Origin of the sequence: Bacterioplanoides pacificum (genome assembly GCF_042648445.1) — a bacterium.
Classification (GTDB): Bacteria; Pseudomonadota; Gammaproteobacteria; order Pseudomonadales; family Oceanobacteraceae; genus Bacterioplanoides; species Bacterioplanoides pacificum.
Genome location: NZ_JBHRYB010000005.1, coordinates 286,307 through 747,679, shown reverse-complemented (window position 1 = coordinate 747,679; position 461,373 = coordinate 286,307). Strand labels below are relative to the sequence as shown.

General features: G+C 52.9%; 403 protein-coding genes, 10 tRNA genes, 1 other RNA gene, 4 pseudogenes, 1 CRISPR repeat array and 1 riboswitch (2 of these 420 only partly in view). Of the genes and pseudogenes, 175 read left to right on the top strand and 243 right to left on the bottom strand.

Annotated features, from left to right (window positions below; all coding sequences use genetic code 11):
- On the top strand, nucleotides 1–43 hold the final stretch of the coding sequence (locus ACFOMG_RS08035) for a PilZ domain-containing protein (RefSeq protein ID WP_376865897.1). The gene continues 305 nt to the left of window position 1, outside the view; 43 of the gene's 348 nt are visible here — the last part of the coding sequence; the start codon falls outside the window, past its left edge; the stop codon is at nucleotides 41–43.
- Nucleotides 44–101: 58 nt separating this feature from the next.
- Here ACFOMG_RS08035 and ACFOMG_RS08030 read toward each other — a convergent pair whose 3' ends face one another.
- Entirely contained in the window at nucleotides 102–1,250 is a 1,149-nt protein-coding gene (locus ACFOMG_RS08030; RefSeq protein ID WP_376865896.1) for an aminotransferase class V-fold PLP-dependent enzyme, read from the bottom strand.
- A gap of 75 nt (nucleotides 1,251–1,325) precedes the next feature.
- Here ACFOMG_RS08030 and ACFOMG_RS08025 point away from each other — a divergent pair, with 75 nt between their 5' ends.
- The 7 genes from ACFOMG_RS08025 to ACFOMG_RS07995 all read left to right on the top strand — a co-directional run bounded on the left by ACFOMG_RS08025 (nucleotide 1,326) and on the right by ACFOMG_RS07995 (nucleotide 9,356).
- Nucleotides 1,326–4,232 carry an insulinase family protein gene (locus ACFOMG_RS08025; RefSeq protein ID WP_376865894.1) on the top strand — a complete coding sequence of 969 codons (2,907 nt, stop codon included), beginning with the start codon at nucleotides 1,326–1,328 and terminating at the stop codon, nucleotides 4,230–4,232.
- A gap of 200 nt (nucleotides 4,233–4,432) precedes the next feature.
- Nucleotides 4,433–5,167 carry a DUF3450 domain-containing protein gene (locus tag ACFOMG_RS08020; protein WP_376865892.1) on the top strand — a complete coding sequence of 245 codons (735 nt, stop codon included), beginning with the start codon at nucleotides 4,433–4,435 and terminating at the stop codon, nucleotides 5,165–5,167.
- A gap of 10 nt (nucleotides 5,168–5,177) precedes the next feature.
- Nucleotides 5,178–6,548, top strand: a complete 1,371-nt coding sequence (locus ACFOMG_RS08015) for a MotA/TolQ/ExbB proton channel family protein (protein WP_376865891.1) — start codon at nucleotides 5,178–5,180, stop codon at nucleotides 6,546–6,548.
- Complete coding sequence (locus ACFOMG_RS08010; protein WP_376865890.1) at nucleotides 6,549–7,067, top strand: MotA/TolQ/ExbB proton channel family protein; 519 nt, start codon at nucleotides 6,549–6,551, stop codon at nucleotides 7,065–7,067.
- A 17-nt stretch (nucleotides 7,068–7,084) separates the two neighbouring features.
- Entirely contained in the window at nucleotides 7,085–7,492 is a 408-nt protein-coding gene (locus ACFOMG_RS08005) for an ExbD/TolR family protein (protein ID WP_376865888.1), read from the top strand.
- Entirely contained in the window at nucleotides 7,492–8,121 is a 630-nt protein-coding gene (locus ACFOMG_RS08000) for an energy transducer TonB (RefSeq protein ID WP_376865887.1), read from the top strand. The genes ACFOMG_RS08005 and ACFOMG_RS08000 overlap by 1 nt, the downstream gene beginning before the upstream one ends.
- Nucleotides 8,121–9,356: a tetratricopeptide repeat protein gene (locus ACFOMG_RS07995; protein ID WP_376865885.1), complete on the top strand. Its 1,236-nt coding sequence runs from the start codon at nucleotides 8,121–8,123 to the stop codon at nucleotides 9,354–9,356. The genes ACFOMG_RS08000 and ACFOMG_RS07995 overlap by 1 nt, the downstream gene beginning before the upstream one ends.
- Nucleotides 9,357–9,408: 52 nt before the next feature.
- Here ACFOMG_RS07995 and xthA read toward each other — a convergent pair whose 3' ends face one another.
- On the bottom strand, nucleotides 9,409–10,221 hold the full coding sequence (gene xthA, locus ACFOMG_RS07990) for an exodeoxyribonuclease III (RefSeq protein ID WP_376865884.1): 813 nt from the start codon (nucleotides 10,219–10,221) through the stop codon (nucleotides 9,409–9,411).
- Between the two features lie 135 nt (nucleotides 10,222–10,356).
- Between xthA and ACFOMG_RS07985 the strand changes: the two genes are divergently transcribed.
- Nucleotides 10,357–12,213: a TonB-dependent receptor plug domain-containing protein gene (locus ACFOMG_RS07985; protein ID WP_376865883.1), complete on the top strand. Its 1,857-nt coding sequence runs from the start codon at nucleotides 10,357–10,359 to the stop codon at nucleotides 12,211–12,213.
- Nucleotides 12,214–12,215: 2 nt separating this feature from the next.
- Here ACFOMG_RS07985 and ACFOMG_RS07980 read toward each other — a convergent pair whose 3' ends face one another.
- Together ACFOMG_RS07980 and ACFOMG_RS07975 are read right to left on the bottom strand one after the other, a co-directional pair.
- Nucleotides 12,216–13,667, bottom strand: a complete 1,452-nt coding sequence (locus ACFOMG_RS07980; protein WP_376865882.1) for an ABC transporter substrate-binding protein — start codon at nucleotides 13,665–13,667, stop codon at nucleotides 12,216–12,218.
- Nucleotides 13,668–13,679: 12 nt separating this feature from the next.
- Entirely contained in the window at nucleotides 13,680–15,230 is a 1,551-nt protein-coding gene (locus ACFOMG_RS07975; RefSeq protein WP_376865881.1) for a lytic transglycosylase, read from the bottom strand.
- A gap of 79 nt (nucleotides 15,231–15,309) precedes the next feature.
- Here ACFOMG_RS07975 and ACFOMG_RS07970 point away from each other — a divergent pair, with 79 nt between their 5' ends.
- From ACFOMG_RS07970 to ACFOMG_RS07955, 4 genes are all read left to right on the top strand, one after another.
- Nucleotides 15,310–16,074, top strand: coding sequence for a class I SAM-dependent methyltransferase (locus tag ACFOMG_RS07970; protein ID WP_376865880.1), 765 nt, complete (start codon nucleotides 15,310–15,312; stop codon nucleotides 16,072–16,074).
- A 25-nt stretch (nucleotides 16,075–16,099) separates the two neighbouring features.
- Nucleotides 16,100–16,801: a DNA polymerase III subunit epsilon gene (gene dnaQ / locus ACFOMG_RS07965; RefSeq protein ID WP_376865879.1), complete on the top strand. Its 702-nt coding sequence runs from the start codon at nucleotides 16,100–16,102 to the stop codon at nucleotides 16,799–16,801.
- Nucleotides 16,802–17,141: 340 nt separating this feature from the next.
- On the top strand, nucleotides 17,142–18,758 hold the full coding sequence (locus ACFOMG_RS07960; RefSeq protein WP_376865878.1) for a hypothetical protein: 1,617 nt from the start codon (nucleotides 17,142–17,144) through the stop codon (nucleotides 18,756–18,758).
- Nucleotide 18,759: 1 nt separating this feature from the next.
- A complete protein-coding gene (locus ACFOMG_RS07955; RefSeq protein ID WP_376865877.1) occupies nucleotides 18,760–19,401 on the top strand; it encodes a hypothetical protein in 642 nt (213 codons plus the stop codon).
- 56 nt (nucleotides 19,402–19,457) lie between these two features.
- On the opposite strand, the gene thiI is transcribed toward ACFOMG_RS07955, so the two are convergent.
- The 5 genes from thiI to modA all read right to left on the bottom strand — a co-directional run bounded on the left by thiI (nucleotide 19,458) and on the right by modA (nucleotide 24,867).
- On the bottom strand, nucleotides 19,458–20,915 hold the full coding sequence (gene thiI, locus ACFOMG_RS07950) for a tRNA uracil 4-sulfurtransferase ThiI (protein ID WP_376865876.1): 1,458 nt from the start codon (nucleotides 20,913–20,915) through the stop codon (nucleotides 19,458–19,460).
- A 98-nt stretch (nucleotides 20,916–21,013) separates the two neighbouring features.
- Entirely contained in the window at nucleotides 21,014–22,240 is a 1,227-nt protein-coding gene (locus tag ACFOMG_RS07945; RefSeq protein WP_376865875.1) for a tyrosine-type recombinase/integrase, read from the bottom strand.
- 66 nt (nucleotides 22,241–22,306) lie between these two features.
- On the bottom strand, nucleotides 22,307–23,398 hold the full coding sequence (gene modC, locus ACFOMG_RS07940) for a molybdenum ABC transporter ATP-binding protein (RefSeq protein WP_376865874.1): 1,092 nt from the start codon (nucleotides 23,396–23,398) through the stop codon (nucleotides 22,307–22,309).
- Nucleotides 23,399–23,407: 9 nt separating this feature from the next.
- Nucleotides 23,408–24,097, bottom strand: a complete 690-nt coding sequence (gene modB, locus ACFOMG_RS07935) for a molybdate ABC transporter permease subunit (RefSeq protein ID WP_376865873.1) — start codon at nucleotides 24,095–24,097, stop codon at nucleotides 23,408–23,410.
- Entirely contained in the window at nucleotides 24,094–24,867 is a 774-nt protein-coding gene (gene modA / locus ACFOMG_RS07930) for a molybdate ABC transporter substrate-binding protein (protein ID WP_376865872.1), read from the bottom strand. The genes modB and modA overlap by 4 nt, the downstream gene beginning before the upstream one ends.
- Before the next feature lie 274 nt (nucleotides 24,868–25,141).
- Here modA and rapA point away from each other — a divergent pair, with 274 nt between their 5' ends.
- Nucleotides 25,142–27,919: an RNA polymerase-associated protein RapA gene (gene rapA, locus ACFOMG_RS07925; RefSeq protein ID WP_376865870.1), complete on the top strand. Its 2,778-nt coding sequence runs from the start codon at nucleotides 25,142–25,144 to the stop codon at nucleotides 27,917–27,919.
- 84 nt (nucleotides 27,920–28,003) lie between these two features.
- On the opposite strand, the gene ACFOMG_RS07920 is transcribed toward rapA, so the two are convergent.
- The gene (locus tag ACFOMG_RS07920) at nucleotides 28,004–29,032 is read right to left on the bottom strand and encodes a site-specific integrase (protein WP_376865869.1); all 1,029 of its coding nucleotides are present in this window, start codon (nucleotides 29,030–29,032) and stop codon (nucleotides 28,004–28,006) included.
- Nucleotides 29,033–29,176: 144 nt separating this feature from the next.
- Between ACFOMG_RS07920 and ACFOMG_RS07915 the strand changes: the two genes are divergently transcribed.
- Entirely contained in the window at nucleotides 29,177–30,205 is a 1,029-nt protein-coding gene (locus ACFOMG_RS07915) for a DNA-binding protein (RefSeq protein ID WP_376865868.1), read from the top strand.
- Here the strand turns inward: ACFOMG_RS07915 and gorA are convergent.
- The 13 genes from gorA to ACFOMG_RS07850 all read right to left on the bottom strand — a co-directional run bounded on the left by gorA (nucleotide 30,202) and on the right by ACFOMG_RS07850 (nucleotide 42,492).
- Complete coding sequence (gorA, locus tag ACFOMG_RS07910) at nucleotides 30,202–31,557, bottom strand: glutathione-disulfide reductase (protein WP_376865867.1); 1,356 nt, start codon at nucleotides 31,555–31,557, stop codon at nucleotides 30,202–30,204. The genes ACFOMG_RS07915 and gorA overlap by 4 nt on opposite strands.
- A 48-nt stretch (nucleotides 31,558–31,605) precedes the next feature.
- Entirely contained in the window at nucleotides 31,606–32,109 is a 504-nt protein-coding gene (gene gspM / locus ACFOMG_RS07905) for a type II secretion system protein GspM (RefSeq protein WP_376865866.1), read from the bottom strand.
- Complete coding sequence (gspL, locus tag ACFOMG_RS07900) at nucleotides 32,106–33,311, bottom strand: type II secretion system protein GspL (RefSeq protein ID WP_376865865.1); 1,206 nt, start codon at nucleotides 33,309–33,311, stop codon at nucleotides 32,106–32,108. Before gspL ends, gspM begins: the two co-directional genes overlap by 4 nt.
- A 30-nt stretch (nucleotides 33,312–33,341) precedes the next feature.
- Nucleotides 33,342–34,403, bottom strand: a complete 1,062-nt coding sequence (gene gspK / locus ACFOMG_RS07895) for a type II secretion system minor pseudopilin GspK (protein WP_376865863.1) — start codon at nucleotides 34,401–34,403, stop codon at nucleotides 33,342–33,344.
- Entirely contained in the window at nucleotides 34,400–35,128 is a 729-nt protein-coding gene (gspJ, locus tag ACFOMG_RS07890) for a type II secretion system minor pseudopilin GspJ (protein ID WP_376865861.1), read from the bottom strand. The genes gspK and gspJ overlap by 4 nt, the downstream gene beginning before the upstream one ends.
- On the bottom strand, nucleotides 35,128–35,502 hold the full coding sequence (gene gspI / locus ACFOMG_RS07885; RefSeq protein WP_376865860.1) for a type II secretion system minor pseudopilin GspI: 375 nt from the start codon (nucleotides 35,500–35,502) through the stop codon (nucleotides 35,128–35,130). Before gspI ends, gspJ begins: the two co-directional genes overlap by 1 nt.
- Nucleotides 35,492–36,094 (bottom strand): type II secretion system minor pseudopilin GspH, encoded by a 603-nt coding sequence (gene gspH, locus ACFOMG_RS07880; protein WP_376865859.1) that lies wholly within the window; start codon nucleotides 36,092–36,094, stop codon nucleotides 35,492–35,494. Before gspH ends, gspI begins: the two co-directional genes overlap by 11 nt.
- 14 nt (nucleotides 36,095–36,108) lie before the next feature.
- Nucleotides 36,109–36,543 (bottom strand): type II secretion system major pseudopilin GspG, encoded by a 435-nt coding sequence (gene gspG, locus ACFOMG_RS07875; RefSeq protein ID WP_376865858.1) that lies wholly within the window; start codon nucleotides 36,541–36,543, stop codon nucleotides 36,109–36,111.
- 12 nt (nucleotides 36,544–36,555) lie between these two features.
- The gene (gene gspF, locus ACFOMG_RS07870) at nucleotides 36,556–37,773 is read right to left on the bottom strand and encodes a type II secretion system inner membrane protein GspF (protein ID WP_376865857.1); all 1,218 of its coding nucleotides are present in this window, start codon (nucleotides 37,771–37,773) and stop codon (nucleotides 36,556–36,558) included.
- Nucleotides 37,774–37,775: 2 nt separating this feature from the next.
- On the bottom strand, nucleotides 37,776–39,335 hold the full coding sequence (gene gspE / locus ACFOMG_RS07865; RefSeq protein ID WP_376865856.1) for a type II secretion system ATPase GspE: 1,560 nt from the start codon (nucleotides 39,333–39,335) through the stop codon (nucleotides 37,776–37,778).
- A gap of 2 nt (nucleotides 39,336–39,337) precedes the next feature.
- Complete coding sequence (locus ACFOMG_RS07860; protein WP_376865855.1) at nucleotides 39,338–40,681, bottom strand: UDP-glucose dehydrogenase family protein; 1,344 nt, start codon at nucleotides 40,679–40,681, stop codon at nucleotides 39,338–39,340.
- Nucleotides 40,682–40,800: 119 nt separating this feature from the next.
- The gene (locus tag ACFOMG_RS07855) at nucleotides 40,801–41,730 is read right to left on the bottom strand and encodes an electron transfer flavoprotein subunit alpha/FixB family protein (RefSeq protein ID WP_376865854.1); all 930 of its coding nucleotides are present in this window, start codon (nucleotides 41,728–41,730) and stop codon (nucleotides 40,801–40,803) included.
- Nucleotides 41,731–41,742: 12 nt separating this feature from the next.
- The gene (locus tag ACFOMG_RS07850) at nucleotides 41,743–42,492 is read right to left on the bottom strand and encodes an electron transfer flavoprotein subunit beta/FixA family protein (protein ID WP_376865853.1); all 750 of its coding nucleotides are present in this window, start codon (nucleotides 42,490–42,492) and stop codon (nucleotides 41,743–41,745) included.
- Nucleotides 42,493–42,845: 353 nt separating this feature from the next.
- Here ACFOMG_RS07850 and ACFOMG_RS07845 point away from each other — a divergent pair, with 353 nt between their 5' ends.
- The 4 genes from ACFOMG_RS07845 (at nucleotide 42,846) to ACFOMG_RS07830 (ending at nucleotide 48,615) form a co-directional block, all read left to right on the top strand.
- Nucleotides 42,846–44,486: an electron transfer flavoprotein-ubiquinone oxidoreductase gene (locus ACFOMG_RS07845; protein WP_376865852.1), complete on the top strand. Its 1,641-nt coding sequence runs from the start codon at nucleotides 42,846–42,848 to the stop codon at nucleotides 44,484–44,486.
- Between the two features lie 54 nt (nucleotides 44,487–44,540).
- Nucleotides 44,541–46,001 (top strand): helix-turn-helix transcriptional regulator, encoded by a 1,461-nt coding sequence (locus ACFOMG_RS07840; protein WP_376865850.1) that lies wholly within the window; start codon nucleotides 44,541–44,543, stop codon nucleotides 45,999–46,001.
- Between the two features lie 101 nt (nucleotides 46,002–46,102).
- Complete coding sequence (locus ACFOMG_RS07835; RefSeq protein ID WP_376865848.1) at nucleotides 46,103–47,743, top strand: electron transfer flavoprotein-ubiquinone oxidoreductase; 1,641 nt, start codon at nucleotides 46,103–46,105, stop codon at nucleotides 47,741–47,743.
- A 161-nt stretch (nucleotides 47,744–47,904) separates the two neighbouring features.
- Nucleotides 47,905–48,615 carry a glutathione S-transferase family protein gene (locus ACFOMG_RS07830; protein WP_376865847.1) on the top strand — a complete coding sequence of 237 codons (711 nt, stop codon included), beginning with the start codon at nucleotides 47,905–47,907 and terminating at the stop codon, nucleotides 48,613–48,615.
- Between the two features lie 133 nt (nucleotides 48,616–48,748).
- Here ACFOMG_RS07830 and ACFOMG_RS07825 read toward each other — a convergent pair whose 3' ends face one another.
- The 10 genes from ACFOMG_RS07825 to ACFOMG_RS07780 all read right to left on the bottom strand — a co-directional run bounded on the left by ACFOMG_RS07825 (nucleotide 48,749) and on the right by ACFOMG_RS07780 (nucleotide 57,827).
- Nucleotides 48,749–49,279: a DUF1285 domain-containing protein gene (locus ACFOMG_RS07825; protein WP_376865846.1), complete on the bottom strand. Its 531-nt coding sequence runs from the start codon at nucleotides 49,277–49,279 to the stop codon at nucleotides 48,749–48,751.
- A 120-nt stretch (nucleotides 49,280–49,399) separates the two neighbouring features.
- On the bottom strand, nucleotides 49,400–50,287 hold the full coding sequence (locus ACFOMG_RS07820) for a radical SAM protein (RefSeq protein WP_376865845.1): 888 nt from the start codon (nucleotides 50,285–50,287) through the stop codon (nucleotides 49,400–49,402).
- Nucleotides 50,288–50,343: 56 nt separating this feature from the next.
- A complete protein-coding gene (locus ACFOMG_RS07815) occupies nucleotides 50,344–51,321 on the bottom strand; it encodes a putative sulfate exporter family transporter (protein WP_376865844.1) in 978 nt (325 codons plus the stop codon).
- A 167-nt stretch (nucleotides 51,322–51,488) separates the two neighbouring features.
- Nucleotides 51,489–51,575: transfer RNA gene (locus ACFOMG_RS07810), tRNA-Leu, on the bottom strand.
- 78 nt (nucleotides 51,576–51,653) lie between these two features.
- Nucleotides 51,654–51,727: transfer RNA gene (locus ACFOMG_RS07805), tRNA-Cys, on the bottom strand.
- 40 nt (nucleotides 51,728–51,767) lie between these two features.
- Nucleotides 51,768–51,843: transfer RNA gene (locus tag ACFOMG_RS07800), tRNA-Gly, on the bottom strand.
- Between the two features lie 89 nt (nucleotides 51,844–51,932).
- Nucleotides 51,933–52,490: a CDP-diacylglycerol--glycerol-3-phosphate 3-phosphatidyltransferase gene (gene pgsA / locus ACFOMG_RS07795; protein ID WP_376865842.1), complete on the bottom strand. Its 558-nt coding sequence runs from the start codon at nucleotides 52,488–52,490 to the stop codon at nucleotides 51,933–51,935.
- Nucleotides 52,491–52,524: 34 nt separating this feature from the next.
- Nucleotides 52,525–54,351: an excinuclease ABC subunit UvrC gene (uvrC, locus tag ACFOMG_RS07790; RefSeq protein WP_376865841.1), complete on the bottom strand. Its 1,827-nt coding sequence runs from the start codon at nucleotides 54,349–54,351 to the stop codon at nucleotides 52,525–52,527.
- Nucleotides 54,351–55,013 carry a UvrY/SirA/GacA family response regulator transcription factor gene (gene uvrY / locus ACFOMG_RS07785; RefSeq protein WP_376865840.1) on the bottom strand — a complete coding sequence of 221 codons (663 nt, stop codon included), beginning with the start codon at nucleotides 55,011–55,013 and terminating at the stop codon, nucleotides 54,351–54,353. Before uvrY ends, uvrC begins: the two co-directional genes overlap by 1 nt.
- 99 nt (nucleotides 55,014–55,112) lie before the next feature.
- The gene (locus ACFOMG_RS07780) at nucleotides 55,113–57,827 is read right to left on the bottom strand and encodes a bifunctional acetate--CoA ligase family protein/GNAT family N-acetyltransferase (protein ID WP_376865838.1); all 2,715 of its coding nucleotides are present in this window, start codon (nucleotides 57,825–57,827) and stop codon (nucleotides 55,113–55,115) included.
- A 76-nt stretch (nucleotides 57,828–57,903) separates the two neighbouring features.
- Between ACFOMG_RS07780 and ACFOMG_RS07775 the strand changes: the two genes are divergently transcribed.
- The gene (locus ACFOMG_RS07775; RefSeq protein ID WP_376865837.1) at nucleotides 57,904–58,827 is read left to right on the top strand and encodes a histone deacetylase family protein; all 924 of its coding nucleotides are present in this window, start codon (nucleotides 57,904–57,906) and stop codon (nucleotides 58,825–58,827) included.
- Nucleotides 58,828–58,931: 104 nt separating this feature from the next.
- The gene (locus ACFOMG_RS07770; RefSeq protein ID WP_376865836.1) at nucleotides 58,932–59,162 is read left to right on the top strand and encodes a hypothetical protein; all 231 of its coding nucleotides are present in this window, start codon (nucleotides 58,932–58,934) and stop codon (nucleotides 59,160–59,162) included.
- An 87-nt stretch (nucleotides 59,163–59,249) separates the two neighbouring features.
- Here ACFOMG_RS07770 and ACFOMG_RS07765 read toward each other — a convergent pair.
- Nucleotides 59,250–59,340: transfer RNA gene (locus ACFOMG_RS07765), tRNA-Ser, on the bottom strand.
- Nucleotides 59,341–59,483: 143 nt separating this feature from the next.
- Here ACFOMG_RS07765 and tusD point away from each other — a divergent pair.
- Genes tusD through ACFOMG_RS07745 form a run of 4 tightly spaced genes read left to right on the top strand, consistent with a single transcriptional unit; the run spans nucleotide 59,484 to nucleotide 61,512 of the window.
- Nucleotides 59,484–59,867, top strand: a complete 384-nt coding sequence (gene tusD, locus ACFOMG_RS07760) for a sulfurtransferase complex subunit TusD (protein ID WP_376865834.1) — start codon at nucleotides 59,484–59,486, stop codon at nucleotides 59,865–59,867.
- A gap of 9 nt (nucleotides 59,868–59,876) precedes the next feature.
- Entirely contained in the window at nucleotides 59,877–60,224 is a 348-nt protein-coding gene (locus ACFOMG_RS07755; RefSeq protein ID WP_376865833.1) for a DsrE family protein, read from the top strand.
- A 1-nt stretch (nucleotide 60,225) separates the two neighbouring features.
- Nucleotides 60,226–60,537 carry a TusE/DsrC/DsvC family sulfur relay protein gene (locus tag ACFOMG_RS07750; protein ID WP_376865831.1) on the top strand — a complete coding sequence of 104 codons (312 nt, stop codon included), beginning with the start codon at nucleotides 60,226–60,228 and terminating at the stop codon, nucleotides 60,535–60,537.
- 15 nt (nucleotides 60,538–60,552) lie between these two features.
- A complete protein-coding gene (locus tag ACFOMG_RS07745) occupies nucleotides 60,553–61,512 on the top strand; it encodes a glycosyl transferase family protein (RefSeq protein ID WP_376865830.1) in 960 nt (319 codons plus the stop codon).
- A gap of 18 nt (nucleotides 61,513–61,530) precedes the next feature.
- Here the strand turns inward: ACFOMG_RS07745 and ACFOMG_RS07740 are convergent, their stop codons facing one another.
- The 7 genes from ACFOMG_RS07740 to ACFOMG_RS07710 form a co-directional block, all read right to left on the bottom strand.
- A complete protein-coding gene (locus tag ACFOMG_RS07740; protein ID WP_376865828.1) occupies nucleotides 61,531–63,150 on the bottom strand; it encodes a methyl-accepting chemotaxis protein in 1,620 nt (539 codons plus the stop codon).
- Nucleotides 63,151–63,227: 77 nt separating this feature from the next.
- A complete protein-coding gene (cysG, locus tag ACFOMG_RS07735; protein ID WP_376865827.1) occupies nucleotides 63,228–64,607 on the bottom strand; it encodes a siroheme synthase CysG in 1,380 nt (459 codons plus the stop codon).
- Nucleotides 64,604–65,893: a serine--tRNA ligase gene (gene serS / locus ACFOMG_RS07730; protein WP_376865826.1), complete on the bottom strand. Its 1,290-nt coding sequence runs from the start codon at nucleotides 65,891–65,893 to the stop codon at nucleotides 64,604–64,606. The genes cysG and serS overlap by 4 nt, the downstream gene beginning before the upstream one ends.
- Before the next feature lie 24 nt (nucleotides 65,894–65,917).
- A complete protein-coding gene (gene crcB / locus ACFOMG_RS07725) occupies nucleotides 65,918–66,304 on the bottom strand; it encodes a fluoride efflux transporter CrcB (protein ID WP_376865824.1) in 387 nt (128 codons plus the stop codon).
- A complete protein-coding gene (locus tag ACFOMG_RS07720; protein ID WP_376865823.1) occupies nucleotides 66,304–67,644 on the bottom strand; it encodes a replication-associated recombination protein A in 1,341 nt (446 codons plus the stop codon). Before ACFOMG_RS07720 ends, crcB begins: the two co-directional genes overlap by 1 nt.
- A gap of 9 nt (nucleotides 67,645–67,653) precedes the next feature.
- Nucleotides 67,654–68,283: an outer membrane lipoprotein chaperone LolA gene (gene lolA, locus ACFOMG_RS07715; RefSeq protein ID WP_376865822.1), complete on the bottom strand. Its 630-nt coding sequence runs from the start codon at nucleotides 68,281–68,283 to the stop codon at nucleotides 67,654–67,656.
- 31 nt (nucleotides 68,284–68,314) lie between these two features.
- Complete coding sequence (locus ACFOMG_RS07710; protein WP_376865821.1) at nucleotides 68,315–70,936, bottom strand: DNA translocase FtsK; 2,622 nt, start codon at nucleotides 70,934–70,936, stop codon at nucleotides 68,315–68,317.
- A gap of 54 nt (nucleotides 70,937–70,990) precedes the next feature.
- Here ACFOMG_RS07710 and aat point away from each other — a divergent pair, with 54 nt between their 5' ends.
- The 3 genes from aat (at nucleotide 70,991) to infA (ending at nucleotide 72,699) form a co-directional block, all read left to right on the top strand.
- Nucleotides 70,991–71,713 carry a leucyl/phenylalanyl-tRNA--protein transferase gene (aat, locus tag ACFOMG_RS07705; protein WP_376865819.1) on the top strand — a complete coding sequence of 241 codons (723 nt, stop codon included), beginning with the start codon at nucleotides 70,991–70,993 and terminating at the stop codon, nucleotides 71,711–71,713.
- Nucleotides 71,710–72,408: an arginyltransferase gene (locus ACFOMG_RS07700; protein ID WP_376865818.1), complete on the top strand. Its 699-nt coding sequence runs from the start codon at nucleotides 71,710–71,712 to the stop codon at nucleotides 72,406–72,408. The genes aat and ACFOMG_RS07700 overlap by 4 nt, the downstream gene beginning before the upstream one ends.
- Before the next feature lie 72 nt (nucleotides 72,409–72,480).
- Nucleotides 72,481–72,699 (top strand): translation initiation factor IF-1, encoded by a 219-nt coding sequence (gene infA / locus ACFOMG_RS07695; RefSeq protein WP_028292799.1) that lies wholly within the window; start codon nucleotides 72,481–72,483, stop codon nucleotides 72,697–72,699.
- Nucleotides 72,700–72,760: 61 nt separating this feature from the next.
- On the opposite strand, the gene clpA is transcribed toward infA, so the two are convergent.
- Together clpA and clpS are read right to left on the bottom strand one after the other, a co-directional pair.
- A complete protein-coding gene (clpA, locus tag ACFOMG_RS07690; RefSeq protein WP_376865817.1) occupies nucleotides 72,761–75,022 on the bottom strand; it encodes an ATP-dependent Clp protease ATP-binding subunit ClpA in 2,262 nt (753 codons plus the stop codon).
- Between the two features lie 15 nt (nucleotides 75,023–75,037).
- Complete coding sequence (gene clpS / locus ACFOMG_RS07685) at nucleotides 75,038–75,397, bottom strand: ATP-dependent Clp protease adapter ClpS (RefSeq protein ID WP_376865816.1); 360 nt, start codon at nucleotides 75,395–75,397, stop codon at nucleotides 75,038–75,040.
- A gap of 207 nt (nucleotides 75,398–75,604) precedes the next feature.
- Here clpS and cspD point away from each other — a divergent pair, with 207 nt between their 5' ends.
- On the top strand, nucleotides 75,605–75,856 hold the full coding sequence (gene cspD / locus ACFOMG_RS07680) for a cold shock domain-containing protein CspD (RefSeq protein WP_376865815.1): 252 nt from the start codon (nucleotides 75,605–75,607) through the stop codon (nucleotides 75,854–75,856).
- A 77-nt stretch (nucleotides 75,857–75,933) separates the two neighbouring features.
- Here the strand turns inward: cspD and ACFOMG_RS07675 are convergent, their stop codons facing one another.
- On the bottom strand, nucleotides 75,934–78,168 hold the full coding sequence (locus ACFOMG_RS07675; RefSeq protein ID WP_376865814.1) for an NADP-dependent isocitrate dehydrogenase: 2,235 nt from the start codon (nucleotides 78,166–78,168) through the stop codon (nucleotides 75,934–75,936).
- Between the two features lie 236 nt (nucleotides 78,169–78,404).
- Here ACFOMG_RS07675 and ACFOMG_RS07670 point away from each other — a divergent pair, with 236 nt between their 5' ends.
- The 5 genes from ACFOMG_RS07670 (at nucleotide 78,405) to dusA (ending at nucleotide 82,442) form a co-directional block, all read left to right on the top strand.
- On the top strand, nucleotides 78,405–79,055 hold the full coding sequence (locus tag ACFOMG_RS07670) for a pseudouridine synthase (RefSeq protein ID WP_376865813.1): 651 nt from the start codon (nucleotides 78,405–78,407) through the stop codon (nucleotides 79,053–79,055).
- A 67-nt stretch (nucleotides 79,056–79,122) separates the two neighbouring features.
- Nucleotides 79,123–79,572, top strand: coding sequence for an NUDIX hydrolase (locus tag ACFOMG_RS07665; RefSeq protein ID WP_376865812.1), 450 nt, complete (start codon nucleotides 79,123–79,125; stop codon nucleotides 79,570–79,572).
- Between the two features lie 58 nt (nucleotides 79,573–79,630).
- Nucleotides 79,631–80,752, top strand: coding sequence for a tRNA 2-thiouridine(34) synthase MnmA (gene mnmA, locus ACFOMG_RS07660; protein ID WP_376865811.1), 1,122 nt, complete (start codon nucleotides 79,631–79,633; stop codon nucleotides 80,750–80,752).
- Complete coding sequence (gene hflD, locus ACFOMG_RS07655; protein ID WP_376865810.1) at nucleotides 80,749–81,405, top strand: high frequency lysogenization protein HflD; 657 nt, start codon at nucleotides 80,749–80,751, stop codon at nucleotides 81,403–81,405. The genes mnmA and hflD overlap by 4 nt, the downstream gene beginning before the upstream one ends.
- Nucleotides 81,402–82,442 carry a tRNA dihydrouridine(20/20a) synthase DusA gene (dusA, locus tag ACFOMG_RS07650; RefSeq protein ID WP_376865809.1) on the top strand — a complete coding sequence of 347 codons (1,041 nt, stop codon included), beginning with the start codon at nucleotides 81,402–81,404 and terminating at the stop codon, nucleotides 82,440–82,442. Before hflD ends, dusA begins: the two co-directional genes overlap by 4 nt.
- A gap of 11 nt (nucleotides 82,443–82,453) precedes the next feature.
- On the opposite strand, the gene ACFOMG_RS07645 is transcribed toward dusA, so the two are convergent.
- Complete coding sequence (locus tag ACFOMG_RS07645) at nucleotides 82,454–82,774, bottom strand: rhodanese-like domain-containing protein (protein WP_376865808.1); 321 nt, start codon at nucleotides 82,772–82,774, stop codon at nucleotides 82,454–82,456.
- 125 nt (nucleotides 82,775–82,899) lie between these two features.
- Between ACFOMG_RS07645 and tal the strand changes: the two genes are divergently transcribed.
- Genes tal through ACFOMG_RS07630 form a run of 3 tightly spaced genes read left to right on the top strand, consistent with a single transcriptional unit; the run spans nucleotide 82,900 to nucleotide 85,181 of the window.
- A complete protein-coding gene (tal, locus tag ACFOMG_RS07640; protein ID WP_376865807.1) occupies nucleotides 82,900–83,859 on the top strand; it encodes a transaldolase in 960 nt (319 codons plus the stop codon).
- On the top strand, nucleotides 83,849–84,286 hold the full coding sequence (locus ACFOMG_RS07635; RefSeq protein ID WP_376865805.1) for a tellurite resistance TerB family protein: 438 nt from the start codon (nucleotides 83,849–83,851) through the stop codon (nucleotides 84,284–84,286). The genes tal and ACFOMG_RS07635 overlap by 11 nt, the downstream gene beginning before the upstream one ends.
- Nucleotides 84,287–84,296: 10 nt before the next feature.
- Nucleotides 84,297–85,181, top strand: coding sequence for a DNA replication terminus site-binding protein (locus ACFOMG_RS07630; protein ID WP_376865803.1), 885 nt, complete (start codon nucleotides 84,297–84,299; stop codon nucleotides 85,179–85,181).
- On the opposite strand, the gene ACFOMG_RS07625 is transcribed toward ACFOMG_RS07630, so the two are convergent.
- Complete coding sequence (locus ACFOMG_RS07625) at nucleotides 85,182–85,478, bottom strand: hypothetical protein (RefSeq protein WP_376865802.1); 297 nt, start codon at nucleotides 85,476–85,478, stop codon at nucleotides 85,182–85,184.
- 272 nt (nucleotides 85,479–85,750) lie between these two features.
- Between ACFOMG_RS07625 and ACFOMG_RS07620 the strand changes: the two genes are divergently transcribed.
- The 5 genes from ACFOMG_RS07620 to ACFOMG_RS07600 all read left to right on the top strand — a co-directional run bounded on the left by ACFOMG_RS07620 (nucleotide 85,751) and on the right by ACFOMG_RS07600 (nucleotide 90,837).
- On the top strand, nucleotides 85,751–86,788 hold the full coding sequence (locus ACFOMG_RS07620; RefSeq protein WP_376865800.1) for an MBL fold metallo-hydrolase: 1,038 nt from the start codon (nucleotides 85,751–85,753) through the stop codon (nucleotides 86,786–86,788).
- Between the two features lie 5 nt (nucleotides 86,789–86,793).
- A complete protein-coding gene (locus tag ACFOMG_RS07615; RefSeq protein WP_376865799.1) occupies nucleotides 86,794–87,315 on the top strand; it encodes a hypothetical protein in 522 nt (173 codons plus the stop codon).
- Nucleotides 87,316–87,432: 117 nt separating this feature from the next.
- A complete protein-coding gene (trhP, locus tag ACFOMG_RS07610; protein ID WP_376865798.1) occupies nucleotides 87,433–88,851 on the top strand; it encodes a prephenate-dependent tRNA uridine(34) hydroxylase TrhP in 1,419 nt (472 codons plus the stop codon).
- Nucleotides 88,852–88,921: 70 nt separating this feature from the next.
- Nucleotides 88,922–90,223: an ABC transporter substrate-binding protein gene (locus tag ACFOMG_RS07605; RefSeq protein WP_376865796.1), complete on the top strand. Its 1,302-nt coding sequence runs from the start codon at nucleotides 88,922–88,924 to the stop codon at nucleotides 90,221–90,223.
- Nucleotides 90,220–90,837 (top strand): RluA family pseudouridine synthase, encoded by a 618-nt coding sequence (locus ACFOMG_RS07600; protein WP_376865795.1) that lies wholly within the window; start codon nucleotides 90,220–90,222, stop codon nucleotides 90,835–90,837. Before ACFOMG_RS07605 ends, ACFOMG_RS07600 begins: the two co-directional genes overlap by 4 nt.
- A 26-nt stretch (nucleotides 90,838–90,863) precedes the next feature.
- Here the strand turns inward: ACFOMG_RS07600 and ACFOMG_RS07595 are convergent, their stop codons facing one another.
- The 8 genes from ACFOMG_RS07595 to ACFOMG_RS07560 form a co-directional block, all read right to left on the bottom strand.
- Nucleotides 90,864–91,586: a lipoprotein intramolecular transacylase Lit gene (locus tag ACFOMG_RS07595; RefSeq protein ID WP_376865794.1), complete on the bottom strand. Its 723-nt coding sequence runs from the start codon at nucleotides 91,584–91,586 to the stop codon at nucleotides 90,864–90,866.
- A gap of 4 nt (nucleotides 91,587–91,590) precedes the next feature.
- Nucleotides 91,591–92,475 (bottom strand): alpha/beta hydrolase, encoded by an 885-nt coding sequence (locus tag ACFOMG_RS07590; protein WP_376865793.1) that lies wholly within the window; start codon nucleotides 92,473–92,475, stop codon nucleotides 91,591–91,593.
- Nucleotides 92,451–93,278 carry an alpha/beta fold hydrolase gene (locus ACFOMG_RS07585; protein ID WP_376865792.1) on the bottom strand — a complete coding sequence of 276 codons (828 nt, stop codon included), beginning with the start codon at nucleotides 93,276–93,278 and terminating at the stop codon, nucleotides 92,451–92,453. Before ACFOMG_RS07585 ends, ACFOMG_RS07590 begins: the two co-directional genes overlap by 25 nt.
- Nucleotides 93,279–93,372: 94 nt before the next feature.
- Nucleotides 93,373–93,852 (bottom strand): phosphohistidine phosphatase SixA, encoded by a 480-nt coding sequence (gene sixA / locus ACFOMG_RS07580; RefSeq protein WP_376865791.1) that lies wholly within the window; start codon nucleotides 93,850–93,852, stop codon nucleotides 93,373–93,375.
- Nucleotides 93,853–94,137, bottom strand: a complete 285-nt coding sequence (locus ACFOMG_RS07575) for a DUF4389 domain-containing protein (RefSeq protein WP_376865790.1) — start codon at nucleotides 94,135–94,137, stop codon at nucleotides 93,853–93,855.
- 56 nt (nucleotides 94,138–94,193) lie between these two features.
- Nucleotides 94,194–95,219, bottom strand: coding sequence for an NAD(P)H-dependent glycerol-3-phosphate dehydrogenase (locus ACFOMG_RS07570; RefSeq protein WP_376865789.1), 1,026 nt, complete (start codon nucleotides 95,217–95,219; stop codon nucleotides 94,194–94,196).
- A 21-nt stretch (nucleotides 95,220–95,240) separates the two neighbouring features.
- Nucleotides 95,241–95,735, bottom strand: a complete 495-nt coding sequence (locus tag ACFOMG_RS07565; protein WP_376865788.1) for an STAS domain-containing protein — start codon at nucleotides 95,733–95,735, stop codon at nucleotides 95,241–95,243.
- Nucleotides 95,732–96,904, bottom strand: coding sequence for a SpoIIE family protein phosphatase (locus ACFOMG_RS07560; protein ID WP_376865786.1), 1,173 nt, complete (start codon nucleotides 96,902–96,904; stop codon nucleotides 95,732–95,734). Before ACFOMG_RS07560 ends, ACFOMG_RS07565 begins: the two co-directional genes overlap by 4 nt.
- A 246-nt stretch (nucleotides 96,905–97,150) precedes the next feature.
- On the opposite strand from ACFOMG_RS07560, the gene ACFOMG_RS07555 reads away from it, so the two are divergent.
- Nucleotides 97,151–97,453, top strand: a complete 303-nt coding sequence (locus tag ACFOMG_RS07555; RefSeq protein WP_376865785.1) for a PilZ domain-containing protein — start codon at nucleotides 97,151–97,153, stop codon at nucleotides 97,451–97,453.
- Between the two features lie 58 nt (nucleotides 97,454–97,511).
- Here the strand turns inward: ACFOMG_RS07555 and nfuA are convergent, their stop codons facing one another.
- Nucleotides 97,512–98,102: a Fe-S biogenesis protein NfuA gene (gene nfuA / locus ACFOMG_RS07550; RefSeq protein ID WP_376865783.1), complete on the bottom strand. Its 591-nt coding sequence runs from the start codon at nucleotides 98,100–98,102 to the stop codon at nucleotides 97,512–97,514.
- A gap of 243 nt (nucleotides 98,103–98,345) precedes the next feature.
- Here nfuA and metH point away from each other — a divergent pair, with 243 nt between their 5' ends.
- The 6 genes from metH (at nucleotide 98,346) to ACFOMG_RS07520 (ending at nucleotide 107,931) form a co-directional block, all read left to right on the top strand.
- Nucleotides 98,346–102,089 carry a methionine synthase gene (metH, locus tag ACFOMG_RS07545; protein WP_376865782.1) on the top strand — a complete coding sequence of 1,248 codons (3,744 nt, stop codon included), beginning with the start codon at nucleotides 98,346–98,348 and terminating at the stop codon, nucleotides 102,087–102,089.
- Nucleotides 102,090–102,131: 42 nt separating this feature from the next.
- Nucleotides 102,132–103,493 (top strand): MATE family efflux transporter, encoded by a 1,362-nt coding sequence (locus ACFOMG_RS07540; protein WP_376865781.1) that lies wholly within the window; start codon nucleotides 102,132–102,134, stop codon nucleotides 103,491–103,493.
- A 38-nt stretch (nucleotides 103,494–103,531) separates the two neighbouring features.
- Nucleotides 103,532–104,320, top strand: a complete 789-nt coding sequence (locus tag ACFOMG_RS07535) for a glycerophosphodiester phosphodiesterase family protein (RefSeq protein ID WP_376865779.1) — start codon at nucleotides 103,532–103,534, stop codon at nucleotides 104,318–104,320.
- A gap of 153 nt (nucleotides 104,321–104,473) precedes the next feature.
- On the top strand, nucleotides 104,474–106,147 hold the full coding sequence (locus ACFOMG_RS07530; protein WP_376865778.1) for a nitrite/sulfite reductase: 1,674 nt from the start codon (nucleotides 104,474–104,476) through the stop codon (nucleotides 106,145–106,147).
- Complete coding sequence (locus tag ACFOMG_RS07525; protein ID WP_376865777.1) at nucleotides 106,131–106,634, top strand: DUF934 domain-containing protein; 504 nt, start codon at nucleotides 106,131–106,133, stop codon at nucleotides 106,632–106,634. The genes ACFOMG_RS07530 and ACFOMG_RS07525 overlap by 17 nt, the downstream gene beginning before the upstream one ends.
- A gap of 136 nt (nucleotides 106,635–106,770) precedes the next feature.
- Nucleotides 106,771–107,931, top strand: a complete 1,161-nt coding sequence (locus tag ACFOMG_RS07520; protein ID WP_376865776.1) for a cation:proton antiporter — start codon at nucleotides 106,771–106,773, stop codon at nucleotides 107,929–107,931.
- Between the two features lie 18 nt (nucleotides 107,932–107,949).
- Here the strand turns inward: ACFOMG_RS07520 and ACFOMG_RS07515 are convergent, their stop codons facing one another.
- The 10 genes from ACFOMG_RS07515 to ppsA all read right to left on the bottom strand — a co-directional run bounded on the left by ACFOMG_RS07515 (nucleotide 107,950) and on the right by ppsA (nucleotide 122,085).
- Nucleotides 107,950–108,414, bottom strand: coding sequence for a thioesterase domain-containing protein (locus ACFOMG_RS07515; protein WP_376865775.1), 465 nt, complete (start codon nucleotides 108,412–108,414; stop codon nucleotides 107,950–107,952).
- Nucleotides 108,415–108,556: 142 nt separating this feature from the next.
- Complete coding sequence (gene meaB, locus ACFOMG_RS07510) at nucleotides 108,557–109,525, bottom strand: methylmalonyl Co-A mutase-associated GTPase MeaB (RefSeq protein ID WP_376865774.1); 969 nt, start codon at nucleotides 109,523–109,525, stop codon at nucleotides 108,557–108,559.
- Between the two features lie 293 nt (nucleotides 109,526–109,818).
- Complete coding sequence (gene scpA, locus ACFOMG_RS07505; protein ID WP_376865773.1) at nucleotides 109,819–111,963, bottom strand: methylmalonyl-CoA mutase; 2,145 nt, start codon at nucleotides 111,961–111,963, stop codon at nucleotides 109,819–109,821.
- A gap of 157 nt (nucleotides 111,964–112,120) precedes the next feature.
- The gene (gene mce / locus ACFOMG_RS07500) at nucleotides 112,121–112,525 is read right to left on the bottom strand and encodes a methylmalonyl-CoA epimerase (RefSeq protein ID WP_376865772.1); all 405 of its coding nucleotides are present in this window, start codon (nucleotides 112,523–112,525) and stop codon (nucleotides 112,121–112,123) included.
- 14 nt (nucleotides 112,526–112,539) lie between these two features.
- Nucleotides 112,540–115,401 carry a biotin/lipoyl-containing protein gene (locus ACFOMG_RS07495; RefSeq protein ID WP_376865771.1) on the bottom strand — a complete coding sequence of 954 codons (2,862 nt, stop codon included), beginning with the start codon at nucleotides 115,399–115,401 and terminating at the stop codon, nucleotides 112,540–112,542.
- A 64-nt stretch (nucleotides 115,402–115,465) separates the two neighbouring features.
- On the bottom strand, nucleotides 115,466–117,124 hold the full coding sequence (locus tag ACFOMG_RS07490) for an acyl-CoA carboxylase subunit beta (protein WP_376865770.1): 1,659 nt from the start codon (nucleotides 117,122–117,124) through the stop codon (nucleotides 115,466–115,468).
- Nucleotides 117,125–117,550: 426 nt separating this feature from the next.
- A complete protein-coding gene (rraA, locus tag ACFOMG_RS07485; RefSeq protein ID WP_376865769.1) occupies nucleotides 117,551–118,042 on the bottom strand; it encodes a ribonuclease E activity regulator RraA in 492 nt (163 codons plus the stop codon).
- A gap of 20 nt (nucleotides 118,043–118,062) precedes the next feature.
- Nucleotides 118,063–118,701, bottom strand: a complete 639-nt coding sequence (locus ACFOMG_RS07480; protein ID WP_376865768.1) for an NAD-dependent epimerase/dehydratase family protein — start codon at nucleotides 118,699–118,701, stop codon at nucleotides 118,063–118,065.
- Nucleotides 118,691–119,662, bottom strand: coding sequence for an alpha/beta fold hydrolase (locus ACFOMG_RS07475; RefSeq protein WP_376865766.1), 972 nt, complete (start codon nucleotides 119,660–119,662; stop codon nucleotides 118,691–118,693). The genes ACFOMG_RS07480 and ACFOMG_RS07475 overlap by 11 nt, the downstream gene beginning before the upstream one ends.
- Nucleotides 119,663–119,712: 50 nt before the next feature.
- A complete protein-coding gene (gene ppsA / locus ACFOMG_RS07470; protein WP_376865765.1) occupies nucleotides 119,713–122,085 on the bottom strand; it encodes a phosphoenolpyruvate synthase in 2,373 nt (790 codons plus the stop codon).
- Nucleotides 122,086–122,283: 198 nt separating this feature from the next.
- On the opposite strand from ppsA, the gene ppsR reads away from it, so the two are divergent.
- On the top strand, nucleotides 122,284–123,105 hold the full coding sequence (gene ppsR, locus ACFOMG_RS07465) for a posphoenolpyruvate synthetase regulatory kinase/phosphorylase PpsR (protein WP_376865764.1): 822 nt from the start codon (nucleotides 122,284–122,286) through the stop codon (nucleotides 123,103–123,105).
- 17 nt (nucleotides 123,106–123,122) lie between these two features.
- Here ppsR and ACFOMG_RS07460 read toward each other — a convergent pair whose 3' ends face one another.
- The 6 genes from ACFOMG_RS07460 to ACFOMG_RS07435 all read right to left on the bottom strand — a co-directional run bounded on the left by ACFOMG_RS07460 (nucleotide 123,123) and on the right by ACFOMG_RS07435 (nucleotide 129,693).
- The gene (locus tag ACFOMG_RS07460) at nucleotides 123,123–123,989 is read right to left on the bottom strand and encodes an alpha/beta fold hydrolase (protein ID WP_376865763.1); all 867 of its coding nucleotides are present in this window, start codon (nucleotides 123,987–123,989) and stop codon (nucleotides 123,123–123,125) included.
- The gene (locus ACFOMG_RS07455) at nucleotides 123,970–124,797 is read right to left on the bottom strand and encodes a DUF4124 domain-containing protein (RefSeq protein ID WP_376865762.1); all 828 of its coding nucleotides are present in this window, start codon (nucleotides 124,795–124,797) and stop codon (nucleotides 123,970–123,972) included. The genes ACFOMG_RS07460 and ACFOMG_RS07455 overlap by 20 nt, the downstream gene beginning before the upstream one ends.
- Nucleotides 124,797–126,470: an OmpP1/FadL family transporter gene (locus ACFOMG_RS07450; RefSeq protein WP_376865761.1), complete on the bottom strand. Its 1,674-nt coding sequence runs from the start codon at nucleotides 126,468–126,470 to the stop codon at nucleotides 124,797–124,799. The genes ACFOMG_RS07455 and ACFOMG_RS07450 overlap by 1 nt, the downstream gene beginning before the upstream one ends.
- A 23-nt stretch (nucleotides 126,471–126,493) precedes the next feature.
- Entirely contained in the window at nucleotides 126,494–127,549 is a 1,056-nt protein-coding gene (locus ACFOMG_RS07445; RefSeq protein ID WP_376865760.1) for a transporter, read from the bottom strand.
- A 23-nt stretch (nucleotides 127,550–127,572) separates the two neighbouring features.
- Nucleotides 127,573–128,559, bottom strand: a complete 987-nt coding sequence (locus ACFOMG_RS07440) for a C39 family peptidase (RefSeq protein ID WP_376865759.1) — start codon at nucleotides 128,557–128,559, stop codon at nucleotides 127,573–127,575.
- A gap of 174 nt (nucleotides 128,560–128,733) precedes the next feature.
- Nucleotides 128,734–129,693 carry a DUF6160 family protein gene (locus ACFOMG_RS07435; RefSeq protein ID WP_376865757.1) on the bottom strand — a complete coding sequence of 320 codons (960 nt, stop codon included), beginning with the start codon at nucleotides 129,691–129,693 and terminating at the stop codon, nucleotides 128,734–128,736.
- Nucleotides 129,694–130,313: 620 nt separating this feature from the next.
- On the opposite strand from ACFOMG_RS07435, the gene ACFOMG_RS07430 reads away from it, so the two are divergent.
- Entirely contained in the window at nucleotides 130,314–131,291 is a 978-nt protein-coding gene (locus tag ACFOMG_RS07430; protein ID WP_376865756.1) for an anthranilate synthase component I family protein, read from the top strand.
- A gap of 76 nt (nucleotides 131,292–131,367) precedes the next feature.
- Here ACFOMG_RS07430 and thrH read toward each other — a convergent pair whose 3' ends face one another.
- Nucleotides 131,368–131,985, bottom strand: a complete 618-nt coding sequence (thrH, locus tag ACFOMG_RS07425) for a bifunctional phosphoserine phosphatase/homoserine phosphotransferase ThrH (protein ID WP_376865754.1) — start codon at nucleotides 131,983–131,985, stop codon at nucleotides 131,368–131,370.
- Nucleotides 131,986–132,243: 258 nt separating this feature from the next.
- On the opposite strand from thrH, the gene ACFOMG_RS07420 reads away from it, so the two are divergent.
- The gene (locus ACFOMG_RS07420; RefSeq protein WP_376865753.1) at nucleotides 132,244–132,981 is read left to right on the top strand and encodes a phosphoadenylyl-sulfate reductase; all 738 of its coding nucleotides are present in this window, start codon (nucleotides 132,244–132,246) and stop codon (nucleotides 132,979–132,981) included.
- Nucleotides 132,982–133,044: 63 nt separating this feature from the next.
- On the opposite strand, the gene cysB is transcribed toward ACFOMG_RS07420, so the two are convergent.
- Nucleotides 133,045–134,019 (bottom strand): HTH-type transcriptional regulator CysB, encoded by a 975-nt coding sequence (gene cysB / locus ACFOMG_RS07415; RefSeq protein WP_376865752.1) that lies wholly within the window; start codon nucleotides 134,017–134,019, stop codon nucleotides 133,045–133,047.
- A 134-nt stretch (nucleotides 134,020–134,153) separates the two neighbouring features.
- Here cysB and ACFOMG_RS07410 point away from each other — a divergent pair, with 134 nt between their 5' ends.
- The gene (locus ACFOMG_RS07410) at nucleotides 134,154–134,927 is read left to right on the top strand and encodes a sulfite exporter TauE/SafE family protein (protein ID WP_376865751.1); all 774 of its coding nucleotides are present in this window, start codon (nucleotides 134,154–134,156) and stop codon (nucleotides 134,925–134,927) included.
- Between the two features lie 15 nt (nucleotides 134,928–134,942).
- Here the strand turns inward: ACFOMG_RS07410 and ACFOMG_RS07405 are convergent, their stop codons facing one another.
- A complete protein-coding gene (locus tag ACFOMG_RS07405; RefSeq protein ID WP_376865750.1) occupies nucleotides 134,943–135,836 on the bottom strand; it encodes a DUF72 domain-containing protein in 894 nt (297 codons plus the stop codon).
- A gap of 100 nt (nucleotides 135,837–135,936) precedes the next feature.
- On the opposite strand from ACFOMG_RS07405, the gene ACFOMG_RS07400 reads away from it, so the two are divergent.
- The gene (locus ACFOMG_RS07400) at nucleotides 135,937–137,010 is read left to right on the top strand and encodes a 3-deoxy-7-phosphoheptulonate synthase (protein WP_376865749.1); all 1,074 of its coding nucleotides are present in this window, start codon (nucleotides 135,937–135,939) and stop codon (nucleotides 137,008–137,010) included.
- A 57-nt stretch (nucleotides 137,011–137,067) separates the two neighbouring features.
- On the opposite strand, the gene ACFOMG_RS07395 is transcribed toward ACFOMG_RS07400, so the two are convergent.
- From ACFOMG_RS07395 to ACFOMG_RS07370, 6 genes are all read right to left on the bottom strand, one after another.
- Nucleotides 137,068–137,805, bottom strand: a complete 738-nt coding sequence (locus ACFOMG_RS07395) for an MlaA family lipoprotein (protein ID WP_376865747.1) — start codon at nucleotides 137,803–137,805, stop codon at nucleotides 137,068–137,070.
- 255 nt (nucleotides 137,806–138,060) lie between these two features.
- A complete protein-coding gene (locus ACFOMG_RS07390) occupies nucleotides 138,061–138,801 on the bottom strand; it encodes an HvfC family RiPP maturation protein (RefSeq protein WP_376865746.1) in 741 nt (246 codons plus the stop codon).
- A 1-nt stretch (nucleotide 138,802) separates the two neighbouring features.
- On the bottom strand, nucleotides 138,803–139,642 hold the full coding sequence (locus ACFOMG_RS07385) for an HvfB family MNIO-type RiPP peptide maturase (RefSeq protein WP_376865745.1): 840 nt from the start codon (nucleotides 139,640–139,642) through the stop codon (nucleotides 138,803–138,805).
- Between the two features lie 6 nt (nucleotides 139,643–139,648).
- Nucleotides 139,649–140,029: an HvfA family oxazolone/thioamide-modified RiPP metallophore gene (locus ACFOMG_RS07380; RefSeq protein WP_376865744.1), complete on the bottom strand. Its 381-nt coding sequence runs from the start codon at nucleotides 140,027–140,029 to the stop codon at nucleotides 139,649–139,651.
- A 158-nt stretch (nucleotides 140,030–140,187) separates the two neighbouring features.
- On the bottom strand, nucleotides 140,188–144,153 hold the full coding sequence (hrpA, locus tag ACFOMG_RS07375) for an ATP-dependent RNA helicase HrpA (RefSeq protein ID WP_376865742.1): 3,966 nt from the start codon (nucleotides 144,151–144,153) through the stop codon (nucleotides 140,188–140,190).
- Nucleotides 144,154–144,328: 175 nt separating this feature from the next.
- A complete protein-coding gene (locus ACFOMG_RS07370) occupies nucleotides 144,329–146,008 on the bottom strand; it encodes an AMP-binding protein (protein ID WP_376865741.1) in 1,680 nt (559 codons plus the stop codon).
- 205 nt (nucleotides 146,009–146,213) lie between these two features.
- Between ACFOMG_RS07370 and ACFOMG_RS07365 the strand changes: the two genes are divergently transcribed.
- Both ACFOMG_RS07365 and ACFOMG_RS07360 read left to right on the top strand, forming a co-directional pair.
- Nucleotides 146,214–147,179: an alpha/beta fold hydrolase gene (locus tag ACFOMG_RS07365; RefSeq protein WP_376865740.1), complete on the top strand. Its 966-nt coding sequence runs from the start codon at nucleotides 146,214–146,216 to the stop codon at nucleotides 147,177–147,179.
- An 18-nt stretch (nucleotides 147,180–147,197) separates the two neighbouring features.
- Nucleotides 147,198–147,671, top strand: a complete 474-nt coding sequence (locus ACFOMG_RS07360; protein ID WP_376865739.1) for a MaoC/PaaZ C-terminal domain-containing protein — start codon at nucleotides 147,198–147,200, stop codon at nucleotides 147,669–147,671.
- Nucleotides 147,672–147,699: 28 nt separating this feature from the next.
- Here ACFOMG_RS07360 and ACFOMG_RS07355 read toward each other — a convergent pair whose 3' ends face one another.
- The 3 genes from ACFOMG_RS07355 to ACFOMG_RS07345 form a co-directional block, all read right to left on the bottom strand.
- Nucleotides 147,700–148,533: a M90 family metallopeptidase gene (locus tag ACFOMG_RS07355; protein WP_376865737.1), complete on the bottom strand. Its 834-nt coding sequence runs from the start codon at nucleotides 148,531–148,533 to the stop codon at nucleotides 147,700–147,702.
- 79 nt (nucleotides 148,534–148,612) lie between these two features.
- Nucleotides 148,613–149,971: a TrpB-like pyridoxal phosphate-dependent enzyme gene (locus ACFOMG_RS07350; protein ID WP_376865736.1), complete on the bottom strand. Its 1,359-nt coding sequence runs from the start codon at nucleotides 149,969–149,971 to the stop codon at nucleotides 148,613–148,615.
- Between the two features lie 102 nt (nucleotides 149,972–150,073).
- Nucleotides 150,074–151,075, bottom strand: coding sequence for a GlxA family transcriptional regulator (locus ACFOMG_RS07345; protein WP_376865734.1), 1,002 nt, complete (start codon nucleotides 151,073–151,075; stop codon nucleotides 150,074–150,076).
- 130 nt (nucleotides 151,076–151,205) lie between these two features.
- Between ACFOMG_RS07345 and ACFOMG_RS07340 the strand changes: the two genes are divergently transcribed.
- Nucleotides 151,206–152,924 (top strand): beta-ketoacyl synthase, encoded by a 1,719-nt coding sequence (locus ACFOMG_RS07340; RefSeq protein WP_376865733.1) that lies wholly within the window; start codon nucleotides 151,206–151,208, stop codon nucleotides 152,922–152,924.
- A gap of 160 nt (nucleotides 152,925–153,084) precedes the next feature.
- Here the strand turns inward: ACFOMG_RS07340 and ACFOMG_RS07335 are convergent, their stop codons facing one another.
- A complete protein-coding gene (locus tag ACFOMG_RS07335) occupies nucleotides 153,085–154,131 on the bottom strand; it encodes a tRNA-queuosine alpha-mannosyltransferase domain-containing protein (RefSeq protein ID WP_376865732.1) in 1,047 nt (348 codons plus the stop codon).
- Nucleotides 154,132–154,221: 90 nt separating this feature from the next.
- Between ACFOMG_RS07335 and ACFOMG_RS07330 the strand changes: the two genes are divergently transcribed.
- Complete coding sequence (locus tag ACFOMG_RS07330) at nucleotides 154,222–154,959, top strand: hypothetical protein (protein WP_376865731.1); 738 nt, start codon at nucleotides 154,222–154,224, stop codon at nucleotides 154,957–154,959.
- 26 nt (nucleotides 154,960–154,985) lie between these two features.
- Here ACFOMG_RS07330 and ACFOMG_RS07325 read toward each other — a convergent pair whose 3' ends face one another.
- Nucleotides 154,986–155,330: a hypothetical protein gene (locus tag ACFOMG_RS07325; protein WP_376865730.1), complete on the bottom strand. Its 345-nt coding sequence runs from the start codon at nucleotides 155,328–155,330 to the stop codon at nucleotides 154,986–154,988.
- 141 nt (nucleotides 155,331–155,471) lie between these two features.
- Between ACFOMG_RS07325 and rimO the strand changes: the two genes are divergently transcribed.
- A complete protein-coding gene (gene rimO / locus ACFOMG_RS07320) occupies nucleotides 155,472–156,854 on the top strand; it encodes a 30S ribosomal protein S12 methylthiotransferase RimO (RefSeq protein ID WP_376865729.1) in 1,383 nt (460 codons plus the stop codon).
- A gap of 127 nt (nucleotides 156,855–156,981) precedes the next feature.
- Here rimO and ACFOMG_RS07315 read toward each other — a convergent pair whose 3' ends face one another.
- From ACFOMG_RS07315 to ACFOMG_RS07305, 3 genes are all read right to left on the bottom strand, one after another.
- Complete coding sequence (locus ACFOMG_RS07315; RefSeq protein ID WP_376865728.1) at nucleotides 156,982–157,557, bottom strand: DUF3833 family protein; 576 nt, start codon at nucleotides 157,555–157,557, stop codon at nucleotides 156,982–156,984.
- 63 nt (nucleotides 157,558–157,620) lie between these two features.
- Nucleotides 157,621–158,769 carry a permease gene (locus ACFOMG_RS07310; RefSeq protein WP_376865727.1) on the bottom strand — a complete coding sequence of 383 codons (1,149 nt, stop codon included), beginning with the start codon at nucleotides 158,767–158,769 and terminating at the stop codon, nucleotides 157,621–157,623.
- Nucleotides 158,770–158,778: 9 nt separating this feature from the next.
- A complete protein-coding gene (locus ACFOMG_RS07305; RefSeq protein ID WP_376865726.1) occupies nucleotides 158,779–159,183 on the bottom strand; it encodes a MerR family transcriptional regulator in 405 nt (134 codons plus the stop codon).
- A 135-nt stretch (nucleotides 159,184–159,318) separates the two neighbouring features.
- On the opposite strand from ACFOMG_RS07305, the gene ACFOMG_RS07300 reads away from it, so the two are divergent.
- Nucleotides 159,319–160,908, top strand: a complete 1,590-nt coding sequence (locus ACFOMG_RS07300) for a diguanylate cyclase domain-containing protein (RefSeq protein ID WP_376865725.1) — start codon at nucleotides 159,319–159,321, stop codon at nucleotides 160,906–160,908.
- On the opposite strand, the gene purT is transcribed toward ACFOMG_RS07300, so the two are convergent.
- The 4 genes from purT to ACFOMG_RS07280 are packed head-to-tail and all read right to left on the bottom strand — an operon-like array spanning nucleotide 160,865 to nucleotide 163,438.
- Entirely contained in the window at nucleotides 160,865–162,061 is a 1,197-nt protein-coding gene (gene purT, locus ACFOMG_RS07295; protein WP_376865723.1) for a formate-dependent phosphoribosylglycinamide formyltransferase, read from the bottom strand. The two genes, ACFOMG_RS07300 and purT, sit on opposite strands and share 44 nt — an antisense overlap.
- Before the next feature lie 50 nt (nucleotides 162,062–162,111).
- Nucleotides 162,112–162,330 (bottom strand): DUF1289 domain-containing protein, encoded by a 219-nt coding sequence (locus tag ACFOMG_RS07290; protein ID WP_376865722.1) that lies wholly within the window; start codon nucleotides 162,328–162,330, stop codon nucleotides 162,112–162,114.
- Nucleotides 162,331–162,332: 2 nt separating this feature from the next.
- Nucleotides 162,333–162,857 carry a gamma carbonic anhydrase family protein gene (locus ACFOMG_RS07285; protein ID WP_376865721.1) on the bottom strand — a complete coding sequence of 175 codons (525 nt, stop codon included), beginning with the start codon at nucleotides 162,855–162,857 and terminating at the stop codon, nucleotides 162,333–162,335.
- Between the two features lie 8 nt (nucleotides 162,858–162,865).
- Entirely contained in the window at nucleotides 162,866–163,438 is a 573-nt protein-coding gene (locus ACFOMG_RS07280) for a CoA pyrophosphatase (RefSeq protein WP_376865720.1), read from the bottom strand.
- Between the two features lie 123 nt (nucleotides 163,439–163,561).
- Between ACFOMG_RS07280 and ACFOMG_RS07275 the strand changes: the two genes are divergently transcribed.
- Nucleotides 163,562–164,170: an NUDIX hydrolase gene (locus tag ACFOMG_RS07275; protein ID WP_376865718.1), complete on the top strand. Its 609-nt coding sequence runs from the start codon at nucleotides 163,562–163,564 to the stop codon at nucleotides 164,168–164,170.
- Here ACFOMG_RS07275 and ACFOMG_RS07270 read toward each other — a convergent pair.
- Nucleotides 164,140–164,451 (bottom strand): NGG1p interacting factor NIF3, encoded by a 312-nt coding sequence (locus tag ACFOMG_RS07270; RefSeq protein ID WP_376865716.1) that lies wholly within the window; start codon nucleotides 164,449–164,451, stop codon nucleotides 164,140–164,142. The two genes, ACFOMG_RS07275 and ACFOMG_RS07270, sit on opposite strands and share 31 nt — an antisense overlap.
- 123 nt (nucleotides 164,452–164,574) lie before the next feature.
- Between ACFOMG_RS07270 and ACFOMG_RS07265 the strand changes: the two genes are divergently transcribed.
- Nucleotides 164,575–166,185: a methyl-accepting chemotaxis protein gene (locus ACFOMG_RS07265; protein WP_376865715.1), complete on the top strand. Its 1,611-nt coding sequence runs from the start codon at nucleotides 164,575–164,577 to the stop codon at nucleotides 166,183–166,185.
- Between the two features lie 3 nt (nucleotides 166,186–166,188).
- Here ACFOMG_RS07265 and ACFOMG_RS07260 read toward each other — a convergent pair whose 3' ends face one another.
- Together ACFOMG_RS07260 and ACFOMG_RS07255 are read right to left on the bottom strand one after the other, a co-directional pair.
- Nucleotides 166,189–166,440 carry a YkgJ family cysteine cluster protein gene (locus ACFOMG_RS07260; protein ID WP_376865714.1) on the bottom strand — a complete coding sequence of 84 codons (252 nt, stop codon included), beginning with the start codon at nucleotides 166,438–166,440 and terminating at the stop codon, nucleotides 166,189–166,191.
- A gap of 14 nt (nucleotides 166,441–166,454) precedes the next feature.
- Nucleotides 166,455–166,823 (bottom strand): hypothetical protein, encoded by a 369-nt coding sequence (locus ACFOMG_RS07255; RefSeq protein ID WP_376865713.1) that lies wholly within the window; start codon nucleotides 166,821–166,823, stop codon nucleotides 166,455–166,457.
- A 170-nt stretch (nucleotides 166,824–166,993) separates the two neighbouring features.
- On the opposite strand from ACFOMG_RS07255, the gene ACFOMG_RS07250 reads away from it, so the two are divergent.
- The 6 genes from ACFOMG_RS07250 to ACFOMG_RS07225 all read left to right on the top strand — a co-directional run bounded on the left by ACFOMG_RS07250 (nucleotide 166,994) and on the right by ACFOMG_RS07225 (nucleotide 174,529).
- Nucleotides 166,994–167,533: a hypothetical protein gene (locus ACFOMG_RS07250; RefSeq protein ID WP_376865712.1), complete on the top strand. Its 540-nt coding sequence runs from the start codon at nucleotides 166,994–166,996 to the stop codon at nucleotides 167,531–167,533.
- Between the two features lie 17 nt (nucleotides 167,534–167,550).
- The gene (locus ACFOMG_RS07245) at nucleotides 167,551–167,700 is read left to right on the top strand and encodes a cell developmental protein SirA (protein WP_376865711.1); all 150 of its coding nucleotides are present in this window, start codon (nucleotides 167,551–167,553) and stop codon (nucleotides 167,698–167,700) included.
- A gap of 2 nt (nucleotides 167,701–167,702) precedes the next feature.
- Complete coding sequence (locus ACFOMG_RS07240; protein ID WP_376865710.1) at nucleotides 167,703–168,383, top strand: TIGR01621 family pseudouridine synthase; 681 nt, start codon at nucleotides 167,703–167,705, stop codon at nucleotides 168,381–168,383.
- Nucleotides 168,384–168,544: 161 nt separating this feature from the next.
- Nucleotides 168,545–169,570, top strand: coding sequence for an efflux RND transporter periplasmic adaptor subunit (locus ACFOMG_RS07235; RefSeq protein ID WP_376865709.1), 1,026 nt, complete (start codon nucleotides 168,545–168,547; stop codon nucleotides 169,568–169,570).
- Nucleotides 169,571–169,581: 11 nt separating this feature from the next.
- Nucleotides 169,582–172,791 (top strand): efflux RND transporter permease subunit, encoded by a 3,210-nt coding sequence (locus ACFOMG_RS07230; RefSeq protein ID WP_376865708.1) that lies wholly within the window; start codon nucleotides 169,582–169,584, stop codon nucleotides 172,789–172,791.
- Between the two features lie 145 nt (nucleotides 172,792–172,936).
- A complete protein-coding gene (locus tag ACFOMG_RS07225; RefSeq protein WP_376865706.1) occupies nucleotides 172,937–174,529 on the top strand; it encodes a sensor histidine kinase in 1,593 nt (530 codons plus the stop codon).
- Nucleotides 174,530–174,631: 102 nt separating this feature from the next.
- On the opposite strand, the gene ACFOMG_RS07220 is transcribed toward ACFOMG_RS07225, so the two are convergent.
- On the bottom strand, nucleotides 174,632–176,692 hold the full coding sequence (locus tag ACFOMG_RS07220; RefSeq protein ID WP_376865704.1) for an FAD-dependent oxidoreductase: 2,061 nt from the start codon (nucleotides 176,690–176,692) through the stop codon (nucleotides 174,632–174,634).
- Between the two features lie 156 nt (nucleotides 176,693–176,848).
- Nucleotides 176,849–177,943 (bottom strand): iron-sulfur cluster carrier protein ApbC, encoded by a 1,095-nt coding sequence (gene apbC, locus ACFOMG_RS07215; protein ID WP_376865703.1) that lies wholly within the window; start codon nucleotides 177,941–177,943, stop codon nucleotides 176,849–176,851.
- Nucleotides 177,944–178,318: 375 nt separating this feature from the next.
- Here apbC and rsxA point away from each other — a divergent pair, with 375 nt between their 5' ends.
- Genes rsxA through ACFOMG_RS07185 form a run of 6 tightly spaced genes read left to right on the top strand, consistent with a single transcriptional unit; the run spans nucleotide 178,319 to nucleotide 184,417 of the window.
- Nucleotides 178,319–178,900, top strand: a complete 582-nt coding sequence (gene rsxA / locus ACFOMG_RS07210; RefSeq protein WP_376865702.1) for an electron transport complex subunit RsxA — start codon at nucleotides 178,319–178,321, stop codon at nucleotides 178,898–178,900.
- Between the two features lie 16 nt (nucleotides 178,901–178,916).
- Nucleotides 178,917–179,555: an electron transport complex subunit RsxB gene (rsxB, locus tag ACFOMG_RS07205; RefSeq protein ID WP_376865701.1), complete on the top strand. Its 639-nt coding sequence runs from the start codon at nucleotides 178,917–178,919 to the stop codon at nucleotides 179,553–179,555.
- Nucleotides 179,552–181,981, top strand: a complete 2,430-nt coding sequence (gene rsxC, locus ACFOMG_RS07200; protein WP_376865700.1) for an electron transport complex subunit RsxC — start codon at nucleotides 179,552–179,554, stop codon at nucleotides 181,979–181,981. Before rsxB ends, rsxC begins: the two co-directional genes overlap by 4 nt.
- Entirely contained in the window at nucleotides 181,981–183,027 is a 1,047-nt protein-coding gene (gene rsxD, locus ACFOMG_RS07195; protein WP_376865699.1) for an electron transport complex subunit RsxD, read from the top strand. Before rsxC ends, rsxD begins: the two co-directional genes overlap by 1 nt.
- Before the next feature lie 11 nt (nucleotides 183,028–183,038).
- Entirely contained in the window at nucleotides 183,039–183,704 is a 666-nt protein-coding gene (gene rsxG, locus ACFOMG_RS07190; protein WP_376865698.1) for an electron transport complex subunit RsxG, read from the top strand.
- On the top strand, nucleotides 183,704–184,417 hold the full coding sequence (locus ACFOMG_RS07185; RefSeq protein WP_376865697.1) for an electron transport complex subunit E: 714 nt from the start codon (nucleotides 183,704–183,706) through the stop codon (nucleotides 184,415–184,417). Before rsxG ends, ACFOMG_RS07185 begins: the two co-directional genes overlap by 1 nt.
- 265 nt (nucleotides 184,418–184,682) lie before the next feature.
- On the opposite strand, the gene ACFOMG_RS07180 is transcribed toward ACFOMG_RS07185, so the two are convergent.
- Entirely contained in the window at nucleotides 184,683–186,851 is a 2,169-nt protein-coding gene (locus tag ACFOMG_RS07180) for a molybdopterin oxidoreductase family protein (RefSeq protein ID WP_376865695.1), read from the bottom strand.
- A gap of 338 nt (nucleotides 186,852–187,189) precedes the next feature.
- Here ACFOMG_RS07180 and ACFOMG_RS07175 point away from each other — a divergent pair, with 338 nt between their 5' ends.
- Nucleotides 187,190–189,982 (top strand): bifunctional aconitate hydratase 2/2-methylisocitrate dehydratase, encoded by a 2,793-nt coding sequence (locus ACFOMG_RS07175; protein WP_376865694.1) that lies wholly within the window; start codon nucleotides 187,190–187,192, stop codon nucleotides 189,980–189,982.
- 570 nt (nucleotides 189,983–190,552) lie between these two features.
- On the opposite strand, the gene ACFOMG_RS07170 is transcribed toward ACFOMG_RS07175, so the two are convergent.
- Nucleotides 190,553–191,452 carry an IS3 family transposase gene (locus tag ACFOMG_RS07170; RefSeq protein ID WP_376865693.1) on the bottom strand — a complete coding sequence of 300 codons (900 nt, stop codon included), beginning with the start codon at nucleotides 191,450–191,452 and terminating at the stop codon, nucleotides 190,553–190,555.
- Between the two features lie 261 nt (nucleotides 191,453–191,713).
- Here ACFOMG_RS07170 and ACFOMG_RS07165 point away from each other — a divergent pair, with 261 nt between their 5' ends.
- On the top strand, nucleotides 191,714–192,391 hold the full coding sequence (locus tag ACFOMG_RS07165) for a hypothetical protein (protein WP_376865692.1): 678 nt from the start codon (nucleotides 191,714–191,716) through the stop codon (nucleotides 192,389–192,391).
- Between the two features lie 147 nt (nucleotides 192,392–192,538).
- On the opposite strand, the pseudogene ACFOMG_RS07160 reads toward ACFOMG_RS07165, so the two are convergent.
- Nucleotides 192,539–192,826: pseudogene (locus tag ACFOMG_RS07160) on the bottom strand (transposase); the annotation flags it as partial.
- A gap of 232 nt (nucleotides 192,827–193,058) precedes the next feature.
- Here ACFOMG_RS07160 and ACFOMG_RS07155 point away from each other — a divergent pair.
- Complete coding sequence (locus tag ACFOMG_RS07155; protein ID WP_376865691.1) at nucleotides 193,059–194,231, top strand: Fic family protein; 1,173 nt, start codon at nucleotides 193,059–193,061, stop codon at nucleotides 194,229–194,231.
- Here ACFOMG_RS07155 and ACFOMG_RS07150 read toward each other — a convergent pair.
- Entirely contained in the window at nucleotides 194,224–194,808 is a 585-nt protein-coding gene (locus ACFOMG_RS07150) for a LysE family translocator (RefSeq protein WP_376865690.1), read from the bottom strand. The genes ACFOMG_RS07155 and ACFOMG_RS07150 overlap by 8 nt on opposite strands.
- Nucleotides 194,809–194,968: 160 nt before the next feature.
- Nucleotides 194,969–196,711 (bottom strand): protein adenylyltransferase SelO, encoded by a 1,743-nt coding sequence (locus tag ACFOMG_RS07145; RefSeq protein ID WP_376865688.1) that lies wholly within the window; start codon nucleotides 196,709–196,711, stop codon nucleotides 194,969–194,971.
- 156 nt (nucleotides 196,712–196,867) lie between these two features.
- On the opposite strand from ACFOMG_RS07145, the gene ACFOMG_RS07140 reads away from it, so the two are divergent.
- Nucleotides 196,868–197,383, top strand: coding sequence for a hypothetical protein (locus tag ACFOMG_RS07140; RefSeq protein ID WP_376865687.1), 516 nt, complete (start codon nucleotides 196,868–196,870; stop codon nucleotides 197,381–197,383).
- Nucleotides 197,384–197,420: 37 nt separating this feature from the next.
- On the opposite strand, the gene ACFOMG_RS07135 is transcribed toward ACFOMG_RS07140, so the two are convergent.
- Entirely contained in the window at nucleotides 197,421–197,846 is a 426-nt protein-coding gene (locus ACFOMG_RS07135) for a hypothetical protein (protein WP_376865685.1), read from the bottom strand.
- 379 nt (nucleotides 197,847–198,225) lie between these two features.
- Between ACFOMG_RS07135 and ACFOMG_RS07130 the strand changes: the two genes are divergently transcribed.
- Nucleotides 198,226–198,378 carry a hypothetical protein gene (locus ACFOMG_RS07130; RefSeq protein WP_376865683.1) on the top strand — a complete coding sequence of 51 codons (153 nt, stop codon included), beginning with the start codon at nucleotides 198,226–198,228 and terminating at the stop codon, nucleotides 198,376–198,378.
- Nucleotides 198,379–198,432: 54 nt separating this feature from the next.
- Here ACFOMG_RS07130 and ACFOMG_RS07125 read toward each other — a convergent pair whose 3' ends face one another.
- A complete protein-coding gene (locus tag ACFOMG_RS07125; RefSeq protein WP_376865681.1) occupies nucleotides 198,433–200,046 on the bottom strand; it encodes a methyl-accepting chemotaxis protein in 1,614 nt (537 codons plus the stop codon).
- 439 nt (nucleotides 200,047–200,485) lie between these two features.
- A complete protein-coding gene (locus tag ACFOMG_RS07120) occupies nucleotides 200,486–200,779 on the bottom strand; it encodes a hypothetical protein (protein WP_376865680.1) in 294 nt (97 codons plus the stop codon).
- A gap of 376 nt (nucleotides 200,780–201,155) precedes the next feature.
- Here ACFOMG_RS07120 and ACFOMG_RS07115 point away from each other — a divergent pair, with 376 nt between their 5' ends.
- On the top strand, nucleotides 201,156–202,067 hold the full coding sequence (locus ACFOMG_RS07115) for an acyltransferase (protein ID WP_376865678.1): 912 nt from the start codon (nucleotides 201,156–201,158) through the stop codon (nucleotides 202,065–202,067).
- A gap of 7 nt (nucleotides 202,068–202,074) precedes the next feature.
- Here the strand turns inward: ACFOMG_RS07115 and fghA are convergent, their stop codons facing one another.
- Both fghA and ACFOMG_RS07105 read right to left on the bottom strand, forming a co-directional pair.
- Nucleotides 202,075–202,941, bottom strand: a complete 867-nt coding sequence (gene fghA / locus ACFOMG_RS07110; RefSeq protein WP_376865677.1) for an S-formylglutathione hydrolase — start codon at nucleotides 202,939–202,941, stop codon at nucleotides 202,075–202,077.
- Between the two features lie 72 nt (nucleotides 202,942–203,013).
- Entirely contained in the window at nucleotides 203,014–204,138 is a 1,125-nt protein-coding gene (locus ACFOMG_RS07105) for an S-(hydroxymethyl)glutathione dehydrogenase/class III alcohol dehydrogenase (protein ID WP_376866207.1), read from the bottom strand.
- 104 nt (nucleotides 204,139–204,242) lie between these two features.
- On the opposite strand from ACFOMG_RS07105, the gene ACFOMG_RS07100 reads away from it, so the two are divergent.
- A complete protein-coding gene (locus tag ACFOMG_RS07100; RefSeq protein WP_376865676.1) occupies nucleotides 204,243–205,136 on the top strand; it encodes a LysR family transcriptional regulator in 894 nt (297 codons plus the stop codon).
- A gap of 6 nt (nucleotides 205,137–205,142) precedes the next feature.
- On the opposite strand, the gene cyoE is transcribed toward ACFOMG_RS07100, so the two are convergent.
- From cyoE to ACFOMG_RS07080, 4 genes are read right to left on the bottom strand one after another with little or no spacing between them, the layout of a single operon-like run.
- Nucleotides 205,143–206,042 carry a heme o synthase gene (cyoE, locus tag ACFOMG_RS07095; protein WP_376865674.1) on the bottom strand — a complete coding sequence of 300 codons (900 nt, stop codon included), beginning with the start codon at nucleotides 206,040–206,042 and terminating at the stop codon, nucleotides 205,143–205,145.
- Nucleotides 206,032–207,096, bottom strand: a complete 1,065-nt coding sequence (locus ACFOMG_RS07090) for a COX15/CtaA family protein (protein ID WP_376865673.1) — start codon at nucleotides 207,094–207,096, stop codon at nucleotides 206,032–206,034. The genes cyoE and ACFOMG_RS07090 overlap by 11 nt, the downstream gene beginning before the upstream one ends.
- Nucleotides 207,089–207,673 (bottom strand): hypothetical protein, encoded by a 585-nt coding sequence (locus ACFOMG_RS07085; protein ID WP_376865672.1) that lies wholly within the window; start codon nucleotides 207,671–207,673, stop codon nucleotides 207,089–207,091. Before ACFOMG_RS07085 ends, ACFOMG_RS07090 begins: the two co-directional genes overlap by 8 nt.
- Before the next feature lie 17 nt (nucleotides 207,674–207,690).
- Nucleotides 207,691–208,443, bottom strand: a complete 753-nt coding sequence (locus tag ACFOMG_RS07080; protein WP_376865671.1) for an SURF1 family protein — start codon at nucleotides 208,441–208,443, stop codon at nucleotides 207,691–207,693.
- Nucleotides 208,444–208,457: 14 nt separating this feature from the next.
- Here ACFOMG_RS07080 and ACFOMG_RS07075 point away from each other — a divergent pair, with 14 nt between their 5' ends.
- Nucleotides 208,458–208,643 carry a DUF2909 family protein gene (locus tag ACFOMG_RS07075; protein ID WP_376865670.1) on the top strand — a complete coding sequence of 62 codons (186 nt, stop codon included), beginning with the start codon at nucleotides 208,458–208,460 and terminating at the stop codon, nucleotides 208,641–208,643.
- Here the strand turns inward: ACFOMG_RS07075 and ACFOMG_RS07070 are convergent.
- The 5 genes from ACFOMG_RS07070 to ACFOMG_RS07050 form a co-directional block, all read right to left on the bottom strand.
- The gene (locus ACFOMG_RS07070; protein WP_376865669.1) at nucleotides 208,631–209,488 is read right to left on the bottom strand and encodes a cytochrome c oxidase subunit 3; all 858 of its coding nucleotides are present in this window, start codon (nucleotides 209,486–209,488) and stop codon (nucleotides 208,631–208,633) included. The genes ACFOMG_RS07075 and ACFOMG_RS07070 overlap by 13 nt on opposite strands.
- A gap of 1 nt (nucleotide 209,489) precedes the next feature.
- Nucleotides 209,490–210,053, bottom strand: a complete 564-nt coding sequence (locus ACFOMG_RS07065; protein ID WP_376865668.1) for a cytochrome c oxidase assembly protein — start codon at nucleotides 210,051–210,053, stop codon at nucleotides 209,490–209,492.
- Between the two features lie 4 nt (nucleotides 210,054–210,057).
- A complete protein-coding gene (gene ctaD / locus ACFOMG_RS07060; RefSeq protein ID WP_376865667.1) occupies nucleotides 210,058–211,656 on the bottom strand; it encodes a cytochrome c oxidase subunit I in 1,599 nt (532 codons plus the stop codon).
- On the bottom strand, nucleotides 211,646–212,770 hold the full coding sequence (coxB, locus tag ACFOMG_RS07055; RefSeq protein WP_376865666.1) for a cytochrome c oxidase subunit II: 1,125 nt from the start codon (nucleotides 212,768–212,770) through the stop codon (nucleotides 211,646–211,648). The genes ctaD and coxB overlap by 11 nt, the downstream gene beginning before the upstream one ends.
- 332 nt (nucleotides 212,771–213,102) lie before the next feature.
- Entirely contained in the window at nucleotides 213,103–213,363 is a 261-nt protein-coding gene (locus tag ACFOMG_RS07050; RefSeq protein WP_376865664.1) for a hypothetical protein, read from the bottom strand.
- A 366-nt stretch (nucleotides 213,364–213,729) separates the two neighbouring features.
- Here ACFOMG_RS07050 and ACFOMG_RS07045 point away from each other — a divergent pair, with 366 nt between their 5' ends.
- Nucleotides 213,730–213,921: a hypothetical protein gene (locus ACFOMG_RS07045; RefSeq protein ID WP_376865662.1), complete on the top strand. Its 192-nt coding sequence runs from the start codon at nucleotides 213,730–213,732 to the stop codon at nucleotides 213,919–213,921.
- 17 nt (nucleotides 213,922–213,938) lie between these two features.
- Here the strand turns inward: ACFOMG_RS07045 and ACFOMG_RS07040 are convergent, their stop codons facing one another.
- The 3 genes from ACFOMG_RS07040 to ACFOMG_RS07030 form a co-directional block, all read right to left on the bottom strand.
- The gene (locus tag ACFOMG_RS07040) at nucleotides 213,939–214,181 is read right to left on the bottom strand and encodes a hypothetical protein (RefSeq protein ID WP_376865661.1); all 243 of its coding nucleotides are present in this window, start codon (nucleotides 214,179–214,181) and stop codon (nucleotides 213,939–213,941) included.
- Between the two features lie 138 nt (nucleotides 214,182–214,319).
- Nucleotides 214,320–215,042, bottom strand: a complete 723-nt coding sequence (locus ACFOMG_RS07035) for a Bax inhibitor-1/YccA family protein (protein ID WP_376865660.1) — start codon at nucleotides 215,040–215,042, stop codon at nucleotides 214,320–214,322.
- 102 nt (nucleotides 215,043–215,144) lie between these two features.
- Complete coding sequence (locus ACFOMG_RS07030; RefSeq protein ID WP_376865659.1) at nucleotides 215,145–216,260, bottom strand: putative solute-binding protein; 1,116 nt, start codon at nucleotides 216,258–216,260, stop codon at nucleotides 215,145–215,147.
- Between the two features lie 195 nt (nucleotides 216,261–216,455).
- Here ACFOMG_RS07030 and ACFOMG_RS07025 point away from each other — a divergent pair, with 195 nt between their 5' ends.
- A complete protein-coding gene (locus tag ACFOMG_RS07025; RefSeq protein WP_376865657.1) occupies nucleotides 216,456–218,117 on the top strand; it encodes an AMP-binding protein in 1,662 nt (553 codons plus the stop codon).
- A gap of 53 nt (nucleotides 218,118–218,170) precedes the next feature.
- On the opposite strand, the gene ACFOMG_RS07020 is transcribed toward ACFOMG_RS07025, so the two are convergent.
- The 27 genes from ACFOMG_RS07020 to ybfE all read right to left on the bottom strand — a co-directional run bounded on the left by ACFOMG_RS07020 (nucleotide 218,171) and on the right by ybfE (nucleotide 241,734).
- A complete protein-coding gene (locus ACFOMG_RS07020; protein ID WP_376865656.1) occupies nucleotides 218,171–218,755 on the bottom strand; it encodes a transglutaminase-like domain-containing protein in 585 nt (194 codons plus the stop codon).
- Nucleotides 218,756–218,839: 84 nt separating this feature from the next.
- On the bottom strand, nucleotides 218,840–219,802 hold the full coding sequence (locus ACFOMG_RS07015) for an AgmX/PglI C-terminal domain-containing protein (RefSeq protein ID WP_376865655.1): 963 nt from the start codon (nucleotides 219,800–219,802) through the stop codon (nucleotides 218,840–218,842).
- A 1-nt stretch (nucleotide 219,803) separates the two neighbouring features.
- Complete coding sequence (locus ACFOMG_RS07010; RefSeq protein WP_376865654.1) at nucleotides 219,804–220,325, bottom strand: ExbD/TolR family protein; 522 nt, start codon at nucleotides 220,323–220,325, stop codon at nucleotides 219,804–219,806.
- A complete protein-coding gene (locus ACFOMG_RS07005) occupies nucleotides 220,322–220,849 on the bottom strand; it encodes an ExbD/TolR family protein (RefSeq protein WP_376865653.1) in 528 nt (175 codons plus the stop codon). The genes ACFOMG_RS07010 and ACFOMG_RS07005 overlap by 4 nt, the downstream gene beginning before the upstream one ends.
- A gap of 15 nt (nucleotides 220,850–220,864) precedes the next feature.
- Nucleotides 220,865–221,518, bottom strand: coding sequence for a MotA/TolQ/ExbB proton channel family protein (locus ACFOMG_RS07000; RefSeq protein WP_376865651.1), 654 nt, complete (start codon nucleotides 221,516–221,518; stop codon nucleotides 220,865–220,867).
- A 169-nt stretch (nucleotides 221,519–221,687) separates the two neighbouring features.
- Nucleotides 221,688–221,999: a hypothetical protein gene (locus tag ACFOMG_RS06995; protein WP_376865650.1), complete on the bottom strand. Its 312-nt coding sequence runs from the start codon at nucleotides 221,997–221,999 to the stop codon at nucleotides 221,688–221,690.
- Nucleotide 222,000: 1 nt separating this feature from the next.
- Nucleotides 222,001–222,693 (bottom strand): hypothetical protein, encoded by a 693-nt coding sequence (locus ACFOMG_RS06990; RefSeq protein ID WP_376865648.1) that lies wholly within the window; start codon nucleotides 222,691–222,693, stop codon nucleotides 222,001–222,003.
- Nucleotides 222,674–225,577, bottom strand: a complete 2,904-nt coding sequence (locus ACFOMG_RS06985) for a tol-pal system YbgF family protein (RefSeq protein ID WP_376865647.1) — start codon at nucleotides 225,575–225,577, stop codon at nucleotides 222,674–222,676. Before ACFOMG_RS06985 ends, ACFOMG_RS06990 begins: the two co-directional genes overlap by 20 nt.
- Nucleotides 225,570–227,564: a tetratricopeptide repeat protein gene (locus ACFOMG_RS06980; RefSeq protein ID WP_376865646.1), complete on the bottom strand. Its 1,995-nt coding sequence runs from the start codon at nucleotides 227,562–227,564 to the stop codon at nucleotides 225,570–225,572. The genes ACFOMG_RS06985 and ACFOMG_RS06980 overlap by 8 nt, the downstream gene beginning before the upstream one ends.
- A gap of 18 nt (nucleotides 227,565–227,582) precedes the next feature.
- Nucleotides 227,583–228,092, bottom strand: a complete 510-nt coding sequence (locus ACFOMG_RS06975; RefSeq protein WP_376865644.1) for a hypothetical protein — start codon at nucleotides 228,090–228,092, stop codon at nucleotides 227,583–227,585.
- Nucleotides 228,093–228,165: 73 nt separating this feature from the next.
- Nucleotides 228,166–228,645, bottom strand: a complete 480-nt coding sequence (locus tag ACFOMG_RS06970) for a peroxiredoxin family protein (RefSeq protein ID WP_376865643.1) — start codon at nucleotides 228,643–228,645, stop codon at nucleotides 228,166–228,168.
- Nucleotides 228,615–229,223 carry a hypothetical protein gene (locus ACFOMG_RS06965; RefSeq protein WP_376865642.1) on the bottom strand — a complete coding sequence of 203 codons (609 nt, stop codon included), beginning with the start codon at nucleotides 229,221–229,223 and terminating at the stop codon, nucleotides 228,615–228,617. Before ACFOMG_RS06965 ends, ACFOMG_RS06970 begins: the two co-directional genes overlap by 31 nt.
- Complete coding sequence (locus ACFOMG_RS06960; protein ID WP_376865640.1) at nucleotides 229,220–229,909, bottom strand: hypothetical protein; 690 nt, start codon at nucleotides 229,907–229,909, stop codon at nucleotides 229,220–229,222. Before ACFOMG_RS06960 ends, ACFOMG_RS06965 begins: the two co-directional genes overlap by 4 nt.
- Before the next feature lie 137 nt (nucleotides 229,910–230,046).
- Nucleotides 230,047–231,228, bottom strand: coding sequence for a vWA domain-containing protein (locus tag ACFOMG_RS06955; RefSeq protein ID WP_376865638.1), 1,182 nt, complete (start codon nucleotides 231,226–231,228; stop codon nucleotides 230,047–230,049).
- A gap of 13 nt (nucleotides 231,229–231,241) precedes the next feature.
- The gene (locus ACFOMG_RS06950; RefSeq protein ID WP_376865637.1) at nucleotides 231,242–232,084 is read right to left on the bottom strand and encodes an AAA family ATPase; all 843 of its coding nucleotides are present in this window, start codon (nucleotides 232,082–232,084) and stop codon (nucleotides 231,242–231,244) included.
- A 118-nt stretch (nucleotides 232,085–232,202) separates the two neighbouring features.
- Nucleotides 232,203–234,455 carry a VWA domain-containing protein gene (locus ACFOMG_RS06945; RefSeq protein ID WP_376865636.1) on the bottom strand — a complete coding sequence of 751 codons (2,253 nt, stop codon included), beginning with the start codon at nucleotides 234,453–234,455 and terminating at the stop codon, nucleotides 232,203–232,205.
- A gap of 22 nt (nucleotides 234,456–234,477) precedes the next feature.
- A complete protein-coding gene (locus ACFOMG_RS06940) occupies nucleotides 234,478–235,146 on the bottom strand; it encodes a YEATS-associated helix-containing protein (RefSeq protein ID WP_376865635.1) in 669 nt (222 codons plus the stop codon).
- Between the two features lie 284 nt (nucleotides 235,147–235,430).
- Nucleotides 235,431–235,790 carry a hypothetical protein gene (locus ACFOMG_RS06935; RefSeq protein ID WP_376865634.1) on the bottom strand — a complete coding sequence of 120 codons (360 nt, stop codon included), beginning with the start codon at nucleotides 235,788–235,790 and terminating at the stop codon, nucleotides 235,431–235,433.
- 12 nt (nucleotides 235,791–235,802) lie between these two features.
- Nucleotides 235,803–236,243 carry a YcgN family cysteine cluster protein gene (locus ACFOMG_RS06930; RefSeq protein WP_376865633.1) on the bottom strand — a complete coding sequence of 147 codons (441 nt, stop codon included), beginning with the start codon at nucleotides 236,241–236,243 and terminating at the stop codon, nucleotides 235,803–235,805.
- Complete coding sequence (locus ACFOMG_RS06925; protein WP_376865632.1) at nucleotides 236,233–236,529, bottom strand: YcgL domain-containing protein; 297 nt, start codon at nucleotides 236,527–236,529, stop codon at nucleotides 236,233–236,235. Before ACFOMG_RS06925 ends, ACFOMG_RS06930 begins: the two co-directional genes overlap by 11 nt.
- Nucleotides 236,530–236,551: 22 nt before the next feature.
- Complete coding sequence (rnd, locus tag ACFOMG_RS06920) at nucleotides 236,552–237,694, bottom strand: ribonuclease D (RefSeq protein WP_376865631.1); 1,143 nt, start codon at nucleotides 237,692–237,694, stop codon at nucleotides 236,552–236,554.
- Nucleotides 237,694–238,248, bottom strand: coding sequence for a toprim domain-containing protein (locus ACFOMG_RS06915; protein ID WP_376865630.1), 555 nt, complete (start codon nucleotides 238,246–238,248; stop codon nucleotides 237,694–237,696). Before ACFOMG_RS06915 ends, rnd begins: the two co-directional genes overlap by 1 nt.
- 12 nt (nucleotides 238,249–238,260) lie before the next feature.
- Nucleotides 238,261–238,587, bottom strand: coding sequence for a YbaB/EbfC family nucleoid-associated protein (locus tag ACFOMG_RS06910; protein ID WP_376865629.1), 327 nt, complete (start codon nucleotides 238,585–238,587; stop codon nucleotides 238,261–238,263).
- Between the two features lie 19 nt (nucleotides 238,588–238,606).
- Nucleotides 238,607–240,499, bottom strand: a complete 1,893-nt coding sequence (dnaX, locus tag ACFOMG_RS06905) for a DNA polymerase III subunit gamma/tau (RefSeq protein WP_376865628.1) — start codon at nucleotides 240,497–240,499, stop codon at nucleotides 238,607–238,609.
- A 121-nt stretch (nucleotides 240,500–240,620) separates the two neighbouring features.
- Nucleotides 240,621–240,717, bottom strand: an RNA gene (gene ffs, locus ACFOMG_RS06900) — signal recognition particle sRNA small type.
- Nucleotides 240,718–240,789: 72 nt separating this feature from the next.
- Nucleotides 240,790–241,359 (bottom strand): hypothetical protein, encoded by a 570-nt coding sequence (locus ACFOMG_RS06895; RefSeq protein ID WP_376865627.1) that lies wholly within the window; start codon nucleotides 241,357–241,359, stop codon nucleotides 240,790–240,792.
- Nucleotides 241,360–241,464: 105 nt separating this feature from the next.
- Nucleotides 241,465–241,734: a LexA regulated protein gene (gene ybfE, locus ACFOMG_RS06890; protein WP_376865626.1), complete on the bottom strand. Its 270-nt coding sequence runs from the start codon at nucleotides 241,732–241,734 to the stop codon at nucleotides 241,465–241,467.
- 139 nt (nucleotides 241,735–241,873) lie between these two features.
- Here ybfE and ACFOMG_RS06885 point away from each other — a divergent pair, with 139 nt between their 5' ends.
- The gene (locus ACFOMG_RS06885) at nucleotides 241,874–244,258 is read left to right on the top strand and encodes a Lon protease family protein (protein WP_376865625.1); all 2,385 of its coding nucleotides are present in this window, start codon (nucleotides 241,874–241,876) and stop codon (nucleotides 244,256–244,258) included.
- A 49-nt stretch (nucleotides 244,259–244,307) separates the two neighbouring features.
- Here ACFOMG_RS06885 and ACFOMG_RS06880 read toward each other — a convergent pair whose 3' ends face one another.
- Nucleotides 244,308–246,560 (bottom strand): YgiQ family radical SAM protein, encoded by a 2,253-nt coding sequence (locus ACFOMG_RS06880; protein WP_376865624.1) that lies wholly within the window; start codon nucleotides 246,558–246,560, stop codon nucleotides 244,308–244,310.
- A gap of 294 nt (nucleotides 246,561–246,854) precedes the next feature.
- On the opposite strand from ACFOMG_RS06880, the gene ACFOMG_RS06875 reads away from it, so the two are divergent.
- From ACFOMG_RS06875 to ACFOMG_RS06825, 11 genes are all read left to right on the top strand, one after another.
- Nucleotides 246,855–247,919 (top strand): helix-turn-helix domain-containing protein, encoded by a 1,065-nt coding sequence (locus tag ACFOMG_RS06875; protein ID WP_376865623.1) that lies wholly within the window; start codon nucleotides 246,855–246,857, stop codon nucleotides 247,917–247,919.
- 248 nt (nucleotides 247,920–248,167) lie between these two features.
- Nucleotides 248,168–249,955 carry a parallel beta-helix domain-containing protein gene (locus ACFOMG_RS06870; protein ID WP_376865622.1) on the top strand — a complete coding sequence of 596 codons (1,788 nt, stop codon included), beginning with the start codon at nucleotides 248,168–248,170 and terminating at the stop codon, nucleotides 249,953–249,955.
- Between the two features lie 102 nt (nucleotides 249,956–250,057).
- A complete protein-coding gene (locus tag ACFOMG_RS06865) occupies nucleotides 250,058–251,251 on the top strand; it encodes an SO2930 family diheme c-type cytochrome (RefSeq protein WP_376865621.1) in 1,194 nt (397 codons plus the stop codon).
- Nucleotides 251,242–252,381 (top strand): hypothetical protein, encoded by a 1,140-nt coding sequence (locus ACFOMG_RS06860; protein WP_376865620.1) that lies wholly within the window; start codon nucleotides 251,242–251,244, stop codon nucleotides 252,379–252,381. Before ACFOMG_RS06865 ends, ACFOMG_RS06860 begins: the two co-directional genes overlap by 10 nt.
- Nucleotides 252,382–252,509: 128 nt before the next feature.
- The gene (locus ACFOMG_RS06855; RefSeq protein ID WP_376865619.1) at nucleotides 252,510–253,139 is read left to right on the top strand and encodes an ANTAR domain-containing response regulator; all 630 of its coding nucleotides are present in this window, start codon (nucleotides 252,510–252,512) and stop codon (nucleotides 253,137–253,139) included.
- 9 nt (nucleotides 253,140–253,148) lie between these two features.
- Nucleotides 253,149–254,234: a CmpA/NrtA family ABC transporter substrate-binding protein gene (locus tag ACFOMG_RS06850; protein WP_376865618.1), complete on the top strand. Its 1,086-nt coding sequence runs from the start codon at nucleotides 253,149–253,151 to the stop codon at nucleotides 254,232–254,234.
- A 260-nt stretch (nucleotides 254,235–254,494) separates the two neighbouring features.
- Entirely contained in the window at nucleotides 254,495–255,880 is a 1,386-nt protein-coding gene (locus ACFOMG_RS06845; RefSeq protein WP_376865617.1) for a CmpA/NrtA family ABC transporter substrate-binding protein, read from the top strand.
- Nucleotides 255,881–255,953: 73 nt separating this feature from the next.
- Nucleotides 255,954–256,976 (top strand): ABC transporter permease, encoded by a 1,023-nt coding sequence (locus tag ACFOMG_RS06840; protein WP_376865616.1) that lies wholly within the window; start codon nucleotides 255,954–255,956, stop codon nucleotides 256,974–256,976.
- Nucleotides 256,977–256,998: 22 nt separating this feature from the next.
- Nucleotides 256,999–257,841: an ABC transporter ATP-binding protein gene (locus ACFOMG_RS06835; protein WP_376865614.1), complete on the top strand. Its 843-nt coding sequence runs from the start codon at nucleotides 256,999–257,001 to the stop codon at nucleotides 257,839–257,841.
- 57 nt (nucleotides 257,842–257,898) lie between these two features.
- Nucleotides 257,899–259,095 (top strand): alginate export family protein, encoded by a 1,197-nt coding sequence (locus tag ACFOMG_RS06830; RefSeq protein WP_376865612.1) that lies wholly within the window; start codon nucleotides 257,899–257,901, stop codon nucleotides 259,093–259,095.
- A 103-nt stretch (nucleotides 259,096–259,198) separates the two neighbouring features.
- Entirely contained in the window at nucleotides 259,199–260,449 is a 1,251-nt protein-coding gene (locus ACFOMG_RS06825) for an NAD(P)/FAD-dependent oxidoreductase (protein WP_376865611.1), read from the top strand.
- Between the two features lie 39 nt (nucleotides 260,450–260,488).
- On the opposite strand, the gene ACFOMG_RS06820 is transcribed toward ACFOMG_RS06825, so the two are convergent.
- The 4 genes from ACFOMG_RS06820 to ACFOMG_RS06805 form a co-directional block, all read right to left on the bottom strand.
- The gene (locus tag ACFOMG_RS06820; protein ID WP_376865610.1) at nucleotides 260,489–260,728 is read right to left on the bottom strand and encodes a helix-hairpin-helix domain-containing protein; all 240 of its coding nucleotides are present in this window, start codon (nucleotides 260,726–260,728) and stop codon (nucleotides 260,489–260,491) included.
- 147 nt (nucleotides 260,729–260,875) lie between these two features.
- Nucleotides 260,876–261,208: a nitrite reductase small subunit NirD gene (nirD, locus tag ACFOMG_RS06815; RefSeq protein WP_376865609.1), complete on the bottom strand. Its 333-nt coding sequence runs from the start codon at nucleotides 261,206–261,208 to the stop codon at nucleotides 260,876–260,878.
- 59 nt (nucleotides 261,209–261,267) lie between these two features.
- Entirely contained in the window at nucleotides 261,268–263,856 is a 2,589-nt protein-coding gene (gene nirB / locus ACFOMG_RS06810) for a nitrite reductase large subunit NirB (RefSeq protein WP_376865608.1), read from the bottom strand.
- Nucleotides 263,857–264,116: 260 nt separating this feature from the next.
- Complete coding sequence (locus tag ACFOMG_RS06805; protein ID WP_376865606.1) at nucleotides 264,117–265,454, bottom strand: GGDEF domain-containing response regulator; 1,338 nt, start codon at nucleotides 265,452–265,454, stop codon at nucleotides 264,117–264,119.
- Nucleotides 265,455–265,871: 417 nt separating this feature from the next.
- On the opposite strand from ACFOMG_RS06805, the gene ACFOMG_RS06800 reads away from it, so the two are divergent.
- Both ACFOMG_RS06800 and cobA read left to right on the top strand, forming a co-directional pair.
- On the top strand, nucleotides 265,872–268,568 hold the full coding sequence (locus ACFOMG_RS06800) for a nitrate reductase (RefSeq protein ID WP_376865604.1): 2,697 nt from the start codon (nucleotides 265,872–265,874) through the stop codon (nucleotides 268,566–268,568).
- Nucleotides 268,568–269,329 (top strand): uroporphyrinogen-III C-methyltransferase, encoded by a 762-nt coding sequence (cobA, locus tag ACFOMG_RS06795; protein ID WP_376865602.1) that lies wholly within the window; start codon nucleotides 268,568–268,570, stop codon nucleotides 269,327–269,329. Before ACFOMG_RS06800 ends, cobA begins: the two co-directional genes overlap by 1 nt.
- Nucleotides 269,330–269,336: 7 nt before the next feature.
- Here cobA and ACFOMG_RS06790 read toward each other — a convergent pair whose 3' ends face one another.
- Nucleotides 269,337–269,987 carry a DUF938 domain-containing protein gene (locus tag ACFOMG_RS06790; protein WP_376865601.1) on the bottom strand — a complete coding sequence of 217 codons (651 nt, stop codon included), beginning with the start codon at nucleotides 269,985–269,987 and terminating at the stop codon, nucleotides 269,337–269,339.
- A gap of 174 nt (nucleotides 269,988–270,161) precedes the next feature.
- Here ACFOMG_RS06790 and ACFOMG_RS06785 point away from each other — a divergent pair, with 174 nt between their 5' ends.
- The 3 genes from ACFOMG_RS06785 (at nucleotide 270,162) to ACFOMG_RS06775 (ending at nucleotide 273,875) form a co-directional block, all read left to right on the top strand.
- Nucleotides 270,162–271,892 carry a proline--tRNA ligase gene (locus ACFOMG_RS06785; RefSeq protein WP_376865600.1) on the top strand — a complete coding sequence of 577 codons (1,731 nt, stop codon included), beginning with the start codon at nucleotides 270,162–270,164 and terminating at the stop codon, nucleotides 271,890–271,892.
- A gap of 113 nt (nucleotides 271,893–272,005) precedes the next feature.
- Nucleotides 272,006–272,599, top strand: a complete 594-nt coding sequence (locus ACFOMG_RS06780; RefSeq protein WP_376865599.1) for a lytic transglycosylase domain-containing protein — start codon at nucleotides 272,006–272,008, stop codon at nucleotides 272,597–272,599.
- A 19-nt stretch (nucleotides 272,600–272,618) separates the two neighbouring features.
- A complete protein-coding gene (locus ACFOMG_RS06775) occupies nucleotides 272,619–273,875 on the top strand; it encodes a sensor domain-containing diguanylate cyclase (RefSeq protein ID WP_376865598.1) in 1,257 nt (418 codons plus the stop codon).
- Between the two features lie 105 nt (nucleotides 273,876–273,980).
- Here the strand turns inward: ACFOMG_RS06775 and cysN are convergent, their stop codons facing one another.
- Together cysN and cysD are read right to left on the bottom strand one after the other, a co-directional pair.
- Nucleotides 273,981–275,591: a sulfate adenylyltransferase subunit CysN gene (gene cysN, locus ACFOMG_RS06770; RefSeq protein WP_376865597.1), complete on the bottom strand. Its 1,611-nt coding sequence runs from the start codon at nucleotides 275,589–275,591 to the stop codon at nucleotides 273,981–273,983.
- Nucleotides 275,591–276,499, bottom strand: a complete 909-nt coding sequence (gene cysD, locus ACFOMG_RS06765) for a sulfate adenylyltransferase subunit CysD (protein WP_376865596.1) — start codon at nucleotides 276,497–276,499, stop codon at nucleotides 275,591–275,593. Before cysD ends, cysN begins: the two co-directional genes overlap by 1 nt.
- A 261-nt stretch (nucleotides 276,500–276,760) precedes the next feature.
- Between cysD and ACFOMG_RS06760 the strand changes: the two genes are divergently transcribed.
- From ACFOMG_RS06760 to ACFOMG_RS06750, 3 genes are all read left to right on the top strand, one after another.
- Nucleotides 276,761–277,399, top strand: a complete 639-nt coding sequence (locus ACFOMG_RS06760) for an alpha/beta hydrolase (RefSeq protein WP_376865594.1) — start codon at nucleotides 276,761–276,763, stop codon at nucleotides 277,397–277,399.
- 108 nt (nucleotides 277,400–277,507) lie between these two features.
- On the top strand, nucleotides 277,508–278,629 hold the full coding sequence (gene zapE / locus ACFOMG_RS06755; protein WP_376865592.1) for a cell division protein ZapE: 1,122 nt from the start codon (nucleotides 277,508–277,510) through the stop codon (nucleotides 278,627–278,629).
- Nucleotides 278,629–279,228 (top strand): rhomboid family intramembrane serine protease, encoded by a 600-nt coding sequence (locus ACFOMG_RS06750; protein WP_376865591.1) that lies wholly within the window; start codon nucleotides 278,629–278,631, stop codon nucleotides 279,226–279,228. Before zapE ends, ACFOMG_RS06750 begins: the two co-directional genes overlap by 1 nt.
- 23 nt (nucleotides 279,229–279,251) lie before the next feature.
- On the opposite strand, the gene ACFOMG_RS06745 is transcribed toward ACFOMG_RS06750, so the two are convergent.
- Nucleotides 279,252–281,192 carry a TonB-dependent receptor plug domain-containing protein gene (locus ACFOMG_RS06745; RefSeq protein WP_376865590.1) on the bottom strand — a complete coding sequence of 647 codons (1,941 nt, stop codon included), beginning with the start codon at nucleotides 281,190–281,192 and terminating at the stop codon, nucleotides 279,252–279,254.
- A gap of 129 nt (nucleotides 281,193–281,321) precedes the next feature.
- Nucleotides 281,322–281,536, bottom strand: a riboswitch (cobalamin riboswitch).
- A gap of 133 nt (nucleotides 281,537–281,669) precedes the next feature.
- On the opposite strand from ACFOMG_RS06745, the gene ACFOMG_RS06740 reads away from it, so the two are divergent.
- The 3 genes from ACFOMG_RS06740 to ACFOMG_RS06730 all read left to right on the top strand — a co-directional run bounded on the left by ACFOMG_RS06740 (nucleotide 281,670) and on the right by ACFOMG_RS06730 (nucleotide 284,804).
- Nucleotides 281,670–283,067, top strand: coding sequence for a PepSY domain-containing protein (locus ACFOMG_RS06740; protein ID WP_376865589.1), 1,398 nt, complete (start codon nucleotides 281,670–281,672; stop codon nucleotides 283,065–283,067).
- A 156-nt stretch (nucleotides 283,068–283,223) separates the two neighbouring features.
- Nucleotides 283,224–284,294, top strand: coding sequence for a hypothetical protein (locus ACFOMG_RS06735; RefSeq protein WP_376865588.1), 1,071 nt, complete (start codon nucleotides 283,224–283,226; stop codon nucleotides 284,292–284,294).
- Between the two features lie 102 nt (nucleotides 284,295–284,396).
- Nucleotides 284,397–284,804, top strand: coding sequence for a hypothetical protein (locus ACFOMG_RS06730; protein ID WP_376865586.1), 408 nt, complete (start codon nucleotides 284,397–284,399; stop codon nucleotides 284,802–284,804).
- Nucleotides 284,805–284,814: 10 nt separating this feature from the next.
- On the opposite strand, the gene ACFOMG_RS06725 is transcribed toward ACFOMG_RS06730, so the two are convergent.
- The gene (locus ACFOMG_RS06725) at nucleotides 284,815–286,194 is read right to left on the bottom strand and encodes an L-serine ammonia-lyase (RefSeq protein WP_376865584.1); all 1,380 of its coding nucleotides are present in this window, start codon (nucleotides 286,192–286,194) and stop codon (nucleotides 284,815–284,817) included.
- A 177-nt stretch (nucleotides 286,195–286,371) separates the two neighbouring features.
- Between ACFOMG_RS06725 and ACFOMG_RS06720 the strand changes: the two genes are divergently transcribed.
- Nucleotides 286,372–287,310 (top strand): hypothetical protein, encoded by a 939-nt coding sequence (locus ACFOMG_RS06720; protein ID WP_376865583.1) that lies wholly within the window; start codon nucleotides 286,372–286,374, stop codon nucleotides 287,308–287,310.
- A 74-nt stretch (nucleotides 287,311–287,384) separates the two neighbouring features.
- Here the strand turns inward: ACFOMG_RS06720 and ACFOMG_RS06715 are convergent, their stop codons facing one another.
- The 6 genes from ACFOMG_RS06715 to ACFOMG_RS06690 form a co-directional block, all read right to left on the bottom strand.
- Nucleotides 287,385–288,440, bottom strand: a complete 1,056-nt coding sequence (locus ACFOMG_RS06715) for a DUF262 domain-containing protein (protein ID WP_376865582.1) — start codon at nucleotides 288,438–288,440, stop codon at nucleotides 287,385–287,387.
- Nucleotides 288,437–289,447, bottom strand: a complete 1,011-nt coding sequence (locus ACFOMG_RS06710) for a hypothetical protein (RefSeq protein ID WP_376865581.1) — start codon at nucleotides 289,445–289,447, stop codon at nucleotides 288,437–288,439. Before ACFOMG_RS06710 ends, ACFOMG_RS06715 begins: the two co-directional genes overlap by 4 nt.
- A 167-nt stretch (nucleotides 289,448–289,614) precedes the next feature.
- Nucleotides 289,615–289,899, bottom strand: coding sequence for a hypothetical protein (locus ACFOMG_RS06705; protein WP_376865580.1), 285 nt, complete (start codon nucleotides 289,897–289,899; stop codon nucleotides 289,615–289,617).
- 393 nt (nucleotides 289,900–290,292) lie between these two features.
- Complete coding sequence (gene groL, locus ACFOMG_RS06700) at nucleotides 290,293–291,936, bottom strand: chaperonin GroEL (RefSeq protein WP_376865579.1); 1,644 nt, start codon at nucleotides 291,934–291,936, stop codon at nucleotides 290,293–290,295.
- A 72-nt stretch (nucleotides 291,937–292,008) separates the two neighbouring features.
- A complete protein-coding gene (locus ACFOMG_RS06695) occupies nucleotides 292,009–292,302 on the bottom strand; it encodes a co-chaperone GroES (RefSeq protein ID WP_376865578.1) in 294 nt (97 codons plus the stop codon).
- A 156-nt stretch (nucleotides 292,303–292,458) separates the two neighbouring features.
- Nucleotides 292,459–292,947 carry an FxsA family protein gene (locus ACFOMG_RS06690; RefSeq protein WP_376865576.1) on the bottom strand — a complete coding sequence of 163 codons (489 nt, stop codon included), beginning with the start codon at nucleotides 292,945–292,947 and terminating at the stop codon, nucleotides 292,459–292,461.
- Nucleotides 292,948–293,143: 196 nt separating this feature from the next.
- On the opposite strand from ACFOMG_RS06690, the gene ACFOMG_RS06685 reads away from it, so the two are divergent.
- Genes ACFOMG_RS06685 through ACFOMG_RS06670 form a run of 4 tightly spaced genes read left to right on the top strand, consistent with a single transcriptional unit; the run spans nucleotide 293,144 to nucleotide 295,547 of the window.
- A complete protein-coding gene (locus ACFOMG_RS06685) occupies nucleotides 293,144–293,575 on the top strand; it encodes a DUF6508 domain-containing protein (RefSeq protein WP_376865574.1) in 432 nt (143 codons plus the stop codon).
- Between the two features lie 2 nt (nucleotides 293,576–293,577).
- Nucleotides 293,578–294,702: a saccharopine dehydrogenase NADP-binding domain-containing protein gene (locus ACFOMG_RS06680; RefSeq protein ID WP_376865573.1), complete on the top strand. Its 1,125-nt coding sequence runs from the start codon at nucleotides 293,578–293,580 to the stop codon at nucleotides 294,700–294,702.
- Between the two features lie 11 nt (nucleotides 294,703–294,713).
- Nucleotides 294,714–295,178 (top strand): DUF2269 family protein, encoded by a 465-nt coding sequence (locus tag ACFOMG_RS06675; protein ID WP_376865572.1) that lies wholly within the window; start codon nucleotides 294,714–294,716, stop codon nucleotides 295,176–295,178.
- A 6-nt stretch (nucleotides 295,179–295,184) separates the two neighbouring features.
- Entirely contained in the window at nucleotides 295,185–295,547 is a 363-nt protein-coding gene (locus ACFOMG_RS06670) for a DoxX-like family protein (RefSeq protein ID WP_376865571.1), read from the top strand.
- Here ACFOMG_RS06670 and ACFOMG_RS06665 read toward each other — a convergent pair.
- The 6 genes from ACFOMG_RS06665 to ACFOMG_RS06640 form a co-directional block, all read right to left on the bottom strand.
- The gene (locus ACFOMG_RS06665) at nucleotides 295,544–295,807 is read right to left on the bottom strand and encodes a hypothetical protein (protein ID WP_376865570.1); all 264 of its coding nucleotides are present in this window, start codon (nucleotides 295,805–295,807) and stop codon (nucleotides 295,544–295,546) included. The genes ACFOMG_RS06670 and ACFOMG_RS06665 overlap by 4 nt on opposite strands.
- A 117-nt stretch (nucleotides 295,808–295,924) precedes the next feature.
- On the bottom strand, nucleotides 295,925–298,096 hold the full coding sequence (locus ACFOMG_RS06660; RefSeq protein ID WP_376865569.1) for a 3-hydroxyacyl-CoA dehydrogenase NAD-binding domain-containing protein: 2,172 nt from the start codon (nucleotides 298,094–298,096) through the stop codon (nucleotides 295,925–295,927).
- A 163-nt stretch (nucleotides 298,097–298,259) separates the two neighbouring features.
- Nucleotides 298,260–299,465: an acetyl-CoA C-acetyltransferase gene (locus ACFOMG_RS06655; protein ID WP_376865568.1), complete on the bottom strand. Its 1,206-nt coding sequence runs from the start codon at nucleotides 299,463–299,465 to the stop codon at nucleotides 298,260–298,262.
- Between the two features lie 185 nt (nucleotides 299,466–299,650).
- The gene (locus tag ACFOMG_RS06650; RefSeq protein WP_376865566.1) at nucleotides 299,651–300,787 is read right to left on the bottom strand and encodes an acyl-CoA dehydrogenase family protein; all 1,137 of its coding nucleotides are present in this window, start codon (nucleotides 300,785–300,787) and stop codon (nucleotides 299,651–299,653) included.
- Between the two features lie 50 nt (nucleotides 300,788–300,837).
- Complete coding sequence (locus tag ACFOMG_RS06645) at nucleotides 300,838–302,049, bottom strand: CaiB/BaiF CoA transferase family protein (RefSeq protein WP_376865565.1); 1,212 nt, start codon at nucleotides 302,047–302,049, stop codon at nucleotides 300,838–300,840.
- 586 nt (nucleotides 302,050–302,635) lie between these two features.
- Nucleotides 302,636–304,123: a hypothetical protein gene (locus ACFOMG_RS06640; protein WP_376865563.1), complete on the bottom strand. Its 1,488-nt coding sequence runs from the start codon at nucleotides 304,121–304,123 to the stop codon at nucleotides 302,636–302,638.
- A gap of 640 nt (nucleotides 304,124–304,763) precedes the next feature.
- On the opposite strand from ACFOMG_RS06640, the gene ACFOMG_RS06635 reads away from it, so the two are divergent.
- Both ACFOMG_RS06635 and ACFOMG_RS06630 read left to right on the top strand, forming a co-directional pair.
- Entirely contained in the window at nucleotides 304,764–305,522 is a 759-nt protein-coding gene (locus ACFOMG_RS06635; protein ID WP_376865562.1) for an SDR family oxidoreductase, read from the top strand.
- Nucleotides 305,523–305,686: 164 nt separating this feature from the next.
- On the top strand, nucleotides 305,687–306,067 hold the full coding sequence (locus ACFOMG_RS06630) for an MGMT family protein (RefSeq protein WP_376865561.1): 381 nt from the start codon (nucleotides 305,687–305,689) through the stop codon (nucleotides 306,065–306,067).
- On the opposite strand, the gene ACFOMG_RS06625 is transcribed toward ACFOMG_RS06630, so the two are convergent.
- Nucleotides 306,022–306,981 carry an oxygenase MpaB family protein gene (locus ACFOMG_RS06625; protein WP_376865560.1) on the bottom strand — a complete coding sequence of 320 codons (960 nt, stop codon included), beginning with the start codon at nucleotides 306,979–306,981 and terminating at the stop codon, nucleotides 306,022–306,024. The genes ACFOMG_RS06630 and ACFOMG_RS06625 overlap by 46 nt on opposite strands.
- Before the next feature lie 106 nt (nucleotides 306,982–307,087).
- Here ACFOMG_RS06625 and ACFOMG_RS06620 point away from each other — a divergent pair, with 106 nt between their 5' ends.
- Nucleotides 307,088–307,675, top strand: a complete 588-nt coding sequence (locus ACFOMG_RS06620) for a TetR/AcrR family transcriptional regulator (protein ID WP_376865559.1) — start codon at nucleotides 307,088–307,090, stop codon at nucleotides 307,673–307,675.
- A gap of 9 nt (nucleotides 307,676–307,684) precedes the next feature.
- Here ACFOMG_RS06620 and ACFOMG_RS06615 read toward each other — a convergent pair whose 3' ends face one another.
- Nucleotides 307,685–308,689: an AraC family transcriptional regulator gene (locus ACFOMG_RS06615; protein ID WP_376865558.1), complete on the bottom strand. Its 1,005-nt coding sequence runs from the start codon at nucleotides 308,687–308,689 to the stop codon at nucleotides 307,685–307,687.
- A gap of 135 nt (nucleotides 308,690–308,824) precedes the next feature.
- Between ACFOMG_RS06615 and ACFOMG_RS06610 the strand changes: the two genes are divergently transcribed.
- The 3 genes from ACFOMG_RS06610 (at nucleotide 308,825) to ACFOMG_RS06600 (ending at nucleotide 312,104) form a co-directional block, all read left to right on the top strand.
- Nucleotides 308,825–309,895 (top strand): 2Fe-2S iron-sulfur cluster-binding protein, encoded by a 1,071-nt coding sequence (locus tag ACFOMG_RS06610; protein WP_376865557.1) that lies wholly within the window; start codon nucleotides 308,825–308,827, stop codon nucleotides 309,893–309,895.
- A gap of 53 nt (nucleotides 309,896–309,948) precedes the next feature.
- Nucleotides 309,949–311,145 carry an alkane 1-monooxygenase gene (locus ACFOMG_RS06605; protein ID WP_376865556.1) on the top strand — a complete coding sequence of 399 codons (1,197 nt, stop codon included), beginning with the start codon at nucleotides 309,949–309,951 and terminating at the stop codon, nucleotides 311,143–311,145.
- 566 nt (nucleotides 311,146–311,711) lie between these two features.
- Complete coding sequence (locus tag ACFOMG_RS06600) at nucleotides 311,712–312,104, top strand: type II toxin-antitoxin system death-on-curing family toxin (RefSeq protein ID WP_376865555.1); 393 nt, start codon at nucleotides 311,712–311,714, stop codon at nucleotides 312,102–312,104.
- Nucleotides 312,105–312,160: 56 nt separating this feature from the next.
- Here the strand turns inward: ACFOMG_RS06600 and ACFOMG_RS06595 are convergent, their stop codons facing one another.
- Together ACFOMG_RS06595 and ACFOMG_RS06590 are read right to left on the bottom strand one after the other, a co-directional pair.
- The gene (locus ACFOMG_RS06595) at nucleotides 312,161–312,478 is read right to left on the bottom strand and encodes a CcdB family protein (RefSeq protein WP_376865554.1); all 318 of its coding nucleotides are present in this window, start codon (nucleotides 312,476–312,478) and stop codon (nucleotides 312,161–312,163) included.
- Nucleotides 312,478–312,723, bottom strand: a complete 246-nt coding sequence (locus ACFOMG_RS06590) for a type II toxin-antitoxin system CcdA family antitoxin (RefSeq protein ID WP_376865553.1) — start codon at nucleotides 312,721–312,723, stop codon at nucleotides 312,478–312,480. Before ACFOMG_RS06590 ends, ACFOMG_RS06595 begins: the two co-directional genes overlap by 1 nt.
- 286 nt (nucleotides 312,724–313,009) lie before the next feature.
- On the opposite strand from ACFOMG_RS06590, the gene ACFOMG_RS06585 reads away from it, so the two are divergent.
- Nucleotides 313,010–314,353 carry an LPP20 family lipoprotein gene (locus ACFOMG_RS06585; protein WP_376865551.1) on the top strand — a complete coding sequence of 448 codons (1,344 nt, stop codon included), beginning with the start codon at nucleotides 313,010–313,012 and terminating at the stop codon, nucleotides 314,351–314,353.
- A 4-nt stretch (nucleotides 314,354–314,357) separates the two neighbouring features.
- Here the strand turns inward: ACFOMG_RS06585 and ACFOMG_RS06580 are convergent, their stop codons facing one another.
- A complete protein-coding gene (locus ACFOMG_RS06580) occupies nucleotides 314,358–315,338 on the bottom strand; it encodes a magnesium transporter CorA family protein (protein WP_376865550.1) in 981 nt (326 codons plus the stop codon).
- 113 nt (nucleotides 315,339–315,451) lie between these two features.
- Here ACFOMG_RS06580 and ACFOMG_RS06575 point away from each other — a divergent pair, with 113 nt between their 5' ends.
- On the top strand, nucleotides 315,452–317,353 hold the full coding sequence (locus tag ACFOMG_RS06575) for a DUF294 nucleotidyltransferase-like domain-containing protein (RefSeq protein ID WP_376865549.1): 1,902 nt from the start codon (nucleotides 315,452–315,454) through the stop codon (nucleotides 317,351–317,353).
- Nucleotides 317,354–318,055, top strand: coding sequence for a 3'-5' exonuclease (locus tag ACFOMG_RS06570; protein WP_376865548.1), 702 nt, complete (start codon nucleotides 317,354–317,356; stop codon nucleotides 318,053–318,055). It begins immediately after the preceding gene.
- Between the two features lie 91 nt (nucleotides 318,056–318,146).
- On the opposite strand, the gene ACFOMG_RS06565 is transcribed toward ACFOMG_RS06570, so the two are convergent.
- Nucleotides 318,147–319,718, bottom strand: coding sequence for a BCCT family transporter (locus ACFOMG_RS06565; protein WP_376865546.1), 1,572 nt, complete (start codon nucleotides 319,716–319,718; stop codon nucleotides 318,147–318,149).
- Nucleotides 319,719–320,163: 445 nt separating this feature from the next.
- Here ACFOMG_RS06565 and ACFOMG_RS06560 point away from each other — a divergent pair, with 445 nt between their 5' ends.
- Nucleotides 320,164–321,651 (top strand): flavin-containing monooxygenase, encoded by a 1,488-nt coding sequence (locus ACFOMG_RS06560; protein WP_376865544.1) that lies wholly within the window; start codon nucleotides 320,164–320,166, stop codon nucleotides 321,649–321,651.
- A gap of 46 nt (nucleotides 321,652–321,697) precedes the next feature.
- Here the strand turns inward: ACFOMG_RS06560 and ACFOMG_RS06555 are convergent.
- Nucleotides 321,698–321,871 (bottom strand): annotated as a pseudogene (locus ACFOMG_RS06555) (diguanylate cyclase domain-containing protein); the annotation flags it as partial.
- Nucleotides 321,872–322,509: 638 nt separating this feature from the next.
- Between ACFOMG_RS06555 and ACFOMG_RS06550 the strand changes: the two are divergent.
- From ACFOMG_RS06550 to ACFOMG_RS06530, 5 genes are all read left to right on the top strand, one after another.
- On the top strand, nucleotides 322,510–323,586 hold the full coding sequence (locus ACFOMG_RS06550) for a TRAP transporter substrate-binding protein (protein ID WP_376865543.1): 1,077 nt from the start codon (nucleotides 322,510–322,512) through the stop codon (nucleotides 323,584–323,586).
- Between the two features lie 71 nt (nucleotides 323,587–323,657).
- Complete coding sequence (locus tag ACFOMG_RS06545) at nucleotides 323,658–324,197, top strand: TRAP transporter small permease subunit (RefSeq protein ID WP_376865542.1); 540 nt, start codon at nucleotides 323,658–323,660, stop codon at nucleotides 324,195–324,197.
- Nucleotides 324,194–325,489 (top strand): TRAP transporter large permease, encoded by a 1,296-nt coding sequence (locus ACFOMG_RS06540; RefSeq protein WP_376865541.1) that lies wholly within the window; start codon nucleotides 324,194–324,196, stop codon nucleotides 325,487–325,489. Before ACFOMG_RS06545 ends, ACFOMG_RS06540 begins: the two co-directional genes overlap by 4 nt.
- 73 nt (nucleotides 325,490–325,562) lie before the next feature.
- Complete coding sequence (locus tag ACFOMG_RS06535) at nucleotides 325,563–327,011, top strand: cache domain-containing protein (RefSeq protein ID WP_376865539.1); 1,449 nt, start codon at nucleotides 325,563–325,565, stop codon at nucleotides 327,009–327,011.
- The gene (locus ACFOMG_RS06530) at nucleotides 327,011–327,655 is read left to right on the top strand and encodes a response regulator transcription factor (RefSeq protein ID WP_376865538.1); all 645 of its coding nucleotides are present in this window, start codon (nucleotides 327,011–327,013) and stop codon (nucleotides 327,653–327,655) included. Before ACFOMG_RS06535 ends, ACFOMG_RS06530 begins: the two co-directional genes overlap by 1 nt.
- An 82-nt stretch (nucleotides 327,656–327,737) precedes the next feature.
- Here ACFOMG_RS06530 and ACFOMG_RS06525 read toward each other — a convergent pair whose 3' ends face one another.
- The 5 genes from ACFOMG_RS06525 to ACFOMG_RS06505 all read right to left on the bottom strand — a co-directional run bounded on the left by ACFOMG_RS06525 (nucleotide 327,738) and on the right by ACFOMG_RS06505 (nucleotide 335,380).
- On the bottom strand, nucleotides 327,738–328,658 hold the full coding sequence (locus tag ACFOMG_RS06525; protein ID WP_376865537.1) for a DUF4124 domain-containing protein: 921 nt from the start codon (nucleotides 328,656–328,658) through the stop codon (nucleotides 327,738–327,740).
- Between the two features lie 62 nt (nucleotides 328,659–328,720).
- Nucleotides 328,721–329,140 (bottom strand): group II truncated hemoglobin, encoded by a 420-nt coding sequence (locus ACFOMG_RS06520; RefSeq protein WP_376865536.1) that lies wholly within the window; start codon nucleotides 329,138–329,140, stop codon nucleotides 328,721–328,723.
- A 144-nt stretch (nucleotides 329,141–329,284) separates the two neighbouring features.
- Nucleotides 329,285–332,941 (bottom strand): ATP-binding protein, encoded by a 3,657-nt coding sequence (locus ACFOMG_RS06515; RefSeq protein WP_376865535.1) that lies wholly within the window; start codon nucleotides 332,939–332,941, stop codon nucleotides 329,285–329,287.
- Nucleotides 332,942–332,949: 8 nt separating this feature from the next.
- Nucleotides 332,950–333,840: a DUF4194 domain-containing protein gene (locus ACFOMG_RS06510; RefSeq protein ID WP_376865534.1), complete on the bottom strand. Its 891-nt coding sequence runs from the start codon at nucleotides 333,838–333,840 to the stop codon at nucleotides 332,950–332,952.
- A 16-nt stretch (nucleotides 333,841–333,856) separates the two neighbouring features.
- A complete protein-coding gene (locus ACFOMG_RS06505; protein WP_376865533.1) occupies nucleotides 333,857–335,380 on the bottom strand; it encodes a Wadjet anti-phage system protein JetA family protein in 1,524 nt (507 codons plus the stop codon).
- A 170-nt stretch (nucleotides 335,381–335,550) separates the two neighbouring features.
- Here ACFOMG_RS06505 and ACFOMG_RS06500 point away from each other — a divergent pair, with 170 nt between their 5' ends.
- Together ACFOMG_RS06500 and ACFOMG_RS06495 are read left to right on the top strand one after the other, a co-directional pair.
- The gene (locus ACFOMG_RS06500; RefSeq protein WP_376865531.1) at nucleotides 335,551–336,063 is read left to right on the top strand and encodes a hypothetical protein; all 513 of its coding nucleotides are present in this window, start codon (nucleotides 335,551–335,553) and stop codon (nucleotides 336,061–336,063) included.
- 75 nt (nucleotides 336,064–336,138) lie between these two features.
- A complete protein-coding gene (locus tag ACFOMG_RS06495) occupies nucleotides 336,139–338,643 on the top strand; it encodes a 7TM diverse intracellular signaling domain-containing protein (RefSeq protein WP_376865529.1) in 2,505 nt (834 codons plus the stop codon).
- A gap of 152 nt (nucleotides 338,644–338,795) precedes the next feature.
- Here the strand turns inward: ACFOMG_RS06495 and ACFOMG_RS06490 are convergent, their stop codons facing one another.
- The 13 genes from ACFOMG_RS06490 to ACFOMG_RS06430 form a co-directional block, all read right to left on the bottom strand.
- Nucleotides 338,796–339,110, bottom strand: coding sequence for a hypothetical protein (locus ACFOMG_RS06490; RefSeq protein WP_376865528.1), 315 nt, complete (start codon nucleotides 339,108–339,110; stop codon nucleotides 338,796–338,798).
- A gap of 285 nt (nucleotides 339,111–339,395) precedes the next feature.
- Nucleotides 339,396–341,584: direct repeats of the CRISPR family, unit length 28 nt; unit sequence TTTCTAAGCCGCGTGTGCGGCGGCTAAC.
- 138 nt (nucleotides 341,585–341,722) lie between these two features.
- Nucleotides 341,723–342,301, bottom strand: coding sequence for a type I-F CRISPR-associated endoribonuclease Cas6/Csy4 (cas6f, locus tag ACFOMG_RS06485; protein ID WP_376865527.1), 579 nt, complete (start codon nucleotides 342,299–342,301; stop codon nucleotides 341,723–341,725).
- A gap of 8 nt (nucleotides 342,302–342,309) precedes the next feature.
- Entirely contained in the window at nucleotides 342,310–343,338 is a 1,029-nt protein-coding gene (gene csy3 / locus ACFOMG_RS06480; RefSeq protein WP_376865526.1) for a type I-F CRISPR-associated protein Csy3, read from the bottom strand.
- Nucleotides 343,339–343,353: 15 nt separating this feature from the next.
- A complete protein-coding gene (csy2, locus tag ACFOMG_RS06475) occupies nucleotides 343,354–344,226 on the bottom strand; it encodes a type I-F CRISPR-associated protein Csy2 (protein ID WP_376865525.1) in 873 nt (290 codons plus the stop codon).
- Nucleotides 344,223–345,578 carry a type I-F CRISPR-associated protein Csy1 gene (locus ACFOMG_RS06470; protein WP_376865524.1) on the bottom strand — a complete coding sequence of 452 codons (1,356 nt, stop codon included), beginning with the start codon at nucleotides 345,576–345,578 and terminating at the stop codon, nucleotides 344,223–344,225. The genes csy2 and ACFOMG_RS06470 overlap by 4 nt, the downstream gene beginning before the upstream one ends.
- A gap of 20 nt (nucleotides 345,579–345,598) precedes the next feature.
- Nucleotides 345,599–348,985, bottom strand: a complete 3,387-nt coding sequence (cas3f, locus tag ACFOMG_RS06465) for a type I-F CRISPR-associated helicase Cas3f (RefSeq protein ID WP_376865523.1) — start codon at nucleotides 348,983–348,985, stop codon at nucleotides 345,599–345,601.
- Nucleotides 348,982–349,932 carry a type I-F CRISPR-associated endonuclease Cas1f gene (gene cas1f / locus ACFOMG_RS06460; protein WP_376865521.1) on the bottom strand — a complete coding sequence of 317 codons (951 nt, stop codon included), beginning with the start codon at nucleotides 349,930–349,932 and terminating at the stop codon, nucleotides 348,982–348,984. Before cas1f ends, cas3f begins: the two co-directional genes overlap by 4 nt.
- Before the next feature lie 299 nt (nucleotides 349,933–350,231).
- On the bottom strand, nucleotides 350,232–351,140 hold the full coding sequence (locus ACFOMG_RS06455; RefSeq protein WP_376865520.1) for a helix-turn-helix transcriptional regulator: 909 nt from the start codon (nucleotides 351,138–351,140) through the stop codon (nucleotides 350,232–350,234).
- Nucleotides 351,141–351,471: 331 nt separating this feature from the next.
- Nucleotides 351,472–352,893, bottom strand: coding sequence for an NADPH cytochrome P450 oxidoreductase family protein (locus tag ACFOMG_RS06450; RefSeq protein ID WP_376865519.1), 1,422 nt, complete (start codon nucleotides 352,891–352,893; stop codon nucleotides 351,472–351,474).
- A complete protein-coding gene (locus ACFOMG_RS06445; RefSeq protein ID WP_376865518.1) occupies nucleotides 352,893–353,714 on the bottom strand; it encodes a DUF4198 domain-containing protein in 822 nt (273 codons plus the stop codon). Before ACFOMG_RS06445 ends, ACFOMG_RS06450 begins: the two co-directional genes overlap by 1 nt.
- Nucleotides 353,715–353,776: 62 nt before the next feature.
- Entirely contained in the window at nucleotides 353,777–354,301 is a 525-nt protein-coding gene (locus ACFOMG_RS06440; protein ID WP_376865517.1) for a DUF2271 domain-containing protein, read from the bottom strand.
- Between the two features lie 9 nt (nucleotides 354,302–354,310).
- Complete coding sequence (locus tag ACFOMG_RS06435) at nucleotides 354,311–354,910, bottom strand: PepSY-associated TM helix domain-containing protein (protein ID WP_376865516.1); 600 nt, start codon at nucleotides 354,908–354,910, stop codon at nucleotides 354,311–354,313.
- A 124-nt stretch (nucleotides 354,911–355,034) separates the two neighbouring features.
- Nucleotides 355,035–357,383, bottom strand: a complete 2,349-nt coding sequence (locus ACFOMG_RS06430; RefSeq protein WP_376865514.1) for a TonB-dependent receptor domain-containing protein — start codon at nucleotides 357,381–357,383, stop codon at nucleotides 355,035–355,037.
- A 288-nt stretch (nucleotides 357,384–357,671) separates the two neighbouring features.
- On the opposite strand from ACFOMG_RS06430, the gene ACFOMG_RS06425 reads away from it, so the two are divergent.
- The gene (locus ACFOMG_RS06425) at nucleotides 357,672–357,953 is read left to right on the top strand and encodes an antibiotic biosynthesis monooxygenase family protein (RefSeq protein WP_376865513.1); all 282 of its coding nucleotides are present in this window, start codon (nucleotides 357,672–357,674) and stop codon (nucleotides 357,951–357,953) included.
- Between the two features lie 69 nt (nucleotides 357,954–358,022).
- Here ACFOMG_RS06425 and ACFOMG_RS06420 read toward each other — a convergent pair whose 3' ends face one another.
- On the bottom strand, nucleotides 358,023–358,658 hold the full coding sequence (locus ACFOMG_RS06420) for an alpha/beta fold hydrolase (RefSeq protein ID WP_376865511.1): 636 nt from the start codon (nucleotides 358,656–358,658) through the stop codon (nucleotides 358,023–358,025).
- A 353-nt stretch (nucleotides 358,659–359,011) separates the two neighbouring features.
- Between ACFOMG_RS06420 and ccoN the strand changes: the two genes are divergently transcribed.
- The 12 genes from ccoN to ttcA all read left to right on the top strand — a co-directional run bounded on the left by ccoN (nucleotide 359,012) and on the right by ttcA (nucleotide 370,032).
- Nucleotides 359,012–360,445 carry a cytochrome-c oxidase, cbb3-type subunit I gene (gene ccoN / locus ACFOMG_RS06415; protein ID WP_376865510.1) on the top strand — a complete coding sequence of 478 codons (1,434 nt, stop codon included), beginning with the start codon at nucleotides 359,012–359,014 and terminating at the stop codon, nucleotides 360,443–360,445.
- Nucleotides 360,446–360,459: 14 nt separating this feature from the next.
- A complete protein-coding gene (gene ccoO / locus ACFOMG_RS06410; protein ID WP_376865508.1) occupies nucleotides 360,460–361,068 on the top strand; it encodes a cytochrome-c oxidase, cbb3-type subunit II in 609 nt (202 codons plus the stop codon).
- A 4-nt stretch (nucleotides 361,069–361,072) separates the two neighbouring features.
- On the top strand, nucleotides 361,073–361,252 hold the full coding sequence (locus ACFOMG_RS06405; protein WP_376865506.1) for a cbb3-type cytochrome oxidase subunit 3: 180 nt from the start codon (nucleotides 361,073–361,075) through the stop codon (nucleotides 361,250–361,252).
- A gap of 2 nt (nucleotides 361,253–361,254) precedes the next feature.
- Nucleotides 361,255–362,175, top strand: a complete 921-nt coding sequence (ccoP, locus tag ACFOMG_RS06400; RefSeq protein WP_376865505.1) for a cytochrome-c oxidase, cbb3-type subunit III — start codon at nucleotides 361,255–361,257, stop codon at nucleotides 362,173–362,175.
- A 273-nt stretch (nucleotides 362,176–362,448) separates the two neighbouring features.
- The gene (ccoG, locus tag ACFOMG_RS06395) at nucleotides 362,449–363,867 is read left to right on the top strand and encodes a cytochrome c oxidase accessory protein CcoG (RefSeq protein ID WP_376865503.1); all 1,419 of its coding nucleotides are present in this window, start codon (nucleotides 362,449–362,451) and stop codon (nucleotides 363,865–363,867) included.
- Nucleotides 363,868–363,976: 109 nt separating this feature from the next.
- A complete protein-coding gene (locus ACFOMG_RS06390; protein ID WP_376865502.1) occupies nucleotides 363,977–364,480 on the top strand; it encodes a FixH family protein in 504 nt (167 codons plus the stop codon).
- Nucleotides 364,477–366,891, top strand: a complete 2,415-nt coding sequence (locus ACFOMG_RS06385) for a heavy metal translocating P-type ATPase (RefSeq protein WP_376865501.1) — start codon at nucleotides 364,477–364,479, stop codon at nucleotides 366,889–366,891. Before ACFOMG_RS06390 ends, ACFOMG_RS06385 begins: the two co-directional genes overlap by 4 nt.
- A gap of 3 nt (nucleotides 366,892–366,894) precedes the next feature.
- A complete protein-coding gene (ccoS, locus tag ACFOMG_RS06380) occupies nucleotides 366,895–367,092 on the top strand; it encodes a cbb3-type cytochrome oxidase assembly protein CcoS (RefSeq protein ID WP_376865500.1) in 198 nt (65 codons plus the stop codon).
- 14 nt (nucleotides 367,093–367,106) lie between these two features.
- Nucleotides 367,107–367,793 carry a sulfite exporter TauE/SafE family protein gene (locus ACFOMG_RS06375; RefSeq protein ID WP_376865499.1) on the top strand — a complete coding sequence of 229 codons (687 nt, stop codon included), beginning with the start codon at nucleotides 367,107–367,109 and terminating at the stop codon, nucleotides 367,791–367,793.
- A gap of 65 nt (nucleotides 367,794–367,858) precedes the next feature.
- The gene (gene fnr / locus ACFOMG_RS06370; RefSeq protein WP_376865498.1) at nucleotides 367,859–368,623 is read left to right on the top strand and encodes a fumarate/nitrate reduction transcriptional regulator Fnr; all 765 of its coding nucleotides are present in this window, start codon (nucleotides 367,859–367,861) and stop codon (nucleotides 368,621–368,623) included.
- A 243-nt stretch (nucleotides 368,624–368,866) separates the two neighbouring features.
- Nucleotides 368,867–368,998, top strand: coding sequence for a hypothetical protein (locus ACFOMG_RS06365; protein WP_376865496.1), 132 nt, complete (start codon nucleotides 368,867–368,869; stop codon nucleotides 368,996–368,998).
- A 122-nt stretch (nucleotides 368,999–369,120) separates the two neighbouring features.
- Nucleotides 369,121–370,032 (top strand): tRNA 2-thiocytidine(32) synthetase TtcA, encoded by a 912-nt coding sequence (gene ttcA / locus ACFOMG_RS06360; protein WP_376865495.1) that lies wholly within the window; start codon nucleotides 369,121–369,123, stop codon nucleotides 370,030–370,032.
- Between the two features lie 7 nt (nucleotides 370,033–370,039).
- Here the strand turns inward: ttcA and ACFOMG_RS06355 are convergent, their stop codons facing one another.
- Both ACFOMG_RS06355 and greB read right to left on the bottom strand, forming a co-directional pair.
- A complete protein-coding gene (locus ACFOMG_RS06355; protein ID WP_376865494.1) occupies nucleotides 370,040–370,543 on the bottom strand; it encodes a hypothetical protein in 504 nt (167 codons plus the stop codon).
- Between the two features lie 68 nt (nucleotides 370,544–370,611).
- Entirely contained in the window at nucleotides 370,612–371,166 is a 555-nt protein-coding gene (greB, locus tag ACFOMG_RS06350) for a transcription elongation factor GreB (RefSeq protein ID WP_376865493.1), read from the bottom strand.
- Between the two features lie 92 nt (nucleotides 371,167–371,258).
- On the opposite strand from greB, the gene ACFOMG_RS06345 reads away from it, so the two are divergent.
- Nucleotides 371,259–371,531 carry a PGPGW domain-containing protein gene (locus tag ACFOMG_RS06345; RefSeq protein ID WP_376865491.1) on the top strand — a complete coding sequence of 91 codons (273 nt, stop codon included), beginning with the start codon at nucleotides 371,259–371,261 and terminating at the stop codon, nucleotides 371,529–371,531.
- A gap of 184 nt (nucleotides 371,532–371,715) precedes the next feature.
- Here ACFOMG_RS06345 and ACFOMG_RS06340 read toward each other — a convergent pair whose 3' ends face one another.
- The 3 genes from ACFOMG_RS06340 to fadB form a co-directional block, all read right to left on the bottom strand.
- The gene (locus tag ACFOMG_RS06340) at nucleotides 371,716–372,555 is read right to left on the bottom strand and encodes an SMR family transporter (protein WP_376865489.1); all 840 of its coding nucleotides are present in this window, start codon (nucleotides 372,553–372,555) and stop codon (nucleotides 371,716–371,718) included.
- Between the two features lie 286 nt (nucleotides 372,556–372,841).
- Nucleotides 372,842–374,014 (bottom strand): acetyl-CoA C-acyltransferase FadA, encoded by a 1,173-nt coding sequence (gene fadA / locus ACFOMG_RS06335; protein WP_376865488.1) that lies wholly within the window; start codon nucleotides 374,012–374,014, stop codon nucleotides 372,842–372,844.
- Between the two features lie 24 nt (nucleotides 374,015–374,038).
- Nucleotides 374,039–376,186 carry a fatty acid oxidation complex subunit alpha FadB gene (fadB, locus tag ACFOMG_RS06330; protein WP_376865487.1) on the bottom strand — a complete coding sequence of 716 codons (2,148 nt, stop codon included), beginning with the start codon at nucleotides 376,184–376,186 and terminating at the stop codon, nucleotides 374,039–374,041.
- Nucleotides 376,187–376,541: 355 nt separating this feature from the next.
- Here fadB and ACFOMG_RS06325 point away from each other — a divergent pair, with 355 nt between their 5' ends.
- A complete protein-coding gene (locus ACFOMG_RS06325; protein WP_376865485.1) occupies nucleotides 376,542–377,321 on the top strand; it encodes a hypothetical protein in 780 nt (259 codons plus the stop codon).
- 64 nt (nucleotides 377,322–377,385) lie between these two features.
- On the opposite strand, the gene ACFOMG_RS06320 is transcribed toward ACFOMG_RS06325, so the two are convergent.
- Nucleotides 377,386–382,239 (bottom strand): NAD-glutamate dehydrogenase, encoded by a 4,854-nt coding sequence (locus ACFOMG_RS06320; RefSeq protein WP_376865484.1) that lies wholly within the window; start codon nucleotides 382,237–382,239, stop codon nucleotides 377,386–377,388.
- A 218-nt stretch (nucleotides 382,240–382,457) separates the two neighbouring features.
- Here ACFOMG_RS06320 and ACFOMG_RS06315 point away from each other — a divergent pair, with 218 nt between their 5' ends.
- The 6 genes from ACFOMG_RS06315 to ACFOMG_RS06290 are packed head-to-tail and all read left to right on the top strand — an operon-like array spanning nucleotide 382,458 to nucleotide 389,436.
- Nucleotides 382,458–383,417 (top strand): AAA family ATPase, encoded by a 960-nt coding sequence (locus tag ACFOMG_RS06315; protein WP_376865483.1) that lies wholly within the window; start codon nucleotides 382,458–382,460, stop codon nucleotides 383,415–383,417.
- On the top strand, nucleotides 383,417–384,349 hold the full coding sequence (locus ACFOMG_RS06310; RefSeq protein ID WP_376865482.1) for a DUF58 domain-containing protein: 933 nt from the start codon (nucleotides 383,417–383,419) through the stop codon (nucleotides 384,347–384,349). The genes ACFOMG_RS06315 and ACFOMG_RS06310 overlap by 1 nt, the downstream gene beginning before the upstream one ends.
- Complete coding sequence (locus tag ACFOMG_RS06305) at nucleotides 384,349–384,879, top strand: DUF4381 domain-containing protein (RefSeq protein WP_376865481.1); 531 nt, start codon at nucleotides 384,349–384,351, stop codon at nucleotides 384,877–384,879. The genes ACFOMG_RS06310 and ACFOMG_RS06305 overlap by 1 nt, the downstream gene beginning before the upstream one ends.
- A complete protein-coding gene (locus ACFOMG_RS06300; RefSeq protein WP_376865479.1) occupies nucleotides 384,879–385,889 on the top strand; it encodes a vWA domain-containing protein in 1,011 nt (336 codons plus the stop codon). The genes ACFOMG_RS06305 and ACFOMG_RS06300 overlap by 1 nt, the downstream gene beginning before the upstream one ends.
- 2 nt (nucleotides 385,890–385,891) lie before the next feature.
- On the top strand, nucleotides 385,892–387,814 hold the full coding sequence (locus ACFOMG_RS06295) for a vWA domain-containing protein (protein ID WP_376865477.1): 1,923 nt from the start codon (nucleotides 385,892–385,894) through the stop codon (nucleotides 387,812–387,814).
- Nucleotides 387,808–389,436: a BatD family protein gene (locus ACFOMG_RS06290; protein WP_376865476.1), complete on the top strand. Its 1,629-nt coding sequence runs from the start codon at nucleotides 387,808–387,810 to the stop codon at nucleotides 389,434–389,436. Before ACFOMG_RS06295 ends, ACFOMG_RS06290 begins: the two co-directional genes overlap by 7 nt.
- A 2-nt stretch (nucleotides 389,437–389,438) precedes the next feature.
- On the opposite strand, the gene ACFOMG_RS06285 is transcribed toward ACFOMG_RS06290, so the two are convergent.
- From ACFOMG_RS06285 to ACFOMG_RS06260, 6 genes are all read right to left on the bottom strand, one after another.
- Entirely contained in the window at nucleotides 389,439–390,083 is a 645-nt protein-coding gene (locus tag ACFOMG_RS06285) for a transglycosylase SLT domain-containing protein (RefSeq protein ID WP_376865475.1), read from the bottom strand.
- Between the two features lie 13 nt (nucleotides 390,084–390,096).
- A complete protein-coding gene (gene ligA, locus ACFOMG_RS06280) occupies nucleotides 390,097–392,169 on the bottom strand; it encodes an NAD-dependent DNA ligase LigA (RefSeq protein WP_376865473.1) in 2,073 nt (690 codons plus the stop codon).
- 47 nt (nucleotides 392,170–392,216) lie between these two features.
- Entirely contained in the window at nucleotides 392,217–393,677 is a 1,461-nt protein-coding gene (locus ACFOMG_RS06275) for a cell division protein ZipA (RefSeq protein ID WP_376865472.1), read from the bottom strand.
- A 187-nt stretch (nucleotides 393,678–393,864) separates the two neighbouring features.
- Nucleotides 393,865–397,377 carry a chromosome segregation protein SMC gene (gene smc / locus ACFOMG_RS06270; RefSeq protein ID WP_376865470.1) on the bottom strand — a complete coding sequence of 1,171 codons (3,513 nt, stop codon included), beginning with the start codon at nucleotides 397,375–397,377 and terminating at the stop codon, nucleotides 393,865–393,867.
- A gap of 160 nt (nucleotides 397,378–397,537) precedes the next feature.
- On the bottom strand, nucleotides 397,538–398,368 hold the full coding sequence (gene ppk2, locus ACFOMG_RS06265; RefSeq protein ID WP_376865469.1) for a polyphosphate kinase 2: 831 nt from the start codon (nucleotides 398,366–398,368) through the stop codon (nucleotides 397,538–397,540).
- An 84-nt stretch (nucleotides 398,369–398,452) separates the two neighbouring features.
- Nucleotides 398,453–399,448, bottom strand: a complete 996-nt coding sequence (locus ACFOMG_RS06260; RefSeq protein ID WP_376865468.1) for a diguanylate cyclase — start codon at nucleotides 399,446–399,448, stop codon at nucleotides 398,453–398,455.
- A 133-nt stretch (nucleotides 399,449–399,581) separates the two neighbouring features.
- Here ACFOMG_RS06260 and murI point away from each other — a divergent pair, with 133 nt between their 5' ends.
- From murI to ACFOMG_RS06240, 4 genes are all read left to right on the top strand, one after another.
- On the top strand, nucleotides 399,582–400,406 hold the full coding sequence (gene murI, locus ACFOMG_RS06255) for a glutamate racemase (RefSeq protein ID WP_376865467.1): 825 nt from the start codon (nucleotides 399,582–399,584) through the stop codon (nucleotides 400,404–400,406).
- An 81-nt stretch (nucleotides 400,407–400,487) separates the two neighbouring features.
- On the top strand, nucleotides 400,488–401,039 hold the full coding sequence (gene folE / locus ACFOMG_RS06250) for a GTP cyclohydrolase I FolE (RefSeq protein ID WP_376865465.1): 552 nt from the start codon (nucleotides 400,488–400,490) through the stop codon (nucleotides 401,037–401,039).
- 43 nt (nucleotides 401,040–401,082) lie between these two features.
- Nucleotides 401,083–402,483 (top strand): cardiolipin synthase, encoded by a 1,401-nt coding sequence (gene cls / locus ACFOMG_RS06245; protein WP_376865464.1) that lies wholly within the window; start codon nucleotides 401,083–401,085, stop codon nucleotides 402,481–402,483.
- Nucleotides 402,484–402,583: 100 nt separating this feature from the next.
- Nucleotides 402,584–403,186, top strand: coding sequence for a chalcone isomerase family protein (locus tag ACFOMG_RS06240; protein WP_376865463.1), 603 nt, complete (start codon nucleotides 402,584–402,586; stop codon nucleotides 403,184–403,186).
- Between the two features lie 55 nt (nucleotides 403,187–403,241).
- Here ACFOMG_RS06240 and ACFOMG_RS06235 read toward each other — a convergent pair whose 3' ends face one another.
- The gene (locus ACFOMG_RS06235) at nucleotides 403,242–403,832 is read right to left on the bottom strand and encodes an OmpW/AlkL family protein (protein ID WP_376865462.1); all 591 of its coding nucleotides are present in this window, start codon (nucleotides 403,830–403,832) and stop codon (nucleotides 403,242–403,244) included.
- 289 nt (nucleotides 403,833–404,121) lie between these two features.
- Between ACFOMG_RS06235 and ACFOMG_RS06230 the strand changes: the two genes are divergently transcribed.
- Entirely contained in the window at nucleotides 404,122–405,885 is a 1,764-nt protein-coding gene (locus tag ACFOMG_RS06230; RefSeq protein ID WP_376865461.1) for a hypothetical protein, read from the top strand.
- Nucleotides 405,886–405,895: 10 nt separating this feature from the next.
- On the opposite strand, the gene pdxH is transcribed toward ACFOMG_RS06230, so the two are convergent.
- Both pdxH and menA read right to left on the bottom strand, forming a co-directional pair.
- Nucleotides 405,896–406,537 carry a pyridoxamine 5'-phosphate oxidase gene (pdxH, locus tag ACFOMG_RS06225; RefSeq protein ID WP_376865460.1) on the bottom strand — a complete coding sequence of 214 codons (642 nt, stop codon included), beginning with the start codon at nucleotides 406,535–406,537 and terminating at the stop codon, nucleotides 405,896–405,898.
- A 41-nt stretch (nucleotides 406,538–406,578) separates the two neighbouring features.
- A complete protein-coding gene (gene menA / locus ACFOMG_RS06220; protein WP_376865459.1) occupies nucleotides 406,579–407,442 on the bottom strand; it encodes a 1,4-dihydroxy-2-naphthoate octaprenyltransferase in 864 nt (287 codons plus the stop codon).
- A gap of 74 nt (nucleotides 407,443–407,516) precedes the next feature.
- On the opposite strand from menA, the gene ACFOMG_RS06215 reads away from it, so the two are divergent.
- Nucleotides 407,517–407,975: an RDD family protein gene (locus tag ACFOMG_RS06215; protein WP_376865458.1), complete on the top strand. Its 459-nt coding sequence runs from the start codon at nucleotides 407,517–407,519 to the stop codon at nucleotides 407,973–407,975.
- Nucleotides 407,976–408,006: 31 nt separating this feature from the next.
- Here ACFOMG_RS06215 and lptG read toward each other — a convergent pair whose 3' ends face one another.
- Both lptG and lptF read right to left on the bottom strand, forming a co-directional pair.
- Nucleotides 408,007–409,071, bottom strand: a complete 1,065-nt coding sequence (gene lptG / locus ACFOMG_RS06210; RefSeq protein WP_376865457.1) for an LPS export ABC transporter permease LptG — start codon at nucleotides 409,069–409,071, stop codon at nucleotides 408,007–408,009.
- Complete coding sequence (gene lptF / locus ACFOMG_RS06205) at nucleotides 409,068–410,138, bottom strand: LPS export ABC transporter permease LptF (RefSeq protein ID WP_376865456.1); 1,071 nt, start codon at nucleotides 410,136–410,138, stop codon at nucleotides 409,068–409,070. The genes lptG and lptF overlap by 4 nt, the downstream gene beginning before the upstream one ends.
- Nucleotides 410,139–410,314: 176 nt before the next feature.
- Between lptF and ACFOMG_RS06200 the strand changes: the two genes are divergently transcribed.
- Nucleotides 410,315–411,778, top strand: coding sequence for a leucyl aminopeptidase (locus ACFOMG_RS06200; RefSeq protein ID WP_376865455.1), 1,464 nt, complete (start codon nucleotides 410,315–410,317; stop codon nucleotides 411,776–411,778).
- 143 nt (nucleotides 411,779–411,921) lie between these two features.
- Nucleotides 411,922–412,581, top strand: a complete 660-nt coding sequence (locus ACFOMG_RS06195; RefSeq protein ID WP_376865454.1) for a nitroreductase — start codon at nucleotides 411,922–411,924, stop codon at nucleotides 412,579–412,581.
- A gap of 4 nt (nucleotides 412,582–412,585) precedes the next feature.
- On the opposite strand, the gene ACFOMG_RS06190 is transcribed toward ACFOMG_RS06195, so the two are convergent.
- Together ACFOMG_RS06190 and ACFOMG_RS06185 are read right to left on the bottom strand one after the other, a co-directional pair.
- The gene (locus ACFOMG_RS06190) at nucleotides 412,586–413,641 is read right to left on the bottom strand and encodes an AraC family transcriptional regulator (RefSeq protein WP_376865453.1); all 1,056 of its coding nucleotides are present in this window, start codon (nucleotides 413,639–413,641) and stop codon (nucleotides 412,586–412,588) included.
- On the bottom strand, nucleotides 413,641–414,555 hold the full coding sequence (locus tag ACFOMG_RS06185; protein WP_376865452.1) for a GGDEF domain-containing protein: 915 nt from the start codon (nucleotides 414,553–414,555) through the stop codon (nucleotides 413,641–413,643). Before ACFOMG_RS06185 ends, ACFOMG_RS06190 begins: the two co-directional genes overlap by 1 nt.
- 370 nt (nucleotides 414,556–414,925) lie before the next feature.
- On the opposite strand from ACFOMG_RS06185, the gene ACFOMG_RS06180 reads away from it, so the two are divergent.
- Both ACFOMG_RS06180 and ACFOMG_RS06175 read left to right on the top strand, forming a co-directional pair.
- Complete coding sequence (locus ACFOMG_RS06180) at nucleotides 414,926–417,685, top strand: TonB-dependent receptor (protein WP_376865450.1); 2,760 nt, start codon at nucleotides 414,926–414,928, stop codon at nucleotides 417,683–417,685.
- A gap of 155 nt (nucleotides 417,686–417,840) precedes the next feature.
- Nucleotides 417,841–419,769 carry a phytase gene (locus ACFOMG_RS06175; RefSeq protein ID WP_376865448.1) on the top strand — a complete coding sequence of 643 codons (1,929 nt, stop codon included), beginning with the start codon at nucleotides 417,841–417,843 and terminating at the stop codon, nucleotides 419,767–419,769.
- A gap of 74 nt (nucleotides 419,770–419,843) precedes the next feature.
- Here the strand turns inward: ACFOMG_RS06175 and ACFOMG_RS06170 are convergent, their stop codons facing one another.
- From ACFOMG_RS06170 to ACFOMG_RS06160, 3 genes are all read right to left on the bottom strand, one after another.
- Entirely contained in the window at nucleotides 419,844–420,335 is a 492-nt protein-coding gene (locus ACFOMG_RS06170) for a M48 metallopeptidase family protein (RefSeq protein ID WP_376865447.1), read from the bottom strand.
- A gap of 11 nt (nucleotides 420,336–420,346) precedes the next feature.
- On the bottom strand, nucleotides 420,347–421,000 hold the full coding sequence (locus ACFOMG_RS06165) for a S24 family peptidase (protein ID WP_376865445.1): 654 nt from the start codon (nucleotides 420,998–421,000) through the stop codon (nucleotides 420,347–420,349).
- A gap of 68 nt (nucleotides 421,001–421,068) precedes the next feature.
- On the bottom strand, nucleotides 421,069–422,310 hold the full coding sequence (locus ACFOMG_RS06160) for a DEAD/DEAH box helicase (RefSeq protein WP_376865444.1): 1,242 nt from the start codon (nucleotides 422,308–422,310) through the stop codon (nucleotides 421,069–421,071).
- A gap of 175 nt (nucleotides 422,311–422,485) precedes the next feature.
- On the opposite strand from ACFOMG_RS06160, the gene ACFOMG_RS06155 reads away from it, so the two are divergent.
- A complete protein-coding gene (locus ACFOMG_RS06155; RefSeq protein ID WP_376865443.1) occupies nucleotides 422,486–422,935 on the top strand; it encodes an acyl-CoA thioesterase in 450 nt (149 codons plus the stop codon).
- Between the two features lie 35 nt (nucleotides 422,936–422,970).
- On the opposite strand, the gene ACFOMG_RS06150 is transcribed toward ACFOMG_RS06155, so the two are convergent.
- Nucleotides 422,971–423,528: a glutathione peroxidase gene (locus ACFOMG_RS06150; protein WP_376865442.1), complete on the bottom strand. Its 558-nt coding sequence runs from the start codon at nucleotides 423,526–423,528 to the stop codon at nucleotides 422,971–422,973.
- Nucleotides 423,529–423,672: 144 nt separating this feature from the next.
- Between ACFOMG_RS06150 and ACFOMG_RS06145 the strand changes: the two genes are divergently transcribed.
- Nucleotides 423,673–425,547: a methyl-accepting chemotaxis protein gene (locus tag ACFOMG_RS06145; protein ID WP_376865440.1), complete on the top strand. Its 1,875-nt coding sequence runs from the start codon at nucleotides 423,673–423,675 to the stop codon at nucleotides 425,545–425,547.
- A 222-nt stretch (nucleotides 425,548–425,769) separates the two neighbouring features.
- Here the strand turns inward: ACFOMG_RS06145 and ACFOMG_RS06140 are convergent, their stop codons facing one another.
- The 3 genes from ACFOMG_RS06140 to ACFOMG_RS06130 all read right to left on the bottom strand — a co-directional run bounded on the left by ACFOMG_RS06140 (nucleotide 425,770) and on the right by ACFOMG_RS06130 (nucleotide 427,937).
- Nucleotides 425,770–425,955 (bottom strand): hypothetical protein, encoded by a 186-nt coding sequence (locus tag ACFOMG_RS06140; protein WP_376865438.1) that lies wholly within the window; start codon nucleotides 425,953–425,955, stop codon nucleotides 425,770–425,772.
- 111 nt (nucleotides 425,956–426,066) lie between these two features.
- Nucleotides 426,067–426,426 carry a hypothetical protein gene (locus ACFOMG_RS06135; protein ID WP_376865437.1) on the bottom strand — a complete coding sequence of 120 codons (360 nt, stop codon included), beginning with the start codon at nucleotides 426,424–426,426 and terminating at the stop codon, nucleotides 426,067–426,069.
- A 218-nt stretch (nucleotides 426,427–426,644) separates the two neighbouring features.
- Nucleotides 426,645–427,937 (bottom strand): NCS2 family permease, encoded by a 1,293-nt coding sequence (locus ACFOMG_RS06130; RefSeq protein WP_376865436.1) that lies wholly within the window; start codon nucleotides 427,935–427,937, stop codon nucleotides 426,645–426,647.
- Nucleotides 427,938–428,123: 186 nt separating this feature from the next.
- Between ACFOMG_RS06130 and ACFOMG_RS06125 the strand changes: the two genes are divergently transcribed.
- Together ACFOMG_RS06125 and ACFOMG_RS06120 are read left to right on the top strand one after the other, a co-directional pair.
- Nucleotides 428,124–428,666 carry an adenine phosphoribosyltransferase gene (locus ACFOMG_RS06125; RefSeq protein WP_376865435.1) on the top strand — a complete coding sequence of 181 codons (543 nt, stop codon included), beginning with the start codon at nucleotides 428,124–428,126 and terminating at the stop codon, nucleotides 428,664–428,666.
- A 42-nt stretch (nucleotides 428,667–428,708) separates the two neighbouring features.
- The gene (locus tag ACFOMG_RS06120; protein WP_376865434.1) at nucleotides 428,709–429,827 is read left to right on the top strand and encodes a nucleoid-associated protein; all 1,119 of its coding nucleotides are present in this window, start codon (nucleotides 428,709–428,711) and stop codon (nucleotides 429,825–429,827) included.
- 27 nt (nucleotides 429,828–429,854) lie between these two features.
- On the opposite strand, the gene tcdA is transcribed toward ACFOMG_RS06120, so the two are convergent.
- The 4 genes from tcdA to ACFOMG_RS06100 form a co-directional block, all read right to left on the bottom strand.
- Nucleotides 429,855–430,670: a tRNA cyclic N6-threonylcarbamoyladenosine(37) synthase TcdA gene (gene tcdA, locus ACFOMG_RS06115; RefSeq protein ID WP_376865432.1), complete on the bottom strand. Its 816-nt coding sequence runs from the start codon at nucleotides 430,668–430,670 to the stop codon at nucleotides 429,855–429,857.
- Nucleotides 430,671–430,768: 98 nt separating this feature from the next.
- A complete protein-coding gene (locus tag ACFOMG_RS06110; protein ID WP_376865431.1) occupies nucleotides 430,769–431,437 on the bottom strand; it encodes a hypothetical protein in 669 nt (222 codons plus the stop codon).
- 178 nt (nucleotides 431,438–431,615) lie between these two features.
- Nucleotides 431,616–432,773, bottom strand: a complete 1,158-nt coding sequence (locus ACFOMG_RS06105) for a TonB family protein (protein WP_376865430.1) — start codon at nucleotides 432,771–432,773, stop codon at nucleotides 431,616–431,618.
- Nucleotides 432,774–432,895: 122 nt separating this feature from the next.
- The gene (locus ACFOMG_RS06100) at nucleotides 432,896–433,396 is read right to left on the bottom strand and encodes an SUF system Fe-S cluster assembly regulator (protein ID WP_376865429.1); all 501 of its coding nucleotides are present in this window, start codon (nucleotides 433,394–433,396) and stop codon (nucleotides 432,896–432,898) included.
- A gap of 113 nt (nucleotides 433,397–433,509) precedes the next feature.
- Between ACFOMG_RS06100 and ACFOMG_RS06095 the strand changes: the two genes are divergently transcribed.
- A complete protein-coding gene (locus ACFOMG_RS06095) occupies nucleotides 433,510–434,133 on the top strand; it encodes a peptidylprolyl isomerase (protein WP_449237025.1) in 624 nt (207 codons plus the stop codon).
- Nucleotides 434,134–434,307: 174 nt separating this feature from the next.
- Here the strand turns inward: ACFOMG_RS06095 and ACFOMG_RS06090 are convergent, their stop codons facing one another.
- From ACFOMG_RS06090 to rlmKL, 5 genes are all read right to left on the bottom strand, one after another.
- The gene (locus tag ACFOMG_RS06090) at nucleotides 434,308–434,991 is read right to left on the bottom strand and encodes an SPFH domain-containing protein (RefSeq protein WP_376865428.1); all 684 of its coding nucleotides are present in this window, start codon (nucleotides 434,989–434,991) and stop codon (nucleotides 434,308–434,310) included.
- Nucleotides 434,992–435,453: 462 nt separating this feature from the next.
- A complete protein-coding gene (locus ACFOMG_RS06085) occupies nucleotides 435,454–435,852 on the bottom strand; it encodes a DUF5071 domain-containing protein (protein ID WP_376865427.1) in 399 nt (132 codons plus the stop codon).
- A 16-nt stretch (nucleotides 435,853–435,868) separates the two neighbouring features.
- Nucleotides 435,869–436,390, bottom strand: a complete 522-nt coding sequence (locus ACFOMG_RS06080) for an NlpC/P60 family protein (RefSeq protein WP_376865426.1) — start codon at nucleotides 436,388–436,390, stop codon at nucleotides 435,869–435,871.
- A 3-nt stretch (nucleotides 436,391–436,393) separates the two neighbouring features.
- Complete coding sequence (locus ACFOMG_RS06075) at nucleotides 436,394–436,753, bottom strand: hypothetical protein (protein ID WP_376865425.1); 360 nt, start codon at nucleotides 436,751–436,753, stop codon at nucleotides 436,394–436,396.
- Nucleotides 436,754–436,889: 136 nt separating this feature from the next.
- Entirely contained in the window at nucleotides 436,890–439,052 is a 2,163-nt protein-coding gene (gene rlmKL, locus ACFOMG_RS06070; RefSeq protein ID WP_376865424.1) for a bifunctional 23S rRNA (guanine(2069)-N(7))-methyltransferase RlmK/23S rRNA (guanine(2445)-N(2))-methyltransferase RlmL, read from the bottom strand.
- 183 nt (nucleotides 439,053–439,235) lie between these two features.
- Between rlmKL and rmf the strand changes: the two genes are divergently transcribed.
- Nucleotides 439,236–439,430, top strand: coding sequence for a ribosome modulation factor (gene rmf, locus ACFOMG_RS06065; protein WP_376865422.1), 195 nt, complete (start codon nucleotides 439,236–439,238; stop codon nucleotides 439,428–439,430).
- A 76-nt stretch (nucleotides 439,431–439,506) separates the two neighbouring features.
- Here the strand turns inward: rmf and ACFOMG_RS06060 are convergent, their stop codons facing one another.
- Nucleotides 439,507–440,532 (bottom strand): quinone-dependent dihydroorotate dehydrogenase, encoded by a 1,026-nt coding sequence (locus ACFOMG_RS06060; protein ID WP_376865421.1) that lies wholly within the window; start codon nucleotides 440,530–440,532, stop codon nucleotides 439,507–439,509.
- A 179-nt stretch (nucleotides 440,533–440,711) separates the two neighbouring features.
- Between ACFOMG_RS06060 and ACFOMG_RS06055 the strand changes: the two genes are divergently transcribed.
- A complete protein-coding gene (locus ACFOMG_RS06055) occupies nucleotides 440,712–442,067 on the top strand; it encodes a hypothetical protein (protein ID WP_376865420.1) in 1,356 nt (451 codons plus the stop codon).
- On the opposite strand, the gene ACFOMG_RS06050 is transcribed toward ACFOMG_RS06055, so the two are convergent.
- The 5 genes and pseudogenes from ACFOMG_RS06050 to ACFOMG_RS17755 all read right to left on the bottom strand — a co-directional run.
- Nucleotides 442,051–442,278, bottom strand: a complete 228-nt coding sequence (locus tag ACFOMG_RS06050; RefSeq protein ID WP_376865418.1) for a DUF2835 domain-containing protein — start codon at nucleotides 442,276–442,278, stop codon at nucleotides 442,051–442,053. The genes ACFOMG_RS06055 and ACFOMG_RS06050 overlap by 17 nt on opposite strands.
- A gap of 7 nt (nucleotides 442,279–442,285) precedes the next feature.
- On the bottom strand, nucleotides 442,286–442,777 hold the full coding sequence (locus ACFOMG_RS06045; protein WP_376865417.1) for a hypothetical protein: 492 nt from the start codon (nucleotides 442,775–442,777) through the stop codon (nucleotides 442,286–442,288).
- Nucleotides 442,774–443,325, bottom strand: a complete 552-nt coding sequence (locus ACFOMG_RS17765; RefSeq protein ID WP_449237028.1) for a hypothetical protein — start codon at nucleotides 443,323–443,325, stop codon at nucleotides 442,774–442,776. The genes ACFOMG_RS06045 and ACFOMG_RS17765 overlap by 4 nt, the downstream gene beginning before the upstream one ends.
- Nucleotides 443,320–443,859: pseudogene (locus ACFOMG_RS17760) on the bottom strand (ATP-binding cassette domain-containing protein); the annotation flags it as partial. The pseudogene ACFOMG_RS17760 and the gene ACFOMG_RS17765, both read right to left, overlap by 6 nt.
- A pseudogene (locus ACFOMG_RS17755) lies at nucleotides 443,851–444,714 on the bottom strand (ATP-binding cassette domain-containing protein); the annotation flags it as partial. The pseudogenes ACFOMG_RS17760 and ACFOMG_RS17755, both read right to left, overlap by 9 nt.
- 266 nt (nucleotides 444,715–444,980) lie before the next feature.
- Between ACFOMG_RS17755 and ACFOMG_RS06035 the strand changes: the two are divergent.
- From ACFOMG_RS06035 to ACFOMG_RS06000, 8 genes are all read left to right on the top strand, one after another.
- Complete coding sequence (locus ACFOMG_RS06035; RefSeq protein WP_376865415.1) at nucleotides 444,981–446,120, top strand: efflux RND transporter periplasmic adaptor subunit; 1,140 nt, start codon at nucleotides 444,981–444,983, stop codon at nucleotides 446,118–446,120.
- 4 nt (nucleotides 446,121–446,124) lie between these two features.
- Nucleotides 446,125–449,262: an efflux RND transporter permease subunit gene (locus ACFOMG_RS06030; protein WP_376865413.1), complete on the top strand. Its 3,138-nt coding sequence runs from the start codon at nucleotides 446,125–446,127 to the stop codon at nucleotides 449,260–449,262.
- A 227-nt stretch (nucleotides 449,263–449,489) separates the two neighbouring features.
- Nucleotides 449,490–449,565: transfer RNA gene (locus ACFOMG_RS06025), tRNA-Val, on the top strand.
- Nucleotides 449,566–449,593: 28 nt separating this feature from the next.
- A tRNA-Asp gene (locus ACFOMG_RS06020) sits at nucleotides 449,594–449,670 on the top strand.
- A gap of 63 nt (nucleotides 449,671–449,733) precedes the next feature.
- Nucleotides 449,734–449,809: transfer RNA gene (locus ACFOMG_RS06015), tRNA-Val, on the top strand.
- Nucleotides 449,810–449,860: 51 nt separating this feature from the next.
- Nucleotides 449,861–449,937, top strand: a tRNA-Asp gene (locus ACFOMG_RS06010).
- A gap of 179 nt (nucleotides 449,938–450,116) precedes the next feature.
- A tRNA-Val gene (locus ACFOMG_RS06005) sits at nucleotides 450,117–450,192 on the top strand.
- 49 nt (nucleotides 450,193–450,241) lie between these two features.
- A tRNA-Asp gene (locus ACFOMG_RS06000) sits at nucleotides 450,242–450,318 on the top strand.
- Nucleotides 450,319–450,859: 541 nt separating this feature from the next.
- On the opposite strand, the gene ACFOMG_RS05995 is transcribed toward ACFOMG_RS06000, so the two are convergent.
- The 8 genes from ACFOMG_RS05995 to ACFOMG_RS05960 form a co-directional block, all read right to left on the bottom strand.
- On the bottom strand, nucleotides 450,860–451,882 hold the full coding sequence (locus tag ACFOMG_RS05995) for an AraC family transcriptional regulator (protein ID WP_376865412.1): 1,023 nt from the start codon (nucleotides 451,880–451,882) through the stop codon (nucleotides 450,860–450,862).
- A 108-nt stretch (nucleotides 451,883–451,990) separates the two neighbouring features.
- Entirely contained in the window at nucleotides 451,991–454,474 is a 2,484-nt protein-coding gene (locus tag ACFOMG_RS05990) for an efflux RND transporter permease subunit (RefSeq protein WP_376865411.1), read from the bottom strand.
- 2 nt (nucleotides 454,475–454,476) lie between these two features.
- The gene (locus ACFOMG_RS05985) at nucleotides 454,477–455,688 is read right to left on the bottom strand and encodes a WD40/YVTN/BNR-like repeat-containing protein (protein ID WP_376865410.1); all 1,212 of its coding nucleotides are present in this window, start codon (nucleotides 455,686–455,688) and stop codon (nucleotides 454,477–454,479) included.
- Between the two features lie 180 nt (nucleotides 455,689–455,868).
- Nucleotides 455,869–457,239: a DUF1329 domain-containing protein gene (locus ACFOMG_RS05980; RefSeq protein ID WP_376865409.1), complete on the bottom strand. Its 1,371-nt coding sequence runs from the start codon at nucleotides 457,237–457,239 to the stop codon at nucleotides 455,869–455,871.
- Between the two features lie 69 nt (nucleotides 457,240–457,308).
- On the bottom strand, nucleotides 457,309–459,936 hold the full coding sequence (gene pepN / locus ACFOMG_RS05975; RefSeq protein ID WP_376865408.1) for an aminopeptidase N: 2,628 nt from the start codon (nucleotides 459,934–459,936) through the stop codon (nucleotides 457,309–457,311).
- A 76-nt stretch (nucleotides 459,937–460,012) separates the two neighbouring features.
- Entirely contained in the window at nucleotides 460,013–460,861 is an 849-nt protein-coding gene (locus tag ACFOMG_RS05970) for a DUF2797 domain-containing protein (protein WP_376865406.1), read from the bottom strand.
- 9 nt (nucleotides 460,862–460,870) lie between these two features.
- Nucleotides 460,871–461,116 carry a YeaC family protein gene (locus ACFOMG_RS05965; RefSeq protein WP_376865405.1) on the bottom strand — a complete coding sequence of 82 codons (246 nt, stop codon included), beginning with the start codon at nucleotides 461,114–461,116 and terminating at the stop codon, nucleotides 460,871–460,873.
- 39 nt (nucleotides 461,117–461,155) lie between these two features.
- Nucleotides 461,156–461,373, bottom strand: the 3' end of a protein-coding gene (locus tag ACFOMG_RS05960) for a rhomboid family intramembrane serine protease (protein ID WP_376865404.1). 673 nt of this gene lie beyond the right edge of the window; only the last 218 of its 891 coding nucleotides appear in the window; the start codon falls outside the window, past its right edge — the gene reads right to left on this strand; its stop codon occupies nucleotides 461,156–461,158.

Genomic DNA, 461,373 nt, shown 5'->3' with positions numbered 1-461,373 from the left:
CGCCGGCGCATTAAAATCCGATCGCGTTACCCACACTATGTAACACGCAGCATGTAATACAACCCGGGCAGAGTGGGTTGTATTACAAAAAAGGATTGAAATTAGCGTTGCAGTATATCGACGATTCCGGCGACCGCCTCCAGAGCATCGTCCAGTACTTCCTGCGGTGTGTGAAAGTGTGGCGAAAAGCGAATGCCACCGCCACGGTTAGCGCAAATCACCCCGCTTTGCATCAGCATTCTGTGCAGCGCCTGGCTGTCACAACCCATAAAGTGAAACGTCAGGATGCCGCTGCGACGTTCGCTCAGACGAGGATTAAGCAGCGTGGCATTGAGTTGCTCCAGCCCCTGTTGTAAATAATCAATGCGTTCGGCGATGGCGGCTTCCACCCGCGCCATACCAACGTTTAATAACAAATCGCAACTGGCGCTCAGTGCATGAGCCGCCAGCATATTCGGACTGCCACATTCGAATCGCCGCGCACCGGCAGCGGGTTGCCAGTCGTGATTGTCGTAGTTACCGGCATCTTCCACCATATGCCAGCCATATTCCTGAATCTGCAATTGTTCCATAACTTCCGGGCGGACATAAAAAAATCCCAGCCCTTCCGGCCCTAATAACCACTTGTGGCCATCGGCCATCGCGAAATCGCACTGGCTGTCGCGCACTGAAAACGGTTGCGCGCCGACTGCCTGGATGGCGTCCACACAAAACAGACAGCCGTGCTGGCGGCAGGCTGCGCCGATGCGGTTAATGTCGAGTCGCAGGCCGCTGGCATACTGTACTGCGCTGACCGAGACCAGACGCGGCTTTTCTGCGATGGCCTGTAATAACAGCGATTCCGGATCCTGCCAGGGTAAGGCGACTTCGATGACACGGACGCCCCGTGCTTTTAATGCCTCCCAGACGATGCGGTTGCTGGGAAATTCCTGATCGGAGATAACCACCACATCACCGGCTTGCCAGTCGAGTCCCATGGCGACAAACGACAGCGCCTCCGAAGTGTTTTTAACCAGTGCGACCGAGTCGTTCGGGGCATCGATCAGCTGCTGTAATTGTTGCTTTAAACGAGTCTCTGTTTTTAGCCATTCGGGGTAATGGCTGGCGCCCAGGGCGACGTTTTCACTGGCAAATTGCATCACCGCCTTGCGCGCTGACTCCGGCCAGGGAGCCACGGCGGCGTGATTCAGGTACATACATTCGTCATTCACCGGGAACTCGGCGCGCCAGTCATAATTTGCCTGGGTCATAGTAGGGTCCTTTATGGTTAAGCTTTGCCTTCTGCTAAGATAGCGGAAATTTTGTCGTAAACAGATAGAGGAATTATGTCTGAACACAATCTGGCCCACGCGGCTTTCCGCCACTGCGGATCCACAGAGGTGGAGTCACTGAACCTGACGGTGCATCATTTTGAACACATTAAAACCGGAGCAGTGCATTACCACCTGGCCAGTGATCACGACGAAAAAGCCTTTCTGGTTGCATTACGCACCATGCCACAAGACTCCACCGGTGTTGCGCATATTCTTGAACATACCGCGTTATGCGGCAGTGACAAGTACCCGGTGCGAGACCCGTTTTTTATGATGACGCGGCGTTCGCTGAATACTTTTATGAATGCCATGACCAGTTCTGACTGGACGGCTTACCCGTTTGCTTCCCAGAACGACAAGGACTTTAACAATCTGCTCGATGTGTATCTGGATGCGGTGTTTTTTTCCCGCCTTGATCCACTCGACTTCGCCCAGGAGGGGCATCGGGTCGAATTTTCCGACGCCGCGAACGCCGACTCAGAACTGGAATTTAAAGGCGTTGTATTCAACGAAATGAAAGGCGCCATGTCGTCACCGGTCAGCCAGCTGTGGCAGGGGATCTCCGGTTATCTGTTTCCAACCACCACGTACCACTACAACAGCGGCGGCGAGCCGGCAGCCATTACCGATCTGAGTTATGAGCAATTGCTGGCGTTTTACAAAAGTCATTATCATCCCTCGAACGCCATCTTTATGACATTTGGCAATCTGGATGTGGCTGAATTGCAGCACAAGCTGGATGATCAGGCGCTGGCGCGCTTTGAACGGCAGGATAAACAATGGCGGGTGCAGCCGGAAAAACGTTACCCGGCGCCGCTTGCGGTCGAGCAGGCGTATGGTGTTGATGGTGATGACCTGAGTGCCAAAACCCACCATGTGCTGGGCTGGTTACTGGGCGATTCCACCGATCTTGATGCCCAGCTTGAAGCCAACCTGGTCAGTCAGGTCCTGCTCGACAACAGTGCTTCACCGTTACGCCGGGCGCTGGAGCAGAGTGATCTGGGAGGATCGCCATCACCGCTGTGCGGCCTGGAAGACTCGAACCGTGAAATGAGCTTTATGTGTGGTCTGGAAGGCAGTGAACCGCACCAGGCCGAAGCGTTCGAAACTCTGGTGCTGGACACCTTGCAGCAAGTTGCGGAGCAGGGTGTTGAGCAGGATATTATCGATGCGGCATTGCACCAGCTGGAGCTGCATCAGCGGGAAATCGGAGGTGACCATTACCCCTATGGGCTGCAGCTGATTTTTAATGCCATTCCGGCCGCCACACATTATGGCGATCCGGTCAGTTTGCTGAATCTGGAGCCGGCACTGGCAAGGCTGAAACAAAAAGCGCAACAACCGGACTTTATTCAGCATGCCGTGCGCCAGTTGTTGCTGGAAAATCGTCATCGGGTGCGTTTCACCCTGAAGCCGGACAATCAGCTGAATGATGAAGTGCTGCGGCTGGAGCGCCAGCAGCTGGATGCTTTGCTACAGGCGATGAGTGATGATGATAAACAGGCCGTAATTGATCAGGCTGAGGCACTCAGGCAGCGTCAGGCACAAAATGACGACCCCGGTATATTGCCGCAGGTGACACTGCAGGATGTGCGCCCGGAGATTCAGCAGCCACAAGCGACCGCCAATCACACCGCAGCGCTGCCCGTGTGTGAATATCAGGCCGGCACCAATGGCATTTTATATCAGCAGTTGCTACTGGATCTGCCCGCGCTGAATGCCGAGCAGCTGACCTGGCTGCCGTTCTTTTCCCACGCCTGGACGGAAGTGGGTGTCACCGGTTCCGACTACCTGACACAACAGCAGCGCCAGACCTCTCTGGTTGGCAGTCTCAGTGCGTACGCCACCATTAAAGGAGCGGTGGACGACTGTAACGCGTTGCAGGGATATTTGGTGATGAGCGGCAAGGCGCTGGCCGATAATGCCACCGACTTCAGTCGCCTGAATCAGCAAACCTGGGAAGCGGCCCGTTTTGATGAAGATCAGCGCCTGCTTGATTTATTAACCCACGCCAAAGCGCGTAAGGAGCAGGGGATCACCGGTGCCGGACACTCACTGGCGATGTCGCTGGCGGCAGCACCGCTGAACCTGACGGCCAATATCGGTAACGAGCTGGGCGGTCTGCCACAGGCGCGTCGTCTGAAGCAACGTCTTGAAGCGGCTCGTGCGAACCCGGCACTGATCGGAGAAGCGTTGCAGGATGTGTATCAGCAGCTGGCAGCACCTCAGCAGGCGTTATTGATTCATGATGAGCAGCACGCCCGCGTTCACCTGGATAGTGTTGAGCAAATCTGGTCTGGCGCCTCCTCGGGTAACAGCGGAGTGCTGGACTGGAGCGCTACTCAAAGCAGCCGTTACTGGATGGTGGATTCTCAGGTTAATTTCTGCGCGCTGGCGATTCCAACCGTCACGCTGGATCACCCGGATGCGGCCGCGCTGGCCGTGGCCGGTGGTATTCTGCGTAATGGGTATCTGCACACCGCGATCCGCGAGCAGGGCGGAGCATATGGTGCCGGCGCCACTCAGGATTCGGCGTTAGGCTGTTTTAAGTTCTTTTCATACCGGGATCCGCGGGCGGAAGGCACCTTTGATGATTTCCGTCAGTCGCTGAACTGGCTACAGCAGCAATCTGCCAGCGAAGATCTGGTGGAGCAGGCAATACTAGGCATTATCGGCAGTATGGATCGCCCGGGCTCCCCCGCCGGCGAAGCCAAACAGGCGTTCCATTTGCAGAAAACCGGCCGTAGTGCGGTGCTACGCCAGGCATTCCGTCAGCAACTGCTGGCCGTGCGCTGGCACGACGTAATGCGGGTCTGCGACACCTATTTGCAGGGCCAGAGCGGCTCGATGGCGGTTGTTGCACCGCGCGGCAGTGAACAGGTGGCAAAAAACCTGGGACTGGACTGCGAAGAATATTAAAAAACGGTGTTTTCTCTCAATTGAGAATGTATATCAATTGAGTTTCTTAGTCTGAGGCGGCATAATGCCGCCTCAGTTTTTTCAGCAGCGGTTAATTTAACTGTGGCAGATTGCTGTTCCGCAATTTGCGTTATCTGCACTATATCAATATGGATTTACCCGATATGCACAGCTCCGGATTGAACTTCGCCCGATGCCGGATGGCATCCCTGCTTGTTATCGCTTTGTGCCAGCCTCTGGCCGTGTCAGCAGACTCTCTGTCGGATGGCCAGGCGGCCATATCACAGGCGGATCGGTCTGGTCAGCGCAGTCAGAAAAACATTGAGAAGCTGGATGATCGCAGTCAGCAGTTACTGAACGAATATCGTCAGCTTAAGGCCGAGTCAGATCAGCTGGCGCTGTACAACGAACAAATGACCCGCATCGTCAGCGATCAGGAAGCGGAACTCACATCGCTGGAGCGCCAGATCAGTGAAATTGAGCGTACCGAACGTGGTGTATTACCGCTGATGTCCCGTATGTTGGATAACCTGGAACAGTTCACCGCACTGGATACGCCGTTTTTGCCAAAGGAACGGGCGGCGCGAATCGCTTTGTTACGCGACATGATGACCCGCGCGGATGTCACGATTTCGGAAAAATTCCGCCGGGTGCTGGAGGCTTATCAGGTTGAGGTGGATTACGGCCGCAACATCGAAGCATACCGCGGCGAGCAACAGGGGGTTTCATACGACTTCCTGCGGGTTGGCCGGGTGGCATTGTATCGGCTGAGTAATGACGGCCACCAGGCCTGGCTGTGGAGTCGTGAACAACAGAACTGGCTGCCACTGGAGGAGGGTTATCTGCGTGATTTGCGTAAAGCCTTCAAAGTGGCACGTCAGACGGCTGCGCCGGAACTGCTGAAATTACCACTGCCTGCTGTTAACGCATCCTGAGGACGGATTGATGAACCTGATGAAAACCACTCTGATTTCCGCATTGCTGAGCCTGTCCACAATGACTCAGGCTGCTCCGGCGGCAACCGGCAATAACGATGCGCTGCAGCAGTTGCTGGAAAAAGCCAGCGCCTACCAGGCTGAAGAAGCGGCACTGGATAAAGCCCGCCAGGCGGCTTTCCGTAGCGATGTCAAAGCACAGCAGCAACTGCTGCAACAGGCGAAAGCGGAACTGGCGCGGCAGCAACAGCGCGCGGATTCGTTAAAACAGCGGTTCGATAATAACGAGCTGGCATTAACCGACAAAGAAGAAGAATTACGCCTGCGGGTCGGTAACCTGGGGGAAATGTTTGGTGTGGTGCGCCAGGTGGCAACGGATTTGTCGACCGTGTTGTCCGACAGCCTGACCATGGTGGAAGTGCCGCAGCGTCAGGCCGATCTGGATAAGTTATCCCAGGCCAAAGAGCTGCCTAATATCGCAGAACTGGAAGCGCTGTGGCACACCTTACAGCAGGAAATGACTCTTAATGGTCAAATCAGCCAGTTCCGGGCTGATGTGACCGACGCCAGCGGCAAACCGGTGAGCCGGGAAGTTACCCGTATCGGGGTGTTTAATGCGGTCACCGCAGACGGTTACCTGAGCTACGACCCGCAGCTGAAAACCCTGGGGGAACTGGGCCGTCAGCCGCAGGCAGCACAGCTGATTGCGGATTTTCTGCAAAGCCCGCAGGACGTGTCGCTGTTTGCTCTGGACCCCAGTCGCGGTGCACTGATTAATCTGACGCTGGAAAACCCGGAGTTACTGGAGCGGGTGCAGCAGGGTGGCACCGTGGGTTACATCATCATCGCTTTAGGTGTGCTTGGTTTGTTACTGGCGGGCTGGCGTCTGGTTGCACTGGGCAGTATTTCGGCTCGGGTAAAACGTCAGCAGCAGACTCTCAGTCAGCCGTCCGACGACAACCCACTGGGCCGGGTATTGGCCAGTTATGCTGAACTGCCTGAACATATCGAAGCCGAAGTGCTGGAAGCGAAAATGGACGAAGTCGTGTTGCGCGAATTACCGGCACTGGAGCGTGGTCAATCGATTATTAAATTGTTTGCCGGTATTGCGCCTTTGCTTGGGCTGCTGGGTACCGTCACCGGTATGATCGCTACCTTCCAGGCCATTACCAATTTTGGCACCGGCGACCCGAAACTGATGGCTGCGGGTATTTCTCAGGCACTGATTACTACTGTGCTGGGCCTGGTGGCGGCTATTCCGTTGTTGCTGGCCCATAACTGGGTGGCCTCACAAAGCAAACGCCTGGTACAGCTGCTGGATGAACAATCCGCCGGGCTGATGGCGCAACATCTGGAAAAAGACAACCGCCAGGTAAGCTAAATGATGCATTCACCTTTGCAATGGCTGTTTGATTTTATGGCGCAGGGTGGTCCTGTGCTGTATGGCATTCTGCTGGTTTGTATCTTGTTATGGTCGCTGATTCTGGAGCGTTTGTGGTTCTTTTATATTGAGTTGCCACGCGCTAATCAACGGCTGGCCAGTCAGTGGCAGCAACGCGATGAGCACGGCAGCTGGACAGCGCGGAAAATCCGCATTGCCATGCTGAGCCAGCAACGCCAGGCCGCCGATACCTTTTTATCGACCGTGGGTATCCTGATTGCCATCTGCCCGTTATTGGGGCTGCTGGGCACGGTCACCGGTATGGTCAGTGTGTTTGATGTACTGGCAATTACCGGTACCGGCAACGCCCGGGCGATGGCCAACGGTATCTCTCAGGCAACGATTCCAACCATGGCCGGTCTGGTGGTGTCACTCACCGGATTGTATTTCCGTACCCGTTTTAAACGCTTAAGTGAGCGTGGTATTCACCAGCTCGCCGAATTATTAGCAACGGATTAATTTTAGGGATTTATATTATGGCCCGACGTCATACCGACAACGACGCCGATGGTAACGATATCGATATCACACCGATGCTGGATATCGTGTTTATCATGCTGATCTTTTTTATCGTCACCACCTCGTTTGTAAAAGAAAGTGGCGTAACGGTGAACCGCCCCAGTGCCCAGACTGCTGAAGAGAAAAAAGGCAGTAATATTCTGGTCGCCATTCGTGCCAATGGCGAAATCTGGATTGATCGCCGCGCAATTGATGTGCGTGCGGTACGTCCGAACATAGAGCGCATGAAAGCGGAAAATCCGGAAGGTGCGGTGATTATCCAGGCGGATGAATTTTCACCCACGGGTTTGCTGGTTAAGGTGATGGATCAGATCCGCCTGGCTGGTATTCAGGATATTTCCATTTCGGCAGAGGCGGCCAACTGATGCCGGCGCCACTTCGACTACTGACGGCGCTGGTGCTGGCCGGGGGAGTCAGTCTGGCATTATTTTTTGCCATGCATTCGATGGTTTCCGGACCGGCCAATATGCAGAAGGAACGCAGTGAATCCACCTTTCTGGATTTTGTGCGGATAAAACAGGACAGCCAGTTGCAAACCAAAGAACGGCGAAAAAAAGAACCTCCCAAGCCGAAAAAACCCAATCTGCCGGATACCTCGGTGTCACAGCAGAATACCCCGATGCAGAAAATGCCGATCTCCATGCCGGATGTGCAAACGGATCTGGCGTTATCGCAGCAGTCGTTTCTGGGCGATGCGGTGGTTGGTATGGGCTTTGGTGACAGCGATGTGATTCCGCTGGTGCGCCAGAATCCTGTTTATCCGGAAAAAGCCAAACGGCGTAAAATTGAAGGGTTTGTGACCGCGCGACTGCAGATTAATCCGGAAGGTACGGTTGATGATGTGGAAATTATCGAAGCGGAACCACGTGGTGTATTTGAGCGCGAAGCGCGGCGGGCATTATTCCGTTATAAATTCAAACCCAAAATGCAGGATGGTAAACCGGTTGCTCAGGTGGCTACTCAAACCATTGAATTTAACCTGGGGGAGCGCTGATGTTGAATAAATGGTTTGCTCTGATGTTATTGCTGTCCAGCTTGTCGGCTGCAGCGGCTAATCAATCCATTTCGCCGTCCACCTACGAAGCACTGAATGATATTCAGACTTTATTGCAGGAAGAGAAGTTTGCGGAGGCGCGGGAATCGCTGCAGGAACTGGAAGGTGACCTTAAACCTGGCCTGGGGCTGGCGCTGGTGCACCAGTTGTATGGCCAGTTTTATTTAATGCAGGAGAATAATCCGGCAGCGCTGCAGCAGTTTATTAAAGCCCTGAATCTGGAAGCGTTTGCCCCGGCCCAGCAGGCGACACTGGCAACCAATGTGGCGCAATTGTATCTGGCTCAGGAACAGGCGGATAAAGCCGTCGAGGTATTGCAGCCGCGTCTTGAAGCGCTGTTGCAAACTGAGCAACAGCAAAACGACGAAGAGAAAAAAACACTCATTCAACCTATGGCATTTGCCACACTGGCGATGGCGCATCACATAAATAAACACTATACCGCCGTCATTCAGTGGATGCCGTTGGCGTTAGAGCGGGCCGAAAAACCGAGAGAGAATTGGTTGCAGGTGCTGGCGGTCGCACATTATGAGCGAAAGCAATATCAGCCGGCGGCGCAGGCCTTACAGCAACTGATCGCTCTGAAGCCGGAGAATGAAGATTATTGGGTGCAGCAGGCGTCTATGTATCAGTTGCTGGACAAACCGGCACTGAGTCTTCGGGCATTGGAAACTGGCTATGCCGGCGGTTATATCAGCAAAGGAAATAATATTCTGCTGGTCGTGCAACTGTTAATTAATCAGGGCATTCCGGAACGGGCTGCCCGTATTCTCCAGCGTCACTTAAACGACGGCACACTGGAGCTCAGTGATAATAACTGGAAATTATTGGCAGCGGCCTGGCAGCAGGGACGCGAGCGTCAGGATGCGGTACAGGCATTACGTAAGGCGTCAGAGTCTCTGGCTGACGGTGGGTTATTGTTGCGTGCCGCGCGTTTATCGCTGCAGGATAATCAGCACCAGCAGGCACTGCGTGATATCAAAGCGGCATTAAAAAAAGGCCTGCCGGATAAACAAAAAGGTGATGCTTATATGCTGGCGGGTTCCAGTGCGTATGAATTAAAAGATTATCCGACCGCCAAACGCTATTTTCAGCGGGCGCTGCAGGAGGCGAAAGTAGCCGGTTCAGCAAAAACCTGGCTGAATTACATCGAAAGCGTTGAGGAATATCTGTAATCAATCATCAGGCCTCCGGGCCTGATGAAATGACAGCGGTCAACAATAATAATTACCCAAAACGCGACCAGATCGGTGCGTGATCGGATGGCTTTTCCATGCCGCGGATATCATAACTGACACCAGCCGCTTCACAGCAATCATAAAGGCCCTGTGTGGTGAGGATATGGTCGATACGCAAGCCGCGTTTTGGATCATCGGCAAAGCCCTTTGAGCGGTAATCAAACCAGCTGAAGGTATCGTTGTTATCGGGATAATGTTTGCGATAAGTATCCTGCAGTCCCCATTGTAATAACGTCTGGTACCACTCACGCTCTTCCGGCAGGAAGCTGCACTTACCGGTTTTCAGCCAGCGCTTGCGGTTTGGTTCACCAATGCCAATGTCGTGGTCCTCGGGTGAAATATTCAGATCACCCATCACAATCAGGTTGTCTGCCGGGGTGAAATTTTCCTGCAGATAGCGCATTAAATCGGCATAGAACTGTTGTTTTGCCGGAAACTTAATTTCATGATCGCGGCTTTCTCCCTGAGGGAAATAACCATTTAATACGTCATAAATTTTGCCATCGATGTTATAACGGGCGTGAATAAAACGCTTTTGTGCGTCGTCATCATCCCAGGGCCAGCCCTTTTGCACCATCAATGGTTTTGTTTTGCTCAGCAGCGCCACACCGTAATGACTTTTCTGGCCAAAATATTCAACGTGATACGCCAGCGACTCGACGTCAGCCAGTGGAAACTGTTCATCGTGAACTTTGGTTTCCTGCAGTCCAAGCACATCCGGGTCCAGCTGTTCGCGAATGGCCTCCAGCTGATGCTGACGGGCCCGAATACCGTTGATGTTAAAACTGATGATGGTTGCCATTAAATATCCTGTTGCAGTCCGGTGTGTTTATTTGTTGAGCAGTTGTCAGCTGAGGTGTTAACGGATTTGTCATGAATCTCAGACAGCTGAGCGCAACGGGTTAGAATAATAACAAGTTTTGATCAGGATGCGTTTATGAAACCCCGTCATTTATTATTCGCTTGTGTAATGGCACCGGTTGTTGCTGCACAGGCCGATGATCAGCCAGCGCTGACACTGGATAATCAGGTTGTTGAAGGGCAGTTGTATAACAACCCGATTGCTGCCGACGCTTATGCGGTGGAAGTTCTGACCCGTGCTGAATTGCAGCGTATGCCGGTAGCGACCATTGCTGATGCACTGGAGTGGGTCGCAGGCCTTGATCTGCGCCAGCGCGGTAGTGGCGGTACTCAGGTGGACCTGGGCATTCGCGGCGCCAGCTATGAACAGACCCTGGTACTGATCGACGGCGTACGGATGAATGATCCGCAAACCGGGCATCACAATTTTGATCTGCCACTGGTGCTGGAAGATATTGAACGTATTGAAGTGGTGCGTGGCCCGGGTGCCGGACAATACGGGCCGAACGGCAACGGCGGGGTGATTAACCTGGTGACCCGCAAACAGGTGAATACCGAATCCGGCCGTGAAGCGTTATTACAACTGGAAGCCGGCAGTAAGGATTATGACCGTGCTGTCATTGCGCTGGGCAAAACCGATGGTCGCTGGAGTACCTTTGCCTCGGCGGCACAACAAACATCAGACAGTTATATCCGCCAGGCGGACCTCGGCTATACCCTGCAACAGGGCAATGCCCGGTTGGTGTATCAGGGGGAACGCAGCAACACCGTGATTGGCGCCGGATACCTAGATAAAGGTTTTGGTGCCGATGGTTTTTATGGGCCGATGCATCACCACCAGCGGGAAGACACTATTCAGCGACATCTTTATCTGAATCAGGGCTTTAAGTTTGGAGGCGATGCCCTTGACCTCAGCGCCAACTGGCGCCGTCATGATGATGAATTTCTGTACGTCTGGAATACGACACCACTGTTTTCTGAACACCAGAGTGAAGCGCTGCAAACCCGGTTGCGTTATCACTTCAGTGATGTGGCAACCATTGGTCTGGAGAATAACAAGGAGCGCATCGACAGCACTTCTCTGTTGACGGATGTCGACCCTGAACAGCAGCGCAGTTATCAGAGCGCGTTTATGTCGGGGCAATGGCCTGCGGGTTCACTGACCCTCAGTGGCAGCCTGTCGTACATCGATTATACCGATGATCAGAGCTACACCCTGCCGGTGATTGGCCTGAGTTATCGGCATGGTGTGGCCGAATTTTATGCCAACTCCGGAAAAAGTGCCCGGGTGCCAACGGTATTTGATCTGTACCTGAAGCAGGGCAGCAACCGCGGTAACCCCGACCTGAAAGCTGAACAGACCCGCAGTTCAGAAGTTGGGGTGCGACTGAACTGGTCGGGGGTACAAACCCAGCTGGCGGTGTTTCAGCGGCGCTCGGATAATGTGATTGATTTTACGGTGACGCAGCAGGAACTGGACGATGCACAGGCCAATAACAGCAGTCTGATTTACACCGCCCGTAATATCTCTGAGGTCAGTACCCGGGGGATTGATGTGATGATTGATGCCTCAGATGTTTTGTCCGGGTACGGTCTGAGCCAGGCGTCGTTCAGTTACGCCAATCTGGAGCAGGACTTTAAAAACCAATACGCCCGCGGCAAATACGCCATTACTCAGTTTGATCACCAGGCGATACTCAAGCTGGCTTATGAATGGCGCAATGGCCTGGCTGTTACCTCGATGTACAAATACGAAGACCGCATCAGTGCAAAAAGTTATCAGTTGTGGGACCTCGGATTGCGTCAGCAACTGGCCGGCTGGCACTGGTCACTGGCTGCCACTAATGTGCTGAATGAGCGCTATTACGACAGCAGTGAATATCTGCGGGCGCCGGGCAATGGTTATCGGCTGAGTGTCGGGCTGCGGCTGTAAGGTTACGGTCGATTGCTGAGCGTGCTGGCCCGGGGTTGGCGACGCGCCGGAGAAGCCAGCGTATCGATGCGGATTTCAGGGTTGATCCAGAAGGCACCGCCGTATTCCGCATCGCTGGCGACCATTAAATCATCGCTCGCCGGCGAAGCGATTTGTGCCGGAAACTGCAACCAGCGCCAGGCGATATAACGAGACCGGGCGCGGTCACTGCCGGCGGCAAAGAAGTGCTGTCCGCGGCGCTCGATATCGGCCAGCATACTGCGCTGGGTGGATAGCCAGATTGCAGTAAATGGCTGCTGTTGCAGCAAGGTATCCGGCGCTACGTTTATGACGGGCTGCCAGCGGACCTGCACGCCGTCACTTTCCAGCTGCACCGCCATACGTTCCAGTTCGGCTGGTCGTAACCGGCCTTGGTAGGCGATGTTCAGCGATTTATTGCGCAATTGCTGCGACCAGGGTTGATCGGGGTTAGTCACAACGGGCTGCAATAATGCCTGGTCCGACAGTAATAATCCGGTCAGTCGCTCGGTCTGCTGGCTGTAATGCTCAACCAGATTGATCTTATAGTGCTGACTGAGAATCAGCATATCCTGCTGGCTGATGCGGTCCGGCTGATTCAGTGGCAGGGCATCAATTTCGCCGGCCCGGAATTTCTCCAGCAGCCGCCTGGGGTCAGCGATATAGCGGTATTCAATTTTATTTACGTTAAAACGGCGACTGAAAAAAGCCTGCTCAGCCAACCACCAGTTATTGCTTTTACGCAGGCTGAAGCGATCGGCCCGGGTGAGTGATTCGAGATAGTAGGGGCCGGTACTGGGCTCTGCCAGCTCGTTAAAGGCATCCGGCCAGCCTTGGCGTGACTGATAAAAATGTCGCGCCGCCGGGCGCAGCTGTCGTATGGCATCCATCACGCCGGGCGTTGGCTGCGGATGTAATTGCAGCGCAAAGGTCTGATCATCAAATATTTCCAGCTGTTTGATATAGCTGAGCAGTCGCTGGCGGACCGCCGGACTCTGGCTGGCCGGGCTGCTGAGGAAGTCCAGTGTGAACGCGATGTCGCTGCTGCTGACCTGAACACCGTCTGACCAGCGGGCCTGAGCATTCAGGCGGCAATAAAAACGTTTGTCGGCCTGGTTGATATGCCAGTGGCTGCATAACGCCGATACCAGTTTGTTGCTACCGGGTTGGCGCGCCAGCAACGGAAGTTGCAGGCGGTTGATAAAATGGGCAGCAGCGGTGGCGCTATCCGGGCCAAAGCGGCGAAGGTGTTGTGGTGCTGTGCTGGCGGCCAGGCGCAAAACTCCGCCGGCTACCGGTTCGCTGTCAAACAAGGCGGTGCCGGGGTTGTGTTGCCAGCTTAACGACGGCACTCCGTTGTAACGATAAACCACGTCGATGCCCGCCAGGGCGGGCAGTGGCAGCAACAGCGCCAGTGTTGTTATCCATCTCAACAAAGCGCGGGTCACCTAGCGGGTCACGTCCACATACAGGGTCAGTCGTTGCCCTGGCTGCAGATACTTTGAGCGGGTTTGTTTGCTGTTCCAGCGGCGAATGTCGGATACCCGGACACTGAATTTCTGTGCAATCCGGGCTAATGAATCACCACTGCGTACCCGGTAGCGGACTTTGCGGATCACTTCCCGTTTGTTGGGCTGGCTTTTTTTACTCCAGATCACCAGCGTCTGGCCGGCTTTGAGCGGATCTCCCGGTGCCATGCCATTCCAGCGTGCCAGCTGAGATACTTTTACATCGTGATTGCGGGCGATTTGCCAGAAGCTGTCGCCACTTTGCACGCTGTATTCCAGCTTTTGGGTATTTGATGGCTGGCGTGCCTGCTTTAACCGCGCTAACCGTTGGCCAACGCTGTGAGAGTAGGCCTTCTGGCCTTTAAATGCGGCTGGAATCAGCAGCTGCTGGCCGGCCCGGATCACACTGCCACGCAGTCCGTTGGCCTGTTTTAACGCGTCCGGAGTGGTGTGGAAGCGGCGCGAGATAGTCAGCAGGCTGTCACCGGAACGCACCTGATAGCGTTGCCATTTGACCCGGGCGTTTTTCGGCAATAAGGCGATTTGTTGTTCGAATACGTCGCGTTTTTCCACCGGGATCAATAATTCATGTGGTCCCTGAGGGTGGGTTGCCCAGCGGTTGTATTCCGGGTTCAGTTTGTAGATTTCTTCCAGACTGGTCTCGGCCAGTTCAGCGGCCTGGGACAGATCAATCTGACCGCCGGTGTTGACCACAGCAAAGTACGGTTCGTTAGCCAGCGGCTTTAAACTCACGCCATAATATTCCGGGTCTTTGACCAGTTTTGCCAGAGCAATCAGTTTGGGTACATAGGCCCGGGTTTCGCGCGGCAGGCTGAGCGACCAGAAGTCGGTTGGTTTGCCGGCCCGGCGGTTTTTACGGATGGCTTTGCGGACGGTACCGGCACCGGAATTATAAGCGGCCAGTGCCAGCAGCCAATCCCCTTTGAATTCACGCTGTAACGCACTGAGATAACGCAGAGCCGCTTCGGTTGCGGCGCGAATGTCACGCCGGCCATCGTGCCACCAGTCCTGTTGCAGGCCAAAATCACGGCCGGTTGCCGGAATAAACTGCCATACACCGGAGGCCCGGCCATGAGAATAGGCAAAAGGATCAAACGCGCTTTCGACGATGGGCAATAATGCCAGCTCGCCGGGAACCTCACGTGCTTCAATCTGCTCGGCAATAAAATGCAGATAACGCACCCCGCGGCTGGCTACCCGGTCGAGGTAGCGCGGATGAGATTTATACCAGTTCAGCTGTGACTGAATGCGGGGGTTTTCAACCTGCAGGTTCAGACTGTAGGCGTCGATGATACGTTCCCAGATATCATCATGGCTCTGATTCAGTTCGGTAGTTTGAGGGGCGTCGTAAATAACAACGCTGGCATCGGCTTTGCGCACCGGAGTATCTTGTTGCGCAGTTTGCTGATGGGCGCAGCCGGATGCCAATGATAAAGCGGCGGCGATTAAAAATGGTTTCAGGTACATCATCTGTTTACAATAGCAAAAATGAAAGGCCGCCAAGTCTAATTACCGCAAGCCGGGCTAGCAAGGAATTCGGACGGACGTAATGAACAGAATGGCAAACCGCATCAAAGTTGATGCTTATCGGCGCTGGCTGCAAAAAAACAGCGCCACTCGTCTGCTGGCCCTGGAGGCTGGCTGGCTCAGTGATATTGTGGCTGACTTCCGGGGGCTGCAGCTGGCGTATGCCGGGGTCGATCAGGAGCCGCAGTTTCTCAAATACAGCCGTTGCCAGCATAATTTCCGTATGGCTTTTCCGTGGCAGAACGGCGAAGTTGAGGCGCAATTGCGAAGCAAGGATGACGCCTGGCCATTGCCGGACGAATCGCTGGATGTGGTTGTTCTGCAACACACTCTGGATCTCAGTCGCCGGCCACATCAGCTGATCCGCGAAGCGGCCCGGTCGCTGGTGCCGAACGGTTATCTGGTGGTGGTGGGGTTTAATCCGGTGGGATGGTGGGGTGTGGCCCGCTGGCTGCAGATGCTGTCAACTGAACTGCCCTGGATTGCCAACCCGGTAACCTGTCCGCGGCTGCAGGACTGGCTGACATTGTTGGATTTCCGCACCGAAAGTGTTGAACATATTGCCCATGTATGGCCGTTGACGCTGCTGTCGGAGCGGCTGAGTCGTCGTGCCGACCGGCTGCTGGTGAATAAACGCTGGTTGCCGGGCAATGGTTATATTCTGGTGGCGCGCAAGACGATTGCCGGCACCACCCATATTCGCGAAAAACGCTGGCTGTCACAGCCCGGCGGTTTTGTTATGCCGGCGCCGGCTGTGCGTCAGGCTAATCGTATTCAGGGGCGCTGAGCGCTCCGGACAACAGAGTAACACTATGAGACAAGTCGTACTGGACACCGAGACCACAGGTATTGGTGAAGGTCACCGTATTATTGAGATTGGTTGTGTTGAAGTCATTGAGCGGAAACTGACCGGGCGACATTACCATCGCTATGTACACCCACAACGTGCCATCGATGCCGAAGCCCAGGAAGTGCATGGTATTTCCATTGAGTGGCTGGAAGAAAGCGGCGCGCCGGTGTTTGCACAGGTGGCGGATGAATTCCGTGAATTCATCGCCGGCGCCGAGCTGGTGATCCACAATGCAGCGTTTGACGTCGGTATGATGGATGCGGAATTCGACCGGCTGAATTTGTCCCGCACCCGGGAATTCTGTGGCGTACTGGATACCTTAACGCTGGCGCGGGAGATGTTTCCCGGCTCCCGGGTCAGTCTGGATGCGTTATGTAAACGTTATGATATCGATAACAGCCATCGTGAACTCCACGGCGCATTGCTTGACTCCGAAATTCTGGCGGATGTGTACCTGGCGATGACAGGTGGGCAGACGGATCTGGCGCTGGCGGTGGAAGATAACAACGATAATGGTGTGGCTGATATCAGTCTCGACGAGTCATTGCTCAACAACGCTGAGCTTAAAGTTGTTATGGCGACGGCAGCCGAAGTTCAGGCGCATCAGCAGTTTCTGGATCTGGTCGATAAAAAAAGTGAGGGTGCAATCTGGCGGCGTGAGTGATAATGCTGCCACGCCGGTCATCACCCGGGTGTAGGGCAGTGCCAGGTCAGCAGGAAAGCGGTGGCCAGACCCTGATCCCAAAGCTGAGCGACCATTTTGGGGCATGTTCTGACCTTGCTGGCGATCGTAGTCACCCAGAATGTTACCCACATCCGATTGCACCGATTAGACATAAGCAGACGCCTCTGGTCTAACTCTGTGATTTTGTTGGCAAACCGGAGTATATTCAGGTGAAGGTTTGACGTAAAAATTTCGCGCTTTCCACAGTTAGTGGGTAGAATGACAGCAAATACAACTAAAGAACGATCCAAGCATGGCGGATATTACAACAGGAAGTGAGGTGTCACACTTCGCAGCATCACTCAATCTGGTTAAGTCAGAGCTGGCTAATGCTCTTGATCAGGCGGCTGTGCAACTGGATGCCTATTCGGAAAACGGAAGCAGCGACAGTCTGACGTTATTTCTGGAAGAGATTCAGCAGGTGCGCGGCACGTTCAAAATGCTGGACTTTCGAGCCGGTGAGCGCATTTGTGAAGAGCTCGCTGAAACCGGCCGTACTGTTCGTGCCCAGGCCGTCAGCGAATCGGTGTTATCCACCTTTACCCAGGCGATCGTTTTTCTCAAGCGGTATGTTGATGCGGTTGCTGGCGGTGATCTGGTTGCGCCCAGTCTGCTGATCCCGACAATTAACGATATCCGTAAGCAACGCCATGAAAAACCACTTCCTGAAGCCTATTTCTTTTTAGTGAATCTGCGCCCGCAGCTTAAAGCCCCGGCGGCTGACGCAAGCGCGGGCAGTTTTCCGTACCGTCGTGCCCGTCAGTTGTATCAGTTAGGTCTGATTGGCCTGATTCGTAACGAAGGCCGCCGCGGTCCGGTGCAGGTGATGCAGCGGGCGATTAAACGATTTGAAAAAGCCAGTCGTGGCGGAGCATCATGGCCATTCTGGTACGTTACGATGGCGGCGCTGGATGCGTTATCTCAGGATGAATATGAAATTACCCCGCAGCGCCTGAGTTTGCTGGGGGCGCTGGATCGCCAGGTGCGCAAAGTACAGGAGAGTGAAGGCAAAGCGTTTGGCGAAAAAATGCCAGACTGGCTGTTAAAAGAGTTGTTGTATCTGGTTGCCCTGGCAAAAGATGAAACGCCGGCCATCCAACAGGTTCAGCAACAGTTCCACGTTGGTGATGGCGTCAAAGAATCCCATTTAGCCGCCGCCCGCCAGCAGTTGGCCGGGCCGGATCAGTCTGCGTTTGACTCCTTATCTGAAGCCTTACAGGAAGAGTTGCAGTCGGTAAAAGACCTGATTGACCTGCTGGAACGCACCGACACCAGTGAAGCCAACTTTAATGAGTTAATCGATAGTCTGAGCCGCATTTCCGATACCCTGCAAATTGCTAACCTCAACGAGGCCGCTGAACTAACCAAACGTTTATGTGTGGCGTTAAAAGCCAACGGAGTTGATGGTATTCAGGCGCATATGTCGGCGCTGGCTGATGGTATTATTCGTATCGAGCAGGAAATGCGTGGCATGACCCAGTCTGGTCTGGATCATTCCTCGCTGGTTGATCCTGTCAGTCTGGCGGAGGCGCGGATTGCGGTGTTATCCGAATCTATGACAGCGATGACACTGATTAAACGGGCTATCGGCTCATACGTCGATTCCAGTGGTGACCCGCTGCATGTGAAGAATATTGGTAAAAGCCTGCATGATGTTGCCGGCTCGCTGATTTTCCTGGAGCGCTCCGAGGTTGCTGAGTTGCTGCATGAGCTGGAAATATTTGTCGCGCGCAAAATGCTGGAAGCAGACAGCAAACCCGGCGAGCAACAACTGGAAGCTTTCGCCGATGCGATTACCGCGATTGAATATTTCCTCGATTCTATGATTGGCCAGTCAACCGGCTCAGATGATGCCCTCAAACTGGCTAAAGAAAGCCTGATTATTTTAAGGGATTAATATGTTGCAGCCCGGATTAACAGCATTCACGGTTATTTTTATCCTGATTGCTGTCGTTCTGATTGCAATCGCCTGGCGTGGCCGGGAATGGTTTACATATTGGCTGAAGGGCAGTGCGGGATTTATTTTACTGGCTGCCTGTATTTTTGGCTTATTTACTCTGGTCGATGTCTGGAGCTATCGACAACTGCAGCATGAAGAGCCGGTTGCCACATTAAGCATTTATCAGCTGGGTGACCAGAGTTATGACGTCACCCTGGCGGAGTCCGGCGGTGAAGAGCGGCGTTTTAAAGTAGCCGGTGATCAGTGGCAGTTAGATGTCCGCCTGCTGACCTGGATCGGCCCACTGGCAGCGGCTGGCGCCAAACCCCTGTATCGGCTTGATCGTTTATCTGGGCGCTATTTATCCCTTGAGCAAGAGCGGACTGCACCAAGAACGGTGTATTCACTGTCCGAATCCCGCTGGTTTGATTTATGGCAATCAATGCACAATGCCGGGCTCTGGCTCGATGCGCAATACGGCAGTGCGGTTTATATGCCACTGGAAAATGGCGCCGTATTTGCGGTACATCTGACCCCCAAAGGCCTGATTGCCCGCCCCTTTAACGATGTTGCCGAGCAGGCGCTGCAGGGCGATTGGTAATACACCCGCTCGGCATCAGATAAAAAAATCCCCGGCTGAGCCGGGGATTTTTGCGTTCAGTGGTCAATAAATACCGCAAACTGGCCGCGTTTTTGTTCGTTCAGGTGGTGCGCATGAATACGGCTCATGGTGCCTTTCTGGCAATACAGCAAATAACGCCGATCATCGGCTAAATCAGCAACACGGTTGTCCAGCTCATAAAAAGGAATGGTCAACACTTCATTGTTGGTTAGTTGCAGTGGCGCGTCAGCGGCTTCCCCGGGGTGGCGGATATCAATGATTACATCATCAATCGACGGTGTGGCGATCAGTTCAACATCCTCCAGACCACTGCCGGCGGCGGATAATACGTCGTCGATACGTTCATACCTGGCATTCGCCAGTGCTTGCTCCAGCACCTCAAAATTAAAGTCGGCTTCTGTCGCTTCGACTTTTTTCAGATCACCCACCGTGGTTGGTCTCACAGAAATAACACCGCAATATTCCGGCATGGTAGCCGCAAAGGCCTCAGTACCGATGCGGCGTGAGATATCAATGATTTCCGGCTTGTCCATCGCGGCCAGCGGGCGCAATACCATGTGGTCACAAACCCGGTCGATGACCGCCAGATTGGTAATGGTCTGGCTGGCCACCTGAGCAACCGATTCACCGGTAACAATCGCCGGTAACTGAAGGCGGTCTGCTACCTGCGAGGCCGCACGCAACATCATACGCTTCAACACCACGCCCATCTGGCCAACGTCGATGTTTTTCAGGATCTCTTCTACTACGCCTTCAAACGGTACGGTGACAAACTTTACCCGGTGGCTTTCGCTGTAGTTCGACCATAAATAATGCGAAACCTGCTTAACCCCGATTTCGTGGGCGCTGCCACCCAGATTAAAGAAACAAAAGTGAGTTTTAATGCCGCGCCGAGTCATCAGGTAGCTGGCGACGGTGGAGTCGAAGCCGCCGGAGATCAGCGATAATGCCTCGCCCTGAGAGCCCAGAGGATAGCCACCGATGCCGGTCAGTTGTTGGCGGACAACCTGCACTTTGTCGTTACGGATTTCGGCTTTAACCACGATGTCCGGGTTTTTCAGCGACACGCCAGTCGCTTGCGTTTCTTTTAACAAGCCGCCGCCCATATAAATTTCGGCCTGATGGGAGGTGAAATCGTGTTCACCAGCCCGCTTGATACGCACGCAGAACGTTTTACCGGCCAGCTCGGCGGCGTAGGCATCGCGCACATGGCCATAAGCTTCGTCCAACGTGGTGAATTCGTGTTCAACAATTTCCAGTGCTGCACCGATACCCGGCGTATGAGTCAGAATCTGAATCGCCTGGCGACGAGAGCTGTCATCCTCATGGTTCAGTACCACCACCAGGCTATCCCAGCGATTCTGCACGTCGGCTGACAATTCATGTTTGCGAAACAGGGTTTGCAGGTTCTGGCGCAGGATCTTAGTGATCTGCTTGCGCACCGGACGGGATTTGATGGTGATCTCAGGGAAGAGCTTGATAACAAACTTCATGAACAGCCGCACTCAGGGGGTTGGGTAAAAGGCGCGGATTATAGCGGATGTGGTGATTGCTGTGCAGCTTTTGCATTTTTCGGGGTTTACTGAGCCTGCTAGTACTCCGGCTTCAGTTTTTTGTGCCGGGCGCTGGCATGGCGCTCGCGCATTTCAGTATCGATATAGCGGTCGGTGGTGGCCATACTCGCGTGGCCCGCATCTTCTTTGACGTGTTCTTTCGGCCGGAATTTTACATCTTCTGAAATTCCGGTGTGGCGCAACCAGTGCACGGTGGCCACTTTCAGCTCCTGAGCTTCCTCTTCCATACCCTCGTCATACATTCGCTGATAAGCGGCGTCGAAGCAGGACTGCACCAGATAGCGGATCTGACGGGTACTGGTGACCGGGCCACGGCCCTTAATGCGCGCAATTAGCGGTGTTTGTTCACCCACGGTTGGCAGTGGTGTCAGCCCCAGGTGGGTGCGGTAACGTTTTAACGCCTGCAGCATATCATCCGAAACGGTCACCATTCTTACTTTATTCCCTTTACCGATCACCCTCAGCCACCAGTGCTGGTCGCGATCCTGCTGAAAGTCGCCCATCACCGGAGTGCCGCGTTCGTCAGCGACCAGTTCCGAGATCCGCAGGTACATGGCAAATAAACAGCGCATGATAAACAATGACCGCTCATGTTCAGCGGGTTTCTGCTGCGCCAGTTGTTCCACGGTTTCCATCACATAATCCCATTGCAGGTTGGAAATCCGGCGAATGGGTTCCTGATAAGCGTGTTTTTGCAGGTAACGACTGCGCTGGCGAATCAGCTTGACCGGATTCAGCTCCAGGTAATCTTCCTGCTGCAGGTAATTAAAGAAGGTCGACAGAATGGAAAAAATTGCCTGCAGGCTTTTTTGTGACAGGGCAAACTCGGCTTCTGGCTGGCGTTTTGACGTTTGCGCCACAAACGGCCGCCAGTCGGGATTAACCCGACGTTCCCCCTGGCGCAGGCGGAAGCGGGCCACTTGTTTGGTACCAATCCAGCTGGCCGGTGGTTGCTGGCAAAAGGCGAGGTAATCTTCCATATCCTGGCGCCGCAGTTCCGTCAGGTTGGCCTCACGTACCAGCCAGCACCATTGCAGCAGCCGTTCAGCTTCGCGGCGATAACTGTTAAAAGTGGCGGCAGAGCCACCATAGCTGGATAAAAAATGCAGCGTATTAACCAGATCATCGTAACTGCCGGGCACCTGACGCAGTTGTGGTAAGCGCTGCATCAGCGCCCGGGCATACATCAGCGGATTGCCCAGATGGTCTGCCTGATCGATCAGGGGAGAGGGTGAGGTGCTCATTATTTCGCCGGAATAAAAAAATTATCGGAAATAAATACTGCAAATTGCGTTTCAGTGCAATCCGGATCAGGGCAATATCGACGTTGCTTTAATTTGTGCCCAGACCAACATGCCAGGTTGCAATGCCAGCTCATGACACGCTTTACGGGTAACCCGGGCCCAAAGACGTTGCCCGGACAGGCGCAGGGCGATATCGGCGTAGGGAGCATCCGGGCTCTGGTTCAGTTTTTCAATCCGGCCAGCCAGGCGGTTCTGGATGCTGCTGTTGGCATCTTCTGTTAACGACAGGCTGACGTCCCGGGCTTCAATCGCCAGCCGTAACGAATCACCAGGCTGCAGTTGATGCGCTTGCGGCAGGTGCAATCGTATCTCGCCAAAGCGTGCCTGGCTGAGCTGCCACATTTCGTCATGCGCTTCGATGTGCCCCAGCCAGATACTGGTTAACGGGCCATCAATGCCGAGCTGTTGTGGTCGTGATAATTCCGCCAGCACACGGTTTGCCGGGCCCTGGTGGATCACGCTGCCATGCTCCAGTACCAATAAATGGTCAGCCAGACGGCTGACTTCGGCCATTGAGTGAGTCACGTACAACACCGGAATGTCGAGCCAGCGGAATAACGACTCCAGATAAGACAATAATTCCTGCTTGCGGGCCTGATCAATGGCGGATAACGGCTCGTCCATTAACAGAATCTGCGGGTTACCTGCCAGTGCCCGGGCAATCGCAACCCGTTGCTGTTCACCACCCGATAGCTGCTGAATCGGACGCTGCAATAAATGCTCGATACCCAGTACCTGATACAGTTGCTTCAGCGTGTGTGCTGCCAGTGGTTGTTGGCTGCGGCGCCGGCCATAGCTGATATTGCCTTCGACCGACAAATGATCAAACAGGCTGGCTTCCTGAAAAACGTAACCCAGTTTGCGCCGGTGAGGCGCCAGGGTCTTACCGGCGGATTGCCACGACTGATCGCCAATGCTCAGTTGATTGTGTCCGGCGTCTGCGGCTTCCAGTCCGGCGATGTACCGTAACAGAGTGGTTTTGCCAGAGCCGGAGTGGCCACTGATGGCGCTAACACCCCGCCCGGGAAGCACGCAGTTAACGTCTAGGGTAAAGTCATCGGAGCGGGGCAGCTGGCAGCAAATGTGGATGTCAGACATGGCGGTGGTTTATTTCCAGGACATAAGGCGCGGATTGCGGCGCAGGCCGTACAGCAATAACAAAATCAACAATGAGAACCCGACCAGCAGTGCCGATAAATAATGCGCGCGGCCATATTGCAGCGTTTCTACCTGTTCATAGATCTGCACCGATAACACCTGGGTCTCACCCGGGATATTGCCGCCAATCATTAACACCACGCCAAATTCCCCCAGCGTGTGAGCAAAGCCAAGAATGGCGGCGGTAATAAAACCGGCACGGGCCTGGGGAATCAGGATGCTGAAAAACCGGTCAACCGGGCCGGCCCCCAGGGTTTTGGCGACCTCAAAAGGGCGTGGCCCCATGGCTTCTATGGCATTCTGAATCGGTTGCACTACAAATGGCAGCGAATAAAACACCGACGCCACCACCAGACCAGCAAAGCTGAACGGTAATAAGCCGATTCCGAGCCATTGAGTCAGTGCACCTATCGGGCCTTGCGGACCCAGTGCCAGTAATAAATAAAACCCTAATACCGTGGGCGGCAGTACCAGCGGCAGGGCGACGATAGCACCGATCAGTCCACGCATCCGGCTGCGGGTATTGGCCAGCCACCAGGCCAGTGGCGTAGCCAGCAACAATAACAGTGCGGTTGTCAGACCGGCCAATTTGCAGGTTAGCCAAAGCGCCTGCCAGTCTGCACTCGTCAGTACATTCACGGTAGCAGGTACCCCAGTTGTGTAATCACAGTGCGGGCTTCAGGCGTATTAAGAAACGTAATAAAAGCGGTTGTCGCCGGGTTATCTGCCCCACGATTAAGTACCACCAGTTGTTGCCTGATGGCCGGGTGTTGGTCTGCGGCAAGCAGCAGGTAACGGCCGGTGAAATCGGAGCTTTTTACCTGCGACAGGGCGATCAGCCCAAGATCGGCATTGCCGCTGCGAACAAACTGGTAGGTCTGAGCAATATTTTCACCACGCACCAATTTGCCCGGCTGTGGCTGGTAATTCAGGGATGCCAGCCACTGCGCGGCGGCTGCGCCATAGGGTGCCAGCTTTGGATTGGCAATGGCTAGCCTCTGATAATTATCGGAAATAAGTGTCTCAACAGAGACAGCTTGCTGCGGCTGATTGGTCGCCAGCACCAGGCGGCCTAATGCGTAGGTCTGGCGTGAACCGGCGATGGCTTGTTGCTGTTGCACCAGGCGTTCTGGTTTATCACTGTCGGCCGACATAAATATATCGTACGGTGCGCCATGCAGAATCTGGGCATACAGCTTGCCAGATGAGCCGCTGGCAATGCGGATCGTATGGGGACTCTGCTGCTCGAACAGCTGGCTTAAGCGTTGCAGTGGCTGAATAAAATTTGAGGCGACGGCAATGGTCAGCTCATCGCTGGTTGCCGGGTTGCTGATACTCAACAGCGCAACCGCACTGAGGGCTGCGATCCGGCGGCATAATCGGCTGTGATAACGGGCGAAAGACTTCATGCGGCACAGTCTGCGACAAGACACACAACAAGACAAGAAAAGGCAGTCGCCGGCATCAGGAATGTCAATCTCCAAATATTCCGATAATATTAATTATCGGAAATATAGGTGATATGCAGAGAGCAATCATTCTTCATGGCCCGGGCATTCAATTCGCGCCTGTGGTATTCCGGGCATCCTCCGCCAAAGGTCCTGAAGCGGTAGGTTTTTTATCCCGGATCAGTTAAACTCCGCGCCCTTTTTTAAACCCAGTCAACGCAGGTATCAGAACGGCATGTATTCAGTAGGTCAACGTTGGATTAGTGAGGCTGAAACGGATTTAGGCTTAGGGTTAATTCAGGACGTTGATTTCAGGATGGTGACCGTCTATTTCCCGGTCATTGATGATATCCGCACCTATTCCAAAGAAAACGCCCCATTAACCCGGGTTGAATTTAAGGTTGGCGATGTTGTGCCGTTGCAGGATGGCAGCAGCCTGACCATCACTGAGGTGCAGGAACAAAACGACATCCTGTTTTATGGTGATGATGAGCGCTTTATTCCGGAAACCCACCTGAGTGGCCAGATCCAGCTGAATCAGCCAGCCGACCGGCTGTTCTCCGGCCAGATTGACAACAACAATCTGTATGAGCTGCGCCAGATTGCCCTGCAACAACTGAGCAAGCTACGTAAGCGCCCTTTTTATGGCCTGTTGGGTGGCCGCACCAGTTTATTACCTCACCAGTTGTATATTGCGGAACAAGTCACGCAGGATTCCATCCCCCGGGTATTGCTGGCGGATGAAGTGGGCCTGGGTAAAACCATTGAAGCGGGCCTGATTCTGCATCGCCTGTTGCTGCAGCAACGTATTGCGCGGGCCATTATTCTGGTGCCCGACCACCTGTTGCACCAGTGGCTGGTTGAGATGATCCGGCGTTTTAATCTGCGTTTCACCATCGTCGATAAAGCCATGGTGGCCGAAAACCGCCTGGCGGCAATGGAAGGTGAAGCCACCAATATGTTTGCAGAGAACCAGTTATTCCTGTGCCCTCTTTCGATTGCGACGCAGGAAGTGGTTGCTGCACAAATGGCAGACAGCGACTGGGACATGCTGGTTGTTGACGAAGCGCACCACCTGGAATGGGATGTGGATGGTCATGATCAGGCGTATGGTCTGGTTGATCAGATCGCCGCGACCACCCCGGGGTTGTTACTGCTGACGGCAACACCGGAACAACTGGGGATTAATGGCCATTATGCCCGCTTGCGCCTGCTTGATCCGGAACGTTACCCAAGCCTGGAGCAATTCCTGGCGGAGCAGGAACAATATCAGCCGATTGCCGGGTTAGCGTCTGCGCTGGCCGGTGATGATGAGCTGAGTGCTGTTCAGCAGCAATTGCTGGCGGATTTATTGCCCGACAGTGTCGCCAGTGATGACCGCAATAAACAATTAGAGAACCTGATTGACCGCTGTGGCCCGGGGCGTGCGCTGTATCGCAACACCCGTCATGGCGTAACCGGCTTCCCTAAACGACTGGCTACCCTGCATGCCCTGCCGGCACCGGCCTTTGCTCAGCAGCCAGCTAGCGAACTGGATCAGCAGCTGTTCCCGGAACTGGGTATCAGTGGCTGGGAAAGCAGTGATCCGCGCTGCCAGTGGCTGGTAGAGCTGCTGCAGCAACAGAAAAAAGACAAAATCGTACTGATCTGTCATTCCGCTCAGACCGTATTGGATCTGGAGAAATACCTGTGGGAAAGTCATGCCACTCCGGCAGCGGTATTCCACGAGCAGATGGATCTGGTCGAGCGTGACCGTGCAGCGGCCTACTTTGCCGATCATGAGCAAGGTGCGCGAATCCTGCTGTGCTCCGAAATTGGCAGTGAAGGCCGTAACTTCCAGTTCGCCCATCATCTGGTGCTGTTTGATCTGCCGTTTAACTGTGACCTGCTTGAGCAGCGCATCGGCCGTCTGGACCGTATTGGCCAGAAGCACGACATTCAGATTCACATCCCGGTATTTGCCGACCACGCCAGTGGCCGCTGGGCTGAATTGCTGAATGACGGCATGGACGTATTCAGCCGCCCGAATCCGGCCGCTCAGCCGTTGCTGGAAAAACACAAAGCCAATATTCTGGCCGCACTGGCGGGTGAGCAGGATATCGCAGCATTAACCCAACAGCTGGCCGATGAGCGTGATGCCTTGCTGCAGGCGCTTGAACAGGGCCGTGACCGGTTGCTGGAATTACATTCCTGTCACCCACACAAGGCCCGTGAGCTGGCTCAGGAAATGACCATCACTCACATTGAAGACGAAGCCGACCTGAACGACTTTATCGAACTGTTTGTTGATGCGTTTGGTCTAGAGTTGGCCGACCTGGGAGGCGACTGTATCACCATCGCACCGGGCGACCATATGCTGGTTCCGGATATGCCACACCTGCCGGAAGACGGCTTTATGGCAACAACCAACCGTGATGTGGCGTTATCGCGCGACGATGTCCAGTTCCTCAGCTGGGAACACCCTTTTATTGATCAGGCGCTGGAGCTGATTGTCAGCAGCCCGGCGGGCAACTCGTCTGTTGGTTACATCGAAGATCATGGTCACCGCACCGGTGATTGTTTTATTCAATTACAATTTGTCGCCATTTGTTCAGCCCCGAAAGCATTGCAGGTTGAGCGTTATCTGCCGCCGGATGCGATGCATCTGATGATGACGCCCAAAGGTGACTTAAAGGTTAATGAGCCTGAGTCGCTGCCAGGGTTTGCGCTGCCACTGAAGAAAGGTACCGCTCGCGGCCTGGCTGAGCAAAAAGAAGACGAGGTAAAACCTCTGATTCACAAGCTGGAGAAGCTGGGTGCCGGTCAGCTGAGTAAAATGGTTGAGCGCGCCCACGATAAGGCAGAACAGGCTTTCTCTGATCGGCTTGAACGGCTGACCGCCCTGTCGCGCGCAAATCCAAACATCTCCCAGCAACTGGTCGACAATGTGAAGCGCGAGCGGGATGCGGTGCTGGCCGCCATCCGTGATGCACAACTGGTGCTCGACAGTGTCCGCCTGGTGTTCTGCGGCTAAAGTTCCAACACCACTCAATAGCATGCGACCCTGATGCCACCACCCTTCCGGTGGGGGTATCGGCAGAATCTGAATAGCCGGGTTTTAACTCTCGTGTTTACCCGGCGCATCGGCCAGCCACTGTGCGGCAAAGGGCGTCGGGTTATCGATATAACGCAACGCCGATTGCACGTCACGCCAGCCAACGTACTCCATCAACCTGCGGGTATCCCAGCCCTGGCCATTTGCCCAACTGGCGAATCCGCGTCGTAAGGAGTGGCTGCTAAAGCCCTTGCTATTCATTAACCCGACCTGACTTAAGCGCTGGCGCAGAATGTTGGTAATGCTCACCGGGTGCATACCTGATGAGCTGATATTGCCCCAGCGATCAATGGCTCGAAATACGTTACCCTCCCCGAGCCCGGCAGCATCAATCCAGTCGATATAGGCCTCGACCGGACATAGCTGTCTGAGTGCCGGAACCTGATAATCACGTCCCTGCAGGCTGCGATCCCCTTTGCTGCGCGCCAGCCATAACGACATCCCCGCCCCGCTTTTTGCCTGGATATGCTGAACCTCCAGTCGCACCAGCTCATCACTGCGAAACGCCCGCCAGAAGCCCAGCAACAGAATGACGCGGTCGCGCAGCGCCGTTAATGCCTGAGGTGGATCATCGTGCTCGATTGATTGCTGCAGATAAGCGGCTAATTGTTGCAATTGCTCCAGCTGTATCGGCTGCGCCTGCTTACTCTTGGCCGGATGCAGTTCGGCAATGCCTTTGATCACCTTTCTGACGTGAGGCGCCTTGGTCGGATCGGCAAATCCCTGCTGCTGATGCCAGACAGACAAGCCTGCCAGGCGCTGCTTCAGGGTCGCCAGAGACAACTGACCGCCATAATGAGCCAGATAACGGGCGACGCTGTCGGCCGTCGCTGGCAGCAGCCCTCCCCAGTGACCTTCAAAGTGTTCTACAGCAGCGCGATAGCTTCGGCGGGTGTTATCACGCGTGGCGGCGCGTAAATACTCCTCGACACCGGGGGCGAGCCGGTTTTCCTGCGTCTGACGTTCCTGCGGCAGGGCTTCTGCCGGGTGTACTGAAGCGTGTTTCTGGCGCGCCATAAGCCGTTTTTTCACTCTGACATTAAATAATCCTGAATTATCTGATGTTATAAATTGACTTTCAAATTTATAAATAACATTTAAAATAGTATGTATATACATAGTATGTAATACAGTACGAAACTGACATCTGAACACTTTTAAAATTAGGGTAAGAACATGGCCAGAGGCGGGATTAATAAAGTTCGGGTGGCAAAAGCACGGCAAAGCCTGATCAGCCAGGGTAAAAACCCTTCTATTGATGCGGTGCGGGTAGCACTGGGTAATACCGGTTCCAAATCGACCATCCACCGTTATCTGAAAGAGATTGAGGAGCAGGAAGCCACTCAGCTTGATGACGAAGCCTTACTGAGTCAGCCGATTCGTGAGTTAATCTGCCGCCTGGCAAGCACCCTGAAACAGGAAGCTCAGCAACTTGTTGAGGAACAGCAACACCAGGCTGATCAGCAGCAACGCAAGATGCAACAGCAGCACCACGAGCTGGAGCAACAAGTGACACAACTGCGCGATACACTGCAGCAAAGTGAACAGCGGCTGGCCGATACCGAACAACAACTGCTCAGCGTCATCAGCGCCCGCGATCACTGGCAGACCGAAGCCAGGCAAAATCATCAGCAGGCAGAAGCCCTTCAGAGCCTGATCGAAGAAAAGCAGAACCAGATTGACTCACTGGAAGAAAAACATCGCCATAACCGCGATGCTCTGCAGCATTACCGCCAGTCCGTTCAGACTCAGCGCGATCAGGATCTGCGTCAGCATGAACAGCAGATACAGCAACTACAGGCGGAAATCCGCACCCTGAATCAGACGATTAACCTTAAGCAGAGTGACATCACAGAATTAACCAAAGACAACGGCCGGTTGCTGGCTGATAGCGGCAATCTGCAACGGCAGCTGGATGACGCACGGACACAACATTCGACCTGCCAGCAACAGCTAGCCCGGCAGGATCATGAGTTTCAGCAGCAGCTTCAGCAACTGACACAGCTACAGCTGCTGAACCAACAACAACAGCAACAACTGGCGTTGCAGCAACAGCGGGAAGACGAGTCAAAAGAAAGCCAGCAGCAGTTGCGACTGACTATTGCGGCTCTTGAAGCGCAACTGTCAGCCAAAGACCAGCTGCTTGAACGCTTATTGCAGGGGAAAACGGAGCCGGCAGACGCCGACCCCGGAAGCGGAAATTAACCGCGTGGCGTGCGCATGGTGACGAACTCTTCCGCCGCCGTTGGGTGAATGCCGATGGTACTGTCAAACACCGCCTTGGTGGCGCCTGCCTTGATGGCCACCGCCAGCCCCTGGATGATTTCACCGGCATCCGGGCCTACCATATGAGCACCAACCACCACGTCACTGCTGGTCTGAACAATCAGCTTCATTAAGGTGCGCTCCGGCAATCCACTCAAGGTGTGTTTCATCGGTTTGAAGTTGGATTCAAACACAGTGACGTCGTCCTGATAGCGCTCAAGCGCCTGCTCCTCGGTCAGACCTACCGTGGCGATATTAGGCTGACAAAACACCGCCGTCGGAATGTTGTCGTAATCCATTGATGAACGATCATCTGAATACAGCTGCGCCACCAGTTTCATCGCCTGCGCCAGCGCCACCGGGGTTAAGGCCGGCGTACCAATAACATCACCCAACGCATAAACGGAAGGTGTTGATGTCTGAAAAAAGTCATCGGCGATCACAGTGCCGTTTTCGCGGGTTTTAACGCCGGCAGCTTCCAGCTTCAGGCCATCGGTCATGGGGCGGCGGCCGGTGGCATACATAATGGCATCCGCAGCCAGAGTGTCGCCGGATTTCAGCGTGGCAATCAGACTGCCATCAGGCTGCTTTTCAATGCGTTCGATATCACTATGGGTCAGGATATTCACACCTTTGGCGGCAATTTGTTGCGCCGCAAACTGGCGAATACCTTCGTCAAAGCCACGCAGAATTTGCTCGCCGCGATACATCAGCGTGGTTTCAGCGCCCAGGCCGTTAAATATGCCGGCAAACTCGACAGCGATATAACCACCGCCAACAACAATGACACGCCGGGGGAACTGCTCCAGGAAAAAGGCTTCGTTTGAGGTAATAGCATGCTCCGCTCCGGGCACGTCCGGCTTAAACGGCCAGCCACCGGTAGCGATCAGAATACGTTCTGCGCGGTACTCGCGGCCATCAACCAGCACGGTATGTGCATCCTTAAAGCTGGCACTGCCATGCAGAATGGTAACCCCGGAGTTCTCCAGTAAGTTATTATAAATGCCATTTAAGCGACTGATTTCAGTGCTTTTGTTATCCCGCAGAGTCGACCAGTCAAAGCCCTGCAGCTGCCCTTGCACACCAAAACCACGCGCCTCTTCAAACTTTTCGGCGTATTCAGAGGCGTAGACAAACAACTTTTTCGGGACACAGCCGACGTTGACGCAGGTACCGCCCAGATAACGGTTTTCAACAACAGCCACCCGAACGCCTTTGGCTGCTGCCATACGGGAGGCACGCACACCACCGGAGCCGGCACCTATGACCAGCAAATCGAAATCATAACTCACGTGTTATTGCTCCAGCCCGGCAAGCACCGGGCATCAGAATAAGGAAATTTATGGGGTCAGTGTGGCACGCACGTCCACCCAGCCCGGATTGTCTTTACGTTCGATGTTGATCTGACTCACCCGGATGCCCTGGCCTGCCTGCAGATTCTCCAGCCAGCTAATGGCGTCATCGAAGGCAACTTTATCCACCCAAACGCGCAATCCTTTGCCATCCTGCTCATAACGACTGAGAGTGATGCCACTTTTACGCGCCTGCTGAGTAACCACAGACAAGACCGGGCCGGAAGAAGTTCCCGCACTACCAAATTTATGGGCATTGTCAGCGATGCGATTGTAGCTGGCGACCGCACGATCAAGTTTGCTGCTGAGGCTGCGCTGCTGCTTAATCAGTGGCGCGTAGATCAGCAAAAACACCAGCGCCGCCACGACCAGCGCAGCAACCGCCCTGACGATCAGCTGATCGCGGCCAGGCAGTGTGTGATACCAGTTTTTGGCTGCCTGAACCTGAGGATGATTGCTGAACTGTTGTTTCAGTTGCTCCATGCGATTCATGCTGCACCTCCCACTTTCAGGCGCCCTTTGACGCCGTTTTTATCGTTCGTCGCCGAGGCTACTTCGGCACTAAGGCCTTCTTGCTCCAGCGCCTGCTTCAGTTGCTGCAGCTCAGCCAGGCTACTGGCCCGCACCTCAATCAGGAGTTCATTCAGACGTTCACTGAAACGCATCGATTGCAACTGCACTTTCTGCTGCAAACCTTTGGCGGCATACACTTTCGAGGTGGTGTTAACCAGCTGAATAAAGCCGGCATCGCCGGAGGAGCCTCCGCCGGCCAGTTTTTCGCGGAACTGACGATCCAGAGAGCGAATGCGCTCGCCCGGGAAAAGTTGTTTATACAGAGCATTGGCAGCCTGGCGCACTTCTTTTTCCTGAGCCTGCAACGCGCTGTTATCAATAAACAGATACCCGGCCAGCAGAACCAGCCAAACTGCCGCCAGAGCAGCCAGCGAACTCCACCAGGCAGCCGGTTTGTCCTGCCGGGTTTCACGCACCTGGTAGCGGCCAACCAGCAGACTGCAGGTTTTGTTTTCCAGGTTGCTTTCTATTTGTTCATCACAGGTACTGGCGAGCAAATCGATTTCACCAAAAACATCGGCAAAACCGGTCTCCAGACTGCTTTTGATCATCTTGGCCTGATCCAGCCCATCCGACCACACCGCCAGCGTATCAGCGCGATAATCATCCAGCAGGCTTTCCAGTACCGGGGTTAATGCGCTTGCCGGAATCCAGCCTTCAAAGTGCCCGGGCAATAACAGCTGCCAGCCGTCACCCTGATGACGCAGCAGGTGCGTTTGTGGCAACAGACTGGTTTCGGGAATTAACTCACGCACCTGAACATGATGCAGCTCACACTCCTGCAGCAGCCGCTCAATCAGATCGGCCGCTACGGCATAGGCGCGCACTTTTTTATCGGCTTTACCGGCAGGCACCACCAGGTACTGATCAACGTCTTCAATCAGGAACTCTTCCAGCGCAAACGGCAGCGCTTTGGCCAGATTGCGCTGATTGACGCCGGGCATCGCCACCCAGTGCGTGGAATAGTTACTGGCGGCCAGCACCAGGGTAACGGACACCAGGTCCGGCTGTCCCTCAGCCCATTGCTCCAGAGGAACACCCTGCTGGAGTAAATCATCGTGCAGGCCTCCGACTAACCAGCAGCCTTGTGCGCTTTGCCACTGAACCTTTTTTGTTTCCATGTTATCTGCTTACTCTGCTTGACCCGGCCCTTAAGGCTGACCAGCGGCCGGGGGAATTGATGCTGAATTCTGTCCGCTGTCGCCGGCTTGCGGCGCCACGGGTTTCTCTTCGCGGCGTGAATAGTCACGATACAACACCGTCATACGGGCATCGTTTTTGTCGCGCCGGATTAATGCTTCGCTGGTGGCATAGCGATCGTTAAGATCGACCCGGGCAAACATCTCAAAATATTCACTGTTGATACTGAACGCGCCTTTGTCCCATTTTTCCGTTGCCGGCGGCTGTTTGTCGCCAGCAGGCTGCGGTTGAGTATAACGTTCGAGAATACTCTGATTCCAGAATTCATCGACACTGCTGTAGCCTTTATCCGTGCGGGCGCTCACCAGGCTGGCACCATCCTGCAACGTCAGCCCGGAAGCCAGCGATGCCAGCACGGCAGCACTGGCAGTATTAACATTCAGTTGCACGTCAAATGGCAGGCAGGACACATACGGCAACAACGCCTGATAGGTTTGCTGATCTAACTCCTCGATCAGCAGTAGTTCCGATACGTGTTTACAGCCCTGATAGGCGGCGCGGTACGGTGGCTCCTGCGCCTGATACACGTCGTCGGCCTGGCTGTTTTTATCCATCCAGCGACTGACACGGGAGGCCAGCTGCACATCCAGCCCGAGAATATTTAACAAGTTGGCAAAACGTTTGGTTTGCAGGGTTTTATTTGCCGCTTCGGCCGCCATGCTGTTGAGATTAAACCGCCCCTGAGCATCGCGGATAGAAACGTAAATTTTCCCGGGCTCGAGAGGAAAGCTTCTTGGTTTTGCCCATTCTTCGTTGCCATGATCTTTTTCTTTATCGGCTTTCCAGTCGAGATACAAACCGGTGCGCACCGCCTGCTCGGCGCCATAAGTGAACGCCCGGGTTTGTTGCAACGTAAACATATTACCGCTGCGCTGAATATCGGTGGCCTGACGGTCGATAATAGCCGTTGCCAACACCGACACCACGGCGAATACCAGCAGCACCATAATCAGTGCTAACCCCTGCTGACGCTGCAGCGAAACCGGGCGCGGACGGCGCATCAACAGTGTCATTGCAATTCCCCGTCGTGGGCCAGCAACCAGGTGCGTTCCAGCTCTCCGATACGCGGCAGTTCAAACCGCCAGCGGATCGCAACCGGCACATCATTTTCACCATTGCCGCCCTGCAGTGCCGGCCATGAACTGAACCAGTCTCGCTCCGGTGGAGTTGAGCCAGAAGCCTGAGGCGTGGCGCTTTGTTTTTCTGCCAGCACTTCCATTTCCAGCAGAGTAATCTGTTCCAGTACCACCTGAGCCGCGGGCTCAGAGTCACTGGTGCGGTCGAGCACGCGCCAGAAATAACGTACCAGGCAATCGCCCTCCGGCTCCGCCATTCCCCAGCGCAATAAACGTTCGCGCGCTGGTTTGCAGGCGTCGCTGTCGAGCGCCTCCAGGCGATAAGCTACCCGTTGCAGGGTACTGCGTGGATTACTGGCTACCGGAGAGTTACGCCAGCCGGCACGGGTGAATTCAATCGGGTATTCACCATTGTCGAGAATCAGTGATGCCTGAGAATCACCGTACTGATCCCGTACCGAGCGGTTAATAAACTGTTCCATATCGCGGCTGACCACCTGATTAAAGCGCTGCAGACTGATCAGTTGCTCGGAGGTGATATCCGTGGCTTCTTTGGTGTCGATCACACTGCGCAGCAGCTGGCTGGCACCCACACCCAGCATGGCGGTAATGGCCACCGCAACCAGTACTTCGAGTAAGGTAAATCCACCCGGTCGCTGCATCAGTATTTCCCTACAATCGTGGCGATACTGGCCAGATTGGCTTCTTTGTTTTCCAGCGCAGCAACCGATACCGTTACCCGCCGGGTATCCGGTAGCTGGGTGTTTTCAACTTTGGTGTTAACCCGCCACTCACGGCCCGCCATATCCACCACGTCATTGCGGTCACCAATAGCGGGAAAGCCATTCAGGCGGATATCGGTCAGCTGGTTCTCCGCCACAAAGGACGCAAGGGTTTTATCCTGCAGGTACAACAAGTTGCCGACACTCTGACTGGTGGTCTGACTGATGGTGGTGGCAATAACCGCAAACACGGTAACCGCGATCATCACTTCCAGTAAGGTAAAACCCTGCTGCTGACGGCGTTTAATCTTCATAACGCTCCACTTCGGTATAAAGCGGGCTAAAACCATCACCGCGCAGACGCACAATAAAACTGTTGTCCTGGCGGTGACTCAGCTCGAGCACAAACGGTGTGTATTCATCGGAGGATAAAAACAATAAGGCCGGCTTCGGGCCGCTGTCCTCTTCCAGCAACTCATCAAAATCGATTTCCTGCTCTTCAATTAACAATCGGAACTCGATTGTTTCCGGCGCCTGCAGTTCTTTTTTCAGCGGCCCGGAGTTATGGGGCTGCCAGGGGTTTTTAGCCACTTTCGCCTGCTCTTTGCCATCCATTGCCCGTACCTGCTGACTGTTGACATCCAGATAGGACAGCAACATCAGCTCCTGCAGGTCCATTGCCACGCCAAAATCAACATTCTGAAACACGGCATCTTCACGATACGCTTCGAGCAGTACCGTGAGCTGGCGGGCAAACTGCTCCGTCTCCTCCTGAGCCGGATTACTGCTGGAGGTAAAGGTTGCAATCGACATCAGACCACCGATGATGGCCAGTACAACCAGAACCTCCAGCAAGGTAAAGCCGGCAGAACGCCGGCTTAAAATGGATGGTTTTGACGGGTGCACAATAACCGCCGCAATCAATCGTTGCTGCTGATGTCAGCGCCGTCTTCTTCGCCGCCTTCTACACCATCGGCGCCCAGTGAGACAATTTCGTACTTATTGGCTTTTTCACGGAAATACAGGAACTCATTACCCCAGGCATCGGTTGGCACTTTGCTGCCTTTCATATAACCACCCGATTTATAATTTTTCGGTTCCGGAGAGCTGCTGGGTTTGCTGATCAGCGCTTCCAGGCCCTGCTCTGTGGTTGGGTATTGATAATTATCCAGCTTGTACAGATCCAGCGCCCCCTCGATCAGTTTCATCTGGCTTTTGGTGGTTTTGATATTGGCTTCTGAGGCGGAACCAAGAATATTAGCTCCCACTAATGCCATGATACCGCCGATAATAGCCAGTACCACCATCACTTCTAACAGAGTAAAGCCGCGAGTTTTTTTTGCACTTACTTGCATTGTTGTTTGCTCCTAACGAACCATTTGTTGCAATTCAAGAATGGGTAACATAATCGCCGCCACAATTAATGCGACGATGGCGCCCATGGTCAATAACATCATGGGCTCAAAAATTTTCACCAGCGCCGAGACAGTATTCTCCAGCGTGGTTTCCTGTTGTTGTGCCGTCCGGGCCAGCATGGCGTCCAGTTCACCGCTGTTTTCACCACTGGCAATCATATGCAGCATGATGGGCGAAAAGTGGCCAGTCTCCGCTAGTGCCTGATGCAGGCTGCCGCCTTCGCTGACCGCCACCGTCGCACCACTGAGCGACGTCTGAATCGGAATATTGCTGACCACCTGACTGGCAATGCGCATCGCTTCGACCAGGGGCACACCACTGGATGTCAGAATGGCCAGAGTACTGCCAAAGCGGGCGGTATTGGCGCTGCGCACGAAACCACCGAGGCCCGGCAGGCGCAATAAAAACTGATGGTAACGACGACGGAAACCTTCCTTTTTCAGCGCCCGGTTAAACAGCACCAGAGCAATGACTAGCAGCCCCAGCAGGTATAAGCCGTAATTACTGATCAGGTGGCTGAGACTGAGCATAAACTGGGTTAAACCCGGTAATTCCTGACCGTTTTTAACAAACACCTCAACGATGTCCGGCACCACATAGGTCAGCAGCCCCACAACAATACCAATTGCCACGATTGACAGAATCATGGGATACATGGCGGCTAATTTGATCTTCTGGTCCGACTGTTGACGCGCTTCGGTGTAATCGGCCAGGCGATTCAGCACACCATCCAGATGCCCGGCGTGTTCGCCAGCGGCGACCGTCGAGCGGTACAGATGGGGAAAAGCACGCGGATATTCTTCCAGTGCCTTGGCCAGGGTATAACCTTCAAGAACCTTGGAACGAATCGCCAGAATCATGGCTTTGATTTTTTGTTTGCCGGTCTGTTCAGACAGCGCCCGTAACGATTCATCAATCGGTAAACCTGCCTGAATCAGCGTCGCCAGCTGGCGTGTTATCAGCGCCAGATCCGGCACCGATAATGACGGCCCACGATGAAACAAACCACTGCTCTGGGATTTGTTTTTGCTGGCGGTAATTTCCACCGACAATGGCATCCAGCCTTTTTCGCGCAATTGCTGGCGAATCTGGCGGGCGCTGTCCGCTTCCATTACCCCTTTTTGCTGTTTGCCTCTGGCATCCAGCGCCTGATATTCAAAAGCCGCCATAGTTAACCCTTGGCTACCCGTAACAGCTCTTCAATGGTGGTGCTGCCGGCCAGAACTTTACGAATACCATCCTGACGGATGCTGGGGCCCAGTTTGCGGGCATACTGCTCAAGTTCCTGCTCACCGGCTTTATCGTGGATCTGGGTTTTCAGCTGTTCATCAATTTCAATGATTTCATAAATCCCCTGACGTCCGCGATAACCCAGCTGATTGCATTTTTCGCAGCCTTTGGCGTGATAGATAACCGGCGGTTGTGCCGGGTCAGCTCCCAGCAACTCACATTCTGTGGCATCGGCCTCACCGGGCACTTTACAGTCTTCGCACAATACCCGGACCAGGCGCTGGGCAATAACGCCAATCAGAGAGGAGGACAACAGGAAAGGTTCAACCCCCATGTCCTGCAACCGGGTAATCGCACCCACAGCGGTGTTGGTGTGTAATGTCGACAATACCAGGTGACCGGTCAGTGATGCCTGAATGGCAATTTCCACGGTCTCCAGGTCACGGATCTCACCAATCATGACCACGTCCGGGTCCTGACGTAAAATGGCACGCAGACCTTTGGCAAAGGTCATATCCACTTTAGTGTTGACCTGGGTCTGGCCAATCCCCGGCAGGCTGTATTCCACCGGATCTTCAACCGTCAGAATATTACGGCTGGTTTCATTTAAATCGCTTAATGCGCCATACAAGGTGGTGGTTTTACCGGAACCAGTAGGACCGGTAACCAGAATAATGCCGTGGGGCTTGGAAATGATGTTACGCAACGTTGATAAATCGCGTGTTGACATCCCCAGCTGGCCCAGGCCCAGACGCCCGGCCTGTTTGTCGAGTAACCGCATTACAATGCGCTCGCCGTGCTGAGAAGGCATCGTCGATACCCGCACGTCGACTTCCCGGCCACCGATGCGTAAGGCAATACGGCCATCCTGCGGCACCCGCTTTTCAGCGATATCGAGTTTCGCCATCACCTTGATCCGGGAGATCAATAAAGCGGCCAGCGCCCGCTTGGGCTGTACCACTTCACGTAAGACACCATCGACCCGGAAGCGCACAATTAAGCGCTTCTCATAGGTTTCAACGTGAATATCCGAGGCATTTTCCTTGACCGCCTCCGTCAGCAAAGCGTTAATCAGGCGAATGATCGGCGCATCGCCCTCCTGCTCCAGCAAGTCTTCCGTTTCCGGGACGGAATCGGCCAGGCTGGCCAGGTCCATTTCATCGCCCAGACCTTCCACCATTTCCATGGCTTCTGAGCTGTCACTCTGGTAAGCGAGTCCCAGGCGGCGATCAAATTCGTCGTCGTTCACCACTTCGAGGCGAAACGGCGCTGATAAAAAGCGCTGCGCTTCCATAATCACATCGCCACGCACCCCTTCTTTGTGAATCAGGGTCAGCTGTTCGGCGGTGCCTTCCACCAACACGCCAAAGCGTTTGGCAAAGCCAAATGGCAGGCGATTGCTGATGTGTGTGCTTTGTGGGGCTCCTTGTTCGGCCACGGCAGGCTGAACATCAGGCAGTTCCGAGTCCTGTTGTGGCTCGTTTGTCGTGGTGCCTGTCATAATTATCCTAAACGGTCACGGCCAATGCCGGTGTAATCGAAACCCTGTGCTTTCAGGCTGTACGGATCGTATTGATTGCGGCCATCAATGATCACAGGTTGCTTCAGTAATTTTTTAATCGCATTAAAATCGGGCTGACGAAACGGTTTCCATTCAGTCACCAATACCATGGCATCCGCATCCGCCAGCGCATCGTACTGATGCTCGCATAAAACCAGTTTTCCGGCCGCGAAAACTGTGTCAGGAAATTGCAGCCGGGCTTCATCCATGGCCACCGGATCGTAAGCCCGCACAGTTGCGCCGGCGTCGATCAGGCGGTTGATCAGTGTAACAGAACTGGCCTCGCGCATGTCATCGGTACCGGGCTTAAATGCCAGCCCCCAGACGCCAATGGTACGACCGGATAAGCCATCGGCAAAACGTTCGCTGAGTTTTTCATACAGCCGGTGTTTCTGCGCCTGATTACGCTCTTCAACGCTGCACAGGATATCCGTCTGGTAGCCGAACTCATCCCCCATATGCATCAATGCCTTGACGTCTTTCGGGAAACAGGAGCCGCCATAGCCACAGCCCGGGTAAATAAAGGAATAACCAATACGGCTGTCGGAGCCAATGCCTTTACGCACCTGTTCAATATCGACGCCCATACGCTCTGCCAGATTGGCAACTTCATTCATAAACGAAATTTTGGTCGCCAGCATGGCGTTGGCAGCGTATTTGGTCAGCTCGGCATCGCGCACACCCATAAACATCAGCTTGTCGTGGTTACGGGAAAATCCCTGATACAGTTCCGCCATAACTTCCCGGGCGCGTGGGCTTTCAACACCTACAACAATGCGGTCGGGGCGCATAAAATCATCGATGGCCGCGCCTTCTTTGAGGAATTCCGGGTTGGACACAACATCAAATGCGATATCCAGATTACGCTCATCCAATTGCTGCGCAACGACCTCACGAACTTTGTCTGCCGTACCGACAGGTACCGTGGATTTATTGACGATAACGCCATAATTATCGAGATGCTGACCAATCTGGCGCGCCACATCCAGCACGTATTGCAGATCAGCGGAGCCATCTTCTCCCGGCGGTGTGCCGACAGCAATAAAATACACCGAAGAATCAGCCATGGCCTCAGACAGGGAGCTGGTAAAGCTCAGACGGCCGGCTTTGTGGTTATTCTGAACAATGGCATCAAGACCAGGCTCATAAATTGGGACTTCGCCCTGATTCAGCCGCGCTACCTTTGCCTGATCCGTGTCGACGCAGGTTACGGTATTTCCCATTTCCGCAAAGCATGCACCGGTAACCAGACCGACGTAGCCGGTTCCCACGACTGTGATATTCAAGGTACTTCCCTTATAACTGCTTTTTAAACCGTTGAGTACGTTACCTTATTACCAAAAAATGACAACTCGATGACATAAAAAAACCCGGCTATTGCCGGGTTTTTTCTAAGTCGCTGATATTAAAGCGCATTTTCCAGTTCTGGAACGGCTTCAAACAGGTCAGCAACCAGGCCGTAATCGGCAACCTGGAAGATAGGTGCTTCTTCGTCTTTGTTGATAGCAACAATGACTTTAGAGTCCTTCATACCTGCCAGATGCTGAATGGCACCAGAGATACCAACGGCAACATACAGATTTGGCGCAACGATTTTACCGGTCTGACCAACCTGCATATCGTTAGGAACAAAGCCTGCGTCAACTGCGGCACGAGATGCACCAACTGCTGCACCCAGCTTGTCGGCCACTTTGTACAGCATTTCGAAGTTGTCACCATTCTGCATACCACGACCACCAGAGATCACGATATCTGCAGCAGTCAGGTCCGGACGATCCGACTTAGCCAGTTCTTCAGAAGCAAAAGCGGAGATGCCAGCATCTTTTACTGCGTCAACTGCTTCAACCGCCGCTGAACCACCTTCAGCAGCCGCTGCATCAAATGCAGTACCACGAACGGTCAGTACTTTGATGGCATCTGAGCTTTTAACGGTCGCAATAGCGTTACCGGCGTAGATTGGGCGAGAGAAGGTATCTTCTGCGTCAACACCAACCACTTCAGACAGCATGTTAACGTCCAGCAGCGCTGCGGCGCGAGGCAGGAAGTCTTTACCGGTTGTGGTCGCGGCTGCCAGGATGTGGCTGTAGCCTTTACCCAGTTCAGCAACCAGTTCGCCCATGTTTTCAGCCAGCTGGTATTCATACGCTGCGTTGTCAGCAACCAGTACTTTGCCTACGCCATCAACTTTGGCAGCAGCTTCTGCAACAGCGCCACAGCCGGAACCGGCAACCAGTACTTCAACATCGCCACCGATCGCTTTGGCAGCGGTAATGGTGTTCAGAGTAGCGGCACCCAGGGCTGCGTTGTTGTGCTCTGCGATTACTAAAATAGCCATTACATAATCTCCTTACAGCACTTTCGCGTCGTTTTTCAGTTTGTCTACCAGCTCACTTACGTCGGCAACTTTGATGCCAGCGCTGCGCTCGGCCGGTGGAGCAACTTTAACCAGAGACAGAGTGGAAGCCACTTCCACGCCCAGGTCTGCAGGTGTTGTAACATCCAGAGGCTTACGCTTAGCTTTCATGATGTTAGGCAGAGAAGCGTAACGAGGCTCGTTCAGACGCAGGTCGGTGGTCACGATCGCAGGCAGATTCAGAGTAACTGTACGCAGACCGCCATCGATTTCGCGGGTTACGTTTACTTTGTCGCCGTCAACCGCTACTTCAGAGGCAAATGTACCTTGCGGCATGCCAGTCAGGGCGCCCAGCATCTGGCCAGTCTGGTTGTTATCGCTGTCGATGGTTTGTTTACCCATCAGTACGATTTGAGGCTGCTCTTTTTCAACAACACCCTTCAACAGTTTTGCAACAGTCAGAGACTCCAGTTTTTCTTCAGTCTCGATCAGAATGCCGCGATCTGCGCCCAGTGCCAGAGCAGTACGGATTTGCTCCTGAGCCACTTTAGGACCGATAGAAACCACAACCACTTCATCAGCAACGCCTTTTTCTTTCAGACGCACTGCTTCTTCAACAGCGATTTCACAGAACGGGTTCATAGCCATCTTGACGTTAGTCAGATCAACATCAGAGTTGTCAGGCTTTACGCGTACTTTTACGTTGTAATCGATTACGCGTTTAACAGCGACAAGAACCTTCATAGATTCCTCGTAATTATCTTGGTGGATGAATAAAGAGGCCGTGCCACACCATAGGATGAAACCGGAAGAGCCTCTTTCCAGCGCGCCACATTATTGGGATGTTTAACGTAAGCGTCAATAGCAGGTCCAATATCCGCCCCTCTTTCCTGCTTCTCACACAACTTTTGCACGGAATTCCCGCTAAATCAGTTGCTTGGTAGAAACACCAACGTATAATGCCGCAATTCAAACGCCCGTTTGATGTTTGTTTTCAACATGGTTTACAGCGGGCAAATATAAAAGTGCTGGCCTAATAACCTTGTGTTAAGCACCGTGAGCCGACCGTGGCTTACTATGAGTTTGAGGAGAACACCATGCAACGTGAAGTTATGGAGTACGATGTTGTCATCGTCGGCGGCGGCCCTGCCGGTCTGTCAACCGCTATCCGTATTAAGCAACTGGCCGAAGAAGCCGGCGACGAACTCGCCGTCTGCCTGGTCGAAAAAGGCTCTGAAGTTGGTGCCCATATCCTGTCCGGCGCCGTGATCGAAGATCGCGCACTGGCCGAACTATTCCCGAACTGGAAAGAGCTGGGCGCTCCTCTGAACACTCCGGTTAAAGGCGATGAAGTTTATTTCCTGACCAGTGAAGAAAAGGCGGTTAAAACCCCACACTGGGCGATTCCAAAGCCAATGCACAACGATGGCAATTACATCGTTTCTCTGGGCAATGTCAGCCGCTGGTTAGGCGAGCAGGCGGAAAACCTGGGCGTTGAAATTTACCCGGGCTTCCCGGCTGCTGAATACATCGTTGAAGACGGTGCAGTTAAAGGCATCATCACCGGCGATATGGGCATCAGCGAAGAAGGTGAACAAAAAGACACCTACATGCCAGGCATGGAACTGCGTGCCAAATACACCATTTTTGCCGAAGGTTGCCGCGGCCACCTGGGCAAGCAGCTGATCTCCGAGTTCAAACTGGACGAAGGTAAAGATCCTCAGCATTACGGTATCGGTATCAAAGAGCTGTGGGACATCAACCCTGAACTGCACGAAGAAGGTCTGGTACTGCACGGTGCCGGCTGGCCTCTGAGCGAATCCGGCTCTTCCGGTGGTTTCTTCCTGTACCACGCAGAAAACAACCAGGTTGTGGTTGGTCTGATTACTGACCTGTCATACAGCAACCCACACGTCAGCCCGTTCGACGAATTCCAGCGTATGAAGCATCACCCTGTGATCAAAAAATACCTGGAAGGCGGCAAACGTGTTTCTTACGGCGCGCGTGCTATCACCAAAGGTGGCCTGAACTGCCTGCCTAAGATGACCTTCCCGGGTGGCCTGGTGGTTGGTTGCGATGCCGGCACCCTGAACTTCTCCAAGATTAAGGGCACCCATACCGCCATGAAGAGCGGTATTGTTGCAGCAGAACAAGTGGTTGCCGCCATCAAGGCTGACCGCGCCAATGACGAAATCGTTGAGTTCACCAAAGCCTTCGAAGACAGCTGGGCCTGGAAAGAACTGCATCGCTCACGCAACTTCGGTCCGGCAATGCATAAGTTCGGTACCTTCCTGGGCGGCGCCTTCAACTTTGTTGATCAGAACATCTTCCCACTGCCGGTGACGTTGCATGACACCACGCCGGATCACGCAACGCTGAAGCCTGCGTCCGAGTGCAAGAAGATTGACTATCCGAAACCGGACGGCGTAATCAGCTTTGCCAAACTGGACTCTGTGTTTATCGGCAACGTCAACCATGCTGAAGACCAGCTGTGTCACCTGCGCTTAAAAGACAACAGCATTCCTCTGGGCGTCAACCTGGAAAAATGGGATGAGCCGGCGCAGCGCTACTGCCCTGCTGGCGTGTACGAGATTGTTGAAGATGAAAACGGTCAGCGTTTCCAGATCAACTCTCAAAACTGTGTTCACTGTAAAACCTGTGATATTAAAGACCCATCACAGAACATCACCTGGGTTACTCCAGAAGGTGGCGGTGGCCCGAACTACCCGAACATGTAAATGGTTCAGAAAAGCGGGCACTGCCCGCTTTTTTTATAACAACCGATACTCACCATGCTGCTGAAAACCCGCTTTTATATTCCGCCGTTGCGTCGTAACGCGGTACAGCGCCCGGAGCTGCTACAACCCTTAAATGCCAGTGAGGGTGGCCAGCTGATTGTGGTTTCAGCGCCAGCCGGTTACGGCAAAACCACGCTGATCAGCCAGTGGCTGCACCACTCACCCCACACCTTTTCCTGGCTATCTCTCGACCATCATCAGCAAACCCCGCGGATATTCTGGCGCTACGTCATCAGTGCCATTCATCAGGTTCAGCCTGACTGCGGCGAACGGTCACTGCAGCTGATACAAAACAACGATGATCAACACTCCCTGGAAAATGCTCTGATTGCGTTACTGAATGAGCTGGATGCGATCCCACTACCCTCACCACGGAATGCCACAACACTGGTGCTGGATGATTATCACCGCGTCGCTACCCCGGAGCTGAATCAACAGCTGAGCAGCTTCCTCGATCATCTGCCACCGGCATTGAGACTGGTCATCACCAGTCGCTCCACACCCGAACTCGGGCTGGCCCGGCGCCGGGCCAGTAATCAGCTGATCGAAATAGACCGCCAGCAACTGAACTTTTCAGCCGCTGACAGCAAACGATTTCTGCAACAAACCATGGCGCTCAATCTCAGCGATGAGCAAAGCCGCGATTACAGCAACAGCGCTGAGGGCTGGATTGCCGGGCTGCAGTTAATTGGCCTTTCGCTGCAGCACAATCGTCAACAACCACCAGGCCCGACACTGCAGCGCAATATCGGTGACTACCTGTTTGAAGAAGTATTCGCCCTGCAGGATGAAGCCACACGCCGGTTTTTATTACGCAGCGCAGCGGTCCCCCGCTTTACTGCCGGCCTGTGCAATCAGTTGACCAACAGCCAGCAGGGACAACACATACTGCAGCAACTGGATCGTCACAATTTATTTTTATTACCACTGGACAATCATGGTCTGTGGTTTCGTTACCATGATTTATTCCGCCGCTTCCTGCGCCAGCACTTTCAGCAATTGAGCCGTGATGTTCGCCGCGACTGCCATCACAGCGCGGCGCAGTGGTTTGAAAACAATGGGCACCTGACGGAAGCACTCGATCAATGGCTGCTGGCCGGTGAATGGCAAACAGCCAGCACTCTGCTGCAACAATTGATGACCAGTGCGGACGATATCGATGCCCGCCTGCCCCGCTGGCTGGAGCAATTCCCGCCGGATCACCCCATCCGCCAGCAAGCCAGCCCCGCCACTCCGCGCCAGGAACTGCCGTTCGGAGCTTTGCTGACTCAACGCGAACAACAGGTATTAACGCTGGTGGCTGCCGGCCATAACAACAAGGAGATTGCCCGCCAGCTGCATATATCCCTGAACACCCTGAAAGTCCATATCCGCAATCTGTACGGCAAAATCGGTGTCGAAAGCCGTACGGAAATATTACATAAGCTGATCGATGAACAACGACCATCACCATAATTTCACCCCCGCCTCACCAGCTTAATCACCCCCAGGGGTGATAACGCCACTGTATTTACTGCTTATGCTGAAGCCTCACTAAACAGCCTGAGGGATACAGAATGGACAGAGAAATCATGCATTATGACGTTGTGATTGTTGGCGGCGGGCCAGCCGGATTAAGCGCGGCCTGCCGGATTAAGCAGCTGGAGGAAAAAAATGGCGAGTCACTCTCGGTCTGCCTGCTGGAGAAAGGTTCCGAAATCGGCGCTCATATTTTATCCGGAGCTGTGATTGAGGATCGCGCCCTGAGCGAATTATTCCCCGACTGGCAAAGCCGCGGTGCACCACTCAACACCCCGGTCAGCAAGGATGAAATCCACTTCCTGCTGAACCACAAGCACAGCGTTCGTGCACCCGGCTGGGCCGTTCCGAAACCGATGCACAATCATGGCAATTACATCATCTCGCTGGCGGATTTATGCCGCTGGCTGGCCGATCAGGCAGAGCAGCTTGGAGTCGAAATTTATCCCGGCTTTAGCGCCGCGGAATACATTCTCGAGGACGGGGCAATCAAAGGTGTGATCACCGGTGATATGGGGGTCGACAAGGCCGGCGGCGCCAAAGACAGCTATATGCCAGGCATGGAACTGCGCGCCAAATACACCATTTTCGCCGAGGGCTGTCGCGGCCATCTGGGTAAACAATTGATCTCGGAATTCAATCTGGATAAAGGTAAAGACCCGCAACATTATGCACTGGGCATGAAGGAGCTGTGGCAGATACCCACGCAGCAACACCAGCCCGGCCTGGTGATTCATGGTACCGGCTGGCCGTTAAGCGAGTCGTCCAGTGCCGGGGGATTTTTTCTTTACCATGCCGACAACAACCAGCTGGTGGTTGGGCTGTTTTGTGATTTGTCCTATCACAACCCCCATGTCAGCCCATTTGATGAGTTCCAGCGACTGAAACACCACCCACTGCTGAAACAATATTTACAGGGAGGGCAACGGCTGAGTTACGGCGCCCGGGCGGCCAGTAAAGGTGGCATCAACTGCTTACCCAAGATGACTTTTCCGGGAGGCCTGATCGTCGGCTGTGATGCCGGAACCCTGAACTTAGCGAAAATAAAAGGGATCCACGGCGCCATGAAAAGTGGCCTGCTGGCAGCAGAAACCTTGGTCACAGCCATACAACAAGGACATACCCACGACGAACGGGACGAATTTACCGAGGCCTTTAACGCCAGCTGGTTGCATCAGGAATTACAACGCAGTCGTAACTTTGGTGCCGCACTGCATAAATTTGGCACACTGGGCGGCGCCGCCTTTAATTTCATCGATCAGAACCTGATGCCGCTCCCGCTGACACTGCACGACCGGAAGCCGGATCATGCCACCTTGAAAGCCGCCCACCAGTGCCGTCCAATCCGCTACCCTAAACCGGACGGCAAGATCAGCTTCAGTAAACTCGACTCGGTTTACATCGCCAACGTTAACCATGCAGAAGATCAGCCCTGCCACCTGCGCTTAAAAGACAACAGCATTCCACTGGGCATTAACCTGGAAAAATGGCACGAACCTGCTCAGCGTTATTGTCCGGCTGGCGTATACGAAATCATTAATGACGAAAACGGACAGCAGTTTCAGATCAATAGCCAGAACTGCGTTCATTGTAAGACCTGCGATATTAAAGACCCGTCACAAAATATAATCTGGACCACCCCGGAAGGCGGTGGCGGCCCCAATTACCCGAACATGTAGCTCTTCCGGGAGCAGCAGCGGCACTCGCGGGTGCCGCTTCTCCATTTATGACAAAGTTCCGCCCCTCCGTCACAACGAATTGTTTCACCGGCGGTGCTTGCAAACCCTCTGGGCACATCGCAGCATAGCGACTCGTTTTTGATTTTAATGATGATTTCGCCATGCAACGTGATTACCCCACTGTAGAAGATTACCCAATCAGCCAGCGCTGGCCAGCCAGCAAGCCGGATATCATTCAGCTATATTCCTACGCCACACCGAACGGCGTGAAAGTGTCAATTGCGCTGGAAGAAATGGGATTGCAGTACGAGCCTCATCTGGTAACACTGGCCGCCGAGGACGTTAAAAGTCCGGAATTTTTATCTCTCAACCCAAACAACAAAATTCCCGCCATTATTGATCCCGACGGCCCGGACGGAAAGCCGATCGGACTGTTTGAATCGGGCGCCATCCTGCTCTATCTGGCAGAGAAAACCGGCTTGTTAATTGGCGATAACCGTGCAGAAAAAGCCAAAATCACCCAATGGCTGATGTTTCAGATGGGTGGCCTGGGTCCAATGACGGGCCAGGTTGGATTCTTTCATGCTTATGGCGGCAAGGACATTGAAGATCCACGCCCACGTGAACGCTATTACAACGAAGTTAAGCGCTTATTAAATGTAATCGATCAGCAGGTTGCGGATCAGGACTGGATTGCTGGCGAGTTTTCCATCGCCGATATCGCCATTGTGCCCTGGCTGCAGACCATTTCGAAGTTTTATAAAGCGGAGAAAGAAGTTGAACTGGCAAGCTTTAACAATGTTTTAGCTTACATTGAGCGTTTTGCGGCTCGACCTGCGGTTATCAAGGGTTGGAATATCCCCGCGGTTTAAAAAGAACTGAAGGGTAGATTGTTTTGGGTGCTGCAACATGAGCACTCGATACCTCCATGTATCTCGCCCTAAAGGCAGCTTCGCTGTTTAGTGGAGCTGCTTTCGAAAAACACCCAGACAACCCACACGATAATCAGCCTATTTTAAATTCAGCCCCTGCTGACTGAATTACAAAATCAGATTCACCGCCTCCCTTCAGCTTTTCCGAAGCCAGCTCAGCAAGGTCATAAAACGCATTGCGAGAGAAGCGCGCTTTTAATCCGTTACGCACCTCTATCTCGGGAATTTTTTCGCCATCCAGCTCAGACAGTTCTAATGGATGTTCATGGTTAATGATCAACAAATCGCCGGTATTGGTAATAACTTCAATATGATCATTTTTTTGTTCAATCATAGTAACCACAAAAGGTTGGTCCTCGACCTGAATACGCCATTTTTCCACCGGCGTCAGGATAAAATATTCCTCACCTTCTTTACGCAGAATACTGGCAAACAGACGTGTCAGCTTGTCGCGCTGAATTTTAACGCCTTCGTGCCACCAGGAGCCGTCTTTGTGGATCACCATATCCATATCGCCGCTCAACTCCGGCTGCCATTTTTCCACCGGCGGTAGCTTATTGCTGCCTGTAAGGCCAATTTGTTGTTCGAGGTTGGATAAGTTCATTTTATTTCTTCCAATCAATGCTGGTGTATTTTTACCGCCTGCCGAAACAATATCCGCACATCTGACACAAACACCTGCAGCAGCATAAAAACATACCCGCTTTAGCCGGCTAGTGGCTGATTAAAGTCCGCGTTGCCATTCCTGGCGCAACGCTATCCGCCCGTCCATTGCGTCATCCAGCTGAGCCAGCATAGCAGCTTTATCCGCCCCAAGATTGCCTTTCAGTGGCAGATAATTAGATGCATGATCGCTGCGAAATACGGTGCCTTTCAGCTCCAGTGTGTTAATCAGCAGGCGCAACTCGCTAAATAGCTGCATCTGGTCCGGCAGTTGATATTCACCATTAAAACCCTGCTTCACCCGCTCATCACCCAATGGGTAGCTCACCACCAGAGTCGACAGATAATCTGGCTGCGCTTCGTTCATCAGCAAAGCGGAATTGCGCGCATGTTGTTCGCTGTATTTAACGCCGCCCATGCCATTTAAAATCATCACCGACGATTTAATGCCGGCCTGTTTAATTTTTAATAATGCATCCAGAGTAGACTGATAGGTTTCACCTTTATTAATAAACCCAAGCACTTCGTCGTCGCCACTTTCTGCGCCCACGTACAAAATACCCAGGCCAAGCTCGCGCATTTGCTGCAATTCTTCGACGGATTTTTTGCGGATATTACGCGGCAGGCAATAGGCGCCGACCCGCTTTACCCAGGGCAGATATTGCTGAACAGCTTCCAGAATAGTGATCAGCTTGCGTGACGACAGCACCATGGCATCACCATCAGCCAGGAACACTTTTTCAAACCGGGGGCCGAGTTGCGCTGCTTCTTTAATTTCTTCAAGAATTTCTTCTTCTTTTTTGGCGCGGAACTTTTTCTGCGGCTGGGTGTACATATCGCAGAAGGTACAATTATTCCAGGAGCAGCCATTGGTTACCTGAAGAATCAGAGAGCGCCCTTCAGACGGTGGACGAAAAACCGGTTCAATATAGTCAAATACACTCATCATCAAGATCACACTGATTTTTGCCGGATTTTAACAGAAACCGCACTGCTCAGCCCGCTCTACAGACTCAGCGGCAGACTGAAAATAAGCGCCGCCACCAGATTAACCAGCCATAACAGAGTGGCCAGCAACACAACCGCAGGTCTCAGGCGCATCACGTCGGCCAAACGAATGTGCAACCCGAGTAACGTGACCGCCAGCAACATCAGGATATGACCGGCACCAGCCAGTAATTCGGCCTGATTGTCGCTGAGCCAGTGCTGCACGTGTGCAACGGCCAATAAGGCAAAACCCCAGAGAAAACTGTAACGCCGCAGCGTCAGGGCTAATGAATTTCCCCCATTGGCGGCGGCAGTATGGCCACCGTACAAATGCCGACCAATAACGGCCAGTGCCAATCCCAATAAAAATACCCGCCCCAGTTTACTGATCAGTACCAGCTGACCAGCCTCTGCCGTCAGGCCGGTACTGGCAATCATTGCCTGAGCCAGCTCGGGCGTTGACAGTCCGGCAACCACAGCGGTGCGGTCTGATCCGAGGTAATCGACCAATAGCGGGTATAACATCAGATTGGCCAGGCCAAACAGGGCAATCAGAGAAATGGCCTGCGGTGCAAAAGCAGCACGGAAATGTGGATGATGATGGGCAACCGGCGTGGCTGCGGCAATCGCACTGCCACCACACACCGCAAAACCAATGCTTAATAACGCCGTTTGTGGTCGATTAATGCCCAGCAGCCGACCAATCACCAGGCCAGCCAGCAAGGTGACCATCAGCACCAGTAAACCGGCCAGCAGTAATTCCAGCAATACGCTCCAGGAATGCGGATTCACCCAACGCACCCCAAACAGCATGATCCCGCCTTTAAGCAGCCAGGGTTGCCAGCGACGTAAACGATGCGAAGCAAAACGCTCTGGCGTCATCATTGCGAGCAACAAGGCCAGTGGCAGACTACTGAGGCCGTAAACCTGAAGATTGAGCGTGTTAGCCAGCCATTCCGACAACGCAGCGATCATTAATAGGGTTGCAACCGTCATGGCGACACCTCACATTCAATTTGAATATAAGGTTATTCTTTTTATCTATATATGGAATCGCTTAATTTAAGGTAGTTAATTCGGTTTTACCGAATAAGAAATGCACTGAGATGACGCACAAAGATTAAAAGTGGCTGTGCTAATTATTTGATATATAAGATATAAAATGGTGCCCGGGGCCGGACTTGAACCGGCACGTCCGTTAGGACGGGAGATTTTAAGTCTCCTGTGTCTACCAATTCCACCACCCGGGCATCGGGGCGACCTTGAGGTCGATGCAGTGCGTACTGCCGGGAATTTACGTTCTTTCGATTACTCAGGCGAGTATTAAGTGGAGGCGCGAGCCGGATTCGAACCGGCGTCAGCGGATTTGCAATCCGCGGCATGGCCTCTTTGCTATCGCGCCACTATCGATCAATTTTCTGGTGATCACACCGGAGAAAATTTGGAGCGGGAAACGAGATTCGAACTCGCGACCCCAACCTTGGCAAGGTTGTGCTCTACCAACTGAGCTATTCCCGCTGAACGTGCTGCGCATTTTAAAGAGCGCAGCCAGAGAGTCAAGTGTTTTTTCTTACTTTTTAAGCACTTAGGGCAAAAACCTGAAATATTTATGCCGCACCCTGCTTGCCACGTAATGCTGGCCAGGCGGCACGCAGATACACAAACATCGACCAGATCGTCAGAATGGCGGCGGCAAACAGAGAAATCCAACCGATGACTTCTACGGCTTTATGCAGCCCTCCCGCCATCAGGAAAAAAATGGCCGACATCTGCAGAAAGGTTTTGACCTTACCAACATAGCTAACCGCCACACTGGCGCGTTTTCCCAGTTCTGCCATCCACTCGCGTAACGCTGAAATCACAATCTCGCGGCCAATAATAATTGTCGCCGGAATGGTCAGCCAGACGCTGTGGTATTGCTCCACCAATAACACCAATGCCACCGACACAATCAGCTTGTCAGCCACCGGGTCAAGAAAAGCCCCCAGCGGCGTACTCTGATTCAGCTTGCGCGCCAGGTAACCATCAAACCAGTCGGTCACGCCGGCCAGCCAGAATAAAAAGGCGGCCCATAATTTGCCATCTTCTCCCAGCCAATAAAAACAGATCACCATCAGCGGGATCATAATAATACGACCGAGGGTTAAAATATTCGGCAAATTCATCTAGTGCTTACTCCTGAGGCTCGCCATGTAACAATCATTCACCGTGCAGCTGGGCAAAAATCTGAGCGGCAAGCTTTTTACTGATTCCGGGTACTTTCTCCAGCTCTTCACGTCTGGCACTGCGCATATTTTTCAGGCTGCCAAAATACAGCAGCAACTCACGACGGCGCTTGGGTCCGACCCCCTGAAGCTTTTCCAGGCCAGACTCACCACGACTGCGGGCCCGCTCTTTACGGTGTCCGGTAATGGCAAAGCGGTGAGCTTCATCGCGCACCATCTGCAACAAACGAAACCCCTCATCGTGAGCGTCCGGCATTATAGGCCTTGTGGCATCGGCTTCCCACAGGAATTCCCAGCCAGACTTCCGTGTTTCACCCTTGGAAATGCCAAGAGCCGCCACTTCATCCTGCAGCTGCAGCGAATTTAACACGTCAGCAATACGGTTGATCTGTCCTTTGCCGCCATCAATCAGCAATAAATCCGGCAGATCCTGTTGTTCTTTCAGGCGGGTAAAATGGCGCGTGACCGCTTGTTCCAGCGCCGCATAATCGTCGCCGGCCGCCACCCCTTTGATGGCAAACCGACGGTAACGCGATTTGGTTAACCCTTCTTCTTCGCCGTACACCACACACGAGGCATACGTCGCCTCACCTTTGGAATGGCTGATATCAAAACACTCTATCCGTTTAGGCACGGCTGGCAGAGTTAATAAATCGGCCACTTTCTCCAGTTTATTCAGCGCTGCCTGGCGGCCGGATATTTTGGTCTGGGCCCCGGTCCGGGCATTTTCTGCCGCCATATGTAACCATTGCCGGGCAGAACCTCGAGTGCCCCGGGAGTGATTGAGCTTTTTTTGTGCCTGCAGCTGGATTGCCTGTAATAACGGCTCCATTTGTTCAGCGGCGGCGTCAACAATCAAATCGCGCGGCAGACCGTCCACGGCGTGATCCGCCAGGTAAAACTGGCTGACAAATTCAACCAGCAGTTCATCCAGCTGCTCCCCCGCTTTGTTATCCGGGTAGAAGTTCTGGCTTGAGGTCAGCCGCCCCTGGCGGAAAGTCAGACGATGAATACAAATAATCGCCTGCCACTCGACAATACCCCAGGCATCGGCATCCCCCTGAGCCGCATCAACAAATTGTTTTTCCTGAACACGACGCAACATTTCTACCTGGTCACGCAATTCAGCGGCACGTTCAAACGCCAGCTGAGCCGCTGCCTGCTCCATCTCCTGCTGCAGTAATTCGATCAGCTCCCGGCTTTTGCCCTGTAAAAACAGCCGTGCATGTTGAATGTCGCGCTGGTAATCTGCCGCTGAAATTTTTCCCACGCACGGTGCAGAACAACGTTTTATTTCGTACTGCAGGCACGGTCGGCTGCGATGGCGAAAATAGGAATCTTCGCAGGAGCGTAATAAAAACAAGCGCTGCAGGTAATTCAGCGCTTCACGCACCGCACCGCTGTTGGGATAGGGCCCAAAATACTGACCATCTTTTTTACGCTTACCGCGTCGGTATGCCAACAGTGGGAATTCATGATCAGACAGATGCAGAAAGGGGTATGACTTACCGTCTTTTAACAGGATGTTATAAGGCGGTTTATGTTGTTTGATCAGAGTTTGCTCAAGCAACAGGGCCTCGGCCTCGTTAGCGGTGACCGTCACGTCAATATGGTGAATACGACTGACCAGAGCAACGGTTTTGCTGTTCAGCCCGCGGGCACGAAAATAACTGGAAACCCGGTTGCGCAGATTTTTGGCTTTACCAACATACAGCAACTCATCGTCAGCGGCGTACATACGATACACCCCGGCACGCTGGCTGAGGGTCTGCAGAAACGCCGCAATATCAAACTCCGCCATCAGGCGGAGGCGCCCGGATCCGCTACCCCCGGGTCAACCAGGCCATGGCGCATTGCCATCAGAGTGAGTTGTACATCGCTTTCGATATCAAGCTTATCAAAAATGCGGTAACGATAACTGTTAACGGTTTTCGGACTAAGGAACAGCTTTTCGCTGATTTCCTGCACCTTCTGACAACCCACAATCATCAGTGCAATCTGCATCTCGCGCTCAGACAACTCATCAAACGGTGATGCCTGGTCCTGCTGAAAAGGTTTCAGCGCCATCCGCTGAGCGATTTCCGGACTGATGTATTTTTGCCCGGTTTTCACCCGCACAATGGCGGTATACATCTCCTCGGCATCGGCGCCTTTGGTGATGTAACCACTGGCGCCGGCCTGCAGTAATCTCGAAGCAAACGGATTGTCATCACAGGCAGTGACGGCAATCACGTGAACATCCGGATTGTGACGCAGAATCTTACGCGTGGCTTCCAGCCCGCCGATACCGGGCATACGAATATCCATTAACACTATGTCTGGCGGGGTTTCCTTGGTGAACTGAACCGCTTCTTCTCCACTGGAAGCTTCGCCTATCACCTCAATGCCATTCTGATCAGCAAGAATTCGCGATATTCCGGAGCGAACCAGCTCGTGATCATCAACGACCAAAACCTTAATCAAAAAAGGATACCTCACTAAAACTGCGGCCCGTTCTGCTGTATCGACGAGCTTCTCATTGTCCGCCCGTGGCAGAATACACACGGAACATTCAGTTATTTGCTATAAACGCAGCATCTTTTTACGCTGCCATCCATGACGTAACGGGTTGAGGTTTTTCACCACATCAACCACCCCTTCTTCCATGTTGGTGTGCAACCTGAAACCCAGATGTTCACACAGGCCCAGCATACCAGAGTTATGCGGCAACACAGTACCAAAAATCTGCAATACCCCTCGATTGGTCAGGTAATTGATGATTTCACTCATCAACCGGTGACCCAGGCCTTCACCACGACAGGCATCATCAATGATTACCGCATATTCCGCGGTCACATCATCCGGATCAATCCAGACCCGCACCACCCCGTACAACACGCCGTCACGAATAGCGACAAATGCCATTTCACGGTCATAGTCGATCTGGGTAAAGCGTGCCAGCTCTTTATGATCAAACTGACGCCGGGCGGTAAAAAAGCGCAGCCGCAATGATTCCGGACTGAGTCGTTTGTAAAAGTTCCGCAACAAGGGCTCGTCTTCACCGCGAATCGGTCGAATGCGGTAACCGTGACCTTTTTTACTTTCGTATTGCGCTTCCAGCTCCACCGGATAAGGCTGGATCGCCGGCCGGGCATCATGACCCACCTCTCCCGCCACACCGATAACCCGGTAACGCCCAACCTGCTGACGAATGGCATTGGCCTCAAAGCCGGCAATCCAGGGGTGGTTCAACGCCATGTGCGACATAGCAACCAGCCAGCGCTCCAGGGTTACCAGCTCTCGCTCAAGGTTATCGGAGCGCTCACTCAACACCTTATAAAAATGCGTACGTTTGATCAGCTGCTCCGCCAGATTGGCGTTCAGTGGCGGCAACGCCACTTCGCGGTCTTCCAGAATATCGGCGGTGGAGCCACCACCACCAAAGAAAATATAAGGACCCAGTTCACTATCACGACCAATACCGAAAGAAAACTGCAGATTGTCCAGCGCGCGGTATTGCTTCTGCACGGTATAACCCAGCACCGGGCTGTGCGGAAAAGCGTCACCAATTGCCGTTTCCAGCCGCTCTGCCGCCGGTGCCAGCTCTTCTGCGCCATACAGTTCGCGAACCACCGCCCGTAACCGCTCGCGCGGATTGTTACCATAAGCAAACGGGTACAGGTAGTCGCGGTGATGGACGCGCAATACCCAGGGCTTATCCAGCGTTTCGCAATGCTCGAGCATTTCTGAGATGCTGCTGCTGTAGTGATTTTCGCAGATCGCAAAGCCATACGCCTCGAGCAGGTCCCAGGCATGATTTGGCAGCAGGTAATCACCGGCGCGATGGGTTTCACGAATGCGCTGATCCACCTCGGTGTGCGCCTGAGATATCGGAATTTCAAGACTTTCCGGCGTTTCCCGCAACAAGTCCTGAGTGCGCTGGTGCTGCACCATATACATATACGACTTAATGGCATTGTCCGGCGTATCGAACGTTGGCATACCATGCTTATCGAAATATTCGCGCGCCGCCTCTGCGGTGTATTCCCCCAGCCAGCTGGTGAGAATGGTTTTCGGAGTTTTCTTCGCCAGCTCAACCAAGGCCGCCGCGTTTTCCAGTGAGTCAGACCCCAGACTGGGGATATGTATCACCAGCACAGCATCCACACCACGGTCACGCAATAAGGTATTGGCTACCGCTGATAACTGCTGTGACTTCAGCTCAGGGTTCAGCAAGACCGGGTTGTCGGTTTTTACGTATTCCGGCAATAACCCGCGCAGATGGGTGCGGGTTTCTTCCGACAACTGCGCCAGCTGACCGTTATCATGAATCAGACGATCCATGGCAAGAATGGCCGGGCCCCGGCCATTGGCAATAATCGCCAGGCGTGGCCCAAACGACTCCCGGCGCGGACTGAGCGCATCAACACAGTCAAACAATTCATCGGTGGCCGAGACCCGCAACACCCCGGCACGGGCCAGGGTTTCGTCAATCAGGGTGTCGCGGGTTCGCAGCCCGCGTGGTGTTTCAATGCGATTGAGCGGGCTCTGCTGAAAGCGATTACTTTTTACCGCTAATACCAGCTTATGGCGCGATGCAGCACGCAGCGAACGCACCAGCGCCTTACCTGAACCAATTTCATCCAGCTGAATCAGGATGGTGCGGACATGGGGCTCCTGAACGATGTAATCAATCATATCGGGCAGGCTGACATCCATGCTTTTGCCCAGCGTCAGCACATGGGAAAAACCAATATTGCGGCTATAGGCCCAGTCCATGACCCCCGATGCCAGAGTGCCCGACTGGCCAACATAAGCGATAACCCCTTTGCGCACCGGTACATGCAAAAAACTGGCATTCAGGTTGCGCCAGGGCACCACCATTCCGAGGCAATCCGGCCCGAGGATACGCATATTGGTTTGTTCAATAACCTGATCCAGCCGATCACTGGCCGGGCGGAATTGCCAGGAGCGGGCCCGGGCAATACCACCGGTCAATAACATGGCTGCCCCCACCCCTTTTTTATGCAGCTGTTTGATAATTTTCGGCACGGTTTCTGCCGGGGTGCAGATAATCGCCAGATCCGGGGCCTGCTTCAGCTCACCGATACGCGACAGGGATGGCAGACCAAACACGGTTTTATAGCCGCGACTGTTGATCGGTATGATGTCGCCACTGAACTGGCCGGCCTGCAGGTTCTGAACAATTGCCCCGCCGAGGCTGCCGGATCGCTCCGATGCACCAACAACGGCAATGCTGCGTGGCTGAAAAAAAAGTTCTAAGGAACGTGTACCCATATCAAGTGATCCGTAAGTTTAGTTGCGTACCCTAACAACCCAGTTACACTGGCGTAAACATTAAAGCTAGCGCATTATGACGACCGCCTACTATACCTTCGAGCAACACTTTGCTCACCATACTGGTGATGACCATCCGGAACATGCCCTGCGACTGATGGCCATCGAGCAGGGTCTAAAACAATCCGGCCTGTGGGATACGCTGGATATCATCCAGGGAACCGCGGCTCACGAGCCGGATATTCTGCGCGCTCATACTCACGGCTATTATGAACAATTAAAACTGATTCAACCTGAGCAGGGTCATATTTATGTCGATGAAGACACCCCGATGGCCCCGGGATCGTTACAGGCGGCGCTGTATTCGGTTGGCACCTGCACCCAGGCACTGGATGATGTGCTGGCACATCAGATTCATCACCATAATGCGTTTGTTGGCGTGCGGCCACCCGGCCATCACGCCGAACACAATAAAAGCAAAGGCTTTTGCTTTTTTAATAACATTGCTATTACCGCTCTGCGCGCCGCCGAAGCGCACCATCTGCAACGCATCGCCATTGTCGACTTTGATGCCCACCAGGGGAATGGCACCATCGATATCCTTGGTAATGATCAGCGTTTCCTGATCTGCTCCAGCTTTCAACACCCCTTCTATCCCAACTCCCATTACCAGACCGGACGTTACAACAACGTGATCAACGTGCATCTGGATGCAGGAACCGGGAGCGAGGTGTACCGCAACAAGGTGCTGGAATTCTGGGATGAAGCCCTGAATAACTTCGCTCCGGAGCTGATTCTGGTGTCTGCCGGATTCGACGCCCACCGCGCCGATCCGATGGCGGAATTAAATCTGGAGGACGAGGACTATGGCTGGCTCGGCAACTGGATTGCCGGCAAAGCGCAGCCACGCAAGGTGCCGGTACTGTCAATTCTGGAAGGCGGTTACGACCTTAACGCGCTGGCCCGTTCCGTGGTGGCCTATATCAGTGCCATGCAATAACCCATCGTCGTTGCGCTCTGTGGCATTCAGTTACAGAGCGCTACACAGGCACACACAACTCCACTACTTCACATTGCCAGCAGGCGTCATTCTGTGACAAAAGCATGGGTGAAGTGATTATGCCAAGCAGCGATTTTTCTGGCACGGACGTTGGTATTGTACGCTCAACCGCCGGACAGCTAACAACTCAGAGTAAAAAAGTATTCGTTACTATCCGTCAGCAGATACTCAGGTATCGGCGACCCTGGATGAAAGCACTATTGCGGGCCGAATGGTGTGTGCTGGTGATGTTATTTGGCTGGTCTCTGGTTTTATTACTGGCCGCCCTTAACTGATACGGCGGTGGCAGCAAACAGCAGCGAACTCAGCTGAATATCAGGCATAAAAAAAGCCCGCTCAATGAGCGGGCTTTTCAAAATAAGTGGCGGAGGGATAGGGATTTGAACCCTAGATAGGCTATTAACCTATGCCGGTTTTCAAGACCGGTGCTTTCAACCGCTCAGCCATCCCTCCAGCGCGGGGCGTATATTACCTCATATGATTTTAACGTCAACACTTTTTGTTAAAAAAAATTCGATAAATCAATGCGATAGCCTTTCCTTTGCATTACAACCCGGGGCCATTATCATAGTTCCATCCTGATCTGAGCCCATTTTATGACCCGTCTGACGCTTTTTCTGAACCACAGCCCGTTCACTCACGACAGCCATTACCAGGCGATGCATTACATTCGTAAGCTGGCCGACAACCAGCAGGTCGAACGGGTGTTTTTTTATCAGGATGCCGTACTCGCCGGGCTGAAACATCAGCAACCTGTGCAGGGACAAAGCAGCATCGCTGCAGACTGGCAGGCCCTTGCGCTGGAATATCAGTTCCCGTTACAGCTGTGTATCGCCAACAGCCTGCGCCGGGGATTATTTAATGAAGAAGAAGCCCGCCGCTATAACAGTCAGGCTAACCTGGCTGACGGCTTTGAACTGACCGGACTGGGTGAAATGGCTGAAGCCGTCGCCAGCTCTGACCAGATTGTGCAGTTTTAAGGAGCCGTTATGAACGACCACTCGCCGATAGACCTGCTGATTCACATCAGCACGCCTCCCACACTGGACCTGGAGCCTCTTGAACTGGGCATGGCCTGCGCTGCGTTCGACCAACAGGTGGCTTTTGTCTTCAGTAACGACGGCCTGCAATGGCTGGATCAGCAACAGCACCCTCGCCGCCCCAACGGCAAATCAGCCATTAAGTTGTTAAACGCGCTGGCCATGTATGACTGCGATCAGCTGTATTACCTGGCGGGGCAAGACCTGCCGCAGGATATGCTCACCACGGTCAAAGCGATTAATACAGAACAACTGCAACAACTCAGCAATAACAGCAAACATCAGTTAAGTTTTTAATATGCACCCTGAACTCGACAACGACGGCTTTCTGAAACAACTGCATGACTGGAGCCCGGAAGTGGCTGCCTGGCTGGCGCAACAAGAAGGGATTGAGCTCAGCGACGCACACTGGGAAATCATTGAAGCACTGCGCAACTTTTACCAGCAATACGATGTGTCACCGGCAATGCGGCCACTGAGCAAATACCTGAAACAAACCCTGTCGGCCGATAAAGCCTCAAGCATTTATTTACTGCAGCTGTTTCCCGGCAGTCCGGCCAAAGTTGCGGCCAGGATTGCGGGCTTGCCACGCCCCGAAAACTGCCTCTGAAGTGAGAAAATAACCATGCAAAAACACGACCTGGCCGACTACGTTCGTATTCTGGCTCGTGGTAAAAACGCCAGCCGCCACATGACGATGGAAGAAGCACATTTCACCATGAGTAATATGCTGCAGGGCAATTATCGTCCGGAGCAGCTGGGTGCCATTTTTATGCTGATGCGGGTACTGGAAGAAAGCGAACAGGAAATCGCCGGATTTGCCCAGGCCATTGCCGAACAATTACCCGACCTCAGCGATACCGACCTGTTATGGCCCAGCTACGCAGGCAAACGCCGCCAGCCCTTCTGGTGTTTGCTGTCCGCCCTGCTGCTGAGCAGCATGGGTTACCGCATCTTATTTCATGGCACCGAAGCTCACACCGCAGAGCGGGTATATCTGCATCAGATCTTCAGTCATTTTGACCTGCCCATACTGGAGAACACTTCTCAGATCGGGCAGCAGCCACTGGCCTACCTACCGGTTGCCAGCATTCATCCGGAACTGCAGCAATGGCTGTTGCTGAAGTCAGTATTGGGAGTGCGCTCCCCTATTAACAGCGTCCTGAAAACCATCGCAGCCCCCGGGGTTGCCAGTGTTCAGGGGGTATTCCATCCCAACTACCAGGGACTGCATTGTGGCGCGGCCCGCCTGGCAGGCCATGATGCCCTGGTGATCAAGGGCGAAGGTGGAGAGTTTGAGGTGAATCCGGAACGCCGCTGCCGGGCACAATATTGTTTTAACGGTGATGATGGCGAAATAATCATCGACAACGATCGCAGCCTGTTTGACGACAAGCCGGATGATATCGGTTTTCAGCCGTTACAGGACTTCTGGCGTGGAGAGTTAATCAGTGAGTACGCTCTGCAGGCCGTCACCCGAACCGCAGCGCTGGCGTTGTGCAGCATAAAAAGAAGCAGCGACTATAGCGCTGCTTTAAAGGAGTGTTTGTCAGCCTGGCAGCAGCGCGATACAACGCGCTTATAACCGCAGCCAGGCACCCGGTCAGACTTTAAACTGATCCGTCACGTTTTTCAGACTGCGGGAGATATCCGTCAGCGCACTGCTGGCGGCCTCCACTTTCACCATGCTGGTCATCGCATGTTCTGACGTTTCTTTAATACCTTCGACATTGTCTTTAATACTATAAGCCGCTTCCTGCTGACGCTCAGTCGCGCTGGCAATCTGAGAGTTCATCAGGTTGATCGACTCTACCTTCTCAGTAATAGCACGCAGGCTTTCGTCGGTTTTCGCCGCCTGATCTACGCTGCTTTGCGCTCGTTGCTGGCTTTCGGTCATCACTCCAACAGCAGAACGGGCAGCGCCCTGGAGCTGTTCGATGACCGCCTGAATTTCCTGAGTGGAATCCTGAGTACGTGACGCCAGCGTGCGTACTTCATCGGCCACGACGGCAAAACCCCGACCCTGCTCACCGGCGCGGGCGGCTTCAATGGCAGCATTCAGTGCCAGCAGGTTGGTTTGCTCAGCAATACCCTTAATCACATCCAGAATACTGCCTACGTTGGCTGTGTCGCTCTCCAACTGACGAATCACGTCACTGGCACGCTCAACTTCCTGGGCCAGACCGTTAATGCTGTTAACGGTTTCACTGACAATGGAGCGCCCTTCTTTGGCTGCCTGATCAGCTTCCGTAGCCGCCTCAGCGGCCGAGCTGGCATTGCCGGATACTTCGCGCACACTGCCAACCATATCCTCCACCACGCGAGAGACTTCAGCGGTAGCATGGCTTTGTTTTTCTGCAATCTGGGACGTCTGACTGGTCAGACTACCAAGATCGGCCGATACATTGGCCAGCGGTCCGATCGAGGTCACCACCTCACCGATATTATGGTGCAATTTATCGATAAACTGATTAAACCAGTACACAACTTCGCCCAGTTCATCATCGGATGTTTTGTCAATTCGCTGCGTCAGATCGCCATCGCCACTGGCAATGCTTTTCAGTGAGCGTACCAGGCGCTCCACCGAGGAGCTGATAACCGTGCTGGTGGTCCAGGCGACAAACAACAACACGGCAATGGTCACAGTGGTGACAACCACCCCGAGAGACAGTGCCTGACGTGTCGCCTGATTAGACTGGTCAACGGTTTGATTAAACGCCTGCAGGCCTTCGCGGCTGTAGTCTTCCATATAATTTTTGGCGTCAGACAGGCTGTCATTCATATTCTGAACCGCTGCCGGCAGACCGGCCGGATCAAGCGAACCATTCAGCATGCCAACCGATAACGACTTGGCCGCTTGGTAGTAGCGGTTAAAGGCGCTGCGCATAGCCCGTACTTCGCCGGCGCGCTGGGGCCAGATGGCCTCCAGGGTATCAAAGCTGTCTCCCACCTGAAGGCTGATCTTTTCGGCACTGTTAACGAAATCCATTTCCCCGGCACTGACCGCAGTGGAAAACAACTCTTTGATTTGTTCCAGCCGCACCAGATTGGCCTTAGAGTCCTGAACCACCGGGAAAAAGGTCTTCTGGATCATCTGCAAACGTTCGGCGTTGGCGCTGTTAATGTTGTAATTGACCATCAGACTGATCAGAAAACCAATAATAGACACGCCTGCTAACAGCAGGATTTTAACCTTAATACTTAAGGAACTCAGGAGGTTCATACTTATTCCCAGATTATTTAACTCTCTGGGAATAAGCGTAGTCGATATCAGCGTAATTGCTGATAGTTTTCAGCGTTTTAGCCGTTGAACCAGGCCAGGCGGGAATACAGCGATACAACATCACCCACGATCGTCAGAGTTGGCGCCTGCAGCTGATGGCTGGCGACATAGTCCGGCATTTCGGCAACGGTCGATACATGCACCTGCTGATCCGGCAGCGTGCCTTTTTCGATCAGCGCAATCGGAGTTTCCGGCGGCATACCATGCTCAATCAACTGCTCACAAATCACTGGAATACCGGTTAGCCCCATATAGATCACCAGTGTTTGCTGCGGATGAATCAGCTCATGCCAGGGTAAATTACAACTGCCGTTTTTCAGATGGCCGGTAACAAACCTTACACTCTGAGCATAATCGCGATGGGTCAGAGGAATACCGGAATAGGCCGCACAGCCACTGGCGGCGGTGATGCCCGGCACCACCTGAAACGGGATACCGGCATCGGCCAGTTGCTCAATTTCTTCGCCACCACGGCCAAAAATAAACGGGTCACCGCCCTTCAGCCGCAACACCCGCTTACCTTGCTGAGCGGATGTTACCAGTAACTGGTTAATGCCTTCCTGCGGCACGGCATGATCACTTTTGGCTTTGCCGACGTAAAAACGCTCGGCTTGCGGTGCAATAAACTCGAGAATGCGCGGATTTACCAGACGGTCGTAATACACGACGTCCGCCGACTGAATCAGGCGCAGCGCACGAAATGTCAGCAAATCCGGATCACCCGGACCGGCACCGACCAGATAGACCTCGCCGCCCTGACCTTCATCACCGGCAATCAATTGTTCACTCAGCGCCTGAGCGCGTTGCGGCTGACGGCCGAGCACCAGTTCGGGGACATTGCTGTTCATCCAGCGGCGCCAGAAAGCAGCGCGCTGAGGTGGTGGTAACTTTTCTTTGATACGCTGGCGCAGCGACTGCATCATGCTACCCAGCTCACGGTATTCCAACGGCAAAAACGCTTCCAGCCGTTCTTTCAGGTGGCGGGTTAACGCCGGGGAGCTGCCACTGCTGGACACCGCCACCAGAACCGGGGAACGGTCGACGACGGCCGGAAAGATAAAATCGTTGTCGTCAGTCTGGTCGACCCGACACACCTTACAACCTTGCTGCCGGGCTTTGATGGCTAACGCCTCATTCAGAGCGTGGTCATCCGTGGCCAGTACCACGAATGACGCATCAGCCATATCCAGCTGCTCATCAGCATCCACTGACTGCCAGCAGCTATCAGCACGCTCGGCCAGCTGCTGTTGCAGCGCAACGGGCAGCTGTTCAGCAACCACAACCAGCCGGCACTCTGATGCCAGCAAGGTGTGAATTTTGCGTTGCGCAACCTGGCCCCCGCCAACAACCAGAAACGTCTGGCGATCCCCCCGCAACACGAGGGGCAGATTCATCATTGAGCGGCCTCAATGACTTCCAGGCCAGCCATATACGGACGTAATACTTCCGGAACAATGATCGAGCCGTCGGCTTGCTGATAATTTTCCAGTACTGCCACCATAGTACGACCCACCGCCAGACCAGAACCGTTCAGTGTATGCAGCAACTCTGGCTTATTGGTTTCAGGGTTGCGCCAGCGCGCTCCCATACGACGCGCCTGATAATCTTCAAAGTTAGAGCAGGAAGAAATTTCCCGGTACTTCTGCTGACCGGGCAGCCACACTTCCAGGTCATAGGTTTTAGCCGCTGAGAAGCCCAGGTCACCACCACACAGGATCACCTTACGATAAGGCAGATTCAGCTTTTGCAGGATAGCTTCTGCGTGGCCGGTTAATTCTTCCAGTGCCGCGTCCGACTGGCCGGCCGCGACAAACTGTACCAGCTCAACTTTATCGAACTGATGCTGACGGATCATACCGCGGGTATCACGACCATAGCTGCCGGCTTCGGAGCGGAAACACGGCGTATGCGCCACTTTTTTGAGCGGCAGATCAGCCACCGTAATGCTGTCGCGCAGTAAATTAGTGACCGGCACTTCGGCCGTAGGAATCAGATACAGATCCTTGTCGCCCTGAGCATTGGGAATCTTAAACAGATCCTCCTCGAACTTGGGTAACTGACCTGTGCCTTCCAGCGCCTCTTTATTAACCAGGTACGGCGTATAGGTTTCTTCGTAGCCGTGTTCTTCGCTGTGTGTATCGAGCATAAACTGAGCCAGGGCGCGGTGCAGGCGGGCCATTTTGCCGGACATAGCGACAAAACGGGATCCGGCAACACTGGCACCGGCATCAAAACTCAGCCCCAGCGGCTCACCCAGATCAACGTGATCTTTAGCCGCAAAATCAAATTGTGTGGCTTCACCCCAGACCGCCACTTCAACATTATCCTCTTCATCATTGCCGTGTGGCACGTCATCGCGCGGCACATTAGGAATGCTCATTAACAGCTCATGCAACGCCTGCTCAGCCTGTTTGGCCGCAACTTCGGCATCGCTGATATCCGCATCAATGCTGCCCATCACCTGAGCCTTGGCATCTTCCGGCGACATCCCCTGACCAATTAACGCACCAATCTGCTTCGAGGCTTTTTTCTTTTCTGCCTGCAGCGCCTGAGCTTTGGTTAATGAGGATTTACGCGCTTCGTCGAGGCGCTTGAATTCGATATCGTCAAAGGTGAAACCTTTTTTTGCCAGGCCAGCCTTGACCTGGTCGAGGTTGTCGCGAATAAATTTGATGTCCAGCATTGGTCTGCTTCTTAGTCTGAAAAATTAACCGATCGATTTTGATAACCACGTGCCAGCCCATATTCCGGATACGGTGGCCAGCAAACACCCGGCAAGACTTACCCCAATATAACCGCATGCGGCCAGCCAGCGTTCCTGCTGCATCAGGGTAATACTCTCCAGGGAAAAGGTGGAAAACGTTGTAAATGCGCCGAGGAAACCCACCATCGCCAGTTGCTTATGATGATCTCCGCCCCACTGGTGATGAACCAACCAGATATAGGCCACGCCAATGGCGAAGGAGCCTAGCAGGTTCACCGACAGCGTGCCATAGGGAAACGGCTTATCCAGCCACTTAAACACAGCGGTGGCAACCAGATAACGACTGACCGCCCCCAGTGCGCCGCCCAGTGCAATCCATACTAACGCCATCAGCGTGTGTCCTCCGGACTGGTAGGTGGATAACGCTGTTGTGGTGCTGCCTGATTCAGCTGCCGCAGATGCTCCAGCTTCTGGCCGATTTTACCTTCCAGGCCACGCGGAGTCGGGTAATACAGCCGGGTTTCGCTGATCTCTGCCGGGAAATAATTTTCCCCGGCAGCAAACGCTTCCGGCTCGTTGTGTGCGTAGCGGTATTCTGCACCAAAGCCGGAATCTTTCATCAGCTGAGTTGGCGCATTACGCAGATGCACCGGCACATCGTAGCTGGGCTGCTCTGCCACCATCGCCCGGGCGGCATTATAAGCGTTATACACGGCATTACTTTTGGGCGCACAAGCGAGATAGGTCACCGCCTGAGCAATGGCCAGTTCACCTTCCGGGCTACCCAACCGGGTCTGCACATCCCAGGCATTAACACACAAAGTCAGGGCGCGCGGATCGGCATTGCCGATATCTTCCGACGCCATTCGCACCACACGCCGGGCTATATATAACGGGTCACAACCACCATCCAGCATACGTGCCAGCCAATACATAGCGGCATCCGGATCAGAACCCCGCACCGATTTATGCAACGCTGAGATCTGATCGTAAAACACATCGCCACCCTTATCGAAACGACGCAGATTATTGGCCAGCAGCTGATCGACAACAGCCACATCCAGGCGTTTGTCCGCTCTGGCCAGCTGTAAGGCAAATTCAAGCAGATTCAGTGATTTGCGGGCATCTCCGTCACTGGCCTGAGCCATGCGTTTTATCGCAGCGTCTTCCACCGCCGGTGCGTCTTCCAGCTTCGTGAGCGCCTGAGTTAATACCTGCTCAATCTGCTCACTGCTCAGACTTTTGAGAATATAGACCTGCGCCCGTGATAACAGCGCGTTGTTCAGCTCAAATGACGGATTCTCGGTCGTGGCGCCAACAAACAGAAAGGTGCCATCTTCGACATAAGGCAGAAATGCATCCTGTTGCGACTTGTTAAAACGATGCACTTCATCGATAAACAGTACCGTTTTTCGTCCGGCCGCCCGGCTTTGCTGCGCCCGCACAACGGCTTCGCGGATATCTTTAACACCCGACATTACCGCGCTGATGGTCAGAAAGGTGGCATCCACATAGTGGGCAATCAAGCGCGCCAGCGTGGTTTTCCCCACCCCGGGCGGCCCCCAGAAAATAATTGAATGCAGGTCGCCGTTATCCAGGCTGCGCCGCAGCGGTGTTCCCGGACCAACTACGTGTTGCTGACCCACGTATTCATCCAGGGTGGCAGGCCGCAGGCGTGATGCCAGCGGCTCGTAGGCTGGCTCCGCTGAGCCGAACAAATCGTCGCTCACCTCATCACCTCAGAAGGCATTGCGGCCATCGATAACATCCACACCTTCCGGCACATCAAACACAAACGCCTGTTCGTCAATCGCCTGGTTGCGCTGCGGTTGCTGAAAGGCAATTTCAGTGATTTGCCCAGCGGCATCAAAAATCATCATGCGTTGCAGATCATCGCCCTGGTAATGAAATTCCAGCGACTGAAACAACTGGCTCGGATCTTTAGGCACCAGCTGAAACACGGCGTTATCCGATCCGCCTTCCACACTGACGACAAAACTGTCGTCGATCTGGCTGCGCTCACCGCTGAGCAACAGCGCCGGGGTTTCCTGCACGCGCTGATCCATATTGCGGATAGTGACCTGCTCAAGGTCCATATCGTATATCCAGATCAGTTCGCCATCGGACACAACCAGCTGGGCATAGGGGTCTTCTGTTTGCCAACGCATTTTGCCGGGCTTGGCCACCGCCAAGGTTCCGGCCATTTGTTGCATAATTTCACCACTATGGGTGCGCGAAGTCTGAACGAACGCCGCCTGAAAGCTTTCCATACCTTTCAACTTAGTCAGAAATGCGGCCAGGCCGCTGGCTTCAGCCTGCACCAGTGATGACATGGCCAGCACAGCCAGAAATAACACCTGCTTGAACATCGTTAATTGTTCCTGAATGAATAAATTTCCGTTATTGGGGAGCTGCCCGGGCAATCACTTCCCGAGCCCCGTTATGAGCCGGCGGAGACACCACCCCCGCCGCTTCCATGGTTTCGACCAGGCGGGCTGCCCGGTTATAACCGATGCGCAATTTACGCTGAACCGACGAAATCGAACATTTGCCACTTTCCGTGACAAATGCGACGGCCTGGTCGTATAAATCGTCTTTTTCATCACCCCCTTCCAGACCCGGAACGCCGTTATCTTCGCCGCCCTGAGTGATCTCTTCGATGTAATCCGGTGCGCCACGCTGCTTCCATTCGGCCACCACCCGGTGGACTTCATCATCATCAACAAAGGCGCCGTGAATACGTTCTGGCAAGGCGTTTCCGGGCGGCATAAACAACATATCACCGTGACCCAGCAGCTGCTCAGCACCGCCCTGATCGAGAATGGTGCGCGAGTCAATTTTTGATGACACCTGGAAAGCAATGCGGGTCGGTACGTTGGCCTTAATCAGGCCGGTGATCACATCCACGGATGGGCGCTGAGTGGCCAGAATCATATGAATCCCCGCGGCCCGGGCTTTCTGGGCGATCCGGGCGATCAGCTCTTCCACTTTTTTGCCCACCATCATCATCATGTCGGCAAATTCGTCGATCACAATCACGATGTAAGGCAGCGGCTCGAGTGTGGGTGGCGTGGTATCAAACGACTGATCAATCTGCCAGGTTGGGTCAGCAATGGGCTTGCCGGCCTCGATCGCTTCGCGAACCTTTTTATTAAAGCCGGCAATATTGCGGACGCCCATTGCCGCCATCAGCTGATAACGTCGCTCCATTTCTTCAACCGACCAGCGCAAACCATTGTGGGCTTCCTTCATATCGGTAATCACCGGCGTCAACAGGTGGGGAATGCCTTCATACACCGACAGCTCGAGCATTTTCGGATCCACCAGAATCAGTCGCAGCTCTTCCGGCGTTGCTTTAAACAGCATGGATATCAACATGGCGTTGACGCCCACCGACTTACCAGACCCGGTGGTACCGGCAACCAACATATGTGGCGCTTTGGCGAGATCAGTGACCACCGGGTTGCCGCCGATGTCATGCCCCAGCGCGATGGTCAGCGGTGACTTGGTTTTATCGTATTGCTGCGAAGCCAGCACCTCAGAAATAGACACCACCGCTCTGTTTTCGTTCGGCACCTCAATGCCCATCACCGATTTACCCGGGATCACCTCAACAACACGTACCGCCACCATGGCCATCGAACGTGCCAGATCCTGTGCCAGGCCGGAAATCTTACTGGCTTTGACCCCGGGCGCGGGCTGAATTTCAAACCGCGTAATCACCGGACCCGGCGCGACCGCCGTAACCTCGATCTTAACGCCGAAATCCGCCAGTTTCTGCACCAGCAGGCGTGACATTTCTTTCAGTCGTTCCGGTGAAAAACCGGCACCCTGGTCTGTGCGGGGAGCATCCAGCAGCGCGATGGACGGCAGTGGCTGATCCCCTTTAAACAAAGATCCCTGCAGTTCACGTACTGCCCGCTCACTGGGACCGGCATCATTTTTTTCCAGCGGCTGAATCGGGATATCTGTTTCTTCCACCGGTGGTGCGGCAGCAGCCTGACGGTCCCGGCGTTGTGGTGTTTTTTTCACCGGAATAATACCTTCCGCCAAAGCCTCTTTGCCTACGGCAACGTCCACGGATGGCTGCGTTTTGTCTGCCACCACGACTGGCGCTGCTGGCGGGTCTGTTACTTCATCCAGCCAGGGAATTTCATCATCTGAATCCAGAGCCGAAAAATCGGCAATAATCGGCTCGGCATCAACGGCTAATCGAGGCTCTGCACGTTCTGCGGCAACCGACGCTGCCTTACGGTGAGCAAAGCGCTGGCGGAAACGTCCCCACCAGGAGAGCTTATTTTCGTCATCGGTTTCCCCGCCAGCTTGCGGCTCAGCGACTATTGTGTCTTGAGCAAACGATTCATCGGCAGACAAGTCACTCTGCGGAGCTTCAGTCCCGGGGTCAGATGACGCGCGATGGCGCAGACCGAGCAACCAGCCACCGATTTTTTCGAATACCGCCAGCCAGGAAAATTCAAGAAATAACATCAACCCCAAAGCCAGACCCGCCACCAGAATTACGGCACTGCCCGCAAAGCCAAATAACGGCAACAGAAGATTAACTAACGACCGGCCCAGCGCGCCGCCTGGTCCGGCAGGCAACAGCACAGACTGCCAGATACTGACTTCAGCCAACGCACACAGGGTGATCAGGGTGATCAGAATACCGCCCAGGCGGGTATACCAGGGGCCTGCCGAACGTCGTCGGAACATAACCACGGAACGCGCAAGAATCAGCAAAGGAATAGCAAAAGCCAGGTAGCCGAGCGTATGAAATAAAAAGTCGGCCAGGTAGGCTCCAACCTGGCCCGCTGCGTTTTGTTCAGAACCATGACCAATGGCCGTCCAACCACCCTGCTCCGGCGAATAAGACATCAGGGCGATCAGCAGCAACAGAGACCCAACCAGCATCGCAATAAATACGGCGTCGTGGCGTTTTTTCCAGCCGGCATTAAGTTCTCCGTGACGAGAACTCTCGGCTGATATTGCTTCGGATTCCGATTGAGATGATTCCTCGGACAAAACCGCTTCCTGTTACACTAGTCTTAAAAGACCAGAGTTTAACACGGGTTTAACATGATTGATTGGTTGGATGACACCCTGCCACCGTTTTTTCCGGATACCCATCAGGCACTTGATGACCCCAATGGCCTGCTGGCCGCCGGCGGCCAGGTTTCACCCCGCTGGCTGGATGAAGCCTATCGCCATGGCATCTTTCCCTGGAACGACCCGGATGAAGTTCGTTTATGGTGGACCCCGGCACCAAGAGCCATTATCACCGCCGACAGTTTCCGGGTGCCCAGAACCGTGCGCAAGCTGATTCGCCGCAGCCAGGAGGCAGGCCACACCATTTCCTTCAACCAGGCATTCGCTGCAGTGATCGAAGGCTGCAGCGCGCCGCGCGACTATCAGCAAGGGACCTGGATTGACGAGGATATACTGGAAAATTATCAACGCATGCAGCACGCCGGACGGGCGTTAAGTATTGAGCACTGGGATGCCCGGGGTGAACTTATTGGCGGTTGTTACGGCTTATTAAAAGGTCGGGTATTTTTTGGTGAATCCATGTTTTCTCGCCAGCCAAACGCGTCTAAAGTGGCATTCGGCCAGGCCGCCCCGTTGTTATTTGCTGCCGGCATCCGGTTGATTGACTGCCAGATGCATACCCAGCACCTGGCCCAGTTCGGTGCTCACGAAGTCAGCCGTCAGTCGTTTGAAGGCCAGCTGGAGCAGCACAGCCAGCAGGCCTTTTCACTCAGACTCCCTGCGCTGCTGCTAAGCCATGAGAGACGACCATGAAACAAATCCGTGTATTCCTGCCCGAGGACAGTCAGCCGTGTGCTTATCTGGAAGGCCGGGCATCATGCAGCCTGTATGTTGATCCAAGACTGGAACTTGATCAGCAGCAGCTGACATTACTCAGCCTGAATGGCTTCCGGCGCAGCGGCAAGGTGGTTTACCGCCCTCAATGCAAACAATGTCAGGCCTGCACCTCAGTCCGGATCGATTGCCAGCAACTGCAGCTCAGCAAAAGTCAGAAACGTGTGATGCGCAAAAACCGCGATCTGACCCTGGTCGTTGAAACACCGGACGAAGCACTAAAACATTACCCGGTATTTCAGCGCTATATCGATGAACGCCACGCCGACGGTGATATGTATCCGGCCAGTTTTGGGCAATATCGGGAGTTTTTAATCGAAGGGTTTGGTAACAGCCGTTTCTTATCAGCTTACCTGCAGGGACAGTATCTGGGCAGCCTGGTATTCGACATATTTGAGGATGGCCTGTCATCGGTTTATTGCTTCTTCGACCCGGATGAATCCAGACGCTCCCCGGCCACCTGGTTAATTATCAGCTTATCACTGGTCGCCCAATCACTGCGACTGCCTTATAACTATCTGGGGTACTTCGTCGAGGGGTGCCAGAAAATGGATTATAAGAATCGTTTCGCACCGCTGCAGGGATTTATTGACCAGCAATGGCGCCAGATATGAGATAGCACTTTGCTTTTGCAGGATTTTAAGGCAGAATGCGCGCGCATTGTGCAAGGTCTAAACAGGTGACGAATGGCAAAAGATGATCATATTGAAATGGAAGGCGAAGTAATCGACACCCTTCCGAACACCATGTTCCGCGTTAAGCTGGAAAATGGTCACGTGGTAACTGCTCATATTTCTGGCAAGATGCGTAAAAACTACATCCGCATTCTGACCGGCGATAAAGTGAAGGTGGAGCTGACACCTTACGATCTGAGCAAAGGTCGCATTACCTACCGCGCTCGTTAATATTATTGCCAGTCCAGCTGGCCGGGCTTGCCACAGGGCAAACCCGGCGAAGCCGGTTCCGCTATGCCGGAACTGCTTCTGCCACCTCTACAACAACTTCTCCGTTTTCAACCACAATTTCAACATCACCACCCTGCCCGGCTAACTCGCCAAACAGAATTTTCTCAGCCAATGGTTTTTTAATCTTATCCTGCACCAGACGATGCATCGGGCGAGCTCCCATTTTTTCGTCATAACCGTGCTCACCCAACCAGCGCTTAGCCGCTTCAGACACATTCAGCGTGACCCGCTTTTCATCCAGCTGTCCTTGCAGCTCAGCGATAAACTTATCCACGACATGCAGAATGGTATCTTTCGCCAGCGGCGCAAACTGAATCACAGCATCGAGGCGGTTGCGAAACTCCGGCGTGAAAACCTTTTTCAGCTCTTCAGCACCATCACTGCTGTGATCCTGAGCGGTAAAGCCGATACTGGCACGGCTCATCTGTTGCGCCCCTGCATTGGTAGTCATAATCAGGATAACGTTACGAAAATCTGTTTTACGACCGTTGTTATCGGTCAGCGTGCCATGATCCATCACCTGCAGCAGAATGTTAAAGACCTCCGGATGAGCTTTCTCGATTTCATCCAGCAACAGGACACAGTGAGGGTTCTTATTAACCGCTTCCGTCAACAGCCCTCCCTGGTCATAACCCACATACCCGGGCGGCGCACCAATCAGACGGGAAACCGTATGACGCTCCATATATTCCGACATATCGAAACGCACCAGCTCCATTCCCATCACAGATGCCAGTTGCTTTGACACTTCCGTTTTACCCACCCCGGTAGGGCCAGCAAACAGGAATGAACCAATGGGTTTTTCCGGCGCGTTCAGACCGGCACGGGACATTTTTACCGCAGTGGACAAGGTCTGAATGGCTTCATCCTGACCAAATACCACCATCGACAACTTGTCTTCCAGCTTGAACAGCAACTCTTTATCGGAAGCTGATACTGATTTTGGCGGAATACGGGCAATGGCAGCAACAACCTGCTCAACTTCCGGTACACCAATGACTTTTTTACGCTTACTAGCCGGCAATAAATGCTGCTGCGCACCCACCTCGTCAATAACGTCAATGGCCTTATCCGGCTGATTACGATCATTGATGTAACGATCCGCCAACTCTGCCGCGGCCTTCAGCGCCTTATCAGTATAACGAATGCCGTGGTGTTCTTCGAAACGGGATTTAAGCCCTTTAAGGATCTTATAGGTGTCCTCAACGGATGGCTCAGCGACGTCAATTTTCTGGAAACGACGCGTAAGAGCGCTGTCTTTCTCAAAGATGCCGCGAAATTCTGTAAAGGTGGTCGAGCCAATGCAACGAACTTCACCAGAGCTCAGCAAAGGCTTCAGCAGATTACTGGCATCCATCACACCACCAGAAGCGGCGCCGGCACCAATAATAGTATGAATTTCATCAATAAACAGAATGCCATGCGGCTGCTTTTTCAATTCGGCCAGCAGGGCCTTGAAGCGTTTCTCAAAATCGCCGCGGTATTTAGTACCCGCCAGCAGCGCCCCCATATCCAGACTGTAAACCACCGCATCCTGAATAACCTCAGGAACGTCCTGATCAACGATACGCTTGGCCAATCCTTCAATAATGGCTGTTTTACCAACCCCGGAATCACCCACCAGAAGCGGGTTGTTTTTGCGCCGCCGGGCGAGAATCTGAACCAGGCGCCCCACTTCAAAATCGCGACCGATTAACGGATCGATTTTGCCGTCTTTGGCCATTTTATTCAGGTTGGTGGCGTAACCTTCCAGCGCGCTTTTGTCGTTACTGTTACTTTCTTCATCATGATGCTCACCCAGCTGATCATGATCTTCTTCCGGGCCAGACACCTTAGAGATCCCGTGAGAAATGTAGTTGACTACGTCTATGCGGGCGATGTTCTGCTGCTTAAGGAAATACACCGCCTGGCTTTCTTGCTCACTGAAGATGGCAACCAGAACATTCGCACCAGTCACCTCGGATTTGCCGGATGACTGCACATGAAACACAGCCCGCTGCAACACGCGCTGAAACCCCAGGGTTGGCTGAGTTTCCCGCTCCCCATCCGTCTCCGGAATCAAAGGCGTCGTAGAATCGACAAACTCAAGCAAATCTTTACGCAGGCGCAACACATCAGCACCGCAGGCTTCCAGCACCCGGGCAGCGGCTTCATTATCCAGCAACGCCAACAACAGGTGTTCTACCGTCATAAATTCATGACGTTTTGAGCGAGCTTCCTTGAACGCTTCATTCAGTGTTTGCTCCAGCTCTCGGTTCAGCATGTCGCCTCCTCAGCGTTAGTCTTCGACCGGTGCGATTTCACACATCAACGGGTGATTACAGTCTCTAGCATATTGATTCACTAAAGCGGCTTTAGTTTCAGCAATATCGCGTGTATAAATCGCACAAACCGCACTGCCTTTAGTATGCACCGTCAGCATAATTTGTGTTGCTTCCTCTGAGTCTTTACTGAAGAAGCTCTGCAACACCTCCACCACAAATTCCATCGGCGTGTAGTCATCATTCATCATGATGACACTGTACATCGAAGGCCGCTTCAGCTCAGGCTTTGCCGCCTCCAGCGCCAGCCCGCCTTCGTCGCCGCAATCCGGTTCATCATGATTTGAGTTTAGTTGAGATTCAGAAATATGGTGCATGAGGGATTGTTTAGTCGCAGAAAATTTATATGATACCTTTCCTATATGGGTGCTCCAAGCCGATAAACAAGCGTTGTAGTACAGCTTTGTAAACTTGACGAGCCAAAAAGCGCCGCGTAGTGTTATCGACAAGCGCCAGGACGGTGAAGAAGACGACCTTCTGGCAATGCTCGCCCCGGTTAATAAGACTCGATAAGGAGGTTCAGTATGAAAACAGGGACAGTTAAATGGTTTAATAACGCCAAGGGTTATGGGTTTATTCTTGCAGACGACAGCAATGAAGATCTGTTCGCTCACTACTCCACCATTCAGATGGACGGCTACCGCACATTAAAAGCAGGACAAGCCGTTCAGTTTGACACCAAACCCAGCGACAAAGGCACACACGCCATCAATATACGTGCGCTTGATGCCAATGGTCTGCCACTGGAATCACCTCAGGAGCTTGAACAGGCCTGAGCCAGCCGACAAACATCGGCCATAAAGAACAGCCATAAAAAAACCGCCATACGGCGGTTTTTTTATGGCTTATCTGACTAGCAGCGGATATCCGCAACCAGCTGATTCAGCGTCGCACTCGGACGCATCACCTTAACTGCCAATTCGGGATCAGGACGGTAATACCCACCAATATCGACAGCATGCCCCTGTACCGCCGACAATTCACTGATAACCTTATCTTCATTATCAGCAAAGGCTTTTGCAACCGGTACAAAACAGTCACGCAATGCCGGATCTTCATCCTGAGCTGCCAGCGCTTCTGCCCAGTACATGGCCAGATAAAAATGACTACCGCGGTTATCCAGATCACCCACTTTACGTTTTGGAGATTTGTTATTGTCCAGCAGCTTACCAGTCGCTTTATCCAGCGCTTTGGCTAATACGTCGGCACGCTTATTGCCAGTTACCTGAGACAAATGCTCCAGCGATGCAGCCAGTGCCATAAACTCACCCAGCGAGTCCCAGCGTAGGTAATCTTCTTCAAGCAGCTGTTGCACATGTTTTGGTGCAGAACCGCCAGCGCCGGTTTCAAACAGGCCGCCACCGTTCATCAGTGGCACGATGGACAGCATCTTGGCACTGGTGCCGAGCTCCATGATCGGGAACAGGTCGGTCAGATAGTCGCGCAATACGTTGCCCGTCACTGAGATGGTATCCTGACCATTTTTAATGCGCTCCAGCGAGAAGCGGGTGGCCTCTTCCGGCGACATAATGCGGATATCCAGACCATCGGTATCGTGCTGTGGCAGATACTGTTCAACCTTGGCAATCAACTGAGCATCGTGTGCCCGATTCTTATCCAACCAGAAGACAGCTGGCGTACCGGTGAGGCGTGCACGGTTGACGGCGAGTTTAACCCAGTCCTGAATCGGTGCATCTTTTGCTTGGCACATGCGCCAGATGTCACCCTGCTCAACAGCGTGCTCCAGTAACACATTACCTGCCGCATCAACCACCGACATTTTGCCATCTGCCGGCACCTCAAAGGTTTTGTCGTGCGAACCATACTCTTCGGCTTTTTGCGCCATCAGACCCACATTAGGCACTGTACCCATGGTTGTAGGATCAAACGCACCATGCTCTTTACAGAAATTAATGGTCTCCTGATACACGCCTGCGTAACAACGATCAGGGATGATCGCCTTGGTATCCGCCATGCCACCGTCGGCTGTCCACGCCTTACCGGAGTTACGAATCAGCGCCGGCATAGAAGCATCAACAATCACATCGTTTGGAACATGCAGATTGGTAATTCCCTTGTCGGAATCCACCATGCCAATCGCCGGCTGTTCAGCCATGATTTTATCAATCTTGGCCTTAATCGCCTGCTGCTTATCTTCTGGCAAACGATCCATTTTATTCAGCACATCACCAAAGCCATTGTTCGGATTGATACTGACACTGGCGAAATCTTCAGCAAACTCTTCGTATAACTCATGGAAAAACACCTCCACCGCATGGCCGAAGATGATCGGGTCAGACACCTTCATCATGGTGGCTTTCAGGTGTAACGACAGCAGAACATCCTGCTCTTTACATTCTTCAATCTGCGCTGCCAGGAATTCGCGCAGAGCTTTGCGACTCATCACAGAGGCATCAATCACCTCGCCCGACAACAGTCCCAGGTTATCTTTCAGGATCTGCTGCTGACCGCTTGCATCTTCAAAACGAATCTGAACCTGAGTGGCATCCGCCAGCGTGACGGATTTTTCACTGCCGTAAAAATCGCCATGATCCATATGAGCCACATGGGTCTTGGAATCTTTCGACCATTCCCCCATGGTGTGCGGATTTTTGCGCACATACTCTTTCACCGCACTCGGGGCGCGACGGTCTGAATTACCTTCACGTAATACCGGGTTAACGGCACTTCCTTTTACCTTGTCATACAGGGCTTTGATTTTTACTTCTTCGTCGTTTTTCGGCTCATCCGGATATTTCGGGAAATCGTACCCCTTAGCCCGCAACTCTTTCAGAGCGGCCTTCAGCTGAGGGATGGAAGCACTGATGTTGGGCAGTTTGATAATATTGGCTTCCGGTTGCTGAGCCAGTTCTCCGAGCTCCGCCAGGGCATCATCAATACGCTGATCTTCTTTCAGATACTCTGCCATCGTGGCAATCAGGCGACCTGACAAAGAAATATCGCGCGTTTCCACTTCAATGCCGGCCGGCTTGGTGAACGCCTGAATGATAGGTAATAAAGAATAGGTCGCCAGAGCTGGCGCCTCGTCGGTATCTGTGTAAATAATTTTCGGTGTTTGTGTCGACATCTTTACTCCTATAGCATTTCGCTGTTTGCTGTATCGCATGGGCACAATTGGCCGCTTACTTGTGGTAAACGGTTTTACTGCTGGCCCGACGGACCCCACTGAGGGTAAAACGGGTGGGTAAACCTGTGATGTATAGGCAAAAGTAACCCCATCTTTGGTTGTCCGGGCGCTAATTTGTAGTTTTTCTACAAAAAATGCAAGCTAGACAAAAGAATAAGTAGTTTTCTTACAGACCTATGGCCACCCTAATCCTTCTGAATAAACCGTTTAATGTCTTGTCGCAGTTTAGTGACTCTGACGGACGCTGCACACTAAAGTCCTGTATTACTCATACCAAGGTGTACCCTGCCGGGCGCCTGGATTACGATTCTGAAGGCCTGCTATTACTTACAGATGACGGCCAGCTGCAGGCGCAGATTGCCAACCCCCGCTTTAAAATGGAGAAAACTTACTGGGTGCAGGTAGAAGGCCAGCCCAGCGAAGCAGACCTCGACGCCTTACGCCGGGGGGTTCAGTTAAAAGACGGCCCGACCCGACCCGCTAAAATACGCCTTATTCCGGAACCTGACCTCTGGCCCCGCAACCCACCGATCCGTCAGCGCAACAATGATATCACCAGCTGGCTGGAAATCCGCATCAGTGAAGGCCGCAACCGCCAGGTACGCAGAATGACCGCCCACATCGGCTATCCGACATTACGACTGATCCGGGCAGCTATCGGAGAATGGCAACTGGAGACACTGCAACCAGGAGAAAGCAAGACCCTGACCATTCACATGCCAGCCTCAACGGCAAAACCGGGCAGCAATGGCGGACGCAAATCCAACCCGACGGATAAACGAGTCCGCAGTCAGCGACAAGGCAAGGGGAAGCGCCAGCCTCGCTGATTGTCGTCACTGACAGACTCCGGTAGACTGCCGCCCCTTTTTAATTGTCATTGCCACAGGTTGTTTTATGTCTGATCGCTGGACACCCCATGCCACCGTCGCCACTGTTGTAGAGCAGGATGGTCGTTTTCTGATGGTAGAGGAAATCAGCTCCGGCCAGACGGTTATCAATCAGCCCGCCGGTCATGTCGAAGCCGGAGAAACCTTACAGCAAGCCGCCATCCGCGAAAGCGCGGAAGAAACCGGCTGGCAGGTAGAGCCACTGGCATTATTGGGTCTGTACACCTACACCGCACCGGCCAACGGCGTGACCTACCACCGCTATTGCTTTATTGCCCGCGCGCTCAAACAAATCCCCGACGCCCCACTGGATGATGGTATTATCGGGCCGCGCTGGATGACCATAGAGGAGCTGCGACAGTGCCAAAACCTGCGCTCCAGCATGGTACTGACCTGCGTTGAAGACTACCTGTCAGGCAAGTCGTTTCCGCTGACGGTGATTACCGAACACCCTTGAATTCCGGTAACAGCACAACCATCTAGTTTTTTATTCAATCATTACAGAAGCACACGCAATGACCCAGTTAGCTGACCTTAACCCAGCCTCAACCAAAGTCATCGTTGGCATGTCCGGCGGTGTTGATTCATCCGTATCAGCCTATCTGTTGTTACAACAGGGGTATCAGGTAGAAGGCCTGTTTATGAAAAACTGGGATGAAGACGATGGCACCGAATATTGCACCGCCAAAGACGACCTGGCCGACGCCCAGCAAGTCTGCGATACGCTTGGCATCAAATTACACCAGGCCAACTTTGCCGCTGAATACTGGGACAATGTATTTGAACACTTCCTCGAGGAGTACAAGGCCGGCCGCACCCCCAACCCGGACATTCTGTGTAACCGCGAAATTAAGTTCAAAGCCTTTCTGGACTACGCCAAAATCCTCGGGGCCGATCTGATTGCCACCGGCCACTATGTACGCCGTCAGGACCGTGAGAATGGCACCCTGCTGCTTAAAGGGCTGGATAACAACAAAGACCAGAGCTATTTCCTGCACGCCGTTGGTGGTGATGAAATTGCACAGACCCTGTTCCCGGTGGGTGAACTGGAAAAACCGGAAGTACGGCGCATCGCTGAAGAAAACAACCTGGTAACGCACAACAAAAAAGACTCCACCGGTATCTGTTTTATCGGCGAGCGCCGTTTTAAAGACTTTCTGCAGCAATACCTGCCTGCTCAGCCTGGCCGCATAGAAACCGAAGACGGTGTCGACATCGGCGAACACCAGGGATTGATGTATCACACACTGGGACAGCGCCAGGGACTGGGGATTGGCGGGCTGACCGGCTTTTCTGAAGAACCCTGGTTTGTCGCCGGCAAAGACCTGCAGCGTAACGTTCTGATTGCAGTTCAGGGGAAAAATCACCCGTTGTTATTTAAAGACTGGCTGACCAGCAGTGAAATTTACTGGGTTAACGGAGAGCCTCAGCTACCACTGCGCTGCAAAGCCAAGGTACGCTACCGTCAAGCCGATCAGGACTGCATCATCCATAAAACCGACCAGGGTTATTGGGTTGAATTTGATCAGCCGCAGCGCGCAGTCACTCCTGGCCAGTCGCTGGTGTTGTACGAAGGCGAAGTGTGCCTCGGCGGTGGCGTTATTGAACACACCGGCAACGGGACGAACGACCGATGAAAGAGCGTAACTACTCAGCCATGACCCGCAACTACGAGCAGGCTACCGCACTGGCCGCGGTATTCCAGGTGGCCACATTGGTCGAACAGCTGGCGCGCAGCGGTGACATTCCGGAAGAAACCTCCCGGCCACTGCTGGAAAGCCTGTTTGTTCAGGATCCAAAGCATTTTCACGATATCTATGGCGATGCCAGCACCCGCCTGACCATTGGCCTGAAGCAGCTGCGGAACGTTGCGGGCAGCAATCCCCAGGGCATCAGCCCGGATATCACCCGTTATGCACTCAGCCTGTTACATCTGGAGAAAAAATTGAGTAAATCTCCCGATATGCTCGCCACCCTGGGGCGCGGAATTCACGACGCCGAACGCCAGGCGGAACACTTTGGTATCGCTCACGAAAATACCGTTGCCTCACTGGCGGGAATTTATAAACAAACCCTGAGTAACCTCAGCTTCCGTATCCGGGTAACCGGCAATCCGGCTTATTTGCAAACCAACCATACCGCTAACCGGGTACGCACCCTGTTATTGGCAGGCATCCGCGCCGCCATGTTATGGCGCCAGGTCGGTGGCAAACGCTGGCATTTACTGGTCAATCGTAAACGTTACCTGAAAGCCTGCGATCAGTTATTAACGGGTGATGTAAACCGATGACAGCCATCAACCGCACATTCAGCACCGCCCCGATGATGGACTGGAGCGACCGGCATTGCCGTGCCTTTTGGCGTCAGTTAAGTAAAAACGCCCTGCTGTACACCGAGATGGTAACCACCGGCGCGCTGATTCATGGCCAGCGAGAACGCTTCCTGCAATACAACGACTGCGAACACCCAATTGCATTGCAACTGGGCGGTTCAGACCCGCAACAACTGGCCCAGTGCGCCGCCCTGGCCGAGCAGTGGGGCTACGATGAGGTCAATCTGAACGTCGGCTGCCCCAGCGACCGGGTGCAGAACAATATGATTGGCGCCTGCCTGATGGCACACCCTCAATTAGTGGCCGACTGCATCAAGGCGATGCAGGATGCCTGCGACATCGAAGTCACCATCAAACATCGTATTGGCATTGATGACCTCGACAGCTACGAGCACATGCGTGACTTTGTTGCCACGGTTGCCGCCACCGGCTGTCGCAGTTTTACCGTTCATGCACGCAAAGCCATATTGCAGGGGTTATCACCGAAAGAAAACCGCGACATCCCTCCCCTGCAATACGATCTGGTTTATCGCCTGAAGCAGGAATTCCCACAGCTGGAAATTATCATTAACGGCGGGATCAAAACCCACGAGGATTGCCAGCAACACCTGCAACATCTGGACGGCGTCATGCTGGGTCGTGAAGCGTACCAGAACCCGGCTGTTCTGATGGAGGTCGATCAGCGCTACTATACAGATACAGATACAGATACAGAGACAGCGCTGAATGGCACGTCAGGGGCCATCGTCGCCGGGGATTGCGCGACACAGTTGAGCAGCAAAGACAAACGCATTGCCGCTGTCAGGGCGTTTTACCCGTATATTGAGCAACAGCTGAGTCAGGGAGCAACCCTGAATTATATCACCCGGCATATGCTGGGATTATTTAACGGCCTGCCCGGAGCACGTCAGTTCCGCCGCCATCTGAGCGAACAGGCGTTTAAAAAGACATCTGGCATAGACGTGCTGGAGCAGGCACTGCAGCGGGTTGAATAACCCGCTGAAGCTCATGGCTTCTGCGCTTGCTGATAGTTCTGAGCATCATCATAGCCGCCGACATTCACTACCCGGCTGTATCCCTGCTGCTGCAGCTGCTCAAGAGCGAACGAGGCACGCCGGCCAGAACGGCAATAGAGCAGAATTTCGCTGTCTTTCGCCAACTCCAGCGCGGCAATATCCTTAGCGATACGGGTATGTGGAATATTAATGGCTCCATCCACATGACCGCTGCCAAACTCCGCCGGGGTACGGACATCAATCCAAACCACCTCTGATGCCATCGCGGCGAAACTCAGCAACATCCCTGCAAGCAGACCAAATAACTTCATGTTATTACTCCAAGTGTTTGTGATTTAACGTATTTTTAACCAAAGCTGGCGACCACTGCATTGACCTGCGCGGCCGCTTAAGCGACCCTAAGCATAGTTAATAAAACCTGGAAGCGGATTTTAGCATGAGCAAACTGGATGCCCTGAGAGAGATGACGGTTGTGGTTGCCGACAGCGGTGACATTGAAGCCATCAAACAACACCAGCCGGTGGATGCCACCACCAACCCTTCGTTAATCCTGAAAGCCGCCCAATTGCCGGCTTACCGATCACTGATCGATGAGGCCGTTCAATGGGCCGGGCAATGCAAAAACTCCGACAGCCTGGTCTCCAACGCCTGCGACAAACTGGCGGTCGCCATCGGCTGTGAAATTCTGACCATCATTCCCGGCGTAATCTCCACCGAAGTCGATGCACGCTTATCCTTTGATCGTGACGCCACGATCGCCAAAGCCCGCAAGCTGATCCAGATGTATCACGACGCGGGTGTCGACAAAGAACGCATCCTGATCAAAATTGCCGCCACTTGGGAAGGCATCCAGGCCGCCCGCTTACTGGAATCCGAAGGCATCCACTGCAATCTGACACTGCTATTCAGCTTCAGCCAGGCGGTTGCCTGTGCCGAAGCCGGGGTAACTCTGATCTCACCCTTTGTGGGCCGAATTCTCGATTGGTACAAAGCCGATCAGCCGGATCAGGACTTCAGTGACGACCAGGATCCGGGCGTACAATCAGTGACTGAAATCTACAACTATTACAAACAACACGGCTACAAAACGATTGTCATGGGTGCCAGCTTCCGCAATACCGGTGAAATTGAACAACTGGCCGGTTGCGACAAACTCACCATCAGCCCGGAACTGTTACAACAACTGGATAACGACGACGCGACGCTGCAGGCCCGCCTGCTCGCAACGCAGGCACAGTCACCACACCCGAAACACAGCGTCAGCGAAGCACAATTCCGCTGGGATCTTAATGAAAACCCGATGGCCAGTGAAAAACTGGCTGATGGTATCCGCCGCTTTGCCGCGGATCAGCGCAAACTGGAAGCTCTGGTCGGACAATTCGCCAATGCTGAATAAGCTACTCAAACTGTTTACTGAGCCTCAGCCACAACGTTCGGAGCACAGCCTGGCACTGGCTTCTGCGGTGCTGATGGCAGAAGTTATGCGCGCCGATCACGAGATCGACCAGCTTGAGCGTAATGCCATGAGTCAGGCATTGGTTGAGTCGCTGCAACTGCAGGAAGAAGAAGTCCGGGAACTGATGGATGAGGCAATTGCAGCAGCCGATATCGCCAACGACCTGCAGCAATTCACCCGGGTGATTCATGACCAGTGCGATGAGCAACAGAAATTTGTTGTGGTGTGTAATCTGTGGCGCATCGCCCTGGCCTCGGATGGCATCGACAAGTATGAAGAACACATCATCCGCCGGATTGCCGAGCTGCTGTACCTGCCGCACAGCGAGTTTATCCGTGCCAAGGCCGTAGCCAAAGCCGAACAATAAAGACACGCTTGTGATTACTGATCTGGTTGATACATTCAACACCCTTGCACAACAACTCCAGCAGCTGCGTCAGCACCTGCTGCAGACGCGCCCCGCTTGTTATTTTCCGCTCAATGATGCCGAATCCGGCAGCAGTGCTGATGAACTTGAAGCGGCCTGCGACCTGATCTGTGACCTTTGGTACCACAGCAACCAGGATGGCCGCGAAACCCGCTCCCGTCACGGCCTGATCCTGGCAGATCACACCACCATGACACTGATTGCAACGATTAACCGGCAGAAGCAATCCTTTCGTCAGGCGGTCAATCAGGAGAAGCAACAACTCGATCAACAGCAGTGGCGCGAACGCCACCGCCAGCTCGGGCGACTCGACGTCGACCTGCGTCAGCAGCTGCAATATGCCGGCTTGCAACGGGTTCATCTGAAGCAGTGTTATCGCCAGTTACCGTTACTGGCGCAACGGCCGCTCCGGGTCGGCTTCAGCTGGTATAACAACGGCCGCTCAATCCGTAAAATCTCTCACCAGCAAGCGCAGCAGCTGTTACTGGAACTGGGCGAAGAAAAGCCACACATTCAGGCTCAGCTGGCCACACTGGCGCAACTGAAAGCCAATACTCAGCTGGCGCAAATGCAGACTCTGGCGCCTATTATGCGGGCCAATCTGGTGTTTCAGGGGGAGCAGGATGAAGCCACAACCCGCAAAGCGATGAATGTCTCACTGCCCTTGTTTATCCCACAGCCAGAGACGGATGAAGAAGGTATGCAACAACTGCCGGTGTTTAATCAGGTGGGACTGACACCTCCGAACGGCAGGACCCGTCAGAGTCGAGAAGACAACCGCCTGTCAGCGGAAGCGATTTTGCCCAGCATCCGGGCTTACGGCTATCAGAACTGATCAGCCAACCATCTGACTGGCAGTCTGGGCCTCGCCCGCGGCGGCCGATAAATATTCGGCGATCTGCCGGTAAGCACCCTGGTTCAGATCGATAAAACGTACATCCATGCCACAGTTTTGCTGGGATACCCGGTGCACCGATTTCACCGTTGCCTCTCCGGTAACATTTCCGCCATCTGCGGCAGACAACTGCAGCTCGATATCAAAACGTACAAACCGGCCACCCTCATCACGAAAGTCATCGACCTGAGCAATCGGCAGCGCTACGGTGAATCCCAGCGGACTTAAATCGGTCACGGTGCCGCAAAACAGAACTCTGCCCCGCTGCGTTAACGTTATCCTCATGACTGATCACAACCCTATAGCAAGAAACAATCCGACCATAGCTGATCATCAGCGGAATGCCAAGCCGGTGCCGCCGGATCTGTGATTTGCGTCGCTGTGGATGTCAAAATGGCCGTCTTTGTTACCTTTTTATGCGTTTTCAGCAACCCCGGGCGTCTTTCCCGCAACCGCACAACCCAGTACAATTCCGGCCCTCACACAACAACGATAAAACGATAACATTCATGTCTCACTCCTCTCTGCTCCGTTTTTTATTACTGCTGGCCTCCGTCCTGCTCGCCGCCTGTTCCAGTAAGTTGCATCTGCCAACCTATCAACAGCCGACCGCCAGCCAGACCATCAGTGAAGATCAGCTGTCAATCCAATACCTCGGTGTCGGCGGCCATATACTGTCGTACAACGGCAGTAAAATCATGACCGCTCCATCGTTCAGTAATCCCCATTTTTTGCTGGCCGGTCCGTTCTTCCCGATGTCTGCTGATAAAGAAGCCATTGATACTTACATGCCGGCGGCAAAAGACGTCAGCATGATTCTGGTTGGCCATGCACACTACGATCATTTATTGGATGTGCCTTACGTGATGCAGCAGCACACGCCCGATGCTCATGTGTATGGCTCCGAGACCATGGCTCACACCCTGGCAGGCAGCATCGATAAACAGCGCATCCATGCGCTCAACGACAAAATGGGTGACGTCAACCAGCCGGGGGAATGGATTTATGGTCCGGACGGCAAGGTACGTATTATGGCGCTGAAATCGGCCCATGCGCCGCACATCATGGGCATCAAATTTATGGGTGGCCACTACGATGAAGATCAGCAAGATCTGCCGTGGCATGCCTTTGGCTGGAAGGAAGGTCAGACGCTGGCGTATATTATCGACTTCCTCAATGCAGATCAGAGCGTCGCTCACCGAATTTTTTATCAGGATGCGGCCAGTCAGGAACCCGCCGGCCTGGTACCACCACTGGCAGACGGCAAGGCCATTGATATTGCCATCCTCTGCCCGGCCTCATTTTCTCAGATTGATGATTATCCGGAATCCGTGATCCGCAACACTCAGGCCAAACATTTTATTCTGGGACACTGGGAAGACTTTTTTGCCAACGACCTGGAGGGCGAACAGCGGTTTGTACGCCTGACCGACCAGGACGAGTTTATTCAACGGCTGGAGGCGGCCAAGCCCGCCAACAGCACCTGGGTGTTGCCACAACTGTTCAGCACCCAATATTTTTCAGCTAACGGAGCACTGATTCAGTGAGCTCAATGTCGATTATTTTCGAACATGCCATCCAGCGCGCAGCCTTTTGCTACGCGCTGTGCCGCATCAATCAGGACCACATCGACCTGTGGTGTGAGCATAATCAACAAACGTTTGCGCCATTCAGCCAACTCAGCCGCAAGGTTGAGTCGTACCTGCGTGGTGAACTGAAATCACTGCCCAACCTTGAGCGCTTCCATGAAGCCTTTGCCCTGTGGCGCGATGAATTAATTCAGGATGACACTCTGGCCTACCAGATTGCCGAACTGACCTGCTCTGCACTTTACTGCGCGGCCGAATCAATTCTCGATCCGGAATGTGATGACATTGACCTGCTGCTGAATAACGTTGCTGAGATTTACCGCGACATGGAATCACTGACCGACAACGTACCGCAGCTGCGTGAGTATTTCGCCGATATCTGCCAGGGTTTGCAGCAACAGCTGGATGACAGTTCCCGGCCACCGCTGGCCAGCGACTTTTTCCGCTTTATCGACCAGTGTGACGCCAGCCTGTTTGGCCTGTAACCGACTAAAACTGCGCTTATCTTGACCTGAGTGGCAGTATTTTCTGACACACACATTTACCTGCGCCACGCCGGAATTTAAAATCCGGCGTTTTTATATGGTTATCACGAGCGCGCTGTGACTTCAGACACAATCATCACCCCAGACACCGCTTTCACCCCCGAGCTGTTATCACCCGCCGGCACCTTCCGGAATATGGAATACGCCTTCGCGTATGGCGCTGATGCCGTTTACGCCGGCCAGCCGCGCTACAGCCTGCGTGTGCGTAATAATGATTTCCAGCTCGACAATCTGGCTAAAGGCATTGATTACGCTCATTCGCTGGGCAAACAGTTCTATGTCGCCAGCAACATTGCGCCGCACAACAGCAAAGTTGACACCTATATGCGCGACATTGAGCCGGTTATTGCTATGCAACCGGATGCTCTGATTATGTCTGATCCGGGTCTGATTATGTTAGTCAAAGACAAATGGCCGGATCAGGTTATTCACCTGTCAGTGCAGGCTAACGTGGTCAATTATGCGTCAGTGGAGTTCTGGCGGCGTCAGGGCGTCAGCCGCATCATTTTGTCCCGTGAATTGTCCATCGAGGAGATCGCCGAAATTCGCCAGCGCTGTCCGGAAATGGAAATCGAAGTATTTGTCCACGGCGCCTTGTGTATTGCCTATTCCGGTCGCTGTCTGTTATCGGGTTACATGAATCACCGCGACCCCAACCAGGGCACCTGTACCAATGCCTGTCGCTGGAAATACGACGCTCATGAGGCAAAACAAACCGACAGTGGTGACATCATTCCTGTCGGGGTCAATGAGTTTGACCCGACACAACCGAATACCCGCCAGGTAACCGCAGAACAACCGGCTCCGACACTTGGTAGTGGCGCCCCCAGCGACCAGATCCTGCTGCTGCAGGAAGGTAACCGTGATAACGAATACATGCCGGCTTTCGAAGATGAACACGGCACTTATATTATGAACTCCCGTGATTTACGGGCTATCCAGCACATCGAAAAGCTGGTTGAACTGGGTGTACATTCCTTAAAAATCGAAGGCCGCACCAAATCCCACTATTACGTCGGCCGCACGGCTCAGGCCTATCGTCAGGCTATTGATGATGCTGTTGCTGGCCGACGGTTTGATAAAAACCTGATGGATACTCTGGAGCACATGTCAAACCGCGGCTACACCGAGGGTTTCTTCCGGCGCCATGTCCACGATGAATATCAGAACTATGAACGTGGCAGCTCCCTGAGTACCGCCCAGCAATTTGTCGGTGAAGTCAGCCACAGCGATGGCGACTACCTGACCATTGAGGTCAAAAACCGATTTCAGCTGGGCGACTCGCTGGAGCTGATGACCACCGATGGCAATATCACCTTTATTCTGCAGGAATTGACCGACAGCAGCGGCCAGCCACGCGAAGATGCTCCGGGCTCCGGTTTTATCGTCCGTATCCCCGTGCCCGAAGAAGCACGTCAGCACTGTTTTACCCGTGCCATGTTGATTCGCAATCTGCCCCCGGTTAATGAAGCCTGAGCACAGCTATTGGCAAGTCACGGCGGCTTATCTATAGTGCCGTGACACTCAGATAACAATTGAGGGACCTATGAAAACCACACTGCGCAGCGGCCTGTTATTACTGGCCTGCCTGTTTGCGGCCGTCAGTCATGCTCAAACCGATGCCCCGCGACAACTGGTCGAAGCAGCATCAACACGCATGACCGAACGCCTGATCGCCGATCGCGAACAGATTCAGAGCCAGGATTTCTATCTCGAACAGCTGGTGGATGAATTATTATTACCCGCCGTCGATCACATCACCATGGCCAAACGGGTTATGGGAAAATACTGGCGCAGGGCTTCAGAAGAGCAGCAGAAAACCTTTGTAAAGGCGTTTAAAAACAAGGTAATCCGCACCTATGCCGGGGCCTTTAAGGCCTTTAACGGGGAAAAGATTGAATATCAGGATTCGCGCCTGAATCCGGATGGCAATCGCGCTCTGGTTAAAAGTGAAATTAAACGGGTAGGCGCAGCCAACATCCGGGTCGACTATAAGCTGTACAACCGGGACGGCAGCTGGAAGGTATACGACGTCATCATTGAAGGTGTCAGTCTGGTGAAAAGCTTCCACGATCAGGTTAGCCTCAGCATTGAGCAGAACGGCCTGGCAAAAGCCATTTCTGCCCTGGCAGACGAATACAAGAGTGATGCCCCCCAGGTAAAGCTCGGCGGGCACGCGTGGGGACCGTATCTGGGTAAACAACAACCCAATTACGGTCTGGCTGCAGACATCGTCTCAGCAGCCTTCGCGCGTGCCGGTTATCAACTGACCATCGAGTTTATGCCCTGGAACCGGGTGGAAGAACAAATCCGTAGCCATCAGCTGGACGGCTCTGTCGCCAGCTGGCGGACGCCGGACAGACAAACAGACACTCTGTTTTCGCACCCCTATCTGCACAACCGCCTGGTGTTTATCAAACGCCAGGATGATCCGTTTTATTACCAAAACCGCACACAACTGAATACCCTGGCCGGCAACAAGGGCTACCGCCTCGGCATTTTCGAAAACTACAGCTATGGCCCGGAGTTCGATCAGATACGCGACCTGTTTCAGGTTCATCGCCGCGATTATTGCTCTCAGCTGTTTCGTGATGTTGCCAACAAAGAACTGGATCTGGCACTGGTCGACCACTGGGTCGCCAGCAGTGAATTAAGCCACAAGCCCAATGTATCACAACATCTGGTACAGGCTCCCGGCACCTTAACCAGCCAATCGCTGCACATTGCCCTGCCCGCATCCGGCGAGCGCAGCCAGCAGCTTATCAATGCCTTCAACCTTGGTCTGCAGCGGCTGAAACAGGACGGCAGCTACCAACAAATTCTGGATCAACATCAGTTTCCCCAATGACCCCAATTGACATCCTTTACAGTGATGACGACATCGTCGTGATCAATAAGCCTTCTGGCTTACTCAGCGTGCCTGGCCGTTATGAACCCGACTCAGCCGTCAGTCGTCTGCAACAGCAATTTGGCACCATTCTGGTGATACACAGACTCGACATGGACACCTCCGGTATTCTGGTGTTTGCCCGTCATAAACCGGCGCTCGCCAACGTGCAGCGCCAGTTCGAAAAACAAACCACCCGCAAAGTCTATGAAGCATTGGTGCACGGCCAGCTCCCCGGCACCCGGGGCTGTATCAATCTGCCGATTATTGTCGACTGGCCAAACCGGCCATTACAGAAGATCAGTCACAGCGAAGGTCGTTATGCATTAACACGCTGGCAGCGGTTAACTTATGAAAATGGCAATACCCGGGTGGCGTTATTCCCGAAAACCGGCCGTTCACATCAATTGCGCATCCACATGCAGCAGGCCGGCCATCCGATCATCGGGGACACCCTGTATGGCCCGGAAACCGATCGCCAGCAACAACGTCTGTGCCTGCATGCGCGGGAGCTGGACTTTTGTCATCCGGTCAGCGGCGATGCACTGGCCTTTGTTTGCCCGCCGCCATTTTAAACCCGGCGAAAGACTGGCGAAGCTGACTAAGCCCGCTTCGCCAGCAACGAGCGTAACATCAGTAGCAGACCAATAAAGAACAACACACCACCGGCCAGAATAACCGTCGCAATCCCGCCAAAAATATAAGGCGCTTTCATCAGGGTGGTCATCAGCGAGTCCTGATAGTAAAAAAACCACTCATGGTCGGCTGGGAACATCCAGATGTGCATCTGATAAAACACCGCTTTAGGACCAATAACCAACACCAGCAATGTACAACCGACAATCAAGCCGGCCAATATACCAACCTGATGGCGCCAGCCTGGCCGACTATTACCGAACAGCAGCCAGCCTCCGACAACCAGCATGATTAACGTTGCCATCAGCCCCGCCAGTTGAAATGTATCCACCAGGTTCGCAACATCCCGCAGATGAATAACCTCCGGCGGACGTAATAAGGCAATCGGCCGGGATTGTGGCCCGGTCTGAAAACGAATTTTTTCCAGCCCATCCCCCTGCTGATGAATGGCAACCGCGATGTCATTAAACAGTCGCTCGTGTTCCACCCGGCTCAGCTGCTCCAGGCCAAGAATATAGCGATTCTGCGGGCCATACTTATCTATATGAGCGGCAATATCGTACCAGTCGTACCAGAAAGAATAACCGTATTGCTGAGAAGCCATCAGATTCCAGCTCAGAAACAGACTGACCAGAAAGCCACTGACCAGAGTCACAAACCACAGCAGAGGAGTTACCCGGTTTAACATAGGATTAGTTGTCCTGATAAAAATGGATCAATGTCTGCCCCAGCGCGCCACAGCAGTCCGTTTGCAAATGAAAATGATGATGGCCCGGCAAAGCGATAAAGCGCCCATCCTGCAGGTGAGGCAGGCGCAAATCAAACATTGCCTGGGGAATAATGCCCTGCCGGGCCCTGACAACCTGTACCGGACACTGGACGGCTTGCAACACGGCGGCCACCTGGGGTTCTGTCAGACGTACTTTGGATACACCGCGCAACCTGGGGTCACTGCGCCAGCACCAGCCTTGTGTTGTTTGCCGCAGGTTACGCCGCACCACCGGCGCGATGCATTCCGCCGTCAGTAATGGATCTTTGCCAACCCGGGCCTGAATCGCTTGTTCTTCAGAGCGGTAACATTTGCTTCGCCCCGGCTGTTGCTGGCGACGCAAGGTATCATCAACGCCTTTGCGCAACTGACTCACCAGCTGCTCCGCCGGTGTTGTCAGCGGACCTAAGGCATCCAGCGCAACGACGGAACGGGCGAGCTCCGGATAGGCAGCGGCGGTCAATAATGCCGTGGCCGCACCCATAGAGTGCCCCAGCAGATGCACCGGCCCCTCCAGCTGGCGTGCAACCTCGACCACCGCCGCTACCGGCTCCCAGATGTAATAGTTACCGCCCGCCAGCCAGTCAGAATGTCCATGACCAGGCAGATCGAGCGCCGATACCTGAAACCCGGCAGCCGCCAGTAGCGGCGCGAGACGATCAAAGGAGGCGGCGTTATCCAGCCAGCCATGTAATGCCAGAATCCGACCTGTCGGTACAGCTGCACCTGTAGCCCAGCTGCGTACACTCAGCTCACCGACTGAGGTGGTAAAGCGCTGTTCACTTACCGTCGTGCTGAATGACGACATAACATCTCACCCAATAACTGATGAATGGTGTCTGCGGTGGTCTCGGGCTGCTCCAGTGGAAACATATGACTGCCCGGCATCCAGCGCACTTTCATGCCCACCCGGCTTTTCATCCGGGCGCCGTGCAAGCGGTTAAACACATCACTCTGACGCCCGCCAATCACCGCTGCCGGCAATTTAAGTGGCCGGTCGCTGCGCAGAATATGTGGCATAGTGCGGTAGATTTTCATTTCAATATGCGGATCAAAGCTGAGCCGCACACCGGCGTCCGGCTCCCCGGGATTGATAAAATCCGTGCCGGAGGTAACGTAATCATCCAGACAGCGCTGATCAAAACGCTTCATCAGCGATTTATCGGCAAAATATTCTTTCGCGCTGGCACGATCAGGCCACTCCTGGCGCCGGCCCTGTGTGCGGCCAGCCGGAGTAAAGCGGTCAGTCAGGCGCAGACGCTTCAGCAGACCAAACCCCGCATTTTCTACCGGAGTTAACAGCGGAGAATCCAGCATCACCAGCCCTTTTACCAGATCCGGACGTTTGTAAGCCACCATATAGCTCAGCAAACCACCTAACGAATGACCCACGGCGATCACCGGCTGATGATAATGTTGCTCAAAATAATGGATCAATTCCTGCTCAAGAAAATGCCAGTTATCAGTCACCGGATAATCGGGTTGATGGGCCAGCCGCTCAATGGTGCGGACGTCATAATGAACCGCCAAACGTTCGAGTAACACCCGATAACTGCCCGCCGGAAAACCGTTGGCGTGAGAAAAGTGAAGAATATCGCGATCAGCATTCATTACAATCAACAAAAAAGCCAAAAGGAAGCGCAAGCTACCGTTTGGCTTAATGAATAACAAGGTGGGATACGGAAAAAACGCCGGTTAAAAAGACTCAGTGTTCGTCAAGTGCCGGATACCACACCTGAGTCACCGTCATACATCCGGCGGCGGCGATGTCCCCCTCCAGCAACCAGCATTCGGCGGGCGACCAGGGCTGATCAAAGACCTGCCCCTCAACCAGCTTAGCGGCCAGCCGTCCAACCAGCGGCAAATGAGAAACCACAACCAGATCGCTGTTACTGCGACTCAGCAAATCGCTCAGTGACTCCACATCACCATCCGGTGTCAGCTGCGGCCACTGGCTCAGCGTTAGCCCCGTTGCCTGCTGTATGGCTTGTGCCGTTTGTATTGCCCGTCGGTAAGGACTGGTGCAAATCTGCGCCTCAGCAGAGACAGCACCCGCCTCAATCAGTCCACGTAACCAGCACCCAGCCCGTTCCGCCTGTTGCTGACCCTTCTCAGTTAACTGCCGCTGTGAATCACCATCCACACCGGTTTCTGCACTACCATGACGAACAATACAAACTTTCACTTAATCTTCAGCCTTGCTATCCGGCCAATCCCTGAAGGGATATGGCTTGTCTTCGGAAGCACCTGAAAGATAATGAATAATCTGGCCAATATATTGCCCCAGACTATCGCCAAACTCGGCCAGTGCCGGATTCACCTCTCCGGTCAGCAGACGGAATACCCACTGCACCGCGCCAATCAGCAAAACCACTAAATCCAACACCCGGTAAACGACAAAAAAACCAATCAGATACAGGGTTTTCAGCCAGAATGCGTCGGATGTCACACTATCCTTCAGGTCACTCATGTGTATTTCTCTCTACAGGAACCAACAATAAAAAACGTTACCTACACCACCACGGCTTATATTTCACTGCGCGGCAGAGCAAACTCAACATCGGAAGCGTGATCGCCGGACATCAGCCCCTGAGCAACCAGGCGCGGATCAGCTCCGTTAAACAACACTTCATAAGCCCCCATAACCAGAGGCATATAAATATCTAATTCAGCAGCTTTTGCCCTGACATATCGCAAGGTATTAACACCTTCTGCCACTTCACCCAATGAATTGACCGCTTCGTCCAGTGTTTTCCCTTCACCAATCGCATAACCAACACGATAGTTACGGCTTAAAGGCGAGCTGCAGGTTACGACCAGATCACCAACACCGGCCAGCCCGAGGAAGGTCAGCGGATTCGCACCGAGAGCAACCGCAAAGCGACTCATCTCAGCCAATGAGCGGGTGATGATCATGCTGCGCGAGTTTTCCCCCATCCCCAGCGCTGCCACAAAACCACTGACAATGGCGTAAATATTCTTCAGTGCACCACTCAACTCAACACCATAAAGGTCGTCTGAAGCATAAACCCGAAAGTAAGAACAGCTCAAACCAGACTGAACATTACGTCGTAAGTCACTGTTTTTACTTGCAATTACCGTCGCCGCCAGTTCGCGCCGGGCGATTTCTTTGGCCAGATTCGGGCCCGACAATACCCCCACCGGATTAGCCGGACATAATTCCTCAAGCACCTGACTCATCAACAAAAATCGTTCTGGCTCAATCCCCTTGGTGGTACTGACCAGTGCCTGCTGCGGCATCAGCTTGGCCGCGAACGAAGAAACCACTTCTCGTACGTAACGGCTGGGCACCGACACGAAAATAACATCCGCTCCCTGAATCGCCTCATCCAGCTCGGTGGTTGCATTGAGCGCCGGGTTTAAGGGCGTATCCGGCAGGTACTTGTCGTTCTTCTGGTGCGTATTAATCGACTCAGCAATGGTCGCGTCACGCAGCCATTGCCAGGTTTCAATCTCATTATCGGCCAGAATATTAGCTACGACGGTGCCAAAGCTTCCACCGCCAATGACTGCAGCTTTATTGATTTTCACGCATCCTCCTGCGTCGGGTCATTAAGTATTATCGCGATCAGACTCGAGGCAATCGACCAGCTCTTTGAACACGTCTTTGTTGCGGTCATTCAGACTCATCAACACTTTATGAGCGGCAATCACCTGGTCGCGGGCGATTTCCTCAGGCACTGACTCCGCCGCCCAGGCGACAAAATCGGCGGCATCGGCAAACGGCTCGTCGATAATATGGAATACCTGATCAAACCCCATACTCAGCAAAATCCGGGTAATGCTGGCTTTGGGGCTGGATATGGTCGGGGTAATGCCGAAACGATCGCGGCATAAGATGGATATTTTTGCGATCTGGCCAAGGGTTGTGCTGTCTACGCCCTCAGCCTGAGACAGATCAATCACCACATTGGAGAAGTCGGGCCGGGCAAGGATGTCATCCAGATACTTTTCCAGCGCCGAACACAGATTCAAACGCACGTCACCACGCAAGCGAATAACGTGCGTCCCATTTGTAAAGGCAACCAATACCTCTCCTGACGTCATAATGCACCTCGTGCGATCGACACCATGGCAATATCATCCGGCACTTCGGCTTTATCACTGACACCCAGTGCCTCAGCGATCCGGAAGATATCCCCTTTACTCTCAACGGCAGCAGCTAACAAAGCATCCTCTTTATTATTCAAGGTCGGTTCCGGCATGATTTCCAGTATACCGTCTGAAAACAACAATAACGCGAAGTCCTGCTCCAGCGGAATGCGGTATTCTTCATATTCCGCCTCACGGAAGAGTCCCACCGGCATAGCCCGCCCCTGGAGGTACTGAATATTACCCGGCGTCAGCATCACCGGCATCGGGAAGTGGCCACCCACCGAATAATACAGCGTATTGGTTTTGCGGCAGATCAGGCCATAAAACATAGTCAGGTGCTTATCCAGCTCCGACGCATGTAACTCAGCATTGATACGCTGCAACACCTGAGCCGGGTGAATGACATCATCGCTGGAACCGCGACGAAAATTACGCTTCAGCCGGTAGGTCACGTTTTTCAGCAAAACTGTCACAAACGCCGATGACGCACCATGGCCGGAGACATCGGCGATATAAAACGCCAGACGATCGTCATCCAGCGGGAAATAATCGAGAAAGTCACCGCTGAGCAGCAGTGAAGGTGTGATCGAATGGTTGCAATGCAGACCGTGAAAGTCGAGCGGCTCCGGCAACATACGCAATTGCGCCTGGCGTCCGGCCTGCTGGTCGGCGCGCAACTCGTCCAGGCCACGTTTCAGTTCACCGTTGGTTTTCTCCAGGTATTCCCGGTAAGCACAGTTTTCCTGCTCCAGCTGGGTGCGCTGCAGCGCTTTGCGCAACGCATGGCTCAGCACCGCCAGGTCGAGAATCGGTTTCACCAGATAGTCATCAGCACCCAGTCGTAACGCCTGAACCACGTCCTCCATCACTCCCGCCCCTGACACCACAATCACCGGCAGTTCCGGATGACGGGCCTTGACCAGGGCGAGCAATTCGATACCACTCATACCGGGCATTTTCAGGTCGCAGATAACAGCATCAACCTGAGTTTCATCCAGCAGATCCAGACCTGCCGCTGCAGATGCGGCTGTAAGCATGACGTAGTCGCAATCTTCGAGATAAGCGCTAATGCTATCCCGGACCAGTGCATCGTCGTCAATGACCAACACAGTAGCGGCCATCGGCGTCTCCAAACCAATAAAACAGCTGCGAACACTACCCCCATCAGGTCGGGGTTGCAATGGTGTTTGGAGAAATTGTGCGCCGTGCTTCTGGTGCTTTAGGCTTATTTAATTTACTGGACTTTCCTGACTAACTTTTCTAACCGAAATTTTACGCCTATTGCCGCTTTAAAAGGCTATTGAACTGGCCGAAAGAATGCTGAATGATTCTCTGACAATAAGACCAAGACAGCGAAGGAGCACATCATGTCGAATCTGGCGCGAAACTATCAGGAGAAGCGGGATTATATCCGCATGCAGGTAGAAGCCCCCGCCACCCTGATACTGGATAACGGTGAGCGACACACCTTAACCTGTATCGACCTCAGCTCCAGCGGCGTACAGCTCAGCAGCCAACACGCGGTAACGGCAGATTGTCAGGGCGAGCTGCAGATTGAAAGCGGTGGCGGCTCAACACCACCTCTACACGCCCGGGTCACGGTTTGCCGGGTTCAACCCTGCGATAGCGGCGACTATCGTATCGGACTGAGCATCGACTCCTTTCTGTAACGCATAAAAAAGCCGGCAAAGCCGGCTTTTTTACAACTGCAGAGCGAAGATGACGCGCTTATTTGAAATAGGCGTTTTCGGTCTGGCTGTGGTCCGTTTCATCACGCACTCCGGCCACTTCCGGGATCTTAGCGATCAGACTGGCTTCCACGCCGTCTTTTAACGTCATATCCACCGCACTGCAGCCCTGACAGCCACCACCAAATTTCAGAATGGCAATACCCTCTTCTGTGAAATCAACCAGACTGACTTCTCCACCGTGTGCTGCCAGGCCCGGATTGATTTCGGTATACAGCAGATAATTAATACGGTCTTCAACCGGGCTGTCGGCATTAACCTTCGGCATCTTGGCGTTGGGCGCCTTGATCGTCAGCTGACCACCCATGCGGTCTTTAGCAAAATCAATTTTTGAGTCTTCCAGGTAGGGAATACTCATCGCCTCAACATAAACCTTCAGCTTTTCCATCGCCTGCAGTTCATCATTGGCGCTCACCTCTTCCGGCTTACAATAAGCCAGACAGGTTTCTGCGTATTTAGTACCAGGCTGGGTAATAAAAATACGTACAGCCATTCCCTCCACATTCTGCTTTTCCAGCAACTCCGCCAGGTAAGTTTCAGCATCCGGGGTGATGGTCACGTATGTTGTCATTTGTTCACTACCTCAATTAACTGGCGCCATTCTACCTAAAGCAGCCGCTGCGTTAAATACCCTAGTAATTCAGTTGGATAAGACAGGCTGTTCAGTGTACGGCAACGCTATCGCCACTACACAAAACCGCAGAAATGATCCCTGTGTGAAAGATATTCAAGTCGACTTGCAGATATTTCATATTAAGGAACACCTCCGCTCTGCTACAATATTGCGCCATTTTTTCTATTCAGCAGGATATTCATGAGTCAGTCAGCCACCTCTCTAACTGAGTTACGCCAGCAACGGATTGCCCGGTTAAAAGCCGATATGGAACAGCGCATCCATATTCTGGATGGTGGCATGGGCACCCTGATTCAGTCACACCAGCTGGAAGAAAAAGACTACCGCGGTGAACGGTTTGCCGATCTGGAACAGGATGTTAAAGGCAACAACGACCTGCTGGTGCTGACCCAGCCAGAGATCATTGCCGGTATTCACCGCCAGTATTTTATGGCCGGTGCCGATATCGTTGAAACCAACACCTTTAACAGCACCCGGGTGTCGCAGGCCGACTACCAGCTGGAGGCACTGGTCCCCGAGCTGAACCGGGAAGCAGCGGCTCTGGCGCGCCGGGTCGCAGAACAGGTTGAAGCAGAAACCGGCGTGCCCCGCTATGTCGCCGGGGTGCTTGGACCAACCAGTAAAACCGCGTCTATTTCACCCGACGTCAATGACCCGGGTTTCCGCAACATCACCTTTGATCAGCTGGTAGAGGAATACGTCGAAGCCACCACAGCCCTGATGGACGGTGGCGCCGATCTGATTCTGATTGAGACCGTATTCGACACGCTGAATGCCAAAGCCGCGATTTTTGCCGTGCAGGAAGCCTTTGAGCGACAAGGTGAAGAGCTGCCGATTATGATTTCCGGCACCATCACCGACGCCTCAGGCCGCACCCTTTCCGGTCAGACCGCCGAAGCCTTCTGGAACTCCATCGCCCACGCCCGGCCGCTGTCGGTAGGCCTGAACTGTGCTCTGGGGGCTGAAGAGCTGCGGCCGCACATCGAAGAATTATCGAACAAGGTCTCCACCTTTATTTCCGCCCACCCGAACGCCGGCCTGCCAAACGAGTTCGGCGAATACGATCAGAGTCCGGAAGAAATGGCGGTGATCGTTGAAGAATTTGCAGCAAGCGGCTTCCTTAATATTATCGGTGGCTGCTGTGGTACCGCACCGGCTCATATTCAGGCGATTGCTGAGGCGGTAAAAAAACATCCGCCGCGCAACATCCCCAGCATCAAGCCGGCTTGCCGGTTATCCGGCCTGGAACCCTTTAACTTCGATGAAAACAGCCTGTTCGTTAACGTTGGTGAACGCGCCAACGTCACAGGCTCTGCCCGCTTCAAACGTCTGATTAAAGAAGAAGCCTATGACGAAGCGCTGGAAGTTGCCCGGGTACAGGTGGAAAACGGTGCGCAGATTATCGACATCAATATGGACGAAGGCATGCTCGATTCCGAAGCTGCCATGGTGCGTTACCTCAACCTGATCGCCTCAGAACCGGATATCTCCCGGGTGCCGATTATGGTCGATTCGTCCAAATGGGAGATCATCGAAGCCGGCCTGAAGTGTATCCAGGGCAAAGCCGTGGTCAACTCCATCAGCCTGAAAGAGGGTGAGCAGGAGTTTATCGACAAGGCCAAACGCTGCCTGCGTTATGGCGCCGCGGTGGTGGTTATGGCGTTTGATGAAGCCGGCCAGGCCGACACCGTCGCCCGGAAAAACGAAATCTGCGAGCGCTCCTACCGGGTGCTGGTGGATAAAGTCGGCTTCCCGCCGGAAGACATTATCTTCGACCCGAACATCTTCGCCGTCGCCACCGGTATCGACGAACACAACAACTACGCGGTCGACTTTATCGAAAGCTGCGAATACATCACAAATAATCTGCCACACGCCAAAATTTCCGGCGGCGTCAGTAACGTCTCGTTCTCGTTCCGTGGTAACGAACCGGTGCGCGAAGCAATTCACTCCGTCTTCCTCTACTACGCCATCCAGAACGGCATGAGCATGGGCATCGTCAACGCTGGTCAGCTGGCGGTCTACGACGACCTGCCTGGTGAACTGAAAGACCGGGTTGAAGACGTCATTCTCAATAAACGCGATGACGCTACCGACCGGTTACTGGAGATTGCCGAAAAATACCGCGGTGACGGCTCGATCCAGGAAAAAGAAAACGAAGAATGGCGTGAGCTGCCAGTACGGGAGCGACTGACCCACGCTCTGGTTAAAGGCATCAACAGCTACGTCGAACAGGACACTGAAGAAGCGCGGCAACAATTCGATCGCCCGATCGAGGTGATCGAAGGTCCATTAATGGATGGCATGAACGTGGTCGGTGATTTATTTGGCTCCGGCAAAATGTTTTTGCCCCAGGTGGTCAAAAGTGCCCGGGTTATGAAACAGGCGGTGGCTTACCTGCTGCCGTTTATTGAAGATGAAAAAGACGGAGCATCACAATCACAGGGCAAAATCCTGATGGCGACGGTAAAAGGTGACGTGCACGACATCGGTAAAAACATCGTTGGTGTTGTACTGCAGTGTAATAACTTTGAGGTGGTCGACCTTGGCGTTATGGTGCCGGCCGAAAAAATCCTCAAGGTCGCTAAAGAAGAAAACTGCGACATCATTGGTTTATCCGGCCTGATCACGCCGTCACTGGATGAAATGGTGCACGTTGCGCGCGAAATGCAACGTCTGGATTACCACCTGCCATTGCTGATCGGTGGTGCGACAACATCCAAAGCACACACCGCCGTTAAAATTGAACCTCAATACCAGAACGACATTGCCACCTATGTCGCTGATGCCTCCCGGGCCGTGGGTGTTGCCCAGAAACTGGTTAACGCCCAGGATAAAACCGACTTTATCGCTGAGCGCCGCGCGGAATATGAAAAAGTGCGCGAACGCAGCGCCAACCGCAAAGCAAAACCCCTGCTGAGCTACGATAAAGCCACCGCCAATGCATTCGATGGTGGCTGGGCCAGCGACAACCAGAGCGATGGCTACCAGCCACCGGTGCCCAACAAGCTGGGACTGTCGGTTTATGACGATTTTGACCTGGCTGAGCTGGTCGATTACATCGACTGGACACCCTTCTTTATCTCCTGGGAACTGGCCGGTAAATTCCCGCGCATTCTGGAAGATGAGGTCGTCGGTGAAGCAGCCACCAATTTATACAATGATGCCCGCGCCATGTTGCAGCGTATCGTTGATGAAAAACTGTTTACCGCCAAAGGCGTGGTCGGCATCTGGCCGGCACAGCGCCGCGGTGCCGACGACATCGTGGTATTCCGTGGCGACGACAGCGGTGAACAGCGCGATCAGGAGATTGCTCTGTTGCACCAGCTGCGTCAGCAAACCGACAAACCAAACGACCAGCCAAATTACTCGTTGGCCGATTACATCGCCCCGGAAGGCAGCGTCAACGACTACGTCGGTGCGTTTGTTGTAACCACCGGCCTGGAAGCCGAAACCCTGGCCCAGCAGTACGATGATAATCACGATGACTATAACAGCATCATGATTAAGGCCCTGGCTGACCGCCTGGCGGAAGCCTTTGCTGAGCGCCTGCACGAAATCGTGCGCAAAGATATCTGGGGTTACGCCAGTGACGAAACGCTGGATAACGAAGCGCTGATCAAAGAAGCCTACAAAGGCATTCGCCCGGCACCGGGTTATCCGGCCTGCCCGGACCACACCGAAAAAACCACCCTGTTCGAATTACTCGATGCCACTCGCCATACCGGCGTCACGCTGACCGAAAACTACGCCATGTATCCGGCAGCGTCCGTCAGTGGCTGGTATTTCTCTCACCCTCAGGCGAAATATTTTGGTCTGGGTAAAATCGACAAAGATCAGGTGGAAAACATTGCCCAGCGCAAAGGCATGGCAACCGACACCATGGAGCGCTGGCTGGCACCCAACCTGAGTTATGACCGCTAACAGCAGGCAGCCCACAACGGGCTGCCGGTTATCCGGGTTGTTATGTTACGCCTGATTGCCAGCCTGCTCGCCATTGAACCTCGCAGGCTGCAACACATCCTGATCATTGGCGTACCCATTATTGGCGGTATGTTATCGCAGAGCCTGATCAACCTGGTCGACGCCGCCATGGTTGGCCGCCTGGGTGATGCGGCGCTGGCCGGTGTCGGGGTAGGCAGCTACGCCAGTTTTATTGTGGTATCCACCGTTATGGGGTTGTCCTCAGGGGTCCAGGCGCTGGTGGCGCGGCGTCACGGTGCCAACCATTCACACTCCCATATCGCTGAACCGGTACTGGCCGGGCTCACCCTTGCCTGCCTGGTTGGCATCCCGCTGACCGTGCTGTTCTACCTGCTGGCGCCACCGCTACTACCGCTGTTCAACGATGCCCCGGAAGTCAGTGACATCGCGATACCGTATTTTCAATGGCGCACCCTGGCAGCGGTCTTTATTGGAATGAACTTTGTTTTCCGCGGCTTCTGGAGCGGCATTGGCGCGACGAAACAACACTTAAAAGTGTTGTTACTGATGCACCTGTCCAACGTCGCGATCAGCTATGTATTAATTTTTGGCCTGCCTCAGCTGGGGTTTTATGGCTTTGGTGCCACAGGCTCCGGCATGGGTACAGCCGCTTCAATGCTGCTGGGCACGCTGGCTTACGGCTGGCTGACCTTCCGTCGCCACCGCGCCCGCTTTGCAGACTGCCAGCGGCCAACCAAAGCCAGCCTGCTCAGCGTTGCTCAACTGGCATTACCCAATTCGACGCAGCAGGTGTTATTTGCTTTGGGTACCAGCGTCATGTTCTGGATCATTGGCCAGATCGGCACCCAGGAACAGGCCGTGGGCCATATCCTGATCAACCTGTCGTTATTATTAATTCTGCCGGCGGTGGGCCTGGGAATCGCGTCAACCAGTCTGGTTGGCCAGGCACTGGGGCGGCAGGACAGCGATGACGCCTATCGCTGGGGCTGGGAGGTAGTAAGAGTCGCGGTATTTATCATGGCCCTGGTAGGGATACCGCTGTGGCTGATGCCGCAGGAAATTCTGCGACTGTTCACACCAGAGCAACATCTGATTGAGCTGGGCACCTGGCCGTTGCGCATCTCCGGCATTGCCATTGCGATGGAAGTCACCGCCATGGTACTGACTCAGGCATTGTTGGGCGCCGGCGCCAGTCGCCAGGTGATGCGCATCAACCTCATCATGCAATGGGGGGTGTTATTACCACTGGCCTATTATGTCGGGCCGTTTGCCGGCGCCGGCCTGACCGGTGTATGGATTCTGCAAGGCGTACAACGGATTTCTCTGTCACTGGTTTATGCGGTAATCTGGCGCACCAGACACTGGGCCAGCATACACATCTGAAAGCCGGCCCGACCAGCCACGTTTTACGGAGTAGCGCCATGTCCGGCTTCACCCCGATTCCTGCCATTAATGCTTATCAACACATCGATCCGGTCATCGCCCACCGCGGCGCCAGCGGACATGCTCCGGAAAACACCGCCGCTGCTATTCGCCTGGCAGCCGAGCATGGCGCCCGCTGGATCGAAGTGGACGCCACCATCAGTGCCGAAGGGGTGGCGGTGATTTTTCATGACTCCGAACTGAAACGTTGTTCTGACGGTATTGGTCATGTTGCTCAGCTGAAACTCAGCGAACTGAAAAAACTCGATTGTGGCAGCTGGTTCTCGTCAGACTTTAAAAACGAGCGTTTATTGACCCTGACGGAATTATTAAGTCTGGCCAACCAGCTGGAGCTGAACATCAATCTGGAAGTCAAACCCAATATCGGTCGTGAAACAGAAACCGTCTGGGCCATTCGCTCAGCATTGCAACAGGTGCCCTTCGAGCACACGCTGCTGCTGAGCAGCTTTAATCACCACGCTCTTAAGGCCTGCCAGCTGCATCTGGAAGATATACCGCGGGCATTAAATGTCGATGCAATCCCCTATAACTGGCAGGAACGGGTAGAAGAATATAACTGCCAGGGACTGCACTTCTGCGCCGATTTCTTCGACGAAAAACTGGTGCGCCAGATTGCCGAGCAAGGCTTCCCACTGGCCTGCTTTACCGTCAATGACCCGGAACAGGCACAACACTTATGGAATGCCGGCGTCGTTTCCGTTTTTTCCGATTACCCTTATCGATTAATCCAGCAAGGCCGGAAAACGCAGCAATGGCATAATCACTGACCCAAAAAGCGCAGCCAGGCAGTCATCAGTGTTGTTTATTCCCTGATGCTATTACCATATAGATAAATATTAATTTTAAGAATATATAGCCTCTGTTAAGGTGCGCGACTAACTAAACCAGAAAACCAGCCTGATTAGAGTTTACGGATCATTATGTACGTTTACGACGAGTACGATCAGCAATTGCTGAATGAACGCGTTGCCCAGTTCCGTGGGCAAATGGAGCGTTATCTCGCCGGCAAAATTGCGGAAGACGAATTCCTGCCGCTGCGCCTGCAAAATGGTATTTATGTGCAACGTTATGCACCAATGCTGCGGGTTGCCATTCCTTATGGCCTGTTTAACTCCGCACAGTTGCGGGCACTGGCGATGGTCGCACGCGACTACGACAAAGGTTATGCCCACTTCAGCACCCGTCAGAACGTCCAGTTTAACTGGCCAGCACTGGAAAAATGCCCTGAAATCCTGGCCAAACTGGCTGAAGTTCAGATGCACGCCGTGCAAACCAGCGGCAACTGTATCCGTAACACCACCACCGACGAGTACGCCGGTGTGGTAAAAGAAGAGATTGTTGATCCGCGCCCGTATTGTGAAATCATCCGCCAGTGGTCAACTTTCCACCCGGAATTTGCCTTCCTGCCGCGTAAATTCAAAATTGCCGTCAATGCCGTACCGGGCGAAGACCGGGCTGCGATTCATGTGCACGACATCGGCGTGAATATCATTAAAAATGAAGCCGGCGAAATTGGCTATCGCATCCTGGTTGGTGGCGGCCTGGGCCGTACGCCAATCATCGGCAGTGAAATCCGCGACTTCCTGGCCGAAGACGATCTGCTGACCTATCTGGATGCCATTATCCGGGTTTACAACCAGTTTGGCCGTCGTGATAACAAATACAAAGCGCGTATCAAAATCCTGGTAAAAGCACTGGGTGTCGAGCGGATGCGTGAGCTGGTCGAAGAAGAATGGCAACGCATCAAAGACGGTGACGGCAAATTGCCGGCAGCAGAACTGGAACGCGTTAAAGCCCACTTTACCGAACCGGCGTATAAAACTCTGCCATCTGACCCGGCAGAATATCAGCAGGCACTGGCCGACCAGCCGGCATTTGCCCGCTGGGTGCAGCGCAACGTACGTGACCACAAAAAAGACGGCTATGCCATTGTGACCCTGAGCCTGAAGCAAAAAGGCAATGCTCCGGGTGATGTTACCGCTGAACAGATGGACGACATTGCCACTCTGGCCGACGAATTCAGTTTTGGTGAAATTCGTTCGACTCACCAGCAAAACCTGGTACTGGCCGATGTGGAACAAGGTCAGCTGTTCGCCTTATGGCAAAAAGCCAAAGCACTGGGACTGGCTACGCCCACACTGGGACTGCTGACCGATATGATCTGCTGCCCGGGCGGTGACTTCTGCGCCCTGGCAAACGCCAAGTCGATCCCGGTCGCTGAAGCCATTCAGGTACGTTTTGACAACCTCGATTATCTGCATGATCTGGGTGAAATCGACCTCAATATCTCCGGCTGTATGAATGCCTGTGGTCACCACCACGTAGGTAACATCGGTGTGTTAGGGGTGGATAAAAAAGGCGAAGAGTTTTATCAGATTTCGCTCGGCGGTAACTCCGGCGGTAACGACAGCCAGGACGCTGCGTTAGGTAAAATTCTCGGTCCGTCTTTCGCCCGCGAAGCCATGCCAGATGTTATTGCTAAAATTCTCGACTGTTACGTTGCTCAGCGCAGCGACGGTGAAAGCTTCCTGGAAGCTTACCGCCGCCTGGGCCACAACACCTTTAAGGAGGCCGTTTATGGAAAACCTGAATAAACCTACCCTGCTTAAGGATCGCCAGCCAGTGAATGATGACCCATGGCACTGGGTTAATGATGATCAGGCTGTCAGTGATTACGCCGTGATCAGCCTGAGCCGCTGGAATGACAATAAAGCGGCACTTAAAGCCCAGGCAGAAGCGGGTAAACTGGCACTGCAACTGAGCAGCGAAGAAACCGCCGACCAGCTGGCCGACGAAGCGGACAACTTTGCGCTGATTTGTATCGACTTTCCGAAGTTCGCCGATGGCCGCGGTTATTCCACCGCCCGCCTGTTGCGCGAACGTTATGGTTATAACGGCGAATTACGCTCCACCGGTGACGTACTGGTCGATCAGTTGTTTTTTATGCAGCGCTGTGGTTTCACCAGCTTTGCGTTACGCTCAGATCAGGATGTCGACGATGCACTGGCCGCCTTCGCTACCTTCAGCGTGTGTTATCAGAACGACGTTAACGATCCACGACCGCTGCATCGCCGCCGCTGAAACCGGCTGAACGTCATAAAAAAACCGCCACTTTGGCGGTTTTTTTATGACTCTCCGGCAACCACCCGGGCATACATCACCCCTGCCAGACGTTTTGCCACTGGCGGCGCAACGCCAACTCACTTAAGCTTTCAGCATGAATCAGGATATTGTTTTTTCGTTTTTTCTGGTGTTTTCCGGCGCCACGATTTTTGCCACCCTGGCGCTGTTTACCCGCCAGCCGTTATTAATTGCCTACATTGCACTGGGCGCTCTGGTCGGGCCATTTGGTATGGGCTGGATTGAGCACCCGGAAAATCTGTCGGATATGTCGCATATCGGCATTATTTTCTTGTTGTTCCTGCTCGGCCTGGATATGCAGCCTGCCGCCTTAATTGCGGTATTACGCAAAGCCACAGCCGTAGCTCTGGTCAGCTCCCTGGTGTTTTTTGCTACCGGCTTTGGCCTGTCACAGGCGTTTGCTTTCAGCCTCACCGACAGCCTGGTCATTGGCCTGGCAATGATGTTTTCGTCCACCATTATTGGCCTCAAGCTGCTGCCCACCACGGTGTTGCATCACAAACACATGGGCGAACTGATGATTGGTTTATTATTAATTCAGGATTTGTTAGCCATTCTGACCCTGATTCTGCTGGGAGTTATGTCGGGAAACAGCGATATGCCGATCTGGCAGCCTTTTGTCGCCCTGCCACTGCTGGTGACTGCCTGTTATCTGGTGGTCAAAGGCGTGTTATTGCCACTGATTGCGCGCTTCGACCGCTACCAGGAGTATTTATTTATTCTTGCGATTGGCTGGTGCCTGGCGGTTGCTGAAGGCGCAAAAATTATTGGTCTGACGTATGAAATCGGGGCGTTTGTTGCCGGCGTCACTCTGGCAACCAGCCCGATTGCCCAGTTTATAGCCATCAGCCTGAAGCCATTACGCGACTTTTTCCTGGTGATGTTCTTTTTTGCTCTGGGCGCCAGCTTTAATCTGGGGCTGTTATCGGCGGTGGTCATTCCGGCCGTTATTCTCGCCGTACTGGTGCTGGTGATTAAACCTCTGACCTTCCGTTATTTATTGGCCGGTTTCAGTGAGCGCCGGGCTCTGGCCTGGGATGTGGGTTTCCGCCTCGGGCAAATCAGTGAATTTTCATTGCTGATTGCGTTTGTCGCACTGGAAAGTCAGCTGTTATCCGAACAAGGCTCATCGCTGATCCAGGCCACAGCCATTATTACCTTTGCAATCTCCAGCTATATTGTGGTGTTTAACTACCCCAACCCGATTGCGGTAAAAGATAAACTGCGGCGCGACTAAGCGCCGCTGCTGGTTATATTATTCCGCCAGGATGGCGTATTGGCCGGAGAAGGTAACCGCTACTGCACTGTCCACTTCACCGTCACAGCTGATTTCTGCCTGCAACGATATTTTAGCCCGGCCTTTGCGATTAAAATGATCGAGGAAACTGGCAATCAATTTATCCCCCGGATTTTTACAAACCGCACGGATTTTACCGGTCACCGGCGCCAGGTATTTTACCTCTCCGCCAGCTACGACCTGATTACATACCAGCCCCTTTTCCTGAGTCTTCAGGTAAGCAAAGCCCCAGCAAGCCATCACCGCTGCATTGTACAGGCTGCCGCCAAAGGCCGTTTGTTTGTCGTTAATATTCGGCGCCAATGGCGCGCTTAACACAAGCTGCTCACCATCATAGGATTCAACCTCTAACCCCATAAACTGGGTGATCGGCAGGTGTTCGACAAAAAAATCTTTTAATTTCTGGCTGATATCAGTATTCATGTTAAATCTGCGATTGAATTCCTATAAGCACTCAGCTGGAGATAGTGTCAGGCTGGGTAATTCAGGGATGAATTGCCAGAGCGTACGGGGACGTATTTATAGCGTGCTGACTAAAACTACCTGCCGCCGAGTGCGGATAATATTACAGAAGATCGATAATTTTCTGCGCCGCATTGTAAGGCGTGGTCTGATTATTCAGCACCTGAGCCTCCAGTTCCGGCAGCTGCTGGCGCACCTGCGGGTTTTGTTTCAGACGTAATTCCAGCATTTCCTGAATCAGTTTTTTTAACCACTGCGAATTCTGACGCGCCCGTTTTTCGGCAAACGCAGAAATGCCGGCATTGATACATTCATTCGCCGCATTCTGGTAAGACTCAATCATCTGCCAGACTTCTTCAATACGGTCCTTTTTCAGTGCTGAGCAGGTGGTTACCTGAGGTGTCCAGAAGCTGCTGGTTTTCATCAGATGGAAGGCGCTCTGATAATGGCCCTGGGTTTGTTTCGCCAGGCGAATACTTTCACCATCGGCTTTATTAATCACCAGAGCATCCGCCAGCTCCATAATGCCACGTTTGATGCCCTGCAGCTCATCACCGGCATTGGGCATCATCAGCACCAGAAAAAAATCGACCATGGCCGCCACTTCGTATTCTGACTGACCCACGCCAACGGTTTCCACCAGAATGACATCGTAACCCGCCGCTTCGCACAGCAGCATGGTCTCCCGGGTTTTCTGGGCAACACCACCTAACGCGCCTTCGCTTGGCGACGGGCGAATAAATGCATTTTCTTCGCGGGATAATAGTTCCATTCGGGTTTTGTCACCCAGAATACTGCCACCACGCAGTGGCGAGCTTGGATCAACCGCCAGTACCGCTACCTTTTTTCCCTGCTCAATTAAATACAGGCCAAAGGCTTCGATAAAAGTGGATTTCCCGACTCCCGGAATACCGGTAATTCCGATACGAATCGATTTGCCAGTGGCCGGCAGCAGCTGATTCAGAATGCCCTGGGCTTGTTCTCGATGGCTATCGAGCTTACTTTCAACCAGCGTAATGGCTTTCGCCAATGCCCTGCGATTACCCGATGTTAGTTTTTCTAAATCAATCATTTTTTAGCCTGACTCGCAGTGGTAAACATTCGCTCGTAACGCCATAAATACTTCCTTGTAGGCTCGGCGATGACTTCCATGTCATCGCACGCACTCGCCAAATATTCACCACTGTTCGTTTATCTAAAACGAAAAAACCGAATACTTTTCGAGAGCAGCAACACAAAAATACAGGATAGTATTTTTGCACAGCGCAGCTGCCCGAAAGGCGAGGTACAGGGATGTACCGAGTGCTCATGTTGCTACTTTGAAAAACAATCGATTCTTTTGTTTGTATAATCCGAAATGCTGGTTTAGCCCTGCGCTTCGTTAATAGCATCCAATACCTCGCGGGCACTGACCGGGATTTTGGTTCCCGGGCCAAAGATGCCTTTAACGCCAGATTCCCACAGATAGTCATAATCCTGCTTCGGAATCACACCGCCAGCCACGACGATAATATCCTCGGCACCCTGCTTCTTAAGCTCCGCAATCAGGGCCGGCACCAGGGTTTTATGGCCTGCGGCCTGAGAAGAAACACCCACAACATGAACGTCGTTTTCCACCGCCTGTTTGGCCACTTCTTCCGGCGTAGAGAACATCGGCGACAGATCGATATCAAAACCGACATCCGCAAATGCGGTGGCAATCACTTTGGCTCCGCGGTCATGACCATCCTGCCCCATTTTACACACCAACATACGTGGCCGACGGCCCTGTTGTGCTTCAAAGGTTTCAATATCCGCTTTAATCGATTGCCAGTCGGCATCATCTTCATACGGTGCGCCATACACGCCAGAGATGGTGCGGGCTTCTGCCTGAAAGCGTCCGAACTCCGCTTCCATCGCATCAGAAATTTCCCCGACGGTCGCGCGTAACCGGGCCGCCTTCACGGCCAGATCCAACAGATTACCGGCGCCGCTTTTAGCGGCTGCAGTAATGGCTGCCAGGGCCTGATTAACGGCGTCACTATCACGCTCAGCGCGAATGGTTTCCAGTCGTTTAATCTGAGATTCACGTACCGCCACGTTATCGACTTCAAGAATATCGAGGTCGTCTTCTTTATCCAGCTGGTATTTGTTCACACCAACAATCACGTCTTCACCGCGGTCGATACGAGCTTGTTTTTTCGCCGCCGATTCTTCGATACGCAGTTTAGGCAGGCCCTCTTCAATGGCTTTTGCCATACCGCCTTTGGCCTCAATTTCCTCGATTAATTCCCAGGCTTTATCGGCAATCTGCTGGGTCAGGCTCTCCATCATATAAGAACCACCCCAGGGATCGACGACCTGGCGAATACCGGTTTCTTCCTGAATAATAATCTGTGTATTACGGGCAATACGGGCAGAAAATTCCGTCGGCAGCGCAACCGCTTCATCCAGCGCATTGGTGTGCAGCGACTGGGTTCCACCGAATACCGCTGCCATCGCTTCAATGGTGGTACGGATAACGTTATTGTAAGGATCCTGCTCCGTCAGCGACCAACCCGACGTCTGAGAGTGGGTACGCAACATAGACGATTTAGGATTTTGCGGATCGAATTCTTCCATAATGCGGTGCCATAACAAACGGCCGGCCCGCAGCTTGGCAATTTCCATATAAAAATTCATGGAAATGCCCCAGAAAAACGACAACCTGGGAGCAAATGCATCCACATCCAGACCGGCATTAATGGCGGTACGGACGTATTCACGACCATCACTTAAGGTGTAAGCCAGCTCCAGTGCAGCGTCTGCCCCGGCTTCCTGAATGTGGTAGCCGGAGATCGAAATGGAATTAAACTTCGGCATATGTTCGGAGGTATAACCGATAATATCGCCGATAATTTTCATCGAAGGCGCAGGCGGGTAAATATAGGTGTTACGCACCATAAACTCTTTCAGAATATCATTCTGAATGGTGCCACTCAGTTTATCCTGCGATACGCCCTGCTCTTCCGCCGCCACGATATAGTTCGCCAGAATAGGCAACACTGCGCCGTTCATGGTCATGGAGACCGAGACTTTATCCAGCGGGATTCCATCGAACAGAATTTTCATATCCTCAACCGAATCAATCGCCACGCCGGCTTTACCAACGTCACCGGTTACCCGGGGATGATCTGAATCGTAACCGCGGTGTGTGGCCAGATCGAAAGCAACAGACACACCCTGGGCACCCGCCGCCAGGTTTTTACGATAAAAGGCATTGGATTCTTCAGCCGTGGAAAAACCGGCGTACTGACGAATTGTCCACGGCCGGCCAGCATACATGGTCGCCTGAGGACCACGCACATAAGGCGCCATACCTGGCATGGTATCGGCAAACTCCAGATCCTTAACATCATCCTGGGTATACAGAATTTTGATCGGAATATCTTCCGGCGTATGCCACTCCATTTCTTCCGGGGTCATCCCCTTCATTTGTTTAGTGGCTAACGCTTGCCACTGCTCCAGGGTTGGCTTTTTACTATCAGTCATGGAAACTTCCTAATATCTGATATTTCCCAATCCGCTCTGAAAACGTGATTGAGGCAGTCTGGACAAGGTAAAAATCCGAACAAAGAGCGGCGCTTTTTATAATAACTGAGCATCTTTATTCTGCTTTTAACACCGTCCCGACAGTGCAAATAGTTTGTTAATCTTGTGGCTGATTTAATTCAATCAATACACCGTCGCAACTTTTCGGGTGAATAAAAATCACCTTGCAGTTATGCGCACCAATGGACGGCTCATCCGACAAAAACTGATAACCCTTGGCTTTCAGGTGTGCGACGTCAGCATCAATATCATCGCTGCGGAAACACAAATGGTGTAAGCCACCGCCTTTTTTTTCCAGGTATCCCTGAATCGGGCCTTCACCATTCAACGGATGAACCAGTTCAATACTGGTTTCCGGCAAAGGGAAAAATGCCGTACTGGTTTTAGCTGCCGCTACGTCTTCTTTGCCTTTGTATGGAAGACCGAAGTCTTCCATAAAGCGTTTAATGGCTTTTTCCAGGTCCGGCACCGCAATGGCAATGTGGTCTAGTGCAGTAATCATGCGTCACTCCGAGATCAAATGGCTGCCAGGTAGGCGCTGGTTTGTTTTTCCACCCGGGCCTGACGTTCTTCCGCAGTTTCTTCAATCACGATTTCATCTGGCGTAATTTTAAACAACGGCTGGCCTTTACTGATGATGGTGCCATCATCTTTCACCAGAACTTTTTCAATGGTACCGGCAAACGGCGCATTCACCTTATTGAACATTTTCATCACTTCGATGATGTACAACGGCTGACCGGCCTCAAAATGGCTGCCCACTTCAACAAACGGAGGCAGACCGGGCGCTTCACAGGCGTAAAACATACCGCCGGTTGGCGCCAGAATTTCATCACTTTTGGCAACCGGCGGTGGCACCAGCACTTTTGCCATTTTGTTTTGCAACGCTTCGTCGGTCAGCCGCTCAGGAATATTAATGCTCAGGTCATCCGCTACGTTGAGCGCGTAAAAATCGGTCACCATGGCGATGTATGGCAACAGCGACAAAATATCACAGCCAGCCTGGTAGCCAATATGGGCAGACTGAATCGCCAGCCATTGCTCGGCATCGATCCCCTGTGGTGCCGTTTTCGCGGCCAGCAAAGCATTAAGTTCGGTAAAGTCGCTGCAGTCTAAGCGCCGCTCCAGTTCATCATAAAAGGCGATGGCCTGCGTCAGAACCTCATCATCATGATCCCAGATCATAGTGGCCGCCGGGCTGTGCGGATTAAAGTCCATATTCAGGAAATGATAGGTTTCCTTTAATACCCGCACCGGGTTAGCCAGCCAGGTAATCTGAGGACTTTTTGCTGCCGCATCAAAGCGGAAATTATCCTGGTTAATACTGAGCCAGCCCGCCAGGATATGCGGATCAGCAAACAGGCGTTCGATCGGCCGGGTCAGCAACAGCTCTTTACGTGCCAACACCTGTTGCATCGCCGCTTTTTCATCGTTACTGCGCAATCCGGTCAGCGCCTTAGCACACACCTGCTGATAGGCATGCTTCAGATCAAAATCGTTGGCCTGCTGTTTTAACAGCCCGACTGCCGTCAGGTAAGGCACAATAAACCGGGTGGTTGGCCGGGCATTAATATTATTACCCAGGAACCAATTGACCAGGCCGTAGTGAAACTCAAGGTTGGTTGCCAGGTCTTTACCGCGTAATTCTGTGGTGCGCAGGATTTCTGCCAGTCGCTCGTAACTGTCGCGCCGCTCATTACCAACGGTCAACAACAAGGCAATATTACTGTCATAAGCACCGGCCAGATGGTATTTCATAAACACATCGGTGTCGGGGTTATGCATTGAAATACCCTGGTCATCGCGAATTTCGCCTTCACGGGCATCAGACCAATGCTCAATCACACCACCGGCATGTGGTGCCAGTGCATGGTTGGTGGCATTTAAGCGTGCTTCCACCGACGCGTTGTGGCGCAATAAACGCTCCGGCTTCGGCAGCCGGGAACCGTGAGCAGCAAGCAACACCATGGCTTCAACCAGTGAATTCACTACGAAAAATTCACTGTGATTATTCGGGTTGATAAATTTCAGCGCATAACACAGTTCTGTGACCCGGTGTTCTACCTGAATCCGGGTATTCATTTCCATAAAGAAGTGTTTATCGCGATCGACGATACATTCAAAAGTGGAAACACTGTCGAGACCAACCGCCTGACCAAACACTTCTGACTGACGCTCCATCTCCAGCAGGGTTTCAATGTCCTGCTTCAGAATCTGCGCTTCGTTGTCACGTCCGGCTTTTACCGCTTCGGTTAATGCCGCTTCCAGATCCTCAGCGGTCACCGACACTTCCAGCAGTTTTTGTTCGTGCATCTGTAACGAACAATCACGCCCACCCATAGCCAGAGTCCAGTCACCGTTACCAATCACCTGAATTTCCTGGTGGCGGGTGGTTTCGATGTTCAGCTCAATCAGCACATTTTTGTTATCGCCCTGACCGGTGGCTTTCACTTCGTTAAGAATTTCCAGCACCAGTGATGGCGCCAGTTCGGCAACCTGAGCCAGCTGTTTATCCAGATCGCCGTCAAACGAAGATGGATTTGGCAGGATACGCTGGCCTTTGCCACCACCGCCGCCAATACATTTCAGACGGATACGATTTTGTGGGTAGTCACGCCCCATCACCACAACCTGTTCGGCAATGGTGGCAGCCAGTTCGTCAATACTGTACAGGTCAACGCCTTTATCGTACGACGCCGCCAGCACGATATCGGCTTTGTCTGCCAGTGTTTCGGCGGCATCAAACGCGTCGCGTTTCAGTGGCAGCTGTTGTTCTTCTGCCAGTGCCAGTAAGGCCTGCTCATCGCTGTGTTTTTTCAGTAAAGTGATGGCGGTCGCGTTATCAATACCTGGTGTAACACTCACGCCTACTTTTAATGCCGTACGTTTGGCTTCGTCTTTCAGGCCCGCATCATGCACAGTACGGGAACAGGGGCCAATAAAGTTCAGTCCGGCCTGCTCCATAGCCGACACCATATTTTCGTCTTCGGCCATGAACCCGTAACCGGTGAAAATGGCGTTATAACCGTTGTCTTTGGCGATCTTGATAATCTGACGAATCCGGACGTCACGTTCTTCTTTATCAACACCGGTATAGTCCGGTACCCGGTGTACCCGATCCGGATCGGTCAGCTGACGTAACTCCGGGGCTAAAGCGTTCTGATACACGATGGAATCTTTTTCTGACAGCAGGATACCGTAATGTTCGATACCCATTTCCTCAAAAACATCCATCGCTTCTTTACGGATCGGACCACGACAAATGATCAGTGGTTTCATATGTGTGCAGCTGAAGCTCTGCACCCACTCACTGCTGTGGCCAGCCAGACGACGTTGCTGGTGAATCAGCGGATTGTTCAGGTAATAATCGTTGCTCATTGTTCTAAATCCCGTACGCGTTTCGCTTTAAGTTCTGTTCTCTGTACTTCTTTGCGTCTGAGTTTCAGTGAAACTCTCTCTGAACCGAGCTAAAGGGCTCAGGTGTGTAATGACGCAGATGGAAGTCCATGTTTTCACACAGGACTTTACGCAGATCGCTTGGCATCACGATTTGTGATACTGAACCTAAGCTCAGCGCTTCGTTCGGGTTCATCAGTTCTTCTTCGTAACGCTTAGCCAGCAGAGCTTCCTGTTCTTTCGCCCAGTCCGCTGTTTGTGAACCATTTTTCACCGCGCCACGGATCTCCTGCAGCTCTTTTTTGTAAACAAACTCGACCCCGGCTGGCCCCATCACCGCCGCCCGCGTGGATGGCAATGCCACCACAAAATCCGCACCGGTTGGGTAGTTGTTATAAGACGCATAAGCACCACCAAAGGCGTTGCGGATAATCACCAGAAAACGTGGCGTACGCAGGTCAATAATGGCGTCCAGCATGGCACGGCCGGCCTGTACGATGCCCTGGGTTTCCTGATCTTTGCCAGGCAGGAAGCCCGTGGTGTCTTCCATAAAGATCACCGGGATGTTGTACAGGTTACAGAAGCGGATAAAGCGTGCATTTTTATAGGCCGCGGCAATATCGATCTGGCCCGAGGATACAGCGGAGTTATTGGCCACAAAACCGATGACATTGCCCCCCATCCGGCCCAGAGCGGTAATGGTATTACGTGCCCGATCAGGCTGAATTTCCATAAAATCGCCGTGGTCGCATAACTGCTGAATCATGATGCTGACGTCGATCGGAGTGTTAAAACCGGTCGGCGCGTTAAAGGCCTTTTTCAGCAGGATATCAATGTCCCAGGTTTTACGGTCTTCCGGGTCAGAGGTTGGCTGATGTGGTGCCAGTTCACTGTTGTGTCCCGGCAGATAGTTGAGTAACTGCTTCACTTTTTTCAGTGCCGATACTTCATCTTTAACGACAAAATCGGTAACACCACTCTGGCTGTGAACCCCTGGGCCACCCAGCTCATCCGGAGTGACATCTTCACCGAGAACAGATTTAACGACACCCGGACCGGTCAGGCCAAAAAAGGTGTCGTTCGGCTGGATCAGGAAGCTGCCCTGGCGCGGCAGGTAAGAACCACCACCGGCATTAAAGCCAAACATACACATAATAGAAGGCACAACACCGGAAATTTTACGCAACGCCGTAAAAGCCTCAGCATAACCATCCAGACCACCCACCCCGGCCGGAACGTACGCACCGGCACTGTCGTTCAGGCCCACCAGAGGAATCCGGCGCTTGCCCGCCAGCTCAAACAGCCGCGCCAGTTTGCGGCCATTGGTAGCGTCCATCGAACCGGCACGTACGGTAAAATCATGACCGTACAAAGCAACATCACGACCATTGATCTTCACCACGGCCGTTACCAGCGACGCACCATCCAGGTTCTTACCCCAATTCTGGAACAACACGGTGGGATCCTCGTCGGTTAATACCGCGATCCGCTCCCAGATGGTCATCCGCTTTTTACTGTGCTGACGAGTGATGGCGTTAACACCAGCGGCTTTTTTAGGACGAAGAATCAGGTCGTAACCTTTCTTCAGCGTTTCTTCGTGTAAGCCAGGGTTATAGGACGCCTGGCCCGGAACCGCAAATTCAACTTCTGCTTGCTGGTCAAACGGGTTCGTTAACGATGCCTGAGGTTTTGTTGCTTTTGTCATTGTTTGTGTCGTTCCGTTGAGTGGGTTTACTACGACTAACTCATTGCCGGTATTGCCGGATATTGCGGCTTTTACCAATTGCCTGAGGGACGCTCACCAGAAATTGCGAAGGATGATAAAGCTGTCCATCCATGTTGTGAATAGCCGGAATGTCGAATAGGAATGTCACTGGCGCAAAAAGCAGCCACTATACAGCGCGCATTTTTGCCTTCACATGGCCTAATATTGGCAATTTAATGGCACTTATGCTCATTTTTTTGTTTTTTTATAGAGTTTCAGGAAATAATAGTGCGATTTTTAGCCAAATATGCCGAATTGCTTATAACCTGTCTCCAGGCTGCCGATTCGACTAAAGGATACAGCCGATGCCACTGGCGATCGGCTGCTGGTACGACACTTGCCTGATTATCAGACTGGTAGTTTTACTTATTCAGGCATGCTTAATGCCTGCGGTGAAACGATCACACCATTGTTATCGGCGTATACAAACTGACCCGGAACAAACTCCACACCACCAAATTTAACGCTCACATTCACATCACCCAGGCCGCGTTTTTCCGTTTTTAATGGATTAGTCGCCAGTGCCTGAACGCCCAGATCCGTTTCCATAATGACATCCACATCGCGAATGCAGCCATAAACAATAATGCCTTCCCAGCCATTTTTAGCCGCTTTTTCAGCCAGCATATCGCCCAGTAATGCATGACGCATGGAGGCACCGCCATCAACCACCATTACCTTACCCTGGCCGTTGGTATCGACCAGCTCTTTTACCTTGGAGTTATCTTCGAAACACTTAACGGTCACAATTTCACCGCCAAACGAGTCACGACCACCATAGTTATTAAACATTGGCTCCACCACCTGCACCAGCTGCGGGTACTCATCACACAGATCGGGAGTTACATATTGAGTCATGGGGTATTCCTTTTCGAACGTTAATGGGAAAGTTGTTTAATCTGTTTTACCCGAAGGCGGGTTACCCCCGGGCGGGCCCTGGGCGAAAATATTGCCATAGCGCGGGCAATCTGCTGCCCGGGCAGGGCCTGGTAATTGGCAAACAGGGCTGATGACAACAGCCAGCCGGTCAACCGTTCCAGTCCACGCTTCTGCTGCCGCTGCCCGAGTAAGATCGATGGCTGCCAGAACAAGCAATGACGGAAACCGAGCTGTTCGACCTGCTGCTCCATTTCGCCTTTCAGACGGTTGTACAAAAACCATGAAAGTGGATCAGCACCAATGGCGCTGACGATGCTTGCAGTGTGTGCACCATGCTGTAAAGCCAGGCGCGCACAAGCAACAACCAGTTCTTTATCAATCTGGCGCAGACCGTCACTGCCGGCTTGTTTGCGGGTGGTGCCTAACGCACAATAATAATGGTCGACTGTGGCCGATTCGGGTAACCCTGAGTGAAAATCATAAACAGCCACATTAGCGGCGGGCGCCACGCGTTCAGGATGTCTGGCCAGCACATAAACAGTGCGGTAACCCGACTGCTGCAACTCAGACAATAAGGCCGAACCAATCAGCCCTGTTGCCCCGACCAATAAAGCACAACGTCCCGCTTCAGTTGCCATAACACTGCTTCAGCCAGTCACTGACTCTGGGCCACACTTCGCTGGCTGCCGGTTTACTGACCACCATATCGACATGTCCATAATCCCGGCTGAAGCCATCGTTTTGCCCCAGCAGCAGAAATGTTTTATCGACCGCGCCAGCCGCAGCCGAGCCATAGCTATCAAAAAAACGCCGGCAGTATTTCGCCGGGTCGGAACGATCCGCACTGGCGGCAACAGCCAGCAACGGCAGTTCAGAGGCCTGCCAGCCCGGCTGCAGTTTTTGCTGACTGGACTTAAGTTGCCAGCGCCCGAACCAGTCATGGCGGCGCAGATATTCATTAACCAGCCCGGCAGGTTCATTCTCCGGACCGATGTTTAACTTCCGGCCATCCAGTTCACCTTTAAGTGACACCAGCGTCCGCAAACACACGCCCGCCAGTGGTAACCACAGGTACCAGGGGCGGCGCACAGCCTGAGTGCCGAATAACACAGCTGCCCGACTGTTATCAGGATTTAAAACGCCGGCTGCGACAGCACTGGCAATCACGACCCCGCCTAATGAGTGTCCAACCCAGACCGGCTTACTGGTGGTTTGCTCAACGATAAAGTCGTTGATGGCCGCCACATCGCTGAGCACATACTGTTCCAGTGTATTGTTACGATACTGCCGGTTGCGCGGTGAAAAGCCGTGGCCACGCTGTTCATACAACCAGACATCAAAGCCCTGTGTCAGCAGATAACTGGCCAGACCAATGCCTTTGCCTGACAGCCAAAAACCGCGATTGCTGAAGCTGCCATGAGCCAGCACGAGCGGTTTCGCCGCCGGCTTTCCCTGACGTGGCGTGAGCCGGGTCAGTGCCACCTGGACACTCGGGTCCTGGCAACGATTATGTTTCAGAAGATACACATCTTCATTAAAGTGTTCCCAGGTCTCTGCCCGTAACAGAGACACCGGGAATAACCCACTACTGCTTTTCATCCGTTGTTTATCTTCTGCTGGCGATAATCTGCCCGGCTTACCGGGTGCGCTTATTGTTCCGGCTTATCAGCCAGGAAGAACCAGGTATCCATCACCGAATCCGGGTTGAGCGAAACACTGTCGATGCCGTGTTCCATCAGCCACTTGGCGAAGTCCGGGTGATCGGATGGCCCCTGGCCGCAAATACCAATGTATTTACCTGCTTTTTTACAAGCGGTAATGGCATTTTCCAACAATGCCAGAATGGCAGGATTACGTTCATCAAACAGATGGGCAATGATGCCCGAGTCACGATCCAGCCCCAGCGTCAACTGAGTTAAATCGTTGGAGCCAACGGAAAAACCGTCAAAGTGCTCGAGAAATTGTTCGGCCAGAATCGCATTGGCAGGCAGCTCACACATCATGATCAGCTTCAGATCATTTTCACCACGTTTCAGACCATTTTCAGCCAACAGGTTGACCACCTGCTCCGCTTCACCGACGGTGCGCACAAACGGCACCATGATTTCAACATTAGTGAAACCCATTTCGTTGCGGACTTTACGCATGGCGCGACATTCCAGCTCAAAGCAATCGCGGAAATTTTTTGAGATATAACGCGATGCGCCGCGGAAGCCCAGCATCGGGTTTTCTTCTTCCGGTTCGTACAACCGGCCACCAATCAGGTTGGCATATTCATTTGATTTAAAGTCAGATAAGCGCACGATCACCCGCTTGGGCCAGAAGGCAGCCGCCAGGGTAGAAATCCCTTCAACCAGTTTATCGACGTAAAAATCCACCGGATCGGCATAACCGGAGATACGCCGTTCAACCGTCGGCTTTACTTCTTCCGGTAACGAATCAAAATTCAGTAACGCTTTCGGGTGTACACCAATCATACGATTGATAATAAACTCCAGCCGCGCCAGACCAACACCGGCATTAGGTAACCCCTGGAAATCAAAGGCGCGATCCGGGTTGCCGACGTTCATCATAATTTTAAACGGCAGATCCGGCATCGAATCCACGCTGTTGGTTTTAACGTCAAAATCCAGTGCGCCGTCATACACAAAGCCGGTGTCCCCTTCGGCACATGACACTGTGACATGCTGACCATCTTTCAGCGTTTCGGTGGCATCTTCACACCCTACCACCGCCGGGATACCGAGTTCCCGGGCAATAATGGCGGCATGACAGGTACGGCCACCACGATTGGTAACAATCGCCGACGAACGCTTCATCACCGGTTCCCAGTCAGGGTCGGTCATATCCGCAACCAACACATCACCTTCCCGGACCTGATCCATTTGCTCAATGCTGTCGATCACCCGCACCTGGCCTTTACCGATACGGTGCCCAATAGAGCGTCCTTCAACCAGCACCTTGCCGGTTTCTTTCAGCAGGTAACGTTCCATGATGTTTTTATTGGAACGGCTTTTCACCGTTTCCGGGCGCGCTTGTACGATGTACAGCTGGCCATCATCACCGTCTTTGGCCCACTCGATATCCATCGGCCGGCCGTAATGTTGTTCGATAATCAGCGCCTGGCGTGCCAGCGCTTCAACCTCAGCGTCGGTGACGGAAAACACCCGGCGCAATTCACGATCCACACGCTGGGTTTCAACCGATTTACCCACCGCCGCATCCAGGTTGTAGACCATTTTAATCGCTTTAGCACCCAGGTTGCGGCGTAAAATAGCGGGGCGTTCTGCTTTCAGGTTATTTTTATGGACATAAAATTCATCTGGATTGACGGCCCCCTGAACCACGGTTTCCCCCAGACCATAGGACGAGGTGATAAACACCACCTGATCAAAACCGGATTCGGTGTCCAGGGTAAACATCACACCACTGGAAGCTGTTTCACTGCGCACCATGCGCTGAATACCCGCAGACAAGGCGACCTTATGGTGATCAAAGCCCTGATGGTCGCGGTAAGCGATAGCGCGATCATTAAACAGCGACGCAAACACATCCCGGATGGCGTGTAATACGTTATCAATACCAACGATATTCAAGTGCGTTTCCTGCTGTCCGGCAAACGAGGCATCCGGCAGATCTTCTGCTGTCGCCGACGAACGCACCGCCACCGCCATGCTGTCGTTGCCATTCTGCAACTCAGAGAACGCGGCGCGGACATCCGCTTCCAGTTGTGGCGGCAAAGGCGCATCGAGAATCCAGTTGCGGATTCTGGCACCGGTTTCCGTCAGGGCCGGGATATTATCGACGTCCAGCGCATCCAGTTCAGCCTGGATACGGGCATCCAGTCCTTCGTAGTTCAGGAATTCGCGGTAGGCATCGGCGCTGGTGGCAAATCCGTTAGGCACCGATACACCGGCATTGGTGAGATTGCTGATCATTTCTCCGAGAGAAGCGTTTTTGCCTCCCACCCGTTCAACATCGCTCATGGCCACCTGATCGAACCAGAGTACATAATCAGTCAATTTCTTCTCTCCTATTACGACGGGCGGCGTGTGGCCGACCGTAAAACATCATTAGCCGGTGTGATCTGGGCGTTGAAACCTGGGCGTTGAAACCCGGGCGTTGAAACCCGGGCTTTGAAACCGCCTTTTGTCACGACTTTTCAATTAGCCTATAGTGACGGCCCGCTAATACTAAGTGCAGCAGGAACAAATTTCCACATGAAGCGTTATGCCTACTTTATTTCCGACGGCACCGGCATCACCGCCGAAACACTGGGCAACAGCCTGTTATCCCAGTTCGAGCAGATCAATTTTGACTGCACCACCCTGCCTTATATCGACTCAGAAGAAAAGGCATTACGTGCGGTTGAGGAGATCAATGCCCTGGCCGGGCGCAGCGGAGAAGCCGTGATTGTGTTCGACACCATCGTCGATAAGAACATTCGTAAAATCATCGATTCCGCCAACGCTTTTAAAGTGGATATTTTTTCTGCCTTCCTGGCCCCCCTTGAAGGCGAACTCGCAGTAAAATCATCCTACACGGTGGGTAAATCCCACTCACCGGCAGACAGTGATAATTACATCGCCCGGATTGAAGCGGTTAACTTTGCACTGGATAACGACGATGGCGCCCGTACCCGGCATTACGACGATGCGGATGTCATTCTGGTAGGCGTTTCCCGCTGCGGCAAAACCCCAACCAGCCTGTATATGGCAATGCAGTTTGGCATCAAGGCCGCAAATTACCCGCTAACAGAAGAAGATATGCACGATCTGCGACTGCCGGACAGCTTATCCAAACACAAACACAAATTATTTGGCCTGACCATCGATCCGGACCGGCTGGCAGCCATCCGCAACGAACGGCGCGCCAACAGTCGCTACGCTTCTCTGAAGCAGTGTTATCACGAAGTGGATGAGGTCGAGTTTTTGTTTGAGCGGGAAAAAATCCCGTTTGTCAGCACCACCGACAAATCCATTGAAGAAATTTCCACCCGCATCATGGCCGATACCGGCTTAAAGCGGCGCCTGCAAAGTTGAAGCGCAAAATAACGCGGCTACTCTGGCCGCTTGCGCTCATTCATCCGGCGGGCAATACCCCGGGGCTTGGTGAACACCAGACTGTGATCGGCCCCCGGGACTTCAACGAATTGCCAGTCGCGGCTTTGGTGCTGTAACTGCTGATGACGCTGTTTCATGACCGCAGGCGACAAACCACCCACAAAGCTCATACCGGAATACGGGGATTGCCAGTGGCGATAATCATCGCCACAGAGCATCAACCGCTGACTGACAGCCTGTAATACCGCAGCGAACGATTGTGGCCGCTGACTCAATCGCTTCATGGTTAAACGATCACTTGCCGGATCCTGACGCCGGGCAGGTGATACGGAATCGAGAAATGCCCGGTAAACCTCAATATCTTCAGGATTGGCGCGAACCGCCGCGGCAATCTGCTGATACTCTTGCGCTTTTTTCGCCAGATCGGCCGTCGCTGCGGAAAACAGCATCGCCGGCTCTAATAAAAATAACAAACCGTTGAACGTCTCTCCGCTCAGCGAACGAAAGTAACGCTCGATAAACTCAACCGCAACCATGCCACCAAAGGAATAACCAGCCAGATCAAATTGTGTCCAGTCCAGCGCTTCCAACACCTCGACAAGCTGCAATGCATAGTCATTAACCTGTGGCGCATCAGGCAACTGAAGAAATTCGGATCCCATACCCGCGAGATCAAGCACCAGAATTTCCTGCCAGGCGTCGAGATAGTTGGCAAGGTAAGTCCAGGTTAATTCACCTGCCACACCAGCACCGTGTATCAGCACCAGGCGTTGTTCGGAGTTGCGTTCATTTTCTGGGTACTGCCAGATCCAGCCATGCTGCTGAAAACGGCTTGTTGTGAAATTAATCTGATGTTTTTCCATGCCACCATTCTACCTCCAGTGACACTCCTTCGGCAGGGTTAGCAGGAAAATAAACAATGAACGCCGCGACAGACGGGTCTTCGATGCGTAACAGGGAATGGTAAAAGCCGGCTTCAGCCCAGCTTTCCTCCTTTTCCAGCAGCGATAGCTGAGGAATAAAATACAACGCGCGAAAATCTTCATCCGCGACAATAACCGCAACTTCGGGTTGTTGACTCAAATCCGCCGGCAAACCACGCAAACGGAGCGCAACATCAACCAGATCGGCGCCAGATTCCAGCGATACATACCAGGCCTGACGAGGCCCGGCCCGGGTTGATAACGGCACAGAGTTAAGAAAACCTGAAAATACAACGGCTTTATGCGCAGGTAATGGCGCAGAAAAGTAATTACGGTAACGCTGACAACAGTCATCGGACATCGCCAAGCCAACCCGAAATGGCGGTGCCAGAATATGATCGTACGACTGCGGTGCAACAGGCACCACGTCGATCTCATGATCAACAATCACCTGATTACGTACCCGCCCGGTTTCATCAACATACGTGTAAAACGGCGGATTTTCAGCTTCATATTGCTGTTTTTTTTGCTGGAACTGTTGCTCGCTGAGATAACTTTTCGGATTGTCGATGTCCGGCCGGTTTACTGCCGCGTCATTCTGCGATGACGGTTCAACAGAGTTTGCGGACTGAGTTTTACGTTCAAGCGGAGAGTTATGAATACGTCCCTGAGCATCGACCCAGGTAAAATATTCCTGCTCTGCCGACACAACACAAGACAACAGCAACAGGAATATCAGAATTTTCATCAGAATTTAGTACGGAAGCTCAGGCCAGCAGCGCCAATGGTTAATTTGGTTTTCACATCCAGTCCCGGATACGGATTGGTTACCGTACAGGTTAAACAATTACGGTTCAATGCATCACTGGAATTCGGATATTCGCCACTATCGGTATTCGCTTGGGGATCGGCCAGAATTTCTTCTTTTGATTCCATAAAGCTTAAGGACAGGTCAATAACGGTATCCAGATCCCACTGATAGCCCATGCCGACACTATACAACTCAGCAAACCCCAGTGGCGCCTGCAGGCTACGTGCATCATCCGGGATAGACGTTTGACGCGGCTCATAACCGGCACGCAACTGCACTCGCGAGTTCAGATCGTACTGAAAACCAAAACCCCAACTCCAGACACTTTTAAAGTTCATCGGCTGGCGCAGGCTGGTGTTGGTTACCAACTCAGGCGCTAACGTTTTTGCGGTACTGAGAAAACTCACTGGCCGGTCAAACTCAATGGTTAATGCATCCCACTTTTCAAAATCGGTCCAGCCAGCATCTACGTTTAACTGAAACTTATCCAGAAAACGGAATTTAGTACCTATCTGTAAATGTTGCGGATAGGTTAGCTCAATCGCAACGTGCCCGGTTTCTTCCCGGCGGCCATCCGGCAAACCGAAAATTGCACCACCGATCGCCCCAATAATCGATGCCCGGAACTTGCGGAAGAAACCTGAAAACTGATCATCGTACTGCAGGTCAAAGGTACCCTTCAGGTGAGTAACGGCTTCACTCTGATAACCCACCCCCATACCAAACCAGTCGGTGGGCTCCCATAAGAAACCCAGGTTAAAGGACGGCGATAAGGTTTCTTCGGAAACAATGGATAATTCACCCACATCCTCATAAGGACCAACTTTACCGCCACACAGGGTAATTAACGGTGCCAGCGGATCCTGCCCCGTCGGGGTGCCATCATCTTCAAAACAACCAAACGCCCCCTGCAACTCGTTAATGACACCAATCAAAACACTCGGTGCACGCAGGTCCTGTTTAACCGCTACCGCCTGATGCGAGAACAGGAAGCTGGCACCGACTGAAAATTCGTCAGTCACCTGATAACCAAACGACGGCGATAAATAGGTGAAGCGCTGCAGTGCAACCTGTTTCGCCTGGTAACGACCCGGGTCATCATCATCTTTGGCAAAACCGGCCGCCATAGGCGCATAAACGGCATTAGCAAAAGTGAACTTAGAGCCCGGTGGTTTAATCGAGATACCGCCAGTCGGTAAAGTTAACACTGGTAGATGCATTGGCATCAGACCAATACCCGGTATATACGCCGCCGCAGTGGTTTTACTTTTGCCCTGTCTCAACACCGGATCTTCACTGATGTCCAGCAGCCCGGCGTCCGTCGAGTTGTAATCCTTTGGCAAAGAAAATTCAGCCTCACCAGCAAGAATAATATTCATAAACTGAACCTGCAGCTGACGACCGTCTAATTTGGTCAGGCCTGCCGGATTAAAATGAATATCCATAATGCCAACCGGATCGGCAGTCACGGCATTACCAAGTGCCATGGCCTTGGTATCTAAAAATAAGTTCTGCGCCAGCTGACCATTGGCAGTCCCGATCAGGCTGCCAAAAAACAAAGCGGATAAACCTTTGATCAGCCGTTGCGTACGACGTCTGGTGATAGTCATTGTTATCATTCTTCTGTGACTGATCAGTTAGAGGCTGAAGGTTTAACACCCTCAATATCGATAGGTAACGACAGACCGAGAATAATATCCGGCGCCAGCTCTGTTACCCCATAGCCCACATTGATATTGGCAATAGTTTTAGGCGACACCCTCACCCCTAATGCAAAATTCATAATACCGGTCATCTGACTGCCGGCGATGGAAGTCCGCGTTGTGCCACCACTTTCCAGTACAAATCGGGTGCGATCGTTATACGACCCCTGAAATGACGCACTGAGTGACACATCATAGGATAAGGAATACGCAAAGCCCATCGAGAACGACAGATTGTTACCCGGATGAACCTCACGCAGTAACGCGCTGCCCCGCACCTGATTCAGATCGGTCTCGGGAATGTTATAACCAAAGGTACCGGAACCAAACAACACTACCGGATCCATCACCTTGGATACGCTGACACCGGCACTTAAACCATAGGTACCGGAACCGGTTGATAAGCTTTTATCAAGGTCAATTTCATACGGGCTATCACCGGTTTTCAACCGGATTGTACCGAAGAATGTCGATGACATTTTCCCGGGCACATATTCGAATGGTTGCCAGCGGGTCGTACCACTTAAATCACCAATGGAATAAGCGGTTAACTCATCCTCGGTTTCAAACTTAGCAATCAGCGGTAACCGGCCACTTAACGTCACATTGTTCAATAAGCCATAGTCAAAGGTTACCGAGTTAGTAAAAGTATGCGACGCCACCGGCGATACATCGGCATTACGAATGACCGGACTACCCGTCGGCTGACCATCAACCAGAGCCGGTTCAATCACCAGATCAATACGCTGATCACCAAAATAGCTGTAGTCAAAGTTATAATTGAGCGACATACCACCGCGCTTTAACAGCGAGTAGTTTTTTGCAGCTGCTTCAAATACTTCTTCCAGTGCTTTTTCAGTATCCGCATCATTATCCTGTTTTGCTAAGGCATCACGTGCCTTGGATAAATCCCGGCCCGTTTCTGCGAGCGCCTGATTTCCCGCAAAAATAAGTGGAAGCATAACCAGCGTGGATCGAATTAACATGTACCTGTGCCCTGTATCTTTTATTATTTTCTTCTGAAACGTAAAGTTTTTTCTATACGTTCATTGGGATCTGTTGTATTCCAGCGGATATTAAAGTCATCCTGATCCAGGCCATCCGCTGCGGTTTCGATTTTATATTCGTAAACAGGATCGCCGTCGGCATTTTGGCGCTCCTGGCCAACCATCGCCTGAGTGACTTCTTTACCATCCAACATCTCACCCACGTCACTCTGCTTATACATAGCAACCTGCAGGGTAGAGCGCGCATTATTCCACAATGCACCGATCTCGTTGGTAATCACGTCATCATGACGAATCTGAAAGTGTGGAAATTCCCGAAAGGTGTTTTCTGCCACTATATAATCGGAAACATAACGCATATCTTCTTCGCGCAACTCCAGCCCGCTTGCCGGGCGGTGACCGTTAGGGAACACAATAAACAACACATTGTTATCCCAGATTTCCAGAAAACGATTCAGGGTAAAGCTCAGATTCCCCAGTGCCGGATCAGCGACATACACCCGCCCCTCGTAAACGGTACGAATAACCACAAAGTGTTTGAAGCCGGCGTATTCGATCGGAGCAATAGCCGGGTGATCAAGCTCCTCCAGATCGGAGGCTTCGGCTTTAAAGCCACCCGATGGGTGACCCAGCGCCGTTACCAGGCGTTTCATATCCAGCAAAGAAAAACCGCGACGCTCGACAATACGTTCCGTTTCGCCAAACCGCAGCAGCCCTTCCATCACCTGACGCTCCTGGAAGTTACGACCCAGGTAGAAGTCAAGCAAGGTAGTTAATGCCGCAGAACCACAGGAATAGTCGTACGCCTGGCGCACCACGTTATTGAATTTCTGCACAGAAAGCGGTTCGACGTTAACCAGCTGATCGTGCTGACCGTCCTGACCGACAGCAACCCTGACATAGGTATCGCCCTGTTCCCTGTCTGACACGATGGCAAACTCATTAACCATTGAAAAGGCAATGATTGAGCCTATGAGAATGATGAACATATTATTTTTATCTTATTCGTTATTCCAAGCCATGTTACATAAAATCACACAAGCTACCAAGCCATTTTTGGTCACTTTTCAACGATTTAAGCCATTTATAACAACCTTTACATTAGCAACGGGCATAAAAAAACCCGCCGAAGCGGGTTTTCTTTACAATCGACTAAGTAAAACTTAGTGACCGTAAATACGCTGAGTCATACCAGCCAGATTAATGTCTTTAACAGCGATCTGACCAATGTTAGCACCACCGATAACAGTCTCACCAACTGTCAGAGTACCCGACAGAGAACCCATGTTAATGTAAACACCGCCACCCTGAGCAACCGTACCGCCTTGCGCCCAGATTTTCTGAGATACAGTTGCCATGCCTTTAGCTGCAGTACCGTCATTAAAGGTCACATTATTAATCTGGATCGCAGAACCGTTACGCAAAGTGTTATAGGTCGCTTCTTCGCCAGCTTCAATTACACCACTACCGTCGGCATCAGCGCGGGCAAATGCCTGCTCATCAGTGTAACCGAACAACTCAACATCCAGATCATCAATACGAATCGCTGCATTTGCCGCAATCACAACACCAGAGTTAACGGCCATGCTGGCAGGATTCGTACCATTATCGAAGCCAACACCATTCAAGCCAGCAGCATCAGCACCTGAATCATACGCGGACATATTGTAGATGGTGGTAGTTGAAGAACCCATATCCATTTGCATACTCAGGCTATTAACCAGTTCCGCGTTTTTCAGTGGATCGGCAGAGCTGCGCAGCATCACACCACTTGCAGAAGCCAAAGAGGCATCTGTGGATTTAGTCGTATTACCCACCGCAACAGTCAGGTCATTGATAGCCGAAACACCCAACAGCAGATTACCATCAGCATCAACATCAATGGTTTGCGTAATATCTGCGTTATTGATCTGAATGTTCTCCAGAGCAACCGAACCCTCGTCGGTGTATTCGATTTCACCGATAGAAATACCATCACCAGCGATATCAATCTCGATGGTTACACCCGCCTGACCGGTAGTAGCAGAAAGAGTTGAATCGTCCAGCGCCTTCAGTTCAGCCTGAGCTGCGAATGGAGCAGCTGCGATAGCAGCGGCGAGAGTAGCTTTTTGTAAGAATTTCATTTGAGTGCACACTCCAGTTTATTTTTTTACTTAAGTAGTCGGGCGTTTCCTGCCCTATCACCGCCCCGATCCGTGCACCGGATCAAAACAGATGAATTCGACATACATACTCGTAAAAAAGCGAATGACGCAGGGTCATTTGGATCACTTTTTATTATTTTTGTTTTCCCAGCGATATGGGAGAATGTCCACAATCTATTATGCACCCCTGAGGTTGTCTAGCTCTTTTTTTACATAACTTCACAACCAAAACACAGAAATTTTCATCAGGTTAAAAAAAAACGCCCAGAAATCTTAATTTTTTATTATTTTTCAAGCACTTATAGCAAAAAGCACCCACACCACATTGGCACAAAATGTCGCATTTAAAGTTACAATACAGCGCTAAGCAGTTACTCAGCTTAGTTCCGAAGTTGGATAACCCAATACTATTTACGTTTGAAAACCAATGGATTCTTAGCTTTAGTCCGGTTCAGACCCGGTGTATTCAGGACAAGCAGGCCCTTGCCACACTGGCCAGCCCCGGTTTAGCGCCTGGCCCTGACCTTCCGCCCAGACATTTCTCCAGTGGCTGGGCTGGCTACCTGCGTTATCCCGACCAGCCAAACACAAACAACGCATTGAATGGCTGGTTTGGCGACTACCCTGCCAGTCTATTGATTGACTGGACTGACGACAGTGTCTGGTTACAGAACCCCCGACAACTCACACCATCCGATCTGCAACACTGGCTGCAGCCCATCAGGCAGTTATTTACCGGCAAAAACAATCCCGGTCCACGGAGACGGCACTGGCAACCAGGCTGGAGTCAGACGCAATATCACCAGGCCTTCTCCAGAGTGCAACACTACTTAGCCGCCGGAGATTGCTACCAGGTCAACCTGACGATGCCGTTTTGTTGCCCGGAAGACCTGACCGAACAATCTCCGCTGAACTTATTACAGACGTTTGAGCCACGCTTTGGCGGTTACCTGAAAAGCCCTGACGGCACGTTATTCAGTGTCAGCCCGGAACGTTTTATCCGTATCGATGGGCAGCGCATTGAAACCTGCCCGATCAAAGGTACCCTGCCACGTGGAAAAACAGCGCAGCAAGACCAGCAACTGGCACAACAGCTGAGAGACAGCGACAAGGATCTGGCGGAAAACCTGATGATTGTCGACTTATTACGTAACGACCTCAGCATCCACGCCGAACCTCACAGCGTTAAAGTCGAGAAGCTGTTCGAGCTGGAAAGCCATGCTAATGTCCATCACCTGGTCAGCACCATTACAGCCAGACGCAAAGTCGGCGATTGTGCAGTCGATGTTATCAGTGATGCGTTTCCCGGCGGCTCAATCACCGGGGCACCGAAAAAACGGGCGATGGAGGTTATTTCCGAGCTGGAAGCGCAACCACGCGGCGCTTATTGTGGTTCATTGGGCTATTTTGACGATGCAGGCCATGCCGACTTCAACATCCTGATCCGTACCATCGAAGCAACCCAACAAGGCGCTTTTTGCTGGGGCGGCGGCGGAATCACGGTAGCGTCTACGGCGGATGATGAATACCAGGAGATTCTGGCAAAAGTAGGAAAGATATTGGCTACTCCACTTTAAGAGCAGCCTTTCACACGAGGTAGCCTTCGTCGCTGAGCAGGCGTTTGACCGCCGCTTCAGTGACATCCACAGATTATCAGAGAGTCAGTTCACGGTTACTGGCTTTGATAAACTCTTTTTTCAGATCTTCATAATTGTGCACCGCCGGGAACTGCGGAAACTCATCAATAACGTTCTGCGGGGCATGGAACAGGATACCCGCATCCGCTTCGGCCAGCATGGTTGTGTCGTTGTAAGAGTCACCGGCTGCAATAGTGCGGTAATAAATAGTTTGCAAAGCACGGATGGACTGACGCTTTGGATCAGCCTGGCGCAGCTTGTAATCAACCACCCGACCTTCATCATCAGTGATCAGGCGATGACAGAACAGCGTTGGGAAACCCAGCTGACGCATCAGTGGCTGAGAAAACTCATAAAAGGTATCCGACAGAATAATTACCTGGAAACGCTCACGCAGCCAATCAACAAACTCACGTGCACCTTCCAATGGACTCAGTGTCGCAATCACTTCCTGGATATCCTGAATTTTCAGTTTGTTTTCATCCAGAATGCGCAAACGTTGCTGCATTAATACGTCATAGTCCGGAATATCACGCGTCGTTGCCTTCAGCTCTTCAATACCGGTTTTGTTAGCAAATTCAATCCAGATTTCAGGGACTAATACCCCTTCCAGATCCAGGCATGCGATTTCCATGATGACTCCCGTACAGATCGGTTATTTTCGGTTTCGTTTCGGCGGCGTACTCTAGCGGCAAGCGGTGCCTTTCTCAATAAAAAGAAACAGCGGTTCGGCTTTTTTATTACCAAAATCAAGGATAAATATTCTTTAATATTATTAAATGAGATATTCAGCCCGTGATAGCCTACAACATTCGTTGCATCAGGCTGCCATGCCTGACCCCAGCCCAGTGCCCGCCAACAGAGGCACGGCTGCCACACCGCAGATTAGCAGATGAGTTTTGCCATGACAGAAAACCTGACCGAACTGAATGAGCAGTTTGCCGACCAACGCCCCAAAGAACTGATTCGTTATGCGCTGGAGCAACACGACGAAATCGCCGTGTCCTTCAGTGGTGCAGAGGATGTCATTCTGATTGATATGGCCGTTAAAATTGACCCGGAGGTTAAAGTATTCACCCTTGATACCGGGCGCCTGCACCCCGAAACTTACGAGTTTATCGAACAGGTGCGTAAACATTATGGTATCCGCATTGACATCCGCACCCCGGAACAACAGGCGCTGCAGGATTTTGTCCGTGAGAAAGGCCTGTTCAGTTTTTATGAAGACGGGCACCAACAATGTTGTGGCGTACGCAAGATTGCGCCATTAAAAAACAAGCTGGCTACGCTGGATGCCTGGATTACCGGGCAACGCCGTGACCAGAGTCCGGGAACCCGCAGTGACGTTCATCTGATCGAAGAAGATAGCGCCTTTCAGGGACGCAACGGCACACTGATCAAATACAACCCTCTGGCGTTATGGACGTCCGCCCAGGTATGGGAATACATCAAGGTGTTCGACGTACCTTATAATAAGTTACACGAGCAGGGGTATATCAGCATCGGCTGCCAGCCTTGTACCCGGCCGACACTGCCGAATCAGCACGAACGCGAAGGTCGCTGGTGGTGGGAAGGTGCTGGCCATAAAGAGTGTGGCTTGCACGCCGGCAATATCATCAGCAAAGGCTGATACAAAAATCCCCCGCTGAGCACTTATTCTCAGCAGGGGATGCCTTACCAGAAGTCGCTTAACTTAATGCTCAGGCAGTGGCACCGCCGCAAATAACGCCTCCAGCTCCTGGCGGTTATGGCAATGAGAAGCTTTTTCTACCAGATCCCGACTCAGATGCGGTGCAAAGGCCTGAATGAAGTCGTACATATACCCGCGTAAAAAGGTGCCTTTGCGGAAACCAATCTGAGTGACACTGGGTGCAAACAGATGGCTGGCATCAATCGCCACCAGATCGGAATCGATTTCTTTATCGAGCGCCATACTGGCGACAATTCCAACACCAACCCCTAGCCGAACGTAAGTTTTGATCACGTCAGCATCGGCAGCGGTAAAGGCCACCCTGGGCGTCAGGCCACGGGTTTTAAACGCTTCATCCAGCTTTGAACGGCCGGTGAAACCAAATACGTACGTCACCAGTGGATACGCGGCAATTTGCTCCAGCGACGGCCGTGGATTCTGCGCCAGCGGATGATTGCGCGGCACCAGAATGCTGCGGTTCCAGCGATAACACGGCATCATAATCAGATCGGAGAACAGCTCCATCGCTTCCGTTGCAATGGCAAAATCCGTGGTGCCATTAGCCGCCATCTCTGCAATCTGCATCGGCGTTCCCTGATGCATGTGCAGCGAGACTTCCGGGTATTTCTGCATAAAGTTTTCGATCACACCAGGCAATGCGTATCGCGCCTGGGTATGGGTGGTGGCAATCGACAAACTGCCTTTGGTTTCATCACTGAACTCCTGAGCAACCTGCTTAATACTCTCCACCTTACGCAGAATCTCCCCCGCCACTTCCAGAATGGCCTCACCAGCCGGGGTGATACGGGTCAGATGTTTGCCACTGCGGGCAAAAATTTCCACGCCCAGCTCATCTTCCAGCAAACGAATCTGCTTACTGATGCCGGGCTGGGAGGTGTACAAAACCTGAGCCGTTGCTGAGACATTCAGGTCATGATGCGCAACTTCCCAGATGTAGCGCAGCTGCTGTAGCTTCATACTTCCTCCCGCTCCTTACCTAAACTTTTGTTATAAAAATATAAACAAATATTCTTTTCCAGAATAGATGCAAGATAATACATTAGCTTCGTCAATTTTTTTAGAGCCACTGGTACTACTGTAGACCATATTTTATGGAATTTTTGTTATATATAGCATCCGGTGCACTGGTGGGCCTGATTGTTGGAATCACCGGCATTGGTGGCGGCGCACTGATGACACCACTGTTGCTGATGTTCGGTTTCCCGCCTCATATTGCCGTAGGCACCGACCTGATGTACGCCGCTCTGACGAAAGCCGGAGGCGCCTACAGCCACCACAAACAACAGCATGTGAACTGGCCACTGGTGAAACTATTAGCGCTCGGCAGCATTCCCGCCGCGCTGATTACCGGCACCGCTCTCAAGACCTTATTTGAAGACTCCGAACAGTACGCCATCTTACTAAGCAACGCACTGGGTGGTATGTTGCTGATTACCGCGGTCGTGATTTTATTCCGCAGCCGCATTCAGCGCTGGTCAGCCACTCACGTCAGCAATCGCTTCAGCCAGTACCGCGGCGTATCAACCTGGCTGATGGGCGTCTTTCTTGGCGTGTTTGTTACTCTGTCGTCCGTTGGTGCGGGAGCTATTGGCACCGCTATTCTGATGCTGCTGTATCCGACACTGCGGGCCACGAACGTGGTAGGAACGGACATTGCCCACGCGGTTCCACTGACGCTGGCAGCCGGCCTGATCCATATGTACCTCGGCAACGTCGACTTTTCGCTACTCGGTGCCCTGCTGCTCGGCTCATTGCCTGCCATTCACCTGGGGAGTCGCCTCAGCCGCCGTATGCCGGAACAATGGCTCAAGCCCATTCTCGCCAGCCTGTTGTTTACGCTGGGTGCCAAATACGCCTTTTTCTGACGTCCTTCCGGCCGGTCAGACGGAAAATAAATCCTCCGTCTGACCGGCTTCGTTTTCTCCAGCCCAGTCCGCTGCCGGCAGCTGCCATAACGACTCAATAAAACGAACAAAATATTGCACGTCGGTATTGCCGGCAGTATGAATAAAAAAGTAAGGCGTTCGCCCTTCTGCCAGCCACTGTTGCAACTTTTGCTGCCATTGAGATAAATAAGTCAGATTCCGCTGCCAGTCACTGTGGCCGATAAAACGCACCACTGGCGTCTGGGAAGTTGCAACAGGATGAACCGGCATTCTCGGCTTTTTAAGCTGCGCATCACGTACTTCGTCACTCGTGCTGGCGTCAGCAAATAAGCCACGACTATCAAATACCGTGCGACCGGCGCCCAACTGCTGCAAACCCCGCAATAATGCCCGCTCCTCCTGCCCTTTGTTAAAAAAAGCAGAATGACGCAACTCAACCGATACCTCAGCGCCACTGTCCTGCTGTAACAGCGCAATAAAATCCAATAATTCGCTGAGACGCGACGGTGAAAATTCGGCTGGCAACTGCAGCGTGACCACGCCCAGCTGCTGCGCCAGCTGAGCACAAAATGCCTGCCACTGACTGCGCTCTCCGGCATACGCCTGCAACAGATCATCAGCGTGTGACACCGACCGGGGCAACTTAAAACAGAAACGAAAATGTGGTGGCACCTGCGCTTGCCACTGCCGCACCCGCTCAGCCGCAGGTAAGCCATAAAACGTAGTATTGCCTTCAACGCTGGCAAAGGCGCGACTGTAATCGGTCAACGCGGTACGGCTAACCTGCCCTGCGGTTAACACATTGCCTCGCCAGGCCTCCATAAACCACATAGGCAGGCCAAAACGAAGATTAGCCGCACTAATTGCGTGGCTCAGATCAGTTTGCATCGGATTCAAGTGTGCTTTTCATTCATGTTTTGTCATAATCGGGAGTTATTGTAACAAAAGCTTTTATGCTGAACTCAGCCATGTCGATTTAGGAAGCATAATGACAGACAACCGTGTTGAAGACCTGAATATCGGGTCAATTACGCCGCTGATCACGCCCGATCAGTTAAAAAAAGAAATGCCGATCAGCGATGAAGCCGTTGCCTGCGTACAGCAAGGACGCCAGACGGTGCGCGACATCCTGGACCGCAAAGACCACCGTATTTTCCTGGTAGTCGGTCCCTGTTCGATCCATGACGTGGATGCTGCCAAAGATTATGCTCAGCGCCTGAAAGTGCTGGCAGAAGAAGTATCTGACACTCTGTACCTGGTGATGCGGGTATACTTCGAGAAGCCACGTACGACCGTCGGCTGGAAAGGTCTGATTAACGACCCTTTCATGAACGACACCTTCAAAATTCAGGAAGGCTTACACATTTCCCGCCAATTATTGCTCGATCTGGCTGAAATGGGATTGCCACTGTCAACCGAAGCTCTGGATCCGATTTCACCGCAATACCTGCAGGATCTGATCACCTGGTCAGCCATCGGCGCTCGTACAACCGAATCTCAGACCCACCGCGAAATGGCCTCCGGCCTGTCCTCTGCGGTTGGTTTTAAGAATGGTACCGACGGCAGCCTGACCGTTGCCACCAATGCCCTGATGTCGGTGGCAAACCCACACCGCTTCCTGGGTATCGACCAGAGCGGTTCCGTTTCCATCGTGGAAACCAACGGTAATAACTACGGTCACGTGGTATTACGTGGTGGCGGCGGCAAGCCCAACTACGACTCCGTTAGCGTATCGCTGGCTGAGCAGGCACTGGAAAAAGCCGACCTGCCAAACAACATCATGGTGGATTGCAGCCATGAAAATTCCAGTAAAAAACCTGAACTGCAACCACTGGTCATGGACAATGTCACCAACCAGATCCTGGAAGGTAATCAGTCCATTATTGGCCTGATGGTCGAGTCCAACATCAAACACGGACGCCAGAATATCCCAGCCAACCTGGATGATCTGGAATACGGTTTGTCGGTCACCGATGGCTGTATCAGCTGGGATGAGACCGAGCAGGCGATTCGTAAAATGCGTGACAAACTGAAAGACGTATTGCCCAAACGCAATGCCTGACAGGCATAACAAAAAAGGCCGCATTCAATGCGGCCTTGTTATTTCTGCAGCCGGTAATCAGAACTCATCTTCCTGCCATTCGTCGTCATCCCAGGATTCATCGTCCCAGTCGTCATCCCCCCACTCATCATCCGTTTGACCATCATTCACCAGATACTCACGGCGCTGCAGATAAAAACTACGGATAAAGGTATAACGATCACCACTGATCAGGCCTTCAGAAGCAATCAGATCAGCCCGGGTATCAATACCATTGATGGCATACAGACCAATTTGTTGCGCGTAGTTTTCACCTAATTCTGTATAAGCGGTATCCGCCACTAAACTGATGCCCATACCCGACGTATCCCGAACGGTACTTGGCCCCATAAACGGCAACATCAGATAAGGGCCGGTCCCGACTCCCCAATAGCCAAGCGTCTGACCAAAGTCCTCGTCGTGTTTTTCCAGACCGATGTGGCTGGCGACATCAAAAATACCAAAAAAGCCAACCGTGCTGTTCACCAGAAAGCGGGCACTGTCCGAAGCCGCCTGCCCAAGTTTCAGTTGCGCCAGATCGTTCACAATCACAACGACGTCACCCAGATTGGAAAAAAAAGCGCTGACAGACTGGTCGACCGGCTCGGGAGTGATGTATTGATATCCTTTTGCCACCGGGCGCAGAATATATTCATCCATGGTTTCGTTAAACGCAAAAACCTTACGATTAAAGCCTTCCCAGGGATCCGGGTCCGGCGTCTCAGCTGCAACCAAAACAGGCAGTAACACCCCCAAAAGCAGGGTAAAAAATCTCATAAATACCATCCAATCGGTTTTTGGCTATTAAACCAGCAACAATGTGACAAAAAAAGCGCCGTAGCGCTTTTTAAAACCGTGATTAATGGAACACTATGTATGCGCCGGACGAAAACGTTTTTTAATCCAGTAATCAATACTGAAATAACGGCCGGCTCCCTGGAAAAACAGCACCAGCAGCATCAGCAGAAATGAGCAAAAGATTGAAAGGTCATATTGGCAAAATTCCGGTTATTGGCCAGGCTGCTCAGCCCATCAGCGGCCACCCAGAATCAGACCTTGTTGCCGCCACTCTTCGAGAATAGTCAGCCCGCCCTGAAGTGCCACCTCCGTCACAGCCATACCTGATTGCTGTAATAATTGTTCGACGGCCTGCGTCCCGGTAAGTTCCTGCTGCTGCAGGATAATCTGTAGCTGCAGTGTCATCAGATTGGTTTCAATAAAGCGCACCTGATCCTGGCGATCACGAAACACTATCAGTGCCGTCTGGCATTGCGGCGGCTGAATGTTGTCAACACTGATCAGGTGTACCGGGTACTGATACACAAATGCCTGAGCGGCCGCGGCCAATACCGGAATACTCTGCGCCAGCGAAGCGTTGGCATCAAACCTCTCCATGACTGACTCCTGACAAACATCAACCGCCAGCTCAAGCCACTCATAATGTGCCAGCTCGTATAAATAATCCGGATCAGATTCGCTGCCATCGGCACCCTGCTCGAGAAAATTAAGAAACTCTCGCGGTATCTCAAGAAAATAAGGTGTTTTACAGCGATGGCTGGCAAAAAAACTGCGCGCCAGATCATGCCAACGCGATTCCCCGATCACTTCAGCACAGACCGGGAAGGTACCATCCAGAAAACCTTTAATATTGTTAAAAAACAGATCGGAATAAATTTTCATCCGCCGCGATTCAATTCCCGCAGGCACAGGCACCTTCTGTGGGTCGCGAATATGCGCGGCAAAAGCACGTTGTTGACTCAGGTGTTCGGCCATTTCAGATTGCCCGCTCACACTGGCCGGCCGATATCGACTGTAATCGCCGGATTTGCTCAACCTCAGATAACAACTCCGCCAGCGGCGGAAAATTAAAATCGCGTTCTAACAGCGTCGGAATCACACCGTGAATACGATAAGTATCGGCCAGTAACTGCCAGACAATATCTTTAACGGCCATGCCGTGGGTATCCACCAACAAGTCATCCGCTTCATCAAAGTGCCCGGCAACATGCAGGTATTTAATGCGTTCACTTGGCATCGCTTTAATAAACGCCAGAGCATCGCCGCCGTGATTAATACTGTTAACATAAACATTATTAACATCCAGCAGCAAATCACAGTCTGCCCGCCTGATCACCTCACAGACAAACTGAGCTTCTTCCATTTGTTTACCCGGCTCAGCATAAGCCGAAACATTTTCTATAATCAGACGCTGACCAAGAATATCCTGCACTCGCTGAATACGTTCTGCCACATAACTGACAGCTTCTTCTGTAAAAGGAATCGGCATCAGGTCGTACATATGGCCATCATCACTGCAATAGCTCAGGTGTTCGCTGTACGCTTTAATGCCATGCTCTGCCATAAAGGCTTTAACCTGACGGACAAAGTCTTCATCCAGTGGTGCCGGACTGCCGATAGACAGAGATAAACCATGGCAAAGGAAATCGTATCGCTCCGTAAAGCTGCGGAATTTTTTCCCCAGCCGCCCACCGACACCAATCCAGTTTTCCGGGGCCACCTCCATAAAATCAATCTGGTGTTCTGGCAGGTCTGCCAGCGAGCTCATCAATGCCCGCCGCAGACCCAGTCCAGCACCCTGTACGGGATAATTCATAATGAATTACTTATTACCGCCGCACTTACCTTCACCACACTTGCCTTCGCCACGTGCTTTTTTGCCGCCACATTTGCCTTCACCACACTTACCTTCGCCACGTGCTTTCTTGCCGCCACATTTGCCTTCACCACACTTACCTTCGCCGTGTGCTTTCTTACCGCCACACTTACCTTCACCACACTTACCTTCGCCACGTGCTTTTTTGCCGCCACATTTGCCTTCACCACACTTACCTTCACCGTGATGTTCAGCCAGTTTGTAGCCGCCTTGCAGCTCAGAAGAAGCAAATGGATTTTCAGCAGCAGAAGCCAGAGGCGCCTGGGCCATCGCGGTTACAAATGCAGTACCCAGCGCAGCGGCGACGGGTTTAATAGTTTTAGCCATGATCGTTTCCTGTTGTTTTACTAGAGGGTTAAAACCAGCTGCCAGGTAACCCCGACAGTTGTCAGCGGTACCTGCTGTTGCTGATACCAATGAACACCTATTAGTTACCGGAATGCGACGACAGTTCAACTTTTTTTGCAAAAAATTACCCCAAAGAATCAGGGTTTGGCGATTTCTCCCCAGCGTTTTTTCAGGCGTTTCAACGAGACCGGCTCTTTCGTTCCCAGTGGCTGAGCAAACAAAGACACCCGCCATTCTTCCAGCAGCCAGCCAAATTCGCTCAGCTCTGTATGCTGATCGGCCCCGGGCTGCGTCAGCGCCTGCTGATAAGGTTTATACAAACTATCAAACTCAATCATCGACTGGCGATCACGCGCCAGATTGCCCTGCAGTTTTTCAATACGATACGCCATCGCCTTCAGATAGCGGCCATAACTCTGCAGCCGCCCCCAGGGAGTACGCTGCATAAAACCCCGTGCCAGCAAACGCTCCAGGTGCGCTTTAACATCGGAATACGCCATGGCCCGATCAAGACTGACCGCACCCGACATGGCTTTAAGGATGTTATGCCGCAAGGTTACCCATTCGATAAACTGACCCAGCAGTTTCTCACCATGCTCGAGCAGTTCGGCCCGGCGTTCAAGCCGCTGCTGAAACGCCTGTTGCTGATACGGTAAATCGTCATCCAGCGGCACAAAGGTCTGAATAAATGCGGCCTGAATCAGGTCGGCGGTCAATTCGGCCTCAGAACCCACGCCTTTACAATACAGCCACTTTCCTTTCATTTGCTGCTGAATAAACGCTTTCAGCGCGCGCTCCTGAGCCGGAAGCTGCTTGCGGATCAGCTGACACACCCCCAGCCGGTGCAACTGCCGTGCTTTGTATTCATCCGCCTCAACAGCCAGCTCAATATCCGTTTTCCCGGCCTGAGAACTGGCTGGCTTCAGGCACGGAAATGCGCGCACCGGCAAGCCGTTTACTGCCGTTTGAGTGCTGCTGGGTAAATCACCAAAATCCCACTGCTCGACCTGATCACGCTGGAAAGCACTGTGGGTCAGATCTTCTATCTGGGCCTGAGACGCATCCGAAAAACGCGCCTTTAACTGCTCTAAATCGCGATCTTCGGCCAGAATTTTATCGCCATCCAGTACCCGGATATTCATCTTCAGATAAGCGACCAGCTCACTGTTACGAAACTCGTCCGCCTCGACCTGCTCTGGCCGCAACCGGCTATTCAGATAATTCAGCAACTGGCTGTACAAACCTCCCTGTGCCGGCCCGCTTTGTTGCAGAAAATCACGGGCTGTATTCGGTACCGGGACAAACTGCTTACGAATGGCTTTTGGCAGCGCTTTAATCAGCGCAATCACTTTTTCTTCAATAAAGCCGGGCACCAGCCATTCGGTTTGTTCCGCCGGCACCTGCTGCAACATGGCCACCGGAACACTCAGGGTGACGCCATCATCCGCGGCCCCCGGAGCAAAGCTGTAACTTAACGGGAACGCCATGCCCTGCCAATCCAGTTCCGCCGGGTAATCACCGGCACCCACCCCGGCGGCCTCCGGACTGAGCAGAAAATCCCGGGTAAAATACAGCGCCTGTTTTTCAGCAGCAGCGGCTTTATTAAACCAGCGCTCAAGATGTTTACAGCTGACAATATGATCGGGTAAGGCTTTATCGTAAAACTCAGCCAGATAAGCATCATCGATAACCAGGTCACGGCGCCGGGATTTTTCTTCGTATTCAGTGACCTGCTGCAACAGCTGACAATTTTTGCGATAAAAATCGGCTTTGGTGCGTATCTTTTGTTCAACCAGACCTTCCTGAATCAGAATTTCCCGCGCCTCTTTCGGGTGGGTGTCGGCATAGTTCACACGTTTTTTTGCGTTGACGATCAGGCCGTATAGCGTACTTTGTTCAAATGCCATTACCTGGCCGCGCTTTTCCTGCCAATGAGGTTCAAAGTACTGATACTTCAGCAGAGGCTTGCCAATTTCTTCAATCCATTGCGGTTCAATTTTAGCGACGGTACGGGCAAATAACTTGCTGGTTTCCACCACTTCTGCCGCCATCATCCATTTTGGTTTTTTCTTATATTGGCCGGAGGCCGGAAAAATCCAGAATTTACGATTACGGGCACCCAGATATTCCCCCGGGTTCGATTGAGCGCTCTCAGACTTAAAACCAACCTGACTTAACATGCCGGATAACAGCGATTTATGCAGTGCGTCATAATTCGCAGCCTGCTGGTTTTCCTGAAGCCCAAGTTCTTTGCATAAGATATGCAGCTGGCGATGGGTATCGCGCCACTCACGCATACGCATGTAATTCAGAAAATGTTTTGTACACCATTTACGCAGCTGATTTTGCGATAACTCCTGGCGCTGCTCCTCGTAGGCCTGCCAGAGATTCAGCAGCGAAACAAAATCGGAGTCTTCGTCTTTCCAGCTGCGATGTTTTTCGTCCGCCTGCTGTTGTTTCTCCGGCGGCCGCTCACGCGGGTCCTGAACGGTCAAGGCGGCGGCAATCACCAGTACTTCGGTTAAAGCGCGCTGCTGTTGCGCTTCCAGCATCATCCGGGCAATACGAGGATCGACCGGCAGCCGTGCCATTTGCCGCCCCAGCGCCGTCAGCTGCTGCTTGCCATTAACCGCTTCCAGTTCCTGTAACAGATTAAAGCCGTCTTTGACAAAACGTTCATCCGGGGCATCAACAAAGGGAAAGTCCTGCAGCCGCCCCAGCTTCAGGTGCAGCATCTGCAACACCACCGATGCTAAATTGGTACGCCGGATTTCCGGGTCGGTAAATTCATCACGACCGAGAAAATCACTTTCCTCATACAACCGAATACAAATCCCCGGCGCTACCCGGCCACAGCGACCGGCACGCTGGTTGGCACTGGCCTGAGAAATCGCCTCCACCGGCAAGCGCTGTACCTTACTGCGATAACTGTAACGACTGATGCGTGCCACACCGGAATCGATAACGTACCGGATTCCCGGGACCGTTAACGAGGTTTCGGCAACGTTGGTGGCCAGAACCACCCGCCGGCCACCATGAGGTTTAAAAATTTTCTGCTGATCGCCGGCACTCAAACGGGCATACAGGGGCAGAATATCAGTCGCCGGCAACTGAGCCCGGCGTAAAAACTCGGCACACTCCCGGATCTCACGTTCACCGGGTAAAAACACCAGAACATCGCCAGGCTGCCCTTTGTTTTTGTCTTCGCTGCGTAACTCGGCCAGCGCCTCGGCGATGCCGTCAAACAAGGAACGGTCTTCACCGTCTTCATCTTCCCGCACCAGTGGCCGGTAACGGGTTTCCACCGGAAACGTCCGGCCCGACACTTCAATAACCGGTGCGGGTTTGCCATCAGCATCGGCAAAATGATTGGCAAAGCGGTCGACGTCGATGGTCGCCGAGGTAATGATCAGTTTAAGGTCCGGGCGTTTCGGCAATAATTGTTTCAGATAACCCAGCAGAAAATCGATATTCAGGCTGCGCTCGTGCGCCTCATCGATAATAATAACGTCGTATTCATTGAGAAATTTATCATGCTGAGTTTGCGCCAGCAGGATACCGTCAGTCATCAGCTTAATGCGGGTCTGGTCGTTACTCTGATCGGTAAAACGCACCTGAAAACCAACCTGATTACCCAGCTGACAGTGCAATTCTTCAGCAATACGTCCGGCCACTGCCCGGGCCGCTAAACGGCGCGGCTGAGTGTGAGCGATGCGGCCATATACCCCAAGACCGGCCTCCAGGCAGACTTTGGGCAACTGCGTGGTTTTACCGGAGCCGGTTTCGCCAGCGACGACCACCACCTGATTCTCCTGAACCGCTTTCAGAATTTCATCTTTGCGTTCAGACACCGGTAAATCCGGATAACTGACGGTCAGCGCTTGCGAGCGCACCGACACCAGCTGCTGGCTGCGCTGAATGCGCGCCAGTAATTTCTCCAGCAGAGCATCAAACGACTTACCTTCAGCCATCAGATTGCTGATCTGGCGAACACTGCGACGCAGCGCAAACCTGTCTTTAATCAGACAGTGATCAATCGCCTGATGTAAGGCTTTAATATCGGTGCTGGGGCTGGATGCCTGATCAGGCTGATGGCTAAACAATGCAGACTCGCTTTCTGATTACGCTGTACAGTGTGAAACAACAGGCAATTTGCAGGCGATCTTAACACGACATCCTGTCGCTGCGTTGCAAACCACCGGTTACTTCAGGCTTTAAAAAATGCAATAAAAAACGCCCGGCCGGTTACCCGGGCGGGCGTATTCTAACAGCTTGAACTTATGAGTTCTTGGCTATCTCTTCGTCACGCAGCTCACGACGCAGGATTTTACCAACGTTGGTTTTTGGCAACTCGTCACGGAATTCAATATGACGTGGCACCTTATAAGCCGTCAGACGCTCACGACACCAGTTTTTCACATCGGCAGCCGTCAGGTTTTCGTTGCTGGACACCAGGAACACTTTTACCGCTTCTGAGCTCTTCACATCCGGCACACCAATGGCGGCTGCTTCAACCACATCCGGGTGAGCAACCACCACATCTTCAACTTCGTTCGGATAAACGTTAAAGCCGGATACGATGATCATGTCTTTTTTACGGTCAACGATTTTCATATAACCGTCTTCCTGAATCACCGCCATATCACCGGTTTTCAGCCAGCCATCCGCATCGATGGTTTCAGCCGTTGCTTCCGGACGCTGCCAGTAACCTTTCATCACCTGTGGTCCTTTAACACACAGCTCACCCGGGTTACCAACGCCCTGATCATTGCCATCTTCATCGATAACTTTACAGGCGGTGCCGGATACCGGCATACCGATGGTGCCCAGCTGTACATGACCCGGTGGGTTAAAAGAAACCACCGGTGAGGTTTCGGTCATACCGTAACCTTCGGCAATTTCGCAACCGGTGACATTTTTCCACTGATCGGCGGCATCTTTGGTTAACGCCATACCACCGGAGATGGTCAGCTTCAGGCCGGAGAAATCCAGAGCCTGGAATTCCTTCTGACCACACAAAGCAACAAACAGAGTATTCAGACCAACAAACGCGCTGAACTTATTGGTTTGCAGGGTTTTGATAAAGCCCGGAATATCACGTGGATTCGGAATCAGTACCGAGTGGTTACCGGTTTCCAGCAGCACCATACAATGTACGGTGAAGGCGTAGATATGGTACAGCGGCAGCGGTGCAATAACAGACTCTTTGCCCTCTTCCAGCACCATGGTAAACAAGCCGTGGCATTGCATCATATTCGCCATCAGGTTGCGGTGGGTCAGCATCGCACCCTTAGCCACGCCGGTGGTACCGCCGGTGTATTGCAGCACCGCAACGTCATCACGATCAGCTTTAACCGGAGTGAAGGTGTTAGCGGCACCGGCCGACAAAGCACTGCGCAGAGAAACGGCACCGGCAATATTATAAGCCGGCACTTCTTTTTTAACGTGTTTAATCACGGTATTGATCAGAGTACGTTTAACCAGGCCATGCATGTCGCCAACCTGAGTCACAATCACGTGTTTGATACCGGTATTCGCCAGAACCGCTTCCGCTTTGGACGCCATATTCGCCAGTACGACCAGAGCTTTAGCGCCAGAATCGTTGAACTGGTGTTCCATTTCCCGCTCGGTGTACAGCGGGTTGGTATTAACCACCACCATACCGGCACGCATAGCACCAAACACTACAATCGGGTATTGCAGAATATTCGGCAGCTGGACAGCAATACGATCACCGGCTTCCAGGCTTGTTTCATTCTGCAGATAAGCAGCAAACGCAGCACTCTTCTCATTCAACTCAGCGTAGGTCAGGGTCTGCCCCAGGCAGCTGAAGGCCGGACGCTCAGCGAATTTAGAAACGAATCCGTCAAAAATTTCGACAATGGACTCATGCTTATCCGGATCGACTGATTTCGGATAACCTTCCGGATAACGTTCCTGGAAGAATTGCTCGTTCATACAACCTCCTGAGGGGATTTTATGCTGCACCTTGCAGTGCTTATCGACTTATTATTGGTCGCCACTACTACTCATTGCGTAAGAATGCAATGGCCTATTAGACTTTAGTGCGGCGCAAAAATACGCGGCGGAGTTTAGCGCTTTTACTGAGTGGCGGCAAAAACAGTTAAGAGTTGTTTACAAAACGCTACATAAGAAGCAGCCTATGCTGCTGAAATTACAACAAAAATCCGGAATCACCATGACCCAGGCGGAAAAAATCAAGCACCAACCAGCAACCACAGTCGACATTAAAACCAGCGACCAGCAAACCTTTGTTGCGCAGCTGTGGGATCACCACAACCCGATTGCAACCATACACATAGTGCACGGTATGGCGGAACACTGCCTGCGCTACCAGCCACTGGCAGAGCAGCTGCAACAAGCCGGTTACCGGGTGGTCAGCCATAACCACCGCGGCCATGGCGACCGTCTGCCACAGGGGCATTACGCCGACAGCCGTGGCTGGGAGCTGGTGATCGACGATATGCTGCAGGTTCAGCAACAATTATGCAGCGACAGTGCGGTTATTTTATTGGGCCATTCGATGGGCTCATTCATCGCCCAGGGGTTTGCCATACGGTATGGCGATCGTCTCAGCGGCCTGATTTTATCCGGCTCCAATTATCAGTCAGCATTTATGTATAAAGCCGGGCGCACTGTTGCCCGTGTTTTAAAACTGTTTCAGGGCGGCAGGACTCAATCGAAAGTCATGGATCGGCTATCCTTCGGTGCCTTTAACAACCGGTTCAAACCCGCACGCACTGAGTTCGACTGGTTATCGCGCGACAACCAGCAGGTCGATCGCTATATTCAGGATCCGGCCTGTGGCCATACCTGTACCCTGCAGCTCTGGATTGACCTGTTTGGCGGCCTGATTGAAATCAGTCAGCCCGGGAATCTGGCACATATCCCTGCCGATCTGCCAATCTGGCTGTTCGCCGGCGAGTGTGACCCGGTGGGCCAGAACGGCAAAGGTGTAAACGCATTACAGCAGGCATTAACCGACTCAGGTCATAAAAATGTCAGCTGTACCCTGTATGCTGATGCCCGGCATGAAATGCTGAACGAACTGAACGCCGCAGAGGTGCGTCAGGAGATACTGAACCGGATTAATGACATGATCCGTTAACGACTTTAAGGACAAACAATGAGTACCATCAGCAACCGCACATTTGAAGAAATTCAGCTGGGCGACAACTGCATTCGCCATCATACCGTGTGCGAACAGGACCTGATTTTATTTGCCACCGTATCCGGCGACCGCAACCCGGTGCACCTGGACCCGGAGTTCGCCGCAACCACACCGTTTAAAGGCCAGATTGCACACGGCATGTTTACCGGTGCATTAATTTCTGCGGCACTGGCGATGGACCTGCCCGGACCCGGCACCATTTATCTGGGCCAGAATCTGTCGTTCCGTAAACCGGTGATGATTGGTGATGAATTAACCGTAGAATTAAAAGTCAGTGCCAAACACGAATCCAAACCGGTGGTAACGCTGGAATGCAGCGTCACCAATCAGCACGATAAAGTGGTCGCCAGTGGCGAAGCCACCGTGATGGCACCAACGGAAAAAATGACCGTTAACGCCCCGGAATTACCCCAGGTCACGCTGGGCTGATTTCACCCCAACCGCAGTAAGCCGTTCGTTAACGTGAACGGCTTTTTTTACGCTTATTACCACGCTTTGTTGCTGTTTTCTGCGCCCGCCGCTGCTGTTTTTGTTGCTCCGCAATTTCGGCTAAGTTTTGTCGATAAAACTCACTCAGGTATTGGTATAACTGCGGGTGTTTTTTCTGTAATAACAATGGGCGTTCAAAGAAATACTCCGACGTCACTGCAAAAAACTCCGCCGGATTGGTTGCCCCGTATTGATTAATATTGGTTTTGCCACGTTCAACCTGGGCCACTTTATGGCGCACAAATTCAAACCAGGGGGCACAATACTGAAATTCTTTCACCCGCTCCGGAAACCCATCACACTGACCGTCCGCCATATCAAGGATATGTACAAACTCATGAATGCCGACATTTTTTTTATCATTGTCGTTGGCAAAACCCTGGCGTAAATGAGGCTTACTTAACGCCATTTTCCCGGCCATCGGGCCATTGCCAACCATGCCGCTTATCAGTGAATCCGGCAGACCACACTGAAAACGTTCATTAAACGTACCGGGCAATAAAAATACCCCATCAACATTTAAAAACGGCCAGTCAGAAAATCCCCATACCGGAATAACGGCACTGGCGGCCACTAACAGACGATCCAGGTCATCCACTTCAACCTGCACACCACCTTCAACTGGCGTAGTGACCAGAAACCCGGCACAGCGCTGCTCGAAACGCTGCTTATCCTGCGCTGTCAGCGCCTGATAAAAACTGACGTGTTGCGCCAGCAGCTCACTCCATTGTGGCGGCCAGACAAAATCTTCCAGCGGGTCATAAAACCCCAGCCAGCGTTTTAACGTTTGCCAGATTGACATTACTTTTTCCTTTTCCATAAGAAAGCCCCTGCCCGGACAGACAGAGGCCAGATAAGCGCTATACAGCACGCCAAGGCGATTACAGCGCTGTTTTTGGCAACCGTTCCAGCGCCGCATCAATTTCTGATTGCGGGTAATCGTAATCTTCCAGCTCTTTATTCAGGTATTTATCGTACGACACCATATCGAAGTGACCATGACCTGACAGATTAAAGAACAAGGTTTTCTGCTCACCGGATTCTTTACAGCGCAACGCTTCATCGATACAGGCACGAATGGCGTGGTTGGATTCCGGTGCCGGAATGATTCCCTCGGCCCGTGCAAACTGCACCCCGGCATCAAATGTTGCGACCTGAGGTACTGCCACCGCTTCGATCAGTTTTTCGTGATACATCTGTGACACCAGTGACGACGCTCCGTGGTAACGCAAACCGCCGGCGTGAATACCCGGTGGCATAAAGTCATGGCCCAGGGTGTATTGCAACGTCATCGGAGTGTGACCTTCCGTATCACCAAAATCGTAAGCGTAATGACCTTTGGTCAGGCTCGGGCAGGAAGTCGGCTCCACCGCAACCAGGCGCGCCTGTTTACCACCGGCAGCGGCATCGGCGAAGAACGGGAATGCCACACCACCGAAGTTAGATCCGCCACCACAAGGGGCAAAAATCATATCCGGTGAGTCACCCACCATGGCGAATTGTTTTTTCGCTTCCAGTCCAATAATGGTCTGGTGCAATAACACGTGATTCAGTACTGATCCCAGACTGTATTTAGTGTCTTCCCGGCTGGCAGCCTCTTCCACCGCTTCAGAGATGGCAATCCCCAGCGACCCCTGATTGTCCGGATCCTGAGCCAGAATTTTACGTCCGGTTTCAGTCAGATCGGTCGGGCTGGCCAATACCTCACCGCCCCAGGTTTGCATCATAGAGCGACGGAATGGCTTCTGCTGAAAGCTGACTTTGACCATGTAAACGCGGACATCGATGCCAAACATCTGCCCTGCCAGTGACAAAGACGAACCCCACTGGCCGGCACCGGTCTCGGTGGTTAAACGGGTGATACCGGCCATTTTGTTGTAATACGCCTGTGGAATCGCCGAATTCAGCTTGTGTGAACCCGCCGGGCTGATGCCTTCGTATTTGTAATAAATTTTTGCCGGGGTACCCAGTGCTTCTTCTAAACGATGGGCACGGAACATCGGCGTCGGGCGCCATTGCTGATAAATTTCGCGAACCGCTTCAGGGATATCGATCCAACGCTGAGTGCTGACCTCCTGCTCGATGATGTTATCGGCAAAAATAGCCGACATCGCCGACGGATCCATGACCTTACCATCCGGCCCCAGAGGTGGTGCTGGTGGGTTATTCAGATCGGCTGCCACGTTATACCATTGAGTTGGCATCTCGGTTTCAGGCAACAGGATTTTGGTTTGCTTCATGCGTTGTTTTCCCTGATTTTATTGCGGTTATAAGACGCCAAACTTTAAGTTATATATAGAATAATCTCAACAGCCGGGCGTCTTTCTCGATGCTCCTGATCGTTATCGGTCCGCTACTTCAGAGGTGAAAAGTTTGGCCCGTACCTTCTGGCGAAACTGCCCCGGCGTCTGCTGTGCATACTGCTTAAACACGCGGATAAAATAGCCGCTATCACTATAACCACAGGCAGCGGCGATATCGGCCACCGATAAATTGGTGTTCTGCAACAGGTCGCGGGCATGATCACAACGCAACCGCTGCAAAAACTTCAGCGGCGTTTCGCCGCAACTTTGTTTAAAACGCCGATCCAGCTGGCGCGGACTCAGACCGGCCATATCGGCCAGCTGACTGAGGGTTACCGTTTCGCGGAAATTATGCTGCAGCCAGGTCTGCAGCAGAGCAACGTCCTCATCACCGTGCTGGTGGCGCCCGTCGGCATAAAATACCTTTTTCTCAAACGGATTCCGCACTTCCGGAGAAAACTGCTGCTCCACCTGTAAAGCACAATCGCGGCCGAACAACAGCCCCAACAAGTGCACCATCATATCGGCACCAGAATTGACACTGGCAGCACAAAAAATCCGCTCAGCCTGGGTTAACAGATGGTTGCGCTGCAGCACCACCGCCGGATAATCGCGCTCAAACTGATCCAGATAATGCCAGTGAGTCGTGGCGGGTTTACCATTCAGAATGCCCGCTTCTGCCAGCAGACAGACCCCGGTACCAACCGCAAACACACTGGCGCCCTGCTGATATTGTTGCCGCAGCCAGTCAATCGTGGGTTGGTAACGGCGCAACAGCGCTTTCGGGTTACGCCACAATGCCGGCACAATAATCAGATCACTGCGTTGCAGTTCTGCCAGTGTACGCTGAGGAAATACCGGGAACCCGCCTAACACATTCACCGGCCCGGCTTCCTGGGCTGCAATTTCTACCTTAAAACCGGCTTCCGGCCGGCGTTGCAGACGCAAACGGGCCCGTGACGCCTCCAGCATTTCCAGCGGAATCGCCGCACTCGACATCAACATCCGTTCAACAGCCAACAGGGTTACGTGCTCAATCACAACAGCCTTTCCTCACAGGGCAGAATGACGTCTTTAAAGTTACATTCTATGTCTTTTTTATCCTCATCGCTAAGGGACTGTCCTTCCTACAATAGTGGCAGTATTCAGTAAAGCGACAACGAGCAACAACATGAGTCAAGCAACACCAATGGCAGTTATCGCCGGTTTCGGCGGCATTAACGCAGCTGGCCGCAGTTCAGGCCATCATGCCTATCGGCGGGTAATTTATGACGCCCTGAGCAATCAGCAACAGCAACAGACGCTGACCTCACTGGGTCAATTGATGAACATCGACAACCCGCTGCAACAGCAACAGGCGATCCTGCAGGGTACCCTGGTGCGCGGCTGGGATAACGTCGACTGGAATCCGGATGCCATTGAGGTTCACGAACCCTTTACCGACGCCGAAGGTCATGCCTGCTTCCGGCTGACGCACAAACGCCTGTCGGTACAAAGTGCCGGCCAGGCACCAAAAGGCTTTGATCCGGGTGTTTTATACCGCTCGCGGCATCACCCCCGGGGCTTACAACTGACGGTTTACGGCGCCTCTGATGCCCTCGCATCACTGGGTGTTGACTGGGATGAACTGAAACAACACGTCAGACCGGACCAGATTGGCGTCTACGCCGGCTCCGCCATGGGCCAGCTGGATCAGGCTGGTCATGGCGGCATGATTCAGGCGGCACTGCAGGGTAAACGAACCTCCTCAAAACAATGTGCGCTGGGTCTGAGCGAAATGCCGGCCGATTTCATTAACGCCTATATTCTTGGCAATGTCGGTGCCACCGGCAGCAGTGTCGGAGCCTGTGCCACCTTCCTGTACAACCTGAAAACCGCACTCGATGAACTGCGCAGTGGCCGCCGTCGTATCGTAATTGTTGGTAACGCCGAAGCACCGCTGACACCCGAAATCGTTGAAGGTTATGCCGCAATGACCGCCCTGATCAGCGAGCAGAAGTTGCGCGACCTGGATGGCAAAGCGGCGGATGAAACCCCGGACTACCGGCGCTCAAGCCGGCCCTTTGGTCATAACGGCGGCTTTACCATTGCTGAGTCGGCGCAGTTTTTTGTGCTCACCGACGATGCCCTGGCGCTGCAGCTGGGCCTTAATGTACATGGCAGTATCGGTGATGTCTTCGTTAACGCGGATGGCTATAAAAAATCGATTTCCAACCCGGGCATCGGTAATTACCTGACCATGGGTAAAGCCGTGGCCGAAGCGAAGCGCTGGCTGGGTGAAGACGCGATACAGGGTGGCAGTTTTATTCAGGCTCATGGCAGCAGCACACCACAGAACCGGGTTACCGAATCCCATATCTATGATGAACTGGCTCGGGCATTTAACATCCGGGACTGGAAAATCACTGCTGTTAAAGCGCATCTCGGCCATCCGTTAGCTGCCGCCTCAGCCGACCAGCTGGTGATGACTCTGGGCAGCTGGGCCGGTGGCATTATCCCGGGCATTACCACCACCGAAGCCGTTGCCGACGATGTACACCAGCAACGACTGAACTTTTTATTGCAACATACACACATCGACAGCCAGGCTATGCCGCTTTGCTTTATCAACTCCAAAGGATTTGGCGGCAATAATGCGTCTGCATTTGTGTTATCGCCCGACAAAACCCGGGAGCTGCTGCAAAAACGCATCAGCCAGCAAGACTGGCACAGCTACCTCGACCGTAATCAGCAGGTACAGCAGCTGGCAGACGATAACGACCATAAAATCAGCGCGGGTAAATTGCCACCGCGGTACCGCTTTGGTGAACAGGTTCTCGAACCTGAGGACCTGACGATCAGCGCAGAGGCTATTCATATCAAAGGCTGGCAGCAGCCGGTTCCGCTGTGATTGCGCAGGCCGGCCAGTGTTTCAGAAATAGCGGCCCAGCCCAATAAAATATTGCTGCACCAGACTGCCCTTGGTCAGAGGGCTATCTGCTACCTCCCGGCCGTAGTGAAAATGGCGAAAACCGTCATCAAATTCCAAGACTAATGGATAACGGTATAACTTATACGACAAACAAGGTGTGCCAACGCGCTGCCGTGGACTCCGCCAGCCAGGCCTGCACATCAACCGAACTCAACTGTCCTGTAAACGCGGCCTGCACAATATCCGCTGCCCGCTCGGCATCCGCCACCGGGAAGCGGTGTTCGGGTGGGTATTGCTCGCGGTAACACAGATCATCGGGAACCACAGGAATAGCACCGGCGCTGCAGGCCTCAAGCATCGACAATCCCTGAAATTCATGTTTGGCCGTACTGATCACCACCTCTGCCCGCTGCAACCAATACACATAGTCCGCGCGGCTAACCCGGCCATTAACCACGATGTGTTCTGCGAACTGGCATTCAATTTGTTGTAACGCAGGCGGAATCTGTTTTGCCCGTGGCCCCAGCAACGCCAGTTTAAAATCCAGCTGTCGTTGTTGCAGAGATTGCAGAACCGCAAGGAAAACCTCCGGGCATTTATCGTATTCCCAGCGATGATTCCAGACGATCAGCCCAGGCATTTTATCGCCTCCGGAGCCGATGGCTGTTAACGGTACCGGTAACCAGCCGCACTTCTGCTGCAGCCGGGCCCGGAGGTTGGTGGGTTTATGATCGGGCAGTTTTTTCAACAGCTGCCCGACACCATCCAGAAACGACGTCTGATTAAATTCCGAGTTAAACCACAAACGATCAGCCGCCAGCGCACCATAAAGCTGCACCATCTGAGGGTCGAGCGAGCTGTGCTGCCCGGCTCCCAGCGGATAAGCAAACTGATTTTCGTGGAAGTAGTAGTCCAGCGGTACGCCCGCCAGCTGAGGGAACAGCCCCCGTATGGTAGAGATATCGACCATTGAGGTGGCCAGAATCCGGTCCGGTTGCCAGCCGTTTAACAGCTCAGGTAACGCCTCCAGCCAGGACAACGGATTACCACGGATACGCCAGCGAAAATATCGTCCGGGTAATTCCAGCACCCGCCAGTCGACATCCAGATATTGCTGTAACCAGTCGGCCCAGCTGGCGTGGCTGTCGGAGCGATAGGCAGATAACAATAAAACCTTTGTTTTCATAAAGAACTTAGCTAGCCTGACAAAGTTGTAAACAGGAAGCGGTGCTGAGAGAGCAACGCAAAAATGATTAAAATAACAAACGATATGGATATGACTAAAATTTTTCTCCCTTTATTAACCTGCCTTCCGTTGCTGATCAGCGGTTGCAGCGGCTCCAGTAATTCCAGCAAAAGTAACCTGCCGGCCGGCAGCATCTGCCCGCAACAAAGCGTCGATGTTGTTGATGGCATTCTGGTGACGTTATTGTCGTTTGATGACAACAGCGACAACTGCCTGTCGCCGGCGGAACAGCGCAACATGGATGACTTTGTGGCAGACAAAAAACGCTACATCATCAGCCGCGATGCTGAGCAACGAAACGATGCACCGTCGATACTGCAACGCCTCTACGTGCAGGGCAATGCTGAGGTATCCGCTGGCAAAGTTCAGATTCATCCGCAAGGTAGTGACAATAATGCCTTTGGTATTGTGTTTGAACTGGACGTAGCCGCTGAGCAGTCTGCGCAACTGCACCTGATGTTTTCCGATCAGCCAGCCAGCGCCAAGACCGGCATGGCGTCTGAATCCTTAACTTTCAGCGACTTTCCGGCGGGTAACAATGTTGTCGCCATCAGCTGCAAATTACAGGACAACCTGAGTTTCGAGTGTTGGCCAACGTATTATCTGACCAACGGCGAGCTGCGCACGATTGATCTGATTGCCAAGCACAGTAAAGACGGTGAGAACTTTGCCAACACCAATCCACAACCCGGATATATCAGTGTCACCCTGTGTCAGTCCGACAGCTGCTTTGATAACTACGCCGACGTACCCGCGTCCTTTAACTAGGCGCAGCAAACAGATGCTAAACGCAGCTATTTGCGACCTTTGCCAGCCCGGAACAGAGAATATTCCGGGCTCATCTGCACCAGACAGTTAAAGACGCCGGTGTTCATGGTCTCATTGGCATTACAGTCCGAAGCCAGTCGGTAGGCCTGCCGGTACAGCGGCGAGTCCGGTAGCTCAGCCACAGATTTCAGCGACCCGGGCGGCTCACGAAAACGATACGCCGCCCGGCAAAATGCCAGTGATATTTGCTCCAGCAGCTCATCAACAACCTTCGGCTCCAGCCCGTGCTGCAATAAAAACCGTTTGATTGCCTCAGCATCCACCTGCTGCGGCTGCCATTGCTGCAATAACAGTAACGCCTGCTGTGCCATCACTACACTCCTGTTGTCTGCCCTGCTCATGACGAGGTCAGGGAAAATCTGTACAATCGCCGCCAAATTTTGCCGTAAGACCACTGCGGCCGCTATTCGTTCCGGAACACCGGACCCGTTGCCAGTTTGAGAGGAAACACCATGACCGACAAGCCCGTTTCAGAAGGCATCAGCCTGACGGCAGAGGACACCCAGATCAGCAGTAATGGCCGCGTCGGCATGGTATCGCTGGGCTGCCCGAAGAACTCGGTCGACAGCGAGAAAATCCTGACCCAACTGCAGCTGAATGGTTACGAAATCAGCAATAACTACAGCGATGCCGACGTCGTGGTAGTCAACACCTGCGGTTTTATCGATGCCGCCAAGCAGGAATCCCTCGATGCCATCCGTGAAGCCATGACCGAAAACGGCAAGGTGATTGTCACCGGCTGTATGGGCAAAGGTGCCGATGCCGAACTGATCAAAGAAGAAAATCCCGGGGTGTTAGCCATTACCGGTGCACATGCCTATGAAGAAGTCATGGATGCCGTACACGAATGGGTGCCACCCACTCAGGCGCACAACCCGTTTATCGACCTGGTGCCGGAAGAAGGTGTAAAACTGACACCACGCCACTACTCCTACCTGAAAATTTCCGAAGGCTGCAACCACAGCTGTACCTTCTGCATCATCCCGGATATGCGTGGCAAGCTGGTCAGCCGCCCGGTCGGTGATGTGCTCGACGAAGCCAAACGTCTGGTCGCCGCCGGCACCAAAGAACTGCTGGTCATTTCCCAGGACACCTCAGCTTACGGTGTTGATGTTAAATACCGCACTGGCTTCTGGGATGGCATGCCGGTAAAAACCAAGTTGTACGATTTGTGCGAACAAATGAGCAAACTGGGCGTCTGGGTGCGGCTGCATTATGTCTACCCGTATCCCAGTGTCGACGACATTATGCCGTTAATGGCAGCAGGTAAAATCCTGCCCTACCTGGATATCCCCTTTCAGCACGCCAGCCCGCGCATTCTGAAACTGATGAAACGCCCGGCGCACGCTGAAAACACCCTGGAACGCATTAAGAAATGGCGTCAGCAGGTACCTAATCTGGTATTACGCTCCACGTTTGTGGTCGGCTTCCCGGGCGAAACGGAAGAGGACTTCCAGCTGTTACTCGATTGGCTGGATGAAGCCGAACTCGACCGCGTTGGCTGCTTTAAATACAGCCCGGTAGAAGGCGCTAAAGCCAATGAATTGCCCGATCACGTGCCCGAGGAAATTCAGCAACAGCGCTGGGAGCGCTTTATGGCCAAAGCCCAGCAGATCAGTACCCGCAAGCTGGCACAACGGATAGGCCAGACGATGACAGTATTGATCGACGAGGTGGACGAAGACGGAGCCATTGGCCGGACTTACGCCGATGCACCAAACATCGACGGCATGGTCTATCTCAACGACTTCCATGACTGCCAGCCCGGTGACCTGCTGGAGGTCGTGATTGAACATTCCGACGAGTACGATTTATGGGGTTCACCCCTGTCCTGAGCAGAACCCCGGTGTTCGCTAAGCCAGCCCATCAAGCCGTCTGTATGACGGCTTTTTATGCTCAGCCAAACAACCTCAGATCGGCTATTACACCCGCTATCATGGCCCTAAAAGATAACGCTATACGTCAGAAACACTGAACGGCGTCGTCTACCTGGCGCATCACCAACAGCACCTGACCCACTTCAAGCCCGAACTTTTTCATCACTGTTTCATTGACGACCACACCGTCTGCCACCTGGTACATACGATCAATCATCCTCAGCGTTAATGTGTCAGGTCGCCCCTGATCATCAACACCGGTCTGATAATCCAGCGTGTAATCCATATGAATCGCATTACCGGAGAAGGCCATCCGGGTTGCTTCAGGCACGTCGCTGGCGGTCGCCTCATAGGCCACCAGCTCATCCTGTTCGACAATCGGTTTCAGCGTCCAGTCACGGTATTCCGTGCCATCGTTAAAGCGGAACTCTTCTTGTAACCTACCGGTGCCCGAGGCATCCCAGCTGGCGATAATTTCAGCATTAAAGTGACGAATCTGTTTACCGGAATAATCCCTGACCACACCATCAGCGCACAATTTACCGTTAAAAAAGTCCGCCGGACGCAGTGCTTTCCCCTGCCCGGCATTGCTGCTGACATCCACCGCGGAACACGCCGCCAGCAGAGGGAAAGAAAAACAGAAAAGATAACGGTATAACATAAAAACCTCCGACAATAGCTATACAACTACTATACAGAGGTTTTATATCGCCCGGAGTTCCCGTCAGCCGTAAATATTCATCAGCCAGCCAATCAGCAACACCTGCGGCACAGTCACCAGAGGCAGGAACAAAGCGATCTTCCAGCTGCGGGTGGTATCCCGCAACGCCATGATTTCGGTGTAATCGGTTGACGCCCCGGCCATCAGGAAGGTGAATGCATTACCCGGTGCAGCCGCACGGTTAAACAGGTCCGCGGCTATCGGACTGGAGCCTTCAGAACACACTTCAATCAGAGTGGTGGCCAGCAAAGTCAGCAGAAGCCCGGTGATACTGGCACCAAACCAGACGCCAAAGCTGTCTGCCGGCACAAAAGCCCGGATCAGGGCCACTAGCACCACACCAAACACCACCCAGCGCAATACCATTTTCGATTCCTTCAACCCCTGCCAGAACATGTGTGCCAACGCCTTCGGTCGCCAATCGTGTTGTGCCCAGGTAGATTTCATCACCGGCCAGAACGCCACCGCCTGAAAATCCTGCTGATGAGGGTTGCGTGGCAGCGTGCCCCGCTCCACTAAACGGTCAAAGATCCAGCCACTGAGCCAGGCAATCAATAACGACGCGGCGATGAACAGCAAGGTCCAGGGCAAGCCGATCAGCCCCACCAGAATCAGCGTCAGGGTCAGCGAGTTCCACGGGCTGGCAATCAGAAATGCCATGACCTGGCCAATACTGGCGCCACGCTCGTACAGTTTCATCGCCACCATCAGAATGCCATGGTTACACAGATCCAGCATCAGACCGGCGAGCGTCGCACGAAACAGACCACGCTTCGAACCTCCGCGTCCGAGCACCGACATTATCAACTCACGCGGAATACGCCCCAGCAGCCCGACAAAGAATGCCGCGGATAAGATTCCCCACCACATCGCATTCACCATTTCAAAAGCCGTATGCGACATAACCTGCCACCAGCTCAGGGCGGCGCCGGCTGAATGATCATGAGCGCCGGCACTGATCAGATACAACACGTAACCGGCAATCACGGCCGGAGTGCACAACCACAAGATCCAGTCGGTCTGCTGCTTGTTATCGCCACCACAGCAGTCATCCGCCGGACTATCCGCTGCCGGGCCACAACAACTGCCATTTGCTGATGGCGTAATGGCATCCGTAGGTGGATGGTTGGTTTCATGATTACAACAACTCATAACTCTGCCTTATTCTTCGTGATGCCCTTCAATCAGGTGACAAATATGATCACCACAGGGCTGACAATCCGGTAATGCCTGCCAGCTTTGTACCGCATCTTCCATCCGGGTAACCAGTTGCTGCATCGCCTGTAAGCGCTGGCGGGCATCCGCCAGTCGTGGCTCAATTAACTGCCGCACCGTCGGACACGGTATCTGTCCCTGCCCTGATTGCACCAGTATCTGGCGAATATCATCCAGCGTGAAGCCCAGGTCACGGGCGCTGCGGATAAATCGCAGGCGCTTCTGATCTTCACCAGAGAAAACATGGTAGCCATTCTCCGCTTTGGCCGGGGTCAGCAATCCTATGCGCACATAATGACGCACGGTGTCGGCTTTTATCCCCTGCTGCTTTGCCAGCTGCTGAACCTTCATCGCATTATCCTGCTTACCCGAGATGCAAAACTATAAACCTGTGAGCAAGTCACAGGTCAATAACCGGATGACAAAAACAGGCTGTTCCCTGAGAAGCACCTATACTGCGGTTACAGGCTTTATTCAGGTTTCCGTATGCTCACAATCCGCAAAATAGCACTGTTGCTTTCGGGGTTATATTTGCTGCTGTTTATAGGTATTGTTGCTACCCGTTATTTCTGGTTTTACCCCAAGGAGCTGGACAACATCAGTCACCTGCAACAACAGGAGATTGCCAGTATCGCCGGATTGTTAACTCAGGAGCTGAATCAGCAGCTGGGGATCACCATCGATTACGCCGAATGGGATGACACCTATGCGTATGTTCAGCAACCGTCCGGTTATTACCACAGCACGAACCTGATTGCTGAAACATACGCCAATCTGGGCCTGACCGATGGTCTGATCCTCAATCGCGCCGGAGCCGTGCTCGCCTCTCAGCGCCTGCGCAGTGATGGTGAAACCCTGGATAACGGCCGCACGCCACTGTCAGAATGGGCACTGCAGCTCTATCAACAAGGCAAACTGAAGCAGATCAGTGGTACCGCCGGGTTGTACGAACTGGAGGGCGAGCTGTACATCATATCAATAGCCGATATCACCAATTCCGATGGCACCAAAGCCAGCAATGGCTATTTTTTCTTTGCCCATCAACTCACCGACTTTTTCTGGCAGAACATTCGCGACATTATCCGCGTTGATTTCGCCATTTCACGTTTTATTACCCCGGGTTGTGCTGATATCACCACTTCCGTCAGGGAGCACCAGCCCACCATCACCCGCTGCCTGTATGACCTGTTCGGCAACCCGGTGCTGGCCGTATCGACCAGCCTGCCCGCAGAACGTATCCCGACCCTGATGCCATCTGAGATCTATCTGACTTATCTGGTGGTCGCGGTCATTCCGGCGCTGTTGTATCTGGTATTTTTAAAACTGGTGACCGAACCACTGATGCAGGCCACCCGCCATATGCGCAATTCCGTCATCATTTCACCGCTGCCGGAACTCAACACTATGGGAGTGCGGATTAAGGAACTGCATGAACTGCGGCAAAACTTTAATCGTCTGATCGAACGGGTGCGCACTCAGCAATTCGAGCTGACCAAGCTGTCCATGACTGACAAACTGACCGGCATTGGTAACCGCCGCGCATTTGAAGAAAAGCTGCAACAAACCTGGCGGCGCTCAATGCGTCATCAGGACAACGTGGCGCTGATTCTGATTGATATCGATTATTTTAAACGCTTTAACGACTGTTATGGCCATCAGGCCGGTGACCTGGCACTGCAACAGGTCGCCAAGGCGCTGGCTGAGTGTGTCCAGCGTCAGGATGAAGACACCTTCCGCTACGGCGGCGAAGAATTTATTATGATTTGTTACGTTCAGGACGCGGTTGAGCTGGAAAATCTGCGCGAGCGGATTCAGCGAAGCATCAGCAATCTGAAAATCCCGCACCAGAAATCCAGTGTTGCCAGTCACCTGACCGTCAGTTATGGCATCGCCTGGTTACTGAATACCGGTAACTGGCAACAATCGTTATCCCAGGAACACTGGATTAAGGTCGCCGATGCCGCCCTGTATGAGGCCAAAGCCTCCGGACGTAACACCGGCATGTTACAGATCGTCAGTGAAGACGTGAGCTTTACAGGGACACCCGTATTGGAGAAATCACAGCCAGAGCCTTAGCTTTAGCCTGCTCAACATCATCCGCACGCGCCAGTGCCACCCCCAGGCGACGCTGGCCACTGACTTGTGGCTTACCGAATAAGCGTAACTGAGTATCTACCGCCGCCAGTGCCCGATCCAGGCCAGAGAACTGCATATTGGCGGATTCTCCGGCCACCAGCAGTACCGCAGAGGCCGACGGCCCGTGTTGCTGAATATTCGGAATCGGCAATCCCAGAATCGCCCGGGCATGCAAGGCAAATTCCGACAAATCCTGAGAAATCAGAGTCACCAGTCCGGTGTCATGAGGCCGTGGCGAGACTTCCGAAAAGATGACGTCTTCCCCCTTCACAAACAGTTCAACACCAAATAACCCCAAACCTCCCAGTTCAGCGGTCACGGTCGCAGCAATCTGCTGGGCTTTCTCCAGCGCCGCCGGAGTCATCGCCTGGGGCTGCCAGGATTCCTGATAATCACCGTTTTCCTGGCGATGACCAATCGGCTGACAGAAGCTGGTCTGCGTTGCCCCATCAGCGTCTTTATGGCGAATGGTCAGCAAGGTGATTTCAAAATCAAAATCAACAAACCCTTCAACGATCACCTTGCCTTTACCGGCACGGCCACCTTCCTGGGCATAGTCCCAGGCAGCCTGCAGTTCATCGGCGTGACGCACAAAGCTCTGACCTTTTCCGGAGGAACTCATAATCGGCTTTACCAGACACGGCAAACCGATACGTTCCACTGCGGCAAAAAAACCGCTTTCGTCTTCGGCAAACTCGTAACTGGAGGTCGGCACCTGCAGTTGCTCAGCAGCCAGACGGCGAATGCCCTCACGGTTCATGGTTAACTGAGTTGCCCGGGCGGTGGGTACGATATTAACCCCCTGCTGTTCCAGCTCAGCCAGAGTGTCGGTGGCAATCGCTTCGATTTCAGGCACCACCAGCATAGGTTGTTCCTGTTCAATCACCTGACGCAACGCCTCGCCATCCAGCATATTAATCACATGACTGCGATCCGCGACCTGCATAGCCGGGGCATTGGCATACCGGTCTACGGCAATCACTTCACATCCCAGGCGCTGCAGTTCAATCACCACCTCTTTGCCCAGCTCGCCGGAACCGCACAATAACACCCGGGTGGCGCTGGCAGAAAAAGGAGTCCCAATTGTTGTCATGGTAAACACTCGTAATCAGTTAAAAAGGGATGGCCATGCGGCCACGAAGATCAGTTTTTGGCAGGAATAAAGTTCAGAGAAGCCCGTTCCCGCTCTCCCACCACCTGCAATACCGCGCGTTTTTCTGCGTCACTGTAACGGCTCCATTGCGTGATTTCTTCGGCACTGCGGTAACAACCCATACAAATATCGTTATCATCCAGCGCGCAGATGTAGACACAGGGGCTGCTGACCGGAGCCGCGCTTTGGTTGTCGGACTTGTCAGGCATAACTACAACTCAACCGGGGTTAATGTTTCCGCAAAGCGGCGGGCATTGTGCACATAATGAGCCGCACTGGCCTGCAGCATTTGCTTCTGCTGCTCGTTCAGCTGGCGTTTGATGGTCGCCGGCGAACCCACCACCAGCGAGCCATCCGGAATCTCCATGCCTTCGGGCACCAGGGCATTAGCGCCAATGATGCAATGTTTGCCAATGCGTGCGCCGTTGAGCACCACGGCATTGATACCGATCAGGGAATAATCACCCACCTGGCAGCCATGTAACATGGCCTTATGGCCAACCGTAACACCGGTTCCCAACGTCAGTGGGTAACCCGCATCGGTGTGTAACACCGAACCATCCTGTACATTGCTTTGCCGGCCAATACAGATACGTTCGTTATCGCCACGCAGCACGGCATTAAACCAGACGCTGGCCTGTTGCTGCAGCTCGACATTGCCAATAACCGTGGCATTGGCAGCCACAAAGACCTGCTCCCCTCTGACCGGCGTTTTATCGCCCAGCTGAAAAAACATACCTTGTCCTAAACCTTAAACGGGATATCGGTATCCCAGAAATTATTCATCAGTTCGGTGATCATCATCGCCGTCAGTCCCCAGATATGAAATTCACCATAATCAAAACTGGGAATCCGCACCTGCCCACGCTCAAAATAGCGGCTCGGCGGTTGCTGAAACACACTCAGAGGAACACGGAATACCGCATCCAGTTCATCCGGATTGGCATTAAGCTCGACCTCTGGCGGCACCATCGCAAGCACCGGGGTCACCAGATAACCAAAGCGCGACACTACCTGATCCAGCGTATCGATCACCCGTACCTGCTGGCGCGGCAGGGCGACCTCTTCTTCAGCCTCACGCAACGCCGTAATAACAATGCTATCGTCTTCCGGATCACGTTTACCGCCCGGAAATGCTACCTCGCCCTGATGAGTCGACAAATGGGCCGCCCGCCGGGTAAGAATCAGATGGGGATTGATTTCATCAGTAATTGCCACCAGAACCCCGGCTTCTGCCAGGTCGGGCTGACGGATAATACGTGGCTGATGACGGCTGCTGCGTTGCTGCAGTCTGGAATATAACTCGGAGCTGTTCATGCAGGCATTTTATGACGAACTCGGTGACGGAGCCAGAGCCAGTTGCGCCGCTGCAGCTATCGCCTCCAGCCAGCCAGCGCCGTATACTCATCACAACAGAGATAACATCTACGGCCACCACCGATGAAATATTGCAGTCACTGTGGCGCTGAAGTCAGCCACCGGATTCCGCCAGGCGACAACCGCGAGCGGTTTGTCTGCGATCGTTGCGACACCATTTTTTATCAGAACCCGAATCTGGTCGCCGGCACGCTGGCGGTTTATCAGCAGCAGATTTTATTATGCCGCCGGGCAATCGAACCCCGGCTCGGCTACTGGACCCTGCCTGCCGGTTTTATGGAAAATGGTGAAAGCACCAGCGCTGCGGCCTGCCGCGAAACACGTGAAGAAGCCAATGCCGAGGTCACGGTGCAACAGTTACTCAGCCTGATCAGCGTCCCCCACATCGATCAGGTTCACCTGTTTTACCTGGCCCGACTGGAGCAACCGCAGTTTTCATCCGGCGAGGAAAGTCTCGAGGTTGCGTTGTTCAGTGAGGCTGACATTCCCTGGCAGGAGATCGCTTTCCCGACCGTCAGCCGGACGTTAAAACACTATTTCCGCCATCAGCACACAACCCCCCAGCTGCCCTGCCTGACAGACACCATTGAGTTAACTGACAGCCTGAAGCGACTCGAACAACAGGAAAACATTAAACAACATCAGAAATCGGCCAGTCGCCAGACATCGTAAGCCGGTTCTTCATAAGGGTGGGCCTGCTTCAGCGCGGCCACCGCCTCAACAATCAGCTCATCACGACACACCAGCTCAACCCGCAACTCAGGCACCGTTTCCAGCTGGCCGTGACGGCCAAGATACGGCTGTGCCCCGGCCAGCGGACGAAACTGGCCGCTACCCGGAGTTTGCCAGCAACATTCAGCGTAATCCCCGATTTGCCCGGCGCCAGTGGCAAACACCGCCTGTTTTACCGGCTCCGCATGATCCTGAGGAACAAAAAAAATCAGTTTATACATCAAGTCCTCCGCTAACCGGCCGTCATTAATAGTTATAACAGCTGGCTTTGAAACCGATTCGCATTATGTCAGCGATCTACTAGTCTTTTAAAAACCTGCATTTTTGTAGTTTAAGGGCAATTCATGACCGACAACAGCTTGTCAATTCAGAAAAAAGTGTACTTCGCACTGGGAAGTATCTTCCTGCTGGTGATGGTTGTGGTAATCAGCATTGCCGTCTCGTCGGAACGCACCCTTGGTAAAAACATGGTTCATGCCCAACTGCAGGATAAGGCGGCGGGTTATCTGGATATGATGAATATGCTGATGATTTCCGGTGCCACGGCCAACCGCGAGTTATTACGCGAAAAAATCATGTCAGATGCCAGCATCACCGAAGCCCGTATGTTACGCAGCCCGAAAATCGACGCTCTGTACGGCAAAGGACTGGCCCACGAATACCCGAAAGACGAACTGGACCGTCGCGCTCTGAACGGCGAGCAGGCATTTTTTGAACGTAACGATGCCAACGGTCATACCGTCACTTATGTCCGCCCGGTGATTGCCGAAGAAAACTACCGCGGCACCAACTGCCTGGCCTGTCACCAGGCGCAACAGGGCGACATTCTTGGCGCCATCCGTATTACCTACAACCTCGACCAGCTCGACGCCGACATCCAGACCAATATGCTGAAGATGGGCGCCGCCCAGGTCGCCATGTTTATCGCCGCGTTGTTCTTATTGTCTTTCCTGTTGCGCAAATTTGTCCTCAAACCGATCCGCGGCATGCACAAAACCCTGACCGTCATGGAACAACACTCCGACCTCAGCCATCGGGTGTCCGTGCACAGCCGGGATGAAATCGGCCAGGCCGCCACAGCCCTGAACGCCATGACTCAACGTTTCTCCGACTCGCTGTTACAGGTTGTCCAGTCGGCCGAAAAACTGGAAGCCGCAGCCCAGCACATCGATGCCAGTTCACGGCGTTCCAAAGACGCTGCTGACCAGCAGAATCAGGAAACCAGCCAGATACAATCCTCCATCACCACCCTGCACGACAGCATCCGGCAAGTGATGAATAACGCCGAACTCAGCAGTGATGCCTCGGAAGAAGCCAAAGCTGTGGCCCGCGATGGCGTTGAAAAAACGGATCAGGCGTCAGTGACCATCGAACAGATGAACCGGGCCATGCAATCCACCGCTGAAGTGATTACCTCTCTGGATGAGCGCACCGCCAATGTCGGTGGTGTTCTGGAAGTGATCAAGGGCATCGCCGAACAAACCAATCTGCTGGCTCTGAACGCCGCCATTGAAGCCGCCCGCGCCGGTGAAAGTGGTCGCGGCTTTGCCGTGGTTGCCGACGAAGTACGTACACTGTCACAGCGTACCCACGACTCCGCCCAGGAAATTGAAAGCATGATCGAGCAACTGCAACAGGAAGCCAAAAAAGCAGTCAGTTCAATGGATCAGGCGCAGTCCACCGCCGATGAAGGAGTCGAGCGGGTCAAACAAGCTGCCCAGGCACTGCACCGCATGACAGCACACGTAGAACGTATGACCGAACTGAACAGTGAAACCCTGCAACGCATGCAGGAACAGATGCGCATCGGTGATAACGTAACCCGCGGCATCGACAGCATTGGGCAACATTCCAACAACACCGTAGAAAGCGCCGATGAGACCACCCGGGTAGCAGGTAATCTGGTGTCACTGGCCAATCACCTCGGCACACTGGTGAAGCAGTTCAAGCTGTAAACATCAGACAGTCAGGTTTTCCAGCTCGATCAGCGTGGCCATTGCCTGCTGATCAGTTTCACCACAAATCGTGGCCTCAGCCTTGAAGCCACTGCATACCGCAGGCCGTGATGACTGGCCAAACAGCCGGCACAGGTTTTCGTCATCCAGCTGAACACAACGGACACCCGCAGGTTTGCCATCCGGCATGCCGGGGATCGGGCTGGAAATAGATGGTGCAATACAACAGGCACCACAACCTAAACGACACTGCACAACAACTCCCGGGGTTAATAGCGGTATTTAAAACGGTCGCTTTTCGGACTGCGGTCCAGCTTCCACATCATCAGATTATAACGTACGGCATAGCTGCGCAGCCGGCCCAGCTCATCCGCCTGCTGTTCAATATTGGCAAAGGTTTTCCAGCGCCGGTTCAGCGGCCGGATCTCATATTGTTGCCGTACAACATCCTGCTGCGCAGGCTTCAGACCGGGAATTTCCAGCTCCTCAGCCAGCTGAATACCGACAAAAGCGATCTGCCCCTGCTGATAGTGCAAACGGGCATCATCCGCCGGAGCTCCCTGATACGCCGGCGCCGCCTGCGCATAAGCGCCCAGCATCAGCATTGTTGCAATCAAAAAACGTTGAATTGCCTGCACAGAACTACTCCTGAAATTGTGGCGTATGGCGCCAGCTGAAGGGGTCTGTTAACACGATTCTGCAATCTAAACCGGGCTAACAGGCCCTAAGAATAACCCGGCGGCGCAGTTGTAACCACCGCCCAGCTGAGATAGCCTTGCGGCAGAAAATACACCCAAGGAATTCCCCCATGTCAGGCCTTCGCCTCTGGCTGACCGGATTATTAATCAGCAGCGCCTGCGCTCACGCCGAACCGACCAATTTCCGCGTTGGCGTTGGTTTATTACAAACTGACACCAGCCCGGCAGCGGGCTACTTCCCGGACAATCATGATCAGGGCTACACCCTGTTCGCTGAAATGCCCCAATCCGAGCACACTGCCAGCCGCTTTCTGATCTATCGGCTGGACGATAACGGCAAACAACTCAGTGGTTACGAAACCCAGCTGATGTGGGGCTGGGGGTTAGCTGGCCCGGGGTTGCGGCTGTATACCGGTCCGGCCTGGCATTACGAAAAACTGAAACTGCAACGTCCCGGGGCCAATCACCAGGTGTTTAACGGCTGGGGCTGGCAGTTGGGGATTGGCGTACAATACCAGGCAATTACGCTGGATCTGGCCGCTACCGTGCGTGACAATCAGGATTATCATCACGAAAATAAACGCGCCGGACTCGACGACTCGCGCCCGGACACCTATATCAGCAATCTGCTGATCAGCTATCGTTTCTGACAACTTAAGAAGTAATTATGACCACCCCTGTAGCCGTCCGTTATATGTCCCGCGCCGAAATCGAACGCCTGATGTACAGCCTGAGCGCTGATCAGGATAACGACCAGGCGCAACTGTTTGAAGCCCTGGTGCGCCGCCTGCTGGAAATCATGGAACAACAAAACTGAGCATGACAACATCAGCCAGCCAGCACTCCCCCATCATTCGCCAAACCGACAACTGGCTGGCCATCAACAAAGCCCCGGGGATTAATATTCACTGTCAGGATGGCGAACCCGGCGTGGTTGCTCAGCTGAGTGAGCAACTGGATTGTCCGCTGTGGCCGGTACACCGGCTCGACAAAGTGACCTCCGGCATTCTGCTGCTGGCCAAAAATGCTGAAACGGCTGCGTTTCTGTCACAGCAGTTTGCCGAGAAACAGGTAAAAAAACTGTATCTGGCCCGCAGCCATGGCAAACCCAAAAAGAAACAGGGCTGGGTCAAAGGCGATATGAGCAAAAGCCGCAATGGCAGCTGGAAACTCTTGCGCAGCCACAATAACCCGGCCATTACCCGCTTCAGCAGCCAGTATGACGAACAACATCAGTGGCGACTGTTTTTTCTCGCCCCCTATACCGGAAAAACCCACCAGCTGCGGGTGGCACTGAAAAGTCTGGCCACCCCTATCGACGGCGACCAGCGTTATGGTGGTGTCGCCGCCGAACGTACTTACCTGCATGCCTGCGCGCTGCAATTCAACTGCCCGCAACAACAGCGCCTGACTCTCTGGCAGGCTCCAACCAGCGGAACCTGGGGCACCCTGGAACAAGCCCGTCTGGAACAGCTATTCGACGAGTTACACGGCCACTGAGCGTCTAAACTGATACCATCCCAATAAACTGACGTCATCCCGGTGACGAACCGCTCGGTGAAATAATTTTCTCCGGAGTGGTTGATTTCAATTTATTAGTATATTCTAATTTAGTAATATTGGTTTCACCCCTATTCAGGCTACCTGCAAGGAATTTGACGATGAGCACCCAGCGTTCCATTCGCCACTTAACCGGGTTTTCCCTCGTTGCTTTTGCAGCCTTTCCGGCGCTGGCAACCCCTCTTACACAAACCGTGCAACCGACTCAAATAGCCGTGCAGTTTGAACTGGACGCCACGCTGGAAGCCGTGAATCAGAGTACGATTTCGGCCCAGACCCACGGCGCCGTCACCGCACTGCATTTTGATGTTAATGATGTGGTCGAAAAAGGCGCGTTATTAATCGAAATCGACAACACACAACAAACCGCCGGCCTGACTCAGGCCCAGGCCAGCCTGGCGCAGGCTGTCGCCCAGAATGAGGACGCCCAGGTGGTACTGAAACGTAATCAGCGGCTGTTTAAACAGGGCACTTTGTCGCAAGGTGAGCTGGACAGCACCCGGGCACGGGCAAAAAGTGCCGCTGCCGCCGTCACCGCCGCCCGGGCTGCGGTTAAGCAGGCACGTGAGCAACTGGCCTACACCCGCATTCGGGCGCCCTACTCAGGTATCGTTAAGGCCCGTCATATCGAACTGGGCGAATCGGTAGCTCCGGGAACGCCGTTAATGACAGGCTTATCTCTGACCCGGCTGCGGGCCGTCAGCGACGTGCCACAGCGCCTCGCCAGCCAGTATCAGCAGCCCGGGCAAATTCAGATCCGGGTAAATGGTGAAACCCTGGAGGCCGGCAACGTCACCCTGTTTCCCTACGCCGACCCAGCCCATCACAGTGTCCGCCTGCGTGCCCGCCTGCCGGATAATCAGGCCGGCGTTATGCCCGGCATGTGGGCCAAGGTGCTGTTTACCAGCGGCGAACGACAAGCCCTGCTGGTACCGGACAGTGCCGTGGTGCAACGCTCTGAAATGACCGCCGTCTACACCCAGCGCAATGGCAACCCGGTGTTACGCCAGATCCGTACCGGCAAGCGCTACCAGGACAAAACGGAAGTGTTATCCGGCCTCAGCGCCGGTGATGTGATCTATCTCGACGGTTACGCCCAGATGGCCCGGCCGGCAACGGCAGAATAAGGAGCAAGGTAATGACTACAAACGCCAAGCTGGGCATCTCCGGCCGCACTGCCCGGGCTTTTCAGAATTCAGCAATCACCCCGTTACTGGCGCTGGTGGGCCTGCTGCTGGGCTTTTTTGCCATCATGATCACCCCCAAAGAAGAAGAACCACAAATTGATGTGACCTTTGCGAACGTCTTTATAGGCTTCCCCGGCGCCAGCCCGAAAGAAGTGGAACAACTGGTCGCGATTCCGGCCGAACAGGTGTTGTCGGAAATCAAAGGCGTAGACGATATTTTTTCTATTTCGCAGCCTGGCCAGGCGGTGTTAACCATTGCTTTTGAGGTCGGCATTCCACGCGAGCAGGCCATTGTTAACCTCTACAATCAGGTATACAGCCATAACGACTGGTTCCCGGCCAATCTCGGCGTGATGCAACCGATTATTAAACCGATGGGCATTGATGATGTACCTATCATGAGTATCACTCTGTCGTCCTCCGACCCGACCGTCAGTGGTGAACAGCTGACACAGGTCGCTCATGCGCTGGAAAGCGAATTAAAACGGGTACCCGGCACCCGCGATATCTACACCATTGGAGAACAGTCCTCCGTCATCAAAATCGAACTTGATCCGGTACGTATGAATGGCCACGGTCTGGCCTTCGATGCGGTACGCAATGCACTGCTGAGCGCCAATGCCGGTGGCTATCAGCAACCTCTGGTTCAGGACAACCAGGTTATTCAGATTCAGGCGGGCAGCTTCTTAAGCAATGTGCAGGATGTCAGCCGCCTGATCGTCGGCAAACATCAGGGAGGACTGGTGTATCTCGGCGATATTGCCGACATCCGGTTACAGGCCGATATTGCCGAACATCAGGTCAAACATCTGGCCCTGAAGAGCGATGGTAGCAGTCGCAGCGCCGTCACTCTGGCGATTGCCAAACAGCCCGGCATGAATGCCATCGACATCACCCAGGAAGTAGAACGGCGGTTACTGGCGCTGAAAAACCAGCTGATTCCGGACAATATTCAGGCCGATATCACCCGCGATTACGGCACCACCGCCAAAGCCAAATCCGACAAACTGATCTCCAAGCTGTTGTTTGCCACCGCCGCCGTCGTGATTCTGGTACTCGCCACCATGAGCTGGCGCGAAGCTGTAATTGTTGGTGGTGCAATTTTTATCACCCTGGCGATTACCCTGTTTGCCTCCTGGGTCTGGGGTTTTACCCTCAACCGGGTGTCATTATTTGCGCTGATTTTTTCCATCGGCATCCTGGTCGATGACGCCATTGTGGTGGTCGAGAACATTCACCGCCACCTGCACATGGGTGGCAAAAAGCTGCTGCAGGTTATTCCCGAAGCCGTCGATGAAGTCGGTGGTCCCACCATTCTGGCAACCTTTACCGTGATTGCTGCGCTGATGCCGATGGCGTTTGTCTCCGGCCTGATGGGACCGTATATGAGTCCGATCCCGATCAACGCCTCCACCGGGATGTTAATTTCTCTGATTGTCGCCTTTGTGGTGACCCCTTGGCTGTCGTACAAGCTGTTAAAAAACCACCTCCCGGATGCCAGCCAGGCCCACGATGAAGAAGACCCGCAACACGACAAGTTGTACCACTTTTTTAATCGCCTGATGCGGCCATTTATCGAGGGCGCTCAGGCCGGCAAAAAACGGCTGATGTTATTTGCCGGAGTCCTGTTGCTGATTGCCCTGGCAGTGTCACTGCCGGTATTTCAGGCGGTAGTGATGAAAATGTTGCCGTTCGATAACAAATCAGAATTCCAGATTGTGGTCGACATGCCGGAAGGCACCACGGTCGAACAAACGCTGCGGGTACTGGAAGAGCTGGCACAGGAACTGACACACATTCCGGAGATCAAGGATCTGCAACTGTACGCCGGCACCGCCGCACCGATAAACTTCAACGGTTTGGTGCGCCAGTATTATCTGCGCCGCCTGCCGCATCAGGGCGACATTCAGGTCAACCTGGTGGACAAACATCTGCGCGAACGCCAGAGCCACGACATTGCGTTGTCGGTACGCCAGCCTTTGCAACAGATTGGTCAGCGCTTTAATGCCAACGTCAAAGTGATTGAAGTACCGCCAGGGCCACCGGTCATGGCACCGATCGTCGCCGAAGTGTATGGCGTTAATTATCAGCAACAGATCGACGCCGCCAAACAACTGCGTGAGCTGTTTGAAAACACCGCCGACATTGTCGACGTTGACGACTGGGTCGAGGACGCACAGGAAAAATGGCTGGTGGATATCGATCGTCAGCGCGCCGCCCATCTGGGCATTGCTCAGGCGACCATCGTCCAGGCCATCAACACCGCTTTAGGGGGTGAAGACGTTAGCTACCTGCACAGCGAACACACCAAGTATCCACTACCAATACGGCTTGAACTCAGTGAAGGCAACAAGGTAGACCTGAACCAGTTACTGACCATGAAAGTGCGTTCCGCCAACGGTCAGTTAGTGGCAATTGCCGATCTTGTCCGGCTGCGGAAAACCGTCAGCGATAAAAATATTTACCGCAAAAACCTGCAACCAGTGGTGTTTGTGACCGCCGATATGGCCGGTGAACTAGACAGCCCGCTGTACGGCCTGTTTGCCATCGCCTTCGCCATGGAAGACGCGGGCATGAGTTGGAACCAGCATTACATCGAAGCCCCGGCACTGCCGGATCAGGTGGAAATGAAATGGGACGGTGAATGGCAGATCACTTACGAGACCTTCCGCGATATGGGGATCGCTTACGGCGTCGGTATGATCCTGATTTATCTGCTGGTGGTCGGCCAGTTCCGCTCTTACCTGGTACCGCTGATTATCATGGCACCGATTCCGCTCACAGTGATTGGCGTGATGCCGGGGCACGCGTTGTTCGGTGCCCAGTTCACCGCCACCTCCATGATTGGCATGATCGCGCTGGCCGGCATTATCGTCCGCAACTCCATCCTGCTGGTGGACTTTATCAATCAGCAACTGGACGAAGGCATACGCTTTGAGGACGCCGTGGTAACAGCCGCAGCCGTGCGGGCCCGGCCGATTATCCTGACGGCCGTTGCCGCCATGATTGGTGCCTTCTTTATTATTGATGACCCGATCTTTAATGGCCTGGCGATTTCGCTGATCTTCGGCATTCTGATCTCCACCCTGCTGACATTGGTGGTGATTCCGTTGCTGTATTTTGCTGCGATGCGCCATAAACTGGGGCAACAACCGTCTTAATTAACAATCGACGCAGAACCACCAGACGCCCGGTGGTTCTGCGTCGGAACCATTCCCCGGCCCTGCAATAAGGCCAACCCTCGCCGCAGGGCACAAAATTCAGCTAAACTTTCAGCTTGTTATCATCCGCCATCCGAGGCACTCAATGCCAGAGCTACCGCTGCCACCTTCCGCCGTTCTCGCCGACGACCTGCGACAAGGCAAACAACAGTCGCTGGTGTGGCGTATCATTCTGTATTTTGCCATCGCCTCCATCGCCCTGTCGTTACTGATCAGTAGCTTGCTGGTGGTCTGGAATTACCAGCAACAAACCGACGCCGTTCGTAAACGTATTGAGTCCATCCGCGCCGGCTATACCGAATCTCTCGGTTCCAGTTTATGGTTTTACGACGAAGTTCAGATTCGTACTCAGGTCAAAGGCATTATGAATCTGGAAGCCATCAGTTATGTGCGGGTGACGGACAATCTTAATCTCAATATCGAAGATGGCAGTCGCCCGCACCATAACGACATCGAAGTCATCAACATCGGTTTTAATAATAAACCGCTGGGAAAACTCGAAGTCGCTTTTGATCGCGATGCGTTATTTGCCCAGGCCTCGCGCGCCGCTATTTCCAGCATGATTGCTCAGCTGGTCAGCATGTTGTTATTGGCGTCGTTACTGACACTGGTGGTGCACCGGCTGATTAATTCACGCATCCGCCATATGGCGCTGGAAGTTAACTACCGCATCAAAAACGACAGCTATGAACCGCTGTCAATCCGGGAGACCAGTGCCCACGACGAAATTGATATTTTGCTGCACGCCTTTAATTCACTCAGCGAAAAAATGAACGAAGAGCTGAAACAAAAAACCCTGGCGCAACAACAATTAAAAACCATCAATACCGAACTCGAAGACCGGGTTCAGGAACGCACTCAGAATCTGCAGGACACGGTTGATGAACTGAACCAGACGCTGCAGGAATTACACGCCACTCAGGGCAAACTGATTGAAGCTGAAAAACTGTCGTCACTGGGTGGCATGGTGGCAGGTATTTCCCATGAAATTAATACCCCGCTGGGATTATGCATCACCATCCATTCCTATATCGAGGACCATTACCAGCAATTAAAAACGGCATTTAATGAAGGCCGGATGAAAAAACAGGATTTCGATGACTTTATCAGCCTGATGGATGAAAGCCTGGGCATCCTGGATAAAAACCTGCAGCGGGCCGCCCACCTGATTAAAAGTTTTAAACAGGTTTCCGAGGACCAGACCGGGGAACATATCCGTGATTTTTCGCTGAAAGAGTACCTTGAGGAAATTCTCGAAACCTTGTCACCGAAATTCAAAAAGACCCGCCATAAAGTAGAAATCGACTGCTCTGCGCAATTACGCATGAGCACCTACCCGGGTGCCATTTCCCAGATTGTTACCAACCTGATCATGAACTCGTTATTACACGGTTTCGAGAACAAAGACGAAGGCACGATTCGCATTATTGTGGCGGAAGAAAAAGGCCATGCCGTGATTCAGTATTCTGATGATGGCTGTGGTTTATCCGACGAAGCCAAACACCGGATTTTTGAACCCTTTTACACCACTAAACGCGGTCAGGGCGGCACAGGTCTGGGAATGCACCTGGTGTACAACATTGTTCATCAGCGGCTGGGCGGAGAAATCAACCTGGACAACGACCAGCAACCCGGCACTGCCTTCCGGATTCATATTCCGAAAAAGCTGGAACAATAAATAAGAGACATAAAAAAGGCCGGCAGCCTTCGCTGCCGGCCTTTTTAATTCCGTGTTACATTCCGCACCTGACGGCAGGAACAGAACAGCAACACGGTGCCGTTACAGGCTGGCGGCCAGTTCGCTGGCCAGCTTAATGGCCCGCTTAGCGTCCAGTTCACCAGCGAATTCAGCGCCCCCCACCAGGTGCAGGTTAAAGCCTTTGCTGTCGTCCTGTTCCAGCTGCTGATGCAGTTTATTAACCGAAACCTGACCGGCACACAACACTACGTGATCAACGTCCAGTACACGGCTTTCTGTCGATTGCTGGCCTTCTTTGCCACTGGTGATGGTAACGTGCAAACCGTCATCATCAACTTTGTCATAGCTGACACCACCAATGGTTTCCACACCTTTCATGGCAACCACGGCACGGTGAACCCAGCCGGAAGTTTTGTTCAGGCCTTTACCAAAACGTGAGGTTTTACGTTGCAGCATATACACCTTACGTGGCGACGCCTCTACCTGTGCATCAACCAGACCGCCACGCACTTCGTTCTGACCATCGACGCCCCACTCTTTCATCCAGGCGTCTTTATCCAGCGTCAGTGACGGACCCTCATGGGTCAGGTATTCACACATATCGTAGCCAATACCACCGGCACCCATCACCGCCACTTTATTGCCCAACTGCAGATTCTGATCCAGCACCTGCTGATACGTCACCACCTTAGGATGATCAACTCCCGGCATGTTTGGCACCCGTGGCTCAACACCCGAGGCAATCACAACCTCATCAAAGCCTTCGGCTTTCAGTTGCTCGGCATCCACCCAGGTATTCAGGCGCAGATCGATGTTATGAACTTCGATCATTTTGTGGAAATAACGAATGGTTTCGTGGAACTCTTCTTTGCCCGGAATACGGGCCGCGTAGTTGAACTGTCCACCAATCTGATCGCGGGCTTCGAACAACGTCACCTTGTGGCCACGCTGTGCCGCCACGTTGGCACACGCCAGCCCCGCCGGACCCGCACCCACAACCGCCACTTTTTTCGCCTGCGACACCGGGGTGTACAGCAGCTTGGTTTCATGGCCGGCACGTGGGTTTACCAGACAGCTGGCGCGTTTGTTTTCGAAGGTGTGATCCAGACATGCCTGGTTACAGGCGATACAGGTATTGATTTCGTCTGCTTTACCGGCTTCGGCTTTATTGGCCCAATCGGGGTCCGCCAACAACGGACGCGCCATCGAGATCATATCGGCCTTGCCACTGGCAATAATGTCTTCCGCGGTGTCCGGCATATTAATCCGGTTAGATGCCACAACCGGCACGTTCACCGCCGCTTTCACTTTGGCAGTGACATCAACAAAGGCCGCACGTGGCACCGAGGTCACAATGGTAGGAACCCGGGCTTCGTGCCAGCCGATACCTGTGTTAATAATCGTCACACCGGCTTTTTCCAGTTCCTGGGCCAGCTGCAACACTTCGTTCATCTCTGAACCGTCTTCCACCAGATCCAGCATCGACAAACGGAACATCAGGATGAACTTTTCGCCCACTGCTTCACGAATACGGCGCACCACTTCCAGTGGGAAACGCATGCGGTTCTCATAAGAACCACCCCATTCGTCAGTCCGCTTATTAACGCGCTTATTCAGCATCTGACAGATGAAATAGCCCTCAGAGCCCATGATTTCGACGCCGTCATAGTCGGCTTTTTTCGCCAGTTTTGCACAGCGCACATAATCATCGATGGTTTTTTCGATCTGCTTGGCGCTCAGCTCTTTTGGCTTGAACGGCGTGATCGGCGACTTAATCGCCGTTGGCGCAACGTTAAACGGCGTATAGCCGTAACGGCCGGCGTGCAGAATCTGCAACAGGATTTTACTGTCAGCTGCCGCTTCATGAACCGCAGAGGTCACTTTTTTATGGAACGGCACCTGCCAGCCGGAAATCAACTTAGAGCCAAACGGCAATAAGTCACCACGACGGTTGGGCGAGAAACCACCGGTTACCATCAGGCCGGTACCACCCCGGGCACGCTCTGCGAAATATTCCGCCATTTCATCAAAGTGCCATGGGCGGTCTTCCAGACCCACGTGCATCGACCCCATCATCACGCGGTTTTTCAGCTTGGTGAAACCCAGATCCAGAGGTTCAAAAATATGCGGATATTGACTCATCGCTAAACAGTCTCCAAAGAGCACAGGCTCAAAATTCTTCGTTATTGGTTATGCGGCCAGTGTAACCGGAAATATCATGGGGTAAATGATCTTAGCTGGCAGATCAGTGATTATTTATAACAAGCCCGGGCAGAACACCCGGGCCGGGGTGTGGATTCAGTCGTCAGACACCTGAATATCCGGTATCACACCTGCCGCCGCCGGACGCCGGGCTAATCCCACGGCCATACGGCGCGCCGCATGACGATACATCATACTGACCTCAGAACAATCGTCGGCTGCCACCACCGGCGTGCCGGCATCGCTTTGCTCGCGGATGTATTTCGACAGCGGCAACGACCCCAACACCTCAGTCTGGTAGGTTTGCGCCAGTCGTTCGGCGCCTTCTTCACCAAAAATATGTTCTGCATGACCACACTGGGAACAAATATGCATGCTCATGTTTTCGATCATACCCAGCACCGGAATATTCACCTTGCGGAACATCTCCACACCTTTTTTGGCGTCCGCCAGCGCAATATCCTGCGGCGTGGTAACAATCACGGCACCGGAAACCGGGAATTTCTGGCTCAGCGTCAGCTGGATATCACCGGTGCCCGGCGGCATATCGATAATCAGATAATCCAGCTCGCCCCATTGGGTCTGGGTCATAATCTGTTGTAGCGCCCCCGCGACCATAGGGCCACGCCAGACCATTGGTGTGTCTTCCGTCACCAGATAAGCCATCGACATGGTTTTAATGCCGTGTGCTTCAACCGGTACAAACCACTTATTGTCGATGGTTTCCGGCCGGGTACCATCAGCGACACCCAGCATAATGCCCTGACTCGGGCCATAAATATCGGCGTCCAGCAGCCCCACCCGGGCACCGTCTTTGGCCAGTGCCAGCGCCAGGTTTACGGACGTGGTCGATTTACCCACCCCACCTTTACCGGAGGCCACCGCCACGATGTGTTTTACCTGAGCAATGGCTTCGATATTGGCGGTATTTTCATTGCCACTTACCTGCCAGCTGACATTCACACAAGCACTGTCCACCTCATCGAGGTTTTCCAGCGCGACGGTTAACATCTGGGCAATGCCACCTTTAAGGTATTCGGACGGGTAATCCAGGTGAATATCCACCGCCACGTCGGTGCCCTGAATACGGATATCGCGCACCGCTCCGGCACTGACCAGGTCCTGATCCAGATACGGGTCGGTATAAGATTTCAGTGCGTCTTCAATCTGGTTTCGGCTAATTTCAGTCACAATTTGGTTCCAGCTCATCACCACAATAACAGCGCCGGATTGTACGGCCTGGCGCGCCAATTACCAATGCCCGTGCAGGCCTGCAACTGTTCATTCACCTCAGCTGGCCGCCCGTTTCTTTTGATGCGTGTCATATCAGGCCAGAGCAACCCGGCTTACACTCCTTATCCTGAGGTTGGCCAGCAAAGCCCTGAGTATTAGCTATGACTAATCCTAAGCTTATTCCAATTAGTGATTAAAACCACCAAGAACCTTGTTGTACGAAATATCGCAAATTTGGGATAATGCGCGCCCTATTTTTATCTCAGCGGCACGGTATCGTTCTGATGTTTGTGGTGTTAGCGGCTGAAACGCAGGATAAACACGAGTGAATCCATGACTGACTATTTACTGATTCTGGTAAGCACCATCCTGGTGAACAACTTTGTGCTGGTACAGTTCCTGGGACTGTGCCCTTTTATGGGGGTTTCCAATAAGCTGGAAACGGCCATTGGCATGGGCGCCGCGACCACCTTTGTGCTGACCCTGGCATCGGTCTGCAGTTATCTGGTGTACAACTATATTCTGCTGCCATTCGACCTGGCCTACCTGAAGACCATCAGTTTTATCATGGTCATCGCTGTGGTGGTGGGATTTACCGAAATGGCAATCCGCAAAACCAGCCCGTTGTTATACCGGGTATTGGGTATTTTCCTGCCACTCATCACCACCAACTGTGCGGTGCTGGGGGTGGCTCTGCTGAACATCAAACGTGACAACGGCTTTGTTGAATCCATTCTGTATGGTTTTGGCGCTGCCGTCGGCTTTTCGCTGGTGATGGTGCTGTTTGCTGCCATGCGTGAACGCATTGCCGTTGCCGATGTGCCTAAGCCGTTTCAGGGTTCCGCCATCGCCATGATTACCGCCGGCCTGATGTCACTGGCCTTTATGGGCTTCACCGGCCTGGTCAGTATCTGAAGGAGCACGGATTATTATGTCGACTGCTGTTATCGCTATTATTGTTGCCGTTGTGGTGCTGGTTGTACTGGCCGCCTTTTTTGGCGGCGTGCTGGGTTTTGCTGCCGTACGTTTTAAGGTGGAAGGCAATCCGATTGTCGATCAGATCAACAACCTGTTGCCCCAGACCCAGTGTGGCCAGTGTTCCTACCCGGGTTGCAAACCGTACGCCGAAGCCATTGCCAATGGCGAAAAAATCAACAAGTGCCCACCCGGTGGTGAAGGTACGATTCAGGCACTGGCCGATTTATTAGGCGTTGACCCTGAACCACTCGATGCCGAACACGGAGCCGAAAAAGACGTGCCAACCGTGGCAGTCATTCGTGAAGATGAGTGCATCGGCTGTACCAAATGTATTCAGGCCTGCCCGGTAGACGCCATTCTGGGAGCCGCCAAACAGATGCACACCGTCATCGCTGACGAGTGCACTGGCTGTGATTTATGCGTAGAACCCTGCCCGGTCGATTGTATCGACATGGTGCCGGTTGCCCGGGACACCGGCAGCTGGTACTGGCAGGCCCCGACCAGCGGAGTAGAACTGATCGCTACCGACAAACACCCGGCCACCGGCCAGCCGCAGAATGACCCCAGCGACGATCAGCGGGGTGCGGCATGAGCAAGCTGATTCGCCTGTACGATTTTGATGGCGGCATTCATCCGCGTGAGAACAAACAGCAGTCGACCCAACAGCCCATTCAGACGGCACCCATCGCACCACAACTGACGCTGCCATTGCATCAGCATATTGGCGCCGAAGCGGTGCCGGTGGTAGAAGTGGGAGAACGGGTGCTGAAGGGCCAGTTGCTGGCCGAAGCCGATGGTTTTGTCAGTGTACCGCTGCACGCCCCGACCTCGGGGGTGATCAGCGCCATTGAACATCGCCAGGTGCCACACGCCTCCGGACTGGAAGCCTTGTGTATTGTGCTCGACAGCGACGGCCAGGATCAGTGGTGCGAGCACCCCGACCTGCTGAGCCAGCTGGGAGCCGATGATTTATCCGACCTCAGCGCCAGCGACCTGATTCAGCACATCAGCCGCTGTGGCATTGCCGGCATGGGCGGCGCTGGTTTTCCGACCGCCGTGAAACTGCACAGCCAGCAGAAAATCGACACCCTGATTATTAACGGCGCCGAATGTGAGCCTTATATCACCGCCGACGATATGCTGATGCGCGAACGCGCCCGGGATGTGGTCAGCGGTGCCCAGGTGTTACTGCATATCCTCGGTGCCAGTCGTTGCATGATTGGCGTCGAGGACAACAAGCCGGAAGCCATCAGCGCACTGAATGCGGCGCTGGTGGAACTGCACGAACAACACCACATTCAGGTGGTGGCGATTCCAACCAAATACCCGTCCGGCGGCGAAAAACAACTGATTCAGATCCTCACCGGCCAGGAAGTTCCCGCCGGTGGTATTCCCGCCAATCTCGGCATTGTTTGTCAGAACGTCGGTACCGCCGCGGCCATCAGCCAGGCGGTGTATCAGGGTAAACCGCTGATCAGCCGTATTACCACCGTCACCGGCGACGCCAACCAGCAGCCCGGCAACTGGGAAGTCCTGCTTGGCACACCGGTGTCTTTTTTATTACAACAAGGCGGTTACCAGCCACAGCCCCGGCCACGGGTGATTATGGGTGGCCCGATGATGGGTTTTGCCCTGCCACAGCTTGAGCTGCCGGTGGTTAAAACCACCAACTGCCTGCTGGCGCCAACCGACCAGGAACTGCCGCCCAACGACATCGCCATGGCCTGTATCCGTTGTGGTATGTGTGCCGACGCCTGTCCGGCAGAACTGTTACCACAACAGCTGTACTGGTTCAGCAAAGCGCAGGAATTCGACAAGGCCGAGCAACACAACCTGTTCGACTGTATCGAATGTGGCGCCTGCTCTTACGTGTGTCCCAGCCATATCCCGCTGGTGCAATATTACCGCTACGCCAAAGGTGCGGTGCGTGAAGAACGGGCAGCCCAGGCCAAGGCTGAAAAAGCCAAAGAACGGTTTGAAAACCGCCTGGCCCGCCAGGAACGCGAAAAAGCGGAAAAAGAAGCCAAACGAAAAGCCCGGGCCGAAGCCGCCACCCAGGCTCAGAGTGCTAAAAAAGCCGCTCCGGCAGCAGCCAGCGAGAACAGTGCCGAACTGGAAAAACTGCAGAAACAGCTCGACGGTGCTCAGGCAGCACTGAAGAAAACCCAGGAAAAGCTTGATAACACCCGCGAAGATGCGGCCCAGGCGGAAAAAATTCCGGCGTTTGAAGCCGCACTGGAGAAAACCCAGAGCAAGATCAAAGACCTGGCGCTGCAAATCGCGAGCGCCAAAAAAGCCGCCAAGGCAACGCCACCAGCAACTGACACCGATAAAGGCGACCCGAATTCACCCGAGCGCCTGCAGAAAAAGTGGCAAACCGCTCAGGCACGCCTGGAAACTGCACAGAAGCGACTGGCTCAGGCGCAAGAGCAAGGGCTGGATACCGTTGCTGCACTGCAAGAAGGCATCGCCAAACAACAGCTGCGTGTCGATGACGCCAAAGCCGCTTACGACGCCAGCTTGGCTGGTGGCACTACCGCCAGTACTGAAACAACCAGCGGCGCGACTACCTTTGATGCGGCGACGCTGGAAAAACTGCAGAAGCAGTTAGCCGCGGCACAAACCGCAAAAAGCAAAACCGAAGAAAAACTGACCGCCGCCAGAGAAGATCCGCAACAGGCGAACAAAGTCGCGTCGTTTGAAGCCGCGCTGGCCAAGACCCAGGACAAAATCAAAGACCTGGCCAAACAGATTGCGGCCGAAAAGAAGGCGCAAAAAGCGGCCACTACGGCCCAGCCAGCCGCCAGCCCGGATGCCGACCCGCGCGCAACCTTAAAGAAAAAAATTCTGGCTCAGTCAGACCGACTGGAAAAAGCGCAGGAGCGCCTCAACATGGCACAACAACAGGGCCTGGACACTGTTACCGCACTGCAGAAAGCGGTCGATAAACAAGCCGATAAACTGACCCAGCTGGAAGCCGACCTGAACCAGCTCAGCGCTACGGAGGGAGATGCCTGATGGCTTTGCTCACCTTATCATCGCCCCACACCCATGGCCCCAACAGCACCCAGAAGGTGATGCTGACGGTGATGCTGGCGACTTTACCGGGTCTGGCAGTCACTACCGGCCTGTTCGGTTTTGGTACTCTGATCAACGTGATACTGGCTTCCGTGGTGGCGCTTGCCAGCGAAGCCATTATCCTGAGCCTGCGCAAACGGCCGGTCGGATTTTTCCTGCGCGATAACAGCGCCCTGCTGACCGGTGTGTTACTGGGCCTGGCCCTGCCGCCATTTGCGCCCTGGTGGATCACGGTGATCGCCAGCAGCTTTGCGGTGGTGTTTGCCAAACAGCTGTATGGCGGCCTCGGCAACAACCCCTTTAACCCGGCGATGGTGGGTTACGCACTGGTGCTGGTATCGTTTCCGGTACAAATGACCACCAACTGGGCGCTATCAAGCCAGATGACCGGCAGCAGCTTCGCGCCTCTGGGCGATACCCTGGCCGCTATTTTTGCCGCCAGTCCGGTGGATGGCTACAGCGGTGCCACACCACTGGATGCCTACAAACACCTGATTGATAAACAGACCTCCGACGTCGTGCTGCAACAGGCAACCTTTAATGGCTGGCTGAACGGCGGCTGGGAGTGGGTCAACCTGGCCTATCTGCTCGGTGGCGTGGTACTGATCTGGCGCCGTATTATCAGCTGGCATATCCCATTGGCGATGCTCGCCGGCCTGGCGCTGTGCTCGCTATTGTTCGGCTGGGATGAAGACATGTATACACCGCTGTCGTTGCACCTGCTCAGTGGTGCCACCATGTTAGGAGCGTTTTTTATCGCCACCGACCCGGTGTCAGCCGCCACTACCGTGCGTGGCAAGCTGATCTATGGCGCTGGTATTGGCGTATTGCTGTACATCATTCGTACCTGGGGTGCGTATCCGGATGCCGTGGCGTTTGCCGTGATCCTGATGAACTTTGCCGCCCCCTTTATTGATGCCTACACCCAGCCCCGCACCTATGGTCATAAAAAAGCCAGACGTGGTCTGGCGGCGAAAAAGAATTAAGGACAGCACCTATGAACGAACTTCTGCTTTCCATTCGTAATAATGCCGTTGGCCTGGCGCTGTTTGCCATGGTCACCGCCGGTGCTATCGCTGTGGCTCAGGTTGGTACACAACAACGTATTGAACAGAATATCCGCCAGGCCGAAGCCAAAGCGTTAAACGACATCGTGCCGCGCGACCAGTACGACAACGACCTGTTAAGCGACACCCTGGCACTGGACGACCAGTTTAACCGCCAGTTGCTTGGCCCCATCAGCGACGATGCCGTAATCCATCTGGCCCGGCGCGAGGGCAAGGTCCATACCGCAATCATCCCGGCGGTAGCTCCGGATGGTTACACCACCCAGATCAGCCTGATTGTTGGTGTCCGAGCCAATGGCAGCCTGGCCGGTGTGCGGGTGATCGAACATAAAGAAACCCCCGGACTGGGTGACAAAGTCGACCTGAAAAAATCCAACTGGATTCTCGGCTTTAACGGTAAATCCCTGTTAAACCCACAGTCAGACGGCTGGAATGTGAAAAAAGACGGCGGTGAGTTTGACCAGTTTACCGGCGCCACCATCACCCCCCGGGCCGTGGTGCGGGCGGTGAAAAACGCCCTGACCTTTTTCCAGCAGCACAAACAGCAGATTATCCGGCAGCGACTGGCCGAACCGGCCATCACGGAGGCGCAATAATGGCGAGCAAATCATTACGTGACATCAGCCTTGACGGCTTATGGCATAACAACCCGGCTCTGGTGCAGTTATTGGGCTTATGCCCGCTGCTGGCGGTCACCGGCTCGGTGGTGAACGCACTGGGCTTGGGGCTCGCGACCATGATGGTGTTAATTGGCTCCAACCTGTCGGTATCACTGATCCGCAACCATGTATCCGAAGCAGTGCGCCTGCCCGCTTTTGTGATGATCATTGCCTCGTTCGTCACCGTGGCGGAGCTGGTGATGCAGGCCTTTACCTACGAGCTGTATCAGGTACTGGGGATTTTTATCCCGCTGATCGTCACCAACTGCGCAATCCTCGGACGTGCGGATGCCTTTGCCTGTAAAAACCCGATCCTGCCGTCGGTGGTCGACGGCTTTATGATGGCGCTGGGCTTTACCCTGGTACTGGTGGTGCTCGGTGCCATGCGTGAAATATTGGGCCAGGGGGTGATTTTTTCCGATATGCATCTGCTGTTTGGCCCCGCCGCCGCCAGCTGGAAAATTGAACTGGTTAAAGATTACCCGGACTTCCTGTTTGCCATTCTGCCACCCGGGGCATTTGTTGCGATGGGCTTATTGATTGCGCTGAAAAACATCATCGACGATCAGATTAAACAGGCTGCAGATGCCAGAAAAGAGCCAATTGAAGTGGGCAGTAAACGGGTGCGGGTAACAGGCAAGATCAGTTAAATCGGGGACAAGGTCCCCTCCCACACAACCACAACGTCGCAGCAGCCGTTATATCGACACTATATCGGGGACAAGGTCCCCTCCCACACAATCACAACGTCGTAGCAGCCGTTACATCGACACTGTATCGGGGACAAGGTCCCCTCCCACACAATCACAACGTCGTAGCAGGCGTTACATCGGCACTGTATCGGGGACAAGGTCCTCTCCCACACAATGACTGTGTCGTGGGAGCGGACCCTGTCCGCGACACGTAACCGCCAGATCAGGAAGCCCGTGCCAGCGTCACCGGCACCGCATTTAATGCCGCATTACCGGTTAACTCATCAACCAGCAAATCATCGGTTAACTCATTGGCATTCACACCAGGCTGCTGCAGCGCGGTCTGCAATTTCACGCCCGGCAGGTTATGACCATAGCCATGAGGCAGACTGACCACCCCAGGCATAATCTCATCGCTGATTTCCACCGGCGCCAGAACCTCAGCGGTGCGGGAGATAACCTTCAGGCTATCGCCGTCGGCCACCTCCAGCACCGCCGCATCATCCGGATGAAGCAACAAGGTGCAACGGTCAGCGCCTTTAATCAGCCGTTGGCTGTTGTGCATCCAGGAATTATTGGAGCGAATATGACGACGACCAATCAGCAACAGTCCGTCAGCGGCTAGTGGTTGCAGCAGTTGTTGTTTCACCCTCTCAAGCTCATTGCAGTACAACTCTGGCGTCAGTTGCAGGCGTTTGTCTTTATGAAATAAACGCTGTGGCATCACCGGCTGTAAAGCCCCCAAATCGACGCCTTCGGGCTGTTGTTGCAGGCGTTTCAGATCGAGGCCCGACTTACCCGCTGCCAGCATTTTATTCAGCAGGCCTTTCGGCTTCAGCCAGCCGATGGTCTGATAGGTCAGCCAGTTACTGAAGCGCTTTTTCGCGCTGCCGGAATTATTAAAACCTTTGGCCAGCGCCAGCAGAATCTGCCAGTCTTCTTTTTCTCCGGCACCCGGCGCAAACAAGGGTTGCGAATATTTCGCCACATTACGCACGGCAAAATTATTAAAAATCAGATCATAATGATCGCGCTGCAACTGGCTGACCGGCGGCAGAATAATATCAGCATGGCGGGTGGTGGCGTTGATATAACCATCCACCGACACCATAAATTCCAGCGATTCAAAGGCTTTTTCCAGCTGCTTGCTGTTCGGTGTAGCAACAATCGGATTACCGGCGACCGTCACCATGGCTTTAATCTGAGTCTCACCTTTCTTGTTATCCGCTTCCGTCAGAATTTCTTCGGCCAGTGCCGCGACCGGAAATTCACCACCAAACTCCGGCAGGCCGCGCACCCGCGAGCGGTATTTATCGTAATGGCCGCGACTGCCGCGTGCTGCCAGAATCGCCGGCAAATCCACCGCAGGCGAGGTAAACATCGCCCCACCCGGGCGATCAAAATTACCGCTGATAATATTCAGCACATTGATCAGCCACTGACACAAACCGCCATACTGCTGCACCGACACCCCCATACGGCCGTAACACACCGCCGAGTCTGCCGCCAGCCATTGACGCGCGAGATCACGCAGCTGAGCGGCGGCAATACCGGTTCGGGTCGCGGTGACTTCCGGCGAGAATTCCGCTGACAAGGCTTTCAGATCGCGGCTGTCGACGTAATCCGGCAGTGCTGGCAGCTCGCTTTCGTGGCTGAACACATACAACAGCGATAACAACATCAACACATCCTGACCCGGGCGGATAAACAGATGCTCACTGCTGAATTTGGCGGTTTCGCTGCGGCGCGGATCCACCAGAATCACCTTGCCGCCGCGCTCAGTGATGGCTTTTAAGCGGTTTTTGATATCCGGCACCGTCATGATAGAACCGTTGGACGCTACCGGATTGCCGCCGATGATCAGCATAAAATCGGTGCGATCAATATCCGGAACCGGCATCAGTAACTGGTGGCCAAGCATAAAATAACTGGCCATATGGTGCGGCAACTGGTCGACCGAGGTCGCCGAAAATTTATTGCGGGAACCAATGGCGCGCAACAACATCGGGCCAACCAATAAATTGCCGTAATTATGCACGTTGGGATTACCGAGATAACTGCCCACCGCATCGCGGCCGTATTGTTGCTGCACCCGCTGTAATCCGGCTACCGCCTCAGAGATGGCCTGCGGCCAGCTGATTTCCTGCCAGCTGCCATCGGGCTGTTTTTTTACCGGCCGGGTCAGGCGATCCGGATCCTTGTGCAGATCCTGCAATGCGGTGGCTTTGGGGCAGATATAACCACGACTGAACGGGTCATCTTTGTCACCTTTGATGGCAATAATCTGCTCGTCCGGCGCTTCCCCCTGAAGGGTAATCTCCAGACCACAAGTGGCTTCACACAAGCAACAGGTACGTTTATGAATACGGCTTTTCTGCTCGGCATCAGTCATCGCGGGAGTCCTTGTACAGGGCATTTTTATCGTTATTCAGCCACTATAAATGAGTCACCGGAGGCAAGATAGCGGGCAATTGTGCCAAATCGGCGGTAGCGCCGACCACCGCTGACGACGCTATCCGACCAGAGTCGGCATTCACAGGATTTATAACGAACATAAGCCGAATAAGAGCAATTTATAAACTATTCGACCTTCGCCTTCTTTAACCCAAAGTCCCGGATGGCCTATAATTGCCGGCTGAAATTCCGTGTGAATGTTAACGTCCATCAGGGCTGCAGAGCGCTTAGCTGTAACCCTGATGGGTTCAATAAGATGAAGAATGAGAGATTCGTATGAGCTTGTATTCTGAATACCTACAAGAGATCGAAGTTCGTAAAAACGAACTGGGTCTGCACCCAAAACCTATCGACAGTGCTGAACTGCTGTCTGAAATCATTGCCCAGATCAAAGACAGCGGCAATGAACACCGCGAAGACTCGCTGAACTTCTTCATCTACAACACCCTGCCAGGTACGACTCCGGCGGCTGGTGTTAAAGCTAAGTTCCTGAAAGACATCGTTACTGGTGCAGAAACGGTTGCTGAAATCTCTCCGGAATTCGCTTTAGAGCAACTGTCTCACATGAAAGGCGGCCCATCTGTTGAAGCGCTGCTGGACATCGCTCTGTCTGACGATGCCAACAACGCTGCTGCCGGTGAAGTTCTGAAGTCTCAGGTATTCCTGTACGACGCAGACACCACTCGCCTGGCTGAAGCTTTCAAAGCTGGCAACGCCATTGCCAAAGACATTCTGGAAAGCTACGCAAAAGCAGAATTCTTCACCAAGCTGGACGACATCCCAGAGAAAATTAAGGTCATCACCTACATCGCTGCTGAAGGTGACATCTCTACCGACCTGCTGTCTCCGGGCAACCAGTCTCACTCCCGTGCTGACCGTGAACTGCACGGCCTGTGCATGATTTCTCCTGAAGCTCAGCAAGAAATCAAAAAAATGGGTGAAGACAACCCAGACGCTAAAGTGATGCTGATCGCAGAGAAAGGCACCATGGGCGTAGGTTCTTCCCGTATGTCTGGTGTTAACAACGTGGCACTGTGGGCCGGTGAAAAAACCTCTCCATACATCCCGTTCGTTAACAACCGTCCGGTTGTTGCCGGTACTAACGGTATCGCACCTATCTTCCTGACGACTGTCGGCGTAACCGGTGGTATCGGTCTGGACCTGAAAAACTGGGTACAGAAAAAAGACGAAAACGGCGACATCGTACGTGACGAAAACGGCGATCCGGTACTGGAAGAAGCATACTCTGTTAAGACCGGTACCGTTCTGACCATCGACACCAAAGCCAAGAAGCTGCTGGACAGCGAAGGCAATGTACTGGTTGATGTAGCCTCTGCTTTCACGCCACAAAAAGTGGAATTCATGAAAGCTGGCGGTTCTTACGCGGTAACTTTCGGTAAGAAGATCCAGACTTTCGCTGCTGAAACTCTGGGTATTGAAGCACCGGTTGTTTACGCTGCGTCGAAAGAAATCTCTATCGAAGGCCAGGGCCTGACCGCGGTTGAGAAGATCTTCAACCGTAACGCGGTTGGTGTTACCTCTAAGACGCCTCTGCACACCGGTTCTGACGTGCGCGTTAAAGTGAACATCGTTGGTTCTCAGGACACTACTGGTCCTATGACCTGTCAGGAACTGGAGTCCATGGCGGCTTCTACCATCTCTCCTGACGTTGATGGTGCGTTCCAGTCTGGCTGTCACACAGCGTCTGTATGGGACAACAAAGCGAAGGCCAACACGCCTAAGCTGATGGCGTTCATGAACGCATTTGGTGTGATTACTGCGCGCGATCCTAAGGGTGTTTACCACTCCATGACCGACGTAATCCACAAAGTACTGAACGACATTACTGTGGACGATCGCGCGATCATCATCGGTGGTGACTCTCACACCCGTATGTCTAAAGGTGTCGCGTTCGGTGCGGACTCCGGTACGGTTGCTATCGCACTGGCTACTGGTGAAGCAGCAATGCCAATCCCAGAGTCTGTGAAGGTAACCTTCAAAGGCCACATGAAGCCACACATGGACTTCCGTGACATCGTACACGCTACCCAGGCGCAGATGCTGAAGCAGTTCAACGGCGAAAACGTGTTCCAGGGTCGTGTAATCGAAGTACAAATCGGTACTCTGCTGGCTGACCAGGCCTTCACCTTCACCGACTGGACTGCAGAAATGAAAGCGAAAGCTTCTATCTGTATCTCTACCGATGAAACCCTGATCAAGTCTCTGGAACTGGCTAAGTCCCGTATCCAGATCATGATCAACAAAGGCATGGACAACGAAGCTGGCATGCTGCAGAAGCTGATCGGCCTGGCTGACAAGCGTATTGCTGAAGTTAAGTCTGGCGAAGCACCTGCTCTGGCTCCGGATGACAACGCTAAATACTACGCTGAAGTGGTTGTAGACCTGGACGCAATCGACGAACCAATGATTGCTGACCCAGACGTAAACAACGAAGACGTATCCAAGCGTTACACCCACGACGTGATTCGTCCGACTTCTTACTACGATGGTCGTAAAGTTGACCTGGGCTTCGTTGGTTCTTGTATGGTTCACAAAGGTGACATGCAGATCATCGCTGCCATGCTGCGTAACCTGGAGAAGAACGGTCCTATCACCTTCAACGCGCCACTGGTTGTTGCGCCACCAACGTACAACATCGTTGACGAACTGAAAGCCGAAGGCGACTGGGACATCCTGGCGAAATACGCTGGCTTCATCTTCGATGATGAGCATCCAAAAGAAGCGGCTCGTACCAAGTACGAAAACCAGCTGTACCTGGAGCGTCCTGGATGTAACCTGTGTATGGGTAACCAGGAAAAAGCGGAAGCCGGTGACACCGTACTGGCCACCTCTACCCGTCTGTTCCAGGGCCGTGTTGTAGAAGACAGCGCTGAGAAGAAAGGTGAGTCTCTGCTGGGTTCTACCCCAATGGTTGTTCTGTCTACTATCCTGGGTCGTTTCCCGACTCTGGAAGAGTACAAAGCAGCGGTTGAAGGCATCAACCTGACGTCTTTCGCTCCGCCGTCTGAAGACCTGGCTCGTCCAGCGATTCCTCTGAAAGCGGTTTGACGTACAGGAAGTACTAATGCCGCGTAGGACATGGATGTCCGCGAGCGGCCAAGCTTTAGAGGTTATTAGCCCACTGCCCTGCTGTTTACTACAAACGCGCAGAAAGTGGGCTAAGCTCAGCCAATGCGCTAAGCTAGAAATGAACGGTTGGGTTTTGATATTTCAGGGCCGAAACTTGCTCCATGCAGTTCCGGCATTTCCCACATCCATGTGGGGCAAGCACAAAAGATCAATGACGACAGAGCGGATTCAGGAATCAGCCTGTGCAGCTCACTGAACTGATCGGCTTCTACTGAAAAAAACCTGATCGAATAAAAAACCGGCACTCGAAAGAGGAGCCGGTTTTTTTATTGTATGGGCATAATCACCCATAGCGGCAATAGGATTCCAGCCAGCAACTTCACTGAAAATACTCTAATAATGAGTGATCCTATTTGATGTAACTCTCGCTTCAAGTGCGCACTTCTGCGCCACCTTGTAAACGCTTGTTATAAGGCACTTAAACCTACTTCCTATTGTCCGTATACAATCCGTGTTCGAAATGTGTTCTGGTCAACAAAACAGGACACATTAATTTGCTAATTTCTCGTACTCCACAGGCGATAAATCACCGTTCGTAGAGTGCAAGCGATCCAGGTTGTAATACTTCATGTAAGCCGCTACGTCCTCCTTTATATGAGTACGTGTTGGTTGATGCACTTTGAACAACCAATCGTGTTTCAGACTGCCAAAGAAGCGTTCAACAACGGCATTATCCCAGCATGCGCCAACGTCCCCCATTGAGGCTCGTATGTCATAACCCTTCAGCAGTGTTGCGAAGGCTTTACTGGTGAACTGAGACCCTCTATAGCTGTGGAATACCAGGCCTATCGGCGGTTGGCGGAGGTTGTAAGCCTTGATCATGGCCCGGCTGATCAAGCTCGTTGTCATGCGTTTGTCGATGGCCCAGCCAACGATTCTGCGCGAGTACAAATCCATGACGATGGCCAGGTAGTACATCCAGCCTTCGCCTGTTTTCAGGTAGGTGACGTCTCCTACCCAAACCTGGTTCATGCCCACCGGGTTGAACTGCTGATTTAGCAGGTTATCCGCTACCCGGTCGCTGTGTTTACGCTTGGTCGTGACTCTATAAGCCATGCGCTGCGTGACTTTCAGCCCCAGCTGCTGCATAACCATTCGTACTCGATGACGAGTCACCCGGACGTCTTCCTCGTTCAGTTTTTTGACTAATTCACGGCTTCCAAGGCTGTTTCTGGAGGCTTTGAACAGGGCTTTGGCACGTCGGTAGAAGTGCAGCTCTTCCGCAGTGATCACCTTGGCTGGACGGGCTTTCCACCGATAGAGCAAGTTGGTGGCAATCCTCAAGGACTTAGCGGCTTCTGGAACCGCGTACCCTTGCTCAGTTACGAGAGCAACGGCTTCTTCTTTAAATTCTGGCGGGTATTGCTTGTAACTGCGTTTCTGACTCATAACTGGCACCTCTGTTGGTGAAGAGTTTATCTCTTCTTGAGGTGCCCGGGTTATTCAACCAGAACACAGTCAGATTCGACCGCACATGAATAACGGTGGGAAAAGTCCAAATGCAGCAGAGAAACTGTATTGGTATTCCTACTAAACTGTGGCCAAAATTACTTGACCACTACAAGATTTAGTGCTTCATTAAACCGTCCATGAAAACGGGGTAGAACCCTTATCTGAAAATGAGAAAAACAATAATAAAGGAATATATCGATGAAGAAGTTAATGAGTTGTATTGCTCTCAGTAGTGCTCTGGTATTCAATGCTGCGCCAGCCAGTGCTGCCTTCAGTTTGTCCGGCACAGATTTATTCAGTTCGACGTTCAGCTCTCAGAGTCCTGATGCTAATGAGGTCGATCAGGAAGCTCTGCAACTGGTTGCGCAATTACTGCAAGCAGTGCCGCAGCTGTCCGGTGTTGCCTTGGGTCAGGGCTTTAACTCCAGTCTGGGTAATTTAAGCGGTCTGTCGTCGGGTGAGGTTTATCGCATGACGCTGGCGGACGGCCTGGACGTCAGCCTGAGCAATATAACGCTGGCACCAATCGGTGCTTCGGTGAATTTCTATTTCGACGATTATCCGCTGATTCCGGCCAGTGATAACACGGAAGCCATTAATGTCAGCGGGCCAGTATCTGGCTCATTCGCCTACCGTACACTGACGCAGAAGATTTCGCTGAATCTGGATTCGGTGGATGATCAGCCGGTTATTTATTCGGGCGGTGCGCTGCAGGGCACTATGCTTGAGTTCGATAACCTGCGTATTACCATTAATACGGCTAAATATATTCCATTCTGGGAAGAGCCGGTAAAAGTGGAAGGTCGGGTGTACATTAACGGGGTTATGGTGCCGGTCGAGGAGCTGGTAACTCTGATAAAGCTGCTTTCTGCATAAGTCTGCAGTAGTGGAATCTTAATTTCACCAGCCTTACGCGTCGGATGTCCGACGCGTATTTATTCTGCCAGCTTACCCCTCAAGCTTATCCAGCACCGCTGCCAAACGGTAATCCCCCCAGAAAACAACGGTGATCAAAAGTAGAGATTAGGCCGCCATGGCCAATTTCTGTTGAGGAGTGATTCCCCCAAGACCCATGTTCGGTCGTTCGTTATTGTAATGCCAAAGCCAGCGAGTGGCGTAATTCTGAACATCCTCCAATGTGTCGAACAAGTACTGAGCCAGCCAGTCGTAACGCACCGTGCGGTTGTAACGCTCAACGTAGGCATTCTGTTGCGGATTGCCAGGCTGAATAAATACCAGCTTAATGCCTTGATTCTCTGCCCACACAGCAAGCTTGTTGCTGATGTACTCAGGACCATTATCACATCGAATAGAGCACTATCAGGACACCCACATTAGCAGCATCACATAGACACTTACGCCAACACGCTCTCTAACTAGCACTCGTCCCAAGGCCCCCGCATTCTCGGCTCATCCAACAACCTTTCATGAGCCGCAAAAGTTACCCTTACGGCTCATATAAACAACAATAACGAGCCGCAAATTTGATATTTGCGGCTCACAGCACTATAAACAAGGCACAACACAGCCACCCGGACAGCCCATGAACTACATCTGGCAACACAAACACTGGCCCAACTTCAGCTACGACAGCGGCAAGCTGTCGTCTCTGGCCTACCAGTATGCCAAGCAAGCCGCTAAGCTGACTGGCAGCCTGTCGCAAACCGATCAGGATGATTCCTTAGCCGCTCAGCTGGATCTGATGGTGGATGAGGCGATCAATACCAGCCTGATCGAAGGTGAGAACCTGAATCCAGCCAGTGTGCGATCATCGTTACAGAATTACCTGAACCTGACCCCTACTCCCATCAACGTCGCTGACGTTAAAGCAGAAGGAATGGCGGCGCTGATTGTAGACGTACGCAAGCACTTCAGTCAGCCACTCAGCAAAGAGATGCTGTTCAACTGGCATCGCATGGTGCTTGCCGGATTTGAAGACAATATCCTGCACAGCGACCTGACCGTCGGGCAATGGCGAGACAGCCCGGAACCGATGCAGATTGTTTCCGGGCCGGTTGGTTATGAGCGCGTGCATTACGAAGCACCTGCCGCACAGGATCTCGATACTTTAATGGCTGAGTTCCTGAACTGGTTTAATCAGCAAGGTCTCCTACAAGATAACCAGCAAATACCAGGGGTGATCCGCGCTGGTATCGCTCACCTGTGGTTTGAGGTTATTCACCCATTTGATGACGGTAATGGCCGTATCGGCCGTGCCATCATTGAATATGCGCTGGCGCAGGATATGGGGATGCCCGTCGTGCTCAGCATGTCGACCCATATCGAAAGAAATAAAAAGGAATATTACCGCCAGCTGAACGTTGCGAGTTGCTGTGACGCATCGGAGCTGGATGACCCTGCGGTGCTGGATATCACTGCCTGGCTCAGCTGGTTTATCGAAACTCTGATCGCGGCTCAACACGAAGCAGCCGAAAAAATAGCGACAATATTTGAGAAAACTGAATTCTGGCAGCGACACAAAAATACCGAGCTGTCAGAACGCCAGGAAACGGTTTTAAACAAGATATTCAAAGCCGGGAAAGATGGCTTCCCTAACGGCGTCAGTGCACAAAAGTATGCCGCGCTGGGGAAATGTTCCAAGGCAACCGCGACCCGTGATTTAAGCGATTTACTCGCTAAAGGCTGCTTACGCTCTCAAGGTTTGGGCCGGGGGCTGCGATATTTTTTAAATACTAAGGGCTTTCAGGCTAACTGAAAGCCACCATCCCCATATTGACCGCCACAACCAACAAAAACACCGCCATCAGCCGATTAATCCACTTTAGGTAGCTGGTCTGATAAATCCTGCGCCCGAGCAAACGCCCAAATCCATAATATAAAGATGGTGCTCCCAGGCCAAGAAACGCCAAACCAACGCTCCAGGCAACCAGAGATCCACCCGTGATACCTGCCGCCGGAAACTGCACCGTGGCCAGCGGTAAAGCGACCGATAACCCTTTCGGATTGAGAATCTGCATCAGCACACCATCGGCAAATGCCAGCGGGCGTACCTTCTCATCCCCCTGCCCCGACACATCCGAACGAAAGATCTTATAACTGAGCCAAACGATATACGCCGTGCCCAGTGCAGCTGTGCACTGCAGCAAGGTATCGCTGATCAGCTGCGCGCTAACAAAAGAAGCCGTAAGGAACAAAATGGTCATGCCGGTCGACACACCCACAAAGAAGCTAAGCATGCCGCTCTGCTTCTGAATACCGCTGTTAAGACCAATAAAATTAACGGGACCGGGCGTGTACATCACACCAACGGCATACAAAATGATTTCCAGCATAAGGATGACGACTCAAATAACCCTGCAACTTAGCAAAACAAAATGATAGGAAAGCCAGGTTGAGAAAAATAGAACAAAGTTGCGGAGCTCAGGCAGCCTCCAACATAAGCAATTCGACTTGGGGTGCGACTTGAGGGCTGTCTTGGGGGGTAATCCCCGCTCAGGACGAACAACTGTAGTGCGACACCCCACCGGCATGAAGATATTCCGCCGGTTTCTGGCGGTCGAAGCGGGCTGCCACTTCCGGTGTTTGCTCATCGTAGGGATGGGTCAGCACCTGTTGCAGTTCTTTCACCAGGCCGTAATTACCGCTGCCATCCGCACAACTCTGCATCGCCTGTTCATAAGCCGGCACCACTAACCACTCACGCCAGGTGTATTTCGGGTTGGTTTGTTTCATACGAGCAGACACAGCGCTTTCACTCTGACCTTCCAGCACCTGTGTACGCCATTGCGCCAGCCACTGCTGCCATTGGACCAGCAATGCCTCCCCCAGCGAAGCGCGGTAAAAGGTCGCCTGTAGCGGCTCAATAGTGGTTGGCAACGACGATAACGCCCGGAAAAAGCGGGTGTAGCCCGCCTGAGATTGATGCATTAACGACAGCAGTTGCGTGGTTAACGCCTGGTCGTAACTTGCCAGGCCCAGTTTAGCCGCCCACATCGTCTGAATTGCCTGACGCTGGGCTACTTCAAACCCCTGACGAATGTCGTCCAGTTGCTGCAGACTGGTGTTATCGCCATCCTGTTCCAGTAAGGTTCGCAACGCTTTCCAGAACATATGGAAGTTGGCTTCCGCCGCGGCCGGTTGATTAAAGAAAGAAAAATGCTCACCGCCGCCGGTCCAGGGCTGGAACTCTGGATCAAACACCTCACAAAAACCAAACGGGCCGTAATCCAGGGTGTAACCGCCCGCGTGGCAGTTATCACTGTTAAAATTGCCCTGGCAAAACCCCACCCGAATCCAGTTCGCCACCAATGCCGTTAATCGGCCGCGGAAACATTCCGCCAATTTTATCACCTGCTCCGCAAAGGGTAACGTCGTATCAATGTCGTCTTTATATTCGCGCTCGATCAGATGCTGAACCATTAACGTCAGCTCTTGCGGTGCGTGATCGTATTCTTTATTGCGCGTTCGCCGGGCAAATAATTCCAGCTGGCCAACACGGATAAACGACGGTGCCACACGGGTGGAAATCGCTACCGGATTATCCACCAGAATATCCGGCTCATAGCTTTGCGACTGTTCGGAATACCACGGCCGGGTAACGGTTTCCGTGGTTGAGGTAAATAATGTCAGCGACCGTGAGGTCGGAATACCCAGCGCATGCATATGCTCCTGTGCTAAAAACTCGCGCACACTGGAGCGTAATACCGCACGGCCATCGGCACCACGACAATACGGCGTACGACCGCCACCTTTTAATTGCATCTCCCAGCGTTTGCCGCGGAACACCCCTTCAAAAATCGACATCGCGCGGCCATCGCCATACCCATTGCCGGTACGGAATGGGCATTGCTGAGTGTATTCGCGGCCATAAATCGACAGCGCATAACCCGTTGCCCAGCCATACGGGCGCATATTACAGGCGTCGTTTTGCCGTACCGCCGTCATATCACCACTGAATAGCCGGGCAAAATCGCCATCGCCTGCCAGCGCATAATCCAGTCCCAACTCAGCAAATAAGCCGCTGCTGTGAGCAATGTATTGCGGGTTGGCGATCGGTGTGGGAATAACGGGCACATAATGGCCGCTGAACACCTGCCGTGGTTGTTGCTCCTGGCCATCGGCGCGGGCATCCGGATCTATATTCAGACTTTGCAGCAACGAATAATCCGCCCGGGCGCTGAACTCGCTGAACTGCGTAATCCGTTGTTCTTCTGACGATGGGGAGCATGACGACATAAAAGGCTGGCCTGAAACTAACGATCGGCTGTCAGTTTAACCTTATGCGTCGCCGAAAGACACAAAACGGCAGTGCGTCGGGACAAGCATAAATAATACAGCTATCATTACCCGGTTTTATCATGTAACCCCATTCACTGCAGGACCGTTTACTCAATGAACGACACACAAACACTGGCCAACCTTTTTGAAAACGCCTTATTAGGCATGTTGGAGCGGCGTGGTGAAGCCATCCGTTATTTTGCCAGTCAGGACGCTTTTGATTATATGAAACTATCGGTCGCTCACTGGCATCCGGATGTTTACTGGAATCTGGCGGCAAAAGACGGCCAGGAATTTGATGCCAGCGGCTACGACAAAGATTATTTCAGCCCGGAGGAATTTATTCTGCTGCTGGATTATGAACGCGTGCCGGGTGTCGCACCGTTACTGGAGGCGCTTGAAGCCATCAACGAAGCAGCGGAAGACAACGACGATGATGACATCATGCCGGACATCAGGCTGACACACAGCGCCCTGGCACTGGCCTTCAAACGCGATAGCGTGATCAATAAACTGGCCGAACTGCTGGGTGATAAAATGCCCACAGCAGACAATTTACATCAGGTTATTCATATTCATGATGTGGATGGCTACTGCGAGCAGAACTTTTTAGCGCCAGCTGACGTCTGATAATAGCGCTTCAGGGTGCGGCTTAGCGCGGACAACGCTAGCGGCGGTAATCACCTTCGTGATAACGATGCAAGATCACGCCGTCAAAGCCGCTACCCTGAATTAATTGTTGCAGAAAATCTTCCAGCATCTGTCGATCTGCTTCGCTGTTATGCTCGTCTCCCGGGCGCGAAAAATATAACGTCCAGCCACATTCAGGAAAGTCCGGAAAGCGGTGTTTACCGGACAAATCAACGTTTGGCGTCATATCAAAATACCAGCGTGGCGCCTGCTTGATGAACTGGCCGTAGGTATATTCGATTTCCGGATCATTATCCGGGTCGTCGATATTACGAATTCCGCCCTTATCCGGCCATTTGTACAGTTTCCGATACTGTTTCGTTGCCAGAAAAGCATTGATGTTATCGACAAGGCGTTGCTCGTCCTCAACTGCACATTTCAAACCCATTTCAATCGCGTTCATGGATGTCTCTTGTTAAATTCAGCGTTTATTTCCGCACATAATACAGCGCTGCTGTGCTTCGCTGCAGGACTGACACATGTGCCAGGCCGTATTGCAATAATATCTGACACTGGCCGCATCACCGGGGTCCCAGCGACGCTGACATTGCGGGCAGGCACAAAACGAGCGATTCATTGCTTTACTGCACGCCGGGCAACAAAGCTGCTCGGCCTGCTGTGGCGATAAAATGTGTTGTCCGTCAAGTTCCATATCCGCATCCGGGTTGACCCTGTTTGATAGCGTCCGGATACTGCACAATTGCGCGCCGTAATGGAAGCCATCGGACGCTGCATTGCGGCACGAGTCTAACCAAGAGCCAGCGACTGGCTGATTATATTTTATGATTATTATTGAAGTGATTGCCCCCGCCACCCATGAAGACAGCATCATCCGGCTGGCGAAACAGAACAACGCCCGCGACCACTGGATCAGCAGTCGCAGCGATAAACAAATTGCGCTAAAAATTCTGGTGGAAAAAGACCGCTCATATTAATGAGCGGCCTTGCGGTCCACAGCGAAATTTTCTGCGCGTGACGATCAGATATGCTCAGAATTTGAACCGTTGGGTATACCCCAGCAGCACCTTGGCGGTTTTGCCCAGTTTTTCCGCCGCTTCATCCGCCGAGCGTGAACGCTCTTTGGTTTGTTCGGTTAGATGGTTTACCTGAATCAGGTTACGGTCCATCTCTTTCACCACCAGGCTCTGCTCTTCGGTGGCGCTGGCAATCTGATGGGTCATATCGGTAATGGTGGTCACCGAACCGGTAATCTGCTGCAGTGCCTCACCGGCTTTATCCGCTTCCTGCACGCTGTAGTTAGCCTGTTTCACGCCACTTTCCATGCTGGTTACCGCACTGGACGAGCTCTGCTGCAAGCGGTCGATCAGGTTTTTGATTTCCGAGGTCGATTGCTGCGTACGCGCCGCCAAAGTCCGTACTTCATCGGCCACCACGGCGAAACCCCGACCTTGTTCACCGGCACGGGCGGCCTCAATGGCAGCGTTCAGGGCCAGCAGGTTGGTTTGTTCGGCAATGGCCTGAATGGTGTCGAGAATGGTACCAATGTTCACACTTTCCTGACGCACGTTGGCGATCACGCCGGATGCCTCATCAACACCGGTGGCGAGTTTGCGAATGGAGTCAATCACCGTGCGCACCGTGCTCTGGCCGGTTTCAGCAAAGCGTTGCGACTCGCCGGTGGCTTCCGAGGTGTTCTGCGCATGCTGGGCCACTTCGGTAATGGTGGCAGTCATTTCGTTCATGGCGGTCGCCAGCTGGTCAATTTCCATAGCCTGCGTCTGAAGATCCATATTGGTCTGAGCCGTGGTTTCCGCCACCACATCGGCTTCATGGGCCAGTGTCTGGGCGGAATCTACCAACCCACGAATCAGTTCACTGAGCTGAATCTGCATCTGGTTACAGGCTTCGCTGGCTTGTCCGACTTCATCACGGGATTCAATTCGCATCGGCGCCATGGTCAGGTCACCACTGGCGATCTGCTCGGCTTTTTTCTTCAGCGCATACAGAGGACGGGAAATCAGCATACTGAGCAGGATCGCCAGACCCAGTGCCAGCACCGCAGTAATGCCGGTCGCAACCCACACCACCACACTGGCACGCTCTGAAGCCGCCTCAGACTCGGCAATATAAATCACCTGCTGTTCCTGCAATAAGGTGCGCACGGTATTAAACGCGGCGCGCATATCGCTTAAGTGACGCATGGTTTTATTGTCGTATACCGACAGCGCGCTTTGCGGATTGGCCAATACTTCTCGCGCACTGGCGTGCAGGTCTTTGTGGGGCTGATCCAGGCTGTCCAGCGCCCGCTTCAGTGCCGGCATGGCCTGGTGGTAGGCATCACTGGTACGGAACTGGTCATACCAGGTACCAAACTCACATTGGGTCGGATCCAGTTTGCCGGCAAACGGCCGGCTGAACATGATGCTGTTGGCCAGATTATTGGCCCACACCAGATGACCGATTTCCCGGTCAAACTGCAGCAGCGTCACCGCCATTTCTTCCCGTGCCTTACTTTCTGCCATAGCCATGTTGCGTAATGACACAGAGATGGTCAGCGCCACCACCAGCATCAGAACGGCCAGCAGGCCAAAGCTGAACATTAATTTTTGACGAACCGACAACGAACCCAGAAATCTGGTCATGCAAACCTCACTGTTATGGAATCAGCAGCAGCTCCGATACCTTTTTACTCATAAAAGGTTATCCGGCCACCAATATATTTTTAGTCCAGATGCGCCACTTTACCAAGAGGTTATCGGACAATTGCACCATAACTTGATCTGCATCGGCCGGTTATTTTCTGCCATCACAAGGCTTGTGAAAAAATGGCAGAAAAGCCGATAAAAAGGGGCAAACGCCCCTTTTAGTGAAAATAATGCAGCAATGTTCCGATCTGAATCAGGTCGGTTTTTTGTAGCTTTTACGCAACTGTTTGCGCGCCTTGTGACCTGTTGCAGATAATCGCTGTGCAAATAACGGACTTGATTGCTGTCAGTCATCGGCGTGGCTCCTTCTGAAGCCCGACATTACACCAGCCACAAACGACCGGCTTGAACAAAATTGCTCAGCCCGGCTGCCGTTTCAGCGACGAAACGTTGGCCGGTCATACTGGCTGTAATCAACCGCACAGCTGTTCCAGCCCGTCGCCCGCTGACGGCGGCGCTCGGAGATTTTTTTGCCAAACACGGCCAGATGCACCTGCTCCATCAGCTGGTCCATTTCCCGCGGCGTGACAAACCCCATAAATACCGCGCCCTGCATAAAGCCTTCGGTACGATGGCGCTCAACATCGGCAACGGCCATGCCTTCCTTGCTGGCGCGGAACAAAGTCCGCAGACGGCGTTCCACTTCCGCCAGATACGCTTCTTTATCCATGTTATTACCCTGAATCAGTTGTCGTTATTGTCACCAAACACACCACACAGGTCGAGCCGGGGAATACGCCGGGCATCACATAATGGGGTTTCTGTACGGCCAGCTGACATTTATTTTCGATCCGCGCCAACAATCATCAGCCAACAATCATCAGCCAACAGTGATCGGCCAACAGTGATCGGCCAATCCGGTGCCGCTGCGCCCGTCATTTACTAGCCACTCAAAATTAATCAGTACTTTATCACTAGAAAGCAATAAGATAACGGTATAAATTGTTGCTGATACAGAATAGCTGTGTTTTTGATAGCTAATCCCAATTGATAACGACTGATCAATCAGATTATTATTCAAAAGTCTTATAGCCGAGTGTTGAACTATGGTATTCGGAATTATCAGCGCCCTGATGCTGCTGCTTTACACCCTGTTTCTCGGGGTGTTTTTGTACCTGTTTGTGATACTGAAAATCCTGTTGCCCGAAGCCCTGGTGCGACGCCTGATCGACCCACCCATTGAAGGGATCGCAACGCTGTGGATCGCCGGTATTTTATTCTGGACCAACCGGGTGTTCCGCGTCGACTGGGATATTCAGGGGCTGCAACGTGCCAATCCACACGAATGGTTTCTGATTACTGCCAATCATCAGAGCTGGGTGGATATTTTTGTGTTGTACCAGCTGTATCTGAATAAAGCACCGTTACTGAAGTTTTTTATTAAAAAAGAGCTGGGCTATATCCCGATTGTCGGCCAGGCCTGGTGGGCGCTCGACTTCCCGTTTATGCGCCGTTATTCGAAAACATTTTTACGCAAACACCCGGAAAAAGCCGGCGATGATTTAAAAGAAACCCAGCAGGCTTGCCGTAAATTTTCGTACCAGCCCAGCAGCGTGATGAACTTTCTTGAAGGCACCCGCTTTACCCGTGAGAAACAACAGGCCCAGAATTCGCCGTTCCGCCATTTGTTAAAACCCAAAACCGGTGGCCTGGCATTTGCCATTCAGGCATTGGGAGAACGTTTCAGCGCCTTAACCAATGTCACCATCGTCTACCCGGATGGCATTCCAACCTTCTGGGATATGTTGTGTGGCCGTTTACAACGAGTGGTGGTCCGGGTGGAAGAGCGTGAAATTCCGGAAGCATTCAGCCGCGGAGATTACCAGAACGACCGCCAGATCCGCGCTGCAATGCAACGCTGGACCAGTGATATCTGGCAGGAAAAAGATCAGCTGATCGAACAGCTGCTGGCGAACAATCACCAGACCAGCGGTAACGCCGTCGACGTTACCGGTTAGCTTCAGGTTATCGCAGATACTGCGCATGGAAGCGCAACTGCTGGGCGATAAACGATGCGATAAAATAATAACTGTGATCGTAACCGTCGTGTTGCTGCAAAGTCAGCGGATAGTTCACTTTTTCGGCAGCACGCTGCAGCGCTTCCGGCTTCAGCTGTTCGGTTAAAAAGTTATCCGCCAGCCCCTGATCGACCCACAATGGCGGGTAACCACTGGCATCCTCAATGGCTGACATCAGTTCACAGCTGTCATACGCTTTCCAGTCATCGCGGTTATTGCCGAGATAATGACTGAAGGCTTTTTCACCCCAGGGACAATTCATCGGATTACTGATCGGGCTGAACGCGGATACCGAGGTATAGTGTTGCGCATTTTTTAAGCCGATGGTTATCGCACCATGGCCACCCATCGAATGCCCCATAAGCGCTTTTTTATCGCTGACCGGAAAATGGCTGGCGATCAGCTGTGGTAATTCCGATACCACATAACTGTACATATGGTAGTGATCATTCCACGGTGGCTGTGTGGCATCGACATAAAAGCCAGCCCCCTGCCCCAGATCGTAGCTGTCGTCATCGGCTATCGGATTACCAGCGTTGTCCAAACCATCACTTCCACGTGGACTGGTGTCCGGCGCAACAATCGCCAGTCCCAGCTCAGCCGCCAGCTGATGTGCCCCGGCTTTTTGCATAAAGTTTTCGTCGCTGCAGGTTAATCCCGACAACCAATACACCACCGGCACCGGACCATCGTTTGCTTGCGGCGGCAGGAAAATCGCAAAACGCATATCACAGCCCAGCGTCCGGGAAACATGACGGTATTGTTTATGCCAGCCAGCAAAACTTTTATTCTGGGCAATTAATTCCAGGCTCATAAGGCCTCCTGTGTTTATCCAAGGATCCAGAAGTTGACAAGGTGTGCCCGGGATTACCCGGGCACACGTGGCTCAGAAATGAATCACGCTGCGGATGCTTTTGCCTTCATGCATCAGATCGAATGCCTCGTTGATGGCATCAAGTTCCATGGTATGAGTAATAAAATCGCTCAGTTTAAATTCACCGGCCAGGTAACGCTCAACGTAATCCGGTAATTCACTGCGGCCTTTAACGCCACCAAATGCGGTACCACGCCATACCCGCCCGGTCACCAGCTGGAATGGCCGGGTGGAAATTTCCTGGCCGGCACCAGCAACACCAATAATCACCGATTCGCCCCAACCTTTATGGCAACATTCCAGCGCACTGCGCATCACATCGACATTACCAATACATTCAAACGAATAATCCACACCACCATCGGTCAGCTCAACAATCACTTCCTGAATCGGCTTGTCATAGTCTTTGGGATTAATGCAATCGGTGGCTCCCAGCTGTTTTGCCAGCTCAAACTTACTGTCATTAATATCGATGGCGATAATACGCCCGGCTTTAGCCATAGCGGCACCAATCACCGCACTCAAACCGATGCCACCCAGACCAAAGATGGCGACGCTGTCTCCTGGTTGTACTTTGGCGGTATTCATCACCGCACCCATTCCGGTAGTGACGCCACAACCTAACAAACACACCTCTTCCAGTGGCGCTGTTTTATTTACTTTTGCCAGTGCAATTTCCGGTAATACCGTGTATTCGGAAAAGGTTGAACAACCCATATAGTGATAAATCGGCTCACCATTAATGGAGAAGCGGCTGGTGCCGTCCGGCATCAGGCCTTTACCCTGAGTTTCACGGATTTTCTGACACAGGTTGGTTTTACCCGACAGGCAGAATTTGCATTCACCACATTCCGGGGTATACAGCGGAATGACATGATCCCCCACCGCCACACTGGTGACCCCTTCACCCACGGCTTCGACAATACCGCCACCTTCGTGACCCAGGATCGCCGGGAAAATGCCTTCCGGATCATCGCCCGATAAGGTGAAAGCATCGGTATGGCACACGCCACTGGCAATAATTTTGACCCGCACCTCACCCGCTTTGGGCGGTGCAACCAGCACCTGTTCAATTTTTAACGGTTCGCCCGCAGCCCAGGCTACGGCAGCACGACAGGTAATCGCTTCAGCAGTCATCGGTTTATCCTCAGTTAATTCATCGGTTTCATTTGCCATCCTATATTGCCCTTCCGTGTGTGATAATAAGCGAAATATAAAATCACTATTACGAGAGAGTAATAATGTCCGTTATCCCCACCTGGCAGGGTATTGCTGAATTTGTTGCCGTGGTTGAAACCGGCAGCTTTACTGCCGCTGCTCAGCGCCTGCAGCTATCCACCGCTCAGATCAGCCGCCAGGTCAGTGCCCTGGAGCAACGGCTGGGCTTACCCTTGTTACATCGCACCACCCGTAAAGTCTCCGTATCGGATCAGGGAAAGCGCTATTACCAGCAATGCCGCCAGCTGCTGGATGGTTTCGAAAACGCCGAAAATGAACTGCTCGACCAGCAAACCCAGCCACGAGGTACCCTGCGCCTGACCGCGCCAATCACCTATGGCGAGCGCATTCTGATGCCCTTGCTGAACCGTTTTCTGCAGCAGTTCCCACAAATGCGCTTTGAAGTAGAACTCAGTAACGCCCGGATGGATCTGATTGATAATGGCTTCGACCTCGCCATTCGTTTAGGCAAACTGGAGGATAATCGGCTGCGCGCCCGTAAACTGGCCAGCCGTCAGGTGTATACCTGTGCCAGCCCGGCCTATATCCGTCGTTATGGCCAGCCTTACAGCTTGTCGGAACTCAGCCAGCACAACTGTTTATTAGGCACTCTGGATCACTGGCGGTTTGTCGAAAATCAACAGCCACGCACGGTTCGTGTCAGCGGCCGATTACGTTGCAACAGTGGTATTTCATTACGCGATGCGGCGTTACAAGACATGGGAATTGTGCAGCTGCCGGAAGAATATTTACTCAATCCGATTCGCCAGGGCCAGTTACAGCCCGTACTGGAGGCTTTTCGTCCGGCAGCAGAAGGAATCTGGGCGGTCTATCCGGCGAGCCGCTGGAGCTCACCAAAAACCGCACGTTTACTGGATTATCTCAGTACCAATCTGCCACAGCAGATTATTATCTGAGGTGGGTTACAAGGCGATAAAATGATCAATCAACAAAAACAGGAAACAATACAGAATATAACGAATGGAGAACCAGAACGCCCGCTGAGAAGCACGCATCAGTTTTTTCCCCTGATGCTGATATACCGCATAGTTCAGCCATAACCAGCGCAGATTCAGTACACTGATCAGCAGCAGATACACCAGTCCGGATAAACCAAACACGTAGGGCAATAAGCTGGTGGCCAGTGTTACCCAGGCATAGAGCCACACCTGTAAACGGGTAAAAGCCAGTCCGTGGGTCACCGGCAACATGGGGACCCCCGCCTGACGGTATTCTTCACAGCGATAAATCGCCAGCGCCCAGAAATGAGATGGCGTCCAGGCAAAAATAATCATCACCAGTAACAACGCATTACCATCAACGCTGCCGGAAATTGCGGTCCAGCCCAACAAAGGTGGCGCCGCACCAGCCAGACCCCCGATGGTGATATTCTGCGGCGTGGCGTGTTTCAGAAAGGCGGTATACACCAGCGCATACCCCAACAGCGCTGCTGCGGTGAGCCAGGCCGTCAGTTCGTTAATCCACTCAGCCAGTAGCCATAAACCGGTTACCGATAATAACGCAGCATACAGCGCAGCCTGCCACGGACTGATGCGGCTTTGTACCAGTGGCCGTTTGCGGGTACGGGCCATTAACCGGTCAAAGCGCTGATCAAGCAGATGATTAAAGGCCGCAGCCCCCATCGACACCAGGCCAATACCCAACAGCGCGATGATCATACGGCCGGGGTCCGGTAATTGTGGTTCAGCCAGTAACATGCCGACCAGCGCACACACCAGCATGACCAGCACGACTCTGGGCTTGCCCAGCTGCCAGTAGTCAGCAACCCCGGGGCTGAAATTCAGCGTCTGATTAATGGCCATAACCTTCCCTCCTGTGTTCCGCCGGCTGAATTTCCGTCGTCAGCTGGCGCGCCCGTTGCCGAGCCATCCCGTAAAACCCCGCATACACCAGCGTCAGTAACAATAACGCCGCAATCAGAGTGTGTAATAACGCCAGCGACACAGGCAAAGACCAGGCGATCATCACCGCTGCCACCAGCAGCTGGCAGCCATATAAGAGCAGCAAAATCCGACTGCTCTTGCGTAGCCGGCGCTCCGCTGAGCGCTGCTGGTAAGCCAGGGCCAGCAGGACAATCCCCAGCAACACGGCACCCAGGCGATGACTTAAATGAATGGCGGTACGGGCCACAGCATCCAGCTGGCCATGTAAATAGTCATGACCAATTTCCGGACTGAGGTGAAACCCCTGAGCAAAATCGGCTTGTGGCCACCACTCGCCGTTACATTGTGGCAAACCAATACAACCCACACCGGCATAATTACTCGACGTCCAGCCTCCCAGACTGATTTGTAATAACAACACCAGTAACGCCAGCCAGTACAACGGATTCACCGCCGATCCAGACTGCCTGGCAGGAGGTTGATCTGCCACAGAGCGGAGCGACAGCCGTAACCAGAAAAATAACACCAGACAGCTTAAGCCTCCCAGTAAATGAGCAGTCACCACGACCGGCCATAAACGCAGGGTGACTGTCCACATACCAAAGGCACCCTGCAAACCGATCAAGAGCGGCAAGGCAATGCCGATCAGGCGTAAGCGACGATGGCTCTGACGCAAACACAAAGCGGCACACACCAGCGCTAAAACCCCTAACAGGCCAGCGGCATAACGATGAATCATCTCCATCCAGGCTTTGATGGGTTCCAGCGGTTGCGAGGACACCAGTGCCGCCTGTTCCGCAGACGGCACCGCCAGCCGGCCGTAACACCCCGGCCAGTCAGGGCACCCCAGTCCGGCATCTAATAAGCGGGTGGCAACCCCCAGCAGCAGTACACATAAGGTTAATAACACTGCCAGCCCCGAAAACCGGATTAAATAATCCGATGGCTCGCGGCGGTAGCAATAATCAGTCATGAGAATCCTCCGCGCGGCTGGTTATTTGTGCCTGCCACTGTGGCAGGGCCGGATTGCGTTTTAACAAGTGACGCAGATCGTCAAAAACATCACTAATATCGACCTGACCACCATAACTGACGACCACCTGCCCTTGCGGATCAGCCAGCCAGATCATGTAATCGCCGAGCTGACTGCCATTCACGGAAGCCGGCAACAATGCCACCTGCTCGCCGCGAAACTGACCGGCTACCGGATCCTCACGGTTTTCAGCCAACAAAAACCAGCGCTGAACCCGCCCCGCATCGCGCCCCAGGGCACGATGCAAACGCCACATTTCATCACGCAACTGACAATCAGGAACGTCCGGCTGGCAGCGGAAAATCAGATACCAGTGGCCGGCGGGATGGGTGTATATCGGCGTTAACAGTGGCCAGTCACGGATATTACTGATCAGCGGCAGGACATCACCATGAGCAACGTTGTCTTCCGGCAGGCCCACCTTCCATACCCACATTGACCAGGCCAGCGGTACAGGCAAAAACAGTACAGTCAGTAACAACACAAGCTTAATTTTATCGCGCGCTAATATTTGCATTAAGACCCCCGTAAGCGTTATTCCCTGGCCGCCGTCGTCATTGCTTTACGTCCGGCAACAGCGAAGCCCAGTGCCAGAAACGCCAGCAACATCCATTGCAGGCTGTAACCCAGATGACGTTCAACACTGATCTGCATGGGTTGCCACCAGACCTGCCTTGCCCCCAAGCCCTGACTGTCGACCTGTAAATGCAACACCCCGGCAAATCCCTCACTGGCCCGCGGCCAGAATTTCAGGTCCAGCGTCTGAATCCGCTGATTATGTAACGCATCGTCTAATACGAATGCTACATCCTCATTTTCCAGTGGTTGCCAGACTGCGGTTACCACCTGTAAGTCGATGTCTCCCGGTGCCGGAAACGGTGGATTTTTCCGGCTGCCGGCGGTGGCAACAAAACCACGATCAACCAGCCACCAGCGGCCGTTGACATCGATCAGCGGGGTTAATAATGCAACACCCACCTGACCTGCCAGAATACGGTTATCGAGCCATAAGCTGTGCTGTTCCTCAAACACACCACTGATGGTAACTTGCGCTAACGCCGGCGGTTGCGTGACCGGATTAAACAAAGACACGGCCCGCTGTTCAGCCTGCTGAATCGCCTTTTTTTCCTGTGCCCGTTGCCATTGCCACTGGCTTAACAACAGGCCTATGGCGAACAGTGCCAGCCAGAATCCCCACCAGACAATCACCCGCCAGCTGACACCAGCGCGATAACGCTGGAAAATTTGCCGCTGAGCTGCTTTAGTTCTGAACACACTGGTTGCCATGGAATGACGCCCCGATGAAAATTCTGATTATTCTGACTTTTACCCTGATGGCACTGAGCTTAATGGCCGGAGCGGGATTTCTGCTGAAGGATGACTCTACGTCAGTACGTTTATTACGCTCCCTGACCTTACGGGTCAGCCTCGCCATTGTGTTGATCAGTGAACTGATCATCTGGTTTTTCTGGTTTCAGACAACATAAACAAAAATAAACAGGCCAAGCCAAACCACATCAACAAAATGCCAGTACCAGGCTGCGGCCTCAAAACCAAAGTGTTGTGCTGCTGAGAAATGACGGCGTAATAATCGAATAAAAATCACCAGCAGTGTCAGCGCACCAATCGTGACATGCAAACCATGGAAGCCCGTCAGTAAAAAAAACGTACCGCCATATACACCAGCCTGTAAGGTCAGGCCCAGCTTCTGATACGCTTCAACGTACTCAACGCCCTGAATCACCAGAAAGGAAAATCCCAGTAATAACGTGACCGCCAGCCAGCCCTGTGAAGCAGACAGTTTATTCTTTTTCAGCGCATGATGAGATAACGTCAGCGTGACGCTGGAGCTGACCAGCAACAGGGTATTAATCAATGGCAAGTGCCAGGGGTCTATCACGGCAACCGGGCCGTTAATATTATCTCCCGGTGGATTCAGCAACGGCCAGGAGGCAACAAATTCCGGCCATAATAACGCACTGATACCTTTTGCTCCCTCGCCATCAAGCCAGGGGAGCGCAAACATTCTGATGTAAAACAGTGCTCCGAAAAATGCCGAAAAAAACATAATTTCTGAAAAAATAAACCACGCCATCCCCTGTCGGAATGAACGATCCATCTGCTGATCGTACAGCCCTGCCATAGACTCCCGGGCAACATCCCGGAACCAGAAAAACATCACCAGCAGAATGCCGGCCAGGCCTGCGAACATCAGAGGTGCGCCGCTGCCAAATGACAAAGATGCAGCCGCTCCTACAGCAAACAAAGCAATCACCAGCACAGCAAATACCGGCCAGCGGCTGGATTCAGGCACGTAATAATGACCACTCATATCATCCTCCTACTGCCATATCGGCTTCCGGGCTGACCGGAAATAAAGTATAAGCCAGCGTCAGCGATGCAATATCAGCCGGAAACGCTGCTGACAAAAAATACACCAGTGGTACATCCTTCACCTCTCCCGCCGCCAGCATCATTTCCTGAAAACAGAAACATTCTATTTTTAATAAATGCTGGCTCGCCTGTGCAGGGCTGACGCTCGGTACCGCCCGTACCCGCTGCGGTTTATTACTGAGATTACGGAAGCGAAACATCACCTGGTATTTACCGCCCGGCGCCGCCTGCTGCTGCGGCTGCAATGAGCTGAAACTGACAGCCAGACCGTTACCGGCATGGGTCACGAAGGACACCTGTTTCGTTTCACCCTGGCCATGCATCAGCACGGGTATTTCACTGGCGCGGGTGAGAGCGGAGTTACGGCCATTAAGACCGGTGATATCGCAAAAAACCTGATACAAAGGCACTAGGGACACCGTAAACAACACCATCCCCAGCAATACCCAGACTAAGCGCACAACGGTTTTACGGACATTGAGCTGTTGGCTGTGAGTAGGCATCACATTACTCCCGTGACGGTGAGTCGCGCTCAGGGATAAACTCAGGCGGTTCAGAAAAAGTGTGCAGCGGCGCCGGACTGGGTACCGTCCACTCCAGACCTTCGGCTCCCTCCCAGGGTTTAGCCCCGGCAGGTTTGCCACCACGAATACACACGATCACCACCAGCAGTAATAACAATTGGGAAATACCGAACAAAAAGCCGCCCAGTGAAGACACCACATTAAAATCGGCGAACTGCAGAGCGTAATCAGGAATACGTCTGGGCATGCCTGCCAGGCCGGAAAAATGCATCGGGAAAAAGGTCAGATTCACACCAACAACCGACAACCAGAAATGCCATTTCCCCAGCGTTTCATTAGGATAAAAACCGGTCCATTTCGGTAACCAGTAATAGATGGCTGCAATAATGGCAAACACAGCACCTGGCACCAGCACATAATGAAAATGAGCCACCACAAAATAGGTATCATGGTACTGAAAATCCGCAGGCACAATCGCCAGCATCACCCCTGACAAGCCACCAATGGTAAATTGCACAATAAAAGCCAGAGCAAATAACATGGGTAATTCAAACGACACCGAGCCACGAAACAGAGTTGCAACCCAGTTAAACACTTTCACCCCGGTTGGTACCGCAATCAGCATAGTGGCGTACATAAAGAACAATTGAGCCGGTAACGGCAACCCAACCGTAAACATATGATGGGCCCAAACCATAAACGACATAATCGCAATGGATGCGGTGGCATACACCATGGAGCGATAACCAAACAGACGTTTACGGGCAAACGTTGGAACAATCAGAGAAACAATACCAAACGCCGGTAAAATCATGATGTACACTTCCGGGTGCCCGAAAAACCAGAACAGGTGCTGAAACAATACCGGGTCACCACCACCAGCGGCGTTAAAAAAGCTGGTGCCAAAATTAATATCCAGCAACATCATAGTCACCACACCGGCCAATACCGGCATCACGGCTATCAGCAAAAATGCGGTAATCAGCCAGGTCCAGACAAACAGTGACATATCCATCAGGCGCATACCCGGGGTACGCATATTGAGAATGGTCGCGATGATATTAATTGCACCTAAAATTGAACTGATACCGGCGATATGAATCGACAGGATAAAGAAATTCGTTGATGGTGGCGCGTAGGTGGTGGACAACGGTGCATAAAAAGTCCAGCCGAAATTCGGCCCGCCCCCTTCCATCAACAAGGTCGACAGCAACATAGTAAATGCAACCGGCAACAACCAGAAACTGAAATTATTAAGGCGTGGCAATGCCATATCCGGTGCGCCGATCTGCAGCGGAATCATCCAGTTAGCCAAGCCGACAAACGCCGGCATCACTGCGCCGAAGACCATGATCAGTCCATGCATGGTGGTCATCTGATTAAAAAACTCAGGCTCGACAAATTGCAACCCGGGCTGAAATAACTCAGTCCGGATAACCAGCGCCATAAATCCACCAACAAATAACATGGCGCAGGAGAAAATCAGATAGAGACTGCCGATCTCTTTGTGATTGGTGGTAACCAGCCAGCGACTCCAGTGAGAGGATGGCGCCGCTTGAGCTGTCGTTGTGCTAGCCGTCATGACGTGTCTCCTCCGATTGATTGCCGGCCTGCTGGCCGGTGCTGACGCCCTCACCTTCGAGCCGCTGACGAATATCTGCGGGCTGAATCAAATCACCGGTATCATTCCCCCAGGCATTACGTTCATAGGTGATCACCGCAGCCAGATCGGCGGCCGAAAGAACATCACCAAACGCCGACATAGCCGTACCGGCTTTGCCGTACAATACAGTATCGATATGGTTATCCAGCTGCTCTGCCAGGGTTGCTACCGGACTGCCAGCCAGTGCCGGAAACGCAGGAGGAATACCACCACCACCCGCCTGATGACATGCAACACAATAGGTAGTGTAAACACTGGCGCCACGCTCCATCAGCTGTTCAGCCGTCCAGGCCTTGTTACTGCTGGCCAGTTCCTGCTGTTGTTGCTGCTGCTTACCCTGCAGCCAGCGTTGATAAGCCTCTTGCGGTACTGCCCGTACTTCAATCGGCATAAAGCCGTGGTTTTTACCGCATAATTCAGCACACTGACCGCGATAAATACCCGGTTCATCAATTCTCGCCCAGGACTCATTAATAAACCCCGGCACGGCATCCTTTTTAACCGCCAGTTCAGGCACCCACCAGGCATGGATGACGTCCGCAGAGGTCAGTAAAAAGCGGATTTTTTTACCAACAGGGACAACCAGAGGTTCATCCACCTGCAGCAGATAGTGTGGGTTTTTATCATCCTGATTACGGATTTCCGTTTCCGGAGTGGCGAGGTTTGAAAAATAACTGACGCCGCTGTCCATGTATTCGTAACGCCAGCGCCACTGGTAACCGGTAATCAGAATATCCAGGTCAGCCGCACTGGGATCGTAGATTTTCTTCAGCGTGGCCGTGGCCGGGATGGCCATAACAATCAGAATAACGACAGGAATCGCGGTCCAGAGGATTTCGACCAGGGTACTTTCGTGGAAATTCGCCGCTCTGGCGCCTTTTGACTTACGGTAACGGATCAGCGACCAGAACATTACGCCAAAAACCACGATGGCGATCGCCAGGCAAATCCAGAAGATAACCATATGCAGGGAAAACACTTCCCGGCTGATTTCGGTGACGCCCAGAGGCAGATTCCATTGCTGCTGTGCCATGCGGACTCCTTCAGCAATAAGTGACTGAAATGCCAAACCTTTCACTTGTTTCAGTAAAGGCCCGGATGTTCCGGCACTCAACTGGGCTGTTTGAGCCAGTCCGGTGATATAGATCTAAAAACTGGAGAGATGCTTATCTCTTATAATGAAACGATTGTCATGATGTCTCGTTCCGGAAGAAAAATAGCTATAAAAATCAATTAGATAAAACAGAAGTAACAAGGCGGATTAAACCAGAACGGTTATAGGAATAAGAGGTATCGAACAGGGCGTTAAGACCGAAATGATCTTAGTGCCAGGCTCATGCAAAGCTGTAACCGCTCGTGGAGACCTCAGAAATCGGCAAATGAGCGTGAACGCTGACGGTAGCCATAGGTTTGATAAAAAATAATCAGGCCGGTTTTATCCACCCGGCATTTGGCGTGACCCGATTCACTGGCATCCGAGACATCAAAGAAGATATCGTAATATTCCGGCGTTTCACGGCTTGATAACTCATCCAGCGACATGCGGGCTTCGTCCGGCAGCATAAACCGGGTATAACCCCGGCAGTGAGACATAGCATCCCCCAGCGTGTCGACGTTAGCCTGCATATTGTAGTCATGTTGATTACAGCCAGTAAGCAACACAACAACCAAAGCCAAGAAGCCGATATGCAACAAGCGGAGATTCCTTATAAAACGATTCATTGTTGCCACTATAAATACCTCCTACCGGTTAGCGAAGGCCGTTTGCGTAGTCCACGGTTACATCCCGTAGGCTTTAAGTAACCATCCTGCTTCCAGCATACGGTGATCCGTCAGCGAGGGATACACTAAATGGGCAAAGCAGAAACTAAGTTGCAGAAAGACAAAAAGACCCTGACCTGACAGGCAATGCAATCTGACTGAAGCCTCACGTTTGTCAGATATGGTCTATGCTTATCAGCATATCTGACATAACCATGGAGGACACAGTCAATGACTGACACCGCACAGACGCCGGATCGGGAACTTAAAATTGCCCAGCTGGAAGATGAGATTCAGCGCATCAGCAATAAACTGAATAATGATGGTTTCGTTTGTAAAGCACCTGCAGCAACGATCGAAAAAGAGAAAATCCGCCTTGCTGATGTCGAACGGGATCTGCAACAGCTGTTAGCCCGGCAATAACCACAGAGCAAGCGCCGTCAGTCGCCCTGACGGGTGCGCTTGCGAAACACCGCAACACAGTTTGAGTCGACCAGTGAAAACATAGTGTAACGCTTGTTACCGTTGCGGATATAACTCGCGACCTCCTTTCGCCCGCCAGGATGATGAACCTTCAGCACCCGCGCCCGGCGAAATACTTCCGCTTCGTGGAAAAACTTCAGCGCCAGCTCATCGCTGGCATCCCAGGCATCCCGGTCGCGACATTCAGCGAGCAGCGGCATCGATATTCCCGTACATAGAAGTATTAGCAGCATTTTCATAACTGAGTTGTCGGCCGTAAGGCATCGTTCTTGAACAGCAAAGACAAAAAAACCCGGTATACCGCAGAGTACACCGGGTTTGATACTGCCAACCAGCAATCAGTCGTCGCCGCCCATCACACCAAAAATCTGCAACAGAGACAGAAACAGGTTGTAGATAGCCACATACAGAGTGACGGTTGCAGAAATGTAGTTGGTCTCACCACCATGCAGGATCGCACTGGTTTCATAAGCGATCAGGCCTGACATCAGCATGATGAACATGGCAGAAACCGCCAGTGATAACGCTGGCATGTTGAAGAAGTAGGCTCCCAGAGAACACACAAAAGCCACTAGGATACCAACCATCAGAGTTTTACCCCAGCCACTCAGATCTTTACCTGTGCTCAATACCCAACCAGACATTCCCATAAAGATCAGGCCGGTTGTGCCCATCGCCATGGCGATCATTTCGGTACCACCCGGCAGCTTGGCATACAGAGACAGAATCGGACCCAGAGTCATTCCCATAAAGCCAGTCAAAGCGAATACAGAGACCAGACCCATAGCGCTGTTTTTGGTTTTTTCGACCAGGAATAACAGAGCAAAATAGCCGACCAGCGTCAGCAAACCAAAATGTGGCACGTTAAAGGCCATTGATACCGCTGCCATAATACCGCTGAAAATCAGCGTCATAGACAACAGCGCATAGGTGTTGCGCAGTACTTTACGACCATCATGACTGATGATCTGATCGTTTGACGATTGTGCCGTCATTGGCTCAGCCGCGGCGTCCTGGGCTGAGCTGTGGTTCATATTAAGATAATCCGGGCGATTGCTCATTTCCTGCTCCTGTTAGGATAATTTCGCTCCCGCGATTGTAGCTGAGCATGCACGTCAGGAATACTACTAAGCCCGGGGGTTGATACTTCTTTACGAATAACGCTATTCCACCACTGCCGTGCATTCAGCAGCCTGGGGCGCCAGTTTACACCGCACTTTGCGCATCAATGTCAGCATATCGCCGTCGTAGAGCCCTTGTTTACGCAGACTCAGTCGTAAGGACTGCAACTGCGAGCGATGCCGCTGTTGCTCACTTTCCGGTACCGGCTGCCAATAGTCTGCTGGCACAGTGTTCATTTCCGCTTTAACCCGGCCGACGTAAGTATCGAATTTAAACAGAAAATCTTCGCGCAGAATTTGGGCCAGGCCGGTCGGAAATTTCTCCTGACGGCCAATCAACTGGATGGTCGATAACGACTGAGGCATATCCAGAATACGCACCGGGCCATTCAGCTGGCCGGCAATCAACGCCTGATAAATGACCGCAGGTGCCAGAATCACATCCAGCCCGCCCGCTACAAACTCACCTGCCGCCGCTACAGCACCCAGCTTAACGGCGTTAGCTGACAAGCGGTTGGCAACCTCTACCAGCGATCGTTCATCGCGGATCACACCTAACTTTTGTTGTCCCAGCGCCGCAAGACTTTGCAGCGGCTTGGGATGACGAACAAAATAGCTGTCCCCCAGATATGCCACTCCGGCCACAACATAGTCGCCCTGCTCCATTTTCCCGGCCATTTTCGGGCTGGCAATCACCTGACTGAGAATGCGGAAATGTTGCACATCCGGTACCGCACCCGGTGCTTCAAGCGTGGCGACGTAGCGGTTGAATTCGTAGGTCCGGTTGCCACGAATCAGTGCCGCGTCGCACACCCCCGACTTGAGATCAGTGATCAGCTGTTCTTCGTCAGGATAAGCGCGGATATCCAACGCCAGACCATAATGCAGCGAGCGTAGCTTCTGATCATTAACGGTCGCATAAATTGGTCCGTTGCGTCCCAAAGGGTCCCAGACACAAAAACTGCGATTAATTTTGCCGTTAACAATCTGATCTGCATGTAACTTTTTTAATGCCCTCACCCGATTTTGTAACGGTAAGTTGGCATTCATGATGCGCGCCTGCAATTTGGCCGCTTGTTCCGGACTGACCTCGCCAGCCTGAGTGGTAAAGTACACCAGCAGCAGTCCGGCCAGTAATACCCGAGTGACTGTTTCCATCGCGGAGTATCCTTTTTTTATAATTCTGTGGCTATTAAACGACCTGTTGCGCCAGGCTGCATTGACCGCAGACACCACGCAGCCGGGTCGATACTGCCAACACCCGGGCTGTTAATGACTGATTACGTTTTTTAACAGACGGACAGGAAAAGTGTCATTAATGTAACCGGCATAACAATAACAAGGAGCCATCCTATGACGACTCAGCACCTCAAGACCCCACTGGAAATGTTATACCACTGGGAAACGACTCAACCCGATGCAATTTACCTGCGGCAACCGGTGGATGGTGTATTCCATGACTACAGCTGGTACGAAACAGGACAACAAGTACGGCGCCTCGCCAGCGCACTGATCGCGCAGAATTTTGACCCCGGCAGTCATATTGCAATTTTATCGAAGAATTGTGCCGAGTGGTTTATTGCCGATCTGGCTATTATGATGGCAGGTCATATTTCCGTTCCGATTTATGCCACGGCTGGTCAGGAAACCATTCAATATGTGTTAAACCACAGTAATTGCCAGGCTATTTTTATCGGCAAACTGGATGACACCATCAACCAGTGTGATGCAATTCCTGAGCACGTAAAGCGCCTGGGTTTCCCCTACCCGAATATCGAAAAAAACAACCTGAAACTCGACTATCACTGGGCTGAATTACAGGCTCAGCCTCCTCATCCGGGTAACCCGGTACCGGCCTTAACCGATACCATGACCATTATTTACACCTCCGGCAGTACTGGTAATCCGAAAGGCGTGGTGAACACTTTTGGTTCTTATGCCTTTGCCAGTCAACAATTCGTCGACACCATGGGCTTTACGACACAGGATCGGGCACTCAGTTACCTGCCCCTGGCACACATTACCGAACGGACGGTTGTTGAAGGTTCAAGTTTTTATTGTGGCTGTGAAATAGCTTTTGTCGAAAACCTCGACACCTTTGTCGACAACCTGAAGGCCGTTTCGCCGACGCTGTTTTTATCCGTACCGCGCCTCTGGACCCGCTTCCAGATGGGAGTATTGGCTAAAATGCCACCCAAAAAACTGAATACGCTGCTGAGTATTCCGCTGATTAATAAAATCGTTGCTAAAAAAATCCGCCAGCAACTCGGACTCGACAGTGCCCGGGTATTTGGCAGCGGTTCAGCTCCGCTGTCACCGGCAACCATTCGCTGGTATCAGCGTATTGGTGTCAATATTACCGAAGCCTGGGGAATGTCGGAGACCAATGCACTGGGAACCAATTGCCACCCGTTCCGGGCCGATAAAATCGGCAGCATTGGTAAAGCCTACCCGGGAGTGGAGCTGCGCATTGCCAGCGACGGCGAAATCCAGGTACGCGGTGAGTTTCTGATGAAGGAATATTACCTGGAACCGGATAAAACCGCAGAGGTATTCACTGACGATGGTTTTCTGAAAACCGGTGACAAAGGTGAAATAGACAACGAGGGTTACGTAAAAATTACCGGCCGGTTAAAAGAAATATTTAAAACCGCCAAAGGGAAATACGTTGCTCCGGTCCCCATCGAAGCCAAATTGATGGAAAACCCACTGATCGAACAAGTGTGTGTCACCGGTACCAACCTGAAGCAGCCCATCGCACTCGTGGTGCTGGCAGAAGATGCCAAGCAGCATGATCACGAGCATATCAACAGCAGTCTGGAGCGAACACTGGAAAAAACCAACCGCTCACTGGAAAGCCATGCCGTATTGGACGGATTATTAATCGTCCAGGAAGCCTGGACACCGGATAACGGCCTACTAACTCCGACACTGAAAATCCGTCGCCATTTGCTGGAAGGCCGCTACCACGAAGAAATTGCACGACCAATATCATCCGCGATTAGCTGGTTATAACAGCGCTCAGCAACAACGACACCTGAGCGAGCGGTGTCGTTGTTCAGCTGACACTAAAAAGGCAACACCTCTACATCCGGTAAATTTTCTGCCAGCTGTTGTGAATTTCCGGCAGCACGCATTGCCGCAATCACTTCCGGCATTGGTTCAGACCAATTTCTCACCAGATCCGCTTCCTGCGGATGAATAATCGCAAATGCCAGCTGCTCCTGTGGCGGTGAAAACTGAGCATTCACGCCGGGCTTATTTCCGCGCGCATCCATCCGGTACCACCCTGTTGAATCAAAATACGCAGCATTTAAGCCATGCAAACAAAAAGGCGGCTGGTCCGTTATGGTAAGGCGCTGATAACACAAAGCGGCCGGAATAGCGTTCGCCCTTAATAACGCCGCTAACAAGTGGCTTTTGGCATAACAAAAACCATGCCCCTGTTGCAGCACTTCAGATGCGCTACAGGTTACCGGCTCCAGACGAGCGTCCCAACTGTGCTGAATCTGGTCTCGCACAAACAAAAAACACTGCCGTGCAATATCGACTGGATCAACCAGGTCAGCTGCCAGCAGGTTGGCCTGGTGCAACACCGCCGGCGTTTTCCAGTCTATCAATTCACAACTGGCAAGGTACTCATCGGTTACCATCAGCGTTTCCCTCTAAAAATAGAAAAAGCCTGTCTCTTTATGAGTACAGGCCTTTCAACAGACAATTAAAAACGATGCATTGTGTTAGTTAAACACCACCGGATATTCAGCCACTGTTTTGTCCAGCTTAGGATTGTTACTGTACTGCATACGACGACAAGCGGATTCCATACGGCGGTGTACTTTGTTGTCGTTCAGCTCACTCTTAACCACCTTACAGCTGGAAACGCTGCCGTTTGGCTCAATTTCAAGCCGCAAGGTCACCGACCCTTTCAGGTTTGGATTCTTGCGTAATGCCGACTTGAAAATACGGTCATATTTAACCTTGTTACTTTCAAGCACCAGCCGCAGTTCCTCCGCACTCCGGGTTGAACTCTGCTGGGTTTCAGCCACTTGCTCTTCACTCAGCTCAACCGCAGTCACCTGACGATCACCCAGTTTCTCTCCGGCCGTTTCACGGGTCAGAGCGGCCACATCTACACCACCGGAACCACGACTTGCAGCATCCCGGTCAACCACACTTCCCACCGCCACAGCTTGTGCTCCGGCGTTATTCAGACCCTGACTGCTGGTATTTAACGCAGCAATCGGTACCTGACTGGTAATGTTGCTCAGCGTAGACAGGGTTTTTTCGCCTACCGCCTCGCGTGCCTTTTGTTTGGCCGCGTCACGTTTTTCCTTAGGCGCCTCTATCTTCGGCTTTTTTTCCGGCTTGGGTTTCGGTTTCGGCTTGGGTTTCGGCGCTTCCTTTTTGGGCTCAGGTTTAGGTTCCGGTTTAGGCTCAGGCTTGGGCTCAGGTTTTGGCTTCGGCTTCTCCACCACAGGTTTTGGTTTCGGCTGCTCTTTTTTCTTGCGCTCAATCACCCGTGCCAGTTGTGGCGGTAATTGTTCCAGCTCTTTACGATCTTTTGCTGGTAGCTCAATCAGAGGAACAGCCACGCCCACCAGGACCACAAACAATAGCAGTCCAAGGAGAATGGCGAAAAAGCGGTTCTGCTGGCCACCATCGTTCCAGGGTAACTCCGGCGCACGATAATAAACCGTCATATCAGGCGCCTCCTTGTAGTGCTGGTTGTTGCTGTGGTTGCTTCTGCTCCACCGCCAGGGAAATATTATTAAACCCGGCTTTGGCACTGGTATTCATCACCTTTTTCAGCAAGGTATAAGGGATGTTTTTATCCCCCATAATGGTGATCGGCCGTCCGTCCTGCTGTTGTTCCGGGGTTAATGGTGAACGACTTGCCAGATAATCCAGTTCTTTTTTCAGTAACGGCAGCTGTTCTCCCGTTTGCTGACGTGCAACCTCGGTTGATACAACCATCCGGCCCTGCACCAGAATCTGCTGATCACTGACCATAATGGTCACCTGCTCTTCGGGTTTATTTTCCGAAACCGAAACAGGTAACTTAATATCATCGCTGTTCTGCACCTCAACTTCTGACTGATTCACCATCAGGAAAAACACCAGAATGGTGAAAATATCCATCAAGGCCGTCAGGTTCAGGGTACCGCCATTTTTATTGCGCTTATGATTACGCTGCATACGCTTTGCACGGCGAGACATCTTCATGGTGTCACCTCCGCACTGGCCTGAGCGTTCAGTTCGGCCGCATCACCGAGCGAAATATCCGGAAACAGGGTGGCATCGACCAGGGATGCCGCAACAACGGCCGGATAACGGCGCACGGTGTCCATAACAGTCACCAGCGTCTGATAATCAACATTCGCTTCTGACAATAAACTGATATCGGTTTTCTCTTTAAAAACCGGATTCTTTTTTATGTCCTGCAAGGTGCGCGACAGCCCCTCGTAGTCATAGTTATTGGCTTTTTTCGGCAGAGTGGCCAGTGCTTCGGTCTGCTCCTGATACGTTCGTGATACAACAAACCCATCAGCCCGAATGGTCACATCAAGCGTCACATCCTCAGGGTTTACCAGACCAGGCTGGTCCCCTTTCGGCAATTTAAGATCCAGCACCGCCACCTGCGAGAACACCATGTTCATCAACAACACAGGTACCAGTACAATCATCAAATTCATAAAGGATGTTACGTTGAGCTCCGCCTCTTCTTGTGGTCGTTTATGGCGTCTCATGTAACTGCTCAACTATCAGGCTGCGTTATTTTTGTCGTTCTGACCCGGCTTGCGTTCTGTGATGATATTGAGGAATTTCACCCCGGCCATCTCAATGCTATCAACAATTTCGTTGGTTTTGGTTTGCAGAAAGCTGTGCAACAGCAACAGCGGAATAGCCGCCATCAAACCAAATGCCGTGGTGTTCATCGCCACCGAAATAGACTGAGATAATAATGTTGCCTTTTCGGCCGGAGCCGCATTTGCCACGGCAGTAAATGCCGCAATCAGGCCCATAATGGTGCCCAGCAGCCCCATCAGAGTGGCGATATTAGCCAGTGTGGATACGTACTGTGTGCGTTTTTCCAGCTGCGGAATGGCTTCCATCAGGCCTTCTTCCAGCGCGTATTCAATTTCTTCACGTCGCTGGCTGTTAGGAATACGGGCGATAGCCGCAGAAAAAATATTACCGATCTTAGTATCAGAGGAATTGGCGTAGTTTAACGCTGCCCGTAAATCACGCTTTTGCAACATCGGCAGCATATCGTCGAACGCCTGACGGTTACTGGACTTCTGATTCATTAAAAAGAACAGACGTTCAAAGGCAATCGCCAGGCCAATCGCCATAATGATTGCAATCGGGTACATAAAAGTACCCCCTTCCTGGAAAAAACGTACAACAGTTTCCATTAATACTTCCCCCTAGCGCTTTTAATCGCTTTTTTCATTGTCAGAGTCAATCCGGGCTAAATACAGCCCTGAGCGGGATGATTTAACCACTATTTTCGTGATGAAAAAACACTTGTCCAACGTATTAGCCATAAGCCTCAGGCCATTGAACAAGATTTAACCGTTTTTATTATTTTCCGGCCTGGCCGGTTAATTGTTGTAATCGATCGCTATTAACCTGCTTAGGCAAATAGCGTTCGCCGTATCGTAACTCCCTGCCCAGACTATTGCGATCAATGGTTTTCATCCAGTGTTCGCGATAACTGTAAATCGGCTGATATAAGCGTCCGGTCCCAGGTGGTGGCCGCCAGGGAGTAATATACACAACATGAGGCTCCTCGCTGTTACCCTGAATGGCAATGCCTTCCAAGCGCACAACGTTATCTTCTGCCGCACCCGCTGGCAGCGAAAATAATATCAAGAGTAACAATCGCCAGATCATATTATTCACCTGCCACCTGCTGATTATCAGCCGCTACACCACTGCGCCGTTCAAGATCCGGAATCCAGATCGCCAACATCGCATCTTCCCCGCTGATGAGGCTTTGTGCTTTACGATATTGCACCAGGGCTTTTTCCAGATCGTTCAGGTAGAGGTCGTACAGGATGCCAAGATTATAAGGAATATCAGCATCCTCCGGCGCACACTCTGCCGCCGCCAGATAGCTGTTTTCCGCATCGCTGAACTTTCCCAGCTGACGCTGAACCAGCGCTTTTAATTTAAACGCCGGACAAAATTCCGCATCGATGTCATGAGCACGGACCAGATTTTCCAGGCTGGCATCATAGTTTCCAAGCCGATAGTGACTCAATGCCAGGTTGCTCCAGACACCAGGGTATTGCGGATATTGCTGGCTCAGTGCCTGCCAGAAATCGGCTGCCGCCTGGTGCTGGTGCTGCTGTTCGCCGGAGTCTTCTTCAGCAGCGGCCTGCTGTAACAGTTCGAGTCCCTCATTGTAGCGCTCCACCAACGGCTCCGGCAGCGTCTTTTCCGCCGGCCCCTGATCGATAATTTCCGGTTTCGGCTGAAATAATGAACACCCCGTTAAAAACAGTATCAGCAACCCGCTAAACCAGGGTTTCAGCCGGGCGGTCAGAGAAAAACACCGTTGGTTATCAGCGAATTTGTTCGACATAACTCACCGCCCTCTCCTGTTTGTTATATTGCCCGGGCATTAATTCAGCCATTGCTGAGAAGCTGCGTTTAACCCAGCTGTCGTATAAGCCGTCGTAAGTACGACCGATATTGGTCTGGTGAACATTAATCGCCGCTTCTTCCAGCGGAAAGGCCTGATCTTCCAACAGAAACTGATATTCTTCCAGTTCCAGTTCATCCATACCGGCGGGCCGTTCTGAATTCATCAACCCCTGCGCCAGCTGTTTATACAACTCACCGATGCGGAAAGTTGATGACGTGGTGTACTCCAGTACGCCCAGTTGCACCGCTTGGGTATAACGCTTTAACGCCGCCTGCATAAACGTATTTTTGCGCGTCACACTGCGATCCAGCGGCAATGTTAAGTTTACTTTTTCGAACGCCAGTCGTTCAAACTCACCCAGTTCATAAGCGGCTTTGGCCGCCAGGTATTTAGAACGGTCTGTTTGCTGATCATTCGCTTTGGCATTGAGCGCAATGATTTTAGCCAGCCAGAAACGGCGCTTTTCTTCATCGCCACGGCTGGCGTAAATCTGGTCGAGTTTAAAATGCGCTTCAACCGCAGCATCAAACGGCCGTTTGTAAGAATGCGCATATCGCTTATACATCACGATGGCATTATCCTGATCACCGGCCTTTTCGAAATATTCGGCAGATTGGAAACAGGCGATGCGTTGTTCATCGGCTTTTTTACTGATTTTCCAGATGGTTTGCAGTTCAAACGCAGCGTTGCGCCAGTCACCTTTTTCTTCGTAAGCAATAATCAGCTTACTGGGGATATCGGCAACCAGTTTATGTGCCGGATAATCCTGGCGGAACTGTAATAATACTTCGATCGCCTGATCGTAATCCCCGGTTTCCATCAGAATCGTAGCGGCATCGTATTCGGCGTTAATCCGGGTATTACTTTCCGGTATCACCTCTGCTAAACGCCGCCAGTGTATGACCGCGGTAGTGGCATCACCGGCTTGTTTCGCCACCTCACCTTGCTTATAAATTGCAGCGGCTACTTTTTCGCGCAGCTCACGGCGTTTTTTGGCGCTCAGCTTCTGATAGCGACTGGCTTCCAGCAAGGCCATTTCAGATTCAGCGTACTGTTGCAGCTCAAAACTGGCATGACCACGCACCAGAGCCGCGCCGTATTTATAACGTTGTGGCAGCTCACCTTTCGCCTGCCAGGCCAGCCGTGAGGTCGATAATGCCTGCGGGTAATATTTATCCTTCAGTAACATTTCTGCGGTATTCACCAGCACAGTGCCGCGGCGCGAATCCTGAGGAAATTCCTGCACAAAGCGCATCGCACTGGCAACCGTCAGCTGACGCCAGACCGGAGCTTCTGCCACACCGGGTTTAAACCGGTTGTACGCCAGAATTGCCGCGTAGCCGGCTTCGGCTGCCTGCTCATAATCCGGATACTGGTAAGCGACAATTTCGTAGTTATTTTTAGCCAGCTCATAATCTCGTAATTCGGCGGCGACTTCGGCCAGCAGAAAGTGGGCTTTAACCGTATCATCTGCCAGCGGGAAGCTACGCACATATTCCTGATACCAGCGCGCAGCGATACCAAGGCGTTCGAGTTTGTCACTGCGTTTTTTCGATCGCTGCCCCCAGGCATGATGAAAACTGGCCAGATCCCAAATGTAACCGGCCAGCGGTCGGCGGATAGTTTCCCTCACATGCTCGCCGTGGCTGTTCCAGTAATCACTGCCAACGCCAAAACGCTGAATATAAATGGTTTTATGTTTACGCAATAAGGTGGGATAACGGGCGGTTTTATACCCTTCAACCAAGCGCTGATAATACGCTGGCGCACGATGATCCTGTGGGTATCGCAGCACAAAGGCGCGCAAAGCAGAGGCGCCGGACTTATAATATTTTTTGTCGTAATACTGACTCGCCAGCTGATCGTAAATCAGGTATTCATAATGCCGTTTACCGTACTGATCAAAAAACACAGCGATTTGTTGCCAGTCGCCCTGATAATCAAAAATCAGTGCCATCACCCGTAAAATATCCTGCAACATTTCCTGTTCACCACCTTTGGCGGATTCCAGTGTAGCAACGTCCGGATACTCTTCGTCCATCACCCGGGTAAAAGCCAACAACGCCGCTTCATTCTGCTCCAGTTTAAACAGGGACCAGCCTTTTAAATAACCGGCACTGACGTAATAGGGATTATCATCACGGCCGCGTTCTATCAGGCGCTGATAGGCATCGGCTGCGGCTTGATAATCTCCGGCGGCGTACAGCATCTGGCCGGAACGAAATTCCGCTTCGAGGTAATAGACCGAACGCGGAAAACGTCGGGTCAGCTCTTCCAGCACGGCAATCGCCTGATAAGGCTGAGCCGTAATGGTATAGGCCTTTGCCAGCTGATATAACACCGCATCGTTATCGAGACGATCCGGGTATTGTTTCAGCAGAGCTTCATAATCGTTAATCGACGCCCGCGCCATGCTGCGTTCTTCGCTGCTGGTCTGTTGCTCCAGAGCCAGTTCCGCAGCCTGCAGTTCTGCCAGGTTGTGGCGCTGTTGTTCATCCGTTTGTCCCCCGGAATTATCCAATGCATCACGCGCGGCCTCGAGTCTCTCCTGGGCAACCTCTTCAGATTGCAACTTCAGGCTGGCAATCCGGTGAGCAACACGAATGCGCATTTCCGCCTCTGCCGACACCGCCAGATAACCCTGATAACGCTCAATCACCTCGTCATGGCTAACCTCCAGCGTATCGTTGGTCATCAGCCTGATTTTCATTTCCTGGATGTTTTCCAACCTGAGCTGTTGCTCTGCCGGTTCCTGAAACAAGGCACAACCGGATAACAACAGCAATACCAGCGAGGCCGTCAGCCGGATCAGTTTATTCATGTTCACCTCCAGCGGTGACATGCTGTTGCAGCGCGTCATCGTATAAGCGCGCAATCGACAAACGTGTCTGCGCCAGATAATCAGTCAGCCGCTGGTCCAGTGCCTGCAGGTAGTTATCAACGTCATGACGTAAATTCTGCCGTTGCTGGTGATACAAACCATCGACCTGTTCCAGCACAACAGCCAGCCGCGCATCTGCCTGACGGATACGCTGAGGGAAACCATGCCAACTGCTGTCGGCCCACTGCAATGCCAGCCGACTGTTGTTCAGCTGTTGCTGCAACTGCTGACCACTGATCCGCAACTGCTGATACCCCTGGCGGATATGCCAGCGCCGCTGAGGTTTTGTTTCATACACCTGCCATAATTGCAGGCCACGCACCCGGCGCCAGCGCTCTTTGTAACGGCTCAGTTCTCGTGTTGGATCAGCAACCTGCTGCAGCGATGTTACCAATGGTACCACCGCCGACAATCGTTCGACATTACGCTGGTCATGATCGGAGGCGAAAGCAAACACCTTCTGATCTTCTTGATGCAGTAATTGCTGCATGCCCTGCACCTGCCGGAGCAGTGACTGATAACGTTGCTCCAGTTGCTGCAAACGCTGATCACCGGATAATTGCTGCAGATGTTGCTGACGCTGGTGAATCACCTGCTGCCACAGCTGCAGGTCCTGCTGTTGCTGTTGCAGTTGCTGCTTCAGCCGATTCAGATCGCTCAGCTGAGCCAGTTGCTGATTAAATGCACCGTCATCCAGCATGGATTGCATCATACGACTGAGCGTTGAATCCGGCATATCCGTCAGCGTTGCCGTCATCCAGCCCCAGGGCTGCCCCTGTTGTTGCTCTAACCAGCGGTCCAGCCAGGCAGCGGTATGTTCATCATCATTCAGCGTGGCGATCTGCTGGCGCATGTTCATCAACCTTTGCTCAACCATCTCGTAGGTTTTCAGCGACTGGGTTGTGGCATTTAATAATTCCAGCGCATGCGGCACACCCAATAACGATTCAATCACCGCCGGATGAAAATCATTGTATTTTTGCTGCAATATCCGCCACGGCTGCATCGCCTGCTGGTATTTCCATTGCTCGACCAGCGCCCAGCCGTAATGCAGCAAGGCCGGTGCCGTAAACACGCTGTCCTGACTGATCTCCTTGAAATAGGCCTCAGCGCGACGATGTTTACCGGTTTCCAAGGCATAGATACCAGCCACTAACAGAATCCGGTCACGTAACGCTTTGCTTTCGTAATCCTCTTCCGACAGATAGAACACCGCCGCCTCAACCAGTTTTTCCAGATCGCGACTGCGGGCATTAAGGCGCATAGCAGCGATCATCCAGTTATAACGCGCCAGGCCGGTCCAGATATCATCATCAACCATCATCTCCAGCACCTGCTGGGCTTCGGCCAGCTTGTCCAGCTTGGCGTAGCTGGTACTGAAAATGAACAATGCCTGCTGACGGTTAACGGCTGACAGACTGTCATCATGGGACAAAGCGCGCTGAATACTGGCCAATGCCTGTGGCCAGTTGGCATTTTCCTGCCAGCGCCGCGCCAGATGAAACCAGGCATCACCACTGGCAGGATCACCCTGCTGCTCCACCTGCTGGTACAACTCCAGAGCCCGGGAGTCGAGTCCTAACGCCAGGTAAATCGCCGCTTCCATAATGCGGGTTTCAGCGGCGGTAGCGGGCACCGCAGTCCGCCAGCGATGTAATGCCTGCAACGCCTGGTGGTAGTTATTATCGAGGTAATAAAAATAAAAGGCGCCACGCAACAAACGGGGCTGTGCACTACTGATCGCAGGTTGAGCCGCGTCGGCCTGCGCTGACTGAGCGGTAGCCGGCAACGAGGCCAGGCACAGCAACAACACCGACAACACCGACAACACCGACACCACCGACACCACCGACACCACCGACACCACAGGCAGACGTTCAGCCAGCCACAGAGGGCTGCTAAAGCAGCGCTTAAAAAAGAGCAACATTCGCTTTGCCACAGCCAGTTACCAGCGCTGCAACTGTGCTTTGGCGCTGCTGAGCTCAGGCTGGTCCGATACCACCACCTCCAGCATCAATGGCTGTTCGGTTTTTTCAACCTGCTCACGAATCACCAGCTGCCGTTGCTGCCCAAGCTGATCAACGCCACGAACCAATACGTGTAAATCGTGTTTTCCCGGCCCCATATTCAGCTGCGCCAGCGGCTGCACCGCGCCCATACGCAGCGCGGTTACCTGGCGTTCGGTATAGATATGCTGAACCGGCTGCATACCGCTGGCTTTAATTTCAATCGATAACGGTTCAAAAAACTCACCATGAGACAGCGAAAAATAAAATGCCGCACGGGTGGTCGCCGGGCTTAATAAGTCTTCTTCCAGTGCGTACAACTGCTGATTCAGTTCCAGCACCGAACGTTTCACCGCTTCAATATCCTGCCCCAGCCGTGCTTCTTCAGCCGTTGTATAAACAGAACCCAGCAACAAGATGGCAACAAAACAGCGTATCAGGGTTGTCATTTTTTTCTCCACTGCGCCGTCATCGCCCGGCGCTGAAAATGGCCAGCTAACGCTGCGCCAGAGTATTCAGTTGTCATTGGTTATTTTTCGTCAGCCAGCGGCTGAGACGTTGCTCAACCCGGGAGTAATTGTCATCAAGATCTCCCAGGATTAAATGGTCGAGTACACCGTCGGCATTAATCAGCATCACCGCCGGACGCGGCTCAAACGCCCAGCCAGTGCGCCAGCGCGGCTGTGAAATTAACACCGGCAACCGCATGTTTGGCGGCTGTTGACCCGCCGCCGGAGTCCACACAAACCAGCTGACCAGGCCCTCGTTAATACGTCCTTCGGCCAGCAACTGATACGCCGCCAGCTGTTCATGACAGGCGTCACAGTCTCCCAGCCAGATCAGCATCACAGCCTGTCCGCGCTGTTCCGCCAGTCGCTGACCAAAACCATTCACTGCGGGCAGGGAAAAGTCCGGCAATAACTGCCCCGGTGAGATCGTTGGCTGCGCCTGCAATGGCAGCGCCAGGGCGATCAGTAAAACGAACCGAACGATATGCCCCATTGCATCCCCTTATCGATATCGGCCTGTTGTAATGCCTTGTCGTCAACCTGGAACGACTTCCATTCCAGCGCCAGCCAATAATCATCCACCAGCAGCTGCCAGCTGATGCCAATTCCCAGATAACGGCCACTGCTGTCCCCGGTATACTGCTCACCAACATAGGCCTCGGTTCCCAGCTGCCAGGGGTAGGTGCTATTGCCACTGAAGCTGGCACTGCCCTGCATCAACTGGTACCCCAGCCCGGTGGTCGCAGTGACAGCGGTAACATCTTTTTTCACCAACACCTCGCCATTGTCAGCCGTGATCAGCTCATCACTGAATTCCGACAATTGCAGGCCAGCCAGTACATACCAGCGCTCCCCGGCAAAATAACGCCCCGACACATTGAACTGGTTCATCGCCGGTAACCGTTCACGGGCCACCTGGCCCACGCCCACGCCCCAGCTCCCCAGCCGCCGACTGATATCCTGCTGTTCAGTGACACCGGCCACCAGACTGTCAGGTTGATAAATGTCGGTTGTTTCAGCACTGACAGACACCGCCAGCAAAGACAACCAGAATGCTGTAAACCACTTCATAACTTCAGATTCCACACCAGAGCCAGGCTGTTGTGATTGGCCGAGTTGCCGGACACCGCCTGTTCGCTTTTCAGCCGTACCAGAACAGCCAGTTGTTTATTAATCTGGCGCTGCCAGTCGAGGTTGGCGCTGATCAACGCGGTTGTCTGCTCCCTGGCATCGTTATGCCAGCGATCGTGACCACGGTCGTTATGGCCCAGCCCAAGTGCTATACCGGCACGCCAATCGGAGCGTCCAAGATCGGTTTCGCCAGCCAGTTCGAGTGATTGCCAGGACGACTCAGCAGCACTATGACTGAAGCGCAGTGCCAGAGAATGTTGTTGCCAGGGAAAACGAATGCCGGTTAACAATGCCTGCTGTGAATCCAGTCCAAGCTGCAGTTGCCAATCGGATAATTGCCGGGATTCACGGATTAACCACAGACGGGCAGGCGTGAGTTGCTGAGTGATTGCGAGAGAATCCTGATGTGCCCAGCCCTGACGTAATTCATCAGACAGCAGGACCCAGTCACCCTGAATACGAACCGGCGTCAAGCGGTGATCTGCCGGTATTTCAAATACCACAGGAAATGCACTGCCAGGCCCTTTGCGCAGCAGTATCAGACTTTCAGCCGCCAGTGGTGAGTACCAGCAGACCAATAAAATGAAGGAAAGCCACAGCCGCATCAGCGATCGGTACTTCCGCATATCCCCCAGGACCAACATAGGTCTTTCGCCCTTTTCTTTTTTGTAGTTATCCGGGCATCCTTGCCTGAAAGCGCATTGTGCAACAAAGTGCGACAAAGCTCAATTGGCACCATCGTACCTGTCAGCTATCCGGGCGGTTATTTGCTCAGATAACGCATCGCATCTTCCAGTCCGGAAATGGTCAGCGGGTACATCTTATCATTGACGATTTGCCGGATTGCACCTAACGAGCCTCCCTGACCCCAATGCCCTTCCGGCGCCGGATTCAGCCACACCAGCTTATCGTACTGATCGGCCATACGCTGCAGCCAGACAGCGCCGGGCTCTTCGTTCCAGTGCTCAACACTGCCACCGACGTGTGTCACCTCATAAGGTGCCATCATGGCATCACCGACAAAAATAACTTTATATTCCGGACCGTATTTACGCAGAATATCCCAGGTTTCCGTACGCTCGTTAATACGCCGAATGTTATTCTTCCAGACCGACTCATACAGGCAATTATGGAAATAAAAGGTTTCCATATGCTTGAACTCGGTACGCGCTGCCGAAAACAGTTCCTCACACACCCGCACAAACGGGTCCATGGTGCCGCCAATATCAAAAAACAGCAGCACCTTAACGGCGTTATGGCGCTCAGGCACCATTTTAATATCCAGGAAGCCGGCATTCCGGGCGGTTGAAGCGATGGTATCACCCAGATCAAGCTCTTCTGCCGCGCCCTGACGAGCAAACTTACGCAACCGCCGCAACGCCACTTTAACGTTACGGATACCCAGATCGATACTGTCATCCAGATCACGGTAGTTGCGCTGCTCCCAGACCTTAGCCGCTTTTTTATGACGGGAACGGCCCTGCTCAATCCGGATACCCTCAGGGTTATAGCCATTCGCACCGAAAGGTGATGTGCCACCGGTGCCAATCATTTTATTGCCACCCTGATGGCGCTTCTCCTGCTCCTCCAGCCGTTTCTGGAATTCTTCCATCAACTTATCAAGGCCGCCCAGCGCTTCGATCTGTGCCATCTGTTCTTCAGTCAGCATGCGTTCGAACTCTTTGCGCATCCAGTCCTGCGGGATATTCGCTTCTTCACTGAGCAATTCAACCGCATCCAGACCTTCAAAATAATGCCCGAACGCTTTATCGAATTTATCGTAATGCTTTTCGTCTTTCACCAGCACCAGCTTGGCCAGTGCATAGAACTCATCGAGATCGGCAAAAGCGACATGCGCCTGTACCGCCGCCACAAGATCCAGATATTCCCGGATTGAGCACGGCACTTTAGCGCGACGAACGGTCTGAAAAAAATCAATCAGCATAAGGTTGGCTCACTCAGCCTTTGCGACGGCTCATAAATGCGAGTTTTTCCAGCAACTGGACATCCTGCTCGTTTTTCACCAGCGCTCCGTACATCGGTGGAATAGCTTTACTGCTGTCTTTATTGCGCAACATTTCAACGCCGATGTCATCGGCCATCAGCAGTTTCAGCCAGTCGATCAGCTCCGACGTGGATGGCTTCTTCTTCAGTCCTGGTACTTTACGCACATCAAAAAAGACGTCCATGGCTTCCGCAACCAGCTCATTACGGATGCCCGGATAATGCACTTCAACGATGTCTTTCATCGTTTCGGCATCCGGGAAGTCGATGTAATGGAAGAAACAACGACGCAGGAATGCATCGGGTAATTCTTTTTCGTTGTTACTGGTAATCAGGATAATCGGGCGGTGTTTCGCAACAATCCGCTCTTGTGTTTCGTAGCAGTAGAACTCCATTTTATCGAGTTCCAGCAGCAAATCATTGGGAAATTCGATATCGGCCTTATCGATTTCATCAATCAGCAACACCACCGGCTTATCCGCGGTGAACGCTTCCCACAATTTGCCTTTAACAATATAGTTTTTAATGTCGTGAACTTTATCGACACCCAGCTGCGAATCGCGCAGACGGGACACGGCATCGTATTCGTATAACCCCTGATGGGCTTTGGTGGTACTTTTGATGTGCCACTGAATCAGTTCGGTATCCAGAGATTTCGCCAGCTGCTCCGCCAGCATCGTTTTCCCGGTACCCGGCTCGCCTTTCAGCAACAGCGGGCGCTGCAGCGTAATGGCAGCATTTACGGCCATCCGCAATTCGGGCGTTGCAACGTATTCTTCAGTCCCCTGAAACTTCATATCAACCTCTGGCTCTGTAATTAACGGGTCGTCACTTGATAAAACAGGCCGGAAGTATAAGGAGGCCCTTGCCGATCAGCAAGGTATTCGCGCCGCGGAAGCGGCGCATTGGCATGGCTCAGGTGTTTTTATCGCCCTCCTCCGGATCATCAAACTCACCCCAGTCTTCGCGCATGTCGGCATCACCGTCATCCGGGTCGATAGCAAAATCATCATCCAGGCTCAGACCATCATCGGCCCCGCCACCCATAGCCGGAGCAGGACCCGGCTTAGCCGGAATTTCTTCTTCTGAGTCATCATCAAAGGCATCAAAATCACCAGAAAAGTCCTCTTCATCCAGATCATTCACCTCCAGGTCCGGTGGTAAACGGTGTTCCGACTGACCGGCTGCGGCCTGGCCCGGCAGCGCTTTGCGTCTGGCAAACCACCAATAACCAACGCCGCCAAATACCGCCAGATTACCAACCGCCAGCAGCAGATAAATCCACCAGGCAACGCCCTCCGTTGCAGGCTCCCCTGAGACATCTTCATCATTTTCTTCGCTCTGCTGCCCGGCTTCCTGCTGCTGATATTTTTCCGCCAGATCCGGCGTAATCGATTCCTCTTCGCCGGCTTTTTCTGTATCTGCCGACGCTTCAACCTCAGGCTCTGACCGCGCCTCATTTTCTGGCTCGGCGGCGATATTTTCTTCAACCGCAGCATCAGTCGCGACGTTATCCGCAGCCGGTTCTGCAACCTCGTCCGCCAATAACGGCGCAGCTTCACGGACCTGCGGCTGCGCTTCCCCCGGCAACGTCAGCGGAAATTCCGCCACAATGTTTTCCGGCTTGGTTTTAAAGGTACTGCCATTGGCAGTAACACCACGAATATTCAGTAAAATGTCATATTGACCCGGCCCTTTCTCACCGTCCAACAGCAACAGCCAGCTGTTCTGCCGGGCGTCAAATTCCATCGACTGGATAACCGAACTGCCGTCGGGACTGGTTATCCGCGCAATCACGCGGGATAAAGCAGTATCAATATGCTCCACCTGAGGACTGACCCGAACCGCCAGTTGTTGCTGCGCCACATCCGGTGTCACCGCAACCGCCATAGGCTCCATTAAACGGGTCGTTAACACCTGCTTACGCTTAAAAGTACGCCCCTGAGCCAGTACCTCGATCTGATATTCACCCTGTTGCGATAACCGGGTCAGGGATTCCCGGAACACACCATCCTCTGGCAACACCTCCGGGTCGGATAATAATTTACTGCCGGTGCGGCCATCGGGCGCTGTGACTTTCAGCGACACATCGGTCAGGCTGAGAATTTCTGCCGCAGCGATCACCTCACCTTTTTCGGTTAATGCCATGGTTAAATCGATCGGATAACCCACAAAAATGGTTTCCGGCAGACCGGTCACCCGCAGCTTCATATCGGTGAGAATCTGCACCCGGTTATCCGGATCGATATCCGCCTTAACCGACCAACTACCTGACTGAGGCTGACGCACCGTGATCAGATCAAAATTTAAATCACGGTGCCAGCGAACATTATCGAGCTGCCGGCTGGCGGTTTCAGTAATCACATCCCCGCCCGGCGTCTGCAGCCGGGTTTCCCCGGCACCGGCTTTACGAAAAATCAGTGCGGTAAATTCACGCACACTGTCATCAATATCAAACCGGTTACCGTCCATTGGCACCTGCTCAGCCGGTACGGCACGATCAAATGCTTTAAGAAAGGCTTTTAATAAATCGTCGGCGTTATCCGCCTTAATAAATAAACCACCGGTTTCCAGAGCAATTTGTTGCAGCATTTTTTCATCAGCTGCATCTGACAAGGCTACGGTATGAACCCGCGCTCCGGCCTCGATATAAGAAGGCAATACCTCGGTCAACAGACGCTGCCGCTGCTGGTCATTAATATCCGCCGCCACGCCGGCACGGCGCATATCAATCTTGCCATCCGTCAGCAGAATGACGCTTTGATCAAAGCCACTGTCAGGCTTGATCTTCCAGCTTGCCTTTTCCATCGCCTCTGTCAGGTTAGTCTGCAAGCCGACGGAATTGATTTCAGTCGCAGCTTGTTTTGCCTGCTGACGCCAAGCCGGGTTAACCGTCGCCAGCGGCACCAACATATTGACATAACGACCAAACGTCCAGACACCTGCCTGCGAACCATCCGGCAACAGTTCAACCAACAGATTCAGTGCAGGGATACGCAGGTTATCCGGATCGGATTGCTTCATACTGCCGGAAATATCAATAATGACACGAACATCAGCAGGCTTGACGACAGCATCTTCTGCGTAAACAGAAAAGGGAAATAGTGAGGATAAAAACAGCAGGAGTGATAACAACATCACCCCCGACAGCGAACAGCGTCTGATCATAGCAGCTCCCGGGGGTATCCGTTTACAGGTTGCTTTCCAGCACCCGACGTCCTTTTTCGGTGATGTGCCAGCGGACACCATTTTTACCGCTGACTTTACCCGCCAGGCTGCGGATAGTCAGTACATGCAGAGTTTTCAGAATCGTGGACTCTTCTTCATTTGCTTCACGGCAAACGCCGGCCAATGAACGGAAAATAAACCGCCCGCTGGACAAAATTTTCAGCACCTGAGTTGAGGTAACGTCCAGCTCATCCACCATGGCATGCACCTGATTATCTTCACTCGCGGCGTCCTGCTCAGTTTCAGTATCAATCAGTGGTAACAATTCATTCTGAATAGTGCGCAGATTTTGCTGCACTTCTTCTGAACGCGATTTCGCCACATGCGCTTCATTCAGAATACGATCGGACAGATTGTCGATAAAGAAGCGACTCAGTAACGCCGAAATCAAACAAAAACCGGTAAAAATTAATAATCTCGACGGGTCCCCCTGACTCTCCAGAACCAGCTCGCTGTTCACCATGTCCAGCACAACCGGCACCAGAAATGAAGCACCAACCCCGACCACCAGAAAACGCGGTAAGCTGGCGGCGTCCGGATCTTTATCACCGTACAGGTAATAATTCACCAACCCCCCAAAAATACCAGCCAGCAGCATGACCGTAGCCAGAATAAAGATATGATTTGCCATATTTCCAACCCTCATCCATCAGAAACCAGAACATCTGATTTCCAAATCCGATTACTCCGTTGATGGAAGAACCCCCAGTTAATATTGTCATTCCGCAACAGCGCCAGAGCCGATAACAGCAGAACGTTCCTGCATTAAAGCTAGCAAAGAATCCGGGGTTAGCCAGAAAAGTAATAAAAAAGTGTTTGAGCAGTGATTAATTGATCAAGCCTAAAAAACAGCCCTAAAACAAAAAAAGCCACCTCCCGGACAGAGAGGCAGCTTGTTGTCATAACAGCAAGGGTTTATTCGTCGCTGGCAGGCTGCAGGCGATTCTGAACGAAACGGGTCATCTGTATCAGCGCCAGCACTATTGCCCCGACCACAAGTCCGGCTAAAAACCAGTTTGCCGCGTACATAGCCGCTTCGGCGGTAGTGGTCAACAGGGTAAACGGATACACGATCATCGCCGGTGCGAAATACATGGAGTCGGGTTCAATCGGAGCCGGCGTGAATAACAACACCGCCCCCAGCATGTAAAAAAACCGACGGACATCGCTACCTGGCTTCATCCAGAAAAATAACCGTTGCCAACACCAATACCCCACTGCAGCACACACCAGATACATCAGCCAGAATATGGCGTACTGAGAAATACCTTCCATTCCTACACCTTGTCAGGCCTTCCAGATGATTCGTTCCTGCCAGTCTTCCTCGGCAATCTGATCATCGGCTATGCCTTTGTTTTTAATTGAAATACCAGCGCGATGCACCGACTCTGGATCCCCCGTTTGTAACGGATGCCATGCGGGCAGATCTTTGCCTTCAGCCAGCAGGCGATAAGCACAACTCTGCGGCAACCAGAAAAAACTTTCCGCCTGCTCCGGCGTCAGCCAGACGCAGCTGGGTACTTTTTTATTGCGCTGCAGATAGACAGTGCACTGACAATTACCGGTATCCATATAACGACAGTGAACATCGGTGTAATACACCTCACCGGTATCTTCGTCTTCCAGTTTGTGCAGGCAGCACAAAGCGCAGCCATCACACAAAGATTCCCATTCCGCCTTACTCATTTGCGCCAGCGTTTTACGCCGCCAGAACGGTTCAGCACTCATGGTCACTTTTGTCTTTTTTGCAGAACAGATCCAGCATATAAGTTTCACGCGCCGGCGGCATCTGCAGATAGAATCCCTGCTCTTCAATATCAGCCATCACCTTGGCAGCCTCTGCCCGCGCCAGCTTTTTGTCCTCTGTCAGAATCAACGTCAGTGTTTTTTCCGCCGGGCCAAACACCTCAAGCAACGCCTCCGGCAAGTCCTTCAGCCCGGTTTTCTGTTCGACGTACAAATAGGCTTCATCTTTTTTCAGCGAACGATAAACGTCACACAACAGCTTTTTCATCTTAACTCTCATTGCCCGCCCGTCAGGCGGCATTATTCAGCTCGGCCAGCTTTACCAGCAAAGCCTCACCTATTTCTGTTTTACGCCATCCCTGCAAAGATTCAGGCAACCTCCCCTGACCAGAGGGGTATGCCGAGCGCAACAACGCTTCCAGTGTTTTTTTACGGACTAACAAATCGGCAGGAATCTGCAACGTCTCGGCTCGCTGATTAATAATCTTCTTCAGCTCTTTCAGCCATTGACCGGCATCCGGCGACAACGGCTTATCCAACTGCCTGGGCCAATGGTCACTATCCATCGCCAGCGCCTGAGTTACGATCTGAAGAATGGCCTTACCATCCTGCTTCAGCGCCCCCGGTTTCATTCCCGAGCGGGCCAGCTGGTCACGGTTTTTGGCCTTATAGCGGGCGATATTCCACAGAGTGCCATCATCAATCACTTTGCTGCGCGGTACGTCCCGTTCACGGGCACGCTGCTCACGCCACACCACCAGTTGCTGCAGTACAAACTGCTCCTGAGCCCGTAACTTCCAGGCCAGCTTCACCCGGCGATACTGACCCGCCAGATCATCAGGCGCCATGGCCTGCTGCACCAGCCGCTGACAGTCTTCTGCCAGCCAGGACTCACGCCCCAGCTGCTTCAGCTGAGCCACCAACTTAGGGTAGAGCCGATACAGATAATACACATCCGCAACAGCGTACTGGATCTGTTCGTCACGCAACGGCCGCTCTAACCAGTTAGAACGGGTTTCGCCTTTCGCCAGATCGACGTTTAATACCTCGGCCACTAAACGCTGAAACCCCATCGAACCACCCAGACCACATAATGCGGCGGCATGTTGCGAATCAGCCAGTGGCGACGGCACACAACCAATCAACTGACGACACACCTCAAGATCTTCTGCGCAGGCGTGAAACACCTTAACCACCAGCGGGTGCTCGAATACCTGGCGCAACGGCTGCCAGTCACTGATCTCCAGCGGGTCAATCAGGTAATCTGCCACACTGCTGGTCACCTGAATTAATCCGGCTTTGGGGTAAAAGGTGGTGGTACGCACAAACTCGGTGTCCACCGCCAGATACGCCTCCTGCAACCAGGACTGACACACCTCAGCCAATAACTGGTTGGTATTTATCCAATGTGGCTCAAATGCCAGGGATGCCATCAACCGGGCTCCTTTTCGATCAGCAACTGCTGTTTAATTTGCTCCACACTCAGACGCTGCACCTCCGCCTGAGGCACCATCTGAGCAATAAAGGTCACGGTTGCCCGGGCTTCAACACTGTCGTCGAGCGATAACAACAAACGTTCAATGCCTTCCTCAGCCACCCGCTGCTTTAACAACGCCAGGCCCAGCTGTGACGGCCCGCGCCCCGTCATTGGCGACAACAGCCCGTGTAATACAAACGCCGCTCCGGCATAACCGGCGTTACGCCAGTGCAATAATTCATCCGCCTGCTCAACCACCAGCAAACGCCCATCGGCTGACAACTGACAACACGACGGACAAAGTTCCTCCGTGCTGTACATGCGACAACAACGGCATAACCGGAAGTCGTTCTGAGCGGCAGCAATCAGGCGCGCCAGTTCAGCCCCCTGATCATCCGCCATCAGATGGCGCGCCAGGCGCCTGGCGGCCTGTTCGCCTACCCCCGGTAAACGATCCAGCGCTGCCACCAGACGAGGAAAAAAAGCGTCAAACCCGGTATTAGCACTCATGCCGGCTCCGTATCAGAACGGCAATTTCATACCCGGTGGCAGACCCATACCCGAAGTCATTTTTGACATCTGTTCCTGGTTATTGCTTTCGATCTTGCGCACCGCATCATTCACCGCCGCGGCCAACAGGTCTTCCAGCATTTCTTTGTCTTCTTCCATCAGCGAGTCATCCAGCTCAACCCGCTTAACATCATGGCGACCGTTCATGGTGACTTTCACCAGACCAGCGCCGGACTCACCCGTCACCTCAGCATCGGCCAGCTTTTCCTGGGCCTGTTGCAACTGTTCCTGCATCTTCTGGGCCTGCTTCATCAGGTTGCCCATTCCACCTTTCATCATAAAAGTTACCTCGGCTGTTTCAGCTCAGTGGGCGGATGGTGTCTTCCACCACATAACCACCCAGTTCGTTAAGAATATGATTAACCACCGGATCCGATTCGATGGACTGTTTCGCCGCATAGAAAGCTTCCGCTTCCAGCCGCTGACGCCTCTGATCGGGTGTTTCCCCCCGCGGAGGCTGAAGATTCATCTCGATACTGGCACCCGGAATCAGCTGCCGCAATGCATCCTGAATACGCACCTGCTGACTATCGTTAAACAACGCACCCTGCGCCGGATCCACATCGAAAACGAACACATTTCCTTCTGTGCTCACCAGCGCACTGTTGCGCGCAATCGCCATCGGCAAGCCCGCCAATGGCAAACGATCGACCCACTGCCACCAGTTATGAGGGACCAGCGGGCCCGGTTCAGCGATAGCCGCTGCCTCAGCCTGAACCTCTGACTCAGGTTGCGACGCCACATCGGGTACAACCGCAGCCTCGGCGGGCGGCGGCGATACCGTATTATTCAGCAAGGTCGCAGCACGCTGTGTCTCAGCGACAGGGGCAACGCCAGCATCGGATGACGGACTAAGTGCAACTTCCTGAGGCTCAGCAACGGCCTCAGTATCTGTGTGACTCAGATCATCAATACCCGAGTCATCAATAACCGGGACGTCAACACCCGAATCGTTCGTTCCGGCATCAACCGCCGCTGCAGAGTCGCTCAGCGGTTGTGGCAATGTCGACGAGCCGGATAACGACTCAGTCGTCAGCGACTTTTTTTTTTCACCGTCCGAAGACGCTTGCAACGCCGTCTCCAGATTCATCTCCAGCGGTGCCTGAGGCGCCGGGCGGAATGCCAGCATACGCAGCAGCACCATCTCAAAGCCCTGACGCGGGTCCGGCGCCAGATTCAGATCAGCGCGGCCAGACAAGGCAATCTGGTAATACAACTGCAGATCTTCCGGCTGCATATTCAGCGACAACTGCATAATGGCGTCACGATCACCCTGGGTGTTATCAATCGCATCCGGCACCACCTGAGCCAATGATGCCCGGTGCCAGATGGTTAATAACCCCTGCAGTACTTCATCGTAATCCGGGCCGTGTTCGGCCATGGCCGCCACTTCCGTCAGCACTTCGCTGGCATTGGCCCGCGCCATCACTTCTGCCAGCTTAAACAGCCGGCCACGGTCCATAGTGCCCAGCATGGCGTTCACCTGAGCCTCACCAACCTGCCCTTCACCATAAGCAATAGCCTGATCGGTCAGTGACAAGGCATCCCGCATACTGCCCTGGGCGGCGCGCCCCAACTGCCACAACGCCGGCTCTTCATAACGCAGCTGTTCGGCATCGAGCACCTGAGCCAGGTAACCGACAATTTTCTCCGGCGTCATGTTTTTCAGACTGAACTGCAAACAACGTGACAAAATAGTGACCGGCAGCTTTTGCGGATCGGTAGTCGCAAGCAAAAATTTAACGTGAGCCGGTGGTTCTTCCAGGGTTTTCAGCAACGCATTAAAGGAATGCGTCGATAACATATGCACTTCGTCAATCAGGTAAACCTTAAAACGACCCCGGGTAGGTGCGTACTGAACGTTATCAAGTAATTCGCGGGTATCCTCGACCTTGGTCCGCGACGCCGCATCGACCTCGATCAGATCGACAAAACGGCCGTCGGCAATTTCCTGACAGGCACTGCAGCTGCCACACGGCCGGGCACTGACGCCCTGCTCACAATTCAGGCATTTGGCCAGAATACGGGCAATGGTGGTTTTCCCCACCCCCCGGGTGCCGGTAAACAGATACGCATGATGCAGCCGCTCATCGTTGAGGGCATTGATCAGGGCTTTCAGGACGTGTTCCTGCCCGACCATTTCATCAAAGAAACGGGGTCTCCATTTACGGGCAAGTACTTGATAACTCATGAATTTTCCATTCAGGAAGGTGACACATTGGTGCGCATAATACCTTGTCGGACCACGAAAGTCAGGCATCAGTCGGTGAAGCGGATAACAAAAGAAAAGATTAAGCAGAACTGGAGATGACCTCCACCAGCCACACCCCGGCACACGAGTCAGCTACTACCGTTGCTCCCTTCCGGGCCTGGCGGGGTTCGCAGCCTATCATTGCGAGGGGACCAGCAGAGGCCACCATAACGACCTGAAGAACTTCAGGTGGCGCGTACTTTACCAAAACTTATTTTTAAATCAAGCAGTTATCCTTCCACAAATTGATTTGCCGAGGTTTTCAACAACTGCCCATCAAGCGGCAAGCGCTCAACAAACTCAAGGATGCGTGACTGCGGCCCATAAAACCGTGGTCGGGAGAAATAATCAGAGACGGTACCTGAGATGCGATGTTCGTATACTTCGCGCTCAAAAAATAATCGCAGAATGGCCGTTTTACTGACGGCGATACGCCGCAACTGCGCACTATCGGCCCGATAATGAAAACATCCGCCGCCCGCCTCACCAGCGTAACTGAGGTACTCCAGCTCACCATCAAGATATAACACCAGCGGCTTTTGCGACTGCGGTCGCCGCACCTGCTGATCACACACCAGCAAGGCCGTATCCTGTGCCTGCCACACCGCCCCCAGCGCCATATCCGGATCGCCGTATAACGACACCGGCTGCAGCGTCAGACCAGACTCGGTCAGTGACACCTCACCTTCGGCCGGCTGGCCTTGTTCAGAAACAGGGGCGGCCGAGCAGCCAGCCGCCGAGATAATAAAGAGAGCCAGCCACAGAATCCGGCCGGAAAACCACAGAGAGGTCCCTTGCATATACGCTTCCTTATGTCGCTGCACCACAAATCCCTGGTGTGTTTTGATAACTTTGTCGCTATTTTTCTGATATTAGAGGCGCAGACAGGCCATTTCAAGCAAATGTCAGATATGCAGCCATTGTTTCAGCGCCAGCTCCATGATTTCAGCCCGCGACATATTCAGCAGCTCACAGGCATCATCCAGACCATCCACCACCCGGCCTTCGATGCGCACCTCCAGGCGGCGCATATCATTTGCCTTATCACGCATCCGCTGGGTGCGTTTATTCTGCCGGCACTGCAAAGCACGATCATAGGGATTACTGCGCGGCCGGCCACGACCGCGGCGGGCAAACATATCTATGGTGGTGCGATCTTCTGGTTGTACCGACATACTGACCTCTGCAAAACGAGCCGCAATTATCCAGCTGGACGCTGCAAAATCAATAAGCTTGCGTGTTCCGCGACTTCTCCCTACTGTAGGCGCTGACAACCGACAGTGAATACCGTTAAAAGACGTGAATCAGACATTTATGAGTTCAAACACCCGGCTTAAGGCCAACTCTTTATCCTGCCATATCAGTGATAGCCAACTGAACTTCAGCGACACCTCCGAGCTCGAACCGTTTCAGGGGGTATTAGGCCAGGACCGGGCCGTTAACGCCATACAGTTTGGCGTTGCCATGCAACGCCCGGGCTACAATATTTTTGTAATGGGCGATTCCGGTACCGGCCGCTCCTCTTACGTCAAAGACTACCTGAAAAGTGAAGCCAAACGTCAGGCCACGCCCAACGTCTGGTGTTATGTTAATAATTTTAAAAACCCGCGTGAGCCGAAAGCGCTGGAACTGGAACCGCAACAGGCATCCGAGTTCAAACAACATATCTCCACATTAATCGACCAGCTGCTGGCAACCTTCCCGGCCGCGCTTGAACACCCGGCGTACCAGCAGAAAAAATCGGCCATCGATTATGTGTTTAACCGCAAATACGACAAAGCCATCGAAACCGTTGAGCGGGAAGCCCATAAACGTGGCGTGGCTTTGTATCGCGATTCGTCCACCATCAGCTTCACTCCCATGCGGGACGGTAAAGCGCTGGACGAAACCGAATTTGCCCAGCTGACCGAAGAAGAACGCGATACCTTTCACGACGACATCGGCGCACTGGAACAAATGCTGGGAGAACATTTGTCGGAGCTGCCTCAATGGAAGCGCGAAAGCAGTGACGCGCTGCGTCAGCTGAATCAGGAAACGATTAAAGAGGCTATCGCTCCGCTGTTAGCACCGGTCCGGGCCAGCTTCTCCGAACAGCAGCCGCTGCTGGATTACCTCAGCGAAATGGAAGAGCACCTGCCACGCCTGGTACTGGAAGAACTGGTCGATGACAAACTGCTGGAACTGCGCGAAGAATACGTTAAGCGCTCCAGCATGGAAGAGTCGCTGATGCCCAACTTTGCCACCCGCCATGCTGCCGACAGTGGCGCGCCGGTGGTGTATGAACCTCACCCCAGTTATGCCAACCTGTTCGGCCGTATCGAATACGCCTCCGATCAGGGCGCCCTGGTGACCAACTTCCAGCGCATCTGTCCCGGCGCTCTGCATAAAGCCAATGGTGGTTATCTGATTCTGGATGCCGAAAAGGTGTTATCGGAGCCCTGGGTATGGGACGCACTGAAACGCTCGACTCAGTCAGGCCATCTGAAACTCGACTCGCCCTACTCCGAAATGGGCCTGATCAATACCACCAGCCTGCTGCCGGAACTGGTCCCGCTGAGCGTCAAAGTGGTGTTAATTGGTTCTCGCCAGATCTATTACCTGCTGCAGGAATATGATGAAGACTTTAAACGCCTGTTCCGTACCGTGGTGGACTTCGACTCCGACCTGCCGCTCACGGCTGATAACCTCAGTGGCTATGCCCGGCTGCTGAAAAGCCGTATCGATGAGCAGGGCTATGCCGACCTGACCCGCGACGCAGTGGTGCGTATGGTGCAATTCAGCGCCCGGCTGGCGGAACAACAGGACGTGCTCAGTGCCCGCATCGGCGATCAGTTTGACCTGCTGGCGGAAGCCGACTTTCTGCGTCAGATGGCCGGCGACCCGGCCATCGACTGCGTTCATATCAACCGTGCCATCAGTGCCAAGCAGGAACGCACCGGACGGGTATATGACAAACTGTTTGAGCAAATGATGGACGGCACCGTCTTACTGGAAACCAGCGGCGAAGCCATCGGTAAAATTAACGGCCTCACCGTCATGGCACTCGGTGATACCAGCTTTGGCTCGCCGGCACGTATTACCACCACGGTCCACCCGGGGTCAAAAGGCGTGGTTGATATCGAACGCGAAGTCTCCCTGGGCCAGGCCATTCACTCCAAAGGGGTGATGATTCTGAGTGGCTTCCTGGGCAATCGTTATGCACAAAAATTCCCGCTGGCGATCTCGGCCCATATCGCGATGGAACAGTCGTATGGCTATATCGATGGCGACAGCGCTTCACTGGGGGAACTGGTGTGTCTGATCTCAGCACTGATCCACGCCCCCATCGACCAGAGCTTCGCCATTACCGGCTCCGTTAACCAATATGGTGAAGTGCAGGCTATTGGCGGGGTTAACGAAAAAATCGAAGGATTTTTCCGCCTGTGTCAGGCGCGTGGCCTGACCGGCCAGCAAGGCGTTATCATCCCCGCCTCCAATGCCAATAATCTGCTGTTAAAACAGCAAGTCATCGACGCCGTTAACGACGGTCAGTTTGCCATTCATGCGGTTGCTCACGTCGACCAGGCGATGGAATTATTATTGCACCGTGAAGCCGGCCAGGCTGATGATAATGGCGACTTCCCACCAGACAGCGTCAATGGCGACATCATCAAACGGCTGGAAGAAATCGCCCAGATGAGCGATAAAAAAAGCGACTAAAGCTCACCTCAATGCCAGCCGATAAGGCTGGCATTGAGGTCTGTTCACATTATTTCAGTTTACGTACCCGCTTGCTTTTTCCGCCAGCCAGGTTACCTGAGGTTGCAGCTTTGGCTGCAACTGATTTCTGCTGTGGCTTTTTACCTTTCCCCTTCGCCGCTTTATCTGCGTTTTTTGCCGGCGTTGCAGCCTTGCCTTTTAACGGCTTTTTAAAGCCCGGTCGCTGGCCGCGCTTACTGGAAGAGACGGCATCCTCGGCCGGGATCAGCGCGTTCGGGCCGGAACCAATCAGATCATGGCGTCCCATCGCCTTTAATTCCTCACGCAACATCGGCCAGTTTTTGGCATCGTGATAACGCAGGAAGGCCTTATGCAGACGACGTTGTTTAATATCGCGCGGAATATTTATTTTGGGCGTTTTATAACTCATCCGCTTCAGCGGGTTACGCTGGGAATGATACATCGCAGTGGCCAGTGCCATCGGCGACGGGTAAAAGGTCTGTACCTGGTCAACCCGGAATTTATTGCGTTTCAGCCACAGCGCCAGGTTCATCATATCTTTATTTTCGGTACCCGGATGAGCGGCAATAAAATAAGGAATTAAATATTGCTCTTTACCGGCTTCTTTAGAGAACTTATCAAACATACGCTTAAAGCGGTCATAGGTGCCCATGCCCGGCTTCATCATTTTGCTTAATACATTTTCTTCCGTGTGTTCCGGCGCAATTTTTAAATAACCACCCACATGGTGAGTCACCAGTTCACGTACGTATTCCGGATCCTCCACCGCCAGGTCGTAACGCAGGCCCGAGGCAATGGCGATACGTTTGATTCCCGGCAAAGCGCGTGCCGCGCGATACAATTCAGTAGTGTGTTTATGACTGGTTTCCAGATTTTTACAGATACCCGGATAAACACAGGATAAACGCCGGCAGTTTTTCAGAATTTCCTGACTTTTGCATTTCAGCATATACATATTGGCGGTTGGCCCGCCCAGGTCAGAAATACTGCCGGTGAAGCCCGGTACTTTATCGCGGATTTCTTCCAGCTCGTGAATAATGGATTCCTGCGAACGGTTCTGAATAATACGACCTTCATGTTCAGTAATAGAACAGAAAGTACAACCACCAAAACAACCGCGCATAATATTCACTGAAAAGCGGATCATTTCATACGCCGGAATCCGGGCATCGCCATAGCTCGGATGTGGCACACGCTGATAGGCAAAACCAAATACCGAATCCATTTCGTCGGTTTCCAGTGGAATCGGCGGCGGGTTTACCCAGATTTCCTGTGTGCCATGTTTCTGAATCAGTGGCCGGGCGTTATAGGGGTTGGACTCCTGATGCAACACCCGGGAAGCGTGAGCATACAAAGCGCTGTCATTTTTTACTTTTTCAAACGATGGCAAACGAATCGCCGTGGTGTCGCTATCGTGCTCCACCTTACGCTGCAACGGCAGTGGAATAATTTTCACCGGCATCACGTCGTCAGCGGCATTTTCGTCCTGCTGCGAAGAAGCACAACTGTCGCTGTTCGGTTCTTTCATATCGTACGGATTCGGCAGCTGATCGATATGCCCCGGCCAGTCAATGCGGGTCGAGTCAATTTCCGTCCAGCCCGCCGGCGTGGCATCGCGCACAATGGTGGTGCCGCGCAGGTCGGTAATGGTGTCAATCGCTTCACCCGCCGCCAGCCGGTGGGTCAGATCCACAATCGCCCGCTCGGCATTGCCGTACAGCAGGATGTCCGCACCGGAATCAATCAGTACTGAACGCCGCACCTGATCCGACCAGTAATCATACTGCGCAATCCGGCGTAAGCTGGCTTCAATACCACCAATCACAATCGGTACATCTTTATAGACTTCGCGGCATTTCTGCGAATACACAATCACCGCCCGATCCGGACGTTTGCCCGGTTCACCGTGAGGCGTGTAAGCATCGTCGGAACGCACCTTCAGATCGGCGGTATAACGGTTGATCAGCGAATCCATATTGCCGGCGGTGACACCAAAATAAAAATTCGGTTTTCCCAGCCGGGTAAATGCCTGAGGATCATTCCAGTCAGGCTGAGCGATAATACCCACCCGAAAGCCCTGGGACTCCAGCATCCGCCCCATCACCGCCATACCAAAGCTGGGATGATCGACGTAAGCATCTCCGGTTACCAGAATAATGTCGCAACTGTCCCAGCCGAGCTGATCCATCTCCTCCCGGGACATGGGTAAAAACGGCGCCGTACCAAAACATTCGGCCCAATACGGATAATTAGAAAACAGGTGCTTCTGAGGCTGTGTCATGAATAAAACTAATAACGGAGTTGAATTCTCTGCATTGTCCCAAAATTACCCGACGGGCAAAAGCAAAATTCAGGAAAGTCCGCAAATCCCGGCAATAACCCTTTCATTAAAAAGGTTAATCACAACCAAAAGCCGTAAATCAAGTGCTATTACTGTGCAATTTCAGAAAACGCACAGCCCGTGAGCAAAAAAAATTTACAGTCTGCCACACTTTAACCTTGAGTTTTTGCAACGACTGGCAGCATCATGATCAACGATCTGAACATAACAATAACAACACCTGAGCTGATAACCATGCAAAGCCAAGCAGAGCTGTTTCTGGCTGCAATGGGAACCGGATTGTCATTATCTCTGGCGCTGCTGATCGGCCGTGACTTTCTGGAAACCCGTGCTGCAAAAGCCTTTATTCTGTTACTGGTATGTGCCAATACCCACATGTACCACGATTTTTTTCCTCCGGCCTGGCACAGCCTGTCCTGGAACGTACAGAGCATGGCCCCGGCCATGTTCTGGATCGCCAGCCGTTATACCTTTGTTGACCCGGGGGAGCCCCGCCACCTGAGCTGGGCACTGGCACTGGGCAGTTTCTTATTGCCGTTCAGCTGGGTGATTTCCGGCGAACCGCCAGCACTGCGCCCGTTACTGGTCGATTTCCCGCAAATCCTTGAATATCTGGTGATTGCCATGGGCTTTTACGAAATCATCAGCAACTGGAGTAACGACCTGGTGGAAGCCCGGCGACGGTTACGCGGCGGCTTGTTATTGTCGATGGGACTGGCTACCGGCTGGTCGATTGTGTCGTATACCCAGAATATTGGTGACGACGCCACGCGTTATATCGGCATCGACACCAGTCTGCTGATCATGGTGTGGTTTCTGCTGCAGGGACGACCCGAGCTATGGAGTTTGCGCCCGCAACCTGTACCCGCCACTCAGGAAACGCCGGACGATGACAACGCTCAGACACAACCGGCCAACCAGCAGGACGAAGAGGACAACCCTCACCTCAGCCAACTGCACCAGCTGATGGCCAACGGCTTTTACCGTGAAGAAAACCTGACGCTGGCAACACTGGCAGAGGCGCTGGAAATGCCGGAGTATAAATTACGCGCAACCATTAATAAGTCGCTGGGATACAACAACTTTAACGAATACATCAACCAGCTGCGTATTGGCGAAGCAGCCGATCGGTTATTAAGCGAACCCGACACCCCAATCACCAACATCGCACTGGACGTTGGTTACCGTACCATGAGCTCATTTAATCGCGCGTTCCGGAAAATCCACAACACCACCCCGTCACTGTACCGTGATCAGAGTGGCAAGCCGGCAGCAACGGGCTCCTCTCCCTCCGCCTGACCGAAAATGCAACATCCTGGCTGTGCAATTATTGTTATAAAGAATTGCACAGCGACTTTGCAATTCGTTTAGAGCGCGCTCCAGGCCTCATTACAGCTGGCATCGTAACTTTTGCAATGCGATTGTCAGAGTTTAATTATCGATTTGTTTTTACCTGCCAGGTCAACGCTGTTTTTCTATCAAACCATCAGGGAGGACGACATAACAATTCACGGAGTGTGAAATCAAGCAAATACTCAGGACCTGAAATGATGGAAACAATAAAAACAGCAAACCGCCTCAAGCCTCTGGCGCTTGCGGCCATGATGGGGATGTCCGCTCTGGCGCTGACCGGCTGTGGCAGTGATGACGACAACGATAGTCCAACCAGCTTTATCGATCCGGGCAAAGCCTTTAACTGTACCGATGTCACCACCAGTGGCGCCCGGGTAATCTGCCTCGGGAGTGCCACAGACCTGCGCGATAAAACCGTGCAGGACGAACTGCTTGATGCACTGGCAGAAGCCGAAAATGGTGATACCTTTATTTTTCCGGAAGGTCGTTACCAGTTTACCAGCACCATCGAATTTAATGGCCTGGTCGACAACATCGCTGTATCCAATCTGACCTTCCGTGGCGCCGGGATGGAAAAAACCATTATTGATGTCAGCGGCGCTTCCGCCGACGGTTTTCTGTTCAACAATACCAATAACCTGACCTTTGAAGATTTTGGTATTTATGAGTCCAATAACAATGCCCTGAAAGTAACCAAATCCAACGGCATCATCATGCGTCGCATGGCAACGGTGTGGGAAACCGATTATCAGTCCACCAACGGTGCTTATGGTCTGTACCCGGTTGAGACCACTAACGTTCTGATTGAAGACTGTTTTGTCAAAGGTTCAGCCGACGCCGGTGTGTATGTCGGCCAATCTGACAATATTGTTGTGCGTAATAATACCGCCGTTAAAAACGTCGCTGGTATCGAAATCGAAAACAGCACCAACGCCGATGTTTATGGTAATACCGCAACCGGTAACACAGGTGGCATTCTGATTTTTGATTTGCCGATCGGTAATGGCAAATACGGTTCCGGCGTACGGGTATTTGATAACCAGGTCACGGCCAACAACGCGCCGAACTTCGCCAAGGTCGGCGAGTTTGCCGGCGGCGTTCATATCGTACCGCCAGGCACCGGGGTGATTGTACTGTCGACGTCGGACGTTGAGATTTACAACAACACCATCACTGATCATCAGACCACCTCCATTGCCATCACCTCCTACATGTTACCGGACGATAAAGTGGCCGCCACTCCGAAACAGGACGTGGGTGGCGCCGATAACGATGACAGCACACCGGCAGTCATGTCTTACGGCGATATTCACCCGTACGCCGAAATGTACCTGGATGGCTGGTCGCCATTTATCCGCAACATCAACATTCATAACAACACCATCAGCCTGGATCCGGCAAAAAATAATCCGCAAGGGTCATTAATTGAAGATCTGATCACCGGCTACCAGGGCTTCCACCAGCAACTGCCGGACGTGGCCAACGGCAAAACCACCGTGCCTCACATCCTGTATGACGGCGTCGGTGAATTATTAGCCAACACCCCCAACCCGGGTGGCGATGGTGAGAGTATTATGCAGGCCATTGCCGGCGGTATTAATCAGGTAGCGGCGGCGGTAAAAGCCAATATTCCGGGAGCGGGCGATTACACCCCCATCAACCTGGCAACCTTTGCACCGTATGCCACCGACGCAGGCTTATGCCAGAGCAACAATGGCATTGATGATCAGAATCTGTTCGCTGGGTCCGTCTATGAAACCAGTGCAACCGCCAATACCTTCGCTGACGGTCAGCCACAGTCCAAACTGGAACAGCTGGGCGCCGGCAATATGGCGGTCGCCGGGGCCATCGTCAATGACCCGAACGGTGTCATGAACTGTGCCGGCAACGGCTTCCAGGGCAATCCGGTCACGGTCACCGTCGGTGAACAACAATTTGGTTGTACCAGCGACGACAGTGCGAACGCGTCCTGCGCACGTTAAGCTCGTTTTAAAAACCATAATGGTGGGTGGCTTCGGCCCCCACCCTGTTCAGAAGGGGCACCGCCCCTGTTTTATGCCCTGTTTCTGTTACGGAACTGTTTTATGAAAAATAATAAATTCCTGGCCGTATTATCGTCTGCGTTGTTATTAACCGCCTGCGGCTCGGACGACAACTCGAATACAACCTCGGTGTGCAACGCCTCAGCCAAACAGGTTGACTGGGAAAAAGTATTACAGGCTAACGCCGATAAATTGTCTGATTACCGGCTGTTCGCCAACCCCTGCGACCCAACCCAAAATGCCAGTGAACGTGGTCTGGCGTACACCTTAGCGGCACCGTTATTTACCGATTACGCCTCCAAATACCGCTTTGTGTTTATTCCGGCAGGAAAAACAGCCAGTTATAACGCCACAGAGTCGTTTGAATTCCCCACTGGCACCGTGATCAGTAAAACCTTCACCATGCCATCAGATACCAGTGAGCGGGGGGTGGAAAAAGAAAAAATCATCGAAACCCGGCTGTTAATCAAAAAAGAAGCCGGCTGGGTTGCCCGCCCTTATGTCTGGAACGAAGCCGAAACCGAAGCCTATTGGGATAAAAATGGTGAAGCCGTCGCCATTAATAATCTGCAACATGGCGAACACAGTTTGTCGTTTACCTACGGCGTTCCCAATCAGAATTCCTGCACCACCTGCCACCAGTTTAATCCTAACGGTGACAACGATGTAGAGAACAACGTCGACCCTACCCCGGCCTACTTCAGCCCGATTGGTCCTAAAGCCCGCTATCTGAACAGTGATTACGACTACGGCATGGGACCGGAAAACCAGCTTAACAAATGGGTCAGCGAAAATATGTTAACCGGCCTGCCGGCCGACCTGACAAGCGTACCGAAAGCCGCTTCGTTTTCAGATGAAAAATCGCTGTCGGAATACAGTGGCACACCCGAGCAATTAACCGCCACCGCCAAAGCCTGGATCGATATCAACTGTGGCCATTGTCACCGTACCGAAGGCCAGGCCAGTAACACCGCCTTCCGTGCCGATTACAATACCTCCTGGCTGGGTCACGAACGGTATCATGGCGCCTGTGCCGAACCGGTATCCGGCTCAATGGAAGGTTCCACAAAGGTTATTGTTCCGGGCGATTCCTCAGTATCGCTGGTGTACAACCGCCTGAACACGGCAGAGCCTGGCCGCTCTATGCCGCCGTTAGGGCGGGCGGTCATCCACCAGGAAGGCACCGCATTAATCAAAGCCTGGATCGACAGCATGGACCCGGGTTTATGCGACTGAGTTCCCCTTTATGGCGCTGCGGCGCCTTTTTTTTCCTTCTGATTCTGGCTGGCTGTGGTGCAGACAAGCCGTCACCATCCGGCGCGATTGCAGCCGACAACTCGCCGTGCAACAGCCCTGGTAGCGCGGTTAACTGGCAGGCGTTGCAACACAGTCGTTGCCAGCGTTTATCGGATTATCGCTTATTTAACGGCCAGCCGGATCAACCCGCGAGCACCAATGGCGGGCTGTATTACCAGCTCAGCAGCCAGCTGTTTACCGACCATGCCAGAAAACACCGTTATATATTTCTGCCCCCCGAACAGCGCATCGGTTATCAGGCCAGAGAGGTGCTCGACTTCCCGCCAGGCACAACCCTGGTCAAGGTATTTTCGCTGCCGGATATCAGCACCACTGAGGCAGCCCAAACCATCATTGAAATCCGCCTGTTAATCCGCCGCGACAGTGGCTGGATCTTTATTCCCTACCGTTGGCATAACGAGTTACAGGATGGCGTACTGTCCACCGCCGGCCACCGCCAGAGCGTTTCGTTTATGCACAACACAGCCAGGCTGGAATTTGACTATCAGGCGCCGTCTCAGCTGCGCTGCCAAACCTGCCACCAGCACAATGACAACGGCCGGCTGAGCTTCACGCCCATCGGTCCGAAAGTCCGGCACCTGAATCGTGATATCAGCGTCGACGGCCAGCGCATTAACCAGTTACAACACTGGCAACATCTCGGTCTGATCAAATTACCCGCCCCGCCGCACCAGCTGGCGGTCGCCCCCGACTGGCGTGATGCGTCGCAAGCACTGCAACAGCGCGCCAAAGCCTATCTTGATATTAACTGTGGCCATTGCCACAGCGACAGCGGTGCCGCAGCCTTATCCGGCCTGCGACTGGAGTACTGGCGTGACGTTGGTTATGCCCACGGGGTGTGTAATTCTGCCCATGGCTGGCGTGGCGGCGGTTTTGATATCTGGCCTGGCCGCGGCGATATTTCCAGCCTGCCACTGAGAATGGAGCTGTCGGAAGCCAAAGACCGCATGCCCCCGCTGGGCCGCAGTGTCAGCGACGATTCAGCGATTGTTCTGATTCGCCAATGGATCGATAGCCTGCCGGCGCAGGATTGCGCAGCGATAAACTGAAGCCTCTGCCGTCGCCCACCTATGGCGGACAAACCGGTCAATTTGCCCGGGCGGCGGCCTGGTTTTTGCTGAACCCTGATACAGAACAGCCGCCAACGCGGCGCCACAGACTTCTGCAGTCAGGAATTATGAGCAGCAATAATTTATCTCCCGACGCCGGTAAACCTCTTTCTCAGCAAACAACCCGGATTATGCTGGTCGACGACCAGCCCGCCCGGGCCGCCCTGCTGGAACAAGCCCTCAGCGATATCGGTTGTACCGTGGTCGCCTGCCTGGAAACCGCTCAGGGGCTGATGAAACGGGTGGAAGAACATCAGCCCGACGTGATTTTTATCGATATCGACAGCCCCGACCGCGACATGCTGGAACATATGACGGTCCTTAATCAGCACAATCCCAAACCCGTGATCATGTTCAGTGATGAAGACGATACCCTCACTATAGAAAAAGCCATGCGCGCCGGTGTCAGCGCTTATGTGGTGGATGGTCTGCAGGCCAGCCGCATTAAATCCATCATGGATGTCGCAGTCGCCCGCTTCCGCGAGTTTCAGGCATTGCGCAGCGAGCTGGAAAAAACCCGTAATCAGCTGGCTGACCGCCGTATCCTTGATGAAGCCAAAGCGCTGTTAATGAAGCAGAAATACCTCACGGAAGAAGAGGCCTACCACGCCATTCGCAAACTGGCGATGGACCGCAGCCAGCGAATGGTCGATGTGGCGCGCAATATTATTTCTGTGATGAACCTGTTAAACGACTGAGCACCCGTTATGAATACACCACAAACATCCGCCTCAGCGCTGGAAAAAAGCAACCTGACGCTGGGTTATATGCCCCTTACTGATGCATTACCCCTGCTGGCGGCACAGCATCAGGGCTGTTTTCAGCAGGCCGGGCTCAACGTCACCCTGCAGCAGGAAGTATCCTGGGCCAATATCCGCGACAAACTGATCGTTGGTCATGTTGATGCGGCACAGATGTTAGCGCCGATGTTACTCACCACCCACCTGGGGATCGGTAGTCTGAAGAAGCCAATGTATGCGCCCATCGCGCTGGCGCGTAATGGCAATGCACTGACCATCTCCAATGCCCTGGCAGAGGAACTGCAGCTTACAGATATAGCCAGCCGCGATGCCAGTCAGATCGCCCGGCAGTTATTAACCGTCATTCAGCAGCGCCGCCGGCAACAAAACGCACGACTGGTGTTTGCCGTGGTGTTTCCGTTTTCGGTGCATAACCTGCTGTTGCGTGACTGGCTGGCAGGTGCCGATATTCACCCGGATAACGATATCGAACTGGTGGTACTGCCACCGTCACAAATGGTCGACCACCTGCGCCTGCAACACATCGACGGTTTTTTTGCCGGCGCTCCGTGGAACAGCGTCGCCATCCAGCAGGGCGTTGGCCAGTGCCTGCTGCCCGCCACCCGGCTATGGGACAAAGCACCCGATAAAGTTCTGGGGGTCAGGCGCGACTGGGCCAACACCCACCCCAATACACTGACCGCCCTGACCCGGGCGATACAACAGGGCGGCCGCTGGTGTCACGAACATCCGCAGCAGGCCGCCAGCCTGCTGGCTGAAGTACTGGAACAACCGTTACAGGCGATTCTGCCCGCACTGAGCGGCGAGTTTATCTATAAACAAGGCGATGCCGCCGTAGCGATCAAAGACATGCTGGTGTTACAGCCCGAAGTCGCTGCCGCAGCAGAGCATGCCCACGCCGAGTGGTTTTTAAACCAGATGTTACGCTGGGGCTGGATTGACCCGGACACCAACATCCCGGCGGTGGCGCGTGAATGTTTTGCCGGCGACCGCTTCCGTGACACCTATAACACGCACCAAAGCGGTTCATAACAGCGGGGATTTATCCTGATTTGGTGCTCAAAACGGGCCAAAACGGCTCGTTAACTACCCCGGACAGCGTAAAACAGCGGGTTACAGAACTTGGCACAGTCCTCGCAACAACCCAGCTGCATCACCCAGAAAAACCCAAAGGCGGGTTAACCGAAAACGAATTTATCAGACGGCTGATCAGCCGACATTCTGATCATTGCAAAGGCGCTCACGACCCACCGGTCGTGGCGCCTTTTTTTTGGCCTGAGAGAGGAAGCACAATGCGAGCACTGACCACACTGCGACGAACATTTCTGAAAACCGCCCTGCTATTGTCAGCCGGATTGGCGACGGGCGTAAGCGCGCCGGTTTTTGCCGCCGACTGGCCGGAAAAAGAAGAACTGACCTTCGGTTTTATCAAACTCACGGATATGGCGCCGCTGGCCATCGCCTATGAAAAAGGCTTTTTTGAAGACGAAGGTTTATACGTCACCTTAGAAGCCCAGGCGAACTGGAAAGTATTACTCGACCGGGTGATTGATGGTCAGCTCGACGGCGCTCATATGTTAGCTGGTCAGCCGCTGGGCGCCACCATTGGTTATGGTACACAGGCGCAGATCATCACCGCTTTCAGTATGGATTTAAATGGCAATGCCATTACCGTGTCCAACGATGTCTGGCAACAGATGGAAAAACACATTGCCCGGGACGCTGCTGGCAAACCGCAACACCCGATTAAAGCCGACGCCTTAAAACCGGTGATCGAACAATATAAAACGGCGGGCAAACCCTTTAATCTCGGCATGGTGTTTCCGGTCTCTACGCATAATTACGAACTGCGTTACTGGCTGGCCGCCGGTGGCATTCACCCCGGTTATTACGCCCCGCATAAAGGTGACAATTCAGGGCAGCTGAAAGCCGACGCATTGTTATCCGTTACCCCACCGCCACAAATGCCGGCCACTATGGAAGCCGGCACTATTTCCGGTTATTGCGTTGGTGAACCGTGGAATCAACAAGCCGTATTTAAAGGTATCGGGGTACCCGTGGTAACCGATTACGAAATCTGGAAAAACAATCCGGAAAAAGTATTCGGCGTGAATAAAAGCTGGGCCGAAAAATACCCCAACACCCACAAACGGGTTATTAAAGCCATGATTCGCGCCGCGGCCTGGCTGGACGAAAATAATAACGCCAATCGTCCGGAAGCGGTGAAAATTCTCGCTAAAAGCCAATACGTCGGAGCCGATTATGAGGTGATTGCCAACTCCATGACCGGCACCTTCGAATATGAAAAAGGCGACAAACGATCGGTGCCCGATTTTAATGTGTTTTTCCGCTACCACGCCACCTACCCATATTATTCCGACGCCATCTGGTACCTGACTCAGATGCGCCGCTGGGGGCAGATCAGCGAACAAAAACCGGACAGCTGGTATATGGATATTGCCAGCCAGGTCTATCGTCCCGACATTTATGCCGCCGCTGCCCGGGATCTGATTAAAGAAGGCAAATTAACCGCTGACGACTTCCCGGACTTTGCCAGTGAAAGCGGTTTCCGCGCGCCACAACAACATTTTATCGACAACATTATTTATGACGGTAAGCAGCCAAACGCCTACCTGAAACAGTTTGCCATTGGCTTAAAAGGCGACGATGCCATCTGACAATCAGCCGCAGGTGTCACTCCCTGCGGCCGTTGTTACGCCAACGCCGACCACCATCATTCAGGATCACATCATGAATAAATCGCTGACTTTCCCATCACTCGCGCACAGTCGCTGGCTACAGCCACTGAAGCGCCTGAGCAAGGGTGACAATCCCGCTCGTCATCTGTTCACCGGCCTGGCCCGAAATCTGGGCGTGCCACTGGCAGGCCTGGCTGTTTTTTTATTGCTGTGGCATGGCGCCGCCAGCAATATCAATACCTCACTGGGACAGTTTCCCGGCCCCAAACAAGCGTTACAACAAGCCCAGGTGCTGTACCAGGAGCATAAAGACGAGCGGATAAAAGCCGATGCGTTTTACCAGCGTCAACAGGCACGTAATGCCGCCCGGGTGGCTCAGGACCCGGATTATCAACCACGGATTCGTGCTTACACCGGCAAACCCACCTACATCGATCAGATTGGTACCAGCCTGGTCACGGTATTAACCGGTTTTATTCTGGCCTCTGTCATCGCTATTCCGGTGGGGATCGTAATTGGCCTGAGCAACAGTTTATACGCGGCCTTTAATCCGGTTATCCAGTTATTCAAACCGGTATCACCGCTGGCCTGGCTGCCACTGGTCACTATGCTGGTCAGCGCGTTGTATGTCAGAGACGATCCGAGTGTGCCCAAATCGTTTGTCACCTCGATGATTACTGTGATGCTGTGCTGCCTGTGGCCAACCATTATTAACACCGCGGTGGGTGTGGCTTCAGTATCACGGGATTTATTAAACGTCAGTCAGGTATTACGCCTCAGCTGGCTGACCCACGTACGGAAAATTGTCCTGCCCTCTTCCATTCCTATGGTATTCACCGGCCTGCGGTTATCTCTGGGTATCGCCTGGATGGTATTAATCGCGGCAGAGATGCTGGCCCAGAACCCGGGATTAGGAAAATTTGTCTGGGATGAATTTCAGAATGGCAGCTCCGACTCATTAGGACGGATTATGGTTGCCGTGATCACCATTGGCCTGATCGGATTTTTATTAGACCGCCTGATGCTGGCGCTGCAAAAAGCCGTGTCCTGGGACAAATCGGTCACCTTACGCTGAACACCGCACTGGAGAAAACAGGATGAAAACATTACTCGAATTAACTCAGGTCGGCATCGAATTCCCAACCCCGAACGGCCCGTTCCGGGCGTTACAGAATGTCGATCTGAAAATACAACAGGGTGAATACATTTCCCTGATCGGTCACTCCGGTTGTGGTAAATCCACCGTATTAAATATTGTTGCCGGCCTGCTGCAGGCCACCGAAGGGGGCGCTGTATTAAACGGCAAAGAAGTCAGAGAACCGGGGCCGGAACGTGCGGTGGTGTTTCAGAACCATTCGTTATTACCCTGGCTGACGGCTTATGAAAATGTCGAGCTGGCGGTTAAACAGGTCTTTAGCGGTAAAAAATCCAAAACGGAAATGAAAAGCTGGATTGAACACAACCTCGAGCTGGTGCATATGACTCATGCCATGCACAAACGTCCGGACGAAATATCCGGCGGCATGAAACAGCGGGTCGGCATTGCCCGGGCACTGGCAATGGAGCCCCAGGTGTTATTAATGGATGAGCCTTTTGGTGCGTTAGATGCCCTGACCCGGGCCCACTTACAGGACTCTTTAATGGAAATTCAGAAAGCCCTGAATAACACCGTGATTATGATTACCCACGACGTAGATGAAGCGGTTTTATTATCCGACCGCATCGTCATGATGACCAACGGTCCGGCCGCCACCATCGGCGAAATTCTGGATATTGAACTGCCCAGACCGCGCAACCGGATTCAGCTGGCCGACGATCCACAGTACAACCATTACCGCCAGCAGGTGCTGAGTTTCCTCTACGAAAAACAGAAGAAGGTTGAAAATATTCAGACGGCTAAATCTGACAGCAACAGCAACGCGCAACACAAAGTGGCATAACGCCCGGCAGAGAAGTATTCCGAGAACCATGCAGGACGATCAAATTCAGGAGATATTATGAAACAAGCGATCCACACATTCGCCGCTGTATTGCCTGTTAATGCCGCCGCCGTACTGGTACCGGCGCTGTTATTGGCCAGCGCCCTGCCCGCCGCCAGCCAGGCCGGTACACTGAGCGACAGTCTGCTACAGGGTAAACCCAGCGCTCAGCTGCGGCTGCGCTATGAAAATAACGACAGCAACACCAATAATAAAACCGCCAGCGCCCTCACCCTGGCGTCACGACTGGGCTACCAGACCGCCGACTATCATGGCCTGACATTACTGGCTGAAGTCGAAGATGTACGCGCACTGATCGATGATTACCGGCCGCAAAAGCCGGGCTATGATGTGGTCGCCGACCCGGTTAACAGCGAAATTAACCGCCTGCAGCTGCATTACCGTTATCAGGCTGTCAGCGCCACCATCGGCCGCCAGCGGCTGATTTTCGATAATGCCCGTTTTGTCGGAAACGTCGGCTGGCGTCAGAACGAACAAACCTTTGATGCCCTGCGGCTGAATTATAAAAAAGATCAGCTGGATCTGAGTTATGCCTTTATCGATCAGGTAAACGACATTCTGTTTAACGCCAGTGATGTTTCCAGCCATATTATTCATCTGGGTTATCAGACCGCCATCGGCAAACTCAGCCTGTATGGTTATCTGCTGGAAGACGACGACAGCCACAACCGGCTGGATACCTTTGGTGGCCGTTTCAGCGGCCAGCAAACAGCCGGCCAGCTGAAGCTGTTGTACAACGCCGAACTGGCCAGCCAGAACGCAGAGGCCGGTAATAACGACTTCAGCGCCGGTTACGCGCTGCTAGAGGCCGGTGTTCAGCTCTCCGCCGTGCAGCTGTTGCTGGGTAACGAAATACTCGGCAGTGACGACGGACAATACGGCTTCAGTACACCACTGGCGACCAAACACGCGTTTAATGGCTGGGCCGATCAATTCCTGGCCAGCGGCAGTCAGGGCTTGTCTGACCGTTACCTGAAACTCAGCGGCCGGTTTGCCGGGAATAAACTGCTGGCCCATTACCACGACTACCAGGCCGATGAAGGCAATGAAGACCGTGGCCATGAAGTGAATCTGCTGCTGTCCCGTCAGTTCAGCAAGCAGTTCAGTCTGGGGGTTAAATTCGCCGACTATCAGGCCGGTGATACCGGCAACGACAGCCAGAAGCTGTGGCTCTGGGGCCAGGCAAAATTCTGATGGCTATGTCGGCTGAAGCGTATTTTGCCGGCCTGAACTTTTGATAACGATGGTTTTCCTTCCGTTGCCGGGCTCAGCCCCGGCTTTTTTCCGGAGCTGAACAATGTCTGCCCCTACAGAATCTCCCCACAATACCCTGGTTATCATCGGCAACGGTATGGCCAGCAACCGGTTATTGGAACAGCTGGGTGAACATCACCCGTTTGAGCAGATACTGGTACTCAGTAATGAGGCGGTGCCGCATTACAACCGCATTATGTTATCGCCGCTGCTGGCCGGTGATACCCAACTGTCACAGATTACCCCGCACGATGAACACTGGTATCAGCAACGTCGTATTCGTATTTTACTGAACCATACCGTTACCCGGCTGGATGTGGCACAACGGCAATTAGAATGTGGCCAGCGCCGGATCGGCTTCAGTCAGCTGGTGATTGCCACCGGATCACAACCCAGTATTCCGCATTTGCCCCATGCCGATGCACACAACGTTTCCGGATTCCGGGATATCCGCGATGTTGAGCGGATGCTGGAGCAGCTGCCGCAGTTGTCACACGTGTGTGTGATTGGTGCCGGTCTGCTCGGCGTGGAAGCGGCCGTGGGTCTGCGCAGCCAGGGTGTCGACGTCAGCCTGCTGCATCGCAACCCGGTATTAATGAACCGCCAGCTGGACGCCAGTGCCGCCGGGTTGCTGCAACAGTCATTGCAACAACGCGGTATCGCGGTCCACAGCGGTATTTCTCAGATCGAATTACAGGCCAGGGGCCAGCGTGTCAGTGCTGTCAGCTGGAATACGGCCGGCTCGGCGCAGCCACAGCAACAGCCAACCGAACTGGTCATCTTTACCACCGGGGTCAGCCCACTGATCCGGCTGGCCGGGCAACAACTGGCCTGTGACCGGGGCATCCTGGTGGACCAATACATGCGCACCAGCGTCAATGGTATCTACGCGCTGGGAGAATGTTGCCAGTTTGAGCAACACACTTATGGTCTGGTCGCCCCGATCTGGGATCAGGCCAGCGTGCTGGCGCAACAATTAACGCAGCCGGCACGCCAACATGACCAGCAGGTTTACCGCGAGCAGAGCCACCTCACCAAACTCAAAGTATCCGGCCTGGATGTCCACAGCCTCGGACAGGTGGAAGCCGGCGCTGACGAAGAAACGCTGAGCTATCTGGATGAGCAGGCCATGTTGTACAAAAAAATTATTCTGCGTAATAACCGCATCAGCGGCGCGTTATGCCTGGGCGATGTACGCGACAGCCAATGGTACTTCGAGCTGATGCGCAATCAGGAGTGTGTCACACAGCTGCGTGATAGGCTGTTGTTCGGCCGCGCCGCCTGTGTCGCCTGAGCGCCACTCCGGGCTGCCCGGTTTTATGTCGCTCCTGTTTTAAACCTGTGACTGTTGCGCCAGCTGAATGGCGGCGTTGATCGCCGCCCGGGCCTGCGGGCTGTTTTTCCAGCAACTGCTGCGCAATACCTCCGCCACCCGCCCGGCAATATCATCGGCGTTATAACCCGCCAGCTGCGCCAGCGAATCAATCCCAATTTCTTCAAAGCGCTGTATCACCGTCGGGCCCACGCCTTTAAGTGCCAGCAGTTGCGCTTTTTCTGTTGCTGAGAATGCCATTCTGTCCCCTGCCATGCCGATCATTTAAATAATCCAGCCATTAAAAATAAACGTATCACTAAAGTAAATAACCAGCTGCAAAACCGCCATGAAAAAACCAGCGCTGTTGCCAGCGCTGGTCTGCATCCTCAACCACCGGACAAGGTATCAGCGGCGAACTGACAGCTGCACCTGGTTATCGACCACGCGGCTGTTAAAGGTGGCGATCTGCACCGCATCGTCTTCCAGACAGATACCGGTCTGCAGATCAAAATGTTGTTTATACAAAGGTGAAGCCACCACCCGCTGTTCCCCCACAGAACCGATAATGCCACGCGATAACACATTGGCCTTACCAAACGGATCATAATTAGCCACCGCATAGACCCGTTGTTCCCGGCCATAACGGAACAGCGCAACCTGTTCATTATTCAGCTGGGCACAAACACCGGTATCCGGGGCGATATCATCCAGCTGACAAACAGAAATCCAGTCACTCATACAGTTCTCCACAATTAATGGTTGGGCTGGTTGTATCACCAGCCACCGCTCAGATCGGTTTATTGCACCGGTGTCAGTTCAATGCGTTGTTGTTTTTCGCTGTCGGTTGCCGGACGGCGCTGACCCCGCTCCCGTACATACAGCAATGCGTCATCCGTTTCTGGTGAATTAATAAAGTGACGGAAACGTTTCAGTTTTTGTGGTGTTTCCAGAGTGGTTTTCCACTCACACTGATAACTGCTGATCACCCGCGTCATGGCATTTTCCAGTTCCCCAGCCAGCTCCAGACTGTCATCGATAATTACCTGACGCAGATATTCCAGCCCACCTTCCATATTTTCCATCCACACCGAGGTGCGTTGCAGACGATCAGCCGTGCGGACATAAAACATCAGAATACGGTCGATATAGCGAATCAGGGTTTCGTCATCCAGTTCCGTAGCGAATAAATCCGCATGTCGCGGGCGCATTCCGCCATTGCCGCAGACAAATAAATTCCAGCCTTTTTCCGTCGCAATCACACCAATATCCTTGCTCTGGGCTTCGGCACATTCGCGGGTACAGCCCGACACGGCAAATTTAATTTTATGCGGCGCGCGCAGCCCTTTGTAACGATTTTCCAGGGCAATCGCCATCGACACCGAATCCAGCACACCATAACGACACCAGGTACTGCCAACGCAGGATTTCACCGTGCGTAACGATTTACCGTAGGCGTGTCCGGTTTCAAAACCGGCGTCCACCAGCTGCTGCCAGATGTCGGGTAACTGATGTAACTGCGCGCCAAATAAATCAATGCGCTGGCCACCGGTAATTTTGGTGTACAAGTCGTATTGCTGGGCAATCTGCCCCAACACAATCAGTTTTTCCGGTGTGATTTCACCGCCGGCCACCCGCGGTACCACAGAATAACTGCCGTCTTTTTGCATATTGCCGAGGAAAATATCGTTGGTATCCTGTAACCCGATATGATCGTCAGCCAGCACATAATCGTTATCAAACGACGCCAGCACCGAGCCAACCGCCGGTTTACAGATTTCACAGCCATGACCCTGGCCGTAGTCGGCCAATAATTCGGCAAAGGTGCGATAGTGTTTGCTGCGGATAATATCCGCCAGCTGCTGCCGGCTGTAGGCAAAGTGTTCACACAGGTGGTTATTCACCTCGACGCCAAGCGCCGCCAGCTCATTATCCATCACCTGCTTGGTTAACGCGCTGCAGCCACCACATCCGGATGACGCCTGAGTCTGCTGTTTAATCTCCGCCATGGTGCAACAACCGTCGTTAACCGCGCTGGCGATATCCGCTTTAGTCACATCAAAGCAGGAACAAATCTGAGCACTGTCGGGTAACGCATTCACCCCCAGTCCGGCACTGGCCGTGTCGTTATCAGCAGCGGGTAATATCAAACCCGCCGGGTCGGCAGGCAAGGTCATATCGTTCAGTTTCAGTTGTAATAAGGTGCCATAAGCATCCACATCGCCGACCAGTACCGCACCGAGCAGTTTTTTGCCATCGGCAGAAATCACCAGCCGTTTATAGACCTTATTAATATCATCCTGAAATACAAAAGAACGGGCGCCCTCGGTTTGTCCCTGGGCATCACCAATGGAGGCCACATCCACACCTAACAGTTTCAGCTTGGTCGACATATCCGCCCCCTGAAACTGAGGGACCTCGGCCACTCCCGTGTGGCTCTGCTGAATATGTGCCAGCGCAACTTTCGCCATCTGATAACCCGGTGCCACCAGACCGAATATCCGGTTATTCCATAAGGCGCACTCACCGATGGCATAAATATCGGCATCGGATGTCTGGCAGTACTGATTAATCACAATGCCACCGCGTTCCCCTAGCGCCAGCCCGGCCTGCTTCGCCAGCGTATCCTGAGGCCGGATACCGGCTGAAAATAAAATCATATCGGTTTCGAGAAAACTGCCGTCGGCAAAATTCATGCGATAACGGCACTGTTCCCCGGCCACAATTTCCAGTGTGTTTTTATCGGTATGAACACTAACGCCCAGGGCTTCAATTTCCTGACGTAATAGCCGACCACCCTGTTCATCCAGCTGAACCGCCATCAGACGGGGGGCAAATTCCACCACATGGGTGGTTAAGCCCGCTTGCTTCAGTGCGTTAGCGGCTTCCAGTCCTAATAAACCACCCCCCACAACCACCCCCACACGGCTTTGTTGTGCCGAGGCGGAAATGGCTTCCAGATCTTCAATGGTGCGGTACACCAGACAGTGAGGCTGATCATGGCCGGCAACCGGTGGCACAAACGGATAAGACCCGGTAGCCAGCACCAGCTTATCGTAAGCTTCGCAACGGCCACTGGCGGTGGTTATGGTTTTTTGCTGGCGATTAATAGCAATCACCTGATCGTTCAGCAGGTAACGAATATTGTGTTGCTGGTAAGTCTGTTCATCCGTCAGGGACAAATCTTCGGCGCTGGCACCGGAAAAGTAGCGGCTCAGCTGCACCCGGTCATAGGCCAGCCGGGGTTCTTCAGAAAAGGTGGTCAGATTATAATGGTCGGCGTATTCGCCACTGGCCATTGCAGACAAAAAATGATGGCCAACCATGCCATTGCCTACAACAATAATGCGTTCTGCGGACGAATTATCCGTATCGATGTGTGTGCTCATAATGATTCTCTCTATCGGCTCATGGTCATCAGTCTCCTGTGGTGCTTCGTTGCCTTATTGTTAAACCACGCCGTTGTGGCCGAACAAATCATTGCGGTTATTCAGCAATTTAAATGCCAGCCATAAAAGCCGCGAAAAACCGGGCGGTTGCGGATAAATTGGTAAAAAAGTGAACGGATTTGGTGCCTGAGCAGCGGCCGCGCACCAAAACACGGCCAGCAGAGTGGGATAAACCAAGGTGGGATAACCAGAAATGGCTGTCAGTGGTCAGCAGCCCGGTGAACGACAAATTTATTGCGTCCTTCTTTTTTTGCCTGATACAAACAGCGGTCGGCAATTTCCAGCATGCTGTCTACGTTGTGTTCGACACTGCAACTGATCAGCCCACCGGAAAACGTATAATGAAAATTATCCCCCGGACTGCTGTTTTCCAGGTGTTTCGCCAGCCGCGCCAATATCTGCTGCGCGCCTTCCGGGCCGGTATCACACAAGCCTAATACAAACTCCTCACCACCCCAGCGGCCGACGATATCGTTTTCCCGTAAAGACGACACCAGTGCTTTGGAAAAGTGCACAATCACCCGATCCCCCATGGCATGGCCATAGGTGTCATTAATAAATTTAAAGTTATCCAGATCCACCATCACCAGGCAGAACGGGTGACCATAACGATGATTGCGTGCCACCTCTTCCTGCAACCGGCGCAGGGTTTCGCGCCGGTTTAACAGCGAGGTCAATGAGTCCCGGGTCACCAGATTACGTACCGAACGGCCGCGACGGATACGCGATTCCACTGCCGATAATAAATCCGCTGGCCGCACCGGCTTAGTGAGAAAGGTATCGGCGCCGGTGCATAACGCCCGCAGCTGATGCCGCGGACTCATTTCACAGGATAAAAACACAATCGGTACCGAAATAAGATTATCCATCTGACGGATAATACCGGCGATCTCCTGGCCATTAATATCCGGCATATAGAGGTCAAGCAGAATCAGATCGGGAATATGGTTCTGCAGGTAGGGCATCAGTTCGGTCAGTGGTGTGACGACCGTTTGGGTAATAAAGCCGGCCTGCTGCAGCACAGAGGCGTAATAATCAGCCACCGATTGCTGGTCATCGATTACCAGCACCTGATACGGATCACGCTCAAAGCGTTCACTTAAAGCATCCAGCTCACTGACGATACGCAACGGCTCGTAGGGAGTGGTAAAAAACGCCTGGCCCCCCATACGCACCGCCGTGGCCCGGATACTGAGGGTGTCCACCTGACTGAGAGCAATCACCGGCCATTGTTTATTACTTTCCGCCAGATCGATCAGCCACTGGTGCTGGCGCTCAGAAATCACATCCAGATTAATCACCACGGCAAAGGTATTCGGTTCTTCGCGCGCCAGCAGATGTGAAATGGAATCGACAATTTTAGCCCGGTAACCGGCTCTTTCCACAGCGGCAGCCAGCTGCTCGGTGGTCTCATTCCGCCCCAGCAGCAAGACGTGTAATGGCTCACCCGCAACGTATTCGTGGATACGCCGGTGCAGCAGCGAGACACCATCGGAAGCATCCAGCGAAACTGGAGTGGATGCAGTTGAATCAACCATCGGAACACTCTGTCAGGAACAATGCCGAAAAGTTTAGCAGCTGCTCAGCAAAATGATGTCACTGCGATTAATTAACCGCCTGCTCCTCTGCTGACCACAAGCTGCACCACAAGTGCCAGCCAGTCACCACAGTCCGCACCAGAACGAGGCATTTCGCCGCAAAACCCAGCTGCAAAAACCAGTAGTGCCCGCCATTCAGAACCGCAGAACCGCGCCAATCATCCACTTTTCAGAGAATGGCATCATTATTGAATAACCGTCTGTGAACAGCGTGAACGCGCTGGCTGTCATCCTCGGGGGTTGATGACGGCGGCATCAATGTCGATGTCGAATTCGTGTTGTGTAAAAAAGTTCTTCGGAACTGAGCATTGGCGCTCACAGGCCTGGCCTGTGGGCGCTTTTTTTTGGAAACCCGTTATGACTCAAACTGATACCACCTGCCCTTATTGCGGCGTCGGCTGCGGCGTCAGCGCCAAAGTCGTGAATGGCCAGCCACAACCCGTGTCCGGCCTGGAGCAGCATCCGGCGAATCTGGGCCGCCTGTGTGTTAAAGGCTCAGCGTTACACGAAACACTGGGCCATGACGGACGTTTATTACAGCCGTTTATCGACGCTCAGCCGGTCAGCTGGGATCACGCACTGGATACCGTCAGCCGCCGGATACAACAGGTCATACAACAACACGGTCCGCAAGCCGTGGCCTTTTATGGTTCCGGCCAGCTGCTGACGGAAGATTATTACGTCGCCAATAAGCTGATGAAAGGCTTTATCGGCAGCGCCAATATGGATACCAATTCCCGCCTGTGTATGGCATCTGCAGTGGTGGGTTATAAACGCGCATTTGGCAGCGACACCGTGCCCGGCTGTTATCAGGATCTGGAACAAACCGATCTGCTGCTGCTGGTCGGCAGCAACGCCGCCTGGGCGCACCCGGTGTTATTTCAGCGCATCCGCCGTGCCAAAGCACAAAACCCGGCCATGAAAGTGGTGGTGATTGATCCGCGCCGCACCGCCAGCTGTGATATTGCCGACCTGCACCTGGCGTTACGCCCGGGGAGCGATGTCTGGCTGTTTCAGGGGCTGCTCGCCTATCTCAGTCAGCATGATGGGCTGGATCAGGATTTTATTGAACAACATTGCCAGCAGTTTGAAACCACCCTGCAACAGGCGCTGGCACAAGCCGCCAACCCGGAGCAGGTCGCCCAACAATGTGATCTGGACGTTGCGCAGTTGCGTACCTGTTACCAGTGGTTCCGCGACAGCCGCCGCTGTGTCAGCCTGTATTCCATGGGCGTCAACCAGAGCCGCTGCGGCAGTGATAAAGCCAATGCCATTATCAACGTCCATCTGGCCAGCGGTAAAATTGGCAAACCCGGCAGTTGTCCGTTTTCCATTACCGGTCAGCCTAATGCCATGGGCGGTCGTGAGGTCGGCGGCCTGGCCAATCAGCTGGCTGCACATATGGATTTTAACGCCGACGACTGCGACCGGGTACAACGCTTCTGGCAGTCGCCCGGCATCGCCCGCAGCCCGGGTCTGAAAGCCATCGACCTGTTTGCCGCCGCCGAACGCGGCGACATTAAATTCCTCTGGATCATGTCCACCAACCCGGTGGTTTCCATGCCGGATGCTGACCGGATCAAGCGGGCGCTGGCCAACGTCGATACCGTGGTGGTATCCGACTGCATGGCCGACACCGATACCATGCAATATGCCGATATCGGTTTACCGGCAGCCAGCTGGGGGGAAAAAAACGGCACGGTCAGCAACTCAGAACGGCGTATTTCGCGCCAGCGCGGCTTTTTACCGCCTCCCGGCGAGGCCCGGCCTGACTGGTGGATAATCTCCCAGGTCGGCCAGCGCCTGGGCTACCGGCAACAGTTTGATTACCATCACCCGGCCGATATTTTCCGCGAACACGCGCGTTTATCCGCGTTTGAAAACAACGGCCAGCGCGATTTTGACCTGTCGGCACTGACGGAGCTGAACCAGGCTCAATACGATGCCTTAACGCCGTTACAGTGGCCCGTTAACGAGCGCTATCCCAACGGTCGTCAGCGATTGTTCGACGACGGTCATTTTTATACCGCCACTGGCAAAGCACAGTTTGTCCCGCTGCAGGCCACTGCCGCACTGTCAGTCAGCCAGCCGCCGGGGCGGCTGATCATGAACAGCGGCCGCATCCGCGATCACTGGCACACCATGACCCGCACCGGCCAGGCGGCCCGGCTGAATCAGCACATCAGTGAACCCTTTGCCCTGCTGCATCCGCAGGACGCCAAACAACGCCAGCTCAGCGACGGCCAACTGGTCGAGGTGTCTAATCAGCGTGGCCGTTTATTGCTTCGCGCCCGGGTCAGCGATGAACAACGCCATGGCGAAGTGTTTGTACCGATGCACTGGAGCGACCGCTACAGCGCCCGGGCACGGGTCAGTAGTCTGATAGACAACACCCATGATCCGCTCTCCGGCCAGCCACAATTAAAAATCAGCCTGGTACAGGCCCGGGCCTATCACCCGGACTGGCAGGCCACTGTGTTCAGCCGTGACGACATCAGCCGCCCGGGGCAACGCCCACTGCTGCAGTCGCTGGATTATTGGGCCAGTGGTCGCAACGAACAGGGCTTTTTCTGTGAACTGGCCAGCCGCGGTGATAGTCGCGACTGGTTACAGGCATTGCGTCAGCAAATGGCTCAGCAATCCTCTCAGCCACTGCACTGGGTCAGCTTCGATGATCCCAAACGGCGCCACTACCGGCGTGCTGCCTATGATGCATCCGGGCTGGTCTGCCTGGTGTATTGTCGCAGTGGCGGACAAAACAGCAGTCTGCTGAACCGTGCCTGGCTGAGCCAGCAACTGGCCACCGGACAACCCGACAGCCAGCTGCGTATGGCGTTGCTGAACGGTCACCCTCCGGGTCCGCAACAGGACCAGGGAGCCATTATCTGCTCCTGCTTTCAGGTCGGCGATAAAGCCATTCAGGCGGCCATCAATGCCGGCCACAACAACCCCGAAGCCCTTGGACAACAATTACGCTGTGGCACCAATTGCGGCTCCTGCCTGCCGGAATTACAACACCTGTGTGACGCCACAGCCCCGACGGAGATAGCATAATGACAGCCTCAAACAGCCATTCATTCGGACAGGTGGCGCTGGTGGGTGCCGGCCCCGGCGACCCGGAATTATTAACCCTGAAGGCCATGCGACTGCTTAACCAGGCCGATTGCGTGTTATACGACAGCCTGATATCCGACGACATCCTGGCGTTATTACCCCGCCAGTGTGTGCGGATTCACGTGGGTAAACGTTGTGGCCAGCACAGTATGAAACAGGCTGACATCCAGAGCCTGCTGGTCAGTTGTGCGCGCAAATACCGTCAGATTGTGCGCCTTAAAGGTGGCGATCCGTTTATTTTTGGCCGCGGTGGCGAAGAGCTCGAATACCTGCGTCGTTATGGCATCAGCACCACGATTGTACCGGGTATCACCGCTGCGGGCGGGTGTGCAGCGGCGGCTCAGATTCCACTGACCCACCGCCAGTATGGCAATGCCCTGCTGCTGCAGAGCGGCCACAGTCAGTTTGGCGATTATCAGGCCAGCGACAACCCCACCCGGGTGTTTTATATGGGCAAAAAACAGGCTGGCAGTATTACCGCCGGTTTGCTGCAGCAGGGTTTACATGAAGCGACTCCGATTGCTCTGATTCTGAACGGTACCCGGGCGCAGCAACAGGTGATCAAAGGGGTATTGATGGATTTACCGTTTCTTGCCGCGCGCTGCCAGCAGGACGACGGCCCGGCGCTGATTGTTGTTGGCGAAGTGGCGGCACTGGCGCGCGACACTCAGCCCGCAGAAGCACACCATGCCGTTGCCTGAAGCGTGCTCAGGCGTCGGCGTATTTCTGCAGTATCAGCATGCGGTTATTGGCCGGCATGGCGATATCACGAATCAGGCGTAACTTTTCTTTGCGGGCGGTGAGGATCAGCTGTTCAAAGTCTTTGATGCCGGCTTCCGGGTTACGCTGACGTAACCAGTCATCCAGCTGGCGGTTGCCTTCGCTGGTGTATTGCCCTTCGTAATTATACGGGCCATAAAAAAAAGCCAGCCCGGTGTGTTTCAGTACCCGGCCGATACCGGCCATCATCGCCCGCACGTGGGGCCAGCTGATAAAGTGCACCACGTTGGCACTGAAGACCGCATCCACCTGTTTGACCGGCCACAGCTCCTGCGCCACATCAAGCACCAGTGGCGGCAGAAAATTTTCCCGTTTATGCCGTAAGCGCCAGGCATTAATGCCGGCCAGGGCGCCACTCAGGTCCGACGCCTGCCACTTTACCGTGGGGAGCTGGCGGGTCATATAAGCCGCATGCTGGCCGGTGCCACTGCCAATTTCCAGCACCACGGCATGTTGCGGTAACTCGCTCTGTAATACATCAGCGATCGGCTTCTGATTGCGCAAACACGATTCAGCAATCGGCAGGTCAGCTTCCAGCAGCTCAGCCAGCAACAGATCCTGATCACGTGTTTCAACCATAGTTTGTTATCTCACTCGGGGAAAAAATGGGTATGCTTGCGCGAGTATCGCACAGCAATATGACAGTACAACCCTCGGTTAATAATTTCCCGCCAGGCCAGTGTGCGTTGCCGCCTGTGGCCTTAAGCATTAAAATCATCCGTCATTTGAACTGACTATGGGCAACTTAGACGCATGCGCGCTACTCAATTTCTGATCGCAACCGAAAAAGAAACACCGGCTGATGCCGTGGTCATCAGTCACAAACTGATGCTGCGTGCTGGCATGATCCGCAAACTGGCCGCCGGCCTGTACAACTGGATGCCACTGGGTCTGCGCACATTGCGCAAAGTCGAAACTATCGTACGCGAGGAAATGAACCGCGCCGGCGCCATGGAAGTTCTGATGCCCGCCGTTCAACCGGCCGAGCTGTGGCAGGAAAGTGGCCGCTGGCAACAATACGGTGGTGAGCTGCTGCGTCTGAAAGACCGTCATAACCGCGATTTCTGCGTTGGCCCGACCCACGAAGAAGTGATTACCGACCTGGCCCGCAACAACATCAGCAGCTACAAACAGCTGCCGCTGAACATATTCCAGATCCAGACCAAATTCCGTGATGAAACCCGGCCACGCTTTGGCGTGATGCGTTCGCGTGAATTTATCATGAAAGACGCCTACTCGTTCCACGCGGACGCAGCCTGTCTGGATAAAACCTACCAGGTGATGCACCAGGCCTATTCCCGTATTTTCACCCGCCTGGGGCTGGATTTCCGTCCGGTGTGGGCCGATACCGGTTCCATCGGTGGCGCTAAATCACACGAGTTTCATGTGCTGGCTGAATCCGGTGAAGACGACATCGCCTTCTCCAACGCCAGCGATTATGCCGCTAACGTTGAACTGGCCGAAGCCTTAGCGCCCGCCGGTGAACGGCCCGCCGCCAGTGAAGCAATGCGTGAAGTCGACACGCCGGACGCCAAAACCATCAACGAGCTGGTAGAACAGTTTGACCTGAAGATTGAAAACACCGTTAAAACTCTGATTGTGCGTGGCGAAGCCGACGACGACGGCAACCAGGCGTTAATCGCCCTGTTGTTACGGGGTGACCACGAGCTGAACGAAATCAAGGCGGAAAAAATCGACGGCATCGCCAATCCGCTGCAATTTGCCAGCGAAGACGATATCCGCGCCGCAATTGGCGCCGGACCGGGTTCTCTGGGTCCGGTGGGCATGAACATCCGCATCATCGCCGACCGCAGTGCAGCCCATTGTGCCGACTTCAGCGCCGGTGCCAACAGCGATGGAAAACACCTGTTTGGTATCAACTGGGAGCGTGATTTGCCACTGCCGGAAATCGCCGACCTGCGTAACGTGGTGGCGGGTGATCCAAGCCCGTGTGGCCAGGGCACTCTGGAAATCAAACGCGGCATCGAAGTGGGCCATATTTTCCAGCTGGGCACCAAATACTCCGAAGCCATGAAAGCGACGGTACTGAACGAAAACGGCAAAGATCAGAATCTGGTGATGGGCTGTTACGGCATTGGTGTCACCCGGGTTGTCGCCGCCGCCATTGAGCAAAACCACGATGACAACGGCATCATCTGGCCTGATGCGATTGCACCCTTCCATATCGGCATTGTGCCAATGAACCTGCATCGCTCCGAAGCGGTACAGCAGGCAACGGAAAAACTCTACCAGGAGCTGACCGAGGCCGGTTTTGAGGTCTACCTCGACGACCGTGATAAAAAGACCAGCCCGGGCGTTAAGTTCGCCGATATGGAACTGATGGGCATTCCCCACCGGGTGGTGATTTCCGATCGTGGTCTGGAAGCGGGCACAGTGGAATACAAAGCCCGTCGCGCAGCAGACAAACAGGACATGGCTGCCGATTCTGTGGTGCAGTTCCTGAAGGATACGATCCAGCGCTAAGCCGGCCGCCGGGTCTGTTGCTGGCCCGGCTCCATTACCGGTGGCAACACAACATCAACAGCAGCAGTAACGGCAACAGTAGCAACAGCAATAACAACGATCAGGGAGCGCCGGTGAAACACTTTGGGCAAAGCGTGTTAACGGCGCTTTTTTTTGCATTACTTCTGCAGCCGGCCACCAGCCTGGCCCAGGACAGCCGCCCGGTTCAGATCGACGACGGGTTACGCAGCGCCCTGCTGCAGGCGGTAAACGACGCCAGTTCGTTTGAAGACAAGTTTGCCGCCCAGGTGTGGCTGGTCGATATGTCTGCGCGCCTGAAACGGTATATGAAAGACGATAAAAAACGGCTGGAATTCCTGCGTCTGGTGCATCAGGAAGCTACCCGTGCTGAGCTGTCGCCGGAGCTGGTGATGGCCGTAATCCATGTCGAAAGCGCCTTCCAGCGGTTTGCCATTTCATACGTGGGGGCCCGTGGTTATATGCAGGTCATGCCGTTCTGGAAGAAAGAAATCGGACGCCAGGATGACAATCTGATGCATCCACGTACCAATCTGCGCTATGGCTGTACTATCCTTAAGCATTATCTGAAACGTGAACGCGGCGACTGGATCAGAGCGCTGGCACGTTATAACGGCAGCCTGGGGCGCACCAAGTACCCGGAAAAAGTTATGTTATTCTGGGAAAAATACTGGTTCGTAAACCACTGAATTAACGGCGGGAACAAGGATGAGCGACGATGGATCACACCGGCAATGGCTGGAAAACAGCCCGGATGCAACTCTGGTGGTTAACCGCAGCGGCCTGATTCAGTACGCCAACCGGGCAGCCAGTGAAATGCTGCATTACCCGCCCAAAGTGCTGCTCGGGCAGCCGATCGACAAACTGGTACCGGAAGAAGTACGGGCACATCACGGCTCACTGGTGAACCTGTTCTTCCAGTCCCAGGGACGCCATCGCATGCGCAACCGCATTCGCGTGGTGGCGAATCAGGGTGAGATGATTGATGCCGAAATCCAGCTCGCCATCGTCACCAGCGGCGGCGAAGATCAGGCCATTGTTTCCATTCGTGATACCAGCCTGCTGGCTGAAACCGAAAAACGCCTGTTAAAAGCCGAACTCGATTACCACCATATTTTTGAAGTATCGTCCGTACCTATGTGTAAAGTCTCGCTGGGCGGCCGCTTTATGAAGGTGAACGACCGGCTCTGCACCCTGTTTGGTTACAAACGCGACAGCCTGCTCGACATGACCTTTCAGGATATTACCCACGCCGACGACCTGGAACGCGATCTGGAATTGCTGCACGAAGTACTGGATGACCAGCGGCGCAGTTATCAGATGGAAAAACGTTATATCTGTGCCGACAGCCGTGAGCTGTGGTGCAACCTGACGGTGTCGCTGATTCGTGATGAGATGGGCTTCCCGGACTATTTTATTTCCGTTATTCAGGATATCAGCACCAAAAAAGCTGCAGCGCGGCAACTGCGTGACTTTAATGAAAAACTGCAGGAAATGGTGCGCACCGACCACCTGACTCAGGTTAATAATCGCCAGGCACTGCTCGACGAAATGGAGCGCCAGCGCTCAATTTTTCTGCGCTATCAGCGGCCCGCCTCGATTCTGTTTATCGACCTGGATAATTTTAAATACATCAATGATACCTTCAGTCACGCCTGTGGTGACCGGGCACTGGTGGAATTTGCCAGCATGATGTCGGATAACCTGCGTGACAGCGATTTTATTGCCCGCTACGCCGGTGACGAATTTATTATTTTATTACCCGAGACCGATCAGCAGGAAGCCGCGTCAACCGCCGACAAGTTACGCCAGCTGAACATCTGCTTTGATTACGATAACCAAACCATCAAGGTTGATTTCAGCCTGGGTTGTGCCAGCATCAACGAAGCGCCGGAAGGTCAGGTGGAAAGCTGGATCAAACTGGCCGATGAGCGTATGTACCAGGATAAAGAACGACAGCTTTAGCCATCCGCTTTAACACTCAGGGTAAACAAAGGCGACGCTTGTAGATTAACAAGCCGCAGACGAACACATTGCTCCCCGACCAGCGGCCGGGGAACGAGACGGCATTTAAATAATGCCTTTTTCCTGCAGGTCTGCCACCAGACTATCCAGCGACTCCTGATCCGCTGCCAGACTGATGTCAGCACCGTCAGCACCACCAGCGACCAGAGCCACCAGACCTGCCGCTTTCAGCAGTTCGGCATTTTCAGCCGTGGCAATACCGGATACCCGACCCATCTCAAACAGACGACGGTCAAGCTGCAGCGCAACCTCAGCGGCGTTCACCGCATTAATGGCCACCACGGCAGGCTTCTGACCAAAACGGGCTGCTTTTTCTTCAGCAGATACCGGACTGGAATCACCGTCGCTGTCCTGCGCTTCACCAACAATCATACCGGCACCCACGGTAACGTTTGTGAGGCGGTCGATGATGATAAAGGCACCGGTTGCACGGTTTTTCTGGTACGGATCAAAAGCCACCGGACGGGTCAGAGAAACTTCACATAAGCCAATTTCATTCAGCTGAATCTGATCGGCATCATGCTGCTCCATGGTGTTCACATCCACCCGGTGATGCACCTTGGAAATGGCGCCCTGCGACATTTGTGAAGCGAACTTAATATCATACGCCTTACCCGGTAACAGCGGGCTTTCCGCCATCCAGACGATATCGGCATTGACCTTACTGGACACCACCGGCACATCATCAATGTGAACCAGCATATCGCCGCGTGACACATCAATTTCGTCGTTTAAGGTAATGGTCACCGCCTGATCGATAAAAGCTTCGTCCAGCTCACCCTCGAAGGTGACAATTTTATCGACCGTGCTGGTTTTACGCGACGGCAGCGCCATCACGCTGTCGCCCGGACGTACTGAACCGGACGCCACAGTGCCACAAAAACCCCGGAAATCCAGGTTCGGGCGGTTGACGTATTGCACCGGGAAACGGAAATTCTGCAGATTTTTATCCGCCGAAATTTCAGCGGTTTCCAGAATTTCCATCAGGGTTTTATCCTGATACCAGCCGGAACGTTCACTGCGGTTAACGATGTTATCGCCATCCAGTGCCGAAATCGGCACACACTGAATGTCGCTCAGATTCAGGTTATCAGCGAACTTCAGATAATCGGCTTTAATTTCCTCAAAACGCTCCTGGCTGAAATCCAGCAGGTCCATTTTATTCACCGCGACCACCACGTGTTTAATACCCAGCAGTGAGGCGATATAAGAGTGGCGTTTGGTCTGTGTCTGCACGCCATAACGGGCATCGATCAGAATGATGGCCAGGTCACAGGTGGAAGCACCGGTCGCCATATTGCGGGTGTATTGTTCGTGTCCGGGGGTATCGGCAATGATGAACTTACGCTTTTCCGTGGAGAAATAACGATACGCCACATCAATGGTAATGCCCTGCTCACGCTCCGCCGCCAGACCATCCACCAGCAGTGCCAGATCGATTTTTTCACCCTGGGTACCGGATTTAGCGGAATCGTTTTCTACCGAGGCCAGCTGATCTTCATAGATCATTTTGGAATCGAACAATAAACGACCAATCAGGGTCGATTTACCGTCATCAACGTTGCCACAGGTTAAAAAGCGCAACAGTTCTTTGTTTTCGTGTTGCTTCAGATACGCCAGGATATCTTCTGCGATCAGATTCGACTGGTGTGACATCAGAAGTACCCCTCTTGTTTTTTCTTCTCCATCGATGCTGATGAGTCGTGATCAATGGCACGACCCTGACGTTCGGATGTGGTAGTCAGCAACATTTCCTGAATAATATCCGGCAAAGTATCCGCAGACGATTCCACCGCACCGGTCAGCGGGTAACAGCCCAGCGTACGGAAACGCACCATTTTCATTTCCGGCGTTTCACCTTCCTGCAGCGGCATACGCTCGTCGTCGACCATGATCAACATACCGTCACGCTCAACCACCGGACGTTCTGCCGCCAGATACAGACCCGGAATATCAATGTTTTCCAGGTAGATGTATTGCCAGATATCCAGCTCGGTCCAGTTCGACAGCGGGAATACACGAATGGATTCGCCTTTATTCACCTTGCCGTTATAAATATTCCATAATTCAGGGCGCTGATTTTTCGGATCCCAGCGGTGATTTTCGTCACGGAAGGAATACACCCGCTCTTTGGCACGGGATTTTTCTTCATCCCGGCGAGCACCACCAAACGCAGCATCAAAGCCCCACTTGTCTAACGCCTGTTTCAGCGCCTGGGTTTTCATGATGTCGGTGTGTTTTGACGAACCATGGGTGAACGGCCCCACCCCCTGCTCCAGACCTTCAGGGTTGGTATGAACCAGCAGCTCCATACCGACGGTTTCGGCCATTTTGTCGCGGAATTCAATCATCTCGCGGAATTTCCACTTGGTGTCGACATGCATCAGCGGAAACGGGGGCTTACCCGGATAAAAGGCTTTACGCGCCAGATGTAACATCACAGCGGAATCTTTACCCACGGAATACAGCATTACCGGGTTATCAAATTCAGCCGCAACTTCGCGGATGATATGCATACTTTCCGCTTCCAGCTGTTTTAAGTGCGTCAGGTTGTAATCAGTCATGGTTGCTCTTCTGCTTCCGCAAACGCCTCAGCGGCGTACGGATTTACTGTTAGCCTAAATTAGATGGGCAGGACTATATCAAGAGCCGTGATATATAAGAAGGTGGAATTAATAACATTTGGCTATATGAATATGGCACTTTCTGCGCAGACTTTTGCACCCAACGGATAACTGCCGCCTGCCGGGCAAAAAGCGTATAATGCCGCGCTTTTCAGTACCACCAAGCACCCTTCACTCAGCACCATAATGGGAGCCCTATTGATGGCCGAAACAGCAATCAACATTCCCGCACCGGCCGGCACTCTGCAGGCCAGCCTGCACCAGAGCACAACGAACAACAGCGGCTTCCTGATGTGCCACCCGCACCCGCTGTTTGATGGCACCATGCACAACAAGGTGGTCACCACCGCCACCCGCACCGCCGCCGGACTGGGGTTATCCACCCTGCGCTTTAACTTTCGCGGAGTGGGCGACAGCAGCGGCCAGCACGACCAGGGCCGGGGTGAAACAGACGATGTGCTGGCAGCCATCCGTTACGCCCGCCAGACACTGGGCTGGCAGACACTCTACCTGGGTGGCTTTTCATTTGGCGCCGGTATGGCCTGTTTAGCTGCCTGCCAACAACCCGACTGGGTTCAGGGGTTATTTCTGGTCGCACCGGCGGTGCATCACTTTGACGCCCCCAACCAGCTGCCATTTGAGTTCGATAGCCATGTCTATATGGGCGATGCCGATGAAGTGGTGCCATTTGATGAAGTTGACGACTGGGTCGCCCGGCTGGTACCGCAACCCCACTGGCACGTATTCAGTGACGGCGGACATTTCTTTCACGGCCGGCTGACGGACCTTAAACAATCCCTGCAACAGGACCTGCAAACGCTGCTGACAGGCACGTCATAACGTACTGCCGATTACCCTGCCCCTACAAAAATGGCGTGATTTAAGGTAAATTGCGCCCCCTGAATTTTGGCCCAAGGCCTTCTCCGCCGGCTTTACGAGGAATACACCGTGTCGACATCTGCTGTTTCTACTCCATGGGAACTCTACCAGGAAGACTTAAAACGCGACGACTTCTCTTACGACGCCGCCCAGGAAATGGCCGTAAAACACCTGCAACGTCTGTACGATGATCTGGTGGCTGACTACCAGACCAGTAAAAACAAAGGCCTGATTTCGAAGTTATTCAGTAAAAAACAAAAAGAACCGATTAAAGGATTATATTTCTGGGGCGGTGTTGGCCGCGGCAAAACCTATCTGGTCGATACCTTTTATGATGCTTTGCCCTTCGAGCGAAAAATGCGCACCCACTTCCACCGGTTTATGCAACGGGTGCACAATGATCTGACCCAACTGAGCGGTGCCAAAAACCCGCTGGAAACCGTTGCCGATCAGATTGCTGCCGAAGCCGTGGTGATTTGTTTCGACGAATTTTTTGTCTCCGATATCGGTGATGCCATGATTCTCGGTGGCCTGATGCAGGAGTTATTTGCCCGCGGCGTTACCCTGGTATCCACTTCCAACATCATTCCCGATGGTTTATACAAAGACGGTCTGCAACGGGATCGTTTTATCCCGGCGATTAAATTGCTGAATAAATACACCGAAGTGGTGAATGTCGACAGCGGAGTCGATTACCGTCTGCGTACCCTGGAACAGGCCGAACTGTATCACTACCCGCTGGATAACAGTGCCGAAGCCAGCCTGCAAACCAGTTTTGATAACCTAGTGCCCGACGCCTGCCACACCGAACAAAATGTTAACGTTGAAGTGCTGGGCCGCAACATCCCGGCCAAAGCTATCTGCGATGATATCGCCTGGTTTGAATTCGAAGCCTTATGTGACGGCCCGCGTTCGCAAAACGACTATATTGAGCTGGGTAAATTATTCCACGCCATTCTGATTTCCAACGTGCCGGTCATGGGGTTAAAAAACGACGACCTGGCTCGCCGCTATATCAACCTGATCGACGAGTTTTACGATCGTGGTGTTAAGGTCATTATGTCGGCCGACGCCCCGATTCATGAAATTTATGGCAAAGGTAAACTGGAGTTTGAATTCCAGCGCACCACGTCCCGGATGCTGGAAATGCAGTCGCACGATTATTTAGCCCGGGAACACAAAGCCGACTGATGGCTATATCTGCTCGTTTCCGCCGCTGGCTGCAACCGTTTAAACATCAGCTGCGTGTCGTCGCGTTACTGGCCCTGATACTGACCGTACTGGAACTCATTAACCTGCTGACAATGCGCAGCCTGACGGTTTTAAGCATCGTGCCGCGTCAACTGTCCTCTCTGCCGATGCTGCTGAGTGCGCCGCTGGTGCACGGCAACCTGTGGCACTTCCTTTCCAATCTGGTGCCGTTTTGTGTACTGGCGTTTTTGTCACTGCAATACGGTAAACAACGCTTTATCAGCGTCAGTCTGGCCGGCGTCCTGATCACCGGAATCTGCGTCTGGTTTTTTGCCCGCCCGGTACCCCACATGGGCATTAACGGCGTGTTGTATTGTTATCTCGGCTTTATTTTACTGGCCGGCTTTGTCAGTAAAGAAACCCGGTTAGTGTTGTTATCAGTTGCCGTTGGTGTGTTTTATGGCGGCATGGTGTTTGGTGTATTACCACTGAATTCCTACATTTCCTGGGAAAGTAATTTATTCGGCTTTTTAACGGGTATTGGCTGTGCGCTGTTGCTGGTACGCCGCCCGGTCAGGGATATCAGTATCGAAGCCTGAGCCACGACCGGGCGACGCCGTACTCAGAACCTCATGCGGTAACTGAGTTTGGCCAGCCATGGCGTGCCCAGATTTTCATACACATACGCGCTGTTATCGGCATCACGACGGGCGGTTGCAACCGATGTGGCGTATTGCTGATCGGTCAGATTTTCCAGGCTCAGGGTAATATCCTGGCGCTGCTGCACATCCAGAAAGTGGCGTACACTCAGATCCACCAGAGTATAATTGCCATAATTAATCCGGCGATTATTTTCCTCATCCGACACACTGCCCACACGATTAACGTTCAGCATCAGCTGTAGCCCCTGCTGCGGCTTCCAGGCCAGCCCCGCCTTACTGTTATTTAACGGAATATTATTGATTTGTTGCGTCTCACCTTTGGCCACCGCGCGCGAATACACATGATTCAGTGTGAATGACACATGGCGCGTCAGATCCACGGCGATATCCAGTTCCACACCTCTGAACAACACGCTGCTGCCACTGTTCACAAAATGTTTTACGCCATTATCATCGCTCGCTGAACCAATTAACCGGTTAACCTGGCGGGTAAACAGCGTCAGGCCAATCTGCCGGTAAGCATCCTGGTAACGCACGCCGACGTTCAGATTTTTCCCCTCCTCCGGCGCCAGATCCGGATTTCCCTGAGTACAACAATCATCACTGGCGTATAACTCATAAGCACTCGGCAAACGGAAACTGCTGCCCAGCGCAGCAAACAGCTGAACATGGCTGGCCAGATTCAGCGTTCCGCTGGCATGACCAACCCAGCTATCACCTTCACCGGCGGGTTTATTGTAACGTCCCCCGAGTGAAAACTGCGCGTCTGACCATAATGACTCACGGCTGGCTAACTGCAAAAAAACCGCTTGTACCTGCTCTTGTTGTGACGCGATTTTCAGCACATCATCACTGCCGGAAAAATTCTGCATATCGTAGCCCAGACGAACATCCAGGCCAGCGACATCCGCCACCTCGGCCATCAGATTAATACCGCGGTCGGTGTAGCCCCAATAGTCGTAATTACTTTTTAATGCCAGCCCCGCCCCATCGTTATAAATTCTCAGGTAACGGGTATCCCACTGATGAAAATAACCTTTGACGTACAAACTGATATTGTCGCGGATACGGCCGTCCAGCTTAATATACGCCATATCCTCGGTGCGCTGATTCTGAGTCAGAAAGTTATCCGTTGGCCGCAGGTAATCCAGCTCCGCATTATGCTGCTGATATAAGGCTGACAGCCGCCAGTGTTGAGATAACTGATGTACCAGTTTGCCACCCATCACCGACACATCATAACCGCGCTTAGTATCGCTGGCGGATGGCTCCTGATGCTGCCGTTTAAATGCGCGGAAGCCTTCTGTCTGATCGTTACTGGCAAATAACAGATAACGTGTTTGCTCATTGCCACCCACCAGCCGTCCGCTGTGTGAACGACCTGCGTCTGAATGCAGCCCCAGCTGAACTTCACTGACCGCTCCCGGCTGCACGCTATGAGTCACAATATTGACCGCACCGGCAATCGCCTGGGTACCATAAAACAAACTCTGGCCACCTTTGAGTATTTCGATACGTTCGATGGCAGCGGCCGGAATGGTATCCAGCGGCGAAGTGCCGGCGTACAGGCGGTTATTAATACGGACGCCATCTACCAGCCAGAGAATATCGCCTGAGCGTGAACCCTGCAGTGACACACTGACATAATCAAAGGCACCGTTTTTGGGTGCAGCATATAAACCCGGCGCCAGCATCTGTAACGCTTTTGCCGCATCCTGAGCACCACTGAGACGAATGGCATCGGAGTCGATGATGACCAGTTCAGAACCGCTGGCAGCAATTTTCTCCGGCAGGCTGTGTTCCAGACTGCCGGCGGCGACCACAACATTGTCCAGCGTCGCAGGTTCGCCATGGCTGACGGCAACACACAACAGACAAAGATAAAATAACAACTGACGCATACACTGATCCTGTTCCGCCCATCACCGCCATACAAGGGTGTCGGGGCTTAGTTTTTTTTGCGAACAGGCAGGCAGGGAAAATGACAGGAAAAGACGGCCATGACCCACCAGTGACGCCCGCCGCAACACAGATTGGTTTGATCACAGGCAGGTCTCCGGACTTATAAAGGAGGTATGAACATTCGCCTTCCCATGCCGAAAAAATGGCTCAGTGGCTGTTTGAATGTTCTACTTTAATTACCGTTGCGGGGGCAGTTAAGGAATGGCTGAATATCAGCGCCACCTTATTCCCTTTTAATTTCTGTTTTGCAATAAAACAGAAAACCTGAAATACTTTTTTTGCTTCTTCCTACAAAAGCGCCGCAAGACTAATGTGTTGATCCGTTGAGGTCAAATAACACCATAAGCATCAACTCACTATTGCCGTTATCCGGTATTGTTGTTATCAGGTATTGTTGTTATCAGGTTGCTACGCGCATGAGCCACATCCGTTGGAAGAAGTACCTGTATCTGAGCCACAGATACAGCGGAATAATCACCTCATTCTTTATTTTTTTATGGTGCCTGTCCGGCATCATTATGATGTATGTCGCCTTTCCGAAACTGACGGAAACACAACGGCTGGAAAAATTACCCGCCATCCGGCAATTACCGCCATCATTATCCTTGCCGGAAGAATCACCTTCCGTGGTGCGTGCGTTAACGCTGGAATACATCGACCAGCAACTGGTGTTCCAGAGCGGGACCGGAACACCCGGTGATGCCCACACAGGCCTGCCACTGAAAGCCATCAGCGACCACCAGGCGCGCGCGATTGCGCGCAGTTTTTCCACCGCTGCCATCCGTTCAATCGACTTAATTGAGCGTGATCAGTGGACCGTCTATTCGCGCTTTCATCGCCACCGACCGTTATATAAAGTGCGCTTCAGCGACCCACAACACAGCGAAATTCACATCTCGTCAACAACCGGCCAGGTGGTGCAATACTCCACCCGCTGGCAACGGGGCTGGAGCTGGCCCGGCGCCGTTAGCCACTGGTTATATCCGACGGTGTTACGTCAGCATGGCAAACTCTGGTACTGGCTGGTCATTGCTCTGACGCTGATCGCTCTGCTGTCTGTCGTCAGCGGTCTCTGGCTCGGCATTCGTCAGCTGCGCCGCCGTCCGGGAAAACCACTGTCGCCGTATCGCGGCCTGCGCTGGTTGCACCACTGGGGTGGCGTGGGGTTATCGTTATTGTTATTCAACTTTTTGCTGAGCGGTTTATTATCCATGAATCCCTGGGGGCTGCTGGAAACGTCCCCCTCACCGTTGGTCGAAAAACTTCAGCCATACGCCGATAGAAACGCCATTAACAACAGCCTGCAGGCATTAGCCGCACAACCACTGCCGGCTTTTAAACAGCTCCGGCTGGCGCCCAGATTCGGTGAGGTTAACTGGATTATCACCAGCGCTGACGGTCAGCAACAACGTTTGGACAGCAACGGCCGGCCGATTCCCGGTGATCGCCGGCACCTCAGGCGGCTGGCACAAACACTGGCTGGCGACGCCGGCTACCAACTGTCATTACTGCACGACGCCGATGACTATTATTATGGCCATAAAACCACGCGCCCGTTTCCGGTATGGCGCCTGATCCTGAATGACGAATCACAATCGCGCTTTTATTTTTCCGCCACCACCGCCGAGCAACAGTTATACCTCGACCACAACGGCCGCAGTTATCGCTGGCTGTTCCATGCGTTACACCAGTGGGACCTGAGTGTTTTACGTCAGCGACCGCTGTGGGACATACTGCTGAACAGTGTGTTATTGCTGCTGACGCTGTTTGCAATCAGCGCCCTGATTATGGCCAAACAACGCCTGCAACGCTGAAAAAGCCATACGGGCGGCGGTTAAAATGGCGACCGATTCACAGCACGCCGGCGAGCGACTGGAAAAGCCAAGGCTGCGACTTATAATCCGCAGCCTCACCATTAATTGACAGCCCGGTTAGTATTGACTCAGGGCATCAGCGCCGAGGGATTATGTATGGCAAGATTCACGTTCGATCCGGCCAGAGGACTGCTGCTCAGCACCATCTTGTGTTTATCCGCCTGCCAGTTTGACAACACAGCCGATACAACCCAACGCCGCTCGCTGGTTGAACAGAGCAACAGCGAACTGACCGCCGGCGAATCCATTCATGGTGAGCTGACGACACAAAGTCCGCTGAATGCCAAAGATGGCAGCCATTACCAGTCACACCGTATCGAACTGGAATCCGGCCATATTATTTCTCTGGCAGCAGAAGGCAGTTTTACCGCACAGTTATCCCTGTACAACGACCAGAACACCTTATTAGCCAGTGATTCTCCGTTACGTTTCCGGATCGATAACAGCGGCCAGTATGCCGTTGTTGTCAGTGGCGCCAGCGCCGACAGCTACGGCCCTTATACCCTGTCGTCCAGCACAACGGCGTTAGCCGAAGTTGGCCTGCAGATTCCCGGCACCACCGCAGGCTGGCTGCAGCCGGGTGTGGCGCGTTCTTATATTCTGATGCTGGATCGCGACAGCGCTTATAAAATCGATGTCACCTCTGAGGATTTCGACCCGGTTCTGACCATCAGTGATTCACAGGGCTATTATTCCGAAAATGACGATGTGGGTGAACAGGACGTCAGCGCCAGTATCAGCAACTTATTCAGCCGTGGTGAATACGACCTGATGGTCAGCGCCCATCAGGGCGCTTCCGGTATGTATCACGTCACCATTTCACCGCTGGAACTGACAACCCCGGGCAGCAGGATCCTCACCCCCGGCTCCGAAATTACCAGCTGGATCAGTCGCACCACGCCGGCTGACAGCTATTCTCTGGAAATCAAAGAAGCAGGCAGCTATCTGCTGGATATGAAATCCATCGCCATCGACCCGCTGCTGCGCATCGACGGCCCGGATGGTTTCCATTATGAAGACGACGACAGCGGTGACGGTTACAACGCACGCATCATCAGGTCACTGGAGCCGGGTCAATATCAGGTTCAGGCGGGCAAAACCGAAGGCGAAGATCCGGCCAGCAACGAAGGCCTGTATACGCTGGTGATTCATCGTCTGCGCCCGTAAAGCGTGACATTCTGCCGCAAGCTGCCGGCGCGGTTTCGCTGGTCAGCGCGGCGCCGATCAAATAGCATAACCATACAGTTATTTGATAGGTGTAACCCTGCTATGAACCGACTGACCGCACTGATGATCAGCACATTGCTACTGGCGCCACTGGCACAGGCCGATACACGCCAGCCGGTGTCACTGGAAGCCCGGCAACAGGCCTTTGTGCTCGATCATATGAAATCCATGCTGGAAACCATTGGCGCCATCCAGGCCGATTTAGCACAAGGCAAACCGCAGCAGGTGGCGCAACGGGTACAGCAGTTAAAACAACACGAAAGTGACACAAAACCACAGCGACTGGGCCGCGCCCTGCCCGCCGGATTCCGCTCGATGAGTAAGGCGATGAATCAACACTGGCAGGTCTTATTACAACCCAGCCAGGATGACAAAAAAATTCAGCAGCAGTTACATCTGCTGCTGAATCAGTGTAACGCCTGCCATCGCAGTTATCGCCTGGAACGATAAAGCGCCGCCATTAACACTCGGTATAACTGACCGCCAGGCCACCCAGCGAGGTTTCTTTGTATTTATCCGACATTTCCAGGCCGGTTTGTTTCATCGCCGCGATGCAGTTATCGAGCGACATAATATGCTGGCCGCTGTCGCGCAGCGCCAGCGAGGCGGCGGTATAGGCTTTTAACGCACCAAAACCATTACGTTCAATACAGGGTACCTGCACCAGCCCTTTAACCGGATCACAGGTCATCCCCAGATGATGTTCCAGCGCGATTTCTGCCGCATGTTCAATGTGTTGCGCACCGCCCCCCAATACCGCACACAACCCGGCCGCTGCCATGGCACTGGCCGACCCCACTTCTCCCTGACAGCCCACCTCAGCACCGGAAATCGAACTTTTATGTTTGATCAAACCGCCAATGGCCGCGGCGGTTAACAGAAATTCCTGAATCTGGTGGAGGTTGAACTGCTGGTGCTGCCAGCCGTAATACAACAGCGCCGGAATCACCCCCGCTGCACCGTTAGTCGGTGCGGTTACCACCGCATGACCGGCGGCGTTTTCTTCGTTCACCGCCATGGCGTAGGCGCATAACCATTCGTGTAACTGAGCGCTTTCAGGCTGATCGCATAATTGCTGATGCAGCTTTGCCGCCCGGCGCTGAACCTTTAACCCACCGGGTAATTCACCGCTCGCCGCCAGGCCATTTTCCACACACACCCGCATCGCATGCCAGATGGCATCCAGCCCCTGGTTCAGCTCATCATCGCTGCGATGAAAATGTTCGTTCTGGCGTTTCATCGCGGCAATACTGAGGCCGCTGTCGCGGGCCATCTGCAGCATCGAGCTGGCACTATCAAACGGAAACGGATACTGACTGGCGGGCAACATGGTCAGTGGTGCCACCAGCCCCTGTAATTCCTGTTGGTTATGCACGAAGCCACCACCAATGGAATAATAAATTTCCTGATGTTGCCGGGTGCCGGAAGGGTCGATGATTTCAAATATCAGGGCATTAGGGTGTTCAGGCAAACGGGTATCCCGGGCAAAAATCAGATCGTCAGCCAAACAAAAACGAACGTGATTCGGGCCTGGCCCATCACTGAAGTCGAGTTCGGTAACGCCCTTCAGGCGTGCCACTTCGGCTTCGACATCAATGTGTGCGACCTGATGCGGACGATGGCCATGCAGGCCGAGTAATACCGCGGTATCGGTGGCGTGGCCCTGACCGGTCAGTGCCAGCGAGCCGGTGAGCACACAGCGCAGCCTCAGGTTGTCGGCACTGGTGAACGGCCGCAACACCTCGTCACGGAAGCGGCAGGCCGCCAGCATCGGGCCAACGGTGTGAGAGCTGGACGGGCCAATACCGGGTTTAAACAGATCGAGTGTGCTGATAAACATTGGCCATCCCCTGTTGCGTTACTGATTTCAGTATCTGCCTTCTGCCGGAAAATGCCAGATAGCCAGCGCACCCCTTCATAAGCGGCAGCCAGGTATCATTCCCCTGTCCGTTATATTTGATTCATTTATCAGCTAAAATCGGCGCTCAAAAGTCAGGGATTTCAGTTGCACATCATTATGCAAAAGCGCCTTATTCCGATACTGCTGGCATCGTACAGTGCCGGTTCACTCGCCAGTGGTTACCTCAGCCTGAACTACGGCAGCTACACCCCGGCACTGGATTCAGCGGTTCGTTACAGCGAACTGGAAGAGATCTCCAACGCCCGTTATCAGAGCATTGATGGGCGTTATGATTTTGGCGCGCTGCCGGTTCCGGCACTGGAGTTCTCTTACCAACAGTCTGATAGCTACAGCGATACCAGCCTGTCCGGCCATGGCGACGCCAACATCGATTCAGTGGATGACTTTTCAGCTCTGTTGCTGTACCTCGGCAGTGGCGAACATCAGCGGCCGAGGATAACTCTGGCCTCTGAAGATTTTACCGCGCTATACCGTGTTAATCAGTCAGACCGGATCACCAACGCCCAGGGGGAGGTTCTGCAACGCAACGACTATTTCACCCTCAATCGTTCCAGCAAAAAAATTGGCCTGACCTGGGGACAGGATCAGCGACTGAACCTGATGCACCCGGATAAAGACTGGATGCTGACATTGTCTTATATTGAAACTGAGCTGGACTATGTGCTGTTCTCCGAGCCAGAGATTGTCAGCGGCTTCGACAAACAAGGCACAATTAAAAACGATACCTTTGCCGCCTTAGGCCTCGATTTTAACTTTCATTATTATTCCGCACTGGGCCAATCGAACTGGTTTGCCACGGTTGGGCCGGATATATCAGTGACACTGGGGGAAATATCCGGCCTTAAAGGCGGGTATTTTTCAGCCGTTGGTTATAAGGCTCAGGCCGTGCCTTTTAGTGGCATGCTGACGCTGCAAGGCAGCGTATTGGATGTTTCTCAGGCGCGCATCAAGACGGAAGTGGATGAGACGGTTGACCGGCTGGAGCATTCAGGACTGAGTTATGAGGTGTTTGTTAAGCTGCGGTATGATTTTTAGGGTGTGGTTGTTTTAAGAGCTGGACACCCCGCTATGGTGGCGGAGGTGTCTGTTAAAGCGGGAGAAGATAGTATCTATCTCATAATCAAGTCGTCTCTGCCACAAGCTTGGAGAAGCGAATTGACACGTTTCACCCTCATAAATCGTTCTTTAGTACGAGAATTCATACTCTTTCGATACTCTGCAGCTACTTCGTCATCCTCGACGGATCTGTCTCTCAATTCTGAAAAGAAATCAACCAGCTCTTTAGAATAGTTCGAGATAGAATCCTTATGTTTAGCGAGTGTAAGTGCTACCCCCCAAATCCCATAAAGATGTGATACGCCTGTAATCTTATATTGGGCATAATCAATGCTAATATCAGCTATCTCTGAGGTTAAACTTAGTGCCCTGCTTAAAGAATCACTAAATTCTGAGTTGCTGTGACGTTCGTAAAGATCATCTAGAATTCTCTGGCTGGATCCAATCACATCATTCATATAAATGGATAGCAAACACTCAGCGCAGAACTCTTTATCTTCCATACGATTTCTGTCTGTAACTTCCAGCCTCGACGCCCAGAACGCGTGTTCCGCAAGTGCATCAACAGCAGCCGTTATTTTACTTCTATGATATTGTGCATTCCGGAGTTCCTGCCCTTTTAAAGGCTCACCGTTTCTATTGAGCCGGTCAAAAACCATCTCAATCAATCCCTCATCAGAAGGGTCTATATACTCAATAGGCAAATCATATTTCCAAAACGAAGTTTTATGGCCTCTCAAATCCTCTCGTTTTCCAAGGTCTGAAAAGTTCACACCACTCAATATATCATTCTCATCTTCGCTCCCATATTCGTTTGAAGAAGAAATATCTCCAGCAATGAATCGACTAATTGCCGTCAATCTCTGCTTGCCATCAATCACATCAAAAGATATTTTACCGGTATCTTCATCAATCTTTCGATGTAAAAAAATTGGTGGAATAGGGAAGTTTCTCAAAAGACTATCGATGAAATAGCTTTGTTTTTCATCACTCCAAACTGATCGCCTTTGGTACGGCGGATCGTAATTAAACTTCGACAATTGGTTCTGTTCGTGGAAACCAGCAATGGACAATGTTGCGGTACGGCGATCAAGCATTCTATTTGTCATTTGAACACCTTACGAAGAGATTCTGGGTGAGAGTATGAATGATAAGAGCGGAAAAGACTGCAGCATACAGCATCAAATTGCTCATTTGGATGGGGATTCACTGATATCACCTTAGCTTGTCTAGAAATATTTGCGAGAAGATAATCGATTTCCTTTCTGTCTACATGCCAGTAACTCAAACCATACAATATGACTAAGTCGTGATCGTCAAGGCTGGATGTCGCTTCGATTGCGCTATCCCAAACCTCTCTGATCCATCGGTGCTTATATCTTTCCGATTCACCCGCTGGCGGTAACATCCCTACCATAGGATAATTCTCTGATAGAAAGTCATATCTTATACAGATATCATCTAGGCCGCCTTCTGTAAACTGAGCGGAGTAATTAATCTCAAAGGCGGAACTATCAACCGAAGTATGGCCACAAAAAGTAATAGATCCGTGAGGTTTATGCAATGCCAGTTTTGCTGCCTTATCTTCACCTAGCCTAGGTATCGAAAACCTAATTTCTGCTTCATGCAAGCATCTTTCCAACATTGCATCATAATTAAACGTAACAATATCTAAGGAATCAACTTTGGGACTTTTTTCGATATCCTTAATTAAATTTATAACAGATGAACCAAGCGCCTTCTTAAAAAAATCGTCGCTCAACAAAATATCGTCATAATAGACGAACAAGTATCTAAGATATGACACAAGTTCCTTATAGGCCCTTATATAAATCCCATCATCCAAAGTCGCGGGGTCAGCCATGCAGCATGCGTTAACCGCAGTTATTATCTTCTCTATTACCTGATAAGCCTCTTCTTTTGTACAGTTTGGCCTAGCTCCAAGCGCCCATAAATTGGGACAATGTTCATAACTGAGGAACCCTGGGGTCCCGTCGGCCGGCCATGGAACATCTGCTCCACACTTGAAAAGGTTTAAGAGGTCAATCCCACTCTCAGAGCAATCAGAAAGCATCGAGAGTGAGAGTCCGTTACCTGCGACCAAGATTACTTTCATTTAAACTGATCTTTCGTTAGCATAAATTTCATTAAAGACTTCCTTCATACCTCTACCCCGCACAAGTACTGAGCAATGCGATGCCTCAGAACACCATCTTCATCAGCAAATCTAATGAGAACTGTAAATGTCAGACTTTGTAATTCCGTGTTGAAACACGTGTCATATTAAGGCGCTATCACGACTCCTTTCTCCTTTGATTGCCTACGAGAACGCCTATCTCTATGGGGTTCTCGTCTAATTGTTTCCAAGTCGATGTCCTTACCTTTCATTTCTTGCTCATGTTTTGCCATAGTATTTCTGTATTCTTTCTCCATAGTGTGGAGACTAGAAAGATAATCATAATAGTGCTGTAAAAGCTGTTTTTTCAATTCAAGCTCTGTTGTTTCTTTTATCTGTTCTTCATAAAAGTTAAGCACATGTTCTTCGTGCGATAATAAATCAAATTGCATATTCAATTCCCTTATAGCTTTAGCATTCCTACAGTTTTATATTTTTTACCCGTTTGGACAACAGGTAACTTGTGTAGTTTTAAAAAATCCTCCAATAAATACAACATCCTCTTAGTCCGGTACTACAAACTCAAATAACCGAAAGGAAGTAAAACCTGAATGATACCTTCCTGGCCAGACTGTCCCTCTCAGAAGCCAATGCGGCGGCTTCCACTTACTAACACACGTTCAGCCATAAAACCCAAGGATAAACGCAACAACTCCCCCTGATTCTATTGATTTCCATATTACTATCAAGCCCTTTGGGGCATACTAAAAACCAGACACAAAAAACCCGGCACCAAGGCCGGGTTTTTATATGCTAGCGAACCAGCAGAGTCACATGGGGGCTGATCACATCATGCCGCCCATGCCACCCATACCGCCCATGCCGCCCATATCAGGCATTGCCGGAGCGTCTTTCGCTGGCAGTTCAGCAACCATCGCTTCAGTGGTGATCATCAGACCTGCGATAGAAGCCGCTGCTTGCAGAGAAGAACGGGTCACTTTAGCCGGGTCCAGAATACCCATTTCGATCATATCGCCGTATTCACCGGTACCGGCGTTGTAGCCAAACGAGCCTTCACCCGCTTTTACTTTGTCTACCACAACGGAACCTTCTGCACCGGCGTTTTCAGCGATCTGACGGATCGGAGATTCCATCGCACGCAGTGCCAGAGCAATACCCACGTTCTGATCTTCGTTGTCACCTTCAACCTGTACGGAAGCCAGGGCACGAACCAGAGCAACACCACCACCGGCAACAACGCCTTCTTCTACTGCTGCGCGGGTAGCGTGCAGTGCGTCGTCAACGCGGTCTTTTTTCTCTTTCATTTCAACTTCAGAACCAGCGCCAACCTTGATCACGGCAACACCGCCGGCCAGTTTAGCAACACGTTCCTGCAGTTTTTCTTTGTCGTAGTCTGAGGTGGACGCTGCCATCTCTGCACGGATTTGTTCAACACGCGCCGCTACGTCAGCTTCAGAACCAGCACCATCAACGATCACGGTGTTTTCTTTGCTGATAACCACTTTCTTAGCGGTACCCAGCATTTCCAGAGTGGTGGTTTCCAGCGACATACCCACTTCTTCAGAAATCACCTGAGCGCCGGTCAGGATAGCGATGTCCTGCAGCATGGCTTTACGACGATCGCCGAAACCAGGTGCTTTAACCGCAGCCACTTTGAAGGTACCACGCAGGTTGTTTACAACCAGAGTAGCCAGTGCCTGACCTTCAACGTCTTCTGCCACGATCAGCAGTGGACGGCCGGATTTAGCAACGTTTTCCAGTACCGGAATCAGTTCCTGCAGGTTGTCTACTTTTTTGTCAACCAGTAACAGCAGCGGGTTTTCCAGCTCTGTGGTCATTTTTTCCTGGTTGTTTACGAAGTACGGTGACAGGTAACCACGGTCGAACTGCATACCTTCAACCACGTCCAGCTCGTCTTCCAGGCCTTTGCCTTCTTCAACGGTGATCACACCTTCTTTGCCCACTTTTTCCATCGCTTCAGCGATGATGCGGCCAACGGTTTCATCAGAGTTTGCAGAAATAGTACCAACCTGCGCAATGGCTTTGCTGTCTGCACATGGCTGTGCCTGTTGCTTCAGGGATTCAACCACGGCGGCGGTGGCTTTATCGATACCGCGTTTCAGGTCCATCGGGTTCATGCCAGCGGCAACCGATTTCAGGCCTTCGTTAACAATGGCTTGTGCCAGTACGGTGGCCGTGGTGGTACCGTCGCCCGCCTGGTCGTTAGCCTGGGACGCAACTTCTTTTACCATTTGTGCGCCCATGTTTTCGAACTTGTCTTCCAGTTCGATTTCACGTGCAACCGATACACCGTCTTTGGTGATGGTTGGCGCGCCGAAAGATTTCTCCAGTACCACGTTACGGCCTTTAGGACCCAGTGTTACTTTTACCGCATCCGCCAGAACGTTAACGCCGTTCAGCATGGCAATACGGCCTTCGTTTCCAAATTTAACTTCTTTAGCAGCCATCAGACTTTCCTTTAACTGGTTGTAATTACGTTGCTATTAATGGTGTGATTAATCGATGTTTCGCGGGAAGCGTTATGCTTCCAGCACACCATAAATTTCGCTTTCGTTCAGGATCAGCAGCTCTTCGCCATCGACTTCGATGGTGTTGGAACCCGAGTACTTACCAAATACCACAACGTCGCCTTCTTTCACGGCTAAAGGACGGGTTTCGCCGTTATCCAGAACTCGACCATTGCCAACGGCAACTACTTCGCCTTGATTTGGCTTTTCAGCGGCAGCGCCTGGCAGGATGATGCCACCTGCAGTTGCTTGCTCTTCTTCCTTGCGACGAACAACGACGCGATCGTGTAAAGGACGGATTTTCATTTGAAGCTTTCTCCAAGTTTTCCAGTACAAGCAAGTAAGACCCCTGTCTTACCCGCAAATCTTAAGTTCAGTTAGGTTAATAGGGATGGCAAAACTGATTTCAACACCCCGATGTCATTTTTTTTGATTTTTTTTCAGTCTGCCCACAACCCGCCATCAGTCTTCACGACGGAACTCGCCATCAATGACGTTTTTCGGGCCCGGATTGGGGTGAATCTCATGTGGCTGACGTACATCATCCGGGCGTTGTGTCTGTGGCCCGCTCTGGCTGAACCCTCCGGCCATGGTTGCCGATTTCAGCGTCATCATTTTCATCACCGAACCGGCTAAGTGGCCACGCACACCCGGCATCAGTAACGCAAAACCAAAACCATCGGTTAAAAATCCCGGCGTCAGTAGTAATGCCCCGGCCAGTGCCAGTAAAAAGCCTTCGGCCAGCTCTTTCGCCGGCAGGCTACCTTCCGCCAGCCGTTGCTGCGCCCGCAGCAGAGTCGACACGCCCTGCAATTTCAATAACCGCACACCAATAATGGCGGTAATAAAAATCAGCGCCAGGGTCCAGAGAACACCGATATAAGAGCCCACCTGAATCAACACGGCCAGCTCAATCATAGGAACGATAATAAAGATCAATAACAGCGGCACACGGCACTCCGAAAATTTCTGACTATGACTGGTATATGGCTCTGGTTTGCGGGAATTCAAGGGCTACCTGCAACGGCTGCGCAATTTAACGTCAGCAGTCACCATTCGTTGCCACGCCGGAATTAAGCTTGCCTGACACCCTGGCCAGTGATACTAATGTCGCGCAATTCAGCCGGATTTAAAACAGGGGAGTTTAATGGTCAGTCAGCTCGGCGCTCAGCCAGACAGCGACGCTATCAATGCCATACTGAGGTTTATTGATATTTTTTCCGCTCCGGGTTTTGACCCACTGCTGAGCCGCGCAGAAAAGGCCGCACGGGGTTTGCCTGCTGAAGCGGCGCTGTACCCTGTCAACCATCCTCAGCTGGATCAGTTTCTGGCCACTGTGATGCAACCCTGCTGGCTGACCACACCATTCGATTCGGATAAAGCATTAACCCTGCTGCAGGACGATCAGCGTATTGCCAGCGCCAGTCAGGATGATATTCGCTTAATATTGAGTGGCTACCTGCGTGGCGAACGGTTCTGTGATGGCTTTCATGCGCTGATGATCAGCAACGGGCAAATCATCAAGGTACTGAAGCGGATCGCGGAAATTTTCCCGGATAACAGCCCAATAACGGAATAATGATGAAAAAAATTCTGATCCTTGGTGGTTATGGTAATTTCGGCAAACGCGTTGTCGAGCAGCTCGCCGATATTCACAATACCGAGTTGTTTATCTGTGGCCGTTCAGAACAACGGGCACAGGAACTGATCAAAACCCTGCCTCAGGCCAATGCCAAACTCACCGCGCTGGCCCTCGACATTCACTCAGATGCTTTGGTTCATTTTGTACAACAGCAACGTCCTTTTCTGGTAATTCACACCGCCGGGCCATTCCAGGCGCAGCCTCATCAGGTGCCGCAACTGTGTGCCCGGTATGGCAGCCACTATATCGATCTGGCCGATGACCGCCGCTTTGTGTGTGATATCAGCCGGCTGAACCGTCAGGCTGCTGAGCAACATTGCCTGATCGTCAGCGGTGCCAGTTCGGTACCCGGATTATCTTCAGCGGTGATCAGTCATTACCACAAACAGTTTGCCTGTATTGAGGATATCGATATTGCCATTGCGCCGGGTAATCGCGCCGAGCGTGGTGAAGCCACGTTACGGGGAATTTTGTCTTATACCGGCCATCCGATCCGGGTATTCAGTGGTGGCCGGGAAACCGTTCGTTACGGCTGGATGTCGCCAAGAAAACTGAATTTTGGTGGTCGTATCGGCCAGCGCCACCTGGCCAATGTTGATGTGCCCGATCTGGAATTATTTCCCGGCTGCTATCAGGTTCAGCGCTCCGTTACCTTTCAGGCGGGCCTGGAACTTCCCTGGCTGCACTACACAATGGTTGCCATGGCATGGCTTGCGCGGCTGAAACTGGTAAAAAACTGGGCCCCCCTGACACCGGCTATTTTCCGCCTCAGTGAGCGCCTCAGACAGCTGGGCAGCGACCGGGGGGCGATGCGTATTGCCATTACCGGTAAAAATTCCACCGGGCAACCACATCAGCTCAGCTGGACTTTGTATGCAGAAAACGGTGTTGGCCCCTATATTCCGACCTTGTCAGCCATTATTCTGGCAAGAAAACTGATTAACGATGAGCCTCTGCCGAGCGGTGCAATGCCCTGCCTGAAGCTGTTCAGCCTTGACGAACTGCAGCCACATTTCGATCGTTTGGGAATTTATTACCACGTCCAATCCAATACACCGTCATAAGCACCGCAGCTATGGAACATTATTTTCTGCTGAAAACCCTGCATATATTATCCGCAACCGTATTAATCGGAAGCGGAGCCGGGATTGCCTTTTTTATGCTGATGGCCTGGCTCAGCAAAGACCCAGCGGCGATACGGGTCACCACCCGTCACGTCGTTCTGGCAGACTGGATTTTTACCGCCCCGGCGGTTGTGGTGCAGTTGTTCAGCGGCCTGTTGCTGATGCAGGGGCTGGGTTATGCCTTTGATTCCCAGTGGTTTATCCGGGTCATCAGTTTATTTATCCTGATCGGTTGCTGCTGGCTTCCGGTGGTAGTCATTCAATATAAACTGCGCTCGATTGCAGCAACATTGCCGCTCGATGAGCGGCAGTTCAGCTTCTGGATGCGGATCTGGGTAAGCCTGGGCATTCCGGCCTTTATCAGTATTGTTATGCTGCTTTACCTGATGGTGTATAAACCCCTGCCAGTGAGCTAACCGATTATGTCGTTACCAGCGCAAACCTTCGCCCGTTACAGCCTCGCTTTTTTATGGCTCAGCACCGCATTGACGTCATTATTTGGCGCCCCGGAAATCGGCTACCGGATATTGGCGCAAGCGGGAATCCATGGCGTACTGGCTGAGCTGTGTGTCTGGGGTGGCGGCCTGCTGGATATGATCTTAGGGTTCTGGATTCTCAGTGGGCTGCGGCCGCAGCTGTGCATCACCATACAGATGGCAACCATTGTGCTCTACAGTGTGCTGCTCACTCTGATCGCACCGGAGTTCTGGCTACATCCATTTGGGCCGGTGACTAAAAATCTGCCGGTTCTGGCGCTGTTAGCACTTCTGAAAAGCCATCATTAATCGCCAATCAATCGGATTACCCCCACTAACATACGTGCCATAGCAATCATCGCTCTGATTGGCCACTCGATGATGTCGCCCACCACCTCCAGCCAGGGAGAGTCGTCAACTTTATCGGGCCAGATGCGGTAAGCGGCGTAGAAACACAACGGCACCAGTAACAATAACAGCCAGTGAAAACCATGACTGAACAGGTCGTAGCTGAAATAACAACCGCAAACAAACAATGTGACCGACAGGATAATCCGGAGGTATTCCATGGTGTTGCCTCTGCCCTGAGCCTGAGAATGGCACCACATTATCATAACTTAATCACAAAAAAACCGGACCTGACGCTGCAGATCCGGTTTATTAACGCACTCAGCGCGACGGATTAATTAACCGTAAAACGATTCTCCCTGCGCGGCTTTATCACGCACCAGCGCCGGTAAGGCATAACGCTGACCGACGTTTTCAGCCAGTTCATCGGCAAGCCTGATAAAGTTGTCCAGACCCAGAATGGTTTCGACATAGGAAATGACACCACCGGTATGTGGCGCAAAACCCCAGCCAAAAATAGAACCGATATCGGCTTCCATGGCGTTGGTGATAACGTTTTCGTTAACACAGTGCAGCGTTTCGACCGCCTGAACCGCCAGTAAGCGTTGCTTCACATACTCCACCTCCGGCTGTTCTGCTGCAACCGGAAAGCGCTCGGCTAAACCGGACCACAACTTTTTGTCACGACGGTCGTCGGAGTAATCGTAGAAGCCCTGGCCGGCTTTTTTACCAATGCGGTTAACCTCATTCACCATAAAGTTCACCACCTCATCAGCCGGGTGCTCGACATAAGCATCGCCCAGGTCTTTACGGGTCTGCGTGGCAATACGGTCCATTAATTCCAGTGTCACTTCATCGGATAACACCAGCGGCCCCACCGGCATCCCCGCCATACGCCCGGCATTTTCGATCAGTGCCGGCGCCACGCCTTCTTTTAACAGCGCCATGCCTTCCAGCACGTAGGTTTTAAATACCCGGGAGGTATAAAAGCCACGACTGTCGTTAACGGTAATCGGTGTCTTGCGGATCTGCTGAATATAATCCAGTGATTTAGCCAGGGTTTCATCTGAGGTTTGTTCACCCAGAATTACTTCCACCAGTTGCATTTTGTCGACCGGCGAAAAGAAGTGCAGACCAATAAACTGATCCGGGCGTTTGCTGGCCTGGGCCAGACCGGTAATCGGCAGTGTCGAGGTGTTCGAAGCGAAAATGGCATTCTCAGCAATCACCGCTTCCGCTTTTGCGGTGACGTCGGCTTTAATCGCCCGATCTTCAAATACCGCTTCGATCACCAGCTCACAACCTTCGAGGTCAGTGTAATCGGTGGTGGGTTTAATCAGGTTTAAAACGCCCTGCGCTTTTTCTTCCGTCATCCGCCCGCGGGATACCCGTTTGTTCAGCAGCCCTTCGGAGTAGGCTTTACCTTTATCAGCGGATTCCTGCGTGCTGTCCAGTAACACCACCTGAATACCCGACATCGCCGACGAATAAGCAATACCGGCGCCCATCATACCGGCACCAAGAATGCCCACTTTGGCGAACCGGGCTTTATCGACGCCCTGCGGCCGGTTTTTTAACTTATTGGCGTCCTGCAGTGCGGTAAAAAAGGTACGTACCATGGCTTTTGCCTGGCTGGATAACAGCAGCTGGGTAAATCCACGACCTTCAATTTCCAGTGCCGCATCCATCGGCACCTGACAACCTTCAAACAACACCTCCAGAATTTTCTGCGGTGCCAGATAGTTGCCTTGGGTTTTCTTACGCAACATCGCCTCTGCGCCCATAAAAACCTGAGACACTTTTGGAGTCTGGACTTCGCCCCCCGGCAGGCGGAATTTTTTCTTGCGGTCAGTCAGGCTGATATCCCATGGCTGGATCGCCTGGGGATTGTCTTTCAGCCATTGTTTCGCCGTCGCAATCAGCTCCTCCGGCGCCACGACCTGATCAACCAGACCAGCATTCAGGGCGGCGTCAGGTGCAACCTGGGTGGCCTGAGTTAACCAGGGCAACGCTTTTTCCACCCCAACCATACGGGCCAGACGCTGCGTACCACCACCGCCCGGCAGCAGGCCCAGATTCACTTCCGGAAAACCGAACCGGGCTTTGCCATTAGCCGCAGCAATCCGCTGATGACAGGCCAGTGCGATTTCCAGACCACCGCCCAGTGCCGTACCGTTTAACGCCGCAACAAACGGTTTACCCGCCGTTTCCATCTTACGCATGGTGGCGTGAATCGCGCGGATAAAGCCCATGGTATTGGCAACGTCTTTATCGTAGTCACCGGTTTGCATGGTTAAAATTTCTTTCAGGTTGGCACCCACAACAAAATCGGTTTTGCCGGAGGTCAGCACCACACCGTTAACGTCGGCATTCGCCACCAGTTCATCCACCTGAACGGACAACGCCTGCATCGCCGCCTGAGATAATGAATTAACCGGACCGTTCTGATCGTCCCAGGTGAGGACCGCTAACCCATCAGCATCTATTTCGTAACTAAAAATATTCTTCATAGCTTTTCTCCTAGGGTTACCACTGCTTCTCTGCCGCCGGAAGAACGTTGATCGAGGCAGTCAGTGCAAGACAAAAATTTTTGAAGACGCGCAGTTTATGTCGGTATAAATGAGCATTCTTAAAAAATTTTTAACGCAGCAATGGCAACGCAGATAGTTATTCCTACACTCGTTCGATGATGGTTGCGGTACCCATACCACCACCAACACACAAATTAATTAATGCGGTCTTTTTACCGCTGCGCTCCAACTCATCCAGCACCGTACCCAAAATCATGGCACCGGTGGCTCCCAGCGGATGTCCCATGGCAATGGCTCCGCCATTGACGTTAATTTTTTCGCGCGGAATATTCAGGTCTTTCATCATTTTCAGTACCACCGCGGCAAACGCTTCGTTTAGTTCCCACAGGTCAATATCTTCTGCAGTCATGCCCGCTTGCTTCAGCACTTTTAACGCACTGGGGGTCGGGCCTGTCAGCATAATGGTCGGCTCTGAACCTACCGATGCCTGAGCAACGATACGGGCACGAGGTTTCAGGCCCAGTTTTTCACCCACTTCTTTATTACCAATTAAAACCGCCGCCGCACCATCAACGATGCCAGAAGAGTTACCGGCATGGTGCACGTGATTGATGTTTTCCACCTGCGGATAGACCTGCTGGGCAATGGCATCAAATCCCAGCTTACCCGGGCCTTCAAACGAGGGACGCAAGGCGGATAAATCATCTGCCGTTACCCCCGGACGCATATGTTCGTCTTTCGCCAGAATGACCTGACCCAGCTCATCTTTAACCGGGAGCACAGAGTGATCGAAATAACCGTTTTCCCAGGCGTGGGCAGCACGGGCCTGGGATTCGGCCGCGTAAGTGTCGACATCCTCCCGGGAAAAGCCTTCCAGCGTGGCAATTAAATCGGCCGAAACCCCCTGAGGCGTAAATGATAATTTATTGGTTACCGTCGGGTCGGTGTAATAGGCACCACCCGCGGCCCCCATCGGCACCCGCGACATACATTCAACGCCACCACCAATGGCCAGCTGCGCTTCTCCGGCTTTGACTTTAGCTGACGCCATGTTCACCGCCTCCAGGCCGGAGGCACAAAAACGACTGACCACGGTGCCGGCAGTCTGCTGGCTGTAATCAGCCATCAACACCGCGGTACGGGCAATATCAGCGCCCTGTTCCATCACAGGTTCCACACAGCCAAGCACCACATCATCAATCAATGAGGTATCGAGGTTATGGCGCTGTTGCAGGCCTTTTAATAATCCGGAAATTAATTTAATCGGGGTTACCGGATGCAAACTGCCATCCGCTTTGCCGCGGCCGCGGGGAGTGCGTACCGCGTCGTAGATATAGGCTTCAGTCATCTTCTGTTCCTTTGAAAATTGTTTCACTGCTACCTGCGTCATCAGGACGGTGTTAAAACAGCTCGAAAGTGCTCATTTAGGGAATCTAAACTCCGCGTTTCTCGCTGTTTTTGCCTACTCCTGATTTCCTCGCTGACGCAGTGAACTCAATTTTTATTTATTTAATGAATTAACAACGACTTAAATTAAATAGTACGAGAAATAATTTCTTTCATGATCTCGGAAGTACCGGCGTAAATACGCTGTACACGGGCATCGGCATAAGCACGGGCCACCGGGTATTCCCACATATAGCCGTAACCGCCGTGCAGCTGAACACATTCATCAATAATGCGGCACTGGGCTTCAGTCGCCCATAATTTACAGGCCGCCGCATCTTCAACACTCAGCTTGCCCTGACAGTGTAATTCCAGACAACGATCAACATAGGTTTGTGTCACCTGCAGTTCGGTCTGAATTTCCGCCAGTTTAAAGCGGGTATTCTGTAATGCAGCCACGGGCTTACCAAAGGCTTTGCGCTCTTTGACATAATCAACCGTGGCATCAAAACAGGCCTGAGCGGATGCGGCAGCAATTAACGCCACACTCAGACGCTCCTGGGGCAACTCCTGCATCAGGTAAATAAAGCCTTTGTTTTCCTGGCCGAGCAGATTGTCTTTTGGTACACGCACGTTATCGAAAAATAATTCCGAGGTATCCTGTGCTTTCATGCCCACTTTATTCAGATTCTGACCTTTCTGGAAACCGGCCCGGTCGGCTTCCACCAAAAATAAGCTGACGCCTTTGGCCCCGGCAGAGGTATCCGTTTTTGCCACAACGATGTACAGGTCAGCTAACTGACCATTGGTAATAAAGGTTTTTGAACCATTCAGCACATAATGGTCACCCTCAACCACAGCCGTGGTGCGCACCCCGGCTAAATCAGAACCGGCGCCGGGTTCGGTCATGGCGATGGCGCTGATGACCTCACCGGAGGCCATTTGTGGTAACCAGGTTTGTTTTTGCTGCTCATTGCCGTAATGCAGGATATAAGGGGCAACAATATCGGAATGCAAAGAAAATCCCGGGCCGGATGCAAAAATATATCCCTGTTCTTCGATCGCGATAGCGGAATAGCGGAAATCAACACCCGAACCACCGTATTGTTCCGGTAAATGGGTGCATAAAATGCCGGCATCACCGGCCTTTTTCCACGCCTCACGGGAAATCTGACCATCCTTTTCCCATTGTTCATGATGAGGCTGAATTTCGCGCTGCATAAATTTACGCACCGCATCGCGGAACATATCGTGCTCTTCGGTAAACACACTGCGTGGAATCATAAAAAAGCTCCTGATGTTATAGTTATTACGCTTAGGATAAAAACGGTGGCTTAGGCACTAAGCACCACCTGCTGTTGAATGAATTGTTCGATCTCGGCGGGTGAGTAACCGAGCTGCTGCATAACGCTGTGGCTGTGTTGTCCCTGAGCTGGCCCGGGCTGATCAAGCAGACGTTTTTCACCCGTGCCCAGATAATTAATCGCCGGCGCCGCACAGCGTAATTTCTGGCCGGCCTGATTGGTTAATACCTGCACCATTTCGCGCGCTAATAATTGTGGGTGTTCAAACGCCTGCTCTGCTTTTAACACCGGCGTTACGCAACAATCCTGATCCGCAAACAGCGCACGCCAATGCGCCTGCGGCTGGCTGGCAAACAACGCCGCTACCTGCTGGCGCAACTGCTCGGCCTGTTCACCACTGTCGTGATAACGCGCCTGCCACTGAGGCTGACCTAACACTTCACAGAGCTGATGCCAGAACTTCTGTTCCAGTGCACCCACTGCCATATATTCACCATCGGCCGTCTCATACAAGGCATAACAGGGCCGCGCACCGGTTAACATATCGCGTCCCCGGGGAGCGGTTTTACCCAGCAGATTCATACCGGTCAGCGGGATCACATTATTGGCAAAGGCACAGTCGGTCATGGAAATATCGAGATAACAGCCGTGCGCCGTTTCACCCCGGCACTGCGCATTCAGGCGTCCGACCAGCGCCGCTAAAATGGCCATAGCCGCACTTAATGCACCGCCGGCCAAATCGGCAATCTGAAAATTACCCAGCGCCGGTGCACCACCGGCTTCACCACACTGGTCAAGAATGCCGGCGGTGGCGGTGTAGTTCATATCGTGGCCGGCTTTTTCTGCCCACGGGCCGGTCTGGCCGTAACCTGAGATGGCACACATCACCAGTTGTGGATTCACGGTTTTTAACTGCTCGTAATCCAGCTGCAGGCGCTGCATCACACCCGGGCGAAAACTTTCGATCAACACGTCGGCCTGCTTTACCAGCCGCAGCAACAACTCGCGGCCAGCAGCGCTGCGAATATCGACGGCAAGCGATTCTTTACCACGGTTTAAAATATCGAATGCCGGGCTGACCATTCCCGCCGGCATGCCTAGGGTACGGACGTAATCGCCGGCGCCGGTATCTTCTATCTTGATCACCCGGGCGCCCATTTCGCGCAAATGTAATGAACACATAGGTCCGGGTAATAAACGCGACAGGTCCAGCACCAGCATGCCTTCGAGTGGCAAAGCCATAACACCCCCTGTGTTTGTTCTGATGTTGTTTTTATCGTTGTGATTGTCAGTGGCAATCACGATAACCAGTCGCTTTAAGCGCAACAAGAGACGATATGCGCAGTTTTTATAACAAATCAGCTCAAGGATTTATTTAGCAAAAACACAAAAATGTCATAAACTTCGCCACACTTTGTCACCCCACTGTCACATTCCCACCCGGAATCAGACCTTTTCCTGACAAACCCTTAAAATCCGTAGTATCCGCAAAGTCAAGAGCACAAATACTGGCAAGTTTTGACTATACTTTTGTCGCCTCGCGCGGTGATGTAACAATTCGCGCCAGCACCGGTTCTCGGAGATGTTTGCAGTCAGAAGCCGGTTTATCCCTTTCAATTTCAACAACCGGAGTTTGCTATGGATTTACAGAATAAAGTCGTTGCTATTACCGGCGCTGGCCAGACAATATTTTTATTACGGAAGAAGAGAAAATAATAATTCGAAGGAATTATATTAAGCGTTGAACCTTATACAAATAGTCAAAATACCCGGCTCAAAAACTCTCGAGCCGGGCAAGTTCATAAAATAAACACCCTAGTATTAACACCTACTGGTAAACATTTAGTAACGGTGTTTTATATGCTTTTATACCATAGAGGTAAATATCTGAGCTAAAGTTAATACCACCTTTACTTTTAACTGAGAACGTCGTCTTGTCACAGCGATAGTTCAGTTTTTTATGAGTATGAATACTGTTCCGATTATTCGAGGTTCTGTAGTACCCTTTGTCTCCACGAGTCAAATCAAACATTGTCCCTTGAGGCAGGCAATATGTTACTTCTCTAACATGCGTTCTACCTGATTTGAACTTTTGCGCATATCTAAAATGACTGCTAAAAGACGTACCCCAGGCAGGAACCAAATCCCCATTAATAACATCAGAACATGAAACGCCACCATCACTGCACATATAACTCATAGGTGAAACACATAGCGGAAATTTTCCAGAAATTGAGCATTCCTGTGATTTCTTTCGAATCATATCCCCAGCCTGAGAGCACGACAGTGATATATTTTTACCGTTATTTAAAAGAGAATTTGCCATCTCTCTGTTTTCGGCCCAATTAGGAAAACCATTTCCATTATAAAATCTAGCACAGCGGTTATTTTGATCTATATCCACTAAGATCCACTTTGAGTAGTTCAATTTTTTATCCGCGTATCTAAGCGTGGAAAATTGATATTTATTAAAATCAACCTGAATTGCCACAGGCTGATACAGAGTTTTATCATTAAGAGTGTTAATAAAATCTATTAAACCTCCAATCCCCATAACCTGAGTTTTAAAACCACCAGATTTATACCCTAGAGTAGCGGTATTAACAGACATTCTGTAGGTACTAAACCGCCGTTCCAGTTCTGTTCTTTCGGATCCGCTGATTCCTCCCCCTACAAAACCAAGTACTTTAGTCTGTAAATCAGCTGACTTTTCTCGTGATACTTTAGTAGAGCCATTTGCACTTTCAATCTTAATTGAAAACTGAGCAACAACCCCTTTAGTAACACCCGACACATACCCATCCCCACAAAGATCTCTGAATTTTGTGAGATTATCACTATATGCCGCTTGAGCCTCAGATGTTAAATCCTGCATTCTTCCGGTAGACTTAGAACTCAAATGAGATGTAGTACTCACAAAGAACCCAGCTATTGCATACTCGTCTGTATTTAAATGCGTTTCCTTAGAAATCCGACTTGAGTAACCACCATCACCGGATATATTATAATAAGTTCCGCTAGCATTACCTCCGCGAGTACTGGTAAGATACTTATGCATCTCTTTCGTGCTTGAAAATACCTCTAATGACCAATCCGTGTAAGCAACAGGTTTATTCTCAAGCAGAAGATCCGATGCGGATTTAGCAATGCACCGCTGCCCTAAGGGAATATTTTTAACATCATCATATGATGCTCCCAAGGTCGATAAGTTTGAATAAATAACATCAACATCGACCGGAGTATTGGTCATTGAATATACTGAAGAAGATAAAGCCAACGACAATACTGTCGAGGCCGATAAAATACTTTTTCTCATAAATCACAAATCCTTTTTTTCCCAGAATTGGGGGCACCAAATTTATAAAAAACTGCCAACAAACTAAACCAATATTTGAGAGATTTTATTCTCGGCCTGATTTATTCCCTAAGCCTGTCGACAAATAAGAACTTCTCGTAAAATTCGTCCAACTCGCACTAATGACAAATGACTAATTAAAACACTCCCTATAGTGAAAAGTACCTAGGTGAGAACAATCCATAATGTACGCCCACCACTGAGTACGAGAAGTTAATACTCTAACAATGGGATGAGCAAAAACTACACACCACCGCTAACCAGAAAAAGACTAATCCCCCATATTAAGATTAGTTATTACCCCCACCCCCAAATAACAAATCAGCTCAAGAATTTATTTAGCAAAAACACAAAAATGTCATAAACTTCGCCACACTTTGTCACCCCACTGTCACATTCCCACCCGGAATCAGACCTTTTCCTGACAAACCCTCAAAATCCGTAGTATCCGCAAAGTCAAGAGCACAAATACTGGCAAGTTTTGACTATACTTCTGTCGCCTCGCGCGGTGGTGTAACAATTCGCGCCAGCACCGGTTCTCGGAGATGTTTGCAGTCAGAAGCCGGTTTATCCCTTCCAATTTCAACAACCGGAGTTTGCTATGGATTTACAGAATAAAGTCGTTGCTATTACCGGCGCTGGCCAGGGTCTGGGCCGTGCTATGGCGGTTTACCTGGCACAAAAAGGCGCCCGCATTGCGGTTATCGACCTGAACCAGGAACACATGGACGAAACCAAAGCCCAGGTGGAAGCTGCCGGTTCAGCCGCTGCCACCTTCCTGTGTAATGTCGCCGATGAACAACAGGTGGAAACCACCTTCAGCAATATCGTCAGCGAGTTGGGTGGCCTGCATGGTCTGGTCAATAACGCCGGCATTCTGCGCGACGGCCTGATGGTCAAAGCCAAAGACGGTGAGATCAGCAAAATGAGCCTGCAGAACTGGCAGGCGGTGATTGATGTCAACCTGACCGGTGTGTTCCTGTGTGGCCGTGAAGCGGCGGTACGTATGATTGAATCCGGCGAAGGTGGTTGCATCATTAATATTTCCAGCATCTCACGTGCCGGCAATATGGGTCAGAGCAACTACTCCGCAGCCAAAGCCGCTGTTGCTGCCATGGCAGTGACCTGGGCCAAAGAACTGGCGCGTTATGATATCCGTGCCAACGCGGTCGCTCCGGGCTTTATCGCCACCGAAATGACCGCCGGTATGAAGCCGGAAGCACTGGCGAAAATGACGGCCGGTATCCCGGCTAAACGTATGGGAGAACCTCAGGAAATCGCTCAGGCCATCGCTTTCCTGCTGGAAAATGACTATATGTCGGGTCGTGTGGTGGAAGTGGACGGCGGTTTACGCATCTGATCTCTGCCGATTTTACCCTGCGCCATTTGGCACAGATTCAGCCCGGGACTCCCCGGGCTTTTTTTTGTAAGCTGACAACAGCTTCAACGTCGACTGCAACAACAGGCTCAACGACAAGCTCAACCACATCAAACAGAAATATCCGACCAACACGGCCCAGGCAAATGCCCCAGATAAGACAACCGGACAAGCAACAACCAGACGACCAGCAACCCAGCCCGCAGCAACGTTTGTACACAGTGCTGGCAGCCATTCCACCCGGCAAAGTGGTGACCTACGGCCAGCTGGCCCGCTTAGCCGGCATGCCGCGCCGTGCCAGATGGGTCGGGCAAACCCTGAAGCAATTACCCGCCGACAGCCGCCTGCCCTGGTATAAAGTGATTAACGCTCAGGGGCGCATCAGCTTTCCGCCCGGCTCCGAAGCAGCCAATCGTCAGGCGGAAAAACTGCGGGCCGAAGGCATCGAGGTGTCGCAGCAATACCGCATCAATTTGCAGCGTTACGCCTTTGATGCCGACTCCAGCTCAGGCGCGGCCCCCGCCTGAGCTGCGGCGTGCGGGCAACCGTCTGGCGTGGCACGGCGCATAATCTTTTCCGGCCCCAGACACTGAGGCGTAAAGCCGCGCGGGTAACTGGCGTAATAACGTTGAATCAGACTGCCTTCAAACGGCCGTAGCTGCCACGGATTCAGCCATTTAAACAACCACGAGCGGGTTTTCATCAGCGCAACAATGCTCCAGCGCAGCGGTGCAGCCACCGGTTTTATTCCCAGCGCGGCAAGCAACTCGTCATCATTAATCAGGGTGAGTATCAAAGCCCGGATTGCCCCGCGGGTCAGCGGTTGCAGTCGTTTCGGAAGCATCCCCTGCATCCCCCGAATCAGCCCCTCGGTCACCGCCCGGTTGGCCGCATCATAAGCCAGGTGGCGGCGGCGATAATCCAGATACCAGGCTTCCATCGCGTTATAATCCGCCGGAATATTGCGGATATTCATCGCCTCACCTAACTCCCGGAACTGCAGATATAACGCCTGACGTTCAGTTTCATCCAGCTGGCGATAACCAAAGGTCTGACACCAGCGCACCGGCTCAACCATAAATAAGGCCAGGGTGTATAAATAATCGTCGTTGCTGATGCAATAATGACCATGAATAAAATTCAGCCGCTCAACCATAAAACGGCCACGTTCGCTGCTGACGCCATCACCGATACATTCCGTCAGAATCGCCCGGGTATCATCCAGCCGTTTAGTGCCGGCCTGTTCATATTGCTGGGTGCGATGCAACAAGCGGCTGATGGACGGAATGCCAAAGGTCTGAATCTGAGCCAGCTCCCCGGCCAATAAAAAATCCAGTGGCATATCAATATTGGCCAGATGTTTCACCCGCTGCTGATAATTGTCGCTGACGGCTTGTTGCTGCAATGACTGCAGTGTATTTTTACGGCGAATTAAACCCATCAGAGTGTTTTTCCTGTTATGAGAACAGGCTTGATTTAAGACGCTGGGCACCTTAGCCTCAATGGACAGTTTTCTTATATGTCCAGTAATTGACAGAAGTCCGTATATGTCGTCAAACTCCAGCGATCCCCGTGCTGAACGAACCCGTCAGCAAATTATCAATGCGTTATTACACTGCATGGAAAACAGCCCTTACGGCAAAATTAAAATTGCCGATATTACCGCTCAGGCAGATATTGCCCGGCAAACGTTTTATCTGCATTTTAAGCGTAAAGACGATGTATTAATGGATTATATCGACGGTGTATTTGACGATTTTTACCAGGAAATTGAAGGACCCATCAGTGCCTCACCAGACCCGGACCCGGTGATTTCACGCTGTTTGTTTTTACAGTGGCAAAACCATGCCCGTTTTGCCCGGCTGGCACTGGCGGCCGATATTCAGCACCTGGTGATTCGCCGTTTCCAGAATTACATCAGCCGGGTGATGGGGTTATATATCCGCTGCCATCTGCAGCAGGCCAAAGACCCGGAAGAACTGGCCTACGTCGTGGATTACCTGGCGGGCGCATCCTGGATGGTGTTAAAACGCTGGGTTGAAAGTGATTTCCAGTATCCTCTGGAAAAACTGTCGGCACTCTACAGCGAACTGAACCGCCCGGGCCTGCTGGCGGTTATGTTACGACAGCTGTAACGTCTGCGATTACTGCTGTTTCAGATAATCCGACGGCGGAATTCCGTGCCAGCGTTTAAACGCCCGGCGAAAATTCGCCACCTCAGAATAACCCAGAGAATAAGCCACCTCCTGCACGGTCATTTTGCCGCTGTCGAGATACTGAATCGCCAGCCGCTGCCGCACCTGATCAAGAATGTCCTTATAAGAGGTATCTTCCTGCTGCAGCCGGCGGTGCAGGGTTCTCGGTGTCATATGGAAATAACGCGCGGTTAATTCCAGTGATGGAAAACTATTATTATTGCTGAGCATCAGGCGATAGATACGATCGGTCAGGCTGCTGTTTTGTTGTATTTTTTCCAGCTCTTTCTGACAGATCTCCAGCGCATCGCGGTAACTGCCACTGTTGGCCATCAATAATGGTTTATCGGCCAGTTCTTTCGGTAAATGAATACCTGCCCAGTCCTGCTGATATTGCACCCGGCAGCGGAATAACGACTGCAAAAAACCGGAATCAGCATCGGGTGCAAACGGGAAACACACGGTACAGGCGTTGGCATCGGCCATGGCAATAAAATCCAGCACATTTTTAATTGCCAGAATAATCGCCTCCAGTACCGGCTGGCGAATATCGCCCAGATCAAAGCGCTCAATAAAATGCAGCCGGTAATCGTCATCACGTTCTTCAACTTCGACCCGGACCAGATCTGTGCGTAACGACAGAAATTTTTCCACCAGCTCGGCTCCCTGGCGCACCGAGCCGGCATTCATCGCCGCATAACCGAGAATACCATGAGTGTTTACCAGCAAACGTTGGCCAACCAGTAAACCAAACGATGGCTCGCCGGTCAGCTCACAGGCCTGCAGCACCATCTGCCTGAATTGCTCCCAGCTCAGGGACATGGCGTTGTTGTCGGCCTGCGGTTGTGGCACCTGTAACGATTCGAGCCATTCTGCTGTATTCACCCCATAGCCGGCGACCACCTCCGCCAGCTGGTGCAGATAAAATCCGGGTAATACAACCTGCTGACTCATGTTTGTCCTCGTATTGAATGGCCGGCGGCGCCGGGTTAATTTGTCAACTAATGACCCCTGCATGTCAAACAATGCCCTCAGCGTTTGTGTTTTACAAGCCTAAGATAATCAGCACAAATGCAGTGGAGCCTATCTATGTTTTCATTTTTTAATAAAAATAAAAAGCCGTTAACCGCCGTTATAAACGATCGGGCCATTGACGTTTTACCGAAAGAAACGCTGTTAAATGCCGCCTTGCGCAACAATATCGAATTCCCGCACAGCTGCCGGGTGGGTGGTTGTGCTGCGTGTAAATGCCAGCTGACCGACGGCCAGGTACGGGAGCTGACCGACGCTGGTTATATCCTGTCGGATGACGATCTTGATCAGGGTTATATCCTCGCCTGCCAGAGCGTGCCCAAAACCGATATCCGCATTCGGCTGGATAACCCAACGACTGCACTGCAACAGCTCGATGGAACAATTATCGGCCAGCAAAAACTGACCCACGACATTACCCGGCTGACCATCCGCTGCGACACAACACTGCCATTCCGCCCCGGACAGTTTGCCGATTTAACCCTGGCCAGCCTGCCCGGTATCAGCCGCAGCTACTCGTTTGCCAGCGCCAGCCAGGAGCCCGGCGTACTGGAATTTTTTGTCCGCGAAGTGCCGGGTGGGCAGTTTTCCGGGCGGATTAATCAGCAGGACCTGGGTGGTGAAACCATCGGCATCCATGGACCGTTAGGGGATTTCTGGCTGCGCCCCGCCGCTAACCCCATCATTATGCTGGCCGGTGGCAGTGGTCTGGCACCCATTATTGCCATGTTACAGGCACAGCTGGCGGAATCCCGTCAGCGACCGCTATGGCTGTTGTTTGGCGCGCGCCAGCAACGGGACTTATACGCCGAACAGACGCTGGCAAACATTCAGCAACAGTGGCAGGCACCGTTTTATTTTATCCCGGTGTTATCGGAAGAAGCGGAGACCAGTGACTGGCCGGGTGAACGTGGCCTGGTCACCGACCCACTGCCCCGCTTATTTGCTGACCACACAGAACTGAGCCACAGCCATGCTTATTTATGTGGCCCTCCGGCCATGATAGATGCAGCCCAGAATACGCTGCTCAGCCTCGGTATTAACGCAACACATATTTATGCAGACCGGTTTGCAACGCAGGCTGACCAGAGCCCGCAACAAACGCAGAGTCACGCCACTCCGGCGTAATTTATAACGCCATCATTCACATTAAAAATAACTAAAATCAGAAGGAAATAACGATGAAAATATTCCATTACCTGAAATATTTTTTATTCCATTTTATCGGCCTCGCCGCACTGGCTGGCATTACCATCGGCGGCCCGGCGGTCAGTTATATGGTGTTAGCCGTGCTGGTGATATACATACTCGGTGATGCACTGGCCGGCGATGACACCAGCACGCCGGAGTTTAATCACCCTCAGATTCTGACCTTCCAGTTATGGCTGGCACTGCCGCTGTTATCCGCCATTATGTTTGCTTCGGTATGGAGTGTGTGCGACAGCGATGTATTGGGTTACGGTGCTCTGGTGCAGCAACTGACCGGCATAGATGTATTAACCGCACGGGAAAATACAGCCATCTGGCATCATTTTTCAGCGTTTATCGGCAGTGGTCTGATGATTGGTTTAATTGGCACCATTACCGCCCATGAACTGACCCACCGCACCTGGGACCCGATTTCCATGTTAATTGGTCGCTGGTTATTAGCTTTTAGCTTCGACACCATTTTTTCCATCGAACACGTCTATGGTCACCACCGTTACGTCTCCAGCAAAGACGACCCGGCCACTGCGCCACGTGGCCGCAACGTTTATTTCCACATATTGGCTTCTACCGTCAAAGGCAATATCAGCGCCTGGAAGATTGAGAAAAAACGCCTGCAACGCAAAGGCTACGCTGTATTTGGCCCGCGTAACGCCGTTATCCGCGGTCACCTGATGAGTGTACTACTGGTCGCCATTGCCTACGCCATGGGGGGCCTGGTCGCTGCCGGGTATTTCCTCGCCTGTATGTTATGGGGCAAAGCGTTACTGGAGATCGTTAACTATATGGAACACTACGGCATGGTCCGTAATCCGGAAACACCGGTACAACCACGTCATTCCTGGAATACCAACAAACGCATCAGCTCCTGGGCGATGTTCAACCTGACCCGTCACTCGCACCATCATGCACAAGGTGAAGTGCCCTACCAGGACCTGAAGCCCTATCCGGAAGCGCCTATGATGATCAGCGGCTATTTAACCACCATCGTTATCGCCATGATCCCACCACTGTGGCACAAGCTGATGATTCCGAAAGTACTGGAGTGGGATGCGAAATACGCCTCCGATGAAGAACTCGAACTGATACGTGAAGCGAACGCTAACAGCGGTATTAAAGCCTTTGAAGAATCGGTAATCACCGATAACGCGTTGCAAGCCAAAACGGCTTGATGATTGACCGCCGGAGGCCTGGCTAGCCATACCAGGTTATCAAACCTGCCAGAACCTCCGGCATTCTTGCCTGTTTGTGCACTCGCACGCGCCTGAAATGCTCATTTGCACTGGAAGCCTTCGGGAATTTGGCGCAAAATCAATGGTCTAATAAAAGTATCAGCAGAAATCACAGGCGCCTGTGATTTCTGCAAACGCGCATGCGGGTTTGTAAGGTAAGAGTCTGGAGCATGGAAACGGATGTCAGATTTTTCCCATTCGGAATCAAAGAGTTACCGCAGAGAAGTGCGCTTGCGCCAACTGTGAAAACGCGCATGCCGATAACTAAAATGTTATGTTCAATTTGTGCTCAAAAGTCTATACTTCGCGTTAATTCAGAGTATCAATTAATTGCTTATGAACACTAAGATCGAAAAATACGGCGTAAAGGCTGTTGAAAGGCCGAAAGTTAAGGCTAATAAGCGTCTCGATTTATCTGGCCCGTCTGGGCAACAGATTGTGAAGTCCGAAACAAAATTGGTGTTGAGAACACATTCTAAGACATTTCGTCGCTTGGCTGATATGTAATGGATATTATCAGTTTCCCATTCGAGAGGGTGATTGAAATCAACATGTTCATATTGAAGCATGAGCCAGGAATGAAGGGCACAGCAGATATCGCTAAATTACAAGGTGCTCTTGGCAGAATAGACAATGCAATTGTTTACGAAGAGTTGGATGATATTTTCGAAATTGCCGCAAAGTATGCAAATTCAATTGCAGTGTCTCATGCCCTACCAGATGCAAATAAAAGAACAGGTTTGGCAGTGGCGCTTGAGTATCTGTCTCTGAATGATTACGAGCTGACCTGTGATAACGAACTTTTTGCCGATGCAATGAGAGATTTAGTCATTCAGGATATTGATGAAAAGGACTTTGCGGATTTGTTGTATTCACAATATGTCAATGAATCTGAATAAACACAATAAAAGGGTGATGTGATCTTCCCCAACTCTAAACTAGCCGAAATTCGGCATTAAATACCAGTAATCAGAAAATCTATAGCGTTTATAATTTCATCGCGAAACGTTTCAAGGTTTTCGACGGGGCTCTTCAGAATCGATGTCGGAACACTGGTTAGCTGATGGGTAAGTAGTGCGTACTCGTTGCTATCAATCTGAAAAATTGGGCATAACCGTTCTGGCGCTTCTCTTTTAAGATTCTGAGCGGGAATGACCGGAATCACGACTCTGGAGTTCAGTACAGAGATTAGGCCAGTTTGCACATCCAAAAAATATGGATAGGCCTTTCTGGTGGTTTTATCTGTGTTTTCGTAGAGGGTAAACTGGCTCACTAGAAATCCCTGAATGCATCAGAGAAAAGGCCGTTCTTTTCCACGAACTCATTGCAGGCTTCAAGGCCTTCTTGATTGGCTTTTAACCATTCTTCAGCCTGTCGTTTACTGACTTCTGCAGCCAAAGCCTTCTCAAGCGTCGCGGAAAGATTGATATTTAGCTGCTTCGCCTTAATGAGTAAGTCTTTGTTTACGCTAAGGTTTGTAGGTTTCTTGGCCGCTGAATGGTCATAAATTGACGTCATAGTCATAGTCCTTACACGGGTCATGCGCACATTCTATGCGCATAGCCTGTGCCTGGCAAATGCTCTTAACAAACAGCGCCAGGCTCGTTAACAATCTCCATCTTGGAGACCTTACGCCACACCGTCTTATGGAACGGTATACCGGTAAAAGCATCGCCGGACATCCACCATTCCCAATACCCAGGCTTTGCGTTAGCTTATGGCCAGGCTGTCGCAAAATGTGACTGGAAATTTCATAACAAAATGACAAGATAACCCGCCTATTCAAGCCAGATAGCCGTCCGCCATGAAAGCCATTGCTGTTCTTGTTCTTTTGCCCCTTGTTTTATTATCCGGCTGCAGCAGCCAGGGCAATCTGAAACAACAAATCGACAACAACCTCAGTTGTCAGACTCTGCCTCCGTCATCACCTCCCGACTGGATCGGCAATCCGCAGGCCAGGCAGCCGGGTTATTATTATGGTGCCGGAGTCGCCAGTGGTATTGGCGTGTCGTTTTCGCAACTGCAGGAACAATCCCGCGCTCAGGCCCAGGCCGAATTAGCGGCGCTGCTGGAAACCCGCATCACCACCAGCCTGACACAAGACACCGAGGTCAGTGCCAGCCAACAGGGCGAGCAGCAAAAAACCACCATCCGCCAGATTGTTCATGCCCACAGTGATTTATTGGTGTCGGGAATCGAAGTGGCTGACACCTGGTTTAACCACAATACCTGCCAACTCTGGACCCGGGTACGGCTGGACGAACAGAGCGTGAAACATTCGCGCGCACAGATCAAAACCGCCACACTGCAAAAGCTGGAAAGTTTGTCGCGCGACGTTGCGGATATCAGACACCTGATCGAACAGGACCCGAACGTTTTTTTACGCGAATATGGCCTGACGATCGACGCTGATCAATATCTGCGCGCTCTGACGCTGGACATCCCGGAGGATGAGTTATTCGCCATTCTGGATATTTATCGCAGTTACGGTAACGACCCCAACAGCAGTGCGATGAAGCTCGGCATATGGACTTCAGAGCCTTATGCCAGCGCCAACACCGGCTTAATGATGCAGGGTAAATATCAACCTAAATCCGTCACCAGCCTGCTGCACGCACTGGCCTCCCTGCCACTGGACAGCAACGCTTTACAACGACTGGCACATTACGCCCGGCAACGGCAAATCGCTGAAACCAGCAGCCAGGTCATGGACCCGATCTCGTATCAGGGCTGGATTAATAAACAACTGGCGTATTTCAGCGCTGAAGGCGATAAAATTGGCCAGCGCCACCAGCAACAGGTTGATCAGCTGCGCCAGCAACTGCACAACGACACCATCAGCCGCAATCAGTTTGACCAGCAGCTCGAAATCCTGAACAACCAGCAGAAAAAACAATGGCAACAACTGAGCGAACGTCAGAAGTCTGAATTTGCGTCCAGTGCAGCACACAGCCGCAACCGCGACAAATTTGATGATCGGCTGTACGCGGTTCATTTTGCTGCCTGTTTTGGCAACCGCAACAACCTGGAAATATTGCAGCAAAACGGCCACAGCCTGAGCCGGAAAACCGCCCTGGGGCATTCACCCCAGTGGGTGGCAGAGCACTGTAATAATACCCAGACTCAGCAGTTTCTGAGCGGGCACTGATGCCTCAGAACCACTTTTTAATTTTAAAAAAGCCCAGCATGCCGCCGGCGATGGCGGCCATCACCGCGACCAGAATAAAATAGCCATACGGGTGTTTCAGCTCAGGAATATACTCAAAGTTCATACCGTAAATTCCGGCCAGAAAACCCAGCGGCACAAACACCGCGGTAATCATGGTCAGCACGTTCATTTTATTATTCATATGATAAGACGACAGCGACATATGCGATTCCAGTAAGTCGCCACAAATTTCATAATGCATCACCACCAGGCTGTAAATACGGGTAAAACGCTCATTAAGCGCATGCATTAAATGGCGATCACAGGGAAACCGGGTTAATTCGTCATCGTCATAATCCTCCAGCAGAGCTTCGGTCAGCCGCTGGTGATAACTGAATACCCGCTTCAGCCGTAACAACACTGACCGTGACGCCGACAGCTGTAACACCTGCTGCGGTGTCGAGGCCTGCATAAAGTCGTCTTCCAGCTGCGATAAGGTTTCGTCAAAGGTCATCAGTGCATCCAGATACACGCTGGCTGACCTGCGCATAATCTGCAGTGCCAGCGTCAGTGGCGTTTGCCGCTGCGATGGCAGATCCGCCATATAATAATCAACACCGTAAGAGGTATTACGATGGCAGCTGATGAGGAAATTTTTACCGACCAGAAAACCAATTTCCTGATACAAAAAGGAAAAATCCTGCGGCAGCTGCTGCAGGCCACGATAAATAATCAGCAGCTGCTGGCCGAAATGTTCGTATTTAGGAGGATGGCGCTCACGTAATAACGCACTGACGGCCAGCTCATGCACCGCAAACCGCTGTAACAGACGGGTAAATTCCGCCTCATCCTGCAAGTTACAGTCGAGCCATAAAAATTCATCGCCGTCCGGCTGCCACTGATCCAGCAGCGAACGATCGGCCTGGTATTGCTGCCCCGCCGGGCCCTGCAGCCAACAACGATATTGATTAGAGGGTGACGACACGCTGTTCTCCTGTTTGAATACCGCGATGTTTTACTTAAGTGTAATCTATAGCAAACACACTTTCCGCGTCAGTTGTTTTAATAACAACCGGCGTTTCGCAGACGGATTCGACCATGCAAGCTGAACTCCAGGAAATCGCCCGCTTCCTTCAGGATCACCCCCCGTTCGATGAACTACCGGAAGAAGCGTTACACCACCTGGCGCAACAAACTGAAATCAGTTATGTGCGCGCCGGTCAGGATATCGTCGCCTATGGCGACGCCATTCAGGATCTGTACGTTTTACGCAGCGGTGCGGTGGAAACCTATCGTCGTAACGGTGAGTTATATAACCGCCTGGAACGCGGCGATGCCTTCGGTCAGATGGGCCTGCTGATGAATCGCCGGGTACGTTTCCCGGCCCGCGCTCTGGAAGATACGTTGCTATATTGTATTCCGGCGGATGTGTTCGATCAGTATTGTGACGAACACCAGTTTTTTTCCGACTATTTCGAAGCCGAAGGTGGAGATTTATTACGCCGCACCATCTCGCGCCAGGCCGATGATAACGACCTGACCACCGTCAAAGTAAAAGCATTACTCAGCCGCGAAGCGGTCACTGTGCCGGTGCACACCGACGTGCCCACCATCGCTCAGCTTATGACGGAAGAACGGGTTTCGTCGATCCTGGTCACCGATCCGGATAAACCCATCGCCACCGACCCGGATGACGATGACGGCCAGGTGGTTGGCATTATTACCGACCGCGATTTACGCAGCCGGGTACTGGCCACCGGCCTGCCATTATCGACCCCCGCCGGGGAAATCATGTCGCCGGATATGGTGATGATCGACGATAACGCCTATGTCTTTGAAGCCATGCTCACGATGCTGCGCCAGAACGTCCACCATTTGCCGGTAGTACACCGCTTTAAGCCCATCGGCGTGCTGTCGCTGTCGGATATTGTGCAACACGAATCGCAAAGCAGCCTGTTATTTGTGCGCAGTATTCTGTCGCAGACCCACGTTGACGATCTGGCTGAACTGGCGAAACAGCTGCCGGGGATTTTTGTCCGCATGGTGAATGAAGACGCCAACTCACACATGATCGGTTCCGCCATGGCGGTCATTGGCCGAACCTTTAAACAGCGCCTGCTGGAGCTGGCCGAGGAACAGCTTGGCCCACCACCAATTCCTTATTGCTTCCTGGCCCTGGGTTCCATGGCCCGCGACGAACAACTGATTGTCACCGATCAGGATAACGCCATTATTCTCGACAACGGCTTTGACCCGGAACAACACGATGACTATTTCCGTCAGCTGTCCGAGTTTGTTTGTGACGGCCTGGCAGCCTGTGGCTACAGCTATTGTGACGGCGGCATCATGGCTAAAAATCCGGAGTGGCGGTTAACCCTGAAACAATGGCAACATCAGTTTGCCGACTGGATCGAAAACCCATCACCCAAAGCGTTATTACACTCGTCGATCTTTTTTGATCTCGACGGTGTCTATGGTAAAGAAAAATGGGCCGACCAGCTGAGCAGTTTTATCGCCCGTAAAGCCAAACAGTCACCCAAGTTTCTGGCTTATTTAGCCCGCAACGCACTGAACCGCACACCACCACTGGGATTTTTTAAAGGCTTTGTGATGGAGCAGGACGGTCGCCACAATAATTCCATCAACTTAAAACGCCGCGGTACCGCCCCACTGTCGGATGTTATCCGGGTACACGCGCTGGCCGTTGGCTCACGGGCGCAGAATTCATTTGAACGACTGGACGATATTATCCGCGCCGATTTATTACCGCCGGGTAAAGGCCGTGATATCAGTGATGCACTGGAATACATCGCCATGGTACGTATTCGCCATCAGGCCTACGATATTGAAAACGGCGAGGAACCGGATAACAACATCGAGCCGGAAAACCTGTCTACCTTTGAACGGCGCAATCTGAAAGAAGCCTTTCAGGTACTGGATAAAGCCCAGGCCTTTCTTAAATTCCGTTATCAATCCGGCCGCCCGGTGGATGTGAAATAAATGAAACGCGCCAACATCAACTGGCCTGAACGGTTTGTCCAGGCCCATGCCAGCGCCCATGATCCACGCCTGCGCCAGTATTATGCCGAAGGCATGGTGGGTCCGGACGCACTATTAAGCCAGACTCCGTTTGTCGCACTGGACTTTGAAACCACCGGCCTGAATCCGGAAGAAGACGATATCGTCAGCGTTGGCCTGGTGCCGTTTACGCTGCAACGTATTCTTATCCGTGAGGCACGCGAATGGCTGGTCAAACCCAACCAGCCGCTGGAAGAAGAATCCATCGTGATTCATGGCATCACCCACACTCAGCTGCGCAGCGCTCCGGATTTTGACATCATTCTGGAACCGTTATTACAGGCACTGGCCGGTTGTGTGGTGGTGGTTCATCATCGCGCTATCGAACGTCAGTTTATGCATGAGGCACTGATGCAAAGAATTTCCGAAACACTGCAGTTTCCGGTAGTGGACACACTGGAAATCGAACACCAGGCGTTGTTACGCCGTCAGGGATTGATCGGGCGGTTATTGCGCCGGCCACGGGAATCGGTACGTCTGGCAGACTGCCGGCGGCGTTATTCTTTGCCCTATTACAAAGCCCATCACGCATTAACCGATGCCATTGCCACGGCCGAATTGTTTCAGGCACAGGTCAGTTATCATTATCGCAACGACACCCGCATTGGCGACGTGTGGCTGTAAAACTATGTGGCGCATCGGCAGCGCTAAAACGCCATAAAAAAACCTCCGTACGGCGAACCGGACGGAGGTTTTTCTGCGATCCCGGACGCGGTTAACGTCGTTCGGTACGCAGCCCCATCACCAGGCTGACACACATCAGCAGTAACACCACAGTAAATGGCAAGGCGGTGGAAATCGCCCCGGCCTGCAACGCCTGAATCGCCTCAGTCCCCCCAATCCATAACAGGGCGGCCGCGATGGCACCTTCGATGGTGGCCCAGAACACCCGCTGCGGCACTGGTGCATCAATTTTGCCACCAGCAGTAATGCTGTCGATCACCAGCGAACCGGAATCTGAGGAGGTAATAAAAAACACCATCACCAACACAATGGCGATCATGGACAAGATATCGCCCAGCGGCAGCTGATCAAACATCTGGAACATCGCCAGCGATACATCACCCAGACCGTCGCTGCCCAGTACACCAACCTGCTCGGCCACCTGTTCAATAGCGATACCGCCAAACACCGACATCCAGATCACAGTGACCGAAGTGGGCACCAGTAACACACCGGCAATAAATTCACGAATGGTACGGCCTTTGGAAACCCGGGCGATAAACATACCAACAAACGGTGACCAGGAAATCCACCAGGCCCAATAAAACACGGTCCAGCCCTGGAACCAGGCTTCGTCTTCACGGCCATGCGGGTTACTCAGCGGAATAATATTTTCCAGATACGCGCCCAGCGTCACCGGAATATTCGCCAGCGCCGGACCAAAGCCCACCACCAGTACAAACAGCAGCAGTGCCAGGGCCACCAGCATATTGATATTACTCAGCACTTTTACGCCGCCTTCCAGGCCACGCACCACGGAAATAATCGCCAGCGCGGTTACCCCAACAATCACCAGAATTTGCATACCGACGGTACTTTCGATACCAAACACATGCTCAATACCACTGGCTGCCTGCTGCGCCCCTAACCCCAGCGAGGTCGCCAGACCAAACAGCGTGGCCAGCACCGCCAGAATATCAATGATGTGTCCGGCCCAGCCCCAGGCACGGTCACCCAGGATCGGATAAAAAATAGAACGAATGGATAACGGCAAGCCTTTGTTATAAGCAAAAAAGGCCAGCGATAATGCCACCACACTGTAAATCGCCCACGGGTGTAAACCCCAGTGGTACATAGTGGCACCCATTGCCAGACGGGCGGCTTCCGGTGTTTTGGCTTCGACACCCAGCGGCGTTTCATACCAGCCGGTGAAATACGCCACCGGTTCGGCAACCGCCCAGAACATCAGACCAATCCCCATGCCGGCAGCAAACAACATCGCCAGCCAGGTAATGATTGAATGATCGGCTTCGGCGTTATCACCGCCGATACGAATTTTGCCGTACGGCGACACCAGCAATGCCAGGCAAAACAGTACAAAAATATTGCCCGCCCAGATAAACATTGCATCAAATGCACCAATAATGTCCCATTTGATGCCATCCAGAGTGGCTTTTGCCGTTGCCGGTTCAACGATCAGAATAGCCAGTAAGAAAGCCAGGATTAAAGCAGCACTGGTACCAAATACCGGGTTATGAACATCAAACCCCCATTTCTGCACATTATCCTGGCCGATTGTGTAGTCAGTATTATCAATACTGTATTTATCATCTGCGCGACTCATTGAACCTCCGCAACGCTTAATGAGACAGCTGGCCAGACCCGATAAGCCCGGGCAACAGCTGCCGAAGAAAGGAACCCTTGCCATCAGGCACTGCGGCCTGAAGGTGTGTTCCCAAGGAGAATAACAAATTTCCTCCCACTGGCGCAAAAAGCCTGTTTCTCGCTGACTTTTCAAAAATTAATAAAATCAACGACACGCCTATCGGCCTTTACTACAGGCCTTTAATACAATGCGACAGCGCATAAATTATCAAGTTTTGTTGAATCAGCGGTTTAAGCTGGCCCGTTTTGTATATCCGGGCCCGAGGTCGCCAAAGCTGCAGCCAATGCACCACTAAGCTGACCGTGATTCACCTGTTCAGCGCTCGCCCGTTGGCGCACAGTAACCCCCTGACAACGCTATACGCGAACAACCAACAATAAGTACAACAGACCTGGTGCACCTTATGTCCGCTTCAGAATATTTCGACGTTATTATCATTGGCGCTGGTTTATCCGGCATTGGCGCCGCCTGTCACCTTAAAAAAGAATGCCCGAACAAATCCTTCGCCATCCTTGAAGGCCGTGACGCCATTGGTGGCACCTGGGACTTATTCCGCTACCCGGGCATCCGTTCCGATTCCGATATGTTCACCCTGGGTTATGAATTCAAACCCTGGACCAACAAAAAAGGCATCGCTGACGGTGAGGATATCCGTCACTACATTCGTGAAGCCGCCAACGAACACCAGCTCGACAACCATATTCAGTTTGGCCAGAAGGTAAAAAATGCCCGCTTCGACAGCCAGCAGGCACGCTGGACTTTAGACGTAGAACAAAAAGACGGCACCATAAAAACCATCCAGTGTAATTTCCTGATGGGCTGTACCGGCTATTACAGCTACGACGAAGCCTTTACCCCGGAGTTTGCCGGCCGCGAAGACTTTAACGGTAAAGTCATTCATCCGCAGTTCTGGCCGGAAGACTACGACTACAGCGATGAAAACGTGGTTGTGATCGGCAGTGGCGCCACCGCCGTGACACTGATCCCGTCGATGACCGATAAAGCCAGACACGTCACCATGCTGCAGCGTTCGCCCAGTTACGTGATTACCGTGCCACAACAGGACACTATGGTTGCGGCGTTACGCAAACTGTTACCGGAAAAATGGGCCTACCGTCTGATTCGAGGCCGCAACGTTTCCATTACCCTGGCGATTTATCGTTTCTGCCAGCGTTTCCCGAACGCGGCGCGCAAATTCCTGCAGTGGACGGTGAAAAAACAATTGCCGGCTGATTTTGATATGAGCCACTTTACGCCGAAATACAACCCCTGGGACGAGCGCCTGTGTGCCGTACCGGAAGGCGATATGTTTAAGGCCATTTCGGCCGGTAAAGCATCGGTTGTGACCGACCATATCGACCGCTTTATCGACAAAGGTATTTTGCTGAAATCCGGCAAAGTGCTGGAAGCCGACACCATCATCACCGCTACCGGCTTAAAGGTACAGATGCTGGGCAACGTTGAAGTCAGCATCGATGGCCAGCCGTTTATCCCTAATCAGAGCATGAGCTACCGCGGCGTGATGCTGGAAAACCTGCCGAACTTTGCCATGGTATTTGGTTATACCAACGCCTCCTGGACGTTAAAGGCGGATCTTATTTCTAACTACGTTTGCCGCCTGCTGAATCATATGGACGCTAAAGGTGTCACCCAGGTGACCCCGCGCTGTCATGACAACAGCATTAACCGCATTCCGTTTATCGACATGCAATCGGGTTATATCGCGCGGGTGAAAAATGAAATTCCGCAACAGGGCGATCAGCGGCCGTGGAAGTTGTATCAGAACTATTTCCTCGATATGTCGCTGCTGAAAATGGCCAGCATGGACGACCCGGCGCTGGATTACGCCCGCCCGGTAATGGCGAAACAGGCCGAACCTCAGTCAGCCTGATTGATCCTGGCGGGCCGGTAGCAATTAACGGTATACGGCCCGCATATTTCGCCTGATACAACGCCTGATCGGCATATTGTTGCAGCAACGCCAGATTATCTGTGTGTTCAGGGTAACAGCTGATACCAATACTGGCGCCAATCTGAATAAGATGACCATCAATATCAACCGGTTCAGATAATATCTCCACAATACGCTGAGCCGGTGTTTCCGCCTGCACAGCGCTCAGCAAATAACCGATTTTTTTCAGCGTCAGACTTGTCACAATTCATCCCGGCTTAAACGTCCACAATAAGCCTAGATGAAATATCGCTATTATCTATGACTCAGCACATCAACTCGGTACATCTATCCGCTCTGAATTACAGCTACGGAGTCGTTTTCTGCAAGGAATGGCGTACACCACCGGGCATATACTCAGCCACTCCAACAGCCAATAATTGTTTGCCACCGGACATATAGCTTGCTCATCAATTGATTTTTTTATCAGTTAATTTATACACCCGAAAACAGACACGCCGCAGTGCCTGAAGTTCAGCAAATCAGAAAAAAAGACAGGCATGGCAATCACTTAACCCAAAAAACCGGGGATTTCCTACCAAAGTCTGAACAGCACAACTGGCTAATTGGTCATACCATGAAAGTACCCATTACCACTGGCCTGGACGCAAACACCCGACCAGACCACTACGTATTAATACGCACTTAATATAAGTAGTACCTAGGACAAAACCCGTACAACAGCGGAGTCAGGCCGCGTTCGTGCGAATAGGCTCAGCCAGAGGCGAACTGCACTATCGGAAAACAGCAGAGCCGCGCTCTGCCCGTTACCCAATAACAGCAAAGGATAACAACAAAATGATCAGCATGAACCGAATGAAACGCTGGCTGGCTGCCGGCATCTGCGCCCTGGCCGTTACGGCACCGGCCCAGGCCGCCGAAAAAGTATACCGTCTGAAGCTGGCCGAAAGCTGGCCAACCAACTTCCCGGTATTTGGTGACTCGCCACGCAATATGGCGGCGATGGCAGAGAAAATGTCGAAAGGCCGGTTAAAAATCACCATCGATTCAAAAAACAAACACAAAGCCCCACTGGGGGTGTTTGATATGGTTCGTGCAGGTCAGTACGACATGGGCCACTCAGCGTCTTATTACTGGAAAGGCAAAGTGCCGGCGACGCTGTATTTCACCACCATGCCGTTTGGCATGACCGCACCGGAACAATATTCCTGGTTCTACCACGGTGGTGGTATGGAGCTGATGGAAAAGGTCTACGGCAAATACAACGTGTTAAGTTTCCCGGGTGGTAACACCGGCAACCAGATGGGTGGCTGGTTCCAGAAAGAAATTAAATCGCTGGACGATTTAAAAGGCCTGAAAATGCGCATCCCGGGGTTTGCCGGTGAAGTCCTGGCGAAGCTGGGTGCCAAGCCGACCAATATCCCGGCCGGCGAGCTGTACACCGCGTTGGAACGCCGCACCATCGATGCACTGGAATGGGTGGGTCCATCACTCGACCTGCGGATGGGTTTCCACAAAATCGCCCCGTTTTATTACACCGGCTGGCATGAACCGGCAACGGAGCTGCAATTTATGATCAACAAACGCAGCTGGGACCGTCTGCCCGCTGACCTGCAGGAAATCCTGCGCGTTGCCATGCGCACGGCCGCTTACGATATGTACATCCAGTCGTATCATGAATCGGGCGTTAATCTGGAAAAGATCGAAAACGATTTCCCCGATGTACAAATCAAAACCTTCCCGGAAAGTGTGATGAGCGCCATGCGTAAAGCCAACGATGAACTGCTGGCCGAAAAAGCCGCAGAAGATCCGCTGGCCAAAGAAATTCTCGAATCCCAGGCCAGCTACATGAAAAAAGTGCGTCGCTGGACCGAAATTTCTGACAAAGCGTACCTCAACAGTATTGCTCAATAATTAACAATCACTCCAGGTTCCGTCCCCTGCTGCGAAGCACCGGACGGAACAGGTAACACCGGAGAAACCCCATGCTTTATCAGGCAGAGCGACTCATTAATCGCTTCTCTGAATTTCTCGGAACCGTATCAGCCATCTTATTTATTCTGATGTTGCTGAACGTGTTTATCGACGTCGTTATGCGTTACGCCTTCAACGATGTCTCCATCGGCATGCAGGAAATGGAATGGCACCTGTTTGCCGCAATGTTTATGTTAGGCGTGCCCTACACCCTGAAAACCGGCGGCCATGTACGGGTCGACTTAATTTACGAAGGTCGCAGTGAACGTACCAAAGCCATGATCGATATTATGGGGGGTTTTGTTTTATTACTGCCCTTCTGCTTACTGGTGGCCTATTACGGTATCGATTTCGCCAAAGAAGCATACCAACTGGGTGAAACCTCAGGCGACCCGGGTGGCTTGCCCTATCGCTGGGTTATTAAAGCCGTTATTCCGTTTGCCTTTTTTGCCACTGCTGTTTCCGGTGTCGGTTTAATTTTAACCAGCCTGCGTATTGCCCTGCACCCGGAACAAGCGAAACACATCAACAACCACGAGCCAGAATTATGATCGGTATTGTCATGTTTTTTGTTGCCCTGCTGATGCTGTTATTCGGCTTCCCGGTGGCATTTACTTTTGGTGGCGTCGCGCTGGTGTTCGGCGTCCTAGCAGAAGGCCCGGAGATGTTTGCCTTTATGCCATTCCGCATTCAGAGCATTATGGAAAATGTGGTTCTGATGGCTGTGCCGCTGTTTATTTTTATGGGCATCGTGTTACAGAAAACCAAGCTGGCAGAACAACTGCTGGAATCCATGGGCAAACTGTTCGGTGGTGTACGTGGTGGCCTGGCCATTTCCACCGTTCTGGTCGGTGCCTTGCTGGCTGCGTCTACCGGTGTGGTCGGTGCTTCCGTTGTCGCTATGGGGCTGATCTCACTGCCGGTGATGATGAAATACAACTACGATAAATCCCTCGCCTGCGGCACAATTTGCGCCTCAGGTACGCTGGGGCAGATTATTCCGCCATCGATTGTATTGATTATTCTCGGCGACGTATTAGGCATCCCGGTGGGGGATCTGTTTCAGGCCGCCGTTGGCCCGGGCCTGATTCTGGTCGGTATTTATATTCTCTATATTCTGGTGTACTCCTGGCTGAAACCTGAGGTAGCCCCCGCCATTCCGGCGGATGAGAATGCTGATAGTAAACGCGAAGAATACGTCAAAGCTTTTAAAGCGATTATTCCGCCGCTGGCACTGATTCTGGTGGTCCTGGGTTCCATCTTTGCCGGCATCGCCACGCCCACCGAATCCTCTGCACTGGGTGGCATTGGTGCGATTATTCTGGCCGCTGTTTATGGTCAGTTCAGCTGGAAGATGTTGTATGAGTCGGCACAGGAGACGGTTAAAATCTCCTCCATGGTGTTTGCAATTCTGCTGGGGGCGACGGCATTTTCCATGGCGTTCAGCTACACCGGTGGCGATTACATCGTTGAGGAAGTATTATCCGGTTTACCCGGTGGCCAGATGGGTTTCCTGATTTTATCCATGGTCGCGATTCTGGTACTCGGCTTCTTTATCGATTTTGTTGAAATCAGCTTTATCATTGTACCGATTCTCGCTCCGGCAGCGATGGCACTCGATATTGCGCCGGTCTGGTTTGCAATTCTGATCGCTATGAACCTGCAAACGTCTTTCCTGACACCTCCCTTTGGGTTCAGTTTGTTCTACCTGAAAGGAGTAGCGCCGGCCGGCATTAAAACGACGGATATTTACCGGGGGGTCATGCCCTTTATTCTGATGCAGGTTGGCGTGGTTGCCTCCATCCTGTTATTCCCTGAATTTTACGGTTTAACCGATTATTAACAGCGACCTTTGGCGGCTTCGGCCGCCCTTTTTATAACTGTGACTGCATGATAATAATAAGCGGGTGTGTTTTATGAACATCACACTCAGAGCCAAAATTCTGTTACTGACCGTGTTGCCTCTGGTAGCACTGACGCTGACCATCACCTGGATTACCCAGCGCCAGGCAAAGAACCTGTCGGAGCAACAACTCGACATCGTCAAAGGTTCGATGATGGAAGATAAACGCCGCGCGCTGCGTGATTACGTCAGCCTGGCGATGACCTCCATCACACCCATTCTGGAAGAGCTCGACGAAGGTGTCAGTATGTCCCGCACCCGGGCAGAGTACGAAGTCAAACGTATTTTATCCAGCCTGACCTATGGCCCGGACGGCTATTTTTTTGCCTATGGCGACGACGGCGTCAACATCCTGCTACCGGTTCAGCCGGAGCTGGAAGGCAATGACCTGATCGATGTTCAGGATACCAATGGCAAATACGTTATCCGCGACCTGATCCGTATCGCCAACAATGGTGGCGGTTTTTATCACTACATCTGGCACCAGCCGTCGATCAATAAAAAAACCGAAAAAATGAGTTACGTGGTCCGTATCCCGAAGCTCGGCTGGATGATGGGCACCGGCCTGTATCTGGATGACATCGAAGCGGAAACCCGCGACCTGGAAGATAAAGTCGATGCCAATGTGCGGCGCACCTTTGTTGCGGCCTCATTGTTATTGGCCGTTACTCTCGCCCTGGTGGTTATTATTGTCATCATCATCAATATGCACGCCACCCAGCTGGCCGACGAGCGCTTAAAAGAGCTGGCACACCGTTCGGTGGCGTTTCAGATTATTCAGCGCCGCACCTTTGCCCGGGAATTACACGACGGTATTAACCAGCTACTGGTTTCCGCCAAATTACGGCTGGGATTATTCAAGAAAAAACTGCCGGCCGATATCCCTCAGGAAAACCTGGAAAAAACTGAAGAGTTGCTCAATCTGACCATTCAGGAAGTACGCCGAATCTCCCACAACCTGCGCCCTATTCTGCTGGATGATCTGGGACTGAAATCGGCACTGCACGGTTTGCTGGATACACTGGAAGAACAGGGAAATCACGATGTGATCCGCAAAATCCGCTTACCGGAGGAACGTTTGCCGGATGCCATCGAAATGACCGTGTACCGTTTGGTGCAGGAAGCCATCACCAACATTCAGAAACATGCCGATGCCAGCCGGATAAAGCTGATAATTAACTCTACAGATAAATACATAACTGTAATTATCGAAGATAACGGCATGGGGTTTTCAGACAGCGAAAAATCCTCAGGCATTGGTATGATGAACATGCGCGAACGGGTAGAATTATTAGGTGGCCGGTTCAGTGTACGCAGTCATCCGAAACAAGGCACCAGCATCCGTGCCGAGCTGGCGCTGAACCCAGCCCCGCAAACCGAATTACAGACAGCAGCCGATTCAGAATTATTGCCGCCTTTACCGCTGCAGCCTGAAGCAGGAATCAACGCCGGAGAAAAATAATGTCCAAGTCTATTCGTATCATCATCGCCGATGATCACCCGATGGTCCGTGAAGGCCTGAAGGTCAGCCTGGAAAGCGAAGAAGGCCTGTCGGTGGTCGCCGACGTCAACAACGGTCAGGAAGCACTGGACGCCGCCGCGGAACTGAACCCGGACGTTGTTATGCTGGATATTTCCATGCCGGTGATGAATGGTATGGAAGCCTGTGTCGAATTTAAAAAACGTTTTCCGGACATCCGTATTCTGATTATCACCATGCACGATGACCGCGAATATATCCTTAAAGTTGTGCAATCCGGCGCCGCGGGTTATGTCTTAAAAGACGTGGCGGCAGAAGAACTGATCCTGGCGGTACAAACCGTCCATCAGGGAGGCACGTATTTCAGCTCCAGCGTCGCCAAAACCCTGTTTACCGACTTCAACGATATCCGCACCAGCCAGAGCGACGACGTATTGAGCCCGCGCGAAGAAGACGTGCTGGTATTACTGGCCGAAGGCATGGGCAATAAAGAAATCGCCCGCGAGCTGGATATTTCGGTACGTACGGTGGAAGCCCACCGGCTGAAAATCAAACAGAAGCTGGGCATATCCACCTCAGCCGGTTTGATTCGTTACGCGTTGGATAAAGGTATTACCCGGCGTTAGGAACACAGCGTTATAAGCTGTTCGATTGCAGATCGCCCAAAGCGACCCGAACAGCCAGTCAGGATCGGCGTTGGCGGCGCCGTCAGGGCAGGATAATTTGTACCGGCCGGGCCATATCTTCACTCAGCCACTGCTGCCAGTGCAGCTTAAAAGCACTGACGCCACCAATATAATGTTGATTCAGCAGGTAAAACGACCGCAGATTGACGCCGCGTTTATAGTCCTGCAATAACCGGGTTATAAAGCTGCGGCCGTAGGATTTACTCAGCGCCAGATACACCAGCTGACCGGCCATAGCCTGATTCGGGCGGCCGTTATTTAAGCCATGGCGCCAGCTGCGGCTGTCTATTTCAATAAAGGTATCCGCTGCCAGCAGCTGCTCACGACGACGTAACACCTGCCGCCGGTTGGCATTATGGCGGGCGATAACAAACTGGCCCTGCTGCTGTTCCAGTGTTTCCATCTGCTCCGCCATCCCCTCGTTTAACCAGTTCGGCATACGTTCGGCCAGCGAGTGCAGGATGGCGTGACTGGCTTCGTGTTTGATAGTGCGGTAGGTGCTGCTGACACCACCGTGGGACTCGGGATGAATAAAAACCGCAATTTCATGACTGGCCGGCAGATACACCCCCAGGGAATTCAGCGGCCGCTCGCCGGAGATCTGCTGCACATACTGATGATATTCAGCCTCATTACTGAGCACATGTATTTTTACCGGCAGCTTTTTATAAAAGTCGAAATACAACACCTGATCATAAAAGCGATACACCCGGTTCACATCTCGCTGAATACGCGGCTGGTCGAGGTGATGTTGCGGCTGTTGCGCCAGGCTGCCCTGATACAACACCTTTATCATCAAAGGTTGCCAGCCGGAGGGTGTGGTTTTCAGTGTGATTTTTTCCGCGTTACGGGCATTCTGCTGGCGCGGCTTATCCCCAAAGTGCACTTTGCCGTTCTCGTCCACCCACTTATAAATCTGCGCCGCGGTGGGCGGGCTCAGCATCAACAACAGCGTTAACGCGCAGCCAGACCAAAACGATAAAAGTAACGGCCGGAAACGGAACATCAGTCGCAGTTACGTGAACGTTCGGCGGGAACAAATAACTGCTGCAGCAGGTATTGCTTAAAATCATCGGCATAGGGTTGCTGATCGGCCGCGACTTTCATACACAACAACCAGGCATCCCGTTCGGCCGGGCCAATCTGCAGATGGCGGTGCGCTACCGGAATACGAATGGCACCGTATTTTTCGCTGAATAATTTCGGCCCACCCAACCAGCCGGATAAAAAGCACGCCAGCTTATCGCGCGACTCATCCAGATCCTGTGGGTGCATATCACGAATTTTCTTCGCCTCCGGCAACTCACACATCGCATCGTAAAAGGCATCCACCAGTTTACGCACCCCGGCCACCCCGCCGGCGGTGCGGAACGAGCCATCACCTTCGCCATAAGTCAGGCCGGTTTCATAAATAGCTTCATTCATACAGCACTCCTGGGTTCACTACTAAAAAACGTTTCCGAGGCAGTCAGAACAAGGCATAAAATCAGCGAAAAAGCGCAGTTTATAAGTGATAAATGAGCATTTTAAGCTGATTTTTAACGCAGTTCAGGCTACGCAGGTAGTTTTTTAAGCGAATTCCTCCATAAAATCCAGCCCGGCCTGATGACGAATAGTGCGCCGGTGATTGGCCCACAACTCTTTGACTTTTTCCTGGTTACACTGCTGCCGGTCGACCAGTACCTTGGTTTGCAGCTCGCCTTTGCTCTGGCCACCCACTAACGGCACTTTGGAGAACACAAACTGGTTGGAAATCAGGTCCATAAAAGGCCCGGATTTACTGGTTGGCATAATAAACAACAGCTGTAAGCCGAGGCTTTCGGTGAGGTAATTAATCACCTCTTTGGAACGGGTTTCGTCCATTTTAGAGAACGCCTCATCCACCAGCACCACCCGCAGGTGAGTATCCCCTTCGTTAAAACGGAACGCCGAGGTAATCGCGGCTGAGCGGATAATATACGCCGGTGTTTCCAACTGCCCACCGGAGCCGGTGCCATATTGGCTCAGGGCAATCGGCTCTTTATTGGCCGGTTGCTTATAAATTTCGTAGGCGCGGTAATTGCGGTAATCGGAAATCCGCTCCAGCTCACGCATGGCTTTTTGTTCATCGTCATCGAGCAGCATATTCATCAGCTGATCACGCACCCGCTGTGCCGCTTTGGGTAAATCGGCGTCAAATAACGTCGCACCATCTCCCAGCGACGGGTTCTTGATAATCTCTTCGAAGAACTGCCAGTATTCTTTATATTCCGGCACCCACTGCCAGTCGAACCAGTAGGTTTCGCGGTCGGCACCAAACTGGTGGTGGGCCAGCTCTTTGTTCAGATCTTCCAGGATACGTTTGCCATCATTAATCGCCTGATAAATCGAATGGCATAAATTGGTGACAAAGGCGTTGTTAAAACTTTCGCGCAGCTGCACCAGCTGTTCCTGCTTCTCCACCAGAATATTATTCTTCAGGCGGTTATGAACCCGCTCCACTTCGCGCTCTAAACCACACACGGATTTAAAGAAACCGACGCCGTGTTCATCGCGGTAATCCGGGGTATACACAATGGCATCCACCGTCTGACAGCGCAGGTTATGTTCGTTGATATTACGTTCGATCTCGTAAGCCGTGCTGTTCAGTTCCTGATGGATGGTTTTACGCTGATTTTCAATCGCATCCACCGGGCTGTCGGCGGCTTGATCATCGGCCGCTTTTAACCGCGCCTCGGTATCGAACTCCGGCCACACGGATACGATATGACGTAAATTTTCTTCCTTGCCGTCGGCAATCCCGGCGGTACGTTCCTGCTCGTCGGATAATTTTTTACATAAGCGTTCGCTGTCGTTCAGCTGTTGCTGCAAACGCCCAAGCTCACCGTCCAGATCTTTGATCTGGGCATCCAGATCATCGGCTTTTTCTTTTAACGCGCTGAATTCCCCTTCGATATGGGCAAAATCAGAGACATCGACATGCGTTAAGGCATTTTCCGCCTGTTGCATCTGATAATGAATATCCAGCATCGACTGCATCTGATCGGCAAAGCTGACGTGGCGTAATAAATTCACCGCATCCTGGAACTGCTCAACCTGGCGCAGCTGGAATTGGGCTTCATTCGCCTGTTCCGCCAGACTGTCGAGTTCGGATTTTTTCGCTGCCAGTGCCCGCTCACGTGCGCCCAGACCAAACACCAGTTCGGTATCGTCGAGGTCACAACGGTAAATCGAATAAGAACCGGAACCCAGTCCTTCGCGGGTAACCCCGCGCCGGGTCATACGTAACGCGTGAATATCCTCAACCTGCTCTACCGTGCCGTAACTGGCTTCCAGATAATAACGGGCGGTGGCGTGCTCAAATTCCATTAAATGAATAATGGAGTTGGCCGGCACACGGATACGGTCACAATCTTTTTTCGCTTTTTCGCCCTGAATCACCCGCGCCCGGCTACCGCCGGGAATCGAACGTAAAATAGCTGCGGCTTCCGCTTCAAACGCCGGCTCCACCAGGATACTGAAACGCGCACCACCGATATAACCTTCAATGGCACTCTGCCAGGCCGGGTCGGTAATTTCGACGTAGTCGGCCAGCACACGTGGATCCGCCTGCGGACATTCGCGCCGGATCACTTCCAGCGCCTGACGCACAAAGCCCGGATAATTTAACTGACGCGCTTCCAGGCTATCGATATCCGCCTGTTTCTGCGCCATACGTCCCTGAACCTGTTGCAGCTTCTGTTCGCGTTTATCCACCTGCTTGGCAATCTGATCTCGCAGCGAAATACCGGAACTTTCCAGTTCGGTATCGTGGAACCGGTCGCGCCATTGGTTCATCAGGCTTTGTTGTGCCCGGGCATCGTCGAGGTGGGCTTCCAGCGGCGACAAATCGATCCAGTCTTTGCCCATCAGTTTGCGGAAATCGACCGCGCCCTGATCTTTAATCGCCAGCACCTGCTTCGCCTGTTCCGCGATTTTTTTCGATCCCAGGGTTGGAATTTCCAGCCCGATGGAGGTTTTCTGCAGCGCACCGTAGACCAGCTCAGTGGCGCGCAAACTGGCCTGTAACATCTGCTCCTGTTCCAGCAACGGCACCGCCTGTTGCTGCAGACGGCGCTTACCGTCTTCGATCGCCTGCTCGGCCGCATCTTTATCCTGCAACGCATCGATGCCGCGGCGCTGGGCTTCCATCGAGATCAGCTGTTCGCGTAATTGTTTACGCCGCTCCTGAGAAACGTCGCGTTCTTTTTCGCTGTTGGTCAGCCGTTCACGCAGCGCCTGCTGTGCTTCTTTGGCGGTTAAATAGGCCCGCTGATCGTTTAAATAACGGCTTTTAGCGGCGGTGTATTCCAGCACGTTGTAATCGATCCACTGATCGATATAACGGTCAGATGCGCCTTTGGTATTGGTTAAAATCTGAATCGTTTCCGCCAGCGTGTTGGCATCGGATTCCATCGCATAAATGGTTTTCATTAAATCCGATACGCTGCGGATGGCATCTCCCAGATCCTTGGCTTCGAGAATTTCGTTCTGCACAAAACCATTGATGCTTTTCACCGGCTTATACGCCATAAAGCGCGAGAAGGTGCGCGCCGCATTCATCGCTTCGCGCTCGCTGACGGCATCATGACGGCCGCGCAAGGCGCCGTATAAACGCCGCAGATATTGTTTTTTGGTATCGTATTTTTCGATATGGTCGCCACTGATGCGGCGCTTTAAGTTGGCCGCCAGTTTATTCAGCGGGATCACACTTTTCTGACTTTCGCTCTGACCGTCAATCAGCTGTTCGTTAAGAAAATCCGATAACGTCAGCTGTTCACCGGCGACAATAAAAAACTGCAAATCGTTCTGGCGCGCTACCGCCTGACTGCCGGCACGATCAATACTGGCGCTGACACCAATAACTGCGGTAAAGGGTTCGCCACTTTCACCCTGGGTCGGATGAAACACCGCCGCCAGGTAACCCACTGCACCGTTAGGCCGGGCGTAAGAACCGTCATCACACCCCAATACATAAGACGCCAGAGTACGGACATTTTTGCCACGACCACGCTGGGTGGCTTCGTCCTGACCCGGGTTATAGTGAAACAGGGTGTCGTGCGCCGCCGTCATAATGGTTTGCACCGCATCGGCGGCGGTGGTTTTACCCGAGCCATTACCACCCGACAATAAATTGATCGGACCAAATTCAAATTCGGTTGCCGGAATATTGCCCCAGTTTACGTAAACAAATTTCTTTAAAAACATGGTGTCTGTTATTCCCCGAATAAACTGGCTGGCGTTTCGTCGTTATCCGATTGCGCGTCTTCTGCTGCTTCAGCTTGAGCCTCTTCTGCGGTTTCAGCTTGAGCATCTTCTGCGGTTTCAGCTTGAGCGTCTTCTGCGGTTTCAGCTTCTGCATCCTCTGCATCCTCTGCATCCTCTGCATCCTCTGCTTCTTCTGCTTCTTCTGCTTCTTCTGCCGCGTCTGCGTTTCCGGCTGCTGCGGTGTCCTCCGCGGCAACAACCTCAGCGCCATCGTCGTCACCGGCCATCAGTTCCGACAACACCTGATCGCTGACGTAACTCATAATCATCGGCCGCACCCGCAACCACAGATCGCCGTCGGTAAGCTGGTCTTCGTTACTGATCTGCACCAGACGTAATTGTTTCAGCCGGCGAAACAGCTGTTTACGTTCGGTTAAATTATCCGGCAGTGTGCGCTTCAGCAGGTTTTTCATCGCAATCGCCAGGCTTTCCAGCGACACCATGACACAGCCCTGCTCGTCGACTAAACCTTCGCGCAGGGCCTTATCGTATTGCGCCCGTAATACGATGGTGAGCGCCACTTCACTCTGACTTAAACGGCTGCGGAATGCCTGATTACCAGACTGCTGCTGATCTTCATCCATACCCGGCACCTGAGCACCCGGCGGAAACAAGCGCACAAACTGGAAGCGCGGATCATGCTGGATGCGCACCCCCAGCACGGTTAAATAATCCGCCACCAGTTCTTCCAGGCGTAAATAACGGTCGTACAATTGTTGTTCGATCTGACTTTCGTCCCGGCAGATCACGCCGTAGTCGAGCAGCCGCACCACCAGCTCAGAAAATTCACGCTGGTTCAGGCCCTGCTTTTCTAATTCTTTATCGATTGCTTGTAACATATCGGTCCGTTCTCCGTTATTCCGCCGCTGGCGTTTGCGGAGTGTCTTTCAGTACCAGTTCAAAACTGAAGTGGTCTTTACGTTGAAAAAATTCAGCCGCCGCACCATCACTCTGGTGGGTGGTATTGGGTAATTCCGGGCCACAGCCGTCGGCATAGTCAATGCGGAATTCAAACTCGCTGGACAATCCGTCGGACGCGCCCAGGCCAATGGCATGCGACACCGCCAGGAAGTCCTGCGCGCTTTCGATCGGCAGATCACGGGTGGAAATTTTAGCGCCGGCGGTCAGATGGCGGCGCATATAAGAACGCAACGCCTGCTGGTTAACCAGAAACGCCTGGTCGAGTACTTGCTGGATATAAATGTCTTTCCGCGCATCCAGATCAAAGTCACCACTGCCATCATCCAGCCCGGCATCAACAATACGGCGGTTGCGGCTGGCGTGCAGTTTCACCGAGGCCGGATCAACAAAGGCCACTTCCGGCACCGCCATCATTTCCCCGGCCCGGGCCAATAACGCATCCTGCTGCGTTGCCGGTAGCGACGTCAGGTGTTTACACACCGACAACACATCATTGTGCTGCTGCGATGCCAGATAACTCATCTGACGGATAATAATATCGGCGCGTTTGGTGAAGCTCTGCAGCGCCCGGCGCAGGGCCGGCAACATCACATCGCTGGCGTTACGCAACCGCAATTCAATGCCATCGAGGATGTTCCATAATACCGACTGCCCCTGACGGGCCAGTTCCGGCAGCAGCTCACGCAGGCGTTTTTCTGCCGCGGCTTTAAACACTTTGTCTTTTTTACGGATGCCGGCAATTAAGCCGCTGATCTGATCGCGGTGTTTTTCGACATTATCGGCCGACAAACGCACCGACAGATCCGGCTGAAAGCGGTTTTCCATAAAATCGAAAAACGCTTCACTGGCACGTTGTACCAATAACTGATCTTCCATTTCCCGTACCAGATCGCGTTTACGTTCTTCCAGCTCAGCAATCACATCGGTGAAATCGCTGATAATACGTTCGGAATATTCGTAGGCGTCGAGCAGGTCGTATACATCACCCCGCTCCAGAAAAGATTCCAGCGAGTTACGGGTATTACGGGTGTTACGGTGCCGGGTACGGGCACTGGTACGGCTTTCAGCCACAAAAGGTTCGGTGAAGATACGGCCGTAACGACTGAAGGCAAACGTGCTTTGTAAGGTGGCTTCATCCACCTGTTTTTCCACCCAGCCATGTTCCTGTAACTGGTTCAGTACCCAGACGGCGTGTTCGCGGCTGTTTTTAAAGCGGCCTTCATGGCCAGCATCCGCGTCACTGTCGCCAGCGTCGTCGCCATCGGCCAGCTGCGGCGCCCGTATCAGCGCTTCCTGAAAAATTTCAACCATGGTGTCGCGTGCCAGTGCCTGGCCGTAATCGGCACTGCTGGAGCTGTACAGCCGCTGGTACAACTCGCGCAGACATTCCCTCACCTGAGCCCGGTATTTACCGGTAAGCGGGCGGAAAAACTGAACCCGTTCCTGTTCGAAAAACATACACTCTCAATAATGGCGCTGACTAAACCGGCCTAGATTACTGAAAGCGCGGCGCGAAAACCAGTTCTGCCAGCGGATAAAAAGCCGTTACCGCCTCCGCCGTTCCCCGGCGCACTAAACCGGGTATACTGAGGCCATAATCAACCACCACAGCAATGGCCAGCATCAGTATGCAAGAGCACACAGAAACCCGGGAAAAGGCGCTTTTTTACCAGATTGGTACGGAAAAACTGATTGAGCTGTCGCTGGCGACGTTTGGCTTATACGGCTTGTTGTGGAGTTATTACAACTGGCAACAACTGCAACGGCGCGACCCCGGCCTGAACCCGCCATTGCGCACCCTGCTGAGTGTGGTGTTTCAGCTCGACCTGTATCGCCGCGTCCACCAGCAATGCCGCGACGATAACGAAACCCCGCGCTGGCACCCGTACCGGGTGTTTGCCCTGTATCTGATTTTTACCCTGATGCCGATCTGGCTGCTGGCCACCGGTCACCCCTGGGGAGCCCTGGTGTTTATGCTGACCTTGCTCCCTAACCTGCTGGTGAACCAGGCGATTAACCTGATCCACGACAAACGCATGCACTTTTATGCTCAGAACACCGAACTGACCGGCCCGGAGTGGGCCACGCTTATTATTGGCCTGGTAATCTGGCTGACAGTGATGATTCGCGCGATCAGCTGAAGGCTGGAAAACCTCAGTCACAATGCGTATAAAACATCAATAACAACAAAAATAACGAATAACGGAAGGTGTGGTGTGGTTGTCACGAGTTCCCGGTTATCACAAATCCTGTTTCTGCTCGGCGCGCTGTTGTGTTGTGCTGTTGCCGCCGCCAATCCGGCACCGTTCGCCGCCGAAGATTCTGCCGCTGCGCCCGTTCTGACACTGCAACAGGCCGGCGCCAACGCCCTCGCGCCCTATGCCCGCTACCTCGAAGACCCGGACGCCCGGCTGACCGCAGAGCAGGCCTTTGCTGAACCCGACTGGCAACAACCGCAACACGATTACCTGAATTTTGGCTTCAGCAACTCGGCTTACTGGTTACGCAGCCGGATCACCAATCAGCTGCCCAACACCGACTGGCTGCTGCATATTCATTACCCGTCACTGGATTACGTCGACGCCTACCTCTGCCCGGTGGATCTGCCGCTGTCGGCCGGTGTCTGCCAGCATCAGCAGGGCGGCGATTTATCAACCTTTGATCAGCGGGCTTACCCTCACCCCGACATCACCCTGCCGCTTGATATCGCGGCCGGGCAGGAATATTGGTTATTGCTGCGGGTCCAGACCAGCGGCACCTTCCATCTGCCGATTGATATCAGCGACGCCACCAGCCTTGAGCGTGATTTATTACGCGACAGCCTGACCCGTGGCGGTTATCTCAGCGCCCTGCTGATTATGGGGCTGTATAACCTGTTTTTGTTTTTCTCCACCCGCGAACGCAGTTATTTATCCTACAGCGCCTTTGTCTTCACCTTTCTGATGTTCCATATGAGTTACACCGGGCTGGCGTTCCAGTGGTTATGGCCGGACAACCCGGATATCAATCGTTTTGTGCTGCCGGCAGCGTTTTCTCTCAGCCTGATTGCGATGACCATTTTCCCGGCCGACTTTCTTAACCTCCGGCAACACAGCCCCACCGCCTGGCAGTTATTCCGCGGCTACCGTCTGCTGGCGATCCTGATCCTGCTACTCAACCCCTTGCTGCCCTACGGCACCCTGGTGGCCTGGCAAAACGTGCTGGGTATGCTGATCGCCTTCAGCTGCCTGGTGATTGGTATTCGTTTCTGGCGTCGCGGACTCACCTCTGCGCGGTTTTTCACCATTGCCTGGGCGGTGTTTATCGCCGGGTTTATTATGGGTAACGCCGCAGGCATGGGTCTGATCCCCACCAATATGTTTACTCTGTATGGCTACCAGATCGGTTCATTTATCGAAATGGTATTGTTATCGCTGGCACTGGGCGAACGCATTACCCAGCTACAGAACGAACAACTGGAAAGCCGCAAAGCCCTGCTCGCCAGCCAGGAAGAAGCCATCCGCCATCTGCGCAATTACGAAGACCTGTACCAGAACTCCTACACCGGCCAGTTCCAGCTCGATGAACGACAAAACATCATCAAAGCCAACCCCGCCTGGTGCCGGTTGGTGGGGGTGAATAACCCGGGCCAGCTGGACGGTGACTTTCAGGATTTATTTGTCCGCGACAGCGACTACCAGCAACTGATGCAAACCTTACAAAGCCAGGCCGGGGTACAGGGGTTTATTACCCCCATCAGGGCGTATCACAGCGACCGTACCGTCATTGCCCGGTTGTCGTTGCGCCGTGCACTGGAAAGCGAAAGTGCCAGCTGGGTCGGTTCCGCCCAGGACATTACCGAAGCCTATCTGCAGGAAGCGCAACTGAAACAACTACAAGAGGAAAAAACCCAGTCGCTGCGGCAACTGGTGATGGGGGTGTCCCACGAAATGAACACCCCGCTGGGCAATATGCGCATGAGCAAAAGTTTTATCGAAGATCAGCTGCAGGAACTGCCCGGCGACCATCAGCAGCTATGCCAGCAGGGACTGGAGCACATCGATGCGTCATTACAACGCCTGATTGAACTGAACCAGCTGATGCAGGATGCGGTGGTAGTCACCAAAGATTACCAGCGATTAAGCATTGCCCTGCGCAGCTGGCTGCAGGACTGGCAACAACGACAGCAGCAGGAGTTCCGCGACATCCAGCTGCTGGTGGAAGTGCACAGCTTTGCCGCAGAATGGTACAGCTACCCCGAAGCACTGGAGAAAATTCTCAACCAGCTGGTACGCAACTCACTGAAACACAACCCCGGCCTGGCGGCGACGCAACAGCTGCAGGCCCGTATTTGCATCCGCGACGATCGTGATCACCTGCGTCTGCGTTACAGCGACAACGGCAAAGGCATCGACCCGCAACAACAGCAACAGATCTTTTTGCCGTTTTACACCACCCAGCGGCAACAGGCCTCACATAAAGGCCTCGGCCTGTACCAGACTTACAACCTGGTGACCGAACTGATGGGCGGCCGGATTGAATGGCCTGGCAGTGCCAATAACGGCCAGACCGGCATTCATAGAAACACTCATAACAACAGTAATACCAACACTCAGGCAACACACTGCCAGCACGATGAGTGTGATAACCGCCAGTGTGGCAGTAAACAGGGGAATAACGGCTTTGATGTTGAGCTGGTGTTTAGTCTGGAGAATGCCGACGCGGAGTCGGTATTACCGTAGGTTTTAGTCTTTTCGGGGACAAGGTCCCCTCCCACATCATCAAAACACTTCTCAATTCTGGAGCACTTCTCAATTGTGGGAGCACTTTTCAACTGTGGGAGCGGACCCTGTCCGCGATACTTGTTGTAGCTACACTTCGGGGAAAGTAACGCTCAGCGCCTGCGGCCAAAGAACCTGGCCAGCCCCTGCCACAGAACAATCAATGGATACGCCAACAGCACCAACGGATACATCAACCCAGGCAACAAAGCGAATAACAGACCGAGGAAAACAAACACAAACATGCCGAGCATGATAAAGCCCACCACCAAGGCGAACACCTCACCGACATCATGGCCGTGAAACTCCAGGTAAATCATCAGCGATGGAAAGCCTATGATCATTGCCAGCAAAAACAGTGCTCCCTGCCAGGAACGATGTTGATCTGCTTTTGGCTTTATATGGAGATTGCTGTTTTCTTTTTTCAATAAAGCGTCTCCTTGCGCCTATCTTCTTCACACATTCATTTATAGGTTTATGTAGGGTGGGTAAGCGCAGCGCAACCCACCGTTACAGCAACATTCAGCGCTTGCAGCCACCCACCACTGGAGTTGCGTGGGAGCGGACCCTGTCCGCGATAGCCATAGTCAGCGCTTGCGGCCAACAAATTAACCAAAATACCCCGCCAGCACCGAATGCTCGCCCAGCCGTTGGCCATCGTGCCGATCTGCGGCGGCTAACGTGTTACCTGGGCCGGTGTGATGTTACGCATATTTCTAAGCCGCGTGTGCGGCGGCTAACTACGTGCCCAGGCGCGGGCCGCTTTGTCTTGTTTTCTAAGCCGCGTGTGCGGCGGCTAACTTCACGGTGCTTTTTTTTCGTCCAGCCATTACATTTCTAAGCCGCGTGTGCGGCGGCTAACATTACAGACCTGTCTGGCATGTCTAACCGTTTTTTCTAAGCCGCGTGTGCGGCGGCTAACCTACAGGCACTGGAGCGACTGAGATTCCTCAATTTCTAAGCCGCGTGTGCGGCGGCTAACTACGCCAGCAACGCACAACGCACGGTTATTGCTTTCTAAGCCGCGTGTGCGGCGGCTAACTGGATGCGCCGCGTACTGGATAAAGAGGCAGCTTTCTAAGCCGCGTGTGCGGCGGCTAACTTGGCGACGGCGGCCCGGCCCTCTGAGATGCTTTTCTAAGCCGCGTGTGCGGCGGCTAACCGTCCGGGCGGTCAGATCCTGCTCATAATCGATTTCTAAGCCGCGTGTGCGGCGGCTAACGTGAAACAGTGACGCAATCAACCTGACCTGACTTTCTAAGCCGCGTGTGCGGCGGCTAACAGTCCACTGCGCCCATCTGGGTTGCAGTTTCTTTTCTAAGCCGCGTGTGCGGCGGCTAACATTGGGCAATGATGGCTGCGTCAGCTTTGAGTTTTCTAAGCCGCGTGTGCGGCGGCTAACGCGGTGGATGAGGTCATCACCGCCACGGTGAGTTTCTAAGCCGCGTGTGCGGCGGCTAACGGCGCACGGATTGAGGTGGCGTATTCGTCGCTTTTCTAAGCCGCGTGTGCGGCGGCTAACTGCTGCAGCAGCATCAGGAGCGCTCGTCTGCTTTTCTAAGCCGCGTGTGCGGCGGCTAACACCAAAACGTTACGGATCGAAAATCAGAACCTTTTCTAAGCCGCGTGTGCGGCGGCTAACGGCTGGTCCAATCGTTGTCAATGTTGGTACGTTTTCTAAGCCGCGTGTGCGGCGGCTAACATGGATGAGGCGCTGAGTGCGGCGCAGCAGGCTTTCTAAGCCGCGTGTGCGGCGGCTAACACCTCACAGCGCACCGTCAGATCACGATCACATTTCTAAGCCGCGTGTGCGGCGGCTAACACGGTTTGGCGCACAACGGCTGAGCCACCACCTTTCTAAGCCGCGTGTGCGGCGGCTAACCCTATCCCGCATTCCGCAACCCCCCGAGTAATTTTCTAAGCCGCGTGTGCGGCGGCTAACACAAACGAAGTAACCGGCTTTCAGACGTTCCCTTTCTAAGCCGCGTGTGCGGCGGCTAACATCTGCGGCGGTGTCACTCTACACGTCCTGATTTTCTAAGCCGCGTGTGCGGCGGCTAACTTACCCGCCCGTACATGACGTTGGAGGAGTACTTTCTAAGCCGCGTGTGCGGCGGCTAACCTTATGCTCGATAATGGCTTTCGTGTTGTGGTTTTCTAAGCCGCGTGTGCGGCGGCTAACTTTCCAGCCACCTCAGCCAATCCTTGAATTAATTTCTAAGCCGCGTGTGCGGCGGCTAACTCCGCCAGCAGGGTTTTCAGCGCGCTGTTGGTTTTCTAAGCCGCGTGTGCGGCGGCTAACTTTTGTGCCAGCCGTGTTTCTTCAGGTGTACATTTCTAAGCCGCGTGTGCGGCGGCTAACTCCTGAGTGAGCCCGACGGCGGCGCGATGGTTTTTCTAAGCCGCGTGTGCGGCGGCTAACACGCCGTGCATTCAGCGCGGCCGACCCTCAATTTTCTAAGCCGCGTGTGCGGCGGCTAACGGTCATCGCGGGCGCAGGTTATTAATTATGCATTTCTAAGCCGCGTGTGCGGCGGCTAACGGCATCCTTTCCATCGGTACGCTCGATGTCCATTTCTAAGCCGCGTGTGCGGCGGCTAACAGCGGGTTATCGCTGTGCCACTCCTCTGCCCTTTTCTAAGCCGCGTGTGCGGCGGCTAACACTTGATTGACGAAGCCCGTAATTACCATGAATTTCTAAGCCGCGTGTGCGGCGGCTAACACCGGAAAACACAGGGGAACGTAAAACCGAAATTTCTAAGCCGCGTGTGCGGCGGCTAACCTGAATTATCAATCCGCAATATGGATCTGCTGTTTCTAAGCCGCGTGTGCGGCGGCTAACAAATTACAGGCGCTGGATCTGCAGGAGTCGCTTTTCTAAGCCGCGTGTGCGGCGGCTAACTAGAGTTTGTATTACAAAAAAACAGTTGCATCAAGTGCTTAACTTCTTTTTTCTTGAAATAGGAAAGTTTTAGCCTCTGATGCAACCATTTGATTTTACTCATATTTTTAAAGAGCACTTTTAAAAGGGTAAACACCCTCAAAATTTTGGGACCCTCCCCCCTTTGCTCAGACCATATACACTGAAGCCACCATCACCGCTTTCGACCTCTTCCACTCTGATATTGATACGGAAGCGATTGCTATTACTCAGGCTTTGCAACTGAACATAAGGGCTTTTGGGAATAAAGTCGGTAGAGCCTCTTTCCTGCCACTGGGCCAGTGCGGCCTCATAACTGATTCCTTTTTTAATTGCAGAGCGGCGGGCACGGCGCTCAATGCCGGTTTTTTCGCGCCAACGACTCACGCGCATATAGCCTTCTACCGATTCAGGGACATCACGAATGGAGGTGATGTGAACATAATCCAGCAATCGTGAAAGCTTGCCCGGCAGATCTAACGCCTGCAGGCGTTCTGAGCTTGGAGCAAAGACTCTCAGCTTTCTTCCCAGGCCTTTATTAAGGTCATATTGGGGAAAACTGATGCCTATATCGGTCAGATTATTGCCTTTCTGTGTTTCCACCAGCGCCAGGTGCAACTGGGTGTAGACCTTACTCCAGAGGAAATAATGGCCAATGTCATCACCAGGCAGCAATGTCAGTTCTTGGTAGACTTTCATAGGCGTTCCTATTTATCACTTTCGCCAAACACACCACCACGCACTAATACCGCCATCACATAGTGTTCGTCTTCTACTCGGTTCAATTTTTCACCACGGGCCCAGCCATCAAAGAAGGTGTAAAAGTCTTGCTTATCCTTCGGTGTACGGAACGCTTTGCCCAGGTTAGTGACAGCACCGTAAGGCTCAATGGCGATCGGGCCTGCACTTTGCTCAACATCATCAAAAGCGGGATACCAGGTATCAATGGTGCGTAGTGCATTACCGAGTTTCTGCGAATGCATGGCAGCAATGCCGTCAACGGCATACAGTATTTTGCTTTTGTTGCCCTTGCCTTTATCCAGAACTAATTCTTCACTCGGGTATACTTCCTGCGCTTTTCCAACCTGTACATAGCAGCAGATATCCAGCATCAGAAAATCATCGTCACTGGCTAATGCCGTCGCGATACGCGCTGCCAGTGCATTGACTTGCTGGTCGTCGGCATCAAAGTTCCGGGTGCTAAACTGAGTCGCGTCAAATGTCCACTCCTGCTGCTGGTTGTTATTCAGCGCTTTCACATTCACTTCAATGTTTTCTGCCCCCACGCGGTTACGCCACAGGAAACGTGCATTGGCAATATTCAGTGCGTAACGACGCGCCAGTTCTTTAAAGCCTTCATTTTCGACATATTGCTTCGCCGCCTTCTGATAGCTCTGTTTAAACGCTGCGTTATTGCAGGCTGACGGCTCAGCAATGCCACCCAGTATTTTTAAAGTAAAATGTAATTTGAGTGTGTCTTGCTCCGGGGCTAACGAGCAAGCATCAACTGTCTGTAAGTTCGCTTTTTCAACCTCGCTATTGAGCTTTGCCGGATCTTTTTGAATCGCTGGTTTCAGACGATTTGAAATGGTGCCACGCACTGATTTTTCTTGCAGTGCCAGTGCGCTACTTTGATCGTTACGCTGCTCCCAAACGGTTCCATACATATAACCATCTGAAGGCACCAGTTTTTTCTCAAATGCCAGTACGGATGCAATGTTCTCTTTCTTTGCCATGATCTTTCTCCTTGATTAAAAGTACTGTTCAGTCTGTGTCTGTTCGCACAGATAAAGGTTGTTTTCCAGGTCCGCCTGATATTGCCAAAGCAATTCTTCTACGGCTTCCAATTGATAAGGCATTTTAAATTCGCCCAGCGTCACCAGGCTTTCGGCAAACCGATGCGGGGTATCAGAATCACGACTGTTTTTAGCCGAGCCGATGTCGCTGATTCCGTGAAATCCGGTTGCCACCGGAACCAACCAGCCACCGTGTTTGCGCTGTCGCTGCCAGCTTACCTGGCCATTATCAGTCTGATGACAGTGATTGCGCACCGTTAAATAACTCAGTAATGCATCCAGCGCATCCGGCATGGTCGTCATCGCCTCTTCCATCAAATCGCGGCGCTCGACAATGGCATAACCCGGCATCAGCCGATTTTTCAGCGTGCTGAAATCATCAGTAATCCGAACCGGTGAAAAACTCAAAATATCCCCTGCGGCCATTTTCATTCTGCCGCCCAGACTCCGTTCAACAATTTCTTTGAGTTGCTCTTGTTCGGACCCGCTGAGCTCAGGAATTGAAATCACCAGGCTAACGCCTAAGTGGCAGCGGGCTTCTTCAATAAAAGCTGGCCGGGAACCTGTTTTATCCAGTGGATTAGCCGTGCCGCCAATAGAATGTACAAAATCACCTGGCCCCTGATAGGTCTGTAAATCGAACTCATGACAGACCACGCCTGTTTTCTCAAAACAGACGTCCAGCCCACTTTGATTAACCTTCCGTTGTAATGCGTGAACAGCACCTAGCCAGGCCGTCATGGCAGGAAAGCCGATGGTAAATGGGCTGGACAGGGCATTGGCGTTTTGAATTTTAATATGCGGTATCACCAACAGATCGCGACTCATCGGAATGCCTCCTGATATTGTTCAACAAAGCTCTGAATAAATTGAATTTCAGCGTCTCCCAATACCGCAGCCTCTTTGTTCGTGCGCTGATGGCCTGTGATGATCCAGTCGCGAATTTTGGTTGTGAGTTCAGCGAGCCAATCATCCTGCTGCTGGCGCAGCTCTGAGAACTCATCAAGTAACCAGATCTTCTGGTATCGCGGTAGCAATGATGTGTCTTCGCGATATTGTGTTTTCGCGATACGACGAACCTGCCACATACTGTCAATAACTAAATCGGTCAGTTGCTGCAGACGGTTATCACGACCAGAGCGCAGGTTTTTTAATGGGATTTTGCCATCGCTTTTCGGGGCCAGGAAAATCTGATTCAGGGCCCTGAAAGCTTCTCTCCCGTGACTATAACGAATATTACTTTGAAAAAAGTCTTTCTTCGGAAATTGCACATCACGCTGTTCAAGAGCTGGCGGAACCGACAACAGCAAATGCGCTTTACCGCCATTCTGGTTATTCAGCACACTGATATTTTGCGGTTTGGTGCCGCCATAACCAATGGTGGTCAGGCCATAAATTTCGTCAAATGGCTGATCGAAGTATTCATTCTTTCGGCGTTTATCTCGCGCCTGTTTCAGTTCATCTTTGGTTAATACGTCTGCTTCATACGTATTCTTACCCACCTCTTCTTCGTCGATACCAAACCGAATAGCATCCAGTCGTTTACGACATTCGAAGACGATACCTGAGTTGGTTAATAGTGAAAGCTGGTGATAATCACCGCTATTATTGAGAGGGAAATACACCTGCTTGATACGAGAGTTTGTTTCTTGATTCTCTTCCTTGAACATAGCTTTTAGAGACTCTTTAGATTTTTGCAAATCAAGGTTATCCACCTTCAAAAAATCATCAAGATAAGAGGAATCGTTTATTAAATGATCATAAAAACGACGACCATCTGACAAAACTAATGACAGCAGCGCTCCAACTTCTCCGATAGTATTTACCTCAGTGCCATTTCCAGTCGAGTCAAGATCTATCCCTTTTACATTCCCAGTTCTTAACAGCCCATCATTTTCACACTTACCTTCAAATATTATTGGAGTTACAAAGGTTTTCTTAGACCGACTAGTCTTGCTACTTCCTGTATCTGGGTGAGTCATTTTTGAAACATGACTGACTAAAGACCTTTTATAGCTATTCTCAAATGCAAATCTCAGCCAATTCTCTCGTGAATACAGCTCTTCGCACTCCAACTTCTTCTGACGTATTTTTTGCTCATCCTTTGACGATTTAAGCTCTTTGGAAAGCCAAGCCTTCTTTCGTTCTTCGAAAAAGGCGTGTATTACCGGATCTGGCATAAGTCCTCCCTTTATTCCCATTAAATTTCTTTAAACAGCCCAAGCTGATCGTTATAGAGCCAGGTGTTTTCACTTTCCCTGGGTAATATTTCGCCATAACGCAGACTGGCCCATAAAAGGCTGATATTCCTTAATTCAGCCTGTTGTGTGATCAGGTCGTCATAACTGCGTTGTAACCAAAGACGGCTGCTTTGCTGCAGCGTTAAAACGACGCGCTCTATCTTGTGTGCCCTTTCCCGGTCACTTAATTCGCCATTTTCCAAACGCAGGGGTTTTCCTGTCACATCTTTTTCGATAAAAAATGGCGCGTCGGACTCTTGCTGTACTAAATACAAGGCGATGCCAGGCTCACTCAGGCGAAACGGCACACGGTATTGACAAAGACTGGTTAAATACCAGTGATGAGAAAGGAAACCATGCAAGGTATCGGGTCTTCCTGAATCAGTGCTGCATAAATCAGCAGCAATCGCGGCATGCTCAAGCATAGCCAGCCGACTGCCTGAGTCACTCGCATTAATCCGGACCGCTGCATTGAATTGCTTTGCCGCATTCGGAACATCGATCAGGTTGCTCACATCATGCTCAGCTAGCTTCAATAGTCGTTTCTTTCCAGCGATCTCCGCTGACTGCCCCGTTTCATATCCAGGCCGTAAAAAATAACACTGACCTTTTTTATCGTCATCTTTCAACGCCTTCCAGTTGTACTGCAAAACCGCAATATTCGGTTGTTCAACCGCACTCGTACGATGTCGCCGAACCCGTCCGGCCATTTGTACCAATGACCGATAGGAGGAAGGCTCAATAATCGCCCAGTCGAAATCATGATCCCGCCCCACTTCTTCAACCGGAGTCGCGACCAGAATAAACATCAAGTGATGACAACCTTGTTTCTCTGCATCAGCGATATGTCGTTGAATCGTTCGATTGGTTAACGCCTGAGGTGGCTCTCCGGGGCTTTCTTTGCGCTTCAGCACCTGATCAAGGTGAGACTCTTGGGCGTTACGTAACAACAAGACTTGTTGGCTGTGATATGGCATCACGCGAATCGCGTAATCAGAAGCAACCCGACAATCAAGCAAATATCGCGTCAACGACAGCGCCGGATTAATATTCGCCATACGCACTACGCCAAACGAGATCGTCAATCCGCTTACGCTGCAGCTCCAGCCATGGCGTTGGTGCAATACCATCGCGGTATCGATGATTGTTTGCTGATAACCCTGAGTTTTACGTATTTCATCCTCATTTAACAGTGACTTGCAGGGGATTATTTCCAAACGCCGCTTCGCTGGTTCTTTGGCCAGGTTTTTTACGCGAGTGTCGACAAATTTCTGATGACTGGCACGATAATATTCCAGTAGTAATTGCTGGTCAGTTGCGTAGTGACTGGCGACCTGGGTTTTAAATTCATCAATCCAGGCACAGCCAACTTTGGTACTTTTGTTACGCATGCGAGCGTATTGCTGCCAACCCAGCTGATAGGTTTTGAAGTAACCTTCGGCCATTGCAGGGGGAATAGTCGCAGAGGAAATCATGACTTTTCTGCCAAGCATCCCAGCCAGATGAATCAGCCGACCAATGGCAATCGAATCGTTTCCGGTGAAGTCATCAATTTCATCGATCACCAGATCAGACGACATCAGGCGTAAGCTCGGCAAGATATAGCGCCCGCCTCGTTTGGTCGTCACCGCAGCCATCAGATGGTCGATGGTACACGCAAGCACCGGAGCGTGAAAAAAAGCGAGATCCTTAGGCGTCGACAATAGAGTCGTCAGGCCTTCTTCGGGGATCTCTCCGTCATAGACAACCTGATCCGAAGTATCGAGCAGTGTCTGCGCCGATTCGGAGCCATTTTCTTCCTCAAGACTGTCATCTTCGGGTCGCCTTTCCGATTCACCGGCTGAGTTTTTCTGTTCATGCAGCTCTTTCACGGCTTTAGAGCCAATTAAAACGGCAAGATCACTGCCATCACTATCATTGCTGAATATTTTCTCCCGGTATTCGTCTCCGGTCTGTAATGTCAGTGTTCTTAATCCCAGCGCGAGAATAAAGCGCAGACTGTCGCCATCGCTCGACAAGCACCGCATCACTTTAGCATTGGCAAAGGTTTTTCCGCAGCCAGTGCCGGCCATATTAACGGCAAAGAACCCTTGTTGATGAGCATCCGCTTCGCTCTTTTGCCAGACTTTTATACGTTCAACCGCTTTGTCTTGCCAGCCGAAAGCTCCTGAGCTGCGCTTTTTAAGAGCTGCGGTGTCATGGCTTGTTAAACCATGCTTTTCAATAACGGGAAAAAGCCGCGTATTCTTTTTAGCCTGTGCGCAAACCCCCAGTAAATGCTGGTCAAGGTATTGATTCGGGATATTGCTTTTGCAAAACCCCTTACCGTCTGGCTTCTTCTTACTTTGTGTATTGGCTATCAGCTGTTTCTGCCCAGCCCATGGGCCATTTACTTGTTTTGATGAATAGCAATGATCAGCCAACATCAGGCTTAAACGGCAATGGTGTAGCAACAAGCGTATAACGCCGTCTTTTTCTGCCTGCTCAACCAGAGGCTGTAATTCAATCAGCTTCCTGGCCCAGCGTTTCACCTCTTTCAACCATTTTGTTGATCCCGAAAGTGCGCCATGCTCAAACGTCAGGCAATCATTAAGCGTCGCGTGTGCCTGTGGGTTCGCGTATCCCCACTCCTGATCAATGCAGTCCAGTACATCGGACAGAGCAGAAGCGGAAGATCCGGAAAATTCCTTCAGATATGGAAGTCGATGATGAGAAAGAATCAGCCAGCTGATTAACTGGGCGGTAATCGGTAACTTGCTCAGCGGTTTCTCATCTTGATTACTTAACGCCTTCACGTTGGGAAGCTGACCACTGGCCAATTGTTCTAACCACTTTAGGTCGGTGCCAGATTCATTTTCTGATAACAGTTTTCGCAATAAAAGACAGGATAAATACTCATGCCTCAGCGCGTCTCCGGCGGGCTTACCTGAAGTATCCAACAGTTTTTGTTGAAACTGCTTATTGGCCTTACCCCAGTCATGCAGTAACGCTGCCAGTGCAGACAAGGCCTGGATCAGCGGTAAATACAACCAGTCGGCGGCATCATCCCGCAAGGTTCGATTCACCTGGGTAGAATTCACTGGCACTCTTCCATCCAGATCAAACGCCGATTTTTTACCGACCACCCAGATCAATTCAGTGCGATTACGGGTTTTTATTTGGTGACAACTGACTGCGGTACTTTTACTGGCGGTTTTCCGCAGTAATTTCCGCACCGCCTGCAATCCTTCAGCCGTAATTACCGTCTGCCAGGCGTTGTCGCCGATTCGATTAGCAAACGCATCCAGTACCCGTCGTGTTTTCTTGAGGGCGTTTTTTTCGCATTGAGAGATAAATGTGACAATCATGATTCAAAGCTGCCAGTCAGAGCGGTATTTTTTACTTCGTCAAACAAGAACTCTAACGCCTTGTGGTCTGTGAACGCTTGCAGGCACTGCTGGCGGAATTCCTGTTCCGTTGCATTCTCTTTAGCGCAGATAAACGCCCAGGGAAGAATCAGAGTGTCTTTAATCAGATCTGCGACATCAAACACCAATGCACCACGGCGGGTTTTGCCATGCATCACAGCAAAGCCATGGGGAATACCCAGCACCCACAAGGTAGTCGCCGCCAAACCGTAAGCGAGATAATTGCCGTGATTGAGAAACGCGTTCGCGAGGTCTTCTGCATCACGCTCACGAGTAAAATCGCCATAGCCGATGCGGTTAACGGCAATCTTATATAACTGCTTGGTGGTCCGGGCTTCACACTGCAGCAATTCGGTGACGCTCTCTGCGCTTTCAATTTGTGCAGAAAAGTGCTTTAGCAAGGAGTCGATATCAACATCATCAATGCGAAAGCCTGCTTGCTGCAAGTCCCGGTCTTTATGCCAGACCCTATGCATAAAACGGATACGCGCCTGCTGAAACTGCTTTGCGGCGGACAGACGTTTTTCATCATCAAACCAAAAACTCATCCAACCCTGAAGATATTCGGTCGGACGGTATTCACTTTGTGGTGTCAGCCATTCAATTTCTGTGGCCATCAGTAACGGTGTTCCACCGCCACCACAAAAACCGACCAACACCCCAGCCTGTGCCAACATCCTCATTGCCGCCTGGGTAATGGAAGTACCTGTGCCCAGGAGGAGACAAGTGGTATTAGCGATCGGTATATTCCAGTATTGATTCTCGTTCTGAGCTTCTGTCAAATACAGCACTCGCCCATCTTTTTGCATCACCCGGCATTTTTCCAGGTAATAAATATTGGCGCGCTTCGAATGCAATATCGCCTTTAAATCCGTAAGTTGCTCCATAGCCCAGACCACCAAACCTTAATTATATAATTGCCATCCCTGGCAGCGTGTCTTCCCTGTACTTCCCTGTCGTGCCTTTTTTGCTGTTACCTTTTTTGCCAACCATCGACATAGGGCGGTATCAGCAGCACCCTGGCACTGACTTCCTGTCTGCGTCCTGCCTGAGCTATTGAGCCAAAACCTTATAATGACGACAATAGCTGGGGATTTTTACAGGTCAGATTTTTGGACACTCCCGAGAGTATTTCAGCTCCGGGGTGTGTCAGTGCCTTGTGTACCGATCTGCTTTTGCTCCCCTGTTAGCGTAATAACAGCCCCTGCTCCGTCAGTGATTGATGGCTGTCTGGGGTGAGTACAATTTGTTGCGCTTGTGGGTTTTCGCGATAGCGGTCGAGGCGCAGCTGCGCCAGCAGGTACATTAACAAAGCGGCACGCACCTGATACACACGCTGCCAGCCTGATGTGGCGTGGCCGTCGACAGCGCTGTGTGGCTGCATATCGTAGTCCATCGCCACAATGGCCTGTTGCGCACTGCTTAAGCGGCTATCAGGCTGAATGGCAAAGGAGACCTGACGATGCCATAACTCATCCTCCTTCTGGCTCTGCTGCGCCGCCCCTTCTACACCAAAAATATTGCGCACCCGGGACAATACAAAGTCGCGAAATTGTTGGTTTTTTTCACACCAGGCACGGGCATGCCAGCGCTGGCCATCGTGCACCAGGCTGTGGGGCGAGATAATACGCTCTTCAAATTCCGGGCTGGTGATACTGGCGTAATGAATATCCAGCCGTTGCTGGCCTTTAATCGCCTGCAGTATCGCCCGAACACTGTGTGGTTGTGGTTGATGATGGACGCTGCTGAGGTGATACAGCGCACTTGTCGAATTTTGCGACACACTCACGTCGGTTATCTGGCTAACACCGGGCAGGCGGCTGTATTCATCCAGGCTGCCCAGGCTGTAAAACACACGAAAGCCGTCGCTGGGCTGATAACCACGGACGCGGGGGCAATAATCGAGATTGTCCGGATGTTGTTGCTGATATTCGTTGAGTAATGCACTGGCTGACTGACGGCTGATGCCAAACGCCGAACATAAATTGCTGGTATTTACCTGGCCGGTCCATTGCGCCACCAGCTCCAGTAAGCGCCACGCCTGAGGGCGTTTATCCAGCGGTGAAGATGATAAGGCAGGCTGCTGATCCGTCATGATGTGTTCCTGGTGTGTCCATGTTGCGTAACCGGAACAGATCATAAGCAGTTATTTATCATTGGTATATGATTGAGGAGACATTAACCACCCCACTCTCAGCAACCTCAGCCCCCTCCCCAGCAAACCCACTACCAGGGTAATGACGTCGCTGCGATACAGTTTGCCAGCGGCGATAGTGCCTTGGAACGGCTGCGATAACTCCGTATCCGGGATGCAGCGCTACGACACAGCTTTGAAAGCCGTTATTGGTGGGTAGCGCTGCGCTTACCCACCCTACCGTAATGGGGTATTCGGGGCGGGTTATTCGCGGTGGGTTTTCAGCAGTGGCTTAATAGACGTCGCGGCGATAACGCTGTGTTTGTATCAGCTGCTCGACCATCGGCTCGCCCAGCAGGGTGGTTAACATCTCGTCCAGGTCCTGGGCCATTCCAACGCGGCTGCCACAGACATAGATACAGGCGCCTTGCTGCAGCCAGTGTTGCAGCCGTGCCTGCTGAGCCTGCAGGGCCTGCTGCACATAACCACTGTGTAACTGGCCGCTCAGTTGTGTGCTGAGTGCTTCGCCATCCTCGCCGTGCCAGCGCGAAAACGCCAGATCAAGGTGTTGTAAGCGGCCGTCGTTAAGCCAGTCTTTCAGAGTGTCTTGCCAGATGGCGTCTTGGTAGGGCGAACGTTCGCCAAATAACAACCAGTTCTGGCTGCTGGCCGGCCGTTGCGCCAGATGCGCGCGTAAACCGGCCAGACCGGAGCCGTTGCCGATTAAAATTAACGGTGTGTTGTCGTCTGGGGCATGAAAGCCGGGGTTATCAAGCCGGGTAAAGACGGCCTGTTCACCGATATTCAGCTGCTGACACAACCAGCCTGAGCCCAGCCCGGGGGTGCCATCGGTCTGATGTTGCAGGCGCACCAATAACCGCAACACGCCCTCTTCCGGCACCGAGGCGATGGTGTATTGCCGTGTTTGTGCTGGCTGCCCCGGGCGGGCCGGCAACGTCAGTTCGGCAATATCACCAGCTTGCCACAGTGGCCAGGCACCTGGCTGCTTATCTTCCGGCTGGAATTGCAGCTCGTACAGGCCATCCGCATCGGTATCGGGATTAAGCAACCGCCGCTGGCTGAGCCGGGCATGAAGCTGGGGCCGGGCGGCATCTGATAACGTTGCCGCAACCTCATCTGACGTATCAGCGTACAACCCGGCCTGCGCTAGTCCTTGCCACCAGTGTTGAAGTGGCTGCTGCTCTGGTTGTTGCTGGTCGAGACACACCAGATCAAACAGCGGCTGCGCGCCGCAGCGCATCAGCTGCTGCTGCAATTGTTTGCCAAAGGCACAAAACTGCGGATAGTCAGAATCACCCAGCGCTAATACGGCAAACTTCAGCCCGGGCAATGTCGCGGCGGCTAACCGTGGTAAAAACAAGCGGCCGTTATCCGGCGCTTCACCGTCACCATAGGTGCTGGCCACCACAATAAGCTGCTGTAATTGCTGCAACCGGCCGAGACTGAGCTGATTCAGCGCCAGGCATTCAACCTGGCCCTGTGCCGGACCGCTCAGGCGACGGGCGGTGTGTTGCGCCAACTGCTGCGCCCGGCCACCTTCACTGGCATACGCCACCAGTATCACCGGGTTATCGTCTGCCGCCGGTTTAAATAACCGCGTCTGCGATAACACACGGCGATAACACCAGAGGCAAAACAGCAGATAGCCCAGCACTAACAGGCCGGCTGACAGGTACGGTTGCAGCGCCAGCATCAGTCGGGTAACACCTCAAACACCGCGGTGTAACTGACACTGCGCTCAGTGGCCGGTTTAGTGGCGTTTGCGTCTTTATATTCCGCTTCCATAAAGTAGCGCCCGGCACCCTGCCAGTTAATGCTGAAGGCACCGTTTTTATCACTGGTCAGCTGAATTTCGTTCTGGCTGTCGCGGTAGCGGGTACCTTCTTTAATCAGGGTAATGTCAGCCCCTTTCAGCGGCTCACCGTTTAACATCAGAGCAAACTGTGCGCTTTCACCAGCGTACAGATCGTTCGGGTGGGTGCTGGCTTTTAATTCCACCCCTTCACCACGGATGCGTTGTACGTTGTCGCTTGGCGCCCCGGCGGTGACGAAGGTTTCTGCACGACGGTAGCTCTCAACAATGCGCACTTCCTGGTCTTTCGGAATGGCGTTTAAAATCTCCTCGGCACTGGCAGTTTTACCCCGACCGGGGAACATATGACGCTTGCCATTGGCGTCTTTCCAGAACGCGTTCATGCCTTGCATGGTCATAAACACGCGATAGCTGCCCGGTTGATCCAGGCTCAAGTCGAACACACTGCGGAACTTACCTTTGGCCACGTTTTCCGGCTCGACCGCACTGCCATCCGGAGCGCTGATACGAATACCATCGGTGCGCAGCGCGACGTGATCAAAATTAAAGATGCTGTTGGATACCGCGGCATCAAAGGTGACCGCCGGATTGTCACCGGATAACACAGTGACGTCCGGTAAAATCCATAACCGGTGGGCCTGGGTGCTGGCGCTGGCCAGTACCAGAGTGCTGAGTAACAGGGGTTTGAATGAAAAAGCCATTATGTCTTCCTTTTATTGAATAAATAGTTGAAGCACGGGGTTAGCCGTCGATTGATGCGCTATCAGGGCACCAGAGTCAGGCTGATATCAGCCAGTTCCGATTCACCGCTGGCCTTCAGCGTCTGGCGTTTGGCCGGTGGCCAGCTGAACGGAATATTGACCAATTCCCGCCCGCCGACTTCCCGTGCCGCCTCGACCCGTAAGCGATAGTCACCGGCCACCAGTTGCTCTAACCGGGAGTCTCCGGCCGACCAGCTCAGGTCGTATTGCCCCGGGCCCTGGGTCGCACCGCTAACGCCATCGACCGGCATGGCCAGGCTGCGACCGCTGCGTCGCCACCACTGGCGCATGTCTTTAAGCCATTTTTCACCTTCGGCATTTTTCATATCGGTGTCGTACCACACCGCCATGTTGTGTACCTGCTTGCTTTGTTTGTGCTCCAGCCAAACAGCAACGTAAGGCTTGTGGTATTCAGCAACGCTCATGGCGGGGATTTCCAGTGTTACCGTCAGCTCCTGCGCCTGACTGCCCACACTGATACCGGCGGCCAGCGTCAGGCCTCCAATCCGTTTTAACACGTTCGTCATACACACTCCTTAATGAAAGGTCAGAATAATAATTAACAGCGGGATTAACGCTCCCAGCACCACCAGCGGCCAGCTGCCCGGGCGCTGCTGGGCGTAGCGGGCTAACAGCCACAATCCCGATAACGAAAAAATCACACACAACAGCGAAAAAATATCGATAAACCAGCTCCAGGCAACACTGGTATTGCGGCCTTTATGCAGGTCATTTAAATACGAAATCACACCACGGCTGGTGTGTTCGTAAATTAATTCACCACTGTCGCGCTCAATGCTGAGCCAGGCATCACCACCAGGCTGAGGTAACGCCAGATAAATTTCGTCGTCGTCCCATTCCGCTGCGCGCTCAGGCACACGGATATCATGCTGCAATAACCACTGGCGTAAGGCGCCGGGTAACGCGCCGTGATCACGCCGGGCCAGCAGTGCGGTTAAACCGGGCGTCAGGGTCAGTTCCTGGGTGGTAACCACCGGGCTGGCTTCGATATCGCCAGCGTGATTTAAAGTAATGCCGGTAACCGCAAATAACAGCATGCCCACCAGACAAACGGCTGAGCTGATCCAGTGCCACTGGCGTACAGTGCCCAAAAAAGCCGGAAATTTAACTGCCACGTTTTGCCTTTATTTTTCAGCGTTTCAGCGGTCGCTGGCTTGTCGACAACGACCACCGATAAAAACAACAAAACACGCGCAGAGCAGCTCTGCGCGTGTTACCCGGATTACAACGGAACAATAATCAGAACTTAACGTTCATGCTGAGCCACAGGTTGCGACGTTTGTCTTTGTTGTTGTAATCGTCGTAGGCCTTCAGGTCGTAACCGCCGTTGCCGTCGTCTTCAAATTCCACTTCGTAGCTGGTGAAATCCTGATCCAGCAGGTTATTAATACGACCGCTGAAGCTCAGATTGTCAGACACCGTGTAGTTCATACCAAGGTGAAATACCTGATACTCATCAAAATATTTGGCGCCGTTTTTACCTTCATTCAGGCCTCTGCGTCCAAAGCCACGGAAGCGGTCACTGCGATGCTCCATCGTCAGGTACAGGCTGACGGCATCATTGGCCTGCCAGTCGAGGGTGGCATTGGCCATGTTTTTCGCCGTTCCGTTTAACGGATAACCTTTTTGTGTCCCGCTTTTCTGTTCAGAATCGGTGTAGGTGTAATTACCACGCAGCGTCAGGCCATACCCCAGCGCCGTGCTACCGGCCAGTTCGACACCCTGAATTTCCGCTTCATCGATGTTCACTTTCTGGCTGAAAATACCGGCATTCAGATCTTCGTAGCCCCCAATATTTACGCACGGCTTAACACCACCGCTGGTTTCACAGGAAGGTACTTCATCGCCGCTAACGATTTTGTCTTTAAAATCGTTTTTAAACAGGGTGATATTAAAATCGTGATCGCCGTTCAGGCTCTGCCAGTACACCGCCAGTTCACTGTTAACACTTTTCTCTGGTTCCAGGTCCGGGTTACCGGCAAAGGGTCGGGTGCCCTGGCCACCAAAACCAGTTACACCGTTGTACAAATCGGTGGTTTTCGGCGTTTTATAGCCCGTTGCCACACCCCCTTTAACGGTCCAGTTGTCGTCCAGCAGGTACACGGCGTACAACCGCGGGCTGACATTTGAGCCAAACTGGTCGTGGTCGTCGTAGCGCAAACCGGCGGTTAACGTCACATCCGGTATCAGGTTCCAGTTATCCTCGGCAAATAACGAAAACATGGTGAAATCGGATAACTCACCCACATTGCCGTCTTCCATACCAAACACACTGTCTTCCAACTCACCCTGAATCAGCTGACCGCCAACAATGACGTTATGACGGCCGTAAAAATCGTCTACCGGAATTTCCAGCTTGGCATCCAGGGTATACTGGCGGCTTTCCATGGTGCGCTCAGGACGCGGCAGGAATTTTTGTGCCGCAATATCACGGCGTTCCTGCTCGCTCATTCCGGCATAGGCTCCGGTGCCATCGTAAATGGTTTTAAATTCCTGACGCTCGGCTACCGATAACGGCAGCGTCCGGCCTTCATTGGCGCTATTAATGTGCTGCAAAGAGATCCAGCTGTTACCAAACGACCATTCACCTTCATGAGCGATGGCGATTTGCTGGCGGGTGAATTCCTGGTCTTTGGCATAACCGACGCGTGGGCCACGACTACTCCACAGCGTGTCGATGCTATCAACGGTGCCCAACGGGAAAGAACCATCCGGCAGTGGTTTGTTGTCGTACTGCTGCTTCCAGAAATCAACGTCCAGGGTCAGCAGCTGACGGTTATCAATTTGCCAGTTGATACCACCACCGACGCTTTGGTTTTCGCTGTCGACGGTTTTACCGCCACTGCCAAAACCCAGCTCACGGGTTTGTTGCTGGCCTGCCGGATTGGTGACGGAATCGTATTCCGGCTCGTTGGCATCGCGCTGATAAAAGCTACCGCGCACTTCCATCGCCAGGGTGTTATCGATTAACGGACCGGACACAGTGAAATCAGCAGTGGTGTCATCGCCGTATTCGTCCACTTCCTGGAAGGTACGGCTGATGGTCGCCGAACCGCTCCACTCGTCGGTCATTTTTTTTGTGATGATATTGATCACACCACCAATCGCATCAGCGCCATATAAGGTGGATGCCGGGCCACGGATCACTTCCACCCGTTCGATGGCGTCCAGCGGTGGCACATAGTTAAACTGGTTACCACCAAAGTTATTCGGATAAATATCGCCGTGATTGTTCTGGCGACGGCCGTCAATTAACAGCAGCGTATAATCGCCACCCATACCACGGATGGAAACACTGCCCTGGCCGGTTTTATCGCGGGTTTCACCCACATCCACACCTTCCAGTTCACGCACAATATCCAGCAGTGTCATATACGGACGAGAACGCAATTCCTGTTGCGATATCACAGAAATACTGGCCGGCGCCTCCACCAGTTTCTGTTCAAAGCCGGAAGCCGACACCACCATATCGGACAAATTAACCCCATTTTCTTCCGTTGCCTGCGCCTGAGCAGTCGCCAGTGACAGACCGGCCGAAGCGACCACCAGAGAAATCAGATTGCGGGAAAAACGCACACGTGTGTTCATGACAATATCCTGTAAAGCAACCGCCAAAACGGTTGTTTGCGATAATAAACCCGGCCACAGCCGGTCGATGATCCGCGGCGGATACTACGCCAATAAATATCAATGAGAATCCTTATCATTAATATTTATTGTAATGTTTTGTCAATTATCAATAGCAAGTGCGTATCAACAAGATGCAGCTCCCGGCAAATATTCAGGATTTTTGACGCAAACATACAAAGCCGGGACACCTTTGGTTATGCTTATAGGTAACCAACACACCAAGCCGCAAGAAAGGAAAATCAACTGATGATTAAGGTTATTATTGAGCGCGTGATTGCCGATGGCATGGAAAGCACCTATGAAGCTGCGATCAAAAATACGCTGCGCACCATGCTGGAAGCAGAAGGTTATGTGTCGGGAGCGACCTACAAAGATGCTCAGAACGCCAATCACCGTGTGATCATTACTAACTGGCAAAGTCTGGAAGCCTGGAGTCAGTGGTCCCACTCCGATACCCGCCGTGAAGTGATTGGGGCGATTCAGCCGATTCTGCAACAGCAGGAAAAAATCACCATACTGACGGCCTGAATGACCGCCGCATAACAAAAACGCCCGCATCCCGGCAGGACAGCGGGTGTTTTTATCGCCACACGAACCTCAGGCAAGACACTGAAAAGCAAAATCCGCCAACCCTTTAATGGCGGCGTTTATATGATCCTGATGGCAGTAACCACTGGCCTTACGCGGCTTCAGATCGTGATTGCCATCCTCCAGCCACAACCACTGAATCGCCGCACCCAGCGGGTAACCAGCAACCTCCTCGCGACTGCCCATCGCATCACGCGTGCCCTGGGCGATAAATAACGGGTCGCCAAAGTCCTGCAGATGGGCCGTCCGCAACAACTCCGGTTTGCCCGGCGGATGAAACGGATAACCCAGCGCAGCAACGCCTTTAATCTGCTGCCGGATACCCGCCGTAAGCTGGTCGTCACAGGCCAGCAAGGTCGCCATACGTCCACCCATGGATTTGCCGGCAATCACACACGGGCGCTGTTGTTGTGCCACCACCTCAGCAAAGGCCTGTAGCAGTATCGGCGCCCGGTCCGGTGGTCGTTTTTTGCCGTCTTCACGGCGCTTCGTCATATAAGGAAACTCGAAGCGCAACACCGAACAGCCATGTGTCGCCAGGCCTGCGGCCAGCTGTTGCATAAAATCACTGTCGGCACCGGCGCCGGCACCGTGCGCCAGAATAATTAACGGGCCAGCGGCCGGGCCATCCTGCAAAACCAACATCACTATTTCCTGCCTGGGTCTTAACCATTGAATTTATAAGGGAATTTCTTGGGGAACTTCCGGAAGACTCTTGCGTTATATCAATATTTTGACAGAGCACCAATTTAATATGCAGGGTGTCGTTAAAGCGAATGGTTAATGTAACTGCGCAAACGGCGGATCAGAACACGGGATGTTGAAACAGTAGCTGATAAGCATTCTCAACAGCATGATTTCTGGTCCAGAAAAAAGTGGCTTAAGCTGCTGAAAATCAGGCGTTTTTTCTGCCTTTGATTGCAAATAGTAATTTCAGGGCGGATAATGTCGCACCGATTTTTTAACCCTCAACCCTCGCTGTTAAATGGAATCTGATCATGAGCACAGCATTTGACCATCCCGAGTACAACTACAAGGTGGTAAGACAGTTTGCCATCATGACTGTAGTCTGGGGCATTGTTGGCATGGCAGTTGGTGTATTAATCGCTGCTCAGCTGGCATGGCCTGCTTTAAACTTTGATACCCCTTGGTTATCGTTCGGCCGTTTGCGTCCGTTACATACCAATGCGGTTATTTTCGCCTTTGGTGGCTCTGCTTTATTTGCAACCTCCTACTACATTGTGCAACGTACCTGTCGCACCCGTCTGTTCTCAGACACGCTGGCATCTTTCACTTTCTGGGGCTGGAATGCCGTGATTGTGGCGGCGGCCATCACACTGCCTCTGGGTATGACCTCTACCAAAGAATACGCTGAGCTGGAATGGCCAATCGATATTCTGGTCACTCTGGTCTGGGTTGCTTATGTGGTGAACTTCCTTGGCACGGTGGCTATCCGTAAAGAAAGCCACATCTATGTTGCCAACTGGTTCTTCGCCGCCTTTATGATCATGATCGCTATCCTGTACGTGGGTAACAACCTGTCAGTACCGGTTTCTCTGACCAAATCTTATTCTGTCTGGGCAGGCACCATCGACGCCATGATTCAGTGGTGGTGGGGTCACAACGCCGTTGGTTTCTTCCTGACCGCGGGCTTCCTGGGCATTATGTACTACTTCGTGCCGAAACAAGCGGGTCGTCCGGTATATTCTTACCGTCTGTCGATCGTTCACTTCTGGGCACTGATTTCCATCTACGTCTGGGCCGGTGGTCACCACCTGCACTACTCCGCACTGCCAGACTGGGCACAAACTGCCGGTATGGTGATGTCTCTGATCCTGCTGGCACCAAGCTGGGGCGGTATGATCAACGGTATGATGACGCTGTCTGGTGCATGGCACAAACTGCGTAACGACCCTATCCTGCGGTTCCTGGTTGTGTCTCTGTCGTTCTACGGCATGTCGACCTTCGAAGGTCCGATGATGTCAATCAAAACGGTTAACGCACTGTCTCACAACACCGACTGGACCATTGGTCACGTACACTCCGGTGCTCTGGGCTGGGTTGCTATGGTTTCTATCGGTGCGCTGTATCACCTGATTCCTATCATGTTTGGCCGTAAAGCCGGTGACATGTATTCCCTCAAACTGATCAACACACACTTCTGGCTGTCGACTATCGGCACCGTACTGTACATCGCAGCTCTGTGGGTGAACGGTATTATGCAGGGCCTGATGTGGCGTGCAGTTAACTCCGACGGCACCCTGACCTACAGCTTCGTTGAATCGGTTGAAGCATCACACGCAGGTTATGTGGTTCGTGTTATCGGTGGCGGTCTGTTCCTGCTGGGTATGTTCGTGATGGCTTACAACGTCTATATGACGATTCGTGACGCCAAAAAACAAGCAATCGCTGCGGCACCTGCTCAGGCTTAAGGAGTAAGAGAACTATGATTAAGCATGATGATATCGAACGCAGCTTACCCCTGATGGTGATAATGATTGTTATCGCACTCAGCTGGGGTGGCATGGCGGAAATTGTTCCACTGTTCTGGCACGACGACACAACCACACCGGTTGAAGGTCTGGAGCCACTGAGCGCTGTTGAACTGGAAGGTCGTGATATCTACATCCGTGAAGGTTGTCACGTATGTCACACCCAGATGGTTCGTCCGTTCCGTGCAGAAACCGAACGTTACGGTCCTTACACCGTTTCCGGCGAACACGTTTACGAGCACCCGTTCCTGTGGGGTTCCAAGCGTACCGGTCCGGATCTGGCGCGTGTAGGTGGTCGTTACTCCGACGAATGGCACCGTGCTCACATGTACAACCCACGTGATGTTGTACCTGAGTCCATCATGCCGTCTTACCCATGGTTATTCGAAAACAAAGTCGATGGCCGTGACACACCAAACAAGATGAAAGCTCTGCGTATGGTCGGTGTACCGTACACAGATGAAGACATCGAAGGTGCTAAAGACGCAGTTGACGGTACCACTGAAATCGAAGCACTGGTTGCTTACCTGCAGCAACTGGGCACAGTAGTCACTAAACGGTAATCCCATGGATATTAACGACGTGCGCGGACTGGGCTCCGTATTCGCCCTGATAGCTTTCAGCGGAATCCTGTGGTGGGCCTATGGTTCCAGCCGCAAAAAACGATTTGAAGACGATGCTCACATTCCATTCCAGAACAATGATGATGGAATGCCGCTGCACGACGATAAAGATCGGAGTAAATAACTATGTTAGAAACATTTTGGCATTGGTGGGTCGCCGTCATCGTACTGGGATCCATTATTGGTTGCGGCGTACTGATTCAATACACCAGTAAAGGCCAGCGTAAAGACGAAACCGACCAGACCACTGGTCATGAGTACGACGGTATTCAGGAACTGGATAACCCGCTGCCACGCTGGTGGGTATTTATGTTCTGGGCAACCATCGTGTTTGGTTTTGGTTATCTGGGTGTCTATGGCCTGGGCAACTGGAACGGCCTGCTGACGGTTGAAGTTGACGGCGAACAAGTGACCTGGTCTTCCGAAAACCAGTGGAAAGCGGAAGTTCAGGCGTTCGAAAAAGACGTCGCGCCGCTGTTCAATAAATACGCGGCTGTCCCGGTAGCTGAACTGGCTAAAGACAAAGAAGCCATGGAAACCGGTAAGCGCCTGTTTATGAGCAACTGCACCATCTGTCACCAGACGGATGCAACCGGCACCAAAGGTTTCCCGAACCTGACCGACCACGACTGGTTGTACGGCGGCAAACCGGAAAACATCATTCAGACCATCAAGCACGGTCGTCAGGGTGCCATGCCGCCCTGGGGTGGTGTGTTGGGTGAAGACGGCGTTGCCGACATGACCGAATACGTTCGTTCTCTGTCTGGCCTGAAGCACGATGCTACAGCGGCCGAGCGCGCAGCGCCGAAATATCAGCAGCTGTGCAAGGTCTGTCACGCGGCGGATGGTACCGGTAACCAACTAGTTGGCGCACCGAACCTGACTGACGACGTATGGCTGTACGGCGGCTCTACCAAAGACATCACCTTCACTCTGAAGAATGGTCGTAACGGTAAGATGCCAGCCTTTGGTGAAATCTGGGATACCAACACGGATCAGAAGATCCACGTGGTAGCGGCCTATATTTATTCTCTGTCTCAGAAATAAAAAGGCCTGTCCGGCTCAACCGGAATACCCCTGCTGGCGAAGGTTGAGCTAAGACAATAAAACCAGAAAAAAGCGGCTTAAAGCCGCTTTTTTCATTATCGGCCCTGTCCATGGCCTATATAATTTGTGCGTTATATAAGAGAACGCTGAATGAGAGACGGCGTTCCGGCGGCAGCACTGACCGCTGCCATAAGATTGCCACCTGCCTGGCCGGGTTTCCGACCTGACCGACCGGTGTTAAACGCCAACGAGCCAATAAGGTGATTTGCTGTTATGAGTAATATTCCGGTTAAGGACGTTACGCCCCCATCCGCCAAACAATCGCAAAGCATGTATGAAAAACGCCAGAAGATTTACGTTCGTGAAATCGAAGGGCTGTTTCAGAAAATCCGTTCTTATTCTTTGTGGGCCCTAATGCTGGGCTACTTTGGTACCGCCTGGTTAACCTGGGACGGTCGTCAGGCGGTGTATTTTGATCTGCCCGCCCGTCAGTTCCATATTTTTAGTATGACCTTCTGGCCACAGGATTTCCCGCTGCTGGCCGCGTTGCTGATTATCTGTGCCTACGGCCTGTTTACCATCACTAATCTGGCCGGTCGTATCTGGTGTGGTTATACCTGCCCGCAATCGGCCTGGTCATTTATTTTTATGTGGATCGAGGAGCGGGCCGAAGGTACACGTAATCAGCGTATTAAACTCGATAAAGAGCCGATGTCGGCCACTAAGGTACGGAAAAAAGCCATTAAACACATCGCCTGGCTGGTGGTTGCGCTCTGGACCGGTGTGACCTTTGTTGGCTACTTCACCCCGATCCGCGAGCTGATCCCGGACATGCTGGCGTTTGACGTCAACGGCTGGGGGGTATTCTGGATTGCCTTTTTTACCGCCGCCACTTACATCAACGCCGGCTGGATGCGCGAACAGGTGTGTATTTATATGTGCCCCTACGCCCGTTTCCAGTCCGTCATGTACGATGCCGACACTCTGGCGGTGTCTTACGACTTTAACCGCGGCGAACCACGCGGCAAACGCTCGAAAAAAGAAAAAGATGCCGAAGCGCAGAAGCAACTGGGGGACTGTGTCGACTGTTCGTTATGTGTGCAGGTGTGTCCGACCGGTATCGATATCCGTGATGGTCTGCAATATCAGTGTATTGGCTGCGCGTTGTGCATCGACGCCTGTGATTCCATCATGGAAAAACTGGACAAACCTAAAGGCCTGATCCGCTACACCACAGAAAATGAACTGGAAGGCCAAAAGACACATTTCTTCCGTCCACGGCTGATTGGTTATGCGGCAATGCTACTTGCCATGATTGGTGGCCTGGCCTACACCATGATCACCCGCACACCGTTCGAGCTGGATGTTGAGCGCCCACGCAATACGCTGTACACAGAAACAGCCAATGACACCGTCAAAAATGCCTACATGCTGAAGCTGATGAATATGTCTCAATCGCCTGAGACGTACCTGCTCAGTGTCGAGGGGCTGGACGGCGCACAGCTGAACGCAGCCACTGAGTACACACTGGATGTTAACGATATCGAGGAGGTGACCCTGACACTCGAAGTTGATCCGGCCACAACCCCGTTGCGTAGCAGTAAAACCGCCATCACCTTTGTTATTACCCACAAGGCCAGCGGTGAGGAATTTGCCCGCAAAGAAAGTACCTTTATTGCTCCGCGTCAGTAAAAAAACGCAAGAGCGCTAGTGACAAACCGCCTGAGTGGTTAAACTTGGGCGGTTTTTTTACAGCTCGCAAACGGCGCCTGGCGCTGACCATCCGAATACTGAGTAAATTATGAAACCTGAGAATCAAGAACCACTGACCCGCTGGTATCAGGAGCCTCTGATGCTGATTATTGCCGGTATTCCACTGCTGGCTGTGATCTGGGGCGGCGTGATGTTATATACCGCGCTGCAAACCAAGGATTCTCTGGTCAGCGACAGTTATTATAAAGACGGCGTCAGTTTTACCGAAAACAAAGCCCACGATGAAAAAGCCGCGCGCTTACAAATCAACGCCAGCGCAATATTTACCGCCGACGAAGTACGCCTGGAGCTGGATGGCTACCTCGACGAATACCCCAACACGTTAACCATGCAGCTGATTCACCCAACTCTGGAAGATCAGGACGCTACCTTACTGTTACAGCGTATGCTCGATGGCAGCTACGCTGGCGTCAACGACATCGAATTACCCAGCCGCCGCCGTATCTGGCTCGACAGCCCGGAGCAAGGCTGGCGAATTCGCGCCTATCCGCTGATTGAAGCCGGCCGAGAGATAACACTGAACGCCAAATGAGCACACAACAATCCTGTTTTCACTGCGGTGAAACCACCCGTGAGGGCGAACGCTGGGCCACCGAAATCGACGGTCAGGTTCGTCCCATGTGTTGTCCGGGCTGCAAAGCCGTGGCCGAAACCATCGTCGCCAGCGGTTTAAAGGATTATTACAAACACCGTACTCAACTGCCGGAACTGAGTCCGGCCGACGGTGACGACCAGGACCTGACCGCCCGCGACACCCTGAAGTTATACGACTCCGACGCCCTGCAACGCAGCTTTGTTGCCCGCGATGGCGAACTGGCCGAAGCCACCCTGATCATCGACGGCATCAGCTGTGCCGCCTGTGCCTGGCTGATCGAGCACAGAATCAATCAGCTGCCCGGGGTCGACAATGCCGTATTAAATATGTCCAACCACCGCCTGGTGGTGCGCTGGCATTACGCCGATATCGCGGTATCCAGCCTGATTGAAGCCATTTACCGTCTCGGCTACCGCGCCAGCCCCTTCTCCGCCACCGAACAGGAAGCCCAGCGCAGCCGCGAAAGCAAACAGGCCATTCGCCGCCTGGCCGTTGCCGGCATCGGTATGATGCAGGTGATGATGTTGTCCGTGCCGTTGTACGTTGGCATGGCCGCCCAGTACGAAGTGTTTATGCGCTTTGCCGCCCTGATTCTGACTCTGCCAGTGGTGCTGTTCAGTGCCAGGCCCTTTTTTATCGCCGCTGTCCGTGATCTGAAAACCCGCCATCTGACGATGGATGTGCCGGTATCGCTGGCCATCTGGCTGGCCTTTGGCGCCAGCATCTGGAGTACCTTTAACCGCGGCCCGGAAGTGTATTTCGACTCCGTCTGTATGTTTACCTTCTTCCTGTTGCTGGGTCGTTATCTGGAGATGCGCGCCCGCCACCGCATGGGTAAAGCCGGTAATAATCTGCTGACACTGCTGCCGAATGTGGCCGTAAAGGTTATCGACGGTGGCGACGATCAGGTCATCAGCAGTGAAGAAATCTGCGTCGGCGATATTCTGCGGTTGCGCCCGGGTCACGCCATACCCGCCGACGGCATTGTCACCGCAGGCAAAAGTTCGGTCGATGAAGCCGCCCTCACCGGCGAATATATGCCGGTCGACAAACAAACCGGCGACACCCTGATTGGCGGTACCTTTAATGTTGAGAGCCCGATGCTGATGCGGGTTACCGCCACCGGTGCCGAAGCGCAACTTTCGACCATTATGAGACTAATGGACCGGGCGCAGCAGGAAAAACCGAAAGCCGCGCTGCTGGCCGATAAAATCGCCAGCCACTTCGTTGCCGCTGTGCTGATCATTTCCGCCAGCGTATTTTCATTCTGGGCCTGGCAGGGTGATGAGCACGCCTTCTTTATTGCCTTGTCCGTCCTGGTGGTCACCTGCCCCTGCGCCTTATCACTGGCAACGCCAACCGCTCTGACCGCCGCCACCGCCTCGTTGCGTGAAGCCGGGTTATTGATCAGTAAAGGTCACGTACTGGAAACCCTGCCACAGATCGACCGCGTGGTATTTGATAAAACCGGTACCCTGACGCTCGGCCGGCTGACGCTGTCACAGGTGATTCCGCTGCAGGGTGACGACGAAAGTCACCTGCTGCAACTGGCCGCCGGACTGGAGCAACACGCCAGTCATCCGATTGCCAAGGCGTTTCAGCACATTAGCGCAAAAGCCGCCAGCGATATTGAACAAATTCCGGCCCAGGGCATTCAGGGCCGGATTGACGGTCAGTTACTGAAGCTCGGTCATCCTGGCTTTGCCTGGCCAGCCCCCCTGCAACCGCCCGGCGACGATGGTGGCCAGTGGCTGTTACTGGCCAGCGAACACGCTCCGCTGGGCTGGATTCAGGTGAATGACTCATTACGCAAAGCCGCCACCAAGCTGGTATCCGGACTGCAGCAACGCGGCATTAAAACCGCACTGCTGACCGGTGATCCAAGCCATTCCGGGCAACGTATTGCGCAACAGCTGGGCATTGATGAACTGTCCTGTGGGGTCAGCCCGGAGCAGAAGTTACAACAGGTGGTCAGCTGGCAACAACAAGGCGAAAGGATTCTGATGGCCGGTGACGGCATTAACGATGTGCCGGTGCTGGCCGGAGCGGATGTCTCCCTGGCGGTGAATGAAGCCACCGATCTGGCCAAAACCAATGCCGATACCGTCCTCACCAATGGCCGGCTGGAAGTGCTGCTGGCCGCCATCGACGGTGCTGCGGCAACGCGTCGCATTATTCGTCAGAACATCGGTTGGGCATTACTGTATAATCTGGTCGCTTTGCCCATCGCAGCTGCCGGTCTGGTTCCTCCCTGGGCCGCCGCCATTGGTATGTCGCTCAGCTCGCTGATTGTCGTTACTAACGCCCTGCGCCTGAACCGTATCGGACGCCTGGCTAAAGAGACCTGATCCATGGATATTATTTACGTTCTGGTTCCGTTGTCGTTGCTGTTACTGGCCATCGCCATCGGTATTTTTTTCTGGGCGGTCCGCAGTGGCCAGTTCGATGATATGGAATCCCCGGCCCATAAGATCCTGTTTGACGATGACGAACCGGAAAAACCACAAGCGCCGGATCAGGCGACCGATGACACACAACCACGCTGTTAAGCGCCCCTGCGACTATGAATGAACCGTTATCACTGCTGACCGCCCTGCTGATTGGTCTGTTTGGTGCCAGCCATTGCCTGGTGATGTGCGGTGGCATCGCCGCCGCTACCGGCAACAGCAGCTTACCAGAGCGCCGCCTGGCATCACTGCTGGCGTTTAATGGTGGCCGTATCAGCTCCTATGCCGTTGCCGGTTTACTGGTCGGTGCTGCCGGCTTATGGCTGCAACAACTGCATGACAGCCTGATGCTGCTATTACGCTCACTGGCGGGGGTGATGCTGATACTGATGGGACTTTACGTCGCCCGCTGGGCCAGCTGGCTGACCCGTATCGAACGGCTGGGGCAATATCTGTGGCGTTTTTTACAACCGCAGACCGGACGTTTGTTGCAGCAGTCGTCTCTGACGGCACGCTTTGGACTCGGTATGTTATGGGGATGGTTACCCTGTGGTCTGATTTACAGCACCCTGAGCTGGGTTGCCGCTAATGGTGACCCGTTATTGGGCGCCTTAACCATGGCGACCTTTGGCCTCGGCACTCTGCCCGCGTTACTGGCCGGAGGTTTGGCCGCCGCCACCCTGAGCCGTTGGCTCAACCATCAGCTCACCCGGCAACTGGCCGGTCTGCTGTTGATTGGCTACGGCTTATGGACAGTTACTTCGGTGTGGTTACCAGTCCTTGACAGATCCATCAGTCACTAGGAGTATAGAGCCAGTTTTCGAATGACCTGGCGTTAACGCACCGGGTACTCACACCGGATATTAGTATGAAATCATCTACCGCTCCTTCGCCACTGCGTGGCACTCAGCCGCATTGTCAGACCTGCTCCCTGAATGCACTGTGTTTGCCTCTGTCGCTGAACGATAACGACATGGAACGCCTGGACGACATTATTCGTCGTGGCCGGCCGATCCAGAAAGGTCAGTTATTATTTCAGCAGGGCGAACCCTTTCAGTCAGTATTTGCGGTGCGTACCGGTGCGTTAAAAACCTACACCCTGGCATCAAACGGCGAAGAACAGATCACCGGATTCCACCTGGCCAGTGAACTGGTCGGCCTGGCGGGTTACAACAATGACTTTTATCCGCTGTCAGCGAAAGCACTGGAAACCACGACCGTGTGTGAAATTCCGCTGACCCAGCTGGATGAACTGGCCGATGAGCTGCCCGACCTGCGTAAACAGCTGATGCGCACTATGGGGACAGAAATCCGTCATGACCAGAACATGATGTTGCTGCTGAGTAAAAAGAATGCCGAAGAACGGGTGGCGTCGTTCCTGATGGATATTTCCACCCGTTATGCCCGCCGTGGCTTTTCAGCGACCCACTTCCGTCTGCCAATGTCACGGGTCGATATCAGTAATCATCTTGGTCTGGCGGTCGAAACCATCAGCAGGGTGTTTACCCGCTTCCAGAAAAACGGCCTGATCGAAACCCAGGGCAAAGAAATTATTCTGCAGGATATCGATACCCTCAATCAGCTGGCCGGGCTGGTTTCTGACGACGACTGTGGTCACAGCGACAGCAAATAACCACAGCTGTACCACTGACATTTCCCTGTTCAGGGAAATGTCAGTTTAATCAAGGCATTCTTCCCCTCTTTCTCCATTATCTGGCACAGCACCTGCGTTATATTTTTGACGACTGGTTTTTCTGGCGCTGTTTTTTGAATAAAAACTACGCAAGTCCAATCAGGCTATTCTAAGGTAACAATACAGGGACTGAACTCAGCCGGCTGATGAACGGCATTCGGTACCGTTACGAGGTATAACGCTATGGGAATCTGCACCCGGGAACTGCTGGCGCGGTTATGGAAGCGTTTTTATCACCCGCGCAGGGGCGCCAGCTGCGAACACTTTATTAATAACTACCAGCTGTTGGTGGAAGGCGTTAACCGGGTCGCCTGACAATGCCCGCCAGATGTAATCCGGCGGCTTGCGAAGGTTCCCTGAACCCTGGCTTTTTGTTATAAAGCCCTGCTTAACTCCGGCCTGCGGGCCCGCATTTCCTTCAGGAGCAGTTTCCGGCCATGCAAGACGTTGCCACTTTTGACCCACGCCAAGCCAACGAACCGGCCAGCCCGGTTGTCAGCGATCAGGAACGCAAGCAGAAAACCAACTTTAATAAGTTACAGAAACGCCTGCGCCGTAACGTCGGCAAAGCCATCGAAGATTACAACATGATTCAGGATGGCGATAAAATCATGGTCTGCCTGTCGGGTGGTAAAGACTCCTATACCATGCTCGACATCCTGATGAGTCTGCAAAAAAGCGCTCCGGTTAAGTTTGAGCTGGTCGCCGTGAATATGGACCAGAAACAGCCCGGTTTCCCTGAACATATCCTGCCTGCCTATCTGGAACAGCTGGGAGTGCCGTATCACATCGTCGAAAAAGACACCTACAGCGTGGTAAAAGAGGTCATCCCGGAAGGTAAAACCACCTGTGGTTTATGCTCCCGCCTGCGGCGTGGCACCCTGTATGGGTTTGCCGAAAAAATTGGTGCCAACAAAATTGCCCTCGGCCACCACCGCGACGACATCATCGAAACCCTGTTCCTCAATATGTTTCATGGCGGTAAATTAAAAGCGATGCCGCCTAAGCTGCTGAGCGATGACCAGAAACACGTATTAATCCGGCCACTGGCGTATTGCAAAGAAAAAGACATCGAAGCCTTTGCCACAGCCAAAGAATTTCCGATTATTCCGTGTAATTTATGTGGTTCACAGGAAAATCTGCAGCGCCAGAACATTAAACAGATGCTGGCCGCCTGGGATAAAGAACAACCTGGCCGCAGCGAAAACATTTTTGCCGCGATCAGCAATGTTGCACCGTCACAACTGGCCGACGGAGCGTTGTTTGATTTTGTCAATCTGGAGCAAAAACAACAAGGCAGTCATCTGGGCATACGCCAGACCCTGCTGGATGTGGTACACGTCGACTAACGACGCATTATTCCGGGCCAACACTGTATAACCCGGCCAGTGATAACTTATATTCTCCTGGCCGGATTAAATAAAAGGTCAACATGTAGCGTCGTTCACTGGTGAGGTTTTCTGCCCGGGCTTTTAACTGGCAATGTTGCTCGTGTAACTGTGCTCTGGGCAATTCGACTTTTACGGCCAGTTCACCTGCCAGTTCCTCAACCTGCACGGTAGAAATCGCCTGCGTTGGTGTGCCCGCCATGCCTTTACGAATCCACTGAAAAAACAGCTGGTGACGGCCACCCTGTTCCGTCCGCACGACCCGTACATAGCCCTGTCCCTCATTCGACTGCCAGGGACATACACGGGTCACCTGGTCGACCCAGGCGGGCATTTTATACACCTGTTCCAGCAACGCTTCATGACTGACCGCTGGCTGTTCAGCCGCCATAAGCGGCCAGCCAGCCAGGCCAGTACTGCACAGCAGCAGTGCCCGTAACCACGAAAGAAAAACCATCGGCTGTTTTGTCATACCGTCCTCCTGAAGGTAAGACTAGCAGCTGATTAATATTTCGTACGGTTGGTTAGCATTAAAGCCGCTCAGTGATTATCTGCCCAACGATGCCCTGCCGGCTGACCGCTGTCCCAGTCAGGCTTATCATAATGAACGGCAACGATGTAATAACTTTCAAGCCCTTTTGGCAGGCGTACCTCAACCTCTTCGTCCAGTGTTTTACCCATCAGGCCACGTGCCAGCGGAGCATCCACGCTGATATAGCCACGCTTCAGGTCAATTTCATCCTCACCGACGATACGATAACGGTATAACTGTTCATCATCGTCTTCCAGTTCAATCCAGGCGCCAAAATACACCTTTTCCAGATTGGCAGGCTTACGGTCAATCACGGTCAGAGCTTCCAGCCGTTTACGCAAAAAGCGCAACCGGCTATCAATCTGGCGTAATCGCTTTTTACCGTAAATGTATTCGGCATTTTCCGAGCGGTCACCCAGCTTGGCTGCATCAGAAACCTGCTGTGTTACACGCGGACGTTCTTCACGCCATAAATAGTCATGTTCCTGTTGCAGCTGTTGCTCCCCTTCCGGGGTGATCAGCAGGCTACGCTTAGGCAATGGTTTTTTAACAGGGTCAGTCATGTGTCTTCTGATAATAATAACAGGCCGGCAGCGTCACTTAATCGCAATAACGGCGTGCCAGGATGCTGCATTTTGCCGGTGAATTTCAAAGAATGATCAAGCGTAGTGCAAAACTGACTGTGGGTATACTGCTGTTGCTGCTCGGCATTCTGATCACACCATTGCCTATCCCATTTGGCCTGCTGAGCATTCTGATTGGGCTGTCGATTCTGGTCAGTGTAGTCCCCGCCGTCCGGCGCTGGCTGATTGTGTTACGCCGACGCTTTAAGCACACGTCCACACGGTTAAATCAGCTCAGCCCGCACCTGCCTGCTTTTTTACGCCAGCTGATCGAAGAAACCGATCCGGAACGACAGAAGCATTAATTTCACATATGAGATCAATTATCATTTACAATGATTTGGATATGTCATACAGTCATCTGCGCTGACTTCACAAAGGAGACTCACTATGACAACGGAACATTACATCAGTGGCCTGGCTGGTCTGTTATTGGTCGGCTTTTGCGCTTTAGCCATTTACCTGCCGGTACATGCCGTTTAACCAATCCTAAGGCCAAACCAGTACCACAATGGCGACAACCAGGAGAGCGGCCAGAACCATTTGCTGACGACCGATTCGTTCAGCAAAAAACAGCCACCCCCATAACAAGGCACCCACAATTCCCAGACCGCGCTTCAGCGCTTCGATGATCCCGGGGTGCAGTTCACGTAATGCCAGCAGTTGCAGAGACACCGCCGCACAGAAAAATAACGCCGCCAGCAACAGAGCAGCACGCTGCTGGCGCAGCGCTTTGAGTGCCAATGGCAGACGTCGCAGAACAATCAGCACACCCAGCAGCAACACCATGCCACTGGTTTGTAATAACGCGTGTAATAACGGCGATGCCGATTGCAGCGCCAGCTTATCGAACACCGTGCCACTGCCCCATCCCAGCGCCACCAGCAACATCAGTGTGGCGCCCGGGCCGGGCTGAAAGTCCTGCCCACCACCATTCAGCAGAAACAACAGTACGACCACCGCCGCTCCTGCTAACCATTCACGCGGCGCCAGCGACTGCTGTAACCAGAAAAAGCCAAACAGAGCCGCAATCACTGGTGTTAACGCCAGCAACGGCACCAGCCTGGCAATCTGCCCGACACGTAATGCTTCAATAAAACACACCGCCGCCAGCGTCGACACCAACAAACTGCCCAGTGCCGGGTACCAGTAGGATGATTGTGGCCAGGCCGGCCAGCTCAGAGCGTTTAACAGCAGATACAGTGGCAGTACCGCCAGCGCCAGGAACCAGCTCAACTGCAACGAGGGGATATGTTCAACCAGCTGTTTACGTTTGAGGTCAAATACCGACCAGCACACAGCGGATGATAAGGCGATCAGAATGGTCATGCGGCCATGTCAGCACAAACCACTCAGTGACTCAACCGCTGTGCGTTTCAGACGGGATGAAGGACATAAAAAAACCGGCAATTAAGCCGGTTTTTTTATCTGTATCACTTCGCGGATACGAACGTAACGAGCGACAGCTGACCGAGGCCAAGGCCATTGAGCAAGCGGAGTGTAGAAGTTCTACATGAGGCTGATTTTTGCTCCTGCAAAATCTGCATTTCCACCATCCCTGGCGGTCACATTGCGAGATGGTCTTTAACAAAGGCCAGCTGAGCGCAGTAGTTCGTTACATTCTTTCCCAAACGGTCGCGATACCCTGGCCTAAACCAATACACATGGTCGATACGCCGTATTTCGCATCTTTCTGCTCTAATACGTTGATCAGAGTAGTAGAGATACGCGCACCGGAACAACCCAGCGGGTGACCCAGAGCGATAGCACCGCCGTGGATGTTAATACGGTCTTCAGCGATGTCCGTCAGCTTCAGATCTTTAACACATGGCAGAGACTGAGCAGCAAACGCTTCGTTCAGTTCCCAGTAATCGATGTCAGTTACGTCCAGGCCAGCACGTTTCAGTGCTTTTTTGGTCGCAGGAACCGGACCGTAACCCATGATCGCAGCATCAACACCGGCAACCGCCATACCCAGAATACGGGCACGTGGCTTCAGACCCAGTTCCTGAGCTTTTTCGTAGCTCATCAGCAGCATGGCAGACGCACCGTCGGTGATCTGAGAAGAAGTACCAGCTGTTACGGTACCGCTCTTAGGATCGAATGCCGGACGCAGGTTACCCAGGCTTTCTGCTGTGGTTTCCGGACGAATGGTTTCATCTTCGGTTACCAGGATTTCTTTGCCATCAGCATCGTGACCGTACATAGGTACGATTTCGTTTTTGAAGTCGCCGTTCAGGGTTGCTGCGTGAGCACGACGGTGAGAACGCGCGGCGAACTCATCCTGTTGCTGACGTGAAATACCGTGCATTTTGCCCAGCATTTCCGCCGTCAGACCCATCATGTTGGATGCTTTAGCGAAGTACTTAGAAGACTCCGGGTTGTGATCGAAGCCGTGTTGCATGTTCACATGACCCATGTGCTCAACACCACCAACCACAAATACATCACCGTTACCGGTCTGAATTGCCTGAGCCGCAGTGTGAATAGCAGACATCGCTGAACCACACAGACGGTTAACGGTTTGTGCACCCGCTTCTTTTGGTACAACGGTGGTCAGAGAGATCTGACGAGCAACGTTGAAACCCTGTTCCAGAGTCTGGTTTACACAACCCCAGATCACATCTTCAACCAGCGCCGGGTTAACACCGGTGCGCTCGAACATGGCATTGATCAGGTTTGCAGAAATAGTCTCTGCACGTACGTTGCGGAATACACCACCTTTGGAACGACCCATTGGTGAGCGCACTGCGTCAACAACAACAACGTCTCTTGGATTGTAAGACATAGTTAAATTCTCCTAATGCGCTAATTAACCGAAGTAGCTTTCGCCGTTCGCAGCCATTTCACGCATGCGATCGGTTGGTTTGTACAGGTTGCCCAGGTCAGCGTACTTGTCGCACAGAGCAACAAATTCGGCCATACCCACAGTGTCCATGTAACGACATGCACCACCACGGAATGGAGGGAAACCAATACCGAAGATCAGACCCATATCGGCTTCGTTTGGCGTCTCAACGATGCCTTCTTCGATGCAGCGGGCTACTTCGATACACATTGGAATCATGCAGCGAGCGATGATTTCTTCAGCGTCAAATTCTTTGCTGTCGGCAACAACCGGTTTGATCAGCTCGTAAGTCTGCTCATCAACCACTTTCTTCGGCTTGCCTTTACGATCAGTTTCGTACTTGTAGAAACCGATGTTGTTCTTCTGGCCGTAACGCTCGTTTTCGAACATCACTTCCATTGCCGTTTTGAAGTCAGCCTTCATACGGTCAGGGAAACCTTCAGCCATCACTTCGTTAGCGTGAACACCGGTGTCGATACCCACAACGTCCAGCAGGTAGGCAGGACCCATTGGGAAGCCGAACTTCTCCATCACTTTGTCTACAGCCTGGAAGTCAGCGCCATCACGCACCAGACCAGCAAAACCAGCAAAGTAAGGGAACAGAACACGGTTAACCAGGAAGCCCGGGCAATCGTTTACAACGATTGGGGTTTTACCCATTTTCTTAGCGTAAGCAACAACGGTAGCAACGGCTTCTTCAGACGTTTTCTTACCACGGATTACTTCCACCAGAGGCATCATATGAACCGGGTTGAAGAAGTGCATACCCAGGAAGTTTTCCGGACGCTTCAGATCTTCAGCCAGCAGGTCGATAGAAATGGTCGAGGTGTTAGACGTCACGATGGTGTCTTCAGACACCTTGTCTTCCAGCTCAGCCAGAACCATTTTCTTAACTTTTGGATTCTCAACAACTGCTTCTACCACAGTGTCAACATCACCAAATTCTGCATAAGACAGAGTCGGACGAATGCGGTTCAGGGTTTCACCCATTGCCAGCGGCTTCATCTTCTTCTTCTCAACACGCTTGGCCAGCAGCTTGTTAGCTTCGTTCAGGCCCAGCTCGATACCGGCTTCAGCGATATCTTTCATCATGATTGGTGTGCCTTTCAGAGCAGACTGGTATGCAATACCACCGCCCATGATGCCTGCACCCAAAACAGCAGCCTTGTTGGTTGGCTTAGCGGCTTTGTCATAATCTTTGGCTTTTTTCTTCAGCAGCTGGTCGTTCAGGAACAGACCAATCAGAGCTTCGGACTCAGTAGTTTTAGCCAGTTTTGCAAAACCTTTTGCTTCTGCTTCCAGTGCCTTATCACGACCGGCATTGGCTGCTTTCTGCATGGTTTTGATCGCCAGGATTGGCGCAGGGTATTGACCCTTGGTCTGACCGGCAACGAAACCTTTGGCGGTTTCGAAAACCATCATTTGTTCCATGCTGTTCAGCTGCAACTTAGAGGTTTTCTCTTCGCGGCGAGCCTGCCAGTTGATTTCACCAGCAATGGCAGATTGCAGCATAGCGATAGACTGATCACGCAGTTTGTCTGCAGCAACCACGGCATCAACCGCACCGTCTTTCAGCGCTTTAGCTGGCTTGTTTTCAGCGCCCATGCAGATCCATTCGATCGCATTATCAGCACCAACCACACGTGGCAGACGAACAGTACCGCCAAAACCAGGCATCAGACCCAGTTTCACTTCCGGCAGACCGACTTTGGCTGCTTCAGACATAACACGCAGGTCAGACGCCAGACACATTTCGAAACCGCCACCCAGGGCGATGCCGTTGATAGCAGTCAGAGTCGGAACGTTCAGGTCTTCGAAAGCGTTAAAAATAACGTTTGCTTCCGCTACCCATGCTGCGATTTCTTCTTCGCTGTTTTTGAACGCATCGCCGAATTCGGTGATGTCTGCACCAACGATAAAGCAATCTTTACCGGAAGTTACCAGTACACCTTTAACGTCGCTGTTACCTTGAATCGCTTCAACTGCAGCCTTCAGGTCTTCCAAAGTAACACGGTTAAACTTGTTAACTGAGTCGCCTTGCAGATCGAATTTTAATTCGGCGATACCGCCTTCGATCATATTTACCGTGATGGCTTTACCTTCGTAAATCATCAACTGATCTCCACTTGGGTTAGCTTGAGCTGATCCGTCTGAAACGGAACCAGCATTTTGCTTGTGATTGAACCAACGCCCTGACCGTCACTGCTGTTAAACGGTCGATTCATACGAGCGTTTGAATCCGTGGTGCACACCTTCGTTCAAAGACGGGGGAAAGTCAATAGATTGACCGCAAAAGCTCCTTCCTGAGCCTTAGCCAAAGCCGGCCAGACGTTCAGCCGGGATAAATCCGCCAGGCAATTTTGTAATCATTTGTAACACCCTCTAGGGCATTCCGGGTCATATCCCATAAACTCAGCGGCAATACAGTCATTCCAAAAACAAAAAAAAGACGGTGGTGATAAGCACTATGTTCCGAGCAACCCTGATGCTGGCGCTCAGCCTGCTGGCGCAATTGACCCATGCCACTCCGCAACAACTGATGTCTGAATTGCAGCAGATGCGGCTTTCCTCTACCGAAGTGGTGACCAATTTTTATATGTTTACCGGCCTCGATGCCGATGCAAAATACGATCGCCGCATGCAGCAGGCACGGGAAACCTTTGAAACCGCGCTGGCCAATGCCACCGAACTGGCCATTGCCAATGGCGTCAGCGATGAGCTGGCGGCTATCACCTCAGACTGGAGCGGATTTACCAGGTTATTATCAGACAACCGCAACGACATGCTGACCCGGGGCTTTCCCAATGTCCGGCTGGTTGATGAAATGGACCGCGCCAATATCGACATCGTCAAAAAAGTAACCGAAACCTACGATCAACTGCAGCAAAGCAGTGGTATTCAGCCTTCTCCTATTGTGCAACAGGCCCGCCGTCTGTCATTGATCATGGAAGAAATTACCTCACAGTACGCCGCTCGTGGCACCACCAACCTGGGCCAGGTATTTATGGGTAATTCAGAACGCTCGCTGGAACAGATGGCTGATGAATTTCAGGCAGGCCTGGGCGAGCTGCGTGGCATGTTACGTGGTAAAAAAGTCGACAACATTCTGAAAAGCATCGACAGCAAATGGAAGTTTATGGCCGAATCAGTGAAGAACTACAACAAAAACACCGTACCGTTTCTGGTGGTCAGTTATAACGACCGCATCCTGATGCACCTGAAAGAAATCGAACAACGCTTTCAGTAACCCGCCTTAAATAATGCAAAGCCCGTTGTGCGTTGATAACGCCAACGGGCTTTGTTATGCCAGGTTATAGTTCGTCACATACCTTATGATGACGACTGGCCTGCGCCAGATCGAGCAGCTCCCGTAATGCCACTGACACCATGGGAAATTCCACGCTGTCGACATTTTTAAGCTCGGTTAACATACGATTCCAGCGCCCCAGCAGTGCTGCCTGCTCCTGTTCCCAGGCTCCAATCGCCGCCGCCAGGTCACCTTCCTGCTGCAACAGCCCTAACACGCCTTCGGCCAGAGCCCGCTGCTGCCAGTCGAGGTCATCACGCAGGGTCTCACGCGCCAGCCCTTCCCAGTGGCTGGGCGACGGCAAAGCATTAATCTGCTGCATAAACCAGCTGAGCGACAGCTGATCTCCCATTTCAAAATAGGTTTCCGCCACCAGGTTGACGTCGGTGCAACTCTGTTCAGCAACCTCAATAATCCCTAATGCCGAATACAGATTTGCTGCGCCAGCAGTAATCGATGCCAGATCCTGCGGCACACCCGCCGCCACCCGTTGTTCATAAAGGCGCTGCCAGCTTTCCAGCTCATCGCCTTTCAGAATATCGCCCAGCGACGTCATAATGTTTTTCACCGCCTCACGGAACTTATCAACTTCCGCTGCGATATCAACACTGGCGCGACGATTACGCAGGAACCAGCGACTGCCACGCCTTACCAGACGCATCAGATCCGCCATCATATCTTCCTGCAGGGTCGCGTCTATCTGGTAATCCAGCTCAGCGATCTGCTGCCAGCATTCCGGCAGAGAGAAAATATCACGTGCTGTCAGGTACGCCCGGGCAATATCACTGACACTGGCACCGGTGGAATCACTGAGGCGATTAACAAACGTAATGCCCATATAATTCACCATATCATTAGCCAGCTGAGTGGCTATGATCTCACTGCGCAAGCGATGCTTGTACATAGGTTCGGCAAACTGTTGCGCCAGGGTTTGAGGAAATGCCGTGGTTAAAATACCGGAGATATAACCGTCGCGGCAGATATCGGGATGATTCAGCCGCTCTTTTAAATCGGCCTTAGTATAGGAAATCAGCACTGACAACTCGGGCCGGGTTAATCCCTGAGACGCCGCCCGGCGCTCCGTCAGCGTTTCTTCATCCGGCAAAAACTCCAGCGCCCGGTTCAGCTTGCCGCTTTGTTCATAATCCCGCATCAGGCGAACATATTCGTCCAGCCGTTGCTGACAATCCCGGTGTGCTAAGGCAATCGCCTGGGTCTGGCGATAGTTATTCTGCAACACCAGCTCAGCGACCTGATCGGTCATCGACATAAAAATCTGATTGCGCTGCTTGCGGGTCAGATCACCGGCATCAAGAATTTCGTTGAGCATGATTTTGATGTTCACTTCGTGGTCGGAACAGTCAACCCCGGCAGCATTATCAATAAAGTCGGTATAGGAGGCACCGCCCTGTAAACCATATTCAATCCGGGCCAGCTGGGTCACCCCAAGATTCCCGCCCTCACCAATCACTTTGGCACGTACATCGCGGGCATCAATGCGCAACGCATCGTTGGCTTTGTCACCCACATCGGCGTGAGTTTCACTGCTGGCTTTAATATAGGTACCGATGCCGCCGTTCCAGATCAGATCGACCGGTGCTTTTAACAACGCACTGATCAGTTCATTCGGCGGCAGACGATCCGCACTGATACCAAACACCTGTTTCATTTCCGCAGATACCGGAATACTTTTAGCCGCCCGGGAGAAAACCCCGCCCCCTTTGGAGATCAGTGTTTTTTCGTAATCAGCCCAGGTTGATCGCGGCAAGTCGAACAACCGCTTCCGCTCGGCAAAGCTGCTGGCGGCATCCGGTGTCGGATCGATAAAAATATGCATATGATTAAAGGCCGCAACCAGGCAGATGTGGTCAGACAACAACATACCATTACCAAACACATCACCGGCCATATCGCCGATGCCCACCACCGAAAAATCCTGCTGCTGAACGTTATGCCCCTGCTCGCGGAAATGGCGCTGTACCGATACCCAGGCGCCCCGGGCAGTAATGCCCATTTTTTTATGGTCGTAACCAATGGAACCACCGGAGGCAAAACCATCGCCCATCCAGAAACCCCGGCTGACAGCAATTTCATTGGCAATATCGGAAAATGTTGCCGTACCTTTGTCAGCCGCAACCACCAGATAAGGGTCATCGGCATCATGGCGAACAACACACTGCGGCGGCACCACCTGACCTTCCACCAGATTATCTGTCACATCCAGCAGCGCGCTGATAAAGGTCTGATAACAACCAATGCCTTCGGCCATAAAGGCATCACGACCACCCTCTTTCGGCAACTGTTTGGCAACAAAGCCACCCTTGGCCCCCACAGGTACAATAACCGCATTTTTTACCTGCTGCGCTTTTACCAGACCCAGCACCTCGGTGCGGAAATCTTCACTGCGGTCCGACCAGCGCAAACCACCCCGGGCGACTTTACCGCCACGCAGATGCACCCCTTCCACCCGGGGAGAATAAACAAAAATCTCAAACATGGGCCGTGGCAGTGGCATTTCTGAGATGTCGGCCGGATTCATTTTAAAGGCGATATAATCTTTCGCCTGGCCGTTTTGATCGGGCTGGAAGAAGTTCGTCCGTAAAGTAGCGTGGATCAGCTCGATGTAACGGCGGATGGTGCGGTCTTCATTCAGCTGATCAACATTATCAAGTGCTTCTATTAAGGTTTGTTCACAAGCTTCCAGTCGTTGCTGACGCTGCTCCGCACTGACGTCCGACAAACCAAAACGCTGATGAAACAAATCCACCAGCCCGGCACTGATCGGAATATAACGCCCCAGGGTTTCGGCAATATAGGACTCAGAGATACCAAACCGGATCTGCTTCATATAACGGGCGTAACCGCGCAGGATGGCGATGTCCCGCCAGCCCAGCTGAGCGCCCAGCACCAAACGGTTAAAGCTGTCGTTTTCCGCTTTGCCCAGCCAGATAGCACGAAAAGAATCCTGAAACAGGCCTTTAACGTCGGTGATATTAATGGCATCGGCCAGATCGTATTTCAGCAGGAAATTATGAATCCAGATTTTTCCACCGTCCGCCAGGTGAATTTCATACGGGTGTTCACCCAACACCCGTAACCCCAGATTCTCCAGCACCGGAATCACATCCGACAAAGGTAAAATGGTATCGCGGTTAAACAGTTTAAAACGCAACTGGCCGGATTCTTCTTCCAGTTCACGATAAAAACTCATGGCCAGCTCGCCGCTGTCCAGCGTCTGCAGATTTTCCATATGCTGGATATCCGTCACCGCTGTACGGGCGGTAAAATTCTCACGATAACCCGCCGGAAACGCCTCGCGGTAGCGATGGAACTGATGATTGCCCTTTTCTTCGCCGACCTGTTCAATCAGCGCTGCGTGTAAGTCGTCCTGCCAGGAACGCACCACCTGGGTAATTTTTTTGGCAATCAGGGTGGCATCAAAATCGGACGATTTTTCCGGATTCAGACGCACCATAAAATGGGTCCGGGCCAGAATCGACTCAGAAAAATAAGTATTAAACTCCACATCCAGCGGTTCAAACTCCGATTCCAGCACCTGCTGCATTTTTTCCCGCAATTCAGTGTTGTAAATATCGCGTGGGATATAGGTCAGGCAGGATAAAAACTTACTGTATGGGTCCTTGCGCAAAAACACCCGGCTCTGACGCCGTTCCTGAATATTGAGAATCGCTACCGCCGTATCAGCCAGCTCACGCGCATTGGACTGTAACAATTCATCGCGGGGGTAAACTTCCAGAATTCGGTCCAGTTCTTTGGCGCTGTGACTGTGCCCGGCAAAGCCGGACAGACGCCGTACTTCTTTCAGCTTTTCACGAATGATGGGAATATTATTCGGCGTTTCAATATAAACGATGGACGTGTACAAACCGACAAAACGCAGGATGCCGGTCAGCTCCCCGTCATCGTTAAACTGTTTAATCACCACATAATCTGGATACGCCGGGCGATGAACCCGGCTGCGGGTACCGGACTTAAGAAAACTGATCAGTTTTTTCTGTTCAATAAAGTGCTGCACATCCGGGTCCAGCTCCTGTAGCTCAACCCGGGTTTTATCGTTATTACGGAACCGGAACACCCCCAGATCCTGATCATCCTGACGAAATGCCTCCAGACCTTTTTTACCGCGCCGGATATCAAACTCGTCGTAGGCAAGAAAGGTAAAATGATCACTTTTCAGCCACTGAATAAAGGCTTTTGCCTGTTTCTTCTCTGCCGCACTGAAGCTGTTGCTGCCATCAATCAGTGCCAGCCCCTGCTCGGTTTTTTCCAGAATGGCCGGATAATCAGCCACACAGTGCTGTACTTCTGACAATACAGACAATAACTCGGTGGTCAGATCTTCCAGTGTCTGGGTGTCCGAGTGATGATCAATTTCAATATAAATAATGGCTTCAGGACGGCTTTTTTTGCTGGCGCTGATCCAGCGTGCTCCCTGCTCGTCTTTGCTGGCCAGCAGCTTATGGCTTTTATCACGCTCCGCTTCCAGCACACAATAATGAATAGCGTGCAGTGACATCTGGCGGCGATTCAGTTCCATACGTACCGAGTCCACCAGAAACGGCATATCGTCACATACAATTTCGATCACGGTATGCAGGCATTGCCAGCCGTAGTTTTCATAATCCGGATTCAGCACCCGGACTTTGGCTTCACCGGGTTTACGGCTCTGAATCAGTTGCCAGCAGGACAAGGTGGCACCGTACACATCTTCCACCGAACGGGCGAGCAACTCCTCCATCGGCGCGGCTGAATAATATAAAGTCGAAAAATCGCGTAACAGCTCAGCCTGGGGTTCTTCGTTTCGTTCGCTGATCAATTGGTGCAGGGCGGTTAACATGCCGGTTTCCTTGTGCGCTACAGAGTTCCTGTTAAGCGTAGCAGCTTGTTACCCGTGCGGACTGTTACCAGTGCGCAAATATGCTGTGCCCGCGGCGCTCTTTACGCTCCTTTACGGCGTTCGACGAATCTTTCACCTCAAGCCGGGCCAATAGCGTTGACCGTTGCGGTTAATTCAATAAAATCATTGCTAAATCAAAGTATTAGGAAGCGAGATCGATGTCATTACAACAGGGATTCGCGCAACTGAAGGAATCACTGCAACAGCAGATCATTGGCCAGCCCCATCTGGTGGAACGTCTGATTATCAGTTTATTAGCCGACGGTCATTTATTGGTTGAAGGCGCCCCGGGGCTGGCAAAAACCAAAGCGATCAATGCGCTGGCCGATCGCATCGAAGGGGATTTTAAACGCATTCAGTTCACCCCCGACCTGTTACCCGGTGATATCACAGGGACTGAGATTTACCGGCCGCAACAACAGACTTTCGACTTTCAGGCCGGCCCGGTGTTCCACAACCTGATTCTGGCCGACGAAATTAACCGTGCACCAGCCAAGGTTCAGAGTGCCCTGCTGGAAGCCATGGCAGAACGTCAGGTAACCGTTGCCGGCGTCACCCGGGCATTACCCGAACTGTTTCTGGTGATGGCAACCCAGAACCCGATTGAACAGGAAGGTACTTACCCGCTGCCGGAAGCACAGCTCGACCGCTTCCTGATGCACGTCGTCATTGATTACCCCGACGCGGCTGCCGAACAGCAGATTTTACGTCTGGCGCGCGGTGAAGCATTACAGCAGCCAGCTGCCGACATCCTCAAGCTGGCCGCCGAAGATATCTTCAGTGCCCGCAAACAAGCGTTACGGTTACACATGAGCGAACCGGTTGAGCAATATATCGTGCAGCTGATTATGGCCACCCGCCAGCCCGCCGCTTATGGCGATGATCTGGCCAGCTGGATCGAATACGGCGCCAGCCCACGCGGCACTATTGCCCTCGATCGTTGCGCCCGCGCCCACGCCTGGTTACATGGCCGGGATTTTGTCAGCCCGGATGACGTCCAGGCCGTATTACACGACGTGTTGCGTCACCGCCTGCTGCTCAGCTTTGAAGCCGAAGCCAGCGGCATGAACGCCAATAAAGTGATCAATCAGCTGATTCAGCGCGTTGCCGTGGGCTGATGATGAACACGCACACAGGGTTTTCCAACGGTGCCGATATTCTGCCAGCCAACCTGGTCGGACTGCGTGAGCTCGCGCGACAACTGCCACTGGCGAAGCAGAAACGTATTCTGAATGATCTCAGCGGCAGCCACACTTCAGCGGTTCGTGGCCGTGGTATTGATTTTTCAGAAGTGCGGAATTACCAGCCCGGTGATGATATCCGGGCGATGGACTGGCGGGTCACCGCCCGTACCGGCGATCCGCATATCAAACTGTTTCGCGAAGAACGGGAACGGCCGGTACTGATCGTCTGTGACCTGCGCGCCAACATGCACTTCGGTACCCGGCAGACGTTAAAAGATGTCTTAGCAGCGGATATCAGCGCTCTGCTGGCCTGGGCAGCACTGGCCAATGGCGATCGCACCGGCGGGCTGATTTTTAACGATCAGCAGGAACAGGATCTGCGGCCGAAAACCGGCCGCAAACAGGTATTACAACTGCTGCATCAGCTGGCCGATATGCCGGCATCTGCCCCGGCGGATGGCCAGCAGCGCATGCAGCAGATGTGTCGCCATCTGCGCCGCATTGTGCGCCCCGGCAGTGCGGTATATTTTATCAGCGACTGGCTCGGCTTTGATGATGAGTGTGAACGCCAGTTATTCAGCGTCAGTCGCCACAGCGACATCAGCGCCATTCGGCTATACGATCCGATGGAAGCGCAACTGCCACCCCCGGGGCTGTACAACCTGACGGATGGCAGGCAAAAAATTATCCTCGACAGTTATTCCCACACCAGTCGGGAAGCACATCAACAGGCTTATCAGCAACAACGGCAACAACTGCAACACTATATGTTGCGGTTAAAGGTGCCATTACTGGAAATTGCCACCAGTGATGAACCACTCAGCGCCTTACGACAAGGGCTGGGTCTCAACGGAGGACGCCGCTGATGCAACCCCAGCAAGCGCTAGTCCCTCAGCCGGGCGTAAGCAACCCGCCGTTACCGCTGGAAGCGTTATCCAACCCGGCAGCAATCAGCTGGTGGCCGCCGGCACCCGGCTGGTGGATATTATTGTTACTCTGCCTGTTGTTACTGGCCGCCCTGATATACGCTGGCTGGCGTTATATCCACCAGCAACGCGACCGGCGCCAGGCACAACAGCTGTTGCGTCAGGCCTACCTCAGCTGGCAGAAGCAGCGCGACGATCAGCAACTGTTGCAACAGTGTAATCAGATTCTTAAACGTTATTGCCGGCAACGTTTTCCGTCCGCGTTAGCGCTGCACGGCGAGCAGTGGCTGACCTTCCTGAACCAAAGCACCGGGCAGCCGGTATTCACGCAGCCGCTGGCAGATGCGCTGACACACGGTTTGTATTGCCAGCCACAACAATTACCCGATCTCGACGGCACCGCTCTGCATCAGAGTTGTCAGCGCTGGTTGCGCCGTGCCGCAGCCAAACATCTAGCGGAGGCCAACTGATGGAATGGCACTGGCCCTGGGCATTTCTGTTATTACCCCTGCCCTGGATTGTGCGTGGATTTATGCCACCGGCCCGGGTGCAACAGGCGGCGCTGAAAGTACCGTCTCTGCTGCCCTGGCAGCAAACACCAGGTGCTGCCAGCCATAACCGTCAGCCAGGCTGGCAGCACTGGCTGTTACCACTGCTGACCTGGGTAGCACTGCTGACAGCGCTGGCCCGCCCGTACCACAGCGGCGAGGTGGTTCAGGTACCGGCCAGCGGCCGCGACCTGATGCTGGCCGTGGATATTTCCGGCAGCATGCAGATTGAAGATATGCAGTGGCAGCAGCGTCCGGTTAATCGTCTGCAGCTGGTCAAAGAAGTGGTTAATGACTTTATTGATCAGCGCCAGGGCGATCGCCTCGGGCTGGTATTGTTTGGTTCCGGCGCCTATCTGCAGGCTCCGCTGACCTTCGACAGCCATACCGTGCAGCAATTCCTGAACGAAGCTCAGATTGGCCTGGCCGGTAAAGAAACCGCCATCGGCGACGCCATCGGCCTGACCATTAAGCGCCTGAAAGCCAATCCGGAAAGCAGCCGGGTAATGATATTGTTAACGGATGGCGCCAATACCGCCGGCGAAGTGGAACCTTTAAAAGCCGCCGAACTGGCTGCCCATTATCAGGTAAAAATCTACACTGTCGGCCTGGGTGCCGACGTGATGGAAGTCCCCAGCTTTTTTGGTACCCGGCGGGTCAACCCGTCACGCGACCTCGATGAACAAAGCCTGCAACAGATCGCTGACAGTACCGGCGGCCACTTTTTCCGCGCCCGCAACAGTCAGGAACTGCAACAGATTTACCAGCTGATCGACGAGCTGGAACCCACCGAACAGGACCCACAAAAATACCGCCCGCAGCAAAACCTGTATCACTGGCCACTGCTGCTGGCGTTTATTGCCAGCCTGTTGCTGGCGTTACAACAACCACCACTCGGCCACTGGTGGCGTGGCAGTAAAGGGGGCCAATAACCATGGAGTTGCTCAGCCAGTTTCATTTTTTACGTCCGGCCTGGTTGCTGTTGTTACTTCCGGCACTGTTGCTGTTTTTCCTGTTGCTGAAACGCCGCCTGAATGCCGGCCACTGGGCCGGGGTTATCGACGAGCATTTATTGCCACACGTACTGGATCGTTCATTGCAGAGCCACAACGGTCGTTCACTGTGGCTGATTTTATCAGCCTGGCTACTGGCCAGCCTGGCATTGGCCGGCCCCAGCTGGGAAAAGGTAGCGGCACCCGCCAGTAAAAATCAGGATGCACTGGTCATTCTGCTGGATATGTCGTTATCCATGGGTGCTCAGGACGTTAAACCCGACCGTGCTACCCGTGCGATTCAGAAAGTCACCGACATTCTGCGCTTGCGCCAGGATGGCCTGACGGCCCTGGTCAGTTATTCCGGCGACGCCCATACCGTCACCCCGCTGACCGATGACCGCGACACCATCGAGAACCTGTTGCCATCGCTATCGCCGTATATCATGCCGAAACCCGGCAGCCGGCCGGATAAAGCCATTGCCCTGGCACAGCAACTGGTCAGCGACAGTGGTATTAACCGCGCGCAGTTATTGCTGATCACCGATGGCATCATCAACAAAGACATTCAGCGCATCCGCAAGGTGTACGATGCTCAGCGCTTTGATCTCAGCATTATTGCCGTCGGCACCGCCGAGGGTGCCCCGATCGCCATGCCCAACAGTGGTTTTCTGCGCGATGGCCAGGGCACGATTGTTCTGCCGCAACTGGATCTGGCGCCGATTCAGGCGCTGGCTTCAGAACTCAGCATCGACTGGCAACCACTGCGTTACGACGATGCTGACTGGCAAACCCTGCTGCGTGATCGGGTGACAGACGACCCCGGCCAGTACCACGCCGGCCAAACCGAATTTGACCAGTGGCAGGATCAGGGTTACTGGCTGCTGTTTCTGGTATTACCCCTGGCACTGATTCCGTTCCGCCGGGGAGTGGTTTTTGTGTTGCCGATGGCACTGGGGATGACACTGATAACCAGCCCCTCTGAGCTGCAGGCAGCTCAGAGCGATTCCTCCTCCAGCGCTGCAACTGTCTGGCAAAACCTGTGGCAAACCCCCGACCAGCAAGGTGCCAGTCTGTTAGCACAGGATCCGGCCGCTGCGGCACAACGTTTCGAAAACGACGACTGGCGCGGCGTAGCCGCCTATCAGGCAGGGGATTATCAGCAGGCAGCGCAGGCGTTTGCCAATAACCACAGCGCAGCCGGACGCTACAACTATGGCAATGCGCTGGCCCAGGCCGGGCAACTGGAACAGGCGCTGGCAGCTTATGAAGAAGCTCTGGCACAACAACCGGATTTTGCCGCTGCACAAAAAAACAAAGCCATTACCGAGCAGGCTTTAAAGCAACAGCAACAGCAACAGCAACAGCAACAGCAGTCTCAGTCACAACCGCAGGACGGGCAAGCGCAGCAGGGTACGCCACAAAATGAGCCATCTGCTGCGCAACAACAACAACAACAACAACAACAACAACAACAACAACAACCGACCGACGACAAGAGTTCACAAACCAGCCGCAACGACGATGAGCAACAGTCGGCGGACAGCGCCTCGTCATCCGCAGAACCGGACGAAAACAAGCAACAACAGGACACCCAATCTGGTACCGACGAGCAGCAGCCGGCTACAGCAGCACAAACCAGTCCCGATACGGACGAGGACGATACCAGCGACAGCGATAACGACTCCCCCGCCCAAAACCAGAACTCACTGAGCCAGGCGGAGCGCGAACAACAGCAGGCCATGGAACAATGGCTGAACCGAATTCCGGACGACCCGGGTAATTTATTACAACAAAAGTTCCTGTATCAGTATCGGCAACAAGCCCGGGAACAGGCAGAAACCGAGGAGGATGTTCTATGGTAAGCCGGTTAACCTGCGTCTGGCTGTGCTGGTTGTTACTGGCGGCGCTGCCCGCCCAGGCGGCAACTCTGTCAGCGGCCGTCGACCGTAAAGCCATCAGTGAAGACGACACCTTAACGCTGATGGTGCGTTACAGTGACAGCGCCGGCCTGAAAAAGCCCGATTTTTCTGCCCTGCAGCAGGACTTCCGCATTTTGCTGAATCGCAGCGCCTCACAAATCACCTTACGCGGCGCTTATACCGAATGGCAACTGCGACTGGCGCCGAAACGCACCGGTACACTGACAATTCCGGCATTCAGCTTTGCCGGCAGTCGCACTCAGCCCATTGATATTCAGGTGGCGCCGTTATCCGCCGCGGCCAAACAAAAACTGGCGGAAGATTTTTTCTTCAAAATCGAAGTCAGTCAGGGGCCGGCGTATGTCCAGGGACAAATTCTGTACCACGAAAAACTGTTTTACCGGGTAATGCCGGAAGATCCGTCGCTGTCGGACTTCCGGGTCACCGATGCCCGGGTAGAGCCACTGGGCGATGTTCGTTCTTATCAGGTCAATATCGACGGTGAACGGCTTGGTGTGTACGAACGTAACTTTGCGATTTTTCCGGAACAAAGTGGCGAGCTGGTGATTCCCGGCCAGCGTTTCAGCGCCCGGGTTCCCAACCCCTACGATCGCTGGAGCAGCGGCCGCCAGATCAACCTGACCAGCAAACCAATCCGGCTTGAGGTCAACGCCATTCCGGACAACTACCCTCAGGCTCCCTGGTTACCGGCCAACCGGCTGAAAATCAGCGAAACCTTCAGCCGTGACAACCAACAGCCCTGGGTTCAGGGTGAACCGGTTACCCGCACCATACGCATTGAAGCGGAAGGCCTGGCAGGCAGTCAGATACCGGCCGTAGCACTGCCGGTGGTGGATAAACTGCGCTATTACCCGGATCGTTCAGAACACAGCGATCAGATCGATAAAAACGGCATCACCGGTGTACTGGAACAGTCGCTGGCCATCGTACCGACCAGCGACGGGCGGCTGATTCTGCCGGAAATTCGTATCCCCTGGTGGAATACCCGGCTCGGCAGTGTTGAATACGCCGTGTTGCCAGCACGTACCATCGATGTCAGCGCCAGCCAGGCTGCGGCCATGCCCGCCGGTACAGCAAACAATACCAGAGCCAGCGCAGAGGCAGCGCCTGCCGGCGGCCAGGGAATCTGGGTCCTGATTTCAGCACTGCTGTTGTTAAGCAATTTTGTGCTGGGTTTTCTGTTATGGAACAGCAAGCAACAAACAGACAGTCAGCATGACAAAACACCACGTGACGAGCATGACGAAAAATATTACTGGAAAGCGCTGCAACAGGCAGCACGTCAGAACGACGCCGGCCGCTTCCGCCATGCTCTAATTCATTGGGCACAGCTGCACTTACAACAACCGCAGCTGATCACTCTGGAGCAGATCAGCCAGAGCTGTAATGAGCCACAGCTAACACAAGGATTGCGGCAACTGGATAACAGCCTGTATGCCGCTCAGTGCGGTGACACACCGGATTTGGCCGCACTACTGAAATGCCTCAACCGGCTGACTGCCAACAATCGCCAGATGCCGGGGCTGGCGCCATTATATTCATAGCTTCAGCCCAGCGGCGGTTGCAGATAGCGGTTTTCCTGGCCAAATAAGGTGCGCCAGAACCAGCCGCTTTCCAGATCTTCCCGGCACTGCACCAGCTGGCGCTGATACAACTTTGCGCGGCGCTCAACTTTCTTCGCCACCTTAATTAACCAGGGTTTGTTTTTATAGCTGCCGCGCAGATAACCGCCAGCGCCATCGTGATACGCCAGATACAGACGGTACGCATCGTGCGATGGAATGCCGGTGCGTTTAATGGTGCGGGCGTTATACCAGCCAATAAAATCCACCGCATCTTCAAACTCGTCGCGGTCGGCCCCCCAGTTACCACTGAGGCGGCGATATTCATCCCAGGTACCATCCAGCGCCTGAGCATAGCCATAAGCCGATGATGGCCGCGGGCCGGGAATAATCCATAAAAACCACTCGCGTGGCGGGCGGTTATCACCAATAAATTTCGATTCCTGATGAATAAACGCCATGCTGACCGACACCGGAACGCCGTATTTTTTCTGTACCGCTTTTGAGGCGTTATACCAGTCGTAATATTCATCAAATATATCGCACACATCACCAATATTTTTTGGCTGAGGCGCGGTACAGGCAGATAACCCCAGCAGGCTGAATAGCAGCAGAATATAACGCCCCATTGTCGTCCTCGCGTCAGTCGTGTTGTATACCGTGTTGATCTAACAGCGCCATAAAGGCGTCGTTATCGAGCACTTCTACCTCCAGCTGCTGTGCCTTGGTCAGCTTGCTGCCGGCCTTTTCTCCGGCCACCAGAAAATCGGTTTTTTTCGACACACTGCCACTCACTTTAGCTCCCAGCTGCTGCAGATAATCTTTCGCCTGATCGCGACTCATGCTGGCCAGCGTACCGGTAATCACCGCTGTTTTTCCGGCCAGAGGGGCGTCGTCATCCTGACCCTGCGGTTCCGCTTCCGGCCATGCAACACCGGCATCCTGAAGTTGCTCAATAATGTCGCGGTTATGAGGCTCAGCAAAGAAATTAACGATATGACTGGCGACGATATCACCCACATCACTGACCGCTAATAACGCGTCTTTTTCAGCCGCCATAATGCGCTGTAAAAAACCAAAATGAGAAGCCAGGTTATTGGCCGTCACCGTGCCGACCTCACGAATACCCAACGCGTATAAAAACCGCGCCAGTGTGGTTTTTTTCGACGCCTGTAACGCGTCCAGCACGTTCTGCGCCGATTTTTCCGCCATCCGTTCCAACCCGGCCAGCTGCTCCAGCGTCAGGTGAAACAAATCGTCCACTGAATCGATCAGCTGTTGCTCCACCAGCTGATCGATCAGCTTATCGCCCAACCCTTCGACATCCAGCGCTTTGCGCGAAACAAAATGTTTGATCGCTTCTTTGCGCTGCGCCGAACAGATTAAACCACCGGTACAGCGGGCCACCGCTTCACCCTCGACCCGCTCAATGTGAGAATCACACACCGGGCAGCGGGATGGAAAGACGATATCGGTCGCGTTATCCGGGCGACGATCCAGCACCACGGACACCAGCTGCGGAATCACGTCTCCTGCGCGACGAATCACGACGGTATCGCCAATTTTCACACCCAGCCGGGCTATTTCATCGGCGTTATGCAGCGTCGCATTACTGACCACCACACCTGCCACTTTAACCGGTTTTAACCGCGCTACCGGCGTAATTGCGCCGGTACGCCCAACCTGGAAATCCACCTGTTCCAGCTCGGTCATTTGTTCAACGGCAGGAAATTTATACGCAATCGCCCAGCGTGGTGCCCGGGCAACAAAGCCAAGACGTTGCTGTAATGCCAGGTTATTTACCTTAAATACGGTACCATCAATTTCGTACGGCAAAGAGTGACGTTTGTCACCCAGACCGGCGTAAAACGCTTGCGCCTCAGCCAGGCTGCCGGCCACCGTCAGCTCCGGATTAATTTTGATGCCCCAGCTGTGAATCTGCTGAAATATGTCACTTAATGTGGCTGGCAGCGCAAAATCATCACTGACCACACCCAGGCCATAAGAACAGAATTCCAGCGGCCGCCTGGCGGTAATTTTTGAGTCCAGCTGGCGTAATGAACCCGCGGCAGCATTACGCGGATTGGCAAATACCTTGCCACCGGCAGCCAGCGCTTTCTGGTTATACGCTTCAAATCCGGCCAGTGGCATATACACTTCACCACGAATTTCCACCCGCTGCGGGTAGTCACCCGACAGTCGTAACGGCACATTATTAATGGTGCGCACGTTATCGGTAATATTTTCTCCGGTTTCACCATCACCCCGGGTTGCCGCGCGGATCAGCACGCCGTCTTGATACAATAAACTGACGGCCGCGCCGTCGAGTTTTGGCTCACACACCAGCTCAACATCACCGGTATCATTCAGCTGTTTCTGCAGGCGGGCATAAAAATCGGCAAATTCGGTGGCATTCATGGCGTTATCCAGCGATAACATCGGCATTTCATGCGTCACATTATCGAAAGCCGACAACGGCGTGGCCCCGACTTTCTGAGTCGGCGAATCCGGCGTTTTCAGCTCTGGCCGGGCACCTTCGATATCCTGTAGCTCACGCAACAAACGATCGTATTCGGCATCCGGTACGGTTGGATTATCCAGCACATAATATTGATGGTTATAAAGATTCAGAGCGTCGCGCAACTGCTGGGCACGCGCCGAAACGTCAACCGCCGCAGAGTCTGCGGCGGTATTAAGAGAATTTTTTTCAGTCATAGTGGCGTTTGGCCATCATTCCGGTTGGGGTAAAGCAGGCGCTGAGGTTACAGCGCTCCCTGTTTTTTCAGCAGCAGGTGCTGATAACGTTCAAAGTCCATAATTTCCTGGCGGTTCGCTTCCACCGTTTGTGGCGTCAGTGCACTCAGGCTTTCGTCCAGCATATCGGCTTTCAGGTTACGGCTGACCACCATCGCCATTTCATACATGGCTTCGTAGGCTTCCAGCGGTCGCCGGGCACCCGGCAGACTCATAAAGAAACTCAGGCCACGGCAATACTGATCGGCCATTCGTGCCGGTTCAAAGGTGCCGGGCTCGTGGCACTGCGAAACTGAAAACTGCACACAGCCCGCGCCATCGGCCTCTTCGAAACGGTGAAAAATATTCTTTTCACCGTAACGCAAATCGCAGGAGTTAAATAAATAAATCAGATCACTGCCTTTAAAGCCCTGTTCCGTGCGGGGAATCGTATGAATCACCAGTACCACTTCGGCATCCGGGCGATGGGCCAGCACCTCGGCATCCGGCCCGGCAAAGTTCACTGGCTGGGTGATAATCCGGCTGGTATCGTTCAGCGCCCGGCTGACGTCTTCCGGCTCTGCTTCCTGCTCCAGATGAGGATCGTTAATCTGTTGAGGGTCTTCCAGCTCGGCAATGTATTCCAGCGCATTTTCACGGCTGTTAATATCCGCGGGGGTTGCGTCCTCATCCCGGGCAGGAGGATTCTGCTCAGCGGCCACCTCTGCGACCTCGGCATCAGTATCCGCTTCAATACTCTGCGCCATGACTCCGGGATCTTCGGCCACACTTTCGGCCACACCGACGTCAACGCCGGCTGCAACGGTTGTAACCAGCTGTTCATCGCTGCTGTCAGGCTGTGAGGTGCTGCACTCAGAATCATCGGCGCACGTTTCCACTTCTGCCTGAGTGTCTTGTTCAGCCAGCGTAACCGCAGCCGTTTCCGCCACAACCTCGGTTTCATCACCCAGTTCTTCAACATCCAGTAACACCGGCACCTGCTCATCCAGGTTAACCGGTTTCGCTTTCGGGATCAGGGGAGAATCGGGCCGTGGCTGTTCCGCTTCGGCAGCACTGCTTGCTTGTGATGCCTCTGAGGTTTGTTCAACTTCTGCCAGGGGTTCATCATCCAGCGCAGAAAAACCGGGGAAAGCGTCAGAGACGTTATCCGCTTCATTATCAGAGGCCGACAGATTGCCTAATTCCTGCGCCGGATTTTCGCCGCCCAAACCGGCTTCGGGGGGATTGTCCGGGGCGATGAAACCCGCCTCGGGTTGTTGCGTTTCTGCCACAGGAGACTGGCTGACAACACGGACTTCACCGGGCAGCTCAGGGTTGTAACCCTCTTCCGGAAATTTAAAATCGTCCGAAACATCCAGCCGCAGAGCTTCAGCACGTGCGCGCCGCATGCGCCGAAAACCATCCACCAGAATCATAACCATCGCCAGCAATCCCAACAGGATCATGACGGTGCGCCAGCTCCATTCCATATCAGCCTCTTACTCTGTTAACCCATGACACAATAAAACCTCAGCCCGGTAAAGACCGGTAAAACACCCGGACTGATCGACGCTCAAGTTTGTCATAAGCCTGCGCCTGATGACAGTGCTCAACAGGCCTTTCCTTGTGATTTGTTAGCGGATTTTGCACTTTTTTGCTAATTGCCGCCGCAATTGGTTATTGGTCAATCATTTCTGCCGCTTCTTCCACATCCACCGACACCAGGCGTGATACACCGGGCTCGTGCATGGTCACCCCCATCAGCTGCGACGCTTTTTCCATCGCGATCTTATTGTGCGTTATATAAATAAACTGAACTTTCTCCGACATAGCTTTCACCAGCCGGGCGTAGCGACCAACGTTGGCATCATCCAGTGGCGCATCCACTTCGTCCAGCATACAGAATGGTGCCGGGTTCAGCTGGAAAATCGAAAACACCAGAGCGATCGCGGTCAGCGCTTTTTCACCACCGGATAACAGATGAATGGTGCTGTTTTTCTTGCCCGGCGGCCGCGCCATAATCGCGACCCCGGTATCCAACAAATCATCACCGGTTAATTCCAGCGACGCATGACCACCGCCAAAGACCTTAGGAAATAATTCCGCCAGGCCGGCGTTCATTTTGTCGAAGGTTTCTTTAAAACGGGTGCGGGTTTCGCGGTCGATTTTATGAATTGCACCTTCCAGCGTCGATAACGCTTTCTCCAGATCTGCATGTTGCGCATCCAGATACACCTGCCGCTCCGACTGGGTTTTGTATTCTTCGATGGCCGCCAGGTTAATCGCCCCTAAACGCTGAATCCGTTCCGCCAGTTTCTGTAACTCCTGCTGCCAGATGTCCGGATCGGCATCAGCCGGCATGGTTTCCAGTACCTGCTCCAGGCTGAGTTTTTCTTCCTGTAACTGCTCAACCAGCGCCTGGCGGCGGATATCCAGTGCCTGACATTCCATCCGCACTTTTTCCAGCTCACTGCGCACATCCAGTGCTTTTTTCTCAGCATCCGCCCGCTTTTGCTCCAGCTGACGTAATTGCGTATCAACCTGTTCCAGCGCATGCCGTGCTGTTTGCATCTGCTGTTCAGCGTCCAGTTTATGCTCCAGCAACTCTTCCAGCTGGGCTTTTAACTCGTCCAGATCACTGCTGTGATCACGCTGCTGATTGGCTTCAATCTGAGCGCGGCGTTCACGCAGGCGCTGCATTTGTTCGGCCAGGCGCGCTACCGCCTGATTGAGACTTTGTTGCCGGGTGGTCAGGCCCTGTACCTGTAACTGCAACTGATGACTGCGGTCTTTATTTTGCCCTGCCGCCATCCGCGCCTGATCCAGCGCCTGCTGTACTGCGGTTTTGCGTTGCAGCAGGCGTTCACGTTCGCCGCTGTCTTCGTCAATCGCCGACATAGCTTCCTGCCATTGCAGCCGGATTTCCTCCAGACTTTCGCGCTCCAGCGTCTGCAACTCACGGGTTTCGCGGATATCCTGTTCCAGTTTATCGCTGCGAATGGCAAATTGTTCGGCCCGGGCCTGTTTGCCCGACAGCTGAGACTTAAGGTGAATCAACTGCTGGCTGGCCTGTTGCAACTCACGCTGAGCCACTTCCCGCTGCTGTTCCGCACTGCGCAGCTTCAGCTGGTCGGCTTCCAGGTCGACTTCCCATTCATCAACCTGAATGTCCAGCTCTTCAATCTGTTGCTCCAGCGTTTCCAGCTCCTGCTGACGCGCCAGCACACCGCCTTCACCGTCAGCACTTTTGGCGACCCGCAACCAGCCGGGGCCCAGCCAGATACCATCGGCGGTAATCACCGATTCATCAGCCTGCAGACTGCTGCGCAGCGCCAGTGCCTGAGTCAGATCATCAGCCGTTCTGACCCGGGCCAGCAAGCCGGATACGTCCTGACCGCTGTGGACTTTATGCAGCAGCGATCCGGCAACCGGTGCAACCGTTGCCGCCGCCACGGCTGCCTGCTGCCATAACACCAACTGACCTTCTTTCAGGTTTGCGAGCCAGTGCTGCACCGGGTCAAGGTCGTCGATGACCACCGCCTGCAGATAATCCCCCAGTACGGTTTCCACCGCCACTTCCCAGCCTTCGTCAACCTGCAACTGCTCGGCCAGTCGCGGCTTACGGGCCAACTGATGGCTTTCCAGCCAGTGGCTGACGGCTTCCGAACCTTCACCCAGCGCCGCTTTCTGCAGCGCATCCAGCGTCGCTTTACGATTGATAAAGTGTTGCAGCTGATGCTTACCATCATCGAGCTGACGCCGCCGGGCTTCCAGTTCATCGCGCGACTGATTGACCTGCTGCTGCAGGCTGTCGACTTTTTCCTGCAGGCTTTCGGACGCCATTTCCTGCTCGGAAACCTCTTCCTGCAACAGCTGAATTTCTTCCAGCTCCGGGTTTTCAGCCAGCTCCCGCTGCTCTCCCTGCAGACGTTCGACCTGCTGTTGTAAGCGCGTCAGCTGTTGCTCTATGTTCTGCATCCGGGTTTGCGCCACTTCGGCCTGGCGGGTCGGCTCACTGGCACGCTGAGTAAACTGCTCCCACTGTTCCTGCCACTGCTGCTGATTCTCTTCTGCCAGCGCCAGCGATTGTGCGGATTCCTCTTCTCCGGCCAGCAACATCTCCAGCTCTGGCTCCAGCTGCAAACGCTGTTCTTCAATCGCTTCCAGCTGGATCTGGTCTTCTTCCAGCGCTCTCTGAGTATCGAGGATGGATTTTTCCACCTCCGCCATTTCCTGATCGAGCTGCAGTGCCATCTGCGCCTGGTGCTCAACCTTTTGTTCCTGACGGGCAATCTGCGAACCCACCTCATAAAAGCGGGCCTGAGCGCGGTTAAACTGCTCGGTTTTGTCGCTGTGCTCCAGCCGCAAGACTTCAATATCGGCATCGGCACCGCGCTGTTCGGCCATATGGGCTTCAAACTGCACTTCATGCTGGCTAATCTGTTGCTCACGCTGACGGTAGTCATTGTCCAGAATCTGCCATTTCAGCGCCTGCAACTGGGCTTTCTTCTGCCGTTCTTCGGCTTTGTATTCTTTGTATTTTTCCGCCGCATCGGCCTGGCGTTTAAGGTGGGCCAGCTGGCGTTCCAGCTCTTCACGGATATCCTGTAACCGCTCCAGATTTTCCTGGGTGCGGCGCATACGGTTTTCCGTTTCCCGGCGCCGTTCTTTGTATTTGGAAATGCCGGCCGCTTCCTCAACATAGACCCGCAATTCTTCCGGCTTGGCCTCGATCAGGCGGGAAATCATGCCTTGCTCGATAATGGCGTATGAACGGGGCCCCAGACCAGTGCCGAGGAAAATATCGGTGATGTCCTTTTTGCGGCATTTGCTGCCGTTCAGGTAATAACTGGACTGGCCATCACGCGTCACCTGACGACGCAGGCTGATTTCGTTATAACTGGCGTATTCACCCCGCAGGGTGCCATCAGAGTTATCGAAAATCAGGTCGACACTGGCTTTACTGACCGGCTTGCGCTCCGCTGAACCGTTAAAAATCACGTCAGTCATGGCATCGCCACGCAGGTATTTGGCGGAGCTTTCACCCATCACCCAACGCACGGCGTCGATGGTATTCGATTTACCGCAGCCATTAGGGCCAACAATGCCCGTCATGTTGGTATTAAAAGGTACCGTCGTCGGATCAACAAAGGATTTAAAGCCCGACAATTTGATCGCTTTCAAGCGCATAATTGACTGATATTTCCTGTAACCGGCCAGCGTTTAAAAGCGGCAGTTTACCATCGCTGCGCGGGCGGTAACATCGGTTTACACGTTTAAACGCCCGCCACCGTCACAAGCCACACAGTTACAGGCCACACAGTTACATGACACAGCGGCGCGACCTCAGTCAGCAGTCCAGCGCATCGGTCGCAGACTGAATAATCAGCGGGTCCGGAGTCAGATCAACAGCGCCGTCTTTGTTACTGTAATCCAGCTGATTCAGTACCACTTTCATGGTGTTCAGCCGGGCACGTTTTTTATCGTCAGAACGCACCACCGTCCAGGGGGCATCGCTGTGATCGGAATAATAAAACATCGCCTCTTTGGCTTCGGTATACGCTTCCCATTTATCCAGTGAGGCCAGATCGATAGGACTGAGTTTCCATTGTTTCAGCGGATCGACCTGGCGCTTCTGAAAGCGCCGTAGCTGCTCTTCACGGCTGACGGAAAACCAGAACTTGAACAAGCGGATTCCGGAACGTACAAACATACGTTCCAGCTCCGGCACTTCACGCATAAATTCCAGATAATCGTGGTTATTACAAAACCCCATTACCCGCTCGACCCCGGCGCGGTTGTACCAGGAACGGTCAAACAGCACGATTTCACCGGCGGCCGGCAAATGCTGAATATAACGCTGGAAATACCACTGGCTGCTTTCGCTGGCATTCGGCTTTTCCAGTGCCACCACCCGCGCACCACGTGGGTTAAGGTGCTCCATAAAACGTTTAATCGCTCCGCCTTTTCCGGCGGCATCACGCCCTTCAAACACGATCACCACTTTCTGGCCGGTTTCTTTTACCCAGCTCTGCATTTTCAGCAGTTCGATCTGCAATTGCTGTTTTTGCTGCTCGTACTGTTGTCTTGATAAAGGTTCGGCGTAAGGCATATGCAATGTTTCAACCGCTTCTGGCTGCCGGGCAGGCAAGGTTATTTCAGCCGTGGCTTTTTGCGTCATACAGGCTCCGCAGGCAATCAATGAAAAAATACTGAGACAGATTCATTACCCTAAACCAGGCGTCTGCTCCGCCCTTGATACAGGTCACTGTTCAACACTGAGAAAGCGATCACGCCCCTGCTTTTTCGCCTGATACAGATAACGATCGAGAAAATCGAGCACATCACTCAGCTGCAACTGCTGATGGGGCCTGGGGGTGATAGAAATATAACTGCCGGAGGCGGATAACGGTACCCGCTGACGCTGGTCGTTCATGACATCCAGCTGCCGGATGGCCTGCTGCACCCGCTCGACAACACGCGCCAGCTGATCCGGCTGGCAGCCGGGCAAAATCAGTGCAAACTCTTCGCCGCCCAAACGACCGAGGTGATCCGTCGGTCGCATCACACGCTTGAGCGTTTTACACAATTGCTTCAGCACCCGGTCGCCGGTGCCATGGCCGTGTACATCATTTACCTGTTTAAAATGGTCAATATCGAGCAGCACCATCGCAAACACATGATACTGGCGCTGGCCCCGCGACCATTCGCGCTGATAAGCACGTTCAAATCCGCGCCGGTTTTCGGCTCCGGTGAGCGGATCCGTCAACGCCAGCCGGGCCTGCTCTTCCGACTGTTTTACCATCACCAGACAGGCCGCCGTAACCGCCGCCAGGTGTTGCATAAAATCGGTCGCCATACCGGGCTGAAAGCGATCATCACTGGCGGAATACAGCCGCAACTGACCGAGGTATACGTCGTTGCGCAATAACGGCAACGCCAGACCACTTCTCCAGGGCGGTGGCGGAGTGACCGAGCCCGCCTCAATGACCGGTACCCGACTCTGAAATTCAAGCTGATTCAGTAACACGCCCTGTTCGATATCCAGAGACTGCAGCATGGTGGCTTTCAGCTCCCCATCCGGATCGCATACCTTAAGAGTCGCCGCATCCAGATCGAACTGGGCGGGTAACCCTTCGAGTAACAGGGTCAGAAAATCCAGCCAGGTCTGGCAGGACAATAATTGCAGCTCAAACGCCTGCAAACGCTTCAGCAGGGCTTCATTCCGCCTGGCGTTTTCCAGTAGCTCCGTCAGCTCCACTCGGATACAGCTCCATTCAACATTGCCGACAGTATAGATGCTGGTTCGGGTTTCACCCGTGGTCAGGCAAAATTAGCGGCAATATGGGTGCATCTTTGTTAGAATCCGCGCTTTCATTCATCCAGTAGCGACAATGACGCAAAGCGTATTATTTTTTGATTCCGGTGTCGGCGGGCTCAGCGTACTTGAGCAGGTTCGCCTGCAGTCACCACAGCTGAATCTGCACTACCTGATGGATGATGCGGCGTTTCCTTACGGCGTCAAACACGATGACGAGCTCAGCAACCGGGTTCTGACGGTTTGTCTGGCCGCAGTTAATCAGCTGCAGCCGGATCTGTTGGTAATTGCCTGCAATACCGCCAGCACCCTGGCACTGCCCTTATTACGTCAGCAGCTGACGATTCCGGTAGTGGGTGTGGTGCCGGCGATCAAACCCGCCGCACAACTGGCCGGCAACGGCCAGATCGGACTGCTGGCCACTCCGGCAACTGTTACCCGGCTGTACATCAGCGACCTGATCCAGGATTTTGCCGAACACTGCAAGGTTGAACGTTTTGGCAGTGCTGAGCTGGTGTGTTGGGCCGAACACTATCTGCACACAGGGGTTGCCCCCGACAACCTGTATGACCATCTGAATCCCTGGTTTCAGCAACACCCACAGATGTCTCATGTGGTATTGGGATGTACTCATTTCCCGTTGCTGAAACCGCTGATGCAGCAGCTGTGGCCCGCGATACACTGGATTGACTCCGGTGCCGCCATTGCCCGCCGGGTAGCGACATTATTAACGCCACAAGCGGACAGCACCGGCCAACTGGCATTACACTGGACCTCAGATCGCCCGGCGCCGGCAGGAGCAAGCCGTTTTCTGCAACGCCTTGGGCCTCTGAGTGACAGCCGGCCACTGGTGCCTCCGGCCGGCTTGCAGCCATCCCCGCGCACAAAAACTTATACATAACACTTATGTTGTATAGGTTTGTTAAATTTGAGTAAACTACTCAGGCATTATTTTTTAGCCCTTTTACACAACGGATAACTCATGTCGAATCTTGACCAACTTTATCACCAGGTGCTCGCCGAACTGGGCGAAGACGTTAACCGCGAAGGCCTGCTGGACACACCGAAACGGGCTGCCAAAGCGATGCAGTTTCTGACCAGTGGTTACACCACCAGCCTGGAAGAAGTGGTCAACGGCGCGGTATTCAGCAGCGATAACGATGAAATGGTCGCGGTCCAGGGCATCGAGTTTTATTCCATGTGTGAGCACCATATGTTGCCGTTTATTGGCAAATGCCACATTGGTTACCTGCCCGATGGCAAAGTACTGGGGCTGTCTAAGTTTGCCCGCATCGTCGATGTATTCGCCCGCCGCTTTCAGATTCAGGAAAACATGACCAAACAAATCGCGAATGCCGTTACCGACGTCACCGGTTGTCGTGGTGTTGGCGTGATTGTCGAAGCGCAGCATATGTGCATGATGATGCGTGGTGTACAAAAGCAAAACTCCATGATGCGCACTTCGGTAATGCAGGGAGTATTCCGCGAAAACCAGGCAACACGTAATGAATTTATGCGCTTGATTGGTATGTAACATTACTCCCATAATTCATTGCCGTACTGGATAAGAGGCTGCAATGGATTTATTCGACTGGTGGTCAATCACCTTTCTGGTGTACCTGCTGGGCATCGTCTTTTCACTCGATGCCATCTGGCAGGGCCGTACCGCCCAGGGTACCATCGCCTGGGGTCTGGCTCTGCTGTTGCTGCCGATCGTCGGAATTCCGCTGTACCTGTTATTCGGCACCCGTAAATTCCACGGCTATCGCCTCGCCCGGCGCCAGGGCGATACCCGCCTTAATGCACTGGGGCACAATATCCGCCACCAGCTCCAGCCCTATGCGCTGCCCTCCGAAGCCGTCACCCAGCCGCTGTATAATTTTTTCCGCCTGCCGCTGACACACTCGAACCGCTGCAGTCTGTTGATTGATGGCGACGCCACTTTTGCAGCGATGCAGCAAGCCATCGACAGCGCTCAACACTCTATTTGTATGCAGTTTTATATCGTCCGTGACGATGACACCGGCCGGCAAATGAGCCAGCGGCTGATCGACAAAGCGCAACAGGGAGTCAGGGTCTACTTTCTTTATGACGAAATCGGCAGCCACGGTCTGAGCCGGGCATTTTTACGCCGGCTGCAACAGGGTGGCGTACAGGTCAGTCAGTTTAACTCCTGGAAACTGCGTCACCGCATGCAACTGAACTTCCGCAATCACCGCAAACTGATGGTGGTCGATGGCCGTCACAGCTTTGTGGGTGGTATTAATCTGGGTGATGAATACCTGGCCTGGGGTAGTGAAGGACGCTGGCGTGATACCCACGTCGATATCGAAGGTCCGGCATCCTTACCGTTTCAGCTGTCGTTTTGCGAAGACTGGTACTGGGCCACCCAGACCATGCCCGACTGTCCATGGCAGCCTTATGCGTTCAGCGACACCCATGATGATGCGGTTATGTGTATTAACACCGGTCCGGCCGACACCCAGGAGAGTGCCAGCCTGTCGTTGTGCCACCTGATTAACCAGGCACAACACCGTATCTGGATAGCCACACCGTATTTTATTCCCGACATCCCCACCCTGGCGGCACTGAAGCTGGCCGCCCTGCGTGGCCTGGATGTGCGGGTGCTGATTCCGCAACAAACCGACAAATGGTTTGTACAGCATGCGATGCAGAGTTACGTCGAAGATCTGACTCAGATGGGCATTCGCTTTTACGCCTACCAGCCCGGCTTTATGCATCAGAAGGTATTATTAATCGATAACAACTGGAGCTGCATTGGCAGCGCCAATATGGATAACCGTTCATTACGGATTAACTTTGAAGCCAACGCCCTGATTCGTGGTAACCACTTTGCCGGCCAGACCGAAACCATGTTACGCCGGGATCTGAACGATGCTAAGCCTCTGCAACCGGAAACATCCGTGCCCAAACGGTTACTGAATAAACTGCTGCGCCTCAGCGCGCCACTCCTGTAATTCCCCGTTAATCGCTGCCGAAAAAGCCATTGCCTGAAACCCGTCATCGGGCTAGATTGATGCAGGCAGGATGCACACAACAATAAAAAAGGGGACGACGATGACCACCGTTCTACGCTTTAGCCTGACACTGTTTCTGATAATCAGCAGCAGCCTCAGCCAGGCACGCCAGATTGCTGACTACAACTTTGCCGAACAACTCAGCCCACAGCCGGAACAACCCGCCCTGTTGCTGAATGGCGCCTCAGTGCGCAGTTATTATTATCTGATCGATACCTACGTTGGCCTGCTGTATATGGAAAATCCGGCCAGTAACGCCCAGCAGCTGATCGACGACCCGGGATATAAACGCATCGTTTACCATATTCTGGTCGATCGGGTTTCCGGGCGCCGGATTGCCAAAGCCATGTACGAAGCACTGCAGCTGAATGTCAGCCGCGAACAGGCGCTGCAACTCGAAGACCGCCTGAACAAACTGGTAAAAATGTTCGACAGTAAGATGGAACGCGGTGATCAGGGCTACGTCGATTATGTGCCCGGTGTTGGCTCACGGGTGGTGATCAAAGGAGAAACAAAAGGCATTCTGCCAGGCAAAGATTTATACGATGCCCTGCTGAAAATCTGGATTGGTGAATATCCGGTATCGCGCCGTTTTAAACAGGATATTCTGAATTACCAGCCTGATGCCGTCGCCGGCAGTTAGCACAAAAAAATCCCTGCCGTGTAATACGACAGGGATTTTATTCAGCGAGCGGTTATCAGAACTTCATACCCGCGCCGACCATAAAGACCAGCGGGTCGATTTCGACATCAGCAACCTTGTTTCCGTTACTCGACAGCTCTGAATCAATATCCATTTTCCATACTGCCACGTTAGCCATAAACTGATCATCGATATCGTAGTTCAGACCGGCAGAGTACGACAAACCCCAGCTTTTTTTCAGCTTCAGATCATCCGATTCGTCAAAGAAGAACGTATGATTCACACCTAAGCCAACATATGGCTGCAGCTTAGATGCCGGATCGAGCAAGTAATATTGAGCAGACACGGTTGGTGGCAGGTGTTTGGTGTCCGCAATTTTATTCCCGTTCAGCTTCACATCGTGGCTGAACGGAGTTGCTGCCAGCACTTCCACACCAACCTGAGGCATCACCATATAGGTTGCGGTAACACCCAGCTGAGTGTCATCACCGATTTGGGCATAAGCGCCACCCACATCAATGTTGTCTTCTTTCGGATTTACATTAACCACACCCGCTTTAACAATAATATCGCCTGCGTCATACGCCAGAGCTGGCATCGCTGCTACTGCAACCGCACTCGCTAACAGGGTTTTTAACAGTTTCATTTAGCACTCCTTAATCATGTGCGTCATAAGATGAGCTCAGATTAAAGCGTTACGCCTGCCCCTTTTTGATACAAATCAAGAAATAAAAAGCGCTCCATCGGTAACCAAACGGAATACGGGGTCAGATCAAAAAAGCCGTTTGTTTTACACTGAACAACTGTTGTTGGCACATTTTTTAAAAAAACTAACCGAATCCTGAGAAAATACGGCCGAAAGGTTAGATTGTCAGGTGCAGTCACAGCTATAGTTAGGCTAACGCCCGCAGAGAGTCCGGATACTGGCTAAACCTATGCTCAACAAAACCAAAGAGAAACGTCGCCGCGTTGGTGTCAAGCTGTTGTCCTACCTGCTGACTTTCAGTTTTGTTGTCACTCTGGTTACTTTCAGCATGATCCTGCTGAGCGATTACTATCGTGGTATTAATGAATACAGCAACAGCATCAGCCAGATCCGCACCAGTTATCAGCAAAGTATCAGTTACAGCCTGTGGAACTTTGACACCCGCCAGATCGATACTCAGCTGGAAGGCATTCTTAATTTTCCCGGTGTGGTTTACGTCTATATCGAAACCGAAAACGATCTTATTCACAGCGCCGGTGACGTCCTGGCGCGCAACGATCAGCGCCATTCGTTCCCGCTGACTTATCTCAGCGCCGGAAAATCCTACAATCTGGGCACCCTGTTTATCGACATCAATTACGCTGGCCTGTATCAGGAACTGGCAGATAAGGCGTTGGAGATTTTATTAACCCAGTTCCTGAAAACGTTTTCCGTGTCGGTTTTTGTGTTATTTATCGTTCGCCTGCTGATTACCCGGCGTCTGAAAATCATGTCGCACTGGGCTGATGAGTTTTCCCTCGACAATCTCGATCAGGTGCTCGACCTGAAAATCAAACATAACGAACGTGATGAACTCGACCTGGTCGCCGAAGCCATTAATAAAATGCGTCATACCCTGAAGCAGGATGTTATTGAACAGGAGCAGGCCAAGGTTCAGCTGGAAGACACCAAAGAACGACTGGCCCTGGCCATTGATAACGCGGCACTGGGTTTCTGCCAGTATCAGAGCGACAAAGACCGCATCCAGTGCAACTATCATTTTGCCGCCTTGCTGGGGGCGACCCAGGCTGAGCTGGAAGCCATGCCCCATCCGATGGAGCGGTTGCGCGATATGATCATTGGTGAACACGGCAACGAACAACGGGAAAAATTCAACCAGCTGTTGTTTGGCCGTATCGGCCGGTTACAGACCTGCCTGCATCTGCAGGTATTGTCGGGTGAAGAAAAATGGCTGGATGTCACCATCCAGATTGCCAGCTACGCCGAAAACCGGCCGGGTGAAATCCTGATTTGCATGGTGGATAAAACCAAAGAACTGAGCGCCAGCCTGCAGGCTCAGGAACTGGCGATTTCGCTGGAAAACAAGGTCACCAAACGCACCGAAGAATTGTATGAAGAACAACAGCGCGCCAAGGTCAATATCCAGAAGCTGACCCAGCAGTTGGAACGGCTGCAACAGGCGCAGAGCAATTGTCTGAACAACACACTCAACCAGCTGATTCTGAAGCAGTTACAGCACAACCATCAGGCCAACCTGGAACTGATCCGTGACTACCTTGATATCGCCCTGAACGGCGAGGCAGAAACCCTCGACCTGAGTCATTGTTTACAACAATGGTGTGAGCAGCAAACGGCACTGGCCGATATTCCACTGACCTTCCGCCTGCCGTTGTCGCTGATTCTGGATGACAACCGGCAGCTGATCCGCTTTATCTGCGAGTGCCTGATTACCAGAGAACCGGCACTGAACTGTACTCAGGCACTGGAATTACGCCTGGCACTGCAGGATGACCAGGCACAGCTGACGCTGACGTTCAGCCTGCAGGATGATTTCAGCCTGGCGAACTGCTCCGATCCTCAGGCGATGCAGCAGCCACACCAGGCGGAACTGTGTGAATTTATCATCACCAGCCAGATGCAGGGTCAGTTCCGGCGTACCTTAACTGACCACACCCTGGTCACCGACATCAGTTTTTCGCTGAGCCGTGACTGACGGCGACCGCTCAGGGGTTCAGACGCTGTTTGCACCAGTCATCCTCTGTTTGCCGCAGATATTCCACCCGGTCGTGTAGCCGGTGTGCACCGCCCTGCCAGAATTCCATGCGCTGTGGCTTCAGCCGGAAACCACCCCAGTGCTCCGGCAACGGTACCTGCTGGCCTTCGTAGCGACGGCTGACATCCGCAAACTGATCTTCCAGCTGCTGGCGATTGTCCAGCGGCTGACTCTGAGCCGATGCCCAGGCACCTAACTGACTTTCGCGCGGACGCGAGTGAAAATATTGCTCCGCCTGCTGGCGGGAGATTTTTTCCACCTCTCCCTGGATCTGAATCTGACGTTCCATCTCAATCCAGAAAAAATGCAGACTGGCTTTATGATTGGCCTGTAACTGCTGGCCCTTATTGCTGTTGAAATTGGTAAAAAATACAAAGCCGTGCTCGTCATAACCCTTGAGCAACAGAATCCGCTGCCATGGCTGACCCTGCTCATCAACACTGGCTACCGTCATGATGGTAGGCTCCGGCGGATTGCTGTCGCGGTATTGTTCAAACCAGGCATGGAACTGTACCACCGGGTTGTCGGCACAGGTGGTTTCATCCAGCCGTCCCTGAGTGTATTCCTTACGGATATCTGCTAAATCGACCATTACGTTTCCTCTGCTCATCTCTGTATCCGATTGTCCGGTTTTCAGCGTGTGTGCCATTGACCTGCAACAAAAACCGCCGCGTATAACAAACAAAACAACGCGCTTTGTGCCAGCTGGCGATTCAGTGCCGCACCATCACGATAAAAAATGCCACGCGCCAGTAATAACGCCACCAGCAACACCACCAAACCACCAAAACCGCTCTGATCACACAACCAGATACCCGGCAAAGCCAGCAGCACCACGTATAACACCCGCGAGGCACCCACCCCTAACAGAATCACAAGGGTATGTTTGCCTGCTTGCGCATCGGAATGACGGTCGCGGATATTATTAACCAGCATAATGGCCGCAGTCAGGCAGCCAAAGGCGGCAGCAGTGAGCCACACCTGCCAGTCAGGCGTCAGCTGATGTAACGTGTATCCGCCAGCCACCGCCAGTAAACCAAAAAACAAAAACACCGTGACTTCGCCCAGGGCGTTGGAAGCCAGCGGAAAAGGTCCGGCACTGTAGGCCAGCGCCGCCAGCAGACTGAGCCCTCCCAGCAGCAGATACCACCAGCCTCCCTGCCAGACAAGATACAATCCGGAAACGGCCGCCAGCAACAATATGAAACGCAGGCCGGCGATTAATTGTTGTGACGTTAACCAGCCACTCTGTGCCGCCCGGGCAGGCCCCAAACGGCCAGCCTGATCCACACCGTGATGAAAATCGAACACATCATTGGCCAGATTCACCGCCACCTGCAACAACAGGGCACAGAACAACACCATTGCCGCCAGTAAAAATGAAAAATTGTCTGTTGCTGCGTTCCAGGCCAGCCACTGGCCAGCCAGTACCGGAGCAACCACAGCCGGTAAAGTTTTCGGGCGCGCTGCCAGCAGCCAGGCCTGCAGGCGGGTCACAGGGAAAGCGCCTGAAGTTGAGCCGGGCTTTTGTTATGATGCCCGCGTTGAAAAAGTTGCACTCCGGAACCTCTATGTCTGATAAAAATTACCCAACCGCGTCGTTAGCGCGCCGCCTGGCGGCAATGGTGTATGACGGCCTGATCCTGCTCGCGCTGTACATTATGGCCGGCTTTGCTCTGGTCGCCATTATTAAAGCGCTCAATAATGGAGAATTCCCGGGCACTTTACCAGCCGCGGTCAATTTCTCCGTATTTTTTATCATCGCCTTTTTTTATTACAGCGATTCGTGGCGCCGGCGTAACGGCCAGACCATTGGCATGAAAGCCTGGGGACTGAAACTGGTCAACGAAAATGACGGACCGCTGCAACTGAGCCAGTGTATGTTGCGGGTCGGCATCGGCTTTTTTTCATTCGTGATTTTTGGCCTGGGTTTTTTCTGGATGTTAATCGACAAACAACAACGCAACTGGCACGACATGGCATCCCTGACCCGGGTGGTGTTTATTCCGAAAGCCGCGCGCCAATCCTGACTTACCCGCAGCCCAAGATGCGTAAAGCGCGTTAACCCGCTTTACGCATCATCAGCAGTCCCACCAACATACAGCCGGCAATCGGAATAATACTGGCCCATACCGGTTCAAAGCCGAACACGATACTGGCCGGCGCCAGCAGTTCTTCGGCGTATTTATACACCAGCCCGACCAGAATACCGGAGAAAATCCGTTGTCCCGGAGTCACTGCCCGCAGCGGCCCGAAAATAAACGAAATCCCCAAAATCACCAGCGCAATGGTGCCCAGCGGCTGAGTTACCTTACGCCAGAACGACAACAGATAATTGTCTGCATTCAGCCCCTGCTGCTGTAAATAGCGGGTATATTGATACAACCCGGAAATCGACATATCACGCGGCAATACCATCACCACATTCAGGCTGGCCGGGGTCAGGCCGGTTTCCCACATCAGGCTGGGTTGGGACTGGCGTTCGGTGTGATCGGAATAAATCAGCACATCCGAAACCTGTTCCATCTGCCATTGGCCACGTTGATAAATAGCCCGTTTCGCCGTGCGTATGCGCTGTAATTCAGACGCCTCATTAAAGCGATACAGGGTCACGCCGTGTAATACACCGTTGGGTTCGATGGCAGTGAAACGCATAAACTCATTGCCTTCACGGTGCCAGTAGCCCCGGCCTTTATTGGATAAGGTTTCATCCTTACCCTGGGCCACGGCCCGTTGTGACTGAGCAATGCGCTCCAGCGGCGGAATAGCGTATTCGGCAATCAACATACTGATCACCATCAGCACCAGCACCGGCTTCATCACCGCCAGCGTAATACGGCCGACGGAAATACCCGCCGCCCTCATCACGGTTAATTCGCTGTTCGCGGCCATACTGCCCAATCCGGCCAGGCAACCAATCAGGCAAGCCATCGGCATATATTCATAAATGCGCCGTGGCAAACGCATAAAAATAAACTGCAGCGCTTCAATAAACTGATATTCACCCTTCAGCCGGCCGAGCTCATCGACCAGGGCAAAAATAGCATCCAGCCCGGCAATCACCACCACCACCATCAGGGTGGCAAACAACACATTGCGGGCAACGTAATTATCCAGCCGGTTCACAGTTGTTTCACCTTACGGCGGCGCAGCCACTCAGGAATGGTTAATAAGCCAACACCAATGGCCAGATACACCGCATGTAATATCCAGATCGGGCCATCGGGATGAATTTTGCCTTTTTCGATCATGCCAACCAGGCCAATAATCAGCGAGATATACACCATAAACAGCACCACCGCCGGGAATAACTTAGCGAATTTCCCCTGCCGTGGGTTCACTTTCGACAACGGAAAAGCAATCAGTGTGACGATCGGTACCATCAGAATCAACGACAAGCGCCAGCGTAACTGCCCCTGATGTTTGCTGTTATCGGAACCAATCAGTTGCAGCGTCGGTACCGCTTCTTTACGCAATTTACGCCGTTCTTCCGGTTCATCGGCAATTTTCACCCCGTATAAATCAAAATCGAGGGACTGCATATCCAGCTGCCCCGGCACCAGGTCGTAACGCCGGCCGTCGTGTAATTCCAGAAAGCGTGAACCGGTTTCGTCACTGACGTATTGCGTGCCACGCTTGGCCACCAGCAAGCTACCGCCATCGGCAATAAACACGTGGCGCATTTCCGATTTATCCGACGACAGACTTTCGGCATAGGTTACCCGGCTGCCTTTTTCAGTACTCTGAAAACGCCCCGGCGCCAGCAACTCAAACTCCGTCAGCTGAGATTGTTTTTTATACAACTCTTCCATTTTCTGCGCCCCCCAGGGACTCAGCACCAGGGTAAAGCTGGCCACAATAGTAGTCAGTACCAGCGCCGGTATCATGGTGTAGCCCAGCAGTTTTTTATTGGAAAAACCGGTGGCGGTTAACACCGTCATTTCACTCTCGGCGTATAACCGGCCATAGGTCAGCAGAATGGAAATAAATAACGCCAGCGGCAAAATCATTTCCAGAAATGACGGCAGACGCAGAATCAGGGTAAAAAACACGATTTCCAGTGATACTTCACCCGCCGCCGCCGATGCCAGCTGGCGAATCAGACGACCACTCATTAAAATCATCAGCAACACAGTGGTCACCGCCACCATGGATCCGGCCAGTTCCCGGGCCAGATATCGAAATAAAATCAAACCATACAACCTTTCGCTCAGACAGCTGCTACTATCAGCTGTTTATTGTTGCCGGACAGCCGTTACAGCCAGGCAGTTTAACAGGCCCGGGGCCTTGTAATCTGAAAAACCGGCAGCATCTACTGTTATTCAGTGAATCATCGTGGTAATCACCACACCCAACTGCAGGAGCACATATGCACTATCAGGTTTCCCAGAGTCCGGCCGCCGATATTCAGGCGAGCTGTATTGTCGTCACTCTCGACCAGTCAGGCAAGTTGTCTGAGGCTGCGAGCGCAATAAATAATGCCGCGAATGGCTTCCTGCAGGCCCGTATTGATGCCGGCGATATCAAGGGCAAACTGGCAGAAACCCTGTTATTACCTGGCGTTGCCGGTATTGCTGCCGAGCGTGTGTTGCTGGTTGGCACGGGCGATAAGCCACAAAACGCCACATCTGCCAGCAAAATTCTCGACGCCATCGCCGCTAACGTCAAAACCAACACCAGCGTTGCGCTGGCGCTGTCCGGGCTGAGCAACGACACTCTGAGTGAAGGCTGGTGGGCAGAACAGGCGGTGATGGCCTTTGGCCGCGCACAATACCGTTTCAGCGCGACCCGGGCGAACGCTGAAGAAGACAGCCAACAAACCGACACCCTGATCTGGCTGGGGAATGATGTCTCTGCCGAACTGGCCAAAGGCGGCGCCATTGCCGCCGGGGTCAATTACGCTCGTGAGCTGGGTAATATGCCCGGTAATATTTGCACCCCTACCTACCTTGCTGAAGAAGCCATCAAGCTGGCCGCCGATCAGGCGGTGGAAACCACCATTATTGATGAAGACCAGCTCGAAGCCATGGGAGCCGGCGCGTTTGTCTCAGTCGCGAAAGGCTCTGTTGAGCCGGGCAAACTGATTATCATCCGTTATCAGGGCGCAGAGGATGCCAGTGAGGCCCCTCATATTATTCTCGGTAAAGGCATCACTTTCGATACCGGCGGCATCAGCCTGAAACCGGGCGCCAAGATGGACGAAATGAAATACGACATGTGTGGTGCAGCTTCGGTACTGGGTGCCATGCAGGCCATTATCGCCATGAAACCGAAACGCAACATCATCGGTATGATCACCAGTGCTGAAAATATGCCGTCCGGTCACGCCTCAAAACCCGGTGATGTGGTTACCAGTTTATCGGGCAAAACCATCGAAATCCTCAACACCGATGCCGAAGGCCGGCTGGTGTTGTGTGATGCCCTGACTTATGGCATCGACCAGTTCAAACCGGCATCAGTGGTCGATATTGCCACCCTGACCGGCGCCTGTATGGCCGCCCTGGGTGGCGTGAACTCCGGTCTGTTCACCCAGGATGAACAGCTGGCCGATGAACTGCAGCACGCGGCCCGTTACGCTAACGACAAGGTCTGGCGCCTGCCGCTGGAAGACGATTATCAGGAGTTGCTGGACACCAACTTTGCCGATATGGCTAATATCGGCGGGCCGCTGGCCGGTGCAACCACCGCCGCCTGTTTCCTGGCACGCTTTACCGAAGGCACCCCCTGGGCTCATCTGGATATTGCCGGTACCGCCTGGGGTGGCGCTGGTAAAAGCAAAGGCGCCAGCGGTCGTCCGGTTCCCCTGCTGGTGAACTATTTGTTAGCCAAATAAGTCTCCGCTTTCAGCCCTGCCCATGGCGGGGCTGAACACATTTCCCACGCCTTCTGTCACTTCTGCACACTTTGTTCGCTGGCCCCGGCTGGTACCATCACCCCATCGTTGTGACAAATCGAACAATAAAACAGGAAAACACTATGGCACTCAGCGACATTCTGAATTCACGCTATTCCGTTCGTGCATTTAAAAAAGATGCCGTCGAACCGGCCCAGTTGCAGGAAATTTTTTCCCTGGCGCAACAGGCACCGTCGAACTGCAACGTGCAACCCTGGCAAACCTATGTGGTTTCCGGCGCCAGAAAAGATGAATTAAAAAACCGTCTGATTGCTGAGGTAATGAAGCAACAGCCGCCGGCACCGGACTTCGACTGGAAAATTGCCTATCAGGGCATTCACCGCGAGCGCCAGTTTGGCTCGGCCAACGCGTTATACAGTTCAATGGGCATTGAGCGCGATGACAAGATGAAACGTAACATGGCCATGTTACGTAACTGGGCCTTTTTCGACGCCCCTCACGTGGCGTTTTTCACCATGGATAAATACCTCGGTATCATGGGCGCTGTGGATGTCGGTATTTACGCCCAGACCTTAACCCTGTTACTGAAAGAACGAGGCATCGACAGTTGTATGCAAGGCGCACTGGGGCAATTCCCGGACGTCGTGCGCAGCTTCCTTGAGTTACCGGAAGAGCGCGGCATTTTGTTTGGTATGTCGTTTGGTTACGCTGATGAAGACGCCGCAGCCAATAAAACCCGTACCGATCGCGCAGACATCGGCGATGCCGTGTGTTTTCTCTGACGACTCAACAGACACTGAGTTGAAATAACTGTTTACTGGTGCTGGGAGTGGTACCACTCCAGCGCTTAAATGCACGGCGAAAGTTGGTGGTGTCGTTAAAATTTAAATAATTCGCCACCTGCTCGTTACTCCAGTCATTAATCAGAAACAGATACAGGCTGGTGTGTAACCGCACCTGATCCTGTATTTCCTGGAAGCCACACTGATGTTTTTTCAGCTTACGCTTAAAGGTTGCCGGGCTCATACAAAAAGCCCGGGCGGTACACTCCAGTCCGGGCGCCTGCTGAATATGCTCACTGAGCCACTGATACACCGCCTCAACAAATAACGGCGTGGTCAGAGGTGGCTGCCAGCAGGCATCACACTGATGTTGTAACGCCCGCTGAGCGGTCTGACTCAGCGCCGTTGCGGTGCTGGGAAAAGGCTGCTGCAACCAGTGTTTGTCCAGCATCATCAGATCGATGCCAACATCAAATTGCAACTGATCGGAAAAATACAGCGAATATAACTCGCGCTGTTCCGGCTCCGCGCCCTGAAACACAAACCGCCAGGGCAAATGCCGGCCATGCAGCCAACGGCTGGCCGACACCACCGAACTCATCGCAACTTCACGCAAAAATTGTTGCTGTTCCCCCAGCCCGCTGGCGGCGACCCAGTACAGATACACAAAACGTTCGTCACTGAACAGCCGTGGCACCATTAATGGCGAAAAAATGCGCCGGTAACGTACCAGCAGCTGGAGAAATTCCGCCATATTCGCACAGCCGCCCAGCAGCTGGCTGAAAGCGCCACAATGTCCGGGTAAAGCACCACTGCCCCAGCGAAAACTCAGGTCAGCCTCCGGCTCCAGTGAACGGGCATTTTTAATCAGCTGTAATAATTGCCGCACCGACAACTGTTGCTCACCCGCGACCAGATCTTCGTAAAATATTCCGGTAGCGCGCAGAATTTTATGGCTGCTGATACCGCGCGCCACCAACAAATCAATTAATAATGCCGGGTACCAGTGTGCTGCAATAGCGGCGTCGTCGCCATCACACCATTGCGGAGCCGGCGGCATCAGTCCGGTTCCTGCCATTGACGGGAGCGTGCCAGTTGCTGATTAGCCCGGTGAATAAATTCCGCCGGCTGCAGCTCGTCGGCAGAGCGCGTCCAGGCCAGCCCGACACTGATACGCTGATAACGGCTTTCACCCGTGGGCTGAATTTTAAAAGCAAAATATTGCACCGCCTGCTGCAACTCAGCAGCAATCTCCTGCGCCCGCGATTCTTCAGTGTGCGGTAATAACACGGCAAAACGATCACCACCATAACGGCAGATCAGATCACCATCGCGTAAATTCAGCAATAATAATTCGCTGAGCTGATGCAATAAGCGGTCACCCTGGCGGTGACCAAAATGGCGATTAATTAAGGCAAAATCATCCACATCAATCATCAGCAACGCCAGTGGCAGCTCACGGCTCTGATTAACAAGCGATTCCAGCTGCTTTTTCAGATAATCAATTTTTCCGATCTGAGTCAGCCGGTCTAACATGCGGTGCTCACGGAACAGCCGCTCACGTTTTTTCAGCTGCTCGTTTATCGCCAGCTGTTCACTGTGCCAGTGAAACAAACCATAAGTTAACAGACCAATGCCCAGCGGCATGGAAAAGTTTTCCAGCCACTGATCCCACCATTGCACAATGACCAGCTGGACAAATTCATCCAGTGCGTCCTGCCACATCGCCAGGAACATAAAACCCAGCCCCAGGGTTAACCAATCCGTTACCCGCCCGGCTGGCCGACTGGCCAGAATTAACACCAGCCACAACGCCAGTGCCAACGCACTGCCCCCTTCGCCAACCACGTCCAGCCAGTCAACCATCGCAATGGCTTTTAATTCTCCCAGCCACAGCGTCGCAACTAAAGACGATAGCCATAACACGGCGATCAGGATCAGTTTATTACGATGCAGAGCCAGGCGATGCCACATAACGATCTACCGTGAACAATAAGAAACAGCGGCGATTATCCAGTTGTCTGTGACAGCTCTGTGACATTCAGCCAAAAACCGGCAGGTCGTTTCAGCTCATACCCGTGGCGTGATTTTTTTAAGGTTGTTGCGCAACGTGCGATGAGCAATACACCCTATTTATATACTGAGGGGAAATACCGCCTGGCCACACGTGTCAGAGCAGCAGGACTAAAAATCCATGGGGTTAAATCAGCTCATTAGCCGGCCAAAAACCGCCCGGACGGGGTTTGCGCTGCACCACTGTCACATAACTGCAACAGCGGATTTTTACCGTCTGCGCCATCTCAGAGCCGGTAACGGCCACGACAACAACGGATGGAGAGGATTTATGACGTTCCCGATCAAACCCCTGGCAGCCACCATTGCCTTATTCAGTGCCAGCCTGGCCCAGGCCGATGGCAATATCGAAGGCCGGTTAATGGATGTGCAGGGAAAAACCACCTACACCGATGCCCTGATCCGTGTCGATGAACTGAAGCGTGACGTTTTAACCGGTGCCAGCGGTCGTTTCCGCATCCCGGTATTACCCGCCGGGAATTACACCCTGAGTGTGATTGTGGGTGGTGAAGCGGTAAAACAACAAACCATCCGTGTGACGGACAATCAGACCACCCAAACCACTATTTTACTTAACGAAGCAGACTCAGAACTGGAAGAAATTCTGGTTATTGGTCAGGCTGCTCAGGTTCAGAAAGCACTTGACCGCCAGCGTTTTGCTGACAACACCATCAGTGTGATTAATGCCGATGCCATTGGTCAGTTACCCGACAGCAATGCCGCCGAAGCGTTACAGCGGGTGCCCGGATTATCCATCGAACGAGACCAGGGCGAAGGCCGGTTTGTACGAGTACGTGGCATCAGCCCCGACCTCAATGCCGTCACCGTTAACGGCACCCAGTTACCCGCTCCGGAAGGCGGCCGTCGCGCCGTCGCCCTGGATGTCATGCCAGCCGATTTAATCAGCGCGCTGGTGGTCACCAAAACCCTGACACCGGATATGGATGCCAATGCCATCGGCGGCTCCATTGAAGTCGAAAGCCTGTCGGCGCTGAACCGTGAAGGTGGTTTTTACTCCCTGCGGGCAGAAGCCAAATACGATGAATTAACCGACCAGACCAGTCCGGCCTACGGTGCATCGGCCGGTAATACCTTTGAATTTAACAGCGGCCAGCGTTTAGGTGTTGCCGCCGCCTTCAGTTACGATCAGCGCAAATTTGGCTCCGACAACGTTGAAACCGGTGGCGCCTGGGATGGCGGGCAGCTGGAAGAACTGGAGCAACGTGACTATCGCATCGAACGTGAACGTATTGGTGCAGCACTGAACTTTGATCTGGAATGGGACGCGGCCAATCGTTTTTATCTGCGTAACCTGTACAGCTCCTACAAAGACGACGAGCAACGTCTGGCCAACGTCGTTACCTTTGGCGAAGAAGTTTTTGATGCCGATGAAAATGAAAATGTGTTCGAAGACAGCCCCCGCGCTGCCGGTGACACCGGCCTGGCTGAAGTTGCCCGCGAATTAAAAGATCGCGAAGAAACCCAGGAAATATTATCCACCACCCTGGGAGGCGAACATTTTATCGATGACTGGACGCTGGAATACGCATTAGGTTACAGCAAAGCTCAGGAAGACGAGCCCGGTGGTATCGGTGGTGCGGTATTCGAGGCCGAACTCGATGGCATAGGTTTCAGCAACAGCCGGAAACCGCGATTAATTGCCCCGGCTGCTTATTACAACGGCGACCAATATCAGCTGGATAAAATCGAATACGAAGAAGCGCTGACCGAAGATCAGCAAACCAGTTTCCGCATCGACCTGACCCGCGATATCTTTATTAACGATTACCCGTCTCAGCTGAAGTTTGGCGCCAAGATGAGTGAACGTGAAAAAGAGTCACAAATTGATGCGTATGAATTTGAAGACTTTACCGACCATGGTTTCAGCGACAGCCAACTGACACTGAATAACTTCAGCTCTGGTGAGGCAGATTATGGCCTCGGTCGTTTTGGCCCACAGATTTCTGCCAGCAAAGTCCGCAATATTATCAATGCACTGAATAAATCCGACTTTATTAACGCCGAAGATTCCGGCATCGAAGACTATCGTATCGAAGAATCCATTAACGCCGCTTACCTGATGGCCAATATGGAGCTGGACGATTTATTGCTGCTGGCCGGGGTACGTTACGAAGCAACGCAACACGACTTTGACGGCTCAGCGTTTGATAAAGATGCCGAGGTGTTCACCGCCTACCGCGACGACAATCGCTACAGTCATGTGCTACCGAACCTGCAGGCACGTTACCGGTTAAACGACGACACCCAGCTGCGTGCAGCCTGGAGCAATTCTGTGGTCCGGCCAACCTTCGAACAGATGGCGCCGGCACTGGCTTCAGAGGGAGATGAAGCGGAATCCGGCAATCCACAACTGGATGCTATGACGTCCAGCAACCTGGATTTTTCCATCGAACATTACACCGGTACCGCCGGCGCAATCTCAGCCGCATTATTTTATAAAGATATTCAGGACTTTATTTATCAGGCCGATATTGCCGGCCAGCCGGGCTTTGAAACCTACAGTGAAGTCGAAAGTTACGATAACGGTAACGCTGCCACATTAACGGGTATCGAACTGGCGGCCTCACAAAAACTGACACAGCTGGCAGCACCGTTTGATGGTTTATTAGTCTCAGCCAACCTGACCCTCAGCGATTCACAAGCACAACTGAATTACGCCGGCGGCCAGCGCAATATCCAGCTCCCCAATCATTCGGACACCACCGCCAACCTGGTGCTGGGTTACGAAAAACACGGCCTGATGTTACGCCTGGCGAGTAACTACAAATCGGATTATCTGCTGGAAGTCAGCGCTGCCGGAGATAAGTCCGGGGACATTTATCAGGATGCCCAGACTCAGCTGGACTTCAGCGCGGCTTACAATATTAGCGCACAGCTGAAAGTCAATTTTGCCATAACGAACATTACCGATGAGCCGTATTACGCCTACCAGAACAACACAAAATACAACGCTCAATATGAAGAATATGGCCCGACCTATCGTTTAGGTATCAGTTACAACAGCTTCTGAAAACAGCGAATTTTTAACCCGGTTACAACGAACTCAAGTCACAACGAACTCAAATCACAACCAGCCCAGATCAACATCCGGAAAATCCGAGCGTGATCCGGGCCGTGATCTGAGTCGAGAGTGCATAACCCCGAATACAGACAGTAAAATTTTTTATGATGATATTAAAACACGCGGCTCTGGCAGCCGGTTTATCTCTGCCACTGTTATTAACTGGTTGTCAGACCAGTCCGGCAGACAGCCATGGGCACAGTCGCTCAGTTGCAACCCATACTGAAACCTCTGTAATAACTCCGGTCAGCACCCGCCGGGTCTCCGCTCAGGCAAACGGCGGATTGTATCTGCAGCAGCAACGGATTCTGGTCGGTGAGCAATTACAACTGGGCGATACCCCACTGGCGATTAACAGCGAGTTTATCGATCGGCGCGGCGAGCTGATCGCCACCCTGGATGAGCACAACCGCTTAGTTATCGTCGATCATAGCAACCGCCAATCCTATTTTTCTTCGCCATTACCGTTTGCGGTAGAAACCCTGTGTTTGTATCAGCCAGGTAATCTGCAAGCGTTTATTTTTGATGAAGATCACAAGGCACATCAACTATTAATCAGGCTGGAAAACAATCAGCTGCAGCTGACCAACATCCGCCAGTTTTCGGCACCACCGAATACTAAATATTGTGTCAGCCATGACCAGAGTGACACGCTTTACGTGGCGGAAGAAAATATCGGTGTCTGGGCCTATAACGCCCGGGCAGAAAGTGAAGTGGTACGCAGCCCGGTTGCCCTGGTGGCGCCCTACGGACGGTTACAGAAAAATTCCGGCCCGCTGGCGATCAGCAATAACCTATTGTGGCTGGCCGAAGCCGGCACCAATCGGTTACACAGTGTGCCATTAGCCGATATTCAGCAACCACTGCGCAGCTATCAGTTACTCTCAGCTGACTCTGACCAGGCAGTGGAGATTGATACCCTGTCGGTATCGGCGCAACCATCGTCAGCGCAACAGCAAAATCAGAACCGCTTATTGGTGTTAAACGATGCGAATGGCGAATTGTTAGCCGCCAGTATCGAACAACAGGCCGATGCCGCGGCAGACCCGCGTATTATCAGCGTTGCCGCCAGCGGCGAAACCGAACCGGTCACCACCCCGGGCGATGCAGCAGACGATCCGGCCATCTGGTTACATCCGCAGCAAGCGGAAAAAAGCCGCATTTTAGCCACCAATAAACAATACGGTTTACACGTCTACAACCTGGCCGGCCAGACATTACAAACCCTGGTTTCGGGCCGGGTGAATAATGTCGATGTACGCCAGGGCTTTAGCTACCAGCAGGCGCCGGCGGATATCGCCACGGCCAGTCAGCGTGACAATAACACCATTGCCCTGTACCACATTGATCCGGCCAGCGGTGTCGTTTCCGCTGCCGGAGAAATCAGCACCACGCTGGATGAGGTTTATGGTTTATGTATGGGGCGCGGGCGCAATCAGGAAGTGTTTGTTTTTATTAACGACGAAGACGGACGTTTTGAGCAGTATCAGATTATTGATTCCGAGACCGGCTGGAGCGGCCAGCGAGTGCGTGAATTTTCAGTTGCCAGCCAGCCGGAAGGATGTGTCAGTGATGATCGCCAACAGCGTTTATTTCTGGGTGAAGAAAACCGGGCTATCTGGACGCTGGACCTGAGTCGGCCGGACTCAGAATTACAACGGATTCAGTCACTGACCGATCAGGCCATCAATCATTTACACGCCGATATCGAAGGGATGGATATTTATCAGGACGATGATCACAGCTACCTGGTGGTCTCCAGTCAGGGCAATGACAGTTACGTATTATTCGACAGCCAGCCGCCGCACGCCTATCGCGGGCACTTTCGTGTTGCCATGAACACCGCCGTCAGCCCGGTCATTGATGGCGCGTCAGAAACCGATGGCCTGGCAGTCACGTCCGCCCGCCTGAATGAACACTACCCCGAAGGGTTATTGGTGGTACAGGACGGTCGTAATTTAATGCCGGCAGAGCAGCAGAATTTTAAACTGGTGTCCTGGAAAAATATCCGCCAGGCGCTGGCGCTGCCCTGAGTCAGTACGCCTGACCGGGCACCAGCGGTCAGGCGTAAACCCGCAACGCGCCGGTTATTCTGGCGCTGGTTACTTTATTCTGACGCTGAAGCATCAAGCCAGGTCAGCCAGACGCGTAAATCAAATTCCAGCTGATGATAGTCCGGCTCCATATGACAACACAGATTATAAAACGCTTTGTTATGTTGCATTTCTTTCAGGTGCGCCAGCTCATGCACCACAATCATCCGCAAAAAGGCTTCCGGCACATCGCGGAAACGCTGGTCGATATGAATTTCCTTTCTGGCCACTAATTTCCCGCCATGGGCCCGGGAAATACGTTTATGCAGTCCCAGCGCATTATAAGCCGGTGCTTTATCGCTGAATTCCACTTTATTCAGAGGGGCCGATTTGCGCAGAAAGCGGTTTTTCAGCGCCATGGTGTAATCGTATAACGCTTTATTACTGCGCACCGAATGCCGCTGCGGATAACGCTGCTGCAACACCCGCCCCAGTTCACCACGTTCAAGCAGCTGACGCACCGGGTCGGTTAAATGGGGTGGATAATGGTTGATATATTTCAGCATCGCCAGTCGTCCTACAAGGTGCGTGCCGACCAGACAATCCGTCCTAATACCGGATTCTCCTGCTGCTCACTGAGATCCAGCTGCCAGCTGCTGAAGTGCGGATTATCACTGTGAATCTGTAATACGCCGGCCTGTTGCTGCAGCCTTTTGGTTAATAATCCGTGCTCGGTATTTAACAGATACACAGCATTATTGCGCACGCTGCGCTGCGTCATATCCACCAGCACCTGATCACCATGGTGCAAGGTCGGCTCCATACTGTCGCCATCCACCGTAACAAACACCAGCTGTTCACCACTGACGCCCAGCTGGCGCGACAAAAAGGATTTATTAAAGGTGAAATAATCGTCAATCGCTTCGGCGTCGCTCAGCGCACCGGCACCGGCACTGGCTTTCACGTCAAACATCGGCGCCAGCACCTGATCAGCCGGATTTAACCGCCCTGCCGGATTGCCACCGTCGTTACTTTCTCCGGTTAATAACCAGCTCAGATCAACCCGGTAGTCATCAAACAAGGCTTGCAGATACGCCATCGACGGCCGGCTGCTGCCACGACAGATTTTATAAATATGAGAGGCGGATTTACCGGTCATGGCGGCGAATTGTTTTTTATTGCCTCCGGCCAGTTGATCGATCACGGCCTGAAAACGGCGAGCCAGGGACATAATTACTCCGCAGAAAACGACAAAAAGCCGGGGAGTATACCGGCTTGGGCGCCAGCCAACAAAACCTGTCAGCGCCGCCGGTTTCCTGCCGTTTTGCCATGCGCCCGCTGTTTGGCACGGCGCTTCTGTGCGCTGCGGCTGTTTTTCCGTTGCTGCGGAATTTCCCGGGTCAGATCCGGTTCAAAACCGGGCAACCACTGTTGCGGCAGGCGCTGGTCGAGGATCGCTTCAATTTCTTCCAGTAAATATTCTTCCCCCAGGCTCATCAGTGTGATCGCCTGGCCGTGCTGACCGGCACGACCGGTTCTGCCGATGCGATGAATATAATCTTCGGCAATATAGGGTAAATCGTAGTTAATCACGGTATTCAGACTGGCAATATCAATACCGCGCGCCGCCACATCCGTGGCCACCAGGACCCGGGTTTCACCGTTGCGGAACTCCTCTAACACCCGCTCCCGCGCGCCCTGAGATTTATCGCCATGAATGGCTTTGGTTACCAGGCCGTCTTTGCACATTTCACCCGCCAGGGCGTCGGCTCCCTGTTTGGTTTTGACAAACACCAGCACCTGATGCCAGTTTTTACTGCCGATCAAATACGACACCAGCTCACGTTTACGCTCGCTGTCGACCACATAAACATGTTGCTCAACCGTGCTGGCTGCGCTGTTACGGGCATCAACCTCCACCAGTACAGGCTCGTTTAATAACCGTTTGCTGAGGGCAAAAATATCGCTGCCAAAAGTAGCCGAAAACAACAACGTCTGACGTTGTTGCGGCAAGCGCTGCAGAATTTTTTTCAGCTCGTCGCTGAACCCCATATCCAGCATCCGGTCGGCTTCATCCAGTACCAACGCCTGCAGGGACGAAGGATCAATTGCTCGCTTAAACATCAGATCCAGTAATCTGCCCGGGGTCGCCACCAGAATATCGCAGCCCTGCTGCAATGCCTGCAGCTGCGGATTAAGACTGACACCACCATAAGCCAGCTCAATACGAAGATCGGTAAAGGCCGCGTATTGGCACACATTGTTATAAACCTGCTGGGCCAGCTCACGGGTGGGGGTTAATATCAGCACCCGCAATAATGGCGCAGCGGCCTGTATCGCGTCAGCCGACAACAAACGCTGCAACAGCGGCAAAGCAAACGCCGCGGTTTTACCGGTACCGGTTTGTGCCCCGGCCATCACATCGGCACCACTCAGTACCGCCGGAATCGCCTGCTGTTGAATCGGCGTTGGTTGTTGATGCTGCAGCCCGGTTAACGCCTGCTGCAGGCGGGAATCCAGTTGCGAAAATTCAAACGTCATAAGCCAGCCCGGAAAGCATAATACAGCGGCGCAGACTACCATAAGGTCGCCAGCGAAGCAGTGCTGCCGGGTGCCTGGCTATTAATATGCTCTCCGTTAACAGTGTTTTGCTTGCACTCACCTGACCAGCCAGCCATGCTCTGAGCGCACTATCGCCCGGTATTCAGGAGTTATCATGCACTATCAGTGGCACAAGACCCCGGCCCACACCATTCGTTTCAGCGTGGAAGACAAACACATCGATGTCCTGGGCCACGCCAATAACTGTGAATACCCGAAATGGATGGAAAATGTCGCCTGGTCACATTGCGAGGCAGCAGGACTACCGTTCAGTCGCTGGCAACAGCTGGATTACGCCTGGGTGGCACGCCGTACTGAAATTGATTACCAGGTACCGGCACTCAAAGGCGACGACATCATTGCCGCCACCTGGATAGAACAAAACGATAAAAAGCTGACCATGACCCGGGCCTACGAACTGAAACGAGCCAGCGACGGTGTCACTCTGGTGCGCGGCCAGACCCAATGGGTGTGCATTCGCCTCAGCCGCGGCAAGCCGGCGCGTATGCCGGTTGAATTTGCCGAGGCCTTTGTTGTTGCTGATGATGCTGCTGCCGACAGCTGATATTACTGCCGGCAACGGAGTAGCTGCCGCCGGTATCAGCGGGCAGTCGCCAGTAAGGCTTCGATATCGTCATCGTCCGGCAAGGTAAAACTGGAATTCGAACTCACCACCTTACCCGCCGGATCAATCAGGTATTTGTAAAAATTCCATTTTGGTGCGGTGTCTTGCCGGGCGATTTCCTGAAACAGCGGATGAGCATCCTCACCCCGGACCGCCACCGTCGACAACATGGTGAAGGTCACACCAAAGTTTTTAAAACAGATTTCTGCCGCCTTGCCTTCGTCTTCATCTTCCTGATCGAACGAATCAGACGACACGCCCAGTACCACCAGGCCGCTGTCTTTGTATTTCTGATGAATGGCTTCCAGGTCAGCAAACTGGTCAGTAAACCCACAATGGCTGGCGGTATTCACCAACAACACCGGCTGGCCAGCAGTTACCTCGCACAAATTCAGCATCTGGCTGCTGTGCAGCTGTTTCATGGTGTGGCGGAACAGCGCCGGACAATCTTCCCCGGCCTGCAGCGGCCTTGTCGTTATCAGCAACAATGGCAACAGCAGCCACAAAACCAGCGGTTGTTTAAGTGATTTCATCAGTGCCCTCGGCTCGTAAATTAGTTATACATACATTATACAGATCGTATCCGTTTCGCCAGCCCGGATTCCGGGTCAATTCCGGGCAATCGCTGTTTTTTTTACTAGCCTTAAAGACAACCGTACCTTTAAGAGCAGCTCACTATGGCCTGGTTTCAGAACCTCAGCATTAAATACAAACACCTGATTATCCTGCTATTGGTCATCATTGGCCTGTTACTGATCACCCTGGTCAGTATCAGCGGCTTTGGCAATATCGATAATCTGAATCAGATACAGCAGCAGCGAGCGACCATCGAAACCCAAATCCTTGAGCTGCGAAAACACGAAAAGGACTTTCTGTCCCGCAAAGACCCTCGTTATCTGGAAAAATTCAGTAGCGCTAAAGCGACGTTCGACCAGCTGGCACAGTCGACGGCAAGCAACCTGAAAAACGCCGGGCTGGACGACTCCCACATCAAGTCACTGAAATCGCTGGTCAACGCCTATCAGACAAGTTTCTTAACACTGGCCACCACTCAGACGGAAATCGGACTGGATCCGAAAAGTGGCCTGTACGGCGCATTGCGCAGCTCAGTGCACGACATTGAACAACTGGCCAACGATGTCGGTGCCTATGAACTGCTGTACCACATGTTGATGTTACGCCGTAACGAGAAAGATTTTATGTTACGCCGTGATCCGAAATACATCGATAAATTTAATGCCAATATCGACCGTTTTAAAACCGCGCTCGCCACCCTGTACCTGTCGGACGAGCCACAGATTTTACAGAAACTGAGCCAGTACCAGCGTGATTTTCTGGCACTGACTAATAAAGAAAAAACCATTGGTCTGGAAAAAACTGCTGGGCTGTCGGGTGACTTACGCCAGGCCATTCATGCCACCGACGAAGAACTGCTGGCCCTCAAGGATTCTCTGGAACAACAAACCGACGCTCTGCGGCAACAGGTATACACAACCCTGACTGCGTTAATTGTGGTGATTTTTACAGTGATTTCGCTGCTGATGGTGTTTGTGTCACGCGCAATTTACCGCCCGGTAGAAATCATTACCGGCGAAATTGCCCGAATTGCTGACGACCTCGACCTGACCCGCCAGGTCGGCCATACCACCCATGATGAAGTCGGCGTATTGTCGGCGTCGTTCGACAAACTGATTGCCACACTGCGTGCAACCGTAAACCAGGTCCAGGGCGGCTCAATTCAGGTGGCCCAGGCCTCAGAAGAAATGTCCAGTATTACCCGCGAGGTCGGTGACGCCAGCCAGCAACAACAGCAGGAAATTGAACAGGCCATGGTGGCCATCAACCAGATGACCAGCACCATCAGCAGCATTGCCGATAACGCCGGCAACGCCGCCAGTGCGGTGACTGAAATCAGCCAACAGATTGGCCAGGGCAAAGACGTAACCGATACCGCCCGCAACGAAATAGAACGGGTTAACGAAGAAATTCACGGTGCCACACAGGCCATCGGCGAACTGCAGAAGAACAGCGAAAGCATTGGCGAAATTCTGGCAACCATTAGTGCCATTGCCGAACAGACCAACCTGTTGGCACTGAACGCCGCCATTGAAGCCGCCCGCGCCGGAGAACAGGGGCGCGGGTTTGCCGTGGTCGCCGACGAAGTACGCACCCTGGCAAGCCGCACACAGGAATCAACCGAATCCATCCGCGATAATATCGAACGTTTTCAGCGTGGCACTCAGGATGTGGTGGAAACCGTCAACCGCTCGCGCGAGCGTGCTCAAACCGGTATTGAACGGGTCAGTGAATCGGCGGAAATCCTCGATTCCATTTACGCCAATATCTCCAGCATTAACGACATGAACGTCCAGGTCGCGACGGCATCGAAGGAACAGGGTCTGGCATCGGAAGAAATTAACCGCAATGTTGTCCGGATTAATGATCTGGCGACCATTTGTGGTGAACAGGCGGGTCAGGCGGCACTGGCCAGTCAGGAGCTGGCAACCCTGGGCAATGAATTACAGGACATCGTACAGAAGTTTAACGTCTGAGCAGAAGCAGCGGCCTAACAGCCGCCCAGCTTGATGAAAAACCCCTATTATTTAAATCCTGCTAATTTCCCCACCCGAAGGGTGGGGAAATAGTTCCTAAACTTACATCTCCACCCCTTTGGGTGGAGATACCAAGGTAAAACTCTGCTTATTTTGAGTTACTAGTGGGGATTTCACCTGCAATGAAAGAGGCTGCTGGACTTTGTCAGCAGTCTGAGCGGCCTAACAGCCGCCTTTTTCTTGTTTGTTATCAGCAACCACGTCCCGGGTTTGCCCGGAGAGTTTCGCCAGCAGTCGCAGGCTGACATCACGGAACCAGGGCGTGGTCATAATGGTAATCACCAAAGGAACGGGAAACATCCACCAGAAGGTATTCAGCAATTCGCCAAACATGCTGGCAGTCATCATAGGTTCGAATCCTTTCGAAGTAATATTGATAAGGCTGATTATATGTTGCGCCGCACTAACAGGACAGGGCTATAAACGTCATAAACCGTGGCAGACAACACCCGGGTCTGATCAGGATTGACGATTTTTCCAATAGTGCAGACAACGCAGCAACAGATTTCCCGATAACCGCACCAGCCAATACCACCAGACACTGCCGACCAGGCCGTTGTATAAGGCGGGCAACCAGAAATTATTAATATCGCGCCAGATCGAATATTGGCCACTGGCATCCAGCGGGCTGAGCCAGGCAGTGCCATCAATCAGATAACTCAGCCCGACCAGACCCAGGCTGACCGGAAAATCAACGCCGATAAATAACAGCCAGCCCATCACCGCATTACCATCGCTGCTCATCGCAATCAGAGCGCCCAGTACCACAACCGCCAGCAAATGCAGCCACAACGCCAGCCAGGCCATCAGGCGAACCATCTTATACCCGGCCATCAGTTGATATAGGCGTTGATCGAAACGCTGTCATCGTTTTCATACCAGACTCCAAAGGCCACCATCACACTAAAGACTATTAATAAAGTTATCCATTTCATACCCGCACTGTATTACGCGTAAACCGTGTGAACAAGCATAAAAAACCTCTGACGGGCATTCCCGTCAGGGGTATCAGCGGCGATGACCTCAGAAAACGACGATCAGCCAACAAATATCAGTTTGGCCAGCAACAGTGCCGCAATAATCAGCACACTGGCGTTCAGCTCATGAGCTTTGCCACCCAGCAACTTGGCACCGGCATAGGTGATAAAACCCAGCGTCACACCATGGGCGATAGAAAACGTCAGTGGGGTCATCAGCAGCACCACCGCAACCGGAGCCGCTTCTGTCAGGTCTTCCCATTCGACTTCTTTCAGAGTGAACATCATCAGCACTGAGACATAAAAAATCGCTCCGGCTGTGGCGTAGTCCGGAATCATGCCCGCCAGCGGTGCCAGGAAAATACTCAATAAAAACAACACCCCCACCGTCACAGCGGTTAAACCGGTGCGGCCACCGGCTGCCACACCCGCGGCCGACTCAATATAGCTGGTGGTGGTGGAAGTCCCCAACGCGGCACCGGCAACCGTCGCCGAGCTGTCGGCCAGTAAGGCACGACCCAGACGCGGCACCTTGCCATCTTTTTCCGCCAGTCCGGCTCGTTGTGTCACCGCAATCAGCGTACCGGAAGTATCAAACAGATCGACAAACAGAAACGCAAAAATCACACTCAGCATAGCGACATCAAAGGCCGCGGCGATATCCAGCTGCATCAGCGTGGGTGCCAGTGACGGCGGTGCCGACACCACACCGGTGTAATCGATCTGACCCGCTAACAAACCAATCACAGTAACGCTGAAAATCGACAGCATTACAGCACCGGGAACCTGACGCTGCACCAATGCAATGATCAGAAAAAAGCCCACCAGCGCCATGCCCGGACCAAACTCACCCAGATCCCCCAGGCTGACCAGAGTGGCCGGATGATCCACAACAATGCCGGCATTTTTCAGCGCAATTAACGCCAGAAAGGCACCAATACCAGCAGCAATGGCTTTTTTCAGCGTCACCGGAATGGCATTAATAATCCACTCCCGCACCTGAAACAAACTCAGCGCAATAAAAATCAGGCCGGAAAAAAACACTGCACCCAGCGCCGTCTGCCAGCTGTAACCCATGCCCAGCACCACGCCATAGGTAAAAAAGGCGTTCAGCCCCATACCCGGCGCCAGCGCCACCGGCAAATTGGCCCACAACCCCATAATAAAACAGCCAATCGCAGCGGCGACACAGGTAGCGACAAACACCGCACCATGGTCCATACCGGCATCCGCCAGCATCGCCGGATTCACAAATATGATGTAAGCCATGGTGAGGTAAGTTGTCACTCCGGCCAGGATTTCAGTTTTGACACGGGTGCCAAAGCGATTGAGCTGAAACAGTTTCTCAAGCATCTCGGGTACTCTTTTAGAGGCGTTTAAGGCGTTAGAAAGGCGCCGATTATACGCAAGCCGTGGCTGCGACCAAGTACTGATACTAAAAACCTGACCACTTTGGCAGCACTTGTTACAGAATTGCAGGCAGACGACAGGCAGATGGTCAGTTAGAATACGCCGCTTTGTCTGCCCCCCGGAGCCTTTATGAGCCGTTACAGCCAGGATATTAAAGACGCTATTCGTACCGTGCCGGACTGGCCGGAAGCCGGTGTGATGTTTCGTGACATCATGCCACTGCTGCAGGATGCTCAGGTATTCCGTAAGCTGATCGACAGTTTTGTTCATCGTTATCAGGGCATGCAACTGGATGCCATTGCCGCCATTGATGCCCGCGGTTTTATTCTCGGCGCCCCTTTGGCTTACGAACTGGGGCTGAGCCTGGTACCGGTGCGTAAAAAAGGCAAACTGCCGTTTGCCACCGTCACCCAGGAGTACGATCTGGAATACGGCAGCGCCACCATTGAACTGCACACCGATGCTTTCAAGGCCGGTGACCGGGTACTGGTGATGGATGATCTGATCGCCACCGGTGGCACCATGCTGGCCGCCTGTGAGCTGGTGCGCAAACTCGGCGCCGAAGTGGTGGAAACCGCCGCCATTATAGACCTGCCGGATCTGAAAGGGGGTGATAAACTGCGCCAGGCCGGTTTCGATGTCTACGCCATCTGTGAGTTCGACGGCCACTGAGGGTCACCACCCTCGTTATTTCACCAGCGCAGGAAAACGGATATGAGCATTCGCCACTTTGTTACCCACCACATCCATAAAGAAAGCAATGAACCGGCTGCCACACTGCAATGCAGTGAACAGGAAGCGGACCTCAGCGATGAACAAAGTGAGCGCTTCTATGCCCAGGCTGCCAGCCAGTTAAAAGCCATTCTGACCCAGCGCAGCGGCAAGCGTTATGGTGCTTTCCATCCGGAAGTCACTCTGGTGCGCGCTCAGATTCAGGACTGGAAAGGTGAACGCCAGAACTTTTTGTCCTTAACGCGGCGCATCAGCCAGTATTTTGCCAACAGCCTGGACAACAGCGAGCTGGCCATCGACGGTTATCTGGCTTTTTTTTATGAAGAGCTGGCCGACAGCGACCGGCTGTATATGTATCACCTGCGCCGTAAAACCAGCGTTTCCATTAATGCCGACATGACCTTAACGGAAACCCATTACATCGATTTCTCCAATACCGGCTTTGGTGCCCTGCTCAACCTCACCGACTGGCTGGTACAGGAAGAAGCAAAATACCTGACCTTCAGTTATGGCCGGGCGGATAAACCGTTACAGAATCAGTTTGCCGAATTTATCGGCTTTACTGACACTCTGGACACAGCGGCAGAAACCGAAGAATTTTTGCAGATTGTCGATGAATTCAGCCAGAACCTGCCGGCGGAACAAAGCCATGAATATAAAGCCAGAGTGGTGGATTATTGCATTGAGCAGGATAAGCGTGGCGAACCGGTGGACTTTACCGACCTGGCCGATTACGTCGAATCCCAGATGGAATCCAAACCTCAGTCTCCCCGGGGCGAAGATTTTTCGCATTATATTATTGAAAAGAAAAAACAACGTCAGGCGGACAAACCGGCCTTAACACCGGAGCAGCTGGCGGAACAAGGTGCCCCTACCGAACAGGTGGCCGAAGCCATAAAAACGGAACTGATTCCTGACCGCAAAAAACTGAAAAGTTTTATTCGCTTCAGTGGTAAAAACAAAGACATCAGCCTGAGTTTTTCTGCCGCGTTACTGGACGGTGATATTATTTTTGATGGCGTTAATAATCGCCTGCAGATTAATGCCTTGCCGGAATCCCTGATCAAACAACTGAAATCCCGTAACGAGCACGACAATTAACCGGCCGACGTCGCCGCTTTATAAACTTCAGCTCTTTTTGCCGGCATCCCGGGCGATGCGTTCCACCACCCGGGCAGCCGCAACAAAACCAAAGGTGCCGGTGACCATAGTCGCCGCGCCAAAACCAGAGGCACAATCCAGCCGGGTACTGCCTTGTGCAAACGACTTGGTCTGACACACACTGCCATCCGCCTGCGGGTAGGACAACTGCTCGGTCGAAAACACACAAGGAACGGAATAATTACGCGAGGGATTACGCGAGAAATTATATTCCCGCCGCAATAATGAACGCACTTTACGCGCCAGCGGATCATTGAAGGTTTTATTCAGATCACCGATCTGAATCTGACTCGGGTCCATTTGTCCGCCGGCGGCGCCGGTGGTAACAATACGGATTTTACGGCGCTTACAATGCGCGATTAACGCCGCTTTATTTTTCACACTGTCGATGCAGTCGACCACATAATCCAGCTGCTCATGGATCAGCTCATGCTGATTCGCGGCAGTCACAAACGCCATTTTATTGTGTACCACAATGTCGGGATTAATGGCCTTCAGACGCTCGGCCACGGCATCGGTTTTCAGTTGCCCCACCGTATTCTGCAACGCATGAATCTGACGATTGCTGTTGGTGACACAGATATCGTCCATATCGATCAGCGTGATCTCTCCGATACCGGAACGCGCCAGCGCTTCAGCGGCCCAGGAACCGACACCACCAATACCCACCACACACACGTGTGCCTGTAATAATCGTTGCAACCCCTGCTGGCCATACAAGCGGCCGATACCGCCAAAGCGATCGAGGTAACCGGAAGTAAAAGAAGGAGAATCTGCGCTCATCACTGCCACTCAATAGCGCGCTACAGCGGTTGATGTCAGCGCTACAGCGGTCGTCAGGTTAAAAGACGGCGCAGTATAACAGAAGGCGAGCCGCGGATTTATACCGACGGCTCAGAAGATGCCAGACGTTGTGACACCTCAACATCTTTGATACGCAACCAGCGGCTGGTTTGCGAAATACGGTGCAGGCTCGGCTCACCTTTATCGAAAGCCCGCTGAATGCCGCGTAATTCATCCCGCGGTAAGGTACCCATCAGGCCATGCTTCAGTTCAGGGATCGGCGCAATACGTGCGATTAACACATCAACCAGCGAAGCGAGAAAATCGCGCGATAAACGGGCGTGTTCGTGGTAGTTGATCGTCAGGGAAACATAATCGTCTTCCTGTTTCAGCACCAGGTGATCGTTTTGTTTCAGCGAACCCTTAACCGCTCCGAGAAACTCATCCATATCACCGCTCTGCAACAGTCGCTGATCCTGCACCACCGCCAGCACATCGAGCCACAACTGGCGGAAACGACGCTGACTGATTTTATCTTCCACCACCTTGAATTCCAGACGCTCCGGAATGGCTGATGCACTGTCGCTTCCCTGTGAGGCATCCTGTTCTGTTTGTTGCTCGCCGTAGTTATCCTGCACATACAGCGCGGTGGCAAACCAGGGTTTGTCCAGCGTCTCAAACATGCCGATACCTTTCAGGTCGGCGGCGTTGGCAGACATTGCCAGTAACAGACTGGCAGCAGCAAACAAGGATTTTAATCCGGTCATGATCAACACCTCTATAACATTACGACCGATGACACAATCATGCGTTTTTGTGAATTCTGTTAGCAACGACCAAATACGCCACCCCTGTTAACGATCAGTTATTTAATGAACATTTGTGATTCAGTCGCCACTTTTGGTCATAAGCTGACGCCATTTGTCTGTCATCCGCTATGGCAGCTCAGTTAACCAGCACAAATTTAAACGGAATATCAAACTCCAGCGGACCATCCGCTGCCAGAATATCCGGCAGTGCCGGGTACGGTTGCGCACGCTGAGCCGCCGCCAGAGCGGCACGGTCGAGTAGCTGAATATCCGAGCTTTCGCTGACCACACTGGAAACCAGCTCGCCGGACGGCGTCAGTGCCAGACTGACCCGCACCGTCCCCTGCTGACGACGACGCATAGCGCGCTGCGGGTATTGCACCTGACTGTTCGCCTGGCGCAGCAACTGGCGGTAATAACGCGCCTGCGCCTGAATGCGTCGTGCTTCCAGAGCTTCCTGCTCAGCTTGCTGTTGCTGCAGCCGCTCGGCTTCTGCCTGCAAACGGGCCTGGCGCTGTTGCTGCTGACGGATTTTGTCAGCCTGGCGCGCCTGTTGTGTTTTGTTCACGCTGCTGGTCAGTGCAGCAACGACAGGCTTGGTAACAGCAGGCTCTGGCTCTGTAACAACGGACCTGGCAACAACGGGGGCTGCAACAGTACTTTGTGCCACAGCAGGCAACGACGCTTCAGCAGGCAGCTGAAACCAGTCACGGATCTGTTGCTGCCGCCCGGGATTAACAATCGGTTGTGGGTAACGCGCTAACAATTGTTCCCGCTGGCTGACGTCGGCGGCCAATAAATCATTGCGCAGCCCCGGCGACTGCGGGAACTTGCCAATCCAGGTGGCTAATAACAAACGCACAAAATCCGGATTATCCAGCGTCAGCAACGGCTGCTGGTTAAGGCTGACAAGGGTATTGCCCGTTTCATTACTGATCACCAGCACATCCCCCTGCAACAGCTCCCCACGCGGCGCACGGCTGAAACGACTGATATCCGTCAGGTGTTGCTGCAACTGCTGCTCACTCAGATTAATCGCCAGCCCCTCATTCCAGAGACGGTAAAAACGCCGCTGCGACCAATCTTCTGCCAGCAACTGAATTTCCAGCCGTAACGGTTGCGCCGCCTGCAACCAGTGTTGTGGTTCCCCACTGGTGTGATATACCCGCGCCAGATACACGTCATTTTGCAGGCGCTGATAAATACCCGCACCCTGCAGCGGTAACGCCGCAGCACTGCACAAGGTGGGAAAAATGAATAAAACAGTGATTAACAGATGGTGAAAACGGGTCATACAAGATCTCAGTCCCTGGTCAGAATACAGTCGGCGAACAGCCGGTCAGGTAGCTTAACGATCAAATATGCCAGTCTGATGACAGCGACATGGCGTCGCACGACCGGGATAACAGGCGGGTATCAGAGATTAACCAGCTGAATACGGGCGGACTGATCGATCAGGTCGCGATACAAACGGTCCTGCAGCGCCGGGTTACGCACATCCTCCAGCGTCACCCGCGCCAGCACCTGCATCAGCAACTGATTGATTCCGCCCCAGTTGCTGGCGAGAGAACAATGCGCGGTGATATCACACTGATGATCATCGACGCTGCATTCGGTCAGCGCCACCGGGCCTTCAAACGCCTGCACCACATCCAGTACGCGGATCTGTTCCGGTGCCCGCGCCAGCCGGTAACCGCCACGGGCACCACGCTGTGCCAGCACCAGACCAGCGTCCACCAGCGCCTTCATCACTTTACGGACTGTGGCCAGCGGCAGACCGGTAGCGTCACTGAGTTCGTCCGCCGATTGTTTCACCGACCCGGCACGGGCAAGCTGGTCGAGCACCACCACACCATAATCTGTCAGCTTGCCAATCTTTAACATAACGGAAACCCGGATAATCACAGCCTCCATCATATCAAATCCACACGGCACAGGCATAAAGCAACACAGGCGGTCGGAAAAACTTCACAAATGGCTGGCGTTACATTAGCGTTGGCGCCTGATGTTAATTCCCGATGGAGAAATGTATGCGTTTGTTCGCCCAACCACTGGCTACCCTGCTGTTCACCCTGCTGGCCCTGAGCAGTCAGCCTCTGCTGGCTGATGATCAACCCGCAGCCAGCCCCGCCAGCAACGCAGAAGCCGTTGTGACTGTGCTGATGAAAACCAACCGTGGTGATATCGAGCTGCAACTGGATCGTGGCAAAGCGCCAATCAGTGTTGAAAATTTCCTAGCCTACGTTGAAGCCGGCCATTACAACGGCACGGTTTTTCACCGTGTGATTAAAAACTTTATGATCCAGGGTGGCGGTTTTGACGAAAACATGGTGCGTAAAGCCACGTTACCGGCGATTAAAAACGAAGCGGATAACGGCCTGAAAAATGACCGCGGCACCATCGCGATGGCACGTACTTCGGCCGTCGACAGCGCGACCAGCCAGTTTTTTATCAACGTAAAAAATAACGACTTCCTGAACCACGGTTTCCGTGATTTTGGTTACGCCGTGTTCGGTAAAGTGACGTCAGGAATGGAGATTGTTGACACCATCGCCAGCACCGCAACCGGCGCCCGCGATGTGCCGCTGGACGCCGTTGTGATTTCGTCAGTCAGCGTGGTTACAGGCGACAAACCCGCCGCCCAGCAGCAATAGATCCTGCTGCGCCATCATCCACCCGGTGGACCAGTGGATGGTGGCGATTCAATTTGTGCGGAAGACAAACAAATAAATTACCTAGGAGTGAGCAGTTACTTTCCTGCTTGATATTTATTTCAGTTGGTGGGTCGCGCTGCGCTTACCCACCCTACCTATGACGAATGATGGCGTTCAGCAGCTGCCTGGGGCATCAAGCGCCGCCCCTTGCCCTGCATCCAGCGGCTGCAGGCGACCAAACACCACTTCCGTCAGCTGATATCCTTTGCGCAATAACGCCGCACTCATCTGTTGTTTCAGCTGCTGACACAAAGCCTGACGCTGCTGTGGCAAATCCGTATCCAGCTGATACTGCGCCAGGGTTTTCGTCAGTACCATATCACTCACCAGCCTGACCGCCCGCGCCATATCCGCAAACGGCATCACATGAGGTAACTGCTCCGGCGCCAGACGGTAACTCGCCGTCAGTGGTAAAGCAAAACGCCGACCCGCTTTATCCCGTGCCCAGACCGGCTGTTGTTCCAGTGAGGCATGCCCTTCGCTGGCGTCGTACAAACCAACAATTTCTTCATAAGAAAAATGCAGTCCAGGTGCTAACGTCCGCTGCCCTGCACGGGTTGAGGTCGCAAAGCCCATTTCATGGTCGGCCACCCACACCAGTTTAACCGGCATATAAAACTCATCGCGGTCAAAGGAAGCCGACGACACCCAGGCAACAAAATGTTGCCCCACCAGGCCGATATTGAGCACAGCCAATAATGCAATAATCACCAGAATCCGCGGCAACCGCCGCGAGCAGCGCGGTGTTGCCGCCCGCATTAATCCATTTAACTGTTCCTGCTGACGCCCTTCAGCCATAAAACCCGATACTCTTTATTATTAACAAGATAAACATTATGCATCTTCTCAATAACGGAGTAACTCATCAAAAGTTCTGAATGTGACCGAATCGCCGTATCCGTATTGCCAACCGCCGGGAATTCGCACTGCGAACCTGACTATTGCGCCCCCGAAAAGAACGACTGCACCTTAAAAACTACTGCACCCGCGAAGCCAGCAATTTAATGCCAAACACCAGCATCACGCCGCCCATCAGGCGGTCTACCCAATGACCAAACATAAAAACCCCATGGAAATCAGTCGTGTGCCGGAAACCCTGGCTTCCTCTGCCGCCTGTGGCTGTGTTGCGTTACCATCACAAAATCCGGTCCCGGTGAGGCGGCTGCCAATAAATGCACTAGCGTAATGGTCAGTAAACCTTCCACAAATCCCATGATTGTCTCCCGGACACTATCATTAAAACTGTCATCAGAAGCGCTATTATGACTTATTTTTCCAGTGTGATAACAACTCGGCGGCGGCTTCAGTAACTTCTTCCTGCAACTCAGCCGGGGTTGGCTGGCGCACCATGGCGTGAATTTTAAAACGCAGCGCTTGCCAGACGCTGATCTGCACATCCGGCAATAAATTGGTCAGCAGCCAGTATTTCCACACCTCATCATCGCCGCCCAGAATCTGGAACAGCGGCTCGGCAAGGTCATCACCGCGATAGCGCAACAGCCGCTCCAGTACCGGCGCAGCAATCGGCCAGTTAATATCTTGCAGGCATTCCAGCAGCGGCCATAACAGTGGCTGAATGTCCTCATCCGAAGCCTGCTGCAGATTAGCGCAGGCATCATCATCACCTTTATGTTGCGGCACCAGCCTGAGTGTTGACATAAAACGACTCCGTGATTCAGCGTGCTTCAATGCGCCGCGCGTGCCAGAATTTGTCTTTCCAGTAATAATCGTCGAGGCCGGAAATCATCACACCACGTTTACTGGAGACGTGCATAAAGCGGCTGTTTTCCAGATAAATACCCACGTGGCGTAATTTACTGCCGGTTTTAAAAAACACCAGATCGCCGGCGCGTAACTGCTCGCGCGTTATGACATCGCCGGTCAGCGACTGACGTGCGGTGGTGCGCGGCAGACTGATACCAAAGCGATCCTGAAAGGTGCGGTAAACAAAACCGGAGCAATCCACCCCCTGCTCTGTCAGGCCACCCATACGGTGGGGAGTCCCCTGCCATTGCTGATACTGCAGAAATAATTGTTGTTTTGCCGCCGCGCTATCACTGAGCACTGCTTTGGCCGGTTCGCTGTAGTGTGCGCGATAACTGGCCGCAGGCGCCGTTGGCGCTGAGCTGCAGGCAGTTAACGCCAGCAGCAGGACGGCACTGAACAGCGTGCAACACGCCGATAACACAGATTTCATCGATTATTCTCCGTTGTCAGACAACGCCTGCCGGATCGTTTGTGGTAATGCCTGCAACAGTTGCTGGCGGAATGACTGGCCACGCTCATCGGCAAACATCGCCAGCGCGGTATCCGCCAGATCCGCTTGCTGTTGCTCGATATTAAACTGCACAAACGCCACCAACTCAGGCAGCAGAATATCGTCGCGTAATACGCTGACATAAGGGTAAGTAATCCAGCATACCGGGTCGTTGGGGAAACAGGACCAGAAAATCAGTTCCTGCAAAAATCCGGCGTTGAGTGGATACCCGATCAGCACCAGATGTTCGGCATTATCGGTATCGAATTTATCGCGGATGGATTGCAAAGACGGGTCTGACATGTTTTTTCAGCCATGGCTCGCAGCCGAGCCTCACCATTAACAGGCACAGAAAAATAACAAGCCAATGGCCAGACGCCAAGCCAGGATCAGAAATTTGTGCACCAGCTCCGCTTTACCGGGCGGGTGCACACACCCCTTATTGCGCGCGGATATGAAAACACATATGAATGTTTTTACGGCGGGCAAAATCCTGCGGCACCGACTGATGGCTGACATTAACAATATCGAACCCGGCTAGAGCCGCCTGATCGATCTCAAACTTCCGGTAGTTGTTGGAAAAAATTAACAATCCACCCGGATTTAATAACGCCATCGCATCACGAATCAGCTGCACATGATCACGCTGTACATCCAGCACCCCTTCCATCCGTTTGGAGTTGGAGAAAGTCGGCGGATCCATAAAGATCAGATCGTACTGCTGAGCACCACTCTGCGCCGCCTCTTTCAGCCATTGCAGACAATCCGCCTGAATAAATTCATGCTCGTTGAGGTTCAGATTGTTGGCTCTGAAATTGTCTTTGCCCCAGTTCAGATAGGTGCGCGACATGTCCACACTGGTGGTTGTGGCACCGGCCAGCGCCGCATGCAGTGACCCCACCGCGGTATAACAGAACAGGTTCAGCATACGTGCGCCTTTTGGCAGCGCCGCACAGCGTTTGGCAATATCCAGCCGGGTTGGGCGGTGGTCGAGAAACAAACCGGTATCGAGATAATCTTTCAGGTTAACCAGCACCCTGGCCTGACCTTCCAGCACTTCAAACCGGCTCGCTTCACGGTCCTGTTTTTCGTACTGGCGCTTACCGCTCTGGCGCTCACGGCGCTTAAGAATAATCTGCTCCGCCGGCACCCCGGTGACTTCCGGTAACGCCGCCAGGACATCCAGCAGCCGCCGTTCGGATTTTTCTTCATCGATGGACTTGGGTGGCACATATTCCTGCACATGCAGCCACTGCGCCGCAGTGTTGGCATCGTGATAGATATCCACCGCCACGGCGTATTCCGGAATATCAGCATCGTACAGCCGATAGGCGTTGATCTGCTCGCGTTTCGCCCATTTATTCAGCGGTTTTAAATTTTTCTTCAAGCGATTAGCAAACGCTTCCACCGGGCCACGGATACGGCTGGGTGCGGGTGCCGACGATTTTTCATCCGCCTCACCCAACACCAGTAACCGGGTCTGAATTTTACCGTTCATAAAGCGGTATTGTTTTTCCAGCGGCCGGCGAATGCTTTTCGATAAATCGGTATTGGCGGTAAACACCGCCAGCTTCCAGTTGGGCACCACCTTTAAGGTGGCATCGTTAAAGTCCTGGTATAAAGGCGCCAGTTGCGGCAACTCACTCAGGCGTTCGCCATAGGGCGGGTTACACACCACCAGACCGCCCTGTTCGACGGTTTCTTTCTGGATGCGCAACTTGTCCACCGCACGGCGTTCCAGATGAATGCAGTTTTTTAATCCGGAGCGTTCCAGGTTTTTATTGGCGGCATTGAGCTGTTCGGCATCAATATCAAAGCCGTACAGCCGGTTGCTGATCGCTGCCAGCCCGGCCGTGCGCCGTTCACGGGCACTGTCCACCTCTTCCAGCCAGAGTTTACGGTTATGCCGTTGCCAGCGCTCAAAGCCCCATTGTTGCCGGTTCAGTCCCGGAGCAATGTCCGCCGCCATCATTCCGGCCTCAATCAATAAGGTGCCGGAACCACACATAGGATCAACCAGGTGGCCACCCTGCTTAAGGATCTCCGGCCAGCCGGCACGGATCAGAATCGCCGCCGCCAGATTTTCTTTTAACGGCGCTTTGCCCGGCTGCAGACGGTAACCACGGCGGTGTAAGCTGTCGCCACTGACGTTGAAATACAGCGCCAGCTTGCCTTTACGCAGCTGTGCTTCAATCCGCACATCCCCATCTTTAGCCACCGACGGGCGTGCACCTAACTCCTCGCGGAAGTTATCGACGATGCCATCTTTCACCTTCTGAGCGCCAAACTGGGTGTTACGGACAAAGTCGGTTTTGCCATGGAAGTCGATGCGGAATGACGCACCCACCGGGAACACGGTTTGCCAGTCTACGTCGCGCGCCACCTGATAAAGCTGATCCACATTGTCTACCTGACTTTCCTGCAAAGGAAACAACAGCCGACTGGCCAGCCGGGTCCATAAACAAAAACGATAGGCGGTGCGCAGGTCGCCCTGCCATAACACCCCCAGGTGGGTTTCTCGTTCAACTTCCCCCCCTAAGTCTCTGATTTCAGCCGCCAACAGGGGTTCAATCCCCTTGGGACACGCGGCTAACCAGCGCAATTTAGGTTCCGATGACTCATTTTGCATGGTGTTAACACCCACCTCGTCAAATAGTTTCTGGCAACAAGCCTGCTGCCTCTTATAAAAAATCGTTAATTAACATCCTGCTTCACACAGGGTAGAACTGTAACCGTCCAGTCATATTTGTCTGGGCTTTTTTCCAACAATGCGAGGACGCAACGTATGAAAAAACAGAAACGCGATATGCAAGAAAGAGCTTTTGCACGTGGTTACCGCGCAGGTGTCGAGCGCCGTTCAAAAGATCTTGCCCCGATGGGAACTCAACGCGATGCCTGGCTGGCGGGTTGGCGTTCTGGCCGGGCTGACCACTGGGATGGATACACCGGCGTTTCTGGGATTCATAAAATCGCTGTCTAAAGCCTGCGGCTAAGCGCCGCTTACCGATACCTCCTCTCCCGGGAGGTGAAGCCCGGCCACTGCGCCGGGCTTTTTATCAGTTCATCGCCGCGATGGCATCAACACATTCACCCACCAGCTCAGGGCCGCGGTAGATAAAACCGGAATACACCTGTACCAGCTCAGCGCCTGCTTCCATCTTTTCAACGGCACCTTTGCCATCCAGAATGCCGCCAACACCAATCACCGGCAGCTTGCCGTCCAGCGCTTTCACCAGCCGCTCAACCGTTTCGGTGGCCAGATCCTCAACCGGAGCACCACTCAGACCACCGGCTTCATCACCGTGTTTCAGCCCTTCAACACCGTCCCGCGACAAGGTAGTGTTGGTCGCAATCACGCCGTCAATGTTCGTGTCGATCAGGGTCTGGGCCACCATCTCCACTTCGTCTTCGTCCATATCCGGAGCAATTTTCACAAACACCGGCTTATATCCGTGTTCTTCGGCCAGCTCCTGCTGACGCTGTTTAATCGGCTGCAGCAGTTCTTTTAGCGCATCACCGTATTGCAGCGTGCGTAATCCCGGTGTGTTCGGCGAAGAAATATTAACCGTGATGTAGGTCGCATGCTCATACACCTTTTCCAGACAAATCAGGTAATCGGCGGTGGCATTTTCCACCGGGGTATCAAAGTTTTTGCCAATATTGATTCCCAGCACGCCGTTGTATTTCGCTTTTTTCACCTGTTCAACCAGGTGATCAACCCCTTTGTTGTTAAAGCCCATACGATTGATAATGGCGCGTCGCTCAGGGATACGGAACAAGCGTGGCTTCGGGTTACCCGGCTGGGGGCGTGGCGTGATGGTACCAATCTCGATAAAACCAAAACCTAACCGTGCAAAAGCATCGATATAGTCGCCGTTTTTATCCAGTCCGGCAGCCAGACCAACCGGATTCGGAAACTCAATGCCGGCAACGGTGCGTGGCAGACCAGCCACCTGAGGCGCCAGATACTGTAATAACCCCAGACGTTCACCGGCGCCGAGCATATCCAGGCCCAGCTCATGGGATGTTTCACCACTTAAACGGAAAAACAGTTGCCGGGTCAGACCATACCAATCAGCCATCTTTTACCTCACCTATGCCACAGACGTTAAATTGCGCGGCATTATACGCAAGCCGGCGACGGATGTAGATGCGCAGGCGCAAGAAAGTTACGGCCTTTGCCAGCGAGCGGATTTCCGCTACTCTGCCGCCATCTTGTGCGGCCCCAACAGCCGTCCCCCAACCGGATAAGGTCCTCTTTGTGCGTGTACTGATTGTTATTTCTTTGCTGTTGTTAACCGCCTGCTCGTCTAACTTACGCAAGGGCGACAACATGATGGAGGCCGAACAATACGATCAGGCGGCGATGTATTACCAGCGGGCGCTGGCCGAAGACCCCGGCGATGACGATATCGCCCTGAAACTCTATGAGGCACGCACCCGTATGGTGGCCGCCCATCTGATCAAAGTGCGTCTACAACGCCAGGGCGAACAACCCAAAGCCGCAGCGATGCTGCTGAATCAGACGCTAAAACACATCAAACAGTGGAAGATTATTGCCGACAGCGGCGTTAAAGCCACCATCGAAGAGGAGGTATGGGAAGCTGGCAAATGGCTCAATCGCGAACTGAAAACACTCGGCCAAAGCCGCGCCTACAATCGTTATTTCTACTATCTGGCACAATTCGACGAAATCGAACAAACCGGTCTGGCCGATGAAGCCAAGCGCCAGTATCAGCAAAGCATGACCTTATCCGGGCAACGCCAGTGCCAGCAGCTGGAAAGTTCACTGACCCCCTTCAGCCACTATCTGCACCAGTACTGGCAGGCATACTGCGCGGTCTTTTCATTAGCCGTTGACTATCGTCTGGCGCCGGACCCGAGCCGTTATGCCGGTTTTGCGGTGCAGAATAAGCAGGTCGACATCGCCCGGAGCGCCAACATTAACGCTGACGCAGTTGCCGAAAAGATTCAGCGGCAACTGCAGGATCATTTGTGGTTCAGCGATCACGGCACCCGGTCACTGACGCTGACATTACGGGGCAAGGTCGATTATGCCAAACGCAGCCAGCGTAAACGCTATACCCGGGTGTACAAAGCCAAGCAGGAAACCTGGCAGCAGATCAAAGACCCGAAAAACCCGAAAAAGGTCATCCGCACCCTGATCCATAAAAAGCCGGTCGCGAAAACAGTGACCTTTTATGGTGAACAGATCACTGAGACCAGTGGCCATCAGCTGCGGTTAAGCGGCCGGATCAACCAGTACAACCTGGACGCTAAAGAAATCATCAGTCACGCACAACACGTCACTGACCGCCACGACACCTACTTCAAAAGCGAAGGCATCTATCCTAAGGCAGCACAATATTTCAATCAGCAGGCCTGGCAACAGGGTATGGGTAAGGAGCTCATCGATAAAACCCGCCAGCGTCTCGACCAGCTGTGGCTTCAGGCCTATTGCCAGCCACAAACGACAGACGGTCGTTATGCGGCCGCAGAATACCCGGCACGTTGCGCCCAGCTGAACAGTGATCACGCCAGCGTCAGAGCCTGGACTCAGGCCACCTTTGATTTAACTCACGGGCAACTGATGGTGATGCTTAAGCCAGGCGCGTAATCCCGAGGAATTTTCCCTGCTGGCTGAAGTCGATGCGGAAGCGGCCATACACGCCGTCGTGGCTGACCACCTTCTGCAACACACTAGCGGGAAACTGCACCCGCCGGCCATCGCTGGCGATGGCACTGACTAACCTGGCAGAGCCGTTGTAATAGCGCAACAACTCATCGCCACTGATGGCCAGTTCAACCACAACACTGAGATCACTCATGGCGGCGTTAGTCCGTTAGTAATGCCTGTAAAAAACGCAGATAGTTATCGGCGCTGCTGCCTTGTTTTTCCGCGGTCATCATACAGACCCGGCGCGGATACACCTCCAGCATCAACAGCTCATCGCCCAATGTCGGCAACAAAGCATTCAGTTTATCAGCATCCGCCTGGGTGCCTTTGTCGTGCCAGCTTAAACCGTCTGCCAGCCCTTCCTGATCCCAGGCCGGCTGCCGGACGACCCGGTACTTTAAATCGCCACCGGCGGCATCTTCATGCTGACTGCGGTTTTGCTGCAGCCAGGTGTAACTGGTGGCGGTAAGATCATCCCGCACGCCGGTCTTTGCCGCGTCCGGTTTAAAAGTATATTGGCGCACCTGCAGACCTGCACGGATCGCGTTAAAACGCAGCTCTGCCAGACGGGTGTCGCGGGCACTGGGCTTTAACCAGAACACCGAGCCCATAATCGCCATCACTACGGCGGCAATCACCAACCAGATCATTCGCTCATTTCCTCTAATTCCAGCCAGCGTTCTTCCAGCTGCTCCAGTGTTTGTTCGGCTTCTGCCAGCTGCGCCAGTACGGTTTGCACTGTGTCCGCATCACCGCTATAAAAATCCGCCGCGCCGCTTTGCGCCAATAACTCATCGCGCTTTGCTTCTGCCTGTGCCATCTGCTCGGGCAACATATCCAGCTCCCGCTGGAGTTTATAGCTGAGTTTTTTCTTTGCTGGCGCGGCCGTCTGCGGCGCGCTTGCATTGTCTTTTTTGTGATCGTCTTTTTGAGAATCGCTTTTTTTGTCGCCCGGCTTCACCGCTTTCACACCCGCGGCCTGCTTCGCCAGCGCCGCCTTACGTTGCTGCCAGTCAGTGTAGCCACCCACCTGTTCATCGATGTGGCCGTTGTCAGTGAATACCCACAGCTGTGTCACCACATTGTCGATAAACGCCCGGTCGTGACTGACCAGCAATAACGTGGCGTTGTATTCCAGCAAGCGCTCTTCCAGCAGTTCCAGCGTTTCAACGTCCAGGTCGTTGGTCGGCTCATCCATCACCAGAAGGTTGCAGGGTTTGAGGAACAATTTAGCCAGTAATACCCGGTTACGCTCACCACCGGATAACGCTTTTACCGGTGTCCGGGCGCGCTCACCGGAAAACATAAAGTCACCCAGATAACCGATGATATGGCGTGAGTTACCGTTCACGATCACATGGTCTTTGCCGTCGGCGACGTTATCAGCGATCGATTTTTCTTCGTCCAGCTGATGGCGCGCCTGATCGAAATAGGCCACTTCCAGTTTGGTCCCCACCTTGATGCGGCCCTGCTGTGGCTCCAGCTTACCCAGCAACAGTTTCAGCAGGGTACTTTTACCCACCCCGTTCGGACCCACCAGACCAATGCGATCACCGCGCAACACGTTGGCGGTGAAATCCTGCACCTGCGGCACCGATTCGCCGCTGTCCTTCTGCCAGGCATAACCGAGGTTGTCGATTTCAAATACCATCTTGCCGGAGTTTTCCGCCTGACCGAGATTCAGATTGGCAGTGCCGGTTTGTTCGCGCCGGGCGCTGCGCTCTTTGCGCATATCTTTCAGTCGTTCGACACGGCCTTCGTTACGGGTACGACGGGCTTTAATACCCTGGCGAATCCATTTTTCTTCTTCCGCCAGACGTTTATCAAACAAGGCATTTTGTGCGGCTTCATCTTCCAGACGTTTTTCCCGGTGACTGATAAAGCTGTGGTAATCACCGCGCCATTCGTGCACAAAGCCGCGGTCGAGATCGATGATACGGGTCGAAAGATTCTGCACAAAAGCACGGTCGTGACTGATAAACACCAGCGAACCGTTAAATTGTTTCAGTTGCTCTTCCAGCCATTCGATGGTCGGCACATCCATATGGTTGGTGGGTTCGTCGAGGATCAGCAGCTCCGGCTCCACCACCAGTGCCCGGGCCAACATGACTCGCCGCTGCCAGCCACCGGATAACGACGAAAAGCTGGCTTCTCCGGGTAACTTCAGCTTCTGGATAATGGCATCCACTTTCTGCTGCCAGCTCCAGCCTTCTGCTGCCTCAATTTTATTTTGCAGCTGTTCCAGCCGTTTCAGGTCGGCGTGTTCACCTTTGGCGGTTTCATCATGATATTGGGCAATCACATGGCCCAGATCCCCCAGCCCTTCGGCGACTACGTCGTATACCGGTGTATCCGTGGTTTGTGGTAATTCCTGCTGCAGTACCGACACCCGCAACATATCGCGCTTCACCACTGTGCCATCATCCGGGACCACAGCACCACTGAGCACCTTCAGCAAGGTCGACTTACCGGCACCATTACGGCCAACGATACAGACCCGTTCGCCGGAATGAATTTCCAGATCAATTTTGTCAAACAACACATGATCGCCAAACGCCAGTTCGACCTGCTTTAACTGCACCAACATCATTACAAATGTCACCTTAAAACTGCGGCAAAGCGCGCAGTATACTGGATTCCGCGGCGACTTTGTTTTGTTCTGTAATTGCAACAGTATGTTATAAAGTCTTTTGCAGTTTATGGACTTGCACATTCAGTTTTGTCCGGTACAACACCGGGTCTGCCGGAAAAACTCCGGGCTGGTCGTGTTTTGCTGGCGGGGATGTCCGGAGCCGCCAGACCGCCTGGCTGAATGGCACAACCGAACTCGTATACATCACGGAAATTACAATAATGACAATACAACTTAATCAGGGGCACATCGCCGCCGTTGTGCTCTTTTTAGCCATGGTGCTATGGGTCGTCAGCGGAAGTTTTGGTCCACAACAGGAATTCAGCAACAGCCGGCCTCTGGTGATGGACAACGGCCTGAAACGTGTGCAGGTTGAACGTATGCAGGGCAAACCGACACAACGGGAAGTCATGGTGTCGGGTCATACCGCTCCAGTCCGCCGGGTGGAATTACGCTCGGAAATCCGCGCCAAAGTGCTGGCAATCCATAAAGCCAAAGGCGAAAAAGTTAAGCGGGGTGACCTGATCATCGAGCTCGACCCGCGTGACTGGCCCGCCCGGCTGAAGCAAGCCAAAGCCAATCTGAAACAACGTCAGATAGAAGCCGACAGCGCCCGTAAACTGGCTGACCGTGGTCTGGCCAATGCGTCACAGCTGGCGCAGACACAGACAGCACTGGCCAATGCCGAAGCGGAGCTGATTCAGGCGCAGATTCAGGTGAATGCCAGTAAAATCCGTGCCCCGTTTGATGGCATAGTCGACCAGCGTCAGGTCGAAATCGGTGATTTTGTTAAAGATGGTCAGAGCCTGGTTAAGGTACTGGATTTTTCGCCGTATCTGGTGGTTGGCAATCTGCCGGAACAGGAAGCCGCTAACGTCCATATCGGCGATCCGGCGTACGCCATCCTGGTTGACGGCAGCCGGGTTGAAGGCCATATCCGCTTTGTCGCCGCCGAAGCCGATGCCCAGACCCGTACCTTTGCCGTGGAACTGGAAATCGACAACCCCAGCGGTGTCATGACCAGTGGCTTAACCGCCAAAATTCATATCCCGCAGCCACAAACTCATGCCTATCACGTGTCACCGGCACTGCTGATTCTTAATGATCAGGGCAGACTGGGTCTAAAAGGCATTAACCAGGAGCATCAGGTGGTTTTTCGTCCGATCAGCCTGCTGAAAGCCGACAACAACGGCATCTGGGTATATGGCCTGGGTGAAGAAGCACAGATCATCACCGTCGGTCAGGGGTTTGTTGATTACGGCGAGCAGGTTGAACCCGTCTATTCGCTGCCATCCGGCCAGGAAACGGCCGAGCCAGGCGATTCACGGGTTGATGACAACACCGCTCTGACCGCAGGATAAGCCGATGAACAGTCTGATTGATGCGTCTTTACAGCGGTCGCGTACAGTATTAATGCTGTTTTGCCTGGTGGCACTGGTGGGTGTCACCACGCTGGTCACCATTCCCAAAGAAAGTAATCCGGACATCACCGTACCGCTGGTGTATGTCTCGGTGACTCACGATGGTATTGCCCCGGAAGATGCCGACACCCTGATTTACAAACCGCTGGAAAAAGAGCTGCGTTCGCTCGATGGCCTGAAAGAAATGGTGTCCACCGCCAGCGCCGGTCATTTATCCATTCAGCTGGAGTTTTACACCGATACCGATATCGACCAGGCCTTGTTGGACGTGCGGCAGAAGGTCGACGACGCCAAAGGTGAACTGCCACTCGACTCAAAAGAACCCAAAGTTAAAGAAATTAACGTCGCTCTGTTTCCGGTGATGGTGGTGACCTTATCCGGTGAAGTCAACGAAACCGAACTGTACGCCGTCGCCGATGATCTGCAGGACCGGCTGGAAGCCCTGCCAGGTGTATTAGAGGCAACCGTGCGCGGTAAGCGTGAAGAAATAGCCGAAATCATCGTCGATCCGGCACGGATGGATAACTACGGCTTAACCCTGAGCGAACTGGGCCGGCTGGTCAGCAATAACGCCCAGCTGGTGGCCAGTGAAGATCTCGATACCGGCGCCGGCCGGTTTGGCGTTAAGGTGCCCGGACTGGTCGAAAGCATCCCCGACATCCTTAATCTGCCGGTCAAAGCCGACGGCGACAATGTGGTGTTATTCCGTGATATTGCGGTTGGCCGGCTGGCTTATAAAGACCGTAAAAACAGTGCCCGGGTAAATGGCAAACAGGCGGTGACACTGGAGATTAAAAAACGCATCGGCTCCAATATCATCGACACACTGGACGACGTCAAAGCCATCATCAAACAGGTGCAGCCGTATTGGCCCCAGGGCATTCAGGTAGGGTTATCCCAGGATGAATCCGATCAGATTAAAGAGATGTTAAACGACCTGTTTAATAACGTACTGGTCGCCACGTTGCTGGTGATGATTCTGATTCTCGCCAGTCTCGGCATCCGCAGTTCCTTTATGGTTGGTATTGCCATTCCCGGCGCTTTCCTGATGGCTTTAATCGTGCTCAGCCTGATGGGTTATACCCTCAATATGGTGGTGCTGTTTTCGCTGATTCTGTCGGTCGGCATGTTGGTTGATGGTGCCATCGTGGTCACCGAATACGCCGACCGGCGCCTGGCCGAAGGTGCCGCTGCCCGCCATGCCTACGGCGAAGCCGCTAAACGGATGGCCTGGCCAATCATTGCATCAACCGCCACCACCTTAGCGGTGTTCCTGCCGTTATTGTTCTGGCCCGGCGTGACCGGCGAATTCATGAAATATCTGCCGCTGACGCTGTTATTTACCCTGTCGGCATCACTGATCATGGCCTTAATTGTGGTGCCTACCATCGGCTCGTTATTAGGCAAAGCGTCAACTCAGCATATGAAGACCCTGGATATGGTGAAAGCGGCGGAACAAGGGCGATTTGATGAGCTCAGCGGTTTCACCGGTAAATACATCCGCGTGTTAAACAGCGCGCTCCACCATCCGTTTAAAATTCTTGCCGCCGCCATCAGCGCCCTGCTGCTGTCGTTTGTAATTTACGCCAACCTCGGTCACGGGGTGGAGTTCTTCCCGGATGTCGACGTTGATGTCGGCCTGGTGGATGTCCGCGCCCGGGGCAATCTATCCATGGAAGAAAGCGAAGCACTGGTGCAACAGGTAGAAGCGCGGATTTTCGACATGGCAGAAATCGAATCGATTTACACCGCTACGTTTGTTCGTGCCCCAAATGAAGCCGCAGCAGACGTAATTGGCCGCATTCAGATTGAGCTGGTGAACTGGAAACACCGTCGCAGTGCCGATCAGGTGCTGAAAGACATTGAACATCGTACCGCCGACATCGCCGGCATCGTGGTGGAAACCCAGAAAAAACAAAACGGTCCGGCATCCGGTGCCGATATCCAGCTGCAGTTTACCGCTGCCAGTGCCGCCGACATTGAGCCTATGCTGGATAACATCAAAGCCGTATTTGAGGCTGACCCGCAACTGAAAGACGTGCGCGACGACCGGCCATTAGAAGGCATCGAATGGCAGCTGGACATCAACCGCGAAGAAGCCACCCGCTTTGGTACGGATATCGTCAGCACCGGCTCAATGATCCGGATGATCACCGGTGGCCAGAAAGTGGGCGAATTCCAGCCGGATTACAGCGACGATGAAGTCGAAATTCTGCTGCGTTACCCGGCCGAAACCCGCAACATCGATCAGTTTGCCCAGTTTAACGTGCAAACCGCCTATGGCCTGGTCCCGGTGTCTAATTTTATGCAACGCGTGGCGGTGCCTAAGTCCGGTGATGTGGTGCGTATTGATGGCAAACGGCGTTATCGCTTAACCGCCAACGTAGAGGATGGTGTTAACCCGAACGACAAAATCATGCAGCTGAGTGAAACGCTGAAACAATACGACTGGCGAGCCGCCGGAGTGGAACCCCGTTTCCGCGGTGACTTTGAAAAAATGGCCGAAACCGGCGCCTTCCTTGGCAAAGCGTTTGGCATCGCCATTTTTCTGATGGCCACCATTCTGGTGACCCAGTTCAACAGCTTCTATAACGCCACCCTGATTATGAGCGCCATCATCTTATCCATTGTCGGAGTATTATTTGGCCTGCTGATTCGTGGAGAACCCTTTGGCATCGTGATGAGCGGCCTGGGAGTTATCGCACTGGCCGGGATCGTGGTGAACAATAATATTGTGTTGATCGATACCTATAACCGCCTGATTCAGGACGGCGTCGCGCCCATTGATGCCGCTTTGCGTACCGGCGCACAACGTTTACGACCGGTGATGTTAACCGCAGTTACCACCGTGCTGGGACTGATGCCAATGGTGATGCAGTGGAACATCGATCTGATGAACCGGGAATTTTCGGTTGGCGCTCCGTCTTCCCAGTGGTGGACCCAGCTGTCAACGGCGATTGCCGGCGGCCTGACCTTCGCCACCCTTCTGACACTGATCCTGACCCCGTGTATGCTGGTTTTGGGGGAAGAACTGAAACAGGCCAGACAAAAACGTAAACCGCAACAGGCGATCACTGAGTAGCAATCAGCGTTTGCGGTAACACGACCTCCCGCCGTTTGGCCGGAGGTCTTTTTTTAGCCAGCACGACGAAACGTACAGAATTTGCACGATCTCTGCCCCGCGCTTGTCTAAAAAACCTGCAAATCCGCCTTTTTCGCGCAAGTTACTGAAAAAATTAAAAAAATCTCAAATAAGTATTTGACAGCCCGGTGGATATCAGTAGAATGCGACCTCGCTTTTAGGGGTTCGGGTGATTAGCTCAGCTGGGAGAGCATCTGCCTTACAAGCAGAGGGTCGGCGGTTCGATCCCGTCATCACCCACCAAACTAAAAGCAGCGATTTACGAAACGATGGACTGGTAGTTCAGTTGGTTAGAATACCGGCCTGTCACGCCGGGGGTCGCGGGTTCGAGTCCCGTCCAGTCCGCCATCTTTCGTTAAATCATTAGTTAGTTCGATAGTGTTTGTAATACAGGCAGTAACGAGACTAAATGGGTGATTAGCTCAGCTGGGAGAGCATCTGCCTTACAAGCAGAGGGTCGGCGGTTCGATCCCGTCATCACCCACCACTATCCCAAAGTGGTTAAACAATGTGACTGTTGCTTGAAAAAGCACGCTGCGGACTGGTAGTTCAGTTGGTTAGAATACCGGCCTGTCACGCCGGGGGTCGCGGGTTCGAGTCCCGTCCAGTCCGCCATTTTCTTGTAAGAAGTAAAATTACTCATCTTGATACCGATGTAAAACTGTACAGAATTTTTGGTTCGATAGTTTTTGTAGTGCAAGGCGTACCGCAATGAGAACCCGAGACATACCGCTTGGTAGGTGAAGGGTCGAATGAGGAACAACGCAGCAATACAAAAAATAGCGAGACAAAATGGGTGATTAGCTCAGCTGGGAGAGCATCTGCCTTACAAGCAGAGGGTCGGCGGTTCGATCCCGTCATCACCCACCACTACCTCAAAGTGGTTAAACAGTGACTGTTGCTTGCAAAAGCACGATGCGGACTGGTAGTTCAGTTGGTTAGAATACCGGCCTGTCACGCCGGGGGTCGCGGGTTCGAGTCCCGTCCAGTCCGCCATTTCTTATTTTACTTCCTCTGATTATTAATATTGGCTCACGGCGAGTCCTCGGAATGCCGCCTAGTCCACCATTTCTTATTTTATTCCTGCTGTAGCAAGTTCTTATTTTCTTTTTCTCTGATTCTTCAGGCCATCGTCACCCGCTTGGCTTCTGCCATCCGCCTGGCTTCTGATAGTTATCGCCGTTCGTTTTCAATGATGTCTTTTGTCATCTGCTGTTCATATTACCGCCCTATGTTAGCGCTATCGGCTTTACATTGTTTTTCGCAGTCATTTCTTGACCACGAAGTCAGATTATTTAAAGATACAGCAATCTGGCATGACCAATGCATTAGCTGATGTGTTCATTCAGCCATCGGCCGGATTATGGTAGCCCGACAGGAAGACGGGTCGTGTTAAAAAATACAGGAGGACGTTATGTCTGATTACATCGAAGATCTGTTAGACGTCGCATATGACGATTACGACGACGACATTGATGATGCAGTAGAACTGTAACTGCAGCGCAACAGCGCAATACAGCCCGGCCAGCAACAACCATTACTTTGGCAGCCGGGCTTCTTCTCTGAAACGACCGGGCGCCTGCCCGGTCCATCGTTTAAAGGCACGCTGAAACGCAGCGGTTGAGCCAAATCCCAGCAAATAAGCAATTTCTCCCAGCGTCAGTGTCGTATCACGCACGTAACTGACCGCCAGGTCGCGGCGGGTATCGTTCATAACCTGCTGAAAGCTGATGCCTTCAGCGTTCAGGCGCCGCCTGACGGTCCAGGGCGCCATATTCAACCGATGAGCGATCATATCCAGGGTTGGTGTCTGACCTTTCAGCAGCGGGCCAATGGCGCGCTCAATCACTTCGCGGAAACTTAACCCCAGCCGTACCCGCTCTAATTCGCGCTCCGCCAATTGCTTCAGACCCTGATGGGTGGATGCACAACGATGGCGCGATGGCAGGTCGAGCGCCCAGTCATGCAGCACAACGGCATTACGTTCGGCCGCAAAACGAAGCTCGCAGGAAAAATAATGGTCGTAATGTTCGAGGTAGTGAGGCGCTTTAAACTCAAACTCCAGACGCTTCACCAGGTCGTCACGCCCCGACAACCAGCGCAACATCTGCACCCAGCCACCCAGTACTGAGTCGACCACGAACAGGTTATAAGCGTTATACGGACTGATGGAGTAGAAGTGCGCCACCCCTTCCCCCTGCTCAATGGCAAACTGCGACTGACCACGGGCATTAAAACTGGATAACAACTCAAACTCGGTTACCGCTTTGCAGGCGCTGCGGATATCCGGGGCGGTTTGTGCCACCAGACCCGCCAGCCCGTGAATACCCGGCGAACTCTGGCGCCCCATCTCCAGCCCCAACCAGGGAATGGCAAAACGTTCAATACAGGCATGTCCCAGACGCATAAAACGCGGAATGCTGATGCGCGCATCCGGAGAGCGCAACTTTAAATCATCCAGCTGATATTGTCCGAACAAGGGTTGCGGATCATGGCCCAGCGCACTGACTGCACGCCCCATTAATTCCACCATTCCTACCGAAATATCACCGAGTTTCATAACCGTTCAGTCTGCCTCTGAGCCATACGGACGAATTTTTTCCATAAAAAAAGCGGTGTCAGCACAACCACTGGCTGTGCTGACACCGCTGTTATTATCTCATAAACATCAGCCCGCTGGTGCGATATCTCCGTGGCGTTGTTTATGACGTTTAATAATACGCTCCGGGCTTAACAGGAAGTGCGCCAGTGCCGGCAGCAGAATCAGCGCACCCAACATATTCCACAGGAACATAAAGGTCAGCAGAATGCCCATATCGGCCTGGAATTTAATCGGCGACAGCATCCAGGTAGCCACACCCAATGCCAGCGTCACACCAGTGAAACTCACCGCTTTACCGGTGGACTTCAGGGTTTCCAGGAAAGCTTCCTGTAACGACTTACCGGCGATGATCATCACCTCCAGACGGCTGTAAATATAAATGCCGTAGTCGACACCAATACCGACACCCAATGCAATCACCGGCAGCGTCGCTACTTTGACACCAATTCCCAGATAGGTCATCAGCGCCTGGCTCAGTATCGAAGTTAATGCCAGCGGAATAATAATACAGGCCACCGCGGTGAAAGAGCGGAATGTAGCGAAACACAACAGGAAAACCACCACATAGACAAAAATCAGCATGGTATTCTGAGCATCAGCAATCACCTGGTTGGTGGCGGCTTCAATACCGGCATTACCGGACGCCAGCTGGAAGCGCACCGGTACCGAGTCAATTTCGCCATTTTCGATGGCTTGCTCAATTTCCGGAATCCGGTAGCCAAAATATTTTTCATCAACGCTGTCGTCGTAGTCGATTTTAAACGCTTCCACAGCGGCTACAGCCGTTTCCAGCGTTTCTGCTTTGTGATCATTCAGATACACAATTACCGGCGCCATTGAGCAGTCTGGGTTCAGTAACGCACTGGGAGCACGCTGAATCGACGTATTCAGAATGGTCTGGTTACGCGATAACGCCGACCAGTTCAGGTTGCCTTCGTTCATCGCTTTGGTCACCAGCTTGGAAACCGTCACCAGCGACGCCGTTGACTGCACACCCGGGACGTTTTCCATATGCCACATAAAGCGGTCAACAGCATCCATCACTTTATAAGAGTTACACTGCTCTTTGGCCGTTTCCACCATCACCACTAACAAATCGGAACTGGTGGAATAATTACTGACCATAAAGTCGTTGTCGAGGTTATAACGGGAATCGGCACGTAATTCCGGTGCCCCTTTATCGAGGTCACCAATCTTCAGATCCTGACTGACCTGGAAACCCACCACAGCCATCGCAATGGCAATAACGATCGGAACCGGCGCCACTTTACGGGTGGCAAAATGCGACAGGAATTTCCACAGTTTAGGTTCGGATTTTTCCGTTTTTTCGGCGTGGCGAATACCGCTGTCACTAATACCAACGTAAGACATAATAACCGGCAGCAACACCAGGTTGGTGATGATGATCATCGCCACACCCACAGACGCAGATACCGCCAGCTCCTGGATCACACCGATATCAATAAACAACAGCGTCAGGAAACCCATCGCATCACTCATCAAGGCCAGCATCCCAGGCACATACAAACCGCGGAACGCCTTGCGTGCAGCCATCAGTTTGTTTTCACCTTTACCGGCTTCAATCGCGATGCCGGAAATAATCTGCACCGCGTGACTGATACCGATGGCAAACACCAGAAACGGCACCAGCACTGAATATAAGTCGACGGTGTAACCCATTAACGCCAGTGCACCCAGCTGCCAGACCACAGCAATCAGCGATGCCAGAATCGGAATCAGCGTACCTTTGATGCAACGGGAATAAAGGTATAACAGTACCGCGGTGGCTATCGCTGCAGCCAGGAAGAAGAATCCGATTTTAATGGCACCATCCAGCAGGTCACCCAGTTTTTTCGGCGTGCCGGTAATGTAAATACGGTATTGTTCGCTACCGTATTTGGCGCGGATTTTTTCTTCCAGGTCGTGAGAAAATTCCTGATAGTTGAGCTTTTTACCAGTCTCCGGGTCCAGTTCGACCAGCGGCACATCCAGAATCGACGAACGGAAGTTATTGGCAACCAGACGTCCGACCTGGCCGGATTTCAGCACGTTCTGGCGGACCTTTTCCAGGCTGTCGGGCGAACCATCATAGGTACTCGGAATAACCGGGCCACCCTGAAAACCTTCTTCGGTCACTTCCGTCCAGCGAACGTTGGGTGTCCATAATGATTGCATACCTGAGCGGTCAACGCCGTTAATAAAAAACACGTCGTCGTTAATTTTGCTCAGCGTCTCCATATATTCTTTGGTGAAAATGTCGCCATCGGTCACTTCCACCGAAATTTTGACATTGGCCACCCCGTTTTTCATGGAGTCTTTATGAACCAGAAAATTCTGAATGTATTCATGGTTCAGCGGGATGTATTTTTCGATGCTGGAATCCAGCTTCACTTTGGTCAGACCGTATGCAAACACAGCGGTCAGCGCGGTCAGAATCAACAGAACCAGGAAACGGTTGTTAAAAAACAGACGCTCCAGAAACGGTTCACTTTCAGGAGACAGGATGTAATGTTCCGGCTCCGAGGAATAATGGTGCTTTTGTTCAGCCATTTTCAGAAGTCTCCTGCGGCCATGGTAATGCTTTGATCCAGTAACTCACCGTTGGCGTTCAGACGCTGAACGCCAACCTCACCCACGATCACGAAGGTGCCATCCGGTGCCTGTACGGCGGCGGCATAAGCTTTACGACCTTCAATAATCAGGGTACGGCTGTTTTTCAGTGCTTTATCAAACACAATCACCGACCCGGCGTTACCGACCAACAGGGTATTGCTGCGACCAACATAACCGGACAACAGCGTCTGCTGACTGCCGGTGCTGGCTTCGGTCCAGCTGATGCCACCATCAACCGAACTGAACACATGACCACGTAAACCAAACAACAGTTGCTGTTCACCGGCGTTAACCAGGCCAAATAAAGAGCCTTCATACGGAGAAGGTGTTTTGCGCCAGCTGGCACCGAGGTCATCAGAGCGCATGATCAGGCCCATCTCACCAACCACAACCAGTGAGCGGTTATCGACCAGCGTAATTGAGTTCAGGTGCAGACGTTCCGGGTTTGGCAAACGCGCAGACACATCTTGCCAGCTGGCACCGCCATCTTCAGTGGCGAAAAACATGCCATAAGCGCCTAACGCAAAACCGCGGCGGGCATCATAAAACCAGACATCCAGGAAAGGTTTGGTGGAACCGGTGGAGACATCGTATTCGGCATCTTCCAGTGCGTAAGTGGCATTTTCCAGAGCCATTTCTGCTTCTTCAACTGCGACATCATTGCCGGCTTCTTCAGCGGATAACAACGCATTTTCTGCACGCTGCTTCTTGTTTTTTGCCGCGGCAACAATCGCTTTGTTAGCGCTGTAACCATCAAACTGACGCGTCCAGTTACTACCGCCATCGGTGGTCGCCAGAATCACGCCGTCATGACCGACCGCCCAGCCATGCTGGGGGGAGGAGAAATACACCGCCGTCAGAGTGATGCTGACAGGTACTTTACCCTGCTGCCAGCTGCTGCCGTTGTCATCGGAATAAATAATGTGCCCGTGGGAACCAACGGCAACCAGGCGCTCCCCGGCCTGGACAACGTCCAGTAACAGGGTTTGATGGGCAATAGAAGTCGACGCAGACGGGGTGTCGAGGGGGTCTTTCCAGGCCGCAAGACTCATCTGCGAAATCAGCAAGGTCAGAACGACCAGCATTCGGCCAAAGCCTGCGGTGCGCACCAGAGCGGTGCCGGCACCAGGCCGTACCAAATTGAATAACATAAGGGGCTCCGTTTTTATACTAATGTCGGAAGCCGGCTAGTCTAGCCGACCGTTTTATTATTGACTAACGTCCAGTTGTTACGAAATGTTAAGCATAATTACCAGTATCTGAGTCCGCAGAACTACTGAGATCAGAAACAAAAACGGATGGGAAACCCCATCCGTTCAGGGACGCTCAGATTAACGGCGTCCGCGTCGACGTAGCTCAGATGGGGTGAAATAACGTTCACCCGGAGGTTCCTGGCTGTAATCGATGGTTTTGCGTTCTTCGCTGTCGAGTCCCTGTACGTGATAACGTTTGGCCTTCAGGTCATGGAACACATCCAGCGTGGTCCAGGTAACCGGCAACTCATAATAGGTTTTAATATAGGCCATATTGACCCGCCATAACTCACCGGTGGAGTCGTACAGGTCTGCCACCGCAATGCCCCAGGTATCTTCATCGATATAGAAACGACGCTTGTGATACACATGACGCATGCCATCTTTCAGCGTGGCTTCAACCACCCAGACCCGGTGTTTTTCATAACGGGTGTACTCCGGGTTCAGGTGGCCGGGATTAATCACGTCTTTATAACTCGACTTATTCGAACTCAGCTTGTAACTGTTGTAAGGAATATAGACTTCTTCCTTACCCACCAGCTTCCAGTTATAGCGGTCGGGGGCACCGTTAAACATATCGGTATCATCGGCATAACGCAGGCCGTCGGCCGCGGCAATCGGAGTATCGTAAGCCAGGTTAGGCGCACGCCGCACACGGCGCTGACCGGCGTTATAACCCCACGCCTGTCGTGGCTCGTCCACCTGATTCAGGGTTTCGTGTACCAGTACCGCACCACCGGCCAGCCGTGCCGGTGCTTTGGTAAACGACAGATAATAAAACAGAATATTATCCAGATCGTCGACGCTGCGATCCTGGCGGTAATAGTTAAATTCGACTTCCTGCTGTACCGTCACCAAGGAAAAATCACCGTTAACCTGAACCGCAATTTCCGATGCCCGGCGGGTCAGATAAACACCGCGCCAGCGGGTAATGTGATTCCAGATGGCTTCCAGGCCGTTGTTAGCAATCGGGAACGGAATACCACCATACGCATATAATAAGCCGTTTCCGCCTTCTGCCAGTTCGGCCCGCAACGCGTTTTTATAGGTGTTTTCATACACCCAGTCCGGCGCAGCGGCGGTACGGCGAGTTGGATAAACAGGCATCCGGAAGGTGTCCGGATAGGTTTTAAACATGGCCTTCTGACCATCCGTCAGAAAGTCTGCGTACTTCTGCATATTGGCCGTAGTAATGGTGAACAGCGGCTGATCATTTTCGTACGGGTCCGGGTGATGTTGTCCGACCTCAGAATACTGCACCGGCGGCAGCGACAAACCACCGCGCCAGGGTGGAATATCCCCGGCTTTGTTACCTGCCCGCTCAGCCCCCAGGGGTGTTAATTCACCTTTCAGGCGCTCGGCCTGCTTAACGGAAACAGCAGCCATAGCGGACGACGCTGCCAGAGACAGTGCTAACGCACCTGTCGCGATCCAGTTATTTTTCTTCATTTTGCGACCTCAACCACACCGCTTAAGCGGCTTATTTTCGCCCAAGCATAAAGAATTATGACTTTAGGCTCAAACCAAACTCTTACTGACAACTTCATAAACATCTTTGGATAAATCCGGCTGCGCCATAATGCGCTGTAACTCGGCTTTCATCAGCCCACCATATTGTGGCACCAGACGTTTCCATTTCGTTAGTGGTCCGAGTAACCGCGCAGCGATCTGCGGGTTACTGCCATTCAGACGAATCACCGCATCGGCCAGCAAGCGGTACCCCTGACCATCGGTTGCGTGAAAATGACACAACGCCTGACCGGCAAAAGCACCAATTACCGCGCGTACTTTGTTCGGGTTACGCCAGTCAAATGCTTCGTGCTGTAATAACGATTCGACAAATTCAACACTCGCCAGCTCAGCGGAGCCCGCCTGAACCGATAACCACTGGTTAACCACCAGCACATCGTTATGCCACTGCTGATAGAAACGATCCAGATAGTGTTGTGCCAACGACCGTTCGCCGGAGTGGATCAGCGCCTGCAGCGCCGCCATCTGGTCGGTCATATTATCGGCTGCGGCAAACTGCTGTTGCGCCTGCTGCAATCCTTCCGCACTCTGGCTGGCCCAGTAACCCAGCGCCAGATTTTTCAGCGCCCGGGCCGACATCTGTTGCGGTTGTGGCGCGTACGGCTGATCACTCTGCAGCCGCTGATAAGTCGCCGCCATCTCACTGGTTAACGCAGCAGCCAGAGCTTCCCGCACCTGCTGACGGGCCTGATGAATCGCCTGCGGATCAATGTCTGCCGAGAATTCGGCAATATAGGCTTCAGACGGCAACGACAACAGGTAAGTCACCATGGCCGGATCGAGTGATGCATCGCGTAACAAAGCACGGAACACCGACACCGCCGCCTCATCCAGAGCGAACTGCCCTGCCATCGCATCATTAATCCAGCCCAACATCAGCCGCTGTCCGGCATCCCAGCGATTAAAACCATCACTGTCGTGTTGCAGCAGGAACAATAATTCGTCCCGGCTTTGCTCAAATTCCACCTTCACCGGGGCAGAAAAGTCGCGCAGAAACGAGATCACCGGGCGCTCGGTAACGCCGTGGAACACAAAGGTTTGTTCAGCCTCAGTCAGGTGTAACACCTGGCTGGCGGCAGTCCAGGCCGATGCCGGTTCAACCTGAATCGCCATATCCTGCCCCTGAGAATCCAGCAGCCCCAGCTGCACCGGAATCCACATCGGCAGTTTGTCGCTTTGTCCCGGGGTATCCGGACAACGCTGTGTCAGCGTCAGCTGCAATTGCTGACGGGCCTGGTCGTAGTCACTGCTGACCTGTATTTGTGGTGTACCCGCCTGTTTATACCAGCGTTTAAACAAGGTCAGATCAACGCCATTGGCGTCTTCCATGGCTTTGGTAAAGTCATAAATGGTCACCGCCTGACCGTCGTGACGATCAAAATACAGGTCTGCACCGTTGCGGAATCCTTCAGCGCCTAAAATTTTGCGCTGCATCCCCACCACTTCTGAGCCTTTCTCATAAATGGTCACGGTATAAAAGTTGGAGATTTCGATAAACGAATCCGGCTGCACCGGATGCGCCATCGGCCCGGCATCTTCAGCGAACTGTACGGTTCGCATCAGGCGGGCATCTTCAATACGCTTTACCGTTGCCGAATTCATATCCGCAGAAAAACTGGCATCCCGGAAAACGGTAAAACCTTCTTTTAAACTCAGCTGAAACCAGTCACGACAGGTGACCCGGTTACCCGACCAGTTATGGAAATATTCGTGCGCTACAATGGCTTCAATACGCTGATAAGCAGCGTCGGTAGCAGTGGCCGGATTCGCCAGCACGCAGGAAGAATTAAAAATATTTAATCCTTTGTTTTCCATTGCCCCCATATTGAAATCATCCACCGCCACGATCATAAAAATATCCAGATCGTATTCCCGGCCGTAGCTTTGTTCATCCCACTTCATTGACCGCTTTAAGGCATCCAGCGCGTAATCGGTCTTATCGATATTCTGCGGTTCAACAAAAATTTTCAGCGTCACCTGGCGACCACTCATGGTGGTAAAGGTGTCCTGTTTAACCTGTAAATCGCCAGCGACCAGGGCGAACAAATAAGCCGGTTTTTTATGTGGATCGTGCCAGCTGGATTTTTTTCGCCCGTCCGGCAATTGTTGCTCGGCCACAGGGTTACCATTCGACAATAACACCGGATAACGTTCGCCATCGGCAATCACATGTGTGGTAAACACCGACATCACATCCGGCCGGTCGAGGTAATAGGTAATGCGGCGAAAGCCTTCGGCTTCACACTGGGTGCAATACATATTGCCCGACTGATACAAACCTTCCAGCGCCGTGTTGTGCTGCGGGTAAATGCGATTACGGATGGTCAGCTGATGCCGCTCTGCCAGTCCCTGCAACGTCAGTGATTCATCATCCTGCTGGTATTCCCCGACACTCAGTTCATTACCGTCAAGCGCAACGGATAACAACTCCAGTTCCTGTCCCTGAAGCGTTAAACAGCCGCTGGCCGGGCGTTGAGAATTACGCACAATATCCAGCCGGGCGGTAACCAGGGTGTGATCATCACTCAGCTCAAAGGTCAGTTCGGTGTGTTCAATCCAATAATCCGGTTGCTGATAATCTTTCAGATAAATCGCATTCGGGTGTGCATCGCGCATAATAGCCTCAGAAATTGTGTTGTCCGGCAGACCTGCAGATACCGGTTACTGTCATTAAAACAGCTGCAGACGTAAGTTATTCGCCAACTTTAACGGTTACCGCATACGAAGTGAATTTGCGGATATTAATCACGCCGTTATCCAGAATTAAGTACTGGCCTTTAATTCCCATTAACCGCCCATTGACCAGCGGCTCTTTGTCGAGGTTAAAGCTGCTGATTTTTTCCGGGTAACGGCTCACCGGATAGTCAAAAGCATAGCTGTCGGCGTCAAATAACAGCTCGATATCACCCACGGCCTGACTGGCAATAATAGAATTCAGTTGCGGACTGAATAACTCAAATAAACGATCACGCTCAGCCGCCAGATCCACCTCGGCCGCTTTACCTTTCAGCATCGCCCGCCAGTTGGTTTTATCTGCAATATCCTGGCGCAGGCAATCTTCAATCAGACCGGACTGTTTGCGGGTGGCGACCCGCGCTATCGGTAACGCCTGAGTCGCGCCCTGATCCAACCAGCGCACCGGCACCTGGGTGCCACGGGTAATGCCGACTTTAACCGCCGACGAATTGGCCAGGTATACAATGTGTTCGTTAAAACAGACATTTCTGGCCCACTCCGGCTCACGGCAGGTGCCCTGCTCAAAATGGCATTTTTCCGGGCTCATCATACAGCTGTCGCACTGTGCCAGTTTTTTAAAACAGGGATAACAAAATCCCTGCGAAAAACTTTTTTTGCTCAGCCGGCCGCAATGACAACAATGAATGTCACCCTGATACTCCAGCGTCAGCACGCTGCCTAATAATGCATTCAGCGGGATACGTTGCTGATCCAGCAACAGATCGTACTCCACCCGGTCGGCACAGCCAGAACCCGGCACGGCACGGGCCGCCATTTTTTGCAGGTGGCCGGTGTATTGCTTCATAAAACAGCCTTATTGCAGCGTCAGCGTCTGGGTATCGTCGTCATCGCCGGATTTACAACCACCGGCAATGTAACCAACCCGTTGCTCTGCCGGAATATCGTGACTGTTTTCGTAATGCAGAATGGCCTGCATACACAGCTCACGCTGCCCCTCTTTTAACGCAATTCCGTTTGGCCAGCGACCGGTCGCCACGGCATTTTTAAGATTTTCGTACACTTCCGGAGTCAGCGACTGAATCAGTTGCTCTAACGTCATGGTATCTCTCATCGTATTTGTGTGCCCGCTGAAAGCGGATCACAGGGTTGCATCATCGGTTATCTCGGTTGCCCGGCGCTGCGCCGGCCCGCGAGGCCAGATCCAGGCCAATAAAAAGCCGCTTATCAGGCCGGCAAAATGCAGTCCGTGAAAACTGCCACTCAGCCCCGGGATCAGCGTATCTCCCAGCAGCGTCAGCAACAGCCAGCCAACCATCACGGTTAATAAAGCGCCTGGCAGCTGGTAGTTCAGGCTAA

Coding starts and splice junctions, on each gene's coding strand:
- ACFOMG_RS08030 (WP_376865896.1), bottom strand. CDS start 1,250: ATGACCCAGGCAAATTATGACTGGCGCGCCGAGTTCCCGGTGAATGAC.
- ACFOMG_RS08025 (WP_376865894.1), top strand. CDS start 1,326: ATGTCTGAACACAATCTGGCCCACGCGGCTTTCCGCCACTGCGGATCC.
- ACFOMG_RS08020 (WP_376865892.1), top strand. CDS start 4,433: ATGGCATCCCTGCTTGTTATCGCTTTGTGCCAGCCTCTGGCCGTGTCA.
- ACFOMG_RS08015 (WP_376865891.1), top strand. CDS start 5,178: ATGAACCTGATGAAAACCACTCTGATTTCCGCATTGCTGAGCCTGTCC.
- ACFOMG_RS08010 (WP_376865890.1), top strand. CDS start 6,549: ATGATGCATTCACCTTTGCAATGGCTGTTTGATTTTATGGCGCAGGGT.
- ACFOMG_RS08005 (WP_376865888.1), top strand. CDS start 7,085: ATGGCCCGACGTCATACCGACAACGACGCCGATGGTAACGATATCGAT.
- ACFOMG_RS08000 (WP_376865887.1), top strand. CDS start 7,492: ATGCCGGCGCCACTTCGACTACTGACGGCGCTGGTGCTGGCCGGGGGA.
- ACFOMG_RS07995 (WP_376865885.1), top strand. CDS start 8,121: ATGTTGAATAAATGGTTTGCTCTGATGTTATTGCTGTCCAGCTTGTCG.
- xthA (WP_376865884.1), bottom strand. CDS start 10,221: ATGGCAACCATCATCAGTTTTAACATCAACGGTATTCGGGCCCGTCAG.
- ACFOMG_RS07985 (WP_376865883.1), top strand. CDS start 10,357: ATGAAACCCCGTCATTTATTATTCGCTTGTGTAATGGCACCGGTTGTT.
- ACFOMG_RS07975 (WP_376865881.1), bottom strand. CDS start 15,230: ATGATGTACCTGAAACCATTTTTAATCGCCGCCGCTTTATCATTGGCA.
- ACFOMG_RS07970 (WP_376865880.1), top strand. CDS start 15,310: ATGAACAGAATGGCAAACCGCATCAAAGTTGATGCTTATCGGCGCTGG.
- dnaQ (WP_376865879.1), top strand. CDS start 16,100: ATGAGACAAGTCGTACTGGACACCGAGACCACAGGTATTGGTGAAGGT.
- ACFOMG_RS07955 (WP_376865877.1), top strand. CDS start 18,760: ATGTTGCAGCCCGGATTAACAGCATTCACGGTTATTTTTATCCTGATT.
- thiI (WP_376865876.1), bottom strand. CDS start 20,915: ATGAAGTTTGTTATCAAGCTCTTCCCTGAGATCACCATCAAATCCCGT.
- ACFOMG_RS07945 (WP_376865875.1), bottom strand. CDS start 22,240: ATGAGCACCTCACCCTCTCCCCTGATCGATCAGGCAGACCATCTGGGC.
- modC (WP_376865874.1), bottom strand. CDS start 23,398: ATGTCTGACATCCACATTTGCTGCCAGCTGCCCCGCTCCGATGACTTT.
- modA (WP_376865872.1), bottom strand. CDS start 24,867: ATGAAGTCTTTCGCCCGTTATCACAGCCGATTATGCCGCCGGATCGCA.
- rapA (WP_376865870.1), top strand. CDS start 25,142: ATGTATTCAGTAGGTCAACGTTGGATTAGTGAGGCTGAAACGGATTTA.
- ACFOMG_RS07915 (WP_376865868.1), top strand. CDS start 29,177: ATGGCCAGAGGCGGGATTAATAAAGTTCGGGTGGCAAAAGCACGGCAA.
- gspM (WP_376865866.1), bottom strand. CDS start 32,109: ATGAATCGCATGGAGCAACTGAAACAACAGTTCAGCAATCATCCTCAG.
- gspL (WP_376865865.1), bottom strand. CDS start 33,311: ATGGAAACAAAAAAGGTTCAGTGGCAAAGCGCACAAGGCTGCTGGTTA.
- gspK (WP_376865863.1), bottom strand. CDS start 34,403: ATGACACTGTTGATGCGCCGTCCGCGCCCGGTTTCGCTGCAGCGTCAG.
- gspJ (WP_376865861.1), bottom strand. CDS start 35,128: ATGCAGCGACCGGGTGGATTTACCTTACTCGAAGTACTGGTTGCGGTG.
- gspI (WP_376865860.1), bottom strand. CDS start 35,502: ATGAAGATTAAACGCCGTCAGCAGCAGGGTTTTACCTTACTGGAAGTG.
- gspG (WP_376865858.1), bottom strand. CDS start 36,543: ATGCAAGTAAGTGCAAAAAAAACTCGCGGCTTTACTCTGTTAGAAGTG.
- gspF (WP_376865857.1), bottom strand. CDS start 37,773: ATGGCGGCTTTTGAATATCAGGCGCTGGATGCCAGAGGCAAACAGCAA.
- gspE (WP_376865856.1), bottom strand. CDS start 39,335: ATGACAGGCACCACGACAAACGAGCCACAACAGGACTCGGAACTGCCT.
- ACFOMG_RS07855 (WP_376865854.1), bottom strand. CDS start 41,730: ATGGCTATTTTAGTAATCGCAGAGCACAACAACGCAGCCCTGGGTGCC.
- ACFOMG_RS07850 (WP_376865853.1), bottom strand. CDS start 42,492: ATGAAGGTTCTTGTCGCTGTTAAACGCGTAATCGATTACAACGTAAAA.
- ACFOMG_RS07845 (WP_376865852.1), top strand. CDS start 42,846: ATGCAACGTGAAGTTATGGAGTACGATGTTGTCATCGTCGGCGGCGGC.
- ACFOMG_RS07840 (WP_376865850.1), top strand. CDS start 44,541: ATGCTGCTGAAAACCCGCTTTTATATTCCGCCGTTGCGTCGTAACGCG.
- ACFOMG_RS07835 (WP_376865848.1), top strand. CDS start 46,103: ATGGACAGAGAAATCATGCATTATGACGTTGTGATTGTTGGCGGCGGG.
- ACFOMG_RS07830 (WP_376865847.1), top strand. CDS start 47,905: ATGCAACGTGATTACCCCACTGTAGAAGATTACCCAATCAGCCAGCGC.
- ACFOMG_RS07825 (WP_376865846.1), bottom strand. CDS start 49,279: ATGAACTTATCCAACCTCGAACAACAAATTGGCCTTACAGGCAGCAAT.
- ACFOMG_RS07820 (WP_376865845.1), bottom strand. CDS start 50,287: ATGATGAGTGTATTTGACTATATTGAACCGGTTTTTCGTCCACCGTCT.
- ACFOMG_RS07815 (WP_376865844.1), bottom strand. CDS start 51,321: ATGACGGTTGCAACCCTATTAATGATCGCTGCGTTGTCGGAATGGCTG.
- pgsA (WP_376865842.1), bottom strand. CDS start 52,490: ATGAATTTGCCGAATATTTTAACCCTCGGTCGTATTATTATGATCCCG.
- uvrC (WP_376865841.1), bottom strand. CDS start 54,351: ATGGCGGAGTTTGATATTGCGGCGTTTCTGCAGACCCTCAGCCAGCGT.
- ACFOMG_RS07780 (WP_376865838.1), bottom strand. CDS start 57,827: ATGGGTACACGTTCCTTAGAACTTTTTTTTCAGCCACGCAGCATTGCC.
- ACFOMG_RS07775 (WP_376865837.1), top strand. CDS start 57,904: ATGACGACCGCCTACTATACCTTCGAGCAACACTTTGCTCACCATACT.
- ACFOMG_RS07770 (WP_376865836.1), top strand. CDS start 58,932: ATGGGTGAAGTGATTATGCCAAGCAGCGATTTTTCTGGCACGGACGTT.
- tusD (WP_376865834.1), top strand. CDS start 59,484: ATGACCCGTCTGACGCTTTTTCTGAACCACAGCCCGTTCACTCACGAC.
- ACFOMG_RS07755 (WP_376865833.1), top strand. CDS start 59,877: ATGAACGACCACTCGCCGATAGACCTGCTGATTCACATCAGCACGCCT.
- ACFOMG_RS07750 (WP_376865831.1), top strand. CDS start 60,226: ATGCACCCTGAACTCGACAACGACGGCTTTCTGAAACAACTGCATGAC.
- ACFOMG_RS07745 (WP_376865830.1), top strand. CDS start 60,553: ATGCAAAAACACGACCTGGCCGACTACGTTCGTATTCTGGCTCGTGGT.
- ACFOMG_RS07740 (WP_376865828.1), bottom strand. CDS start 63,150: ATGAACCTCCTGAGTTCCTTAAGTATTAAGGTTAAAATCCTGCTGTTA.
- cysG (WP_376865827.1), bottom strand. CDS start 64,607: ATGATGAATCTGCCCCTCGTGTTGCGGGGGGATCGCCAGACGTTTCTG.
- serS (WP_376865826.1), bottom strand. CDS start 65,893: ATGCTGGACATCAAATTTATTCGCGACAACCTCGACCAGGTCAAGGCT.
- crcB (WP_376865824.1), bottom strand. CDS start 66,304: ATGGCGTTAGTATGGATTGCACTGGGCGGCGCACTGGGGGCGGTCAGT.
- lolA (WP_376865822.1), bottom strand. CDS start 68,283: ATGTTCAAGCAGGTGTTATTTCTGGCTGTGCTGGCCATGTCATCACTG.
- aat (WP_376865819.1), top strand. CDS start 70,991: ATGATTGATTGGTTGGATGACACCCTGCCACCGTTTTTTCCGGATACC.
- ACFOMG_RS07700 (WP_376865818.1), top strand. CDS start 71,710: ATGAAACAAATCCGTGTATTCCTGCCCGAGGACAGTCAGCCGTGTGCT.
- infA (WP_028292799.1), top strand. CDS start 72,481: ATGGCAAAAGATGATCATATTGAAATGGAAGGCGAAGTAATCGACACC.
- clpA (WP_376865817.1), bottom strand. CDS start 75,022: ATGCTGAACCGAGAGCTGGAGCAAACACTGAATGAAGCGTTCAAGGAA.
- clpS (WP_376865816.1), bottom strand. CDS start 75,397: ATGCACCATATTTCTGAATCTCAACTAAACTCAAATCATGATGAACCG.
- cspD (WP_376865815.1), top strand. CDS start 75,605: ATGAAAACAGGGACAGTTAAATGGTTTAATAACGCCAAGGGTTATGGG.
- ACFOMG_RS07675 (WP_376865814.1), bottom strand. CDS start 78,168: ATGTCGACACAAACACCGAAAATTATTTACACAGATACCGACGAGGCG.
- ACFOMG_RS07670 (WP_376865813.1), top strand. CDS start 78,405: ATGGCCACCCTAATCCTTCTGAATAAACCGTTTAATGTCTTGTCGCAG.
- ACFOMG_RS07665 (WP_376865812.1), top strand. CDS start 79,123: ATGTCTGATCGCTGGACACCCCATGCCACCGTCGCCACTGTTGTAGAG.
- mnmA (WP_376865811.1), top strand. CDS start 79,631: ATGACCCAGTTAGCTGACCTTAACCCAGCCTCAACCAAAGTCATCGTT.
- hflD (WP_376865810.1), top strand. CDS start 80,749: ATGAAAGAGCGTAACTACTCAGCCATGACCCGCAACTACGAGCAGGCT.
- dusA (WP_376865809.1), top strand. CDS start 81,402: ATGACAGCCATCAACCGCACATTCAGCACCGCCCCGATGATGGACTGG.
- ACFOMG_RS07645 (WP_376865808.1), bottom strand. CDS start 82,774: ATGAAGTTATTTGGTCTGCTTGCAGGGATGTTGCTGAGTTTCGCCGCG.
- tal (WP_376865807.1), top strand. CDS start 82,900: ATGAGCAAACTGGATGCCCTGAGAGAGATGACGGTTGTGGTTGCCGAC.
- ACFOMG_RS07635 (WP_376865805.1), top strand. CDS start 83,849: ATGCTGAATAAGCTACTCAAACTGTTTACTGAGCCTCAGCCACAACGT.
- ACFOMG_RS07620 (WP_376865800.1), top strand. CDS start 85,751: ATGTCTCACTCCTCTCTGCTCCGTTTTTTATTACTGCTGGCCTCCGTC.
- ACFOMG_RS07615 (WP_376865799.1), top strand. CDS start 86,794: ATGTCGATTATTTTCGAACATGCCATCCAGCGCGCAGCCTTTTGCTAC.
- ACFOMG_RS07605 (WP_376865796.1), top strand. CDS start 88,922: ATGAAAACCACACTGCGCAGCGGCCTGTTATTACTGGCCTGCCTGTTT.
- ACFOMG_RS07600 (WP_376865795.1), top strand. CDS start 90,220: ATGACCCCAATTGACATCCTTTACAGTGATGACGACATCGTCGTGATC.
- ACFOMG_RS07595 (WP_376865794.1), bottom strand. CDS start 91,586: ATGTTAAACCGGGTAACTCCTCTGCTGTGGTTTGTGACTCTGGTCAGT.
- ACFOMG_RS07590 (WP_376865793.1), bottom strand. CDS start 92,475: ATGTCGTCATTCAGCACGACGGTAAGTGAACAGCGCTTTACCACCTCA.
- ACFOMG_RS07585 (WP_376865792.1), bottom strand. CDS start 93,278: ATGAATGCTGATCGCGATATTCTTCACTTTTCTCACGCCAACGGTTTT.
- ACFOMG_RS07575 (WP_376865790.1), bottom strand. CDS start 94,137: ATGAGTGACCTGAAGGATAGTGTGACATCCGACGCATTCTGGCTGAAA.
- ACFOMG_RS07565 (WP_376865788.1), bottom strand. CDS start 95,735: ATGACGTCAGGAGAGGTATTGGTTGCCTTTACAAATGGGACGCACGTT.
- ACFOMG_RS07560 (WP_376865786.1), bottom strand. CDS start 96,904: ATGGCCGCTACTGTGTTGGTCATTGACGACGATGCACTGGTCCGGGAT.
- ACFOMG_RS07555 (WP_376865785.1), top strand. CDS start 97,151: ATGTCGAATCTGGCGCGAAACTATCAGGAGAAGCGGGATTATATCCGC.
- nfuA (WP_376865783.1), bottom strand. CDS start 98,102: ATGACAACATACGTGACCATCACCCCGGATGCTGAAACTTACCTGGCG.
- metH (WP_376865782.1), top strand. CDS start 98,346: ATGAGTCAGTCAGCCACCTCTCTAACTGAGTTACGCCAGCAACGGATT.
- ACFOMG_RS07540 (WP_376865781.1), top strand. CDS start 102,132: ATGTTACGCCTGATTGCCAGCCTGCTCGCCATTGAACCTCGCAGGCTG.
- ACFOMG_RS07535 (WP_376865779.1), top strand. CDS start 103,532: ATGTCCGGCTTCACCCCGATTCCTGCCATTAATGCTTATCAACACATC.
- ACFOMG_RS07530 (WP_376865778.1), top strand. CDS start 104,474: ATGTACGTTTACGACGAGTACGATCAGCAATTGCTGAATGAACGCGTT.
- ACFOMG_RS07525 (WP_376865777.1), top strand. CDS start 106,131: ATGGAAAACCTGAATAAACCTACCCTGCTTAAGGATCGCCAGCCAGTG.
- ACFOMG_RS07520 (WP_376865776.1), top strand. CDS start 106,771: ATGAATCAGGATATTGTTTTTTCGTTTTTTCTGGTGTTTTCCGGCGCC.
- ACFOMG_RS07515 (WP_376865775.1), bottom strand. CDS start 108,414: ATGAATACTGATATCAGCCAGAAATTAAAAGATTTTTTTGTCGAACAC.
- meaB (WP_376865774.1), bottom strand. CDS start 109,525: ATGATTGATTTAGAAAAACTAACATCGGGTAATCGCAGGGCATTGGCG.
- scpA (WP_376865773.1), bottom strand. CDS start 111,963: ATGACTGATAGTAAAAAGCCAACCCTGGAGCAGTGGCAAGCGTTAGCC.
- mce (WP_376865772.1), bottom strand. CDS start 112,525: ATGATTACTGCACTAGACCACATTGCCATTGCGGTGCCGGACCTGGAA.
- ACFOMG_RS07495 (WP_376865771.1), bottom strand. CDS start 115,401: ATGAGCAACGATTATTACCTGAACAATCCGCTGATTCACCAGCAACGT.
- ACFOMG_RS07490 (WP_376865770.1), bottom strand. CDS start 117,124: ATGACAAAAGCAACAAAACCTCAGGCATCGTTAACGAACCCGTTTGAC.
- rraA (WP_376865769.1), bottom strand. CDS start 118,042: ATGACTCAATATGTAACTCCCGATCTGTGTGATGAGTACCCGCAGCTG.
- ACFOMG_RS07480 (WP_376865768.1), bottom strand. CDS start 118,701: ATGGCAACTGAAGCGGGACGTTGTGCTTTATTGGTCGGGGCAACAGGG.
- ACFOMG_RS07475 (WP_376865766.1), bottom strand. CDS start 119,662: ATGAAAAGCAGTAGTGGGTTATTCCCGGTGTCTCTGTTACGGGCAGAG.
- ppsR (WP_376865764.1), top strand. CDS start 122,284: ATGAAGCGTTATGCCTACTTTATTTCCGACGGCACCGGCATCACCGCC.
- ACFOMG_RS07460 (WP_376865763.1), bottom strand. CDS start 123,989: ATGGAAAAACATCAGATTAATTTCACAACAAGCCGTTTTCAGCAGCAT.
- ACFOMG_RS07455 (WP_376865762.1), bottom strand. CDS start 124,797: ATGAAAATTCTGATATTCCTGTTGCTGTTGTCTTGTGTTGTGTCGGCA.
- ACFOMG_RS07450 (WP_376865761.1), bottom strand. CDS start 126,470: ATGACTATCACCAGACGTCGTACGCAACGGCTGATCAAAGGTTTATCC.
- ACFOMG_RS07445 (WP_376865760.1), bottom strand. CDS start 127,549: ATGTTAATTCGATCCACGCTGGTTATGCTTCCACTTATTTTTGCGGGA.
- ACFOMG_RS07440 (WP_376865759.1), bottom strand. CDS start 128,559: ATGTTCATCATTCTCATAGGCTCAATCATTGCCTTTTCAATGGTTAAT.
- ACFOMG_RS07435 (WP_376865757.1), bottom strand. CDS start 129,693: ATGAAATTCTTACAAAAAGCTACTCTCGCCGCTGCTATCGCAGCTGCT.
- thrH (WP_376865754.1), bottom strand. CDS start 131,985: ATGGAAATCGCATGCCTGGATCTGGAAGGGGTATTAGTCCCTGAAATC.
- ACFOMG_RS07420 (WP_376865753.1), top strand. CDS start 132,244: ATGAGTTTTGCCATGACAGAAAACCTGACCGAACTGAATGAGCAGTTT.
- cysB (WP_376865752.1), bottom strand. CDS start 134,019: ATGAAGCTACAGCAGCTGCGCTACATCTGGGAAGTTGCGCATCATGAC.
- ACFOMG_RS07410 (WP_376865751.1), top strand. CDS start 134,154: ATGGAATTTTTGTTATATATAGCATCCGGTGCACTGGTGGGCCTGATT.
- ACFOMG_RS07405 (WP_376865750.1), bottom strand. CDS start 135,836: ATGCAAACTGATCTGAGCCACGCAATTAGTGCGGCTAATCTTCGTTTT.
- ACFOMG_RS07400 (WP_376865749.1), top strand. CDS start 135,937: ATGACAGACAACCGTGTTGAAGACCTGAATATCGGGTCAATTACGCCG.
- ACFOMG_RS07395 (WP_376865747.1), bottom strand. CDS start 137,805: ATGAGATTTTTTACCCTGCTTTTGGGGGTGTTACTGCCTGTTTTGGTT.
- ACFOMG_RS07390 (WP_376865746.1), bottom strand. CDS start 138,801: ATGGCCGAACACCTGAGTCAACAACGTGCTTTTGCCGCGCATATTCGC.
- ACFOMG_RS07385 (WP_376865745.1), bottom strand. CDS start 139,642: ATGAATTATCCCGTACAGGGTGCTGGACTGGGTCTGCGGCGGGCATTG.
- ACFOMG_RS07380 (WP_376865744.1), bottom strand. CDS start 140,029: ATGGCTAAAACTATTAAACCCGTCGCCGCTGCGCTGGGTACTGCATTT.
- ACFOMG_RS07370 (WP_376865741.1), bottom strand. CDS start 146,008: ATGAACGAGCAATTCTTCCAGGAACGTTATCCGGAAGGTTATCCGAAA.
- ACFOMG_RS07365 (WP_376865740.1), top strand. CDS start 146,214: ATGCTGCTGAAATTACAACAAAAATCCGGAATCACCATGACCCAGGCG.
- ACFOMG_RS07360 (WP_376865739.1), top strand. CDS start 147,198: ATGAGTACCATCAGCAACCGCACATTTGAAGAAATTCAGCTGGGCGAC.
- ACFOMG_RS07355 (WP_376865737.1), bottom strand. CDS start 148,533: ATGTCAATCTGGCAAACGTTAAAACGCTGGCTGGGGTTTTATGACCCG.
- ACFOMG_RS07350 (WP_376865736.1), bottom strand. CDS start 149,971: ATGAAGCAAACCAAAATCCTGTTGCCTGAAACCGAGATGCCAACTCAA.
- ACFOMG_RS07340 (WP_376865733.1), top strand. CDS start 151,206: ATGAGTCAAGCAACACCAATGGCAGTTATCGCCGGTTTCGGCGGCATT.
- ACFOMG_RS07335 (WP_376865732.1), bottom strand. CDS start 154,131: ATGAAAACAAAGGTTTTATTGTTATCTGCCTATCGCTCCGACAGCCAC.
- ACFOMG_RS07330 (WP_376865731.1), top strand. CDS start 154,222: ATGACTAAAATTTTTCTCCCTTTATTAACCTGCCTTCCGTTGCTGATC.
- ACFOMG_RS07325 (WP_376865730.1), bottom strand. CDS start 155,330: ATGGCACAGCAGGCGTTACTGTTATTGCAGCAATGGCAGCCGCAGCAG.
- rimO (WP_376865729.1), top strand. CDS start 155,472: ATGACCGACAAGCCCGTTTCAGAAGGCATCAGCCTGACGGCAGAGGAC.
- ACFOMG_RS07315 (WP_376865728.1), bottom strand. CDS start 157,557: ATGTTATACCGTTATCTTTTCTGTTTTTCTTTCCCTCTGCTGGCGGCG.
- ACFOMG_RS07310 (WP_376865727.1), bottom strand. CDS start 158,769: ATGAGTTGTTGTAATCATGAAACCAACCATCCACCTACGGATGCCATT.
- ACFOMG_RS07305 (WP_376865726.1), bottom strand. CDS start 159,183: ATGAAGGTTCAGCAGCTGGCAAAGCAGCAGGGGATAAAAGCCGACACC.
- ACFOMG_RS07300 (WP_376865725.1), top strand. CDS start 159,319: ATGCTCACAATCCGCAAAATAGCACTGTTGCTTTCGGGGTTATATTTG.
- purT (WP_376865723.1), bottom strand. CDS start 162,061: ATGACAACAATTGGGACTCCTTTTTCTGCCAGCGCCACCCGGGTGTTA.
- ACFOMG_RS07290 (WP_376865722.1), bottom strand. CDS start 162,330: ATGCCTGACAAGTCCGACAACCAAAGCGCGGCTCCGGTCAGCAGCCCC.
- ACFOMG_RS07285 (WP_376865721.1), bottom strand. CDS start 162,857: ATGTTTTTTCAGCTGGGCGATAAAACGCCGGTCAGAGGGGAGCAGGTC.
- ACFOMG_RS07280 (WP_376865720.1), bottom strand. CDS start 163,438: ATGAACAGCTCCGAGTTATATTCCAGACTGCAGCAACGCAGCAGCCGT.
- ACFOMG_RS07275 (WP_376865718.1), top strand. CDS start 163,562: ATGAAATATTGCAGTCACTGTGGCGCTGAAGTCAGCCACCGGATTCCG.
- ACFOMG_RS07270 (WP_376865716.1), bottom strand. CDS start 164,451: ATGTATAAACTGATTTTTTTTGTTCCTCAGGATCATGCGGAGCCGGTA.
- ACFOMG_RS07265 (WP_376865715.1), top strand. CDS start 164,575: ATGACCGACAACAGCTTGTCAATTCAGAAAAAAGTGTACTTCGCACTG.
- ACFOMG_RS07250 (WP_376865712.1), top strand. CDS start 166,994: ATGTCAGGCCTTCGCCTCTGGCTGACCGGATTATTAATCAGCAGCGCC.
- ACFOMG_RS07245 (WP_376865711.1), top strand. CDS start 167,551: ATGACCACCCCTGTAGCCGTCCGTTATATGTCCCGCGCCGAAATCGAA.
- ACFOMG_RS07240 (WP_376865710.1), top strand. CDS start 167,703: ATGACAACATCAGCCAGCCAGCACTCCCCCATCATTCGCCAAACCGAC.
- ACFOMG_RS07235 (WP_376865709.1), top strand. CDS start 168,545: ATGAGCACCCAGCGTTCCATTCGCCACTTAACCGGGTTTTCCCTCGTT.
- ACFOMG_RS07230 (WP_376865708.1), top strand. CDS start 169,582: ATGACTACAAACGCCAAGCTGGGCATCTCCGGCCGCACTGCCCGGGCT.
- ACFOMG_RS07225 (WP_376865706.1), top strand. CDS start 172,937: ATGCCAGAGCTACCGCTGCCACCTTCCGCCGTTCTCGCCGACGACCTG.
- ACFOMG_RS07220 (WP_376865704.1), bottom strand. CDS start 176,692: ATGAGTCAATATCCGCATATTTTTGAACCTCTGGATCTGGGTTTCACC.
- rsxA (WP_376865702.1), top strand. CDS start 178,319: ATGACTGACTATTTACTGATTCTGGTAAGCACCATCCTGGTGAACAAC.
- rsxB (WP_376865701.1), top strand. CDS start 178,917: ATGTCGACTGCTGTTATCGCTATTATTGTTGCCGTTGTGGTGCTGGTT.
- rsxC (WP_376865700.1), top strand. CDS start 179,552: ATGAGCAAGCTGATTCGCCTGTACGATTTTGATGGCGGCATTCATCCG.
- rsxD (WP_376865699.1), top strand. CDS start 181,981: ATGGCTTTGCTCACCTTATCATCGCCCCACACCCATGGCCCCAACAGC.
- rsxG (WP_376865698.1), top strand. CDS start 183,039: ATGAACGAACTTCTGCTTTCCATTCGTAATAATGCCGTTGGCCTGGCG.
- ACFOMG_RS07185 (WP_376865697.1), top strand. CDS start 183,704: ATGGCGAGCAAATCATTACGTGACATCAGCCTTGACGGCTTATGGCAT.
- ACFOMG_RS07180 (WP_376865695.1), bottom strand. CDS start 186,851: ATGACTGATGCCGAGCAGAAAAGCCGTATTCATAAACGTACCTGTTGC.
- ACFOMG_RS07175 (WP_376865694.1), top strand. CDS start 187,190: ATGAGCTTGTATTCTGAATACCTACAAGAGATCGAAGTTCGTAAAAAC.
- ACFOMG_RS07170 (WP_376865693.1), bottom strand. CDS start 191,452: ATGAGTCAGAAACGCAGTTACAAGCAATACCCGCCAGAATTTAAAGAA.
- ACFOMG_RS07165 (WP_376865692.1), top strand. CDS start 191,714: ATGAAGAAGTTAATGAGTTGTATTGCTCTCAGTAGTGCTCTGGTATTC.
- ACFOMG_RS07155 (WP_376865691.1), top strand. CDS start 193,059: ATGAACTACATCTGGCAACACAAACACTGGCCCAACTTCAGCTACGAC.
- ACFOMG_RS07150 (WP_376865690.1), bottom strand. CDS start 194,808: ATGCTGGAAATCATTTTGTATGCCGTTGGTGTGATGTACACGCCCGGT.
- ACFOMG_RS07145 (WP_376865688.1), bottom strand. CDS start 196,711: ATGTCGTCATGCTCCCCATCGTCAGAAGAACAACGGATTACGCAGTTC.
- ACFOMG_RS07140 (WP_376865687.1), top strand. CDS start 196,868: ATGAACGACACACAAACACTGGCCAACCTTTTTGAAAACGCCTTATTA.
- ACFOMG_RS07135 (WP_376865685.1), bottom strand. CDS start 197,846: ATGAACGCGATTGAAATGGGTTTGAAATGTGCAGTTGAGGACGAGCAA.
- ACFOMG_RS07130 (WP_376865683.1), top strand. CDS start 198,226: ATGATTATTATTGAAGTGATTGCCCCCGCCACCCATGAAGACAGCATC.
- ACFOMG_RS07125 (WP_376865681.1), bottom strand. CDS start 200,046: ATGACCAGATTTCTGGGTTCGTTGTCGGTTCGTCAAAAATTAATGTTC.
- ACFOMG_RS07120 (WP_376865680.1), bottom strand. CDS start 200,779: ATGGATAAAGAAGCGTATCTGGCGGAAGTGGAACGCCGTCTGCGGACT.
- ACFOMG_RS07115 (WP_376865678.1), top strand. CDS start 201,156: ATGGTATTCGGAATTATCAGCGCCCTGATGCTGCTGCTTTACACCCTG.
- fghA (WP_376865677.1), bottom strand. CDS start 202,941: ATGAGCCTGGAATTAATTGCCCAGAATAAAAGTTTTGCTGGCTGGCAT.
- ACFOMG_RS07105 (WP_376866207.1), bottom strand. CDS start 204,138: ATGACTGCTGAAGCGATTACCTGTCGTGCTGCCGTAGCCTGGGCTGCG.
- ACFOMG_RS07100 (WP_376865676.1), top strand. CDS start 204,243: ATGTCCGTTATCCCCACCTGGCAGGGTATTGCTGAATTTGTTGCCGTG.
- cyoE (WP_376865674.1), bottom strand. CDS start 206,042: ATGGCCATTAATCAGACGCTGAATTTCAGCCCCGGGGTTGCTGACTAC.
- ACFOMG_RS07090 (WP_376865673.1), bottom strand. CDS start 207,096: ATGACTGATTATTGCTACCGCCGCGAGCCATCGGATTATTTAATCCGG.
- ACFOMG_RS07085 (WP_376865672.1), bottom strand. CDS start 207,673: ATGCAAATATTAGCGCGCGATAAAATTAAGCTTGTGTTGTTACTGACT.
- ACFOMG_RS07080 (WP_376865671.1), bottom strand. CDS start 208,443: ATGGCAACCAGTGTGTTCAGAACTAAAGCAGCTCAGCGGCAAATTTTC.
- ACFOMG_RS07075 (WP_376865670.1), top strand. CDS start 208,458: ATGAAAATTCTGATTATTCTGACTTTTACCCTGATGGCACTGAGCTTA.
- ACFOMG_RS07070 (WP_376865669.1), bottom strand. CDS start 209,488: ATGAGTGGTCATTATTACGTGCCTGAATCCAGCCGCTGGCCGGTATTT.
- ACFOMG_RS07065 (WP_376865668.1), bottom strand. CDS start 210,053: ATGCCTACTCACAGCCAACAGCTCAATGTCCGTAAAACCGTTGTGCGC.
- ctaD (WP_376865667.1), bottom strand. CDS start 211,656: ATGACGGCTAGCACAACGACAGCTCAAGCGGCGCCATCCTCTCACTGG.
- coxB (WP_376865666.1), bottom strand. CDS start 212,770: ATGGCACAGCAGCAATGGAATCTGCCTCTGGGCGTCACCGAAATCAGC.
- ACFOMG_RS07050 (WP_376865664.1), bottom strand. CDS start 213,363: ATGCAGGCTAACGTCGACACGCTGGGGGATGCTATGTCTCACTGCCGG.
- ACFOMG_RS07045 (WP_376865662.1), top strand. CDS start 213,730: ATGACTGACACCGCACAGACGCCGGATCGGGAACTTAAAATTGCCCAG.
- ACFOMG_RS07040 (WP_376865661.1), bottom strand. CDS start 214,181: ATGCCGCTGCTCGCTGAATGTCGCGACCGGGATGCCTGGGATGCCAGC.
- ACFOMG_RS07035 (WP_376865660.1), bottom strand. CDS start 215,042: ATGAGCAATCGCCCGGATTATCTTAATATGAACCACAGCTCAGCCCAG.
- ACFOMG_RS07030 (WP_376865659.1), bottom strand. CDS start 216,260: ATGGAAACAGTCACTCGGGTATTACTGGCCGGACTGCTGCTGGTGTAC.
- ACFOMG_RS07025 (WP_376865657.1), top strand. CDS start 216,456: ATGACGACTCAGCACCTCAAGACCCCACTGGAAATGTTATACCACTGG.
- ACFOMG_RS07020 (WP_376865656.1), bottom strand. CDS start 218,755: ATGGTAACCGATGAGTACCTTGCCAGTTGTGAATTGATAGACTGGAAA.
- ACFOMG_RS07015 (WP_376865655.1), bottom strand. CDS start 219,802: ATGACGGTTTATTATCGTGCGCCGGAGTTACCCTGGAACGATGGTGGC.
- ACFOMG_RS07010 (WP_376865654.1), bottom strand. CDS start 220,325: ATGAAGATGTCTCGCCGTGCAAAGCGTATGCAGCGTAATCATAAGCGC.
- ACFOMG_RS07005 (WP_376865653.1), bottom strand. CDS start 220,849: ATGAGACGCCATAAACGACCACAAGAAGAGGCGGAGCTCAACGTAACA.
- ACFOMG_RS07000 (WP_376865651.1), bottom strand. CDS start 221,518: ATGGAAACTGTTGTACGTTTTTTCCAGGAAGGGGGTACTTTTATGTAC.
- ACFOMG_RS06995 (WP_376865650.1), bottom strand. CDS start 221,999: ATGATCTGGCGATTGTTACTCTTGATATTATTTTCGCTGCCAGCGGGT.
- ACFOMG_RS06990 (WP_376865648.1), bottom strand. CDS start 222,693: ATGTCGAACAAATTCGCTGATAACCAACGGTGTTTTTCTCTGACCGCC.
- ACFOMG_RS06985 (WP_376865647.1), bottom strand. CDS start 225,577: ATGAATAAACTGATCCGGCTGACGGCCTCGCTGGTATTGCTGTTGTTA.
- ACFOMG_RS06980 (WP_376865646.1), bottom strand. CDS start 227,564: ATGTTGCTCTTTTTTAAGCGCTGCTTTAGCAGCCCTCTGTGGCTGGCT.
- ACFOMG_RS06975 (WP_376865644.1), bottom strand. CDS start 228,092: ATGACAACCCTGATACGCTGTTTTGTTGCCATCTTGTTGCTGGGTTCT.
- ACFOMG_RS06970 (WP_376865643.1), bottom strand. CDS start 228,645: ATGGGGCATATCGTTCGGTTCGTTTTACTGATCGCCCTGGCGCTGCCA.
- ACFOMG_RS06965 (WP_376865642.1), bottom strand. CDS start 229,223: ATGAAGTGGTTTACAGCATTCTGGTTGTCTTTGCTGGCGGTGTCTGTC.
- ACFOMG_RS06960 (WP_376865640.1), bottom strand. CDS start 229,909: ATGCGGAAGTACCGATCGCTGATGCGGCTGTGGCTTTCCTTCATTTTA.
- ACFOMG_RS06955 (WP_376865638.1), bottom strand. CDS start 231,228: ATGCTGATTGATTTTTTTCAGACCGTTCGTCGCGCTAAAGTGCCGTGC.
- ACFOMG_RS06950 (WP_376865637.1), bottom strand. CDS start 232,084: ATGAAGTTTCAGGGGACTGAAGAATACGTTGCAACGCCCGAATTGCGG.
- ACFOMG_RS06945 (WP_376865636.1), bottom strand. CDS start 234,455: ATGATCAGACGCTGTTCGCTGTCGGGGGTGATGTTGTTATCACTCCTG.
- ACFOMG_RS06940 (WP_376865635.1), bottom strand. CDS start 235,146: ATGGCAAATCATATCTTTATTCTGGCTACGGTCATGCTGCTGGCTGGT.
- ACFOMG_RS06935 (WP_376865634.1), bottom strand. CDS start 235,790: ATGGAAGGTATTTCTCAGTACGCCATATTCTGGCTGATGTATCTGGTG.
- ACFOMG_RS06930 (WP_376865633.1), bottom strand. CDS start 236,243: ATGAGTGCTGAACCGTTCTGGCGGCGTAAAACGCTGGCGCAAATGAGT.
- ACFOMG_RS06925 (WP_376865632.1), bottom strand. CDS start 236,529: ATGAAAAAGCTGTTGTGTGACGTTTATCGTTCGCTGAAAAAAGATGAA.
- rnd (WP_376865631.1), bottom strand. CDS start 237,694: ATGGCATCCCTGGCATTTGAGCCACATTGGATAAATACCAACCAGTTA.
- ACFOMG_RS06915 (WP_376865630.1), bottom strand. CDS start 238,248: ATGAGTGCTAATACCGGGTTTGACGCTTTTTTTCCTCGTCTGGTGGCA.
- ACFOMG_RS06910 (WP_376865629.1), bottom strand. CDS start 238,587: ATGATGAAAGGTGGAATGGGCAACCTGATGAAGCAGGCCCAGAAGATG.
- dnaX (WP_376865628.1), bottom strand. CDS start 240,499: ATGAGTTATCAAGTACTTGCCCGTAAATGGAGACCCCGTTTCTTTGAT.
- ACFOMG_RS06895 (WP_376865627.1), bottom strand. CDS start 241,359: ATGCAAGGGACCTCTCTGTGGTTTTCCGGCCGGATTCTGTGGCTGGCT.
- ybfE (WP_376865626.1), bottom strand. CDS start 241,734: ATGTCGGTACAACCAGAAGATCGCACCACCATAGATATGTTTGCCCGC.
- ACFOMG_RS06885 (WP_376865625.1), top strand. CDS start 241,874: ATGAGTTCAAACACCCGGCTTAAGGCCAACTCTTTATCCTGCCATATC.
- ACFOMG_RS06880 (WP_376865624.1), bottom strand. CDS start 246,560: ATGACACAGCCTCAGAAGCACCTGTTTTCTAATTATCCGTATTGGGCC.
- ACFOMG_RS06875 (WP_376865623.1), top strand. CDS start 246,855: ATGCAAAGCCAAGCAGAGCTGTTTCTGGCTGCAATGGGAACCGGATTG.
- ACFOMG_RS06870 (WP_376865622.1), top strand. CDS start 248,168: ATGATGGAAACAATAAAAACAGCAAACCGCCTCAAGCCTCTGGCGCTT.
- ACFOMG_RS06865 (WP_376865621.1), top strand. CDS start 250,058: ATGAAAAATAATAAATTCCTGGCCGTATTATCGTCTGCGTTGTTATTA.
- ACFOMG_RS06860 (WP_376865620.1), top strand. CDS start 251,242: ATGCGACTGAGTTCCCCTTTATGGCGCTGCGGCGCCTTTTTTTTCCTT.
- ACFOMG_RS06855 (WP_376865619.1), top strand. CDS start 252,510: ATGAGCAGCAATAATTTATCTCCCGACGCCGGTAAACCTCTTTCTCAG.
- ACFOMG_RS06850 (WP_376865618.1), top strand. CDS start 253,149: ATGAATACACCACAAACATCCGCCTCAGCGCTGGAAAAAAGCAACCTG.
- ACFOMG_RS06845 (WP_376865617.1), top strand. CDS start 254,495: ATGCGAGCACTGACCACACTGCGACGAACATTTCTGAAAACCGCCCTG.
- ACFOMG_RS06840 (WP_376865616.1), top strand. CDS start 255,954: ATGAATAAATCGCTGACTTTCCCATCACTCGCGCACAGTCGCTGGCTA.
- ACFOMG_RS06835 (WP_376865614.1), top strand. CDS start 256,999: ATGAAAACATTACTCGAATTAACTCAGGTCGGCATCGAATTCCCAACC.
- ACFOMG_RS06830 (WP_376865612.1), top strand. CDS start 257,899: ATGAAACAAGCGATCCACACATTCGCCGCTGTATTGCCTGTTAATGCC.
- ACFOMG_RS06825 (WP_376865611.1), top strand. CDS start 259,199: ATGTCTGCCCCTACAGAATCTCCCCACAATACCCTGGTTATCATCGGC.
- ACFOMG_RS06820 (WP_376865610.1), bottom strand. CDS start 260,728: ATGGCATTCTCAGCAACAGAAAAAGCGCAACTGCTGGCACTTAAAGGC.
- nirD (WP_376865609.1), bottom strand. CDS start 261,208: ATGAGTGACTGGATTTCTGTTTGTCAGCTGGATGATATCGCCCCGGAT.
- nirB (WP_376865608.1), bottom strand. CDS start 263,856: ATGAGCACACACATCGATACGGATAATTCGTCCGCAGAACGCATTATT.
- ACFOMG_RS06805 (WP_376865606.1), bottom strand. CDS start 265,454: ATGGTTGATTCAACTGCATCCACTCCAGTTTCGCTGGATGCTTCCGAT.
- ACFOMG_RS06800 (WP_376865604.1), top strand. CDS start 265,872: ATGACTCAAACTGATACCACCTGCCCTTATTGCGGCGTCGGCTGCGGC.
- cobA (WP_376865602.1), top strand. CDS start 268,568: ATGACAGCCTCAAACAGCCATTCATTCGGACAGGTGGCGCTGGTGGGT.
- ACFOMG_RS06790 (WP_376865601.1), bottom strand. CDS start 269,987: ATGGTTGAAACACGTGATCAGGATCTGTTGCTGGCTGAGCTGCTGGAA.
- ACFOMG_RS06785 (WP_376865600.1), top strand. CDS start 270,162: ATGCGCGCTACTCAATTTCTGATCGCAACCGAAAAAGAAACACCGGCT.
- ACFOMG_RS06775 (WP_376865598.1), top strand. CDS start 272,619: ATGAGCGACGATGGATCACACCGGCAATGGCTGGAAAACAGCCCGGAT.
- cysN (WP_376865597.1), bottom strand. CDS start 275,591: ATGTCACACCAGTCGAATCTGATCGCAGAAGATATCCTGGCGTATCTG.
- cysD (WP_376865596.1), bottom strand. CDS start 276,499: ATGACTGATTACAACCTGACGCACTTAAAACAGCTGGAAGCGGAAAGT.
- ACFOMG_RS06760 (WP_376865594.1), top strand. CDS start 276,761: ATGGCCGAAACAGCAATCAACATTCCCGCACCGGCCGGCACTCTGCAG.
- ACFOMG_RS06750 (WP_376865591.1), top strand. CDS start 278,629: ATGGCTATATCTGCTCGTTTCCGCCGCTGGCTGCAACCGTTTAAACAT.
- ACFOMG_RS06745 (WP_376865590.1), bottom strand. CDS start 281,192: ATGCGTCAGTTGTTATTTTATCTTTGTCTGTTGTGTGTTGCCGTCAGC.
- ACFOMG_RS06740 (WP_376865589.1), top strand. CDS start 281,670: ATGAGCCACATCCGTTGGAAGAAGTACCTGTATCTGAGCCACAGATAC.
- ACFOMG_RS06735 (WP_376865588.1), top strand. CDS start 283,224: ATGGCAAGATTCACGTTCGATCCGGCCAGAGGACTGCTGCTCAGCACC.
- ACFOMG_RS06730 (WP_376865586.1), top strand. CDS start 284,397: ATGAACCGACTGACCGCACTGATGATCAGCACATTGCTACTGGCGCCA.
- ACFOMG_RS06725 (WP_376865584.1), bottom strand. CDS start 286,194: ATGTTTATCAGCACACTCGATCTGTTTAAACCCGGTATTGGCCCGTCC.
- ACFOMG_RS06720 (WP_376865583.1), top strand. CDS start 286,372: ATGCAAAAGCGCCTTATTCCGATACTGCTGGCATCGTACAGTGCCGGT.
- ACFOMG_RS06715 (WP_376865582.1), bottom strand. CDS start 288,440: ATGACAAATAGAATGCTTGATCGCCGTACCGCAACATTGTCCATTGCT.
- ACFOMG_RS06710 (WP_376865581.1), bottom strand. CDS start 289,447: ATGAAAGTAATCTTGGTCGCAGGTAACGGACTCTCACTCTCGATGCTT.
- ACFOMG_RS06705 (WP_376865580.1), bottom strand. CDS start 289,899: ATGCAATTTGATTTATTATCGCACGAAGAACATGTGCTTAACTTTTAT.
- groL (WP_376865579.1), bottom strand. CDS start 291,936: ATGGCTGCTAAAGAAGTTAAATTTGGAAACGAAGGCCGTATTGCCATG.
- ACFOMG_RS06695 (WP_376865578.1), bottom strand. CDS start 292,302: ATGAAAATCCGTCCTTTACACGATCGCGTCGTTGTTCGTCGCAAGGAA.
- ACFOMG_RS06685 (WP_376865574.1), top strand. CDS start 293,144: ATGGTCAGTCAGCTCGGCGCTCAGCCAGACAGCGACGCTATCAATGCC.
- ACFOMG_RS06680 (WP_376865573.1), top strand. CDS start 293,578: ATGAAAAAAATTCTGATCCTTGGTGGTTATGGTAATTTCGGCAAACGC.
- ACFOMG_RS06675 (WP_376865572.1), top strand. CDS start 294,714: ATGGAACATTATTTTCTGCTGAAAACCCTGCATATATTATCCGCAACC.
- ACFOMG_RS06670 (WP_376865571.1), top strand. CDS start 295,185: ATGTCGTTACCAGCGCAAACCTTCGCCCGTTACAGCCTCGCTTTTTTA.
- ACFOMG_RS06665 (WP_376865570.1), bottom strand. CDS start 295,807: ATGGAATACCTCCGGATTATCCTGTCGGTCACATTGTTTGTTTGCGGT.
- ACFOMG_RS06660 (WP_376865569.1), bottom strand. CDS start 298,096: ATGAAGAATATTTTTAGTTACGAAATAGATGCTGATGGGTTAGCGGTC.
- ACFOMG_RS06655 (WP_376865568.1), bottom strand. CDS start 299,465: ATGACTGAAGCCTATATCTACGACGCGGTACGCACTCCCCGCGGCCGC.
- ACFOMG_RS06650 (WP_376865566.1), bottom strand. CDS start 300,787: ATGATTCCACGCAGTGTGTTTACCGAAGAGCACGATATGTTCCGCGAT.
- ACFOMG_RS06645 (WP_376865565.1), bottom strand. CDS start 302,049: ATGGCTTTGCCACTCGAAGGCATGCTGGTGCTGGACCTGTCGCGTTTA.
- ACFOMG_RS06640 (WP_376865563.1), bottom strand. CDS start 304,123: ATGAGAAAAAGTATTTTATCGGCCTCGACAGTATTGTCGTTGGCTTTA.
- ACFOMG_RS06635 (WP_376865562.1), top strand. CDS start 304,764: ATGGATTTACAGAATAAAGTCGTTGCTATTACCGGCGCTGGCCAGGGT.
- ACFOMG_RS06630 (WP_376865561.1), top strand. CDS start 305,687: ATGCCCCAGATAAGACAACCGGACAAGCAACAACCAGACGACCAGCAA.
- ACFOMG_RS06625 (WP_376865560.1), bottom strand. CDS start 306,981: ATGGGTTTAATTCGCCGTAAAAATACACTGCAGTCATTGCAGCAACAA.
- ACFOMG_RS06620 (WP_376865559.1), top strand. CDS start 307,088: ATGTCGTCAAACTCCAGCGATCCCCGTGCTGAACGAACCCGTCAGCAA.
- ACFOMG_RS06615 (WP_376865558.1), bottom strand. CDS start 308,689: ATGAGTCAGCAGGTTGTATTACCCGGATTTTATCTGCACCAGCTGGCG.
- ACFOMG_RS06610 (WP_376865557.1), top strand. CDS start 308,825: ATGTTTTCATTTTTTAATAAAAATAAAAAGCCGTTAACCGCCGTTATA.
- ACFOMG_RS06605 (WP_376865556.1), top strand. CDS start 309,949: ATGAAAATATTCCATTACCTGAAATATTTTTTATTCCATTTTATCGGC.
- ACFOMG_RS06600 (WP_376865555.1), top strand. CDS start 311,712: ATGGATATTATCAGTTTCCCATTCGAGAGGGTGATTGAAATCAACATG.
- ACFOMG_RS06590 (WP_376865553.1), bottom strand. CDS start 312,723: ATGACGTCAATTTATGACCATTCAGCGGCCAAGAAACCTACAAACCTT.
- ACFOMG_RS06585 (WP_376865551.1), top strand. CDS start 313,010: ATGAAAGCCATTGCTGTTCTTGTTCTTTTGCCCCTTGTTTTATTATCC.
- ACFOMG_RS06575 (WP_376865549.1), top strand. CDS start 315,452: ATGCAAGCTGAACTCCAGGAAATCGCCCGCTTCCTTCAGGATCACCCC.
- ACFOMG_RS06570 (WP_376865548.1), top strand. CDS start 317,354: ATGAAACGCGCCAACATCAACTGGCCTGAACGGTTTGTCCAGGCCCAT.
- ACFOMG_RS06565 (WP_376865546.1), bottom strand. CDS start 319,718: ATGAGTCGCGCAGATGATAAATACAGTATTGATAATACTGACTACACA.
- ACFOMG_RS06560 (WP_376865544.1), top strand. CDS start 320,164: ATGTCCGCTTCAGAATATTTCGACGTTATTATCATTGGCGCTGGTTTA.
- ACFOMG_RS06550 (WP_376865543.1), top strand. CDS start 322,510: ATGATCAGCATGAACCGAATGAAACGCTGGCTGGCTGCCGGCATCTGC.
- ACFOMG_RS06545 (WP_376865542.1), top strand. CDS start 323,658: ATGCTTTATCAGGCAGAGCGACTCATTAATCGCTTCTCTGAATTTCTC.
- ACFOMG_RS06540 (WP_376865541.1), top strand. CDS start 324,194: ATGATCGGTATTGTCATGTTTTTTGTTGCCCTGCTGATGCTGTTATTC.
- ACFOMG_RS06535 (WP_376865539.1), top strand. CDS start 325,563: ATGAACATCACACTCAGAGCCAAAATTCTGTTACTGACCGTGTTGCCT.
- ACFOMG_RS06530 (WP_376865538.1), top strand. CDS start 327,011: ATGTCCAAGTCTATTCGTATCATCATCGCCGATGATCACCCGATGGTC.
- ACFOMG_RS06525 (WP_376865537.1), bottom strand. CDS start 328,658: ATGCTGAGCCCGCCCACCGCGGCGCAGATTTATAAGTGGGTGGACGAG.
- ACFOMG_RS06520 (WP_376865536.1), bottom strand. CDS start 329,140: ATGAATGAAGCTATTTATGAAACCGGCCTGACTTATGGCGAAGGTGAT.
- ACFOMG_RS06515 (WP_376865535.1), bottom strand. CDS start 332,941: ATGTTTTTAAAGAAATTTGTTTACGTAAACTGGGGCAATATTCCGGCA.
- ACFOMG_RS06510 (WP_376865534.1), bottom strand. CDS start 333,840: ATGTTACAAGCAATCGATAAAGAATTAGAAAAGCAGGGCCTGAACCAG.
- ACFOMG_RS06505 (WP_376865533.1), bottom strand. CDS start 335,380: ATGTTTTTCGAACAGGAACGGGTTCAGTTTTTCCGCCCGCTTACCGGT.
- ACFOMG_RS06500 (WP_376865531.1), top strand. CDS start 335,551: ATGCAAGAGCACACAGAAACCCGGGAAAAGGCGCTTTTTTACCAGATT.
- cas6f (WP_376865527.1), bottom strand. CDS start 342,301: ATGAAAGTCTACCAAGAACTGACATTGCTGCCTGGTGATGACATTGGC.
- csy3 (WP_376865526.1), bottom strand. CDS start 343,338: ATGGCAAAGAAAGAGAACATTGCATCCGTACTGGCATTTGAGAAAAAA.
- csy2 (WP_376865525.1), bottom strand. CDS start 344,226: ATGAGTCGCGATCTGTTGGTGATACCGCATATTAAAATTCAAAACGCC.
- ACFOMG_RS06470 (WP_376865524.1), bottom strand. CDS start 345,578: ATGCCAGATCCGGTAATACACGCCTTTTTCGAAGAACGAAAGAAGGCT.
- cas3f (WP_376865523.1), bottom strand. CDS start 348,985: ATGATTGTCACATTTATCTCTCAATGCGAAAAAAACGCCCTCAAGAAA.
- cas1f (WP_376865521.1), bottom strand. CDS start 349,932: ATGGAGCAACTTACGGATTTAAAGGCGATATTGCATTCGAAGCGCGCC.
- ACFOMG_RS06455 (WP_376865520.1), bottom strand. CDS start 351,140: ATGACGGATCAGCAGCCTGCCTTATCATCTTCACCGCTGGATAAACGC.
- ACFOMG_RS06450 (WP_376865519.1), bottom strand. CDS start 352,893: ATGCTGGCGCTGCAACCGTACCTGTCAGCCGGCCTGTTAGTGCTGGGC.
- ACFOMG_RS06445 (WP_376865518.1), bottom strand. CDS start 353,714: ATGGCTTTTTCATTCAAACCCCTGTTACTCAGCACTCTGGTACTGGCC.
- ACFOMG_RS06440 (WP_376865517.1), bottom strand. CDS start 354,301: ATGACGAACGTGTTAAAACGGATTGGAGGCCTGACGCTGGCCGCCGGT.
- ACFOMG_RS06430 (WP_376865514.1), bottom strand. CDS start 357,383: ATGAACACACGTGTGCGTTTTTCCCGCAATCTGATTTCTCTGGTGGTC.
- ACFOMG_RS06425 (WP_376865513.1), top strand. CDS start 357,672: ATGATTAAGGTTATTATTGAGCGCGTGATTGCCGATGGCATGGAAAGC.
- ACFOMG_RS06420 (WP_376865511.1), bottom strand. CDS start 358,658: ATGTTGGTTTTGCAGGATGGCCCGGCCGCTGGCCCGTTAATTATTCTG.
- ccoN (WP_376865510.1), top strand. CDS start 359,012: ATGAGCACAGCATTTGACCATCCCGAGTACAACTACAAGGTGGTAAGA.
- ccoO (WP_376865508.1), top strand. CDS start 360,460: ATGATTAAGCATGATGATATCGAACGCAGCTTACCCCTGATGGTGATA.
- ACFOMG_RS06405 (WP_376865506.1), top strand. CDS start 361,073: ATGGATATTAACGACGTGCGCGGACTGGGCTCCGTATTCGCCCTGATA.
- ccoP (WP_376865505.1), top strand. CDS start 361,255: ATGTTAGAAACATTTTGGCATTGGTGGGTCGCCGTCATCGTACTGGGA.
- ccoG (WP_376865503.1), top strand. CDS start 362,449: ATGAGTAATATTCCGGTTAAGGACGTTACGCCCCCATCCGCCAAACAA.
- ACFOMG_RS06390 (WP_376865502.1), top strand. CDS start 363,977: ATGAAACCTGAGAATCAAGAACCACTGACCCGCTGGTATCAGGAGCCT.
- ACFOMG_RS06385 (WP_376865501.1), top strand. CDS start 364,477: ATGAGCACACAACAATCCTGTTTTCACTGCGGTGAAACCACCCGTGAG.
- ccoS (WP_376865500.1), top strand. CDS start 366,895: ATGGATATTATTTACGTTCTGGTTCCGTTGTCGTTGCTGTTACTGGCC.
- ACFOMG_RS06375 (WP_376865499.1), top strand. CDS start 367,107: ATGAATGAACCGTTATCACTGCTGACCGCCCTGCTGATTGGTCTGTTT.
- fnr (WP_376865498.1), top strand. CDS start 367,859: ATGAAATCATCTACCGCTCCTTCGCCACTGCGTGGCACTCAGCCGCAT.
- ACFOMG_RS06365 (WP_376865496.1), top strand. CDS start 368,867: ATGGGAATCTGCACCCGGGAACTGCTGGCGCGGTTATGGAAGCGTTTT.
- ttcA (WP_376865495.1), top strand. CDS start 369,121: ATGCAAGACGTTGCCACTTTTGACCCACGCCAAGCCAACGAACCGGCC.
- ACFOMG_RS06355 (WP_376865494.1), bottom strand. CDS start 370,543: ATGACAAAACAGCCGATGGTTTTTCTTTCGTGGTTACGGGCACTGCTG.
- greB (WP_376865493.1), bottom strand. CDS start 371,166: ATGACTGACCCTGTTAAAAAACCATTGCCTAAGCGTAGCCTGCTGATC.
- ACFOMG_RS06345 (WP_376865491.1), top strand. CDS start 371,259: ATGATCAAGCGTAGTGCAAAACTGACTGTGGGTATACTGCTGTTGCTG.
- ACFOMG_RS06340 (WP_376865489.1), bottom strand. CDS start 372,555: ATGACCATTCTGATCGCCTTATCATCCGCTGTGTGCTGGTCGGTATTT.
- fadA (WP_376865488.1), bottom strand. CDS start 374,014: ATGTCTTACAATCCAAGAGACGTTGTTGTTGTTGACGCAGTGCGCTCA.
- fadB (WP_376865487.1), bottom strand. CDS start 376,186: ATGATTTACGAAGGTAAAGCCATCACGGTAAATATGATCGAAGGCGGT.
- ACFOMG_RS06325 (WP_376865485.1), top strand. CDS start 376,542: ATGTTCCGAGCAACCCTGATGCTGGCGCTCAGCCTGCTGGCGCAATTG.
- ACFOMG_RS06320 (WP_376865484.1), bottom strand. CDS start 382,239: ATGTTAACCGCCCTGCACCAATTGATCAGCGAACGAAACGAAGAACCC.
- ACFOMG_RS06315 (WP_376865483.1), top strand. CDS start 382,458: ATGTCATTACAACAGGGATTCGCGCAACTGAAGGAATCACTGCAACAG.
- ACFOMG_RS06310 (WP_376865482.1), top strand. CDS start 383,417: ATGATGAACACGCACACAGGGTTTTCCAACGGTGCCGATATTCTGCCA.
- ACFOMG_RS06305 (WP_376865481.1), top strand. CDS start 384,349: ATGCAACCCCAGCAAGCGCTAGTCCCTCAGCCGGGCGTAAGCAACCCG.
- ACFOMG_RS06300 (WP_376865479.1), top strand. CDS start 384,879: ATGGAATGGCACTGGCCCTGGGCATTTCTGTTATTACCCCTGCCCTGG.
- ACFOMG_RS06295 (WP_376865477.1), top strand. CDS start 385,892: ATGGAGTTGCTCAGCCAGTTTCATTTTTTACGTCCGGCCTGGTTGCTG.
- ACFOMG_RS06290 (WP_376865476.1), top strand. CDS start 387,808: ATGGTAAGCCGGTTAACCTGCGTCTGGCTGTGCTGGTTGTTACTGGCG.
- ACFOMG_RS06285 (WP_376865475.1), bottom strand. CDS start 390,083: ATGGGGCGTTATATTCTGCTGCTATTCAGCCTGCTGGGGTTATCTGCC.
- ligA (WP_376865473.1), bottom strand. CDS start 392,169: ATGACTGAAAAAAATTCTCTTAATACCGCCGCAGACTCTGCGGCGGTT.
- ACFOMG_RS06275 (WP_376865472.1), bottom strand. CDS start 393,677: ATGGAATGGAGCTGGCGCACCGTCATGATCCTGTTGGGATTGCTGGCG.
- smc (WP_376865470.1), bottom strand. CDS start 397,377: ATGCGCTTGAAAGCGATCAAATTGTCGGGCTTTAAATCCTTTGTTGAT.
- ppk2 (WP_376865469.1), bottom strand. CDS start 398,368: ATGACGCAAAAAGCCACGGCTGAAATAACCTTGCCTGCCCGGCAGCCA.
- murI (WP_376865467.1), top strand. CDS start 399,582: ATGACGCAAAGCGTATTATTTTTTGATTCCGGTGTCGGCGGGCTCAGC.
- folE (WP_376865465.1), top strand. CDS start 400,488: ATGTCGAATCTTGACCAACTTTATCACCAGGTGCTCGCCGAACTGGGC.
- cls (WP_376865464.1), top strand. CDS start 401,083: ATGGATTTATTCGACTGGTGGTCAATCACCTTTCTGGTGTACCTGCTG.
- ACFOMG_RS06240 (WP_376865463.1), top strand. CDS start 402,584: ATGACCACCGTTCTACGCTTTAGCCTGACACTGTTTCTGATAATCAGC.
- ACFOMG_RS06235 (WP_376865462.1), bottom strand. CDS start 403,832: ATGAAACTGTTAAAAACCCTGTTAGCGAGTGCGGTTGCAGTAGCAGCG.
- ACFOMG_RS06230 (WP_376865461.1), top strand. CDS start 404,122: ATGCTCAACAAAACCAAAGAGAAACGTCGCCGCGTTGGTGTCAAGCTG.
- pdxH (WP_376865460.1), bottom strand. CDS start 406,537: ATGGTCGATTTAGCAGATATCCGTAAGGAATACACTCAGGGACGGCTG.
- ACFOMG_RS06215 (WP_376865458.1), top strand. CDS start 407,517: ATGTCTGATAAAAATTACCCAACCGCGTCGTTAGCGCGCCGCCTGGCG.
- ACFOMG_RS06200 (WP_376865455.1), top strand. CDS start 410,315: ATGCACTATCAGGTTTCCCAGAGTCCGGCCGCCGATATTCAGGCGAGC.
- ACFOMG_RS06195 (WP_376865454.1), top strand. CDS start 411,922: ATGGCACTCAGCGACATTCTGAATTCACGCTATTCCGTTCGTGCATTT.
- ACFOMG_RS06190 (WP_376865453.1), bottom strand. CDS start 413,641: ATGCCGCCGGCTCCGCAATGGTGTGATGGCGACGACGCCGCTATTGCA.
- ACFOMG_RS06185 (WP_376865452.1), bottom strand. CDS start 414,555: ATGTGGCATCGCCTGGCTCTGCATCGTAATAAACTGATCCTGATCGCC.
- ACFOMG_RS06180 (WP_376865450.1), top strand. CDS start 414,926: ATGACGTTCCCGATCAAACCCCTGGCAGCCACCATTGCCTTATTCAGT.
- ACFOMG_RS06175 (WP_376865448.1), top strand. CDS start 417,841: ATGATGATATTAAAACACGCGGCTCTGGCAGCCGGTTTATCTCTGCCA.
- ACFOMG_RS06170 (WP_376865447.1), bottom strand. CDS start 420,335: ATGCTGAAATATATCAACCATTATCCACCCCATTTAACCGACCCGGTG.
- ACFOMG_RS06165 (WP_376865445.1), bottom strand. CDS start 421,000: ATGTCCCTGGCTCGCCGTTTTCAGGCCGTGATCGATCAACTGGCCGGA.
- ACFOMG_RS06160 (WP_376865444.1), bottom strand. CDS start 422,310: ATGACGTTTGAATTTTCGCAACTGGATTCCCGCCTGCAGCAGGCGTTA.
- ACFOMG_RS06155 (WP_376865443.1), top strand. CDS start 422,486: ATGCACTATCAGTGGCACAAGACCCCGGCCCACACCATTCGTTTCAGC.
- ACFOMG_RS06150 (WP_376865442.1), bottom strand. CDS start 423,528: ATGAAATCACTTAAACAACCGCTGGTTTTGTGGCTGCTGTTGCCATTG.
- ACFOMG_RS06145 (WP_376865440.1), top strand. CDS start 423,673: ATGGCCTGGTTTCAGAACCTCAGCATTAAATACAAACACCTGATTATC.
- ACFOMG_RS06140 (WP_376865438.1), bottom strand. CDS start 425,955: ATGATGACTGCCAGCATGTTTGGCGAATTGCTGAATACCTTCTGGTGG.
- ACFOMG_RS06135 (WP_376865437.1), bottom strand. CDS start 426,426: ATGGTTCGCCTGATGGCCTGGCTGGCGTTGTGGCTGCATTTGCTGGCG.
- ACFOMG_RS06130 (WP_376865436.1), bottom strand. CDS start 427,937: ATGCTTGAGAAACTGTTTCAGCTCAATCGCTTTGGCACCCGTGTCAAA.
- ACFOMG_RS06125 (WP_376865435.1), top strand. CDS start 428,124: ATGAGCCGTTACAGCCAGGATATTAAAGACGCTATTCGTACCGTGCCG.
- ACFOMG_RS06120 (WP_376865434.1), top strand. CDS start 428,709: ATGAGCATTCGCCACTTTGTTACCCACCACATCCATAAAGAAAGCAAT.
- tcdA (WP_376865432.1), bottom strand. CDS start 430,670: ATGAGCGCAGATTCTCCTTCTTTTACTTCCGGTTACCTCGATCGCTTT.
- ACFOMG_RS06110 (WP_376865431.1), bottom strand. CDS start 431,437: ATGACCGGATTAAAATCCTTGTTTGCTGCTGCCAGTCTGTTACTGGCA.
- ACFOMG_RS06105 (WP_376865430.1), bottom strand. CDS start 432,773: ATGACCCGTTTTCACCATCTGTTAATCACTGTTTTATTCATTTTTCCC.
- ACFOMG_RS06100 (WP_376865429.1), bottom strand. CDS start 433,396: ATGATGGAGGCTGTGATTATCCGGGTTTCCGTTATGTTAAAGATTGGC.
- ACFOMG_RS06095 (WP_449237025.1), top strand. CDS start 433,510: ATGCGTTTGTTCGCCCAACCACTGGCTACCCTGCTGTTCACCCTGCTG.
- ACFOMG_RS06090 (WP_376865428.1), bottom strand. CDS start 434,991: ATGGCTGAAGGGCGTCAGCAGGAACAGTTAAATGGATTAATGCGGGCG.
- ACFOMG_RS06085 (WP_376865427.1), bottom strand. CDS start 435,852: ATGTCAACACTCAGGCTGGTGCCGCAACATAAAGGTGATGATGATGCC.
- ACFOMG_RS06080 (WP_376865426.1), bottom strand. CDS start 436,390: ATGAAATCTGTGTTATCGGCGTGTTGCACGCTGTTCAGTGCCGTCCTG.
- ACFOMG_RS06075 (WP_376865425.1), bottom strand. CDS start 436,753: ATGTCAGACCCGTCTTTGCAATCCATCCGCGATAAATTCGATACCGAT.
- rmf (WP_376865422.1), top strand. CDS start 439,236: ATGAAAAAACAGAAACGCGATATGCAAGAAAGAGCTTTTGCACGTGGT.
- ACFOMG_RS06060 (WP_376865421.1), bottom strand. CDS start 440,532: ATGGCTGATTGGTATGGTCTGACCCGGCAACTGTTTTTCCGTTTAAGT.
- ACFOMG_RS06050 (WP_376865418.1), bottom strand. CDS start 442,278: ATGAGTGATCTCAGTGTTGTGGTTGAACTGGCCATCAGTGGCGATGAG.
- ACFOMG_RS06045 (WP_376865417.1), bottom strand. CDS start 442,777: ATGATCTGGTTGGTGATTGCCGCCGTAGTGATGGCGATTATGGGCTCG.
- ACFOMG_RS17765 (WP_449237028.1), bottom strand. CDS start 443,325: ATGGATGAGCCGACCAACGACCTGGACGTTGAAACGCTGGAACTGCTG.
- ACFOMG_RS06035 (WP_376865415.1), top strand. CDS start 444,981: ATGACAATACAACTTAATCAGGGGCACATCGCCGCCGTTGTGCTCTTT.
- ACFOMG_RS06030 (WP_376865413.1), top strand. CDS start 446,125: ATGAACAGTCTGATTGATGCGTCTTTACAGCGGTCGCGTACAGTATTA.
- ACFOMG_RS05995 (WP_376865412.1), bottom strand. CDS start 451,882: ATGAAACTCGGTGATATTTCGGTAGGAATGGTGGAATTAATGGGGCGT.
- ACFOMG_RS05990 (WP_376865411.1), bottom strand. CDS start 454,474: ATGGCTGAACAAAAGCACCATTATTCCTCGGAGCCGGAACATTACATC.
- ACFOMG_RS05985 (WP_376865410.1), bottom strand. CDS start 455,688: ATGTTATTCAATTTGGTACGGCCTGGTGCCGGCACCGCTCTGGTGCGC.
- ACFOMG_RS05980 (WP_376865409.1), bottom strand. CDS start 457,239: ATGAAGAAAAATAACTGGATCGCGACAGGTGCGTTAGCACTGTCTCTG.
- pepN (WP_376865408.1), bottom strand. CDS start 459,936: ATGCGCGATGCACACCCGAATGCGATTTATCTGAAAGATTATCAGCAA.
- ACFOMG_RS05970 (WP_376865406.1), bottom strand. CDS start 460,861: ATGAAGCAATACACCGGCCACCTGCAAAAAATGGCGGCCCGTGCCGTG.
- ACFOMG_RS05965 (WP_376865405.1), bottom strand. CDS start 461,116: ATGACGTTAGAGCAACTGATTCAGTCGCTGACTCCGGAAGTGTACGAA.